Annotated in this window: 361 protein-coding genes, 7 tRNA genes, 1 rRNA gene, 4 pseudogenes and 2 riboswitches; of the genes and pseudogenes, 222 read left to right on the top strand and 151 right to left on the bottom strand. The window is 38.2% G+C overall.

Features of this window, described 5'->3' with window-relative positions:
- Nucleotides 1-75, top strand: a 5S ribosomal RNA gene (rrf, locus tag NBG71_RS18950); the annotation flags it as partial.
- Nucleotides 76-198: 123 nt separating this feature from the next.
- On the opposite strand, the gene idi is transcribed toward rrf, so the two are convergent.
- Nucleotides 199-735 (bottom strand): isopentenyl-diphosphate Delta-isomerase, encoded by a 537-nt coding sequence (idi, locus tag NBG71_RS14745; RefSeq protein ID WP_075673085.1) that lies wholly within the window; start codon nt 733-735, stop codon nt 199-201.
- Nucleotides 736-869: 134 nt separating this feature from the next.
- Nucleotides 870-1514 (bottom strand): epoxyqueuosine reductase QueH, encoded by a 645-nt coding sequence (locus NBG71_RS14740; RefSeq protein ID WP_109394768.1) that lies wholly within the window; start codon nt 1512-1514, stop codon nt 870-872.
- Nucleotides 1515-1766: 252 nt separating this feature from the next.
- Between NBG71_RS14740 and NBG71_RS14735 the strand changes: the two genes are divergently transcribed.
- Complete coding sequence (locus NBG71_RS14735) at nt 1767-2870, top strand: glycerol dehydrogenase (protein WP_099660514.1); 1104 nt, start codon at nt 1767-1769, stop codon at nt 2868-2870.
- Nucleotides 2871-2926: 56 nt separating this feature from the next.
- On the opposite strand, the gene metA is transcribed toward NBG71_RS14735, so the two are convergent.
- Complete coding sequence (gene metA / locus NBG71_RS14730; RefSeq protein ID WP_075673082.1) at nt 2927-3856, bottom strand: homoserine O-acetyltransferase MetA; 930 nt, start codon at nt 3854-3856, stop codon at nt 2927-2929.
- Between the two features lie 340 nt (nt 3857-4196).
- Between metA and aceB the strand changes: the two genes are divergently transcribed.
- The 3 genes from aceB (at nt 4197) to aceK (ending at nt 8946) form a co-directional block, all read left to right on the top strand.
- Entirely contained in the window at nt 4197-5789 is a 1593-nt protein-coding gene (gene aceB, locus NBG71_RS14725) for a malate synthase A (RefSeq protein ID WP_250916971.1), read from the top strand.
- Between the two features lie 69 nt (nt 5790-5858).
- Nucleotides 5859-7166 carry an isocitrate lyase gene (gene aceA, locus NBG71_RS14720; protein ID WP_075673080.1) on the top strand — a complete coding sequence of 436 codons (1308 nt, stop codon included), beginning with the start codon at nt 5859-5861 and terminating at the stop codon, nt 7164-7166.
- Between the two features lie 76 nt (nt 7167-7242).
- Nucleotides 7243-8946 (top strand): bifunctional isocitrate dehydrogenase kinase/phosphatase, encoded by a 1704-nt coding sequence (aceK, locus tag NBG71_RS14715; protein WP_159241852.1) that lies wholly within the window; start codon nt 7243-7245, stop codon nt 8944-8946.
- 89 nt (nt 8947-9035) lie between these two features.
- Here the strand turns inward: aceK and NBG71_RS14710 are convergent, their stop codons facing one another.
- The 3 genes from NBG71_RS14710 to iclR form a co-directional block, all read right to left on the bottom strand.
- Nucleotides 9036-9677 (bottom strand): bifunctional 4-hydroxy-2-oxoglutarate aldolase/2-dehydro-3-deoxy-phosphogluconate aldolase, encoded by a 642-nt coding sequence (locus NBG71_RS14710; protein WP_075673078.1) that lies wholly within the window; start codon nt 9675-9677, stop codon nt 9036-9038.
- Between the two features lie 77 nt (nt 9678-9754).
- On the bottom strand, nt 9755-11611 hold the full coding sequence (gene edd / locus NBG71_RS14705; RefSeq protein WP_156734265.1) for a phosphogluconate dehydratase: 1857 nt from the start codon (nt 11609-11611) through the stop codon (nt 9755-9757).
- Nucleotides 11612-11916: 305 nt separating this feature from the next.
- Nucleotides 11917-12753, bottom strand: a complete 837-nt coding sequence (gene iclR / locus NBG71_RS14700; protein WP_075673076.1) for a glyoxylate bypass operon transcriptional repressor IclR — start codon at nt 12751-12753, stop codon at nt 11917-11919.
- Nucleotides 12754-13007: 254 nt separating this feature from the next.
- Between iclR and metH the strand changes: the two genes are divergently transcribed.
- Both metH and NBG71_RS14690 read left to right on the top strand, forming a co-directional pair.
- Nucleotides 13008-16685: a methionine synthase gene (gene metH, locus NBG71_RS14695; RefSeq protein WP_219495225.1), complete on the top strand. Its 3678-nt coding sequence runs from the start codon at nt 13008-13010 to the stop codon at nt 16683-16685.
- 127 nt (nt 16686-16812) lie between these two features.
- Nucleotides 16813-17397 (top strand): hypothetical protein, encoded by a 585-nt coding sequence (locus NBG71_RS14690; protein ID WP_313903189.1) that lies wholly within the window; start codon nt 16813-16815, stop codon nt 17395-17397.
- Nucleotides 17398-17532: 135 nt separating this feature from the next.
- Here NBG71_RS14690 and NBG71_RS14685 read toward each other — a convergent pair whose 3' ends face one another.
- Nucleotides 17533-17850, bottom strand: a complete 318-nt coding sequence (locus NBG71_RS14685) for a hypothetical protein (RefSeq protein ID WP_250916969.1) — start codon at nt 17848-17850, stop codon at nt 17533-17535.
- Between the two features lie 150 nt (nt 17851-18000).
- Nucleotides 18001-19380: a lysine-sensitive aspartokinase 3 gene (gene lysC / locus NBG71_RS14680; protein ID WP_250916968.1), complete on the bottom strand. Its 1380-nt coding sequence runs from the start codon at nt 19378-19380 to the stop codon at nt 18001-18003.
- A 265-nt stretch (nt 19381-19645) separates the two neighbouring features.
- On the opposite strand from lysC, the gene pgi reads away from it, so the two are divergent.
- From pgi to ubiA, 3 genes are all read left to right on the top strand, one after another.
- Nucleotides 19646-21292 carry a glucose-6-phosphate isomerase gene (pgi, locus tag NBG71_RS14675; protein WP_250916967.1) on the top strand — a complete coding sequence of 549 codons (1647 nt, stop codon included), beginning with the start codon at nt 19646-19648 and terminating at the stop codon, nt 21290-21292.
- 221 nt (nt 21293-21513) lie between these two features.
- Complete coding sequence (ubiC, locus tag NBG71_RS14670) at nt 21514-22023, top strand: chorismate lyase (protein ID WP_075673070.1); 510 nt, start codon at nt 21514-21516, stop codon at nt 22021-22023.
- A gap of 28 nt (nt 22024-22051) precedes the next feature.
- Nucleotides 22052-22906 (top strand): 4-hydroxybenzoate octaprenyltransferase, encoded by an 855-nt coding sequence (gene ubiA / locus NBG71_RS14665; protein WP_075673069.1) that lies wholly within the window; start codon nt 22052-22054, stop codon nt 22904-22906.
- Nucleotides 22907-23007: 101 nt separating this feature from the next.
- Here ubiA and plsB read toward each other — a convergent pair whose 3' ends face one another.
- A complete protein-coding gene (gene plsB / locus NBG71_RS14660) occupies nt 23008-25491 on the bottom strand; it encodes a glycerol-3-phosphate 1-O-acyltransferase PlsB (protein ID WP_075673068.1) in 2484 nt (827 codons plus the stop codon).
- A 130-nt stretch (nt 25492-25621) separates the two neighbouring features.
- On the opposite strand from plsB, the gene NBG71_RS14655 reads away from it, so the two are divergent.
- The 4 genes and pseudogenes from NBG71_RS14655 to NBG71_RS14640 all read left to right on the top strand — a co-directional run bounded on the left by NBG71_RS14655 (nt 25622) and on the right by NBG71_RS14640 (nt 27442).
- Nucleotides 25622-25993 (top strand): diacylglycerol kinase, encoded by a 372-nt coding sequence (locus tag NBG71_RS14655; protein ID WP_006536373.1) that lies wholly within the window; start codon nt 25622-25624, stop codon nt 25991-25993.
- 127 nt (nt 25994-26120) lie between these two features.
- Entirely contained in the window at nt 26121-26732 is a 612-nt protein-coding gene (gene lexA / locus NBG71_RS14650) for a transcriptional repressor LexA (RefSeq protein WP_023583074.1), read from the top strand.
- A gap of 160 nt (nt 26733-26892) precedes the next feature.
- Nucleotides 26893-27147, top strand: a complete 255-nt coding sequence (locus NBG71_RS14645) for a type II toxin-antitoxin system RelB/DinJ family antitoxin (RefSeq protein WP_075673067.1) — start codon at nt 26893-26895, stop codon at nt 27145-27147.
- Nucleotides 27137-27442 (top strand): annotated as a pseudogene (locus tag NBG71_RS14640) (type II toxin-antitoxin system RelE family toxin). Before NBG71_RS14645 ends, NBG71_RS14640 begins: the two are co-directional and overlap by 11 nt.
- A 33-nt stretch (nt 27443-27475) precedes the next feature.
- Here the strand turns inward: NBG71_RS14640 and zur are convergent.
- Entirely contained in the window at nt 27476-28006 is a 531-nt protein-coding gene (zur, locus tag NBG71_RS14635) for a zinc uptake transcriptional repressor Zur (protein ID WP_006536370.1), read from the bottom strand.
- Nucleotides 28007-28284: 278 nt separating this feature from the next.
- Nucleotides 28285-28812, bottom strand: a complete 528-nt coding sequence (gene ssb1, locus NBG71_RS14630) for a single-stranded DNA-binding protein SSB1 (RefSeq protein ID WP_075673066.1) — start codon at nt 28810-28812, stop codon at nt 28285-28287.
- Between the two features lie 252 nt (nt 28813-29064).
- Between ssb1 and uvrA the strand changes: the two genes are divergently transcribed.
- From uvrA to NBG71_RS14615, 3 genes are all read left to right on the top strand, one after another.
- The gene (gene uvrA / locus NBG71_RS14625; RefSeq protein ID WP_075673065.1) at nt 29065-31899 is read left to right on the top strand and encodes an excinuclease ABC subunit UvrA; all 2835 of its coding nucleotides are present in this window, start codon (nt 29065-29067) and stop codon (nt 31897-31899) included.
- A gap of 669 nt (nt 31900-32568) precedes the next feature.
- Nucleotides 32569-33900, top strand: coding sequence for an SLC5/6 family protein (locus NBG71_RS14620; protein ID WP_075673064.1), 1332 nt, complete (start codon nt 32569-32571; stop codon nt 33898-33900).
- Between the two features lie 64 nt (nt 33901-33964).
- Nucleotides 33965-35314: an L-cysteine desulfidase family protein gene (locus NBG71_RS14615; RefSeq protein WP_075673063.1), complete on the top strand. Its 1350-nt coding sequence runs from the start codon at nt 33965-33967 to the stop codon at nt 35312-35314.
- A 104-nt stretch (nt 35315-35418) separates the two neighbouring features.
- Here NBG71_RS14615 and NBG71_RS14610 read toward each other — a convergent pair whose 3' ends face one another.
- From NBG71_RS14610 to dnaB, 3 genes are read right to left on the bottom strand one after another with little or no spacing between them, the layout of a single operon-like run.
- Nucleotides 35419-36615, bottom strand: coding sequence for an amino acid aminotransferase (locus NBG71_RS14610; RefSeq protein WP_075673062.1), 1197 nt, complete (start codon nt 36613-36615; stop codon nt 35419-35421).
- A 53-nt stretch (nt 36616-36668) separates the two neighbouring features.
- Nucleotides 36669-37760, bottom strand: a complete 1092-nt coding sequence (gene alr / locus NBG71_RS14605) for an alanine racemase (protein WP_250916966.1) — start codon at nt 37758-37760, stop codon at nt 36669-36671.
- 40 nt (nt 37761-37800) lie between these two features.
- Nucleotides 37801-39210 (bottom strand): replicative DNA helicase, encoded by a 1410-nt coding sequence (dnaB, locus tag NBG71_RS14600; RefSeq protein ID WP_036934568.1) that lies wholly within the window; start codon nt 39208-39210, stop codon nt 37801-37803.
- Between the two features lie 153 nt (nt 39211-39363).
- Here dnaB and NBG71_RS14595 point away from each other — a divergent pair, with 153 nt between their 5' ends.
- The gene (locus NBG71_RS14595; RefSeq protein WP_075673060.1) at nt 39364-40347 is read left to right on the top strand and encodes a quinone oxidoreductase; all 984 of its coding nucleotides are present in this window, start codon (nt 39364-39366) and stop codon (nt 40345-40347) included.
- Nucleotides 40348-40414: 67 nt separating this feature from the next.
- On the opposite strand, the gene dusA is transcribed toward NBG71_RS14595, so the two are convergent.
- Nucleotides 40415-41449, bottom strand: coding sequence for a tRNA dihydrouridine(20/20a) synthase DusA (gene dusA, locus NBG71_RS14590; RefSeq protein WP_284737311.1), 1035 nt, complete (start codon nt 41447-41449; stop codon nt 40415-40417).
- 169 nt (nt 41450-41618) lie between these two features.
- Between dusA and cbrC the strand changes: the two genes are divergently transcribed.
- The 6 genes from cbrC (at nt 41619) to potD (ending at nt 48091) form a co-directional block, all read left to right on the top strand.
- A complete protein-coding gene (gene cbrC / locus NBG71_RS14585) occupies nt 41619-42206 on the top strand; it encodes a PF03691 family colicin E2 tolerance protein CbrC (RefSeq protein WP_159363612.1) in 588 nt (195 codons plus the stop codon).
- A 160-nt stretch (nt 42207-42366) separates the two neighbouring features.
- A complete protein-coding gene (locus NBG71_RS14580; RefSeq protein WP_219410444.1) occupies nt 42367-43656 on the top strand; it encodes a S8 family peptidase in 1290 nt (429 codons plus the stop codon).
- 544 nt (nt 43657-44200) lie between these two features.
- Nucleotides 44201-45316 carry a spermidine/putrescine ABC transporter ATP-binding protein PotA gene (gene potA, locus NBG71_RS14575; RefSeq protein ID WP_075673056.1) on the top strand — a complete coding sequence of 372 codons (1116 nt, stop codon included), beginning with the start codon at nt 44201-44203 and terminating at the stop codon, nt 45314-45316.
- Nucleotides 45300-46160: a spermidine/putrescine ABC transporter permease PotB gene (gene potB, locus NBG71_RS14570; protein WP_250916965.1), complete on the top strand. Its 861-nt coding sequence runs from the start codon at nt 45300-45302 to the stop codon at nt 46158-46160. Before potA ends, potB begins: the two co-directional genes overlap by 17 nt.
- Nucleotides 46157-46936, top strand: coding sequence for a spermidine/putrescine ABC transporter permease PotC (gene potC / locus NBG71_RS14565; RefSeq protein WP_075673055.1), 780 nt, complete (start codon nt 46157-46159; stop codon nt 46934-46936). The genes potB and potC overlap by 4 nt, the downstream gene beginning before the upstream one ends.
- Before the next feature lie 111 nt (nt 46937-47047).
- Nucleotides 47048-48091, top strand: a complete 1044-nt coding sequence (gene potD, locus NBG71_RS14560) for a spermidine/putrescine ABC transporter substrate-binding protein PotD (protein WP_250916964.1) — start codon at nt 47048-47050, stop codon at nt 48089-48091.
- A 136-nt stretch (nt 48092-48227) separates the two neighbouring features.
- Here the strand turns inward: potD and NBG71_RS14555 are convergent, their stop codons facing one another.
- The 6 genes from NBG71_RS14555 to NBG71_RS14530 all read right to left on the bottom strand — a co-directional run bounded on the left by NBG71_RS14555 (nt 48228) and on the right by NBG71_RS14530 (nt 54049).
- Entirely contained in the window at nt 48228-48539 is a 312-nt protein-coding gene (locus NBG71_RS14555) for a helix-turn-helix domain-containing protein (RefSeq protein WP_075673053.1), read from the bottom strand.
- Between the two features lie 25 nt (nt 48540-48564).
- Nucleotides 48565-49638 carry a fimbrial protein gene (locus NBG71_RS14550; RefSeq protein ID WP_075673052.1) on the bottom strand — a complete coding sequence of 358 codons (1074 nt, stop codon included), beginning with the start codon at nt 49636-49638 and terminating at the stop codon, nt 48565-48567.
- Nucleotides 49638-50156, bottom strand: coding sequence for a fimbrial protein (locus tag NBG71_RS14545; protein ID WP_075673051.1), 519 nt, complete (start codon nt 50154-50156; stop codon nt 49638-49640). Before NBG71_RS14545 ends, NBG71_RS14550 begins: the two co-directional genes overlap by 1 nt.
- Nucleotides 50156-52675 (bottom strand): fimbria/pilus outer membrane usher protein, encoded by a 2520-nt coding sequence (locus tag NBG71_RS14540; protein WP_250916963.1) that lies wholly within the window; start codon nt 52673-52675, stop codon nt 50156-50158. Before NBG71_RS14540 ends, NBG71_RS14545 begins: the two co-directional genes overlap by 1 nt.
- 36 nt (nt 52676-52711) lie before the next feature.
- Entirely contained in the window at nt 52712-53392 is a 681-nt protein-coding gene (locus NBG71_RS14535; RefSeq protein ID WP_075673049.1) for a fimbrial biogenesis chaperone, read from the bottom strand.
- 96 nt (nt 53393-53488) lie between these two features.
- The gene (locus NBG71_RS14530) at nt 53489-54049 is read right to left on the bottom strand and encodes a fimbrial protein (protein ID WP_075673048.1); all 561 of its coding nucleotides are present in this window, start codon (nt 54047-54049) and stop codon (nt 53489-53491) included.
- An 877-nt stretch (nt 54050-54926) separates the two neighbouring features.
- Here NBG71_RS14530 and yddG point away from each other — a divergent pair.
- The 19 genes from yddG to NBG71_RS14435 all read left to right on the top strand — a co-directional run bounded on the left by yddG (nt 54927) and on the right by NBG71_RS14435 (nt 72584).
- Nucleotides 54927-55841 (top strand): aromatic amino acid DMT transporter YddG, encoded by a 915-nt coding sequence (gene yddG, locus NBG71_RS14525; RefSeq protein ID WP_250916962.1) that lies wholly within the window; start codon nt 54927-54929, stop codon nt 55839-55841.
- 263 nt (nt 55842-56104) lie between these two features.
- A complete protein-coding gene (locus NBG71_RS14520; RefSeq protein WP_075674388.1) occupies nt 56105-57379 on the top strand; it encodes a bifunctional O-acetylhomoserine aminocarboxypropyltransferase/cysteine synthase in 1275 nt (424 codons plus the stop codon).
- A gap of 126 nt (nt 57380-57505) precedes the next feature.
- Nucleotides 57506-58237 (top strand): hypothetical protein, encoded by a 732-nt coding sequence (locus NBG71_RS14515; protein WP_250916961.1) that lies wholly within the window; start codon nt 57506-57508, stop codon nt 58235-58237.
- Nucleotides 58238-58635: 398 nt separating this feature from the next.
- Nucleotides 58636-59223: a TetR/AcrR family transcriptional regulator gene (locus NBG71_RS14510; protein ID WP_075673542.1), complete on the top strand. Its 588-nt coding sequence runs from the start codon at nt 58636-58638 to the stop codon at nt 59221-59223.
- 26 nt (nt 59224-59249) lie between these two features.
- On the top strand, nt 59250-60104 hold the full coding sequence (locus NBG71_RS14505) for a transcriptional regulator (protein ID WP_191901596.1): 855 nt from the start codon (nt 59250-59252) through the stop codon (nt 60102-60104).
- Nucleotides 60104-60622 carry a FidL-like protein gene (locus NBG71_RS14500; RefSeq protein WP_006536331.1) on the top strand — a complete coding sequence of 173 codons (519 nt, stop codon included), beginning with the start codon at nt 60104-60106 and terminating at the stop codon, nt 60620-60622. Before NBG71_RS14505 ends, NBG71_RS14500 begins: the two co-directional genes overlap by 1 nt.
- A 676-nt stretch (nt 60623-61298) precedes the next feature.
- Nucleotides 61299-61577: a BMC domain-containing protein gene (locus tag NBG71_RS14495; protein ID WP_004249182.1), complete on the top strand. Its 279-nt coding sequence runs from the start codon at nt 61299-61301 to the stop codon at nt 61575-61577.
- A gap of 20 nt (nt 61578-61597) precedes the next feature.
- On the top strand, nt 61598-61882 hold the full coding sequence (locus NBG71_RS14490) for a BMC domain-containing protein (protein WP_006536329.1): 285 nt from the start codon (nt 61598-61600) through the stop codon (nt 61880-61882).
- 14 nt (nt 61883-61896) lie between these two features.
- Nucleotides 61897-62175, top strand: a complete 279-nt coding sequence (locus NBG71_RS14485) for a BMC domain-containing protein (protein ID WP_006536328.1) — start codon at nt 61897-61899, stop codon at nt 62173-62175.
- Between the two features lie 72 nt (nt 62176-62247).
- Nucleotides 62248-63915 carry an acetaldehyde dehydrogenase (acetylating) gene (locus NBG71_RS14480; RefSeq protein ID WP_250916960.1) on the top strand — a complete coding sequence of 556 codons (1668 nt, stop codon included), beginning with the start codon at nt 62248-62250 and terminating at the stop codon, nt 63913-63915.
- Nucleotides 63916-63941: 26 nt separating this feature from the next.
- Complete coding sequence (locus tag NBG71_RS14475) at nt 63942-64205, top strand: EutN/CcmL family microcompartment protein (RefSeq protein WP_036934514.1); 264 nt, start codon at nt 63942-63944, stop codon at nt 64203-64205.
- A gap of 7 nt (nt 64206-64212) precedes the next feature.
- Nucleotides 64213-65361, top strand: coding sequence for a 1-propanol dehydrogenase PduQ (locus tag NBG71_RS14470; protein WP_250916959.1), 1149 nt, complete (start codon nt 64213-64215; stop codon nt 65359-65361).
- Nucleotides 65362-65417: 56 nt separating this feature from the next.
- Entirely contained in the window at nt 65418-68846 is a 3429-nt protein-coding gene (gene cutC, locus NBG71_RS14465) for a choline trimethylamine-lyase (RefSeq protein WP_075673538.1), read from the top strand.
- Nucleotides 68847-68946: 100 nt separating this feature from the next.
- Nucleotides 68947-69897, top strand: coding sequence for a choline TMA-lyase-activating enzyme (gene cutD, locus NBG71_RS14460; protein ID WP_075673537.1), 951 nt, complete (start codon nt 68947-68949; stop codon nt 69895-69897).
- 13 nt (nt 69898-69910) lie between these two features.
- Nucleotides 69911-70357 carry a BMC domain-containing protein gene (locus tag NBG71_RS14455; RefSeq protein ID WP_250916958.1) on the top strand — a complete coding sequence of 149 codons (447 nt, stop codon included), beginning with the start codon at nt 69911-69913 and terminating at the stop codon, nt 70355-70357.
- Nucleotides 70357-71001 (top strand): phosphate propanoyltransferase, encoded by a 645-nt coding sequence (locus NBG71_RS14450; RefSeq protein WP_075673535.1) that lies wholly within the window; start codon nt 70357-70359, stop codon nt 70999-71001. Before NBG71_RS14455 ends, NBG71_RS14450 begins: the two co-directional genes overlap by 1 nt.
- Before the next feature lie 17 nt (nt 71002-71018).
- Entirely contained in the window at nt 71019-71723 is a 705-nt protein-coding gene (locus NBG71_RS14445) for a hypothetical protein (protein WP_099660491.1), read from the top strand.
- A 35-nt stretch (nt 71724-71758) separates the two neighbouring features.
- A complete protein-coding gene (locus NBG71_RS14440) occupies nt 71759-72175 on the top strand; it encodes a DMT family transporter (RefSeq protein ID WP_075673533.1) in 417 nt (138 codons plus the stop codon).
- Between the two features lie 82 nt (nt 72176-72257).
- Nucleotides 72258-72584 carry a DMT family transporter gene (locus NBG71_RS14435; protein ID WP_004245856.1) on the top strand — a complete coding sequence of 109 codons (327 nt, stop codon included), beginning with the start codon at nt 72258-72260 and terminating at the stop codon, nt 72582-72584.
- Nucleotides 72585-72817: 233 nt separating this feature from the next.
- Here the strand turns inward: NBG71_RS14435 and NBG71_RS14430 are convergent, their stop codons facing one another.
- The 3 genes from NBG71_RS14430 to NBG71_RS14420 are packed head-to-tail and all read right to left on the bottom strand — an operon-like array spanning nt 72818 to nt 77479.
- Nucleotides 72818-75895, bottom strand: coding sequence for a MexW/MexI family multidrug efflux RND transporter permease subunit (locus NBG71_RS14430; RefSeq protein ID WP_250916957.1), 3078 nt, complete (start codon nt 75893-75895; stop codon nt 72818-72820).
- Nucleotides 75896-75907: 12 nt separating this feature from the next.
- Nucleotides 75908-77011 carry an efflux RND transporter periplasmic adaptor subunit gene (locus NBG71_RS14425; protein ID WP_075673529.1) on the bottom strand — a complete coding sequence of 368 codons (1104 nt, stop codon included), beginning with the start codon at nt 77009-77011 and terminating at the stop codon, nt 75908-75910.
- A gap of 45 nt (nt 77012-77056) precedes the next feature.
- Nucleotides 77057-77479 carry a DoxX family protein gene (locus tag NBG71_RS14420; protein WP_156734199.1) on the bottom strand — a complete coding sequence of 141 codons (423 nt, stop codon included), beginning with the start codon at nt 77477-77479 and terminating at the stop codon, nt 77057-77059.
- 117 nt (nt 77480-77596) lie between these two features.
- Between NBG71_RS14420 and soxR the strand changes: the two genes are divergently transcribed.
- Nucleotides 77597-78046: a redox-sensitive transcriptional activator SoxR gene (gene soxR / locus NBG71_RS14415; RefSeq protein ID WP_075673527.1), complete on the top strand. Its 450-nt coding sequence runs from the start codon at nt 77597-77599 to the stop codon at nt 78044-78046.
- Nucleotides 78047-78052: 6 nt separating this feature from the next.
- Here the strand turns inward: soxR and NBG71_RS14410 are convergent, their stop codons facing one another.
- From NBG71_RS14410 to NBG71_RS14380, 7 genes are read right to left on the bottom strand one after another with little or no spacing between them, the layout of a single operon-like run.
- A complete protein-coding gene (locus NBG71_RS14410; RefSeq protein WP_231040266.1) occupies nt 78053-78490 on the bottom strand; it encodes a hypothetical protein in 438 nt (145 codons plus the stop codon).
- Nucleotides 78474-79169 carry a type III secretion protein gene (locus NBG71_RS14405; RefSeq protein ID WP_075673526.1) on the bottom strand — a complete coding sequence of 232 codons (696 nt, stop codon included), beginning with the start codon at nt 79167-79169 and terminating at the stop codon, nt 78474-78476. Before NBG71_RS14405 ends, NBG71_RS14410 begins: the two co-directional genes overlap by 17 nt.
- Nucleotides 79150-79713 (bottom strand): OrgA/MxiK family T3SS sorting platform protein, encoded by a 564-nt coding sequence (locus tag NBG71_RS14400; protein ID WP_075673525.1) that lies wholly within the window; start codon nt 79711-79713, stop codon nt 79150-79152. The genes NBG71_RS14405 and NBG71_RS14400 overlap by 20 nt, the downstream gene beginning before the upstream one ends.
- The gene (gene sctJ / locus NBG71_RS14395; RefSeq protein ID WP_075673524.1) at nt 79694-80455 is read right to left on the bottom strand and encodes a type III secretion system inner membrane ring lipoprotein SctJ; all 762 of its coding nucleotides are present in this window, start codon (nt 80453-80455) and stop codon (nt 79694-79696) included. The genes NBG71_RS14400 and sctJ overlap by 20 nt, the downstream gene beginning before the upstream one ends.
- A gap of 2 nt (nt 80456-80457) precedes the next feature.
- Complete coding sequence (sctI, locus tag NBG71_RS14390) at nt 80458-80742, bottom strand: type III secretion system inner rod subunit SctI (RefSeq protein ID WP_075673523.1); 285 nt, start codon at nt 80740-80742, stop codon at nt 80458-80460.
- Between the two features lie 23 nt (nt 80743-80765).
- Nucleotides 80766-81020 carry a type III secretion system needle filament subunit SctF gene (sctF, locus tag NBG71_RS14385; RefSeq protein WP_075673522.1) on the bottom strand — a complete coding sequence of 85 codons (255 nt, stop codon included), beginning with the start codon at nt 81018-81020 and terminating at the stop codon, nt 80766-80768.
- Between the two features lie 51 nt (nt 81021-81071).
- Nucleotides 81072-82148, bottom strand: coding sequence for a PrgH/EprH family type III secretion apparatus protein (locus NBG71_RS14380; protein ID WP_250916956.1), 1077 nt, complete (start codon nt 82146-82148; stop codon nt 81072-81074).
- Between the two features lie 294 nt (nt 82149-82442).
- On the opposite strand from NBG71_RS14380, the gene NBG71_RS14375 reads away from it, so the two are divergent.
- From NBG71_RS14375 to NBG71_RS14290, 18 genes are all read left to right on the top strand, one after another.
- Nucleotides 82443-83198, top strand: coding sequence for a helix-turn-helix domain-containing protein (locus NBG71_RS14375; protein ID WP_075673520.1), 756 nt, complete (start codon nt 82443-82445; stop codon nt 83196-83198).
- Nucleotides 83182-84894 carry a type III secretion system outer membrane ring subunit SctC gene (sctC, locus tag NBG71_RS14370; protein WP_099660488.1) on the top strand — a complete coding sequence of 571 codons (1713 nt, stop codon included), beginning with the start codon at nt 83182-83184 and terminating at the stop codon, nt 84892-84894. Before NBG71_RS14375 ends, sctC begins: the two co-directional genes overlap by 17 nt.
- Before the next feature lie 4 nt (nt 84895-84898).
- Nucleotides 84899-85975: a type III secretion system gatekeeper subunit SctW gene (sctW, locus tag NBG71_RS14365; RefSeq protein WP_075673518.1), complete on the top strand. Its 1077-nt coding sequence runs from the start codon at nt 84899-84901 to the stop codon at nt 85973-85975.
- A 25-nt stretch (nt 85976-86000) separates the two neighbouring features.
- Complete coding sequence (locus NBG71_RS14360; RefSeq protein WP_075673517.1) at nt 86001-88106, top strand: EscV/YscV/HrcV family type III secretion system export apparatus protein; 2106 nt, start codon at nt 86001-86003, stop codon at nt 88104-88106.
- 8 nt (nt 88107-88114) lie between these two features.
- Nucleotides 88115-88528: an InvB/SpaK family type III secretion system chaperone gene (locus NBG71_RS14355; RefSeq protein WP_075673516.1), complete on the top strand. Its 414-nt coding sequence runs from the start codon at nt 88115-88117 to the stop codon at nt 88526-88528.
- Nucleotides 88529-88531: 3 nt separating this feature from the next.
- The gene (sctN, locus tag NBG71_RS14350) at nt 88532-89833 is read left to right on the top strand and encodes a type III secretion system ATPase SctN (RefSeq protein WP_075673515.1); all 1302 of its coding nucleotides are present in this window, start codon (nt 88532-88534) and stop codon (nt 89831-89833) included.
- Entirely contained in the window at nt 89817-90281 is a 465-nt protein-coding gene (locus tag NBG71_RS14345) for a SpaM family type III secretion system protein (RefSeq protein ID WP_250916955.1), read from the top strand. The genes sctN and NBG71_RS14345 overlap by 17 nt, the downstream gene beginning before the upstream one ends.
- On the top strand, nt 90262-91500 hold the full coding sequence (locus NBG71_RS14340) for a hypothetical protein (protein ID WP_250916954.1): 1239 nt from the start codon (nt 90262-90264) through the stop codon (nt 91498-91500). The genes NBG71_RS14345 and NBG71_RS14340 overlap by 20 nt, the downstream gene beginning before the upstream one ends.
- On the top strand, nt 91497-92411 hold the full coding sequence (locus NBG71_RS14335) for a FliM/FliN family flagellar motor switch protein (protein WP_099660485.1): 915 nt from the start codon (nt 91497-91499) through the stop codon (nt 92409-92411). Before NBG71_RS14340 ends, NBG71_RS14335 begins: the two co-directional genes overlap by 4 nt.
- Before the next feature lie 5 nt (nt 92412-92416).
- Entirely contained in the window at nt 92417-93076 is a 660-nt protein-coding gene (locus NBG71_RS14330; RefSeq protein WP_075673511.1) for an EscR/YscR/HrcR family type III secretion system export apparatus protein, read from the top strand.
- Nucleotides 93076-93333, top strand: a complete 258-nt coding sequence (locus NBG71_RS14325; protein WP_075673510.1) for an EscS/YscS/HrcS family type III secretion system export apparatus protein — start codon at nt 93076-93078, stop codon at nt 93331-93333. Before NBG71_RS14330 ends, NBG71_RS14325 begins: the two co-directional genes overlap by 1 nt.
- A 5-nt stretch (nt 93334-93338) precedes the next feature.
- Entirely contained in the window at nt 93339-94112 is a 774-nt protein-coding gene (gene sctT, locus NBG71_RS14320; protein WP_250916953.1) for a type III secretion system export apparatus subunit SctT, read from the top strand.
- The gene (locus NBG71_RS14315) at nt 94105-95166 is read left to right on the top strand and encodes an EscU/YscU/HrcU family type III secretion system export apparatus switch protein (protein WP_250916952.1); all 1062 of its coding nucleotides are present in this window, start codon (nt 94105-94107) and stop codon (nt 95164-95166) included. Before sctT ends, NBG71_RS14315 begins: the two co-directional genes overlap by 8 nt.
- Before the next feature lie 149 nt (nt 95167-95315).
- The gene (sicA, locus tag NBG71_RS14310) at nt 95316-95822 is read left to right on the top strand and encodes a type III secretion system translocator chaperone SicA (protein ID WP_075673505.1); all 507 of its coding nucleotides are present in this window, start codon (nt 95316-95318) and stop codon (nt 95820-95822) included.
- Nucleotide 95823: 1 nt separating this feature from the next.
- Nucleotides 95824-98040, top strand: coding sequence for a type III secretion system translocon subunit SseC family protein (sctE, locus tag NBG71_RS14305; RefSeq protein WP_250916951.1), 2217 nt, complete (start codon nt 95824-95826; stop codon nt 98038-98040).
- 37 nt (nt 98041-98077) lie between these two features.
- Complete coding sequence (locus NBG71_RS14300) at nt 98078-98911, top strand: type III secretion protein (protein WP_250916950.1); 834 nt, start codon at nt 98078-98080, stop codon at nt 98909-98911.
- Between the two features lie 4 nt (nt 98912-98915).
- Nucleotides 98916-100139 (top strand): IpaD/SipD/SspD family type III secretion system needle tip protein, encoded by a 1224-nt coding sequence (locus tag NBG71_RS14295; protein ID WP_250916949.1) that lies wholly within the window; start codon nt 98916-98918, stop codon nt 100137-100139.
- Between the two features lie 106 nt (nt 100140-100245).
- Nucleotides 100246-101304: an IpaD/SipD/SspD family type III secretion system needle tip protein gene (locus NBG71_RS14290; RefSeq protein WP_159241829.1), complete on the top strand. Its 1059-nt coding sequence runs from the start codon at nt 100246-100248 to the stop codon at nt 101302-101304.
- A gap of 104 nt (nt 101305-101408) precedes the next feature.
- Here NBG71_RS14290 and NBG71_RS14285 read toward each other — a convergent pair whose 3' ends face one another.
- The 6 genes from NBG71_RS14285 to NBG71_RS14260 all read right to left on the bottom strand — a co-directional run bounded on the left by NBG71_RS14285 (nt 101409) and on the right by NBG71_RS14260 (nt 108108).
- A complete protein-coding gene (locus NBG71_RS14285; RefSeq protein WP_075673507.1) occupies nt 101409-103361 on the bottom strand; it encodes a TonB-dependent receptor plug domain-containing protein in 1953 nt (650 codons plus the stop codon).
- Between the two features lie 273 nt (nt 103362-103634).
- Complete coding sequence (gene modD / locus NBG71_RS14280; protein ID WP_159363597.1) at nt 103635-104483, bottom strand: ModD protein; 849 nt, start codon at nt 104481-104483, stop codon at nt 103635-103637.
- Nucleotides 104480-105304 carry a class I SAM-dependent methyltransferase gene (locus NBG71_RS14275; RefSeq protein WP_250916948.1) on the bottom strand — a complete coding sequence of 275 codons (825 nt, stop codon included), beginning with the start codon at nt 105302-105304 and terminating at the stop codon, nt 104480-104482. The genes modD and NBG71_RS14275 overlap by 4 nt, the downstream gene beginning before the upstream one ends.
- Complete coding sequence (locus NBG71_RS14270; protein ID WP_250916947.1) at nt 105291-106085, bottom strand: ABC transporter ATP-binding protein; 795 nt, start codon at nt 106083-106085, stop codon at nt 105291-105293. The genes NBG71_RS14275 and NBG71_RS14270 overlap by 14 nt, the downstream gene beginning before the upstream one ends.
- Nucleotides 106085-107080 carry a FecCD family ABC transporter permease gene (locus NBG71_RS14265; RefSeq protein WP_075673506.1) on the bottom strand — a complete coding sequence of 332 codons (996 nt, stop codon included), beginning with the start codon at nt 107078-107080 and terminating at the stop codon, nt 106085-106087. The genes NBG71_RS14270 and NBG71_RS14265 overlap by 1 nt, the downstream gene beginning before the upstream one ends.
- Nucleotides 107077-108108, bottom strand: a complete 1032-nt coding sequence (locus NBG71_RS14260) for an iron ABC transporter substrate-binding protein (RefSeq protein WP_075673497.1) — start codon at nt 108106-108108, stop codon at nt 107077-107079. The genes NBG71_RS14265 and NBG71_RS14260 overlap by 4 nt, the downstream gene beginning before the upstream one ends.
- A gap of 232 nt (nt 108109-108340) precedes the next feature.
- Between NBG71_RS14260 and gntR the strand changes: the two genes are divergently transcribed.
- The 4 genes from gntR (at nt 108341) to NBG71_RS14240 (ending at nt 112630) form a co-directional block, all read left to right on the top strand.
- The gene (gene gntR, locus NBG71_RS14255; protein WP_109419979.1) at nt 108341-109336 is read left to right on the top strand and encodes a gluconate operon transcriptional repressor GntR; all 996 of its coding nucleotides are present in this window, start codon (nt 108341-108343) and stop codon (nt 109334-109336) included.
- A gap of 316 nt (nt 109337-109652) precedes the next feature.
- Entirely contained in the window at nt 109653-110207 is a 555-nt protein-coding gene (gene gntK, locus NBG71_RS14250) for a gluconokinase (protein ID WP_075673495.1), read from the top strand.
- Complete coding sequence (gntU, locus tag NBG71_RS14245; RefSeq protein ID WP_075673494.1) at nt 110204-111541, top strand: gluconate transporter; 1338 nt, start codon at nt 110204-110206, stop codon at nt 111539-111541. The genes gntK and gntU overlap by 4 nt, the downstream gene beginning before the upstream one ends.
- A gap of 150 nt (nt 111542-111691) precedes the next feature.
- Nucleotides 111692-112630: a methyl-accepting chemotaxis protein gene (locus tag NBG71_RS14240; protein WP_075673493.1), complete on the top strand. Its 939-nt coding sequence runs from the start codon at nt 111692-111694 to the stop codon at nt 112628-112630.
- Between the two features lie 68 nt (nt 112631-112698).
- Here the strand turns inward: NBG71_RS14240 and NBG71_RS14235 are convergent, their stop codons facing one another.
- From NBG71_RS14235 to NBG71_RS14205, 7 genes are all read right to left on the bottom strand, one after another.
- Nucleotides 112699-113931 carry an SGNH/GDSL hydrolase family protein gene (locus NBG71_RS14235; protein WP_250916946.1) on the bottom strand — a complete coding sequence of 411 codons (1233 nt, stop codon included), beginning with the start codon at nt 113929-113931 and terminating at the stop codon, nt 112699-112701.
- The gene (locus tag NBG71_RS14230) at nt 113906-115108 is read right to left on the bottom strand and encodes an SGNH/GDSL hydrolase family protein (RefSeq protein WP_196729075.1); all 1203 of its coding nucleotides are present in this window, start codon (nt 115106-115108) and stop codon (nt 113906-113908) included. The genes NBG71_RS14235 and NBG71_RS14230 overlap by 26 nt, the downstream gene beginning before the upstream one ends.
- The gene (locus NBG71_RS14225; protein ID WP_099660474.1) at nt 115095-116513 is read right to left on the bottom strand and encodes an MBOAT family O-acyltransferase; all 1419 of its coding nucleotides are present in this window, start codon (nt 116511-116513) and stop codon (nt 115095-115097) included. The genes NBG71_RS14230 and NBG71_RS14225 overlap by 14 nt, the downstream gene beginning before the upstream one ends.
- A gap of 163 nt (nt 116514-116676) precedes the next feature.
- Complete coding sequence (locus NBG71_RS14220) at nt 116677-117471, bottom strand: protein bax (RefSeq protein WP_075673489.1); 795 nt, start codon at nt 117469-117471, stop codon at nt 116677-116679.
- Nucleotides 117472-117746: 275 nt separating this feature from the next.
- Nucleotides 117747-118901 (bottom strand): DUF4056 domain-containing protein, encoded by a 1155-nt coding sequence (locus NBG71_RS14215; RefSeq protein ID WP_250916945.1) that lies wholly within the window; start codon nt 118899-118901, stop codon nt 117747-117749.
- Nucleotides 118901-120043 (bottom strand): BamA/TamA family outer membrane protein, encoded by a 1143-nt coding sequence (locus tag NBG71_RS14210; protein ID WP_235409954.1) that lies wholly within the window; start codon nt 120041-120043, stop codon nt 118901-118903. Before NBG71_RS14210 ends, NBG71_RS14215 begins: the two co-directional genes overlap by 1 nt.
- On the bottom strand, nt 120043-121032 hold the full coding sequence (locus NBG71_RS14205) for a hypothetical protein (protein WP_164530735.1): 990 nt from the start codon (nt 121030-121032) through the stop codon (nt 120043-120045). Before NBG71_RS14205 ends, NBG71_RS14210 begins: the two co-directional genes overlap by 1 nt.
- A 356-nt stretch (nt 121033-121388) precedes the next feature.
- On the opposite strand from NBG71_RS14205, the gene NBG71_RS14200 reads away from it, so the two are divergent.
- The 4 genes from NBG71_RS14200 to caiF all read left to right on the top strand — a co-directional run bounded on the left by NBG71_RS14200 (nt 121389) and on the right by caiF (nt 124945).
- Nucleotides 121389-121844, top strand: coding sequence for a regulatory protein RecX (locus tag NBG71_RS14200; protein WP_075673485.1), 456 nt, complete (start codon nt 121389-121391; stop codon nt 121842-121844).
- A 325-nt stretch (nt 121845-122169) separates the two neighbouring features.
- Entirely contained in the window at nt 122170-122781 is a 612-nt protein-coding gene (locus NBG71_RS14195; protein ID WP_164530734.1) for a lytic polysaccharide monooxygenase, read from the top strand.
- A 292-nt stretch (nt 122782-123073) separates the two neighbouring features.
- Nucleotides 123074-123736: a fructose-6-phosphate aldolase gene (gene fsa, locus NBG71_RS14190; RefSeq protein WP_164530733.1), complete on the top strand. Its 663-nt coding sequence runs from the start codon at nt 123074-123076 to the stop codon at nt 123734-123736.
- An 816-nt stretch (nt 123737-124552) separates the two neighbouring features.
- Entirely contained in the window at nt 124553-124945 is a 393-nt protein-coding gene (gene caiF / locus NBG71_RS14185) for a carnitine metabolism transcriptional regulator CaiF (protein ID WP_075674368.1), read from the top strand.
- Nucleotides 124946-125017: 72 nt separating this feature from the next.
- Here caiF and caiE read toward each other — a convergent pair whose 3' ends face one another.
- From caiE to caiT, 6 genes are all read right to left on the bottom strand, one after another.
- Entirely contained in the window at nt 125018-125611 is a 594-nt protein-coding gene (gene caiE, locus NBG71_RS14180) for a carnitine operon protein CaiE (protein WP_075674369.1), read from the bottom strand.
- A 39-nt stretch (nt 125612-125650) separates the two neighbouring features.
- Nucleotides 125651-126436, bottom strand: a complete 786-nt coding sequence (gene caiD, locus NBG71_RS14175; RefSeq protein WP_099659737.1) for a crotonobetainyl-CoA hydratase — start codon at nt 126434-126436, stop codon at nt 125651-125653.
- Nucleotides 126437-126512: 76 nt separating this feature from the next.
- Nucleotides 126513-128069 carry a crotonobetaine/carnitine-CoA ligase gene (gene caiC / locus NBG71_RS14170; RefSeq protein ID WP_075673856.1) on the bottom strand — a complete coding sequence of 519 codons (1557 nt, stop codon included), beginning with the start codon at nt 128067-128069 and terminating at the stop codon, nt 126513-126515.
- A 72-nt stretch (nt 128070-128141) separates the two neighbouring features.
- On the bottom strand, nt 128142-129362 hold the full coding sequence (gene caiB / locus NBG71_RS14165) for an L-carnitine CoA-transferase (RefSeq protein WP_075673857.1): 1221 nt from the start codon (nt 129360-129362) through the stop codon (nt 128142-128144).
- Nucleotides 129363-129431: 69 nt separating this feature from the next.
- The gene (gene caiA / locus NBG71_RS14160; protein WP_023582983.1) at nt 129432-130574 is read right to left on the bottom strand and encodes a crotonobetainyl-CoA dehydrogenase; all 1143 of its coding nucleotides are present in this window, start codon (nt 130572-130574) and stop codon (nt 129432-129434) included.
- A gap of 41 nt (nt 130575-130615) precedes the next feature.
- Nucleotides 130616-132130, bottom strand: a complete 1515-nt coding sequence (gene caiT, locus NBG71_RS14155; protein ID WP_075673858.1) for an L-carnitine/gamma-butyrobetaine antiporter — start codon at nt 132128-132130, stop codon at nt 130616-130618.
- Nucleotides 132131-132671: 541 nt separating this feature from the next.
- Here caiT and NBG71_RS14150 point away from each other — a divergent pair.
- The 16 genes from NBG71_RS14150 to NBG71_RS14075 all read left to right on the top strand — a co-directional run bounded on the left by NBG71_RS14150 (nt 132672) and on the right by NBG71_RS14075 (nt 150131).
- Nucleotides 132672-133445 (top strand): electron transfer flavoprotein FixA, encoded by a 774-nt coding sequence (locus tag NBG71_RS14150; protein WP_099659736.1) that lies wholly within the window; start codon nt 132672-132674, stop codon nt 133443-133445.
- Between the two features lie 11 nt (nt 133446-133456).
- A complete protein-coding gene (locus NBG71_RS14145; protein ID WP_164530730.1) occupies nt 133457-134395 on the top strand; it encodes an FAD-binding protein in 939 nt (312 codons plus the stop codon).
- Between the two features lie 57 nt (nt 134396-134452).
- Complete coding sequence (fixC, locus tag NBG71_RS14140) at nt 134453-135745, top strand: FAD-dependent oxidoreductase FixC (RefSeq protein WP_075673861.1); 1293 nt, start codon at nt 134453-134455, stop codon at nt 135743-135745.
- Nucleotides 135742-136029 (top strand): ferredoxin-like protein FixX, encoded by a 288-nt coding sequence (gene fixX / locus NBG71_RS14135; RefSeq protein ID WP_023582978.1) that lies wholly within the window; start codon nt 135742-135744, stop codon nt 136027-136029. The genes fixC and fixX overlap by 4 nt, the downstream gene beginning before the upstream one ends.
- An 85-nt stretch (nt 136030-136114) precedes the next feature.
- A complete protein-coding gene (locus NBG71_RS14130; RefSeq protein ID WP_075673863.1) occupies nt 136115-137437 on the top strand; it encodes an MFS transporter in 1323 nt (440 codons plus the stop codon).
- Between the two features lie 470 nt (nt 137438-137907).
- Nucleotides 137908-139545, top strand: coding sequence for an AMP-binding protein (locus NBG71_RS14125; protein ID WP_156734159.1), 1638 nt, complete (start codon nt 137908-137910; stop codon nt 139543-139545).
- A gap of 66 nt (nt 139546-139611) precedes the next feature.
- Nucleotides 139612-140847 (top strand): CaiB/BaiF CoA transferase family protein, encoded by a 1236-nt coding sequence (locus NBG71_RS14120; RefSeq protein WP_075673865.1) that lies wholly within the window; start codon nt 139612-139614, stop codon nt 140845-140847.
- Nucleotides 140848-140883: 36 nt separating this feature from the next.
- Nucleotides 140884-141711, top strand: coding sequence for an acyl-CoA dehydratase activase (locus NBG71_RS14115; protein ID WP_075673866.1), 828 nt, complete (start codon nt 140884-140886; stop codon nt 141709-141711).
- The gene (locus NBG71_RS14110; RefSeq protein WP_036934372.1) at nt 141708-142949 is read left to right on the top strand and encodes a 2-hydroxyacyl-CoA dehydratase subunit D; all 1242 of its coding nucleotides are present in this window, start codon (nt 141708-141710) and stop codon (nt 142947-142949) included. The genes NBG71_RS14115 and NBG71_RS14110 overlap by 4 nt, the downstream gene beginning before the upstream one ends.
- Nucleotides 142949-144082, top strand: coding sequence for a 2-hydroxyacyl-CoA dehydratase subunit D (locus NBG71_RS14105; RefSeq protein WP_250916944.1), 1134 nt, complete (start codon nt 142949-142951; stop codon nt 144080-144082). The genes NBG71_RS14110 and NBG71_RS14105 overlap by 1 nt, the downstream gene beginning before the upstream one ends.
- Before the next feature lie 80 nt (nt 144083-144162).
- Nucleotides 144163-145482, top strand: a complete 1320-nt coding sequence (locus NBG71_RS14100; protein WP_072069069.1) for a GntP family permease — start codon at nt 144163-144165, stop codon at nt 145480-145482.
- Nucleotides 145483-145577: 95 nt separating this feature from the next.
- Nucleotides 145578-146717: an acyl-CoA dehydrogenase family protein gene (locus tag NBG71_RS14095; protein ID WP_075673868.1), complete on the top strand. Its 1140-nt coding sequence runs from the start codon at nt 145578-145580 to the stop codon at nt 146715-146717.
- Nucleotides 146718-146770: 53 nt separating this feature from the next.
- Nucleotides 146771-147547, top strand: coding sequence for a putative electron transfer flavoprotein FixA (gene fixA, locus NBG71_RS14090; RefSeq protein ID WP_075673869.1), 777 nt, complete (start codon nt 146771-146773; stop codon nt 147545-147547).
- 11 nt (nt 147548-147558) lie between these two features.
- Nucleotides 147559-148500 (top strand): FAD-binding protein, encoded by a 942-nt coding sequence (locus tag NBG71_RS14085; RefSeq protein WP_156734153.1) that lies wholly within the window; start codon nt 147559-147561, stop codon nt 148498-148500.
- Between the two features lie 63 nt (nt 148501-148563).
- Complete coding sequence (locus NBG71_RS14080; protein WP_099659729.1) at nt 148564-149850, top strand: FAD-dependent oxidoreductase; 1287 nt, start codon at nt 148564-148566, stop codon at nt 149848-149850.
- Nucleotides 149847-150131: a ferredoxin family protein gene (locus NBG71_RS14075; protein ID WP_075673872.1), complete on the top strand. Its 285-nt coding sequence runs from the start codon at nt 149847-149849 to the stop codon at nt 150129-150131. The genes NBG71_RS14080 and NBG71_RS14075 overlap by 4 nt, the downstream gene beginning before the upstream one ends.
- Nucleotides 150132-150204: 73 nt before the next feature.
- On the opposite strand, the gene NBG71_RS14070 is transcribed toward NBG71_RS14075, so the two are convergent.
- From NBG71_RS14070 to aspA, 11 genes are all read right to left on the bottom strand, one after another.
- Nucleotides 150205-151170: a helix-turn-helix domain-containing protein gene (locus NBG71_RS14070; protein ID WP_075673873.1), complete on the bottom strand. Its 966-nt coding sequence runs from the start codon at nt 151168-151170 to the stop codon at nt 150205-150207.
- A 667-nt stretch (nt 151171-151837) separates the two neighbouring features.
- Nucleotides 151838-156772, bottom strand: a complete 4935-nt coding sequence (locus NBG71_RS14065; RefSeq protein WP_250916943.1) for a DNA repair ATPase — start codon at nt 156770-156772, stop codon at nt 151838-151840.
- Between the two features lie 90 nt (nt 156773-156862).
- Complete coding sequence (locus tag NBG71_RS14060) at nt 156863-159058, bottom strand: flotillin family protein (protein WP_099659727.1); 2196 nt, start codon at nt 159056-159058, stop codon at nt 156863-156865.
- 86 nt (nt 159059-159144) lie between these two features.
- Nucleotides 159145-159780 (bottom strand): OB-fold-containig protein, encoded by a 636-nt coding sequence (locus NBG71_RS14055; protein WP_075673427.1) that lies wholly within the window; start codon nt 159778-159780, stop codon nt 159145-159147.
- A gap of 302 nt (nt 159781-160082) precedes the next feature.
- Nucleotides 160083-160730, bottom strand: coding sequence for a CPBP family intramembrane glutamic endopeptidase (locus NBG71_RS14050; protein WP_164530724.1), 648 nt, complete (start codon nt 160728-160730; stop codon nt 160083-160085).
- A gap of 310 nt (nt 160731-161040) precedes the next feature.
- Nucleotides 161041-161514, bottom strand: a complete 474-nt coding sequence (locus NBG71_RS14045; RefSeq protein WP_075673429.1) for a type II toxin-antitoxin system YhaV family toxin — start codon at nt 161512-161514, stop codon at nt 161041-161043.
- Between the two features lie 6 nt (nt 161515-161520).
- Nucleotides 161521-161856 carry a type II toxin-antitoxin system PrlF family antitoxin gene (locus NBG71_RS14040; protein WP_075673430.1) on the bottom strand — a complete coding sequence of 112 codons (336 nt, stop codon included), beginning with the start codon at nt 161854-161856 and terminating at the stop codon, nt 161521-161523.
- Between the two features lie 275 nt (nt 161857-162131).
- A tRNA-Phe gene (locus tag NBG71_RS14035) sits at nt 162132-162207 on the bottom strand.
- Nucleotides 162208-162503: 296 nt separating this feature from the next.
- Nucleotides 162504-163076: a division control transcriptional repressor DicD gene (gene dicD / locus NBG71_RS14030; protein ID WP_075673431.1), complete on the bottom strand. Its 573-nt coding sequence runs from the start codon at nt 163074-163076 to the stop codon at nt 162504-162506.
- 183 nt (nt 163077-163259) lie between these two features.
- A complete protein-coding gene (locus NBG71_RS14025; RefSeq protein ID WP_036934359.1) occupies nt 163260-164585 on the bottom strand; it encodes an anaerobic C4-dicarboxylate transporter in 1326 nt (441 codons plus the stop codon).
- Between the two features lie 158 nt (nt 164586-164743).
- Entirely contained in the window at nt 164744-166168 is a 1425-nt protein-coding gene (gene aspA / locus NBG71_RS14020) for an aspartate ammonia-lyase (protein ID WP_072069056.1), read from the bottom strand.
- Nucleotides 166169-166542: 374 nt separating this feature from the next.
- On the opposite strand from aspA, the gene NBG71_RS14015 reads away from it, so the two are divergent.
- The 5 genes from NBG71_RS14015 (at nt 166543) to NBG71_RS13995 (ending at nt 171701) form a co-directional block, all read left to right on the top strand.
- Entirely contained in the window at nt 166543-167049 is a 507-nt protein-coding gene (locus tag NBG71_RS14015) for an FxsA family protein (protein WP_075673432.1), read from the top strand.
- Between the two features lie 169 nt (nt 167050-167218).
- Entirely contained in the window at nt 167219-167512 is a 294-nt protein-coding gene (locus NBG71_RS14010; RefSeq protein WP_036914050.1) for a co-chaperone GroES, read from the top strand.
- Between the two features lie 52 nt (nt 167513-167564).
- A complete protein-coding gene (groL, locus tag NBG71_RS14005; RefSeq protein WP_250916942.1) occupies nt 167565-169211 on the top strand; it encodes a chaperonin GroEL in 1647 nt (548 codons plus the stop codon).
- A gap of 189 nt (nt 169212-169400) precedes the next feature.
- Nucleotides 169401-171032: a Na+/H+ antiporter gene (locus tag NBG71_RS14000; RefSeq protein ID WP_075673433.1), complete on the top strand. Its 1632-nt coding sequence runs from the start codon at nt 169401-169403 to the stop codon at nt 171030-171032.
- Between the two features lie 324 nt (nt 171033-171356).
- Nucleotides 171357-171701 carry a DUF4156 domain-containing protein gene (locus NBG71_RS13995; RefSeq protein WP_023582946.1) on the top strand — a complete coding sequence of 115 codons (345 nt, stop codon included), beginning with the start codon at nt 171357-171359 and terminating at the stop codon, nt 171699-171701.
- A gap of 106 nt (nt 171702-171807) precedes the next feature.
- Here the strand turns inward: NBG71_RS13995 and epmB are convergent, their stop codons facing one another.
- Nucleotides 171808-172836, bottom strand: coding sequence for an EF-P beta-lysylation protein EpmB (gene epmB / locus NBG71_RS13990; RefSeq protein WP_075673434.1), 1029 nt, complete (start codon nt 172834-172836; stop codon nt 171808-171810).
- Between the two features lie 44 nt (nt 172837-172880).
- Between epmB and efp the strand changes: the two genes are divergently transcribed.
- From efp to NBG71_RS13890, 20 genes are all read left to right on the top strand, one after another.
- Nucleotides 172881-173447: an elongation factor P gene (gene efp / locus NBG71_RS13985; RefSeq protein ID WP_036934346.1), complete on the top strand. Its 567-nt coding sequence runs from the start codon at nt 172881-172883 to the stop codon at nt 173445-173447.
- A gap of 730 nt (nt 173448-174177) precedes the next feature.
- Complete coding sequence (locus NBG71_RS13980; RefSeq protein WP_075673435.1) at nt 174178-174654, top strand: RpiB/LacA/LacB family sugar-phosphate isomerase; 477 nt, start codon at nt 174178-174180, stop codon at nt 174652-174654.
- 156 nt (nt 174655-174810) lie between these two features.
- A complete protein-coding gene (locus NBG71_RS13975; RefSeq protein WP_250916941.1) occupies nt 174811-175707 on the top strand; it encodes a pirin family protein in 897 nt (298 codons plus the stop codon).
- Nucleotides 175708-176025: 318 nt separating this feature from the next.
- Nucleotides 176026-176646 (top strand): 4Fe-4S dicluster domain-containing protein, encoded by a 621-nt coding sequence (locus tag NBG71_RS13970; RefSeq protein ID WP_075673437.1) that lies wholly within the window; start codon nt 176026-176028, stop codon nt 176644-176646.
- A gap of 1 nt (nt 176647) precedes the next feature.
- Nucleotides 176648-178663 carry a hydrogenase 4 subunit B gene (hyfB, locus tag NBG71_RS13965; RefSeq protein WP_099659720.1) on the top strand — a complete coding sequence of 672 codons (2016 nt, stop codon included), beginning with the start codon at nt 176648-176650 and terminating at the stop codon, nt 178661-178663.
- A 12-nt stretch (nt 178664-178675) separates the two neighbouring features.
- Complete coding sequence (locus tag NBG71_RS13960) at nt 178676-179626, top strand: respiratory chain complex I subunit 1 family protein (RefSeq protein WP_069369756.1); 951 nt, start codon at nt 178676-178678, stop codon at nt 179624-179626.
- 6 nt (nt 179627-179632) lie between these two features.
- The gene (locus NBG71_RS13955; protein ID WP_075673439.1) at nt 179633-181084 is read left to right on the top strand and encodes a hydrogenase 4 subunit D; all 1452 of its coding nucleotides are present in this window, start codon (nt 179633-179635) and stop codon (nt 181082-181084) included.
- Between the two features lie 12 nt (nt 181085-181096).
- Nucleotides 181097-181747, top strand: coding sequence for a hydrogenase 4 membrane subunit (hyfE, locus tag NBG71_RS13950; RefSeq protein ID WP_036934333.1), 651 nt, complete (start codon nt 181097-181099; stop codon nt 181745-181747).
- Between the two features lie 4 nt (nt 181748-181751).
- A complete protein-coding gene (locus NBG71_RS13945; RefSeq protein ID WP_075673440.1) occupies nt 181752-183320 on the top strand; it encodes a hydrogenase 4 subunit F in 1569 nt (522 codons plus the stop codon).
- Between the two features lies 1 nt (nt 183321).
- Complete coding sequence (locus NBG71_RS13940) at nt 183322-185055, top strand: hydrogenase large subunit (protein ID WP_075673441.1); 1734 nt, start codon at nt 183322-183324, stop codon at nt 185053-185055.
- An 11-nt stretch (nt 185056-185066) separates the two neighbouring features.
- Nucleotides 185067-185621, top strand: a complete 555-nt coding sequence (hyfH, locus tag NBG71_RS13935) for a hydrogenase 4 subunit H (RefSeq protein ID WP_075673442.1) — start codon at nt 185067-185069, stop codon at nt 185619-185621.
- Complete coding sequence (locus NBG71_RS13930; protein ID WP_072069032.1) at nt 185618-186400, top strand: NADH-quinone oxidoreductase subunit B family protein; 783 nt, start codon at nt 185618-185620, stop codon at nt 186398-186400. The genes hyfH and NBG71_RS13930 overlap by 4 nt, the downstream gene beginning before the upstream one ends.
- Complete coding sequence (locus NBG71_RS13925; RefSeq protein WP_088494545.1) at nt 186393-186803, top strand: formate hydrogenlyase maturation HycH family protein; 411 nt, start codon at nt 186393-186395, stop codon at nt 186801-186803. The genes NBG71_RS13930 and NBG71_RS13925 overlap by 8 nt, the downstream gene beginning before the upstream one ends.
- On the top strand, nt 186800-187300 hold the full coding sequence (gene hycI, locus NBG71_RS13920; protein ID WP_164530722.1) for a hydrogenase maturation peptidase HycI: 501 nt from the start codon (nt 186800-186802) through the stop codon (nt 187298-187300). Before NBG71_RS13925 ends, hycI begins: the two co-directional genes overlap by 4 nt.
- 427 nt (nt 187301-187727) lie before the next feature.
- Nucleotides 187728-188717 carry a glycosyltransferase gene (locus NBG71_RS13915; protein ID WP_159363578.1) on the top strand — a complete coding sequence of 330 codons (990 nt, stop codon included), beginning with the start codon at nt 187728-187730 and terminating at the stop codon, nt 188715-188717.
- 404 nt (nt 188718-189121) lie between these two features.
- Complete coding sequence (locus NBG71_RS13910; protein WP_099659717.1) at nt 189122-190705, top strand: ABC transporter substrate-binding protein; 1584 nt, start codon at nt 189122-189124, stop codon at nt 190703-190705.
- Nucleotides 190690-191673 carry a nickel ABC transporter permease YntB gene (yntB, locus tag NBG71_RS13905; RefSeq protein WP_075673449.1) on the top strand — a complete coding sequence of 328 codons (984 nt, stop codon included), beginning with the start codon at nt 190690-190692 and terminating at the stop codon, nt 191671-191673. The genes NBG71_RS13910 and yntB overlap by 16 nt, the downstream gene beginning before the upstream one ends.
- Complete coding sequence (gene yntC / locus NBG71_RS13900; protein WP_250916940.1) at nt 191670-192482, top strand: nickel ABC transporter permease YntC; 813 nt, start codon at nt 191670-191672, stop codon at nt 192480-192482. Before yntB ends, yntC begins: the two co-directional genes overlap by 4 nt.
- The gene (gene yntD / locus NBG71_RS13895; protein WP_075673451.1) at nt 192476-193273 is read left to right on the top strand and encodes a nickel ABC transporter ATP-binding protein YntD; all 798 of its coding nucleotides are present in this window, start codon (nt 192476-192478) and stop codon (nt 193271-193273) included. Before yntC ends, yntD begins: the two co-directional genes overlap by 7 nt.
- A 59-nt stretch (nt 193274-193332) precedes the next feature.
- Complete coding sequence (locus NBG71_RS13890; protein WP_075673452.1) at nt 193333-193977, top strand: ATP-binding cassette domain-containing protein; 645 nt, start codon at nt 193333-193335, stop codon at nt 193975-193977.
- 77 nt (nt 193978-194054) lie between these two features.
- Here the strand turns inward: NBG71_RS13890 and NBG71_RS13885 are convergent, their stop codons facing one another.
- From NBG71_RS13885 to NBG71_RS13870, 4 genes are all read right to left on the bottom strand, one after another.
- Nucleotides 194055-197273: an autotransporter domain-containing protein gene (locus tag NBG71_RS13885; protein WP_250916939.1), complete on the bottom strand. Its 3219-nt coding sequence runs from the start codon at nt 197271-197273 to the stop codon at nt 194055-194057.
- A gap of 337 nt (nt 197274-197610) precedes the next feature.
- On the bottom strand, nt 197611-198477 hold the full coding sequence (locus NBG71_RS13880; RefSeq protein WP_099660240.1) for a YjjW family glycine radical enzyme activase: 867 nt from the start codon (nt 198475-198477) through the stop codon (nt 197611-197613).
- A complete protein-coding gene (locus NBG71_RS13875) occupies nt 198449-199990 on the bottom strand; it encodes a YjjI family glycine radical enzyme (protein ID WP_250916938.1) in 1542 nt (513 codons plus the stop codon). Before NBG71_RS13875 ends, NBG71_RS13880 begins: the two co-directional genes overlap by 29 nt.
- A gap of 237 nt (nt 199991-200227) precedes the next feature.
- Nucleotides 200228-200944: a YtjB family periplasmic protein gene (locus tag NBG71_RS13870; protein ID WP_159241808.1), complete on the bottom strand. Its 717-nt coding sequence runs from the start codon at nt 200942-200944 to the stop codon at nt 200228-200230.
- 109 nt (nt 200945-201053) lie between these two features.
- On the opposite strand from NBG71_RS13870, the gene serB reads away from it, so the two are divergent.
- From serB to NBG71_RS13825, 9 genes are all read left to right on the top strand, one after another.
- The gene (gene serB / locus NBG71_RS13865) at nt 201054-202031 is read left to right on the top strand and encodes a phosphoserine phosphatase (RefSeq protein ID WP_075672712.1); all 978 of its coding nucleotides are present in this window, start codon (nt 201054-201056) and stop codon (nt 202029-202031) included.
- Between the two features lie 37 nt (nt 202032-202068).
- Nucleotides 202069-203460, top strand: coding sequence for a DNA repair protein RadA (gene radA / locus NBG71_RS13860; RefSeq protein ID WP_075672711.1), 1392 nt, complete (start codon nt 202069-202071; stop codon nt 203458-203460).
- An 11-nt stretch (nt 203461-203471) separates the two neighbouring features.
- Complete coding sequence (gene nadR / locus NBG71_RS13855; protein ID WP_075672710.1) at nt 203472-204716, top strand: multifunctional transcriptional regulator/nicotinamide-nucleotide adenylyltransferase/ribosylnicotinamide kinase NadR; 1245 nt, start codon at nt 203472-203474, stop codon at nt 204714-204716.
- 381 nt (nt 204717-205097) lie between these two features.
- A complete protein-coding gene (locus NBG71_RS13850; protein ID WP_083629087.1) occupies nt 205098-206237 on the top strand; it encodes an ElyC/SanA/YdcF family protein in 1140 nt (379 codons plus the stop codon).
- A gap of 182 nt (nt 206238-206419) precedes the next feature.
- Nucleotides 206420-207952 (top strand): alpha/beta hydrolase-fold protein, encoded by a 1533-nt coding sequence (locus tag NBG71_RS13845; RefSeq protein ID WP_250916937.1) that lies wholly within the window; start codon nt 206420-206422, stop codon nt 207950-207952.
- A gap of 211 nt (nt 207953-208163) precedes the next feature.
- On the top strand, nt 208164-209603 hold the full coding sequence (phoA, locus tag NBG71_RS13840) for an alkaline phosphatase (protein WP_075672709.1): 1440 nt from the start codon (nt 208164-208166) through the stop codon (nt 209601-209603).
- Between the two features lie 421 nt (nt 209604-210024).
- Entirely contained in the window at nt 210025-211656 is a 1632-nt protein-coding gene (locus tag NBG71_RS13835; protein ID WP_075672708.1) for a Na/Pi cotransporter family protein, read from the top strand.
- Nucleotides 211657-211658: 2 nt separating this feature from the next.
- On the top strand, nt 211659-212207 hold the full coding sequence (locus NBG71_RS13830) for a GNAT family N-acetyltransferase (RefSeq protein ID WP_191901564.1): 549 nt from the start codon (nt 211659-211661) through the stop codon (nt 212205-212207).
- Between the two features lie 207 nt (nt 212208-212414).
- A complete protein-coding gene (locus NBG71_RS13825) occupies nt 212415-212678 on the top strand; it encodes a DUF1435 family protein (protein ID WP_075672706.1) in 264 nt (87 codons plus the stop codon).
- 56 nt (nt 212679-212734) lie between these two features.
- Here the strand turns inward: NBG71_RS13825 and NBG71_RS13820 are convergent.
- From NBG71_RS13820 to rsmC, 3 genes are all read right to left on the bottom strand, one after another.
- Nucleotides 212735-212821, bottom strand: a tRNA-Leu gene (locus tag NBG71_RS13820).
- A gap of 38 nt (nt 212822-212859) precedes the next feature.
- Nucleotides 212860-212946 (bottom strand) — tRNA-Leu (locus NBG71_RS13815).
- Nucleotides 212947-213100: 154 nt separating this feature from the next.
- Nucleotides 213101-214117 (bottom strand): 16S rRNA (guanine(1207)-N(2))-methyltransferase RsmC, encoded by a 1017-nt coding sequence (gene rsmC / locus NBG71_RS13810; protein WP_075672705.1) that lies wholly within the window; start codon nt 214115-214117, stop codon nt 213101-213103.
- Between the two features lie 129 nt (nt 214118-214246).
- Between rsmC and NBG71_RS13805 the strand changes: the two genes are divergently transcribed.
- The 11 genes from NBG71_RS13805 to deoD all read left to right on the top strand — a co-directional run bounded on the left by NBG71_RS13805 (nt 214247) and on the right by deoD (nt 226764).
- Entirely contained in the window at nt 214247-214657 is a 411-nt protein-coding gene (locus tag NBG71_RS13805; RefSeq protein ID WP_075672704.1) for a DNA polymerase III subunit psi, read from the top strand.
- Complete coding sequence (gene rimI, locus NBG71_RS13800; protein WP_075672703.1) at nt 214626-215072, top strand: ribosomal protein S18-alanine N-acetyltransferase; 447 nt, start codon at nt 214626-214628, stop codon at nt 215070-215072. The genes NBG71_RS13805 and rimI overlap by 32 nt, the downstream gene beginning before the upstream one ends.
- A 670-nt stretch (nt 215073-215742) precedes the next feature.
- Nucleotides 215743-217332 (top strand): peptide chain release factor 3, encoded by a 1590-nt coding sequence (prfC, locus tag NBG71_RS13795; RefSeq protein WP_075672702.1) that lies wholly within the window; start codon nt 215743-215745, stop codon nt 217330-217332.
- 785 nt (nt 217333-218117) lie between these two features.
- Nucleotides 218118-218462 carry a BON domain-containing protein gene (locus NBG71_RS13790; protein WP_075672701.1) on the top strand — a complete coding sequence of 115 codons (345 nt, stop codon included), beginning with the start codon at nt 218118-218120 and terminating at the stop codon, nt 218460-218462.
- A gap of 129 nt (nt 218463-218591) precedes the next feature.
- Nucleotides 218592-219656 (top strand): patatin-like phospholipase family protein, encoded by a 1065-nt coding sequence (locus NBG71_RS13785; protein WP_075672700.1) that lies wholly within the window; start codon nt 218592-218594, stop codon nt 219654-219656.
- Nucleotides 219649-220431, top strand: a complete 783-nt coding sequence (locus NBG71_RS13780) for a TatD family hydrolase (RefSeq protein ID WP_164530692.1) — start codon at nt 219649-219651, stop codon at nt 220429-220431. The genes NBG71_RS13785 and NBG71_RS13780 overlap by 8 nt, the downstream gene beginning before the upstream one ends.
- Before the next feature lie 251 nt (nt 220432-220682).
- Complete coding sequence (locus NBG71_RS13775; protein WP_075672698.1) at nt 220683-221984, top strand: NupC/NupG family nucleoside CNT transporter; 1302 nt, start codon at nt 220683-220685, stop codon at nt 221982-221984.
- A gap of 520 nt (nt 221985-222504) precedes the next feature.
- Nucleotides 222505-223284, top strand: a complete 780-nt coding sequence (deoC, locus tag NBG71_RS13770) for a deoxyribose-phosphate aldolase (protein ID WP_064721106.1) — start codon at nt 222505-222507, stop codon at nt 223282-223284.
- 70 nt (nt 223285-223354) lie between these two features.
- Nucleotides 223355-224677: a thymidine phosphorylase gene (gene deoA / locus NBG71_RS13765; RefSeq protein WP_075672697.1), complete on the top strand. Its 1323-nt coding sequence runs from the start codon at nt 223355-223357 to the stop codon at nt 224675-224677.
- A gap of 66 nt (nt 224678-224743) precedes the next feature.
- Nucleotides 224744-225970: a phosphopentomutase gene (gene deoB, locus NBG71_RS13760; protein ID WP_075672696.1), complete on the top strand. Its 1227-nt coding sequence runs from the start codon at nt 224744-224746 to the stop codon at nt 225968-225970.
- A 77-nt stretch (nt 225971-226047) separates the two neighbouring features.
- Nucleotides 226048-226764, top strand: a complete 717-nt coding sequence (deoD, locus tag NBG71_RS13755; protein WP_036934279.1) for a purine-nucleoside phosphorylase — start codon at nt 226048-226050, stop codon at nt 226762-226764.
- Nucleotides 226765-226847: 83 nt separating this feature from the next.
- On the opposite strand, the gene NBG71_RS13750 is transcribed toward deoD, so the two are convergent.
- Nucleotides 226848-227297 carry a hypothetical protein gene (locus NBG71_RS13750; RefSeq protein WP_075672695.1) on the bottom strand — a complete coding sequence of 150 codons (450 nt, stop codon included), beginning with the start codon at nt 227295-227297 and terminating at the stop codon, nt 226848-226850.
- A gap of 693 nt (nt 227298-227990) precedes the next feature.
- Here NBG71_RS13750 and NBG71_RS13745 point away from each other — a divergent pair.
- Nucleotides 227991-229727 (top strand): pyridoxal phosphate-dependent decarboxylase family protein, encoded by a 1737-nt coding sequence (locus NBG71_RS13745; protein WP_075672694.1) that lies wholly within the window; start codon nt 227991-227993, stop codon nt 229725-229727.
- A 96-nt stretch (nt 229728-229823) separates the two neighbouring features.
- On the opposite strand, the gene NBG71_RS13740 is transcribed toward NBG71_RS13745, so the two are convergent.
- The 4 genes from NBG71_RS13740 to NBG71_RS13725 form a co-directional block, all read right to left on the bottom strand.
- Nucleotides 229824-230090: a DksA/TraR family C4-type zinc finger protein gene (locus NBG71_RS13740; protein WP_075672693.1), complete on the bottom strand. Its 267-nt coding sequence runs from the start codon at nt 230088-230090 to the stop codon at nt 229824-229826.
- 159 nt (nt 230091-230249) lie between these two features.
- Complete coding sequence (locus NBG71_RS13735; RefSeq protein WP_099660231.1) at nt 230250-231410, bottom strand: MFS transporter; 1161 nt, start codon at nt 231408-231410, stop codon at nt 230250-230252.
- 27 nt (nt 231411-231437) lie between these two features.
- Nucleotides 231438-232739 (bottom strand): hypothetical protein, encoded by a 1302-nt coding sequence (locus NBG71_RS13730; protein ID WP_075672691.1) that lies wholly within the window; start codon nt 232737-232739, stop codon nt 231438-231440.
- Between the two features lie 39 nt (nt 232740-232778).
- Nucleotides 232779-233966, bottom strand: a complete 1188-nt coding sequence (locus tag NBG71_RS13725; protein WP_223672676.1) for an ROK family transcriptional regulator — start codon at nt 233964-233966, stop codon at nt 232779-232781.
- Nucleotides 233967-234251: 285 nt separating this feature from the next.
- Here NBG71_RS13725 and NBG71_RS13720 point away from each other — a divergent pair, with 285 nt between their 5' ends.
- Complete coding sequence (locus NBG71_RS13720) at nt 234252-234668, top strand: Rap1a family protein (protein ID WP_250916936.1); 417 nt, start codon at nt 234252-234254, stop codon at nt 234666-234668.
- 105 nt (nt 234669-234773) lie between these two features.
- Here NBG71_RS13720 and pyk read toward each other — a convergent pair whose 3' ends face one another.
- Together pyk and NBG71_RS13710 are read right to left on the bottom strand one after the other, a co-directional pair.
- Nucleotides 234774-236225 carry a pyruvate kinase gene (gene pyk / locus NBG71_RS13715; RefSeq protein ID WP_250916935.1) on the bottom strand — a complete coding sequence of 484 codons (1452 nt, stop codon included), beginning with the start codon at nt 236223-236225 and terminating at the stop codon, nt 234774-234776.
- A 65-nt stretch (nt 236226-236290) separates the two neighbouring features.
- A complete protein-coding gene (locus NBG71_RS13710) occupies nt 236291-237628 on the bottom strand; it encodes an MFS transporter (protein ID WP_219410210.1) in 1338 nt (445 codons plus the stop codon).
- Nucleotides 237629-237926: 298 nt separating this feature from the next.
- Between NBG71_RS13710 and NBG71_RS13705 the strand changes: the two genes are divergently transcribed.
- The 10 genes from NBG71_RS13705 to NBG71_RS13660 all read left to right on the top strand — a co-directional run bounded on the left by NBG71_RS13705 (nt 237927) and on the right by NBG71_RS13660 (nt 250283).
- A complete protein-coding gene (locus NBG71_RS13705; protein WP_219410209.1) occupies nt 237927-239204 on the top strand; it encodes an ABC transporter substrate-binding protein in 1278 nt (425 codons plus the stop codon).
- A gap of 57 nt (nt 239205-239261) precedes the next feature.
- Nucleotides 239262-241637: an ATP-binding protein gene (locus NBG71_RS13700; protein ID WP_219410208.1), complete on the top strand. Its 2376-nt coding sequence runs from the start codon at nt 239262-239264 to the stop codon at nt 241635-241637.
- Nucleotides 241615-242892, top strand: a complete 1278-nt coding sequence (locus NBG71_RS13695; protein WP_075672685.1) for a sigma-54-dependent transcriptional regulator — start codon at nt 241615-241617, stop codon at nt 242890-242892. Before NBG71_RS13700 ends, NBG71_RS13695 begins: the two co-directional genes overlap by 23 nt.
- A 1070-nt stretch (nt 242893-243962) precedes the next feature.
- Nucleotides 243963-244529, top strand: a complete 567-nt coding sequence (locus NBG71_RS13690; protein ID WP_075672684.1) for a fimbrial protein — start codon at nt 243963-243965, stop codon at nt 244527-244529.
- Between the two features lie 93 nt (nt 244530-244622).
- A complete protein-coding gene (locus NBG71_RS13685; protein WP_250916934.1) occupies nt 244623-247118 on the top strand; it encodes a fimbria/pilus outer membrane usher protein in 2496 nt (831 codons plus the stop codon).
- A 26-nt stretch (nt 247119-247144) separates the two neighbouring features.
- Nucleotides 247145-247891, top strand: a complete 747-nt coding sequence (locus NBG71_RS13680; RefSeq protein ID WP_075672682.1) for a fimbrial biogenesis chaperone — start codon at nt 247145-247147, stop codon at nt 247889-247891.
- A 4-nt stretch (nt 247892-247895) separates the two neighbouring features.
- On the top strand, nt 247896-248381 hold the full coding sequence (locus tag NBG71_RS13675; protein ID WP_075672681.1) for a fimbrial protein: 486 nt from the start codon (nt 247896-247898) through the stop codon (nt 248379-248381).
- A gap of 16 nt (nt 248382-248397) precedes the next feature.
- Complete coding sequence (locus tag NBG71_RS13670) at nt 248398-248889, top strand: fimbrial protein (protein ID WP_075672680.1); 492 nt, start codon at nt 248398-248400, stop codon at nt 248887-248889.
- Nucleotides 248889-249425 (top strand): fimbrial protein, encoded by a 537-nt coding sequence (locus NBG71_RS13665; protein WP_075672679.1) that lies wholly within the window; start codon nt 248889-248891, stop codon nt 249423-249425. The genes NBG71_RS13670 and NBG71_RS13665 overlap by 1 nt, the downstream gene beginning before the upstream one ends.
- Before the next feature lie 6 nt (nt 249426-249431).
- The gene (locus NBG71_RS13660; RefSeq protein ID WP_083629086.1) at nt 249432-250283 is read left to right on the top strand and encodes an MrpH family fimbial adhesin; all 852 of its coding nucleotides are present in this window, start codon (nt 249432-249434) and stop codon (nt 250281-250283) included.
- A 103-nt stretch (nt 250284-250386) separates the two neighbouring features.
- Here the strand turns inward: NBG71_RS13660 and dhaM are convergent, their stop codons facing one another.
- The 4 genes from dhaM to NBG71_RS13640 form a co-directional block, all read right to left on the bottom strand.
- Nucleotides 250387-251835, bottom strand: coding sequence for a dihydroxyacetone kinase phosphoryl donor subunit DhaM (gene dhaM / locus NBG71_RS13655; RefSeq protein ID WP_250916933.1), 1449 nt, complete (start codon nt 251833-251835; stop codon nt 250387-250389).
- Nucleotides 251836-251876: 41 nt separating this feature from the next.
- The gene (gene dhaL / locus NBG71_RS13650; protein ID WP_250916932.1) at nt 251877-252509 is read right to left on the bottom strand and encodes a dihydroxyacetone kinase subunit DhaL; all 633 of its coding nucleotides are present in this window, start codon (nt 252507-252509) and stop codon (nt 251877-251879) included.
- Between the two features lie 30 nt (nt 252510-252539).
- Nucleotides 252540-253604 carry a dihydroxyacetone kinase subunit DhaK gene (dhaK, locus tag NBG71_RS13645; RefSeq protein ID WP_075672675.1) on the bottom strand — a complete coding sequence of 355 codons (1065 nt, stop codon included), beginning with the start codon at nt 253602-253604 and terminating at the stop codon, nt 252540-252542.
- 270 nt (nt 253605-253874) lie between these two features.
- Nucleotides 253875-254135 (bottom strand): Ogr/Delta-like zinc finger protein, encoded by a 261-nt coding sequence (locus NBG71_RS13640; RefSeq protein WP_250916931.1) that lies wholly within the window; start codon nt 254133-254135, stop codon nt 253875-253877.
- A gap of 575 nt (nt 254136-254710) precedes the next feature.
- On the opposite strand from NBG71_RS13640, the gene NBG71_RS13635 reads away from it, so the two are divergent.
- Together NBG71_RS13635 and NBG71_RS13630 are read left to right on the top strand one after the other, a co-directional pair.
- Nucleotides 254711-255013 carry a phage holin family protein gene (locus NBG71_RS13635; protein WP_075672673.1) on the top strand — a complete coding sequence of 101 codons (303 nt, stop codon included), beginning with the start codon at nt 254711-254713 and terminating at the stop codon, nt 255011-255013.
- Between the two features lie 74 nt (nt 255014-255087).
- Nucleotides 255088-255285 (top strand): hypothetical protein, encoded by a 198-nt coding sequence (locus NBG71_RS13630; RefSeq protein WP_098941920.1) that lies wholly within the window; start codon nt 255088-255090, stop codon nt 255283-255285.
- Nucleotides 255286-255310: 25 nt separating this feature from the next.
- Here NBG71_RS13630 and NBG71_RS18945 read toward each other — a convergent pair whose 3' ends face one another.
- Complete coding sequence (locus tag NBG71_RS18945) at nt 255311-255514, bottom strand: fimbrial adhesin EcpD family protein (protein ID WP_498049651.1); 204 nt, start codon at nt 255512-255514, stop codon at nt 255311-255313.
- A 254-nt stretch (nt 255515-255768) separates the two neighbouring features.
- Nucleotides 255769-256971: a tetracycline efflux MFS transporter Tet(H) gene (gene tet(H), locus NBG71_RS13625; protein ID WP_156734035.1), complete on the bottom strand. Its 1203-nt coding sequence runs from the start codon at nt 256969-256971 to the stop codon at nt 255769-255771.
- A gap of 92 nt (nt 256972-257063) precedes the next feature.
- On the opposite strand from tet(H), the gene tetR(H) reads away from it, so the two are divergent.
- The gene (gene tetR(H), locus NBG71_RS13620) at nt 257064-257687 is read left to right on the top strand and encodes a tetracycline resistance transcriptional repressor TetR(H) (RefSeq protein WP_109419706.1); all 624 of its coding nucleotides are present in this window, start codon (nt 257064-257066) and stop codon (nt 257685-257687) included.
- A 2-nt stretch (nt 257688-257689) separates the two neighbouring features.
- On the opposite strand, the gene NBG71_RS13615 is transcribed toward tetR(H), so the two are convergent.
- Complete coding sequence (locus NBG71_RS13615; RefSeq protein ID WP_075672669.1) at nt 257690-258634, bottom strand: diacylglycerol kinase catalytic domain-containing protein; 945 nt, start codon at nt 258632-258634, stop codon at nt 257690-257692.
- Nucleotides 258634-259653: an SPFH domain-containing protein gene (locus NBG71_RS13610; RefSeq protein WP_211838167.1), complete on the bottom strand. Its 1020-nt coding sequence runs from the start codon at nt 259651-259653 to the stop codon at nt 258634-258636. The genes NBG71_RS13615 and NBG71_RS13610 overlap by 1 nt, the downstream gene beginning before the upstream one ends.
- 153 nt (nt 259654-259806) lie before the next feature.
- Here NBG71_RS13610 and NBG71_RS13605 point away from each other — a divergent pair, with 153 nt between their 5' ends.
- The gene (locus NBG71_RS13605; RefSeq protein ID WP_075672716.1) at nt 259807-260520 is read left to right on the top strand and encodes an NUDIX hydrolase; all 714 of its coding nucleotides are present in this window, start codon (nt 259807-259809) and stop codon (nt 260518-260520) included.
- Nucleotides 260521-260532: 12 nt separating this feature from the next.
- On the opposite strand, the gene aes is transcribed toward NBG71_RS13605, so the two are convergent.
- On the bottom strand, nt 260533-261501 hold the full coding sequence (aes, locus tag NBG71_RS13600) for an acetyl esterase (RefSeq protein ID WP_075672667.1): 969 nt from the start codon (nt 261499-261501) through the stop codon (nt 260533-260535).
- A 257-nt stretch (nt 261502-261758) separates the two neighbouring features.
- Here aes and NBG71_RS13595 point away from each other — a divergent pair, with 257 nt between their 5' ends.
- Nucleotides 261759-262196, top strand: a complete 438-nt coding sequence (locus NBG71_RS13595) for a TonB family protein (protein WP_250916930.1) — start codon at nt 261759-261761, stop codon at nt 262194-262196.
- Nucleotides 262197-262260: 64 nt separating this feature from the next.
- On the opposite strand, the gene NBG71_RS13590 is transcribed toward NBG71_RS13595, so the two are convergent.
- The 12 genes from NBG71_RS13590 to NBG71_RS13535 all read right to left on the bottom strand — a co-directional run bounded on the left by NBG71_RS13590 (nt 262261) and on the right by NBG71_RS13535 (nt 274671).
- Nucleotides 262261-263760 carry a helix-hairpin-helix domain-containing protein gene (locus NBG71_RS13590; RefSeq protein WP_250916929.1) on the bottom strand — a complete coding sequence of 500 codons (1500 nt, stop codon included), beginning with the start codon at nt 263758-263760 and terminating at the stop codon, nt 262261-262263.
- A 27-nt stretch (nt 263761-263787) separates the two neighbouring features.
- Nucleotides 263788-265284: a PP2C family serine/threonine-protein phosphatase gene (locus NBG71_RS13585; protein WP_075672664.1), complete on the bottom strand. Its 1497-nt coding sequence runs from the start codon at nt 265282-265284 to the stop codon at nt 263788-263790.
- Nucleotides 265284-266324 carry a TerY-C metal binding domain-containing protein gene (locus NBG71_RS13580; protein WP_075672663.1) on the bottom strand — a complete coding sequence of 347 codons (1041 nt, stop codon included), beginning with the start codon at nt 266322-266324 and terminating at the stop codon, nt 265284-265286. The genes NBG71_RS13585 and NBG71_RS13580 overlap by 1 nt, the downstream gene beginning before the upstream one ends.
- Before the next feature lie 105 nt (nt 266325-266429).
- On the bottom strand, nt 266430-267068 hold the full coding sequence (locus tag NBG71_RS13575; protein ID WP_075672662.1) for a vWA domain-containing protein: 639 nt from the start codon (nt 267066-267068) through the stop codon (nt 266430-266432).
- On the bottom strand, nt 267068-267709 hold the full coding sequence (locus NBG71_RS13570; RefSeq protein WP_075672661.1) for a TerD family protein: 642 nt from the start codon (nt 267707-267709) through the stop codon (nt 267068-267070). Before NBG71_RS13570 ends, NBG71_RS13575 begins: the two co-directional genes overlap by 1 nt.
- Before the next feature lie 17 nt (nt 267710-267726).
- Nucleotides 267727-268365, bottom strand: coding sequence for a vWA domain-containing protein (locus NBG71_RS13565; protein ID WP_075672660.1), 639 nt, complete (start codon nt 268363-268365; stop codon nt 267727-267729).
- Between the two features lie 524 nt (nt 268366-268889).
- Nucleotides 268890-269381 carry a tellurium resistance protein TerW gene (locus tag NBG71_RS13560; protein WP_075672873.1) on the bottom strand — a complete coding sequence of 164 codons (492 nt, stop codon included), beginning with the start codon at nt 269379-269381 and terminating at the stop codon, nt 268890-268892.
- Nucleotides 269382-269666: 285 nt separating this feature from the next.
- Nucleotides 269667-270611 carry an HpcH/HpaI aldolase/citrate lyase family protein gene (locus NBG71_RS13555; protein ID WP_250916928.1) on the bottom strand — a complete coding sequence of 315 codons (945 nt, stop codon included), beginning with the start codon at nt 270609-270611 and terminating at the stop codon, nt 269667-269669.
- Nucleotides 270611-271687, bottom strand: a complete 1077-nt coding sequence (locus NBG71_RS13550; protein ID WP_099660225.1) for a cysteine protease StiP family protein — start codon at nt 271685-271687, stop codon at nt 270611-270613. Before NBG71_RS13550 ends, NBG71_RS13555 begins: the two co-directional genes overlap by 1 nt.
- Nucleotides 271688-271689: 2 nt before the next feature.
- The gene (locus NBG71_RS13545) at nt 271690-272460 is read right to left on the bottom strand and encodes an HAD family hydrolase (protein ID WP_250916927.1); all 771 of its coding nucleotides are present in this window, start codon (nt 272458-272460) and stop codon (nt 271690-271692) included.
- Entirely contained in the window at nt 272453-273601 is a 1149-nt protein-coding gene (locus tag NBG71_RS13540; RefSeq protein WP_425355733.1) for a phosphoribosyltransferase domain-containing protein, read from the bottom strand. The genes NBG71_RS13545 and NBG71_RS13540 overlap by 8 nt, the downstream gene beginning before the upstream one ends.
- 2 nt (nt 273602-273603) lie before the next feature.
- Entirely contained in the window at nt 273604-274671 is a 1068-nt protein-coding gene (locus NBG71_RS13535) for an ATP-grasp domain-containing protein (protein ID WP_109419697.1), read from the bottom strand.
- A 323-nt stretch (nt 274672-274994) separates the two neighbouring features.
- Here NBG71_RS13535 and NBG71_RS13530 point away from each other — a divergent pair, with 323 nt between their 5' ends.
- The 6 genes from NBG71_RS13530 to NBG71_RS13505 all read left to right on the top strand — a co-directional run bounded on the left by NBG71_RS13530 (nt 274995) and on the right by NBG71_RS13505 (nt 279598).
- A complete protein-coding gene (locus tag NBG71_RS13530) occupies nt 274995-275579 on the top strand; it encodes a TerD family protein (protein WP_072064329.1) in 585 nt (194 codons plus the stop codon).
- A complete protein-coding gene (locus NBG71_RS13525) occupies nt 275580-276758 on the top strand; it encodes a TerD family protein (RefSeq protein WP_250916926.1) in 1179 nt (392 codons plus the stop codon). It begins immediately after the preceding gene.
- 25 nt (nt 276759-276783) lie between these two features.
- Nucleotides 276784-277239 carry a tellurite resistance TerB family protein gene (locus NBG71_RS13520; RefSeq protein ID WP_075672880.1) on the top strand — a complete coding sequence of 152 codons (456 nt, stop codon included), beginning with the start codon at nt 276784-276786 and terminating at the stop codon, nt 277237-277239.
- Nucleotides 277240-277270: 31 nt separating this feature from the next.
- Nucleotides 277271-278311 carry a TerC/Alx family metal homeostasis membrane protein gene (locus tag NBG71_RS13515; protein WP_075672881.1) on the top strand — a complete coding sequence of 347 codons (1041 nt, stop codon included), beginning with the start codon at nt 277271-277273 and terminating at the stop codon, nt 278309-278311.
- Nucleotides 278312-278364: 53 nt separating this feature from the next.
- On the top strand, nt 278365-278943 hold the full coding sequence (locus tag NBG71_RS13510; protein ID WP_072070083.1) for a TerD family protein: 579 nt from the start codon (nt 278365-278367) through the stop codon (nt 278941-278943).
- 79 nt (nt 278944-279022) lie between these two features.
- The gene (locus tag NBG71_RS13505) at nt 279023-279598 is read left to right on the top strand and encodes a TerD family protein (RefSeq protein ID WP_075672883.1); all 576 of its coding nucleotides are present in this window, start codon (nt 279023-279025) and stop codon (nt 279596-279598) included.
- A 65-nt stretch (nt 279599-279663) separates the two neighbouring features.
- Here NBG71_RS13505 and NBG71_RS13500 read toward each other — a convergent pair whose 3' ends face one another.
- The 6 genes from NBG71_RS13500 to NBG71_RS13475 all read right to left on the bottom strand — a co-directional run bounded on the left by NBG71_RS13500 (nt 279664) and on the right by NBG71_RS13475 (nt 286391).
- On the bottom strand, nt 279664-280344 hold the full coding sequence (locus NBG71_RS13500) for an HAD family hydrolase (protein ID WP_250916925.1): 681 nt from the start codon (nt 280342-280344) through the stop codon (nt 279664-279666).
- 215 nt (nt 280345-280559) lie between these two features.
- Entirely contained in the window at nt 280560-281735 is a 1176-nt protein-coding gene (locus NBG71_RS13495) for a fimbrial protein (protein ID WP_219495429.1), read from the bottom strand.
- A 3-nt stretch (nt 281736-281738) separates the two neighbouring features.
- Nucleotides 281739-284384: a fimbria/pilus outer membrane usher protein gene (locus tag NBG71_RS13490; protein ID WP_250916924.1), complete on the bottom strand. Its 2646-nt coding sequence runs from the start codon at nt 284382-284384 to the stop codon at nt 281739-281741.
- Nucleotides 284385-284422: 38 nt separating this feature from the next.
- Nucleotides 284423-285142: a fimbrial biogenesis chaperone gene (locus tag NBG71_RS13485; protein ID WP_250916923.1), complete on the bottom strand. Its 720-nt coding sequence runs from the start codon at nt 285140-285142 to the stop codon at nt 284423-284425.
- 64 nt (nt 285143-285206) lie between these two features.
- The gene (locus tag NBG71_RS13480) at nt 285207-285770 is read right to left on the bottom strand and encodes a fimbrial protein (RefSeq protein WP_075672887.1); all 564 of its coding nucleotides are present in this window, start codon (nt 285768-285770) and stop codon (nt 285207-285209) included.
- A gap of 321 nt (nt 285771-286091) precedes the next feature.
- Nucleotides 286092-286391, bottom strand: a complete 300-nt coding sequence (locus NBG71_RS13475) for a helix-turn-helix domain-containing protein (RefSeq protein ID WP_075672888.1) — start codon at nt 286389-286391, stop codon at nt 286092-286094.
- 1134 nt (nt 286392-287525) lie between these two features.
- Between NBG71_RS13475 and NBG71_RS13470 the strand changes: the two genes are divergently transcribed.
- Entirely contained in the window at nt 287526-289055 is a 1530-nt protein-coding gene (locus NBG71_RS13470; RefSeq protein WP_075672889.1) for a methyl-accepting chemotaxis protein, read from the top strand.
- 237 nt (nt 289056-289292) lie between these two features.
- Here the strand turns inward: NBG71_RS13470 and NBG71_RS13465 are convergent.
- The 7 genes and pseudogenes from NBG71_RS13465 to rpsU all read right to left on the bottom strand — a co-directional run.
- Nucleotides 289293-289520, bottom strand: a pseudogene (locus tag NBG71_RS13465) (bestrophin family protein); the annotation flags it as partial.
- Between the two features lie 205 nt (nt 289521-289725).
- Entirely contained in the window at nt 289726-290445 is a 720-nt protein-coding gene (locus NBG71_RS13460; RefSeq protein WP_075672890.1) for a scabin-related ADP-ribosyltransferase, read from the bottom strand.
- Nucleotides 290446-290530: 85 nt separating this feature from the next.
- Entirely contained in the window at nt 290531-290890 is a 360-nt protein-coding gene (locus NBG71_RS13455) for a hypothetical protein (protein WP_075672891.1), read from the bottom strand.
- A gap of 438 nt (nt 290891-291328) precedes the next feature.
- A tRNA-Ile gene (locus NBG71_RS13450) sits at nt 291329-291405 on the bottom strand.
- Nucleotides 291406-291722: 317 nt separating this feature from the next.
- Complete coding sequence (gene rpoD, locus NBG71_RS13445) at nt 291723-293579, bottom strand: RNA polymerase sigma factor RpoD (RefSeq protein ID WP_075672892.1); 1857 nt, start codon at nt 293577-293579, stop codon at nt 291723-291725.
- Between the two features lie 186 nt (nt 293580-293765).
- On the bottom strand, nt 293766-295514 hold the full coding sequence (gene dnaG / locus NBG71_RS13440; RefSeq protein WP_075672893.1) for a DNA primase: 1749 nt from the start codon (nt 295512-295514) through the stop codon (nt 293766-293768).
- A 112-nt stretch (nt 295515-295626) separates the two neighbouring features.
- Nucleotides 295627-295842, bottom strand: a complete 216-nt coding sequence (rpsU, locus tag NBG71_RS13435; protein WP_001144069.1) for a 30S ribosomal protein S21 — start codon at nt 295840-295842, stop codon at nt 295627-295629.
- 342 nt (nt 295843-296184) lie between these two features.
- On the opposite strand from rpsU, the gene tsaD reads away from it, so the two are divergent.
- A complete protein-coding gene (gene tsaD / locus NBG71_RS13430; RefSeq protein ID WP_098941951.1) occupies nt 296185-297207 on the top strand; it encodes a tRNA (adenosine(37)-N6)-threonylcarbamoyltransferase complex transferase subunit TsaD in 1023 nt (340 codons plus the stop codon).
- Nucleotides 297208-297314: 107 nt separating this feature from the next.
- On the opposite strand, the gene plsY is transcribed toward tsaD, so the two are convergent.
- Nucleotides 297315-297971: a glycerol-3-phosphate 1-O-acyltransferase PlsY gene (gene plsY, locus NBG71_RS13425; RefSeq protein ID WP_075672895.1), complete on the bottom strand. Its 657-nt coding sequence runs from the start codon at nt 297969-297971 to the stop codon at nt 297315-297317.
- A gap of 105 nt (nt 297972-298076) precedes the next feature.
- Between plsY and folB the strand changes: the two genes are divergently transcribed.
- The gene (folB, locus tag NBG71_RS13420; RefSeq protein WP_075672896.1) at nt 298077-298427 is read left to right on the top strand and encodes a bifunctional dihydroneopterin aldolase/7,8-dihydroneopterin epimerase; all 351 of its coding nucleotides are present in this window, start codon (nt 298077-298079) and stop codon (nt 298425-298427) included.
- On the opposite strand, the gene NBG71_RS13415 is transcribed toward folB, so the two are convergent.
- On the bottom strand, nt 298428-299666 hold the full coding sequence (locus NBG71_RS13415; RefSeq protein WP_099660219.1) for a multifunctional CCA addition/repair protein: 1239 nt from the start codon (nt 299664-299666) through the stop codon (nt 298428-298430).
- 26 nt (nt 299667-299692) lie between these two features.
- Complete coding sequence (locus NBG71_RS13410; protein WP_075672898.1) at nt 299693-300313, bottom strand: TIGR04211 family SH3 domain-containing protein; 621 nt, start codon at nt 300311-300313, stop codon at nt 299693-299695.
- Between the two features lie 219 nt (nt 300314-300532).
- Between NBG71_RS13410 and NBG71_RS13405 the strand changes: the two genes are divergently transcribed.
- The 3 genes from NBG71_RS13405 to hldE all read left to right on the top strand — a co-directional run bounded on the left by NBG71_RS13405 (nt 300533) and on the right by hldE (nt 305843).
- A complete protein-coding gene (locus NBG71_RS13405) occupies nt 300533-301456 on the top strand; it encodes a CYTH domain-containing protein (RefSeq protein WP_109419687.1) in 924 nt (307 codons plus the stop codon).
- 26 nt (nt 301457-301482) lie between these two features.
- Nucleotides 301483-304323 carry a bifunctional [glutamate--ammonia ligase]-adenylyl-L-tyrosine phosphorylase/[glutamate--ammonia-ligase] adenylyltransferase gene (gene glnE, locus NBG71_RS13400; protein ID WP_211838631.1) on the top strand — a complete coding sequence of 947 codons (2841 nt, stop codon included), beginning with the start codon at nt 301483-301485 and terminating at the stop codon, nt 304321-304323.
- A gap of 95 nt (nt 304324-304418) precedes the next feature.
- Complete coding sequence (gene hldE, locus NBG71_RS13395; protein ID WP_075672901.1) at nt 304419-305843, top strand: bifunctional D-glycero-beta-D-manno-heptose-7-phosphate kinase/D-glycero-beta-D-manno-heptose 1-phosphate adenylyltransferase HldE; 1425 nt, start codon at nt 304419-304421, stop codon at nt 305841-305843.
- Between the two features lie 95 nt (nt 305844-305938).
- Here hldE and NBG71_RS13390 read toward each other — a convergent pair whose 3' ends face one another.
- Nucleotides 305939-306643 carry a GntR family transcriptional regulator gene (locus NBG71_RS13390; protein WP_075672902.1) on the bottom strand — a complete coding sequence of 235 codons (705 nt, stop codon included), beginning with the start codon at nt 306641-306643 and terminating at the stop codon, nt 305939-305941.
- A gap of 301 nt (nt 306644-306944) precedes the next feature.
- Between NBG71_RS13390 and NBG71_RS13385 the strand changes: the two genes are divergently transcribed.
- Together NBG71_RS13385 and NBG71_RS13380 are read left to right on the top strand one after the other, a co-directional pair.
- A complete protein-coding gene (locus NBG71_RS13385) occupies nt 306945-308573 on the top strand; it encodes an alpha-glucoside-specific PTS transporter subunit IIBC (protein WP_075672903.1) in 1629 nt (542 codons plus the stop codon).
- Nucleotides 308573-309895, top strand: coding sequence for a 6-phospho-alpha-glucosidase (locus NBG71_RS13380; RefSeq protein ID WP_075672904.1), 1323 nt, complete (start codon nt 308573-308575; stop codon nt 309893-309895). The genes NBG71_RS13385 and NBG71_RS13380 overlap by 1 nt, the downstream gene beginning before the upstream one ends.
- Before the next feature lie 99 nt (nt 309896-309994).
- Here the strand turns inward: NBG71_RS13380 and ubiK are convergent, their stop codons facing one another.
- Nucleotides 309995-310315, bottom strand: coding sequence for a ubiquinone biosynthesis accessory factor UbiK (gene ubiK / locus NBG71_RS13375; RefSeq protein ID WP_159241793.1), 321 nt, complete (start codon nt 310313-310315; stop codon nt 309995-309997).
- Nucleotides 310316-310516: 201 nt separating this feature from the next.
- A riboswitch (FMN riboswitch) is annotated at nt 310517-310676 on the top strand.
- Between the two features lie 124 nt (nt 310677-310800).
- Here ubiK and ribB point away from each other — a divergent pair.
- Together ribB and ygiD are read left to right on the top strand one after the other, a co-directional pair.
- Entirely contained in the window at nt 310801-311454 is a 654-nt protein-coding gene (gene ribB, locus NBG71_RS13370) for a 3,4-dihydroxy-2-butanone-4-phosphate synthase (RefSeq protein ID WP_072070063.1), read from the top strand.
- A gap of 174 nt (nt 311455-311628) precedes the next feature.
- The gene (ygiD, locus tag NBG71_RS13365; RefSeq protein WP_075672906.1) at nt 311629-312414 is read left to right on the top strand and encodes a 4,5-DOPA-extradiol-dioxygenase; all 786 of its coding nucleotides are present in this window, start codon (nt 311629-311631) and stop codon (nt 312412-312414) included.
- Nucleotides 312415-312569: 155 nt separating this feature from the next.
- Here the strand turns inward: ygiD and NBG71_RS13360 are convergent, their stop codons facing one another.
- From NBG71_RS13360 to tolC, 3 genes are all read right to left on the bottom strand, one after another.
- On the bottom strand, nt 312570-313733 hold the full coding sequence (locus NBG71_RS13360; RefSeq protein ID WP_075672907.1) for a glutathionylspermidine synthase family protein: 1164 nt from the start codon (nt 313731-313733) through the stop codon (nt 312570-312572).
- 8 nt (nt 313734-313741) lie between these two features.
- Nucleotides 313742-314470, bottom strand: a complete 729-nt coding sequence (locus NBG71_RS13355) for a DUF1190 family protein (protein WP_250916922.1) — start codon at nt 314468-314470, stop codon at nt 313742-313744.
- 329 nt (nt 314471-314799) lie between these two features.
- A complete protein-coding gene (tolC, locus tag NBG71_RS13350) occupies nt 314800-316197 on the bottom strand; it encodes an outer membrane channel protein TolC (RefSeq protein ID WP_250916921.1) in 1398 nt (465 codons plus the stop codon).
- Nucleotides 316198-316411: 214 nt separating this feature from the next.
- Here tolC and nudF point away from each other — a divergent pair, with 214 nt between their 5' ends.
- From nudF to NBG71_RS13300, 10 genes and pseudogenes are all read left to right on the top strand, one after another.
- Nucleotides 316412-317047 (top strand): ADP-ribose diphosphatase, encoded by a 636-nt coding sequence (gene nudF, locus NBG71_RS13345; protein ID WP_075672910.1) that lies wholly within the window; start codon nt 316412-316414, stop codon nt 317045-317047.
- 226 nt (nt 317048-317273) lie between these two features.
- Nucleotides 317274-318113, top strand: a complete 840-nt coding sequence (gene cpdA, locus NBG71_RS13340) for a 3',5'-cyclic-AMP phosphodiesterase (protein ID WP_075672911.1) — start codon at nt 317274-317276, stop codon at nt 318111-318113.
- 3 nt (nt 318114-318116) lie between these two features.
- The gene (gene yqiA, locus NBG71_RS13335) at nt 318117-318692 is read left to right on the top strand and encodes an esterase YqiA (RefSeq protein WP_099660212.1); all 576 of its coding nucleotides are present in this window, start codon (nt 318117-318119) and stop codon (nt 318690-318692) included.
- 124 nt (nt 318693-318816) lie between these two features.
- On the top strand, nt 318817-320712 hold the full coding sequence (gene parE, locus NBG71_RS13330) for a DNA topoisomerase IV subunit B (protein WP_159241791.1): 1896 nt from the start codon (nt 318817-318819) through the stop codon (nt 320710-320712).
- A gap of 32 nt (nt 320713-320744) precedes the next feature.
- Nucleotides 320745-322925, top strand: a pseudogene (parC, locus tag NBG71_RS13325) (DNA topoisomerase IV subunit A); the annotation flags it as partial.
- A 51-nt stretch (nt 322926-322976) separates the two neighbouring features.
- Entirely contained in the window at nt 322977-323702 is a 726-nt protein-coding gene (locus tag NBG71_RS18940) for a DNA gyrase C-terminal beta-propeller domain-containing protein (RefSeq protein ID WP_373274652.1), read from the top strand.
- A gap of 64 nt (nt 323703-323766) precedes the next feature.
- Nucleotides 323767-324516 carry a 1-acylglycerol-3-phosphate O-acyltransferase gene (locus NBG71_RS13315; RefSeq protein ID WP_075672915.1) on the top strand — a complete coding sequence of 250 codons (750 nt, stop codon included), beginning with the start codon at nt 323767-323769 and terminating at the stop codon, nt 324514-324516.
- 238 nt (nt 324517-324754) lie between these two features.
- Nucleotides 324755-326176, top strand: a complete 1422-nt coding sequence (ftsP, locus tag NBG71_RS13310) for a cell division protein FtsP (protein WP_191901548.1) — start codon at nt 324755-324757, stop codon at nt 326174-326176.
- Between the two features lie 458 nt (nt 326177-326634).
- Nucleotides 326635-329859 (top strand): autotransporter Pta, encoded by a 3225-nt coding sequence (pta, locus tag NBG71_RS13305; protein WP_250916920.1) that lies wholly within the window; start codon nt 326635-326637, stop codon nt 329857-329859.
- Nucleotides 329860-329972: 113 nt separating this feature from the next.
- Nucleotides 329973-331037, top strand: coding sequence for a hypothetical protein (locus tag NBG71_RS13300; RefSeq protein WP_191901547.1), 1065 nt, complete (start codon nt 329973-329975; stop codon nt 331035-331037).
- A gap of 35 nt (nt 331038-331072) precedes the next feature.
- Here NBG71_RS13300 and NBG71_RS13295 read toward each other — a convergent pair whose 3' ends face one another.
- Nucleotides 331073-331687, bottom strand: coding sequence for a LysE family translocator (locus NBG71_RS13295; RefSeq protein WP_098941970.1), 615 nt, complete (start codon nt 331685-331687; stop codon nt 331073-331075).
- Between the two features lie 174 nt (nt 331688-331861).
- Here NBG71_RS13295 and folA point away from each other — a divergent pair, with 174 nt between their 5' ends.
- On the top strand, nt 331862-332347 hold the full coding sequence (folA, locus tag NBG71_RS13290; protein ID WP_088494660.1) for a type 3 dihydrofolate reductase: 486 nt from the start codon (nt 331862-331864) through the stop codon (nt 332345-332347).
- Between the two features lie 440 nt (nt 332348-332787).
- Here folA and apaH read toward each other — a convergent pair whose 3' ends face one another.
- Genes apaH through lptD form a run of 6 tightly spaced genes read right to left on the bottom strand, consistent with a single transcriptional unit; the run spans nt 332788 to nt 339568 of the window.
- Nucleotides 332788-333609 carry a bis(5'-nucleosyl)-tetraphosphatase (symmetrical) ApaH gene (gene apaH / locus NBG71_RS13285; RefSeq protein ID WP_075671782.1) on the bottom strand — a complete coding sequence of 274 codons (822 nt, stop codon included), beginning with the start codon at nt 333607-333609 and terminating at the stop codon, nt 332788-332790.
- 2 nt (nt 333610-333611) lie between these two features.
- Nucleotides 333612-333989 (bottom strand): Co2+/Mg2+ efflux facilitator ApaG/CorD, encoded by a 378-nt coding sequence (gene apaG, locus NBG71_RS13280; RefSeq protein WP_250916919.1) that lies wholly within the window; start codon nt 333987-333989, stop codon nt 333612-333614.
- 25 nt (nt 333990-334014) lie between these two features.
- Nucleotides 334015-334833 (bottom strand): 16S rRNA (adenine(1518)-N(6)/adenine(1519)-N(6))-dimethyltransferase RsmA, encoded by an 819-nt coding sequence (rsmA, locus tag NBG71_RS13275; protein ID WP_156734007.1) that lies wholly within the window; start codon nt 334831-334833, stop codon nt 334015-334017.
- Complete coding sequence (pdxA, locus tag NBG71_RS13270; RefSeq protein ID WP_075671778.1) at nt 334826-335824, bottom strand: 4-hydroxythreonine-4-phosphate dehydrogenase PdxA; 999 nt, start codon at nt 335822-335824, stop codon at nt 334826-334828. Before pdxA ends, rsmA begins: the two co-directional genes overlap by 8 nt.
- Nucleotides 335814-337151 carry a peptidylprolyl isomerase SurA gene (gene surA, locus NBG71_RS13265; RefSeq protein WP_075671776.1) on the bottom strand — a complete coding sequence of 446 codons (1338 nt, stop codon included), beginning with the start codon at nt 337149-337151 and terminating at the stop codon, nt 335814-335816. The genes pdxA and surA overlap by 11 nt, the downstream gene beginning before the upstream one ends.
- A gap of 50 nt (nt 337152-337201) precedes the next feature.
- Nucleotides 337202-339568, bottom strand: coding sequence for an LPS assembly protein LptD (gene lptD, locus NBG71_RS13260; protein WP_109419675.1), 2367 nt, complete (start codon nt 339566-339568; stop codon nt 337202-337204).
- Nucleotides 339569-339998: 430 nt separating this feature from the next.
- Here lptD and djlA point away from each other — a divergent pair, with 430 nt between their 5' ends.
- On the top strand, nt 339999-340799 hold the full coding sequence (gene djlA, locus NBG71_RS13255) for a co-chaperone DjlA (RefSeq protein ID WP_075671772.1): 801 nt from the start codon (nt 339999-340001) through the stop codon (nt 340797-340799).
- A 243-nt stretch (nt 340800-341042) separates the two neighbouring features.
- Here djlA and rluA read toward each other — a convergent pair whose 3' ends face one another.
- The 6 genes from rluA to thiB form a co-directional block, all read right to left on the bottom strand.
- A complete protein-coding gene (rluA, locus tag NBG71_RS13250; RefSeq protein WP_072064290.1) occupies nt 341043-341696 on the bottom strand; it encodes a bifunctional tRNA pseudouridine(32) synthase/23S rRNA pseudouridine(746) synthase RluA in 654 nt (217 codons plus the stop codon).
- A gap of 55 nt (nt 341697-341751) precedes the next feature.
- A complete protein-coding gene (rapA, locus tag NBG71_RS13245) occupies nt 341752-344655 on the bottom strand; it encodes an RNA polymerase-associated protein RapA (protein WP_075671770.1) in 2904 nt (967 codons plus the stop codon).
- Nucleotides 344656-344840: 185 nt separating this feature from the next.
- A complete protein-coding gene (locus NBG71_RS13240) occupies nt 344841-347195 on the bottom strand; it encodes a DNA polymerase II (protein ID WP_250916918.1) in 2355 nt (784 codons plus the stop codon).
- Nucleotides 347196-347283: 88 nt separating this feature from the next.
- The gene (gene thiQ, locus NBG71_RS13235; RefSeq protein WP_075671766.1) at nt 347284-347985 is read right to left on the bottom strand and encodes a thiamine ABC transporter ATP-binding protein ThiQ; all 702 of its coding nucleotides are present in this window, start codon (nt 347983-347985) and stop codon (nt 347284-347286) included.
- Entirely contained in the window at nt 347978-349558 is a 1581-nt protein-coding gene (gene thiP, locus NBG71_RS13230) for a thiamine/thiamine pyrophosphate ABC transporter permease ThiP (RefSeq protein ID WP_250916917.1), read from the bottom strand. The genes thiQ and thiP overlap by 8 nt, the downstream gene beginning before the upstream one ends.
- Nucleotides 349558-350520, bottom strand: coding sequence for a thiamine ABC transporter substrate binding subunit (gene thiB, locus NBG71_RS13225; protein ID WP_075671792.1), 963 nt, complete (start codon nt 350518-350520; stop codon nt 349558-349560). The genes thiP and thiB overlap by 1 nt, the downstream gene beginning before the upstream one ends.
- 115 nt (nt 350521-350635) lie before the next feature.
- A riboswitch (TPP riboswitch) is annotated at nt 350636-350733 on the bottom strand.
- A 112-nt stretch (nt 350734-350845) separates the two neighbouring features.
- On the opposite strand from thiB, the gene rppH reads away from it, so the two are divergent.
- The 12 genes and pseudogenes from rppH to recD all read left to right on the top strand — a co-directional run bounded on the left by rppH (nt 350846) and on the right by recD (nt 369490).
- Entirely contained in the window at nt 350846-351376 is a 531-nt protein-coding gene (gene rppH / locus NBG71_RS13220) for an RNA pyrophosphohydrolase (RefSeq protein ID WP_036934096.1), read from the top strand.
- A gap of 8 nt (nt 351377-351384) precedes the next feature.
- Nucleotides 351385-353631 carry a phosphoenolpyruvate--protein phosphotransferase gene (gene ptsP / locus NBG71_RS13215; protein ID WP_075671762.1) on the top strand — a complete coding sequence of 749 codons (2247 nt, stop codon included), beginning with the start codon at nt 351385-351387 and terminating at the stop codon, nt 353629-353631.
- 79 nt (nt 353632-353710) lie between these two features.
- On the top strand, nt 353711-354601 hold the full coding sequence (gene lgt, locus NBG71_RS13210) for a prolipoprotein diacylglyceryl transferase (RefSeq protein ID WP_075671760.1): 891 nt from the start codon (nt 353711-353713) through the stop codon (nt 354599-354601).
- 45 nt (nt 354602-354646) lie between these two features.
- The gene (locus NBG71_RS13205; RefSeq protein ID WP_109419669.1) at nt 354647-355498 is read left to right on the top strand and encodes a thymidylate synthase; all 852 of its coding nucleotides are present in this window, start codon (nt 354647-354649) and stop codon (nt 355496-355498) included.
- 233 nt (nt 355499-355731) lie between these two features.
- Entirely contained in the window at nt 355732-356241 is a 510-nt protein-coding gene (locus tag NBG71_RS13200; RefSeq protein ID WP_238795405.1) for a potassium:proton antiporter, read from the top strand.
- A complete protein-coding gene (locus tag NBG71_RS13195) occupies nt 356235-356879 on the top strand; it encodes a prepilin peptidase-dependent protein (RefSeq protein WP_075671756.1) in 645 nt (214 codons plus the stop codon). The genes NBG71_RS13200 and NBG71_RS13195 overlap by 7 nt, the downstream gene beginning before the upstream one ends.
- Nucleotides 356876-357337, top strand: a pseudogene (locus NBG71_RS13190) (DUF2509 family protein). The gene NBG71_RS13195 and the pseudogene NBG71_RS13190 overlap by 4 nt, the downstream one beginning before the upstream one ends.
- Complete coding sequence (locus NBG71_RS13185) at nt 357325-357666, top strand: hypothetical protein (protein ID WP_226891814.1); 342 nt, start codon at nt 357325-357327, stop codon at nt 357664-357666. Before NBG71_RS13190 ends, NBG71_RS13185 begins: the two are co-directional and overlap by 13 nt.
- A 15-nt stretch (nt 357667-357681) precedes the next feature.
- Nucleotides 357682-361065 (top strand): exodeoxyribonuclease V subunit gamma, encoded by a 3384-nt coding sequence (gene recC / locus NBG71_RS13180; protein ID WP_250916916.1) that lies wholly within the window; start codon nt 357682-357684, stop codon nt 361063-361065.
- Nucleotides 361066-361080: 15 nt separating this feature from the next.
- Nucleotides 361081-363969 (top strand): pitrilysin, encoded by a 2889-nt coding sequence (ptrA, locus tag NBG71_RS13175; protein ID WP_219410197.1) that lies wholly within the window; start codon nt 361081-361083, stop codon nt 363967-363969.
- Complete coding sequence (gene recB, locus NBG71_RS13170) at nt 363966-367577, top strand: exodeoxyribonuclease V subunit beta (protein WP_250916915.1); 3612 nt, start codon at nt 363966-363968, stop codon at nt 367575-367577. Before ptrA ends, recB begins: the two co-directional genes overlap by 4 nt.
- Before the next feature lie 2 nt (nt 367578-367579).
- On the top strand, nt 367580-369490 hold the full coding sequence (recD, locus tag NBG71_RS13165; RefSeq protein ID WP_099660196.1) for an exodeoxyribonuclease V subunit alpha: 1911 nt from the start codon (nt 367580-367582) through the stop codon (nt 369488-369490).
- A gap of 72 nt (nt 369491-369562) precedes the next feature.
- On the opposite strand, the gene argA is transcribed toward recD, so the two are convergent.
- The gene (gene argA / locus NBG71_RS13160; RefSeq protein WP_075671744.1) at nt 369563-370897 is read right to left on the bottom strand and encodes an amino-acid N-acetyltransferase; all 1335 of its coding nucleotides are present in this window, start codon (nt 370895-370897) and stop codon (nt 369563-369565) included.
- Nucleotides 370898-371137: 240 nt separating this feature from the next.
- On the opposite strand from argA, the gene amiC reads away from it, so the two are divergent.
- The gene (gene amiC / locus NBG71_RS13155; protein WP_075671742.1) at nt 371138-372400 is read left to right on the top strand and encodes an N-acetylmuramoyl-L-alanine amidase AmiC; all 1263 of its coding nucleotides are present in this window, start codon (nt 371138-371140) and stop codon (nt 372398-372400) included.
- A gap of 214 nt (nt 372401-372614) precedes the next feature.
- Here the strand turns inward: amiC and NBG71_RS13150 are convergent.
- The 3 genes from NBG71_RS13150 to NBG71_RS13140 form a co-directional block, all read right to left on the bottom strand.
- Nucleotides 372615-372691, bottom strand: a tRNA-Met gene (locus NBG71_RS13150).
- 22 nt (nt 372692-372713) lie between these two features.
- Nucleotides 372714-372790, bottom strand: a tRNA-Met gene (locus NBG71_RS13145).
- Between the two features lie 30 nt (nt 372791-372820).
- Nucleotides 372821-372897 (bottom strand) — tRNA-Met (locus NBG71_RS13140).
- Nucleotides 372898-373191: 294 nt separating this feature from the next.
- On the opposite strand from NBG71_RS13140, the gene mltA reads away from it, so the two are divergent.
- Together mltA and tcdA are read left to right on the top strand one after the other, a co-directional pair.
- Nucleotides 373192-374286, top strand: a complete 1095-nt coding sequence (mltA, locus tag NBG71_RS13135) for a murein transglycosylase A (protein WP_075671740.1) — start codon at nt 373192-373194, stop codon at nt 374284-374286.
- Nucleotides 374287-374396: 110 nt separating this feature from the next.
- Entirely contained in the window at nt 374397-375233 is an 837-nt protein-coding gene (gene tcdA / locus NBG71_RS13130) for a tRNA cyclic N6-threonylcarbamoyladenosine(37) synthase TcdA (RefSeq protein WP_250916972.1), read from the top strand.
- 113 nt (nt 375234-375346) lie between these two features.
- On the opposite strand, the gene csdE is transcribed toward tcdA, so the two are convergent.
- Nucleotides 375347-375799 carry a cysteine desulfurase sulfur acceptor subunit CsdE gene (gene csdE / locus NBG71_RS13125; RefSeq protein WP_109420103.1) on the bottom strand — a complete coding sequence of 151 codons (453 nt, stop codon included), beginning with the start codon at nt 375797-375799 and terminating at the stop codon, nt 375347-375349.
- A gap of 5 nt (nt 375800-375804) precedes the next feature.
- The gene (gene csdA, locus NBG71_RS13120) at nt 375805-377016 is read right to left on the bottom strand and encodes a cysteine desulfurase CsdA (RefSeq protein WP_250916914.1); all 1212 of its coding nucleotides are present in this window, start codon (nt 377014-377016) and stop codon (nt 375805-375807) included.
- A 662-nt stretch (nt 377017-377678) separates the two neighbouring features.
- Between csdA and NBG71_RS13115 the strand changes: the two genes are divergently transcribed.
- From NBG71_RS13115 to rlmM, 3 genes are read left to right on the top strand one after another with little or no spacing between them, the layout of a single operon-like run.
- Complete coding sequence (locus NBG71_RS13115) at nt 377679-378599, top strand: transcriptional regulator GcvA (RefSeq protein ID WP_075671734.1); 921 nt, start codon at nt 377679-377681, stop codon at nt 378597-378599.
- Nucleotides 378600-378642: 43 nt separating this feature from the next.
- A complete protein-coding gene (locus NBG71_RS13110) occupies nt 378643-379038 on the top strand; it encodes a DUF423 domain-containing protein (RefSeq protein WP_075671732.1) in 396 nt (131 codons plus the stop codon).
- Nucleotides 379031-380128, top strand: a complete 1098-nt coding sequence (gene rlmM, locus NBG71_RS13105; RefSeq protein WP_075671730.1) for a 23S rRNA (cytidine(2498)-2'-O)-methyltransferase RlmM — start codon at nt 379031-379033, stop codon at nt 380126-380128. Before NBG71_RS13110 ends, rlmM begins: the two co-directional genes overlap by 8 nt.
- Before the next feature lie 134 nt (nt 380129-380262).
- Here the strand turns inward: rlmM and xni are convergent, their stop codons facing one another.
- The 3 genes from xni to queF all read right to left on the bottom strand — a co-directional run bounded on the left by xni (nt 380263) and on the right by queF (nt 383323).
- On the bottom strand, nt 380263-381012 hold the full coding sequence (xni, locus tag NBG71_RS13100; protein WP_075671728.1) for a flap endonuclease Xni: 750 nt from the start codon (nt 381010-381012) through the stop codon (nt 380263-380265).
- A 6-nt stretch (nt 381013-381018) separates the two neighbouring features.
- Complete coding sequence (gene ppnN / locus NBG71_RS13095; protein ID WP_036913815.1) at nt 381019-382386, bottom strand: nucleotide 5'-monophosphate nucleosidase PpnN; 1368 nt, start codon at nt 382384-382386, stop codon at nt 381019-381021.
- A gap of 91 nt (nt 382387-382477) precedes the next feature.
- Nucleotides 382478-383323 carry an NADPH-dependent 7-cyano-7-deazaguanine reductase QueF gene (gene queF, locus NBG71_RS13090; RefSeq protein WP_075671726.1) on the bottom strand — a complete coding sequence of 282 codons (846 nt, stop codon included), beginning with the start codon at nt 383321-383323 and terminating at the stop codon, nt 382478-382480.
- A gap of 156 nt (nt 383324-383479) precedes the next feature.
- On the opposite strand from queF, the gene syd reads away from it, so the two are divergent.
- The 6 genes from syd to NBG71_RS13060 all read left to right on the top strand — a co-directional run bounded on the left by syd (nt 383480) and on the right by NBG71_RS13060 (nt 389603).
- Nucleotides 383480-384031 (top strand): SecY-interacting protein, encoded by a 552-nt coding sequence (gene syd / locus NBG71_RS13085; protein ID WP_109420102.1) that lies wholly within the window; start codon nt 383480-383482, stop codon nt 384029-384031.
- A 466-nt stretch (nt 384032-384497) separates the two neighbouring features.
- Nucleotides 384498-384821, top strand: coding sequence for a YqcC family protein (locus tag NBG71_RS13080; protein WP_075671722.1), 324 nt, complete (start codon nt 384498-384500; stop codon nt 384819-384821).
- An 8-nt stretch (nt 384822-384829) separates the two neighbouring features.
- Entirely contained in the window at nt 384830-385594 is a 765-nt protein-coding gene (gene truC / locus NBG71_RS13075) for a tRNA pseudouridine(65) synthase TruC (protein ID WP_075671720.1), read from the top strand.
- Nucleotides 385595-385896: 302 nt separating this feature from the next.
- Nucleotides 385897-387342 carry a PTS glucose transporter subunit IIBC gene (gene ptsG / locus NBG71_RS13070; protein WP_075671718.1) on the top strand — a complete coding sequence of 482 codons (1446 nt, stop codon included), beginning with the start codon at nt 385897-385899 and terminating at the stop codon, nt 387340-387342.
- 129 nt (nt 387343-387471) lie between these two features.
- Nucleotides 387472-388977 (top strand): hypothetical protein, encoded by a 1506-nt coding sequence (locus NBG71_RS13065; RefSeq protein ID WP_250916913.1) that lies wholly within the window; start codon nt 387472-387474, stop codon nt 388975-388977.
- A 182-nt stretch (nt 388978-389159) separates the two neighbouring features.
- Nucleotides 389160-389603 carry a flavodoxin gene (locus tag NBG71_RS13060; protein ID WP_156733991.1) on the top strand — a complete coding sequence of 148 codons (444 nt, stop codon included), beginning with the start codon at nt 389160-389162 and terminating at the stop codon, nt 389601-389603.
- A 146-nt stretch (nt 389604-389749) separates the two neighbouring features.
- Here the strand turns inward: NBG71_RS13060 and NBG71_RS13055 are convergent, their stop codons facing one another.
- The 4 genes from NBG71_RS13055 to map form a co-directional block, all read right to left on the bottom strand.
- Entirely contained in the window at nt 389750-390136 is a 387-nt protein-coding gene (locus NBG71_RS13055) for a DUF3461 family protein (RefSeq protein ID WP_006535910.1), read from the bottom strand.
- Between the two features lie 70 nt (nt 390137-390206).
- Complete coding sequence (gene dapD, locus NBG71_RS13050) at nt 390207-391031, bottom strand: 2,3,4,5-tetrahydropyridine-2,6-dicarboxylate N-succinyltransferase (RefSeq protein WP_075671712.1); 825 nt, start codon at nt 391029-391031, stop codon at nt 390207-390209.
- A gap of 34 nt (nt 391032-391065) precedes the next feature.
- On the bottom strand, nt 391066-393711 hold the full coding sequence (gene glnD / locus NBG71_RS13045) for a bifunctional uridylyltransferase/uridylyl-removing protein GlnD (protein ID WP_250916912.1): 2646 nt from the start codon (nt 393709-393711) through the stop codon (nt 391066-391068).
- Between the two features lie 153 nt (nt 393712-393864).
- Complete coding sequence (map, locus tag NBG71_RS13040) at nt 393865-394662, bottom strand: type I methionyl aminopeptidase (RefSeq protein ID WP_075671708.1); 798 nt, start codon at nt 394660-394662, stop codon at nt 393865-393867.
- Nucleotides 394663-395259: 597 nt separating this feature from the next.
- On the opposite strand from map, the gene rpsB reads away from it, so the two are divergent.
- The 20 genes from rpsB (at nt 395260) to tilS (ending at nt 418180) form a co-directional block, all read left to right on the top strand.
- Nucleotides 395260-395985 carry a 30S ribosomal protein S2 gene (gene rpsB, locus NBG71_RS13035; protein ID WP_023582712.1) on the top strand — a complete coding sequence of 242 codons (726 nt, stop codon included), beginning with the start codon at nt 395260-395262 and terminating at the stop codon, nt 395983-395985.
- A 135-nt stretch (nt 395986-396120) separates the two neighbouring features.
- Entirely contained in the window at nt 396121-396972 is an 852-nt protein-coding gene (tsf, locus tag NBG71_RS13030; protein WP_075671706.1) for a translation elongation factor Ts, read from the top strand.
- 136 nt (nt 396973-397108) lie between these two features.
- Nucleotides 397109-397837 (top strand): UMP kinase, encoded by a 729-nt coding sequence (gene pyrH, locus NBG71_RS13025; protein WP_023582710.1) that lies wholly within the window; start codon nt 397109-397111, stop codon nt 397835-397837.
- 113 nt (nt 397838-397950) lie between these two features.
- On the top strand, nt 397951-398508 hold the full coding sequence (gene frr, locus NBG71_RS13020) for a ribosome recycling factor (protein WP_075671704.1): 558 nt from the start codon (nt 397951-397953) through the stop codon (nt 398506-398508).
- A 191-nt stretch (nt 398509-398699) separates the two neighbouring features.
- The gene (gene ispC / locus NBG71_RS13015; RefSeq protein ID WP_250916911.1) at nt 398700-399893 is read left to right on the top strand and encodes a 1-deoxy-D-xylulose-5-phosphate reductoisomerase; all 1194 of its coding nucleotides are present in this window, start codon (nt 398700-398702) and stop codon (nt 399891-399893) included.
- Nucleotides 399894-400176: 283 nt separating this feature from the next.
- Nucleotides 400177-400878, top strand: coding sequence for a polyprenyl diphosphate synthase (gene uppS / locus NBG71_RS13010; protein WP_228766789.1), 702 nt, complete (start codon nt 400177-400179; stop codon nt 400876-400878).
- 1 nt (nt 400879) lies between these two features.
- Nucleotides 400880-401743: a phosphatidate cytidylyltransferase gene (gene cdsA / locus NBG71_RS13005; protein ID WP_075671698.1), complete on the top strand. Its 864-nt coding sequence runs from the start codon at nt 400880-400882 to the stop codon at nt 401741-401743.
- A gap of 9 nt (nt 401744-401752) precedes the next feature.
- Nucleotides 401753-403105: a sigma E protease regulator RseP gene (rseP, locus tag NBG71_RS13000; protein ID WP_075671696.1), complete on the top strand. Its 1353-nt coding sequence runs from the start codon at nt 401753-401755 to the stop codon at nt 403103-403105.
- Between the two features lie 39 nt (nt 403106-403144).
- A complete protein-coding gene (gene bamA, locus NBG71_RS12995; RefSeq protein WP_250916910.1) occupies nt 403145-405538 on the top strand; it encodes an outer membrane protein assembly factor BamA in 2394 nt (797 codons plus the stop codon).
- A 92-nt stretch (nt 405539-405630) separates the two neighbouring features.
- Nucleotides 405631-406128 (top strand): OmpH family outer membrane protein, encoded by a 498-nt coding sequence (locus NBG71_RS12990; RefSeq protein ID WP_036934019.1) that lies wholly within the window; start codon nt 405631-405633, stop codon nt 406126-406128.
- Nucleotides 406129-406131: 3 nt separating this feature from the next.
- The gene (gene lpxD, locus NBG71_RS12985; RefSeq protein ID WP_075671692.1) at nt 406132-407160 is read left to right on the top strand and encodes a UDP-3-O-(3-hydroxymyristoyl)glucosamine N-acyltransferase; all 1029 of its coding nucleotides are present in this window, start codon (nt 406132-406134) and stop codon (nt 407158-407160) included.
- A 123-nt stretch (nt 407161-407283) separates the two neighbouring features.
- Nucleotides 407284-407736 carry a 3-hydroxyacyl-ACP dehydratase FabZ gene (fabZ, locus tag NBG71_RS12980; protein ID WP_006535887.1) on the top strand — a complete coding sequence of 151 codons (453 nt, stop codon included), beginning with the start codon at nt 407284-407286 and terminating at the stop codon, nt 407734-407736.
- A 3-nt stretch (nt 407737-407739) separates the two neighbouring features.
- Entirely contained in the window at nt 407740-408543 is an 804-nt protein-coding gene (gene lpxA / locus NBG71_RS12975; protein ID WP_075671690.1) for an acyl-ACP--UDP-N-acetylglucosamine O-acyltransferase, read from the top strand.
- Between the two features lie 7 nt (nt 408544-408550).
- On the top strand, nt 408551-409723 hold the full coding sequence (gene lpxB / locus NBG71_RS12970) for a lipid-A-disaccharide synthase (protein ID WP_075671688.1): 1173 nt from the start codon (nt 408551-408553) through the stop codon (nt 409721-409723).
- Complete coding sequence (gene rnhB / locus NBG71_RS12965) at nt 409723-410313, top strand: ribonuclease HII (RefSeq protein ID WP_075671686.1); 591 nt, start codon at nt 409723-409725, stop codon at nt 410311-410313. Before lpxB ends, rnhB begins: the two co-directional genes overlap by 1 nt.
- Nucleotides 410314-410334: 21 nt before the next feature.
- On the top strand, nt 410335-413817 hold the full coding sequence (gene dnaE, locus NBG71_RS12960) for a DNA polymerase III subunit alpha (protein WP_075671684.1): 3483 nt from the start codon (nt 410335-410337) through the stop codon (nt 413815-413817).
- A 12-nt stretch (nt 413818-413829) separates the two neighbouring features.
- Nucleotides 413830-414789, top strand: coding sequence for an acetyl-CoA carboxylase carboxyl transferase subunit alpha (accA, locus tag NBG71_RS12955; RefSeq protein ID WP_250916909.1), 960 nt, complete (start codon nt 413830-413832; stop codon nt 414787-414789).
- A gap of 239 nt (nt 414790-415028) precedes the next feature.
- Nucleotides 415029-415772, top strand: coding sequence for an SDR family NAD(P)-dependent oxidoreductase (locus tag NBG71_RS12950; RefSeq protein WP_075671680.1), 744 nt, complete (start codon nt 415029-415031; stop codon nt 415770-415772).
- A gap of 146 nt (nt 415773-415918) precedes the next feature.
- Entirely contained in the window at nt 415919-416812 is an 894-nt protein-coding gene (locus NBG71_RS12945; RefSeq protein ID WP_099660185.1) for a DMT family transporter, read from the top strand.
- Between the two features lie 36 nt (nt 416813-416848).
- A complete protein-coding gene (tilS, locus tag NBG71_RS12940; protein WP_250916908.1) occupies nt 416849-418180 on the top strand; it encodes a tRNA lysidine(34) synthetase TilS in 1332 nt (443 codons plus the stop codon).
- A gap of 33 nt (nt 418181-418213) precedes the next feature.
- Here the strand turns inward: tilS and rof are convergent, their stop codons facing one another.
- A complete protein-coding gene (gene rof / locus NBG71_RS12935; protein WP_075671674.1) occupies nt 418214-418474 on the bottom strand; it encodes a Rho-binding antiterminator in 261 nt (86 codons plus the stop codon).
- 262 nt (nt 418475-418736) lie between these two features.
- Here rof and nlpE point away from each other — a divergent pair, with 262 nt between their 5' ends.
- The gene (gene nlpE / locus NBG71_RS12930; protein ID WP_083629074.1) at nt 418737-419417 is read left to right on the top strand and encodes an envelope stress response activation lipoprotein NlpE; all 681 of its coding nucleotides are present in this window, start codon (nt 418737-418739) and stop codon (nt 419415-419417) included.
- A 92-nt stretch (nt 419418-419509) separates the two neighbouring features.
- Here the strand turns inward: nlpE and proS are convergent, their stop codons facing one another.
- The 6 genes from proS to metN all read right to left on the bottom strand — a co-directional run bounded on the left by proS (nt 419510) and on the right by metN (nt 425237).
- Complete coding sequence (gene proS, locus NBG71_RS12925; RefSeq protein WP_075671670.1) at nt 419510-421225, bottom strand: proline--tRNA ligase; 1716 nt, start codon at nt 421223-421225, stop codon at nt 419510-419512.
- A gap of 207 nt (nt 421226-421432) precedes the next feature.
- The gene (gene tsaA, locus NBG71_RS12920) at nt 421433-422140 is read right to left on the bottom strand and encodes a tRNA (N6-threonylcarbamoyladenosine(37)-N6)-methyltransferase TrmO (protein WP_075671668.1); all 708 of its coding nucleotides are present in this window, start codon (nt 422138-422140) and stop codon (nt 421433-421435) included.
- A complete protein-coding gene (gene rcsF / locus NBG71_RS12915) occupies nt 422137-422547 on the bottom strand; it encodes an envelope stress sensor lipoprotein RcsF (protein WP_083629073.1) in 411 nt (136 codons plus the stop codon). Before rcsF ends, tsaA begins: the two co-directional genes overlap by 4 nt.
- 130 nt (nt 422548-422677) lie before the next feature.
- Nucleotides 422678-423493 (bottom strand): MetQ/NlpA family lipoprotein, encoded by an 816-nt coding sequence (locus tag NBG71_RS12910; protein WP_075671666.1) that lies wholly within the window; start codon nt 423491-423493, stop codon nt 422678-422680.
- 66 nt (nt 423494-423559) lie between these two features.
- On the bottom strand, nt 423560-424213 hold the full coding sequence (locus NBG71_RS12905) for a methionine ABC transporter permease MetI (protein ID WP_023582692.1): 654 nt from the start codon (nt 424211-424213) through the stop codon (nt 423560-423562).
- Entirely contained in the window at nt 424206-425237 is a 1032-nt protein-coding gene (gene metN, locus NBG71_RS12900) for a methionine ABC transporter ATP-binding protein MetN (RefSeq protein WP_075671664.1), read from the bottom strand. Before metN ends, NBG71_RS12905 begins: the two co-directional genes overlap by 8 nt.
- 192 nt (nt 425238-425429) lie before the next feature.
- Between metN and gmhB the strand changes: the two genes are divergently transcribed.
- On the top strand, nt 425430-425996 hold the full coding sequence (gmhB, locus tag NBG71_RS12895) for a D-glycero-beta-D-manno-heptose 1,7-bisphosphate 7-phosphatase (protein WP_250916907.1): 567 nt from the start codon (nt 425430-425432) through the stop codon (nt 425994-425996).
- Nucleotides 425997-426355: the final 359 nt, after the last annotated feature.

Here is a 426355-nt window from a genome sequence, read left to right as displayed (position 1 = left end):
GAACTCAGAAGTGAAACGTTGTAGCGCCGATGGTAGTGTGGGGCCTCCCCATGTGAGAGTAGGGAACTGCCAGGCATTAAATAAGACGAGAAAGCCAACCCAATGGGTTGGCTTTTTTGCGTTTGGGTTTTTATATAGCTTAAAAGCCTAAAAACACGAGTTGTTTGTTTTATATTGAGGCTGTTAATAGGATAATTGCTAAATAATACCTTGGCTCCAACGAGAAAATTGCTCAATCCCCATCCTGTTCAATATATAACGAAACCAAACACTGTAATTTTGTGCATTCTCTTGAATATCGTGATAAAGAGAATCAAGAGAGATCCAGCGATAATTCATTACTTCATCTGGATTGCTATGTGGTAATTCGTTACTAAACCCAAGAAATAGGTGATCAAATTCATGCTCTATCAGATCATCTGTCACTTTTTCGTTATACAGAATAGTTCCAATAGATTGCATATCACATTTCATACCTAATTCTTCATCTAGACGACGATGAATAGCATCTGAAAGTAATTCGTTTGGAAGCGGGTGACTACAACATGTATTTGCCCATAAACCACCAGAGTGATATTTAGATATTGCACGTTGCTGAATAAGTAACTGCTGTTTTGAATTAAAAATAAATATTGAAAAGGCTCGATGTAAGGCGCCTACAATATGAGCTTCAAGCTTTGGCATTGTTCCCAGCTCATTATCATTTTTATCTACGAGAATGACAGCGTCTTCCACAAGAAATCACCTTAATAAAATAATATATTGTTATAGCGTGAATATAACATGACTGTATATCAAATAATGATTTATTGTGTTGTTCTTTTTATGGCATCACAGGAATGATGCCTAGAATAAAAGGAAAGGAAGATCTAAGGGGTATAATATTGAACACCAATCTTAATAAGTTCTCTACCTTGTGATTTTCGATGCTTATTTGTATCTCTTAATGAATAAATACAGCCGCAATATTCTTGTTGGTAGAATTGTTCACGTTTACTTATTTCGATCATTCTGGCTGAGCCCCCTTTTTTACGCCAATTATAATCCCAATAAACCATATTAGGATAAGGCGCTACTGCTCTTTCACCACAGCCATTTATCTGTTTCATATCTTTCCAACGTGAGATCCCAAGTGAACTGGAAATAACGGAAAAGCCATTTTCAGAGGCATAAAGGGCTGTTCTTTCAAAGCGCATATCAAAACACATTGTGCATCGAATACCACGCTCAGGCTCTTTTTCCATTCCTTTAGCTCTTTCAAACCAATTATCTGTATCATAATCAGCATCAACAAAAGGAATATTATGTTTTTTAGCAAAACGAATATTCTCTTCCTTACGAATTAAATACTCTTTTTGGGGATGAATATTGGGATTATAGAAAAAGATAGTGTAATCAATACCTGAAGCTTGTAATGCTTCCATGACTTCACCAGAACAAGGAGCACAGCAAGAGTGTAGTAAAAGCTTATTTGCATTTGCAGGTAATGTGAGCTTTTCTCGTATAAGAGTCATAGATGATCCTAAATAACATTATTTTAGTTGTAAAATGATGCCTTTATTATAGTAATAAATACGTAGGTAATCTGCTTTTTTAAAATTATTTAAAAATAACCACTTGTTTTATATAAATTAAAAATGATGAACGAAAATGATTTAGGTAATGACTATCAGAGAGTTTACTAGATTCATATTATGATGAGAGGTAAGATGAAATACTAATTCTGCTACTGTTTGTAGCAAAATCTAAAATAAAGGAATTTAGTTATGTCATCTATATTACCTCGCTCTGTAACCTCGCCAAAAAAATTCTTTATTGGTAGCCAATTACTGTCTTCTGTCGGCAAATATGTAAAAGATTTTGGTGATAATGCATTTATTATTAGTGATGAGTTTTTTTTAGAAAAAGTAACTAAAGAAGCAGTTCCTTCTCTAAAAGAAAATGGCATTGTTTCAATGGTTGAAAAATTTAATTATGAATGTACTGAGGCAGAAGTTAATCGCTTAGGTAAAATTGCCGTTGAAAATAAAGCGAACGTTATTATTGGTATTGGGGGCGGTAAGACATTAGATGTGTCTAAAGCAGTTGCTTATTATCAGCACATCCCTGTTATTTTATTCCCAACAATCGCTTCAACGGATGCACCTTGTACTGCATTGTCTGTGCTATATAAAGAAAATGGTGAGTTTGATAAATATTTATTCTTACCACAAAACCCTGATGTTGTTATCGCAGACACCGCTATTATCGCATCAGCCCCACAACGCTTTTTCTCGGCGGGTGTTGGTGATGCACTAGCAACTTACTTTGAAGCTCGTGCTTGTTATCAAGCTGACGGCTTAAATTTAGTTAATCAACGTCCATCACGTACAGGCCTTGGTTTAGCGCAACTTTGCTTTGAAATGCTAAGTGAAAATATTGATAAAGCAATGGATGCGATTCGCCATAAAATTACCACTCCTGCATTAGAGCAAACTATTGAAGCAACAATCTACCTTAGTGGTGTTGGTGCTGAAGCAGGTGGCTTAGCAGCTGCTCACGCAGTAAATAATGGTATGTCTGCAGTTGAGTCTTTACACCGTGTTCAACATGGTGAAAAAGTAGTATTTGGTTTATTAACTCAGCTAGTGTTAGAAAATGCAGCACAAGAAGAAATTGATGAAGTGATCCGTATTATCAAAGCGGCAGAATTACCACTGACACTTGAAGATATGGGTATGAAAGAATTTATTGAAAGCGAATGGCGTACTGTTGCTAAAATTGCCTGTGCTGAAGGCGACACAATGGGCAATATGCCAATGAGAGTGACTGAAGAAGATGTTTATAATGCAATGATTGCAGCTAACGCATTGGCTCATCGCTATAAATAATTCTTAGCTTGGTAAATGATTATCTTAAAACCCCAAATTAAGTTTGGGGTTTTTCTTTAGTCTAATGTTGGATTCATTTGAGCAAGATCGAACGGTGTTATCTGATAAACATAGTAGTTCAACCAATTTGCAAACAATAAATGTCCATGACTACGCCAAGAAGCGATAGGTTTTTTGTTCGGATCATTATTAGGAAAATAGTTTTCTGGTAATTGAGGATCTAATCCTGCTTTAACATCACGGTGATATTCATCTGCGAGTGTATTAGGATCGTATTCAGGATGCCCTGTTGCAAAAACAACTCGTTTATCTTTTGATGCAAATAAATAAGCACCTGCTTCTTCCGAAGTTGCAAGGATCTCCAAATCAGTATTATTTTGAATAAAGTCGATAGGAAAACCGGCATAACGAGAATGGGGAGCAAAGAAAGTCTCATCAAATCCTCGCGTTAACAGTGAATATGGTGAGCAAGTATTATGGCTATATACGCCTGAAATTTTTTGTTCTAGCGTATATTTAGGAAGGTCATATAAGATATTCAATCCAGCTTGAGCCGCCCAACAAATAAAGAGTGTAGAAGTAACATGCTCTTTAGCCCATGTAATCACCTCTTTTATTTCATCCCAATAAGCTACATCTTCAAATTCAACTAACCCTAATGGCGCGCCCGTGACAATAAGGCCATCAAAATTTTGCTCTTTAATTTGGTCAAAATCGCAATAGAAAGTATCGAGATGCTCTACAGGTGTATTTTTAGGAATACGAGAGTCAATACGCAATAATTGAATATCAATTTGAAGAGGACTATTAGAAAGCAATCGCAGAAATTGATTTTCTGTTTCTATTTTCTTTGGCATTAAATTAAGGATAAGTACTTTTAAAGGGCGAATGTCTTGAATACTCGCTCTGCTGGATGTCATAACAAAGACATTCTCTTTTTGTAAACAACTGACTGCGGGTAGCTCATCGGGTACTCTAATTGGCATTTCAATAACCTCTAAAAACTTCTAGACATCTAGAAGCCTAAATTTAGCTAATAACCTTTTGAATGTCGAGGTCTTCATGTTGTGCATGAAGAATATTCATATAAGAAAAAGCTATATAGCTAAAATCATCAAGCATTAACCATTCCTTTTCTCTGTTTATTATCGATCTCTTCCAGATCCCTCGAGTTATTTTTGAAATTCTGATTTTTGTACAATAAAAAAACACCGATGTAATCACATTGTTAAAAATTATTTAAATAAAAATGGAATTCATTTTTGATTTTTGTAAAAACTGCATTAGTCTTAATCAGGTGTGCAAAAGCTTTTAGGGGAATGCAGAATGTCACAATCATTAACTACAGAAGAATTAAATTTTACGCAATCTTTTGGTGATCAGGAAAAAGAGATATTAAATCAAGATGTTAAGTTATTCTTGGCTGATTTGGTAAATCAATTTTCAGATAGACGCCATGCTTTATTAGCTGAAAGGGATAGCTGGAAATACAGAGTTGATAATGGCGATCTTCCTGATTTTATTTCGGAATCTGATTCCATTATAAAATCGGAATGGAAAGTTAATCCTATACCAAAAGATCTTCAAGACCGTCGTGTTGAAATAACGGGACCTGTTGATCGCAAAATGGTCATTAATGCATTAAATGCTAACGTAAAAGTCTTTATGGCTGATTTTGAAGATTCCTTAGCACCTACATGGGACAAAGTGATTGATGGTCAAATCAATTTGCGTGACGCCGTCAAAGGCACCATTTCTTATACCAATGAACAAGGCAAGTGTTATCAGCTTAAAGCGTCACCTGCGGTATTGATTGCCAGAGTAAGAGGTCTTCACCTTCCTGAGAAGCATGTGTTATGGCAAGGCAAGCCTATTGCAGGGGGATTATTTGATTTTGCTCTGTATTTTTACCATAACCACAAAGCCTTATTAGAAAAAGGGAGTGGCCCTTATTTTTACATTCCTAAATTGCAAACATGGCAAGAGGCTAAATGGTGGAGTGATGTTTTTCATTTCACAGAGAAACGCTTTGGTTTAGCAACAGGAACCATTAAAGCCACAGTATTAATTGAAACCTTACCCGCTGTTTTCCAAATGGAAGAAATTCTATTCCATATGAAAGAGCATATCGTTGGACTTAACTGTGGTCGTTGGGATTATATTTTTAGCTATATCAAGACATTAAAAAATTATCCTGATCGTGTCTTGCCTGATAGACAAGGGATCACGATGACTCAACCTTTCTTAAGTGCTTATTCACGTTTACTGATCCAGACTTGCCATAAACGTGGTGCTTTTGCGATGGGGGGAATGTCTGCGTTTATCCCAAGTCGAGATCCAGAGCAAAATGGCATTATTTTGAAAAAAGTATTTGATGATAAAGAGCTTGAAGCAACAAATGGCCATGATGGTACTTGGATTGCTCATCCAGGCCTTGCTGAAACAGTATTGTCTGCTTTTGATGCTGTATTGGGGGCCCGTTCAAATCAACTTGATGTGCAACGTAATGAAAAAATAACAGCAGAAATGTTATTGGCACCTTGCACTGGAGAGCGCACAGAAAAGGGCATGAGAGCTAATATTCGTGTTGCTGTGCAATATATCGAAGCTTGGATTTCGGGTAATGGTTGCGTACCTATCTATGGATTAATGGAAGATGCGGCAACAGCAGAAATATCGCGTACCTCTATTTGGCAATGGATCCGCCATCAAAAAACACTGTCTGATGGGCAAGTCGTGACTAAAGATCTCTTTCGTAAAATGCTGAAAGAAGAGCTTGAAGTCATACACCAAGAAGTCGGTGAAACTCGTTTTGAAGAAGGGCGTTTTAAAGAAGCGGCTTCTTTGATGGATAAGATTACAACCCAAGATGAATTAGTCGATTTTCTGACTTTACCGGGTTACCAACTTTTAAATTAAAAAAGATACGTCAAAACGTATTTATAAACTGCAAACATCATCACTATCGTATTTATAGGAGCTGTTTTTATGACTATTAGTAGATCAGAGCAAATCGCCCAATTAGAGAAAGAGTGGGAACAACCTCGCTGGAAAGGTATTACCCGTCCTTATAGCGCTGAAGATGTCATTAAATTAAGAGGTTCGGTTAACCCAGAACATACCTTAGCAAGACGCGGCGCTCAAAGGCTTTGGTCATCATTAAATGGAAAATCAAAGAAAGGTTATGTTAATGCATTAGGTGCTTTAACGGGTGGACAAGCATTGCAACAAGCAAAAGCAGGGTTAGAAGCTGTTTATCTTTCAGGGTGGCAAGTAGCAGCAGATGCTAACACGGCAGCAAGTATGTACCCTGATCAATCTTTATATCCGGTTGATTCTGTTCCTAATGTTGTTCAGCGTATCAATAATACATTTAGACGAGCTGATCAAATTCAGTGGTCAAATGGTATTGGTCCTCAACATAAAGATTATATTGATTTTTTCCTTCCCATTGTGGCTGATGCTGAAGCAGGTTTTGGAGGAGTATTAAATGCCTTTGAATTAATGAAAGCGATGATTGAAGCTGGAGCTGCGGGAGTTCACTTTGAAGATCAGCTAGCTGCGGTAAAAAAATGCGGACATATGGGAGGAAAAGTATTAGTTCCAACCCAAGAAGCGGTACAAAAGCTGGTCGCTGCGCGTTTAGCTGCGGATGTGTCTGATGTGCCTACCTTACTTGTTGCGAGAACAGATGCCGATGCCGCCGATCTTTTAACTTCAGATTGCGATCCTTATGATAGCTCGTTCTTAACTGGAGAACGTACGCCTGAAGGTTTCTTCTGTACTCACGCGGGAATTGATCAGGCTATTAGCCGTGGTCTTGCCTATGCTCCTTATGCAGATCTGGTCTGGTGTGAAACATCACTTCCTGATCTGAAAATGGCAGCTAAGTTTGCAGAAGCTATTCATGATAAATATCCCGGGAAAATGCTGGCTTATAACTGTTCGCCTTCCTTTAATTGGAAAAAGAATCTTGATGACCGCACGATTGCGCATTTCCAGGATGAACTTTCTGCGATGGGCTATAAATTCCAGTTTATTACTTTAGCTGGCATTCACAGCATGTGGTTCAACATGTTCGATCTAGCACATGATTATGGCAAGGGCGAAGGTATGAAACATTATGTTGAGAAGGTACAAGAAAAAGAGTTTGCGGCGCTTAATCAAGGCTATACCTTCTCATCGCATCAACAAGAGGTGGGAACAGGGTATTTCGATAAAGTAACGACAATTATTCAAGGTGGTATGTCTTCTGTAACGGCACTAACAGGCTCAACAGAAGAGCAACAATTCTAAGATCCCAAAATATCATTATCTGTTTTTGTGGTGATAATTCAGGAGCAGGATGCTCCTCTTTTTCGTGAGGTTGTGAATGACGCCAGAAAATTTGATTGCTCAAACAATTTTACAAGGCTTTGATGCTCAATATGGTCGCTTTCTTGAGATAACATCAGGAGCACAATATCGTTTTGAGCAAGCAGATTGGCATGGTGTCCAAATCGCGATGAAAGAGCGCATCCGTTTATACGATAATCATGTGGGATTGGTGGTTGAACAACTTAAATGTATTCGACATGATATTGACAAAGAAAGTCTTTTTCTACAAAAGGTGAAAGAGAATTATACGCAATTATTGCCCAATTACCCTCGATTTGAGATTGCCGAAAGCTTTTTTAATTCTGTTTATTGTCGTCTGTTTTACCATCGTGAATTGAATAAAAAGAATCTTTTTGTTTTCTCATCACAACCGGCTTACCGCTTTACACAAGCACCTCGACCATTATCAAAGCAGTTTGTTATTCAGAGTGATTTACCGACATTAGTGCAAGATATTTTATCGCGCCTACCTTTGCGGTTACCGTGGCAAAATAAACAACGCGATATTCACTCTATCTGTGATGTACTTACTGCTCAGTTCACTTCTGAACAATTGCACAATGCGATATTTCATATTGCAAACGAACTCTTTTATCGTAATAAAGCTGCGTGGCTAATAGGTAAAATTGTTATTGATAATCAATATATTCCATTCCTATTACCCATTCATAATATTGAGCAACAGCTACTGATTGATACTTGCCTTATCTCTGCGGATGAAGCGAGTATTGTCTTTGGTTTTGCTCGTTCTTATTTTATGGTTTATGCCCCATTTCCTGCGGCATTAGTTGCTTGGCTAAGAGATATATTACCAGGTAAATCTATTGCTGAGCTTTATATGTCTATTGGATGCCAAAAGCATGGTAAAACAGAATATTACCGCGAATATCTTGCCTTTATGAATTTTTCATCAGAGCAATTTATTGAAGCTCCTGGGGTAAAAGGTATGGTGATGTTGGTATTTACATTACCAACATATGATCGTGTTTTTAAAGTGATTAAAGATAAGTTTGCACCACAAAAAACGATCACTGCAGAGCGAGTAAAAGAGTGCTATCAATTGGTTAAAGAGCATGATCGTGTTGGACGAATGGCGGATACTCAAGAATTTGAAAATTTTGTGATCGATAAGAAAAGAATTAGCCCTGAATTAATGGCGATCCTTGAACAAGAGATCCCCAATAAGTTGGAAGATCTGGGTGATAAAATACTGATCCGCCATCTTTATATGGAACGTAGAATGATACCGCTCAATATCTATATGGAGCAGTGCGATGAAAATCAACTTAAAGCTGTTGTTGAAGATTATGGGCAAGCGTTGAAAGAGCTTATCGCGGCGAATATTTTTCCCGGCGACATGCTGTTTAAAAACTTTGGTGTGACTCGGCACCATCGTGTGATTTTCTATGACTACGATGAAATTAGTTATATGACAGATATGAATTTTCGTGCTATCCCGCCGGCTCGTTATCCTGAAGATGAATTAGCGAGCGAGCCTTGGTATAGCGTTGCAATCAATGATGTATTTCCTGAAGAATTTCGCTATTTTTTATGTAGTGATAAGCAAGTTTGCCACTATTTTGAAGCTCAACATCGTGAGCTTTTATCCCCAGAATATTGGCAGCAACAACAGCAAAAGATTAAAGAAGGGTATATCGAAGATGTTTATGCCTATTCTCAATCTAAGCGATTTATTTAATAAATAATCCGGAGAAAAGATAAAAATAAAGGTAGGTACAAGGGGATACCTACCTTTATTGGATAAAACTTATTCTTATACAGAAATAATTAACGCTGAGTGCCAGCGACGGCTTCTTTAGCTAATTCAGTAATACGCTGGAAATCACCTGCTTTCACTGCATCATTAGGCACTAACCAAGAGCCACCAATGCAAAGCACACTCTCAAGTGCAAGGTAATTACGGTAGTTTTCTGGCGAAATACCGCCTGTTGGGCAGAAGCGGACTTTTGAGAATGGTCCTGCAATTGCTTTTAATGCCTTCACTCCACCATTAGCTTCAGCTGGGAAAAATTTAAATTCATTTAACCCGTAGCTCATTCCCAGCATTAATTCAGACACTGTCGAAATGCCCGGAATTAAAGGGATAGTTCCCGCAACAGCTGATTTGAGTAACGCTTCTGTTAATCCTGGGCTGATAGCGAATTGAGCACCTGCTTCAGTGACTTGCGCTAATTGTTGAGGATTAATTACTGTACCTGCGCCTACAATAGCTTCAGGAACTTCTTTGGCAATACGGCGGATCGCCTCAATTGCGCATTCTGTACGTAATGTTACTTCTAAAACTTTTACACCACCGGCGACTAAAGCTTTTGCAACAGGGACGGCATCATCAATATGGTTGATAACAATAACAGGAACAACAGGCCCTGATTTTAGTACAGACTCTGCACTTGTATTCCAATGATCCATGATTGTATTTCCTAATCAGAAAGTGGTGAGCAAATGAATTTAATCTGCTCCTCGTTAAGCTTCAAAACTTGCCTACATTAAAAATCAATGCAACAAGCACCTTGTTCAGCACCTGATAAATGACGGCGTAAATTAACGAATAACTCACGACCACAGCCTGTATTATTGGCACTTAAATCAGGAATTTCATCTTGGCGAGCATTTAATGTTTGCTCATCAACAAGCAACGTTAACTCACCTGTTTGACCATTAACGCGAATGATATCACCATCACGTACTTTGGATAGTAAACCACTATTTACCGCTTCTGGAGTAACATGAATTGCGGCGGGTACTTTACCTGAAGCCCCTGAAAGTCGGCCATCTGTAACTAATGCGACTTTATAGCCTTTATCCATTAATACACCTAAAGGTGGCATAAGTTTATGTAATTCAGGCATACCATTCGCTTGTGGTCCTTGATAACGTACAACAACCACACAATCTTTATTTAGCTCACCAGCTTCAAACTTAGCAGCAATATCATGTTGGCTATTAAACACAACAGCAGGCGCTTCGATGATTTTATTTTCATCAGGTACCGCAGAGGTTTTCATTACGGCTCTACCTAAATTACCTTGCATCACTTGTGTGCCACCATGTGATGAGAATGGGGTATTAATATCCGCAATCACATCTTTATCTAAAGAGCTTATAGCGCCTTCACGCCAATCAAGTTTGCCGTCATTTAACCAAGGCTCTAAGGTATAACGTTCAATACCAAATCCTGCAACAGTGTTTACATCCCGATGGATTAAACCTTTTTTCAGTAGCTCACGAATGATCAGTGCAATACCACCGGCTGCTTGAAATTGGTTAATATCAGCAGGGCCATTAGGATAAATGCGTGCAATAAGAGGAACAACTCGTGATAGTTCAGAAAAATCATCCCAATTAATAATAATACCTGCCGCGCGTGCCATTGCGACTAAGTGCATGGTTAGATTAGTTGAACCTCCTGTTGTTAGTAGCGCAATAATGCCGTTAACAATGACTTTTTCATCAACTAATTGACCGATAGGAAGATAATTACCTGAATTTTCGGTTAATCGTACAATCTGATTTGCCGCCGCATCAGTTAATGCATCACGTAGTGGTGTATCTGGATGAACAAAGGAAGCGCCGGGTAAATGTAATCCCATCATTTCCATGACCATTTGATTAGAGTTTGCGGTACCGTAAAAAGTACAGGTTCCAATGCTATGATAAGACGCTGCTTCGGCTTCTAATAAAGCATTACGATCAACCTTACCTTCAGCATAAAGTTGACGAATACGAACTTTCTCTTTGTTTGGCAAACCGCTAGTCATAGGGCCTGCTGGAACAAAAATAGCAGGAAGATGACCAAAAGAGAGAGCAGCCATAGTCAGCCCAGGAACAATTTTATCGCAGATCCCTAAATAGAGTGCGCCATCAAACATATTATGAGACAAACCGACCGCCGCAGACATTGCGATAATATCACGACTAAGGAGCGACAACTCCATGCCATCTTGACCCTGAGTAACACCATCGCACATTGCAGGAACACCGCCTGCGACTTGTCCTACTGCACCAACAGCATGTAATGCTGTTTTAATTTTTTGAGGATAATTTTCATACGGCTTATGAGCCGATAACATATCATTGTAAGCAGTGATAATGGCAATATCATTATGAACCATATTTTTCAGGCGATTTTTATCTTCTACCTGACAAGCTGCGAAACCATGAGCCAAATTACCGCAAGCCAATTGAGCACGATGCACGGTTTGGCTTTTTGCTGTTTCAATTTTGTTCAGATAAGCACGACGAGTCGCTTGTGAACGAGCAATAATACGCTCAGTCACTTGTTTTACTGTCTCGTTAAGGGGGACAAAGTCGTTCTGAATTGGGTCATGATTTTTAGGGTTCATAATGATGCTTCCTTTATTCACACAAGGGTGATGAGCGTTACTATTAGCTTTAGAAAAAGAATATTTAAATTCGCTATAGTATTTGTTACCGGTAACATTGTTACGGGTAACAAGAAGAGTTGCAATACTCTTAATAGGTCTTAAACAACATCTGTGATCGACGTCAATTTTTTAAGGTGATAAGTAACAGTTTTTTAATATTTGATGGGAATAAAGAGGAAAAAGTAGGTTTTTTACCAAGCTGAATCGTTTTATTTTGGAAAATACCTTCCTTGTTGTTGATGACAAGGAAGGCAAAAATTGGATTAACTTTTTACGCCACCGTATTCACGGCTAATTTGTTTTGCTGCTTTGATAACCATCGCACCTAATTCAGTAATGCGTGAATCTGTCATTCTAGAAACTGGACCTGAAAGTGAAATAGCCGCAAAAGGCTGGTGGTGTTCATCATAAATACAAGCACCAATACAGCGAAGACCTAAAGCATGTTCTTCATCATCGAAAGAAAAACCTTGTTTACGAGCTTGCTCTAAGTTTTCTTTTAGAGATGAAGGGAGTGTTCGGGTGTGAGGTGTATAAGCCATTAAGCCTTTTTTCTGGAGCAAAGGCAGTAATTTATTTTCTGGTAAAGTAGAAAGGAACGCTTTACCTGCACCAGATGCATGCATTGGTAATTTACCGCCAATAGGGGCAGACATTCTCATTAGTGCATTACATTGCACTTGATCGACAATCACCGCATCAAATTCAATTTGGTCAAGAATAGCCAGATTAACGGTTTCGCCAGAATCTTCCATTAATTGACGCAAAATAGGATGCACCATTACCAAAAGATTACGAGTTTGTAGAAAACTACTACCAACAATAAAGGCGTGTGTTCCCACAACCCATAAGCCTAAATCTCCGACTTGGCGGACAAAACCATGCTGTTGAAGTGTAGTGAGTAGGCGGTGTGTTGTGGAATTAGGTAATCCAGCTTGAAAGGCAAGATCTGTTAAGGCGATACCACCCGGAGATTCGGAAATATATTCCAATAATGTCAGTCCACGACTTAACGACTGAACAGGACCTCCTTGTGCGGTGCTTTGAGTGGCGGTTGTTTTCGTCTTACGCACTTTTTTATTTGTTGGGGAAACTGTCATGTATACACTCCAGAAATGCTATCCATATTAATATCTATTATGAACTATCTCGCATAATAAAACTCCTCCGATCACTGCATTTATCAAAACAAGAAGTGCGATAAGAAATATTTATTAAAAACGTTAATCGCTACGTGAAAATCTCTCATCTTCGTCTTAGAAATCTTTGCAAAAAGATATGGTAGGATAAAAAAACAACGAAATAACAATAAAGAAAAACAGTACAAAAGCATTCTCGATTAAGAGGAAACAACGTGGCAAACATAAAACAACAACTGGTGGAAGCATTAGAAAAACGTATCTTAGTACTTGATGGCGCAATGGGTACGATGATCCAGCAATATCAACTTACAGAAGCCGATTATCGAGGTGAGCGTTTTGCTGATTGGGACTGTGATGTTAAAGGGAATAATGATCTTTTAGTCTTAACACAACCTCAGATTATTGCAGATATACATGATGCTTATTTTCAAGCTGGTGCTGATATTGTTGAAACTAACACCTTTAACTCAACATCCATTGCGATGGCTGACTATCACATGGAGTCGCTCTGTTTTGAGTTGAACGAAGAGGCGGCAAAATTAGCGAAAGCCTGTGCAGATAAATGGAGTGCCTTAACACCGGATAAACCTCGCTATGTAGCGGGCGTTTTGGGGCCAACAAACAGAACAGCATCCATATCTCCTGACGTTAATGACCCCGCTTTTCGTAATATTTCATTTGATAAGCTGGTGGACGCTTATCGAGAAGCAACGCGTGGATTAATTAAAGGCGGTGTCGATTTAATTATGGTCGAAACTATTTTCGACACATTAAATGCGAAAGCAGCTATTTTTGCGATTAAATGTGAATTTGAAGCGCTGAATATTGAATTACCTGTGATGATCTCTGGCACCATTACAGATGCTTCAGGAAGAACTTTAACGGGTCAAACAACAGAAGCGTTCTACCACTCTTTACGTCATGCTGATGCGCTCTCATTTGGTTTAAACTGCGCGTTAGGCCCTAAAGAATTACGCCAATATATTCAAACACTCTCACAAATTTCTGAAACTTATGTCAGTGCTCACCCTAATGCGGGTTTACCTAACGCATTTGGAGGCTATGATTTAGATGCCCAAGAAATGGCTGAGCAAATTAAAGAGTGGGCACAAGCGGGTTTTCTCAATATTGTCGGTGGATGCTGTGGAACAACCCCTGCGCATATTCTCGCGATTTCACAAGCAGTAGAAGGTATTGCGCCAAGAGTATTACCTTCCTTGAAAAAAGCATGTCGTCTTTCAGGTCTTGAACCATTAATCATTGATGAGAATTCACTGTTTGTGAATGTGGGAGAACGAACTAATGTTACAGGCTCTGCTAAGTTTAAGCGATTGATAAAAGAAGGTAATTATCAAGAAGCGTTAGATGTTGCACGTCAGCAAGTTGAAAATGGCGCTCAAATCATCGATATCAACATGGATGAAGGCATGTTAGATGCTGTTGAAGCCATGACGCGTTTTCTTAACCTTATTGCTGGTGAGCCTGATATTGCTAAAGTACCCGTGATGATTGACTCTTCTAAATGGGAAGTGATTGAAGAAGGCTTAAAATGCATTCAAGGCAAAGGAATTGTTAACTCCATTTCGATGAAAGAAGGAGAAATACCGTTTCTTGAACATGCTAAGTTGGTGCGTAAATACGGTGCCGCTGTTGTCGTTATGGCATTTGATGAAGTAGGACAAGCAGATACTAGAGAACGCAAAATTGAAATTTGCCGTCGAGCTTATCAATTATTAACAGAACAAGCGGGTTTTCCACCTGAAGATATTATTTTTGATCCTAATATATTTGCTGTCGCAACAGGAATTGCGGAGCATAATAATTATGCTGTTGATTTTATTGAAGTCTGTGCAGATATTAAATCTCAACTACCTTATGCTTTAATTTCTGGTGGGGTATCTAACGTTTCCTTCTCATTTAGGGGAAACGATCCTGTTCGTGAAGCAATTCACTCTGTTTTTCTTTATTACGCCGTAAAAAATGGCATGGATATGGGGATTGTAAATGCAGGGCAACTTGCTATTTACGATTCATTGCCAGATGAACTGCGTAATGCGGTTGAAGACGTTATTTTAAACCGTCATGAAGAAAGCACAGACAACTTACTCGCGTTGGCAGAGCGTTATCGCGGAACAAAAAGTGATGAACAAAACCATCAACTGGCTGAGTGGCGACAATGGGATGTAGAGAAACGTCTAGAGTATGCTTTAGTTAAAGGGATCACCGAATTTATTGTTGAAGACACTGAAGCTTGTCGCCAACAAGCATCAAGCCCCATTGAAGTGATTGAGGGGCCGTTGATGAATGGTATGAATACTGTGGGTGATTTGTTTGGCGAAGGCAAAATGTTTTTACCTCAAGTTGTGAAATCAGCAAGGGTGATGAAACAAGCTGTTGCTTATCTTGAACCTTATATCCAAGCGACAAAACAAGCAGGCACTTCTGCAGGTAAAATTTTACTGGCTACTGTAAAAGGGGATGTTCACGATATTGGTAAAAATATAGTGGGTGTTGTTTTGCAGTGTAATAACTATGAGATCATCGATCTTGGCGTAATGGTGCCTTGCGATAAGATCCTACAAACAGCGATTGATGAAAAAGTTGATATTATTGGTCTTTCAGGGCTGATAACCCCTTCACTTGATGAGATGGTGAATGTTGCCAAAGAGATGGAAAGGCGCGGTTTTTCTTTACCCTTAATGATTGGTGGAGCAACAACTTCTAAAGCGCATACCGCAGTAAAAATAGAACCTAATTACAGCCATCCTACCGTTTATGTACAAAATGCATCGAGAACTGTAGGTGTTGTTGCTGCACTATTATCTGAAACACAAAAAGCCGATTTTGTTGCTAAAACGCGCCGTGAATATGAAGTCGTACGCCAGCAATATGCCAGAAAAAAACCTCGTACACCGCCTGTTTCTTTAGATATTGCGCGAAAAAATGCGCTATACATTGATTGGCAAAATTACACACCACCAAAACCCAATCAATTAGGTGTGCAGGAGATCACTACAAGTATCGAAATCTTGCGTGAATATATCGACTGGACACCTTTCTTTATGACGTGGTCTTTAGCAGGTAAATATCCACGTATTTTAGAAGATGACGTGGTCGGTGAAGAAGCGAAACGGGTATTTGCTGATGCGAACACGATGCTGGATAAGCTAAGTCGTGAAAAATTATTAACACCTAAAGGAATAATGGGGATCTTCCCTGCTAATCGTTTGGGTGATGATATTATTATTTATCAAGATGAAAGCCGACAGCATGAGTTATTGCACAGTTGCCATTTGCGCCAGCAAACAGAGAAAAAAGAGTTTCCTAACTACTGTTTAGCCGATTTTATTGCGCCAGTGGAAAGTGGTATCCCTGACTATTTCGGTGCTTTTGCTGTAACTGGAGGGCTAGAAGAAGATGCCCTCGCAAATGCTTATGATAATGCTCATGATGATTACAATAAAATCATGGTAAAGGCGTTATCAGATAGATTAGCAGAGGCTTTTGCGGAATATCTTCATCAATTGGTTAGAACAAAAATTTGGGGTTATAGCCCTGATGAGAACCTCTCCAATGACGAACTTATTCGAGAAAAATATCAAGGAACGCGACCTGCGCCGGGATATCCTGCCTGTCCTGAACACACAGAAAAAGCCAAAATTTGGCAATTACTTGATGTTGAAAATCGCATTGGGATGCAACTGACAGATGCTTACGCCATGTGGCCCGGTGCTTCGGTATCAGGTTGGTATTTTAGTCATCCTGAAAGTAAATATTTTGCTGTTGCGCAAATTCAAAAAGATCAGGTTGAAGATTATGCGAAACGTCGAGGAATGAGCATAAGTGAAGTTGAACGTTGGTTGGCGCCTAATTTAGGGTATGAGTCTTAGTTTATTTTTATTCTCAGATCTCAATAATGTAATAAATAGTGAGGGGATAGTAATATCCTCTTGTTATTTCCTCTAGCCGTTCCCATTAAAGATGTTTAAGCTATAAGCCTGTATCAGAAAAAAGGACATTACAATGAGCTATACTTTGTACCTTCAGAAAACACCACCTGCTGGCGCTGAGGTGCCGTTTCCTTCTTTAGCAAAAGGAAATTATCCACTAAGTGAAGTTTTAATTAATGCTTTTTTAAATCTGATGCAACTAACAGGAAATTTAGACACTGATGCTGTTTTAGATGAAAAAGCATTTGATAAAATTTGGCTAAAAGCAGAAATGACGCCTGCACGAATTGAAGAAGTCGGGGACTATATTTATCATAAAACTCCGACTTCCCCAGAGCCTGTTGAAGAAGAAATAGCATTATTTAAGCAGGCAATGAAAGAAGAAGAAGCGTTGCTGGCTCAAGAGAGTAAAAAAGAAGGGAATATCCCTATTCATAAATTCGCTACTAATGATGGTTGGATTGTCACGCCGAAAGAGTGTGAGATTATTGCTTCTACACTTACCGCTAACTTGTTGGAAGATAACCGACTTTTTGTTGAAAAAATTGCAAAGATGTCTCATTTATCGCATAAGACTTTAGAGATTGCCTTAATTGATTTCGGTAAATTTAATCAATTTGCAAAAAAATATGGTGGTTATCGGGTTTATTAAATTATTAAATAAATAGGCTTCTAAAAAGAAGCCTATTTATTTAAATTATAATACTATTAGTTTCATTTAATGATTCTTAATTTAATTTTCATTTATATTTTCTCTTGTTGTACTTATGTTTTTTAAACTATTTGTCTAAATGCGATTTAATATCATAATGTATTCTTTGATTTTTGATGATTTATTATCTACTTTGTTATGAATATTAATTATTGAATTAATGCATTCTTTATCTATCATAGATGGAATAAAGCCTTTTACTATTCCACCCGTTTCTATTTGATATATTACATTAGTTGTTTGTTCTTCCGATAAGGTTCCACTACTTATTGCTAAATTATAGATGTTGGTGATGTTAGCTCTTAAATTTGCTAAATCAGATTTTGAAATTGATTTTTCACTTGCTGCATTTTTTATAACATTAAGGAGACTAAAGTCATTATATATTTTCATTTTTAATACCTTATTAATTTAATAAGGTGTTTATTTTAATGAATACTAAGTTAATGACTTTAAAACTTTTATCTTTTATAACCCCAAGGTTAAAAAATAAAAGAGAGATAAAATTTTATCTCTCTTTTATATATTGGAATTTGTTATTAATTAAAACAGAGTATCATGTAATTTACGCACAATATTATCCGCATCTTTGCCATCAACTAATAAACATAAATTATGAGTACTTGCACCATGGCTAATCATACGAATATTGTAATCTTCTAATGTGCCGAAAATCTTAATACCTAATCCATTTACCTGTGAAAGTGAGTTTCCAATCACAGCAACTAATGCCAGATCTTCTTCTACTTCAACACGGCATAATGCAGAAAGCTCGGTTAATAGGGCATTGGTTAATAAACTGCCCGATGAATTTGTTGTGCCCGTAGTATCAAGGGTTAGAGCAATACTGACTTCAGATGTTGTTATCACATCAACCGAAATATGGTGGCGCGATAAAATAGTAAAAATTTCAGCCAAGAAGCCACGCGCATGAAGCATTTTCAAGCTATGTAATGTGAGCAATGTTTGCTTTCTACGCAGTGCAATTGCGCGAAATACCGGTGGGTTTTCTGTTTGCGCACAAACTAAAGTACCACCTTCTTCGGGAGCTTTGCTTGATCCAACAAACACTGGAATACCGCTACGAACAGCAGGTAATAATGTCGCAGGATGTAATATTTTAGCGCCAAAAGTTGCCATCTCTGCCGCTTCATCAAAGGCGATTTGATCGATACGATGTGCCTCTGGCACTATTCTTGGATCGGTACTGTAAATACCAGGTACATCTGTCCAAATATCGACACGAGACATTCCTAGAGCTTCGCCAATCAAGGCAGCTGTATAGTCACTTCCACCACGACCTAGTGTTGTGGTTCTGCCTTTTGGCTCTTGACCAATAAAACCTTGCGTTACGATAACTGTTTCTTCTAGGCGAGGTTGAATAAGGCTTTTTGTGAGTTCAGTAAGCTGTGCCATATCGGGTTCAGCGTGACAAAATAGATCATTCGTTTTCATCACTTTTCTGATATCAAACCAATCTGCCTGTATGCCTTTTTCACGCAATAATTCAACAAAAAGCAAGGTTGACATTAATTCACCGTGACTGACTAATTCGTCTGTCAATGCATCCGATGTGGCAAGTGAAGCAGCTTCAGAAAGCATCTCAATATTTTCAAGCAGACGGTTTATTTCTTGAGAAATAATCTCTGGCTGAGAAAGCTGGTTGATAATCGCGTATTCAATATCACGAACTTGTGAGAGTAAAGCTTCTCGTTGTGAAGGTTCAGTACCAGCTGCAAGCTCAATCAATAGATTAGTAATTCCCGCAGATGCCGAAAGAACGACGACACGAACTGACTTTTGTTTAAGAATAATATCTGCACATTTTTCCATTGCTGAAAAGTTAGCAACACTGGTGCCACCAAATTTAGCGATAGTGTATGGTGATGATGCAGTTGAAGGCGTAGCAGTATTATCAGTCATTGTCGTATTCCTTTAGGCAAAAATGAGATGTTGGACACACTTAGGAATATCGGTTATTAAGTAGAGAGTCAATGCAGAGTGAAGAATAATCAATTTAATTAATAATCAGCTCCGCATTATCGGTTTTACCTATGTAAGTAATTAGTACTAGATTTGTTGAATGGTTTTGACCAATATCATCAAATGAGAAAGAATTGACTGTAACTATTAAATGTCAGGCTACAATCTGAGAATATTGGATTGTAATCTTAAGAGAGTATTGTGAATGAAAAATGTAAACCCAACCCAAACCTTAGCCTGGAAGGCATTAGAAAACCATTTTTCGGTTATCAAAGATACGGAGATGAAAACACTGTTTTCTCAGGAGCCATCACGCTTTGAGCAATTTTCAAAGACGTTTTCAGACCAAATTCTAGTGGATTTTTCAAAAAACCGTATTACGAAAGAAACATTAGAGAAATTGCAGGCTTTGGCTAAGGAATGTGATGTTGAAGGTGCGATAAATAGCATGTTTACGGGTGAAAAAATCAACCGTACTGAAGATCGTGCTGTATTACATACCGCATTACGTAATCGTAGCAATGCTCCCGTTATTGTTGATGGCAAGGATGTCATGCCAGAAGTTAACGCTGTGCTGAATAAAATGAAGAAATTCAGTGAGCGTATTATTAGTGGTGAGTGGAAAGGTTATACAGGTAAGGCGATTACTGATGTTGTAAATATTGGTATTGGTGGTTCTGATCTTGGCCCTTATATGGTGACAGAAGCATTACGCCCGTATAAAAATCATCTTACTATGCATTTTGTTTCTAATGTCGATGGTACGCATATCGCAGAAACGCTGAAAAAATGTGATCCTGAAACAACGTTATTCCTCATCGCATCAAAAACATTTACCACACAAGAAACCATGACAAATGCGCATTCAGCAAGAGATTGGTTCTTAGCTTCTGCGAAAGAGAGTGCTTTTGTTGCTAAACACTTTGTGGCGTTATCGACTAACAGCACCGAAGTGGCAAAATTTGGTATTGATACCGCCAATATGTTTGAGTTCTGGGATTGGGTTGGTGGCCGTTATTCATTATGGTCAGCAATTGGCTTATCTATCGCATTATCTGTTGGTTATGACAACTTTGAGCAATTGCTGGAAGGTGCTCATGCTATGGATAACCACTTTAGAACAACAGATGCTGAAAATAACATCCCAATGATCCTCGCTCTGATTGGCATTTGGTATAACAATTTTTTTGGCACAGAAACTGAAGCGATTCTGCCATACGATCAATACATGCATCGTTTCGCTGCTTACTTCCAACAAGGCAATATGGAATCTAATGGTAAGTATATTGATCGTGATGGAAATAAAGTGAGTTATCAAACGGGTCCTATCATTTGGGGAGAGCCGGGTACAAACGGTCAACATGCGTTTTACCAACTGATCCACCAAGGAACCAAAATCATCCCTTGTGATTTTATTGCTCCAGCAATTAGCCATAATCCATTATCAGATCATCATGCAAAACTGATGTCTAACTTCTTTGCTCAAACAGAAGCACTTGCTTTTGGTAAAACACGTGAGCAAGTTGATGCTGAATTTGCCGCAGCAGGAAAAGATCCTAAAACCATGGGTTATGTTGCACCTTTTAAAGTGTTCGAAGGTAATCGTCCAACTAACTCTATTCTGCTAAAAGAAATTACGCCTTATTCATTAGGTGCATTAATTGCAATGTATGAACATAAGATCTTTGTACAAGGTGTTATTTTCAATATATTCACGTTTGACCAATGGGGTGTTGAATTAGGTAAACAGCTGGCTAACCGCATTCTTCCTGAATTGAAAGGTAAGGAAAGTGTTAACAGCCATGATAGCTCAACAAATAATCTGATCAATCGTTATAAAGCATGGCGTTAATCGAATAATCTGAATATAAGTAGTTGGTTAGATAAAAAGGAGGTTTTTATAACCTCCTTTGCTTTTTGATTGTTTAGTGCTCAACCTGATTTTCTTTTAACGCTTTTTTAGATTATTTATGCGAAATGTTATCAGCTTTTAACTTCCATTAGTCACATCATGATATCCTTATGCATCATGACTCACACAAGCTAGGATCATCAAAGCGTGATGATGAATAAATGTTCAAAAAATCAATAATTACCCCTGCACCTATTCATTGGCTACCCAGTGAGGAACATGCAACTATTCAAGAAAGTACATTAAGTTGGTTAATGGAATTAGGCTCAATGACACGGCGATTTGAACAATATTGCCAGAAAGTTACTGTAATGCCTTATCAAGAAGGATTTATTGACGTTATTGAATCAACTGATGAATGCGCGTGTTTACCCAAAAGTCAGCGTTATTGGTTAAGAGAAGTGGTATTGTGTGGTGACGATACTCCTTGGTTATTAGGGCGGACGTTAGTACCAGAAGAGACATTGACAGGCGAAGATAGAAAACTGGTCAATCTAAGAACCGTTCCACTTGGGCGTTATCTGTTTCAGGAAACAACCTTAAGTCGCGATTTTATTCATATCGGGCAACAAAATGGGTATTGGCTACGCCGTTCTCGTTTCCAGCTTTCAGATAAACCTTTATTATTAACCGAGATGTTTCTACCGGCATCACCAGTGTATAAGAAGTAATTAGGGGGAGCTAAAATTGGAGGGAAGTATGACGCAAAGTAAATGGCAAGCATATAGCCGTTTAATGCGTATAGATAAACCTATCGGAGCGCTATTATTACTTTGGCCAACTTATTGGGCTTTATGGATTGCTGCTAAAGGCTTTCCTGATTGGCATATTCTGATTGTCTTTACTATTGGCGTGTTCTCTATGCGTGCCGCTGGGTGTGTAATAAACGACTTTGCTGACCGAAAAATTGATGGCAGTGTTGAACGAACTAAAAATCGACCATTACCTAGTGGGGCTGTGACAGAAAAAGAGAGCAAAATTTTATTTATCGTATTGGTGCTCTTGTCCTTTGCATTAGTCCTAACACTTAATACTATGACTATTTGGCTCTCTGTTGCAGGGCTTGCGCTGGCATGGTTTTATCCTTTCGTTAAACGGTTTAGTAATCTACCTCAGCTTATTTTAGGTATGGCTTTTGGCTGGTCAATCCCAATGGGATTTGCTGCCGTTTCTGAAAGCTTGCCGTTAGTGTGTTGGCTATTATTCCTTGTCAATATTGTCTGGTCAGTGATTTACGATACCCAATATGCGATGGTTGATCGTAATGATGATATAAAAATAGGGGTTAAATCTACCGCTATTTTATTTGGTCGTTATGACAAAATTATTATCGGTATTTTACAACTGGTGATGTTAGCACTATTAGTGGGTATTGGTATTTTGTTAAATTTGAAAGGTATCTATTACTGGTCGCTATTGTTAGCAACGGCGCTGTTTATTTATCAACAGAAGTTGATTGCAGAGCGTGAAAGAGCGCCGTGTTTCCAAGCTTTTATGAATAATAACTATGTTGGCTTTGTTTTATTTGCGGGTATTTTATTTAGTTACTTTTAAGGTAAGTAAGCGCTGAAGTATTCTCTACTATTGAGTAGAAACAAAAAGGGATAAGCATATGCTTATCCCTTTTCTATTCCAATCATACTGCTATTTACTGATTAATCATCAGCTTTAGACTCACTTTTTTCTTCAATAGCTTGTACTGAATTATTATCTTCAGTGACACCGACGCTTTCAATGGTTAAGCGAATTTCTGGTGACATTAATTTTGCAATCACTTGGTAGAGGGTTGATGCATCTGCTTTTAGGATATCTTCATTATCATTGAGATAGCCTTCTTCACGTAGCGTTGAAACTAAGGTAGAGAATACCGCTTTATCAAAGAATTCAGGTGCGTTGATACCATGTAAGACAGAAAGACGTTGTGCCAAGATACGGCTCTCTTTTTCCAATAATGCACGGCTAATTTCAGGAGCAAAATTGAGTAAGGAAAGCGTAATCCCATAGCGTTGCAGTGTTTCTCTGACGCTGGCGGCTAAAAGTTGTAATGGACGAATACGCGCCGGATTAATGCGCAGTAAGCCATCAGTATCACAACAAATCAGGCGCTGACGGCACAGTTCTGTAATCAAAGTATTAATGACTTCAGGGAGCTCTTCTTTCTCATAACGAATAAATAGTTCCGCTTTAATAAGAGGGAAAATTAGCTCAACTTGTTTCATTAAATCATCACGATGAATTTTTTCATGATGTAAGACGATGCTGGCAATTAATGATGGAGTGATCATTAAGTGGATTGTGTTGTTGCGGTAGTAAGTCATTAATACCGCACTTTCACGGGGGAGCACCACAATATCGCCTAGACTATCTTTTTCGACTTGGAATTTATCTGATTGCAACGCGTGTTCTAATAAGGCTTCAGCATTTTTATCAGATACAATCATGTCTGTCGAATAAGGCACATTGCGTAATAATTGCAGATAACAATCTACTTGCTCTAACAGCTGTTCTCTAGTGAGAGCACGTTGACGTGATGCCAACAAGGCTGTTGAAACAAGGTTGATTGCATTAATAGACGCCGCATTATTGATATGAACCATGATGTTGTCTGCCAGTGTGCTTACTGTTGGATTTAACCAACTTGGGCGTTGTGGCTCAATTGGGTCAATATCATCACGCCATTGTGGAACAGCCTGGTTTAAGTATTGGACAACAGAAATCGGCTCACCAAAGTTCACATAGCCTTGACCAAGGTTACGTAATTTACGTAATCCCCGGACCATCTGCATAAAGCCTTCTTTCTCTTTTGTTGCGCCACGTAACTCTTTGGCATAGGTTGCCACTTCCATAACGTGTTCATATCCAATGTAAATTGGAACAACTGAGATAGGGCGTGTTTCACCGCGTAACATGGCTTGTACTGTCATTGAGAGTGTCCCTGTTTTAGGATCTAACAATCGACCTGTACGAGAACGTCCACCTTCAACGAAATATTCAATCGAGTAACCGCGTGTAAATAGCTCACCTAAATATTCGCGGAAAATGGTGGAGTAAAGCTTGTTACCTTTAAAGGTTCTTCGGATAAAGAAAGCCCCTAAACGACGGAAAATAGGCCCTGCTGGCCAGAAATTGAGGTTAATACCTGCCGCAATATGAGGTGGTACTAAGCCTTGGTGATAAAGCACATAAGAAAGTAGTAAGTAGTCCATGTGGCTACGGTGACAAGGAACATAAACGATTTCATGCCCATCTTGTGCGAGTTTACGTACTCGCTCGGCATTATAAACGTTAATACCTTGGTAGAGCTTATTCCATGTCCAACTTAATACACGATCACTAATACGCACCGCTTCATATGAGAAATTAGCTGCAATTTCTTCCATGATATCTGTGGCATTTTTACGCGCTTTATCGAGCGAAATTTTCTTCGCTTTTGATTCATCTTCAATCGCTTTTTCAATGGCTTTCGAGGAAAGTAATTTATTGAAGAGATCTTGGCGTGCTGGCAATTTCGGACCAACAGCCGCTAAACGCTGACGTGAAAAGTGGATACGTGCAACACGCGCGAGTTTTCGGGCTATACTGGTGTCAGTACCGTGTTCGTTCGCCATTTCACGCATTGAAACCGTGGGTGAAAAACGAACAAAGCTATCACGACCTAGCCAGAGGATAGCGATAAATTTTTGGATACCGTTAAGCACACGTAAATGTGGAACGCCATTATGGCCTTCACGACCAGGAGAGCGCCCAAACATCACGGAAACCGGCAACATCTCGATATCAAGATGTGGGTTATTACGATGTGCATCCAGATAAGCGTGGAATGTCTTCACGGAATCTTTACGAGGATCGGGCGAGTAGTAACGGAATACTCTTGGGCCGTCATCAATAAAGACATACGCAGGAAGCTTAGTTCCACCGATCTCAATAGGTTGTAGCGGATCAGGCAATCCTAAAGAGAGACACTGCTGTCGTAATGTCAGTAAGTCCGCCTTTGAATGATAGGGCAGAACATAAAGGAAAGATCGCGACGTATCTAACCCTAATTCAGCGATAGGATCAGTCGGAACTCGTTTGCTTTTTACCAATAATTTTAGTGGTAAATTCAATGTGTTATAATATAGTTTACGCCAAGCTGACATAAATAGTTGTAGCCTCTTATTAGCAATACTTCGAAAGCATAACAGAAAGTCTTTCGTAGATCTGTGGTGCTGTGACAATATTAATAGAGAAAAGTGGCAAAATAATCGTTTGTTTTCGATAGAGTTTATTATGGCTAATCAAAATAAAGGTCTTACCCGAATCATCAAAGCTGGTGGCTATTCATACAAAGGCATTCGTGCTGCTTGGATTAATGAAGCCGCTTTTAGACAAGAAGCAATTGTGACCTTGGTTGCAATTATCCTTTCATTTTTCATCGATGTCAGTGGTCTAGAGCGCATTTTACTCATTGGTTCCGTTGTACTAGTTGTGATCTTGGAACTGGTAAATAGTGCAATAGAAGCCGTTGTCGATCGAATTGGATCTGAATATCACGAATTATCCGGACGTGCAAAAGATATGGGTTCTGCCGCCGTTCTGATAGCTATTATATTGGGATTATTTACTTGGGTAACCATTCTTTGGGGGCATTTCTTCGCATAAAGTTAAAAAATTCGATTTTTGTCGAAAAATAATCCAAAGATGCGTGTTTTATATTCATTTAAGGTTTCAAATCGTCATATACCTGTATATACTCACAGTCTGACTGTATAAACAAACAGGGGGCGGAATGAAAGCATTAACTGCAAGGCAGCAGCAGGTTTACGATTTGGTTCGTGATCACATTTCGCAAACGGGTATGCCACCAACACGGGCTGAAATAGCTTCCCAACTTGGGTTTCGCTCACCAAATGCGGCAGAAGAGCACTTAAAAGCTCTTGCTCGTAAAGGCGTGATAGAAATTGTCTCTGGTGCATCCAGAGGTATCCGTTTGCTAATGGAAGAAGAGCCAGAAGGACTGCCATTAATTGGGCGAGTCGCTGCTGGTGAACCACTTTTAGCGCAAGAGCATATTGAAAGCCACTATCAAGTTGACCCAATGCTATTTAAACCAAGTGCAGATTTTTTATTGCGCGTTAATGGCATGTCAATGAAAGATATTGGTATTATGGATGGCGATTTACTTGCTGTGCATAAAACGCAAGATGTTCACAACGGGCAAGTTATTGTGGCTCGTATCGAAGATGAAGTGACAGTAAAGCGCTTTAAGAAAAGCGGTAATAAAATTGAACTTCATGCAGAAAACCCAGAATTTTCACCTATTATCGTCGATTTACGCGAACAAAGCTTTACTGTAGAAGGTTTAGCTGTAGGGGTTATTCGTAACGGCGAATGGCTGTAATTTGTACCAAAGTAAGTCAATACAACTTATTTTAAAAAGATGCAGATGATGTGTAAAACCACAAAATCATCTGCATTTTTTATTTCTAATTTGTATAAAAAAACACCATCGCACTACAAATGTAATTACAATATGATGTGTTTTAATTACGGAGGTGCCTATGACAACGATACAAGTTAGAGTAGACGATGAGCTCAAAAAAGAAGCTTATCAAGTATTTGAAAAAATGAACCTGTCTCCTTCAGATGCCATAAGATTATTTCTACGTTATGTTTCTGAAAATGAAAAATTACCTTTCTCAGAAGTTTCTGTCGTTGTTGGGGAACTGGATGAAGATGAGGATATTTTAGCTGTTGTACGTGAACGTTTGAAAAAACCAAGTAAACGTATAAGAGTAAATATTGATGATCTTTAATATTGAGTTTGATAAGCGTGCCTTGAAAGAATGGCAGAAACTCGATCAAAGCATTAAAGAGCAGTTTAAAAAGAAATTAAAAAAATTGTAGGAAAACCCTTATATAGAGTCAGCTCGCTTAAAAGGTGATCTCGCGGGTTGCTATAAGATTAAATTACGAGCATCTGGTTTTCGATTGGTTTACCAAGTTATTGATTCTGAAGTTGTGATTTTAGTTATTGCTATTGGTAAGCGTGAAGAGAGTAAAGCTTATTCATTAGCTGAAGTGAGAATTCAAAAGAACAACATGTATTAGCCAGCATTTAGCTGGCTTTTTGTTTTTATAAGCTCAACGCGGCTTATAGTCGCCAGTTTTTTTCTGTTTAAGATTATCATCCATACTGTGATCATGATGACAACCTTCAGGATGTGTACACTCTTGTGCTTCATGGCACTGTGAACATAATCCATGAATTTCTATGACGCTATGTCGTAAATGAAATCCACTCTCTTTTGCTAGTAATGAAATTGCATCTTCAATTTTATGGCTATTCTTTTCAGTGACAGATAAACAACGATCACAAATTAGCATTACTGACGTATGTTCAACATCATCAAAGTGATGACAAAGCACATAGCTGTTGGTGGATTCTATTTTGTGGATAAATCCTTGCTCAAGTAAAAATTCTAACCCGCGATAGACCGTAGGTGGTTTTGCTTGTGGTTCAACTTGGCGTAATAAATCCAATAAGTCGTATGCGCTGATAGCAGAAGGTTGCTGTATTATCAGACGCAATACTGCCAGACGTTGTGAAGTCAGGCGAACACCTCGTTTCTGGCAGATCTTTTCTGCCTGAGCGAGCAATTTCTCTTCATTCATGGGGATCAGATGCTCTCAGACGTTGTTAATGGCACCAATCCTATCATATTTTTCAAGAGTAAACCTTTGTGTAAAGTGGGGGTTTGTGAAAATAACCTCAGCCTCAATTTTCGTTTAAATGAAGATATTGAGAGAAATAAAGATATTTTGCCTCTGAATTGAGAAATTTTTATCGTGTAAAACTATTTACATGGAGTATGTACTAACTATTAACAACAAAAAACCCAGCTTGAGCTGGGTTAGTTTTTTAGGTGATTTTAGATAAATTGTTCTGAAATTTAGAACGGAATATCGTCATCAAAATCCATTGGTGGTTCATTGTTTGGCGCTGGTGCGGCAGCTGGTTGTTGTGCTGGGCGAGATTGTGCACCACCGCTAAATTGTTGTGATGCTTGTGGCTGTTGTGGTTGACCCCAACCGCCTTGACCACCTTGAGAAGGTGCGCCATCTTGGTTACCACGGCCGCCTAACATTTGCATTGAGCCGCCAATGTTAACAACAACTTCAGTGCTATATCTGTCTTGACCGCTTTGGTCTTGCCATTTACGTGTTTGTAACTGACCTTCGATATACACTTGTGAACCTTTACGCAGATATTCGCCTGCAATTTCCGCTAATTTGCCGAAAATTACCACACGGTGCCACTCGGTTTTTTCTTTCATTTCACCGGTTTGTTTATCGCGCCAGCTTTCTGATGTTGCCAGTGTTAGATTGGCAACTGCACCGCCACTTGGCATATAACGGATTTCTGGATCCTGCCCTAAATTACCGATAAGAATAACTTTGTTTACGCCTCTGCTCGCCATGTGAGGTACTCCTGCGAAAGTAAATTTTTTGAAATCATAAGCGAATAAGTTTATCACGTACGCTAAAATTTGAATATGACGTGTGATGAATTTCTCAATTGTGAACATTGTCGAAATTTTTCTGTCTCAAAATGACAGAGTTACATCACCATTCAATTTCACTATATATACTGTATATCCATTCAGTTAACTTTGTGTCATAATTATCCGATTCTTTCTTTTTCGGCGACTCTTTCAATCCGGGATATATTCATGGATAAAATCGAAGTACGGGGCGCTCGCACCCATAATCTAAAAAATATCAACTTGATCATTCCTCGCGATAAACTAATTGTTATTACGGGGCTTTCTGGTTCAGGTAAATCTTCTTTAGCCTTTGATACGCTTTATGCAGAAGGGCAGCGACGCTATGTAGAATCGCTTTCTGCTTATGCTCGTCAGTTTCTTTCGTTGATGGAAAAACCTGATGTTGACCATATTGAAGGTTTATCTCCCGCTATTTCGATTGAGCAGAAATCTACGTCGCACAACCCACGTTCTACAGTGGGAACAATTACAGAAATTCACGACTACTTGCGTCTTTTATTTGCACGTGTTGGTGAGCCTCGTTGTCCTGATCACGACATTCCACTTGCGGCTCAAACAGTCAGCCAAATGGTCGATAATGTACTTGAGCAACCTGAAGGCAAGCGCTTAATGCTTTTAGCGCCTGTGGTGAAAGAGCGTAAAGGCGAGCATATTAAGTTACTTAATAATCTTGCTGCTCAAGGCTATATTCGTGCTCGTATTGATGGTGAAGTGTGTGATCTTTCAGATCCGCCAACATTAGAGTTACAGAAGAAACATACCATTGAAGTGGTTATTGACCGCTTTAAGGTTCGTGACGATCTAGCTCAACGTTTAGCTGAATCTTTTGAAACCGCATTAGAGCTTTCTGGTGGTACCGCTGTTATCTCTGATATGGACGATAGCAATGCAGACGATATTGTTTTTTCTGCAAACTTTGCTTGTCCTGTTTGTGGTTACAGCATGAGCGAACTAGAACCTCGTTTATTCTCCTTTAATAACCCTGCTGGTGCGTGTCCAACGTGTGATGGCTTAGGTGTTCAGCAATTCTTTGATCCTGAATTAGTGATCCAAAATAGAGAGATCTCTCTTGCTGGTGGCGCAATTAAAGGGTGGGATCGCCGTAATTTCTACTATTTCCAGATGCTTCGCTCATTGGGTGAACACTATCATTTTGATGTTGAAGCACCATTTGATTCGTTACCAGATAATATCCAGAAAGTCATTTTAACTGGGTCAGGCAAAGAGAATATTGAATTTAAATACACAAACGATCGTGGCGATGTTGTTGTTCGTCATCATCCTTTTGAAGGTGTATTAAATAATATGGAACGCCGTTACCGTGAGACAGAATCTAGTGCGGTACGTGAAGAACTTTCTAAATATATTAGTAATCGCTCATGTGCTTCTTGTGGTGGTACGCGTTTACGCCGAGAAGCACGTCATGTGTATGTTGAAAATACAACATTGCCAGAAATAGCCGATTACAGCATTGGTCATGCAATGACCTTTTTCCAAAATCTGAAATTGAGTGGTCAACGCGCGAAGATTGCAGAAAAAGTCTTAAAAGAGATTGGTGACCGACTAAAATTCTTGGTAAATGTGGGATTAAATTACCTCACACTTTCTCGTTCCGCTGAAACATTATCAGGTGGTGAAGCACAACGTATTCGTTTAGCGAGCCAAATTGGTGCGGGATTAGTTGGCGTTATGTATGTGTTGGATGAGCCTTCAATTGGTTTACATCAACGAGATAACGATCGCTTACTTGAAACGCTGATCCACTTACGTAATTTGGGTAACACCGTGATCGTCGTTGAGCATGATGAAGATGCTATCCGTGCAGCTGATCATGTTATTGATATTGGACCTGGTGCGGGTGTTCATGGTGGTGAAATTGTCGCTCAAGGAACTCTTGAAGATATCATTAATAACCCGAATTCATTAACGGGGAAATTCTTAAGTGGTGAGCGTCGTATCGCAATTCCAGAGCAACGTGTACCGGTTGATCGCGAAAAAATGCTGACCATTCTTGGCGCAAAAGGTAATAACTTAAAAAATGTTAATCTGAAATTACCTGTAGGTTTATTTACCTGCATTACAGGCGTTTCAGGATCAGGTAAATCAACGCTTATCAACGATACGTTATTCCCTATTGCCCAACGCCAATTAAATGGGGCTACAAATAGCGTACCTGCGCCTTATTTAGATGTTGAAGGGCTAGAGTATTTCGATAAAGTTATTGATATTAACCAAAGCCCAATAGGTCGTACTCCTCGTTCAAACCCTGCAACTTATACGGGTGTCTTTACACCTATTCGTGAGTTATTTGCGGGTGTACCTGAATCTCGTACTCGTGGTTATACGCCGGGTCGTTTTAGTTTCAACGTCAAAGGTGGTCGTTGTGAAGCTTGCCAAGGCGACGGCGTCTTAAAAGTTGAAATGCATTTCTTACCTGATGTGTATGTACCTTGTGATCAATGTAAAGGTCAGCGTTATAACCGTGAAACCCTTGAAGTTAAATACAAAGGAAAAAATATTCACGAAGCGTTGGATATGACCATTGAAGAGGCGAGAGAATTCTTTGATGCAGTGCCGGCATTAGCTCGTAAACTACAAACATTGATTGATGTTGGTCTTTCTTATATTCGTTTAGGGCAATCAGCTACGACTTTATCGGGCGGTGAAGCGCAGCGGGTTAAGTTAGCAAAAGAGTTGTCAAAACGTGGAACAGGACAGACACTCTATATTCTCGATGAGCCGACAACCGGGCTTCACTTTGCTGATATTGAGTTGTTGCTTGAAGTTCTTCATCAGTTACGTAACCAAGGTAATACTATTGTTGTCATTGAGCACAATCTTGATGTGATCAAAACAGCAGACTGGATTGTAGATCTTGGCCCTGAAGGCGGAAGTGGTGGTGGTCAAATTTTAGTGTCAGGCACACCAGAGCAAGTTGCAGAATTTGAAGGTTCACATACTGCAAAATTCTTAAAACCAATCTTAGAGCGTGGTTATTAAGATTACGTCACTTATTCCCTTATGATCTAAGCGCTACAGACAATAAATACTTTACTGTTTGTAGCGCGCTTTCTTCAAGAAAAGTAAATCCGCGGAGTATGATAGAATTTAATTCTATTGAAAAAAGTATTCTCTTTTGGCTATTCACTTCCTTATCGATTTTTTATCTTATTAACTGCCTATTTTTATAAAAAGCAGATTAAATGGTTAATTATGCTGTTTTGTAACGATATGTTAACCAAATACGATATAACAAAGCTAAATAGAAAGGATTATCATAGTATATCGTGATGGACAGCACAGTTTATTTGGTGATTTGTTTCAATTGTTATACTTGACTATTATTGTATAACAATGGGTGTTTTTTATTATTAATCAATCAGTTATTTATTTTTGAGAGGTGCAGTAGAGGGAAGGTTATTATTTACTATGCTCTTTGAACAGATAATCCTACTTTTCTCCTTACGATAGAATTTTTTTCCAAATCATTTCAGGCTATCACGATTTATAACAACTTTTTTCTCCGTAATATTCCCTATCATTTACCCATAATAAATAATACCTGCAAAGAGTAAGGCTATTTCGACATCGCAATGTTAGATAGACTTTTTTTACCCCCAAAAATTCGTTTTGCTATTAACAATTACAATATAAAAAGTGAGTACTAAAATGGAAACGGCTTCCTCAAAAACAGAGACAACAAGCTATCCCGCAACTAGTGCTGGCGCTCGCCGCGCAGGTATGACTGAACAAGAATGGCGTGCAGCAATTAAATTCGACGGCAATGATGTGGGCTGGGTTATCATGAGTATCGGTATGGCTATCGGTGCAGGCATTGTGTTTTTACCTGTACAGGTAGGCCTGATGGGATTATGGGTTTTCCTACTATCCTCAATCATTGGTTATCCAGCGATGTATCTTTTCCAGCGTCTATTTATTAATACGTTGGCTGAATCTCCGGAGTGTAAAGACTACCCAAGCGTTATCACTGGTTATCTCGGTAAAAACTGGGGTATTTTATTAGGTGCACTCTACTTTGTGATGTTAGTCATTTGGATGTTTGTTTACTCAACAGCTATCACCAATGACAGTGCTTCTTACTTACAAACATTTGGTGTTACTGAAGGTTTACTGTCAGAAAACCCATTCTATGGTTTGATCCTGATTTGTGCGTTAGTGGCTATCTCTTCTCGTGGTGAACAATTACTGTTTAAAGTATCAAGCTTTATGGTACTGACTAAACTGTTTGTTGTTGCAGCGTTAGGGCTCTCCATGATTGGTATGTGGCATCTTTATAACGTAGGTGCATTACCACCAGCTGGACGCTTAATCAAAGAAGCAATCATTACATTACCTTTTACACTGACTTCAATTCTGTTTATCCAAACATTAAGCCCAATGGTTATCTCTTACCGTGGTCGTAATAAAAACCGTGAAGTTGCTCGTCACAAAGCATTACGTGCAATGAATATCGCGTTCGGTGTGTTGTTCTGTACTGTTTTCTTCTATGCAATCTCATTCACATTGGCAATGGGTCACGATGAAGCAGTTAAAGCGTATGAGCAAAATATCTCTGCATTAGCGATTGCTGCGAAATTCTTCCCTGGTGGTTGGGTAACCGTTGTAAGCGTAATGCTGAACATCTTTGCCGTAATGACTGCATTCTTTGGTGTTTACTTAGGTTTCCGTGAAGCGACACAAGGGATCGTGATGAACATCCTGCAACGTTATCTTCCAACAGAGAAAATTAACCAAAAATGGGTACAAAACGGCATCATGATTTTCGCTGTGTTACTGGCATGGGGCGCAATCATCCTTAATGCACCAGTATTGAGCTTCACTTCAATTTGTAGCCCAATCTTCGGTATGGTGGGTTGTCTTATCCCTGCATACTTAGTGTACAAAGTGCCAATGTTACATAAATACAAAGGTGCGTCACTTTACCTGATTATCTTTACCGGTTTACTGCTCGTTATCTCTCCGTTCTTGGCATTCTCATAGTCGCCAACTTCGGTTCTAGTTAGGAGTTGTTTTTAAAAACTAAATTAATCCAAGGTGTTAGATTATGAGCCAGAACAAAAATTCTCATTTATGGTCACAGTTTGTTCGCCAGTTACGTGAAGGTGTTAAGCCCGCAGTCGGTTGTACTGAGCCAATTTCATTAGCATTGGCAGCAGCGAAAGCAACCGCACTTTTAGGCGAGCCTGTTGTTCGTATCGAAGCTTGGGTTTCACCAAACTTGATGAAAAACGGAATGGGCGTAACAGTGCCGGGAACGGGAATGGCTGGGCTACCTATTGCAGTAGCATTAGGTGCAACAGGAGGAGAGCCTGATGCAGGGCTGGAGGTCTTGTTAAAAGCATCCGCTGATGCAGTTGCTCAAGCTAAGACACTGGTCGCTGAAGGTAAAGTCACCGTGGGTGTAAAAGCACCTTGTGAGGATGTTCTTTACTCTGAAGCGAAAGTGTATAGCCAATCTGGTTATGCCATCGTCAGTATCGCAAGAGAGCATACACATGTTGTTCGCTGTGAATGTAACGGTAACGTTGTTTTTGAGGAAGATAAATCAGCGCTTACCAATAATTGTGAATGTACTGATGAAAAACCTTTTACTGATGTTTGTGCTGAAGATATCTATAACTTTGCACTTAATGTGCCAGTGAGTGAAATTGAGTTTATGCTCAATGCCGCTCGTTTAAATGGCGCTTTATCGGAAGAGGGGCTACAAAACACCTATGGATTAGCCATTGGTCGTACCTTAATTCTGCAACAAGAGAAAGGTTTGTTAGGTAAAGACTTACTTAATGAAATCATGATCAGAGCATCCGCTGCATCCGATGCTCGCATGGGTGGAGCGGTATTACCGGCAATGAGTAATTCAGGCTCAGGCAATCAGGGAATTGCTGCAACATTGCCTGTGATGGTTGTTGCTGAATTTATCAAAGCAGATGATGAAACTTTACTGCGTGCGTTGGTTTTATCTCACTTAATGGCAATTTATGTTCATAGCCATTTTCCACCTCTTTCCGCCCTTTGTGCTGCAACAACCGCTTCAATGGGAGCAGCTGCAGGAATGGCATGGTTACTCACAAAAGATTTCACCACTGTCAGTATGTCTATCAACAGTATGATTGGTGATATCAGTGGCATTATCTGTGATGGCGCATCGAATAGCTGTGCAATGAAAGTATCAAGTAGTGCAGCGAGTGCTTATAAAGCCGTATTAATGGCGATGCAAAATCAAAGTGTTGCGGGTACTGATGGTATTGTCAGTGACGATGTCGATAGCTCAATAGCGAATCTCTGTGCATTAGCCAGTCGTGCAATGCAACATACGGATATTCAAATCATTGAGATTATGGAAGAAAAAGCGCGTCGTAATGCTGGGGAAAAGAAGCAAGTTGTCAATATATAAAAGGCGAAAATCTAAAGCGACAGTGATGTTGTGATGCAGTAAAAGGAAATACCTGCTTATGAGAATAGGCAGGTATTTTTTATCATGAAATCACATTGATTGGCTTAGATACTCACAGCAGCAAAGGCTTGGGCAATGCGCTGAACATTACCTGTATTAACACCTGCCATACAAACACGACCCGTACCGACAAGATAAATGCCAAATTCGTCACGTAATCTATCAACTTGTGCTTGTGTAAAGCCGGTATAGCTAAACATACCGCGTTGAGTTAATAGATGATCAAAATTCTTTTCAGGCAGAGCAACTTTTAAAGCTTCGACTAAAGTCACGCGCATTTCTTTAATACGGTCACGCATATGCGCGACTTCTTTTTGCCATTGTGCAGTTAAAACTTGGTCTGATAGCACTTTATTAACAATTTGCGCGCCATAGTTTGCAGGGCTTGAATAGATACGGCGTACACCCGCTTTTAGCTGACCTAATACGTGTTCGCATTCAGTGGCATTATCACAAACAATGGATAATCCGCCCGCGCGTTCACCGTAGATCCCAAATATTTTTGAAAAAGAGTTACTGATAAGTATCGGTAATCCTGCTTTTGCCATAGTGCGAATAGCATAAGCGTCGTCATCTAAGTTTTCGGCAAAGCCTTGATAAGCAATATCTAAGAATGGGATGGCTTGGCGAGCTTTCAATACTTCAGTGACTTGATCCCATTGATCTTTAGTTAGATCGGAACCTGTTGGGTTATGGCAACAAGGGTGCATCAATACAATGCTTTTTTCAGGCAGTTTTTTAAAGCAATCTAACAGAGCTTCAAATTTTACGCCTTTGGTTTCAGGATCAAAGTAAGGGTAGTGATTCACTTTGAAGCCTGAGCCTGCAAAAATAGAACCATGATTATCCCAAGTTGGATCACTTATCCACACTTCTGAACCAGGGAAATAACGATGCAGAAAATCAGCACCCACTTTTAATGCGCCTGATCCACCTAATGTTTGGATCGTGGCAATTTTCTTTTCTGCAATTAGAGGATTATCTGCACCGAAAAGGAGATCTTGAATTTCGCTACGATAAGGCGCCAGCCCTTCCATTGGTAAATAAAGTGTTGCGGTGGGTGTCATGGCATTGAGTTGCTGACGTGCAACTGAAACTGTTCCTAAAATAGGGGTCTTGCCTTCTTCGTCATAATAAAGACCAATGCTTAAATTAATTTTATCCTGACGTGGGTCTTTGTTATAAACATCCATCAATGAGAGAATCGGATCTCCCGGAAACGCTTCAACCTGTTGAAACACGGCTTCTTCTCCAATCACTTTTAGTGTGTCATAGGGATACAATATCGTGTGTATTATTGTTCGTCTAGGTATTCCATGATGACGCGCGAGGTTAATTTGGTAATCAACTCATAGGCGCTAATACCACTATATTTGGCAATTTCTTCTACCGGCAACACATCTCCCCATAAAATAGCTTCATCACCAACACTATCAATCAGTTCAGTCCCCAAATCGACGCTGATCATATCCATCGAAACGCGACCAACAATAGGCACTTTTCGACCATTTATCCACACAGGAGTACCTGAAGGTGCGCTGCGGGGATAGCCATCGCCGTAGCCAATTGCGATCACACCAAGATAAGTGTCTTTTTCACTTACCCATGTGCCACCATAACCAACAGGCTCACCAGCTTTATGTTTACGAACAGCAATCAGGCTTGTTTTTAGCGTCATTGCAGGGATTAAGCCAAAGTCTTTGCCCGTTCTTTCATCACCAGTAGGAGAGATACCATAAGTGATAATACCGGGGCGAACCCACTGATAATGGACTTGAGGCCAAAATAAAATACCAGCAGAAGCTGCGATAGATTTATCACCGGCTTTATCTTGAATAAAATCTTGAAATAGCGAGATTTGTTTTTGTGTCGCCTCAGGAACATCGGGTTCATCAGCACGACTAAAATGGCTCACAATATTGACAGGTTGTTGTACATTTTTGCAGGCGGAAAGCCGTAAATAGAAGGCTTGTGCGTCCTCAGGACGTACCCCTAAACGGTGCATACCCGTATCGATTTTCATCCATACTTTGACGGGTTCATCTAAGTCAGCTTGTTCTAATGCTTCTAATTGTTCTTGGCTATGAACAACGGTTTCAATGTGGTTAACAACTAAAATAGGTAGGTCAACGACATCAAAAAAACCTTCTAACAGGAGAATGGGTTTTACAACACCCCCACTTCGTAAGGTTAATGCTTCACCAATACGTGCAACACCAAAACAATCAGCATTATCCATTAAGGTATATGCTGTTTCTAATAACCCATGACCATAAGCGTTTGCTTTCACGACAGCTATCAGGTGGCTATGTGGGGCATAGTCTCTCACATGCTGAAAATTGTGACGCAGAGCGCGGCGATCTATCACTGCGGTTGCCGCTTTCATATTATTCCAATACTTCCTTTAATTAAGTCAAGGTTAGTGATTATTCATCGTCGTAAGCAGGGCCAGCATAGTTATCAAAGCGTGACCATTGGCCGTTAAAGGTAAGCCTTACTGTACCAATTGGGCCGTTACGTTGTTTACCGATGATGATTTCTGCAACACCTTTTAAATCGCTACTTTCGTGGTAAACCTCGTCACGATAAATAAACATGATAAGGTCAGCATCTTGCTCAATAGAGCCTGATTCACGTAAGTCGGAGTTAACAGGGCGTTTATCAGCACGTTGTTCCAAACTACGGTTTAACTGTGATAGTGCAACCACGGGAACTTGTAGTTCTTTAGCTAATGCTTTTAACGAACGAGAAATTTCAGCAATTTCTAGTGTTCTGTTTTCAGATAATGAAGGTACTCTCATTAGCTGCAAGTAGTCAATCATGATAAGGCTTAAACCGCCATGTTCACGATAAATTCGACGAGCACGAGAGCGTACTTCTGTTGGGGTTAAACCTGATGAGTCATCGATATACATATTGCGTTTTTCAAGCAAAATACCCATGGTGCTTGAAATACGAGCCCAATCCTCATCATCAAGCTGGCCTGTACGAATTCTTGTCTGATCGACACGAGATAATGATGCCAACATACGCATCATGATTTGGTTACCGGGCATCTCTAAGCTGAAGATAAGTACAGGTTTTTCTTCGGTCATTGCCGCATTTTCACATAAGTTCATGGCAAATGTGGTTTTACCCATAGAAGGACGTGCTGCGACAATAATTAAATCTGACTTTTGTAATCCTGCAGTTTTTTTATCAAGATCTTGATAACCACTCGAAACCCCAGTGACACCATCATGAGGTTTTTGATAGAGCTGTTCTATTTTTTCAACAGTTTCTTCTAAAATAGCCTCTATTGCTTTAGGGCCTTCGTCTTTATTGGCTCGAGTTTCAGCGATTTGGAATACTCTAGATTCGGCAAAGTCGAGTAGATCTTCACTGGTGCGTCCCTGAGGATCAAAACCTGCATCTGCAATTTCATTGGCAACTTTTATCATATCGCGAACAACCGCACGTTCTCGGACGATATCCGCATAAGCGTTAATGTTCGCCGCACTTGGCGTATTTTTTGAAAGCTCTGCTAAGTAAGCAAAACCCCCCACGCTGTCTAGTTCAGCATTTTGTTCTAATGCTTCTGATAGCGTAATAAGATCGATAGGTTTACCTAGTTCCAGCAAGCGTTGCATTTGCGAGAAAATAGTACGATGAGGGCGGCTATAAAAGTCTTCTGCGGTGACTCGCTCAGAAACATTATCCCAACGTTCATTATCTATCATCAGACCGCCTAACACGGACTGCTCTGCTTCCAGCGAATGGGGAGGTAGTTTTAATCCCTCCATTTGTCGGTCTTTGATATCAGACATCAGCTTGTCAGTGGTCTTATTTCTGGCCATAAATCCTGCATAAAAATCGAAAAAGTGTCAGTACGCTCTAGTATACGCTAACCCAATTATCTGTGCCTTGTAGAAATAGCTATCCTTTGTCATTATCTCTAAAGGTTTTTTGTGCTCGCTTATTTAACCTCTTATCCTATAAAGGAGATAGTAATGGCTAAACGTATTCAATTTGCGACTCATGGCACTGCTGATGTTCTTGAGCTAGCAACATTTACACCTGCTCCTCTTGGTGAACACGAAGTTCAGGTTGCCAATAAGGCAATTGGTATTAACTATATTGATACTTATGTACGTAGTGGGTTATATCCTGTAAGCCACTTTCCTAGTGGATTAGGCACTGAAGCTGCGGGCATTATTATCAAAACAGGCGCTAAAGTAACTTCACTAAAAGAAGGGGATAGAGTTGTATATGCGCAGTCTTCGTTAGGGGCTTATAGTGATACGCATAATGTACCAGAAAATAAAGTAGCACGCCTGCCTGATAACATCTCTTTTGAACAAGCCGCAGCCTCTTTTTTAAAAGGATTAACGGTTTATTATCTTTTCAATGAAACCTATAAACTACAAGCCGGTGAAACCTTCTTATTCCACGCAGCGGCTGGTGGTGTTGGTTTAATTGCAAGCCAGTGGGCGAAAGCTATTGGTGCAAAAATGATTGGTACAGCAGGCAGTGATCAAAAGGTCGCCAAAGCAAAAGCGGCAGGTGCATGGGAAGTCATTAATTACCAGACTGAGTCTATTGTAGAACGTGTCTTGGCGTTGACTAATAACCAAAAAGTACCCGTTGTTTATGACTCTGTTGGTAAAGCAACTTGGTTAGATTCATTAGACTGTTTACAACGTCGTGGCTTAATGGTGAGTTTTGGTAACGCATCAGGTGCAGTAACTGGCGTTGATTTAGGTATCCTCAATAAAAAAGGTTCTTTGTATGTCACGCGCCCATCTATTTCAGGTTATATCACAACGCGTGAAGAGCTAGATGCTGCAAGTGAAGCGTTATTTGCATTAATTGGTAGCGGTAAAATTAATGTAAGTGTACCTGATAATCAGAAATTTGCTTTAGCAGATGCGAAAGATGCACACCGTTATCTTGAAAGTAGACAATCCCAAGGATCAAGCTTACTTATTCCTTAATTATTATTTGTAAGATTTAAAACCTGTTTGAAATAAAGTAGACAGGTTTTAAATACTTATTCTTCAATTATTTTTCAGTGACAAATTTAAGAGCATTTTCTAAAACAGATAAATCAGCACCTTGTTTATGGGCATTTTCACTTAAATGACGACGCCATTGTCTAGCACCTGGAATACCTTGGAAAATTCCCAACATATGACGAGTTACATGACCTAAATAAGTGCCTTGTGAAAGCTCTTTTTCAATATAAGGATACATTGCTCTTACTGCCGCGACGGCATCAGCAATAGGCAACTGATTATCAAAAAGCTCATGATCAACATGCGCTAGAATAGATGGGTTTTGATAAGCTTCACGACCAACCATAACACCATCCATATATTTTAAATGTTCCTTCGCTTCTTCTAGTGACTTAATACCACCATTAATCGCCATAGTGAGATGCGAGAAATCACGCTTTAACTGATAAACACGAGGATAATCTAAAGGTGGAACCTCACGATTCTCTTTTGGACTTAAACCTGATAGCCATGCTTTACGTGCATGAATAATAAAGGTATCACAGTTATTATCACAGCTAACCGTATCAATAAAATCACATAGAAATTCATAGCTATCTTGATCATCAATACCAATACGTGTTTTTACTGTGACAGGAATATCAACGACATCGCGCATCGCTTTCACACAATCAGCGACGAGTTGCGCATCTCCCATTAAACAAGCACCAAAGCGCCCATTTTGTACGCGATCTGAAGGACAACCCACATTTAAATTAATTTCATCATAGCCACGCTCTTGTGCCAATTTTGCACATTGCGCCAAAGCTTGGGGATCGCTTCCACCTAACTGTAAAGAGACCGGGTGTTCTTCTTCACTGTATTTTAGATAGTCACCTTTACCGTGAATAATGGCGCCTGTTGTAACCATTTCAGTATAAAGCAATGTATTTTTACTTAATTGACGAAAGAAATAGCGACAATGACGATCTGTCCAGTCGAGCATCGGTGCAACAGAGAAGCGGTTCAAACTATACTCTTTTGAATTGCTACTAACATTATGATTTTCTGTTGATTTATTGAGTTCTATATTCTCTAACATGTTGTAATTCTTTCGTCTATTTAGGCGGTGATTATCTCTAAATTGTTAAGGAGATAAAATGAGCGCGCATTATAGCATAGAGGATAGCTTACACATGGTGGATCTGATGCTAGGATGATTTTATAAAGCTGAAGATAAGTGATAATAAACTATAAAATAGGAAAACATAATGCCAACAGAAAAAAGAGCATTACCTTATTTCAAATATCATCCTGAACCGATAAAAACAGGTGCTTTTATCACAGATGATACCGTTATATGTGATTGTTGTGGAAAGGAAACCAATATTTATTACGAAGGGCCTTTTTTTAGTGTTGATGATATTGAAGCGCTTTGTCCTTGGTGTATTGCAGATGGCTCTGCCAGTGAGAAATTTGAAGGTGATTTTCAAGATCTCTCTTCTGTTGAAGGAATATTATCAACCTATGATAGTAACGGTGAATATTCAGGTTATCAGTCAGGTGTACCTAAAGAAAATCTTGAAGAGTTGATCCGTAGAACGCCGGGATATCAAGGATGGCAACAAGAACATTGGCTTACACATTGTGGCGATCTTTGTGCATTTGTTGGTTATGTTGGATGGGAAGATATTGCTGATAAATTAGATGAATTTGTTTCTTTGGCAGAAGATATTGGTGAGATAGGTATGAATATGGATGATTTACCTAATAACTTAACTAATGAAGGCCATTGCCAAGGTTATTTGTTTAAGTGTTGCTGTTGTGGAAAACTACGTCTACATATCGATTTTAGTTAAAAATATTACTCAATAAATATTAAGTCTATTTTTATAATATAGACTTAATATTTATTTTGTTAAAAACAACCTATTTATATTATCTCTATTAAAAATGGAAATAGTCACTGCTCAATATTTTACGCTATAAAGCAAAAAAATAAAAAGAGGAGCATTGATTATGAACATTAAAAGAAAGATCCTTATAAAATTAAACAATCTTGATTGTGATAATAAAAAATTGTCACTTCCTACTTCCCATGAAATACATCATTCCCTTTTCAATAATATACCCTTAGTTCCGGTAACATCATCTGTTCATCAATTACCACCAAAAAGTTATATTGATTCTATTTCAATAAACTTTAATGATCTAAATAAATATTATTATCTAAATTTACCGGAGAATAATCATTATCCTTTAGATGAAGTTATTAAAGCATTAAGACAACACCCTGACATTGAATATGTACAAACAGTGCCTATACAGCCTATTGAACCTCCTAATATTACGCCTGATTTTACTCAATATCAGCAATATTTAAATTCGCCAGAAAAAACAACGGCGAATATTAATAAAATTAAAGGGCTTGGGATTTGTGAAGCATGGAAACAAGAAGCATACGGGCAAGGAGTACAAATCGCTGATATTGAATGGGATTTCAATCTTTCTCATCATGATTTATCAACGGATAACATTACATCATTATTACCTTTCAATGAAAAAACTAGTCAGGCAGATCATGGAACAGCAGTCGCTGGCTTAATTATGGGGAAAAATGATGGCAAAGGGATCACTGGACTCGCTTATAAATTAGATATGTTTTATGCCATCTCTGAATTAACTTGTGGACGTATCGATGCGATTATCGCGAGTAAACGCATACTACATGCTGGTGATATTGTTTTATACGAAATGCAAACAATCTGTGAGCATCAGGCTTATGTACCTGCGGATTATGAAATGCATATTTGGGAAGCAACTCGTGCTTTAACCGATGCTGGGATCATAGTGATTATGGCTGCAGGTAATGGAGGGGTAGATCTAGATTTACCTGTTTATGAAAGTTATCGACAACGTCATGATAATAATTCAATACGTGTTGGTGCCGGCTCACCTTATACATTAAATCGATTACCTTTCTCAACACACGGTTCACCTATTCATGTACAAGCATGGGGAGAGGATGTTGCAACTGCGGGTTATGGTGATCTATTTCGAAGTGATGATAACCATACTTATACGGCTAATTTTAGTGGTACATCGTCAGCCAGTGCTTTAGTTGCGGGAGCTGCCGCTGTGATCCAATCTTGGTATAAAGACCATACAAACAGTGTGTTAACACCGATACAAATGCGTGACTTATTAATTAGAACAGGCACTTTTCCACTGTTAAATGGCAAAATTGGACCTTTACCCAATGTGAATAACGCCATTCTGTATTTAAAAAAACTAATAAAACGTCATTAAGTACAATAGTGTTAATTCCTTTAGCACCTCCTAAATATTAGGGGGTGTTATTTAAATTTCATCTATATGATATATAAAGTTTTTATCATCCTAATAAGATTGGGATCTAAAAATAAGCACAATTTAATCCACTTTTTGTGTAAATAATAATCATAAAATTGTGTTACAAATAAACGTGATAATAAGTTTGTATAGGAAAATAAGGCGATTAGATAACTTCTGAGAGAAAATTTATTTAATCATAAACTTAAGTGATTTTTGTGATTTATATAAATTAATAGCATTTTGATTTTACTGTATTTTTAGCATAAACCCTAAAGAGCATAGTTTATGATGAAAAACTTAAATATGAATAGTTTTTCATTGTTTATGCGCCTTTTTGCTTTCAATTTCACGCCACTGCGTTTATCATTTTCCGCTTGTACTATACATACGGCGTCGCTGGTTTTGGGCTTCTGTGGAGCATAATGCTCCGGCAGCTCACACAGTCTTTTCCAGTGGCGGTTCTATCTGCATTATTCTTCGGGATAGAGTATTACCTTAAATGACTGAGAAAACATCTCTGATACCAGTTGTCGAATTAAAATCCTTAAGTAAAGGTTTCGACGGAAAACAAATTATTTCCCGCCTCGATCTCACTATCAACCATGGCGAGTTTTTAACCATCCTCGGTCCCTCGGGCTGTGGTAAGACGACGGTTTTGCGTTTAATTGCGGGTTTAGAAGACGTTGACGATGGGCAAATTATCCTTGATGGGCAAGATATTACGGATATTCCAGCGGAACAACGTTTTGTAAATACGGTTTTTCAAAGTTACGCGCTTTTCCCACATATGACTGTTTTTGAAAACGTCGCATTTGGTCTTCGTATGCAGAAAACACCTGCTGATGAGATTAACATCCGCGTTGAAGAAGCTTTGCGTATGGTGCAACTTGAAGATTTCGCACAACGTCGCCCTGCACATCTTTCTGGTGGGCAACAACAACGTGTCGCGATTGCGCGTGCTGTGGTGAATAAACCAAAGGTCTTATTGCTTGATGAATCATTATCTGCACTGGATTACAAATTACGTAAACAGATGCAAAATGAATTAAAAGCCTTACAACGTAAATTAGGGATCACCTTTATTTTCGTGACTCATGACCAAGAAGAGGCGCTGACGATGTCAGACCGGATCGTGGTGATGCGTGAAGGACGTATTGAGCAAGATGGTACTCCGCGTGAAATTTATGAAGAGCCAACAAATCTGTTTGTTGCGCAATTTATAGGTGAAATTAATATTTTTGATGCTCGCGTTCTTCATCGTATTGATGAAACGCGTATCCGTGCTGATGTTGAAGGCCATGAATGTGATATTTATACCACATTACCTGTGACACAAAACCAGCAACTCAAAGTATTGCTTCGACCTGAAGATCTCCGTGTTGAAGAAATTCACGATCTCGAAAACCTTCCAGGGCTAATTGGTTATGTTCGTGAACGTAACTATAAAGGCATGACGCTAGATTCCGTTGTTGAAATGGAAAATGGCAAGGTGGTGATGGTCAGTGAGTTCTTTAATGAAGATGATCCAGATGTTGATCACTCGTTAGACCAAAAAATCGCAGTAACTTGGGTTGAAAGCTGGGAGGTCGTGCTGGCAGATGAAGAAAACACGTAAACTATTTCAAAACATCGTAATTACCGGTGTTGTGGGTTGGTTGATGGTGTTCGTCTTCTTGCCGAATATCATGATCATTGCGACCAGTTTTTTAACGCGTGATGATGCCAATCTTGTCGAGATGGTCTTTACACTCGATAACTATTATCGCTTATTTGATCCTATGTATGCAGAAGTATTACTGCATTCTATTAATATGGCGGTGGTCGCAACGTTAGCTTGTTTATTATTAGGTTATCCCTTTGCATATTTCCTTGCAAAAATGCCTAAAAAAATACAGCCACTGATGTTGTTTTTATTGATTGTACCCTTTTGGACAAACTCGCTTATTCGTATTTATGGATTAAAGATATTCCTAAGTACCAAAGGTTATTTTAACGAATTCCTGTTGTGGATTGGACTTATTGATAAACCACTCAGAATTATTTATACCCCAGAAGCGGTTGTACTGGGGCTGGTTTATATTTTATTACCTTTTATGGTATTACCGTTATATTCCAGCATTGAAAAGTTAGACAAACCTTGTTTAGAAGCGGCGCGTGATCTAGGTGCTAATAAATTTCAGACCTTTATTCGTATCATTATTCCATTAACAATGCCGGGGATTATTGCGGGTTGTTTACTCGTAATGCTACCTGCTATGGGCTTATTCTTTGTTGCTGATCTAATGGGTGGCGCGAAAAATTTATTAATTGGTAACATAATTAAGAGCCAATTCTTAAATATTCGTGACTGGCCTTTCGGTGCAGCCACCAGTATTTGCTTAACATTAGTGATGGGATTAATGCTGTTTGTGTATTACCGAGCTGTGAAGTTACTGCATAAGAAGGTAGAAATAGAATGATAGGACGGTTATTGCGTGGTGGATTTATGTCCATTATTTACGCGTATCTTTATATCCCGATCATCATTCTGATAGTTAACTCTTTTAACTCATCACGTTTCGGGATTAATTGGAAAGGATTTACCACAGATTGGTACACCATTTTATTTAATAATGACAGTCTGCTTCAAGCAGCTGGACATTCATTAACAATGGCGGTCACTTCTGCAACGTTTGCGACATTAATTGGCTCATTAGCGGCAGTTGCTCTTTATCGCTACCGTTTTCGTGGTAAAAAATTTGTCGGTGGTATGCTGTTTGTTGTGATGATGTCGCCAGATATTGTTATGGCGATTTCGTTGCTTGTACTGTTTATGATCCTAGGTGTTTCATTAGGATTTTGGTCGCTTCTATTTTCACATATTACATTTTGCCTACCTTTTGTTGTGGTCACAGTGTATTCACGATTAAGTGGATTTGATGTGAAAATGTTGGAAGCGGCGAAAGACTTAGGGGCAGGTGAATTTACTATTTTACGTAAAATCATTATGCCTCTGGCGATGCCAGCAGTAGCTTCAGGTTGGTTATTAAGCTTTACGTTATCTATGGACGACGTTGTAGTTTCCTCTTTTGTGACGGGCCCAAGCTATGAAATTTTACCACTGAAAATTTACTCAATGGTAAAAGTCGGGGTTTCACCGGAAGTGAATGCGCTTGCAACCATCCTTTTAGGTCTATCATTAATATTAGTATTAATTAGTCAGTTGATTTTGAAAGACAGAACTGGCAAAGCGTAATCATGTATTAGTGCGAGTTTCTCGCACTTTTGGGGTCTTAAAGACCAATCTGTTGGAGGTAGGCTCGCTGCCTATTTGATATTAACGCATCAACCACTGAAGGAAACATAAATGAAAAAGTGGTCCTCAGTACTTGCTGCCAGCGTAATGGCATTAAGTATCGGCACAGCATCGGCTGATGATGGTAAGACATTATATTTCTACAACTGGACGGAGTATGTGCCGCCTGGTTTGCTTGAACAGTTTACGAAAGAAACTGGGATTAAGGTGATTTACTCCACCTATGAATCCAACGAAAGCATGTATACCAAGTTAAAGACCTACAAAGAGGGTGCTTATGACTTGGTGGTTCCTTCCACTTATTTTATTTCTAAAATGAGCCATGAAGGAATGCTACAAAAAATCGATAAATCAAAATTAACGCATTTTGATAATCTCGATCCTAGTTTATTACATAAGTCATTCGACCCAAAAAATGATTATTCCATCCCTTATATTTGGGGTGCGACCGCTATTGGTATTAATAGTGATGAAGTTGATGTCAGTAGCATTACTTCATGGGCAGATTTATGGAAACCTGAATATAAAGATAGCCTGCTATTAACCGATGATGCCCGTGAAGTTTTCCAGATGGCATTATTAAAATTAGGCTATTCAGGTAATACAACCGATCCTAAAGAGATTGAAGAAGCTTATAAAGAGCTACAAAAGCTGATGCCAAACGTATTAGCCTTCAATTCAGATAACCCCGCTAACCCTTATATGCAAGGGGAAGTTAATTTAGGGATGATTTGGAATGGCTCGGCATTTATTGCTCGCGATGCGGGTGCTCCTATTGAAATGGTGTGGCCAAAAGAAGGGGGCATATTCTGGATGGATAGCTTAGCTATTCCTGCCAATGCCAAGAATGTTGAAGGTGCTCATAAACTTATCGACTTCTTATTACGCCCAGAAATAGCAGCCAAAGTTGCGGAGAATATTGGTTATCCGACACCAAACCTAGCTGCACAAAAATTACTGCCAAATGTGATCACTAAAGATAATTCTCTTTATCCAACAGAAGAAATTATCAACAAAGGTGAATGGCAAAATGATGTTGGTGATGCGACCGTGTTATATGAAAGTTATTACCAGAAACTAAAAGCGGGTCGTTAATAAATTTCATGTTTTATGCTAAAGCCACCTTTAAGGTGGCTTTTTTATAACAGAAGAGAATACATTTTTTATTTAATTAAAAATAAAGAGAAGTAAAAGAGAGTCGGTGATAAGGAAAAGTGTAAATAGACTACGCTTAATTAAAATCATTCTTAATACAACTTTCGGCAATTAACCGATTATTTTTTTCTTGAGTTTTTCTTCGTTGTTCAATACTTGTAGTATGATTACTTTGTAAGAAATAGCTAATATGAACATCAAATTTCTCAGAGATACGATAAATTAACTCGATACTGATTCTATTTGTTCCGCGTTCATAACGAGAAAGCTGTTGCTGGCTTATCTCTAATCTTTTAGCAAATACAGTTCCCGAACATTTTAATTTTTTTCGTAAATGGCGTATTCGCTGGCCTATACGAAAATTAATGGTTTTGCTGTTATCTATCATTTATCAGCCTTAAAAATTCAAATCATTATTGATAAGAAAAAGTCAGACTGGCTAACCCGTTTGCTTTTCCAGGTTTTAGTGTTCCAGTCGTGATATACCGAGTTGACAGGTTTAATGTGTAGTTTTCGTTATTAGATGTTGTTATATGAAGTAAGCGTTGGTTAGGTTGTCCTGTAGCACTAATGTCAGGCCCATAAGTTACTGGAGTCGGGTTATCATTAAAGAAAAATTGAATACCAATACCTGATGCATCTGAATCTGATGTTAATGTAAGAACATCCGTATTATTAGAATAAGTAGATTGATCGGTCATGCTGGCATACAAGTGAACATTAGTATCACAAGTTACTGAAATGGGTTTTGTTTGTGTTTTTGAGGTTGAGCCGATAGCACTCATATCTCTCATTGAGATATCACCTAATTCATAAGTAAGATTTTTGGTATTTACGGTGCAACCACGAGCTTTAATGGTGATTGTTACAGGATTTATTGCGACAAGTGATGTGTTATTTCCTTTATGCCCTCCGCCATATTCAGACCAAGTATTGGCAATTACGGTGTAAGGAATATTATAAACACCCGTTTCTAAGTGTTCGTCAGTAACAACAAAGACAACTTTTGCTTTTAATGAAACACGGTCTACACCTTTATTTACGGTAGAGCCTACAGCTGGATAAATAATAGTTGCACTAGAGCCAGTGCCGACATCAATAGGGACATAAGAAACATTGTCATTGTTATCTTTTAAACCAAAGGCGTAACCAATACCTTTTACACCAGCTAGCGAATAAACCGGATATCGATTACTCCCTTCGTAATAATAGATCCCACTTATTTTTGAACCCAGTGCATTAGCATAGAGCGTTTCAACCCAGCATTTTTGTAGAAATTTATTCTCACATTTAAAGCCGTTATGAACAGATGTCTCTCCAATCCATGTTGACGTGATGGGGGTACCAGCGGGTGTTCCGTCTGCTGCACCATCAAAATTCATCGGTACAGGTGATACAATAAGAGGATCTGCCACTGCCCATGCCATCTTTTCAGGAGTAAACACTAAAAAAACCAGTAATGATAAGAAAGAAAGGGAATATTTCATTATTGGTACTCCAGTAAAAAGGTTGTAGTCGCATTAGCTTGCCCTGAACTGACAGGCAAATGTGTTGCGATGTATCGGGCGTAGAATTGCAAGGTATTATCTTGATTAGGCAATAACAGGTAAGGTTGGCTTTTTTCATTGATGGCAATAGGTGTGCCTGACTTATCCATAAGTGCAATAGCAACGCCTTGAGCACCATCCTTATTAACTGCAAGTAATGTATTATCAGATGCAGAAGGTGTTCCTTTAAAGCTGACTTTTACGCCGCTGGCTTCGGGTTGGCAATCTACCAACTTAATACTAAAAGGGATAATAGGTGTACGTTGTTGAGCAATTGTCGTTGAAGTGAAATCTTTAGTCGCGATATCACCTAGTTTTACTGTAATTGTTTTTGAGTTGGTTTCTACCGTGCAAGTGTTGCCAGTTACTCGAGCATTAATTTGAACTAAAGTGTCATAAGTATTGCCTTTACTTATAGAAAGCATCAATAAAGCCAAAATAAGCATTAATCTGCGCATTATTGGCACTCCTGTGTCATTTTTACAAAGGGCTCATTAAGTTGCTCAAGAGGTAGTTGATAGCGCACTTGGCAATGTTTGGACGATCCATTGCCCCAACGAACATCTAATAGGCCTGAGAGTGGTACACCAGAGAGGTAGAGCAAACCATCATCGCCCACAATACCGGAGAGATTATTTAGCTTATCGGTGGCAATTGCACCGAAAGGTAAAGGTCGTCCTTGTTGCCTTAATGTCAGTAATAAGCGATATCCTGTTTTGGCGTCAAAGTTAACTTTAATAACAGCACCTTGAGTAGGGATAACCTGCTGAATGTTTTGCTCAATTTCAACATTATCAGGGAGGGCGGTGGTATCAAGAGCAACTTTGTTTTGGCGATAAGCTGTGGCATAGGGAATGACCGCGAATCCACGCCAATCGGTATAAATCCCCGTTGCATTATCAATAGGTACATCTGCTGTTTTGCCAGCATCGACTAAAATAGTATTTGAACTTAATGGCTGACTTAATGTGATCCCTTCACTATGTAACAACATACCACCTGCAAGGCTATAATTGAGTTGTTGAGCATCTTGATGGTAGTTATAACCAGCATTGAGATTGCCATATCGGCTTTGATATCCAAGGGATGCACTTCCTGTATAACTGCCACCTTGATTGCTATATCCCTGTTGGACACTGTAATTTAATGTATTGTCGTCGAGTAAAGTGCCTGCAACACCTGCATTATGAGCAGAATAGCCGTTATTATTATGGCTGTAGTTATAAGTGAGATAGGCACTATTGACGGGTTGATAACCGGAAGGCATAAGAAGTTGTAACGGAATAGAAATTCCAAGAGAGAGAGTTTGAGCTCGTTCTCCACTATTCATCATGCGGTTATAACTATAAATAATGTTGTAAGAAAGTCCTTTGATATTGCCGTTATAACCCGTTTGTATTAATACATTTTTCTCATTTGTTCCCCAATAGTTTTGCCAGTGTGTTGTCATAAAAACAGAGCCATAATCGGCAAGTTGTTGTGACAAATTGATCTGGAGACTGCCTTTTTTATGATTACGCAGATCAAAATAACGTGAAGGTGTTTGTTGATTATCCTCATAGAGATAACCAGACATACGCGTGTTGAGCGTCTCTTCTAATGTGTAAAATCCAGCAGTAGAGTAGCGATAGCCTAATAATTGAAAATTAGTGCCAAATTGGTTAAGTGATTTTGCGTAGAGAAAACGTAAAGAGTAGCCCTCAGATATCGAATCATCAGGTAGTCTGCTATGAGCAAAAGTGATATCCGTTGATAATGCGCCCAAGGTGCCCATATTTTTACCGGCCCCAAGTGCATAAGATTGATAATCTGCTGTAACTAAAGCTCCACTATATACTGTTGTGTCATAAGGCAATCCATAAATTAGGTGACCTTGTAAAAAGCGTGGCTTTTTATTTTGGTTATTTTGGCGAATTTCACCTGCTTGAATAACAAATTGTTTTTGACCTTCCCGCTGTAAAATGGGTACCGCAGAATACGGTACGACATAATCATGTTTTCCGCCGTCATTTTCTTCAACAGAAACATAGAGATCTCCGCTATTTGATGTTGGATAGAGATCCTTAATTTCAAATGCTCCAGGAGCGACAAAGGTTTGGTAAATAATATAGCCATTTTGTCTTATAACGACTTTGGCATTACTATTTGCTATTCCTCTAACAATAGGAGCAAAACCTCTTTGACTATCAGGTAACATGGTGTCATCGCTTTCTAAGGAAATTCCTCGGAAATTAATGCTGTCAAAAAGTGTTGATGACGTATAACTGTCGCCAATTTGTAATTGGCTTTTTAGCGATACAATATTGCGTTGAAGATAAGTATTGATGTGGTTCCACTGGTTTTTTCCATTTGATGAATTCCAAGTGGAATAATCTCTTAATCGCCAAGCACCAATATTGATCCCACTACGTAGATTTAGATAGTAACTATTATTATGGGAGTTTCCCCAACTATTGGCTCCACTAAAGGTATAATTTAATATTCCCGCAGTAATACCGTTATCCCATTTCTCTGGTGGAATATAACCACGAGCTTTAAGATCTAAAGCGGCTTGAGGAATTTGAATTTTTAATGCTTGCTTCTCAATATCATAATTAACAATAGAGTCAGGAATAATGTCTTCAATATTAATACATTGATTATCTAAGGCATTTTCAATTTTAGAAAATATTTTAGTATTAATGGCTAATGATTGATAAAAAGATTTATTTAAACAAGGGATTACATTTTTATCTTGGCTAATAAAACGGATGTTTTCTGTTCTCAGATATTCATGATTAAAAATAATATCAAGAGGATAATCCCCTGGTTTGATACTATTTCCGGCTTCAAAATAGCTTAAATCAGCGACAGAATCGGGAGAGTCAGCCAAAAATGCAGGATTAAATCGGTTTGCACCGTGTGCTAAAAATGGCAAAGCCATTGATATAGTAATAGCACCAGAAAAGAAAAAATAAACTGTATTTTTATTAATCATGTTTTTTGACCAAAAAGCTTGGAGCCGATGTAATCATTAATGAGAAATTTCTTTTTTTAATACAGCTGTCTGTGCGCCATAATCATTGATTGTTTGGAATGAAATTAGCTTCGCATTACTCTTTATTTTTCCTAACATTAATTGAGATAACGGATTGATCATGATGCTTGCTGGAAGTTGATTATCCACTACTGCTAAATTCACCATAGTTATATGATAAGGTGTTGGATTATTCGCAATAAGCTCACCATTTTGGTAAGAAAAAGAAATCTCATTTGCAAATTTTTCATTATATGCAGGTAAATTTCCTGGACGATAGAAAAGCTTTATTCGGCTCTGTATTGCGATTTGTAGTGTATTTTCCTTAGCAAGTTCATCTTGTAATGAAGGGATCACTTTTACATTCATCCAAAATAAACTTTCTCTATCTTCAGGTAATGGTGCTCCGGTATACATAATTCTTAATGCATTTTCTTTATTGGCATCAAGAATATATAAAGGAGGTGTTACTATAAAATCATTATTTTTAATTCCTTGATTATCAGAAACCCATGATTGAATTAAAAAGCTATTTTCTTTATCTGAGTTAGTAATAACAAGATTGGTTTGTTTAATATTCGAGTTATAAATAATACGTGTGGCACCTAATGAAACACCATTAGAGTAAGATAATAATGGAAAGAGAAAAATAATAAGGAATGTAAGTATTTTTTTCATAATAGAAATACATTAGATAATGAATATAGGACAATTATTTTTTGATAAAAATATGCCGTCCTTGGCAATAAGATATCAATCAAAAATGATTAGCAATTAAGAGTAAGTAACCATAAAGTTTGTGGTAACGTTTGCGCTACCTGCCTTAACAGTATCATCAGTTGAAACTAGAGATGCGTTATAATTTAATTGGTTTTCGCCCTCAATTAACTTTTGAGTCGTTGATGGTTGCCCTGGAATAACATTTTTACTGCTTGAGTCAGTAATTTTTAATGCTACATTTGTAGCCGCACCACTACCTTGTAATGCAAATGCATTTGCATCGCCATCAGAAGCAGTGCCATTAAAAGTAATTGCCGCTAATGTTGAAACTGTAATATCGCAGTTATTTAATTTAATACTAAAAGGAATACGACCTGTTTCGTCACCTTTTTTGGTAAATTCGGCAACGCGGAATTGACCTAAACGAACAGTTTGATTTGCTGAGCTACTATCAACACCACAGGCTGCATTTACAACAGAACCTTCAAAGTTAACAGTACCGCCATTGACTGTTACTTCTGTTGGTGCAGGAGTACCAGTATCTTCTGCAAATGCAGGTGCTGCAATAACTGCCATTGCAGAAGTAATAATTGCAGATAATAATAACTTTTTCATTAATTGTTCCTATTTTTTAAATATATATCTAACCGTTAACTTAATAAATTAAGCTAACAGTTAACTCTATTTATTTCCTATTCTTAGATAGAGAATAAAAGGGGATAAATTATTTTTAGACGTGTAACGTAAGACTATTTATATATATTTAACAGAGCGCTGATTACCGCAATTATCGTAAAAACGATAAAACAGTCATATTCACACCTAAGTCAAATTTTCAAAAATTATAGATGTGCTAAAAAAAATAGAGAAATCGTTTTAAACGATCGTTTTTAGCTTGTTTTATAGGTGGTATCTATTGATGTCGTGATAACTATCGGTAATAGTTAGTGTTAAAAAGTGGATAAATATATTACTTTATCTAATGATTTTTATGTTTTATTGTATCGTGTTGATATTTATCATTTTTTTACTTTTTGTTTTTACTCTGTTATTTGACTCTAATAGAGAACATCTTAAAAAGATGATGTAAATATACTTATAAGATGATGTTTCATAAAATATATTTCATAGTGAAACTATTTATAGAATGATACAAAAAATAACACTTTTTGTGTTCAAAAAAGACAATATTGTCTGTTTCTTTATTCAAATATAAATTTTAAATTTATATTTTATAAAAAAAGTAGAAATATTATTTATTCATTTTAAGTTGAAATTAAAAGACATATTTTAAAAATATAAAATTGATGATACTTTTTTCACTACCTATGGGAGTAGATCAATGTGTTTTCTGCTTGATATTAATTGTAACAAAATGTTTCACCATTCAATTTTTTCTTTATTATTTTTGCATAAAAGTGATTAAAGCAATTATGCTGGTTTTATTTTAATATCGGTTCTAATGATAAAATCTTAAATCTGAAGGCACAAAATGATATCTAGCTCATCAAAAGGGACGTTATATGGCATTGTTGCTATTCTTCTTTGGAGCACCATTGTTGGCTTAATTCGTAATATTAGTGAGTATTTTGGTGCTGTAGGAGGTGCTGCACTGATTTATAGCACAGGCACACTCTTTCTTATTTTGATCTTAGGAGTACCTAAGTTATCACGCTTTCCTAAACGCTATCTCTTCTGGGGTGGGCTATTATTTGTTACTTATGAAGTATGCTTATCTCTGGCTTTAGGATTTGCAACAGACAGAACACAAGCCATAGAGCTAGGAATGGTTAACTATTTATGGCCTAGTTTTACGTTAGCCCTTGCTGTAATACTTAATAAGCAACGATTCTCTATTTTACTGATTGTCGGATTATTATGTGCATTTAGTGGATTAGTCTGGGTTGTTAGTGGTGATAATCCGCTAACAATTGACGGTTTATGGAAGAATATTCAAAGTAATCCATTAAGCTATATATTGGCATTTTCAGGTGCCATTTTATGGGCGTTTTATAGTAATTTAACGCGCCTTATGTCTGGCGGGAATAACGGTATTGTGCCTTTCTTCTTATTAACGTCACTTGCCTTGTGGGGGCAATACCTATTCTCCGCGCCAGTAGAGTGGATCGTTAATACAAAAAGTATCACGCTATTGTTAATAACTGGTGCCGCTATTGGGCTTGCAAATGCTGCTTGGACAATCGGTATGATCAGGGGCAATGTGACCTTATTAGCCACACTTTCTTATTTCACTCCCGTTATTTCTACTGCATTCTCATCAATATTGTTGTCTACCGCACTCTCTTTCTCATTTTGGCAAGGGGTAATGATGGTGACAGGGGGCTCTTTAATTTGCTGGTTAGCAACTCGTCAAAAAACGATAAAACCACTTAAAATGGCAAAATAATGCAAAATAGAGGGTTATTAAGTTAAATATTGATGTAAATAGAGATCATTGGCTTAATAAGCTCTATTTAAAAAAGAAGCATTTGTGCAAGTTGAAATTTTTTCACTATGCGGTGAGAGGAATATCGGCTTATCTATACTCATCATATTTCAATTTGTAGCTTTACTGATTAGTGACTTATTCACTTGCTGTCTAGCCACATCTCGAATTATTTAGAGTATAAGTAATACTATAAGAACAAATGCAACAAAAAAGGAATTGCTATGAAACTTGAGACACTCTCTGTTCACGCGGGTTATTCACCTGATCCAACTACAAAAGCCGTTGCTGTACCTATTTATCAAACAACATCTTATGCATTTGATGATACGCAGCATGGTGCGGATCTCTTTGACTTAAAAGTGCCCGGTAATATTTATACCCGCATAATGAATCCAACCAATGACGTATTAGAAAAACGTGTTGCAGCATTAGAGGGCGGAATTGCGGCAGTTGCCGTAGCATCGGGCATGGCTGCTATCACTTATGCAATTCAAACTATTGCACAAGTGGGGGATAATATTGTTTCTGTCGCTAAGCTTTATGGCGGTACTTATAACTTAATGGCGCACACATTTCCTCGTATTGGTATTGAGGCACGCTTTGCTCCTCATGATGATATTGCCGCTCTTGAAGCGTTAATTGACGATAAAACAAAAGCGGTATTTTGTGAAACCATCACAAATCCAAGTGGAAATATTGTCGATATCCAAGCATTGGCCGATGTCGCTCATCGTCATGGCGTACCTTTAATTGTTGATAATACGGTTGCCACACCTTATTTATGTCGCCCTTTTGAACATGGTGCGGATATTATTATTCACTCTTTAACCAAATATATTGGTGGTCACGGTAATTCTATCGGAGGCATTGTTGTTGATTCCGGTAAATTCCCTTGGGCTGAGCATAAAGATCGTTTTGAGATTTTAAATACACCAGATGTTTCTTATCACGGGGTAAATTATGTCGAGCACTTTGGCGCAGCGGCTTATATAGCAAGATGTCGTGTTGCGCCTTTGCGTGGAACTGGTGCGGCTCTATCACCTTTTAATGCATTCTTGATCCTACAAGGGTTAGAAACGCTGGCACTACGTATGGATCGCCACACTGAAAATGCACAGAAAGTAGCAGAATATTTGCAAAACCATCCTCAAGTTGCATGGGTTAAATATGCAGGTTTAAGCAATCACCCTGAGCATGATTTAGCGGTACGTTATATGTCAGGTAAACCAGCCGGTATTCTCTCTTTTGGTATTAAAGGGGGCGCAGAAGCTGGAGCAAAATTTATTGATGCACTGCAACTCATTGTTCGCCTTGTGAATATTGGTGATGCAAAATCATTAGCATGTCATCCAGCTTCAACCACTCATCGTCAATTAAATGATGAAGAATTAGAACGCGCAGGTGTTTCACGAGATTTAATTCGTTTATCTATTGGTATTGAACATATCGACGATATTCTTGCAGATTTAGAACAAGCATTAAAAGCCAGCATTTAATTACAGTTATCAATTATCAATTTAAAACCTTCTTTATTTAAAGGAGGTTTTTTTATATTTTAAGATCTTAATTTCAATATTATCGGCAATCAATTTAAATTTATTTTAATTAATATAAGGATATAAATGAATATTAATTCTATATTTAGAGATACAGTGAATCAACTGACAACAGGAGCAGGAAAAGTAATAAACAATATTGTTGATTTTTTTTCTAATCTTAGTTCAGGAATAACGGGTATATTTAATAGTAATATTTATTTTAGACAGGTTAAAACAGAGCCGAGTTTTATTAGTCATACACCTATAAACTTTGTAAATAATAAGGATGAATCAATAAAAAGTTCACTTGGAATTATAAATGAATTTTTAAATAAATGTGAAAATAATTCAAACATGATTGAAAATAAATATAGTGAGGTTGTTTATTGTATGACTACATCTAATGATAAATCTTATTATACTACTCTTTTTGAAGGGCAGACTCATAATAAACCTTCTGAAAAACATATTTATACTACTCTTTTTGAAGGGCAGACTCATAATAAACCTTCTGAAAAACATATTTATACTACTCTTTTTGAAGGCCATACTTATAGTATTCCATTTGAAGAGCATACTTATAGTATTCCATTTGAAGAGCATACTTATAGTATTCCATTTGAAGAGCATACTTATAGTATTCCATTTGAAGAGCATACTTATAGTATTCTATTTGAAGACCATATTTATAGTATTCCATTTGAAGAGCATACTTATAGTATTCTATTTGAAGACCATACTTATAATGTTCCTTCTAAAGAAGATATTTATGATAAACTTCTAACGGAAAGTAAAACTATGGGGTTTTTTACTTAAAGATAAAACCAAATTTAATACCATTTAACTGGTGGTGATTCTATTTTTAATAAAAAACAGCAGTATAAAGATATAATGATTCAGATAAAAAAATAAGCGTAATTAAAAATAAAGAAATTAATTAGATATTGATTTCTTTATTTTTGCTAAATTGGTTTTTTAATTAAGATTATAAACATATTTTTTTTTGATAAAAATCAAATTTTATATCCCTTTAATTTTTAAATTAATTATTTAGATCAATCTTGTAAAATAAGTTTAATTTTTTAAATTAAATTTGATTGGGAAATAAAGGAATGTGAAGTCAACTGCATTATTTACATATAATAAGCCTCAGTCGAAATCAGATTGATTTCGATCAATAAGGAACATACCGACTGGTCGGTATCATCCTGTGCATGAATACAACTGCGCATCACCGAAAAAAAGACCCTATCCGAGTTCAAGAGCAATTATTGGAAGCGGCAAGTATTATTGTGGCTAATGAAGGAATAGCTTCTCTCTCTTTAAATGCTGTAGCAAAAGAAGCGGGTGTAAGTAAAGGTGGTCTACTTCATCATTTCCCCGGAAAATTAGAATTAGTGCAGGCAGTATTTAAACGGCTATTAGGTATTATGGATAGTCGCATTGCAGTTATTATGGAAAATGATCCTATTGAAGCGGGGCGTTTTTCTCGCGCATATTTAACTTATATTTCTGATTTAAAACAGTCAGACGAAAGTCGCCAATTAGCTATACTGTCTTTAGCAATGCCAAACGAGCCTATTATGCGTAAATGCTGGCGAGATTGGATGTTAGATCATTTAGCCAAAGGCGATAAATTAGATAATAGCTATTTAGGTACATTAATTCGTTATGCCGCAGATGGTCTTTGGTTATCTGAATTAACAGAAGGCCCTACGATTTCACAAGAAGAGCGTAATGCATTAGTTGAAAGATTATCTGAGATGACATTTGACTATATGGCAAACACAGTAAATCAGTAATTTTAATCAGGATGAATGAGGGCACAATGAAATACAAAATAAATGCCTTAATTTATTACGACGCAACGGATGGCGCGATATCGTTAGAAAAAGAGAGTGTTGATACACATCTTTCTATTACCGCAAATGCGTTACTGTTTTATTTTATTCAGCATCCAGGTGTTGTTAATCGTGATGAAGTATTAAAACGTGTTTGGGATGATAATGGGCTGGTTTCATCAAACAGTAATTTAAACCAATATTTGAGTTTATTACGAAAAACATTTCGTCATTATGGTATTGAAAATATCATTGTCACTATTGCGAAAGGGCGATTAGAGTTCAATCCGGATATTTCAGTTGAACTTATTGATGATTCAACGTTATTACCTTCAACTCAAACAAATGAAGAAGAACCTATTTTAGTTAAGGATGAAAACAAAATAGCCGTTGAAACAACGACACCTTTATCTTTAACTCAAACACCTTTAGAGTCTACACAAGAAGAAACACCGCAACAAAAACAGAAACCAGAAATTTGTTGGTATTTAGCCAGCATTGGTTTTTTATTAGGTGCGGTATTTCTTACGGTGATCATCTTTTTTAATCAACATCAATCAAAGCCAATTTCACTGACACCATTAACACATAATGATTGTGAATTACTTTCTAATGAAGCGATGATTAATTCTGCGGTAAGTGATAATTATGTTCGCAATTTTGACGCAGTAAGAAAGAAGCTTAATTTACAGTGTGTGAAAGGTGAGCGATTTGTTTTCTTCTATGGTGATAAATTACAAACAAATGGATTAGGGCGCGTATTTTTAGCGCACTGTGCAAAGAACGAAGATAATCCATTTAGTTATTGCGACAATTACTTTTACTATTCTTGGAAATACTAATGAAAATCTCAGGGAAACTTTTATGTTTTTTATCGGCCCTGATTTTTATCTTGGTCGCCACTTATGCAGCAACAAGATTATTAACCATTAAAAATGAAGGTGTCATGGTTTGTTCAACTAAAGGCATTATGCGTTTTGAAAATATGGAAGATGAAAATGTAAATGGCAATATTCATTTTTCATTTGGTGCCAATGGTAAAGGATCAATTGTTGTTGAAGGCTATACCACCTCAAAAGCAGGATGGTTGTATTTACAACGTTATGTGAAATTTGATTATACGACCAAACGTGTTTCACCAACCGAACGTCACTATTTTGTTAGCCAATGGGATGCGAGTGCATCATCAATTGATGAATCTCCAGACGTTATTTTTGACTATTTTATGCGTGAAATGTCAGATAGCCATGATGGGCTATTTATTAATGCACAGAAGCTAAATGAAAAAACATTACTATTAAGCTCGCTCAATTCACCACTCTATATTTGTACCTTAAAACCGGGTAGTAAATTCGATTAATCGTCCTGATTATCTGATTCTATTTTTGCAAGGTGGCTTCTATATAGTCGCCTTTTTGTTTATCTAACACGCAATACATCCCATCCTTCTAATTAACTTTCTATTCTCACATAGCCTTAGGTTTAGCTCTTAGATTTAGTGCTTTGCTTATTGCGTAATTTGAACAGATTGTCTGCATGATTTTTATCACATAAGAGTGCTCACCTTTATTTTTATACATCGCAGTGAAGGTTTAGATTTAATAAATATGTTATCAACAAAAAAATAGCACGATTTGTATATAGACTTGATTTAGCCTTTTTCAATTATTGATCTCACATTGAAATATCAGTGATATCTCGCACATCTTTCTCGTCAATATGTACTGCCTTTTTGCACCTTTTCAACATCCTCCTAACAAAGTTAATTTGCCTATTTTTTCATCTATTTTTTGCGTAAATCAATAAATTTATAACGATGAAAAAAACAAATTAACAGCATAGATATATAAATACAGGCATAAAAAACACTAAATAACAGAGTTAAATTCTATATGCGTTCATATCATGGATTTATATTTTGTTTTCGTTTTTACGCGCTATAGTGATTTTGAAACCAACGTCTGCGTTTAAAAAATCACCACGCAGACACAATGGGCAAACGTAAACCGTTAAACGGCTTCTCGGAGGAAATGAAAATGGGTGATGCATTAGGTCTGATCGAAACCAAAGGTCTGGTGGCATGTATTGAAGCCGCTGACGCTATGTGTAAAGCCGCGAACGTTGAACTTATTGGCTATGAAAATGTGGGTTCAGGTCTCGTGACTGCGATGGTGAAAGGCGACGTAGGCGCAGTGAAAGCTGCAGTAGATTCAGGTGTGGAGTCAGCACAGCGCGTGGGTGAAGTTGTTACATCGCTCGTGATTGCTCGTCCTCACAATGACATCAACAAGATTGTTATCAAACACAAGGCATAGTTTTTGCCTTAGGAGAACGTATGGGTGATGCATTAGGACTTATTGAAACTCAAGGGCTGGTTGCTTGTATTGAAGCCGCCGACGCGATGTGTAAAGCGGCAAATGTTGAGTTAATCGGCTACGAAAATGTGGGTTCTGGTTTAGTGACTGCAATGGTGAAAGGTGATGTAGGTGCCGTTAAAGCCGCTGTGGAATCAGGCTTAGAAGCTGCTCAACGTGTTGGTACTGTTGTGACTTCATTAGTCATCGCTCGTCCACATAACGATATTCAAAAAATCGTTGCCCAGTACAAAGTGACTGAATAACGAAGGAAATAAATATGAAAGAAGCACTAGGTCTAGTTGAAACCAAAGGTCTTGTCGCTTGCATTGAAGCTGCTGATGCAATGTGCAAAGCAGCCAATGTTGAACTGATTGGTTATGAAAACGTCGGTTCAGGTTTAGTGACAGCCATGGTGAAAGGCGATGTCGGTGCAGTCAATGCAGCGGTTGAGTCAGGTGTTGAAGCGGCAAAACGTATCGGCACCGTGGTGACTTCTCGTGTTATTGCAAGACCGCATAACGATATCGAGAAAATTGCACAACAGCACAAAGCCTGATTTTCAGGCGTGCTGTAAAGCAAAGAAATAAGTTATTCAGCTAAATTTTTTAACTCCTGTATGGGGGAAGACATGGTTGCATTAGATAAAGATTTGCAATCCAGACAACTGGCTCGTGAGCTAGTTCGTAACGCGAAAAATGCACAACTTGTTTATGCTAAGTTTGCGCAGGAAAAAATCGACAGTATTGTAAAACACATTGCATTTGAAGCTGCTCGTCATGCAGAAGAGCTGGCAAAAATGGCGAACGAAGAAACAGGCTTTGGTAAGTGGGAAGACAAAGTTCTGAAAAATACCTTCGCGTCATTGCGTGTGTATGAACATATGAAAGACATGAAGACCGTTGGCATTATCAATGACGATAAAGTGAAAAAAGTCATGGATGTTGGCGTGCCTTTAGGTGTTATCACGGCGTTAGTTCCTTCAACTAACCCAACATCAACCATTATCTATAAAACCCTAATTGCACTGAAAGCGGGTAATGCGATTATTTTCTCTCCGCATCCAAATGCAAAACAGTGTAGTTTCCGTGCGTTAGAAATTGTTAAAAAAGCTGCGCTAGAAGCTGGGGCGCCAGCTGGGATCGTTGATGGTGTGACATTACTAACACTGGAAGCGACGAAAGAATTAATGCACAGCAAAGATGTGTCATTAATTTTAGCGACTGGTGGTGAAGGTATGGTGCGTGCAGCTTATGCATCAGGCACACCGACAATCAGTGGTGGCCCAGGTAATGGCCCTGCCTTTATCGAACGCAGTGCCGATATCAAAAAAGCAGTTAGCGATATCATCACCAGTAAAACATTCGACAATGGGGTTATCTGTGCATCAGAGCAATCCATTATCGTTGAACGTTGCATTTATAACGAAGTTCACCGCGAGCTATTGGCGCAAGGTGCTTACTTTATGAATGACGAAGAAGCTACAAAAGTGGCTTCAATATTACTGCGTGCTAACGGCACAATTAACCCAGCAGTTGTGGGTAAAGATGCGATTTATTTGAGTCAGCGTGCAGGTTTTAGCGTACCCGCAAATACGCGTGTATTAATCGCATTACAAGATACTGTTTCACCAAAAAATCCGTATTCACGTGAAAAATTATGCCCAATCTTAGGGATGTATATCGAAGAAGATTGGAAATCAGCGTGCGATCGCGTGGTGCAATTACTGACTAACGAAGGTTTAGGTCATACCTTAGTTATTCACACCAAAAATGAAGATGTTATTCGTCAGTTCTCTTTAGAAAAACCGGTTAACCGTATTCTGATTAATACCCCTGCGGCATTAGGCGGTATCGGTGCAACAACCAATATTACTCCTGCACTTACTTTAGGTTGCGGTGCTGTTGGTGGCGGTTCTAGCTCTGACAACGTTGGCCCAATGAATCTACTGAATATTCGTAAAGTAGGTTATGGCGTGCGTACCGTTGAAGAGTTGAAACAACCTTGTCCTTTGGCACAAGAAGCTGCTCAATCTGCTGTTTCTGCTTGTGCTGTTTCTAGCACAAATCACCAGACCAGCATTCTTGATGATGATCGTTTTCGTTCACCTTCTTTAACTCCTGTTCATGCGGAATGTGCAACTGCACAACGTCAAACTCAAGGTGATGATCGCTTTGGTGCATCTCCTTATGCAACGACGGTCAGTGCTTGTGCGCAACAAGTGATTGAACAAGGTGATATTACCGAAGAAAACGTGGAACGCATTATCAAGGAAGTTCTCGGACGTCTGAGTAAATAACTCATTGATATAAGGCGATATAAACCATGATCCTCGCAAAGGTAATCGGACACGTAGTAGCGACACAAAAAAGCCCAGAACTTAAAGGGAGCAATTTATTAATGATAGCGACCTTAGATGATGAGCTTAAGCCACTGAAGAACAAAACGTATGTTGCAGTGGATAGTGTAGGTGCAGGTATCAACGATGTTGTGTTGGCTGAAGAATACTTCGCACTGAACAAAGAACGTTACAAAGCGATGTCAGTGGTTGCCATTGTTGAGAAGGTTTATCGGGACAGTAAGGAGTAATAACGACATGAGTGAGTTTCTGATAAAACCCAAAATTCAGTTTGGCACCAATGCGCTGGATTTTCTTTCTGGGTTAACTGCCCGCCGCGCATTTGTGGTGACAGATAAAGCAATGGTGAAGTTTGGCTTTGCAAATAAAGTCACTGACAAGTTAATGCAACGGGGTATCGAGTTCCAAGTTTACGATGATGTAGCTTCAGATCCGGATATTTCAGCCATCGTAAGTGGTATGAAGATGATGGATGCGCATTATCCAGATTTGGTTATCGCACTCGGTGGTGGGTCAGTGATTGATGCCGCGAAAGCCGTTATGTACTCCCTCTGGCATACCCGTAAAGAGAGCAACAGAACAAAACCACAATTTATTGCTATCCCAACCACGAGTGGTACGGGCTCTGAAGTGACCTCTTTTTCAGTGATCAAATCACGCAGTGAAAAATTGGTCTTGGTTGATGAGTTTATGTTGCCTGATGTCGCCATTCTCGATCCTGAGTTGGTGAAATCTGTACCTCCTGCAATTACGGCAGATACAGGTATGGATGTCCTTTGTCATGCACTAGAAGCTTATGTTTCTAAAGCGGCATCTGATTTTTCTGATGCGATGGCAGAAAAAGCCGTCAAGTTAGTATTTGGTCATCTTATTGATTGCCACCATCAAGGTGACAACTTATCTGCTCGCGAAAAAATGCATAACGCATCTTGTATTGCAGGCATGGCATTTACTAACGCCTCGTTGGGTATTACTCACAGTCTTGCCCACGCATTAGGCGGTGTATTCCACGTTCCTCACGGTCGTGCAAATGCGTTATTGATGACACATGTTGTTGCCTTTAACGCCAATCTTCATGGTGATTGTAATAGTGAAGCTGCAAAACGTTACGCCTATCTTGCTCAAAGCTTAGGGCTTCCGGCTAACACAGTAAAAGAAGGGGTAACCAGTTTAATCGTCGCCATTAATGTATTGAAAGATGAAATGGGTATGCCGAAGAGTATTCGCGATACCGGTGTCAGTGAAACGGACTTTTATGCCCGTTTCACGGAAATGGTCGGACAGGCTTTACGAGATAGCTGTACGCCGACAAATCCACGTGACGTGAACACACACCAATTAGAAACATTGTATCGTCAGGCATTTGCCGGTGTATCACACAGTTAATGCTCAACCGAATTAATACCGATTAGGTCAAGTAAAGAACATCAGGAGAGCCTCACATGGCCAAATATTCTTTGACGCCACGCGTAAAAATGCTGGCAGAACGTTTAGTTTCACGTAATAGCTCAATCAGTACAGAGCGTGCAACCATTTTTGATTCATTAGACAACAGCATTGCAGGTGTTCCACAAGCGATTAAACCTGCACAACGTTTTTATGAGTTTATCCGCCATTTTCCAAGCTATATCGCACAAGATGAACTGATTATCGGCAGCCAGTCATCTACACCACGCGGTGCGATTTTTCATACTGAAGAAGAAGTGCGTAGTGACTCTATCTACCGTTTCTTAAGTATTAACAATAGCGTTGCATCACCTGATTATATGCTGGTAGTAAACCAAGGTTTCTTAGCCATCAAAGCACAGCTTGAAGACAGAATTAGAAGCATTGGTAGTGCCGTAAATCGTAGCAGTATGGATGAAGCTAATTATTGTAAATCAGCTATTTATGCATGTGATGCAGCACTGTATTTTGCACAAATTCTATCTGCAAAAGCAGAGAATTTAGCCGCAATGGAAGGTAACCCATATCGTAAAGCAGAATTATTAGATAGCGCAGCGGTATTACGTAAAGTTCCTGCAAAACCAGCAGAAACCTTTAAAGAAGCGGTTCAAGTATTCTATTTATTGCAATTAGTTTTACATCTGGAAAATGGTAGCTATGCCATTAATCCAATGGGATTTGATAAAGCACTTTATCCATTCTATCAACGTGATATCGACCAAGGTCGTTTAACACAAGCACAAGCGTATGAAATTGTTGAAAGTGTATGGCTGAAATTAGCTGAGCTTTCAGAAGTGCGTGCGACCAAAGAAGTTGATGGTTATCCAATGTTTGATGCCATGACGCAAGGTGTTGATATCAACGATCCACGTGTCAGCATTAACGAATTATCAGAAATGTTGCTATCAGCTCGTGCTAACTTGTCAACTTTGCACAGTTCACTGCAAGTGCGTTTATACAATGGTCGTATGAATTCACAGCCTCAATATGCTGCACCTTCTGCAAACGTTGTTGCACCAACGGCAGACGTGAGCGAATTCAAAGTGATGGAAGGTTTAACACCTCGCTTACAGCGTTTACGTAATCGCTATTTAGAAGCACGCCCAAGTGTTTCTATCTATAGAGCTTTAGCATTTACTGAAATTACACGCGAGAATCCAGGTTTACCACCAATCTTACTACGTGCTAAAGCGTTCCGTCGTGCATGTGAAACAGCACCTATCTTAATTCAAGATGAAGAGCTGATTGTTGGACATCCTTGTGGAAAACCGCGTGCGGGTGCTTTCTCTCCTGATATCGCATGGCGTTGGGTTCGTGATGAACTTGATACCATGAGCACGCGTCCACAAGATCCATTCCAAATTTCAGAAGAAGACAAAAAAGTTATTCGTGAAGAGATTGTTCCATTCTGGGAAGGGCGTTCTCTGGATGAGATCTGTGAAGCACAATATCGCGAAGCAGGTGTGTGGGAGTTTAGTGGTGAAACCTTTGTCAGTGACCTTTCTTATCACCAAATAAACGGTGGTGGTGATACTTGCCCAGGTTATGACGTACTACTTTTCACCAAAGGTATGAACGGTATTAAAGCCGATGCGCAAGCAAAACTGGCTGAATTAAGCATGGAAAATCCTGCTGATATCGACCGTATCTACTTCTACAAAGCGTCTATTGAAAGCTGTGAAGGTGTGATTGCTTACGCCCATCGCATTGCAGAACATGCACGTGAATTAGCATCAAAAGAGAGCAATCCACAACGTCGTGAAGAGTTACTGACGATTGCTCAAGTTAACGAAAACGTACCTGCTAATCCACCAAAAACACTGCAAGAAGCACTGCAAAGTATCTGGACGGTTGAGTCACTGTTTGAAGTAGAAGAAAACCAAACCGGTCTTTCTTTAGGTCGTTTAGACCAATACTGCTTCCCAATGTATGAAAACGATATCAAATCAGGTCGTTTAACGCGTGAACAAGCACTGGAAATGATGCAAGCCTTTATCATCAAATGTGCTGAGTTAATGTGGATGTCGAGTGAGCTAGGAGCGAAATATTTTGCAGGTTATCAGCCATTTATTAACTTAACCATTGGTGGACAAAAACGCTCTGGTGGCGATGCGTGTAACGACTTAACTTACTTGATTATGGATGCAGTGCGCTTTGTGAAAGTGTATCAACCCTCACTAGCATGTCGTATTCATAACCAATCTCCACAACAATATATGGAAAAAATTGTTGATGTAGTTAAAGCCGGTATGGGTTTCCCTGCATGTCACTTCGATGACTCTCATATCAAGATGATGCTACGTAAAGGCTTCGACTTTGAAGATGCGCGTGACTACTGCTTGATGGGTTGTGTTGAACCACAAAAATCAGGTCGTATTTATCAATGGACATCAACAGGTTACACCCAATGGCCTATCGCGATTGAGTTTGTCTTAAATCGTGGTCGTATGGTGCTGTTTGATAGCTATCAAGGTTTAGACACCGGTGATTTACGTGACCTGCGTACTTATGAAGATTTCGACCGCGCTGTAAAAGAGCAAGTAGCACATATCGTTCGTTTATCTGCAATTGGTACTGTGATAAGTCAACGTGTTCACCGCGATGTAGCACCAAAACCATTAATGTCTCTGTTAGTAGAAGGCTGTATGGAACAAGGTAAAGACGTCACTGCGGGTGGCGCAATGATAAACCATGGTCCGGGTCTTATTTTCTCAGGTTTAGCGACTTATGTGGACTCAATGGCCGCTATTCGCAAACTTGTTTATGAAGATAAAAAATACACCTTAGAGCAAATTCGTGATGCGTTATTAGCTAATTTTGAAGGCCAAGAAGAGTTGCTACGCGACTGCTTAAATGCACCGAAATTTGGTAACGATGATGATGTTGTTGACCAATATGCGCTAGATATTACGGAATGGACTGAGCGTGAATGTCGTAAATACAAAATGCTCTATTCCACTTTGAGCCACGGTACGCTGTCTATCTCTAACAATACGCCAATTGGTGAGTTAACAGCAGCCACACCAAATGGCCGCTTAGCATGGAAACCATTATCAGATGGTATTAGCCCAACGCAAGGTGCTGATAAACATGGTCCAACTGCGATTATCAAATCAATCAGTAAGATGAATGTTGAAACTATGAACATCGGTATGGTTCATAACTTCAAATTCCTGAAAGGGTTGTTAGATACCAATGAAGGACGCCAAGGTTTAATTACCTTATTAAGAACGGCTTCAATACTGGGTAACGGCCAGATGCAATTTAGCTATGTTGATAATGAAGTGCTGAAAAAAGCACAACTTGAGCCTGAAAAATACCGCGATTTAATTGTTCGTGTTGCAGGTTACAGTGCTTACTTCGTTGAATTATGTAAAGAAGTTCAGGATGAAATTATCAGTCGTACTGTGATTGAGAAATTCTAATCATAGCCATAGGGATGGCACAGACTATCCCTTTTAATCGACAAGACAAGATTTAAATTTATCGAACAAGGATGTTTGATGCAGATTTGGAGGCGTAAAGATGGAGACGGCGGCAGAAATAAGAGGGCGGATATTTAATATCCAGAAATACTCTATTTATGACGGTGATGGTATTCGTACTCTCGTTTTCTTAAAAGGTTGTAATATCCGCTGCCCTTGGTGTTCAAATCCAGAAGGTCTCAGCAGTGAATTTCAGGTGATGTACTCTCACGACAAATGTGTGGATTGTGGTAAATGCGTTGATGTTTGCCCTGCAGGTGTGCATTACATGACAACCAATGAAAGTGGTAAACAAGTTCATCGTGTTGATCGCGCTGTTGATTGTATTGGTTGTCGTAAATGTGAAGAAGTCTGTATCTCTGATGCTCTTGATATTATAGGGAAAGATGTTTCAGTCTCTGAGCTAATGAAAATCATTATGCAAGATTATGATTTTTATATCTCTTCAGGAGGTGGTGTCACAATCGGTGGCGGTGAAATGAGTTTACAAACTGATTTTGCGGTTGCGCTTTTACGAGAATGTAAAAAGATGATGATCAATACCGCTGTGGAAACACAAGCGACCACTAACGTGGCGAATTATGAAAAATTAGCGGAAGTCGTTGATCAATTTCTGATTGATATCAAACATATTGATACTGCTCAGCATAAAGCGTTATTTGGCATTGGTAATGAGAATGTCCGTCGTAACCTAGAGCGTTTAATGGATCTCGGTGCCAATGTAGTTATTCGTATGCCTTTAGTGCGAGGTTATAACGATTCTTATGACGCGATCACCGGCGCGATTAATTACGCGAAGGAGCTCTCAAAACGCGGCAATATTCAGCGTATCGATATTCTTCCCTATCACCAGTTTGGACGTAATAAATACGAAAAATTGGAAATGATCTATCCGATAAAAAACGATCCAAGTTATACGCCAGAAGAGTTAGACAGTTTAGAAGCCTTCTTTAAGAAATTTGATTTCGATATCCGTCTTGTCCGTCACTAAGTAGGAGAGAAAGATGAACAGTTTAGGTGTGATAGAAACACGAGGATTAACCGCAGCCATTCAAGCCGCTGATGCGGCTTGTAAAGCAGCAAACGTGGAAATTATTGGATACCGAAAAGTAGGATCTGGCTTGGTATCGGTCTGTTTTCAAGGTGAGATCAGTGCAGTAAGAACTGCGGTTGATCATGGTGTTGATGTCGTGAGCCAAAAAGAGTTGGTGATTGGTTCATTGGTTATCGCAAGACCAGAGTCTAGTGTTATTACTAAATTACTGACGATAAAAGGTAAGAAAAAAGCACCTATTGTTGCTGAAAAAGTGCAAGAGACGGCCATTGAAGCCACAAAAGAAATTGCGGATTTGCAGGCTCAAAATATTGCTTCTGAAACTAAAGCAGTAACAGATAAAGCACAAAGCAGTAAAAAAGAGCTCAAACCAGAAAGCCGTAAAGGTAAAAAATAATGATTAATCAACAACTCATGGGGAAAATTCTCTCTCGTTTACCCACACATGGTGTGATGTTGGGAGAGACGCAAGGAATGGCTATCCCTGTTGGTATTTCTAATCGTCATGTACATCTTTCACAGAAAGATGTTGAAGCGTTATTTGGTAAAGGTTATCAACTCACTCCGTTTAAAGATCTTAAACAACCGGGTCAATTTGCAGCAAAAGAGTGTGTGATTATTGTGGGTTCTAAAGGTTCGATCAGCAAAGTTCGTGTTTTAGGGCCTGTTCGTCCACAAAGCCAATTAGAAATTTCAAAAGCTGACTGTTTTGCATTAGGCATCAAAGCGCCAGTACGTGAATCGGGTGATTTAGTGGGTTCTGGCAATGCTGTTTTAATGGGGCCGGCGGGTCATGTTGAATTAAAAGAGCAAGTGATTTGCGCTCAACGCCATATTCATATGAGTGAAATTGACGCCAGAATGTTAAATGTCACCAATGGACAAAAAGTACACGTTAAAACAGAAGGTGAGCGCAGTTTAATTTTTGATGAAGTTGTTGTTCGTGTTAGTGAAAAATTCGCTTTGGAATTTCATATAGATACTGATGAAGCTAATGCAGCAGGGCTTCGTAACAACGATAGCGTATTTATTGTCAGCTAAGACAATGAGGTGGCGTAATGGACAATCAATTAATCGAAAGGATTGTTGCTGAAATAGAAAAAAGAATGAAAAAGCCGGTGCTGTTAGCGCTTACTCCTGCACCGGGATACCAGGATGAAATTTGCCAACGTATCAATACTTTTTCTCATATTCGATTTTCTTTATTTGTCACAACACCGGCACAAGCGTGCCATGATTTGTCGAAATGGCGTCATCTAGGTGATATGCATAAAGCGGACGAGTTTGATATTAATACTTTATCTTCTTATCACGCTTTATTCGTTCCCTATTTCGATAAAAAGCTGGTGGGTGAAATTATTAACGGATTATTTATAAGTGAAGAAGGAAAGCTAATTCATTCTGCACTTGCTCAAAATATTCCTGTTATTGCATTACCTTATTTTTGCCAACCAGAAAGTGAATTAAATGAGATTTTAGGTTTAAATAAAAATAAAGAGTACAACCTGCTTATTCAGGAAAATATTAGTCGATTAAAATCAATGGGTATTATGTTTCACCCTATAAATGATGTTGAAGCTAATTTAATAAACTATGATGTTAAGCATCAAGCTAAACCTGAATATAAACCTGAAATTAAACAAGAGAATAATAATCGCTATATTACTTTGAAAGAGGTAATGAATAAGCCTGGAGAATACTGTTTATCGCAAGATAAATTGACAGATTCTGCTATTGAATATTTAAAAAGTTTAAAAAATTAACCTTAAACTATATCTGATAACTCAGGAGTCTTATTATGTCACCAAAAGCTAAATCATGGCTTTGGATGCTGGCGGTTATTATTTCAGAAACCTCAGCAACCTCTACTTTAAAAATGTTTGATAATAGTGAAGGAACAACCAAGACATTATTATTAGGCTTAATTGTTGTTTTATACGTTATTTGTTATTACTCATTATCACGGGCAGTTAAAAATATTCCTGTTGGTCTGGCTTATGCAACGTGGTCAGGTACAGGTATTTTAGTGGTTTCTTCTTTAGGTATGTTGTTTTATGGTCAACATCCTGATACTGCTGCAATTATCGGTATGGCTGTTATTGCCAGTGGTATTGTCATTATGAACCTCTTCTCCAAAATGGGATCAGAAGAAGAGGAAGAAGAGACAACTGAAACTCCGAATATTAAACAGGCAGTATCGCCAGTTAATAAATAAATCTATTTCTTGATAAATCTATTTTTAATAAAACTATTCTTTGATAAATAAGTATTTATTAAAATAAATAAGGATAACAATTATGTTTACCGGATTCTTATGGCTGGCGCTGTCTATTGGTTCTGAAATCACTGGTACTTCAATGATTAAAAAGACCAACGGCTTTAGTAAATTAGCCCCTTCTGTTTTAGTTATTGCTGCTTACTGTATTTGTTATTTTGCTTTAACACGTGCAATGGGATATATCCCTGTTGGTGTCGCTTATTCACTTTGGTGTGGGTTTGGTATTGTGGGTGTAACGTTAGTTGCGATGATTTTATATAAACAAAAACCAGATTTACCAGCTATATTCTCGATGGCATTGATTATCTCTGGTGGGATAATTATGAATACATTCTCTACCATGTAGTTGTATATTAATTATTTTTAATGGAAACACTGAGTTTTAGGTAAAATAGATTCAGTGTTTCTATTTTTTTTGAAATATAAAAATCACGATATAATATTTTTATACAATGATTTCAGTTAACGATTTTATTTCAAAATAGATCTGGGTTTATCTTGATAACTTTAAAGATAAAATCCCCATTGCATTTACAATGGGGATTGGTTTACGACATTACTGCTTTTTATTTTTTAGTTTTACGGCTCACTAACTTGCTGTAACTGTTTTTGACGCTCAGTTTGAGCGCTGATTTGATGGTTTCTAGCTAAGAAACTGTACATTGTTGGTAACACAAATAGGGTAAACAGTGTGCCGACTAACATGCCCGACACAATAATCAGCCCTAATCCATAGCGACTATTAGCACCTGCGCCACTGGCAAATAACAATGGAATAAGTCCAATAACCATTGCTGCCGTGGTCATTAAGACAGGACGCAAACGGATTTTTGCAGCTTCAATAATGGCATCACGACGGTTTAGATTTTTATGAACTTGCAATTCATTAGCAAATTCCACCATTAAAATACCGTGCTTACTAATAAGTCCTATTAGTGTGACTAAACCAATTTGAGTGTAGATATTTAGCGTCACCATCCCTAAAGCGAGAGGGACTAATGCGCCACAAATTGATAGCGGTACAGTAATTAAGATAATCAAAGGATCAACCAAACTTTCATACTGTGCAGCTAACACTAAATAAATAATGATAAGTGCTGCAATAAAGGCAAAGACTAATGTATTTCCTTCTTGGGTAAATTGGCGAGAGTCAGATTGCCAATCATGACTAAAGCCCGCTGGTAATGAATCTGCTACAGTTTCAAGAAACGCGACCGCTTGTCCCATCGTGACGCCGGGGGCGGGGATCGCTTGGAAAATAGCTGCGTTTTGTTGATTAAACTGTGTCAGTTTATTAGGTTCAACTTGAGTTGTAATATTTACTACGGTTGATAATGGAATTAACACATTATCTTGAGTACGAATATAGTGTCCGGCAAGAGCCGCAGGTGTTAAGCGTTGATGGCGTACACTTTGTGGAATAACATCATAAGAGCGACCATCCATACCAAAACGATTAATATAATGTTCACCCACTAATAGTGAGAGTGATTCACCAATATCTTGCATACGAATGCCTAAACTATTGGCTTTAGCTCTGTCTATGGCAACTTGAACAACAGGATTGTTGTAATCTAAATCGCTATCTACCACGACAAATAAACCGCTTTCTCTCGCTTGTTGTTTTATTTGTTCCATTGTTTCAAATAAAACGGGATAACCTAACGGGCTACGTAAAACCATTTGTACAGGTAATCCACCTACCGAGCCGGGTAAAGAGGCTAATTGGAAAGCAAAAATACTAGTACCTTCCACATTGTCGACGCGATTTTGCAAATCAGCTTGGATTTGATCTGCATTGCGATCTCGGAGATCCCAACCATCAAAGTTTATACCACCAAAGCTAGCTGAAGGCCCGTCTGTACCGTTAATTATCCACGTGCTGTCTGTTTCAGGCAGACTCATATAAATTTCATCAAGCTTTTGATTAAAGCGTTCAGCATAAGCAAGATTTGCATGTTGCGGTGCTTTTACGGCGGTTAAGACACTCGCTTGATCTTCTGAAGGAGCCAGCTCTTGTTTTGTCTGACTATATAAAAACGGTAAGCTGACAAACACAGCTAAGGCAAAAACAATAGTTAACCAGCGATTAGCTAAAGAAAAATTGAGTACGTAACCATAATAATGAGCCAGTTTATCAAAGACATATTCGGCTATTTTAGCCATTCTGCCTTCATTTTCTTTTGGTTTTAGCATTAACGAACTCATCACTGGCGACAAGGTTAATGCCACAATACCGGATACAATCACACTACCTGCCAATGTTATGGCAAATTCTTTAAATAATGCCCCCGTTAATCCCGCCATTAAACCAATAGGAGCATAAACGGCCGCTAACGTGATCGTCATTGCAATAACTGGGCCGGCAACTTCTCTCGCACCGACTAAAGCGGCTTGAACAGGCGATAATCCTTCTTCAATATGGCGATGGACGTTTTCAACAACCACTATCGCATCATCCACAACTAATCCGATTGCTAAAACCATTGCCAGTAGAGTGAGCAAATTAATACTAAAACCAAAGGCAAGCATTAAACCGGCAGCACCTAACATCGATAATGGAATGGCAAGTACAGGAATAAGAACAGAACGGAACGATCCCAAGCAGAGGTAAATAACCGCAATAACAATTAAAATCGCTTCAATTAAGGTTTGTATTACTTGGTTAATAGAGGCTTTGATAAACCGTGAAGTTTCAAATGCCAGTTCTACATCGACACTAGGGGGTAAGGTCTTTTGAATATCAACAAGATGTTCACGAATACCATCAACAATGACTAATGGATTACCCGTTGGTGTCGGAAACAGACCTAAGAATACGGCTTTTTTACCATTCATAATACCGCTGGTTTCAGTAGCCGCAGCACCTAATTCGACAGTACCGACATCACGTAAACGAACAAGATTATTGCCATCATTAATGATAACCATGTCTTTAAATTCTTCGACATTAGTGAGATCAGTATTGACATAAACGTTGGCAATCACAAACTCGCCTTCGACTTTCCCGGGGGCGGCCTGATAGTTATTACGGCGTACTGCATTTGCAACATCGCTTGCCGTTAAGTTACGACCAGCCAGTTTGTCTGCATCTAACCACAAACGCATCGCTAATTGTTGTCCACCAAAAACCTGTACTTTGGCAACACCATTGATGGATGAGAACATTGGTTCAACAACACGAGAAAGGTAGTCAGTGAGTTCAGGGATAGAAAGCTGTTCACTTGAAAAACCCACATAAGCTACCGCAGTAGATTCACCAGATGAAAGCTCGATAACGGGATCATAAGCTTGCTCAGGTAACTTATAACGTACTTGATTTACCTTCGCCATTACCTGCGTTAGGGCTTGAGTTGGATCGCGGTTTAATTCCATTCTGACGGTGACTAAGCTTTTCCCTTGAACAGAAGATGAAGAAATATAGTCAACGCCCTCAACAGAAGAAACGGCTTGAGTGATAGGTTGTGTCACAAATCCTTGCATCAGTTCAGATGATGCTCCGGGGTAGTCTGTTGCAATCGTAATAGTTGAATTTTGCAACATAGGATACTGGCGTATTGGCAGTTTACTGAACGCAAATGCGCCCAGTAAAAAAATCAGTGTGCTAACAACTAATGCCAAAACAGGGCGCCGAACAAAAATATCGGTAAACTTCATTATTAACTCCCGTTATGGTTTAGTTGTCGCTGATTGAGCTAACGTTAATGTATCTTGCTCAATAGGTTCAATTGAGATCCCATCACTTAACTTAATTTGCCCTGATGCAACAATTTGATCCCCAAGGGCTAAACCTTCTTTTATTTCGATCATGCCGTTGTAGCGCAATCCAACTTTCACAGAGACACGCTTAGCGATAAGGTTTTTTTGATTGTCAGATTGCGCTACAAACACGGTATCTCCATAGGCAGTATAAGTGACTGCCGTTTCCGGTACGGTTAATACCATAGGACTATCAGGAGAAGTAACTTGAACGCGAGCAAACATGCCCGCTTTTAATTTATTGTCAGCATTTGGTAAAACAGCCTGTATTTGCACTGTACGAGAAGAGCCAATAAGAGGATCAATCGCATTTATAGAGCCTGTAAATACCATTTCTGGATAAGCATCGACCTCGATATTGATAGGCTGTTTTGTGGAAATTTTGGGTGCTGTTTGTTCATCAAGTGAGAAATTGAGTTTTAAATGGCTCGCATCGACAAGTGAAGCAACACGTTCACCCGCATTTAGATATTGTCCTTCATGAACCAGCTTTATCCCAACGATACCGTCAAAAGGGGCTTTAATTGCTTTTTGTGCAATTCGCGCTTTCACTTCTCGAATAGAAGCCACAATCATGTCGCGCTCTGATAAGGTGCTATCTAATTGCGCGGCAGCTGCGACATTTTTACTATAAAGTTGTCTTGTTCGAGAATAGAGTTTTTCTGCATTGGTTAATTGCGCTTGTAAGCGTAATAACTCGGCTTGTTCAGGTTCATCATTTAATTTAGCTAAAACTTGGCCAGCTTTAACGGTTTGCCCTGACTCAAAATTAATCACAGCAATTCGACCATTAGTTTCTGCTGCTAAATAGACTTGGCGTGCGGCTTCTAATTCCCCAACACCTTGCATATTGTTGGGTAATTTTGATGATTGTACAGTTGCTAATGCGACTTTTGTCGGTGGATAAGCAAATTGCTGTGTTTCATCATCTGATGATGTGGTTGCGTAAACCATTGCACCTGCACTGAGTAAAAAGAGTGAGGCACATACTGTAATAGTCAGTTTTTTATTCATTTTATTGCCGATCCCATAGTGAAAGTTTTTATATTTCTTATCGTTTTATGCATTAGTTTTTATCCATAACGCTCTGAAATGACTTGCTATTGCCGTAGTGATTAATCCACCAATAACAGCGAGATGTTCTATTGCGAAATACATAGACAACATGGCCTGATCTCCCGTCATATTCCAAAAAGTATGAACAATCACGATAGTTAAAAATAAAAAGAGAGCTAAAGCGCCTGCACCTAGCCATAAATAGCGATCGAAAAGCACTAAAAGTGAGCCACAAAATAAAATGATCGCGGTGGCAATATTAAAAAACCAATCCGGATTTAATCCTGCTGCACGCATTTCAGCCAAACTATTTTGGTAATCAAACACTTTGGCAAAGCCAGAGGAGAGAAACAAAACAAGAATAAGTAATCTGGCGATAAGCCACATAGAGCGACTTTCGAGAATACGTGCAATTGAATTAGGCATTCATCTGACCTCAGCATTCTTAAAAAATAAAAGTCAGTATCCCTCTGACTTGACTTAATTTGAGGAGAGGACTATAAAACCTCAAGTTAAGTTGAGGTCAAGAGGAAAAAGTGAAAAATGAAAAAAGAAAAAATAGATTTCAATAGAGCACTTACCGTCGGAGAGGTAGCAAAACGAAGTGGCGTTGCAATTTCAACGTTACATTTTTATGAAGAAAAAGGGTTGATAGAAAGTTATCGAAGTGCAGGTAATCAGCGTCGTTACCCACCGGTTGTGTTGCGTTACGTGGCGATTATAAAAGCTGCGCAAAGTACAGGTATTCCGTTAAAAGAAATTCAGGAAATACTAGGAAAATATCCACCAAATAGTAAATTAACGGCAGAACAATGGCACGAAATATCAACGGATTGGAAAGTGCGATTAGATGAACGTATTCGCCGTCTTAAGCGGTTACGTAATGGACTTGATCACTGTATTGGTTGTGGATGTTTATCGTTAAGTGACTGCCCATTACGTAATCCTGATGATATTTTAGGTGAGAAGGGTGCGGGAGCTCAGATCCTATAGTTTCTGTTAAAACGAAAACGAAGCGCTATCAGGTTTAAAAAATTCCTCATAGTCTTCTTGGTTATCGTTCATGCCTAATAAATCGAGAGTAAATTGATGATAAAAACCTTGATAAGAAAGGATTGAAACTAATGCCTGATTAATAGCCTCTTTATTATCGCTATTTTCCAATTCACTTGCTTGGCGCGCATAGATTAATAGTGCAACTTGACGCTTCTCTTTTAAGGTTTGGTTATTTTCATTTTTGACATCAAATTGGTTTAATAATGCTAATACATCTTTGGCACTATTAATGTTGTCCCCTTTTAAAGATTGATAAAAAGAAGAATTTAATATGGGTATTAAAGGGTCGGATCCTTTATTGCCGAGCTGTTTGGGTTCGAGCAAAGAAAGTTGTGATCCATATAACGTTTGTGGTTTTAAAGCATCAATCTTCATTTTCATTATGCTCACTAGAGATGTTACTTTGAGAGGAAATATTATCGAATACATCGAATGTATTAATATATTTCAGTAGAATTTCTTTAATTTCTTTAGTAAAAACAGGTTGATAAGATTCAGTATAAGGACGATGGAATTGTGCTTTTAGATCATCAATGAATATTGCAGGATCAAAAAAAGTAATTTGATCACCGGCATGAACAGCAATTGTTTTACTTTCATGAGTGTAAAGTTCGATATCAAGCTGATTGAGCTTATTCTCAAGATAACGGCGTAATGTTGTAGGAATATCGAGAGTGATTTTTTTATCTGAAGGTATTGTTGAAATCAAACGGTGTGTGAGTTCAGTTTGAATTTCGGGTGAATCAAAAAATTGGGCAATAGTTGTTATTAATTGTTTTCTTTGCTGACATTCATAATGTGTTAGTTTTTCTTGATATTGAACGACAAAACTTAAAATATCCCCTAATAACGCCTGTAATCCTTTACTATAGGCTTGGCTTATTATCTCCTTATTATGTTTTTCTAGTTTGTTATTAAAATCTCGAATTATTTTTTTTGCAGCGTGTTTGGCTGCTGATTTTATTTTATAAATATCATCAAGCTGTCGAACATAGCGAGATCGTATTAATACGCCCTCACAAGTGTATGTTAAAAGATTCTTAGACAGGGAGCGCAGCATAATCTAATACCAAAAGAAAAAGTGAGCGAGATAAAAAAAGTGATTGAGGTAGTTCAATTGATGACGATTGTGGTGCAAAAAGTAATGCAAAGCGTTGAGAAAGTGCCATCGAAATGCGATCAATAAAATTGAATAGCAATTGATATCCGATATTCATTGGGACGATATTTTTCTGTAGAGTCGTTATTTTTTTATCGATATTTAAAACAGGGTAAAGTGATAAAAATGCTTTTAATTGTGGCTCTAGCTGATAGTAATTACCCGATAATAAAATAGTCTCTCTAGAATAAAAATAACCTAAAAATAGAGCGCAACGCGGAAGTAATGCCCAATGGGTGAAAATTTTTTCTACAATGATATCGATATCACAATCAAGCTGATTAATAAGTTGATATTGCTGAATTAATTGGCGATTAGCTAATTTCTGCCAGATTACACTTTCTTCTTTTGAAGCCAATACATTGTAATCTGTATGAAGATAACTAAGAGGTTCATACATCACATTAGATATCATTTCGAATTGCTCAGAAGTCAGATTTGTCATTATTTTCTTCTTTCAGTGTTTTTTTGCGTCGAAATATTATCAATGAAACTGTAATGATAGCGACGATCACAACCAATACTAAGCTTAGAAATAACCAAGAATTAAAGAATGAATCAGAATGATTTTGATAAGGTTGATTATTTGTCATATTGAATTTATTGATATTTCTTGGATATAACAAAACAGTAATATTATCCTCATTCATATCGCTAAAGGCATTATGAATAAAAGCACGGACATCGTCAGTTAGCTGGTTATTATCAAGCATACCCTCTTCATAAAAAACCAATGCTGAGGCATGAGGAGGTGGAATAATACGTTCAGTAGGAGAGATTGGATAACTCACATGAACTCTCGCATCAATAATATGATCAATAGTGAGTAATGATTGTTCTAATCGTTGCTCAATAGCTGAAATTAAACGTGCTTTTTCGGCTTGTGGTGATGATACTAATGCATCTGACGGAAATAACTGCGTTACTTCAATTCGAGATAATGTGGGCAATTGATATTCTTCTAGAATTTGAATCGCAATGCCCATATCTTCTTGCTTAACAGAAATATCAAATAATCCTTTTCCTAATGCTTTACGCGTACTGGTTATTTGGTGTTTTTGCAAAACAGCTTGAATTTCTGTTGCCTGTCTTTGATCCAAATTAGTGAGTAATGATTGATCCTTGCATCCACTTAATAATGGGAACAGGCAACATAATAATGCCAATAACAGATATCGCATTTTCATTACTATTGAGCCTTGAGCAATGTTTCAACAATATTCAGTGATTTTCTGGCTAAAGTACTCGCTAAATTCATTGTAATTGTATAGTCATTAAGTGTGGTTTGTAGCTTGGTATAACTTTGAGTATCACTTAGTTGACTTAATGTTGTTAGTTTTTCTTGGATCTGTTTTTCATATTGAAAGCTATTTGTAACCGTATTTATCATCATCGAAGATAAGTTATTATCACTATTATTGTTATCATTTAGTGGCATTGTTAAATGCGCAGGAACTACAGGGGTAATTGCCATATATTATCTCCATTATAAAAAAATTAACGCATATTCCCGATAATGCTCATTGCTAAATCTTTCACAACTTTAATCGATGTTGATTGTGCATTACGCGTAATATTATATTCAGCGAGCTTGGCTTGATAATCAGCCAATGCTGCGGCATTTGATGTATCTGCTTTTAATGCATCTAGTGCGGTTTTTAATGCATCACTTTGGTTTTTAACTGGCTCTTGAAAATAGTCATCAATTTTTTCAATGGAGCTTACATCGTCGGCAACTGGATAGGCTGGCATAATATTATTCCTCTAATTTTAATTCTAAGTTATTGCTTATAAATACCACTATTAGCCTTGGGGAAAATAGCGATGTTGATTGTCAAGAAAGATATACCCACGTTCTTCTTGTAAGGTTGCTTTGTTTTTTAGTATTGGATTACTTATATTTTCACGGTAAAAGATGAATTTTCTTCCAAAAATAGTCGTTTGTTTTTTGATATAAGTATCAAGTTTTTCTTTATTTTCCTTACCTAATAAGTCATCAAAAATAAAAGTTAAACCGTTATTTTTTTCTTCAATGGTATAACCAATTGTTTTTGTTAACTCTAGTTCATTTATATCGTTAATAATGCTTGAAATAGAAATTTCTTTAATGATGGGATAACAATCTTTCGAAAAATAACTACTTATTGCATCAATAATCTTTAGTTTTTCCTTATCATTATGATAAATAAAATTAATAATTGGTTTGTGTTTATCTTTAAAAATTGAATGTGTTTTTTTATAACTATTTTCAATAATTAAATTTTCTATTTTTCTTTTATCTATATAAAAAACGTTATTTTCTAAACTGTTTTTTTCTGTTGAAGGAGAGTATGAATCATCAAAAATACAATAATATCCATTTTTTCCTTGAAAACCTTTAAAATTTAAACTTTTTGATATAATTGATGTGGTTGATTTTTCTTTTGGGTTATTTATATAAAATAAAAATGTAATAAGAACTAATATAAATAACATTAATAATGTGAATATTTTTTTAAGAGTAATTAACGGCATCTTATTTTTTTTAAAATGAGATGAGTTAAGTGAGAAATCACTTTTTTTACTGACTAGAAATATAGGAATATCATTGAAGTACACGGGTTTTTCTAATGATAATGAGTATTCCTTATCGACTTCTTTTGATAGAAAGCTACTTTCTATTTTATATTTATTATTTTCACTATTATTTTCATCAAGTATAATAGCGAGCTTTTTTTCACATTCCTTATTGTCACAAGGAATATAAAGCACCCTATTTTCATTTTCTTCTTTATTATCATAAGGCTCTTTATTTTGTAAAAAAAAAGAATAGTGATTAGGCGGTAAAGGAACTGTCGCTCCTTTTAATGGACCAGAAAGAATATAAATGTAATAAAACATAGATTTAGCCTAATGATAAAATGTTATCAATTCATGATTTAAATATAGTTTAGTGAAGTGGTTACTCAATTTCTTTTAAAAAAAAGCACATGTTTTTTATTTGATAGTAGGTGTTGATATATTACTAATGCTTTTTTTAAATAATAAACAGAAAAAATTTGGTATTCATCTTTATAGTTAATAATAGGTGATATTATTGTAGCTTTATATAAAGCAAAAACATAAGAATGAGTTGATTGATAGCTTACTTTCTTTAAGTTTTATTATTTAACAAGATAAAACAAGGTATTCTTTATGTTAATAAATGATATAAAAATAAGTGGCGATAAAAATATTTTATTGGGAAATTCATTGTTCTTTTGCATTCCTAAGGATAATGATTCTCTAGTAAGAATATATGATGAAAAAACGACTAAAATTATAAAAGGAAAGGCTTTTATTTATAATTCCAAAAATGAAAATGTTATCTTTAAATCTGAAAATCAATCATGGAAAATTGAAAAACGATCATTTTTTATTTGTGCAAGATTATTAGCATTTATTGATTATGCTCGTAATTTTTCAAAGATGACGGCAATAGGATCTGAATTTGATATTAATCAGCAGATTTTTTATATAGAAGATACAAATAAATCTCTAGAATATGTATTAATAAATGAAGCAATAAAAGCGGAAAGCCAATTAGAGCCGTTATTTGTCACGATAAGACATAGTGAAAGTTATTGGCTTATTTTACATCTCATCAGTTATCTAGATGAGAAGAAAAGTAATATTGCACAAATTGGAGAGCGATATGGAGTATCTGGTACACATTTTAGACGACTATGTAAACGTTATTTAGGTAATTGTGGAAAAAGTCAATTGCGCTCATGGCGTGCAGCATCTTCTATTTTAACGACGTTATCAACTGATGAGTCATTAACACAAATTGCTGTCGATAATGGGTTTAGTTCTGCGTCTCATTTTTCGAATGAAATTAAGACGCTATTTGGCATTACACCAACAGAATTTCGTCGAATTGGTCAACATCTTTATGAAAACAAAAAATAAAATTTATAGTGTCATTGGGCTAATACTTTGTTGTAGTTTTTCTTTTCAAATTCAAGCTACGCAAGGAAAGGTTATCTATACACATCAGGTAAAAAAACCTGATGTGTTTATCGCTGTTGATACACGGGTAGAGCAGTTTTTTCTTGTGCTATCAGATAAATTAAATAAACCTTTTATTTTGAGTAGTGCTGTAAAAAAGGAGAGAGTAACTGGAAACTTTGATATTTCTTCACCTGAAGAAGCATTTGAATTGATGGTGAAACGTCTGTCATTACTCTATTTTAATGATGGGAAATCAGTCTATGTTTATGAAAGTAGTGAGATCTTACAAGAACTCTTTCAGGTAAAAAATATAAGCCTAGTCGAACTAAAAGGGTATTTACAGGATGTTGGATTATATGATCCACGTTATCCACTACGTGCAGGTCGAGATCAACGCACTTTTTATATTTCTGGCCCGCCTGTTTATATTAAATTAGTCAAAGCTGCTGCTGAGTTTTTAGATAATGATGTGCAAGAGCAAATTAATGAAAATACAAATAACCAAGTACCAGTGGGAAGTTCTCGTTATGGTGATGAATTTGTACAGATATTTCCATTAAAAAATACTTTTGTACAAGATAGAACTTATAGTCTGCGTGATGAAAAAGTAGTACTACCTGGTATTACTACTGTTTTACAGCAACTCTTTATGTCCACTAAAGAAATCAAAACAACAAATGTGGAGCCTAGAGAAACTCTAGAAAATAGCAATATCCCAAAAGACGATGGAGAGGTAAATGGTATTGAAGAAACTAATACGCCTATTATCACTCAAGTCGGGCAATATAATGTCGAATTAGTCCCTTTACCCGGTTCAAATAGTCTTTTAGTGAAAACAAGTCGAGAAGGTTTAGCATTAATAGGCTCACTTATTGCTCAATTAGATAAACCTAAACGACAAGTTGAATTGTCATTATGGATCATCGATATCTCTAAAAATAAGGCAGATAGTCTAGGTGTTAATTGGCAAGCAAATTATAGTGCTGATAAAGGTAGTTTCTTTTTTAATACAGCAAGTTTAAGTGCCGCATCTGGTTTTAACTTTTTAGGTAAAATAAAAGCATTAAGTGAAGATGGCGAAGCTCAAATGGTATCTCGCCCAATATTATTAACACAAGAAAATACTCCCGCGATTTTTGATAATAACACAACTTTTTATACGCAAATAAAAGGTGAGCGTGTTGCTTCATTAGAATCAACAACATTTGGCACAATGATCAGTGTATTACCACGTATTGGTAACTCAAATAAAGATATTGAGATGATTATTAATCTTGAAGATGGCGCAGAGAAAAAAGATGATAACGGGAATGATGAAAGTGTTGAAAAATTACCTGTGATTAACCGTACCAATATTAGTACTGTGGCTCGTGTTTCTGAAGGAGGAAGTTTATTAATTGGTGGATATACGCGAGAAGATAACGTGAAAGCAGAAACTAAAGTTCCTTTTCTAAGTGCTATCCCTTTAATTGGCGGAGCATTCAAATATGAATCTGATAATAATAAAAAAATGATCCGAATTTTTATGTTACAGCCACGTTTATTAGAAAAAACTCAAATAGAGTCGTTAGGTGGTGTCACTAAAAGTCCCTTTCAACCGATGGATAAAACAACATCTCAGGCATTAAAACAACTTCAGGCTTTTATGAGGTAATGTCATGATTGGGCCAATTAATACCTTTACTTCAACACATTCTGCGTCTACCAGTATTGGTAAAAAAAGCCAACAAGAAACCGAATATAAACAACCTAAAGTTACTGAAAGCCAAAATTATCAAAATCAATTAATAGAGATATCTGATGATATGTCTATGGTTGCCACTCTTTTTTCGCAACGCTTTGGTCAAAGATTAGAGAAAAAAGCCAATAGAGGAAAAAATACATTATATATTGCAGAAGAGGGGGCTGATAAAAAATTAGATAAAGTGATGATGTTGTTTAGAAAATCAGGGCGAAGTTTGCAAGAATTACTTCAATATTTGCGTAAAATGTTTCCTGATGAAAGTGATCTCGTTATGGTCTTACGAGAATTATTAAGGAAAAAAAAATTAGGTGCGCAGTTAGATGCAGGAATTGAGAATGAGATAAACAATCTACTTGAAGGTGAAAATGGAAAGCAAATTCGAGCTGGAATTAATATTGCTTTGCAAGCAAAAGCATTTGCTAAATTACTTTCTCTCGATGCTTCAACATTAAGAAATCTTTATCGTAGTTATATCAATCTTGATCTTGAACCTATTTATTTTTTTCAAATGTGGATTGAAGAATATGATCTAAAGCAGTGTACTATTATTTTGAATTTTTTAACTCAAAGCTTAATTTGTGATATGCAATCATTAATGCCAAGTTGTTCGAAAAGTTCAGAGTTTGGTTATTTACTAGAGAGGGTTAATAAGTTACGTACTTTATATAGTTTTATAGAAATGAATGTTAAAACATTAGAAAAAAAAGATTTAAAAAATACAATAACTGAAAAGGATCTTTATCAATTAATTTTTTATGGTATGACATTTCCTGATGAAATGGAAAAATACTTAATTTCTCTCTTGGAAAATGAGTGGCTTAATTATTTAACGAATATAAAGATGAAGCTATTACAAGGGTTGAAAACAATGTTTAATGAATATCCTGAGTCATTGTATTTATCTTATGATTTTAGAGATGAATGCCAAATAATCATGCAAAAATTTATAGATAATTATCTTCGATTAGAACAATATCAACAAAGAAAATAAGTAAAATAATTCACAGGTAATTTCTATGATTTATAGATTTCTTTTGGCAATAAAAAACAGACCTGAGTTAATCGTATTATCGGTTATGGTTTTGGTTATTATGATGTTAATTATACCATTACCAACCTATATTGTAGACTTTCTTATTGGACTCAACATTACGATTTCTTTACTTATTTTTATGAGTTCATTTTATATTACTCGTATATTAAATTTTATGACTTTCCCTGCATTATTGTTGATTACGACTCTTTTTCGGCTTGCGCTTTCTATTAGTACAAGCCGATTAATATTATTAGATGCGGATGCGGGTGAAATAATTACTTCATTTGGTGAGTTTGTCATCGGTGAAAACTTAGTCGTTGGTTTTGTGGTTTTCTCTATTGTTACTATCGTACAATTTTTAGTTATCACTAAAGGTTCAGAGCGGGTTGCAGAAGTGGCAGCTCGCTTTTCTTTGGATGGAATGCCAGGAAAACAAATGAGCATCGATGCTGATTTAAAATCTGGCATTATTAATAATGAAGAAGTGAAAATAAGAAGAAAAGAATTAGGGCAAGAAAGCCAATTATATGGTTCATTTGATGGTGCAATGAAGTTTATTAAAGGTGATGCAATAGCTGGTATTGTGATTATCTTTGTTAATCTAATAGGAGGGATCTCGGTTGGTATGGCGCAAATGGATCTCTCAATTTCACAGGCACTGCATACTTATACGCTTTTAACCATTGGTGATGGGCTAGTTGCACAAATTCCAGCATTACTTATTTCTATTAGTGCAGGATTTATTGTTACACGTGTAGGTGGGGAAAATAATAATCTTGGTTTTAGCATTATGAACGAGTTACTTGCTCAAGATTTTGCACTATTAGTGACTGCGATCCTTGCTTTTATCATTGGTTTTTTGCCCGGATTTCCAACACCCGTATTTCTTATTTTATCTGTCATATTAGGTGGATATTTCTTTAAAAAACAATGGAAAAATAAGAAAAAAGAAACGCTAACAGATAATAAAGAAGATAAGGATGAAGATAGTGATTTAGATACAGATGGTAAAAAAGGACTAATTTCGAATCTATTTTCAAATAAAAATGATTCAGAAGATGAAAATAGTTTATCAAAAGAAAATATTACATTATCTCAAGCGGAAACATTGCCTTTAATTCTTACTGTATCGTCTAAGAAAAAAGCATACCTTTCGAGACTCGTTTTTGAAAAATGGTTAAAAAAAGAATTTATTTTACAATATGGTGTATTGCTCCCCGATATTATTATTCATTATTCAGATAAAATTGATGATAATAAAATTATTGTTTTAATAAATGAAGTTAAGGCTGATGAATTTGATTGCCCTTTCCCTCTTATTCGTATAGAAAATCCTAATGATGAAATTTTATCTTTGAATTTTAAAGTAATGGAAATACAAGATAAGGATATAAAAAATTATTGGATTAATAAAAGTGATAAAGAACAAGTTGAATTGTTAGGTTACCAATTAGAATTACCAGAGGTTTATTTTTATAGAAAATTCTCTCATTTAATTACATTTAATATTGTTGAATTTCTTGGGATACAAGAAACAAAAAATATTCTTGATAAAGTAGAAGAAAACTCGCCAGAACTTTTAAAAGAGTGTTATAGGCAAGTTTCAATTCAACGAATTAATGATGTTTTACAACGTTTATTACAAGAAAAAATTCCTATCAGAAATATAAAAACAATTATAGGGGGGTTAGTGCAGTGGGGAAGTAAAGAGAAAGATCCGGTACTTTTAACTGAACATATTCGTTCATTACTTTCACGCTATATTAGCCATTTTTTTTCAAATGATGGAAAACTTAATGTAATTATTTTATCTCATCATGTAGAAGAAATAATTCGCAATGGAATAAGGCAAAGTTCTTCAGGTACATTCTTAAACTTAGAACCTGCTGAGCTTGACATGATAATAGAAAAAATATCTGCGACTATTGATGAAATTAAATATATACAAAATTATATATTTTTAACAGCAATAGATATAAGGCGTTTTGTTAAAAAACTAATAGAAACACAGTATCCACAATTATCTGTGTTGTCTTATGATGAAATTACATCAGATATCGAAATCAACGTTCTACAATCTATTTAGGAGAAATTATGTCTTTTGATCTAGCAAGTTTGATTATGGATGCTATGAATGTCATTGGAAGAAGTGATTTATTCTCAGAAGGAAAATCTGTGGATAATCATTCAACAATAACCATCAGTTTAGGAGATATGCCGGATATCAATTTATTAGTGGTTGATGAAGTTCCAATGATCTGGTCTGTGCTCGGTGAATATAATGAAAATTTATTATCACAAACAAGTACTTCATTATTATTAAATAATATTAACAATCAAACAGAAAGTTTTTATCCTGGTCAACCCGCTTTAGTGAAAGTCGAATCTGAATTAGAACTTCGGGCTTCATTTATGCCTATTGCTTTGCAAAATGGTGAATCAATGGCAAAAGCAATAGATGAATATTTTCAGATGATGAATAATATTCATCAACAACTTATTAATTAAAAAATGAATAACAAATTTTCAATATTTCATCATGCAGCACACCCTATACGAATACAAGGCAATATTCTTGAAGTGATGTTGCGAGGTGTATTTATTGGAGAAATTTGTCTATTAAAAGATTCTATTACTAATGGGCAAATAATTGGTGAAGCAATTGTGATTGGCTTTCGCAACGGTACTACGATTTTAAGTATGATGGGGAGCTCTCAAGGCTATTCTTTGCAAATAATCGTAGTACCTACGGGTAATGCTTTTTCTGTTGCTTTAAGTCCTAATATTTTAGGGAGTATGATCGATATTAAAGGTAATTGCCTATTACGATTCAGTGATAATAAAGAGGTAGAAGAAAATTTCTATTCCTATTTACCTATTGATGGTCATCCTCCCTCATTTAATGAACGGCGCCCTATTACAGAAATATTTGAGTCAGGTGTTCGTGCAGTTGATGGATTACTCAGTTGTGGATTAGGGCAGAGAATGGGGATTTTTGCCAGCGCAGGAACGGGTAAAACTATGTTGATGAATATGTTTATCCGTTTCTCTCAGGCTGATATTTTTATTATTGGGCTTATAGGTGAAAGAGGGCGAGAAGTTACTGAATTTGTTGAGGAATTAAAAAGTGACAAACGATGCGAAAAAACGGTATTAATTTGTTCTACCTCTGATCAGCCAGCAATAGAACGTTGTAATGCTGCATTAGTTGCTACTACAGTTGCTGAATATTTTAGAGAGCAAGGTAAGAATGTCGTGTTATTTATTGATTCTATGACGCGTTACTGTCGAGCTTTAAGAGATGTTGCACTTACAGCAGGTGAGCTTCCGGTTCGTAAAGGCTATCCAGCTTCTGTTTTTGATAAATTACCTGCAATCTTAGAAAGGCCAGGGGTGACTCATCAAGGTTCCATTACTGCGTTTTATACTGTTTTACTGGAAAGTGATGATGAGCCAGATGCTATAGGTGAAGAAATCCGTTCTATTCTAGATGGGCATATTTATCTTTCACGAAAAATAGCGGCTTCTGGTCATTATCCAGCTATCGATATTTTAGGGAGTGTGAGTCGTATATTTCAGCAAATAACAAATAGAGAACAACAAGAGGCTGCGTTAAAAATAAGGCAAATATTGATGCGTTTACAGGATATCAAATTATTACAAGAGCTAGGAGAATATCGTACAGGAGAAAATGAGTTAAATGATATGGCTGTCAGTAAGCAATCAGCAATAGAGGCTTTTCTTATTCAGTCATTTAAAGAAAAAGCAGAATTTCAACAAACACTAAATCAACTTTATGCGCTTACCTCTTAATCAGCAATATTTGATAAATGCGATTGAAAAACGTCAACAAAGAATAGAGAAAGAGCAACAAAAATATCAACGGTTAATAAAAGAAGCAGAAAGTAAAAAAGAAGAGCAAACTTTATTAGCATCTGCATTAGAAAAAGAGATCCCTTTTTATGAAAAAGTGGGAAGTTATTCGACACTCTCTTTAAATCAACAAAAACGTAAACAAGCCATTTTATTAGCTTCGTTAAATATTGCTATTAGCCAAATTAAAGAAATAGAGTATCAATTAGAAAAACTAAAAAAAGGAAGCTTATTTTTAAAAAAAGAAAGAGAAAAAACAATCAAAAAACAAAATAAAATGAAGCTTTATCTTGAAAGAAAAGCGCGAGAAAAAGAGTTATATATTGAAAGACTAGAACAAAACGAAATACAGGAGATGGTGTTGTATGATGTCCATAAAGACAGATAATATAAGATTAAATAAAGGTTTAATCACTGAAAAACACAGTGAAAGTAAAACTGTTTTTTCTAAAAAATTATCATCGCTTTCTACAACAATAGCATTGTTACATCTTGAAAAAGAACAACTTTCTCCTGAAAAACTCAGCAAAATAAAACAAAAGCTAGCTGATTTTTATCATCTTGATTGTAAAGAGTTTATTGAGTTAAAAGATGATTTAAAAGAAAGTTTAAAAATAAAAACTGATAAATCAATTAATACATTAGAAGATGAAAAAGAAGAAGAAATTGACTATTCAAATATAGAAGGATTGCTATTAACCCAAAGAAAAATATATTCACAAATTTGTGATTTTGAAAAAGAAAATAAAATAGAGAAAAAGGTTTTTTTTCGTTATGAAAAAAATAAGACGAATAAGGCTAATGAAAGTGTCATTGAAAATGATTTAAATAAAAAAATTAATTTTGAATCTAATAAATTAAAAGCTATTGATATATTTAAAGACGAAAAAGAAGTAAGTACTCATTTTAATGACTTAACGACCAATATGCATAAGGATAAAATTATCCAAAAACTAGAAAAGAGAAAAAATACTGATAAAATTCAAGAGAATATTTATAGTAAGCCTTATCTTGATAAGCTGAAAACAAATAACATTAAAAATAAAATTGAATTAAAACACGAAAAAGATTTAATTAATATTAAAAATAGTGTTGTTTTTGAAAAGAGTAAATCATCTAAAGAAATCGATCATTTAGATAGTAAAAATATAAATAAAAATACTTTACTAATAAATGTTGAAAATAAAAATTCAAACATAGAAAGTCTATATAAAGAAAAAGCGAAAGAGAATGTTAGTGATGTAATCCCATTTAATAGTATAAAACCAGAATATCAGCAAATGTTACCAGAGCCATTATCTGATAGAAAAATACTTGATATTCCTGCTTTTAGCCTCCTTTATAAAAGAGTATCTGCCTTATCTCAACCTCCTAGTATTACTTATATTTTTAAAAAATGGGGAAACGAACTTCATCAAATGAAAGTGAATTTTGATACTGATAAAAAGATCCAATTAATAGCTTCTACTGGACGAGTTTATCAATCATCTCTAGAAAATTTTAGCCAATATCAAGGGCGATTATCCCTTTCATTAGAGAATGACAATAACCATTGGCATATTAATGCGATAGATCCTTCATCTGATAATAAAGAAGATGAAAAATGATAATTTTAGATCCTAAAAATAGTGCTAATAAAAAAAATAGTCATTTCATGGATATTTTATCATCTTTATATACATCCAAATCACCTATTTCTTCGGCCCATTATTTTAAGATAAAAGGTAATAATACATTAGGTTCATTCACGGGGATTATCGAAGTAAGTCAAGTGATGGATAAAATTTATTCTAATAAAACAATAGATTGGGATATTGTTCCGGACGTTTATCTTCATACTCTTTTCTCTCAAAAATGTTCACAAATATTGTTGCCTTTTTCGAAAGAGCCCATGTCATTAATGGTTGATAATATCTGTTTAGGAGAACAAGAAAACTTTAGTTACCCGATTATTAATACTGAAGTCGGTGATATATTTATTTGTTCTTTTGAAAAGAATTATGAATGGGCATTACCATTAAAAAATAAAATTAGTGCTATTGCTCAATTTCAATTTGGCAAAAGTACAATGTCATTTTCATTATTAAAAACGCTCTCTTTGGGCGATATTGTACTGATTGATAGCATGGATTTTTCACTTATTATGGGTGAAAAAAAATGGATGCGTTATCAGTGGCAAGAAGGAGAAAATACGGTGGTTTTAGATGAAAAGTTATTTACTCATGAAACAGAGCGTGAAGCGTTAGCCGAAGATACTGAAATGTCATTACAAAAAAATATAGAGTTGAAAGGGGTGCAATCTATTCCTGTTACTCTCTCTTTTTTACTTGCAAGTCAGGTGATGTTACTTGATCAAATTGAAGAGTTATCACCAGGGCAACAAATTACTTTACCAGATAATGCATTACGCCATATCACATTAATTGCTAATGGTGTTGCTATCGCTCAAGGGGAGTTAATAAAAGTTGGTGAGCGATTTGCTGTTGAAATTCAACATGCTTATGTACAGCAAGATTAAATAATATGGAAAGCTCAACAACACTCATTTTAACATTGTCATTAGCCACATTGGCACCTTTTATTATTGCTGCCGGGACTTGCTATTTAAAATTTTCTATCGTGTTGGTGATGACTCGTAATGCGTTAGGTGTTCAACAAGTACCTTCAAATATGGTACTCAATGCGATTGCATTAATGATGGCACTTTTTGTGATGACACCAATAGCAAAAAATACCTATGAATACCTTATTGAAAATCCGGTTGATATTACTTCCCCTGATTCGTTTGAACGCTTTTCTGATGATGCATTAGCGGAATATAAACGTTATTTGTACAAATATTCTGAGCCAGAACTATTAGATTTTTTTGAACAAGCACAAGGTAATCGGCCCAATGGTTATGGGGATCAAGAAAGTATAGAAAATTCTTTATTATCGTTGCTTCCTGCATATGCTTTAAGTGAAATCAAATCTGCTTTTATTATTGGTTTTTATCTCTACTTGCCTTTTATTGTTATTGATTTAGTTGTCTCTTGTATTCTACTGGCTCTAGGTATGATGATGATGAGTCCAATTACATTATCAGTACCTTTGAAATTAATTTTATTTATCGCTATGGATGGCTGGACCCTTTTGGCTAAGGGATTAATTAATCAATATCTTGATCTCATGGCGGTAAGATAATGGATATGGTTTATGCGGCGAATAAGGCGGTGTATTTAGTCATATTGCTTTCGGCTGCGCCTATAGCCATCGCAACATTTATTGGGCTGGCAATTGGCCTTTTACAAACTATCACTCAAGTACAGGAACAAACATTACCTTTCGGTGTAAAACTTGTCGGTGTTTTTGTTTGCTTATTAATTATGATGGGGTGGATGGGCGATAAAATATTAGTGTATGCCAAAGAGATGATGATGTTAGGATTAGCCGCAGGATAAATAACATGTTAATACTGCTAGGGTATATACAGGTTTATTTAATTGACCTTTTCTTATTGGTGACAAGATTATTTCCTATTTTTCTTTTTATTCCTTTTTTAAATAGCCGAGTGCTAAATAGTCAATTGTTAAAATATATTATTATTTTTTATATTGCGATGGGAATAAGACCAAGTATTACAATCACTGACGAAATAAGAAATACTTGGGAAATAGTATTATTGAGCGAATTAGTGCTTGGGATTTTAATCGGATTGTTATTTGCAACACCCTTTTGGATAGCCTCTGCATTTGGTGAATTTGTTGATAATCAGCGAGGAGCAAGTATCGGTGATACAATTAATCCAACAACAGGAATCGAATCTTCTGAATTTGCCTCATTGACAGGGTTATTTTGTGCTGCTTATTTTTTATCTAGTGGAGGCTTAACGTTGTTAATGAGCTCAATAAAAGATAGCTATGATGTATTTCCTATTGGTTATTTTAATAAAGAAATTGGCTATTCATTTATTGATCATTGGCTTAATGACATGATCCGCACTGCTATCGTTTTAGTTTCACCCGTTCTTATTATTATGTTTTTGAGCGAAGTGGCATTAGGGGTTTACTCATTATTTTGCCCTCAATTAAATGCATTTTCCTTATCATTGTGTATCAAAGGTATTATTGCATTTATATCACTACTTCTTTTTTTTGCTCCAGCAATGACTTCAGAGCTTTATGAGTTTTTTAATGATAGATACTTTTATACAATTTTTATGAGTATTTATCATGGCTGAAAAAACAGAAAAACCAACTCAGAAAAAACTCGATGATTCTTCAAAGAAAGGGCAAAGTTTCAAGAGTAAAGAGTTAACATCAGGACTGGTTTATCTGATTGGTGTTATGTATTTATTCCAACAGGTTAACTTAGATGAGTTTAGCCGTTTTTATCAATCTCTTTTGTTGCATCCAACAAATATCACACTAAAAAGTTACGTCAATGTTATATCGAAATTATTCTTTGATATTATATTGCCAATACTTACAGTGACTTTTTTATCTGGCGCAATTCCTTCACTATTCGAATCTCGTTTTAAACTTGCTACGGAAGCGATTAAATTTGATCTTAACCATATAAATCCGATTTCTGGATTTAAAAATATATTTAGTATAAGAACAATAAAAGATCTTTTAAAAACATTATTATTTATAGTTATATTTTTAGTTACTTGTTATGTTTTTGTTATTTTACATGGACACGAAATATTTATATTATATCGCTCTAGCCTGAATGTTATTATTGATAAATGGTGTTCGCTTGTTATTGAATTTATATTTGTTTTTTTTATCCTCTCAATACCCATTCTTATTTTAAATATTATTGCCGACTTCTTTATTTTTATGAAAGATATGATGATGGAGAAACATGAAGTTAAGCAAGAAAATAAGAATATGGAAGGTGATCCTGAAATAAAATCAACACGCAGACAATTACATCAAGAATTACTTGATGAACCCATGAAAAAAGTTATTCGAGATTCATCAGCTGTGATTGTTAATCCAACTCATGTAGCGATAGGTATTTATTTTGATCCCGATAATGGCATTATGCCACTCGTTTCCCTCAAGTGTATTAATGATAAAGCATTGGCTGTGAAAGCTTACGCTAAAAAAGTGGGTACACCTGTTGTTCGTTATCCTGAACTTGCGAGAAAACTTTATCATAAATATCATTTGTTTGATGTAATGATAGATCAGGATTTATTGAATGTTATGGATATTCTTATTTGGCTTAAGAAAATAGAAATTGAAGGTTTGTTGAGAGATGAAATGGATTATACGTGCCACTAATAGATCCATTATCCGCATTCACATATTAATTATAAAAATAATATATTTATATTTATAAATATAGGCGTGTGTTTTATTAAAGTAATTAATTAATAATTAATTTAGAATTTTACTATTAATTATTCATCATAGATGAAAGGATTAACATTATGTCAGTATATGAAAAAATGTCAGAAAAAGAACTTGATCAATTAGCAAACTATATTGTTTCTATTGTTCAAAACGGGACATCACTAAAGGATGAAGGCGCTATCCCCGAAGGATTTATGGAAGGAATTTATTCATTTGCATATGACTTTTACCAGAAAGGAAAACTGGATGAAGCAGAAGCTATTTTTAAATTTTTATGCCTCTATGATTTTTATAATGTTGACTATATTATGGGGCTCGCTGCAGTTAAACAACTAAAAAAACAGTATCAAGCAGCAATTGATCTTTATGCATTAGCTTATTTAAACGCAAAGAATGATTACCGGCCTGTTTTTTATGCAGGACAATGTAATCTATCATTAGGTGAAAAAGAAAAAGCAAAATATTGTTTTGATCAGGTTTCAAAGAATATCAATGATACCGCTATAAAAGAGAGGGCTAATGTTTATTTAGAATCATTAAAAGATATTCCTCTTATTATTTTGAATACCGAGAAGGAAGAATAGTATGATTATTCATAATGAAAATTCAATTCTATCTACACCTTTAGTATCAAAAGAAGTAGATAAAGTTACTAAAGATACAGTACAGCAAGCCCAAAAAATTAATGCTGCAAGTGAACATCTTGTAGCATCTCAGCTTAAAGATAAAGAAAATAATTTTTTGGCACCTTTTCTTCGTGCACCTATTGAACAAAAAAGAAATAATCAACGAATTAATGTTCAAGATGATGCTCAATATAAAATAAATGTTTTTTTAACACAAAAAGAAAATGAAAGGTTAAACTCTAATGGAAATGATAGGTTAAATGAGGCGGAGTTAAATAAAACTGAAAGTGAAAACAAAAAGCTTGATATTCTTACTAATAAGAAGCACCTATATGATCAAAAATTAGAAAATAATATTAATATATCTGAAAATAAATCATTGTCATCTATACCTTTAGAAATAACTCAATCAGAAAATAAGAAAAAAAACAAAGACTATGATTTCTTATTTTTACAATTATCCTACCAAAATATTATTAATAAAAATGTTTTAGATAGAATTAAAGATCCTAATAAGTTTGATTATTACCTCAATAAGCTGAATATTTTATCTAAAGGTGTTGATGGTTTAAGAAACCAAATGAAATCAATACTGGATGAAATTAAAAATAATAAAGGTGCTATCATTGACTATTGGATGGAAGTATATAATCAAATAAAAGAAAATAAACTAAAAACAGAATCAGAAGTTGAAAGTTTCTTAAATAATAAGGAGGTTCCTGCTTCCTTAATAAAAAAATTGCTTTCTGGAAAAATAAAATCTAAAGAGGAAATGGGAAAGTTACTTGAAAAGACTTTTCCATTTTTAAGTTTTCCTAATGATATTTCAAAAATATCATTAGATAATATAGATCTTTTATATGAAAAATTATCCAGTTTCTTTAATAATGCTTTCCAGTATATGCCTAATGTTCCAATGGATGACGATAAGATAAATAAAATTACGTCACATAAAGAGGAATTAAAGGCATTAATAAATAAGAAAGAAAATGAGTCAATAAAAGGTAAACTGGAAAAAGCGAAAGAAACCTATAGAACACTGTTTTCTTCACAAAGTGCATTAGAGATTGAAATAATGTCTGATTCATTATCAGGAATAGCATTATTAACGTTTCTGTTAGCGAAAACAAGAGAATTAACATTACAAGTAATGTTGCAGCGAACTCAGAGTGAGCAAAAACTTTTTGAAGAAATGCAGGAAGTAACAGAAAAATCATTAAAAAATAAAATTGAAGAGCAAAAGGCTCAAATTAAAAAACAAGAGGAAATTCAATATTGGGCAGGCATCGGCTTAAAAATTTTAGGAGGATTGCTTGCGCTTGTCGCAGGTATTGCTTCTATTTTTACGGCGGGTGCATCAATGGCATTAATGGCCGTAGCGGTAACATTATTTGTTGCTGATGTAGCATTAACGGTGGCTGATGAAGTGTATCAAGCTATACATGGCAAATCATTTATGGATGAAATCATGCAACCTATTTCTAATGCTATTATGGATGCAATAGATAAAATTGTTGATTTTCTGGTTGACGTGATAAATAGCACATTAGAAGGATTAAAAGTATTTGGTATAGATAAGAAAGTTATTGAGGATATGAAAAACTCAATTCAAGAAAAATTAAAAATGGCACTAAAAATAGCCATTACTATTATTCTATTTGTTGCCGCAGTGGCATTAAGTTTTGTTATTGGACCTGCAGTAAAAGGTCTTACAAATGTTGCAAAGAAAATATTTAATCAACAGGTAAGAGAGACATTAAAAAGAGTATTACATGATGCACTAGAAGTTATGCTTGGTAAAATGATCAAAGAGATAATTGTTCAGGCATTTGAAGAAGCAATAGAAAAAATTAATAAACAATTAGCTAAAGATATTTCACAAAAAGCAATTACCATGCTAAATCGTACAGTAGTTATTTCTCAATTGGCAAACTCAACAGCAACTAATGCAGTTAATATTTATAGTAGTGTCATTTCAGCTAAAATATTGCAGTCTATGGCAGACAGTAAAAAATTAGAAACTATATTAAATCTTATTCAAAAATTAATGGATAAGATAATGGAAAGTTATCATGAAAATATTGATACTTTAACTGAAATATTAAAAAATATGAGTGAAAAAACGTCCGTTAGTAATAAGTTAAGATTTGATGTAATAAAAAATATATCTATTTAATTCTATTTAATAAAGTCTATTTTATTGAGGTTTTTATATGAGCGTAAAAGTAAATGTTGATAATTCTAATTTTTTTAATAATTATAAGTTAGATAGTGATGAGGTTGGTGGTAATAAAGGTTCTATTGATAAAAATAAATTAAGAGAGTTAATTGAACCGAAAGTTAAAGCGTTTATAGAAAAAACGAAAAATAACATAAATCCTATTTTATCAGAACCTGAAATAAAAACGCCTAATATAAAAGAAATATTGAAATCACTTGAGGTGGATAATGATAATGATGTTTATGATAACATTAAAACGGAGAATTTAGGAACATTTAATTTTATTTCTGATGATATGATGAAGTTAATTAATTTAATGGTTAAATACCTCGTGTCGATGATTAAGAAGTTTGAGGTATCCAGAGATATGGGTATTATGCTAATGAATGTGGAGTTAAATATAGCAGAACAAATAAAAGATAATTTAAATAAAAAAGCGAATATTATGATAGGTGCTGCTATTACTAGCGCAGGTATTTCAATGGCAATTCATGGCATGGGGGCCTTTATTTCTATTAAAGGAATGGGTGAAAATCTAATAGGGCACTCTAATCCTACTATGGTCATAGGGAACCTAGTGACTTCAACAGCTGATCCTTTGGCAAGAGTTGCAGATCAAACTATGCAATCTCAAGGAATTATACTTGATGGTAAACAAAAAGTATTAGAAGCAAGAGGTAGTATTAATAATCATGTTATTAATAATAACAATGAAATGTTAAGAGAAATCACAGAAGTAATAAAGGCCTTATTGCAAGCTATTGAAGCTGTTATTCATGCTCAACAAGACGCGGCTTCTGTTATTGGTTCAAATGTAAAAGGATAATCTTATGAATCAGACTATTAATTCAAGAATGGCTGGCATAGCTCATTCTTTAACAAACTATCCTCCAACGGTGGAACCGACTCTTGTTGAAGAAAATAAAAAAGAGTTTCTTAATGATATTGAGAATTTAATCATTAATATAAGACGGGAGCATAAGAATTTCGATCTTGATAGTTGGAAAAGTTGTAATAATTTAAATAGAAAAACAGAGAAGGAAATATTTATTTTACTCTCTGAACAATATAATAAAAATCTCATTGGACATAATAAATTCCTGAGTTTATTGGATAAATCTTCTCCATTAATAAAAAATAATTATTCTAATAAGAATTACCCCACTGATTCATTGAGTGATTTCTTTTCTGAGGTAAAACAATCCATTATTGTTGGTAAAAATGATTATTTAGATGTATTAAAAACAATCTTTTCAAATTATATGGAATATATAAGGGGGCTAAGAGAGAAATTAACATCTATAGGAAAATATACTAAAGCAGGTGATAAGGATGGGACTCTATCAGTTAATTTTTGTGACTTTAGACTAGAATTAGAAAATTTTAAAAAAGAGTACAATGAAAAATTAAAAGATGAGAAGTTTTTTTATATTGAGATGTTATTTGTAAGTGAAAACAAAGGTAGTTATAGCAGGAAGATAGATAAACAGAAAATATTTTATAAAAATAAAGAACAGATTAATAGTGCAATCAGTGTGATGGAGAAATTTTTAAAGGAGATAAAGGGTATTAAAGTAGAGAAATCAGGTAAAGATATGAATTTTAATTTTATCGGCTCTATAGAATTTGCAGACTTTGATAAATTTATAAATATGATAAAAGAAAAAGAGTCGAAAGAAAAAAAACTGACAGAAGAAGAGTTACAACAAAAAAGAAAAGATTATATAAAAGATCTTAAGGATGATTTTTTTTACAAAATGAGTTATGGAATGACAAAAAAAATTCTGGAACAATCATTTGAAGCTCAGGCAGATGAAAAAATGAAAGAATGGAGAAAAGAGAATGATGAAAAAGTAATGAGTCATATTTTACAAACAGAGTTTGATCTCTTTAAAAAATCACTTGATGCATTAGAAAAGAAGATGAATACAAATCTTGATGAATTATCTAAAAAATACAGCTCAGCAAATAGTAATTATGATAATTTTGTAAAGATAGTCAGTAGTAGCATGAATACATTATTAGAAATGGCAAAAGGTTTCTTACGTTTCTAAACTAGATTAAAAACAAATAAACGGTATTTTATAGAGAATAAACTAATATTTCTAATAGTATATAGCTTTATTTGTTACAGTTTTACTATGACAAAAGGTTAATATTATGGCTACTGTTAGTAATTTAATTAATATAAATGATAATTTAAATGTAGGGGAGCATTTTTATACTAAGGTTGATGTTAATAATCCCTCTAATAGAATAGAGAGCGAAAAGTTTTATAATGAAGTTGATTATTTATTAGCAAAAGTAAAAAGAGAATACCAAAATATTTGTATTGACAAATATCAAATTAATAAAAATCTAGAAAATATATCAAATAGTAATATGGCTCTTTTTCTAAATGAACAATATGCAAAGAATTCTATTAATCAAAAGAACAGTCTGAATACAATCAGTAGTGTTGCTCGTTCTATTGCAAATGCACAACCGAGTAATAGCTATCCCACTGATTCACTGAATGATTTATTTAATGATGTAAAACAATCGATTACAGCTGGTAAGAATGATTATCTAGATGTTTTAAAGAATGTTTTTTCTCAGTATATGGACTTTGTAAAAATGGCGAGAGAAGCATTATCTAACCTAAGTGAGTCAGTAAAGGCGGGGAGTAAGGATGGATATATAAATATAGATACTAGAAAGTTAATTTATGCTTTGAGTGGGCTACAGACATCTTTTAAAGATAAAGACATTCTCAATCTTCAAACGTATTTTAAAAAACAGAGTGATGGTCGATTTTATAGGGAAATTAATGGGGAGAAAATATATTATAAAAATAATCTTGAAGTAGATAAGGCTGCTGTTGCAATAGAAAAATTACTGAGTCAAATAAAAGGAGTAACTTCAGAAAAAATAGATAAATCATCATCTGTTCGGCCTGATATTTCTTTTTTGTTTAATGTAAATATAAATTTATTGGAATTAGATAATTTAATTATTTATTTAGAAGGGATGCCTGAAGGTCCTCATGATATTTTACAAACGGAATTTGAACTAATTAAAAAAACATTAGATACCTTTGAGAAAAATATTAATACTAATTTGGATGAACTTTCTAAAAAATACAGTTCAGTAAATAGTAACTATGATAATTTCGTAAAAATAGTCAGCAGCACTATGAATACATTATTAGAAATGGCAAAGGGGTTCTTGCGTTTTTGATTTTTTTGTAGAGTGATATTATGGAAAATAAATCTATTTTAGGGATAACAAAGAGCTGATATATTAATAATATCAGCTCTGGAATCTATAAATAATGGCTTAAATTAGAATTTATACTCGATACCTAACCAGTAATTACGACCATCTTCCATATAACCTTGAGTGTATTCATAAGACTTATCAAAAAGATTATTAACAGAAGTATTAGCAGAAACACCATAACCAAAATCATAATCTAAACGTAGATCTGTTTTAGCATAGCCTGCTAATTTGGCATTTTCATCGATACGGTTATAAGTCCAACTTTGCGCTTCTTCCATAATCGTAAAGCGAACTTGTTCAACAGGAATAAATGTTATCCACATATAGGCTTTATGTTTTGGTAAACCTTCAACATGTGCTACTTGTTTAGGATCACTATGGATATAGCTATAGTTTAAGCCAAGCTCTAACCAATCAGTCACGTTTCCTTTCGTACCTAAGTCAAGGCCAACATAGTCAATACGTCCGCTATTTTGGTTTTGGAAGAATGCGTTGCCACCACGATAAACGGTGTGTGCCATAATTGCATCACTGACGCGGTTATAGTAAATGCTGGTTTGGTAACCCCATTTATCCGTAATATGTCCTTCATAGGTTAAGTCGAAAGATAATGCGCGTTCAGGATCTAAATCGGGATTGATGATCCCTTTAGAGCCATCTTTAGGTTTTTCAGTTGTGTAACGCTCTTTTTGTGTAGGGAAGCGGCTACGATCAGATATAGAAAAGCGAATATTATCATTATTCGCTAATGAATATTTCGCCATCATTTCCCAGTTAAAGGCAGTTTGTTTGTTATCATCAGCGCCTTTATCAGTCTCAATGCTATCGCGCCAGTCATAGCTAATTGCACCCACTAAATCGAGATCATTAGTAGCAGCCCATTGGTATTCTGTTGCTAAAGACCATGTTCTGTCTTTATAACGCATCCAATCACCATTTTTCTCTTTTTGAGAACGGTGAACGTCATCTTTCCAGTGCGCGGCAAAGGAGAGCAGATCATTTTCACGTGTATCGATACCTAATTGTAATGCGGCACCTGTGCTGTAGTCGTCATAGTGACTGTAATCGGGTGTATTACCTTTTTTAGGGTACATATAAAGGGTATTTTCGAACTTATCGTGGTATGCACGGCTTTGTAATTTCATACCATCAGTGATTTGTGTGATACCGCTATAGTAATAGCTCTCTTTGTTGTAATCCGGCCATGCCCAATATTTATATCTACCTTTAGCATTAGCAGAAGTATTTGGTGGGCTGTTTTTTTCACCGTTTTGTTTTACATAAGTTAGGGTATATTCGTCAGAAGCACGTGGCGTCCAACCCACTTTGATCATGCCACGTTTATCATCAGTTGCTGAATTATCACGACGTCCATGAGTACCCGCAGCCACATTATTTTCATCAGTACCAGGAATTGGCGTAAAGCGTTGTTTTAATTGGCTACCACTGATTTGAATAAATCCTAAATCATTACGCGCACCTAAGCGTGCACTCATATTGTGTGCATAATCAGCACCACGAGCAAAACCTTGAGAATAAGCAATGCTTCCTTCTAGTGGTTTTTTCGGTGTCGCAGTAGTGATATTAATTGCGCCCCCCATTAAGTTAGGACCTTGCAGTAATGAGGTATAGCCTTTGTTAACTTCGATACTTGCCAGATCGTTTGTGGTAAAGCGTGCCAAGTCTAAATTGCCATCATAAGGAACATACGTTGGAATACCATCAAAGAATACAGGCACTTGACGGCTATCAAAACCACGCACTTTAATCGTGTATTCATTACGGTTGCCTGATTTTTGCATAACAATACCGGGTAATGTTGCAATGGCTTGTGCTGCATTCACTTTATTTTGTTCAAGCATCTGCTCTTGTGTTAAAACGTCTGGATTTGCAGCAATAGGGCTACTCCAAACGGTTAATAAATCAGGCGTTGATTGTCCATAAGTGGTTTCAGCAAGTGCAATATTTGGCAATAGAGCAAGTGATAAACAGTAGCATAGAGGTTTTAATTTCATCATTCCAATCTCAGTTTATAATCAATATATAATTGTTTATATAGCGATATACGTAAAAATAAATGAATAAAAAGAGCGCTAACAATCTGTTAGCACTTAGTTTTTATAAAATAAAGCAACAAACTTATATAAAAGAAGCTCAGCAAAGATGTTCCTCTATGCCACGACAACCATTTCCTTGTTATAACTTCTTTTACATTGAGTCGATGTTGTCTTTATTTATTATTGATTAAATATGTAAATACTCACTTACTTATAAGTTGTTATTTTTATTTAATCTTTTGGGTGAAGGCGAACTTTGATATCCGCCGGTGGTGCATAATAAGGTGCTGACGTCACCATTAAGGTGATGCCTGTTTGTGCATATTTTTCGATAGTATTGAGGTTTATACCACCCGCCACAGATAAGTGACAATAAGGTGCAATGTGGGGCGCTTCTTGTTGTAACTGTGCAATATCTTCAATCGAGAACTTATCAAGCTGTAAAATATCAGGCTGTGCTTTTAACGCCTCTCTTGCTTGTTCAATATCATCCGCTTCTACAACAATACATTTTTCAGGTGCTGCTTGGCGTAACTGCTTAACATGTTGCGCCCAATTATCAGGCTCTGATAAAAATCGACGATGGTTAGCAAAGAGCAAAATAGTTTCAGAGCAACCTTGACGATGAATAACACCACCGCCAGCAAGTACCGCTTGAGTTGCCAGTAATTTGGTATTAGGTATATTTTTACGCGTACACGCAATTTGCCCTTTAGGTTGATAGCGGTGATAGATTACTAGCATTCTTGCCATATAGTCACTAACGCCACAACTCCACTCAAGCACGTTTTGTACGACTTTCCAGCCTTGGTGTAGTGCATCAGCACGACCTTCAGCGGTGATTAAGCAATCGCCTTTATCGGCAAGTTCACCATCTTGTAGATGTGCTGTTACTACCAATCCTAATTTTTCTAGTAAACGACAACCTAGTGTGATCCCACTGACACAACCGGCTTTACGACGGGTAAATGTCATTGTACCTAGCTGATCACTGATATTGAGTGCTCGGCTGGTAAGATCGCCATATTGAATATCTTCCATCAATAAATTATCAAGAAAGGCATCAGGATAATAAATCATAGAGTTAGCTCACTTTCAGGAGCAACATCCCAAGAAACCATCGCCCAATCACGAGTGGGTGAAATCAGTGAAACGCCTTTTTCAATGCTTTCATGATAGTAATTTGTTAGGCGTGCAATTTCGTCTTCGCTTAAAGGCCCTACGGAGAAATTAATGCCCTCAATAAATTGCTCAAGGCTATTGAAATTACTCTGACAATTACGGCTACGGATATAATCCACTTTAGGGTGAATACCCATTTGGTTTAGCATATTTACAGCATAAATGTACGTTGGAAGCGTGGGTACATCACGACCCAATAAGCGAATAATACGTTGGTCAACAAAGGTTGGAGAAACCGTGTGAGTGGTATAAACACGTAATTTAGCTTGGCGATTCAGCTTTAAGAGAGCGGCTTGCAAATCCATCACTAAAGTTGAGCGTGAAGCAACGGCGATATCACAACGAGGAAGAGCATCCCAACTATCTTCCCATGAACAAGTGATAAACTCAGCGTGGTTGATACCAGCTTGTTCAGCTCTACGTTTAGCAACAGCTAACATGCCTGTACTGTAATCAATACCAATTGTTTTCTTGAATTTATCTGCCACATGAATGCTGATAGAGCCAGGGCCACAACCTACATCTAATAGGGTTTCAGCACCGGTAAAATCCATCATTTCACGAAATTTTATTAAATAAGGATCATTAGGATTAGCACAAGTTTCTGCCATTTTTTCGGCACGTTTATCCCAATGTTCAGGCTCTTTTTTGGTTCTTTCCGCCTGTACCATGTGGTTTTTATAAAGTTCAGCAAAATCCGTGGTTTCAATAGTGTTCATATTCTTGCCTATGGTCATTTTTATTGTCAGAGTAGGCGTGAAAATGCGCCTGAATATCTGTGGGTTGTACACCATAAAGGTGCGCTAAATTATCGGGTGTTAGTAAAACTTCAGGGCTGTTTTGCAAAACAGGGGTATTAGGTGTCAGTAAAATAACATCATCCGCCAAAGAGGCAGCATGTTGAGGGTGATGTGTAGACATAAAAACACTGATCCCCAATGCTTTTAATGCCTTAACTTGGGTAAGCAGTTTGATTTGATTACCAAAATCAAGGCTTGCTACAGGTTCATCCATGATCAGCAACTTAGGTTGTTGCACTAACGCGCGTGCAATCAAGACCATCTGTTTTTCACCACCACTTAAAGTATCAAAAGTTCGATGAGCAAGATGAGAAAGCGAGAGCATTTCTAAGGTTTTCATTGCCATCGCTCTATCTTGCGAGCTAGGCATAGAGAAAAAGGAGAGATGCGCACCTCGCCCCATCACAACCATATCGATGACATTGAAAGAAAAGGGGATATGTGTGGCTTGAGGAACATAGGCTACGACTTTAGCAAGCTCTGTTGGTGACCACTCACTTAATGTTTTGCCCGCAATATTAATCTCACCATCAATACACGGTATTAGCCCTAATAGTGTTCGCATTAGCGTCGTTTTACCGCAGCCATTGGCGCCTAATAAGCAGATGATTTGCCCTTGTTCGATATAAAATGAGAGATCTTTAATTAAAGTTTTGCCTTTATAACCAATGGCGAGCTGTTTCGCATTAGCAATGATCATCAGCCTTTCCTCGTTCTCAGTAACAACATTAAGAAGAATGGCGCACCAATGGCAGATGTTAAAATGCCTAGTGGAAGTTCAATATTGGCAATTGTGCGAGCTAATGTATCTGTAATTAACAACATTATGGCTCCCACCAGTAAGGAAACAGGGAGCTGTTGACTGAAGTTTGCACCCACTAACAATCTTGCAATGTGGGGAACAATTAAACCTAGCCACCCAATAATACCCGCGATAGAAACCGCACTTGCGGTGATTAATGTGGCTGACAAAATAAAGACAAGCCGGGTTACTTCGACGTTTAAACCTAACGCTCTGGCTTCTTCGTCAGATAAGCTGAGAATATTCATACGCCAGCGTAATAAAATGAGTGGAATAAATCCGACTAACATTAAAGGCGCAACAGAAATTAAATCAGAAGCCGTAATGGTCGAAAGCCCGCCTAAGAGCCAAAAGGTAATGGAAGGCAATTGAGTATAAGGATCAGCGAGAATTTTCATTAATGAGATTGCTGAGCCACATAACGCACTGATAGCAATACCAACCAACACAAGAGAAAGCACTGGATCGTGTTGTTTTGCAAGCCTTGCAATAAAATAGACTAGGGCAACGGTCGCTAAACCGCCAGCAAAGGCAAAAAGCTGGATCGACAACATGGAATGGCCAAGAAAAATACCTAATACAGCACCCACGCCTGCACCTGATGAAACCCCAAGAATATCGGGTGAGACTAAAGGATTACGGAACATACCTTGATAAGCAGCACCCGCAATTGCAAGTCCTCCACCAATTAAAATTGCCGCCAGAACGCGAGGAAATCTTATTTGCCAGAAGACAGTTTCAGTGCGGTTATACTCTACATTGCCCGTTAATTTATTACTTACCAGTGTCCACAGCTCACTAGTAGTAAGTGAATACTTACCACTAGTAATCGCAATTAACGCAACGATGGAGAATAATGCAAATAAAAGCGTGATGCGTACCGATTGACTCATGAATACCTCAGCAATTGCTGACATTGTTCAGCACTTAATTGCGTATGATAAAAATGAGCAAAGTAATTTTGCAGATCTTGAGCAGCTTGTTTTTCTATTCGAGCGTCAAAATGGCTTTGTAAGCGACGCATTCCCATTAAACGGTTGATCCCCGGAGGGCCATCTAACCAACCAAATGGTAAGCCTTTAAACAGGAGGACTTTGTTGTTTTTAACGGCTTGAATACTTTTCCATACAGAGTTTTGCATAATTTGCTGATAGGCATTTTCATCTTGTGTGATGATAATTTCAGGGTCCCACATCAGTAGTTGCTCTGGTGAAACATCCGTTAACCCAGTGAAATTCGGAATATCTACTACGTTTTTAAAGCCTAATGTTTCAATCGCTTCGGTATGAATAGATCTTTTTGCACCTGTTTGTAATCCTTTTGCTCCACGAGCAAGGTAAAAACGAGGGCTTATGTTTTGTGTAGAAGCAAATAAGGCTGCATCACTAAGATATTGCTCTGCAATCAGCGCTAATGTTTCTGCTCTTTCTGAAACGCCTAATAGAGCACCCGTTTGACGCAACTGAGCTGGACTATCTTTTAATGTGCCATCAATTAACAAATAAGGTACACCCGTTTGGTCAGAAACACGTTTAGCCAATGAGCGATAGGTTTCATCCACATTGCCACTGTCAATAATGATATCTGGCTCTAACGTCAGTAAAGCTTCTAAAGAGAGTGTACTTCCCCGTCCTGATAAACGTCCTAAACGAGGTAATTTACGTAGTTCATCTGAAAATAAAGGGTTTTTTTCTAAATTAAGTGAAGAAAATCCCAATAATTTTTCAGGCGCTAATGCAAGTAACAATTGATCAGTAGGAGGTCCTGCACTTATTACGCGATGGATCGCGGTTGATGCTGGAATATGACCGAATTGCGCTGCAATACGTGAGGTTATTGTGGCTCTTACAGAATGCGGAAGCGCTGATAATGCCGCAATTGTTGTGAGGTAAGTTAAAAATTGTCGTCTACGGATAGCCATAAGTTCACACTGTTTATTGTTTTATATTGGTATCGTTGTTTCATTTATTATATAGCGAGGAATACTATATTTCCTTTGGCTTAAGTCAAGGGATCATCAGTCAAAATCAAATCTAAGCACACATCTGAAAAACTTTATTCGAAATAGTGTATAACCTAGGGCTATAATCAGCGTTCTTGGAAAAATTAAAGCGCGTATTAATACGAATGTTTTTGGATAGTTGCGATATAAAATGAAGAAAAAACGCCCCTCATTACAGGATGTCGCTTCGCGAGTTGGTGTTACCAAAATGACGGTTAGCCGTTTTTTGCGTAATCCCGAACAAGTCTCGGAAGCTTTACGAGAAAAAATTGCGCGTGAATTAGATAGCCTCAATTATATTCCTAATCGCGCCCCTGATATTTTATCGAATTCGACCAGTCATGCGATTGGGGTATTGTTGCCTTCTTTAACTAACCAAGTTTTTGCTGAAGTTATTCGTGGCATTGAATCAGTAACCGATAAATACGGTTATCAAACTATGTTAGCGCACTACGGATATCGTGCTGAAAAAGAAGAAGAGCGCTTACTTTCATTACTCTCTTATAATATTGATGGGCTTATTCTCGCTGAAAGAACGCATACACCAAAGACAATGAAAATGTTAGAAACTGCAGGCATTCCTGTGGTGGAAATCATGGATAGTGTTTCACCTTGTTTTGATTCGGCTGTGGGATTAGATAACGTTGATGCTTCAGAACAGATGGTCAATGAGATGATCAAACGTGGATGTAAGCGTGTTATCTATCTTGGAGCAAGACAGGACGAACGAACCTTAATGCGTTTACAAGGTTATGAAAAAGCAATGCAAAATGCAGGCTTACCTATTGGAAATGTGATGACGCCAAAGAGCTCATCTTATTCGTTAGGGGCTGAGTTATTACATGCTGCACGTAAGCAATATCCTGATTTAGACGGGCTTTATTGCACTAATGACGATATCGCAATTGGTGCTATTTTTGAGTGTCAACGTTTAGGTCTTTCTGTGCCAGAGGATATTGCGATATCGGGTTTCCACGGGCACGATGTTGGACAAGTGATGACGCCTCGTTTGGCAAGTATCTTTACCCCTCGTGATGAAATGGGGCAACAAGCGGCTGATTTATTACTTAAACGAATGAAAGGTAAAATTGCTCGTGGCCAAGTGATTGATGTTGGTTTCCGTATTATTACTGGTGAGAGTATATAATAAATTAACTTATTGATAATTTAGAAAATAATGTTTTTAAAACCCTATTGTTATGTTTTTAACAGTAGGGTTTTTTATTGAGATGCCTTCTTTCAGCGCTATTACTCCCAATTTGGCTGTGAATAAAAAGAAGTTGGTCAGATATTTTGTTGTCATTTTGTAGATCATCTTACTTTCATTTGAGAGTCGCTTCACATTTTCACTTCTTAGTTAATCTTCGTTGTTGTATTTACCTTGCCACTTCGGATATGTTACCCGTAACAGTTACGGGTAACATTACAAAAAAGACTTAATATCTGCCTTAAAGGAGCATTCTATGAACGATACCCAATCCCTACACCATGTTTTCATCTTAATGGGGGTATCAGGCAGCGGTAAATCTGCGGTCGCAAGTGGTGTAGCACAACGCACAGGTGCTGCATTTTTGGACGGTGATTTCCTCCATCCTCGCTCAAATATTACTAAAATGGCATCAGGCCACGCTTTAAATGATGAAGATCGTAAGCCTTGGCTACAAGCATTAAATGATGCCGCATTTGCGATGCAACGAACCAATAACGTTTCGCTAATTGTTTGTTCTGCATTGAAAAAACAGTATCGCGATATGTTAAGAGACGGCAATCAATGCCTACACTTTTTATATTTAAAAGGTGACTATGAGCTGATTGAAAGTCGTTTAAAAGCACGTAAGGGGCACTTTTTTAAACCTCAAATGTTGGTAACACAATTTGAGACTCTAGAAGAGCCAACAACAGCTGAAAACGATGTGTATGAAATTGACATTTCAATGCCACTTGATGATGTGATTGAAAGTGCAATTAATAAGATAAATTCAGTCACGCAAGGGACTTTTGAAGGGGAAACAGTATGAGTACATTAACACTTGTGCTAACGGCAGTTGGCTCTGTTTTATTACTGCTCTTTTTTGTTATGTATGCGCGTTTACATGCTTTTATTGCATTAATGATTGTTGCCATTGGTGCGGGTATTTTCTCAGGCATGCCCTTGGAAAAAATCACACAAACCATGCAAAACGGAATGGGGGGAACATTGGGTTTCCTTTCTATCGTTGTCGCACTGGGTGCAATGTTTGGTAAGGTGTTGCATGAAACGGGAGCATTAGACCAAATCGCAGTACGATTATTAAAATATTTTGGTGAGAAAAGAGCTAATTATGCCTTAGGTATCGCTGGGCTAATTTGTGCTCTACCTCTGTTCTTTGATGTGGCCGTTGTCTTATTAATTGGTGTTGTATTTGCGGTTGCTCGCCGTACAGGTGGCAATGTAGTGAAAATGGCAATTCCTCTGTTTGCGGGTGTTGCAGGTGCTGCAGCCTTCTTATTACCGGGGCCAACACCGATGTTGTTAGCTGACCAAATGAATGCAGATTTTGGTTGGATGATCTTAATTGGTCTGTGCGCGGCTATTCCGGGAATGTTATTAGCAGGTCCTATCTTTGGTAACTTTATCAGCCGTTACGTGACGTTAGAATTACCAAAAGATTTAACTGAACCAAGTTTGGGCCAAAACAAAATGCCTTCTTTTGGTTTTAGCCTTGCACTGGTGTTATTACCTTTAGTGTTAGTGGGATGCAAAACCATTGGTGCACGTTTCGTTGAGAAAGGCACAGATCTGTACAATATTCTTGAATTTGTTGGCCATCCTTTTATCGCTATTCTTGTCGCTTGTTTAGTTGCTATTTACGGCTTAGCAATCCGCCGAGGAATGAGCAAAGAAAAAGTGATGGAAATTTGTTCCGCTGCAATCCAACCTGCGGGGATCATTTTACTGGTAACAGGTGCTGGCGGTGTCTTTAAGCAAGTATTAGTAGATTCAGGTGTTGGTCCTGCATTGGGGAATGCTTTAATTGGTGCTGGTATGCCAATCGCAGTCGCATGTTTTATTCTGGCTGGTGCAGTACGTGTTATTCAGGGGTCAGCAACGGTTGCTTGTTTAACCACAGTAGGTTTAGTTTTACCTGTTATCAATGAGCTGGGTTACAGCGGTGCTCAAATGGCGGCATTATCAGTTTGTATCGCGGGTGGCTCTATTATTCTTAGCCACGTTAATGACTCTGGTTTCTGGTTGTTTGGTAAATTTACGGGTGCAACAGAAGCTCAAACCTTAAAAACATGGTCATTAATGGAAACTATTCTTGGCACAACAGGTGCTGTAATCGGTATGATTTTCTTTGCATTTCTTTGATATCTAATCTTTATTTTTTAATTATTAGCGCGTCCTTTGACGCGCTTTTTTCATTGCTATAAATGACTATCAAATATGACAGAAAATACCTCGTGTCTCATTAACCTATAGGTTTCTCTATTCTGTGGGGCACATTGGGGTTGTCATATTATGGTTGACTATAATTCACTTTTTATTAAACACACGGATTGTAATATTCACACAATCACACTGATACGTGATTCGATTTTATCATCAAGCAATAAGCTACAAGATAAGCTTAATTTGCTCGATGAGATGGAACATCTATTTAGCAAGATGCTAGATAATTCCCGCTTATTAACTCAATTCTTAAATGAAGTTGATACACATTTTACGCATAGCCGAGAAGAGATAGAAAATTTCTCTAGCTGGCTAAAAAAAATTAAAGAGAGCGCCAGCAATATCGATAGGCTTTCCAGTCAGGCGAATATTTTATCGATAAATTCAGCAATTGAAGCAGGGCACATAGGACGAGAAGGTGCAGGTTTTTCAGTCTTAGCTCAAGAGATGAAAAAATTGTCATTAGAGATCCAGAAACAGGCATTTTCTATTGCTAGCATTAACAATAATTTAGGTGCTCGCTTTATTCCCGTTAAAGAAACCACAGAAAAAAACCAAGAACAGGTTCAACAAATCAAAATACAGGTAGAAGAAGGGCATCAAAATTTAACGTCATTATCAGAGCAAGTGAGCGAGCTTAAACATATTTTTACTTTTATTTCGATGCAACAGTTTTTTAATACCGTCAAACTCGATCATGTTTTATGGAAAGAAGCTATTTATATTCATTTATTAAATAATGATGATGAGCACTGTGTTAATCAACACACCGAATGCCGATTAGGGAAATGGTATTACCAAGGTGATGGTCGGAAATTTGCAGGCACAGAGGCTTTTCGTCGTTTAGAAGAGCCACATAAGTTAGTCCATGAATGTGGCCGTTTAGCGCTAAGTGCCAACATAAATGGTGATCAAGAAGCCGTAACACAATATATAGAACAAATGGAACAAGCCAGTGTTGGTGTTATCAAATATGTGGATGCGTTATTAAATTCAGAGTCTTACTAATTAAATAATAAAAATAAGAAAAGCAAAAAGGAGCGATAAGCTCCTTTTTGTATGTCGGAAAGAATGAATTATCCTTTATTCATTAATGTGCTCAGTTGGCTATAAAGTGTGTTGGCACTGCTTTCATAACCTTCTCGAGAAAGGTGAACACCATCAGGTCTTGCTAAATCATACAATGCCCACGCTTTTATTGAACATTCTCCCCCCATATAGTCACGCCAATCCCAGAACAGCGTTTTCTCTTGTTGGGCAACTTCTTTTTGAATTCTGACTATATCACTTAGCCATTGAGGCTGTTGTGAACGACAGTCAGAGGCTTCTTTATTCTTGATTGAGTCAGAAGGCCCAATTAATAAAATAGCGCTATTAGGTGCTTGCTGGCGAATTTGGCGAATTTTATCCGTAAGTTGCTGGCGATAAGCATTTAAATCAAAAGTATCATTAAAGGCTTCGTTCGTACCATAAGCCAAAATCACCATATCAGGATGTAATTGCCCTAATGTTTCGGTCCACTGTGTACCCCATCTATCCATCATATTAATAGTGGCACCGTTAATGCCTAATGAGGAAAGCATAACTCCGGGTTGTTGATTGGTGATCAACCAACCGCCTAATTTAACTGGCTGATTTTTGCTAACTGTAATGCTGACGGGGAATGTCATGGCTGTTGGATTCGAAAATTGCCATTTACCATGTGTTTGCGACAGTGAAAGAACTTTGCTTGTCGATGACTGTACATTCACTTGCGCTGTTGTTGGCGTTTTATAAAGTGCTTGTAATTGATAGCGTTGCTGAGTGACTGGGTTTTCAGATAACTGCAATTTTGCCCATTTAGCTTGAGGTTCACTAATAAAGCCCCCTAATGGGAAATCAGGATCGCTATCTTTCCTGCTTGAAAGCAGTGTCCAAGCTTTTTTGTCACTTTGGTATTGTACGTTCGCAATACGCTGACCTGCGATATTCGTCGGAGGAATAAAACCAATACCACCATTACCATAGTCGGCCTGAAAACGTTCACGCAACTTACCACTGAAAAAATCAGCTGCAGTATGAGAATCCCCTAATTGAACGATATGCACATTTTGGCGACCTTGCTGTAATTTCTTAACAAAGCCTGCAAAATGGGGATCATGGTAGTTATAAAGCTGTCTTGAACCATCAGCAGGTAATACTGTGGGAGTTGGGAGCTTTACTGTTTTTTCAGAGTCTTGGTTACAAGCAACTAAGAGCGAAACTAAAGCCAGTATGATCGAGCTACTGACTAAAGTTTTACGCTCAAGGATGTGCGTTATTTGTTTCATTTACAATAACCGTGTTTTTATCTTTTACATCATCGACTGCATTATCTTCTTTAATTTCTTCTTGAAGATGAATACGTGAGAATACGTGTTGAGCAATAATTTGCTGACCTTTTAAGCTAAAATGAATGCCATCACCGGCTCTTAACTTAACACGACTGCTACCATCACCCATATAATCAGAATAAATATCTTTCTCATATTTAAACATATCATTGACGGAAAGGTAAATTTCGCCCATTTTCTCAGCTTCTTCACGGTAAAGTTTATCAAGATATGCCATACCTTCAGATAATTTCTGTTTACGCATATTAGGAGGCCCAACCCAAATCACCGTGACATTATTCTGTCTCGCATTTTCTATAATGCCTGCAATACGTGATCGGTAGGTAGATTCCCATGCTTCACTGGCAAATTTTAAGTAGCGTCCTCCACCATCAGGTGGCATATCCCAAGGATCGTTAGGGCCTAAAAAGACCACTAATAATTTGATGGAGTCGTCACTGGCTAAACGTGTCGCAATGGTTTGTGGCCAATTGAAAAAGCGTGGATAGGCAAGTCCTGTACTTTGTTTACTTAAATCGATACTGCTGATGTTGTAATCCGTTTGCAGTTGACGTTTAAGTAAAGGGGCAACACCTTGCATCATTGAATCACCTGCAAATAACACTTTATCTTTTGGTGATAAGATAATTTCTGTTTTTGGGACAATAGGTTTTAAGGCTTCTAATGCCGCATCAGAGACGTCAGTAACAGAATGGTAAGGTAATCCACCCATTGCTTGCTTGCGCTCTAATAATTGAGGAAAGCGTTGCGTTAATTGAGTCGCTGGTCGTGTGTACCCATTAAAGAAGTGTAAGCCAACAGCAAAGCCTTCAGGAAGCTGCTCAGGGGCTGAGATTGGCACTATTGGTTTAGCTTGATTATCAGGATGATTAACTTGTAGGTAATTTTCATAGCTTTCTACTGCAACGAATACGCCATCCCGCAGTTGTCCACCCACTTGCCAAGCATAATAGTGAGAAAGCCCAGACCAAGGTGCAGGGCGATGATATTGTTGTTGCCAAAAACGCTCTAGTGATGTTTGGTTTAGCCAAATCAGAAAGAGGGTGCTAAATAGCACCATTAAGGCAACTTTTGCTGTCTTTTTTAAGTTTGAGCAGAAATCAAAAGCTGGCATAAATAAATCCTGGCACCCCATCTGGAGACAACATGAAAATAATTGTGAGGATCAACGCAAGTGGTAGTGGATAAACATACCACGGTACTCTTTTCTCAAGACGAGCCACAATATCCCTTAATGTGACAAAGCAAGGGTAAAGTAAGAAAAGTCCCCAGAACATAAAGAGGGTTAAGCCTTCAGCTTGTAATGACGCCCAAGCACCCACACTAAAGAGTTGCTGTATTAAAACTAAAGCATCTCCCACGGTTTGACTGCGGAAAAATATCCAAGCAAAGCAAACAAAGTGGAAAGTGATTATCCATGACAACAACATATTTAATGACGATAACGCGCTTGGTGGGGCATTTTTCTTCGCTGGGAGGAGGCGGTGTTTAATATTTAATAACACGACTCCAATCCCGTGAATAGCACCCCAAATAATAAAGGTCATAGCAGCACCGTGCCATAATCCGGAAATTACCATCGCGGCAAAGGCATTAAAATTTTGTCTAATCACCCCTTTACGATTACCCCCTAAAGGAATATAGACGTAATCACGAATAAAGGTAGATAAACTGATGTGCCAGCGACGCCAGAAATCAGCTAAATTTATCGCTAAATAAGGAGCATTAAAGTTGCGAGGGACAACAAAGCCCAGCAATAAGGCAATACCTGTAACAAGATTGGTGTAACCAGAGAAATTGAAATAGATATGCCATGCATAGGCATAAATTGCCGTCAGCACTTGTCCGCTTTGCGCTAAATCGGGCGCATTAAATACCGGATCAACATAGTTTGTTGAGAACCAACCACTTAACCAAAAGAGTTTTGCGATAGCTAAAACAATCAGCATTATCGCCCCTTTATAATCAATGATTTTTCGTGTTGGAGCCTGAATTTGTGGAAGAAACTCTTTAGCGCGATTAATTGGTCCCGCGACTATGCTAGGGAAAAAGCATAAATAAAGAACGACATCCAAAAACGGTGCTTTAGGGATCTCTTTTCGGCAAACAGAAACCACGTAACTAACCGAATGGAAAATATAGAAAGAGAGCCCTAATGGCGCAAGCAATTCAATAAGAGGCAACTCAATACTGAGCCCCCATTGTTGGAATGCTTGTGTCAGCGTTTCTTGGAAGAATGAGTAATATTTAAAGGCAGTAAAATAGATCGCAACTAATAATCCTAATAGCCAGTATATGACTTTAGAAGATGTGTACTTAGTTAATATATTCGCCAGTAAATAAATAAAGAGAGTGTAACTTAATAAGATAATCGCAGGACGATAATCCGCATAAAAAAGAAAAGCGTAACTTACTGTTATCAGTAAGATATTTTGGATCTTAATATGCTTTTGGAAGAGCCAGTATAGAACAAAAAAACTAACAAAGGCTCCGAGAAACTCGAATGAAAAAAAATTCATAAAGGGCTCTAAGGGTGTGATTTAAAAGTCATACCAAATGTGTTACCCCATATATTATGAATTCTAAGCAGGCTTTCAATCAAAAGATTATCTTATGATAAATAAAAGCCACTTTTCTCTAGAAAGAAAAGTGGCTTTTTGTCAGATGAAAGCCTGTAAAGGCTTAACTATCTTGTTTCGACTGCAACTGAACTTGAGTAATCAGCTTTTTATTTGAGTCGAACATTTCGGTCAGATAATCGTTATAACTTGAACCCAATTCTGAGTAACCTTTCAAGTCAGTGATTAACTGGCGAGAGTCGAGTTGTTGCTGCGTCATTCTTTGCTGTGCTCTTGAGGAGCGCAATGAATTATAGGCGCGGTGCGTATTAAGATTACGCATATAAGCAATCACTGAGCCTTCAATATCAGGGTAGGCTGCATAGCCTTTGGTTTTCCCTGGAACGTTATTGCAAGACTGACTCCCACATCGCATACCGAATAGATTATTATTTTGTTGTGCCAACTTCGATGTTCCCCAGCCAGATTCCGTTGCAGCTTGCGTTGCGACAAAGTGTGTCGGAATAATGTCAACGCGAGTTAATAACGAATCCCAATTTACTTTTTTGGGGCTGGTACATGTGACGCCATAGTATTGACAGATTTCACGCAGTTTTTTTAAATCTGCGCTGCCCCAGTGCTGGGCTTTACGTTGAGCAGTTAACCACTCACGATCTCTCATTATCTTATTATTAATATTATCAATAATAGGAACTATGACATTTAAAAACGCTTTCTTACGCTGTGTTCCCGAAGGGTATCTTTTCAAATCTGGCAACGGTGTTGACGTGTTTTTGAAAGAATACGCCTGCAGTATCTGGGAACTGCTGGTACTGGTTGAAGCAAAACTTACACCAGTAAATAGTAGTGAAATCAAGAAAGCGAAGACGGCACTTGTCCTCATCAATTGAGAGGGCATTGCTTCTCCTCGTTTAACTGGATAAAAATCGAACGAATACTAGCAAATTACTTTTTTCATAGCTACAAAATATCGTCTCACATTAGGATAACTACGAGTGATTTGTTAAATAAATGTATAAGGTTTACTGGAAAGCCACGTTTTATAATCGCTTTTCTCCTTTAACAAAAAATGCTTTTTTGGTGCAATCTTAAATTTATCTTATGTAAAAAGACATGACTTAACCTAAATTTAGTAGAATTAAGCGTTTTTAATGTGTCAAGTTTGTTGGTTATTTAGTCAATTTTTGTTGTTTTTGGTCTAGTTTTATTATCAATTTCACGCGCTTTTTCTGTTAAATCAGTAAAATCCGCTTCACTTAAATAGGTTTGGGTATGAGGCAAATTTCCCATCTCCTTTGTTGGCCAAAGCTGAAATTCTGCTAATTGTTCTAAAACGTAACCAGAATAAGCACTAGGTAAAGTGAGGTAGTGAGGGGCCGTTATTTCCTCGAAAGGTAACACTGGATACCGTTGGTCTGAGATATGATAATCACGCAATAAAACTAAGAATTTATCAGGTACACGTTGCTGGCTATCCCACCATTGCCCATCAATCACATCAAACCATTGTTGCGTTAATTGGCGAGGTTGAGCCTCTAATTGGTAGAGCGCAGAGGGAATAATACCTTGCATTGATTGATTATATTGTTCAAGGCTGGTGGCATGACCATTTAAGATAAGCGTAAGAGAAAGCCTTGCCCCAATTAAGTTGGAATAGAGATCTTCGGGTGAAAATGCAGAAATACCTTCTGAAAAGCCGGGTACAGAGCGAAAACCATACCATTGTGCAATTTCATGCCATACCGCAAGGCGATAACCGAGATGTGCGGCAAGATAGGCACTTAAGGTATAACGTTCTAATTCGTTTTTAGGTGGAGTGAATGTATTAAAGTGGATTTTACGTTGTGCCAACTCATCACTTAGCGTTAGCGTCCACTCTTGCCCTAATTTTGGGTAGATATGGCTAAAAAGATAATAAGTATAATCCGCCGTATCACGAATATGGGCGATATCAAGAAATCCCCCTTTATGAGAATAAATTAAGCCAGATTTTTCACTTCCTAAGCCCAATACTGCACCTGCACCTAACCAAAAACTGTCGTTATAACGATGATTACCCAATGCTGAGGCCTCAACAACGTTATCAATACGATAAAAAGGAATAGGGATTTCGAACGCTTTAACTTTTAAGTCGTAACCAAAGGCGCAACAAGGTCTTAAGCCGTTGGGTGCGGTTAATGGTGTGGGGGTTTGCCAAAGCTGTGTTGCTTCTTCATCGGTAACACTATCAAGATTGGCATGCAGAGATTTTACAGGAGTGACTTGAGTGCAACCTGCAATAAATAAGAAGAAGACAAAGGTGTTGATAAAAAGAAACCGCTTAAACATCAAAATGCTTCACCTACTTGAAAATAGAATCCTGTACTTTCTTTACCTATACCAAAATCGAGGCGCACATTCATACGTGGTTTAAATTCAAATCGATAACCCACACCGACACTCGGTAGCCAATGGCTTTTACCTAAATCACGCGCTTGGTCGCTTAACGTACCACCACCAACCCAAAGTGCAATGCCATGACGCCAATCGAGTTTTTGGCGGTATTCTAATTGGGTTGAAAACACATGATTATCTTGATATCGCCCTTCATAATAGCCTCGCATTTGGTGACCATTACTGAGTTTAGATAATTGGCTCCAAGGCACATCACCTGATGTAAAACGAGCATAACTATCAAATGCTAATACCGCATTATCACTTAAAGGATAATAGTAGTTATATTGTATCTGCGTCGCATTAAAACGATTATTACTGCCCGTATCCGGTGAATAATGGGTATAGCTGATATCAAAAGCCTGACCTTGATAAGCATTAGGCAAAAAGTCACGACTATCATAAGTAAAGCGAGCCGTTAATCCCGAACTGGTTGAACGCAAAGGTAAATTACGTGCATTCATATAGTTTTTGAAGGGAGCATCTGGAGCCGCGGCTTGTAGGTTGGAGTAATCCCACCCTAATCCTATATAGGTGTTTTTGGTAATTTGGCGCAATAAAGTGGGAGTTAGACGCAATTCTTGAGAGCGAAATTCGCCAAAATGATTTTTTACACGCCCTTCGTGATAACCCTCTCCCCAATAATTAGTGGGGACATTATTTAGTGTTCCAGTGAGATAAAAGCGCCATGTATCATCAGCGAGGTAAGTGTAGTTGCTAAAGGTCATACCGAAAGCACCAGTTGATGAACCAAAGCCACTTAACGAAAGAGACGAGATTTTGCTATCAGGGCGACTATCCGCTTGATAAAGACCAACAAGGGCGATACCTACACCCAATTCAAGTTCTGGTGTATAAAATGGGCCCGGTAATACGCCCCAGTCAATAGTTTTACTGCGGTCGAAGTTATTTTCTCCCCCTAATCCAACTAGCCATTGGTCTATTTGTTGTCTATCGGGAAAGAGTTGAGCTTGTGCTGTATGCGAAATAAATAGGCTGGCAAATGCCAGCCCAAAAATAAAGGGGTATTTAACCATTAAAAACGGAACTCACCTGAAACAAAGAAGCTATTACGGTTGTTGAAACCAAGCTCAGTGATCACATTAAAATTACGAGTCACTTCTAAACGCGCACCTACAGTTTGGTTCCATTTATGGGCAAGATGCTGTTCAACATCGAATTTCATATTAGGATCACCCATTTCTTCAATAAAACCAGCAAAATCTGGTGGGAGATTTAAACCATTAATATTCCCTTTAAAGCGTTGGGTAATATCTTGATACATTGCACCTGTCCAAATTTGCAATTTAGTATTACCTTGGCCTGATATTAAAGGCTCAAAAACAAACTCATAACCTACACGAGGTGAGATTATTAACGCTTTAATATCACCGTCTAAGATATCTAGATTTGTTTTGGTATAGTTTAAGTCAAAAGTAGTAAAGAATTGGTTATAGCCACCCGCTAAAGTAAAGCCTGCACCATAAGTTTTACCTTCAAAATCTAATTTAAAAGGCTTATCTTTAAGTAGAAAATCTAATGGGATAGGACCCAAACTACCGCCTGCTAGTATAGTATTGGAGGTTCCTTTAGTTTTTCCATATAGCCCATAAACATTCAAAAATGGAAAGACCCAACTATCCAGTTTTAGCATATGGGTTTCACTTTTTTCACGAGTATGACCTGCATCTATTTTTAGTGCTTTTGCTGTTTCTGGGTTTGCTGGCATGATAAAACCGATCTTATCTACAATAATATCTTGGCGTAGATTCATATAACTATAGCTAGCACCAAAAGGCTCTGGAATATCATAACCACGGGAACGAGCTTCATCGCCCCAAATGGGTAAAACACGAGATTGGCTTGCTGGGGTACGAGTATCTAATGAACCTTCATTATTTAAAGCAGTACCACCAGATTGGCTAACACTTAAAGACAACAGTGGACGATCGCTATCCGCATAAGAGAAGCCAGTCGCAAGAAGGGAGGCGGTCAACACCACCTTATTTAAATTGGAAAAGTTCATACATAACCCACAGAAAATTAAAAAAGTAAGTAGTAAAAGAGTAGCCGGAAATTTTAATCTTTTTCTAATAGATGGTCACCAGCTATAAGTGCGATATACAGTAATTGATGCTTGTATTTCGCATTATTGTAGTATTATTAAGGGATTATTAAGTTAATACCCCTATTTTCCCTAAGAAAATCTTAATAAAACTGGTCGATTAAAATTCTAAAAGAGAATAGTAACTCTTCTTTTAATTATTATTGTTTTATTTCTCTTGATATTACTGATGAAATTAACACTGAAATAAGCTATTTCGGTGATAAACCGTTAAGATAATAGTCGTTTTATATGGACTCTTTTAATAAAGGAACGTTATGACCTATCAAGAGCTTTATCAGTACGCTATTTTTATGCTGTCTCGTCGTGATTACAGTACAAGTGAACTACAACGTCGAATCGAACGCCGAATTCGCGAAACTGAGAAAGATTCACCGACGGCTCCCGAATGTTTGCCTCAAGTGATCGAACGTTTACTTGAAAGCCAGTATCTCGATGACAATCGAACTATTTATAGTTTCTTTCGCAGTTATTTAAATAAATCCTATGGGCCGTTACGTATTCGCCAAGAGTTGCGACTAAAAGGATTTCCTAGCGAAATTATTGAACGCGTATTAGAAGAAACAGATACTGATTGGTACGCACTTTGCCAAGATCTTAAAGAAAAAAAATTCGGTACAGCTAAACCCAAAGACTTTAAAGAGAGAGCCAAGCAAATTCGCTATCTACAATATCGTGGATTTACCTCTGATTATATCAATGCGCTGTTTTAACTTTTTATTGTAAGATTTTTTATAATAAAATTTATCTTAATAATTAAGCAGTTCGTAAATATTCTATTTAAGTGTTTATTTGCGACTTTATTTTTATTTTTAATAATATTAAGAAATTATTTTTATTTATTATTCCAGTAAAATATCATCATCTAATAAATATTAAATTACCGTGTTAGTTCCATTTTTATATTAAATTAAATAGCGATATCACTCACAAATATAAATAAATCAATATTTAATTATCTTTTTTTGACTAGTATATATTGTGATTGATGCAATCATTATATTTAAAAACACTTATTAATAATTATGAGGCTTTATTATGAAGAAAAATAAACTTATGGTATTCACTGCAACATTATTATTATCATCAGCGGGTTTTATTTCAACAGCGTCAGCTGATGTGACGTTAAAACATGGCTATATTGATGTCCCTCCCAGTAGAGCTTTTCTTTGTTCAGCAAAAGGGAAAAATTTAAATAAAGATTGTGGTCCAATACAGTATGAACCTCAATCAATTGAAGGGAAAAAAGGATTTCCTAATGGCGGGCCTGCTGATGGTCAAATTGCCAGTGGTGGAAAAGACGCTTTTTCTGCTTTAAATGAACAAAGTGCTGATCGCTGGCATAAAGTAGTAATGAAAAGTGGAGAAAATACCTTTAAATGGACATTAACCGCTAAACACAGTACAGCTTCATGGCAATTCTTTATTACCAAACCAGAGTGGGATGTAAATAAACCACTGACTCGTGCTGCTTTTGATTTAACACCATTTTGTCAACAAGATGATAATGGGAAAATACCAACAGAAACCGTAAAATTAAATTGTAATATACCAGAGCGTTCAGGTTATCAGGTTATTTTAGGTGTTTGGAATATTGCAGATACAGGCAATGCATTTTATCAAGTCATTGATGCTGACTTTAAAAAATAATCAATTTAACGTAATAGAAGAAATTATTTAATATTAATAATGGCATTGTACTCAATCTTATTTATTTTTAAATTATAAATAGATCATAAATCCGAATTCTAAATTTGGAACAGTGCTAATGTCTTTTATTAAATAAAAAACATGACTATTTATTATCGTTATTTAATTAATAGCGCCTTTACTCGGGCGCTATTTTTATTGGAACCACTAGAAATCCATCGCGCACAATGCTACTTTTTACGTTATACCTATAATTATTTAGCTTAAAAACCAACATTATTGAGGCGCGATTATGGAAATATATTTAGATACAGCGGATATCGAAGAAGTCAGAAAACTCTCTCAAGTTCTTCCTATTGCAGGTGTCACCACCAATCCGTCTATTATTGCTAAATCCGCACAAGATATTGAAATACTGTTACCCGAATTAAAAGCAGCAATGGGCGGTAAAGGCCGCGTATTTGCACAGGTCATTGCCAGTGATGTCGATACCATGATTGAAGAAGCATTGCGTATAGGAAATATTGCAGATAATACCGTGATTAAAATTCCTGTTACAGAAGCAGGGCTTGTCGCTATTAAACAATTAAAGCAAAAAAATATGCTGGTATTAGGCACTGCAATTTACAGTGTGTCTCAAGGGTTAATGGCGGCATTAGCAGGTGCAGACTATATTGCTCCTTATGTGCATCGAATGGATAGACAAGGCTCTGATGGTGTAAGAGTGGTAAAAGAGTTACAAACTCTAATTACTATGCATAATTTACCCACAAAAATCCTAGCAGCGAGTTTTAAAACACCACGACAAGTGGTCGATTGTTTATTAGCAGGCGCTTCTTCAGTGACATTACCGATTGAGCTTGCTTACTCTATTATTCGTTCCCCGGTTGTGGATGATGCGGTAAATAGATTCGCCGATGACTGGCAAACTGCATTTGATCGTCGCCTTCTTTAGTCGGATCTACTTAGACATTATATGATCAGCGCTATTCTATTTATATAGCGCTTAATTGATGTTTATTTGAGATAAGCGTAAATGAGTCTTATTTGAAATAATATTTCATTATTTTTAAATGAAGATAAATAGATAATTATTATTGAAATAATCTTCTTTTATTAGTGATTATAAATAGAGCGATCATCTGCTTATTTTTGCTAATTTTATAGGATTATATTATAGATACATGATTTTTAATTATTATTATCTGGGTACATTATTGATAATGTAATAGGGAAATGAGTATTAAAATTAAATTCTTTCCTATCACTCTATTTAATCTTTAATTTTTCTAATGAATTTTTTATAGACCTATCAGCAAGTGAAGATAAACGATTATTGATTTATATCTAATAATAAGCCACCTTTCTGGCAATCTAAATTAAAATCTATTACTATAATCTTAGTCTATAAATGGATTATTAATATAATCTATTTCTTTTTTTATTTTGTTTATTAAAACTCCTTTAAAATCAATTTGATAAGTAGTTCTTTAAAAGGTGTGTTTTATATTTTAATATTTAATTAATTTTTTGTTTTTACTCGGTTTAATTGTTATTACTTTGGCTTTAATAACAAAATAATAAATTGTGACGGGTGTGTTAATTAAAGAGTTTGGTTGTTAAAAGTAAACTAAATATTATTTTGATTAGTTTGTTAACTTCTCAAATTAACAGGGAAAACCGATACTCCGCGGTGCAATGATAATTAACATATATAGTTATTATCTTTATTTAGCAATAAATAAATTTCATTTGTGATATTGGAGTAATTATGTGTGAAGAATACATGAGTAAGCCACTTTATCTGTCAATTGCTGACTGGGTTCAAGAGCAAGAACGTTGGGTAAGTGCAAAGGAAATCGCAAAAAAATTCGATATTCCTCAATGCAATGCGATTAATATCGTTTCTTACATTCTTTCTGATGTAAAAGAAATTGAGTGTGAAACGAAAAGTGTACCTAACCAACTAGAAGGTAGAGGCTGTCAGTGTCAACGAATGATCAAAGTGAGTCATATCGATCCTCAACTTTATTCACGCTTAAAAGGCCATGTTCAAGGTAAAAGTAGTCAAAGTTCTCCTGAAAAATTAGCGGCAATGATCCCTCATGGGTTGAACCATGAGCAAAAATGGCAATGGATGTTGTCAAAATCTCAACGTCGCTAATTACGTGACTTCGTTTCATACTAAACAATTTGAACAATGACGACAGGCGCTTGCAACGCCTGTCGTAGTTTGTCACTGACCTTTCGGCTTTACATCTGTTGTACCGCGTAAACGCGGGCGATTAGGTTCAGGTGCAGTTAAAGGTGTGGTTTCAACTAAGCTTTGGCGACAACGAACCGCCAAGTCTTGATATTCGCGTGTGTTCATACGCTTCCATTCCATGTCATTGTCAGTAATATCCCGCACATGTTTTGCAGGGCTACCAATCAGCATTTGCCGAGGTTGCCCTTGAAAGCCTGCTTTTACAAAGCTCATGGCGGCAACAATACTTTCTTCGCCGATTATTGCACCATCCATAATCACGCTATTCATGCCGACTAAACTGTCACGCCCGATAATACAACTATGAAGAATGGCACCGTGTCCGATATGCCCATTTTCTCTAACAATGGTATCCATATCGGTATAGCCGTGCATGATACAACCGTCTTGAAGGTTAGCACCTGCTTCAACAATCAAGCGCCCATAATCCCCTCTTAGTGATGCCAAGGGGCCGATATAAACACCCGCACCGATAATCACATCACCAATTAATACAGCAGATGGATGAACATAAGCTGTTGGATGAACCACAGGAATAAGACCTTCAAACGCGTAGATACTCATCAGTTTTCCTCTTTGTTGTATTATCGAGATTAACGATAATTACCGGCCTTTCCACTCAGGCGCGCGTTTTTCAGCAAAGGCTAGTGGGCCTTCGGTGGCGTCTTCTGAATGTAAAACACTTGGGTAATGTTTTAACACACCACTGCGCATAAGTTTGTAACCCTCTTCAATAGAAAGCTCGCTAGTAGCGCGGTAAATCTCTTTTAATGCAGCAACAGCCAGTGGGGCACTGTTGGCAATTTGGTCTGCAAGTTCGCGTGCGCTGTCCATAAGTTCAGCGGAGCTGACAACACGGTTTGCAATACCCCAACGAAGCGCTTCGTCGGCATTCATGCGACGACCTGTCATCAGCATTTCATTGACGATAGCGGGTGGTAAACGTTTAGGTAAACGCAGAACACCGCCACTGTCAGGTACAATGCCTAACTGTGCTTCAGGTAAAGCAAAAGAAGCATTGTCTGAACACACCATCATGTCGGCAGCGAGTGCTAATTCAAAACCACCACCAAAAGCATAGCCGTTAACTGCAGCAATGACAGGTTTATCCAGATTGAAAAGCTCAGTTAAACCAGCAAAACCACCGGCACCAAAGTCAGCATCAGGTGCTTCACCTTCAGCTGCAGCTTTTAAATCCCATCCTGCAGAGAAAAAGCGTTCACCTGCACCTGTAATAATCGCAACACGTAAGTTGGGATCATTACGAAAACGCAGAAAAACTTCGCCCATTTCATGGCTTGTTTTCGCATCAATGGCATTCGCTTTTGGTCTATCTAATACAATTTCAAGTACTGAACCACGAGTTGTTAGGTGTAATGACTGGCTCATGTTGTATTCCTTTTCGTCATCAAAAATAAGCATTTATGATTGAGGTTATTAATTTGTGGTTAAATCTACCTATGTCTTATTTCAAATGCTTTTTAATCACTTTTCCTGAGCAGTTACGAGGCAAACCGTCTCTAAATTCAACTTCAGAGGGGACTTTGAATTTCGCCATATTTTGCTCACAGAAATAGAAGAACTCTTCTTCACTCAAGGTCTCATTTTCAACCAGTACAACAAATGCTTTGATCGCTTCATCGCGAATGTTGTCAGGAACACCAATTACAGCCACATCTTGAACTTTAGGATGTGAAGAAATGATGTTTTCAATCTCAACACAAGAGACATTCTCGCCACCGCGTTTGATCATATTGCAGCTACGATCAACGAAATAGAAAAAGCCTTCATCGTCACGATAACCATAATCGCCAGTATGTAACCAACCATCGGGCTCTAATGCTTTTGCTGTGGCATCAGGTCGGTTGTAATACTCTTTAAAAATGGTTTTTCCAGGCTCGCCTTTTACGCAAATTTCACCTACAACTCCATCAGGGACTTCATTATTTTGTTTGTCCCTGATTTGAGCTTGATAGCAAAAACCAGGTCTACCAATTGAGGGCCAACGGCGTTTATCACCGGGTCTGTCACCAATTAAACCAACAATAGTTTCTGTCATGCCATACGAGGTGAGTAATCGCACGTTGAATCGTTCAAGAAAGGCATCTTTTTCTTCGTCAGCAAGATTGAGGTAAAACATCACTTCACGTAATTTGTGCTGCTTTTCTTCTGATGAAACAGGTTGCGCCATTAAGGTTCTCATCATCATTGGAATACATTCCGCGACCGTTGCTTGGTATTTAAGGATCTGTTTCCAAAAGGCTCTGGCACTGTATTTTTCTAACAATACAAAGGTGGCACCCACAGAAAATGCGGCGAGCGATGCAGTGCATTGGCAGTCAATATGAAAGGCAGGCATAACCGTAAGATAAACGTCGTCTTCACGTAATGCGTTTTGCCATGATGAGTAATAACCCGCAAAACGTAGGTTATAGTGTGTGATAACTACGCCTTTAGGTTGAGATGTTGTTCCTGAGGTAAAAAGAATTTCAGCAGTGTCATCCACACTTAATGGTGTGTGATGATTAAGCGTAGCAGGGTGCTTGGCTTTCTCTTTTAAAAAGTCGATAACGCCTTTTTCAGCAGGCAGACTGTTTTCTGTTATTAAAAACAGTTGTGTTAAAGGGCATTGTTCATCCTGCAACATAGGTTGGTAAATAGGATAGAAATTATCGCGAGTAACCACGTAATGAGCTTGGCAGTGATTGATTATCCATGCGCTCTCTTCATACATAAAGCGCGCATTAATTGGCACCATAACAGCGCCAATTTTTGCCAAGCCAAACCAGCAAAAGAAAAATTCAGGACAGTTATCAAGATGTAAGGCAACGTGATCGCCTTTTTTTATGCCACCAGCATGAAAAAGATTTGCGGTTCTATTTATCTCTTCATTTAATTCACTGTAGCTAAATTGTCTCACTTGTCCTTGTGCGGATTCAAAAATTAGCGCTGTTTTTGTACCATAAACCTCTGCCAAATCATCCCACATCTGACGTAAGTTTTGTTTGCCAATCACATCCATTAAACTGTTACCCTATCTTTTGCTGTAAATTCAGACGTGCTTTATGTCTATAAACGTCTGAATTTTACAGTGTTATTTTACGATTTTAGCCAGTCCCTTATCGACCAGCCCCCTGATTTGTTCTTCGCTATAACCGATATTTTTTAAAATCGCGTTTGTATCCATGCCGTGAGAAGGCATTCCACGCCATATTTTTCCCGGATTATTTTTGAATTTAGGCATCACATTTGGCCCTTTGCAGGTTTCGCCATTCATGGTTTGCCATTCGGTAATCGATTCACGCGCGACATATTGCGGATTGTCTTCAAGCTCTGGAATAGTCAGCACTTTGGCGCTGGCAATATTGAGCTCTGAAAGACGTTTGAGTACTTCTGTGATGGGTTGCTTAGCTAACCATTCATCTAATTTGTCTTCAAATAATTGACCATGAGGGCAATTAATGCGGTGAATAAGTTGAGTGCCTTCAGGAACTTCAGGTGTACCAAGCAGATGAGCAAGTCCGATATCTTTGAAAATTTCTTCAATTTGAGTGATACCGACAACTTCCATCACGATATAACCATCTTGGCAACGGTAAAGCCCACAGCCTGCGTAGTACGGATCTTTCCCTTTTGTCATACGAGGGCAGATCTCACCACCATTGAAATAGTCCATCATGAAGTATTGCCCCATACGCAACATCACTTCATACATAGCAATATCAATACTTTCGCCTTTACCTGTTTGTTGAACTTTATACAGCGCAGCTAACGCAGAAGTGGTTGCGGTCATCCCTGAGAAGTAGTCTGCGGTATAAGGGAAGGCTGGCATTGGCTGATCTTTGTCACCGTTTTGAATAAGGTAACCACTGAAAGCCTGAGCAATGGTGTTATAAGCGGGTAAGTTGGTGTATTGCGGATCGCCATATTGACCAAAACCCGATAAATGAGCGATAACTAACTTAGGGTTATGTTCCCATAATACTTCATCTGTAATACCGCGACGTGCAAAGGCAGGGCCTTTACTCGCTTCGATAAAGATGTCGGTTGTTTCCATTAATTTTAGGAACGCATCACGACCTTCGTCTTTAAAGATATTTAACGATAGTGCATGAAGATTACGGCGAGAAAGTTGAGGGTAGTGAGGTTGAACGCGAATGGTGTCAGCCCATGCAACGTTTTCAATCCAAATCACTTCAGCTCCCCATTCTGCGAACATTTGTCCTGCGAATGGCCCTGCAATTTCAATTCCTGAAAACACAACACGAACCCCTGAAAGTGGGCCGAATTGTGGCATTGGTAAATGTTCTGTCATAGCGTCACCTCGTAAGTGGTCTGAGTGAAAACTCTCTCATCATTGGATGAGAGAGTTATTCGTGATTAATTAGCGATACTGTTTAAGTACTGAACGTCCTAATGTCAGGATCTGCATTTCATCTGAACCACCAGATACACGGTCAACACGAAGGTCACGCCAGAAACGAGAAATACGGTGCTCGCCAGCAATACCGACACCACCAAGCACTTGCATTGCACTATCAACCACTTCAAACGCTGCGTTTGCACAGAAGTATTTACACATAGCTGCATCACCAGAAGTGATTAAGTTGTTGTCACTCTTCCATGCAGTTTCATATAACATGTTGCGCATTGAATTGAGTTTGATCGCCATATGAGCGAATTTTTCTTGAATAAGTTGGAAGCGACCAATTGCTTCACCAAATTGCACACGTTGGTTGGCATAACGCGCCGCATCTTCAAATGCACACATCGCTGTACCGTAGTTAGTGAGTGCCACTAAGAAACGCTCGTGGTCGAACTCTTCTTTCACACGGTTAAAGCCGTTACCTTCACGACCAAACATGTCTTTCTCTTCAAGCTCAACGTTGTCGAAAGTGATTTCACAGCAGCTATCCATACGTAAACCTAGTTTTTCTAACTTGTTGACTTTGATACCTGGTTTGCTCATATCCACAAACCATTCAGTGAAGATAGGTTTATCTGGAGACGCTGAATCACGGCTCATCACAACAACGTAAGGGGTATAGGCACTACTAGTGATAAAGCACTTGCTACCATTGAGGTAAACTTTGCCATCTTTACGGGTATAAGTGGTTTGTAAGCTACCTACGTCAGAGCCTGCGCCGGGTTCTGTGATAGCGGAGTTCCACATCTGTTTACCAGTACCGCGAAACGCCATAATTTTATCAATTTGCTCTTGAGTCCCTTCACGCAAGACGGTGTTAAATCCACCCGGCAATTGATAAAGAACGTAAGTTGGCGCACCTAAGCGACCTAATTCCATCCAGATTGCAGCAACAGTAACAAAACCTGCATTTAAGCCACCGTGCTCTTCAGGAATAAGCAGATTGTCAATTTCCATATCCGCTAAGGCTTTGACAAAACGTTCTGGGTATTTACTTTCGCGATCACACTGTGCGAAATAAGCTTCCCAGTTTTCACTGGCCATTAATTCGCGGACACCGTCAACAAACAGTTCCTGCTCATCATTCAATCTAAAATCCATGTTAATAACCTCTTAATATGTCATTCTTTGCGTATAGCGGATCAGTCTTTCCAATGTACTTTGGCATCTTTAATAAAGGACAAGGTGACCATGATATTGACGAAAAATAGTGGACATCCTCCGGCGATAATGGCGGTTTGAATTGGTTTTAAACCCCCAAGTGCGAGCAGAATGATGCCGATAATACCGACCAGCACAGACCAGCCAATACGCACTAATAAAGGTGGCTCAGAGCCTTCTTTCATAGAGCGACAAGTGGACATTGCTAGTGTGTAAGAACAGGCGTTAATTAAGGTGACAGTGGCAATAAAGCAGAGGATAAAGAAGCCCCACATTGTCGCTGTGCTCAACGGTAATGCCGCCCATGTCTCGATGATTGCGCGAGGTACACCGTATTGTTCAATCAGTTGTGGAATGTTGAGGATATTTTGGTCAATCAATTGTATGGTGTTACCGCCAAGGATTGTCCAAATTAGCCAAGTTCCTGCGGTTAAACCTGAAACCATCCCTAAACATAATTCACGAACAGTACGGCCTTTAGAGATACGTGCTAAGAAGATACTCATTTGGATGGCGTAAATAACCCACCATGCCCAATAGAAGACAGTCCAACCTTGAGGGAATCCGCCTTTACCGATTGGGTCTGTATAGAACAGCATACGAGGCATATACATCATCAATGTCCCCACAGAGTCTGTGAAGTAATTGACGATAAAGCTCGCACCGCCGACGATAAACACCCAACCCAGCATTAAGAAGCTCAGGTAAGTACGAATATCACTGGCGATTTTCACCCCTTTTTGTAGACCAAATGCCACGCAGATTGCGTTTAATAAGATCCAGCAAGAGATAATGATGGCGTCTAATTGCAGGGTATGAGGAATACCAAATAAATATTGAATACATTCGGTGACTAACGGTGTTGCTAAACCGAGGCTAGTTCCCATCGCTAAAATCAGAGCAACTAAATAGAAGTTATCAACAATGGTACCGAATAAGCCATTAACGTGTTTTTCACCGATTAATGGGGTTAAGGTACTACTTGGACGGATAACTTCCATTTTGCGAACAAAGAAGAAGTAAGCAAACGCAACAGAAAGGAAACTATAAGTTGCCCAAGGCAAAGGACCCCAATGGAACAAGCTGTAAGCAAGACCAATTTCTTTAGCTTGAGTTGAGTAAGCTTCCATCCCAAAAGGAGGGCTTGAAATGTAATAGTATATTTCAATCGAACCCCAGAAGAGGACGGCAGCCGACGTACAAGACGCAAACATCATAAAGATCCAGCTTGCGGTACTAAATTCAGGTTTATCTTCCCCAAGGCGTTTATTGGCATAACGACCGAAGACTAACCAAAACCAACCTCCGAACATAATGACCATATACCATTCGAAGGCCCAACCCCAGACATTGGTAACATAGCTGAATACGGCATTAATCACTTCATTTGAAGCGTCAAGATCACGTACCGTTAGCCAGCATAAAATACCAACAATGATTAATGGCGGAAAAAAAACCTTCGGTTCTATTCCTGCCTTTTTATTATCTTTGCTCATAGGTAAATTTTCCAAATATATTTAACGCAGAAGTTTAAGTAGTGTTAATTCCTAATATCTAATAAAGCATTTGAGTTTATTTATGAGTGTTTCGTCTATTGGTGTTTCATCATAATAGATAAATAAACTTATTGGCTAATCCACAAATCGATTAATGATGATGAATAATGGATATTATAAGAAATCCATTCTGTTATTCACTTCACACTATTCTTTTTGTCGATTTTATGTTACGTTTTATAACGTTTCGTTTTCATTGTAACTGATTGATAATTATATCTATCTATTTGTATGTAATAGGGTTGTTATATTCTGTCTTTCAATATTGTTGATCGATGTAGCAATATTGAAAGTTGTTCACTTCAATTAAAACTAATTTCAATATTGGTGATATGTTTAGCAATATTGAAACCTATCTATTCTTTATTTAGTAATGTTCAATATTGGTGACCTAGGTTTAATTTTTTAATCTCTTAATTGTGTTAATTCTATATTACATTGCCAGAGCAAATGACATTATTTATTAATTTCAGGAGATGTAATGAATATTATTACATGTTACAAGAGTGTTCCCGATGAGCAGGATATTACGGTAAATAGCGCAGACAGTTCGCTGGATTTTTCTCGTGCTAACACCAAAATCAGCCAATATGATTTAAATGCAATTGAAGCCGCTAATCAGCTAAAGTCTCAGCTTGATGGCATTCAAATCACGGCAATGAGTGTTGGTGGTAAAGCACTGACAAATGCGAAAGCACGTAAAGACGTTCTTTCTCGTGGTGCTGACGAACTCGTAGTTGTGGTTGATGAGCAATTTGAAGCCTCTTTACCTTACCAAACAGCGGTAGCATTGGCGGCGGCAGCGACTAAAAAAGGTTATGACTTAATTCTTTGCGGTGACGGCTCTGCGGATCTTAGCTCACAACAAGTTAGTTTGCTGGTGGGTGAATTATTAAATGTTCCTGCGATAAATGGTATTAACAAAATTGTTTCTCTTTCTAATGACTCAATTACGGTTGAGCGCGAGTTAGAAAATGAAATCGAAACACTGACCATTCCATTACCTGCTGTTATCGCCGTTTCTACCGACATTAACACACCTCAAATTCCTTCGATGAAAGCCATTCTTGGCGCGGCCAAGAAACCTGTTCAGCAATGGAGTGTTGCCGATCTTGGTCTGGATGCGATTACTGCGCGTTCAGAGCAAAAAGTGGCGGCACCAAAACAGAAAGTACGTCAACGCATCATTATTGAAGGTGATGGCGATGATCAGATTGCTGAGTTGGCAGAACATTTACGTAAAATTCTTAAGTAATAGGGGGAGTTATGAGCCAGTTTTCAACTGTTTGGGTATTTAGTGATGCACTTTCCCGTTTACCAGAATTAATGGGTGGCGCTTTTTCATTAGGGCAATCTATCAATGTATTTACATTGAATGATGAACAAAGCGTTGCTGCTTTTAAATTAGGGGCAACAGAGGTTTTCCAATTAGAAGGTAAACCTGACGATCGCATTATTGAAGACTATGCACAAAGCATGGTTGAAACCATTAAACAAAAAGGTGATGCAGGATTAGTGCTACTGCCTAATACACGTCGCGGAAAATTATTAGCTGCACGTTTAGGCCACCGTTTAGAAGCAGTCGTTTCTAACGACGCCCAATCTTTAAAAGCAGAGGGTGATGCATTAGTGGCAAAACACATGGTTTACGGCGGTCTTGCTTTTGGTGATGAAACCCTGAAAACCCCTTACTGTGTGGTAACTGCAAGCGTGGGTGCTTTTGATGTTGCATCAGAAACTGGCGCTACAGGTAATGCACAAAAAGTCGCATGGATTGCTCCAGCTCAAACTATCGTTCGTAATTCAGTTCAACCACGCGCAATCAACACAGTTGATTTAGATAAAGCGCGTTTTGTTGTTAGCGTTGGTCGCGGTATCGGTAGCAAAGAAAACATCGTTATTGCAGAAGAGTTAGCGAAAGCCATTGGTGCTGAAATCGCCTGTTCTCGCCCTGTTGCTGAAAATGAAAAATGGATGGAACACGAACGCTATGTTGGTATTTCTAACCTAATGCTAAAGCCTGAACTCTATTTAGCAGCGGGTATTTCAGGACAAATTCAACATATGGTTGGCGCTAATGGCGCACAAACCATCGTTGCTATTAATAAAGACAAAAATGCACCTATCTTCCAATTTGCTGACTATGGCATTGTCGGTGATTTAATGAAGATTTTACCTGCATTAACTCGTCAATTATCTAACTGATTTATTTAAGCAGGGAAGGAAACTTCTCTGCTGTTTATCGCAAATTCTGGAGATGTTATGTCCGATTCCGAAGATATTTTCGATGCCATTATTGTTGGCGCAGGATTAGCCGGATCTGTGGCTGCACTTGTTTTGGCAAGGGAAGGCGCACAAGTATTGCTAATAGAAAGAGGTAACTACGCTGGCGGGAAAAATGTAACCGGTGGTCGTATGTATGCACATACCCTTGAGCGCATCATTCCTGAGTTTGCGCAAGAAGCGCCTGTTGAACGGGTTATTACTCATGAAAAATTGTCATTTATGACTGAAACAGGCGCAATGACCATTGATTACCAAAATACAGAAGGGAAGAGCCCAAAAACCGCCTCTTGGTCTGTATTACGTGGTGAGTTTGACCAATGGCTAATGGAGCAAGCTGAAAACGCAGGCGCACAATGTATTACGGGTATTCGTGTTGATAAGCTCGTTGAGCGTGATGGCAAGATTGTCGGCGTCGAGGCAGACGGTGATGTGTTAGAAGCCAAAGCGGTGATCCTCGCCGATGGTGTGAATTCTATCTTGGCTGAACAGTTAGGGATGACAAAACGTGTTGCGGCTGAAAATGTAGCCGTGGGTGTAAAAGAGATCATCGAACTGCCTGAAAGTGTCATTAAAGATCGTTTCAACCTAAAAGATAACGAAGGTGCGGCTTGGTTATTTGCAGGTTCGCCTACCGATGGACTAATGGGGGGCGGTTTCTTATATACCAATAAAACCACGCTTTCTTTAGGTCTTGTCTGTGGGCTTCACCATATTAAAGATGCGAAAAAATCAGTACCACAAATGCTGGAAGATTTTAAACAGCATCCCGTTGTTGCTCCGCTCATTGAAGGCGGAAAAATGGTGGAATACGGCGCACACGTTGTTCCTGAAGCTGGATTAAGAATGCAAAACGAATTAGTACGTGATGGCGTATTGATTGCCGGTGATGCAGCAGGGATGTGTATGAATCTAGGCTTTACTATCCGTGGCATGGATTTAGCGATGGCATCAGGCGAAGCCGCTGCAAAAACCGTGCTCTCTGCCATGGAGAAAAATGATTTTAGCAAGCAAACGCTAAATGAATATCTCAAACATTTAGAAGATGGTCCATTACGCGATATGAAAGCCTATCAGCGTATGCCTGATTTACTTGATAACCCTCGTATGTTCACCGCTTACCCTGAAATGGTAGTTGGTATTGCAAAAGATCTCTTCACTGTAACGGGTGAAGCGCCAGTACCGATGCGTAAAACCATGATGCGTCATACCAAAAAAGTGGGCTGGATGAATCTGATCAAAGATGGGATCAAAGGAGTAAAAGCAATATGAGTTCTCCCGTAAATGTCGATGTCAAATTAGGCATCAATAAATTTAATGTCGATGAGGAAAATCCACATATCGTCGTTAAAGAGCAGCCTGATATGCAGGTATTGGAAACCTTAGTCAAAGCATGTCCAGCAGGCCTTTATAAAAAGCAAGAAGATGGCACCATCAGCTTTGACTATGCTGGGTGTTTAGAGTGTGGAACTTGTCGAATTCTTGGTTTAGATAGTGCGCTTGAAAAATGGGAATATCCACGCGGAACGTTTGGCGTGGAATATCGTTACGGATGATGTATCGCTACTTTTCTCCCAGTGCTGCTCCGGCCTGGGAGCTTTTCTTTTTTGCTTTATTTAGAAAAAATACCAGGACGCAGTCATGCAACCCAGAAACTTTGATGATATTCGTTTTACCTCTGTACATCGTCGAGTGATGTTATGGGGGAGTGGCGGCCCTTTTCTTGATGGCTATGTATTAGTGATTATTGGTGTGGCGCTAGAGCAACTCACACCGTTATTACAGCTTGATACACAATGGATTGGTCTGCTTGGTGCGGCAACATTAGCAGGGCTTTTTATTGGTACGTCACTTTTTGGTTATATTTGTGACAAAGTCGGTCGCCGTAAAATGTTCCTTGTGGATATTGTGGCTATTGCCATTATTTCGATTGCGACAATGTTTGTTTCCACGCCTGTGGGTTTGTTGGTGATGCGATTCCTTATTGGGATTGTGATTGGTGCTGATTATCCTATTGCGACCTCGATGATCACTGAATTTTCCAATAAAAAACAACGCGCTTTTGCCGTCGGTTTTATTGCTGCAATGTGGTATATCGGAGCGACTTGCGCCAACTTAGTCGGTTATCTTTTATATGATGTTGCAGATGGTTGGCGTTGGATGTTGGGCAGTGCTTTTATCCCTTGCGTGATTATTTTAATTGGTCGTTTTGATTTACCTGAATCACCGCTGTGGCTAATACGCAAAGGGCGTCTTAAAGAGTGTAATGAGATGATGATAAAACTCTTTGGTGAACCCGTAGTATTTGAAGCGGAAGATGCCAAAACAACGCGTTTTATCGAGCTATTTAATAAACGTCACTTCTCTTTTGTTCTGTTTGTTGCGGTCATTTGGACTTGCCAAGTTATCCCGATGTTTGCCATTTATACCTTTGGGCCACAGATTGTCGGTTTATTGGGATGGGATGCAGGAAGAAGTGCGGCACTGGGGAATGTGGTGATTAGCCTGTTCTTTATGTTTGGGTGTATTCCTGCCATGTTTTGGTTAAATCAGACAGGGCGACGTCCACTATTGATTGGTAGTTTTGGCATGATGACATTGGCATTATTAGTGTTAGGTGTCTTTCCTGATTTACCTATCTTATTTGTTATCTTAGCCTTTGCGACTTACGCCTTCTTTTCTGGTGGCCCCGGAATTTTACAATGGCTCTATCCTAACGAATTGTTTCCGACTGATATTCGTGCATCGGCAGTGGGGATCATTATGTCAATAAGCCGTATTGGTACGGTTATTTCAACGTGTGCTCTTCCTGCCTTTATCGCCACTTATGGTATTAACACCACGATGCTGGTGGGGGCTGCGATCTCTTTATTCGGCATGCTAGTCTCTGTGTTGTTTGCACCAGAAACCAAAGGATTAACACTTAATCAAACTTCAACCATGCCAATGCGACGGGGTAAATAGCTCCTTTAATTAATAAGCAAGAAAATAAGTTAAATCATTTAAATCGTTTTTTATTTAGATGTTATAAATTTAAATCGTTATTGTATTTATTTTTATACTATTTTAATTTAAATTATCACATCAATGGTTATTGATAAGATTTATTTATATCTTTAAGTAAACTGAGTATATTTATATTAAAAAGAGAGTGGTTTTATTTTTTATTTAAATAAAGTGACTCTCCTTTTTCTTTATTAAAAATAACACCTTTATAACGCCTTAGTTTCAAATTTATCTCATTGTTATTAATTACTCCTCAATTACAAAATATATTTAACCCACCAAATCTAGACCTCAATCACAAATCTCTCTCAGACTATTCAAATGACGAAAAACAGTTCGTTATTTACCAAGAATGAATAATTTCCCCTACCCAGAATAAGGTCATTACAGACGTAAACACCAGCAAAGAAGCGGTTGAGTAGGTATTTATGACCTTATTAGAAATGACAGTTAAAGAATGTCTAAACAATGTAGTAAAGCAACATGCTTTACAAATAGCCTTGATTGAAAACCAAAGTAAAAAGACACTTTCTTGGCAACAATTACAACAAGAAGTAGAAAGTGTTGCGCGTGGTTTTTTAGCGATTGGTTTAAAAAAAGGTGATCGTTTAGGTATTTGGTCTGCCAATAGTAAAGAGTGGATAATTTGTTTTCTTGCTGCTGCTCAAATTGGTGTTCCTGTTGTTTGTATTAACTTTCATTTTAAGAAAAGAGAGTTATTAGATTTATGTCGATTAACCGGAATTAAAGCACTCTGTTTTTCTGATGGTTTTAAAAGTAATCATTTTATTGAGGTTATTAATTGTCTTTCTAAAAAGGCATCTGAAAATAAAGATGTATTACCTCAGTTATTTATTAGCATGGGAAATGAACATGCAGAAAAAAGTGTCTCTTTATCTCAATTAAAAGAAGTTAGCCAAAAAATATCAGATAAAGAATATCAACATGCGGTTGCACAAGTCAGTGTAAAAGATTTGCTGACCATCCAAATGACCTCTGGCAGTACAGCAATGCCTAAAGGTGTCATGCTAAGCCAATATAATGTCATTAATAATGCCATGTTGTCAGCACAGCGCTTAGGTGTTATGCATGACGATGTAATTTGTCTAGCCGTTCCTCTGTTCCACTGTTTTGGTCTCTCTTCTTGCCTCTTTTTTGCATTAACAACCGGATGCCAATTAGTTCTTCTTGATAACTATTGTGCTGAAGATGTTTTAAAAGTCGTCCAAGACTATCGTTGCACTGTTATGCATGGCGTGCCAACGATTTTTAGCCGTTTAATGAAGCATGAACAGTTTTCTCACTACGATTTATCGAGTCTTGATAAAGGTATTATCGCAGGGGCGAGTTTTCCTCCTGCGTTAATCGATGACATTGAAAATATCCTCGGCATGAAAGGGATCACCGTCTCTTATGGCCAAACAGAAGCTTCACCTTGTTGCACTCAAACTCTCCCTAATGATGCTTTAGAGATCAAACGCAGCTCTATTGGTAAGCCTTTACCTTTTGTTGAAATGAAAATTATCAATCCAAAAACAGGCAAACCTGTGCCAGTGGGCACTTTAGGTGAAATTTGCACGCGTGGCTTCCATGTAATGATGGGTTATGACAATGCGCCAGATAAAACTAAAGAAGCGTTAGACGAAGAGGGTTGGTTACACACGGGTGATATTGGTTATGTTGATAAACAAGGAAATTATCACTATGCCTATCGCATGAAAGAGATTGTGGTACGCGGCGGTGAAAATATCAGTCTTTGTGAAATAGAAGAAGCGATTGCTGAATATCCCGGTGTTGATGCGACAAAAGCATTTGGGATCTCGTCTGCTGATTTAGGCGAAGAAGTGATTGCCACCATTTGTGTGCAAAAAGGCCACAGCATTGGTGAAAGTGCATTACGTGAATTTCTACAAGAGCGACTGGCTCGCTACAAAATCCCCAAAGAACTCCATTTCTTTACAGAATTTCCTCATACCCCTTGCGGAAAAATTGATGTGCAAGCGCTGAAATTGCAACTGGGTTATAGCGTTTCAATCAAGGATGAAAAAACCAAAGTAGCGGGTTAAGTGACAACGGATTTATCCACATTCTGACAACAGCAGTATGAAGTCTAAAAATAATTAGGAGAAGAAATGACAAGTCATAAAGCACTGGAAGGCGTCACCGTAGTTGAGTTGGCGACCTTTATCGCAGTACCCGCAGCGGGTCGTATTTTAGCTGATATGGGTGCGAATGTAATCAAAATCGAATCTCCAAGTGGCGATAACTTACGCTATACCGCACCAACAGAAGGCCGCCCGTTAGATCAACATGAAAACACCAGTTTTGATTTAGAAAACGCCAATAAACGTGGGATCGTGTTAAATACGAAAACAGAAGCAGGGAAAAAAATCCTGTTTGAACTGTTAGAAAAAGCAGACATTTTCTTAACTAACTGGCGTCCCGGTGCAAGAGCGCGCGCAGGTTTAGACTATGAAACGTTAAAACAACGTTTTCCAAAATTAGTTTACGCTAGCGTGACAGGTTATGGTGATGAAGGCCCAGATAAAGACTTACCGGGATTTGACTACACCGCATTCTTTGCGCGTGGTGGTATTTTAGGCTCGCTGTACCAAAAAGGCACAGTACCTATGAACGTGATCCCAGGACTTGGCGATCACCAGTGCGCATTAGGCTTGGTTTCAGGTGTGTTAGCTGCTTATATTCGTGCTAAAAATATCGGTCAAGGAGAGTATGTTTCAACTAACTTGCTGCATACCTCAATTTATACCCAAGCAATCATGATCCAAGCGGCACAATACCCTGATTATGGTCAGCCGTATCCAATCGATCGCCGTAATACCACCAGCCCATTTATTCTGGCTTATAAAACAAAAGATGACCGTTTTATTCAAGTCTGTATGCCTGTTTACGACGCTTATTATCCAACCTTTATTTCTTGTATTGGTCGCCCAGATTTAGCGGAAGACGCACGTTATACCCGTCTACAAGAAGTGGCAAAAAATAATCGCTCTCCTGAATTATATGACCTGATTTGGCAACAAGTTGAGCAAAAAACAGCGTCAGAGTGGGCAGATATTTTCACCAAAAACGATATCCCATTCAGCATTGCACAAACTTGGGAAGAAGTGTTGGAAGACAAACAAGCTTGGGCAATCAACACTTTCTACAACATGAAATACAAAAATGGCAGTGAAAAAGCCTTAGTTCGTCCACCAATTGATTTCTTAGAGAGTGGTTTACCTGAATATCGCCGTGGTCCTTTGTTAGGTGAAGACACACCGTCTGTATTAGCTGAATTAGGGTATAGCGCTGAAGAGATAGCAAACCTTGAAGCCAATAAAGACGTGATGACGTGGAAAGAATAATCCACTTACTTTTTTAATTTTCAGGAGAGCAAAGGCATGCAACAAGACATTTTCACAATGGGCGTTGATATCGGATCGTCTGCATCAAAATGCATCATCATGAAAAATGGTGACGTTATTGTCGCGAAGTCGTTGGCATCAGTCGGTGCTGGGACATCTGGCCCTGAAAAAGCGATCTCTGAAGTATTGCGCCAATTTGGTGGCGATCTCAGTCAGATCAGCTGGATCTGCGCAACAGGATATGGCCGTAATTCTCTGAAAGAAGCCAATAAAGAAGTGAGCGAACTGAGCTGTCATGCGAAAGGCGCACACTTTCTTTTCCCGGGCGTGAAAACAGTGATTGATATCGGCGGTCAAGACGTTAAGGCACTTCATATGGATGGTGCTGGCCGTTTATTAAACTTTGTGATGAATGATAAGTGTGCTGCTGGTACCGGACGCTTTCTCGATGTGATGTCGCGAGTATTAGAAACCAAAATTTCCGATCTCGCTCAAGAGGGCGCTAAGTCCACTAAAAAAGTCACAATTAGCTCAACCTGTACCGTGTTCTCTGAATCGGAAGTTATCTCCCATCTCGCAAATAACGAAACAATACCCGACGTGATTAATGGTATTCACCGCTCTGTCGCTAGTCGTATTGCTGGTCTGGCAAAACGGGTTGGTGTTGAAGCTCCTGTTGTTATGACAGGCGGTGTTGCCAGTAATTTTGAAGTTGTTCGTTATGTTAGCGAAGAGTTGAACGCCTCTATCGCCACCTCTCCATTATCACAATACAACGGGGCGATAGGTGCCGCCATTTATGCCTTTGAAGCGTACCGCCATCAACTGGAAGACGATGCGTTAACAATAGGAACATCAAAATGAGCAATGTAGATATGAATGCGCCGGATTATATTCCTGCGAAAAAACGACTGCAAAAAATCGCTGCTGATGCTTATCAGCGTGCGTGGGATGCGAAAAATAGCGGTGAAAAAATAGGGTGGTGTGCCTCTAACTTCCCTCAAGAAATCGCTGAAACATTAGGTTTATGTGTGGTGTACCCTGAAAACCAAGCCGCTGCAATTGCAGCGAAAGGTGCGGGTTTAAAAATGTGTGAACACGCAGAAAGCATGGGATATTCCAACGACATCTGTGCTTATGCTCGCATCAGCCTCTCTTACATGGATATTAAACAGTGTGAAGAGATGGATATGCCACAGCCAGACTTCTTACTGTGCTGTAACAACATCTGTAACTGCATGATCAAATGGTATGAAAATATCGCTTATGAGCTGAATATCCCGATGATCCTTATCGATATTCCTTATAAAAATGACTATGACACCGATGATGTCACGGTGAAATACGTTCAAGCTCAATTTGATGATGCGATTAAACAACTCGAAAAGGTCACTGGCAAAGTTTTCTCCGAAGAGAAATTCAAAGAAGTTTGTGAGATCTCACAACGTACAGGGCGCGCATGGTTGAAAGCGGCAGAATATTGCCAATATGAACCCTCTCCAATGAATGGTTTTGATCTCTTTAATCACATGGCTGTTGCGGTTTGTGCTCGCGGTAAATTAGAAGCTGCACTGGCTTTTGAGCAACTGTGTGAAGAGATGGAACAAAACATCAAAGAGAAAAAATCGACTTATCGCGGAGAAGAAAAATACCGTGTTCTCTTTGAAGGTATTGCCTGCTGGCCTTATTTGCGTGCCACATCGACTCCGTTAAAAGAGCAAGGTATCAACGTTACCGCTACTGTTTATGCCACCGCGTTTGGTGTGATTTATCAAAACAGCGACGAGATGATGCGCGCTTACTCTTATGTTCCTAACTGTGTCTCTGTTGAGCGTGCTGCGGATATGCGTATTGACGTTAGTCGTCAAAATAAAGTGGACGGCGCGATTATTCACGTTAACCGCAGTTGTAAGCTCTGGAGTGGCATTATGCCTGAAATTGAGCGCCGTATTCGCCATGAACTTAAGATCCCAACAGTGACTTTTGATGGCGACCAAGCTGATCCTCGTGTTTTCTCTGAAGCGCAGTATGTCACCCGTGTTGAAGCATTGACTGAAATTATGGCTGCTAACAAAGCAGAAATGAAAAAGGGAGACATCTAATGAAAACATTAACGGAGTTGTTTGATGAGTTACAAGCCGTGGTGGATAACCCTATTGCTCAATTAGATGGTTTTATTCGCAGTGGCAAAAAGGTTATTGGTTGTTTTCCTGAATATACCCCAAATGAGATTGTCTATGCGGCGGGTATGGTGCCTTTTGGTATTTGGGGTGCAGAAGGACGTGAGATCTCAGAAGCGAAGAAATATTTTCCTCCTTTCTATTGTGCGTTAGCACTTTCTTCTCTTGAAATGGGGTTAGATGGTGCGCTGAATAAACTATCAGCAGCCATAATTCCTTCTTTGTGTGACACCTTAAAATGCTTAGGGCAAAACTGGAAAGCCGGTGTGTCACAAGTGCCTTTTATCCAACTGGTGCATCCACAAAATCGTAAAACCCCAGCAGGTATTGCTTTCTTAACCGAACAATACAAAAAAATCGCACTGCAATTAGGGGAAATTTCAGGTCAGCCGGTGACAGATGATGCACTGAAAAATGCGATTCATCTGTTTAATCAGCGTCGCGCTGTGTTACGCGAGTTTTCAGAGATGGCTGCGCTTCATCCAAACTTAATCACACCACAACGCCGTAATACCGTGATCAAAAGTGGTTACTTTATGGATGTCGTTGAACATACAAAAGCCGTTGAAGCCATTGTTGCACAATGTAAAACCTTATCCCCAGAACCTTGGAAAGGGCACAAGATTGTTGTAACAGGCATTATTGCGGATAGCCCTTCAATTCTACAAATTTTGGCTGATAACAAGATGGCGATTGTGGCAGATGAAGTCGCACATGAGTCTCGTCAGTTCCGCCAAGATATCCCTGAAAACAAAGCACCTTATGAAGCGATGGCAGAGCAAATCGCTCAGCTTGAAGGGTGTTCACTTTTGTATGATCCAGAGAAAAAACGTGGTCGTTTAATTGCCGATATGGTGAAAAACACAGGCGCTGATGGTGTCGTCTATTTACTGACGAAGTTCTGTGATCCCGAAGAGTTTGATGCCCCTATTGTGAAGAAATTCCTCGATAGAGAAGGCATTCCTTCCATCATTATCGAAATCGATCAGCAAACTAAAACATATGAACAGGCGAGAACGGCACTGCAAACTTTTGCAGATGTGCTTTCTGCTTAACAACATTAATCAATAGTCACAAAAGACCTGCGTCATGTACGCAGGTCAATTGAACCCTAACACATATAAGTGGGGCAATCATGGGTATTATTTGTTTAATCATCGGGCTAGCGATATTAATGATTATGTGTATGAAAGGCATACATATTTTCATTTCTGTCTTTACCACCAGCCTGTTTCTTGCTGTGACTGCATGGCTTGTATCACCAGATATGCTTAATCCTGTCGATGCACTATTACAAGTGTATACCGGCGGATTAGGTGGTTATTTTGGCAGCTTCTTCTTCATTTTCGTACTCGGTGCGATTTTTGGCAAACTAACCGCTATCAGTGGCGCTGCTGATAGTGTTGCCTCTTTTATTATTGGTAAATTTGGTGAAAGAGCCGTTATTCCTTCATTAGTTGCGGCTTGTGCCATTTTAGCCTACGGCGGTGTTTCAGTGTTTGTTGCGCTGTTTACCGTTTATTCAATGATGGTGAGTTTATTCCGCAAAGCGAATCTTCCTCGCAGACTTATTCCGGCTGTCTATTTTGCAGGTGCGGGTACGTTTGTGATGATAATGCCGGGATCTCCTCAAATTCAAAACCTTATCCCAATGAAATTCTTAGGTACTTCGGCTACTGCTGGTTTAGTACCAGGGATGTTGACTGCACTGTTCCAAGTCACCTTAGTCATTATTTATCTCACTTGGTTATTTAAGCGTGTAAAAGCAAAAGGTGAAGGCTGGGTTGAAGACGAAAAAACAGCAAAAGCAGAGGAAGGTAAGAAAGATCGCCAACTACCTAATGTGTTAGTCGCATTACTCCCTATGCTTATTCTGCTTGTCGTGCTGAATATCCTGAAGTGGGACCCTGCTATTGCGTTGTTCTGCGCGATTATTGCCGCCTTAATTGTGTACTTACGCTATCTCGATTGGAAAAAACTCGTCCCTAATTTAGCCGCAGGAACGATGGAAGGGGTGACCTCCCTCTTTAATACGGCGGTTATTGTTGGGTTTGGTGCGTTAGTCATGACCTTACCTGCGTTCAAAGAATCATTCCAAGCAATTGCTCAATCGGGTCTTAATCCACTTGTTGTGACTGCCATTTCAGTCGGTGCCTTGGTGTTTATCAGTGGTTCAGGTTCTGGTGCGTTAAGTATTGCTATGCCAATGATTGCTGCAATGTTCCCTGCAACTGTGGTTGATCAAGGCTCCTTACACCGTGTAGCCACAATGGCATCTATGAGTACAACACCTCCATTTAACGGATTGATTATTACTGTCTTTAGCGTCTGTGGTGTCAGCCATAAAGAGGGATACGGTCCTGTGGGTACATTAACCCTCGCTATCCCATTGTTAGCCATGATGTTTATGTTGTTGCTGTACACCTTTTTACCTGCATCTATAGCGACGATGTAGAAATAACGTTAACCCATTAATGCGTGCGATAAGACGACAAACGTGAAATCGCACGCCATAGAGATAACCATAAATATTCTCAGAGGAAAATAAACATGGATTTTCAGCTAACAGAAGAACAAGTCCTGATCCGCGATATGGTCAGAGAGTTTGTTGAAAACGATATTAAACCAATTGCGGGTGCAATTGATAAGGAGCACCGTTTTCCAAGTGAAAGTGTCGCCCCGATGGCTGAATTAGGACTCTTTGGTTTCAATATTGACGAAGCTTATGGTGGTACAGAGGCGGATGCAATTAGCTATGTATTAGCAACAGAAGAGATGGCAAAAGTCAGTGCCTCTCACGCGATGATCATGGGTTCACAATGCTCTTTAACGGGCCCAATTATTCAAAAATATGCTGATGAAGAGACTAAAGCACGCATTTTACCAGGCGTAGTGTCTGGCGAAAAATTAGGGTGCTTCTGTTTGTCTGAACCTAGCGCGGGTTGTGATGCTGCTGCTCAAGAAACAACCGCTGTTCGCCAAGGTGATAACTATGTGATTAATGGTTCTAAATTGTGGATCACCGCGGCACCTCAAGGTGCGTTCTTTATCGTGTTTGCTATGACAGATAAAAGCAAAGGCGTTAAGGGGATCACCGCATTCTTAGTTGAGCGTGATAACCCGGGTATCAGCATTGGTTTACCTGAAGATAAAATGGGTATGAACGGCTCTGAAACCTGCTCTGTGAGTTTTAGTGATTGCGTTGTTTCAGCCAACGCTATGTTAGGCGAAGAAGGTAAAGGCTTTAATATCGCAATGGAAACCTTAGATGGCGGGCGTTTAAGTTGTTCTGCGCTTGCATTGGGGATCGCGCAAAGTGCATTAGATGCCACGATTGCTTACACCAAAGAGCGTATTCAATTTGGTAAACCAATTGCTGCTAATCAAGGTATTCAATGGGTATTAGTGGATATGGCAACCCGTGTTGATTGCGCTCGTATGCTGGTTTATCGCGCGGCTGCTGCCAAAATGGCAGGTCTTCCTTATACCCGTGAATCTGCTCAAGCCAAACTTTATGCAGCAGAAACTGCCACTTATGTGACTCAAAAAGCCGTCCAATTACATGGCGGTATGGGTTACACCAAATCCTATCCTGTTGAACGTCTGATGCGTGAAGCAAAACTTACCGAAATTTTTGAAGGCACAAGTGAAGTGCAACGCATGGTTATCGCTAAACATATTTTAGCGTAATGAGATTTGAGCTTATTAATTTGTTGCATTGTGCAAAACGGAGAATGTGAATTATGAAACTTATTGCCTGCTGTAAGGTTGTTCATGACGAACAAGACATCACAACAAGGCCTGATCGTACACTCGCAACCGATAATGCGGGTTTAAAAATTAGTTTGTATGACTTGAATGCCATTGAAACCGCAGTAGAAATTGCCTCCACCCTTGGTGATAGCACCGTAACTGCATTAAGTGTGGGTACAAGTGCAATGGTTGAAAACGCGAAGATCAAAAAAGATATTTTATCGCGTGGCCCTGATGCATTAACACTGGTTTCTGATGATGCATGTAGCGCTCTTTATTCAACGGATACTGCCAATATTATTGCGCAAGCGGCACAAAAAGTTGGTTTTGACTTATTAGTTTTCGGTGAAGGTTCTGGTGACTTATACGCTCAACAAACAGGTTTAGCGGTAGGTGAATATTTAGGTTTACCTTGCGTCAATGCAGTAAACAAAATCACCGTTGAAGGTGAAAAAATCATTGTTGAACGTGACTTAGAAAATATCACGGAAGAACTAGAGCTGACATTACCTGCCGTTGTGTGTGTCACTTCAAGTATTAACACACCAAAACTCCCTTCAATGAAAGCCATTTTAGCTGCGAATAAAAAGCCTGTTGAAAAGTTGGGTTTGGGAGATGTCGGTGTTGATATTTCTGCTCTGACCGTTGTGCAAACACAAGTGTGTGCACCAGAACAGACTGACCGCCTCGGTATTATTTTAGAAGGTGATTCAGATGAAAATATTGCCACTTTTGCTGAACATTTACGCCAAGCGGTTAATCAATAAGGAGATTAAAAATGGCTAGTTTACTACCTACTACCTTTGTTTATGCCGAAAAAGCGGATGATTTAGCAAAGCTGATTGCGTTTGCTCGTGGTCTTGGTGAAAAGGTTAATGTGCTGTTTATTGGTGATGATGAAAGTACGCGTGAATGTGTCAATTTAGGCGCTGACTGTGTTTATTGCTTCGCACCACAAGAAGGTGTAATTGCTGAAGATTATGCTGCCTCTTTTGCCGCCATTATTAAAGAAGCGGGCGCGAATGCACTGGTTCTCCTTGCTTCATCAAAACGTGCAAAAGCGATAGCAGCTCGCCTTGGCGTGACGTTAAAAGCTGGTGTTATCAGTGATGCATTAAGTCTTGCTATTGAAAACAATACCGTGATCGCGACACACCAAGTCTATGGTGGTTTAGCACATGCGAAAGCAGAAATTCGCTCACCTTATGCGATTGCTACCGTTGGTAGTGCATTAGATGTGGAGGCCATTACAGATGCTCCCAATGCACCTGTGGTGCAAAGTGCCTTTATCGCCCCCGCACATACATTAAAAGTGTTAGCACGTAAGCCAAAACAAGGTAGTACCGTTGATTTAGGTAAAGCGCATTGTGTTGTTGGTGTCGGACGTGGTTTTGCTAAGGCAGATGATATTGCATTAGCGTCAGCATTAGCGAAAGCTCTTCAAGGTGAAGTGGGTTGTTCTCGTCCAATCGCTGAAGGTGAAGGCTGGATGGAACACGATCGCTACATTGGTGTTTCAGGCGTGACCTTAGGTGCAGATGTTTATGTCGCTGTCGGCATTTCAGGGCAAATCCAACATATGGTTGGTGTGGATAGAGCGAAAATCATTGTTGGTATCAACAAAGATAAAAATGCCCCAATTTTTAATATGGTGGATTACGGTATTGTTGGTGACCTCTACAAAGTGTTACCTGCATTAACCGCGAAGCTTGGCGGCTAATCACCGTAGGTCGCTTAGTGATGATTTGCTAAGCGACCACACATAATAAAAGGATAGAAAAGTATGTCAGACGATATTTTTGACGCCATTATTGTGGGTGGTGGACTTGCTGGTGGTACTGCTGCCTATGTATTAGCACAAGCAGGGTGTGATGTTTTAGTCGTAGAGCGAGGTAATTTCGCTGGCAGTAAAAATATGACTGGTGGGCGCTTATATGCACACAGTCTTGAAAAAATTATTCCTAATTTTGCCCAAGAAGCCCCTGTTGAACGGCTTGTGACACGCGAAAAAATTTCCATGCTAACGGAAACCGATGGAGTCACTTTAGATTATCAACACACTCAGCAAGAAGAGGAAGCCGCGCGCTCTTATACTGTATTGCGTTCTTCATTTGATCAATGGTTGATGGAAAAAGCAGAAGACGCTGGCGCACAAGTGATCACGGGGGTTCGTGTCGATGAAGTGTTGGTAAAAGATGGCAAGGTGTGTGGCGTAAAAGCGGGTGATGATGAAATTGAAGCCCACGTTGTTATTCTTGCTGATGGTGTTAACTCATTATTAGCAAAACAGTTAGGTATGACACAAAAAGTTAATCCCCATACCGTGGCTGTGGGTGTTAAAGAGTTATTGGAATTCACGCCACAACAAATGGAAGACCGATTTGGTTGTACTAATGATGAAGGTTTAGCTTGGCTTTTTGCTGGCGCGCCATCAGGTGGATATTTGGGTGGTGGATTCTTATATACCAATAAAAATACCGTTTCTTTAGGTCTTGTTTTAGGGCTGCATAACGTCGATAAATTCGAAAAAACGGTTCCTCAATTATTAGAAGATTTTAAACAACACCCTGTTGTTGCACCACTTATCAAAGACGGCAAATTATTAGAATATTCAGCGCATATGGTGCCCGAAGGTGGCATGAATATGGTATCTGAATTAGTTAAAGATGGCGTATTAGTTGCGGGAGATGCTGCTGGATTTTGCCTTAATGTTGGCTATACCGTAAGAGGGATGGATCTAGCAATTGCCTCTGGTGAAGCGGCTGCAAAAGCAGTCTTGATGGCGAAAGAGCAAAACAGCTATAACCAAAAAGAATTAAGTTGCTACCAATCTTTATTAAATGACAGTTTTGTTATGAAAGATATGAAGTTATACAAAGGCTTACCTTCTTTCCTTGATAATACAAGATTCTTTACGGATTACCCGCAAATGGCTGCCAATGTCATGCATGATTTATTCGTGATTAATGGCCCAGAAAAACCTGTGCGTAAGAAAATACTGTCTCAAGTTAAGAAAGTCGGTGTGATGAACTTAATTAAAGATGGATTTAAGGGGGTACGTTCTTTATGAGTCAAGTAAACGTAGACGTTAAATTAGGCGTCAATAAATTTAATGTGGATGAGGAAAATCCACATATCGTTTTAAAGGATGATATCGATCCTGCACAATTTGAAATCTTAATGAAAGCTTGCCCCGCAGGGTTATATAAAAAAGATGAAAAAGGACAATATCTTTTTGATTATGCAGGATGTTTAGAGTGTGGTACTTGCCGTGTTTTATGTGGCGATACCATTTTAAAAAAATGGGAGTATCCGTGTGGCACATTAGGCATTGAGTTTCGTTACGGCTGATGTGATAACTTTTATCTTCTCCCTCTAGAATAACCTCCAATATGTAAACTAGGGGAGGAGATAATTAGTCTATTTATCTTAATGAATGTATTTTCCGATATTCGGAAGGGGTCATAAAAAATTCAGATTTAAATTTTCGACTCAAATTAGAAATATCGCTAAATCCACATTCATAAGCTAACTGTGTAATATTTTTCTCTGCCAAGAGAGGATTAACCAAAGCCGTTTTATAATTCTCAAGACGTTTTTGGTAGATCCAACGAAGTACAGACGTATTTTGTTCTTTAAATAACATCTGTAAATAGCGTACGGAAATCCCACAAGCATTTGCACATTCATTGACGCTGAGATCAGGATCAGAAAGATGTTGCTCAAGATAATGCTGAGCAAAATAAAATAGCGTTGATCTTCCTAAGCTTTGTGGTGGTGTCGCAATACTGTATTCACTGAAAGCAGATGTAATTAGATTCAATAAAATATCGGCAAGTTGCTGTGCATGTTGTGGTGGCATTGAATCTAAGAACGGAATATAGCGCATCACAAAGCTATAAACGAGAGAGCCGGTAATGCTATTACCACGTATTGCTCTTGCGGTGAGGTTTTGGGTATTACCTAAGCGTGGTGCCAGTTTTTCTCTTGGGATCAAAATTTTAAATAATGAGTAATCGTTATCAAAAGACCATGATACAGGTCTTGCCATATCAAAAATACAAAAATCACCTTGCCGTAGAAAGGCGGTTCTCCCATCTTGAGTCAGATGGCTGGTGCCTGAACGCTGTATCTCAATTTGAAAATGCTCTTCTAAGCTAAGCTTATGCGTTAAAGGACGGCTACTTGCCCAGTGTCCATTAGACTCTAGCTGAATAAAGCGAATATTTTTTACCTTCTGTTCGACAATATTGGCATAAAACCGAGAATGAGGAGGCAATTCAACTTCATTGCATTCATAAGACGATAAAAAGCGGTCTTTTATTGTATCCCTGAATACGGAAAACCGATCTACGTCAGGGAGTTCCCGAGTCGTAAACATGCTTTTCATAGTACGCCCACTTTTATTGAAAGTATTTTGTTGTGTTGCTACCTGTCGAGTATAAAAATGGCTTAAACAAGACAAAAATAGAATAATTTTTTCAGTAACTTTAATCTAAAAATTAGAATAGTAGGTTTAAATAATAATTAAGGAAAATATCTACTCTCTTCATTGTTAATAAATTGAAGACAATATATTTAAATTTTTTTAATTTATTTAAACTTAAATTATATAATTAATTTATAGCACTTTTAATGCTATCATTTCTATAATATTAATCCTAAGTTAATTTTCTATCTTTAGAGAGAGATCTCATAAATAGATTAAGAGTGATTCTTATTAATATCTCGTTTATTTCATTCTTTTCAGAGTGTGAGTTAATATAGATTTTATGTACTGAATAAGTATAGTTGTTAAAATATTTTATAATTTATGGTTAAAATATAATACGTTATTAATTTTAATAATATAATTGGTTTGTTTATGAATTTTGATATTAATATAGTGATATATTATGTACAACTTTTTATTTTATATCTTTAACTATTAATAGTAATGAGTATTTTAAATTTCTATTTTTGTTAACTATATTGATTTATTAAATTGTTATAATTTATAAAACACTCGAAATAAACACAGCCCACTAAAATCAGTGGGCTACGACAATTCTCTATCTTTAACGTAGACCTTGCACACTTTCCACCAAATTGGCTAACTGTGATACTACACGGTCACCAATATCGGCGTTATCACCACCTAATGCTTTATTACGCATAAAGTCTTTCTTGATTTGTGCCCAACGAATGGTGTCTTTTGCGGTTAATTTTCCACGTAATTCTGCGAGTTTTAATAAATTCTCCTCAGCACCCGTTGTTAGCAGTTGTGCTTCACCAAGATAGTGATCGTCTAGCAAGCGTTCAATTTCTTCATCATTCATTACCGCAGATACTTTCTCACTTAATTTATTCATATTGCGGTAACTACCTTGCAAACGGAATGCTGGCTCTGTGCGATATTTATCTGATTGCGCTGCGCTGGCAATATATTGCTGATTCACTTTTAAGATAACGTTTCGTAAGGTAATTAAGTGCTTAAGTACCATCACTATTTCGTTAATTTCAGCATCTGAATATGGGTAACTTAATGTGTTGGTAGAAACGGATCTCCCCATTGCTTTATCCACTAAAATATAGAGATCGTTAAGATCACGCAGAGCCAGTGGTGCTAATACCGCATTAGATGTTAGGCTGTTTTCGATATAACTGAGCGCAAAGGCTTCATCCATACCACCTAATACTTCACCTAAGTTATAAATATCAGCACGGTTAGCTAGCATATCAGGAATACGGAAGACTTCGCCTGATTCGGTATAAGGGTTTCCTGCCATTACGACACAGAATTTTTTGCCACGCATATCATAGGTTTTGGTTTTTCCTTTCCATACCCCTTCAATACGTCTTGTTCCATCACACAGTGAGATAAATTTTTGTAAGAATTCAGGGTGAGTATGCTGAATATCATCCACATACAGCATAACGTTATTACCCATTTCTAGTGCTAAGTTGAGTTTCTCAAGCTCTTGTCTCGCTGTTGCGTTGGGCGCTTGCTCCGGATCGAGCGATAGCACGTTATGTCCTAACGCAGGACCATTGATCTTCATAAAAATAAGACCTAAACGTGCGGCCGCATACTCCATCAATGTGGTTTTGCCGTAACCCGGAGGGGAGATCATTAATAATAATCCCATTAAATCGGTGCGCTTACCTTCTCCTAAAGCACCAATTTGTTTTGCCATATTGTCGCCAATAATCGGTAAATAAACATCATTAATCAGCTTGTTTCGGACAAAAGAGCTTAACGGTTTGGCTTTAAATTCATGTAGTTTTAAGCGCTCACGTTCATCACTGACTATTTTCTGACGCAAGGTGAGGTACTGTCGAAATGCAGGAATAAAGTTCTTTCTCTGCCCACGCATTCGACTGAAATAATCATCTAAACTGAGTGATAACGCTTGATTTTCAATCGTTGGGTGAGAGCCTAATAGTCCCGTTACTGTAAAGTATAAATCGGCTTCACTATAACGGGCTGATGCGACTTTATCTAAAATAATGATAGCGATAGCACCCGGAATATAAGGCGTAAGATCGGCATAATCAGGTAAAGAGCATAACCCCTGTAGCCAATTTTGGATCAGTGCCCAACGTTGTGCGTATCGCGTACCTAAATTTTGTTGTGAACGATTAAAGTCTATCCACATATGAGCTTCTTCTAATCGACTTTGCAGTGCAATCACTAGCTCTTTAGCGTATTTGCTATAAACCAATTCAATGGGGGTTCTCGCCAAAGCAAAGCTTAAATATTCAGAGGCTTGTATCGGAATATAGTGTTCGCACTCAATCGGATTATCATGAAGGAATAGGCGTATATCCGCTTCAATTTCGGCTTGTAGGTCGGTTAATGCGTCATCTGTATGGAATAATTGTTGAATATTCAGTGCTGTTCTTGCACGTTCAGGCCACAGGGCAGGGTATTGCTCATTTTGTTTGGTTTCCCAAAATAGTGCGGCTACTGCGCGTGCTGTGGGGTTATAACGTAGAAGATCGGCACTTTCACCTATTGGGATCAGCTTTTTCAATATAGCGATCGCATCGTGATCGTGGATCCCTTTTTCATAACCTTCTTTATAACGTGGCGTTGCGAAATCACGCACGAGCTTTTCCAGCTTTTCTGGAATAGCGAGTGCTTCTTTTAGCGTTTCGTAATCAAGACCATCTTGACGTTTTGCTGCCGCATAAATAATGGAGTAAGCAAGGTATTCTGCGCGATAAACCGTGTCCGATTCTGACTCAAGTGAAGCATTCCAATAAGGCTGTAATTGGGCAAGTTCTGCATTTTCAATCGGCTCTTGGTAATCCGTTCCTGTTAGGTATAACCAGAGTTTATCTTCTTTAGGTAAGATAGTGAGATCAAGCTCTTGCGTATTAACACTAAAACGATGGCGAGGCCCTAATTTAATGACATTGCCGCCGTCTTCAAAAATATCAGTTTTATCTCGCAGAATACGAATGGCTTGATCACGAGAGGATTTTAGACGCGCATCAATATCATCAGCTTTGACGTTATCATTGATTTCTCTTAGTTTTTCAATGATTTCCCGTGTTTTTAATGATAGTGGATCGGATGCAAAGAATGCATTTAACTCATCTTGTGATTGCAAACGAGAGGTTCGGCGTTGCAGATTTTCCAGCAAGCGATTTGCCGCAGTAAGCAGGCTTTGTGATCGACGTTGACGATCATCAAGCAGTACTTGTTTGTGAGATTCAAAGGTTTCAACTAACTCTTCACGTTTAGCGAGAATATCATCAAGAAATTCATCCTGATGACTAAATTGGCTTTCCAGCTCTTCTAATTGAAGCAATAAGCGAGAAAGTTGATCATCACAACGCTCAGGATCGGTTGCAAGGGATAATGCATTGGTGATCCCTTGGCTAAACAAGCGAAATTGTGCACCAAATTGGGCCACGCTTTCGACACTACTTTGTGATTTGCGTTTTTGTTGTAGTCGAGCGCGGGATTGGTTTAGTTGAGCATAGATCTGTGAAATCGCATCAATAATATGCGTTTGTTGAGTGACATCTTGGAATGTTAAAGATGCCATTAAATTAGAAAGCATATCCAAATCAGCAGACATTTTTTCCATGTCATTCATCGGGATATCTAACTGTGCGCTGTTTTGTGCTTTTTCAATGAGATTTTCAAAGGCAACAAGCTGAGTTTTAAACGGTTGTAATGCTTTATCACTGGCAAGAAAAAGCGCTGTAGCTTGAGAAACGCGTTGCTGAGTTTCCGTAATTTCCGTTTCCATCGCGTTGAGCTTGGTTAAATCCATATAACGGAATTCACGTAATGAAATCAGATGCCCTCGATGAGCATTCAGTGAATTTAAACTATCAACAAATTGTTGTATATCAGTCCAACTATCAGGCAGTGTTAAGGCGAGTAGTGATTTTTGGCGATTAACCGCTTCAAGCATGGATTTCGCAGATTGCTGACGAATACTTTCTACTTTTTCATATTCATCAAGGACTAACTCGCTGGTTTGAGCGATATCTTTGAGGAGCTTTCCAATACCTAAACAGTGTTCATCATTAAACCAATAATAGAGATCTAATAAATTTTTAGGTTGTGAACTGAGTTGCTCATAACGAGCAATAGAAACTTGATTACCTTCAATTTCTTTTGCGACATGCAATATTTCAGAGATCCCTCGTACTAAATCGGCATTACCAATGCGTCCATAGAAACCATTACGAGGCGGTTGTTTATCGGCAAATTCTTCAGAATAGAAGGGAGTTTGCCAAACTTGCATTGGATGAACACGTGTTGCCTCTTCGCCTTCACCTTCAAAGAGTACCATTTTTCCGTCTTCTAACATCGCATAACCGTGGCCAACTAGAGGCACAGCAAGTTTGCGTTCAATCATATTGTAATTGAAAAGCGCAAGGCGACCTTGTGAAGGCGAGTAGAAAACATATAACACGTCTTCACCATTAGGTGAACGGCGTAGACGGCGGAAATACATACCTTCCATAGGTTGATCAAAGGTTTTGTATTCACCATTTTGCAGGTAATAACCGCCAGGGAAAATAATGCCATGATCTTCAGGTAGTTGAACACAAGCTTGCCCAATTGCATCAATGCGTTGGACAGTTTGCGTCAAAATGTTGTAGACCAAATAACGCCAATTTTCTTCTCGATACGGTAAGATTTTTAATAGAATTAAACTGCCTGTTTGAGCATATTCAATTTGTGCATCATCAAGAGATTGGTTTTTATCTAATACGGCTTCACGATAAATACCTAAACCGTCTTCTGTATTATTTTCACATTTGACTGTTAGATCGCCACCGGTTGTTTCGACAAAAACGGTATCAAGAATATTGATATGAGGAAAACGACCATTAACCGTATCTTCACGTTGGGTTTTCGTCCATTCAAAATCATAAGCAGGGGGAAGAGCGATATCTCGCTCACCACGATTATCAATATATTCAATACGCTGCTTATCACTTGAAATTGACCAACGAAAAACACGCACATCAGTAATACGGGCACCAATCTGGAAACTGGCGAGTAACTTTCCGTCACGCTCAACTAGCTGTAATAGTTGCGTATTTTTATAGTAAGTATAGAGCTCAGTAAAATCTTGAATAAAGCGATTATCGTTTAAGAACGTATTTTCATAAGGTACGGCTTCAACATCAAATTCGCCCTCATTTTCAATTAAACGATAAAGCGAAAAAACATCTTCAAGATGTATTTCACGTTTTAATCCAAGGAAAACGTTATAACCAAATAGTAACCACTCACCTACACGAACAATGTCTCGGGCTTGGCAGTTATTTTCAGTGCGAATACGAATACGGCCAATAATATCCATTTGGCTTTGACCAAATTCATCTAAGCGATGCTGATTGAGCTCAGTAGCTTTTTGATGAAGTTGTTGACCTTGCTCAGTGAGGCGTTTGCGTAAAATTTCATACGCACCACCTTGTGCAACGGCGCTATCGAGTATTTCCTGCTCACGATTCGTATCCAGAATTTCAGACATGGTATAACGGATTTCCTTGGCTTAAACGATAAAAACAAAAGAAAAGACACAGAGATAAACGCTATGTCTTTTCACCTCCTTTAAATAAAATTATTCTTCTTTAGAGGAGTCTGATTTAGTTGTCACATCTTTAATTAGCTGACTGGCGCCTTTTGTTGCCATAAATCCATTAAGTAAATCTTGAACTTCAGGATTTTTTAATAAAGAAGCGATATCGAGTTTTTTATCTTGTTGAGTACGGTTAATCAGCTTTTCAACGTTCTCTTTGGCAAAACTGCTTTTATCCATAAAACCATCAACAGCTTTACCTAAGCTTAATGCTTTAGAGAAGGTATTAAAGAAGTTGCCATCACCGCCCACAATTTCAATATTGGTTTTGCTTAGAGCGGCTGCCAATACATCAGCTTGTTCGCGTGCAATTTCTTTGTTGGCTTCAATAGATGCCATTGCCTGTTCAAATTGTTTTTCAAGACGCATACGGAACTCTTCGTGCGAACGAGCCGTATCGCTAAGGTGATCCATCGATTTAAATTTATCCGTTAAACCATCGGCTTCTGCTTTCAAGCGTTGGCGAATAACTTCGGCTTGTGCTGAACCTAATTGCCCTTCACCACGTGCTTGAGCTGCGAGTTTCTCTTCAAGAATTTTCGCATCAGCAAGACCTAATTTTTCTTTTGCGTTGGCTTGTTGTTCTTCACCACGCGCTTGGGCGGCTAATTTCTCTTCTAAAATTTTCGCTTCTGCAAAGCCTTGTTGTTGCTGGGCTTGTGCTTTAGCTTCCATCACTTGCGCTTCAGTTAAGCCTTTTTCTTTCATGCCTCGTGCTTCTGCTAATAGTTTTTCAGCAGTGACATTAGCAAGCACTAAGCCTTCTTTCTCTTCAGCTTCCGCGGTTGCTTGGCGTACACGAGCTTCAGCAAGACCTAATGCTGCATGCTCTGCTTCAATACCTTCAGCTAAGCGTTTTTTCGCTTCAGCTTGTTTTACTGAGGCTTCTAATTCCGCTTTCGCCATGGTGCTGATTTCTTCAGCTTTATGCTTAGCACTAGATTCATCGGCCTCTGCTCTTTTTACTTGGCGAACTAAAGATTCTTCTGCTTCCGCTTGTGCATTAATTACAGTGACTTGGCGCATACGTTCAGCTTCTGAAACTTCACGTACTTCTTTAATGCGTTCTTCTTCTTGAGCTACGGTTTTTTCTACGGCAACACGTTCACGGATAACATTTGAGATGTTTTTACGTTCTTCTTCTAACGCTTTTTCTTTCTCAATACGTTGCAACTCAACTTCACGTTCACGAGCAACAATTTCTAATTCACGCGCACGATTAACACGCTCTTGTTCAATAGTAACTGCGCGAGTGCGATTTTGTTGTGCAACTTCCACTTCGCGCATACGATTTTCTTCGCGGATCTCAATTTCTTGTTGAGTCTGAATACGAGCCTGTTCGGCTTTAAGACGTTCTTCTTCTTGAACACGTAAGGTTTCCGAATTTTCACGAGCACGAATATTATCAATTTCTCTTTTTTGACGGGCTTCTGCATCGGCTTGTTGGCGCTCTAAAGCCAGACTTGCTTCACGAGTTTCAACATTTTTCTTTTGAATCGCGAGTTCTTGATCGCGCTCTTTTTGGTTGGTTTCAATATTATGAATGGCGGTAATTTCCGTTATTTTACGGATACCTTCAGAGTCAAAAATATTATTAGGATCAAGCGCTGATTTTGGTGTTTGTTCTAAATAGTCAATCGCAACGTCTTCTAATGCATAGCCGTTGAGATCTTTACCGATGACATCAACAATACGATCACGGAAATTTTGTCTATCTTCAAAAAGTTTCGACAGTTCAAATTGTTTACCTACGGTTTTTAATGCTTCAGAAAATTTTGCACTAAAAAGAGTACTGACTGCTTGATGATCAGAAGCTCTATCAACACCAATGGCTTTCGCGACTTTTAGTACGTCTTCGGTGGTTTCATTAACACGTAGATAGAAAGCAACTGTGATATCTGCACGTAAATTATCCTGACAAATCAAGCCATCTTTACCACGACGGTCTACTTCTAACGTTAAAAGAGAAATGCGCATAAACTCTTTTTTGTAGATAACAGGATAAACCAAGGCACCCGTAAAATGGACTTTAGGTTGTGAGGTCATATCGTTGACAATTAAGGCTGTGCCTTGAGGCACCTTAATATAGAAAGCCTTAAATAATCCAAATAGCCCTAAAATAATTAGGATTGCGAAACCAACGACAGTTAAGAAAGGCATAACGAAAGCCAAATCCATACTTTTTTCTCCATAGGTTCAGACGATACCGTCATTTTTTAATAGTGTTTGTCTGTTAACTAAATTGTCTTTCATCAATGTGGATATTAACGATGAAATTCATCTTCCGTTACGACTTGATAACTGTGAGTGAGCGCGTCATAACTAATAATAACTACGCTATCCCCTCGTTTAATATTTTCTTTTTCAGGCGCTCTAATTTGTAAAATTAAACCCGCACCTCCATCTTCTAAAACAGCTTCACCTTTGTTTTCTGTTACATTCGCTGATCGTACTATGGCTAATTTACCTATCAGTTGGTGTACTGATTTAGGCTTATTACGTGACATCAGTTTTTTACGGATCGGTTTTAAACAAACCGCAGTAAGATTAAGTGCAATAAAAGAAGTAATGATAAAGGCAATAAAACCCGTTAAATAACGAATAAAACTTGTTTCAATAGCATTGATAATCCAATAATTAGTAAAGTAACTGATAAACCAGCCAAAAAGGGTGAATAAAGTTAAAATAATGGTGACAGGAATACCCGCTAATCCTAATTTAGTTAACCAACCAGCAAGCCCTGTTGCATCAACATTGATATCTAATTCACTATCAATATTAAATAAATCAATATCTAATAATCCAAAAGCAGCGCAGAGCCAATAGAAAGAGATAATAATAAGTAATGCACTAAAAATAATGCTGGGAAAAGCTAGGCTATTTTGGAAAAACAAATTCATAAAGGTTCTCTTAATTTAAGAAAATGGCAATGTTATTGTCATATTAATATCTCTTATCATACTTTAAAACGTTGAAAAAGCATGTAGTTATAATCACATTCTCTATTTGTTTTTCAATTTTATTTTTTATAGAATTTAATATAACTTATTGAGATGATTATAAATAATATTCGGTATTATTGTGTATAGAATCAGATCATTCTCTAAAAAATAATAAAAATATTTTCATCTATTAAGTATCATTTCTTTTTAAGTTAATAAGTTTTTTATTATAAAAAATAGAAATATACTAAATAAAAACTCTATAACATTAAAAAAACGATACTGATTGTGTTGTGTATTCCATGTAACACTATCGGCGCGATTAATGAACGAGTTCCTATTCTGATTTGGCAAAAAACAACACCCACAACAAAAATAAGGATAAACGTAGTGATTGACTCATATTGAGTGTGCATCGCTGCAAATAGAAGTGACGAGAGAATAATGGCAATCCATTTGCCTATATTGCCATACCACATACCTGCATTTAGTAGAAAACCTCTAAAAATGATTTCTTCAGTAATTGGAGCAATAAAAATAACAGAAAGAGCAAATAAGAAGAAGGCAAAGCCTGTAATAGATTCGATTTCTGTAATCCATGAATCATCTTCAGAGCCTAAAAATAAACTAATAAAATATAATCCCACTAAGGCTAAAAAAGGGGCTTTTAGTGTGTTCCATTGAAGGCGACCTAATGGCATTAATTTAATATGTTTTTGATAGGCAAGCCAAATAATCAAGCAGTAGGGGAGATAAATAAAAAAACTTACCAATGAGATGATATAAGGCGATTGAAATAGTGCAACAGGAGAGGGAGTCAGCAATAGACTAAACGATGAGAAAAAATAACCTACAAAGGCAAGTGCGCAGATAAAGGAATGAGAGATCCGGTCTTTGGGAAATTCCATTTTTGGTGATCCTTGGGTGATAAATCATACCGTTTAGAGCGATATTATAGAAAACAGAGTTTAGATATTAATTATATCTAATGAAAATGATATTACTCTACTTTAATAATTAAGATGAAAATCAATAATTATAAAATATTTTGTATATTCTATTTTTCATTTCCAAAAAATGATAATGTTCTTCACTAAGAGATTTATTGTATTTCTAAAAATTATAGGCAAATATTCAATCGATTATTGACTTAATAAGAATTATCTTTTTTTGTAAACAAAAACTTATCACATTAAAAAGGTGATAAGAGATAGAAATTTAAGGATCCTGACAGTCAGCTTCATTTATACAGTCACTAAATAAATCATTCCAATTTTTAGGTGGATGACCTTTCTTTAGTTTTTTCTCAAAGACTCGGTAAGCATCAGTTTTATTGCCATAAGTTCGCAAAGTATCATTATCATTTATCCATGCCAGAATGATGATCTTTTCCTTAAAACTGAATCTAAAAAATAAACGATATCTTCCATTTACTAATTTAATTCGTGACCAATTTTTATTTTCTTCTCCTAAAGTATTACCCAACCTAAACTCTGGTGCCCGTGGGTCATTTGTGATGTTTACTATAGATTTCAATACATGAGCAAAAATTTTTGTATCTGCTTTTTTCTGATAATCTTCGGGATATTTTTTTTTCAGAGCTTCGACTTTTTGTAGTAATTCATCATATTGTTGTTTAAAGCAAGGATGTGCGTAGATTGTCCATCCATTCAAATCTGTAGGGAAATCCATATTATTTTATTCGTTATCGGTGATGTCATCGTCAAGGTTGATATCCATACCTTCAACTAATTCAAAACCACGAGATATATCGAGAGGTTGAATGGTTTGAGGATGATTAGTTATATCTTGAGCGAGAAAATTAAGAAACGATGCCATAACAGGATCTTCAGATCCATCGCTGTGACGTGAGATAAGTACATCACCAGTGCTTAGTAATTTGTAGTGAATACGATCTCCACCACTAAGATGTAGAGCTTCTCTAATTGACGCGGGAATTGTGGTTTGATGACGTTCTGTTATTTTTGAATCAGCTTCAAGAGCGATGTTGTCAGTGCAAACGTGGGTTAGCATGATTTGCTCCTTTTACTTACGGTGTATGTTTTATGAACTGATTATAGATAATAGAAGAAAACAATGCAAATGCATTGCAATGTGATTGCATTGTTTTTTGCTCTAAAATTAATTGAAAATCTATGAATACGACTATGTTTTTAATGTATGAATTGATGTGAGATTACGTCAGTGTTGTTAAATATAGTAAGAAAAGAAAATAGCTAGGATCTTGAGAATGATTTTCAAACCGCTAGAAAGCAAAAAACCAGCCCTAAGGCTGGTTTTTCTAAATATGGTGCCCGAACTCGGAATCGAACCAAGGACACGGGGATTTTCAATCCCCTGCTCTACCGACTGAGCTATTCGGGCTAACGAGGCGCATTAAACCGTATTCAGCGTGATGCGTCAACGTCTTTTTAATAAAAAATGCAAAAATAAGTTTGTTTGCTTTCTTTTTATTCTATTCGAGTTTAAATTTTCATCATAAGCTGTTTTTTAGTAAAAAAATGCTTAAATAACAATCAGTAAAGATATTCACTTTTTTGCATATCAAAGAGAAATCTTTCTCTTTTTTTGATGATTTAATTTATTTTTGCTACTCAATAGATAGAAATTGAGCACAAGCGAAAAAATAACTCATTTCTTTCGTTTTTCAACACTCAAAACTAACTTAGCGCACCATTTTTACGGCATTGAGCAATCTTAAGAATATCTTCCGCCAATAATTTTGCTGTAATAATATCATCAGCGTGATGATTCACCATTAAACGGCTTAAACAGCCTTCTAAGATGAGTTCCATCTGTTTAGCAACTAACTCACTATCCTCGATATCAAGCTCGCGTAGTAGCGTTCTAGAGTAATCGAATGAGCTTTGTTTTTGACGTTGGCTTAATTGGTGAATTTGAGAGTGCTCATCAGGGTATGCGCTACATGCTGCAACGAATAAACAACCAGGAAAACGGTTTTTCTCTAAACGTATGGCCAACTGATCATAACGGGCAAGTAATTTTTGTTCGATAGTCAATTCTTCATCTAGCATGACTTGGCGTTGCCAAATATCAATTTGCTGTCCGTGGTGGCGAAGACAATCAAAAATCAATGCGTCTCTATCAGGCCAAAAAGGGTGAAGGTCAGATTCATTGATACCCGAATCTTGAAGAAGCTCGGGTAAAGTCGCCGCTAAGCCATATTGCTCTAGCTGGATAAGTACGTGGTCTAATAACGCTTCACGTTGCACGGAAATCTCCTTAAATCACGTTGTCGCGAAAACATCATAATTAGCAGACTTTAACTAAAAATGAAAGCAAGAGGCGAGAGGGTAAAATGAAAATACCCCATCTTGCGATGGGGTATTTTCTTGTTTTTTTATTTCTTGTCAGCGCAAGGCGCTTTTTGCAATGTTTTAATTTTTTACTTCAAACTACAGGATCATACCGCCGAAGAGGAAACCAAATCCGACAGCTAATACCACACCAATAGTACCTGGGATAAAGAATGGGTGGTTGAAGACTAATTTACCGATACGGGTTGTACCTGTGTCATCCATTTGAACTGCCGCAACCAGTGTTGGGTAAGTTGGCAGAATGAACAGACCAGAAACTGCAGAGAAAGAAGCTATTGCAGTTAATGGAGATACACCTAGTGCTAAAGCCATTGGCATTAACGCTTTCGCTGTTGCTGCTTGAGAATATAACAGCGCAGAACAGAAGAAGAAGATAACGGCTAATAACCAAGGATGGCCAGTGATTAAATCACCTGCAGTCAGTTTGATCCAATCGATGTTGCTTGAAACGAAAGTATCACCTAACCATGCAACACCCAGAATACAGATACATGCACTCATACCTGCTTTAAAAGTACTTGAATTGAGGATAGTATCCGTTTTCACTTTACAGAAGATAGTGATAAGGGTTGCAACACTCAGCATGATGATAAGAATAGCGTTAGTGGTATTCATTAACGGCTCTTTCACGATACCTAAACTTGGGCTGTTGATAACAGCATAAGTTACAACGCCGATAACACCCAGTAGGAACAGCATTACAGATGATTTAGCACCAGGTAATGTTTCTCTACGTTCTTGGCTACCACGTAACTCAACCAGACCTTGTTCTAAACGTTCACGATAAACCGCATCATCTGATAGTTTTGAGTTAAATACCCAGGAGATGATGAATGACATCAGAATGATTGCAAGGAAAGTCGCTGGTAATAAGATAGACAGCAGAGTGATGTAGCTTACTGTATTACCTTCACCGACCATTGCTGGATTTTCCATGACAGAGGCCATGTAAACAACAGCAGCAGAGATTGGAGATGCAGTAATACCGATTTGAGCTGCAACAACACCTGTTGATAAAGGACGGCAAGGTTTGATGCCTTGTTCTTTTGCAACTTCTGCGATAACTGGCAGTGTTGCTAAAGAGATGTTCCCTGTACCTGCAAATAGAGTTAAGAAATAAGTCACAATTGGCGCAAGAATTGTGATGTATTTTGGATTACGTCTTAACAGTTTTTCAGTTTGGCCAACAAGGTAATCCAAACCACCAGCAACCTGCATCGCAGAGATTGCGGCAATAACAGCCATAATGATGGAGATAACATCAAAAGGGATTGAACCAGGTTTAACACCGATAGCAGCTAAAACCAAAACCCCTAAACCACCGGCAAACCCGATACCAATTCCCCCAAGTCTCGCACCGAGGAAAATGGCCAGCAGAACGATAATCAATTCTACGGCTAACATAGCGTTTACTCCTTGAGATAATTAAAAAAATGAGAAAGATAAGTTAAATTTTTGTTTTTACAATCAAGTAAAAAGGCACGTCTCTTAAAGAGTCCGTGCCTTGTATTTTTAAGAGCTCATTCTTATGTTTAACAGTGTCATGTTATAAAACACAATTATTAATCATCGAAGCGTTTTGCTTTGTAAGCCGGGTTTTTTAAGTTCTCAACAGAGAAGATATCATCCAGTTGTTCTTCGGTTAATAAACCGCGTTCTAGAACAACTTCACGTACACTCTTACCTGTTTCAGCACAAATCTTACCAACGATGTCGCCGTTATGGTGACCGATGAATGGGTTCAGATAAGTAACGATACCGATTGAATTGAATACGAAGTGTTCACAGATTTCTTTATTCGCAGTGATACCATCAACACATTTTTCTACTAAGTTACGGCAAGCGTTGCTTAACAGAGAGATTGATTCGAACATTGCTTGACCGATTGCTGGTTCCATTACGTTTAATTGTAATTGACCTGCTTCAGCTGCCATTGTTACACATGTGTCATTACCGATAACTTTAAAGCAAGCTTGGTTAACAACTTCTGGAATTACTGGGTTTACTTTAGCTGGCATGATTGAAGAGCCTGCTTGTAGTTCTGGAAGATTGATTTCTTTCAGACCTGCACGAGGACCAGAGGACAGTAAACGTAAGTCATTACAGATTTTAGACATTTTCACAGCTAAGCGTTTTAATGCACCGTGAACCATTACATAAGCACCACAGTCAGAAGTTGCTTCAATTAAGTCTTCTGCTGGAACACAAGCTAAGCCAGTTACTTCTGCTAGTTTTTCAACAGACAGTTTTTGGTAACCCGGTGCTGTATTCAGACCAGTACCGATAGCTGTTGCACCTAAGTTCATTTCTAACAGTAACTCAGCAGTGCGTTTCAGGTTTTTGATTTCTTCTTTCATCAGTACAGAGAAAGCGTGGAATTCTTGACCTAAAGTCATTGGTACAGCATCTTGTAATTGAGTACGACCCATTTTCAGGATGTCTTTGAACTCAACCGCTTTTCTATCAAAACCTGCTTTCAGCAGTTCGATAGATTCAGTTAATTTGATAACAGAGTTATAAACCGCTACACGGAAACCACAAGGATAAGCGTCGTTTGTTGATTGGCTCTTATTGACGTGGTCATTTGGGTTTAAGTATTGGTATTCACCTTTTTGGTGGCCCATTAATTCCAGACCGATGTTTGCGATAACTTCATTGGTATTCATATTTAATGAAGTACCAGCACCGCCTTGGAATACATCAACTGGGAATTGATCCATGTGTTTACCTGTTTCTAATACTACGTCACAGGCTTTGATAATCGTATCAGCGATTTCACGAGGAATAGTGTGAAGTTCTTTGTTTGCTAATGCAGCAGCTTTTTTCACCATTACCATACCGCGGATGAATTCTGGAACATCATTGATGGTACGATCACTGATGTAGAAGTTTTCAATTGCACGTAAAGTGTGGACGCCGTAGTAAGCATCAGCAGGAACTTCTCTTTTACCTAACAGGTCTTCTTCGATACGAGTTTTATTTGACATGAGAACCTTCTTATTAAAATTTTAACTGTCTAGTTATGCGCTTGTTAATAAAATATATCGTTAACGGTTAATAATGTAATATAACTTACCGTTTTGCTTGGTACTGGCATGATCATATTCGGGTTGTGAACAAATACCTTTAAGCTGGATCACTTTATAAGTAAATAACGTCTAAATATTTTCTTTTTGTGATCTATCTCATGGATTTTACAGTTCTACTGCTCTTTTTAACGCCCCTTGAAAAGGAGTGTTAGGCTCCCCATTATTATGTAGATAAACTAAGAAAAAGCGAGTTCGTAAACCATCACCTTAGATGTAGTTCACACTCCTTTCTATTAATAATATGAATCTTTTTTTATAAAAAGGAGAACCAAGTGCGTTGGCTCCCATTAATTATTATCTGCCTTCTTATCTACGTAGAAGCTGTTATTTTCGTCAATGTGGCATCTTCTATTGGCGTTCTTACAACACTATTCCTTGTGGTGCTAACTTCTTGTGTTGGTGTCTCACTGGTAAAAAATCAGGGCGTAAAAAATATTGCTTCAATGCAACAAAAACTCGCAGTAGGTGAAGTCCCCGCAGCAGAAATGGTGAAAAGCGTTTCGTTGATACTGGCGGGTATTTTATTGTTGATCCCAGGCTTCTTTACGGATTTCTTGGGCTTGCTGTTGTTATTACCACCATTGCAAGCGCTATTAGTGACGAAACTGATCTCTCGAATTCGAGTTTATTCAGCAGGTCATGGTCAAAGTGGATTTTCTTCTAATCAGAATGGAACAACATTCGAAGGTGAATTTCAGCGTAAAGAGGATTCACCGAGTAACCAGCTGAATAATAAGGCTGAAGATCAGGATAACGACCATTTTTCTGATAAAAAATAATTAGCCCAAAGCATAATCAACTAAAATGGGGAAAATTTGAAAAAAAATCACACTTCTCCCCTTGAAGTTTTACCGGATGCCCCCACCTGTATCGTCATGGTACTGGTTCATCTTGGGCACTGGTATCAACCTTAATCCTGATATGGACTTTTTTATAGGAGCACTATTAATGAAGATTCGTCCATTACATGACCGTGTTATTGTTAAACGTAAAGAAGTCGAAGCTAAATCAGCAGGCGGTATCGTACTGACAGGCACAGCGGCGGGTAAATCTACTCGTGGCGAAATTTTAGCCGTAGGTCAAGGCCGTATTATGGAAAACGGCGACGTTAAACCGCTAGATGTTAAAGTTGGCGATATCGTAATTTTTAACGACGGTTATGGCGTTAAAACAGAAAAAATTGATAACGAAGACGTGCTTATCATGTCTGAAAGCGACATTTTAGCAATTGTAGAAGAATAATTTTTCTCTTTTAAGATCTTCTTAAACTGAACGAATTCAAAGGAAATATACGATGGCAGCTAAAGACGTCAAATTCGGTGTAGATGCTCGTAATAAAATGTTACGTGGTGTTAATGTTCTTGCAGATGCAGTTAAAGTAACTTTAGGCCCTAAAGGTCGTAACGTTGTTTTAGATAAATCTTTCGGCGCACCTGTTATTACTAAAGATGGTGTATCTGTTGCACGTGAAATTGAACTCGAAGATAAATTCGAGAACATGGGTGCACAGATGGTGAAAGAAGTTGCTTCTAAAGCCAATGATGCGGCAGGTGATGGTACTACAACTGCAACAGTATTAGCACAATCAATCATTGCTGAAGGCTTAAAAGCAGTTGCTGCTGGCATGAACCCAATGGATCTGAAACGCGGTATCGATAAAGCTGTTATTGCAGCAGTCGAAGAACTGAAAAAACTGTCTGTTCCATGTTCAGATACTAAGGCGATTGCTCAGGTTGGTACAATTTCTGCTAACTCTGATGAAACCGTCGGTACTCTGATCGCGCAAGCGATGGATAAAGTTGGTAAAGAAGGTGTTATCACCGTTGAAGAAGGTACTGGCTTAGAAGATGAGCTAGACGTTGTTGAAGGTATGCAGTTTGACCGCGGTTATCTGTCTCCTTACTTCATCAACAAACCAGAAACGGGTACAGCAGAATTAGAAAACCCATTCATTCTGTTAGTTGACAAAAAAGTTTCTAACATCCGTGAATTACTGCCTGTATTAGAAGCCGTTGCTAAAGCTAACAAACCTCTGCTTATTATTGCAGAAGATGTTGAAGGTGAAGCACTGGCAACATTAGTTGTGAACAACATGCGTGGTATCGTTAAAGTTGCTGCTGTTAAAGCACCTGGCTTTGGTGATCGTCGTAAAGCAATGTTGCAAGATATTGCAACATTAACTAACGGTGCTGTGATTTCTGAAGAAATCGGCATGGAGTTAGAAAAAGCGACATTAGAAGACTTAGGTCAAGCAAAACGCGTTGTTATCAACAAAGATACAACAACAATTATTGATGGTTTAGGTGATCAAGACGCAATCAGCGGTCGTGTATCTCAAATCCGTCAACAAATCGAAGATGCAACTTCAGATTATGACCGCGAAAAATTACAAGAACGCGTTGCTAAATTAGCTGGCGGTGTTGCAGTAATTAAAGTTGGTGCAGCAACTGAAGTTGAAATGAAAGAAAAACGTGCTCGTGTTGACGATGCTCTGCATGCAACTCGCGCAGCAGTTGAAGAAGGCGTTGTTGCTGGTGGTGGTACTGCTCTGGTTCGTGTTGCTAACGCTCTGCGTGAGATGGTTGGTGATAACGAAGAACAAACAGTAGGTATCCGCGTTGCATTACGTGCAATGGAATCTCCAATGCGTCAAATCGTTGCTAACGCAGGTGAAGAACCATCTGTTGTTGTAAACAACGTGAAAGCGGGTGAAGGTAACTACGGTTATAACGCTGCAACTGATGCTTACGGCGATATGATTGATATGGGTATCTTAGATCCAACTAAAGTTACTCGTTCTGCACTGCAATTTGCTGCGTCTATCGCAGGTCTGATGATCACAACAGAAGCGATGATCACAGATTTACCTAAAGACGACAAAATGAATTTAGGTGGCGCTGGTGGTATGGGCGGCATGGGTGGAATGGGCGGCATGATGTAATTCATCAGCTAACTGTTTTACACGAAAAACCCGAGCTTAGGCTCGGGTTTTTTTATATCGTTTTATTTCAGAATTATCAGATAATTTATTTTTTATATAATTAGAAACAACTTATTTCTTTACAACTAGACAACAGATCGTTTTTACTGCACCGCTTAAAAAATAATTAAATAAATTGGGGTGTTCACCATGTCTGTTGTCGCCATTGTGCTTATCTTTCTTTTTGCTGTGATTGTGAGTGTATTTATCTCTCGATTGCTGTCAGAAAAAATTCCTTTGCCATTAATTCAAATTGCTGTCGGAGCCTGTTTATCTATCTTTGGCTTTGAAGTTGATTTTGATCCGCATCTTTTCTTATTCCTATTTATTCCTCCATTGCTCTTTTTAGATGGTTGGCGTATTCCCAAAGAGGCGTTATTCCAAGAAATTAAACCGATTATGTCGCTGGCAATTGGTTTAGTTGTGGTGACAGTGATTGGTATGGGCTTTTTTATTCATTGGCTTATTCCTTCAATTTCGCTTGCTATCGCTTTTGCATTAGCAGCAATTTTGTCACCAACCGACCCTGTTTCAGTCTCAGCAATGACTGTCAACTCGCCACTTCCTTCGCGTATGACGCATATTTTAGAAGGCGAATCATTGCTTAATGACGCCACAGGTTTAGTCTGCTTTAGCTTTGCTGTTGTGGCTGCATTAACCGGCTCTTTCTCTATTGCATCAGCAACAGGGCAATTTTTATTAGTGGCTTTAGGTGGTGCAGCAATTGGTTTGATTGTGGCTGGCGTGATTGGTCGATTAAATCAGTTTTTGGTTAAACGTACTGGTGAAGATCCGGCTATCCAAATCTTGATAAGCTTATTGATGCCATTTATTGCTTATTTATTGGCTGAGCATTTCCATGTATCGGGGATCTTAGCCGCAGTTGTTGCTGGTATTGCAATGCACTACGAAAAAATTGTGGGTCGTATGCAAGCCGCTACACGTATGCAAAGTAAAGCGGTTTGGGATACTGTTCAAGTTGCACTTAATGGGATGATTTTTATTTTATTAGGTGAACAACTTCCTGCGATGTGGAAGGTGTTACCTGAAGTGACGCAATCAGCAGGTGCGACTAATCCTTGGGCGGTGGTAGGTTACATCATCGTTATTACAATAGGGCTTGCCGTATTGCGTTTTACATGGGTGTGGATCTCTATGTCACTGACAGTATTCCGCTCTCCTGATAAACGTTTATCTCGCCATGATCTGCGTTTAATGGCCATTATGGCAACTGCAGGAGTACGAGGTGCAATTACACTAGCAGGTATCTTAACCCTTCCTTTATTAATGACAGACGGTTCACCTTTCCCAACCCGTGATCTCGCTATCTTTATTGCTATGGGCGTTATTCTTTGTTCATTATTAATTGCAACTATTGCATTGCCGATTTTAACCAAAGGGCTATCAGAAGATTTACCTTATGAGAATGATGAAATTCGTACACGTCTGGCATTAAACGAAGCGGCGATTGCGCATATTAATGAGTTGATGAACCAGCCTTGTGAAGATCTTGATGAGATGTCACTACGCAATGAAGCGGGTTCGCATTTATTAGAAATCTACAGTCGTCGTCTTGATAGTGAAGACAGTGTGCAAGAAGGCGCACTTGATCTGAAACGCTTGTTTAGCATGGAACGCCAGTTGTCGCGTAGTGCGTTAAAAATAGAGCGTGATACATTACAGCAGTTACGTAAATCACGTCATATTAGCGAGCATATTTTTCATCGTTTACGCCATGAATTAGATTTAAAAGAAGAAGCGTTGAATCATCATTTGAGTTAATTTGGCCAATATTATCTTCAGATAGCGGTTTGCTGTCTGAAGATTTTTAAAAAATGAACTAATTGTGTGTTCATTCTCGCACTGTACAGACCGAAAATAAGGCAGATCGTTTTAAAAGCATAAAAGCAGTGTAGAATAAGGGCATTGTTGCTTTGTCTATCTCAAAGCCGAATTTGTACGTTAAAATAAGTTTGAAGCGAAAATAATATCTTAAGGCTATTGGCTAATGTGAGATAGTGATGATGATTTATTTTTGCGCATAATAGGGATGACAAGGTATATTGTTGTCGTGACTAAACGGACACTCAAATAAATGAGGGGATCATGCGAATTAAATTGTTATTGGGAGCTGCTGCAGCGTTGTTACTAGCAGGCTGTTCTGCAACAAACACATTAAGCACTGCTGGCTCACAGGTACAAATCACTGATACGCAACCAGGCAGTGAATGCCAATTATTAGGAACAGTGACAGGTGTTCAAAATAACTGGTTATCAGGTTCCCGTACTGAAAGCCAATCACTGCGAGGTGCTGCTAACGACTTACGTAATAAAGCAGCCGCAATGGGTGGTAACGTTATTTTTAACGTTGGTACTGGCGCAGGTAGCTTTGTTGATAGCTTTGCACCATTAGATAGCAAAATGAGTGGGCAAGTTTATAAATGCCAGTAAGGGCATTTAATTTATTCACTATTTATTAGTCTGCTAATAGATAAAAAGCTGTAGTCACTTCATCTGTTTGAACTGAGCTACAGCTTTTTTGTTTTTGTGATATTTATTATTGCTGGCGTAACCCAAGATCTAACAAAGTTTTACTCGGTTCACCGCCGATTTCACGTGTGAGTTTGGGCACCATATAACCTGATACTAAGCTCATCAGTCCTTTCATAATTTCTCTAGCTTCACTGTCTGGCACCATAAAGTGAGCCGCCCCTTGTACTTTATCTAGAACATGTAAGTAATAAGGCATAATACCTGCATCAAATAAGGCGCGACTTAAATCTGCAAGGACTTCAGCACTGTCGTTAACCCCTCGTAATAACACACCTTGATTCAATAAAGTGACATTGGCATTTTTTAGCTTTGCACAGGCTTCTCTCAATGCATCATCAATCTCATTGGCGTGATTGGTATGCAATACCATGATATTTTGCAAACGTGATTGTTGCAGGCGTTTACATAGCGCATCAGTGACGCGAGCAGGAATAACCACAGGTAAGCGAGAGTGGATACGTAAACGTTTAAGATGTGGGATCGCTTCTAGTTGTGTTATTAACCAATCAAGCTCATCATCTTTCGCCATAAGAGGATCGCCCCCAGAGAAGATGATTTCATCGAGTTTTGAGTTATTTTTGATATACTCTATTGCCTTTTGCCAATTCGCCTTGTTTCCTTTGTTATCTTCATAAGGAAAATGACGACGAAAACAGTAGCGACAATTGACAGCGCAACCACCTTTGACCAGAAGCAATGCACGATTCTGATATTTATGTAATAAACCTGGCACCGCATTTTGTTGCTCATCTAACGGATCCGTAGAAAATCCCGGTGTTATGGTAAATTCAGCATTTGCAGTTAATACTTGTAAAAGTAATGGATCGTTAGGATCGCCTTTTTTCATGCGTGCAACGAATTCACGGGGAACCCGTAGCGGAAAAAGCCGTCGCGCCTGAGCCCCTTTTTGGAGATCAGCGTGATGTTCCAATGCTAAAAGTTGGAGTAATTCAACAGGATCACTGATTGCCTGCGCGAGTTGTGTTAACCAGACTTCTCTGGTGGGGTGATTATGAGTTACAATGTGTGCCATTTTTTGGCTATGCCATTTTAAATTAAAAAAGTTAGAGGATATTCATGGCTTCTTATAATACCAACGATTTTCGTTCAGGTCTTAAAATCATGTTAGATGGCGAGCCAGCCGTCATTACTGAATGTGAATTTGTTAAACCAGGTAAAGGTCAGGCATTTGCTCGTGTGCGTCTGCGTAAACTGATTTCTAACAAATTACTGGAAAAAACATTTAAATCTACCGATTCTGCAGAAGGTGCAGATGTCATGGATATCAACTTAACTTACCTGTATAACGACGGTGAGTTCTGGCATTTCATGAACAATGAAACATTCGAACAACTCGCTGCAGACGAGAAAGCCGTTGGCGAAAATGCTAAATGGTTGATCGACCAAGCTGAGTGTATCGTAACACTGTGGGATAATCGTCCTATTGCTGTTATTCCACCAAACTTTGTTGAATTAGAAATCGTTGATACTGATCCAGGCCTGAAAGGTGACACCGCGGGTACAGGTGGTAAACCAGCAACATTAAGCACTGGTGCTGTTGTTAAAGTTCCACTGTTTGTACAAATCGGTGAAGTTATCAAAGTTGATACTCGTTCAGGTGAATATGTATCGCGTGTAAAATAATCGCATAGATTATTTTACTGAGTGTAGCGTTAAGCACAATAAATAATTACCGCAGATAATGTTAAATATCTGCGGTATTTTTTTATTTTAATTTATAAATATTGATTAATAGGCAGTGTTTTCTTTCTAAAAATTTGAGTGATTTGTATTACTGCATTATTTAATTTTTTGTGTTATTATTTTGTTTCTGATTTATTTATCCTTTTATTATTCTGATGCCAAAATAGAATGCCATATTCAATATTGGAATTGGTAAAAAATAACCGTTTTCTTAGAATGGGTGTGTAGGTTGTTTTGGTAAAGATAATCCACAGCAATATTTATTTAAGTTATTTTGATTTTCCTTTAAGAGATATTGAAGAGTATAGATAAAAACATTAATCCTGTAATATTATTGATCTTTATTTTATATTTTAGTTGTACTAGGGAAACCCTTTCAATATAGACATTTACTTTGATATATCTCTTTTGTTTTTTTATTAATTCAATTTATGAAATAATAATTTAGCGATATTCTATAGGTTAATTACCTTCTTTATGGAATGAGTTTCCATTTCTTTATTTCTTCTTTTTTTTTGTAAATCCCTCATGCTTAAACACAAATAATAGAATTTTAATCTATACTTTATTTAGGTTAAATATAAATAATAGTCTTTGATTTTATTTTTAATTTCAATTTTATCAACGGTTTATGTTTGCCTGTAGTGCTTGAATTAATTTAGGAGGCTATATGGAAAATAGAACGATTATTATGGGCGCTGATCCTTCAGGATTTGAACTTAAAAATACGATTAAATCGTATTTGTTAGAAAAAAATCACACAATAAAAGATCTCACTGAATCAGGGCCTATTGGCTATTGTGATGTAGGTGATAAAGTTGGTTCAATTATTTCTGAGCATCCTGAATATATTGGCTTTGTGTTCTGTGGTACAGGAATGGGCGTGAGTATTAGTGCGAATAAACATAAAAATGTTTATTGTGGTGTATGTGAAAGTATCACAACCGCCCGTTTTTGTAAGGTCATTAATAACTGTAATATGATGGCAATGGGTGGATTATTAATAACACCGTTTAAAGCTAAAATGATGGTTGATGCTTATTTATCAGCAAATTTTACAGAAGGTTTTTCTGAAGCAACACCAGAAGATTTGCAATCTGGCTTAAATTCAATGAGACAAATAGAAAAGAAAATTTATAAAATTTAAGTCATTATTATTCACTTTTATAAGCCTGAATTATCAGGCTTATTTTTTACTTAAGTAATATATTTTGCTTATTAAATAGATAAAGGTTTAGTCTCTATACTAGGTAATAAATAAAGCATTTTTATGGCTTAACAATAAATTAAAAGTAGGTGAACAATGGAACATCAACACGCTGATACAGTAAATGCCCCATTACGTATTACCTCTAAAACCCGTGATGTTGGAGGAATTGAAACTTATCGTGCTTTACCTGATAAAAAACAACGATTAGTTGGACCTTGGTGTTTTCTCGACCATTTAGGCCCCACTGTTTTTAATGACACTGTCGATAAATTAGCTATTTCTCCACATCCCCATATTGGCTTGCAAACTTTTACTTGGATGTTAGAAGGGGAGATTTTGCATCGCGATAGCCTCGGTTTTCAGCAAGTTATTCGACCTCAACAAGTGAATTTAATGACAGCAGGTCACGGTATTAGCCATTCAGAAGATAGTCACGGTGATAAAAAAGAAGTCCATCTAGCACAATTATGGATAGTGCTACCAAACGATAAAAGAAATATGCCACCGCGCTTTGATCACTATCCTGATCTCCCTAAATGGCAAGCCGATGGCGCTGACTTCACGTTACTAATTGGTGATTATCAAAACTACAATTCCCCAGTATTACGTTTATTACCCATGATTGGCATGGATATTATGGCAAAACATGCCACTCGCATTCCTTTATCATTAAATCCTAAATATGAATATGGGCTTTTTGTCTTAACTGGAGACATGACAATAGAAGGGGAAAGCTTTGCTGCGAATGAACTTGCTTATATTGGAATACAACACACTGAATCATTAACGATTGCTCTAAGTGATAATGCTCAAATTCTTTTCTTAGGTGGCGAACCTTTAAATGAAAAAATTTTGATGTGGTGGAATTTTATTGGTCGTAGCAAAGAAGAAATTCAACAAGCAATCACCGATTGGAATGCAGGCAGTGAGCGTTTTGGTAAAGTGGTTAATGATGAAAGAATACCTCTGGTATCGCCTTTAATGCCTTAATCTTATGTTATAAAAAATATCAATATTACGTATTTAAACTTAGCTGAGTTACCTAAAGATAATTCAGCTATTTTTTTCTTTGTGCTCCGCCATTTTTGATACCTAATTATAGTGACGACGAAATTACTGTTTAGAACTCACCACTTACTGTCAACGTCATTATTGTCGACACGTCATTCTTAATCCTTTCTTGTATTTCTATCTCAATGATTTTTATCACAAATAAATTAAATTCTCTCTTGGCACGAAATATGCTTCATCTAAAGAAAAATTGACGACAGTAATGCTGTTAAACGTTTTTCTCGGAGGATGTGGCGAATGAATCGCTTTGTAATTGCAGAGCCACAACGATGCATAGGGTGTAATACCTGTATGGCAGCTTGTTCAGAAGTTCACCAAGCTGTGGGTTTACAGGCGCATCCGCGTCTTACAGTGGTAAAAGTGGAGGATCAGACAGCACCGATGCTTTGTCGGCACTGTGAGGATGCTCCTTGTGCTCGCGTGTGCCCAGTCAATGCCATCACTCATGAAGATAATATGATCTTTCTTAATGAGAGCCTGTGTATTGGCTGTAAGTTGTGTGGTCTGGTTTGCCCTTTTGGTGCAATTACACCATCAGGCAGTAAACCCGTTAACTTACCGGCTGTTTTTGAACACTTTGTGCCTGAAGAAATGTTGGCTGATGTACCAGCAAGCCTTCCAACAACCAACCCATTCCTTGCATGGAATGTGGGTGTCCGCGCAATCGCAGTGAAATGCGATTTATGTGCTTTCTCAGATGAAGGCCCTGCTTGTGTCAACGTATGTCCAACCGATGCATTGCATTTAGTTGAAGAAGACAAACTTGAAGAGCAGATGAAAACGCGTCGCTTAGGCTCAGTGATGGAACCAATTACCAGTCTTGACGATTTATCTACTTTAACACAGGAGCGGAAGTAATATGGAACCTCTTCAGTTACTGCTGTGGTCAGTCATCCTGTATGTTGTTGGTGGCGTTATTGCACTGTTTTTAAAAAAACAGGAAGGGTTGGCAATCCTTATTTCAGGGATCAGCGCAATCATTGGTGGTGTCTTAGGTATTTTAAGTGCATTACCAGTTATTTTGGGTGGTGAAATCGCCACTTTTACCGCCGCAGGGCCTTTCGATTTTGCCGCCTTTGTAGTGCGTATGGATATGTTAGGCGCCTTTATGGTGTTCGTCATTTCATTACTGGTCAGCGTGTGTGCACTTTATTCTCTTGCTTATGTACAAGAATATAAAGGACGTGGCGCTTGGAGCATGGGATTCTTTATGAATCTGTTTATTGCTTCTATGGTTGGCTTAGTGGTGATGGATAATGCGTTCTACTTTATTATCCTATTCGAAATGATGTCACTGGCTTCTTGGTTCTTAGTGATTGCTGACCAAGATGACGAATCTATTCACGCAGGTTTACTTTACTTTTTTATCGCTCACGCAGGCTCCGTGTTAATCATGATTGCCTTCTTCTTGATGTGGCGTGAAAGTGGTAGCCTTGATTTTGATTCATTCCGTCAACTCTCTCTTTCTCCTGCAATGGCCTCTGTGGTGTTCTTACTGGGTTTCTTTGGTTTTGGTGCCAAAGCCGGTATGTTGCCATTACACAGTTGGTTACCAAAAGCTCACCCCGCAGCACCTTCACATGCATCGGCATTAATGTCTGGTGTGATGGTTAAAATTGGTATTTTCGGGATAATCAAAGTCGGTATCGATTTATTAGGTGCCACAGAAATGTGGTGGGGAATTGTTGTCCTCGCATTCGGTGCAGTTTCTTCCGTACTGGGTGTTATGTACGCATTAGCAGAGCACGATTTAAAACGTTTACTTGCATGGCATACCGTTGAAAATATCGGCATCATCTTAATGGGTGTGGGTGTTGGCATGGTAGGAATGGCAACCGACCATCCTGTTATTGCTGCACTTGGTCTGTTAGGTGCTTTATATCACTTATTAAACCATGCGGTGTTCAAAGGGTTATTATTCCTTGGTGCTGGCGCCATTATTAACCAAATTCACACTCGTGATATGGATAAGATGGGTGGATTAGCCAAACTGATGCCTTACACTGCAACAGCATTCTTAATTGGTTGTATGGCAATTTCTGCGTTACCGCCATTAAATGGTTTTGTGAGTGAATGGTATACCTATCAGTCTCTATTCACGATGAGTCACGAAGGTAACTTTGTGATGCGTTTGAGTGGTCCTATTGCCATTATTATGTTGGCAATTACAGGGGCATTAGCGGCAATGTGTTTCGTGAAAGTTTATGGGGTTAGCTTCTGTGGTGGCCCTCGTAGTGAGCAAGCAACAAAAGCAAAAGAAGTGCCACTACCAATGACGATTGCGATGGGTTTATTAGCGCTTTTCTGTGTTGTGTTAGGTGTGGGTGCTGCTTTTGTCGCACCGATTATTGCAAATATTGCAATGTCTCTTAGTGAAACCAGTGCATTAACTGTAGCTCAAGGCTCAATGCTTGTTCCTGATGCTGCATCGCAAGCAATGTTCTCTCCTGCATTAACATTTGTTTTATTAATTGCTCTACCGCTTATCCCATTCCTGATTTACCTCGGCCTGAAAGGCAATCAACCAGCGTTTCGTCGTAAAGGTAATCCTTGGGCGTGTGGTTATGTGTGGGAAAAAGATATGGCAGTGTCAGCAGGTGGCTTTACTCAAGCATTACGTAGCATGTTTGCACCACTTTATCGTATGCGTAAACAACTTGATCCATCTCCATTGCTGTCTCGTGGTTTTAATAAAACACAGCTCGGTGCTGAAAAGGTCGAACCATTCTGGGATGAACGCATTATTTATCCTCTGGTTCGTGGTATCCAACGTTTTGCAAAACGTATCCAATGCCTACAAGGCGGGGATTTCAGACTCTATTGTCTATACGTTGTCGCAGCGCTGGTCATCTTGCTTTTAGTCATCGCAGCGTAAGGAGAGGGACTTATGACTTTCCAAGAAGCACCTACGTTAATGATGGGAATATTCGCGCTAATACAAGCACTCTTTTTGTTGGCGATAACCCCATTATGTACAGGTATTTCGCGCACAATTCGCGCCAAGATGCATTCGCGTCAAGGCCCCGGAATTCTGCAAGATTATCGAGATATCTTTAAGTTATTTAAACGTCAATCAGTAGCACCTGAGCAATCTGGTGTGATCTTCCAAGTGATGCCGTATGTGTTACTTGGAAGCATGCTGGTGGTTGCTATGGCGTTGCCTGTCTTTACAGCAACATCACTGTTTGCAGGTGCGGCGGATCTTATCGCACTGATTTATCTATTTGCACTTTATCGTTTCTTCTTTTCTTTATCTGGTTTGGATTCAGGAAGCCCATTTGCTGGCATTGGTGCTAGCCGTGAATTAACACTGGGTGTGTTAGTTGAGCCTATCTTAGTGTTATCACTGATTGTGGTGGCTTTAATTGTAGGCTCAACCAACGTTGGCACTATCAGTGCAACACTGGCTCAAGGTTGGGTATCACCCACTGCAACACTGTTAGCTTTATTAGCTTGTGCTTTTGCCGCATTTATCGAAATGGGCAAAATGCCATTCGACGTTGCGGAAGCTGAACAAGAGTTACAAGAAGGGCCATTAACTGAGTATTCAGGCTCTGGTTTTGCGATGGTGAAACTGGGTCTTGGTTTAAAACAAGTGGTAGTGGCTGAACTGTTCTTAGCCATATTTATTCCTTTCGGTAAAGCAACAGAATTCACCTTTATTGCATTGCTCATTGCGCTAGTTTTAATGGCAGTGAAATTGTTAGTGGTGTTTGTATTAGCGTCATTGGTTGAAAACAGTTTAGCGCGTGGTCGCTTCTTACTGACTCACCATGTGACATGGTTAGGATTCGGTGTTGCGGCACTGGCTCTTGTTTTCTATTTAACCGGTCTATAAGGAGCGATGATTACAATGGAAAATATAGCTCTTGCGACCTTACTCATCCCATTTGCGGGGGCGTTGATTACGTCCTTAATGCCAAATCGGATGGCGAAGTGGTTATGTACACTGTTCGCTTTATTAGCCACATTAGGAACGGTTGTTTTAGGTTGGCAGTTCCTCGCTGAAGGTAAAGTCGATACCACAATTACGCTAGTACAATATGGTGATGTTGCGCTCTTTGGTTTTACCATTGACCGTGTCAGTACATTGATTGCTTTCGCTGTTGTGTTCTTAGGATTGTTAGTAAGTTTTTACTCTACTGGCTATCTGACCAATGGCAACCGTGAGCATCCACATGATGGTACTCGTCGCTATTATGCCTTCTTGCTGATTTTTATTGGTGCAATGGCGGGTTTAGTCCTTTCATCGACTATTTTAGGGCAACTCCTGTTTTTCGAAATCACCGGGGGATGTTCTTGGGGATTAATCGGCTACTACCAATCTGAAAAATCACTTCGCTCAGCAATGAAAGCGTTGTTGATCACTCACGTTGCTTCAATAGGTCTTTATCTTGCGGCAGCAACCCTGTTTGTGAGTACAGGTACCTTTGAGTTAACCGCAATTGCAACCTTAGATGAACCAACCAAATTGATTGTGTTTGGTGGAATTCTCTTTGCTGCTTGGGGTAAATCAGCTCAATTACCACTGCAAGCTTGGTTACCTGATGCGATGGAAGCACCAACTCCTGTGAGTGCTTACTTACACGCAGCATCAATGGTAAAAGTCGGTGTTTACATCTTTGCTCGTGCGATTATGTCAGCAGATGGTAATGTCCCTCATCTTATTGGTTGGGTGGGTATTACCATGGCGGTTATCACGTTGATTTATGGCTTTATGATGTATCTGCCACAAAAAGATATGAAACGCCTGTTAGCATGGTCAACCATCACTCAGCTCTCTTATATCTTCCTTGCATTATCTATTTCTATCTTTGGACCGCGTGAAGCGTTTGAAGGTGGTATCGCTTATATCTTTAACCATGCCTTCGCTAAAAGCTTGTTCTTCTTAGTTGCGGGTGCGTTGAGTTATAGCTGTGGTACTCGTATGTTGCCTCGCTTAAAAGGGTTAATTAACAAATATCCATTATTGGGTGTCGGTTTCTGTGTTGCTGCACTGGCAATCGCAGGTGTTCCACCAATGAATGGCTTCTTTAGTAAATTCCCAATTTTTGCCGCAGGTTTTGAACTGTCGAGTGTTTTCTGGGTGATGACACCAATTATGGTGCTAGTACTGATTGAATCTGTTGCTAGCTTCACTTGGTTTATCTATTGGTTTGGTCGTGTTGTTCCTGGCAAACCAAGTACAGAAGTTGCACAAGGGCAACCTGTTCCTATGGCAATGCAAATTGTGATTGGAATACTGATTGTGATGTCCTTTGCATCCAGTGTTATCGCAGTCACTTGGCTAGGATAAGGGAGATAAATCATGACTGGAGCACTTATCGTAAACAATCTAGCGGGGTTAATGATGATCACCTCGCTGCTGGTAATTGGCGCTAAAAAGCCGATTGCTTCATGTTGGTTCTATGCATTGCAATCTTTCGTTTTAGTGATGATCTTCGTCACTTTAGCCAATACATTAGATGCACACCAACTCACACTTTGGGCGATCACCGCCTTCTTTACTAAAGTTCTGCTTGTGCCACTTATTTTAGGATTTGCATTCCGTAAATTATCCGATCCTAGTGCGAATATCAGTGTTATTAGCCCTGCACTTTTAATGTTGTTGGCTGCTGTTATCGTTATTTTAAGTTGGTTTGTGGTTGAGCCAATTCAAATACCAATGGTTGTTGATTTGAAACCTGCACTCGCAGTTTCTTTAGGACATTTTATGTTGGGTCTGCTTTGTATCGTGACTCAACGAAATATCCTAAAACAAGCTTTTGGTTACTGCTTAATGGAAAACGGCTCTCACTTAACACTGGCACTATTAGCGTGGAGAGCACCAGAACTGGTCGAAATCGGTATCGCCACTGACGCCATCTTTGCTGTGATTGTTATGGCAGTGTTGGCTCGTAAGATTTACCGCACGCTCAACACACTGAACGTGGATCAACTGACCGCGCTGAAGGGGTGAGGAGATGAACCAAACAACCATGTTAACAATTTTAATGTTTGCACCGTTGGTATTTTCAATACTGGCGTTTCTAAGTCCGTTATTAAAAGCGGGTGCGCGTCCTGTTGTGACGGGGATTCATGCTATTGGTATCACCGTATTGTTAATCGCTGCATTAGGGACTGTGGCAGATGTCATGTCTCATGGCGAAATATTGGCTGCTGCTAATTGGGTTCATGTGGATAGCCTAGGCGCATTATTCCTTGCCATCTTAGGTATTATCGGCTTTTTAACGGGGCTTTATTCTATTGGCTATATGAATCACGAAGTGGATGAGGATGAAATCTCAGTACGCACTTTGTGTAACTACTATGGATTCTTCCACCTCTTTTTATTCACCATGTTATTAGCAATCACGAGTAATAACTTGATCTTAATGTGGGCGGCCATTGAAGCAACAACTCTAAGCTCTGCATTCTTAGTCGGAATTTATGGTCAACGTTCTTCTCTGGAAGCTGCGTGGAAGTACATCATCATTTGTAGTGTGGGGGTGGCGTTTGGTCTTTTTGGTACTATTTTGGTTTATGCCAATGCCGCAAGCTTTATGCCTGATCCAGATCAGGCCATCTTCTGGACTGAAGTGTTGAAATATACAGACCAGTTAGACCCAACACTGATGCATTTAGCTTTTGTCTTTATTTTAATCGGTTTCGGTACCAAAACGGGTTTATTCCCAATGCACGCATGGTTACCCGATGCGCACAGTGAAGCGCCAAGCCCAGTCAGTGCGCTGTTATCAGCTGTACTACTGAATTGCGCGCTATTAATCATCATTCGTTACTACATTATTATTGATGCGGCAATCGGTACTGAATTTACACGTAACTTACTGTTAATCTTTGGCTTCCTCTCTGTTGCTATCGCGGCGTTCTTTATTCTTATTCAGCGTGATATGAAACGTCTTTTAGCGTATTCCAGTGTGGAAAACATGGGATTAATTGCCGTTGCGTTAGGAATTGGCGGACCAATTGGTATTTTGGCCGCTTTATTCCACACCTTAAACCACAGCCTGGCGAAAGCACTGTTGTTCTGTGGCTCCGGTAACGTGTTATTGAAATACGGTACTCGTGATTTAAATGTCGTGAAAGGCATGTTTAAAGTGATGCCATTAAGTGCCGCTCTTTTTGCTGGTGGTGCTTTAGCGTTAGGCGGTATGCCTCCTTTCAACGTCTTTATCAGTGAATTTATGATTGTTGTAGCAGGTTTAGCTTCTCAGCACATTGGCTTAACTATCCTATTATTATTGTTATTGACAGTAGTATTAGGTGGGTTAGTTCGTATGGTGGCTAAAACTGTCTTTGGTCCAAAACCTGATGTTGTTGCTAAAGGTGAACTGGGAATTTTAACCACATTACCAATGGTCATTCTGATTGCACTTATGCTGTTAATGGGAACTCACATTCCTAAGCCTGTCAGCGAGTTGTTAGAAAATGCCGCTAATATCGTGATGAATATTGATAAAAGTGAGTCACCTACTTATGCATGGCCAACGGCTTTAATCAGCAATCCATCCACATCGGTTCAGGAGATGTAACGTGAGCTACCAAAATTATGTCAGTAGAAAAGAGGGAAAAGAACTAGGTGGAGATTATGTTGCCAAAGTTCGTGAAAAATTCCCATCAGCTGTTCTTGATGAAGAGCGACAAACCGCTGATCAATTGACGATAACAGTAAAAACGGAATCACTTCCTGAAGTGGTGGAATACCTGTATTACGGCTTAGGCGGTTGGTTACCTGTTTTATTTGGTAACGACGAACGTAGTTTAAACGGGGACTATGCTGTTTACTACGCATTATCAATGGAAGAGGGTGAAAAATGCTGGGTGGTTGTAAAAGCCCACGTTAGCCCAATCACTTTAGAATTCCCGTCAGTAACACCGCGTGTACCCGCTGCTGTATGGGGGGAACGTGAAATCCGTGATATGTATGGCCTTATCCCAGTTGGTTTACCTGATGAACGCCGTTTAGTGCTTCCAGATGACTGGCCTGAAGAGATGTATCCACTGCGTAAAGATGCGATGGATTATCGCCAACGTCCAGCACCAGCGACTGAAGTTGAAACTTATCCTTTCTTGAATGAAGGTAAGCAAGATGCGCGCGTTGTACCAATTGGTCCTATGCACATTACCTCAGATGAACCAGGACACTTCCGCTTATTCGTAGACGGTGAAAATATTGTCGATGCTGATTACCGCATGTTCTATGTTCATCGTGGTATGGAAAAACTCGCTGAAACCCGCATGGGTTATAACGAAGTCACATTCTTATCAGACCGTGTGTGTGGTATCTGTGGTTTTACTCACAGTGTGGCGTATGTGACTTCTGTTGAAAATGCGTTAGGCATTGAAGTGCCTCGTCGTGCGCATACTATTCGTTCAATCTTATTAGAAGTTGAACGTCTTCATAGCCATTTATTGAATATTGGTTTAGCTAGCCACTTTACAGGCTTTGATACTGGCTTTATGCAATTTTTCCGTATTCGTGAAAAATCAATGCAGATTGCAGAAATGCTGACCGGTGCGCGTAAAACGTATGGCTTAAACTTAATTGGTGGTATTCGTCGCGATATTTTAAAAGATCAGCGTCTGAAAACAATTCAATTAGTTAGAGAAATGCGTAAAGAAGTCACTGAATTAGTGGATATACTTCTGTCCGCGCCAAATATGGAACAACGTACTGTCGGCGTAGGTATCTTAGATAAGAAAGTCGCTCGTGATTTTAGCCCAGTAGGTCCAATGATCAGAGCGAGTGGCTTTAAACGTGACGTGCGTTTTGATCACCCATTTGCAGATTATGGCAATCTTCCATTAACTCTCTTTAGTTATGAAGGCGGCGATGTCTTCTCTCGTGTGATGGTGCGTATCAAAGAGGTTTTAGATTCAATGGCAATGATTGAATACGCCTTAGATAACTTACCAGAAGGCCCATTATTAACCGAAGGCTTTACTTATCAACCCTATAAATTTGCATTAGGCTTTACTGAAGCGCCACGAGGCGAAGACGTTCACTGGAGTATGTTGGGTGATAACCAAAAATTATTCCGCTGGCGTTGCCGTGCTGCAACTTATGCTAACTGGCCTGTATTACGCTATATGTTGCAAGGAAATACTGTCTCTGATGCACCGTTAATTATCGGTAGTCTTGACCCTTGTTATTCCTGTACTGACAGGGTAACGCTCGTCGATGTGAAAAAACGTAAATCTAAAACAGTTTCTTATAAAGAAATTGAACGTTACAGCATCGAACGTAAAAATTCGCCGCTCAAGTGAGGGAATGAACGATGTTAAAATTGTTTAAAACCATAATCAAAACAGGCGAAGCAACGACCAAATATCCATTTAAGCCTCTGGATTTACCTGATGGTTTCAGAGGAAAGCCTGAATATGATGCACAGCAATGTATTGTCTGTGGTGCTTGCACCGCAGCCTGCCCTGCTAATGCGTTAACGATGGAAACGAATTTGGAAACAGGCGAGCGTCATTGGCAATTATTCATTGGTCGCTGTATTTACTGCGGTCGTTGTGAAGAAGTTTGCCCAACAAGAGCGATTGTTTTATCCGATATGTTTGAAACGGCAGTGACTAAAAAGTCAGATCTTTATATTAAAGGGACTTTTAAATTATTAAATTGCCGTGAATGCCATCAACCATTTACGCCTAGAAAATCAGTTGAATATGCGATGGAGCTATTAGTGCAATCAGGTTGGGATGAGCAAACAGTAGAAGCAATGCGCCCACAATTTGAAACTTGCCCTGAATGTAAGCGTAAACATAACTTGTTATCTGATGGTCGTGAAAATATTAGTGTGGGCGAAATTGGGAGTACAATAAAATGAGTCTACCAGAAATTCCCATTAATCATCATGTTAGCCAACCGATCACCCTTGATGATCAGGTACAAAAGCTAAAACAGACATTGTTGAAAGATATTCAGCGTTCAGCTTATGTTTATCGTGTTGACTGTGGTGGTTGTAATGGTTGTGAGATTGAAATTTTCTCCGCAATTACACCGGTTTTTGATGCTGAACGCTTTGGTATCAAAGTGGTAGCCTCACCTCGTCACGCTGATATTTTATTATTCACTGGCGCAGTAACGCGCCAGATGCGTGTTCCTGCATTACGTGCTTATGAATCAGCGCCAGATCCAAAAATTTGTATCTCTTATGGTGCTTGTGGTTGTGGTGGAGGTATTTTCCACGATCTGTATTGCGTATGGGGTGGTAGCGAATCTATCGTACCTATTGATGTGTGGATCCCTGGTTGTCCTCCAACGCCAGCTGCAACGATTTATGGTTTTGCTGTTGCATTGGGTTTGTTAGACCAAAAATTAAAAGGCGAATCACATATTGAAGTAGAAAATGAGAAAGCATCTCTAATTCTGCCTTCTATTCCTCTAGATGCTCGAGTGATGATTGAGCGTGAAGCACGTCGTCTTGCTGGTTATTATCAAGGAAGACAAATCAGTGATCATTTCCTTACCTTATTAGAAGGTGCCACTATTCAAGAAGTGAGTGGACGTGTTGATGAATGGCTACGACAAGCTAACGATCCTCGTTTATCAGAGATTGTAAAACGTCTTGTCTATTCATTAAGCCAAGGGGGAATTTATGCCTGATGACGCTAAAGTTTACTTTTGGTCACTAAGACAAAAGTTTGTTGATAGCGACGATGATATTCCTGAGCAAGCGCAACAGGTGATGTACTATTCGCTCGCGATTGGTCACCACGTGGGTATGATTGATTGTCTAAAAACAGAGCTAGTCTGTCCTTTAGAAAAATATAAAGCATGGATTGATTTATTACCTGAAGGTGAAGCAAAACGCAAAATGCAGGGATTGCTGACATTTGGTGAAATCAATATTAACTCGGAGCATACTCACTTATTAGCGTTAGCATTTGATCCTATTATTAAAAATGACGATCCTATTTTTAGTGAATGGAGTCAAACGCTGATTAAATTACTGGGTGAGATCCACGCAGAACCTGCTATTTATTTGATTGTGAAGAGAAAACCATGAGTAAAACAATGACAGCACCTAAAGTGGTATTAACGGTCGGTAACAGCATGATGGGCGACGATGGTGCAGGCCCTCTGCTTGCTGAGTTAATGGAAGCAAACCCAATTGATGGATGGATTGTTATCAACGGGGGAAGTGCGCCTGAGAATGTTTCTTACCAAGTAAGAGAGTTACAACCGCAATGTGTTGTCGTTGTTGATGCTGCTGACATTGGTTTAAATCCAGGTGAGATCAGGGTGATAGATCCTGATTATATAGCGGAAATGTTTATTATGAGCACCCATAATATGCCGCTGAATTTTCTTATTGATCAATTAAAAGATGATATTCCTGATATTACTTTTCTAGGGATCCAACCTGATTTAGTCGGTTTTTATTACCCAATGACTGAAGCCGTAAAAAATGCCGTTGATAAAGTGTATCAAGGGATCAAGTCTTGGCGAGTTGATTACTTTCCAGAGCTTGAAGTTTGTGATGAAGAAGATATCGAAGAATAAAAATAAAACAAGTATCCAAAGTTTATAGATAAAAATTAAAACATCCGCTTTGCGGATGTTTTTCATTAATGACACCTATATTACTCATTAGCTACAAAAAAAAGCGTTAATGACACTTATATTACTCATTAAAATAAAGTTGTGGCTAATAACATGCTTTTTATGCGCTAACCTTAATTTTTCCTTTAGTAATTTCTTTTAAAAAACAATCCTGCTTAACCTGTTCTTCATAGGGTATTTTAAAAGTTAATTATACTTATTCTTTATTAATAATGATTTTTACTTCAAATTAGCAAAAAGTAACTTTTTACTTAAGCATAACGAGTGAATAGCAATAATAGCTCCATATTGAGGTTGGTATCTTTTCTGTCCTTAACCAATATGTTCAGAGCGAAAGTTACTTATTAGAAAGAATAAAAGGTTGGTTATGTCTTCTTTTGTACCTCAATTAAGTATTGTGGTCGCCGTTTATAATGGCGAGAAGTTTTTATCAGAATTTTTTAATTATTTACAAGCGCAGAAACTACCAAGTTGGGAGCTTATTCTTGTTGATGATGGTTCTAACGATAATTCATTAAAATTACTTTATGAATGGAAGGATAAATTTCCTGATATCACTATTTTGACACAAGAAAACCAAGGTGTTTCCGTTGCTCGAAATACAGGGTTTAAAATAGCTCGTGGCCAATATGTGGCGTTTCCTGATATTGACGATGTCATTGATGACAGAATGTATCCTCGTCTACTTGAAATCGCGCTTGCTGATGATTTAGATATTGCAACTTGTAATGGTAATTATGTCTATGCAGATGGGCGCCCTTCACGACCTATATTTCCATCTAACCGCTTACAGACAACAGATGTTTTAACGGGGCCTCAATGGCTTGAGCGTGCTCTTGAATCGAAAAAGTTTTTACATGTAACTTGGTTAAATATTTATCGTCGCAATTTTCTACTTGCTTATGGTTATTATTTTGAGCCAGGTTTACATCATCAAGATATTCCGTGGACAACAGAAGCATTATTAACCGCTAAACGTGTTAAATATATTGATGAGCGTTACTACGATTATTTTATTCACTCTGGATCTGTTTCTCATACAACACCGGATGATGCTATTCATGTTCGAACAATTCATAATTACGTGAAAATATTAGAGATGCTTGATGCTATTAATCAAAAGCATAAGGATGTCACTAAAAATATCAATGCATGCTATTGGCAAATTGCCAAAGAAGGTTTAGGTATTATTCACTCAATCGGTTCTATTCAATCTATTGAAGTTAAAAAACAAATAGTTAAAGAATTTTTTGATAGAGGAATTTGGACACTTATCTGGCAGAATGCGAAAGATTTTAGATTGCGTTGGCGTTTAGGACGACGCTATTTCAAATTAAAAAGAATATTAAATACATGATCACAAGAGGGCACAATAATGTGCCTTTTTTATTTTCAGTGTAAATTAAATAAAAAGAAATAATTTAATTTCGTTAAAAAGTCACTTTATTTCGTTTTATGCTCACTGATAAATTCAATGATAAATATATAACTTATTTATTAGAAAAATACTGTGCACTTGCTAGAAGTTTGCCATAATGAGTATTACTGCTTAATAAAAGTTTATGTGAAATCAATAAACTGTCGAATATTATTCGAGTAGTTGAATAAAAAAACTTATTATGATGCCACTGGTTTAGCCTTTATCTTTACCAAGTTGCAGAACATCATAATTATCATTGTTATTTATCTTGTTTCAGCCTCTTCATCTTATTTAGATAGAGACTGATGATAAGTTGTATCTAAAAAATCGGAGAATGTTTTATGTCTATTCGGTTTGGTTGGCGTCAATCATTAATTACGTTGACTTGCTTAGCTGCATTAAGTGCCCCTTTTGCAACATCTGCTCAAACGTTGAAATTAGCCATTGGTGAAGAGCCAACCGAAGGTTTTGATCCAATGCTGGGATGGAGCCATGGTAGTTATTTACTTCTTCATAGCCCATTATTGAAGCAAAAGGCGGATCTCTCTTGGTATAGCAATATGTTAAGTGACTATCAGCCAAGTGAAGATGGTAAAACATGGAAATTAACGTTAAAACCTGACTTAAAATTCTCTGATGGCTTGCCACTTACAGCAAAAGATATCGTCTTTACCTATAACAATGCGGCTGCTAGTGGCGGTAAAGTGGATATGGGTAACTTCCTTTCAGCCAAAGCCGATGATGATTTAAATGTCACTATTACGTTAAAAGCACCACAAAGTACGTTTGTAAACGTACTAGGCTCTTTAGGTATTGTTTCTGCTGATAAGTATGATGAAAAAACCTACGCACAAAAGCCGATTGGTGCAGGCCCTTATCGGATGGTAAGTTTCCAACCTGGTCAGCAATTAATTGTTGAAGCTAACCCTTATTATGCGGGGCAGAAAAATGATTTTGAAAAACTTATTTTTGTTTTCCTAGATGAAGATGCAGCTTTTGCTGCTGCTCAAAGTGGGCAACTGGGTATTGTGCGTATTCCACCAGCAACGGCTGCAATGGCTAAGAATTTGCCCAATACGAAATTGTGGGAAAGGCCGAGTGTTGAAAACCGTGGTATTGTTTTTCCAATGGTAAAATCAGGCGCAAAGAATGCACAAGGTTATGATATTGGTAACGATATCACCGCAGATATCGCTATTCGTAAAGCGATTAACTATGCTCTTGACCGCAAATTGTTATCAGAGCAAGTGCTTGATGGTTATGCCGTTCCTGCGTATACCGGTGTAAAAGGGCTTCCTTGGGATCAAACTGAGGCTGCATTTAAAGATGGTGATGTTGAAAAGGCAAAACAAATTCTTGAAGATGCTGGTTGGAAACTCAATAAAAATGGTATTCGTGAAAAAGACGGTTTAGAGGCGAAACTCACCTTATGGTATACCAGTGGTGATGCAACTCGTCGCGATTTAGCCGAGTCAATTCGTGCGCTAGTACAACCTCTCGGCATTCAAATGGATCTTAAATCAGGCAGTTGGGATACTGTAGAGCGCTATATGCACTCAAATCCGACTTTATTTGGCTGGGGTAGTCTTGATCCTATGGAGTTATATCATCACTACAGTGCGAATGCTGCTGGTGTTGGTTATTATAATCCGGGTTATTATAAAAATCCTGAAGTCGAAAAACATCTACAAGCCGCACTTGATGCCCATACATGGCAAGAAGCCGTTCCTCATTGGAAAGCAGTGGAATGGGATGGTAAAAATGGCGTTGGTGTAAAAGGTGATGCTGCTTGGGCTTGGTTGATGAATGTGCAACATACTTACCTAACTAATCCTTGTGTTGATCTGGGTACAGGAACACCTGAAATCCATGGTTCATGGTCATTATTAAATAGCGTAGATACTTGGAAGTGGACTTGTCAGTAATACGTCAAAGTGTAGGTTTTTTCCTGCGATTACTCTGCCTGCTGTTGGTGACAACAGCAGGTGTTTTTATTTTATTAAGTTTTTCACCGATAGATCCTATTAAGGCCTATATCGGTAGTGATCTACTGAATGTTCCTCCGGAACAATATCCTTTAATTGCGGCACGTTGGGGAATTGACCAGCCTTTATGGATGCGATTTTGGCTTTGGTTTAGCCAAATCATTCAAGGGGATTTTGGCTATTCCATGTTGTATAACATGCCCGTTATTGATGTTATTCGTGAACGTGCAGGACCTTCGTTTATCTTGCTTTTTTCAGCATGGGTATTTTCAGGTGTTATTGGCGTTGTGATGGGATTAGTCGCTGGTCGATATCTTAATCGTTGGCCAGATAGAATTATCTCTACTTTATCTTATCTATTAGCGGCATTACCGACGTTTTGGGTGGGATTACTGCTGCTATCTCTGTTTTCTGTCACTTTACATTGGGCACCAATTTGTTGTGCTTGGCCGATGGGAAGTAGTGCTGAAACGGCAACATTAAGCCAGCGTCTTTCTCATCTTATCTTACCTATGATTGCGCTTGGATTATTAGGTACCGGGAATATCGCTTTGCATACTCGTGCGAAAGTCGCTGAAGTGATGGGCAGTGAATTTATCCATTTCGCTAAGGCCCAAGGTGATAAAGGTTGGGCTATGATGCTATTTCATGTTCTACGTCATGCCATTACGCCTGCACTTTGCTTACAGTTTGCATCAATTGGTGAATTACTTGGTGGCTCTCTTTTAGCTGAAAAAGTATTTGCTTATCCAGGCTTAGGACAAGCAACGGTTGATGCAGGATTACGAGGCGATATTCCTCTGTTAATGGGAATTGTTGTTTTCAGCACTATTTTGATTTTCTTTGGTAATAGTATTTCTAATATCTTATTAAGACGTATTAATAAAGGAATTTTACGAGACTCATGATTTACGATCCGAACAAGCCTTTGCTACGACTTTTATTAGTTACCCTCGCGTTAATTGGGCTAGTTGCATATGGTTTTTCTGTTTCTCATACTGATATCGTAATGGACTTTTTGGCTAGAAATCAGGCTCCGTCAGATCAATATTGGTTCGGTACTGATAACTTAGGTCGCTCTTTGTGGCTACGTTGTTTCCAAGGCATGTTAAGTAGTTTAAATATCGGTGTAACAAGTGCGGTTGTGAGTGGTGCAATCGCTTTAATTTTTGCTGGTATCTCCTCAATTAATCGTTATTGTGATTTTTTTGTAAGAGGCGTTGTTGATGCGCTTTTAGCATTACCTCATTTATTACTGTTGATTTTAATTTGTTTTACCTTAGGTGGTGGGCAACAAGGGGTGATTTGGGCTGTGGCATTAACCCATTGGCCTAAATTAGCTTTAATTTTACGAGGTGAAATTCAGCGTATTAGAGAAGCTGATTATGTAATGTTATCGCGTCGTATTGGCAACACGCCTTTTGAGTGCGTAAAAAAACACTATATTCCTATGCTGTTACCTCAGTGGATCGTGGGAACCTTGTTAATGTTTCCTCACGCAGTATTACACAGTGCAGCGTTAAGTTTTCTCGGTTTTGGTCAGGCTGCTCATGAACCTTCTTTAGGTTTATTGTTATCTGATGCATTACGTTATTTAAGTACAGGCTCTTGGTGGATGGCGGTGTTTCCTGGATTGATTTTGATGTGCTTAGTATTGATTTTCGATCAATTTGCTAAAGCAATGCAACAATTATGGTTAAGAGGGGCAGGATGTTAAGTTTTGAACAGCTTTCCATTGATATCGCACAATTTCGTTGGTTAGGAAAACGAAATTGGCAACCGTTGCTAAAATCAATCTCACTGGATATTAAGCCCGGAAAAATGCTGGCATTAGTAGGCGGCAGTGGTGAAGGAAAAAGCCTGTTATTACAAAGTGCGTTAGGCCTTTTACCTGCCAACATGCGAGTTCGTGGTGCGATTAAATTAAATGGGCACACACTAAGTGAACGGGAACTGATTGCTTATCGTGGGAATACCTTTTGTTATATTCCTCAAGGTGTCAGCGCTCTCAATCCGTTGATCTGCATCGGTGATCAATTAAGTCGCTCTGCGCGTTTAAGTGGCGCAGATGTTTCGTCTGATGATATTGTGCAACAGTTAGGGCTTTATCACCTTTCGGGCTCATTAGTAAAAACGTATCCGGCAAAATTGTCTGGTGGAATGGCAAAGCGAGTATTAGCCTGTAATGCAACACTCTCTAATGCACAGTATATTTTGGCGGATGAGATCACCTCATGGCTTGATGATGAACATGCCTGCTTGTTATTAGGCCATTTAAGAGAGTTATGCAATCAAGGTAAATCAGTGCTTTGGGTTACACATGATTTAGCCTTAGCCGCAAGATTTGCGGATACGATAGCGGTGCTTAATCAGGGTGAAGTTAACGAAGTCATTCCTGCTAATGTGCTTAATCGTCATGAAGGTAGTGAGTGGTTAAAGACACTCTGGAATGCATTACCTGAACAACAATTTATAAATACAAAAGAAGCATCACTTAATCCATTATAATATTGAGCTCTTAAGTTTTATTTTTATACATTTCATTTGTTATTTCTGGAGTTATCTTTATGCCACTTTTAGAGTTAAAACAGTTATCTGTGGAGCAAGCAGGTAAGGTGTTATGGCAAGATCTCTCCTTTTCGTTAGATGCGGGAGAGCGACTCGGTATTTCAGCGCCAAGTGGCACAGGAAAAACGACATTAGGTCGCGTTTTAGCACAGTGGCAAAAACCCACTCAAGGTTCAATTCTTATTAATGGCAAGCCATTATCTAATAAGGGTTATTGCCCTATTCAATTAGTCCCTCAACATCCTGATAAATGTTTTAATCCATTTCGAACAACAGGGGATAGTGTTCGTGATGCTTGGTCACCTGATGAATATTGGCTCGAAAAACTCAAGATCAAGCAAGAGTGGTTAACGCGTAGACCTAATGAATTATCTGGTGGCGAGCTTGCACGTATTGCGTTATTGCGCGCGTTAGATCCTCGTACTCAAATATTGATTGCAGATGAAGTCACGGCACAGTTAGATGCACAAATTCAAGCCGATATTTGGCAAGTATTAATCGATGAAAGTCAGAAACGTCCTTTAAGTTTGATTATTTTTAGTCACAATAAAGCACTACTTGAGAAAGTTTCTACCAAAGTGTGGTGGGTTAATGAAGAAAAAAACAATTCTATTATTTCAAATTTGAATTATTCAATCAGTTAATAAAAAAGAGCTCCCTATATCTTTATAGGAAGCTAAATAATACAGCTAAAAGTAACCCCAAATATAACAATAAGGAATTAGAAGCGATAAGTGTAACTTACACCAATTTGCATATCGTGATTGCGATAGGTTGTCATTTCCCAATTTACAGATGTATTGACAGAAGATTGCTTATCAAACTGATAAGTGATCCCAACATTAGCAAATGGGCGTTGTTTTACCTGTTTTTTATTTTCTGAATAATCAATTTGTTGTTGACCTAAATAGTCAATATGGCTACGAAAATCCCCTTGATAATGCGATAAGTTCCACAGTAAGCCCGCTTTTGTATTAAGTATGAAAGAAGAACCTAATAAATGCTCCATACCCAATCCCATTTTGGCGAATAATGAATGCGTTTTAAGGGCATCATAGTGTGCTGCAAATTGGGCATTTTGAGTTTCACTATAAGCTGAACGTGATATTTGATTAAAAGTAATTCCTACAAATGGCGTTAGCAGTAAATTATCTGATAATGAATAAGGGTAATAAGTTTGAAAATCAATATGATAACCAGATATTCTGGCGTTTCCTTTACCCGATTCAGTACCTGCTAATGCAGGTCTTTCAATAGAAACTTTACGATTTAAATAAGCACCTTTTAAAGAAAAATGTGGTGCATTATTATTTAATTCAGCATTCAATGACGGTATTAAATCTAAACTAAAACCAATTAAAGGTAATGCATAGCCTTGATATTGATAACCTTTAGGTAATGAAGAGGAGACATCGGTATCAATGGCCAAACCGACAACGAGTGGAATATTTTTGATATCAAAACGATAAGCTCTACTCAATCCTGTTTGGGTTGCATTCGTTTTATTTAGATTTTGATAATGTGTAAAACCACTAATACACGCATTTTCAGCACCTACAGAGCAAGTTGCAGAAGCTAGATAACGCAATTGCCCTTGTTGCATATCCATAAACTTATAGCCGTTTTCAGCCATTAATTGCATTGATTTATAGGTGTTTTCAATGTCGATAGGTTTGCTGATAATGATCGATGGTTTTGTTATTTCTTTCTCTTTTTCTTTAGCTTTAATATCAGCTTGCTCTTTGGCTAAGCGCTCTTGCTCCGCTTTGGCTTTATCAGCTTGCTCTTTGGCTAAGCGCTCTTGCTCCACTTTGGCTTTATCGGCTTGCTCTTTAGCTAAGCGCTCTTGCTCCGCTTTGGCTTTATCGGCTTGCTCTTTGGCTAAGCGCTCTTGCTCCGCTTTGGCTTTATCAGCTTGCTCTTTGGCTAAGCGCTCTTGCTCCGCTTTGGCTTTATCGGCTTGCTCTTTGGCTAAGCGCTCTTGCTCTGCTTTGGTTTTATCGGCTTGCTCTTTAGCTAAGCGCTCTTGCTCCGCTTTGGCTTTATCAGCTTGCTCTTTAGCTAAGCGCTCTTGCTCCGCTTTGGCTTTATCAGCTTGCTCTTTGGCTAAACGTTCTTGCTCTGCTTTGGCTTTATCAGCTTGCTCTTTAGCTATGCGCTCTTGCTCCGCTTTGGCTTTATCGGCTTGCTCTTTGGCTAAACGTTCTTGCTCCGCTTTGGCTTTATCAGCTTGCTCTTTAGCTATGCGCTCTTGCTCCGCTTTGGTTTTATCGGCTTGCTCTTTAGCTAAACGCTCTTGCTCCGCTTTGGCTTCGTCATCCAAACGTTGTTTTTTATCTACTTCTATTGTCGCATTTTTTTGTGTTAGTGCATTAAGAGTGGTTTTACTCTTTTCATATTCATACTCTGTTAATTTTAACTCTGTACTTTGTTCTCCTTTGTCGAAATTAGCTATTTTAGTATTAAGGTCTTCGACATTTTTTTGATATTCTTCTTCTTTATATTTATTTCTATGATATTCATCTGAGTACCTGTTAAATATATCTTGATCGCCATTTTCTTCACCTTTATCAATGATATTTTCAATTCTTACTCTTTCCTTATTAGCCTTATGCATTTCATTTTTAGTTGTTTCTAATTTATTTAATAATTCCTCTCTTTGTGTGTTGATGTTTTCTTTAAGTAAAGCGATTTTCTCTAATAATAAATTAGAGTTATCTGTAACTTTTTTAATATCGTTATTTGCTAATAATGTGTCAAACTTAATATTTATTGCTTCTTTTCTTTGGTTTTTTTCTATTTCTTGCTCAGTCTTTCTTCCAAGGTTCCATGCAACCATTCTCCATGTGCTATCGATGTCTTTTGATATTCCAAATACAGTATTACCATCTTTAGAAATAGAATGTGCTTCTGATTCTTTAATATCGTTATTAAGATTTAGTAATAATTGGGATTTGTTTTCTTCAACGAAATAGATGAAGGCATTTCTAAGATATTTTGATAATGGAGACGTTTTATTTATAATGTTGTTACCGTACTCTACCCAGCCAACAAAAAATTCACCATTTTCTGAAATAGCCGTTGCTTCTGAATTATAATAACGATCATATCCAGTATTATTAATTATTGGTTTTCTAATTTTATTTTTAGTTGGATCATAGATAAAAGCCTCACGAATTAATCTATCATTGCTTTCATTTCTGCGTTTAATACGTGATTCAATCCAACCAACGGCTAGATCATTTTTAGAGAATTGATTGATTTTTGATGAGCCATAATCTGAATCCGAAATGATTTTTACATCATCGTTCGATTTATCATAAATAAATGCTAATCTAACACTTTTTGATTCTTGGTTTTCCCGTTGTAAAGTACCATAAAGATATTTTCCACTAAAGGATGGAGCAGTAATATTAGGTTTTAATTTGATTAATTTATTAATAAAAGCTAAATCTTCAAATAAAATAAATTTATTTTTTTCTATGTGATTATTGATTTTTGTTTTATTCCACTCACTGAGTGAAATGCTTTTTTTATTTTCATTATCAAAGATAAAAAATTTCTTTTCGCTAGGTGAAGTATACCTTGCATAAGGATCGTTATCCTCAGAGTAAAGGCTAAATAATCCATCATTAGTAGTAAAGTAATAATCATCTTCAATATAATATGAAATATCATCTTTATGATTAAATAATTTTATTTCTTTTAAAAAAACATCATAAACAAAAAACACACTGTTGTTATTATACTCACCATGAGCAGTCAAATAATGACCATCTTCTGAAAGTGAAAGAGCACTGATGTTATTAAAATCTTTTATTTTCAAAGAAGTAAAGGTTTTACCAATATCATGGCTGATATTAGTGTTATATTTATCTGATGTTATTATTATATTATTATATTTAGATGCTAAGATTGTTGGAAGATTTCGTGGGAACATTCTTCCATGAATTTGCCTATTGCTGTCATATCTTAGAAGGGAATCTTTATCAACAGATTCAAAATTAAATTCAATATTTTTTGTGGAGACTAGATCTGATGGATCGTTTAAAGCATAGCTACATGTAGAATTAATTATAATTGAAATAATAATCGATAGCTTTAGCTTCTTTTTATTCATAAACATAAAATATCATTCCGTTTATTTTGGCAGGTTTTTTTGAAGACTAATTTGAACTTCTTTTTCTGTCAATATAAATGAATTTTATTTTAAAATGCATTTCTAATTATATTCATAATAATTAGAAATTATTGTTTTTATTTTACATTGATTTTTATTATGAATATATCCCTGGGGTGTTAATATTTGTAATATTTCTTTTTCTCAATTCTTTACTAAATATATCAATATGTTGTTTTTGTGCCGACACCCATTTACTCGCTTCACCATAAACACCATGTTGATGAAATGCATTAATACGGACTAATACAGATTCACCAAGTGAATTAATAAACTGGGAAAGTAATTCAATATTCTCTAAATAATCTGTTTTTTCTGGAATATATAAAAGGCGTAATTCTGTAAGCAAATTATTATTAGCTAACCATTTGATTGAATCTTTAATTCGTTGGTTACTACGCCCTGTTAAATAAATATGAGTATCTTCATTCCAACTTTTTAAATCAATCATAGCACCGTCCATATAAGGGGCGATTTTTTGCCAGCCATTAAGTGAAAGTGTGCCATTACTGTCGATTAAACAAGTAAGGTGTTTAAGATCCGGTGCTTTCTTGATTGCCTTAAAGTAATCAATTAAAAAAGGAAGTTGTAATGTAGATTCACCCCCACTTACAGTTATGCCATTAATAAATGCTGCATATTTACGTGTAATAACCATTAATTCATCAACGGTATAGGTTAAGGTCATTGGGCTTGATTGCCGTGGGCATTGTTGAATACAAGTGTCGCATTGTTCACAACTGGTACTGTTCCAACTCATTACGCCATTTTGTAATGAAAGTGCTTGCTGTGGGCAGGTAGGAATACAGTCGCCACAATTATCACAGATCCCCATTGTGTAGGGATTGTGACAATTCTTGCAGCGTAGATTACACCCTTGCAGAAAGATGGCCAGGCGATTGCCTGGGCCATCCACGCAAGAGAAAGGGAGTATCTTATTTATCGAAGCGCATCTGCTGTTCATGACTGATAACTCGTGGTTTACGTTCAGCAATATGACAATTTGCCGTGGCTTCATCACCTAACCAAGTAGTGTTAAGGCGAGAGCCTTCATCTTTATACTTTTTCAAATCAGATATGCGAACCATATAACCAGTCACACGGACGAGATCATTTCCGCCCACATTGGCGGTAAATTCTCTTAATCCAGAAGAGAACGCGCCTAAGCAGAGTTGCATTAGGGCATCAGGGTTTTGTTTGATGGTTTCATCAACCGTTAAAATATCGCTGATCCCTGAGGTATAAAATTGATGGTGAGGAGCAACGGTCATTAAGTGCGTAACAGGATCTGGCTCTTTACCATAAGGAATACGAGTCGCAGGTGTTGTGCCAATATCAGAGCTAATACCTGATTGAGCATGTAACATTGCTCGGTGGTTCCAGCCGTATTTTACTGGTGTTTCGGTAACAAATTGAGCCAATTTTTCACTGATCATATAGCTAAGTTTATTCGCTGATTCATTAGCACCATAAGCAACATTTTTACCTTCTTTTTCAAGTAAAAGCGCTACGGCTTCGGCCATTCCATAAATACCAAACATAGGAGCAAAACGATCAGGTGAGATTAATCCTTCTTCAACTAAGAAGCTCTGTTTAAAGAAGTTAGATTTTTCATAGAGAAACTCACAACGAGCATCAATGATCTCAATCTGTTTTTGCATATAAAAAGGCAATACATTATCAAGAAAATCTGGGCTATTTTGGCTACGCTGTGCAACCTCTTTGAGGTTTATACGCACTAAGGTGCTACCACCACCACTTTGAGGCAGAGAGTTATAACAACTCACAATCCCGTATTCATCTTTGCCAAATACCACATCTTGCAAAGCACCATTAGCAATATGCGGTTTACTACTGTGGCAAATATTGGTGATAGCTTGGTGAAGTAAATCAGCAGGTGTTGATTTCGCATCATAAATAAATGTGAGATTAGGCGCGACTTGCTGAAGCTCAACATCTACTTTAAGAATTAGACGTGTAAGAACAGAGTCTTCTGGGCCAATATTGGCGTGCATAAAGGCATCTGGTAGCGTTCTATCAAGATAGCGCCAGAAGCGTTTTAATTTAGGGTAAAGCTGTTCTTCAGTCAATTCACCAACATAAGGCAGTAAGATTTTATCAATGCGGCCTAAATAAACAGGCATAGAGGTTACAGAAGGAACATGATGATAAAGAATAGTCAGCATGTTTAAGGCATCGTCAAAATCTTGTGCAGGTTCAAGTTCTAAATAGCGAGAGCCTTTTGCTAAAAATTTCGCGTAATCAGGTAACACATAACGCGGTTTATAAGGGGCGTGACCTTCATACATATCACAGATAACCCGTTCATTCAGTGCTTTAGCCGCATCCTCAGGAAGAGAGGGATAAGGCAACATATTTTCAGCTTCTAAAGCGAGAAAATGACGTTTTTGTTCAGGGGAAAGGGTTGGGTTTTCTACGATTTGTTGACAACGTTGGATAACAGATTGTTCAGTCATAACCACCTCAGTACTCAAAGAGCCAGAATAAGATTTAAAACCTATCTTTTTAGGTTAATGACTTAGTGAAAATTTACCGTGATTTTAAACAAAACCCCTTTAAAGATTAAGGAAATAGCACGAAAATACGTATAAATTAGATATATCTAATTCAAATTATGGTTAATTAGAAATAAAAAAGTGAGTTCAGCTAATGAATAACTCAACCCACTTAGTGACTCCTCAATAGAATAAAAATTATGGCTTCTCTATTTTATTCTCCGTGTCGTTATCTTCCTCAATAGATCCTTTTTCTTCATTACTTTCGTTTTCTTCAGTCTCTTCTTTTTCAGTACGTGGCGGTAAATTGGCAGTTAATAAATAAGGAGATTGTTGCCAATGAACGGGGGTTAGTTGAAGAAGGTTATGAGAAAGCAAAAAGCCAATCGCAAGCGCAACTAATAACATGACACGTAATAAATTTGTTGTGTTATCGACTTGGCTTGATTCAGTGACAAGCTGATGAGTATCCAGCGTAAGCCTTAAAAAGCCTTTAGGTTTATCTTTGCCCGGTACAGGCACAACAAGTTGATGATTAAAAGAACCGCCACTTTTTTGCCCTTCTAGTGCTAATCGCTCTTTAACAGTGACATTTTCACCGCTATGCGCTATTTGTGTACCATCTTCTAAATAAAGACTGGCATCAAGCACCCGACTATCGTGAGTCAGATGATTTAAATTAGCCATAATGAGGGGATTTACGTTATCTTTGCTACTGTCATCTATATAAGTGGATAAAGAGAACGCAACTTGTTCTGCCAGCGTTTTTGCAAGCTCTTCAAACTGAGTAATACGGGCGTGCTGGTTTGCACGGCTAAAATAAGACGCGCCTTGCATAAGAAATGCCAATAGTGCGATACAAATCAGTATAATCGCCGTTTTTTGTAGTTTGAATTTTAGTTTGTCTTTAAGCATGTTCATCCTTTTGCGTAAGCAAGTATGTGCATGTTGCCAGATGAGCCAGAGATAGAATAGGCTGAATAACGATTATTTTGTTCAGACAGGGGAAAACAGGAGAATAAGTATGTCAAATAGTCTGACCTATTGCTATTTACCGGATGAAATCCGTAAATGGCCAGGTCTGCCGTTATCACTCAGTGGTGAAGAGGTAATGCCACTAGATTACCGTGCTGGAGATAGTGGGTGGTTACTTTATGGACGTGAACTTGATAAGAAAAGAATAAGTGAGTTCCAACATAAATTAGGTGTGGCAATCGTCGTGGTTTCTTCATGGCGCATTGATGATTACCAAGTTGTGCGTATTGCAGGTAGCCTAACTCGCCGGATCCGCCGTTTATCCGATGAATGTGGCCTAGATGTCGTTCCTCTAGGTGAAATTCCTCGTTTACGTTCTCCTGGGCTTTTAGTGATGGATATGGATTCAACGGCAATTCAAATTGAATGTATTGATGAAATCGCTAAATTAGCAGGAGTGGGGGATAAAGTTGCTGCGATAACAGAGCGAGCAATGCAAGGTGAAATGGATTTTAGTGAAAGCTTAAAACTGCGTGTTGCTGAACTTAAAGGTGCTGACGCTTCTATTTTACAAAAAGTGATGGATGATTTGCCTCTTATGCCGGGGTTAACGAGCTTAGTTCGAAAACTTCAGGCGATGGATTGGCATATTGCTATCGCATCTGGCGGTTTTACGTATTTTGCTGATAACTTAAAACAAAAATTACGTTTAGTAGCTGCTGTTGCTAATCATCTTGAAATTAAAGATGGCAAACTAACGGGTAAAGTTAAAGGCCCTATTGTTGATGCGAAATATAAAGCACAAGTCCTTGCACGTTTAGCTAAAGATTTAGAGATCCCAATAGAGCAAACAATTGCCATTGGGGATGGTGCAAACGATCTTAAAATGTTGAGAAAAGCAGGGCTTGGTATTGCTTATCATGCAAAACCTAAAGTGTATGCTCAGGCAAAAGTTGCGATCCGCCACGCCGATCTAATGGGTGTATTGTGTATTTTAAGTGGTGGTTTAAAACACGAAGAGCGCTAAGGGTGTTTTTCTAAATAGTTATTGTTGGGAGAGAAGTGTGGCAAAAGCAGCAAAAAGAGCCTTTGTATGTAATGAATGTGGTGCAGATTACCCTCGTTGGCAAGGGCAATGTTCTGCTTGTCATGCGTGGAATACAATTACAGAAGTACGCCTTGCAGCAGCCCCTTCTTCCCGCAACGAGCGTTTTAGTGGATTTGCGGGTGATGCGAAAGGGGTTAGCCGAGTTCAAAAATTATCGGAAATTAGCCTTGAAGCATTACCTCGATTTTCCACAGGGTTTAAAGAGTTCGACCGCGTACTAGGTGGTGGCGTTGTTCCCGGAAGTGCCATTTTAATTGGGGGAAGCCCCGGTGCAGGTAAAAGTACTTTATTGCTACAAACTATGTGCCGTTTAGCGACTGAAATGAAAACACTGTATGTCACGGGTGAAGAGTCGCTACAACAAGTCGCTATGCGCGCTCACCGATTAGGTTTACCGACAGCCGAACTGAATATGTTGTCAGAAACCAGTATTGAACAGATTTGTTTAATTGCCTCACAAGAACAACCTAAATTAATGGTGATTGACTCTATTCAAGTGATGCATATGGCAGATATTCAATCTTCGCCAGGCAGTGTTGCTCAAGTCCGTGAAACAGCCGCTTATCTGACCCGTTTTGCTAAAACTAATGATGTTGCCATTATTATGGTAGGTCATGTAACAAAAGATGGCACATTGGCTGGGCCTAAAGTGCTGGAACACTGTATCGACTGCTCAGTTATGTTGGATGGTGAAACAGACTCTCGTTTTCGTACTTTACGTAGTCATAAAAACCGTTTTGGCGCCGTTAATGAATTAGGCGTTTTTGCCATGACAGAGCAAGGATTACGGGAGGTGAGCAATCCCTCAGCTATCTTTTTAAGCCGAGGTGATGAAATTACCTCAGGCAGTTCTGTGATGGTGGTGTGGGAAGGTACGAGACCTTTGCTGGTGGAAATCCAAGCGTTAGTTGACCACTCAATGTTGTCTAATCCACGGCGTGTTGCGGTGGGATTAGAGCAAAATCGCCTTGCCATTTTACTTGCCGTTTTACATCGCCATGGCGGATTACAAATGTCTGATCAAGACGTTTTTGTGAATGTAGTTGGTGGAGTAAAAGTCACAGAAACCAGTGCAGATTTAGCCTTGTTATTATCATTAGTATCAAGTTTTCGTAATCGTCCTTTACCGCGTGATTTAGTGATATTTGGTGAAGTGGGACTTGCGGGAGAAATTCGACCTGTACCTAGTGGGCAAGAGCGTATTGCAGAAGCAGCAAAACATGGATTTAAACGTGCAATTGTACCTAGTGCAAATATGCCGAAAAAGAATCCCCCTGATATGAAAGTGTATGGTGTGAAGAAGCTGTCAGATGCGTTATCTGTCCTTGATGATTTGGAAGATTTCTAAAGGAGAAAAGTATGGGCTCTTTTGATTATATCAAACAGGCTATCAGAAAAAATGGATATACTTTACAAAAAGTTGCTGATGAAAGTGATATGACGAAAGGCTATCTTAGCCAATTGATTAATAATAAAATCAAGAGTCCCAGTGCTCAAAAGATGTCGGCATTACACCAATTTTTAGGGTTAGAATACCCAGTGAAAAAGAAAACCATTGGTGTGATTTTTGGCAAATTTTATCCTCTTCACACCGGGCATATTTATTTAATTCAACGTGCTTGTAGTCAAGTAGATGAATTGCATGTCATTTTATGTCATGACGAGCCTCGTGATAAAAACCTTTTTATCAACAGTGCGATGTCACAACAACCTACGGTCAGTGATAGATTGCGCTGGTTATTACAAACCTTTAAATATCAAAAGAATATCCGTATTCATGAGTTTGATGAACACGGTATAGAGCCACAGCCTCATGGTTGGGAAATGTGGAGTGATGGGATCAAAACATTTTTGCGTGAAAAGCAGATAACCCCTGATTTTATCTATACTAGTGAACGGGAAGATGCGGATCAATATAATGCTTTCTTGGGTATTGAAACGGTTCTGATTGATCCTGAACGTTCATTTATGAATATCAGTGGCAGTCAAATCCGCCAAGCGCCTTTTAAATATTGGGAATATATTCCAACAGAAGTAAAACCTTTCTTTGTGCGTACAGTAGCGATTTTAGGTGGCGAATCCAGCGGTAAATCAACGTTAGTGAATAAGCTTGCCAATATTTTCAATACGACGAGTGCATGGGAATATGGTCGTGATTATGTATTTTCTCACCTTGGTGGTGATGAAATGGCATTACAATATTCCGACTACGATAAAATTGCATTAGGGCATGCTCAATATATTGATTTTGCTGTTAAATATGCAAATAAAGTCGCTTTTGTTGATACGGACTTTGTCACAACACAGGCATTTTGTTTACGTTATGAGGGTAAAGAGCACCCCTTTGTTCAAGCTCTGATTGATGAATACCGTTTTGATTTAGTTATTTTGCTAGAAAATAACACGCCATGGGTAGCCGATGGTTTGCGTAGTTTAGGGAGTGATAAAGATCGTCGTCGTTTCCAAACCTTATTAATGGAAATGCTCGATAAAAACAATATTGAGTATATCAAAGTTAACTCCCCTGATTATGACGAACGTTTCTTAAGTTGCGTTGAATTAGTCAGAGAATTATTGATGATGCAATCAAAACATATTGAGTAACATTATGATTAAAAAACGCCATTAGTGGCGTTTTTTTACATTGAAGAATGATAATAATCGCTTGTCTCAAAACTTAATGTTTTTCTTCCTGAGTAAATTTCTTTTATTCTTTACTACTAATGACCTATCAGAACAAAATCTCTTGCCAAAAGATAAAAATATATAAAAAAATCTGTCAAATAAGCTATCTACGTAATAATGCTATTTTTTTCAATAAGGTGAAAAAGGTTACTGAAAATTAATTCAGGGATCTCTATTATAGAAAATAGGTATAGATTTATCGGTGTGTATTTCTTTTGCCATTAGGTGTGAGGAGTCACACTCTCTATCTTCATTCGCTTAGGTGAAGAAGCAGACTATTTTTCGTAAAAGGACAAGATAATGGCACAACCTTCCCGTGTTTCACTTCATATCAAGAAAACAGTCATTTCGTTAGCGATTGCTGCTTTAGGTTTTACCGTCTCATCAAATGCATTGGCTTATCAAAAAGTCCATCAACCTGATAATAGTTATCAGCAGTATGTCTCTCAGCGCCAAACGGTTGATAGTTTGATCCAAGATGCATTAGATGCTTTTAAGTCACCAGCGCGTGTCTCTGATGCTGGTTTTACGGGAAAACTGCCATCAAATATGGAAATTGTGGCGCAAAAACTGCAACAAGCTTATAAATTAGAGCCTTACCGCCTTGATTTATTATTTAGTACTGCCAGCGCTTATATCTATAACAATGATGTTCCTCGCGCAATTACGATTTATAAACAGATTTTAGAAGCCGCTCCTGATGATATTGATGCGTTAATTTATGTGACTTCGTGGACACGTTTCGAAGGTAAAGATAAAGAAAGTGAAGCCTATTTCAATAAATTAAAATCATTAAATCCGGCGAAAGCGGATGAACTCAAACGTTTCTTTGCTGAGATAGATCGTGTCAGCAAAATGCCGTTAAGTGATAAATTAACGCAAACAGATTTGGCAAAACTAAATAAAACCAAAGATAACAATGCGATTGTGACATTGGGTTATGCATTAAATCCTGATGGTACAATGAATAAAATCTTAATTGAACGTCTAAATAAAACCTTAGAAGTTGCTAAACAATTACCTGAAGCCATGATTATCGTGACGGGTGGTGTGCCTAAAGCACATCAAACAGAAGGAAAGTTAATGGCGGATTGGTTGGTGAAAAATGGTATTGCACCAGAGCGTATTTTCCAAGAGAACTATGCACGTACAACAGTCGAGAATGCGTTATTTAGCCGCTATGCCTTAACCAAACATCGTATTAAAACAGCTGTTATTATTAGCTCTGGTAGTCATGTTCGTCGTGCCGATGCGATTTTCACACTTGCAAGCTGGCAAAGTGGCCCAAGTGATATCTCTTACCTAACAGTTGTTGCACCAGATAAGCCATTAGCTGAATTACAAAAGGCAAGTAAATCAGATATACAAGGCATTTATCGTGATGGCTTAAAAGCATTAGGATTATGGAGCTTCCGTAGTTATCCACTAGAAGAGCGTTGATAGGAAAGTCTCTCAGGTAATTAATTAGAAAGAAAGCCTCCTCAATAATAAAATAGGAGGCTTTTATTTATCTATACTCATTTAATTTTCATTGAATTGATAACAATTATCATTACTATTGCTTCTCACAATAGTTAATAATGAGAAATAAAGTGAGAATTCCTCTGATGATATGCGCATTGATGGCCTCTTTTCCCAGCTTTGCAAGTTGCTTAGCAGTAACTGAAAATAAAGAAATGACAGGTCATTTTGATAACAATAATACGTTGTGTTTTACCGCTTATTTAGAAAGCCAACGTTATGTTGAATTAAACGTAAAAGGGATACAAAACCTACGGTTAGAGACACAAGATGGCACTCATATTCGTAGTTTATTAAAGGATATTCCTGCTGATGGGCAACAGAAAGTACGCTTTTTATTACCCGAAACGACACATTATCAATTGGTTGCACAAGGCGAAGCCAAAAAACAGTGGCAATTCACGCTAATAACACAGCCTTATCAACCGTTAGATAAAGATGCAGGTATTGCACCAACTAGCCCTCGTTTACAAACACTCGCCAAACAACTTGATCAAAAAAATATTCAGGCATTTTGGCAACAAATACATCAGGAAGGAACTCCTCTGATTGAGCCTTATGATCATGATAAAAAGCGAGTCACTTTTCTATGGCAAGGTGCCAAAAAGAATGTTTATTTATTGGGATCACCCGATGGTAACCATGATCCGTTAACCCATTTAGCCAATAGCGATATTTGGTATCGCAGTTATATCGTGCCTAACGACACATTAATGCAATATAAATTAGCGCCTGATGTGCCTGTTATTGAAAATTCAGAGCCTTTTGAACAACGTCGTGCGATCTTAACCACGGCACAAGCCGATCCGTTTAATTCCCAAAATTCACCAAGTCAGTCTGAGGATATCTATAATCACTTTTCGTTATTGTCGTTAGACAGTAAACGTGAATGCCAATTGCCCGATATTCTTGATAGAACAATGAAAGGCAAGACCGAGATTGTTCGTTTTCACAGTGAAATCTTAAATAATGATCGTGAAATTGCACTTTATCTGCCAGCCCAAAAAATGGAAATACCGCGGATCTTGGTGTTATTTGATGGTCAAACTTATCGTCGCCAATATGGTATTGATCGGTTTTTTGATAAACAGATCGAGGAAGGTAAATTGGCACCGATGATGATCCTATTTGTTGATAGTATTGATAGTGATCGCCGTAGTGTTGAATTACCGCCAAACCCTGATTTTTATCGTTTCTTGGCTGATGAATTATTTGTTTGGCTAGAAAAAGAGAAAGGTATTCACGTATCTGGGGAAGAAACGATAATATCAGGCTCAAGTTATGGTGGATTAGCATCTTCATGGGCCGCATTTAATCGCCCTGATCGTTTTGGCAAAGTGCTGAGTATGTCTGGCTCTTATTGGTGGACACCTGAAAATGAAGAGCCAGAATGGCTTATTCGACAATTTGAGCAAGCAGATAAAAAGCCATTGCAGTTTTTCTTAGAAGCAGGGCTATTTGAAAGTCGTGGTGATAAAGGGGGGATTTTAAATAATAATCGCCATCTTAAGCAGGTTTTAGAGCAAAAAGGCTATCCTGTTAAATCACTCGAAATGGCCAGTGGGCATGATTATATTTCTTGGTGTGAAACCCTGTATTTGGGCGCAAAAGCATTAACCCAAGAGAATGACTAGTTTAAGATCTCGCCTTAACAATATGCTTTAATACAACAGAAGCTTATATACGCATTCGCGGTATAAGCTTTTTGTTTGTCATCAACTTGTCATAAAGCTGTCATCGAAATCACTTTTACTCTTCATTTCTCTGTCATTTAACTGCCGTAAGCTTTTCCTGACTTAAAACATTAATCCTGTTTTTTTTATTTTAGAGTGCAAGGAAAAAGCTATGTCTCATCGTTACCAACGTTCTATTTTATCCGTTATTGTAACAACGCTATTAGCTGGTGCGAGTTTCTCTTCTTTTGCAGCTCCCGTTGCTGCGGATACAATTTTGGCACAAGATCGCGCAGCAAAAGGTAATATCACGGAATTTGGCGGTGCTCGCCGTATGACTCAAGATCAAACTGAGGCATTAAAAGCCGCTTTAAATAACAACCAGGCAAAAAATGTGATCCTCTTTATTGGTGATGGTATGGGGGATTCTGAAATCACTGTTGCACGTAACTACGCTGAAGGTGCTGGTGGTTTCTTTAAAGGCATTGATGCGTTACCGATAACGGGTCAATACACACACTATTCATTAGATAGAAAAACACAAAAACCTAACTATGTAACCGATTCGGCAGCCTCAGCAACGGCATGGGCTTCGGGTGTGAAAACCTATAATGGCGCATTAGGGATTGATGTGTTTGGTAAGGATCACCAAACTATTTTGGAATTAGCAAAAGCCAATGGAAAGGCAACAGGGAACGTAACAACGTCGGAAATTCAAGATGCGACACCTGCGGCATTGTTCTCGCATGTGACAGGACGTAAATGCTATGGCCCCGTTGAGACTTTAGAAAAATGCTCAACAAACGCATTAGAAAATGGTGGTAGAGGCTCTATCTCTGAGCAGCTTTTAGTGACTCGAGCAGACGTTACATTAGGGGGCGGAGCGAAAAGTTTTGCTCAAACTGCAGCTGCCGGTGAGTACAAAGGCAAAACGTTAGAACAGCAAGCGATTGAGCGTGGTTATCAAATAGTGAAGGATGCAAAATCACTGGATGCGATTACGCTGGCAAACCAAGATAAACCAGTATTAGGTTTGTTCCATGAGGGCAATATGGCCGTGGCATGGGAAGGCCCTAAAGCGACATATCATGGTAATTTGAACAATCCACCATTAGAGTGCAAACCTAACTCTAAACTCGATCCAAATGCGCCAACACTGGCACAAATGACCAAAAAAGCGATCGACTTACTGAAGACCAATGAAAATGGTTTCTTCTTACAGGTCGAAAGTGCCTCTATTGATAAGCAAGATCATAACGCTAATCCTTGTGGACAAATCGGTGAAACGGTTGCGCTAGATGAAGCCGTACAAATCGGTTTAGATTTCGCTAAGCAAAACGGTGATACGCTGATTATCGTGACTGCAGACCATGCTCACTCAAGCCAAATTATTGAAGCGGATGTGAAATCAAGCGGGTTAACACAAGCACTTATCACTAAAGATGGTGCGGTTATGGTGGTGAATTACGGTAACTCTGAAGAGGAATCTCAAGAGCATACTGGTGCGCAATTGCGTGTGGCTGCTTATGGCCCGCATGCAGCTAATGTGGTTGGATTAACTGACCAAACAGACTTGTTCTTCACGATGCGTGATGCAATGGGTCTGAAATAAATTTAAGCTGAATTTATAGTCTGTCTGAACTTGTAGTCGAATTGTCTTACTAAATTGTTGTATTTTCGCGCGACTTAGAGAGATACCCTCTGGTCGCGTTTTTTTATTAATAATTTAGTCTATTTAAAATAAAATGATAATAAATCAATAGGTTATTTATAGGCTGATTTTGAAAGTTACACATTCTCTGTTATAATTAACAGAACTTACAAACTAATCTATGTAATATTCTCAACTTCTCCATTGATTATTGCACTTAAGTTGCAATATCTTTTTGTCAAATAACACTCTACGTTATTTAAGGCATTACCCGTAAAAATTTTTCTCAGATAGATTATCTGCTCGTGGTCTTTCTCTTTTTTATGAGATTGAAGGAGAACAGAGTCAAACAAACAACGATAAAAATAAGGTTATTATTTCTATGCTGACACTGCTTCATTTACTCTCATCAGTCGCACTTCTTGTCTGGGGAACACATATTGTTCGTACAGGCATTATGCGCGTCTTTGGTTCTGATTTACGCCGAATTTTAGGTAAAAGTATTAATAAGAAATCCAATGCTTTCCTTGCGGGTGTTGGGGTAACGGCATTAGTCCAAAGCAGTAATGCGACGGCACTTTTGGTTATCTCTTTTGTGACGCAAGGGCTGATTTCGATTACACCGGCACTGGTTATTATGTTAGGTGCAGATGTGGGTACTGCACTGATGGCGCGAGTGCTAACCTTTGATCTCTCTTGGTTATCTCCACTACTTATTCTTGTCGGGGTGATCACTTTTCTAAGCCGTAAAAAAGAGCGGGTCGGGCAATTAGGGCGTGTAGGAATTGGTCTTGGTTTAATTATTTTAGCCTTACAGCTGATAGTCACTTCCGCAGAACCAATTACCCATGCCAGTGCGGTACAAGCTATCTTCACATCATTAAGTGGAGACACTGTTTTAGCTCTCTTAGTGGGCGCTTTGTTTGCTATGGTGAGTTATTCAAGTCTGGCTGCTGTGTTATTAACAGCGACATTAAGTGCAACTGGGCTAATGCCTTTATACATCAGTTTATGCATTGTGATTGGTTCTAATATTGGTAGTGGTTTGTTGGCGTTAATGAGTAGCCGAGGGCAGAATGTTGTTTCACGCCAAGTAGTACTAGGAAGTCTATTTTTTAAATTGATTGGTGCACTATTGGTTTTACCTTGGATAACCATCATTGCAAATAAAATTCAGCAATATGGATTTTCACCGGCTGAAGTCGTTATCTATTTTCATGTTATTTATAATCTTGCACGCTGTGTAATGATGATCCCTTTTGTCGGCATAATGGCAAAATTATGTCAGCGACTGATCCCAGAATTGCCTGCTACAGGATCTGAAGTGGCACCTCGTTATTTGGATCAATCAGCTATTGATACACCTTCTTTAGCTATCGCTAATGCGGTTAGAGAATCACTACGATTAGGTGATGTTGTCGAACAAATGTTGCAACGTTTTACTGCATTAATGGAAGGTGATCGTCAGCAAAAAAGGGAAATTAGCCAGTTAGAAGAAGAGGTCGAATTACTCCATAGCAGCATAAAATTGTATATGGCACAAATTCAACAGCATGATCTAGGAACTGAAGACTCTCGACGTTGGGCTGAAATTATTGATACAGCGATGAATTTACAGCAATCATCCGCTATCATAGCGCGTATGTCATCTGAAATGGTGAGTAAAGGTCTAAATCATCACTTATTTTTATCGGAGGAAGGGCGTCGTGAATTACAGACACTCCTTGAGCGTCTGCAAAGTAATCTGAATCTGGCGATGTCGGTATTTGTTTCCGGCAACATGGAACATGCTCGTAAATTACGTCGAGCAAAACATCGTTTCCGTTTACTCAACCAGCGTTACTCGTTTGCTCATGTAGAACGTCTTCATTTGCATAATATGCAAAGTATTGAAACTAGTTCTCTGCATACCAGTTTGCTCGGTGATATGAAACGGTTGAATTCCTTATTCTGTGCCGTGGCTTACCACGCATTAGAACGAAGTGAAGCATCATCAGAACAGGTTAATCTTTAATAATGAAAAACAATATTCGTCAATTAACAAGAAATGAAATTCCACAAGTATGGGAAATTGATAGAACTGAGCTTATTGAAAAGCTGTATGTATTAAAAGAAGGAAAGTTACTTTTATCAGAGCAACGTTTTGATATGAAAGGTTGGCCAGAAGGTGAAGCAGAGCATTACACTCCTGTTTTACTCGAAAGTTTTGACCGAGGAGCACCTTTCTGGGGTGTTTTTAAACAAGGTCAATTGATTGCAGCTGCGAGTGTTGATCCGCAAAAACGTGGTCAAAATGGTACCTTACTGCAACTCTCTTTTTTACATGTTAGCCACCAGCAACGTGGGCAAGGTTTAGCACGAATATTATTTGATTATTGTGTGGAATATGCGAAGAAAAGAGGGGCTGATGGATTATATATATCATCAACACCTTCTGAAAATAGTGTGAATTTTTATCAGTATTTAGGGTGTCGTTTAGTTGATACTCCTGATCCTGAGCTTTATGAAAGAGAGCCTGAAGATATTCATTTAGTCTTTCATTTTATCAATCTAAATAACGCTTAGTTTCGTTTATTGACCACTATAACAACATAATAAAATTGAACGTCTTATCGTGAAAATGGTAAGACGTTTTTTATTTATTATTCTAAAAGATACACATAACCCTTTAAAAAATAAGGATATCAAATAAGTTTTTTTCTTTATATAAGTTGATTTGGTATAAGTGTTATATATAATAATGAAAATCATTATCATTAATGGTGTGTTATTATGGCTAAACCAACACGTATACCTCCAGTGACATCTTGGACATCTCGTATAAATTTATGGGAAATGTTGGCGGTTTCTTCTTTGCTAACAGTGATCACGCATTATATTGCAGGAACATCAGCCTTTACGCTGATTTTAGTGGTTTCAATGCTGTTATCCACCTTGATGCTGTTCCATAAAAAATTACAGATGTGGGTGATGATACCCGCAGGTGTTGTATTAACCTACAGTTTGATGACACTTTTAGTCGCATATTATGGATAGAGAATATTCGCTGAGTGATTGGAGGGGAGTTATCACAAGAAAAAAAGGTTATTGAGTGGTGCGAAGAGGGGGACTTGAACCCCCACGTCCGTAAGAACACTAACACCTGAAGCTAGCGCGTCTACCAATTCCGCCATCCTCGCAGTCTTACTCAATAATTTTACTCTGGATATTGTCTGTTTGGTGCGAAAAGGGGGACTTGAACCCCCACGTCCGTAAGGACACTAACACCTGAAGCTAGCGCGTCTACCAATTCCGCCACTCTCGCATTCAGACAGGAAGCGAATTTTATGCCTTTTATTTTTGGCGTCAATTATTTTTTATCAATAAATTATCTTGGTGATGAAAAATAAAACACCTTGAGTTATCACTTAAAATCAGCCCCAAAAATAAAGCCCTGTTTGAGATAACAGGGCTTGTGATTAGTCTTTCTTGGTTGCTTGGTAAACTTTAAATTTACCTGTTGATGCAAGTACTTCGTGAGAGCCAAATACATGATCCAAAATATCTGGATAAGGGATAAATGAATTCGCTACAATGCGCAATTTACCGCCTCTTTTCAGATAATTTGGAGCAAGGCGAATAATATCTTCAGCAGCGGTATAGCTTGTGCCTAAACCATCATGGAAAGGCGGGTTTGAGATTATCCAATCATAAGTTTCTTCGACCGCTGAATAGACATTACTTGCAATTACTCGACCTTCTAATTCATTCACGTTTAAGGTGGCGATACTAGAAGAAATTGCCGCCGCATTCACATCACATAGTGTCAGTTTCAACATTGGGTTTTTCTTACCAAGTACAGTGGCGAGTACACCACAGCCACATGCCATATCCAGTAAATCGCCAACCATTGCATCATCAAAAGTTGAAAGTAATAAACGGCTACCCTCATCTAATGCGTTTTGGCTAAAGACACCCGGCAATGCCATTACAGTGAGATCATCATGGCGATAAGTTTGCCACCAGTTATTACGGTCAAACAGTGTTTGATATGTTTGAGTACCAAAAAATAAGCTACAACGGCGTGCTGAATCTATTTTTTTAAGTTTAGCGATACCGTTCATTAATTCAGTGGCACTTTTAACACCGCTACGGTTTTCACCGACGATAAAGATTTCAGTACCCACTTGTAAGTTAGAGCAAAGGCTACGCAGTTGGAAAGTGGCTTCGTTTTTATTTTTAGGCCAAAAGTAGATCAAGGTATTGCAATATTTCACAAAGGACTGATCTGCAACTAAACCAAAGAGTGCGTTATCACCCATTGATTTTAGTAATGGTAGCCACTGGTGATATTGGTTGGTATATGCTCTGACACTTTTTGCCTGGATCTGTGCTGCGAAAGTATCTTGGAGATCACCTGCAATAAGTACATGCCTGTCTGCGAAATGATCTAGGTGACGAAGAATAACTTCGCTAGCAGGGGACAGTGAGGACATTATGATTATTACTCCTTAAAAAACATGAGACGCATGATATCAGATATAAAGAAACCGACGCTATTTATTGGCGTAGTTTATGCCCTCTGATACTATGTACCGTTGTTCTACACTTGATAGGTAAGCATAATGAGCCGTAAAGACAGAATGTTATCCCAACTTGGAATTCGTCAGTGGGTACTTCATAAGCCTGCTGTGTTAAAAGGCGAGCATTCTGTTCAATTTCCGGATACAACACGTTTACTTATCATTACTGATGATACCGTTGATCTAAATAACGGGCTTTTCTCTGATATTTTTAGCGCCATGGGGATAGATAAAAACGAAATCTATTGTATTACAACAGATGATGTGAGCATGCTCACAGAATCATTTGATCTTCCCTGCTGGTTATTAGGCACTGATCTCATACTTCCCTCTGAATATACTTCTCTGAGAAGCCCTTCATTACATCAGTTATATTTTGATGCTGATGCAAAACGCGATCTTTGGAAACAAATCTATCAATATGAAGACCATTTCACTCTTAAACCCTGCTGATTTACCTTTAGCATGGCAAATTGAAAAATTAAGTCATTCATTCCCTTGGAGTGAAGAAACATTTTATAGTAACCAAGGAAGTCATTATTTTAATCTGAAAATTTGCATTGATAATATTATTGTAGGTTTCGCAATTACGCAATTAATATTAGATGAGGCAACACTTTTTAATATCGCAATCCATCCTGATTATCAGGGGAAAGGTTACGGTAAAGAACTTTTATTAGAACTGATTGAAACGCTTGAGAAAAAAAATATTACTACCCTGTGGTTAGAGGTGCGGGAATCTAATGAAAAAGCGTTCAATCTCTATGAATCTATAGGATTTAATTTCGTTTCAAAACGCAAAAACTATTACCCAACAAAGACAGGGAATGAAGATGCGATTATCATGGCTTATCCTATTTCTTTCTAATTAAATCTTTATTTAAGTTAAATTTAAAACGCCTTCTATTAGGCGTTTTTTTATTTTATTTGAAGTGTGAAAATTTTATTTTTTATTAATTGTATTTAAAATTTATCTTTATTTTCACTTAATATAAATTTATCAAGTTAATTTCACTTTTGTCATTGTTTAATTTTAAAACGTTAGGTGATTATAACAGTGTTAAAAAGGTGAATGGCATTTAAAATAAGTAAATTGAGTATTTATTTTTGTTTTAAATAAAGTGATTAGTCTCTAAATATAGACAAAATTAAATCTAAATGAAGGTGTATTTATTTAGGAACTTATATTCAATCCCGATTTTAACCGAAAATAAATAGGCTAATTCAGGGCTTTATTAGTAACTCATAAAGTCAGTTTGTAGAAATTTTAGTAAAATAAGTATTTTGAGAGTATCAATGAAAACAGCGTTACCCTATAAAGCAATAGGCACGATTAATTTTTTCAAACACTAGGCATCACTCCCTCAAGCAGATAAAATAGTAACCATTGATTGTTTATACAGACAAGATAGGCGAAAATAAGCGCCAATTAAGATTAACTTACGGGTTGAATGTCTTTATAGTCACTTTAATTATTACTTATAGCGATATATCAGTGCCTTACATTCTCTCGTCTATCAACTAGAAGATCACCATTGATGTCTAATCCTATTTTTCAGCAAGAAGTTGCTCGTCGTAGAACTTTTGCCATAATTTCCCACCCCGATGCGGGTAAAACAACCATCACTGAAAAAGTGTTGTTATTCGGACAAGCAATTCAACGTGCAGGAACCGTAAAAGGTCGTGGTTCAAATCAGCATGCAAAATCTGACTGGATGGAAATGGAAAAACAACGTGGTATTTCTATTACAACCTCAGTCATGCAGTTCCCTTATGCAGATTGCTTAGTTAACTTATTAGATACTCCAGGACACGAAGACTTCTCTGAAGATACTTATCGTACTTTAACTGCTGTTGACTGCTGTTTAATGGTAATTGACTCCTCTAAAGGGGTTGAAGATCGTACTCGTAAGTTAATGGAAGTAACGCGTCTACGTGATACACCAATTCTGACTTTTATGAATAAACTCGACCGTGATATTCGTGATCCAATGGAGCTCATGGACGAAGTTGAAACAGAGTTGAAAATTGCGTGTAGCCCTGTGACTTGGCCTATTGGTTGCGGGAAACTCTTTAAAGGGGTTTATCACATCCTTAAAGATGAAACTTATCTTTATCAAACAGGCCAAGGTCATACTATTCAGGATTCTCGCGTCATTAAGGGATTAGATAACCCAGAGCTTGATGAAGCTATTGGTGATGATTTAGCAAGCCAATTACGTGATGAATTAGAGTTAGTATTAGGTGCATCTCATGAATTTGATCATGAAGCATTCTTAGCTGGCGAATTAACTCCAGTGTTCTTTGGTACGGCATTAGGTAACTTTGGTGTTAACCATATGCTTGATGGCCTTGTAAAATGGGCACCAGCACCAATGCCTCGTCAAACCGATATGCGTGAAGTTACCGCTTCTGAAGAAACGTTCACGGGGTTCGTCTTTAAGATCCAAGCCAATATGGATCCTAAACATCGTGACCGTGTTGCATTCCTGCGCGTTGTATCTGGTATGTATGATAAAGGCATGAAATTACACCAAGTTCGAATCAAAAAAGATGTGGTGATTTCTGATGCATTAACCTTTATGGCTGGCGACCGTTCTCACGTTGAACATGCTTATCCAGGGGATATTATCGGTCTTCATAACCACGGTACAATCCAAATTGGTGATACTTTCACTCAAGGTGAAATTCTGAAATTTACCGGTATTCCAAACTTTGCACCGGAGCTATTCCGTCGTATTCGTTTACGTGATCCGTTGAAACAGAAACAGTTACTTAAAGGATTGGTGCAGTTATCAGAAGAAGGTGCTGTACAGGTCTTTAGACCTCTGGCAAATAACGATTTAATCGTAGGGGCAGTGGGTGTACTTCAGTTTGATGTGGTTGTTGCAAGACTTAAGAGTGAATATAACGTTGAAGCGATTTATGAATCCGTTAACGTTTCAACAGCTCGCTGGGTTGAGTGTGATAACGAGAAAAAACTCGAAGAGTTTAAACGTAAAAATGAACAAAACTTGGCACTTGATGGCGGCGATAACTTAACTTATATCGCACCAACAATGGTCAACTTGAATTTAACGCGTGAGCGTTATCCTGATGTTGAGTTTCATCAGACACGTGAACACTGATACTCGTCATACTTCAAGGTGTAGCGTTGTTGACTGCGTTCATTCGTACTAGTTACATACTTATGTATGCTCCTAGTGACTCATTTACTTGTCGCCTAGCTACATCTTGAATTATTTAGAGTATCTACTCTTCTGCTTCAAGGTGTAGCGTTGTTGACTGTGTTCATTCGTACTAGCCACATACCACATACTTATGATACTCGTCATACTTCAAGGTGTAGCGTTGTTGACTGTGTTCATTCGCACTAGTCACATACTTATGTATGCTCCTAGCGACTCATTTACTTGTCGCCTAGCTACATCTTGAATTATTTAGAGTATCTACTCTTCTGCTTCAAGGTGTAGTTTTTAGAGTAACTGTATTGGCATACTTACAGTTGTAGCTCGAATTATTTAGAGTATTTAACTTAATGAAAAGGCTATGTTTTTTTAATATAGCCTTTTTTGTTTCTTAGCTTTTCTTTATTAAATCTACTCAACATATCTCTAATATCCAGCCCAAAAGCCCTTCTTCATTTGGAATTAATCTCTTTTTTTTCTGTTAACATTATGCTCGTTTTTATACTTATTTATAAATATATGTAAAATTTATTATAGTTTTATTCGTTATTATTAGAATAAAATTACTAGGATTAGTCTTTATTTGTTATTTTTTACTTTATTTAACTCAAATAGCTTATTAGTGTAATAGCTTAGATTGTTAAAGTTTTGTAGTAATTCATAAAAATACAGATATTAAAACACACATATTTCCTGTCGCAGTTATTGTGATTAGGGGGAGAGCAATGGAACAATATAAAACGCTGAAATTAGCGCTAGTAATGTCAATAGGCTTGGCTTTTGTCAGTATGGGCGCATCAGCTGAAACATCGTGGTATAGCGAAATCAATAACAGTGGGAATAACACGGGGCATTATTTAAGTGATACTTCCATCTCGAATAAGATTAAAGATACGCTATTACCAATGCAAGATATTGATAGTGAAAATATTTCTATTCGTACTGAGTTTGGACATGTTTTTCTTTCAGGTTTTGTTGATAGTAAAGCGCAAGAAGAAAAAATCTTACAAATTATTGAAAAAATTGAAGGTGTTAAAAGCGTAGATTCAGATGTAAATATCAAATCATAAAAATGATTTTCTTTTATATTCGTCATATTCTAAGAAGATATTGTCTGATTTATTTGTATGAATACGTAAAAAGAATGACGACAAAAAAATGTGCGGGTATCCTTTGATAAGTTGTATAAAGGAGACATTATGGGGAAGTATATACCTGTCACATTAAATAATATTACTGCACTCGAATTTCAATCCTCACTACCACAAGGCAAAGTCGCTTTAGTTTGTGAAGGCGGAGGTCAACGCGGGATCTTTACTGCGGGTGTCCTTGATGAATTTATGCGATCACAATTTGATCCCTTTGATATTTTACTTGGGGTGTCTGCGGGAGCGCAAAATTTATCTGCTTTTGCCTGTGGTCAGCGTGGATATGCACGTAAAATTATTAATCGCTATACAACTAATAATCAATTTTTTAATCCCCTTCGCTTTGTCCGTGGTGGTAATTTACTGGATCTTGATTGGTATATAGAAACGACTGCCAAAGAAATGCCTCTTGATATGCCAACAGCGCTACGTCGTTTTGATACAGGGCGCGAATTTTATATGGTGGCAAGTCGTTCCGATAATTTTCAGGCAAATTATTTTCAACCCGATGAACCGACTTGGCTTGAGATAATCAAAGCATCTAGTGCTATTCCTGCTTTTTATCGTAATGGTGTTTTATTTCATGATGTTGTTTATCATGATGGTGGCATTAGTGATGCTATCCCTGTGAGAGAAGCTTATAGGCGTGGTTGTCGTACTATTGTTGTTGTTCGCACTGTTCCTTCTGAATATCAATACACAACTGAATGGGTTGAGCGTATGGGAAAATGGTTTGAAAATAGCCGTTTACAGCGCTTTATGGAGATGGCACAAGTGCATATCGAAACCTATACCGAGACAATTAAATTTATCCAATCGCCCCCAGAAGATGTTGTGGTTATTGAAATATATCCACCAACCACATTGCAATCTAGCGCGCTAGGAAGTCGTTTAAGTGCACTAAATCATGATTATCATGTGGGCAGACGTTGTGGGCGCTATTTTCTGGCAACAATTGGTCAGCACTTTTCTAAGAAAAAATTCAAACAACACGATAAAAAAGTCTTTAGTTTGTTTGAACAAGAAGCGAAGGCTGATAAAGCAGAGAATGCCTCTATAATTCAACAAGGAACTCGCAGCGTACACCCTGATGTGAGGCAGATTCAGAATGAATAAATTTATTGATACCCACTGCCATTTTGATTTTCCGGTTTTTTATGATGATATTGCTAACAGTTTGTCACTAGCGCGTCAGGCTCATGTTGAAAAAATCATTATTCCCGCCGTTGCACGTTGGAATTTAGATGTTGTTGCAGAGCTCGCTAACCATCACCATCAATTATATTGTGCATTGGGATTACACCCTTTATATATCAATGAGCATACTGAACAGCATCTTTTGGAATTGGAACAAAAATTAAAAACGACTTCTCGTTGTGTTGCTATCGGCGAAATTGGGCTTGATGATTATATGGAAAATCCCCAGTCAGAGAAGCAAGAGGCATTTTTAATTGCACAGCTTAAATTAGCGATTAAATTCGATTTACCTGTGATCCTACATTCACGTAAAACCCACGATAAGCTAAGTGCACTTTTACGCCGTTATGATGTGCCTCGCAAAGGGGTTATTCATGGTTTTGCAGGAAGTCTGCAACAGGCAGAAAAGTTTATTCAGCAAGGCTATTTTATTGGTGTTGGTGGAACCATTACTTATGAGCGAGCACAAAAAACTCGCCGTGCAATTGCCTCGTTACCACTAGAATATCTGTTATTAGAAACAGATGCTCCTGATATGCCTGTAAGTGGTTTTCAAGGTAAACCTAATCGCCCAGAACGTATTCAGAACGTTTTTTCCCAACTCTGTGAGCTGCGTCAAGGATCACCAGAGGCGATCGCAGAGCAACTCTATCTCAATAGCCTACAATTATTTGGGCTCAACAATATTACCTAGCGCTTGAATGAAAATGCGGTTTATCTAAAGGTTAAAAACTCCCTAGCCTGTTCAACAATGCAATTTTCTTTTTTGTGTGATCTACTTCTCATTTATGACTTTTGTGTTACTTTTTTCAGACTCTATTTGTGATGGGTATTGAGGGTTCTTTTCTTAGACTAGGTATAATTATCCGGCAAAAAGAGTCAATAAGCTCTGGTTAGAGCGTTATTGATAATCCATTAAATTTTTATGTGAACAGGGATCCTTCAATGCAACTCATTATGAGCTTGGTCGGAATGGCAACATTAATATTGATAGCCATTCTGTTTTCCAGCAATCGACGTGCAATTAGATTACGTACAGTTGGTGGCGCATTCCTTATTCAGATTGGCTTAGGCGCATTTGTACTTTATTCAGATGGTGGTCGTAAAGTATTAATGGCTATTTCTGATGGTGTTAAAAATGTCATTGATTACGGTGAAAATGGAATGAGTTTTCTGTTTGCCGGCCTAGTATCAGACAAAATGTTTGAGTTGTTTGGTGGTGGTGGTTTCGTTTTTGCCCTACGCGTGCTGCCTGTTATCGTATTCTTCTCTTCACTAATTGCTGTGCTGTATTACCTCGGTATCATGCAAATTGTGATTAAAATTCTTGGTGGTGGCTTACAGAAAGTATTAGGCACATCACGAACAGAATCGATGTCTGCAACAGCTAATATCTTTGTTGGGCAAACAGAAGCCCCGCTGGTTGTTCGCCCTTATATTGCAAGAATGACAACCTCAGAGCTCTTTGCTGTTATGTGTGGTGGTTTAGCCTCTGTTGCAGGTTCTGTGCTTGCTGGATACGCCAGCATGGGCGTACCGTTAGAGTATTTGATCACTGCATCCTTTATGGCCGCTCCTGGTGGTTTACTCTTTGCTAAATTATTGATCCCTGAAACAGAAACACCTGATGATCAAAAAGATGCACTTGATAAAATGGCAGATGATGAGAAACCTGCCAATATTATTGATGCTGCCGCAGCGGGTGCCTCTTCAGGCTTACAGCTTGCTCTGAACGTCGGTGCCATGTTACTTGCTTTCGTTGCATTGATTGCATTAGTTAATGGTATTCTTGGCGGTATTGGTGGCTGGTTTGGTTATGAGAATTTCTCATTAGAATTAGTGTTAGGTTGGATCTTCGCACCAATTGCTTTCCTTATCGGGGTACCTTGGAGTGAAGCAACTATTGCAGGCTCATTTATTGGACAAAAAATTGTTATTAATGAGTTCTATGCTTACTCTGAGTTTAGTAAATATCTACAAGAAGATGCATTAGTTGCAGGTTCTGGACTTATGGTGCTATCAGAGCAAACGAAGATAATCATCTCCTTTGCATTGTGTGGTTTTGCTAACCTCTCTTCTGTTGCCGTACTGTTAGGTGGTTTAGGTGGAATGGCGCCTAACCGTCGCAAAGATGTGGCGCGTTTAGGAATGAAGGCCGTACTTGCTGGTACACTCTCTAACTTAATGAGTGCAACAATTGCAGGTTTCTTCTTTGCATTAACAGCAATGGCAGTGGTTGCTGCTTAATTGATTTTTATTGTGAAGAGCAGATGGGTTTTACCTATCTGCTCTTTTATGTTTGTTTTCTGTTGTAATGTTAACTATTTTTATTGTGTGAGATATTTCGCAATTTGTATTGAGTAGGGCCAATAGCAATATCATTTCATATTGATCACGCTTTTTTTTGCGTTATAAAGACGACTTAAAGGCGCTATTCGAGTAACATTAAACCAGAAAATGACCTAAACGTGATATTTGTCACATTTTTATGTCATTGTTTGCAAGTTGCATTTGATTAGTGTGACGTAAAGCACATCTAATTGTTCCTTAGCGTGTTCAAATAAGATGTGCTGAAACTTCATGGAATGGCGAAGGCTCAATGACGGGTCGCCGAAGTGAGCATAGCGCGGTGAGAGGGAGCTCAGCTGTCGTTGTAGCGCAAGTTACAGCAACATCTTCAAGGAACCAAGTCCGCTCGCCAACAAATTTAATCGCTAACCTTAAGCGTACGCCCAAAAGGGCTTGAGAAACATCGTTGGAGAGTTTTATGACAGATTTAACCGCTGCAGCGCGCCTTGCGCTGTCTTTGATGGATTTAACTACATTAAATGATGACGACACTGATGCAAAAGTGACTGCATTATGTCATCAGGCTAAAAGCCCAGAAGGCAATACAGCCGCTATTTGTATCTACCCACGTTTTATTCCATTAGCACGTAAAGTGTTACGCGAACAGGGTACTCCAGACGTTCGAATTGCAACCGTAACTAACTTCCCTCATGGTAATGATGATTTAGATATCGCATTAGCAGAAACCAACGCGGCATTAGCTTATGGCGCAGATGAGGTTGACGTAGTTTTCCCTTACCGTGCATTTATGGCAGGTAACGAGCAAATCGGTTTTGATATCGTTAAAGCATGTAAAGAAGCTTGTGCAGAGGCAGGTTCTTTACTGAAAGTAATTATTGAAACGGGTGAGCTGAAAGATCCTGCACTTATCCGTAAAGCATCTGAAATTTCAATCAAAGCAGGTGCTGACTTTATTAAAACTTCCACAGGTAAAGTACCTGTAAATGCAACACTGGAAAGCGCTGAGTTAATGATCCAAGTGATCCACGATATGGGTGTTGGCAAAGAAGTTGGTTTCAAACCAGCGGGTGGTGTACGTACCGCTGAAGAAGCTGCTCAATACCTTGCATTAGCTAACCGCATTATGGGTGACAACTGGGTTGATGCCCGTCACTTCCGTTTTGGCGCGTCAAGCCTGTTAGGTAATTTATTAGCCACTTTAGGTCATGGCGAACAAAAATCGTCTAGTGGTTACTAATCCATTCGTGAAATACGCCCACTCTTCATTATTGTGGGCGTTACCAATGCTATAAAACCAGGAGGTTGCAGTGTTTCTTGCCCAAGAGATTATTCGTAAAAAGCGTGATGGTCATCCTTTAACTGAGGAAGAAATTCGTTTTTTCATTAATGGCGTCAGAGATAATACTGTTTCTGAAGGTCAAATTGCTGCATTAGCAATGACTATTTATTTCCACGATATGACAATGCCAGAGCGTGTTGCTTTGACATTAGCTATGCGTGATTCCGGTACAGTTCTGAACTGGAAAAGCCTAAATTTAAACGGCCCAATCGTTGATAAACACTCAACTGGTGGTGTGGGTGATGTAACTTCACTGATGTTAGGGCCAATGGTTGCGGCTTGTGGTGGTTATGTTCCTATGATCTCTGGTCGTGGATTAGGCCACACAGGTGGAACATTAGATAAGCTTGAAGCAATTCCGGGCTTTGATATTTTCCCTGATGATGAGAAATTCCGCGACATTATTCGCAATGTCGGTGTTGCCATTATCGGACAGACTAATTCATTAGCACCTGCTGACAAACGCTTTTATGCTACCCGTGATATTACTGCTACAGTTGATTCAATCCCGCTTATCACTGCATCTATTTTAGGTAAAAAATTAGCTGAAGGCTTAGATGCATTAGTGATGGACGTTAAAGTGGGCTCAGGTGCCTTTATGCCGACTTATCAGAAATCTGAAGAGCTGGCTGAGTCAATTGTTCAAGTAGCAAATGGCGCAGGCTGTCAAACTACGGCACTGTTAACGGATATGAATGAAGTATTAGCTTCTAGCGCAGGTAATGCGGTTGAAGTACGTGAAGCTGTTCAATTCTTAACAGGTGAATATCGTAATCCACGTCTATTTGAAGTCACTATGGCGCTGTGTGTTGAAATGTTAGTATCAGGCCGTTTAGCGGATGATCGTCAACAAGCTCGTCAAAAACTGCAAGATGTGTTGGACAACGGTAAAGCGGCAGAAGTCTTTGGCCGTATGGTTGCAGCACAGAAAGGCCCATCTGATTTTGTTGAAAACTACAATAAATACCTGCCAACTGCGGTATTAAGTAAACCTGTATTCGCTGAGAAAGCAGGATTTATCACTGAAATGGATACGCGTGCATTAGGTATGTCAGTTGTGACATTAGGCGGTGGTCGTCGTAAAGCAACTGATACTATTGATTATAGTGTTGGCTTAAGCGATATCGTAGCGCTTGGTGCTGAAATCAATACAGATACACCTTTAGCGATGATCCATGCTAACAGTGAAAAATCATGGCAAGAAGCTGCGGCTGAAGTCCGTAAAGCGATGGTAATTGGTGACAGCAAACGCGAAGCTTCACCAATGGTGTACCGCCAAATCAGCGAATAAGAACTCAATTACGATTTATAAGTGACATATCCGTGGTCTACGGAGAATGACACAGGAGAGAGAATTATGAAACGTGTACATATCATGGTATTAGATTCCTTCGGTATCGGTGCTGCCGGTGATGCGGAGAAATTCGGTGACCAAGGTTCAGACACTTTAGGGCATATCGCACAAGCGTTTGCTGATGGTAAAGCAGATAGAGAAGGTCGTAAAGGTCCTCTTCATTTACCTAATCTTTGCCGTTTAGGTTTAGGTAAAGCTGCGGAAGAATCAACAGGTAAATTCCCTATTGGTTTAGATAAAGACGCAGATATTATCGGAGCTTATGGCTACGCGAGTGAAATCTCTTCTGGTAAAGATACTCCGTCAGGCCACTGGGAAATCGCAGGTGTTCCTGTTCTGTTTGATTGGGGATACTTCAAAGATCTGAAAAATTCATTCCCGCAAGAACTGTTAGAAAATATCGTTAAACGTGCAAAATTACCGGGTTATTTAGGTAACTGCCACGCATCTGGTACAGTGATTTTGGATGAACTGGGTGAAGAGCATATGAAAACTGGTAAGCCGATTTTCTATACCTCTGCTGACTCCGTATTCCAAATTGCATGTCATGAAGAAACTTACGGTTTAGATGAATTATATGAGCTGTGTGAAATTGCTCGTGATGAACTAAACAAAGGCGATTACAACATTGGTCGTGTTATTGCGCGTCCATTTATCGGTGATAAACCGGGTAACTTCGCTCGTACAGGTAACCGTCATGATTTAGCGGTTGAGCCACCAGCACCAACTATGTTGAAAAAACTGGTTGATGAAAAACAAGGCCACGTTGTTTCTATCGGTAAAATTGCTGACATCTACGCAAATGTAGGTATCACTAAAAAAGTGAAAGCAACGGGTATTAATGCTCTGTTTGATGCGACACTCGAAGAAATGAAACTTGCGGGCGACAACACAATTGTATTCACCAACTTTGTTGACTTTGACTCTTCTTACGGCCACCGTCGTGATGCTGTGGGTTACGGTGAAGCTCTTGAGTTATTCGACCGTCGTTTACCAGAATTAATGGAACTGGTAAAAGAAGATGACATTCTTATCTTAACAGCAGACCACGGTTGTGACCCAACTTGGCCTGGTTCTGATCATACTCGCGAGCACATCCCTGTTCTTGTTTATGGTCCAAAAGTTAAACCAGGTTCATTAGGTCACCGTGAAACCTTTGCTGATATCGGCCAAACTGTTGTTAAATACTTCGGTTTGTCTCCAGTCGATTACGGTAAAGCAATGTTTTAATTTTACTTCGGTAGGTATAGCAATATGCCTACCGAATTATATTTAAATAGTAAAAAGATCAATTAAAAGGAAGAATTATGGCTACCCCTCATATTAACGCAGAAATGGGCGATTTTGCTGATGTCGTTTTAATGCCGGGCGACCCGCTTCGTGCTAAATACATCGCTGAAACTTTTTTACAAGACGTGCGTCAGGTAAATAATGTTCGTGGTATGTTAGGTTTTACAGGTACGTATAAAGGCCGTAAAGTTTCTGTAATGGGCCACGGTATGGGTATTCCTTCCTGCTCAATTTACGCAAAAGAATTAATTACAGATTTCGGCGTGAAAGTTATCATCCGTGTTGGTTCATGTGGTGCAGTATTACCAGATGTTGAACTGCGTGATGTTGTTATCGGTATGGGCGCATGTACTGACTCTAAAGTTAACCGTCTGCGTTTCAAAGACCAAGACTTTGCTGCCATCGCTGATTACCAATTAGTTCAAAATGCTGTTGATGCTGCAAAAGCGAAAGATATTAAAGTTCGCGTTGGTAATATCTTCTCTGCTGATCTGTTCTACTCACCAGATCCAGAAATGTTTGATGTAATGGAAAAATACGGCATCCTAGGTGTTGAAATGGAAGCAGCAGGTATCTACGGTGTTGCAGCTGAATACGGCGCAAAAGCACTGACTATCTGTACTGTATCTGACCACATCAAAAAAGGTACACAGACCACAGCAGAAGAGCGTCAAACTACCTTTAATGAAATGATTGAAATTGCATTAGAATCTGTTCTGCTACTAGAAGACTAATCAATACATTTTGTTGCTTAAAAATAGTAAAAAACCCAATTTTTAAATTGGGTTTTTTTATGTCTAATTAATAAAGTTAGAAACTAAGGAGCATAAATATACGTTTCTAAGTAAGGATCCATTTTGATGGCATAATTTTTGATATTATCCAAACTTGGTGATAACGGCTCTTTACACTCTTTCTTACTGATAATGTTATTGTCTTTATAAACAATAATACCATTAAAATTCCAACCTCTCCCTTCGCCGTCATAAACGACGTAGCTATAGTTTCCATTCTTAAAACGAACATAGGTCGATGCCCCTGCAACAAACATCTGATGCCCATAAAAGACATTATTATTAGGTTGTTGAGGTACTGGTAGTGTTATCTCTGTTTTAGCAAGTGTGCCATAACGATAAACAGGAGGTTTTCCATGTTCAACGAACACGCTGACATACTTACCATTTTCAAGTTGGCAGGTAAATTCTTCAGCATGGACACTTGCGGATAATAATACGAATACAGCAGCAACAGCGATATGTGCTTTCATATTGTGTTCTCCGTTAATTACCTACTCTATTACTTTAAGTATCGGCAAAGAACACAAAATATGTAGAGTAAATATTCTGATTATTTAGTTAGGTTACTAATTTTCATTTTAACCAATATTTGTGTTATTACCAGAACAATCAACTGTGATAATTTCTTTGTTTATATTTTCATTGAACGCTATCTATGAACTTAGTTTTAACCCATATTTTGTACCTAATTTTTGTTAAAATTAGAATTAATTTGCTAGCTATGAAAAATATAGTAGTGTTTTCGTTTGATTTTGTTCGTTGTAATTAAATTAAATGTAATTTTTGCTGTACCAATTGTGGAAATAACAGATTAATTCAATTAATTAAATTGAGAATTCAGCAATATCAGTTGGTTAGCATGTGATTGTTATGTTTTGATTATATTTCAAATAGTTAATAGTATTGCAGGTGATTATTTTTGTTTATAGCTTTATTTTCACTGTGATGTCAGTCACATAAGCATATAAATGAAATAATAACATCTGTAAATTTAACTTTCCAAAGATTTCTATTGTATTGATATTAAATAAAATATTTTGTTTTATGTGGTTGCAAGCAGAGCTAATGTGATCACATGAAGCACTAACTAATTTAATTAGAAAATGTATAGTATTGCTATGCAATCAATTTAAATTTTTGTCGGTTTCTATTTGGAGAATATAGTGAAAAATCAAGATTTATTAGGTCTATCTTCTGCTAACATTCTGAATGTGGAATTTGAGAAGAAATACCACGACGTTATTGCTCACTTTTTCAGCCGAGATCCGAAGTATTGGCCGATATTTCAGGATAAAACAATCCAATCGATTACACAGTTTAGAAAAACAACAACTAACGATAATGACCAATTACAGCGTTACTCAAATGGGCAACAGCTATTCGATCGTTTAATGGCGGATACGCAAATCCAACAAAATATTAATTACCCAGAAAACGATCCTAATGAACTACTGATGCTAGTTTCGACACTGTGTAAAAACTGGGAAAATCCATTAGCGGTTGAAAACGTTATTGCAATGCCGAGTGATCCGGGTGTTTATGGTTCAATCTTAGGGTTAATGGGCAACCCTAACATGGTGTATTGTGAATATTCAGGTGTCGCTGATGCGTTAGAAAAAGTGACGATTAAAAAAGTCGCTAAATTGGTTGGTTACGATCCTGAAGTTGCATCTGGTGTGTTCACTCAAGGTGGCACCATGTGTAACTTATATGGTTATCTATTTGGTTTACGCAAATCTATGCCTAATTCTAAACATTTAGGTATGGCAGCAGATCAAGATTATCGCATCATTAACTCTCAAGGTGGTCACTACTCAAATATGACTAACCTTGCACTGTTAGGTGTTGATGTTGATAACAAAACCATCCGTATTAAGGTCTCTGAAGATAACACCATTAATTTAGAACACTTAGAACGTGAACTAAGAGCGTGCTTTACTGTTAAGTGCAAAGTGCCAACGATCATGTTAACCACCGGAACAACAGATACTTTTGGTGTAGATGATGTGAAAGGTGTTTGTGAGTTACGTGACCGTTTATGTGAAGAATTCGAGATCCCTGTTAAGCCACATGTACACGTAGATGCCGCAGTGGGTTGGCCGATTATCTTCTTCTTAGAATATGACTTTAGCAGTAATCCACTGGCAATTAACGATGTCACTTTAGAAGGTTTACGCCAGAATGTTGAGAAATTTAAACATCTAAAATATGCCGACTCTATCACTATCGACTTCCACAAATGGGGTTATGTGCCTTACACCTCAAGTTTAGTGCTGGTGAAAAACGGTAATGACTTCGTGGCATTGGAAAACGATCCTGAAAACTTCACCTATTTTGAGCATGAGTTAGAAGGGCAGACTCACTTACAATCTACTATTGAATGTACACGTAGTGGTGTGGGTATTTTTGGCGCTTATTCGGCAATGCACTATATGGGGATTGAAGGTTACCAAACCATTATTGCTCACTGCCTGCAAAACGCGAACTACATGCGCCACCAACTATTAGAGATGGGTAACGCAAAAGTCATCGTTCCGCAAAACCAAGGGCCAAGTGTTGGTTTTAAATTGTATGATCCTAATTTAGTCAAAGATCCTAATGTTGCTTTTGATTTAGAACTGACATGTTCTACTGATAAAGAAGCGTATGACTTTATGGTTCATAACACACAATGGCATAGAAAACTTTTCTTACAGCGTGGTAGAGAAGGATTGTTTACTAACTGGGTGGATTCTATTGCTTGCTCGAAATATGCGAAAAATAACCGTTATGTTTATCTTCCGGGTGAAAAAGCAGTATTTATGAATCCAAATACTGAACGTACACATATTGATAATTTTATGAAGATTTTAACTGAAATGAGTCAAAATCTGAGCTCAAAAAAGGCTGCGAAAATCTAATTAAATTATTGTCTGATTAAATAAAACAAACTGTACTTTAATAGAGGAAACTCATATTAAGGTACAGTTTTTGTTTTATAGGATAATAATTGCAGATTATCTGAGTTGGCTATCTTTACTACCGCGACGATTATACCCACTAAACGCATTATTCTTTTTATCAAACGCCTCTTGGCAACGTAAACAATAACGTACACCAGGAACGGCTTTTTGCCGAGCTGGAGAGATTGGCTCACCACATTCATCACAAAACTCTGCACTTTCTCCTTGTGCCATTTGATTACGAGCTCTTGCAATTGCATCATCAATGGTGGCATCTATTTGTTCTTGAACAGCGCTATCATTAGCCCATCCACTTGCCATCATATTCTCCTATTTTAACAGTGAATATAAATACTATTATTAGGGCAGTGGTGAAAAAATCAACAGATTAAAAGAGAAAATAGGTTGCTAAGATATCGTGATAAAAATAAAAACCCCCTCATAAAGAGGGGGAAATTTCAGAGGCATAATACGTCGTTGTTATTGTTTTTGTTCTCTAATAAACAGAGAAATGATAAAGAAGAGGGCGACGAATACGATAATTAGGTTAAAGCCAACAGAAACATTATAGCTTTCTGAAACCTGACCGATTAATGAACCTGCTAACGCACCGCCCAATCCTGAAGCTACATAAATAAGTCCCATTACAGAGCCACTTTTACTGGTTAATTTTGTGGCAACTGCTGCTGCTGTTGGAAATAGCACAGATAATGCGAAACCAAATACCATAAATAGATAAACAACATCTTGCACAAAGATACGGCTAACAATAATGGCGATAAGCGAGAACAGTGAAAATAAAATCAATGTTTTGCGATCACCCAGTGCAAGGTTAATAAAGCCACCAATAAAACGGCCGATAGTAAATAAGAATGCAAAACTAGAAATAACGTAAGCGGCAGTTTCTGCTTTTTGTGCATTACTCATATTCCCAATATCCATAGAGGTATAGAAAATAGGGAAGAAGTTTAAGAATGCGGCTTCGGCTGCCACATATAAAGTGATAAATAAAATAACCAGCAACAGTGATTTTTGTGTCAGCAACTCTAAAAAGTCACTGAATTTCATATCGACTTGTGCGCTACTTTCTATTTTTAACGTACTTAATACTAAAATAATCACAGCAACAATAACGGCAACACCAACATAAAAGGTACGCCATGAAATAGAGTGTGAGAATAAATATTGTAAAATAAGAGGTGTAACAATCATCCCTACACCAAACATGGCGTTAGAGACGTTAAACATCATTCCTGCTTTCTCTTTATAGAAAGTTGGAATAACAGTCACGATAGAGACAAGCATTGAGCCAATCCCTAAACCAATGACCAGATAAAAGCCAAAAAATAGCATCACGTTGAAAGCAAGGCTGGTTCCTGTTAAACCAACCGCCATCATTAATGAGCCAATAAACATCATGACTTTTAACCCTTTCTTATCGGTAAAATAGCCCGTTAATAAACTGGCGACTAAAAAACCGATTTGGAAAAAGGTAATTAGTGAGCCGACTTGGCTCATATTTAATGAAATATCATGTTGAACTTGTTCGAGAATAAGCCCTTTTGTATTTTGAATGCCACCGAGTAAAAACATCGTGACAAACAGAAGGAAAAAGACTTTCCATTTTTGTTGTTTAGCCATAATTTGATCCTGATTTTCCGCGGTGTATTATTCTTTAATTGTGTTGTTGTTATAAGCGTTATTATTAGGTGTATTGTGTTCACCAATCGCATCAAATAATTCTTGAGTCGCCCATCCATAGCAATAATAAAGTAAGTCATCACAAGCACTCTCTTCTGCGGCAATAACGGCTTCAATTAATTGAGAGGCAGGCAAATTCCACATTTGAATACCGCTATAAATAAAGGTATTTGGCTGTGAAAGCTGGCGAACTTTATTATTTTGTTCTGCAACAAAGTGAATAGGGAAACCCTGCTGTTTAAAGGTTTCATATGAAATATCATAAGGTAATTCAAATAAACGTTTAAACGCAGTGAATGCCCTCTCTTGGCTTTCACTATCATGAGCAAAATGATTAATTAGTCCTTGAACATCCGCACCACCCCCTAATTTGTGATAAGGGAAATGTTTAAGTGTGGATGAGTAACGCGTTAATTCATGATAGTTCTGACCTAAGATCCAGCTGTAAGCAGGTGGCCACAAGTCGAGCCATAACGTAATTCCACCCGCCGTTTGTTTGGCATCAGATAGTAATTTCTCAACCAATTGAGTCACACTTTGTTGGCGAAATAGTTGCCATGCTTTTAACAGAGGTTCTTCTTTTAATGCTGTAACAGGTGTTTCAAAATCCCCTTGTTTTAATGAATCTGCTAAAGCGGCGAGGCGATGTTTGATTTCATTAACAGGTAAGCCTTGTTGCACCATTTTCTTTTCACAGTGGGGGCAAAAACAGGTAAATAATCCCGCTGGATTGACTTCTTTACCTGCCCAATCAGGGAAACGAATGCGGTCAATTAAAAAGGTGTCATAACCGTAGTTTTGTTTTAATGCTGTGAATGTCTTTTGCCATAATTGAGCAACATCAGGAGCATTAGGGCAGAGCCAATGTGCTTGTGGACGGCCTTTAAAATCGACAACCTGATTGTTTTCTACATCACCAATAAAATCACCATTCAGAATATTTGCCCATGGAATGACTTTATATTTTCCACCGTTGGTGGCTTTTTTTATCGTCATTAGTGGATCTGCACCCGCTAAAATAGTGGGATCGACTCGTTGGCTCAGACGAGGAAAATCAGTATGAGTATTGATATGTAGTGTACCTGTTCCCATAACCATATTATGAATAGGGTTATGAGGCAGATCACCAATAGGGTAAGGGTTACGTTCAAAAATCGTATTAATTTCGACAAATAAATGCTCAACATGCTTCATACCGTCAAGGCGTTGAAGAATAGCGGGCATGCCTTCGTCTAAAATATCGTGTGGGTGAAGATGTATTCCTGCCATGAGTTGCTCCCATCTCGTTTAAAGACTTTTTTATTAGGGTTATCTCAATTGGATCTCGGGCATAAATTGAATTGATGGATAAACCGTGGCTAAGGCGAGAATAGCAATGCCATAAAGCGGGCCTTTTTCCCATAATTCAGAAAGCTCGATATTCACTTTGGTGTTAGCAAATAAATGTCTATCTAAATTTGCCTGAACACGCGGTAAAAAGGTGTCAGCAGAGCGGGTGAGCCCACCTGTTAATACCACTTTTTCCAAATTTGCAATGGCGACTAAATTCATAATGCCGATAGCAAGATAATCAGCCATTTCTTCAACTAAGGATTGAGCAAGCGGATCGCCTTGTTGTGAGGCTTGAATAATCTCAATTGCACTAAGATTTTCTCCTCGTAAGTTTGCCATTCGCTCACTTAAACCTGAGCCAGAGCAGAAACTCTCAAAGCATCCTTTATTACGCCAATTGCGAAAGAGATGATCACGAGCAAACATCATATAGCCGATTTCACCAGCTGCATTGTTTGCGCCACGGATAACTTTTCCATCCATCAGCAAAGCGGAGCCTAACCCTGTGCCGATGCCAATCAGCGCACAACTGTGTGTATGGCGACAACGGCCTTTCCACATTTCACCGACAAGTGCTGCACGAATATCATTTTCGAGTACAACGGGTACATTGAGTTTTTCTGTAAGTTGTTGTGCTAGAGGCAAATTATCCCATTGAGGTAAGTTAGGGGAGCCTTCTAGCACAACACCATTTTTGATATCGATGATCCCTGGTGTGGCGACACCGATAACATTGATCTTTTGACGGTCTACGCCGCTTTTTTCGATCACATTTTCAATACTTTGTGCAAATTGCGTAATAAAGTAATCACGATCGTCAGTGTCAAAGGTAGGTTCTTGATATTCATACAATAATTCGGCATCTAAGTTAAAAACCGCATAAGCGATTTTGGTTCCACCTAAGTCAATGCTGACGCCTAAACTGTGTTGAGGATCGAAGTTAACTAAAATACCTTTTCTGCCTTGTCCAGCAGGCGAACTGACACCGCTTTCATAAACGATTTTTTCTTCAAGTAGATCGTTAATAATTTCAGACACCGTCGCTTTTGTAATTCCGCTAATTTTGGCTATCTGAGCCCGTGACAAAGGACCTTGATGACGAATGACATTTAATACAAGCGAGGCATTCATTTGCCGTAATGTATTGGGTACGTTCGGTGTCACGTTACTACTCCATTTGTTTATAAACAAAACTAAAAGATGTTTTTTTTATATAAAATCGTCTGTGATTGATAGTTATGCACCGTTTTACTTATTTTGTAAAGTATAAAACAACTAATTAGTTTAGAAACCATCCTAAATGCGTTTGTGATCACAATTTGATGAGCCTGATTTGCACAATGAGATCATCCAAAAGATCTTCAATGTATATATTTGTTGCACATATTCTTAGGGCAATAAAACGACTAGAATGAAATCAATATCTATTGAACTAAAGAGAAAATTAGCATGAAAAAAGGAATGTTATTAAAAGGGTTAATAGGAATGTTATTGCTATTCCCACTGTATTCACAGGCAGTAACATTAAGCGGTTATCTTGAGGTAAAACGATTATTAGCTTTAGATCATCCTTCTAATAAACAACTAGAATCAGTGACACAAGCGTATTTAAACGGTATTGCGAATGGATTTAATTTTTATGCTGTTGCCGTAAAAATTGAGAATCAAAATAACGATGATTTTCGACCTCTTTATTGTACGCCTTCGAAAGTAGAACAAAATGGCGATTTTATGGTTAAGCATATCGATGCTTATTTAGATAAAAATCCTGAAGTGAAGAAAAAACAAAAAGAAACGCCGTTGGAGTTAATTTATATTTTGGCATTACAAGATGCCTATCCTTGCCATGCTGATGGAAGTCTCTAAACGAAAAATAGCCACAGTCCCTGTGGCTAAAATGATTTTGGTGTGCTCTTTTTCTTGTTATTTACTTCAGGTTGCCTCTCTCATAAGCTCCTTGATGAAAGACACTCAAGCCGTTGCTGCTTCAACTTGTTTTACAGGAACAAGATGACAACAATCGCTTTCACCAGTTTTTTCAAAGGTTGATAGACGGGTGATTAAGAGTGAATTCATGTCTGTTAATAATCCCTCTGCTTGCAGTTTTTGCATGATGCTTTCATCACAGTCATTGTTGTTTTGACGTTGATAAGCAATAGGCGTTACACCACGTAATACAGTCAATTGACCAGCAAGCGCGGGATTATCCGTTAATGCGTATACGTTGTTGTTTGGCATAAAGCGTGACAATAAGGTCACTGATTTGCCGTTTTCTGTTAATGCGGCAACGCTTAAATACTTGTCGTCATGAAAAGCCGTTGTGGCAGCAGCTAGTGCAATCCAACGACCAGTTTGTGAATAGTAAGACGGTGATTGCCAAGGATTTTCAGCATTAGCCGCAAAAGAGCGCTCTGCGCCTTCAGCTACGCGTGCCATTGCACTAACAGCTTCCACTGGATATTTCCCTGCCGCCGTTTCAGCTGACAACATGACGGCATCTGTTCCATCACCAACCGCATTCGCAATATCCATAACTTCTGCACGGGTTGGCATTGGGCTTTCAATCATTGATTCCATCATTTGGGTTGCCGTGATCACAGGGCAGCCTAATGCGCGACAGCGTGCAATCAATTGTTTTTGTGCGCCCGGTAAGCTGGCATCACCAATTTCTACAGCTAAATCGCCTCGTGCCACCATAATGACATCAGATGCTTTAATGATGTCATCCATATTTTCTTCACAAGAAACCACTTCTGCACGTTCAACTTTAGCAACGATTTTGGCGTGACTTCCTGCTGCAATCACTAAACCACGGGCATATTCAATATCTGCACCATTACGCGGGAATGAAACAGCGATATAGTCTGCTTGAATAGCGGCTGCTGTGTGTATGTCTTGCTTATCTTTGTCTGTTAATGCAGGTGCAGATAAACCACCACCGAGTAAGTTAATACCTTTACGGTTAGATAATTTTCCACCAACAGTAACGACAGTCTCTATTTTATTATTATTGACGGCGCTGACTTGTAATTGAATATTGCCATCATCAAGTAACAGAATATTCCCTGGTGTGACTTCTTGAACAAGTTGTGGGTAGTCCAAACCAACTTGTTGCTCGTCGCCTAATGTGCTGTCTAAATCTGCATTTAGAATAAAGCTATCGCCTTGTTTTAAATTAACTGAATCGTTTCGGAAATTAGAAATGCGAATTTTAGGGCCTTGGAGATCAGCCAATATTCCGATAAATACACGATGTTTTTCTGCGACCTGACGAATAGTTGCTGCTATTGCTTGATGCTGTTCGCGAGTACCATGTGAAAAGTTTAAACGAAATACGTTAGCACCTGCCATAATCAGCTTTTCAATCATCTGTTCTGAACAGCTAGCTGGGCCAAGAGTCGCAACAATTTTTGTCTTACGCATAATGACATTCTCTTTTTAAAGAGGGATACCCAACGGTATCCCTTGATGACAACTTAATTAATTCATTAATCCATGGTAACTTTTTTCGCATTCCAGACTAGCATCGCTAAAATCATGGAAACGATGGCAGAACCAATCCAGAAATACTGTACTGTGGTGAAGTCATAATGAGTTACACCATCAATTTCTGAGACTTTAATTAATGATGCCGAAATCAGTTCTTGAGCTGATGCAGCAATATAAGCAAATAGTCCGATAAAGCCTTTTACTGCCCCTACTGCGTTTTTCGGCATCAGGTCACAAGCGGTTAAACCAGCTAAAAACACAACTAAGCCACCAATAGCGAAACCAATCATACTTAATGCAATAGCATCCATAACACGGCTTTGTGGGCCCCAGAACATCAATGCAAAACCGGCGATGTTGGCAATACCATAAATAAGTGTTGGAATATGACGGTTAGCATTAAACAGTTTGTCTGAAACAATACCCGCTAGAATTGCGCCAATAAATCCTGCAATTGGATAAGTAGACATTGCAAAACCAGCATCAATCAGTGAGTAACCTTTTGAACCTTGTAGGTAAAGGACAGCCCATGAACTGATTGCATAGCGAGAGATATACATAGCCGCACATGCTGCAGCAATGATCCATACGGTAGGTTGTTTTAGGATAAATAATTGAGCACGACGAGTTTCTTTTGGATCGTTACTTTTAGAAAATTCAGCTTCTTCACCAAATGCCGTTGCTGGATCTGGCAGACCATAAGTGCGAGGGCGGTCTTTTAATAACATTAATAAGACTATACCAGCAGCTAAACTAGCAATACCTGCACCGATAAAGCCTGCACGCCAACCAAAAAAGCTTACAACAGTTGCAGTTAAGATCCATGTGATTGCTTCACCAATATTACGCGAGCCACCCCAGATAGAATAAACACTACCTCGTTGTTTTGGAGAGAACCATTGGAAGATAGAGACGCAAGAAGGTGCTGAACCTACAGATTGGAACCAACCGTTAATACCCCATAATAGAACGAAGAATAGACCTGCCGTTGACATCCCCATAAAAATACAAGTAATTGAGGAGGCAATTAACGAGATGGACATAAAGCGTCCAATATTGGCATAATCTGACAAGAAGCCGTTAGAGAACTTACCAAATGCATAGGTAAAGAAGAACGCAGAACCCATTAAACCGAGTTCAGTTGTTGTCACAATACCTGCATCCAGCATAGGTTTTTTAACCACACCGAGTGCCATACGAACCACATAGAACATGGCATAACCAAAAACAAGTCCTATAAAAACCTGCCATTGGTATTTTTTATAAATTGATCTGATCTTTTCATTAGATTCTTCTAATAGAGGGAGATCTTTTCTTGTTTTAAAGAATTTAAACATATAGATAGCTCCGAAAAAATAGATAAAGCTGAAAGTTTTTAGTCGGAGTGAATACTAGCGAGTCGGAAGGAATAACAGCAAAATGCTAACAATGAGTCATGATTGACACATTACCTTAATTTGATGGGTTAAAACTGTAATCTAGGTAATTTATATTAATACCAAAAGAAGAGAATATAAGCGTATCGCAAAAAAGATTGAGTCATAGTTGACTCACAATCGAAATAAAATAATTGTCATGAAATATTAAATTTATGATCCTGAGCACAATTTTAAGAAAACTTCTATGGTGAGGAAAATGAAAGGGAAACTTATCCTGTCATTCTTTTGTTTGTTTTTTATTTTCGGCGCAAATGCAAAAGATGATCGACTTGTTATCTTGACTACACATTCAGATACAGTAATGCGGCCATTAATGTTAGCTTTTGCTGAAAAATATCCAGATATTAAAACACAAGTTGTTTATCGACGTGTTGAAATCGCAGAAAGATTAATAAAAAATTATCCTTATCAATCTATTGATATTGTCATGTCTTCTTCCGCAAATTTTTATCATCATCTTGATAGAGAAGGCTTACTTTCTCGTTTGCCTATTAAAAATGAAACCCCTGACTGGTTATTAAAGCACAGTAGTATTATAAACGATAAGGTAACGGCGTTTGGTTATTCAGGGATTGGGATTATTAGTAATACTCAATATTTACAAAAGCATCAGTTACCTTCGCCTAAAAGTTGGAAAGACCTCACAGCTCCTATTTATCAAGGTCATTTGACGATGACAACACCAGCTAATTCTGGCACGACACAGCTAATGGTTGAAAATATTTTACAGGAAAACGGTTGGGAAGAAGGTTGGAAAATCTTATTGGAATTGAATGGTAATTTAGCATCAATATCAGCGCGAAGTGCTAGGGTCAGCGATGCCGTTGCTAGGGGAATTGTCGGTGCAGGGCCTGTCATTGATAATTATGCTTTCAATCATCAAAAACGGTTTGATTTTATTGATTTCGACTATTTTGATAAATCAATAATTTTACCCGCTTATGTTGCTATCTTAGCTGAAAGTGATAAACACGCAGAAGCAGGTGTTTTTATTTCTTTTCTTCTTTCTGAAGAGGGGCAAGAAATTGTTTATAACAGTGATATGGCAAAGATCCCGCTAAGTGAAAAAGTATTAAGTACAAATTCTCAATTAGCCGATTCAACAGATTTTATTTTAGATAGTAATAAAGCTTATCACCGCCGCGAAGTCGTTAATGCGTTATTCGATCAGATGATCACCCATAACTTTCCGTTAATGCGTCAAGTTTGGAGTGATATTCATGAAGCCGAAAGGCAAAATGATCAAACGTCAGAACGTCTTGATGCGATTAGTAAGGCACGCAATATAGCAAGTTCAGTGCTTATTAGTGAAAATGAGGCTAATTCGCCAACTTTACAGGCACTTTTTACAAAAGCTGCGGATCAACGAGAGTATTCCGATCAAGCGTTAGCTGTGCTGTATCAATGGCGTACATTAGAAGCAGAAAAACTAGAACAAGCACGTGCTTTATTGAGAGAAAATAAATCACCCTAACCGCCTTGTGGTTCAAATATACAGCAGGAAGCACTGTTTTTATGAAAGGTATTACGGATGAAGTTATTAGTGCCTAAACAATTTGGCAAACTAGGTAGACGCCTGTATATGGCGTTTATCTTTAGTTCTTTACTCACCTTATTGATTGGTGTGGTTATCTTTTTTATGTGGGGAAAACTGGCGACACAAATTAATGCATCTGTGGGTGAATCTCTACCGATGTTAACCACCAGCTACAACATGGAGCGTTATAGCACCAATTTACAAATGCTATTAAAAGAGCGAGAGCAGACACAGAGAAAATCAGTTTCAGAGCAACAACAACAGGAAATTCATCAGTTATTAGATAATCTGCGTGAGTTTCCTATAGAGCAAAAACCACAACGTGATTTTTATACTCAGCTTGTCGATGAGCTTTCAGAACTTATTAATCAGCAAGATGTGTTATTAGATAAACGACGCGAATTAGAAAATCGTCTTGCACAATTATTAGGTCAACTGGCATGGATGCATGACGCTGTTGGCGAAGATATTAAGCCACTGCTTAATGAAATTGAGTGGCATGTCAGCCAAATGATTAATGAGAAAAATGTACAGGAAAATAGCTTACAGTTGTTATTAGAATCGACACTGTTACAAGAATTATTTACCACAGAAAATGAGTTAATCAGTTTAGTTGAGGAAATTGCGCATCAACGTTATAGCCGTGATATTGATGTCGCTTTCCACTATATTAGCGTTAAAATTGATGAAATTATCGCTTTAAATCAGAAGCTAAAAAGCTACCCGTCAACTATTGCTCATCGTCAGGTATTACAAGAAATTATTGCCATTACTCGCTATGACGGTGATATTTATCAGACACTGATTGATGATGTAGAAAACGAGAAAAAGCTCAAAGCGTTAACCCCTAAATTAAATGAAAAATTATCTCAGTTTGATAGCGCAGTCAGTGGGAATGTTTTAGCAACCAGTGAAGCGCTAAACAAGCTTAATGATAATACCCGCAAGCTAATGGCGACGGGAAAAATTGTGATTGTGGTGATTATTATTGCATCACTATTGCTGAGTATTATTGTGATGAAAATATTGATTGATAGAAGACTTATCGCAAGATTGAATAAACTCAGTGATGACTTAGCGCATGTTGCCAAAGGTAATTTAACGGAGCCTGTACTGATTGAAGGGCAAGATGAAATTGGTTTATTAAGTCGACGGCTTCGCCGATTTTGGCGTCAAATGAAAGAAGTTGAAACCAGTAATGCGTTAAATCTTATCAATAATACTGATGCGAGTTTAATTACCTGTCACCACGATGGCAGAATGGAAACTGTCAATCCAAGTGCAGCAACGTTATTAGGAACAGGAAAAGAGCAAAGTAATAAACCACTTTGGTTATTGTTTAGTGGTGAGGCGAGCACAATGCTTAAAGCACAATTTAGCTCAAGCAGTCAGCTTTATCGCTTAGGGCAAAGTGAATGTACTATTCGTATGGTAAAAGCAGGTGAGCCTCATTTCTTGCAATTTAATATTCGTGAATATCCTCATAAAGATGAGCATAAATATATTGTAACTATCACAGATATTACGCGCCAAGAGTTAAGTCGCTTAGAACTTCAACGGCTTGTAGCATTAAAAACACAAGATTTGCAGGACAAAAATCAGCAATTAAATGAAGAGATGTTGCGCCGTGAACAGGCACAAAAACACTTAATTCAAACACAAGAAGAGTTAGTACAAGCGGCTAAAATGGCGGTTGTTGGGCAGGCGATGACCAGTCTTGCGCATGAACTTAATCAGCCACTTTCTGCGATTAACACCTATTTGTATAGTGCAAAGCTGACTATACAGATGCAAAAGTATGATCAATTACCTGATTCTATCGAACGTATTGAAAAACTGTGCGCACGAATGAATCGAATTATTACGGCATTACGTAATTTCTCACGTAAATCTTCGTCTGAAATTAGCTTTGTTTCGGCGCCATTAAAAGAGTTAGTAGATAGTGCGATGGTGCTGGTGGAGTCTCGTTCTAAACGAGAGCAATGTATCATTACGAATAATATTCCTGATGAGTTAACCATTTGTGCAGACCCGACACAAATTGAGCAAGTCTTGGTTAATTTGTTTGTTAATGCGATGGATGCGATTGCAGGTGTTGGTGAAAGTCAGATCACGATTGATCTTTTATCTGTTGATCCTAAACGAAAATTAGTGGGGATCGCCGACAGTGGAAAAGGGTTTAATTCAGCCGTTTTACCAAAACTATTTACCCCATTTACAACCACAAAAGATGTGGGGCTTGGGTTAGGGTTATCCATTTGCCGTTCAATTATGCAACGGTTTGGTTATGAAATTTACTTGGCCTCTACATTAAATGGTGGCGCCATGGTTGTTTTGGAGTTTACAGATGACACAATCACACATGCCTGATATCGACGTTTTATTAATTGATGACGATGAAGATATTCTTGAATCTTATCGTCATTTACTCAATCTTGCGGGGATGGTTGCCAGAGTAACCAACTCGCCAGAAAAAGCATTAAGTCTTTTAACACCAGCATGGCAGGGTGCCGTTGTTCTTGATATCTATATGCCAGCAATGAATGGCATGGAGGTTTTAGAGCGCATTAAACAAATTGACGCTCGCATTCCAGTTATCATGATCACAGGACATGGAGATATACCGTTAGCAGTAGAAGCAGTAAAAAAAGGCGCTTATGATTTTATTGAAAAACCGATTAATCCGCCTGTTTTCTTAGAGTTAGTGGCAAAAGCGCATAAAGAGCGTCAATCTATTCTTTCTCTTAGAAATGCTGTGATAAGCACGACACAAGAGCGATTAGTCGGAGACAGCGCACAAATCACCGCGATCAGAGAGCAAGTGCAACAAATTGCCGATATCGATAAAGATTTAATGATAGAAGGCGAGATGGGAACAGGGCGTCATCTTCTTGCTCAACTATTACATGAATTAAGCCCGCATAGCGATAAATCGATCCAAACTGTGGATTGTCAGAATTTATCTGATATTAAACAGGTTATTGCTCAAATTGAAGCCGATGAAGTAGGAACGCTGATTTTGCGTTCTCCTTATGATTTATCCTCAGAAGCACAACGCTGGTTGAGTTCTTACTTGTTAGATATGGAACGCCAAGGAAAGCGTCATTTTAGAACGATTGCAATTTTAGAAAATAATACACAGCAATTGGTAACAGAAGGGCGACTAATTCCTGAATTCTATTACTATTTTTCACAAATCACTTTTTCATTGCCTCCGTTAAGTGCAAGACGCCCTGATATTATTCCGTTATTTAGAGCTTTTTTACGGCAAAGCGCACAGCGACTTGGTATTGCAGTACCAAAAATTGATCGTAATTATCTTGATATTTTAAAGCGTTACGATTGGCCGGGTAATATTCGTGAGCTACGAAATGTTGCTGAATTATATGCGGTAGGCATTGTGAAAATGGTTGATAGTGAACAACATAGAGCCATTATTCCACCAGAAGGTCCTTTGGATAACTTAGTTGATGAATATGAGCGTCGGTTAATTGAAGACGCATTATATTTATTTGCAGGCAGGGTTAGTGATGTGGCGGATTACTTGGGTATTCCACGTAAGAAGCTGTATTTACGAATGAAAAAACATGATCTCGATAAAGATAGCTATAAACCGAAGGTTTGATTTACACGCTACTAAATAACAAAGAAGCGCCATACTGGCGCTTTTTTGTTACCCATTTTTCCTTTATTAGAGGGGTTGTTAACCATCTCTTTAGAGATAATGCCATAATTATAATTAAGGCATTAGAAGGAGTAAAACGAATAAGCATTTTATTAACTATAGAATTTGGTTATACAAAATGCGATTAAAGACAATCTAAGTATGATTATATTCAAAAGATTAATCATAAAAAGAATTTTATTTTAAAGTTTGTTTTATAAATATGTTTATATTTATTTTAAATTTATATTTAAAATATCATCAAAATCAGATTGTCTAAATATAAGTTATATTAGATAAAATGATGCCGTTTAATATAATTCCTCAATTGAGATGAATCTTAAGTGTTTTTGTATATATATTAGGTTTATCGTTTCAGTCAGAATCAACATTCTGTATATTGGAAGTTATTCAAAATAAAAAACTAAATAATGTTATTTTTATGGTTTTTATGTTTGGTTTGCTCAAAGAAAGCGTTAATTGTGGTATTCATCTCCTTTATTAAGTAATAATATCTAATCAATATTATATTTTAGATTTAAATACTAAAATTATTCTTTTAAAGATTTATTTCTCTTGGTAATTATCTTTAGGTTTTACTAATAGCATCATTTTTCGACTTTTGACTTAATTTACGCCTTTTGCGAGTATTTAATTGCAAAACAAGTAAAAGAACATAATTTAAATTTGTTTTTTTGCTTTAAATTTTTACTCTTACTTTATTATTAAAGTTTATTACTTATTTATATGTCTAATTAAGATGTTTTTATTAATTAAGGAATTTAATTTCTAAAGTATTTAAAACTGACGTTTAAAAAAGTGAATAAGATTAATTTATTCCATAAATTAATTTGAATATGAATGCAAAAAGGATGCATTTGTAGGATATCCCCTATCTTGGTTTTATAAATAGATATCAATGGAGCTGTAAAATTTAAATTATAGAAAGGCGGTTAGGTTTTATTACCTATCGCTTGTTTAGTTCGAAGCCAAGAAATATCAATATCTTTATTTTGTATAAAGGAAATTTTATGAAATTTACTAAATTAGCTTTAGGTGTTGCGTTGTCTTTAGTTGTTGCTGCTCCTACTTTAGCTGCAGATCCAGCGGAAAGCCGTGAAGGTAAAGTGCGTTTTACTGGCTTTATCAATGATGTTCCATGTTCAATCGATGATAAAAGTTTAGATCAAACTGTTAAGTTTGGTGAAATCGCATTGCATGAACTGACCAGCAATAAATTCCGTTCAGATAGCGAAAACTTCGATATTATCCTGAAAAATTGCTCAACTGAAACTTACAAAACTGCAAAAGTATCATTTACTGGTGCAACTGTAAGTGGTTTTGATGGTTATACCGGCGAATTACTGGGCTTAGGTGGCAAAGTACAAAACGCAGGTATCGTTATCACTGACCGCGGTAATAACCCAATTACTTTTGGTCAAGGCTTTCCAGTGGCAGGCCACGCTTTAAATAATGGCGACGGCTCTACCACGACATTGCAATTCTCGGCTTACGTGAAAGGTAATGAAGCAGACGATAAGAAAGCAACAACAGGTTCTTTTGACACAGTAGCTAACTTCAAGGTTATCTACGAATAATTGTTGTTTTTTTAATAGGATGTGTGGCGCTTAAGCGCCATGCATCTCATCAATATTGTCTTCTGTTAATAATGCTGAGGATGGCATAGCAAAATGAAAAGCATGAAAATAAATAAGATCACAAAAGTAATGCTTTTATTCTTTGTTCCTTTTTCGTTGCCTATTTTTGCAGAAGAAGCAGTCGATTTTAATACCGACTTTTTAACAGATAAAGGTATTGAAAATACCGATTTTACTAAATTTTCTTACGCAAACTATATTCAGCCGGGTACTCATTTACTGGCGACCGACGTTAATAAACAAAGAGTAAGAAACGAAGAGCCTACTTTATTTTTTGCCCCAGATTACAACGCAGAATTATCCATTCCTTGTATCACTCCAGAGGTTTATCCCATTTTAGGTTTAAAGTCTGAATGGGAAAAAAAAGTCACTTGGCTAACCACTAATAATATCCAGTGCCTTGATTTTCGTTCTGTTCCTAATATGAATGCAGTGGGTGATCTCTATACCAGTATTTTAAATATCAGTATTCCTCAAGCCTTTATGGAATATCAAGATCCTAGTTGGGATCCGCCTTCACGTTGGGATGATGGTATTGCAGGATTCTTTCTTGATTACAATATGAGTAATCGCCTTATTCGATATGAAAATAATGGAAAAGGCACTGAAACAGGTACCAATATTAGTGGTGTGATGGGTATTAATATGGGGGCTTGGCGTTTGCGCTCCGATTGGCAAGCTTCTGGCGGTAATTTAAATAATGACGATAAATCATGGCGTTGGAATCAGCTTTATATCTTCCGTGCTATTCGTTCTTTGGGTGCTAAATTAACTTTAGGTGAGCAATATCTCTCGTCAGAGCTTTTTGATAGCTTCCGTTATTTAGGGGCTTCATTAGAGAGCGATAATGCGATGATCCCGCCTCGCTTACAAGGTTATGCGCCTGAAATTGCGGGGGTTGCAAGAACTAACGCCATAGTTATTGTGCGTCAAGATGGTCGTATTGTTTATCAAAATGAAGTAAGTCCAGGGCCATTTAGAATTCAAGACGTCAATACATTCGGTGGCGGTACCTTAGATGTTTCTATTGAAGAACAAGATGGTTCTGTTCAAACATTTAAAGTGGAAACATCGCGTTTAGGCACACTAACAAGACCTGGGCAGTTTTTATATAAGTTGGTAATGGGCAAACCCACTAAAAATGAACATGATACTGAAGGTCCTGCATTTTCTTTAGGCTCTTTCTCGTGGGGGGCTGCGAATAACACCACAATTTATGGTGGGTTATTAGCCTCAACAGAATATCAAAATATTGCTTTAGGTTTAGGGCAAGATTTAGCGCCATTCGGGGTTCTCTCCTTTAATATTTCAGCTTCACGGGCTGAGATGGGAAGTAACTTTGATGATAAAACCCTATCAGGAACTTCTTATAACGTTACTTATTCAAAGCAATTCGATGAAATAAATAGTCAGATTACGTTTGCGGGTTATCGCTTCTCTCAACGTGACTATTTAAGTATGACCCAGTTTTTAGATGGTCGTTATCGTGGACTTCATATTGACAGTGGTAAAGAGCTTTATACCGCAATATTTGGTACGGCTTTTCCTGAATATAATATCAATACTTACTTAAACTATTCTCGCCAAACATATTGGAATCGACCTTCAACGGATAATTATAGCTTTACTATTTCTAGTTATTTTGATTGGGCCAACTTTAAAAATTTATCTGTTAATTTATCAGCTTATAAAGTGGAATCGAGCCATAATAATGACGAAGGAGTTTATGTGTCATTAGGTGTACCACTTGAGCGTAATGACGCTAATATTAGTTATTCTGGATCGTTTAATCGCCATAATACCAGTAACAGTGTTAGCTATTATGAACGACTTAATGATCGTAGCACGTATAATTTATCGGCAGGAACGTGGGATAGCGATAAAGTTAATCTTTCAGGTTTCTATAATTATGACGGTAATTTAGCAAAACTGACTACAAGTGGTACTTATACCCAAAATAATCAAAGTGCATTATCAATGCAATTAATGGGTGGAATAACCGTCACTCCAGAAGGGGGAGCATTCCACCGAGTCACTTCAATGGGAAATTCACGTATATTGGTTGATACCAATAATGTTCAAGATATTCCGATTAAAACAGGTTTAACGCCAATTGAAACTAACCGACATGGTAAAGCGGTTTTAATGGGTGTGCAAAACTACTCTCGTAGCAATATCACCATCGATATTAATAACCTTCCTGAAAAAGCCGATGCCGTTCAATCGTCACAATATGCGACCTTAACCGAAGGGGCGATTGGTTATCGTAAATTTAATGTGATCGAAGGTGAGAAAGTCTTAGCCGTGATCACCATGGCTGATAAGAAACATCCTCCTTTTGGAGCTAGTGTTTATAACAAAGATAAATTAGAAGTAGGCATTATTTCAGACGAAGGTTTTGTTTATTTATCAGGTGTAAAAGCAGGTGAAACTTTAGATCTTGCTTGGAGTGGTGAAACTTGCCAATTCCAATTGCCTCAAGTACTAGAAAATAATTTAAGCAACATGTTGTTGCTTCCTTGTAAGTAATTAAATTTAAGTCAACGGTGAATGAAATGAAATATATCAACACACAAACATTAAGCGCTATCGTTACACTTTGCCTTTTTTCTCAATCCGCTTATTCCGCTATCGCATTAGATAGAACACGTGTTTTATATAATGAAGGTGAGCGCTCAGTCAGTATGGTTTTAGAAAATGAAAATGAATCTAAACCTTATTTAGCACAGTCTTGGCTTGAGAATAGTAAAGATGAAAAAATTAATTCTCCTTTTGTGGTAACACCACCAGTTCAACGTATTGAAGCCGGTAACAAAAGCCAAATTAAGATACAGGCATTACCAGCAACCAATATGTTACCCACAGACAGAGAAAGTATTTATTACCTTAATGTTCGTGAAATTCCTCCTCGTAGTGATTCTCCCAATGTTTTGCAAATTGCATTACAGACAAAAATTAAAGTGTTTTATCGACCAAAAAGCATTGTTGCACCTAGTCGCTTAGAAGCTAACCCAATGGAAAAAGACATTTTGATTGAAAAACAAGGTGCTAATTACAATGTAAAAAACCCTTCACCTTATTATTTAACTATTACCAAAGTGAGAAAGAACAATGTCGAAGTAAAAGACTTTGAAGCGGTGATGATTGAGCCTTTTGGCCAACGTCCATTAGGGGCAAAAGTGGTTGATTTAGGTGTAACGCCAGCCATTGAATATCTTAATGATTTCGGTGGATTAGTTGAATTAACATTCCAATGTCGTGGAGATATTTGTTCAGCAAATATCAAAGATAAGAAGGCGTAATATTATGCTTATATTCCGAGGTGTAATACTTTTTCTTTGTATGAGTTTTCTCACTCCTTCTGTATGGGCTGCTTCTGGCTTTTTAAGAGTCACAGTGAGCGGGAGTGTGGAATCGCGTCCTTGCAAAATTAACGATGGTAAACCTATCGAAGTGAATTTTAATGATGTGATGACCACAAGAATAGAAAACGAAAATTATAAACAAAAAATGGATTACACCTTGGATTGTAAAACAACAGGTGATCCGAGTATGTCTCTGAAATTTACCGGTGATGGTGCAGGGTTTGATACACGTTATTTAAAAACAAGTGTGACAGATTTAGGGGTATTATTTAAAACCGCTGATACCAATATTTATATGACAACACCGTTTAAGTTTAGCTATGAAACGAAACCTGAGCTTTATGCTGTACTCGTGAAAAAAAGTGGTGCCACATTACCAACGGGCGCTTTTACTGCAACTGCAACTATGCAGGTTTATTACAACTAACAGAGGAATAAACAATATGCATTATTATCCATTCCTCATTATGTTATTTTTATTTTCTGCATTTTCTTTACCCAGTTTGGCAAAAGATAATGAAACACAGGTACTGATTAAAGGTAATTTATTAACTCCACCTCCTTGTAAAGTGAATGATGGCAATATGATTGAGGTGAATTTTGGCCCCGTGGCAATAAAAACGATTAAAGGCTATGACCAAAAACGCGAGATTAATTACCAAATTACTTGTGAAGAAAATTTAAATAACTGGAATATGTATTTATCGATAGATGGGAAAAAAAGCAGTTTCGATACCAATGGATTGAGAACCAATATTAATGAATTAGCCGTAAAATTTATGATGGGTGATTCTATTATTGATTTAAATAAAAAGTATTCAGTTAATTTAAATAACCCCGAAAAGATTTGGGCTGTCTTGGTTAAAAAAGAAAATAGTGAACTGACGCCCGGTAATTTTACCTCAGGTGGCACTTTATTTGTGGAGTACCAATAATGAATAGATTAAGTGTGTTTCGCTCTATTATTGGTAGTTGTTTATTATTTTCCTCTTCTGTTTTTGCAGCTGAAAATCTTAATATTTTTGGTTCATTAATTATCGCACCTTGCAAAGTCTTGCCTGAACACTCTCAGGTTGATGTGACATTTGATGAAATTCGCTTGGATGATATTTATAAAAGTTATTTTGAATTTGAGAAAAAGGATTTCAAAATTACTTTATCAGAGTGTGATATCTCTATTGCCAAGCAAGTGAAGATTAAGTTTGAAGGGGCTACACATAATGAACTTGCTGGATTATTGGCATTAGACGACAGCGCAAACAACCCTGATTTAGGAATAAAAATTACCACTAAAGAAGGTGTACCCGTGATATTAGGGGATTATACCAGTTTATATAATATTCCTAATAATGGTGTTTTTGAGCTTAATTTTGTTGCTTATCTGCAAGCAACAGCGGTTGCCATTGCAAATAAATCAATTAAACCGGGGCATTTTTCTGCTACCGCCGTGTTTTCTTTGAAATATGAGTAACAAATAATGAAAAGAATACAGCAAATTTTAAAGTTACTGATTGTCGTATGTGGTTTTTCGCTATTTAGCGCACAGGCAGGTTATTTTACTTATATTACTAAATCTGGCGTTTCTCCTGATAAGTCAAGTGATATTCGTTATGATTTTGTTATGGAATATTGGACTGAGATAGGATTTACGCCAAATCCTTGCAAAAGCTTGGGTTTTAATGGTCGATGTTATATTCAAATAAATCACTTCCATAGCCTACCTGATAAAGGTGGAACGGGGACAGAACGTCGAGTTCCATGGCGTTGTAATGTTGATTTACAAAAATTGGCTAGTATGTCCGAGATACGTGATGTCGCAATGAATCAATGTGGTTTATCACTTCCTTTTGTTGGTTTTAGTGATCACCTTGGTAAACCTAAGGTTGATGAATGTATTGCTTTTTTTATGACGAGTAGTCCAACGGGAGGAAGTGGAAGAATGGTGCCTGGCGGTGTATGTGGTATTGCCCCACCGCCTGAAGGTAAATGTGCATTTATTTCTAGTAATTTAAATATTTCACATGGCGTACTTGATGTGACACAAGTTAATGGTGATGAAGCCGAAGAGCAATTTGCACTTACTTGTAATGAAACTATGCCTGTAAAAATTACCAGCTCAATGGAAGATCATTTTTTAAACTTAAAACCAGATGGTAGCATTCGTTCTTTTTTAACCTTAAATGGTTCACCTGCATCGATTGGAACACAGGTTAACGCAATAAAGAATGAATATACTTATGTGAGAGTGATGTCAAAGCTTCAAACCTATGGAACGCCTTCATTAGGTAACTTTAGTGGTACTACGACATTGGTATTATCAATACCTTAATAAAATTAGAAGAGTCAATAATGACCTAGATTGATAGCGTTTTTCGTTGACTTACCCGCACATACTTGTGCGGGTTTTTTTATGTGCTTAATGTGAAAAAGGTTTATAGCGTTATAGGTTCAATAACTAATTCACCTTTATTTGTATCTAATTTTAGCTTTTGAGATTCTGTGACTTTTAATAACGTAGGCCCTAAATTGACTAACATCGGTAAGCGCATTTCCGCCGCGATAATGGCGCTGTGAGAGTGACTATCACCTTTTGCTAAAGCAATACCGACTAATTGACTATCAGCTAACTGAATTAATGTAGAAGGGAAAAGCTCTTTTGCGACCAACATAGCAGGTTGTGAAGGGGTGAAACTTGGGCGTGTTTTATCTTGTAAATGATAAAGCACCTGATTACGTAGATCACGAAGATCGAGTTCACGCGCGCGTAAATAAGGATCGTTGAGGGCGCAATACAGTTGTGTTCTTTCTTGCATTTCATCTGACCAACTTTGTTGGGCGCTGATCTTCTCTTCTTTAATGCGATCAATCACACTCGTTATTAACTCATCATCATCTAACATCATGATATGGCCGTTAAAAATAGCACCAATATGCTCACCTAATGTCTGGCTTGCTTTATTGGCTGTCTGTTTTAGAGCTTTTAGCGTCTCTTTTATTGCAAAATTAAGTTTGCCAATTTGGGCATGGATATCAATCGGTTCAGATAAGTTTTCTATCGGTGATAGCTCTATTTCATGCCAAATAAAAGCAGGGGCTTTAATTTGAGACACCGGGGCTAAAATACCTTTTAATGTTATGGTATTAGAGTCAGAAGGTAGCTCTTCACCAAAGCCATTTTTGGCAAGTTCAAGAAAAGCGGCTATCGCTTCATCTTCTTGCTCACCAGAGGCGATTAACGTTATCTCATCACCTTGGCGAATTTGTATTAATGACAGCTGATTTAAGCTGAGAGGATTAATACGTCTATCCCCTTTAACTAGTTGATAATCTGCCTGAAAAGCAGAAAGCACCTCAACTAAAGTCGCAGCCGGTCTTACGTGTAATCCATGAGGATTGCGAACAACCCAACTTGCCTCTTTGCCATGAATTTTGACAGGGGCATTAATATCATTTCTAGGCTGAACGAAATTTTCACCCAGCTGAATTTTCTTTGGATATAAAGAATTTGAAGCTTCTTCAATTACTTTCTCTAATGACGCTCCTGATGATGCCGCGACAACCGCAGCAAGTGTACCTTCAACTAAGGGAGCAGAGCAGAGAGTAACTTTTTCAGCGAGATCAGGATCAAGTAACTCAATCGCAGTTTCTGCACTTAATATTGCACTGCCTAAATCCATCATCACAACAATAGATTGTGCTTGAGAAAGTGATTCTATCGCCGTCATAATTTTAACGGCATCAGTACCAATTGCATGTTCTTCATCGTTGATACCTGCGGCAACGGCAAGTTGGCAATGAGCCGGATTAAGCATCTGACTGGCAAGCTCTGCCACACCATCAGCGAGATGTTTACTATGAGAAACAATAACAATATTTATCATGGTAGACCTTTATTGGTTGCTTGTGTTGGTTGTTTGGTCAGTTATGCATTAATACTATTTGCAAGGGCTTGTATCATCAGTACCACAGAAGCACTGCCGGGATCTTTATGTCCAATACTGCGCTCACCTAAGTAGCTTGCTCGTCCTTTTCGAGCTTGCATCGGGATAGTATTTTCAGCGGCTCTTTCAGCGACAATTTGTGCTTGGTTGAGGGCTTCTTTAATAGAAAGATTTTGTTCATTAGATTGTTTTAATGACTCAACCACTGGCCACCAAACATCACACATGGTTTTATCATTTGGCTCTGCTTTTCCTCGGCTTACAATGCCTGCCACACCTTCTGTTACCATTTCAACGAGTTGGTTAAGTTCTAGATTTTGCAATGAAGCCGTGGGTTTGGCGGCACGAATAAAGAAGGTACCAAATAGAGGGCCACTTGCACCGCCAATATTTGAGAGCAATGTCATGCCTGTGGTTTTGAGGATGGTGCCAATATCTTGCCCGTCAAATTCAGGTAATTTTTCCTGCACTTTTCTAAAGCCACGGTTCATATTTAAACCGTGGTCAGCATCACCAATTTCACGATCTAGATCCGTTAAATAATCGCTGTTTTGTTCAAACAGCTGTGCACATTGTTGTAACCAAAGAATAATTTGCGCTTGAGTTAATGCCATAATTTGTTCCTTTTTATTTTTATTAATAACTTATTTCACCATTGCGGGTGTATTCACTGGGGCATCCCATAAAGAGAGCAATTCATCATCCACTTTGAGTAGTGTAATGGAGATCCCTGACATATCGAGTGAAGTACAATAAGCGCCAATTAAAGAACGTTCGATGGTTAAGCCAAATTTTTCACAGCATTGAGTTAAACGGTTATAAACACCATAAAGCTCAGATTGTGGTGTGGCACCTAAGTTATTAACTAAAACAATGACGCGATCGCCAGATTTTAAAGGCTGTTTTTCCTGATTTTCATCGATCCAAGTGCCGTTTTCACGATCCCAATTGCGGATCACTCGTTGATAGTGGCCATTTTCAATTAAAGTATTAAACATGGCATCGACAGTATCGTTCAGGGAAGTAAATTTACGACGATCAATACCTGGTTCACCGTGAATACCGACACCAAACTCCATTTCATTTTCAGGTAAAGTAAAAGAGGGTTTTCCTGCTGCTGGAACTGTACAGGCTTCCAAGGCAACACCGATAGAGAAACCATTGTTATTAATGTGATGACCTAATTTAACCAGTTCATCAAGAGAGTCGCCTCTTTCAGCTGCCGCACCCAGTAGTTTTTCAATTAATACGGTATTGGCAACACCACGACGTCCTGCGGTATATAAGCTATCTTTTACTGCCACATCATCATCGACTAATATTGTGGCAATTTTTACACCATCGTCATGAAGCAGTTCTGTTGCCGTTTCAAAATTCAGCACATCTCCGGTGTAGTTTTTTACGATCATTAAAACACCTTCACCGCTATCGATCTCTTTGGCACAGTCATACATTTTATCCGGTGTTGGTGACGTAAATATTTCACCCGGGCATGCACCATCAAGCATCCCTTTACCTACAAAACCTGCATGCATCGGTTCATGTCCGCTGCCACCGCCGGACAATAGAGCAACTTTACCTTTTATTGGAGCATCTTTTCGCGTGACATAAAAAGAGGAGGGATGAAATTTGATTTCAGGATGGGCTTTTGCAAAGCCTTGTAGTTGTTCAGATAACACATCATCAACTCGATTAATCAGCTTTTTCATCTTAAATGCTCCATTTGAAATTTGTGTTTAGTTTTCAAACCAAAAATTGATCTCTGGTTTGGGGGCTGACAAATTATTTTTTAAAGGATTGGCAAACACGGCATCAATAAGCGGTATTTGTTTTATTTAAAACATAAGAATTATTTTCATTTAGCTTAAAAATGAATCTACATCATTTATCTTTCTATAAGTATAGGTTAGTCAAATAACCTGTCAGAATGGGAGCAAGATCATAAAAATAAATGAAAAAAGAGTGTCTGTTAGTGATGGTTACATATCTTGCAAAAGAGTGAGTGCTTTCTCTCTTTGTTCTGGAGAGAGGTTTTTAATCACATTTAATAACAACATATCTTTGTTTTTTGCACTTGGCATAAGGGTATGACTAAATGTGAGGTTTAAAACAAAGGTATGCCCGCATTCAGGATCACGACAAGCACAATAGAGATCGGATAACTCTTTGTGTTTACGATTACTTTTCTTTATAAGCGCTTTTTCACCGCATTCAGGACAAAAAATAGTTAAGACACGCATATCGTTTTTCTCTTTTTTATGGACTATCAGATAGCTTCTATATTAGCTGAAAATTGTATTATAACCAGTCTATTTATTGTTTTTCTATATAAAACTTTGTTTTAAGGTTGTTTAAGAAGCTGACAACAAGTTTGTTTGTTTTATTTTGTGTGAATAGTTCGGTTATTGTCGGATAAACAGTGATAACCGACGTTAACCGAACAAACTTACTAGCCTGAAATACAAACTTTGTAGATAATAGCTTCACATTAAATGATATGGAGATAAGCAAGGTATTGAATTTATTGTTTATTCTTTTTATTGATTTTCAGTGTAAGTAGAAGCAATAGACAAGGATGTCTATTACAAGTTAACAAGGAAGTTAGCAGTAATATAACTGAATCGCCTGTTGTTTATCGCAAATGGATGTTGCGCGTAGTTGAAATAAAAGGAACTTACGTTATCTCAATCGGGAATTTATTCAGTTACACAGGGTCGTGGCTTACTGCTAATTCTTTACAGATTATCTGATGAATGTTGGGAGGGGAGGGTTCTTTTTACGGTTAAAAAAGTGTAATCAGAGATGAGGTGTATTCATGGATGAATATGACAATACATTGATATCATTAGTCATAGTGGGCGCTTTTATTGCATTAGGGAAGATGCTCGTTGCGAATGAAACTATTACATTAAGATTGTTTATCGGCAAAATTATTTTAGGTTCTGCGGTTTCTGTTGTTGCTGGCGCACTGCTTATTTTATGGCCTGGAATTGATTCTGTCGCAGTAATGGGAATAGGTTCAGCGCTCGGTATTGTGGGTTATCAGTTAGTCGAAATCTGGTTACGTAAACGAGGTAATCAATTTTTTTCAGGGAAAGAAAAAGATGATACCAAGTAAAAAATGCAACACGTTTTCATCATAATAAAAGTCGATAAATTCAGTTTTGTCTCGAATGACTAAGGAGTTAGGTCATGTTCAATACACAAGCGTTATATGCATGGATTGCACTACTGGCGTTTAGTTTGGGTTGGATTGCTCAAGGATGGCATCGAGATAATATAGCGTTAGAACAACGGATGTTAATAACGGCAATCGAAGATCAAGCAAACATGGATGCTTGTCTTGATCTTCAACTTTTTGTTTATGTATTAGAGGAAAATTATCCCTAATATAAAGAGGATGCTCTTATTTTACTTAGTGAATGTCAGTTCCTGACCATTCTGCAAATACATTAACATAACCCCGAGCTTCTACTACACCAATCCAGTCTTCACCTTCCATTGAGAAAAGAGAAGCACTTTCATTCATAGGGAAGGTTAATTGTAAATCGGTACGATAGAAATTACCTTCTAACTGATAAGGGCAATCTCTATATGTTCGCCAGCAACGGTTACCAATAAATGGCGTAATAATAGAAGTATTTCTCTAATAAATTGATTCTATTTAAAGTGATATTAAAGGTTAAAATAAATAATCTATTTTAAAACTAGTTTATATTTTATTTTTTCCTATGAGCTGTTCGTATAACTTCAATAGAAATATTCAGTAATTAGAATAAGATAATCCTAGAGAAAAGTGACTTATTAATTGCGATAAAAATAAAGCCCTATCAATGATATAAACACGAGATAAGGCTTTTATGATTTTTAGTATTAAGGTACTGAGGTAATCGTTTGGGGAGTTGTTTTTCTTTGGTGAAAATAAGCAGTAATAAGCAACATGGCATAAAATATGGCCCCCATCAGCCATAACAGGCCATCCCAATAAGCGATGCTATAACGATAAATAAAGGCAAATAAGAGAGGACCAATGATCCCGGTAATATTGGTGAGACTCACCAGCGTACCTTGTAATTTTCCTTGCACATTATCATCTACAGATTTTGATAAATAGCCTTGTAATGCGGGTTGCCCCATACCTCCAGCGGCTAAGCAAATTAATGCTGGCAAGATAACCCAAACTTGGCCTATCCACGCTAATAATAAACAGCCCATCATATCAATAGACATACTGATCATAATGGTGGTTTTTTCGCCCCATTTCTGTGCCAATTTCCCGGCGACAACCGCCTGAAAGAAAATATGTAATACACCCAAAACCGCCAAAGACATACCGACAGAGGTTGTGTTCCAATCAAAACGGTATTGTGTAAACAACACCCAGATGGTAGCTGGAATTTGCCCGATAAGTTGGATAATAAAATAGGCTGCTAACCAAAAGTAGAGGCTTTTCTTAATAAAACCAGTGACTGTATTTGATGCTGTTTGGTTTTCAGGTGTGCTATCGGCAACAGGTGCTTCTCTTTTTTGTGTTTCACGGAAAAAGAGCAAAGAGAGTATTAATAATATTGAGTGTGAAATAGCGGCAAAGATAAATGGCGTATGAGCACTGATGTCACCTAATAATCCCCCTAGCATTGGACCAATAATAAGACCAACACCAAAAGCACCACCTAAGAAACCAAAATAGCGAGTTCGATTTTTAGCGGGAGTCACATCGCTCATCGCCGATGCACATACGGCACCTGTTGCGCCAGTGATCCCCGCAATGATGCGCCCAATATAGAGCATCCAAAGTGTGGTTGATAATGCCATTAAAAGATAGTCGAGTGCCGCGCCTAAAAGGGAAAACAGCAAGATGGGTTTTCTGCCGTATTTATCAGACAGTCGTCCTAGAATAGGAGCAAAAATAACCTGCATGGTAGCATAGAGCGCTAATAGCACTCCGTAATGGGTTGCCAGTGAATTTTCACTGACAAATTCATTTAATAGCGTAGGGAGTACTGGCATGATAAGCCCAATGCCAATGGCATCTAATACGGTGATCAGCAGTATAATAATAATTGATTTATTCATTGAGATCCTAAAAAATCTATCAGTGATAGAGTGGGTGTAAAATATCTCTATCACTGATAGATTGTCAAGACTATTTTATTCTGAGGTAGGTAATGGCAAAGCTAGATAAAGAACAAGTTATTGATAATGCGTTAATTTTACTTAATGAAGTTGGTATTGAAGGGTTAACAACACGTAAATTGGCGCAAAAAATAGGTGTTGAGCAACCTACATTGTATTGGCATGTAAAAAATAAACGCGCTTTGTTAGATGCATTAGCAGAAACTATTTTGCAAAAGCATCATCATCATGTTTTGCCATTACCGAATGAAACATGGCAGGATTTTTTGAGAAATAACGCGAAAAGCTTTCGCCAAGCCTTATTAATGTATCGTGATGGTGGCAAAATTCATGCAGGAACACGTCCCTCTGAAAGCCAATTTGAGACATCAGAACAGCAACTACAGTTTTTGTGTGATGCCGGGTTTAGTCTATCCCAAGCTGTGTATGCATTGAGCTCTATTGCGCATTTTACATTAGGCTCGGTACTGGAAACCCAAGAGCATCAAGAAAGCCAAAAAGAGCGTGAAAAAATAGAGACGGATATTGTTGCCTATCCGCCATTATTAACCCAAGCCGTTGCAATTATGGATAGTGATAATGGTGATGCTGCATTTTTGTTTGTCCTTGATGTGATGATCTCTGGACTTGAAACAGTATTAAAGAGCGCTAAATAAATCTAAATTCGCTGACGTCCTTTTTGGCTAATTAATTGCCCTTGTATGTCAGCGATACCAATGTGGGCAATGCAACCTGCATTAAATTGTAAATAGTCATCTTCGATGCCATCAGAGAAAATTACGCCATTTTCTGGCATCAAAGATCCTAATTGCAGTGGTGAATCAGGTTCAATAGTGCCAAAAGTTAGTGCAACACCTGTCGTTCTACTTGGAAACGGCTCTCTTACACTAAATTGTAGCTTTCGTTCACTCCAACTAAAACCTTGTAACAGAGGGTGTGAAGCTTCCCCTGTAATTGCCATCGCACCAGCAAGAATAGATTGAAACCAGCCCGTCGATCCCAATCCTGTTGACACAATAATGCCTGATGAAGATTGCACTTCTTCAGTGCCATTCCATTGCAAAATATACCGTGCGGAAGTGTGGCTTTTAGGGCCAATAAATAAGTCATTAACCGCTAATAAGGATTGACCATCATTGGTTGTCGCTTGTGCAAAAGTGACCGTTTTAAAGGGCATTTTTTTATTTATGGTATTAATAACTGTCTCTTTTAATTGCCCTATTTCAAAGGGTAATAATTTACCATCCCATCTTGAAGGATCAGGATTTATGGCAATGATAGGCTGTCCATTGAGGTATTTCAGCGTATTGGCAACAAGCCCATCTTGACCAATCACCACCACAATATCGCGAGGTGAGAATTGATAGCTAGGTAATAAGCCTCTTTCTAAAAGTTGAAATCGTCCTAATGATTTTAAAATCAGCTCAGCTTCTGTGAGTTGCTTTTGATATAAATTGTGTTCATTGAGGTAATCCTTTACCTCAACATTGTTGTGTTCTAAATAGAATTTGGCTTGTGACCAAGTATTAAAGCGCTCAATTAATTCCTGTAAGCGACTTTTTCTCATCACCAGCACAAAGCGAAAATCTTCGTTACGTTGCATTATTTACTGCCTTTTTTCATAAATTGGCTAAATAAATCAGGTGTGATATTTAACTCGCCGATTTTTCCTGAATTCAGTGCTAAGGTTTCAAATGCCATTGCCATTAATTGTTGTGAGTCCATTTTTGCTAATGCCATTGCTTTTAGGTTCTCAACGGGCAATTCACGATAAGCACGCATGGTAGCTTCAATAGCATAAGCATCCGCTTCTGATTGTGTTCGCTGATTTTCAGCACTTAACGCGACCAGTTCTTTGCGTTTTGCTTCCGCATTAACTTTGGCTTCAAGGCGTTCTTTTTCAATCTCAGCTTGTTCGCGTAGTAATGTACGTTCGTTTTCTAAACGTGCTTCTTCAATCTCTTGGCGTTTACGTTGAACAGATAAATCGGTTTCTAATTCAGCCTCTTTAATGGTGCGCTCTTGTTCTACTGAGAATTTACGACGAGCATAAATGGCATCATCGGCTTCTTTCAGTAAGGATTCTCTCGCTTCAGCTTCGAGTGCTTTTAAGGTTTCTGGCGATGGTGTGATTGCCGCAATAGAAACATCTAAAATCGCAATACCTAATGCCTCTAATGAGGGATGTTCAATTAATTGTTCCATCACTAAAGTCACTAATGATTGGCTAAGTAATAACGCTTCTCTAAGCGGTGTACTTTGGATCTTTGCTTGAATTAAGGTTTGTGCAATACGTACAACACGATCACTGAGTTTGAGTGGATCTTCAGAGGCATACGATTTGCCATTTTTGCTTAAGTTAAAGTTGAGTACTTCTGCGGCTTTTTCAGGTACTTTAACCTGAAATGAGATTTGTCCTTGAATGCGTAACCCCTGAAAATCCGAGGTTTGGAAGTTAAAAATAAAAGGTGCTTCTTGAGCGTTTAAAGGTAATGCCACAATGGAGGTTGTGGCGGAGTTATACCAAAAACTCAAGCCTTTACCTTGTTGGCGAACGTTACCATTGACGGATTTGATAATGAATGTTGATGAATCAGCTTTAAAGTAATTTAAGTTAAACATAGTGTCTCTCCAGTTAGTGTCCTTATGACAATAACTGGATTGTGTCCTATCGACACTATGCTTGTCAACTGATTTAGTGTCTTTATGACAAAATTTGATTTTTTGCTGTTTAGGCTTAAAATAGTTTCATCGTCTTCTAATAAAACTTACGCCATGAATGAACAAGATTTTTTAGCCAGTTATAACCGTCGTGATTTCCTATCACCCCTGATCACTGTTGATTCCGTACTATTTACTTACCATGAAGAGCAGTTAAAAGTGTTGTTGGTGAAAAGAGGAGAGCATCCTGAAAAAGGAAAATGGGGTTTACCCGGTGGATTTGTCGACGAAGTGCAAGATAAATGCCTTGAAGATACGGTGCTAAGAAAATTAAAAGAGAAAACGGGCGTGATCCCCCCTTATATTGAGCAACTCTGTTCAGTGGGAAATAGCCAGCGTGATGTAAGAGGTTGGTCGGTGACGGTTTGTTATACCGCGTTGATTGCACATCAAGCCTGTGAAGCGCATATAGATACCGTGGATTCGGTGATGTGGTGTCCTATTGATGAGATTGCACAACAGAGCTTAGCGTTTGATCACCATGAATTAATTGTTCAAGCAAGAGAGCGATTAAAGCAAAAATCACTCTATTCGATTGTTCCCGGATTTGCATTACCTGAAGAGTTTACCTTGCCAGAGTTACAGCATGTTCATGAAATTTTGATTGGGAAAGAGATCCAGAAAAAATCATTTAGACGACGCATCGAACAAGCCGATTTATTAATTGATACTGGAGAAAAACGCGCAGAAAGAGGACGCCCTGCAAGTCTGTATCGACTCAAAGAAGCGTCTGCGGATTATCGTTTTATTCGAAACCTTGAGTTTTAATAGGCTGACGTTTTACAAAGCGAGTTGTTTGACAAAGTAGTGAGCGCCATCTCGAATGGCGTCATCAGCCACTTTCATCATACGTGAGTAGTGTAAAAAGGCATGTAATGTGCCTGGATACATTTTATATTCACAGGCTAATTGATGGGTTTCTAAGGTTTTAAATAGTGTCACACTATCATCAATAAGTGGGTCATATTGTGCACTGGCGATAAAGCAAGGCGGAATATCTTGTGTTAAATCGTTATTAAATAAGCAATAATAAGGTGCATCGCGACTGCCAAGTGCGGTTAGATATGCATTATCATATTCTTCTAGATCTTGCTGGCGCAATCCATCCCATTCTCCCCCATAAAGGCGACGGCTGGTGGAATCGCGTAATCCATATAATCCATACCAAAGCAAAACAGCACTGATATTTCCACAGTGAATTTGTTTATCGCGTAGCCACAATACAGTAGCAAGAGATAACATTGCACCCGCAGAATCACCCGCAAAACCAATATATTGTGTATTGATATCATAGTGTTTTGCATTTTGATGATAATACTGACAAACCTGTGCCGATTCATCGATAGCTTGGGGATAGCGAGCTTCGGGTGACAATGAATAGTCAATACCAATAACGGCACAACCGGTATAGCAGGCAAGCAGTCGCATAATGCGATCGTGAGTATCTAAATTTCCTAAAATAAACCCACCGCCATGCAGATAATAGAGTGTCGCGGGTGTTTTTTGTTTGGGTTTATAAAGACGCGTTAATACACTTCCATAAGAAGTACTCACCGAAATATCTTGTATGCTAAACATCTCTGGTGCATCCGCATTCCAATAACGCCTATCTTGATTATAAGCAAGACGCATTGATGGATAATCATCATTTTCTGGCGCAGGTTGCGGATTATCTGCATAAAATTGCATAACTTGCTTCATCTCTGGCGAAATAAGTTCTAGCACATTGATTTTATTTTTAGTTTTCATTTATGCCTCCAATTATCACTGTGGGGTATTGTAAATAATGAGGCTTAATAAACTGGGATCTTGATATCCAATATTGAACGTTAGCGCGAAATGGAAGGAGTGAGAGGTAAATATGTGATCTGACTTGGATTTAAATAAAATGGCAAAAATAGGATTAATTGCACAGTTTTTCTTAACTAAACATAGATCTGAGAATAGAAATGATTATGATATGTGTTATTGTGTTTTAATACTTAATCTTATTTTAGAAACGAAAAATGAAAATAAAATTAGCTATTTTAAGTTTATTTTGTAGCACCATTTTACTAAATGGATGTGCTACTCAATCAATACAGCCGGATGCTCAATCTAATTTGTTATTGAAAACAAAATTAGCCGATGAACCAGAGAAAATGACTGAAAGTGAAATAAAAGAGTCAAATCTTACGGTTAAAAATTATCCTAAGAATTTATCACATCCATTACCTACTTATCCTGTAAAAGCGGCTACTCAAGGCATTGAAGGTGGATTAAAGGCGAAATTTGATGTTGATGAAAATGGGCATGTACAAAATATTAGGCTGTTAGATTCCCCTTTAGTGGATGTTTTTGGTTTGTCACTTATTCATGCTATGGAACAATGGCGCTATGAAACAGGAAAACCAGCAAAAGATTTAAATTTAGTTATAGAATTTAAGCTTGGAGCTCAAGATTAAATTTAATACCATAAAAAAAGAGAATAACCCGCCAATAAATTAAACGGATTATTCTCTTACTTTATTAATTTGACACTAGTTGCACCACAACCAGTCGCCCACCTTCTTCTGTCGATAACACAAATTGCAATCCATCGGTTAACGCAATTTTATCGCCAATTGCTATCTGCTTTTTCTCTGGCAATACCATTAATCCATCAATACGCTCATTAACAAGCCACCATGTTGAATTGTGATAAACAAAATAACCTACACGCTTTTTCTGTTCATCAGTGGTGCGTTCATTAGGTGCAATAAGACGATTAACATGCCAAGGAAACAGTGATTGATTACTCCAAACCATTAAGCGGTGATCGTCGGGTCTAAAACTACCAGCTTTACGTGAAGAGTAGAGATTTAAAATCGGCAATTGCCCTTTATATGGTGTATGACAATAAGGACAAACAGGCTGAGTCTTTCCTGAAAAAACATACCATTGCTGTTCACAATCTTTGTTCTGACAAGGTTGAACTAAGTCTACCGTTTTGACTAAAGCGGTTTCCCATTCATCTGCGGTAGGGCGTTGTGAAGGATCGTGTAACCCTGTAATAAAGGCTCTTTCAAAAAGAGGCGTTAGGTACGGCCCCATAATCGTGTATGGGATTTTTTCAGGATCTGCCCAAGGGAGAGATGACGGTTTTACCTGATTCAATTTGACCGCATTACTACGATCGGTTGGATGCTCAATAAACAGCGCTTTTTCACCCATAGACAGTGTTTCATCACGCATTTCATCATCAAGATCGTGAATTTTGCCGCCACGTAATGGATGACGATAAAACAGATACATATAGATTAATACGGCGAGCGCGTGTCTATCGGTCGTAATGCTTGGCAAGATACGGTTAGGATCTTCTTTCGGTAAATGACTGGTTTTTACCACTTCTGGTGCAATAAAATCAGGTGTTCCCACAACATCAGGTGGGTATTTACCGGGAACCACTAAACCATCAATATCAATGACACAAGCATGACCTTGCTCAGGATCAATAAGGACGTTTTTATAGCTTAAATCACTATGGCATAAGCCTGCTGCATGCATTCGGCGAACGGCTCGAGAGAGCAATAAACAAACTTTCAGATAATTTAATAGATTGCCTCTTTCGCGAGGATCGAGAAATTTATTTTGGTTGTTGGCACTTGCAAACCATTTACCTTCTTTTTCTCGACCTTTTATCGCCAAAAAGTCATTATTTTTAGAACCATATTTAAAGAAAAAATGGGATTGATAAGTCGGAACAACAATACCAATTTTGCCTTGATGTTCGACAACATCTGTTGGCCAACAAAATAGGTTTTTCCAATATTCTCCGCCACTTTGCTCAAAGATATTATGTCGATAAGAGCCTGTGATCATATCGATTCTCTCTTTGGCTTGTGCATTCTGTTTTGTTTTATAGAAGGCAACAACATAGCTTCGGTCAGGGGAAAAATAGACATCTTTCATTGAGCCAGAGCCAATAATTTCATTGACGTACTGAACTGTTTTTCCACTTTGCGTTGTACAGGTAATGATCTTTGACATGAAATTCACCCATTCTCTCTTTTATGATTACCAGGCCACAACCAGAGTGCGGTCATCGTGATTGCCTGCTGAAAAGAAATTCAGCCATTCAGCCAATGCTTTATCTGCATTTTCAGGAGAAGCTAAACAAGGCGATATTTCATCAATGAGTGCAGCCCATTTATTGGGATCTTGTAAGCCATTATCTGTTTCAAATACAGGATCAGACACCCCGTCCGTCATTAAAATAAGATGTGAAATTTCTTTCCACTTACCAATAATAATGCGTCGATTAAACTCAGCATCGTTGAGTGCACTATCATCAAGAAAACGGGTTTGTCCTGCATATTCACCACTATCAGGAATACCTAAAATGCGCACTTTTCCGGCGGGTCCATAAGCCGCAATTGCACCATCTCCCATCCAAAATGAGGCAGCAAATAACTCATCATTGATACGCAAAGAAACCGTGGCTAATAACGTAGTCGAAAAAGATTTTACCGGTTCATTAATATGAATGGCTTCGTTTTTGAGGTTATTAACTGCCAATTGTGCTGCATTACGAAAGAGTTGAGCAAAGAAGTTTCCTACTTTATTAATGGCATTATTGTCATTCCATTGATGGATGGCTTCAAGATGAGGTTTAAACGCTTCATTCCCCTCACTTAGCTGTGATTTTAAATAGTGGCTTACGGTATTGATAGCAATGCGTGAACCTTCACGAGAATAGCGTGCACTACCCGCACCATCTGCGACAATTAAAATATTCCACTGGCTTTGCTCATCGTGGTGAATATAAAAATCATCATCACGGAATGTGCCTGCATGTTCATGAGAGCGACCGCGACGGCTAGCACCTGCAATACGAATATCTTCTTCAAGAATAAGTTTGCTATCTATATGTGCTTTGGGATAAGGGCTGTCTGCGGGAGGCTCGTTGATTTGCCATAAGCTACGGGGATCAGGATTGATGATTAATAAGACGTCATTGTGATAGCGAGTGCTATTAACAGACCAATGGACAACCAATGTGAAATTGCCACTTTTTGTTGGCATACCTACTAAGCAACGACTTTCAGGATCAAAACTTATTCCAAGTGCTTCAGGGAAATTAACCGCTTCAATTTCGGCAATTTCGAGGGTATCTAGCTCGATATTGAGCGTGGAGTTAAATGCGGTACCTACTTTGGCATTAGAGAGGGTAATTTTTGCCGTAGGACGTTGAATAATCGGTTTTTCTGTTGGCATTGGCGATGAGTGTGTTGGAATTTGTCCCGGTTTTAATAGGCTCTCTTCTGGCAACGATGTTTCTTCAGAGGCTAAATCGCGGGCTGGTGGTAATAACAGAAGAATAGGTTGTGCTTTGTCTTGCGTTGTTATTTTTTCTGCTGTTTTTGTTTTGATTCTATCAATAATAAAATCAATATGTTGAGCGATTTCCATATCTTCATACAGCGCAATAACCAACTCTTCATGTACAGGAATACGCTGTTGTGTCAGTGTGTCATCAATAATCAGTTTTGTGAGTAGGGCTTTTTTATCCATTAGCCTTTACCTCGTGTGACATCAAAGTCAGATTGATTGCTGTTATCCCCAAAGGTGATGTTGTTATCACACCAAGGGCAAATAACGGTTTCAGGGCCATTTACACAGAGCAATTTGCCACATTGGCAAACGGCAAAAGCAGTGGCATTGCCACAATAAGGACAACCTGGAGTGCCATGAAGTTCACTGGTATTAACTTGATATGCGGTGGCGCTGAGATCACTCCATGCAAAGTAATCTTCATTTAAGGTGTAGCAACCCGTTAAGTTAAAGCCATTAAGATTAAGATTAAAATCCAGCCCTGAAGCTTTCATGGGAGGCCGTTCATATTTCATTAAATAAGGTGAGCGTGTGTGGCTACAACGACCGACAAAAGTGACACAAGATTCATCATAAGCACGCGCGACATCATCTTTTGCAAGACGAACAATATGCTCTGTTTGACTTAAAAGTGGTGGTGGCTCTTCGCCAACACTTCGGCTATGAGAAACCACTGACATCGTTATCCATTTAATAAAACGAGTAAAATCGCCTTCTTGTGCTTCGGTAAATAACAGTACATTTTCAGTTAATTGCGACAGTACATGTAAGTCTGCACTTAAGCCTAATCCAATCGCAATTAAGTTAACTTTGTTGGCGTAGTGATCTTTCCAGCGCTTGATCTCTTGTGCGTAATCATCGGTAGGCCTGCCATCTGTTAAAAGGTAAACGACAGGCTTCCAATCGCCTTTTTGCTCAAGCGTGGTTTTTCTTACTTGAGTGTCGATTTGGTGAGAAAGTTCTCGTAATGCACTGCCTAATGAAGTGCCTCCTCCTAATGGTAGTTGTGGTGGGTAAAAAGAGACGACTTCAGTGAGTGGAACAATCGTTTTTGCAACACCAGCAAAGGCGATAATAGAAACATAAGCAGTTTCAAGGGCGTGTGGATCACGCCGTAGATCGCTAATAATAGTGGTTAGACCGTCATTCATCTTTTTTAGGTTTTCACCAATCATCGATTCTGAACAATCTAAAACAAAGAAAATGGGTAGCCTTCTCATTGTTGCACCTTATCACTTTATTGTGGCTGTTATGTATTGTGATGAATAAACCAAAGCCTGAATAAAATAAAAGCAAAGCCTTTTGAAGCGCTTTGCTTTTGCGGATCACAGTACCAGTTGGATTTCAGGAGGTGGTGGCGGTAGGGTATCTTTATCCGTATTCACGCCTGCACTTGAACTGCCGGATGCAACACTGGCAGAAACCCATTTAAAGAAGCCAGAGAAGGCATTGGAGTCTAGCGTTTCTAAAGCCACTACTTGAGATGTGAGTTCTTTAAGGTGATCGTGTTTGGCTTTCGGGCCAACAGCACAAGCGATGATCGAACCAAATGAACGTTTTTTCACTTCTTTAATCGCTTCACCATAGGCGTAAGCATCTGAAGGTGTGCCATCAGTCATTAAAAAGACGAGGGGACGCCAGTCACCTTTTTGGTCACCATCAGAGCGTTTAATATCACGATCGACACACTTGATTAAACACTCCAGCGCTGCACCCGTAAAAGTACCGCCAGAACTCGGCACAGTGATATCAGAGAATTGGAAATCTTCTAATGCGGTTAATGGGATAAATTCGCGTGCCTCATTATCATAGGTAATGATGGAGATATGCACACTTTCTAATGCGTAAGGATCTTGTCTCAATGCATTAAGCATTGTTTGTATCCCTACGTTAACTGCATGAATAGATTCACCTCTCATTGATCCTGAAGTATCAATTAATAGGTAAACGGGAAGTCTTCTCATTAGGTGAAGTCCTTTAAGTAAGAAATGAAGCTATCTGAACTTGAAGGCTCGCCAATGGCGTTAAGTTTCCAGCCATTTTCTTCTCTGACTAATTCAGCAAACAGCATTGAACGTTGGTTGTTGAAGGCTTCACCTCCAGATAAATCAAAACGAGCCATTTCGATATTTTGGGCATCAACAGCGCGGATAAAGGCGTTTTGTACTTTACCGAAGTGTTGTTGTAGCTCTCGACCATTGTAAATCTGAACAATAAAGACAATTTTGGTAAATTTAGGATCAAGAGTGTTTAATTTCACGATGATCTGCTCATCGTCTCCATCGCCTGCGCCGGTTCGGTTATCACCCGTTAACCAAATCTGTCCAGATTTGTGTTGTAAGCTATTAAAGAAAATAATATCGCCATTGACGAGGGAAGGTTGCCCGCCTTCAATTTGTCCCAAATCGTTAACTTTACCGTTTTCGCCACATAAAAAGGCGATAACATCTAAATCGTATTCTTCACTTTTTTTACCAAAAAGCCCACCAAGAAATCCGCGTTTTTCTTCATTGATATCCCAGCCTAAACCGATAGTGACAGAGGAAAGGTCATATTCATTTTTCTTTAAACTAACACCTTGTCCTTTTTTTAAACTAACAGACATATTCATTCCTTTTTTATTTAAAGTACAACGTTAACCTCAGGAGGTGGCGGTGGTAAGTCATCAAGATCACTAATATCTTTCTTTGTTAAATCGACCTTTTGACTACCGACAGAAATACTGGCTGAAACCCACTTAAAGAATGACTTAATGGTGTTAGAGTCCGCAGTATCTAGCTGTAATACAATTTCGGTGATATTTTTGAGCACATCAGTTTGTGCTGCTCGTCCTGCCGCACACGCAATAACAACACCCGTGCGTGCCGCTTTAAATTTCTCAACGCCTTTTTTCCAATCGTCTGTGGGGGCGCCATCTGTCATCACAAAAACTAATGGGCGCCAATCGCCTTTTGTTTCAGCTGTGGTTTTTTGTACTTCTTTTTCAATACGACTAGAAACTAAAGTTAGCGCTGAACCTAATGCAGTTGTTCCACTTGCGACTAAATCAGGTACTTTAAAATTAATTAAATCAGTGAGTGGCACAATCTGTTGTGCGGTTGAATCAAAGGTGATGATAGAAATATAAGCAGTTTCTAATGCGTAAGGATCTTGGCGTAGTGTTGATAAGAGCATTTCAACGCCATTTTTTACTGCTGCAATAGGTTCTCCATACATAGAACCTGATGTATCAAGTAAAAGGTAAACTGGCAATCTTCTCATGCATTTATCCTGTGAGTGAGATAGAAATAAGCGATTAATATACTAACCGACTCATGAAGGTGTTTAATTGAGATAATGCTTAGTTTAATTAAATTAGGGAAAAAACGCAGTGATGATTGTCCAATATTATTAATCTGAATAAAGATAATTTGAAAAGTAAAATAAAAGAGTAATTAAGCTGTCTTTCACTCTTAAATTGAGTGGCTAAGTGATTTAATTTTATTAAAGAAAATATTTTTTATTATGCCATCACAATAAGAATGATGCTAAATGATTGACTTATAATGACTAGGTATAAATACTATTTAATTAAAAACAATAAAAATTATGAAAAAATAATTAATTCAAAATGTTAGCGTATTGGTGAATTCTATTTTTAACGTAATTTAAAATAGAATAAGATTAATATTTAATATATAAATTAAATTTATTAAATAGGTTTTTATATATATATTTTTCATTTTTATTGCCTTATGAAAAATAACTTGATACCGAAGTATCAAGTCACTTTTTATTATCTATTTTTAATTCTTTTTTTCTTTTTCTTTCTCGGCTATTTCAGCAAGTGTTGATTGAATTAAATTTTCAATATAGTGATCAACTAATAATTCAACAGCTTCACTGCGTGTGGAATTCTTTAAATAAGATAATCTATCAATCTTACGTAATGCCGACATTTTTAATGAAAGTGAAACTGATTTTTTCTTATCTTTATCGAGATAAACTCGGCTTGTCATTCCATTGTGGCGAAGATCTTCACTGGCAGATAATGCCTCACGCATACGGCGTAATGCTTTACTATCGAGTTGACCTCGTTCAGTCATTTGATATGCGCGAGAAGCTTTGCTGTACTTTATTTCAGCGCCATAAGAATCTCTTATCTCTTTTAAAACGCGCGTTAACGTAGGCTCTGAGCATTCAAGAGCGGAAATAATCTTAATGGTTGGAACCTTTTTTCCTGAGCTTAAAAGGGTTGCCAGTGTAAAGACTCTGACCTGTCGAGTGCTTAATTGCATGCTTAGTTACCACTTATTATGTCATTCGTGTGTTAAAATATTCAGCAATCATTTCTATTATTCTTGTTCTTTGTTGACAAGGATAAATAAAATAAGCTTCCTATTAAATGTAGTATAAATTAATAATTGAAATAAAAAATATATACTTTTTTTTAAATAAAAAGTTTGCGTTACTCTTATAAGTTCTAGTTAAAGATAACATGCTTTAACTAGACACTTATAAATCGATATCAATATAAGATAATTATTTTATCTCATAGAGATTACTGCCCGTTATAAAGTATTTTATGTTGCGTTAAAACGTTGAGCATTATTTTGTTGGTTAGGAATAATGCCATAAATTTTAGCTCTAGTTAAAATACTTAATGCCCAACGACGATGTGTTGCCGGTTCACACATTGCACCTTGTGATTTAAAGACGGCTTGTGTTGAATTTAAAATACGCAACGCATCTGAATGATCAGATTGAGGCACCATGAGTGCTTGTTCAATTTTATGAATTTGCTTTGGATGAATTGCCGTTTTACCAACAAGGCCATTGGCAATATCAAGTGCCAGCTCTTTATCCATAATATGATGATCATCAATATGCTCACAAACAGGCGCAGTAAGGGCGAACTGGCGAGCACCAAAGACAGCAACCAACATTTTTATCACGTAACCCATTGGGCCATCATAAAGTGTTAATTGGCGATTACGTCTAAGAGAAATAACATTCATTAAATCATTGCCACCAATACGTAATGCGATAATTCTATTATGGCAAGGGTGAGTTAATAGATGGTTTGCAAGCTCTGTCATTTGAATAACATCAAACACTTCTTCTGTTTCAAGTGTTGGCATCATACATAAATGCGTATTTTCAATAATATTCCACCAAATTGGCAGAGAAGCTTGCGTGAATTTAGGCAAAACAAGACCATCGATAGCACTGACATCAAGGTTTTCAGTGATCCATTGACCCATTTCAGTGTGACGAGGGCGAATAAACAGTAGTGGCCAATGGCTACAATCACTGTTTTTTTTGTGTTCTGCTAAGGTATTTAATAACGTGGCCAAATTTTCTAACGCAACAGGAATATCGGCATCACTCACGGCATCTTCTAAACAGATAATTAAAGAGCGTAACCTTTCAATTTTCTGGTTGATGATTGTTGTTGCGATATCTGTTCGTGTTGCAGGCATATAAAGCGTTGCCCCTAAATTCCACGGGGATAATCGTTCAATCATTATTTCACCTTTTTAATGATAGTCACTGCACGATATTGACCAAGCGCTTGCCCTGCCTCAATAACAGCAATATTTTTTTCCTGCGCAAGATAAACCAGTAACGCAACATCAGGATCGGTTATTTCTCTTACAAGAACATGGTCAGGTACACGGCGTAAAACAGCGCGTGTGGCTTCAGCAATACCGGGTTTTATACGATTGATATTTGAAATATCATATTTGTTTGCAAGTGAACTAACGACGTTTTCGCTCAGCTTTTTTAAGTCTGATTGTTGTTCTTTAAATGTGGCGAGTGGAATATCGTTATCAATTAATGCATCAACGACTTTTCCAACAGTATCAACAAGGTAACGACTGCATTCATACTGTTTTAAATGTTGGCAATCCACAAAACCGTGAAAGCCTTTTTCAGTCCAAATTGAACGTGAAATTAATCCTGAAACAGGTGCACCCATGATCCCAAAAGGGATAAGCCAATCTTCATCGCTGGCACTTAACCATGCACAGCCACAAGGATCAGCAAGGACGACAAGACGAGGTTGAGGTGGATAACCTTTTCGTCCTGATAATGAACGAATAAGTTCACCTGTAATAGCGCCTTTTCCTGTCCATCCATCAACAAAAACAATACCTTCTGTACCATGGCGTTGTTCTATCCATGAAAGAGCTTCACTATCAATACCTCTATCTCGAATAATACTAATACCGTAGTGATAAGAGTTTTTTCCCATTTTACGCAATGTTTGTTGCAACATGACGCCTAAAGGAACACCTGCACGAACCAGGCTTGTTAGGATTATTGGGGTATCACCAAAGCGTTCAATCAGTGATTTAGCCAACATGATGACTTCAGTTGCTAAACGTGTTGCTCCTGTTTCCAGTGCTTTTTCAAAGAGATCTAAATGCCACGTTGTTGGCTCTGGCTCTTGGCTTAGCATGTCAGAATAGTGGAGTTTACCCGACTGTATCAGCTCTTCTTTTAACTCAACGGGTGTCATTTCTATATTCACCGGTTGAAGTAGGAAATCGACATCACCTGATACATAAGAGCCAGAAAATGGCTTATGATCCATCATGTTTATTCTCCAAAAATTTTTGTGTTAATCGCATCTGCAAATTGGCTTTGGCGAGGAAGCCCATACCAACTGCATAATTTCATAAAGCGATGATCACTAAGGCTGTCACCAAGTCCAATCACAGGGAAAACACCTCGCTCAGCTTTTAATTTATTGAGCAAATAGGTGACAGCTTTGCCTTTTTCGATAGGCTCGGGTAACCAAGCAATATTGTTGCTGTTGCGATGAATATAAAAACCGTCGGTTGAAAATGTTTTTTCTATTTCATCACCTATGGCGTATAGCTCGTCTAAGCGAGTGCTATCGTTATGCTTCATGACTAAATAAATAGGCAAATCACCATATTCATAATTAATACGTGCCCAACCATCAATATTTCTCTGTGCCATCAATTGTGTAACTGATTGTTGTAGCGTCAGCAAACGCTGTGTATAAGGCGATAAACTTTGAATGATATGGTTTTGCCATTGTGTATCTGCATTACCTTCAGGCGTTAAGATCACTGCACCATGTGTGGTGATCGCCCAAGAATGAAACGCAATGGTGACTCTGCTTATTTCTTCCGTTCCGCGCGCAGTAACTGGAATTAAATCTGCGTGCTCTAACATCCAATCGACAAGCATGGCTTGCTCTTGAGTCATAAAGCTACGGGGTTCTAAGCTTCTGTCGAGCGCACCGGTTTTATAGGGTTCTAGCGCTAACTCATCGACCATTTTACGGCGCGTTTGAAATAAGGTGTCGTCGAGATCAGTTAAAATAACAGGCTTAGTCATAACTGATTACCTCAACAATAGGGGCAACTTTATTGAGGGCTTCAATCAGTTGTTGGTCAATACTTTCGGCTGGTGTTTCACAACAAAGCAAAATGCGATCAAATTGTTGATGAGCCACGTTATAGACGAAGTTAGGAATACCTAAACCATAATTATCAGTAAATGTAATCGCTGATTGAATAGCAAAATTAGTTGAAATAGGTGAACGGGTTGTCGAGCTATATTTTACGATAGCACCTTGTTTTTCAAGACGTTCAGCGAGTAAGAACGGTTCCCAGACAAATTCTCCTGATCCTAAAACAAGGATCTTTTCACCCAAAGAAGCATTGATGGATAAGCCTAGATCGCTTGCCGGTGTTGTCATCCCTAATCGACCCCAGCTCTGTTTACCGGTGATCGCAACTTGCCCGGATGCAGTAATATTAACATTAGGCATAACAGGTAAAGGCGCATTCGGATCGGCATCCCATTGCCATTTCCCTTGAACTAAAGAGAGAGTCTTAATCGGTAATGGGGAGCGCTCAGCAATAGAATCACCACTCCAATCAGTCAAGGTTACAGCGATAACCTGCTCAATATGGGTTAATCCGCCTTCTTCACGTAGTGCTGAAAGCAGGTTAATAAAGGTATTACCCGTAGTGGCTTCATCATCAATTAATACAACCGTTTTTGCTTGTTGTACCCACTGGCGTTGCTCTGTTGTTTTAGGCAAATAGAGTAAGTGATCGGTCGCGTGGCTGTGATTTTCTTTAAATTCACACAGCAATTCACCCTGATCAACAGGATGACGTGTTGATGTTAAATAAATGGCTTTTTGATAGCGATTTCTCACTTCATCAAAAACGCCAGCACCTAAACCGACTGCGGTTTCTGCCATACCAATAAACAGAATAGGGCCTTCAAGTGAGTCAGGAAATTGACCGGCAAGCTTTTGATAGGTTTCACGCATTTTTTTCGGTGAAACAGGAATATGACGCCCCAATACTTTACTGACAAATAAAAATGCACGCTTAGGATTGCGTCTTTCTGCAATATCAAATAATTCATCAAGTAACTCAATAGGGCAATTTGGCGTCACACTTAATGTGCCACAAGAAAGAGGGCGACGATAAACGGATGAGTCACTCATACTATTTTTCATTATTAATTATTATCCGTACTGATTAAGTTTGTTAACGTTGAATTGAAAACAATAGAATCGGTGATTGAGCGTATTTTTGTTGGTGTAAAATGGTTATTTTGGGCTTGAGCCTCTTCAATACTCATTAATCCTAATTGGCGTAAAGCAAAAATACCTGCAAGGTTAATTCCACAATGTTGGGTATAACCAATACCACCAGAAGGGCGCATATTAATTTCAAGTAAGAGCGGGCGACCTTGATGATTATTTCGAGTCTGCACATTCACAAGCCCATCGGCTTTCATCGCTGTTGCGCACGCTTTACCTAATTCATAAGCCTCACCTGAAATTTCCAAATGCTGTATTGCACCCTCTTTGCGTCGAGCAACAGCGGCAATAACATTACCTTGCTCAACCACCATATCCACAGAGTATTCTGGACCCGGTAAATAAGGCATTAAGACTAAAGGTTCAAAACGTTCAACCGCTTTTAATGCATCAAGATATTGTTGAGGATTGACTTGGCGATTTTCTGGGTGATTAAACAGTGCCATCGGCGAAACTTGATTATCAAAACGCCAAAAACCCATGCCATAAATCCCTTTTACAGGTTTGATACATAAAGGAGTTTCACCAAAAGGAGGCTCTTTTATATGCTCTTTTAAGTCATCGATCGATTCAATGTAAATAGAAGGTACCGTGGGAAGTCCACATTGTTCCATTGCTTGTGCAAAGGCGACTTTATTATCAGCTAACTGAAGCTGTTCAAGTTGTGTGGCTCCGGTTGTTAATTTGACCCCCAACGACTCAATTTCTTGGCGATGTAATTCAAACCATGCGCTATTACGGCCCGTGTGAATGACACTCACTTGATGCTGTTTTATAACATCAGCGATAAATTTTAAGCGTAATGTCTCTTCAAGAGGTTCATAAAAAGCCCCATCAGCAAGCGATAAAATCTCATTTCGAGTATGACGATGAGATGCAAGCACAAAGATCTCTTGGTGCTGCTGTTTTGCAAAGTCTTTAACACTTTGAATTATATCGCGTTGTGATGATAAACCTTCCATAAACCAAATTGTGTTATTCATTACGCTGTATACCGTGAAATAAAAGTGTAGGGTTTGATGCCTATAATCATGAAGATTTCGAAGAACAGTGTCAATCATAATATGATTTATTTAAGTTAATTTTAAAATCGAGTGATTAATTACATTATTATTATTGTTTTCTTGTGCTTTTAACATTTATTACAATAAAAACATCATTAATATCAATTAATTGACAAAACTTTAAGTTTAAGTGAGAAAAATAGTCTTGCTCATGTACTTCATCATGATATGATGATTTTCATGATATGGATTTAATCACAAATGGCGTTATTGTTTCACTCTACCTCTGAAGGAATTTAATTATGGTTTCATTAAGCAAGAATCAAACAGTTTCTCTCAGTAAACAAGCACCTACACTGAGCCATTTAATGTTTGGTTTGGGCTGGGATCCGATTAAGAAAAAAGGATTATTAGGCGGTCTTTTTGGTGGTGGTGGTTCTATTGATTTAGATGCAAGTTGCGTATTGCTTGACGCAAGTGGCAATCAAATCGATACCATTTGGTTTAGAAAATTAAAATCAAGTTGTCAGTCAGTTATTCACTCTGGTGATAACTTAACAGGTGACGGTGATGGCGATGATGAAACAATTTTCGTTGATTTAGATCGTTTACCGACAAATGTTGAATATTTGGTATTCACAGTAAATAGTTTCCGTGGACAAACATTTAATGAAGTTGAAAACGCATTCTGCCGTGTTGTTGATAAAACAACTAACAAAGAGTTAGTCCGTTATACCTTAACAGAGCAAGGCTCTCATACAGGTATCGTGATTGCTTCTTTGCAACGTAATCATGGTCAATGGGATTTCACTGCGTTTGGTGCGCCTTGTAAAGGTCGTGTTATTAACGACATGATGCCTGATATTGTGGCTACGGTGGTGCGATAAATGAATATGACTCCAGGTGGGAACTTACCTGTTCCTAATCAAACATTAATCGTTAGAATTCAATCAGGTGCACCTGTTGATGTTTCTGCTTTTAGACTTTATGCGTCAGGTAAAGTGAATGGCGACTCCGATATGGTGTTTTATGGGCAAACTGCAAGTGATGATCGTACTGTTATTTATGCCACGACAGGTAACAGCACATCATTTACCATAGATTTAACCCGTTTACGTCCAGATGTTGAAAAAATTGCGTTTACGGCAACCTGTGATGGCCAGCAAACAATTGCAAATTTACAACGATTATCGATTCAAGTTGATGCTAATAACGAAGTTGTAGCGAACGGTAATGTTGATATTAACGGTCGTCCAGAAGCAGCATTAATTTTAGGTGAATTGTATCGTCGTAATGGTAGTTGGAAGTTCCGTTTTATTGCTCAAGGATTTAACGGCGGTTTAAAACCACTTGCTGAACATTTTGGTGTTGATATTGCAGATCCTGCTCCAACGCCAGCACCAGCACCAACACCGAAACCGGCGCCAGCTCCAACGCCAGCGCCAAGTTCGGTGAACTTGAGTAAGGTCTCTTTAACCAAAGAGAAACCAGCGATCAGCCTCACGAAGAAAGATGACTTCGGTAAAATTCGAATCAACCTTGATTGGCATCGTGAAAGCAAAAGCGGGGGCTCTGGGTTATTAGGTGGATTGTTCGGTGGCAATAAAGGTATCGACTTAGATATTGGTGCATTCGTCGAACTTCAACAAGGGCATAAATCTGTTATTCAGGCATTAGGAAACGGGTTTGGCGATTTTAATCGTATTCCTTATGTTGAATTACAAGGCGATGATCGCACCGGTGATGTTGCTGGTGGTGAATGGATCTTTGTGAATGGGCGTGAATGGAAAAATATCAAGCAAGTACTGATTTTCGCGTTTATTTATGAAGGTGTGCCGAATTGGAGCAAGACTGATGGTGTGGTCACTATTCATGTGCCAGATCAACCACCTATCGAAACACGCTTAACTGATGGTAATAATGGTCGTGGCATGTGTGCGATTGCCCGACTCGTTAATGAGAACGGATCAATAAAAGTTGAACGTCTCAATGAGTTTTTTAAAGGCCACCGTGATATGGATAATGCGTACGGGTGGGGGTTTCGCTGGACAGCGGGCTCTAAGTGATCAAATTGATATAAGGAAAAATAACATGAGTTTTTTTAACAAATTAAAAGAAGGTTTTAATACAGGCCGTTCTGAGTTAGCCAAGCAAGTTGGTCGCTTTAAAAATAAAAAATTTATGCAAGGTACTGTTGCGATTTGTGCACGTATCGCCATTGCTAGTGACGGTGTAAGTTCTGAAGAAAAACAGAAGATGCTTGGTTTTTTAAAAGCATCGGATGAACTTAAAGTATTTGATACTTCTGAAGTTATCGAATTCTTTAATAAGCTAATCCTGAGTTTCGAGTTTGATACCGAAGTCGGTAAAGGCGAAACCATGAAGTATATTCTGGCAATGAAAGATCAGCCAGAAGCTGCGCAATTAGCTATTCGTGTCGGTATTGCTGTTGCGAAAAGTGATGGTGATTTTGACAATGATGAAAAAGAAGCGGTGCGTGCTATTGCCATTGCATTAGGCTTTGAGCCCGCAGAATTTGGTTTGTAATTAATTTATAGGGAACCGTTCAGGAATTATTATGGTATCCACACATATTGGTTTTCCGACAGAAACTGTCATTGTCTTTGTAGTACTTGCGATTGGCGCTATTTTTATCGACTTATTTATGCATCGTGCAGATAAGCCGATAACGTTAAAGAATGCCATATTTTGGTCTATATTCTGGGTTGCCATTGCAATGGCATTTGCAGGATTCCTTTATATTCATCATGGTGCAGAAGTTGCGAGCTTATTCGTAACAGGTTATGCCTTAGAGAAAGTGCTTTCCGTTGATAACTTGTTTGTCATGATGGCGATTTTCTCTTGGTTTGCTGTACCTGACCGCTTCCGCCACCGCGTTCTTTATTGGGGTATCATCGGGGCCATCGTTTTCCGTGGGATCTTTGTTGCCATCGGTACAGGACTGTTAAGTTTAGGACCATATGTTGAGATTGTATTTGCCTTAATCGTTGCTTGGACGGCAGTTATGATGCTGAAAAGCGGTGATGATAGTGAAGAGATTGAAGACTATTCACAACATCTTGCTTATCGCTTAGTTAAACGATTTTTCCCTATATGGCCAAAAATCACAGGGCACGCTTTCGTATTAACACAAAAAGAAGTCGATGCTGAACTAGCAAAACCAGAAAACAAAGAAATTACTATCGGTCGTGGTACAAAAGCGGCGTTATATGCAACACCACTTATGCTGTGTGTGGCGGTTGTAGAGCTTTCCGATGTGATGTTTGCTTTCGACTCGGTTCCCGCTATTATCGCAGTAAGCCGTGAACCCCTTATTGTTTATAGTGCAATGATGTTCGCAATCTTAGGCTTACGTACGCTTTACTTCGTGTTAGAAGCGTTAAAACAGTATCTGATTTACCTTGAAAAAGCGGTTATTGTGTTGTTGTTCTTTATTGCTGCAAAACTGGGTTTAAATGCAACAGATCATATCTGGCAACATGGATACAGCATCTCCGCGACAACTAGCCTATTTGTTGTGCTAGGTGTTCTTGCTCTGGGTATTATCGCAAGTTTTGTATTCCCAGAGAAAAAAGATGATGAAGGTAAGACAAATTAATAAATATTCTTGAGAAATCAGAATATTAAAAACAAAACTAAAGAGGTTATAAAATGAGCGTTTCTCTTTCTAAAGGTGGTAATGTCTCTCTGAGCAAAGCAGCCCCAACGATGAAAAACGTCCTTGTCGGACTTGGTTGGGATGCCCGTTCTACAGATGGTCAAGATTTTGACTTAGATGCGTCTGTATTTCTGTTAGCTGCAAATGGAAAAGTGCGTAGCGATGCCGATTTCATTTTTTATAATAACTTAAGATCTGCTGATGGTTCTGTTGTTCACACTGGTGACAACCGTACCGGTGAAGGCGATGGTGATGATGAAGCGCTGAAAATCAAATTAGACATGATCCCGAATGATGTCGATAAGGTTATCTTCGTTGTGACTATCCATGATGCGCAAGCTCGTCGCCAAAGCTTTGGCCAGGTATCAGGTGCATTTATTCGTTTAGTTAATGATGACAACCAAATTGAAGTTGCTCGTTATGACTTAACTGAAGATGCATCAACAGAAACAGCAATGTTATTTGGTGAACTATATCGCCATAACGCGGAGTGGAAATTCCGTGCTGTTGGTCAGGGTTATGCAGGTGGTTTGGGTTCTGTTTGTGCTCAATACGGTATTAATGCCTCTTGATAGTCGATTTGTAAGACACTAAACGCTGGCAGTTATAAGATGTGATTGCCAGTTTATTCAATAAAGTAGGAGCTTTGATATGGCAGTTTCCCTCGTTAAAGGTGGTAATGTTTCTCTGACTAAAGAAGCACCAACAATGTCGGTTGCTATGGTTGGTCTAGGATGGGATGCCCGCGTGACTGATGGCGCAGAGTTTGATTTAGATGCGTCAGTGTTCATGGTAGGTGAAGATGGAAAAGTACTTTCAGACGCAAGTTTTATCTTCTTTAATAATAAAGTGAGTCAATGCGCAAGCGTTGAACACCAAGGAGATAACCGTACTGGGGAAGGCGATGGTGATGATGAGCAAGTAAAAATCACCTTATCAAAAGTCCCTGCTGAAGTGAAAAAACTGGTATTCGCAGTCACTATTTATGATGCAGAAAACCGTAAACAAAACTTTGGTATGGTCAGCAACAGTTTTATGCGCGTTTATAATAACGACAATAATACTGAAATTGCACGCTTTGATCTTTCTGAAGATGCATCAACAGAAACCGCAATGATCTTTGGTGAGTTATATCGCCATGGCGCAGAGTGGAAATTCAAAGCAGTTGGTCAAGGTTTTGCGGGTGGTTTAGGTGCGTTAGCAGCACAACACGGCGTAAATATCTAAGACTCTATTTAGCCCTCGCTTTTGCGGGGGCTATTTGTTTGTATCGATAAGAAAACAGTAAGCGATTAAGACTCTTTTTTTACGGTCACTTTAATTGGTGAATTTTTAGATTTACGACGACCGGTATGAAAGTGACGCCAATGAGGATCTTGCGCTGCAAACAGCAATTCATGATCACCACGAGAATCTCCCCAAGCCCTTAAATGGTATTGTGCTAAGTCCCCATATACTGCTTCTAATCGTTTTATTTTTTCACCACAACGACAGTTATTACCAATAATTTTACCAGTCAACTTTCCATCAACAACTTCAAGTGTTGTTCCTATCAGTTTAATGCCTAAGCGCTTGGCAAAAGGTTGTAATACCATAGCAGGTGATGCCGAGCAAATCGTCACTTCAGCATTGCTATTCACTTCTTCTGCAACAGCGAATAAGCCAGTAGGGCGCATCAATTTGGTCCAATAAAGTTCGCAAAATTCTTCTGCTTTTTCTTTTAACCATTGTTCATCAATATTGGTTAGAAAGGTTTTGATAAGCACTTCTTTTAGTTCATCACGAGTGAGCTTGCGTCTAAAGCAAAGTAATGTCGGTAATACCATTTTAATTAAACGGCGTGAGAATTTACGTTTACCAAAGGCGAATTTTAGAAAAGGAATAAAACTGTCGTGATAGGTTAGCGTGCCATCAAAATCAAACACTGATAACGTTTTTACGGTGTTTTTCGCGTTTTCAAATTGGGGTTGCATACAGGGTAAGGCTCCGTAAATCATCAGAGTTTGAAAAATATATTTTACTTATTATATCATTGTTCTAAAAATGAGATAGAGGTAGCCTTATTTATTGATAAATAATGATTTTTCTCATTTATAACGAGAAGTAGAGTAATGAGCCGTAAAAAACACCTCTTAGTGATTTAGGCTAAGAGGTGTGATTTTAGGCTGTTGGCAAACAGAATAAGGGATTAATAATATTCAATCATAAAGGTCGCTGCACCATTGGCGGAACCTGCGGATAATCGGTCATCAACACGAATATAGCGCGCTCGTAATGGAACACTCACGACCCCCGCTTTTTCAGTGATCGGCTGTGCAAAGGCGGTTGGCGTATTAAATTTAACAAAATCTTCACCGACATCACCAAATGCAAGTTGGATCCCTACACCTTTTGCTGCACCCGGTACATCATTTACTTTAAAAGTTCCCGGATATTCAGGAATAGTTGGATTAACAGGCTTTATTGTTACTCTTAGCTCATTAGGATCGCGTTCAGGAAAGGTTTGTTTAACTTCAGTTGAAATAATATTTCCTTTTCTTCCTGAATAATAACCTCTAAAAGCAGGACAATTGGTTAATATAATATCGGAATTTATCCATTTAGTTGTACTCCCTTTGGCTGGAAGTGTAGTTGTTTCATGAGAGCCAAGATTAACTGTATAATCTTGTGTTCGGCAGGTTGATGACATTACATTTACGTTACCCGTAATAAAGACATCAAAAAAAGTAAATGGAAAATCAGGTGCAATAACGTGATCAAGCCTTGTGTTTGGCATATGTATAGTAGTTTGATTACGCGCTGTAAATTGCGCATTGCCTGGTGTTATTGGACCTGTTTTAATCAAAACAAAAGATAGATAAGGTTTAGACCAGTAGTTAACAGAATTAACATTATCGCCAATAGTGGCTTTACTAAATTCACGCACTACTTCGCCTGACATATCTACACTTTCACCAATTTTCAAGGACCGATTTTTGTCCTTCATAGTATAAAATTGGATCCCAACTCCTGGTAAATTGGTCTGAAATACGTTACTTGGGAGCCCTGCTCCTACAACAGGAGTGCCGGATATAGAGAGCATTTTAGTTGATTCAGTCATAACAAATCGATAAACATCATCAAGATTTGAACGATCAGCACTACAGTTATAGCTATAATAGTATTGAGCTGTATCAACATAAGATTGGTAAATGACACTACCAACAGGAGCGTCAGGACCTAAAAAAACCGAACCACTTACAGTAATATGTAATTGTTGCGTTGGTTTATCTACTGTACATGTCACATCTGATTTAGCCATTACTTCCGCAACAGGGAAAAGTAGAAGTATTAAGGCTAATAAGTTTTTAATAATAGGCTTCATACTTTATTCTCCACATACGCTGGTAAGTTGGACAAAACTACTTTGATTATCTTTATCTGGTGCTGGGGCACTATAGTTAATGGTACATTGCTGTATTTCACCTGGCCCCCATTTCACGGTTAAGCGACCTGACGTTTTCTCAACTCGGGCGTAGAGAAGTCCTCCCTGACCTATACTACCCACTTCATTGTTCTGTTCATCGTAAGCGACACTACCAAATGGAATAGCGCCGTTATTACGTTGGATTGTAATTAACAGAGGGATACCTGCATTAGTTTTAAACTCCACTTTAGTGATCGCACCTTCAAACGGTGCAACGCGCGCTTGCGTATTTTGTAGCTCGATATTATTTGACATTCCTTTCGGGTTAATCGTGATGTCATTCATTTGATATGGGGTTAAATAAGGCACAGCAGCATGACCAAATCCATCGATTTCAATGCCTGGATAGCCACTGACTTTGGCACCTTTAGCACCATCAGCTTCAACTACCGCAAAGGTATTGCCTTGATAAGGGGTTGCTACCACGCCACCAGACCAGCCAATAAATGAACCACTAGCACCGATCGAACCATTTTGATAATGCTCACCTAAACCATAGTTAGCTGTTAAGTTGGTATAATTAGTTTTTGCACTACCATTCAAGGTCATGCTAGATCCAACACCATGGTTTGTATTCATTGCTGTTATACCGTAGTTATAACGATTATTTTCACCCGCAGATCCAGAGATCCCGATACGCTCACCTACATCTCCTCGACCATTACGTGTTAAGGCTGCGGTTAAGGTCGGCATATGATCAACACTTAAATCATAGAGTGGTAAAATAAAGTTCAATTCAAACGATGTCTCCTTTTTACCATCGGCATTACGTGCTTGACCGACATTTAAGCCATAAGAGAGACGTTTCCAGCGGTTGTTGTAACCCATTTGGTATTGCAAGTCGGTCGTGTCATTATTCCAGTAGTTTTGTGTAAATCCACTGACATAGAATGTCCCCCAACCTTCGGGTAAACCTTGATCAATCGTGACATTAAAGCGGCTTTTTGGACGCCAAATATTGTTGATACTGCGCCCATAGCGTTCTTCATTAATAGCTTGAACGGCAGAGCTATAATCATAGAATTTTTCGGTATTAAATTTATAAGCAGCAATCGTCAGGTTACTATTAGTATCTTGAATAAATTTGCTATAACTGATTTGATAACTTTGTCCGCTATTCACTTTTGACGATGTTGTATTTAAATGCAAACGTGCTTGAGTGATGTCAGCAGAAAATGCTCCTAATGGCGTGCTTAATGCAAAACCAGCTTGAAGTGCGTAATAATCTGCACCGGTACTCTGTATACCCGCATAACCCGTTATCAGATTAGTTAATCCGCGACGATAAGTGGCTTGATATAACGTTGGATCATAGTCAACAGATGATGAGTTTAAATGGCCAGCGGATACCGTATAGTTATGTTGCCCAGGACGCAATAACTGCACAACAGAAGCGTAATAGACTTTAAAGTTTTGTTGTGACCCATCCGATTCTTGAATGGTGACATCTAAGTTACCACCATATCCTGATGGATAAAGGTCATCAATTTCAAATGGACCTGGCGGTACGGTAATTTCATGGATCACTCGCCCATCTTGGCGAATAATGACTCGGGCATTGGATTTTGCGACACCACGAATGGTCGGCGCAAAGCCACGCTGTGAGTCAGGTAACATTTTCTCATCACTAAAGAGTTGGATACCTCTTAATGGTTGTGAATCAAAAAGTTGTCCTGTCGTAAGAACATCACCAACTTGAACGACACCTTTTATTGTAGTGATAATACGTTGTAGATAATTATAAGTTGATGTGTAGTCATGGCCATTTTGTTCATTCCATGAATAATTACCAGTGTGATGGAAACTCCATGTGCCTAAATTTAGGTTACTATTAACACCAACGAATGCTGATTTGTAATTTGTTCCGTTGTTACGAGACATAAAATAATTTGCGTTATAGCTTACTAACAACGCATTTATACCTCGTTCCCAAAGTGAAGGACTTACATAACCACGGGGCTTATAACCAACAAGAGCTTGTGGTGTGTTGATCGTTAAACGTTGAACTGAGTGGTCATAGTTTACGTCAGTTGAGGGCACAAAATCGGTTAGTGCAATGCATTCATGTAGCTCTAACGCACTTTTTAATAGCGGTGTTATTTTGTCACTTTTAAACCCTATTAAGCCAATGATATCTTTAGTTAAACAAGGCGATACTTGGCCATTTGCCATATCTTTAAAGGTGACTGTTGTTCTTGTCATAAATTGGCTGTTGACATAGATTTCAACATTCCATGTACCCGGCAAGAAAGTATTTTCTTTATCAAAACGACTGATATCAATCTCACCTTGAGATGTATTCATAAAAATAGGATTAAATGAGAGTGAGTTAATTCCATTTGTATGGGAAGGCGCATTATTCTCTGTTGATGAGGCAGTATTATTTTGTAATAAAGGTGACGTATTGGTCGATAATACAGGAGTGCCATTAGGTAACCATTTATTATTTTCGATCTCTGTTATATTTTCTGCATAGGTATAGGGTGCGATTAGAAAAAAAGTCGCACTAGCAGATATTATAATAGTTTTTAAAATATAACTGCTCATTTGAGTATTCCCGTATATTTTATAAAGTCACTGGAGAATTAAATTTTTGATTCAACTATCTTCATGGCACCCCAATCGTTTACATATCGATAAACGACTTTATTTCCCGTATTTGCAGATATCTCATTGGGTATAGCAAAGTCATGGCTACCTAATGGCGGAACTAATTCACCATCAATAGGTTGTTTATCATTTCCATTAAGAGAAATAGAAACTAAAGAAACATAATAAGGGGCATTATTGATAACTTTTAAAGTGTTACCTGAAACTGAAAATTGAAGGCCTTCCGCAGCATTAATTGCCCCTATTTTATCTTTTAGTACATCAGGACGATAAAATAGTTTTATTCTTGAACGATAAGCAATTTGTAATTTATTATCTATTTCCGTATTTGCGTTAGGTGGTATTTCTAATACATTTAACCAATAAATAGATTCTTTATCTTTAGGTAATGTTGTAGCGCCCGTAAAACTAATTCTTAATGATTGTGATTTTTCTGGCTCAATGCGAAATATAGGGGGAGTTAATACAAAAGGAACTTGAATATTTTCAGGTTTTGCATCAACGTCACCAGTATCAATCCAATTTTGAATTAAAACAGGAACTTTCCCTTCATTACTAATTTTTACTGTGACTTCTTTTTCATTTTCATTATAAATAACACGAGTTCCGCTAATAATAACACCAGCGTTTACCCATGTAGAAATGATTAATAATAAACTAAAAAAAAAGCTTTTAATTAATTTAGGGGCTATCATATTTATCTTTATTCCATTAATAAAAAGCAAACAGAGAGGAGAAACTCCCCTCTGTTTATTTCGATTATTTATATTGCAGAGTATAAACAACGCTACTTGTTACTTTACCAGCCTCTGTTTTACCAATTGCGTAGTATTCTACAGCGTATGGTAAGGTGGCTTTATCATTAGTAATTGTATAATAAGTAGTATCATTTACTTGAGATGTGTTACCTACTTTAATTGCGTTAAAGTTAGCTCCATCTAACAGTTGTAACTGGACTAATTTTGCGCCAGTTGCAGCAACATCCATATTTTTCAAACGACCAGTCGCTTGGTCTACTGTTGCACCAGTTTCAAAGAATGCAGAAACAGTGCTATGACCTGCCACACCTACTTTACAATCAGAAAGGTTCATATTAAATGCAGTACGGCCAGTCACTTCACCTGCATTTTGTAAAACGTTAGTACTAACTGTTGGTAGAGTAATGGTTGCATCAGGGCCTTGACCTTCAATGTCAACTTTACAAGTAGTATCAGTTAATTCACCATTAAAAGTAATCGTACCAGTATTATCAGCAGCAATTGCATTACCAGCCATTAGACCAAATGCCATTGCTAAAGATGCACCAATGATAGATTTTTTCATTCTAAATTCCTTCGTTTTATATTAGATGACTACGTTTTAATAAATAGCTAAACATTTAAATAATATTTAGTAATTTATTTTTTTTGACTAGCTATTAGTGTAAAAATAAATAAAAGCCATCCATGGCGAATAAAAACACTTAATAAGCGTTTTTTATTTTCCTAATAATTATCTATTAATACGAAATAATAGTTTGGTCGATTGCTAACATCCCTAACTTCATAAAGCTAATAGCTCATGAAAATAAAACATAATTAAATATTTTATTTTCATGGTTAATTACTTATAGTGATGTTACGTAATTTTGTTAAATGTTTGTTTTTAATTTAGCTGGCTAATAGTAGTACCACTAAATTCATAGTCTCTTTTTTTTGATTGCGTATTTGGCACCTTTTCGTTGTAGGTGCTTATTACTTCACGATTCAAATCATCCCATGATTTATCAAAAATAATAAGTAGCTTGTTTATTAAACTAAGTGACATACTATTTTTGCCATTTTCATAACGGGATATTTGTTGTTGGCTAACAGAAATTATTTTTGCCAGTTCACGACCTGATAATTTCTTCTCTTTTCTAGCCTTCTTAAAAAAAAAGCCTACTTTTGTGTCTAGATCGTTCATAAATTAATTCCAATAACATGAGGTCTAATATTTAGAAGTTATCACATATTAAAATTAGCCATTTCATTTTGAATAACTATATTACACATAAATTAATGGGTAAAAATGGTTTGCTCTATGCGATATCATTTTGTAATAGGCCGTTCCTATCAAGAGAGTAATTATTGTAAGGCTATACTTAAGTTTTAGTAAGTGATAGATATATCAATATGTTAAGTAATTTAATGAAATTACAAACTAATTGCGATATTCGTTATGTGAGTTTTATTTGGGTGTAAAATCTCGTTTAGTAAGTTATATGTTATTTTATATTTCATTTTTCATCCTTATAAGATGAATTGTATGAAAGAGTTAGATATTGTAAGGGAATGTATTTTACGCGGATTATGGGTATTTATGAAAATTATAGAGCGTAAGAATTCTCTGAATAAAATCAAAAATGGGGGGATATGATGAAAATGAGTTATGTGTTTTTATAAAAAAATTGTAAAAACAACTTTTTTATTTAAAAGAGTGAAAAGTAATAATTGGTCTAATAGGGTAATTATAGTGGGATATATTCATATAAAGAAGAATTTGTTGTTTGATGCTAAGTAGATGGCCTTTTTTTGAAAATATTAATTGCAATGATGTTTTATTTGTTTTCTTAAATGTTTTATTTATTCCTCTATATGAGGTTAAAAACAATTTGTGTGTTTATCTATTCCTCTCTTTTACTAAAAGTGACAATAATTTTTCATTAGCGATATCCTAAGTGTATATACTCTGTTTTTAGAGATATTCAGAAACTGTTTATCTAAAATATATGAGCTAAATCGTAAAAATACTTAATATTTATTAATCTATAAGAGATGATCCCTATTTTTGTGAAATTAAAAATTTTTATCGATTTTGAGTTTTCATTAAAATTCATCCCTAATTGCTAATCAATTAATAACACTGAAATATTATTTCATAACGGTATATGATCTAGATTAATACTTAAATTTAAGAATAAAAATCTGATTACCATCATTGATGGAGAACTGTATTAATCGTTTGTATTGATAATTCTGATTAATGAGTAAATAAAATCTATTTCGTGCCGATAAATGAATGCATTTGTATCATTTTATTATCGGGGAAGATTATTTCATGAGTATTGAAAGATCAGCGAAAGTAGGTTCCATTATACTATTAACTATTTTCTTATTATCATCAGTTTTGTCGTCATTTTTTATTTATAGAATGCAAGAAAACTTTGCGTCATTGGATTCTTTGAATACCAGATTGAATAGTGTTCAAGAGGCAAGATATGAGTTAGCGACTATTCGTTCTCACGTCAATTATTTAATGTTGTTGAAAACCATGACGGATGAAAATAAGCAAGAAACTATTAAATCACTTGTTGCTGAAGCGAAAGAGTTGGCGACAAAATCAAAAGCGACTATTACTCATTGGGTAGGTGTGAAGAAAATAAGCCCTGATGCTCAACGTAATTCAGAGCAGCTCTCAGTGTTATTCTATTATCTTCTAGATGAACTTATTGCACCTATTGATACGCTAGATTACACAGAATCAAATCTCTCTAACGACTTTACTCGTCTATCTGAACTTTTTGATGAATATCTTATGATCACGAAAGGTGTGAATGATGATATTAAAGCACAGCAAGCTTGGATGGTGCAGTTGTCAATTTATACAACCATTATTGCCCTGGGGATCATTCTTGTTCTTCTGTATATCGTTATTCGTTGGGTAAATAAAACGTTTATCTTTAACTTGAATACGCTATCAGCTATTTTGCAGAAAGTGGGAGAGGGGGATTTAAGTTTCACTTTACCTAAGAAACGAAATGATGAGTTTGGAACCTTGTTCTCTAATGTGGGAGAGATGCAAACCTCGCTAACATCGACTATTCAACTAGTTAAAGAAGAAGCATTAGAGATCAAAAAAGGCTCAGCAGAAATTGCTTCTGGTAACCAAGATCTCTCTTCTCGTACCGAAGAGCAAGCGAGTGCTCTGCAACAGACAGCGGCAAGTATGGAAGAGATTAAAATTGCGGTAGTGAATAATACTGATAATGCGATTTTAGCCAACTCCATCACCGCAGAAACACGTGATTTGGCGATTGATGGTTCTAATATCATGAATGATGCCATTAACTCGATGAAAAAAATCGAGGTGGGTACATTAAAAGTTGCTGAAATCAATGATGTAGTTAATAACATTGCAAGCCAAACTAATATTCTGGCATTAAACGCAGCGGTTGAAGCGGCGCGTGCGGGTGAACAAGGTCGCGGATTTACTGTTGTTGCAACAGAAGTGAGAAATTTAGCAGCAAGAAGTGCGGATGCTGCGCGTGAAATTAATCAAATCATCAGAGAATCCGTTGCTGACGTAGCTCATGGTCGAGAATTAGTGAATAGAACGGGCGAGCATATGCAGGACATCGTTTCTTCTATTACTAAAGTTAGCGATATCATGCAGGGCATTAGTATCGCATCAGAAGAGCAAAAAGTGGGCATTGAACAGATTGCAGTTGCCATTAACCAAATGGATTCTGTTGTTCAGCAGAATGCAGCTTTAGTTGAACAGGGCGCAACGTCAACAATGATTTTAGATGAGAAAGCACAAAACTTAACAGATAAAGTTTCAGTCTTTCAAATTAAAGAACAATATTAATAATTGAAATAGCTGGTTAACGTTTATATTTAAAACAAGCTCACTTTAATAGCGATATAAGAGTGAGCTTTATTTTTGAAACGTCATTTGATGCTGGCTTTTATTTCCCGTGCCTTTATTCTCATTAGCGTGTACTTGGGTATATTGCGTAGCGCTTATAACTATAGGTATTATTTATCTGTTAATCAGAGTAAATTATAATGTTTATCTGGTCTTACAGTTATCGGTAATGGGCTAATAGCTTGCATTATTTCTGAAACCAAGAGACATCGCAATGGCAATACCTAACAAACTAAAAGGAGCAATTGTTAAGTGTATTCCTAATTGTTCATACCATTGATAAATCAAAATAGCGATAATTGACATGATAACATTAAGGCATAAACGAAAGATTATTTTTGAAAGCACAGAACCATGCCAATCAAATAACCGCAAGAACCCGTGTTGATTAGGACGAATGACCATAATAGTAATGATATAAAACGAGGTTTAAATTTTTTGGAATATTATCTCAATAAAAGAAGTAATAAGCTAATTAATTCTCTTGAAAAATAAAGAGGATAAAAAGCTGGTTCATATCTGTATGTATGAACCAGAACGATAAATTTATATTATTAAATATAATTATTGTTAATATAATAATTTATGCATAGTTGATCTGATTTATTAATCATAATGTTTCAGCCACCTCCATAACTGTACTTAGCACAGAGCCCCATGTGAATGAAGAAGAAGGTAGCACTGCGGATGCTTCTGCTAATTCATTGTTTATATTAGTCATAGATAATCCCATTACAAGGTGGGGTAAATTATCTATCTTTAATGGGTTATAACCTTTATATGGTTCATCAGATGAATGCGTTTCTTCTGGTGAATAATGAGGGTTTGGAATTGTTTCTTCAATAATATCACTATCTATTTTTGTGTAGATAGTGACAAGCTCTATTAATTGATTTGGAATGTTTATATATGCGGAATATTCTTGTTCTTCAGTTAATACGGTTCTGAGTATATCACTGACACGTTCTTTAATTTGATCATGATAATAATAGACGGTATCAAGTGCAGAATAAAAATTATTTGTTGGTCTTATCTTATAAATATAAGATTTATTTTCGCTTGAGACATTGAGCAAATCTTTTGCGAATTTTTCACTTGATTTAAAACTTGATGTCGTAGGAATAAATGCAGAGTCTTTACTTCCTCTTCTCCCTGAAACACCATTTACATGAGCATGAAAATTGATATTATTTCCCCAAGCAACAAATCCTTTTTTAAATACCTCCTCTGGTGGTCTTGAATCTGCTCTGTACACTTTACTTACGGGTCTTGCATATGATAGCTGTATATTAAATAAAATAAATAATATAATTAAAATTATTTTTCTCATTATAACCTCTTATTATTCTATAAATGCTTTAGAGTGCTATGTTATTTCTCTTTTTATTTAGTCATAATTTTTTATTTTGGAGTAATTAATGTTTTGATAATCCAATCATATATAAGGCATCGTTACCAGGAAAAGCATTTTCTACCCCGACGCATACGGCTATATCTGCCTGTGTCAGAAATGAAACTTTAGCGATATCGTAAAGTGTAGTGGCATTGTACATAATACCATAATGATAGGAGCCACCCGTTTTAGGGACAAATTTTATATTGGCTGCTAATACTGGTTTTTCCCCATTGTTATAACTATTAGTTACAACGGTTAAGCTGGAAATTTTGCCATTTTTTACACTTCCATTTAATTTTTTGCAATAACCGTCAAAATTAGTTCCGGCATGCGAAAATGATGAAAAGGAAAGAAGACTAATAATAAGTAATTTTTTCATTTATAACCTCTATATTTATGGTGTTTATATGTAATTGTCGTTAATTCCATTGAATAAATAATTGATGTTCATTGTTGGATTTAATATGTACATCTAAGTAATGGAAGTGATTTAAATATACAGAGGTAAGTTGTTTTTAAAATATTTTTTTTAACATATTGTAATGTAAAAATAATATTTACAATGCGAATTTGTTTTTGAAAGTTTTATCTGATGAAAATAAATAGAAATATAATATGTTATTTTTCTGAGGGGAATATTTTTGAGGAGCAACGAGTTTTAATATTCTATTAATGAAAGGATAAAACTTGAAGTGTAGAAAAAGGGGGCCGATAAAAATTAACGTAGTTAAAGATATTTGATGGGGCAACGGTTTATAAAAACAAAAAAGCCACTTGCTAAGAAGTGGCTTAATGCGCTGATTTAACAGCTAAAATTTGGTGGCCCCTACTGGACTTGAACCAGTGACCAATCGATTATGAGTCGACTGCTCTAACCAACTGAGCTAAGGGGCCTTAATGGAGTGTGATTATACGTGCCATTTGGCACTAGGTCTAGCCTTTGAATGACTGTATGCGCAAATTCTGTTCAATCTAAACAATAAAAAAATAAAACAGAGAATAACAGTGATATCAATAACATAGTGTAATGACTAATGGGTAAGCTTACATATAGGTACAATAATATAAATAATAAGGCTATTTTTTATAAATATATGTAGATGAAGTCTATTGTAGCTTACATCGTGTGTGGATACTGTTTCAAAATTCCATAAAAAAACGCCTGTGATATCACAGGCGTCTATTATAACTTTTATTGAAAAGTAAGTTGATTACTCGTCAAGGAAGCTACGTAGTACCTCAGAACGGCTTGGATGGCGTAATTTACGCAGTGCCTTCGCTTCAATCTGACGAATACGTTCACGGGTAACATCAAACTGTTTACCCACTTCTTCCAAGGTATGGTCGGTATTCATATCGATACCGAAACGCATACGCAGGACTTTCGCTTCACGTAATGTTAAGCCAGCTAACACTTCGTGAGTTGCTGAACGTAAGCTTTCTGATGTTGCAGAATCCAGTGGTAATTCGAGAGTCGTATCCTCGATAAAATCGCCTAAATGTGAATCTTCATCGTCACCGATTGGGGTTTCCATGGAGATTGGTTCTTTAGCGATTTTCAGTACCTTACGGATCTTGTCTTCAGGCATCAGCATGCGCTCTGCAAGCTCTTCTGGTGAAGGTTCACGTCCCATCTCTTGCAACATTTGGCGAGAGATACGGTTCAGTTTATTAATCGTTTCGATCATGTGAACAGGGATACGGATTGTACGCGCCTGATCAGCGATTGAACGAGTAATTGCCTGACGGATCCACCATGTTGCATAAGTTGAGAACTTATAACCACGACGGTATTCAAATTTATCAACCGCTTTCATCAGACCAATATTCCCTTCCTGAATTAGGTCAAGGAACTGCAAGCCACGGTTGGTATATTTTTTCGCGATAGAGATAACGAGACGTAAGTTCGCTTCGACCATCTCTTTTTTCGCACGACGTGCTTTGGCTTCACCGATAGACATACGACGGTTAATATCTTTAACCTGTTCGATTGTCAGTCCAGTTTCAACTTCAATTTGTTGCAGCTTTTGTAAACTGCGTTGTACTTCTTCTTCAATACCTGCCAGTTTTTCAGACCAAGGCTTATTCATTGCACGAGCAGCAGTGAACCATGTGTCATTGGTTTCGTTACCTGTAAACAAAGTAATGAAGTTTTTCTTTGGCATCTTAACTTGATCAACACAAAGACGCATGATGTGACGTTCTTGAGCACGAACTCTGTCCATCATTTCACGCATATTGTTAACCAGATAATCAAACTGTTTTGGTACTAAGCGGAACTGTTTGAAAATTTCAGATAACAATAAGATTTCAAGCTCTGTATCTTTGTGGTTACGACCTTTCGCCTTGATAGTTTGGCGAGTTTTTTCGTATTGCTCACGAAGCTCAGTAAATTTCTGACGCGCTAATTCAGGATCGATGCTGTTATCATCATCGCTATCGCTGTCATTGTCGCTATCTTCATCTTCGTCTTCATCTTCGTCTTCATCACTATTGTCAACGTCATCATCATCTTTGTCTAAATTGACATCTTCACTTTCTGCCATTTCTTCGGCATTAGGGTCAATAAACGCAGTAATTAAGTCTGAAAGACGTGCTTCGCCAGCTTCAACGCGATCATACTGTTCAAGAAGATAAGTAATTGCTTCAGGATATTCTGCAACGGAACATTGAACTTGGTTAATACCATCTTCAATGCGTTTTGCGATATCAATTTCACCTTCCCGGGTGAGCAGTTCAACTGTTCCCATTTCTCGCATATACATACGGACAGGGTCGGTTGTACGGCCAATCTCAGATTCTACACTAGAAAGTACCTGAGCTGCGGCTTCTGCAGCATCATCATCAGTATCATTTGAATTTTCTGCCAGCATCAGATCATCGGCGTCAGGTGCTTCTTCCATAACCTGAATGCCCATGTCGTTAATCATCTGGATGATGTCTTCGATTTGATCTGAATCGACGATATCTTCCGGCAGATGGTCATTGACCTCAGCATAGGTCAGGTAGCCTTGCTCCTTACCTTTAGTAACAAGTAGCTTCAGCTGTGACTGCGGGTTTTGCTCCATAAGACGGTATCCACACTTCAAAGTAATTTGGGTTGGTGTCGGTCGGCGATAACTGTTCAGCCAACAATAACTACGGAGGGGCATTTTCATTGTCGATTGCTACGGTCCCCTCAGCGTAGCAAATGTAGGTTTTTAGTACCTACCGATAGCGGCAATTAAGCCGTGTTTTTAATCTTAATTTTGTGTTTACTTTTTAACGCGTGCCTGTATTATCAATTGGACTTCTTCGCGTTCATCTTGCGTTAGGCCTTCTGTTCTCTCTTTCGCAATAAGCGCGTTTAAACGTTCATCCATTGCGGTTAAAAAAAGATGATCTAACGTGTCTGTAAAGGTTTTCTCTGCAATCTCATCTATATCTATATCGTTCCACATTGCCAATTTTTCAAGCTGTTTACCGAATTTATTCTCTCTATAGAGTTCGATAATCTGTCCTGTATTTAGGCCCGGTTGTGCTTGGCAAACGGAAACTAACTCAATAAAAAGCGATAGACCTGCAATTTTTTCTGTACTTAATCCCTCGAGAGGGGGCACTAATTTAGAGAACTCTGGGTTTTGTATCAATAAGGCAATCAATATACGCATTGGTGTAGTGCGTAATTTTGTCGGTTGATACGACAACTCGTGATTAACCGGTGTTTTACCAAATAAACGATCCATTTGCTCAATATCGGGATTTCCCGTTAAGCTTCCAAGCTCTCTTAATAAATATAGACGTAAAGTTTCACTTGGGATCTTATCTATTAATGGTCTGGCTAAACTATATAGCTTACCATTGCCTTCTTGAGTACTCAGATCCACTTGCGGAACGAGTGAATCAAACAAAAATTCTGATAATGAATGTGCTTGTTCCATACGTTTTTCAAAAGCGTCTTTACCTTCACGACGAACCAATGAATCAGGATCATCACCTTCGGGTAAAAACATAAAACGTAAAGAGCGACCATCATTTAAAAAAGGAAGGGCGGTTTCTAATGCTCGCCATGCGGCATCACGACCAGCTCTATCTCCATCATAGCAGCAAATAATGTTATCCGTTGTCCGAAAGAGCAACTGGATATGTTCTGCTGTAGTGGAGGTTCCTAATGAGGCAACGGCATAATCAATACCAAACTGCGCTAATGCCACAACATCCATATAACCTTCAACAACTAATAGCTTTGTGACGTTATTATTAGATTGTTGCGCTTCATAAAGTCCGTAAAGTTGGCGACCTTTATGGAATATCTCTGTTTCTGGTGAGTTTAAGTATTTAGGTAAATCATCACCTAACACTCGCCCTCCGAAGGCAATAACACGGCCACGTCTATCTCGGATAGGAAACATGACTCGTTGGCGAAAACGATCATAAGTGCGGCCATTATCGTTAGTTATTACCATACCCGCTTCAAGAAGTAAGGCTTTATTATCGGCACTTTGACCAAAACGTTTTAGGGCATTATCCCAACCAGTTGGCACAAATCCAATAGAGAAACGGGTAATAATCTCTTCACTAAGACCTCGATGCGCGAGATAGTTTCTTGCTTCTTGTGCATCAGGTTTATTGAGAGCGCTACTATAATACTGATTCAACTTCTCCATCACTTGATAGAGATTTTGTCTTATATGTCGTTCAATAGGGCTACTGCCTGTTCCTGATTCATAAGGAACTTCTAACCCATGCATTGCTGCTAACTCTTCAATGGTTTCGACAAAATCAAGCCTGTCGTAATTCATCAAAAAATCAATAGCATTGCCATGCGCGCCGCAACCAAAACAGTGATAAAACTGTTTGTCGCTATTTACTGTGAAAGAGGGCGTTTTTTCATTATGAAACGGACAACACGCTGAATGATTTTTGCCTTGTTTTTTTAACGGCACGCGAGCGTCGATAAGATCGATGATATCGGTTCGAGCAAGCAAATCATTGATAAATGAACGTGGAATTCGTCCAGCCATAAGCCCTTTTACGCCTGTTGTTGAACGAGAATAAGCCGCGCTCTCAGAAGAAAGCACGGCCTTTAACTGCGACTACAGTGTCTGCATATGTTGCGGTATAAGCCGCAAAATATTAGTACAGACGAGTACGACGTGCGTTTTCGCGAGCTAATTTTTTAGCGTGACGTTTTACTGCTGATGCTTTAGCGCGTTTACGTTCAGTCGTTGGTTTTTCATAAAACTCACGACGACGAACTTCTGCTAATACGCCTGCTTTTTCACAAGAGCGTTTGAAACGACGAAGAGCAACGTCAAATGGCTCGTTTTCACGTACTTTGATTACCGGCATGTGCCTCTCACCTCAATAGAAATCGGTTTGCGCTGGCATTATTTAAGCCAGCCGACATTTAAAATGGTGCGGAATTTTACTTCAAAGCAGGGCACTTTGTAAAGAGATGCACAAAATTGAAACGCAAACTCTCACTTTTGTGTCTTTTTTGGGAGACCACAAAAAGCGAAAGTCGCTAACCACACATTTAAATCACTTAAAATAGGTGGATAATTATAGAACAGAAAAAGGAATTTGTCACATGCTGGTATGTAAAAGATGTGCTGAAGGCGTATAAAATCACCGAAATAATGGTACAATCGATTTATTACGCGAGTCCGCGAAGAAGAATTTGGAAGCGTCATGCGAGTTTTAGGTATTGAAACATCTTGCGATGAAACCGGTATCGCAATTTACGATGATAAAGCCGGTCTATTAGCGAATCAACTTTATAGCCAAATTAAACTACACGCCGATTATGGTGGTGTAGTTCCTGAACTTGCTTCACGGGATCATATCCGTAAAACAGTACCTCTTATTCAAGCGGCACTGAAAGAAGCAAATCTTACGGCACAAGATATTGATGCGGTTGCTTATACAGCGGGACCCGGTCTTGTTGGCGCTTTGCTTGTAGGCGCAACAATTGGACGCTCGTTAGCTTTTGCATGGGATGTTCCAGCTATTCCTGTTCATCATATGGAAGGCCATTTATTGGCTCCAATGCTTGAAGAGAAAACACCTGAGTTTCCGTTTGTGGCACTTTTGGTTTCTGGCGGTCATACACAATTAATCAGTGTGACAGGAATTGGCGAATACACTTTATTAGGTGAATCTATCGATGATGCTGCCGGTGAAGCTTTTGATAAAACAGCAAAATTGTTAGGATTAGATTATCCCGGCGGTCCTGTTTTATCGAAAATGGCGCAACAAGGCACAGAAGGTCGATTTGTTTTTCCTCGTCCAATGACTGACAGACCGGGGCTTGACTTTAGTTTCTCTGGTTTAAAAACCTTTGCTGCTAATACTATTCGTCAAAATGACGATTCAGACCAAACTCGCGCTGATATCGCACGGGCATTTGAAGATGCTGTTGTTGATACGCTAGCGATAAAATGTCGTAGAGCTTTAGAACAAACGGGCTTTAAACGTTTAGTGATGGCGGGTGGTGTAAGTGCTAACCGGACATTACGTGCGAAAATGGAAACCGTGATGAAGCAATTAGGTGGCGAAGTTTTTTATGCGCGCCCTGAACTGTGTACTGATAATGGTGCAATGATTGCATTAGCGGGGATGATCCGCTTTAAAGGCGGTACAGAAGGCCCATTAAGTGTGACTGTAAGACCTCGCTGGCCTTTAGCTGAATTGCCTGCCCTTGAAAATAAATAATGCATTGTAAAGTGTCTATTTCTAATTTGACACTCGATATTTGCAAAAGAAAAGCCACTTTATAAGTGGCTTTTCTTTTTTCAATTCAAATTTTAAACAGACGTTAATTAATCTTCTTTTTCTTGCTCTTTCGCTTCTTGAATGATCTCTTTTTCCGTTTTTTCGGTTTTCTTTTTCAATTTGTGCCAGATCCGGCTTTCTTGACCACGCCATAAACGTTGAATATTGTCATGATGACGGTAAAGTACAAGACATGATAATAACGCGACGGGATAAGTGAATTCTGGTTTAAACCACCAAACGTAAAAAGGGGCAAGTAGTGCGCTGATGATCGCGCCAAGTGATGAATAGCCACTCAGTAAGACGGTGAGTAACCATGTTCCTGCAATAAGACCACTTAAATCCCAACCAATGGCAGCAATAGCACCAAATGCAGTGGCAACGCCTTTTCCGCCTTTAAAGTGGAAGAAAACAGGGTAGATATGCCCAAGGCAAGCTGCGATTGCCACAATGCCGAGGTAAAAAGGAGGCACATTTAAGTAGTAGGCGAGCCAAACAGGGAGCATCCCTTTTAGGACGTCACAGATAAGCACTGCCGCTGCGGCCGCTTTTCCACCAATACGTAGGACGTTGGTCGCTCCGGGATTGCCAGAGCCAAATTTTCTTGGATCAGGTAGTCTTGCCAGTCGGCAAATCAATATCGCGCTGGAGATTGAGCCGCACAAGTAGGCGAAGATGATCATTCCAAGTGCGTTAGCACTCATTTGTATTCTCCAATGTTTATGTAAGTTCGTTAGGCATGTATGGATAATACGCATATTTCATCGGAAGTGGTATCCGATGAGCAGAAAAAAATAAGAGATGACGTGATGGATATCGTATTTATTGAGCAATTATCAGTAATAACCACAATCGGTGTTTATGATTGGGAAAAAACCATAAAACAAAAATTAGTGTTCGATATCGAAATGGAATGGGATAACAAACGCGCATCCCAAACCGATGATGTGGTTCATTGTTTAGATTATGCCAGTGTGAGTAATGCAATCATTGACTATGTTGAGACCCGACGTTTTGAGTTAGTTGAACGTGTAGCAGAAGAAGTGGCACAGCTATTGATAACTCAATTTGCTGTACCTAGAGTAAAAATTAAATTAGCGAAACCTGGGGCTGTTGCACAAGCCAAAAATGTGGGTGTAATTATTGAGCGTAAAGCTTAATTAGAGCTGATCCTGATTAAGTCGTGATTTCCATTTTATAATCGCGACTTCTCGTTGCTTGGTTAGCGCATCTCGTATTGCACTACCTTTTAATCCACTTTCAATAATTGGCTTAATATCCACATTATTTGCAATTGCGAAAGCTTGGCAAAGAAACGCGCGTTGTGGATAAACGAGATTTTCTAATCCTTTTCGTCCTCTGGCGTCCGCTTCACTCACCATCGCTAATTGCTCAACACGTTCAGGTTTTCGCCATGCGTCAATAGCATCAAGTAAGCGGATTATTTTTGAAGGGCGCATTCTATCAATACGATGGATATGATCATGAAACCTTGCCGTTAGGCGTGCCAAATCACGAATATGATTAGGAATACGATAACGTTGGCATAAGGCTTCAACTAAAGGAACACCGGCAGGGCCATGTCCATGGTGATGAGGCCAATTTTCAGGAGGTGTTAATCCTTTTCCCAAATCATGGCATAAGGCGCTAAAGCGTACCGCAATATCGTCGGTTAATTGGCTAGCGATATTGAGTACCATCATGGCATGAATGCCTGTATCGATTTCTGGGTGCCATTTTTCAGGCGCAGGAACACCAAACAAAGCATCAATTTCAGGAAAAAGAACACTTAAAGCACCACATTGACGTAGAACTTCAAAATAGACTTGAGGCGCGGGGCTCTCAAGGGCTTTTTCTGTTTCTTTCCAAACACGTTCAGCCGTCAGCGCATTTAGCTCGCCACTTTGTGCCATTGTTTTCATTAATTGCAGTGTTTCAGGTGCAACTCTAAATCCTAAAGGTGCAAATCGTGCAGCAAAACGTGCAACCCGCAAAACTCTTAAAGGATCTTCTGAAAATGCTTCAGAGACATGACGAAGTTGTCTCGCATGAATATCATCTATGCCATGGTAAGGATCGACATATTCACCATTAGCAGAATAAGCAATAGCATTAATGGTGAGATCACGACGTGCGAGATCGTCTTCTAACGTGACATCTGGCGCTGCATAACAAGTGAAACCCGTGTAACCTGAGCCTGATTTTCGTTCTGTACGCGCAAGGGCATACTCTTCATGAGTATCTGGATGAAGAAAGACAGGAAAATCTTTGCCTACTTGTTGATAGCCTTGTTGTAACAGCATTTGAGGTGTTGCACCAACAACAACCCAATCTCTGTCTTTTACTGGCATCTGCAATAGTTGGTCGCGCACAGCACCACCAACAAGGTATATATTCACGGGATCACTGTTCCTTTGGCTGAATATTAGTTCATCCAACGATCGTTGCGTTTACGACGACGAGGAATGATATGTGGAAGGATTAGGCCAAAAATAAGACCCGCACCAGCAACACCACCACCATACATAAACCACTGTAAGATGATGTCACGTTGTCGGTCATCTAACTGTTGATTAGCGAAATCAAGTTTTTTCTCAGCAACAGCAAGTTTTGTTCTCATCTGTTCATTTTCTTTTTTCAAACCGTTGATTATGTCATCGCTGTTTGAGACTTTGTTTTGCATATCTATAGTACGTTGATTCCAACTTTGGTCGATATTCGCTAGTTTATCGCGTAGTGTTTGGATCTCTTTTTCCATAGCAGGAATACGAGTACGCATACTTGGTTGGGCACTTAGTTGGTTTTCTGGTAACCAGACAGTACGATCTTTATCATCTTTAATTTGTACATAACCTGTTGCCGCATTGCGAGAAATGACAGTAACGGTTGAACCTGAATTTAAAGAGCCAACAATTCGATACTGATTTCCTGGTCCACTATGCACATAAGTGGATAATTCATCGGAAACATAGCGAGTTTCTGCGTGTGAGCTCAGAGAAACACCTAAGCCAAGTAAGGAAATAAAAAGTAAGGGTAATTTTCGCATTATGTTTTCAACTTTTTTATCTATACAAGAGAATATTTTTACTGATACTAAAGAGTAAAGTTTGCGTAAGCAAATAGTAAACCAGAATGAGAACACTCTTAACTGGTAGAATATAGGGATAATCTGCCTTTTATTCATTATTGTTATTAGGCTATCACTTGCAAAATGAAAATGCGTCAAATATTTTACTAATCAATTGATTTACTTAAGGGAAATAGAATGAGCCAATTAGAAACTGAACTCAAAATGAGTGCTATACCTGCCGCTATTCCTCACATTATTCAGCGCATTCTGACTCTACCTCATCAACACTCTGCACCCAAAAAGCTGACTAATCTTTACTTTGAGACGACAGATAATCAAATTCGTCGTTGGGATATGGGATTGCGTATTCGTGGTGTTGATGAAAGTTATGAAATGACAATTAAAACCGCAGGTAAAGTGGTTGCAGGTTTGCATCAACGTCCAGAGTATAACGTGAAATTAGAGCAACCTAAATTAGATTTAGCGCGCTTTCCAGCAGAAATCTGGCCTGAAAATACAGATTTAACCCTATTAGAAACACAACTCAATGTGCTGTTTAATACCGATTTTTATCGCGAAATCTGGCTGGTGGATTTTCAAAATAGCCAAATTGAAGTGGTATTAGATAAAGGTGCTATTCGTACTCATCAATACGAGTTGCCGATTGAAGAGTTCGAGTTAGAGCTTAAAAAAGGCGATGTGTCAGATGTTATCGCATTAGCAACTTATTTAGGTGAAAAGGGGGGATTGCGCCTAGCTTCTCGCAGTAAAGCAGCTCGAGGTTATTATTTAGCGAAAGATAAACCTGCTTTATCGTTGAGTGTGGTGAACCTTTCTCCTAGTGATACAACTGCTCAGCAACTCACGAAATGGTTAAGTGCAATACAAGCATTAGAAGAAGCCATTTTTGCTAACCCAACACCACCGACAATTACTATGCCAGCAATGTTGGCGTTATTTTCAGATTGGTGTAAAAAACAGTCTGATCTGCCTGAATCTATGCAACAGTCACTCAATGGTATTTCACCGTTAACATTTACAACTGCAACCGACTATTATCATGTTTTATGGTTGAATTTTAAGTTATCTTCTATGGCGTGGTTACTATCTATTGCTTAATTTCCTGACAACTTGAGAGTCTATTTATGTCTGTTATCGGTGTATTTCAACAATTGTGGAATAAAGCACAGTGTGGGTTCTCTTCTCAATTAAACGCGTTAGCACCTTTTAGTGAGCTTGAACAACAGTTTTTTGCTTTTAGCCCTTTTGCAACAGAGCATTTACGCGTTAATCCTCAATGGTTAACTGATATCAGGCAAAATCCACCAACTAGTGTGGAATGGCAGAGTTATGAGTCTCAATTAACAGAAAAATTAGCCAATGTTGATAATGAAGATGATGTGATGCGGATCTTACGCCAATTTCGTCATCAACAATTAGTGCGCATTGCATGGCTACAATTTTTTCAATTAGGCGATATTCCTTGTGCACTAAAACATTTGAGCGTATTGGCTGAAACATTAATTTGTGTTGCGAGAGATACGCTTTATCAGCAATGTTGCCAACAATGGGGAACACCTTGTGATCATGAAGGAAAACCTCAACCATTATTGATTTTAGGAATGGGAAAACTAGGTGGGTTTGAACTTAACTTTTCTTCTGATATCGACTTAATTTTTGCCTATCCTGAAAATGGATTTACGCAAGGTGGACGCCGAGAATTAGATAATGCACAGTTTTTTACTCGCTTAGGTCAAAAGCTTATTAAGGCTTTGGATCAGCAGACCATTGATGGCTTTGTCTATCGTGTTGATATGCGATTACGTCCTTTTGGTGAAAGTGGTCCTTTGGTAATGAGTTTTGCAGCACTGGAAGATTATTATCAAGAGCAAGGGCGAGATTGGGAACGCTATGCGATGATCAAAGCGCGTGTTCTAGGTGCTGAAAAGAAAGAATATTGCCAAATTTTACGGCAAATGTTACGTCCTTTTGTTTATCGTCGTTATATTGATTTTAGTGTGATCCAATCACTTAGAAATATGAAATCCATGATCAGTCGCGAAGTCCGTCGTCGTGGCATGATTGATAACATAAAATTGGGCTCTGGGGGGATACGTGAAATTGAATTTATTACTCAGGTTTTCCAGCTAATTCGTGGGGGAAGAGAGCCCGAGTTACAAAGTAATTCATTATTAACAGTGCTTAATGTCATCACTAAACTTGAGCTGTTAACATCACAAGAAACCGCGCAACTAACTGAAAGTTATCTTTTCCTTCGCCGATTAGAAAATTTACTGCAATCTATTGGTGATCAACAAACCCAAACCTTACCAGAAAGTGAAGAAGATCAAGCACGGTTAGCTTTTGCAATGGGATTTGATGATTGGGAAACGCTTTATCAAGAAATTAGCCACAAGATGCAGGCTGTTTCCGTGATTTTCACGCAATTAATTGGTGAAGAAGACGAGAACGATGATGAAGACGATATCGCTGAATTTAAGCGTCTTTGGTTATTAGGGCGTTTGCCTGAAACGTCGTCATTATTTCATGAGACATTAACCATCGAAGCTCTTGAGGCGATAAATCAGACGTTGCAGAATTTTCGACAAGATATTGGCAAGCGAACGATTGGGCCGAGAGGACGAGATGTTCTTGATGCCTTAATGCCAAAACTATTAGCTAAAATTTGCCAACAACCTCAAACTCTAGTGACACTACAACGCGTGACGCCTCTGTTATTAAGCATTGTGAGTCGAACAACGTATTTAGAGTTGATGCAAGAGTCGGATGAAGTTTTAACGCATGTCATACGGCTCTGCGCGGCATCTCCGATGATCGCTGAACAATTAGCGCTTCACCCTTTATTGTTAGATGAATTACTTGATCCCAATTCTCTTTATCAACCCCTGCCTTTAGATGCGTATCGTGATGAATTACGACAATATTTATTACGTGTGCCGGAAGAAGACGAAGAGCAACGATTAGAAGCATTACGTCAGTTTAAGCAAGCTCAATTACTACGTATCGCTGCTGAAGATATTACAGGTGTATTACCTGTCATGAAGGTTAGCGACCACCTAACCTACTTGGCTGAAGCTATGATTCATACTGTTGTTCATCAAGCTTGGTCATATATGGTGAAACGTTATGGTGAGCCCGAACATTTAGCTCATCGTGATGGACTGGGTTTTGCAGTGATTGGATACGGCAAATTGGGGGGATGGGAGCTAGGATATAGCTCTGATTTGGATTTAGTCTTTTTATTAGATTGTCCAATAAATACAGTGACAACGGGAGCAAAACAGATTGATGCTCGCCAATTTTATCTGCGTTTAGCACAGCGTATTATCCATTTGTTTAGTACACGAACTTCCTCTGGCGTATTGTATGAGGTTGATGCGCGTTTACGCCCTTCAGGTGAATCCGGTATGTTGGTTAGTACTATTCAAGCTTTTGATGAATATCAGAAAAATGAGGCTTGGACTTGGGAACATCAAGCGCTAATTCGTGCCAGAATGATTTATGGTGATGATGAATTACAACAGATGTTTTCACGTATTCGTCACGAAACGCTATGTCTTTCTCGTGATGCTGATGTGTTACAAAATGAAGTACGCGATATGCGTAAAAAAATGGTGCAACATCTTGCACCAACACAAGCAGATAAATTTGATTTAAAAACTTCATCTGGCGGTATTACCGATATTGAATTTATCGCGCAATATTTAGTATTGCGTTTTTCTCACCAATATCCGGCTTTAACTCGTTGGTCGGATAATGTGCGTATTTTTGAGTTAATGGCAAAACATCAAGTGATGGATGAAGATGAAGCCCTCGCTTTAACACATGCTTATGTCACATTGCGCAATGAATTACATCACCTGGCGCTACAAGCATTACCTGCTATTGTGGATAATCATTGTTTTATCACAGAGCGCGAGTGCGTATTAAAAAGCAAACTGAAGTGGCTCGGTGAACAAGAGTAATGGTTTGTTGGCATGAAGTCTTATGTGTATCTCTTTTTGCTTAACAAGTTATGGTATTATTTCGGCTTATTTTGAAAATAAATGTGGAGTATGGGATGAAAGTAACGCTGCCGGATTTTAATAAGGCCAATGTGTTGGTTGTCGGTGACGTCATGTTAGACCGCTATTGGTATGGCCCAACAAGTCGAATTTCACCAGAAGCCCCAGTGCCAGTGGTCAAGGTAGATACCACAGAAGAGCGACCAGGAGGGGCTGCAAACGTTGCAATGAATATTGCGTCTCTTGGTGCTAATTCGCGTTTAGTGGGTTTAACCGGTATTGATGAAGCCGCAAAAGCATTGAGCAATACATTAAATCAGGTCAATGTGCGTTGTGATTTTGTCTCTGTTGCGACACATCCAACGATCACAAAATTACGTGTTCTTTCTCGTAATCAGCAATTAATCCGTCTTGATTTTGAAGAGGGATTTAGCAATGTTGATCCTCAACCTATTTATGAACGTATTCAGCAAGCATTACCTTCTATCGGTGCATTGGTTTTATCAGACTATGCCAAAGGCGCGCTTTCTCATGTTCAAGAGATGATCCAACTGGCGAAAAAAGCAGGTGTCCCTGTATTAATCGATCCTAAGGGAGCTGATTTTGAACGTTATCGCGGTGCGACATTATTAACACCAAATATGTCTGAATTTGAACAAGTCGTTGGTGTCTGTAAAACCGATGATGAGCTGGTGGAGAAAGGCACAAAATTAGTTAGAGATTTAGATCTTGAAGCGTTGCTTATCACTCGCTCAGAGCGCGGAATGAGTTTACTCCGTGCTAATGAAGCCCCACTGCATTTACCAACTCAAGCACAAGAAGTTTATGATGTTACAGGCGCGGGAGATACGGTAATTGGTGTATTAGCAACCTCTTTAGCTGCAGGCAAACTTTTAGGCGAAGCCTGTTTCCTTGCAAACGCTGCTGCAGGTGTTGTTGTGGGTAAACTAGGAACATCCACTGTATCACCTATTGAGCTTGAAAATGCTATTCGTGGTCGTGCTGACAACGGCTTCGGCATGATGGAAGAAGAGCAATTAAAACAAGCTGTCGAATTAGCGCGTCAACGCGGTGAGCGTATTGTTATGACGAATGGTTGTTTTGATATTCTTCATGCAGGTCATGTTAGCTATTTAGCAAATGCACGCAAACTCGGAGATCGCCTTATTGTTGCTGTAAATAGTGATGCGTCTACTAAGCGCTTAAAAGGTGAAAGTCGTCCTGTTAACCCATTAGAACAGCGTATGACGGTTTTGGGTGCTTTAGGCGCAGTCGATTGGGTTGTTGCGTTTGAAGAAGATACACCACAGCGCTTAATTGCCTCTGTATTACCAGATATCTTAGTTAAAGGTGGTGATTATAAGCCTGAAGATATCGCAGGTAGCAAAGAAGTTTGGGCTGCTGGCGGTGAAGTAAAAGTGCTGAATTTTGAAGATGGCATTTCTACAACAAATATTATTAATGCGATTAAAAAGAAATAATGACATAAATTAACGATGAAAGGCACTCTTTGGAGTGCTTTTTTTATAATAAAGGATCTAACTATTATCATTTTTAATGACATTTTTATTAATGGTTATTGTTCTCTTTTTAAATGATACTCAACAATATAATCTTGAGTGTTTCTATACATAATTGAATAATTAATATAATCACCCTGAGTACTATATGATAATGTACTAAGTCTTAATATTGGAATGTTAGTTTCTATTTTTAATAATTGACAAATATTGTTATCAGGCATAATAGGGTGAAAAGTTTCATAACTTCCTGATATTTTTATTTGGCAAATATTTTCAATAAAATCAAATTTAGATCCTTCTAAATGCATTAAGGTTAAATTACGAAAATATTTAACAGGCATGTAACTGTCTTCAACAATAAGTGGTTTATTATCGACGTAACGTATTCGCCTTGAATAAAAAATACGTTCATTTGAGTTGATACGTAATTTACTGGAGATAGATAAAGGGCAGGGAATAACACGAAATTCTATAACTTCACTTCTTACATTGTGGCCTGTATTTGCCATTAATTCGACAAAGCCTTTTAAGCTTGCATTTTCATGATGAACATCTTTTTCTTTAATATAAGTTCCTGAACCATGTTTTCGTTCTAATAATCCTGCGGTCACTAATAAATCCACCGCTTTACGTATTGTCATTCTCGATACGTTGTATTGCTGTGCTAATGATTTTTCTGCTGGTAAAGGGTCACCAATTTGGTATCCAGCCGAATTTATTTGAATTCTTAGGCTTTTTGCAATGTCTTTGTAGATCACTTTTATACCTCTTTTTATTCTTAAAACCGGCTTTCTTTATTTAACTTATATGAATCTAATCTTTTGATATATAGGATAATCATTTATACCTCTAAAATGTGAACGTTATCAAAAAATAAAAAGTGATCTGATTTTTGACTAAAAATGAGATCACTTTGCCTGAAAGATTAGTATGAATCAGATCACGAATAATTCATTTTAGATGAGAGAATAAAGAGAAAAGAATCTAATCTGAATTTACAGAAAAAATATGAATTAAATAGCATGTCGTTTCAGTAGCAGTAAATAAGAGGATATTTTTATGCTCAGTCAAATACAACGATTTGGTGGAGCCATGTTTACCCCTGTCCTGCTATTTCCTTTTGCAGGTATTGTTGTAGGCATTGCCATTTTATTACAGAATCCATTATTTATTAGTGAAGATTTATTAAGACCCGATAGTTTATTTTTCCAAATTGTTCATATTATTGAAGAGGGTGGATGGACTGTTTTTCGTAATATGCCTCTTATTTTTGCAATTGGTTTACCAATAGGCTTAGCCAAAACAGCACAAGCAAGAGCTTGCCTTGCCGTTATGGTAAGTTTTCTCACTTGGAATTATTTTATTAATGCAATGGGAATGGTTTGGGGCAGTTATTTTGGTGTGGACTTTACAAATGAGGTTGGTGGAAATAGTGGCTTAACAATGATAGCTGGAATTAAAACATTAGATACCAGTATTATTGGGGCGATTATTATTGCGGGTATTGTAACAGGTATACATAATCGTTATTTTGATAAACAGCTTCCTGTTTTTTTAGGTATATTTCAAGGAACTTCGTATGTTGTATTAATTAGTTTCTTTGTTATGTTACCGCTAGCGTGGATAACGTTATTTTTCTGGCCAAAAGTGCAAATTGGCATTCAATCTTTGCAAGTATTTATGGTTGGATCGGGTTCTTTAGGTGTTTGGATATATACCTTCCTTGAACGTATTTTAATTCCCACTGGCCTACATCACTTTATTTATGGTCCTTTTATTTTTGGCCCCGCAGTCACTGAACATGGAATTCAAGTTGATTGGGCTCAAAATATGCAATATTTCAGTCAAAGTACTGAATCTTTAAAAGCGTTATTTCCAGAAGGTGGCTTTGCATTGCATGGTAATAGCAAAGTCTTTGGTTCTATTGGTATCGCACTTGCTCTTTATTTTACTGCTGCACCTAAAAATAGAGCCAAAATTGCAGGTTTGCTTATACCCTCTGCATTGACCGCTGTATTCGTGGGAATAACAGAACCTTTAGAGTTCACATTCTTATTTATCTCTCCGTTATTGTTTGCCATTCATGCCGTGTTAGCTGCCACATTAGCGACAACACTTTATCACTTTGGGGTTGTCGGAAATATGGGCGGAGGGATCATCGATAATTTCCTACCTATGAATTGGATCCCAATGTTTCATAACCATTACGGGATGATTATTACGCAAATAGTCATAGGCCTTATTTTTACAATGATTTGGTTTGTGGTGTTTAGAACATTAATTATCAAACTTAATTTAAAAACACCCGGTCGTGAAGAGGATGATGAAGAGATCAAGCTCTATAGCAAACAAGATTATAAAAATAAAAAGTCACAAGATTCGGATAGTTCAAAAACAGCAAAAGAAGATCGCAAGCTCGCACTTCCTAAAGGCATCCTTGAAGGCTTAGGGGGAAGTGGAAATATCAAATCCTTAAATAACTGTGCAACACGTTTACGTATCGAAGTGATAGATAACGAGATAATTGAAACAGATGCCTATTTTAAAGGGCTCGGTGTACATGGTGTAGTGCGTAAAGGTCATGCATTGCAAATTATTATCGGGCTACACGTTTCTCAAGTGAGAGACAAAATTGAACAACTTATGAAAGAAGATAGACAAAATAACACCTTGTCGGAGGCTATATAATGAAGAAGTTCTCAGTCGTAATTGCAGGTGGCGGTAGTACATTTACACCCGGTATTATTTTGATGCTACTGGAAAACTTAAAACGTTTTCCATTAAGAGCTATCAAGTTTTATGACAATGATGCTGAGCGGCAAGAAATCATTGCTAAAGCTTGTGAAATCATTCTTACTGAAAAAGCACCTGAAATTGATTTTTGCTATACCACTGATCCCAAAACGGCCTTTACAGATGTTGATTTTGTGATGGCGCATATCCGTGTTGGTAAATATCCAATGCGCGAAAAAGATGAAAAAATTCCTTTGCGCCATGGTGTATTAGGACAAGAAACTTGTGGTCCTGGTGGTATCGCTTATGGTATGCGTTCTATCGGTGGCGTATTAGAGTTGGTTGAATATATGGAAAAATATTCGCCAAATGCCTGGATGCTAAATTATTCTAACCCAGCTGCCATTGTCGCTGAAGCTACTCGTCGTTTAAAACCGAATGCGAAGATCTTAAATATCTGCGATATGCCAATTGGCATTGAATCACGTATGGCACAAATTGCAGGATTAAAATCACGCAAAGAGATGCGTGTCCGTTATTACGGTTTAAATCACTTTGGCTGGTGGACTCAGGTTGAAGATTTACAAGGTAATGATTTACTGCCAGTTATTCGTAAACATGTTGCGGAACATGGGTATATTCCCAAAGTGGCAGGTGAGCCAGTTGAAGCGAGTTGGAATGATACATTCGGGAAAGCAAAAGATGTGTGGGCACTAGATCCGACAACTATGCCGAATACTTACTTGAAATATTATTTATTCCCAGATTATGTTGTTGCGCATTCTGATCCTCATCATACTCGTGCAAATGAAGTGATGGAGCACAGAGAGAAGAATGTATTTAGCGCCTGTCGTGCCATTACGAGTGCAGGTAAATCATCAGCAGGGCATCTTGAGATTGATGAACATGCTTCTTACATCGTCGATCTAGCAACAGCTATTGCGTTTAATACTCAAGAAAGAATGCTACTGATTGTTCCTAATAACGGATCAATTATTAATTTTGATCCAGAGGCAATGGTTGAGATCCCTTGCATTGTTGGAAGTCATGGCCCAGAGCCTTTAGTTATGGGTAAAATTCCATTATTCCAAAAAGGGATGATGAGCCAACAAGTTGCAGTTGAAAAATTAGTGGTAGAAGCCTGGATTGAAAAATCATATTTGAAACTTTGGCAGGCGATTACAATGTCTAAAACAGTGCCAAGTGCGACTGTTGCAAAAGCGATTTTAGACGATTTAATTGAAGCGAATAAAGACTATTGGCCAGCGTTAAAATAGCTATTGATGGATATTTTGAGTATATAAAAAATAACCCTGTATCTTTGTAAGATACAGGGTTATTTCTTTATTACTAAAACAAGTAATAAAGTGAATAGATTAAGCTTTATTTTCTGCTGGAGTTTCTACCACAATTTCCACTTCTTCAACTTGGGCAATTTCAGCTTGAGGTTTTGCCTGCAGACCAGCTTCTAGCTCATTTAAACGTTGCTCTAAACGATTAAGTTTTTCACGAGTACGTAATAAAACTTGAGTTTGTACATCAAACTCTTCGCGATTAACTAAATCCAATTTGTTTAATTGAGATTGTAGAACAGTGCGGATTTTTTTATCAATATCATCACCAATATCTTTAATGCCCTGTGGCAGGACGTTTTGGATTTGGCGCGCGACTTGTTCAAGTTTTTTCGGGTCCAACATGGGAAGTCCTCACAAATAAAATAGAAAGCTGAGGCTAAGTGTAATATGAGGACAGAGGGAATAAAACCAGATATCAAGATTATTGTTACTTTTTATTATAAATAGTTAAATAACCGTATGTCATAAAATGATTATGTGATGAAACAAAGATTGTCGCCGATTGATGATTGCCTCTTATAATTTTAAAGCGTATAGTTTCACCGTTAATCTCAGGGCGGGGTGAAAGTCCCCACCGGCGGTAGATACCTGAATATTTAGGTAAAGCCCGCGAGCGCTTTGTGTTGCCATTGTGATGCAAAGGTCAGCAGATCCAGTGTAATTCTGGAGCCGACAGTTAAAGTCTGGATGGGAGAGAATAAAATAGCATCAGTAGGATCATTGTATCCATTCCTGTTGTTTCTGTTTATGTACTTACTAAGCAGAGATCCACTCCTAAGACTGCCCTGGTTCTGGTAACTTTCATTAATTATTGAGGTTTTTTTACCATGAATCAGACGCTACTTTCCGAATTCGGTAATCCATTTGAGCGTGTTGAACTTGCTCTAGAAGCCCTTCGTGCTGGTAAAGGCGTGATGGTGCTCGACGACGAGAACCGCGAAAATGAAGGCGATATGGTTTTCGCAGCAGAAACAATGACCACAGAACAAATGGCGATGTCTATTCGTCATGGTAGTGGCATTGTTTGTTTATGTATTACAGAAGAACGCCGTCAACAACTTGATTTGCCTATGATGGTGGAAAATAACACCAGTCATTTCCATACTGCATTTACAGTAACGATTGAAGCAGCACAAGGTGTAACAACCGGTGTTTCAGCCTCTGATCGTTTAACCACAGTACGTGCAGCGGCAGCTGATAATGCAAAACCAAGTGATTTAAATCGCCCAGGTCATGTATTCCCATTACGTGGTCAACCTGGGGGAGTGTTAACACGTGGCGGGCACACAGAAGCGTCGATTGATTTAGCAACTTTAGCCGGTTTTAAACCAGTTGCAGTGTTATGCGAATTAACAAATGACGATGGCACAATGGCAAGAGCACCAGAAGTGATCACTTTTGCTAAAAAGCACAATATGCCTGTGCTAACTATTGAAGATTTAGTGGCTTATCGTCTTCGTGAGGAGAAAAAAGCTGGCTGAAATTAACATGTTATAACCGACACTGAAAACACACACACTTATTTAAGCTACTTAAGGAAACTTAGGTGGCTTTTTTCATATTTTTTGAATAACTATTTCATACTTCTTTGACTATATTTCAAGTAAGAAGGCGCTATGCTAACGCCATAAGATCACAAGCCATAAGAGGTGATTATGGACACAAAAATGATGCCAGCGCTGTTTATTGGACACGGTAGCCCAATGAATGTATTAGAAGATAATACATATACTCGCCTCTGGTCAAAATTAGGGGAAACGCTTCCTCAGCCTAAAGCGATTTTAGTGATTTCAGCCCATTGGTATACCGATGGAACTTATGTAACAGCAATGTCGCAACCAAAGACAATTCATGATTTTTATGGATTTCCACCAGAGTTATACGCAATAGAATACCCAGCGCGAGGCTCGATAGGCTTGGCCGCACTAATTGAAGATCTTATCGATCCGATTAAATTAAAACTCGATATGGATCAATGGGGATTAGATCATGGAAGTTGGGGAATACTTGAAAAAATGTATCCCAACGCAAATATTCCAGTTGTTCAATTAAGCATTGATGCTCGCCAATCAGCGCAGTGGCATTATGAATTGGGACAAAAGTTGGTTGAATTACGTAAAGAAGGTGTCTTAATCATTGGTAGCGGTAATATCGTTCACAATTTAAGAATGATGGATTGGCAAAATAGCAATGCGACGCCTTATTCTTGGGCATTAGCCTTTAATGAGACAGTCGAAAACAGCTTACGAAGTGATAATGTACCAGAAACGTTATTTACGATTTTATCAACAGAAGAAGGGCGGTTGGCACATCCTACACCCGACCATTTTTTACCTGCGTTGTATTTATTAGGCTTAAAACAAGAGGGTGAAAAGGTAACAGTGCTGAATAATGATATTGTGAATAAATCGCTAAGCATGATGACGTTTCAAATTGGATAAAACTATCCAATAAAAACTAATTGATTTATAGAAGTGAAAGGCTAAATTTCTTTTATGGAATTTGGCCTTTTTTACTGATAACGAAACCTATTTTGAATAAAAACACCTTACCGCTTATAAGCAATAAGGTGCTCAACATGATTTTAAGATTTCTATTAATCTAAAATAATATGTGGATAGAAGCGGGAAAGATCTTGAGTAATAAGCTCTCTATCTTCTCTAATACAAATACCTGCAGATTGGTCGTTAACCAGCCAGCTACCAATTAATGTATAGCTATCGCCAAATTTTGGCAGTGGATGGAAATCTTGAACAATAAAGCCTTCTTCACCGTAAGGGCCATCTGCGACAGCAATATCCTTTCCGTTTTCAACAATGCGAATATTTGCACCTTCGCGTGAAAACAGTGGCTTGATAACATAGCGCGATAATGAATCAGGCGCTTTACCATCATAAAAATAAGCTGGTAGTAGATTTGGGTGATTAGGGAACATCTCCCAAAGCATTGGTAGCAATGCTTTATTCGAAATAATGCTTTTCCAAGAAGGCTCTAACCAACGAATACCTGCATCAGCCAGCTTAGTTGAGAAGTCTTCGCGGAACATAAATTCCCAAGGGTAAAGCTTAAACATATTACTGATTATCTGATCTTGCAGATCAGTTAATTCACCACGTTCACCTAAACCCAGATCTTCAATAAAAACAAAGTCAGTCGTTACTTGGGCTTCTTCAGCACAATCTTGTAAATATTGAACTGTACCGCGATCTTCTTCAGTATCTTGGCAACAAGACATATGCAGATAACGCATTCCGTATTGATCACGAAGCTCTGCGAATCGATCAATTAACTTCTCTTGAATGCTATTAAATTGATCGGCATTTTGCGGTAAACGACCTGCATTGACTTGATCTTCAAGCCAGATCCATTGGAAAAAAGCAGACTCATACAGTGATGTCGGAGTATCTGCGTTATTTTCTAACAGTTTTGCTGGGCTTTTACCGTCATACGCTAAATCAAGACGTGAATAGAGTGAAGGTTGAGAAGATTTCCATGAATCACGCACAAAATCCCAGCAGTGACGCGGGATCTGAAAGCGAGTCAGTAACTCTTCACTATTAGCCACTTTATCAGCGACTTGTAAGCACATCTGATGCAACTCTTCCGTCGTTTCTTCTAACGTTTCAACCTCTTCCATTGAGAATTGATAATAAGCATCTTCAGACCAATAAGGCTCGCCATACATGGTATGAAAGTTGAAGCCAAATTCCGTTGCTTTTTCACGCCAATCCGGGCGTTCAATGATATTTTCGCGTTTCATGGTTTTAATTAACCACCTGAACGATAAGAAGACGAACCAGTTGAGCTACGGTTATTATTGGTTGCATTGGTACGTTGAGCAGCTGCTTGTCTTGATACAGTGTTACCAAAGCCACCACGAGTTACCGTTGAGGTTGTTGATGGTTTTGGTGTCATGGCTGTTTTTGGTACGTTCATTTGACGATCGCCAACTGCAGGACCGTAGTTACGGCCTGTTGCATCCACAAATTTACCATTTGCAGGGCTTGTTGGGTTACGCGAACTAAATAAAGGTTGTGCTGGTGCACCACCACCCATTAGGCGACCCATCATATAACCCGCCATTAATGGCATAAAAAAGCTACCACCGGAGTTAGCTTGAGCCATTTGCGAACTATCTGGATTAAGGTTATTGGCATTTTCAGTGCTTACAGGCTGTCCATCAATAGATGCTGTTTGAGTACATTGTGCATCACCGAATTCAGCTACACAGTCTTCTAATGTTGCGTATTTAGGTGCGGTACGCTGTGCTTCTTGCAATGCAGTGCGATAAGAGTCTTCACATTGTGCTGCTTGTGAAGGATTCGCTTGAGCACATTCTTGTGCGTTCATATACAGTGAAACTGTCTCATCGCTCTCTTCACATCCTGAAAGCGCGAATACAGCAGTGATGGCGATTGCAACAGGCGCCAGACGATAAGGGCGAAATGCTTTACGGAAAGCATCACGATTAATCGATTTGGTACGTTTCATTGGCATATTGATAAGATCCATAAAAGGTAAAACGTTCAAAATAAAAGCTAGGATAGGTTAAATAGTCTAGAAAATAAATAAGAAACGCCTAATCATCAGGGATAACCAGAAATTTGTGATCTTTATAAGGTTAAGGGTAATGAAATTAGGTAAATCCTCTCTTTTTAACCTAATTGTAATTAAGGTATTTGTTAATACAACAATATAGATATTGTTGAGATATTAATTTAATCCATAACACAATATCTTATGTGAAGAGAAAGCATAAAAAAAACCGCTTATCAGTTTATCGCTGAAAGCGGTTTTTTATAAGTGACTAACTTCTTAATTCACGATTAAGGCGCAACGTTAAGAGCTGGGTTTGTTAACGGGCGAATAATGCTGTCTGGTGAGGTTGAAACTTCTTCTCCCAGAGCATTATTAAGCTGAATTAAGTCATTTTCGTTTAATGTGCCACGTGCATATTCGATATTTAATTGATTAATTAAATAGTCATAACGCGCGTTGGATAGCTTCTGTTTTGCATCATAAAGCGTTGTTGTGGCATTCAACACATCAACAATAGTACGAGTACCTACTTGATAACCCGCTTCAGTTGCATCTAATGAACTTTGCGCAGAAACAACGACTTGTTGATAGGCTTTAATGCTACTGATTGATGCAGAAATATTGTTATAAGAAGAACGAGCTATTTGAACGATAGAACGATAAACCGATTCTAATTGTTCGCTTGCACTAGTAAAACCATATTGTGCTTGTTCAACTTGTGAGCTTGTTCTGCCACCTGTATATAGAGGGATACTAACAGACAGACCAATACTATTTTGACCATTGTAACTATTACGGCTATTACCTGCTGTTGCTGGAGGTAATGCGCTGCCGTGACTATGGCTATTTGATACGCCAGTTGATGCATTTAAATCTACAGTTGGTAAGTGACCTGATTGCGCTAAACGAATATTTTCACGCGCTAAGTCTTGGCCTAAACGAGCACTTAATAAACTTAAGTTACGCTCTTCAGCATCTTTTAGCAGTTTCTCAATAGAGTCTGGTGATGTTGTTGAAAAACGGTTGATGTTTAGAGATGCTAGATTAATGTAATAGATACCACTTACTTGGCGTAGTTTTTCTAATGCATTATCTAATTGGTTACGACCTGCCACTTCTTGTGCCAGTACGCTATCGTAATTTGCACGCGCATTTTGTACGTCAGTAATTGCCACTAAACCCACGTTAAAACGTTGAGTTGTTTGATCTAACTGGCGGTAAACTTGTTCTTTTTGCGCTTCAATAAATGATAGTGAATCGATAGCACGCAAGACATCAAAGTAAGCGGTCGCGGTGTCTAATATCAGCTTTTGCTGACTTGTTTGGTAAGTCACATCGCTCATACCCGCTGTCTTTTCTTGCATGTTTAATTGGCGCCATAAGGCCATATTAAACACACTTTGAGTCAGCGTTAAATTTGCACCAATAGAATTAGATTCGGTATCTCTTGCATCACGGTAGCCACTTTTATAGTCTGCAGATGCACCTAATCCTAATTGTGGTAATAATGAGCCACGAGCTTCATTAATTTTCTCAAAAGCTTGATTTCGTTCAGCTAATGATTTGCGTAACTCAGGGTTACTGTCCTTTGCTTTTTGATAAACTTGAAGCAGATCCTCAGCCTGACTTGCAGTGCTGAATCCTGCCAAACTCATCGTGACCAAAAGAGAGAGCAGTTTTTTCATTTTAATTCCTTGTTGCAACAGTTTCGCTGAGTTGCCTCTGTTAATCTTGATTGGGGATAATTCTAGCAGATTGTTTCCCTAAGTAGGGGTAGCCATTTGTGCCATATCCTTTTATTTTAGATTAACTTTACATGAATTGTTGGCAAATTTCTTTAAATCTGTATTAAACGTAAGCAATAAAAAAGACTCTTAAATGTAACTTAAGGAACATTGTATGAAGAAAAGGGAAAATACACCATTTTTATACGGTCGTGAAGATGTGAAATTGCTCAATCAGAGAGATTTGTATAAAGGCTTTTTTCGCATGACCGAATATCGCTTTAAACATCGCCTTTTTGAAGGCGGATGGAGTGAAGAAGTTAAACGTGAGGTTTTTGAACGAGGCAATGCAGGTGTTTTACTCGCTTATGATCCCAAACGTGATGAAGTGGTGTTAATTGAGCAAATCCGTATTCCTGCGTATGAAACCAGCGAGACACCTTGGTTGCTTGAAGTCGTTGCGGGTATGGTCGAAGAAGGGGAAAGCCCTGAAGATGTTGTTAGACGTGAAGCTCAAGAAGAAGCGGGTGTTGTTGTTGGACGATGCGAACCTATTGTGAGTTATCTTTCAAGCCCTGGTGGTACGAGTGAAAGAATGCATGTCTATGTTGGCGAAGTTGATGCAACAACAGCAAAAGGTATTCATGGATTAGCGTGTGAGAACGAAGATATTCGTGTTCATGTAGTGAGCCGAGAACAAGCCTATCGTTGGGTTGAAGAAGGCGTTATTGATAATGCGGCATCTGTTATTGCTCTGCAATGGTTACAACTTCATCATATTGCACTAAGAGAGCGCTGGTCAGTAATTTAATACGTTAATAAATCTGTAAAGGATGTTTTTAATAATATTATCAAGTAGAGTAACTATCTCTAAGTGTACGATATCAAATGAATTAAATTGTAAAATGAAGTGAAAAAAACGTGATTGAAAGCGAGAATATTTCTCACTAATCTTTTGAAATGTGTATTGGTTGGCAGATCTTTACTACGAAAATACGTTAACATAACGGCTAATGAGAGTGAAACAAGGAAACCTTTTGGAAAGCCAGCTTGAGTTATCGGTGAAACAGAAAAACACCGTAAGAATATTACAAATCACAGACACCCACCTCTTTGCTAATGTGGAAGACACTCTGCTGGGTATTAATACCTATCGTAGCTACCATGCGGTATTAAATGCGATTAGAGAGCAGGGTCTTGATGTTGACTTGATTGTTGCGACAGGTGATTTAGTTCAAGATCAAACCTTTGAAGCTTATCAGCATTTTGCTGATGGCATAGCGACGCTGGTACCTCCTTGTGTTTGGTTGCCAGGCAATCATGACTATCAGCCTGCGATGATTGATGCTTTAAATCAGGCAGGAATTTTGTCAGCTAAACAAGTGTTGATTGGTGATAATTGGCAAATGCTATTATTAGATAGCCAAATTCAAGGCGTTCCTCATGGTGAGTTATCAGATTGTCAGTTAGATTGGCTAACACGCTGTCTTGAAAGCCAAAAGCACAGAGATACGATTATCTTGTTGCATCATCATCCTATGCCTTCAGGGTGTACATGGTTAGATCAACATAGTTTAAGAAATTCTCAAGAGTTAGCCGAGCGTTTAAAAGATCACTCTCAAGTAAAAATGATGCTTTGTGGTCATATTCACCAAGAAATGGATGAAATGTGGAATGGTATTCGCTTGTTGGCGACGCCTTCTACGTGTATTCAGTTTCGCCCTCATTGTACAAATTTTACATTAGATACTGTTTCTCCAGGCTGGCGCTATTTGGAAATGTCACTTTCATCTGATGAGAAGGGCAAAATTGACACACAGGTTTACCGTTTAGAAGGTACTGAATTTTGTCCTGATCTTGATGCGGATGGCTATTAAGTTATGCCTCGTATTCTTTACTTACATGGCTTTAATAGCTCACCGAAATCAGCAAAAGCACAGGCTTTTCGCCAATGGCTTGAAGTAACTCATCCTGAAATTGAATTATTAATTCCTCAATTACCACCTTATCCTCAAGAAGCCGCTCAGCTAATTGAAACGTTAGTTAAAAAGAGTGCAGATGACAAACTTGGATTAATTGGCTCATCATTAGGTGGCTATTTATCTATTTGGTTATCTCAACGTTTTAATTTACCCGCTGTTGTTGTTAATCCTGCAATACGACCGTTCGATCTTTTGCAAGACTTCTTGGGGGAGAACGAAAATCCTTATACACATCAAAAATATAAGCTAGAACCTCATCACATGGATGAGCTACTTGCTTTGCGTATTCCCACAATCACATCACCGGAACTTATTTGGTTGCTTCAACAAACTGGAGATGAAATACTTGATTATCGTCAAGCTGTCTCATATCTTGGCGCGTGTAGGCAAACCATAGAATCGGATGGAAACCATGCTTTTGTGGGTTTTGAGCGTTTTTTTCCGAAAATTATTCAATTTTTAAAGATAATTTAGCCTTTCGGTCGATTAACCTGTAAAACGTAGGTTGATGTATCTAGCCGAAAATTAATATCATATTGCCGTCAACACCTGTTATTATAGACAGTATTTTTCTAACAGCGAACCGCAGATTAAAACAATGACTCAATCAAGTTATAACGCAAAGGATATTGAGGTTCTTAATGGTCTAGAGCCTGTACGTCGCCGTCCCGGGATGTATACAGATACAACAAGACCGAACCATTTGGCACAGGAAGTGATAGATAATAGCGTGGACGAGGCGCTTGCGGGACACGCATCGAAGGTCGATGTCATTTTATATGAAGACCAATCTATCGAAGTTATCGATAATGGGCGAGGAATGCCTGTCGATATTCACCCTGAACTTAATGTTTCTGCTATCGAGTTAATCCTTGCTCACCTCCACGCCGGAGGAAAATTCTCTAATAAAAACTATCAATTTTCTGGCGGGTTGCATGGTGTTGGGATCTCGGTTGTTAACGCCCTCTCAAAGCGTATTGAAGTAACTGTTCGTCGTGATGGTAAAATTTACCAAATTTCCTTTGAAAATGGCGATAAAGTTGAAGAGTTACATGAAATTGGCACCTGTGCGAAACGAGATACAGGAACGAGTGTACATTTTTGGCCTGATGGCTCCTATTTTGATGTTCCTCGTTTTTCTTCTAAAAGCTTATCTCATGTATTAAAAGCCAAAGCGGTACTGTGCCCAGGCGTTAATGTTTCTTTTATAGATAAAGTAAATAACACCCAAGAAAACTGGTGCTACGCTGATGGTTTAACCGATTATTTAAGTGAAGCTGTTGCAGAATTTGTTCGCCTTCCAGAAGGGCCTTTTACTGGTAAATTTGAAGGTGATAATGAAGCCGTTGAATGGTCTATGTTATGGCTACCTGAAGGTGGCGATCTACTCACTGAAAGCTATGTTAACTTAATTCCGACGGTTCAAGGTGGTACTCACGTAAATGGTTTACGCCAAGGCGTGTTAGATGCAATGCGTGAATTTTGTGAATTCCGTAATTTACTACCAAGAGGGCTTAAGTTAACGGCTGATGATACATGGGAGCGTTGTGCTTATGTATTATCAGTGAAAATGCAAGATCCTCAATTTGCAGGGCAAACCAAAGAGCGACTCTCCTCAAGACAAACCAGTGCGTTTGTTGCAAATGCTGTAAAAAATGCTTTTAGCTTATGGCTAAATCAGAATGTTCAAATCGGTGAATTACTTGCTGAAATGGCCATTAGCAGCGCTCAGCGCCGTATGCGTGCCGCCAAAAAAGTGGTACGAAAGAAACTTACTTCAGGGCCAGCATTACCGGGTAAATTAGCTGATTGTACTTCTCAAGATTTACGTTACACCGAACTATTTTTAGTTGAAGGGGACTCTGCGGGAGGCTCCGCTAAACAAGCACGGGATCGTGAATATCAAGCGATTATGCCTCTGCGCGGTAAGATCTTAAATACATGGGAAGTCTCTTCTGATGAAGTGTTAGCGTCACAAGAAGTCCATGATATTTCGGTGGCAATCGGTATGGATCCTGATAGTGATGATTTAAGCCAATTACGATACGGTAAAATTTGTATCCTTGCAGATGCGGACTCGGATGGTTTACATATCGCCACTTTATTGTGTGCTTTATTTGTGCGGCATTTCCCTGCTCTTGTTAAGGATGGACACGTTTATATGGCGATGCCACCGCTTTACCGTATCGATTTGGGTAAAGAAGTTCATTATGCCCTTGATGAATCAGAAAAAAATGCCATTTTACAACGTCTAAGCCGTAAAAAAGGAAAGCCTAATGTACAGCGCTTTAAAGGATTGGGTGAAATGAACCCTCTTCAATTGCGTGAAACAACGCTTGATCCTAATACGCGTCGTTTAGTGCAATTGGTGATTGATGATGAAAATTATCAAGAAACCCTAGGCATGATGGATATGTTGTTAGCGAAGAAACGCTCTGAAGATCGCCGAAATTGGTTACAAGAGAAAGGCGATGAAGTTGACATCGAAGTGTAATGGATACCACAAGAGTCTGAGGAAAAAATTGAATGAGTGAATTGACTCATGATGGTGTAGAGCGCCAACCGCTCCACTTATTTACAGAGAATGCTTATCTCAACTACTCCATGTACGTCATTATGGATCGTGCATTACCTTTTATTGGAGATGGGCTAAAACCCGTGCAACGTCGCATCGTTTATGCGATGTCAGAGCTTGGTTTAAGTAATAACGCAAAATTTAAAAAGTCAGCTCGTACAGTTGGTGACGTGCTAGGTAAATATCATCCACATGGTGATATTGCATGTTATGAAGCAATGGTATTAATGGCTCAGCCTTTCTCTTATCGTTATCCGTTAATTGATGGACAAGGTAACTGGGGGGCGCCGGATGATCCGAAATCTTTTGCTGCGATGCGTTACACCGAATCACGCCTTTCTAAATATTCACAAACATTATTGAGTGAATTAGGACATGGTACGGTAGATTGGATCCCTAACTTTGACGGCACGATGCAAGAGCCGAAAATGTTACCTGCACGCTTACCTAATATCGTGCTTAATGGAACAACAGGTATTGCTGTTGGGATGGCAACGGATATTCCACCGCACAATGCGCGTGAAATAGGGCAAGCTTTAGTGATGCTTTTAGATAACCCTGATGCGGGATTATCTGATGTGATGCAATATGTTCAAGGCCCTGATTATCCGACTGAAGCTGAAATTATTACCGCTCAAGACGATATCAAAAAGATTTATAAAACAGGGCGTGGCTCTGTCAGAATGAGGGCTGTGTGGCAGAAAGAAGAAGGGTGTGCGGTGATCACTGCATTACCTCATCAAGTTTCTGGCGCCAAAGTACTCGAGCAAATTGCTGCATTAATGCGTGCCAAAAAACTACCTTTAGTTGAAGATTTACGTGATGAATCTGATCATGAAAATCCAACTAGACTTGTTATTGTTCCTCGTAGTAATCGCGTCGATTTAGAACAAGTTATGTACTACTTGTTTGTGAATACTGACTTAGAGAAAAGTTATCGTGTTAACCTAAATATGATTGGGTTAGATAACCGCCCAGCAGTAAAAGGATTGCTGACTATTTTAAACGAATGGTTAGTTTATCGCCGTCAAACAGTCACAAACCGCTTAAATCACCGTTTAGAAAAAGTTTTACGTCGCTTAGAAATTCTCAAAGGTTTATTAATTGCTTATCTCAATATTGATGAAGTGATTGAAATTATTCGTCATGAAGATGAGCCAAAAGCAGAATTAATGCGCCGCTTTGAGTTATCCGATATTCAAGCTGAAGCTATTTTAGAGTTACGTTTACGTCATTTAGCTAAACTTGAAGAGATGAAACTAAAAGGCGAAAGTGATGAGCTTGAAAAAGAACGCGATAGCATTGAGAAGTTGTTAAGTTCACCACGTCGTTTAAATACTTTACTGAAAAAAGAGATTGAAGCTGACGCAAAAGAATTTGGTGATGATCGTCGTTCGCCGATCCGTCCTCAAGAAGAGGCGAAAGTAGTTAATGAACAAGATATGTTGCCATCAGAGCCTGTTACCATTGTGCTGTCTGAAATGGGTTGGGTACGCAATGCGAAAGGACATGATATTGATCCGAGTGGCATGAGTTATCGTGCAGGGGATAGTTATCACAGCGCAGTACGTGGTATGAGTAATCAGCCAGTTCTGTTCCTCGATTCTACGGGACGTAGTTACACCTTAAGTCCAAATGATATGCCTTCAGGGCGTAGCCAAGGCGAACCATTAACTGGCAAGTTAACTTTCCCACCTGATGCCAGCGTGAAATACATGTTAGCGGGAAGTGCTGGGCAAGAGTACTTACTGGCGACAAAAGAAGGCTATGGCTCTGTTCTCTCTTACGATGAGATGGAAACAAAGAATAAGACAGGTAAAGGGTTGCTGACTGTTTCTGAAGAGACTGAGTTATTAGAACCATTCTTAGTTGATCCTCAGAAGAAAAATGAGCAACACTGGTTTATTATCATCACTGATAAAACACGTATTTTAGCCATTTCAGCAGAACAGCTAAATGAAATGAATAAAAAAGGACGTGGTACACGTCTTGTTGCTTTAGGAAAAGAGCAAGGTGATGTGATTGAACAAATTCTGTTCGCACCTAAAGATGAAGCATTAATCTTTACTGTTGATGGTCAGCAAGAAGTGCTTAAAGCAGAAGAACTCAATTATTTTAGCGGTAATGTGGGCGATGAACCTATTCCGTTAAAACATCTACATCCAGAAGCTGTTACTGTCATTATGTCTGAAAAAGGGCTTATTCGTTGCCAGAAAGGACATAATATTGATGCTAAATCGGCTGGTTTTAAATCCGGTGATGATTATTTTAATGCCGTTGAAGGCATGAGTAACCAACCGGTACACTTGATTGATACAACTGGTCAAAGCTATACCGTTGATGTTGATGCATTACCTTCTGGTCGTAGCAAGGGCGATGCGCTAACTGAACGATTAAAAGTTCAGAAGGGTGCACAATTACGCCATGTTGTTATGGGCGAAGGTACCGATAAAATCTTAATGGCATCTGATGCAGGTTACGGTTTTATTTGTCAGGTTGATGATTTAACTTCTAAAAATAAAGCAGGGAAATCACTACTGACTTTACCTGAAAATGCATTACCATTACCGCCACAACGCTTGAATAATGAGCTCACTGATCTCATTATGATCATTACGAAAGGTGGCAGAATGCTGATTTTTGAAGCGACAGAATTACCAACGATGGTAAAAGGAAAGGGAAATCAGATGGTTTCTATTCCTGCTTCACAAGCAGCAAGTGGTGAGGATAACGTCGCTTGGTTACGAGTATTACCTGAAAATGCCTCTGTAACGCTACATTTCGGTAAACGTAAAATGACAATGTCGATGAATGAGCTAGTTAGCTTTAAAGCAAAACGTGGACGCCGAGGAACCTCTTTACCTCGTGGTGCTCAAGTTATCGATCATATTGATATTGAAACCAATTAAATCTAATACTTAATTGATATTTAGTGGGTCTGTTGACCCACTTCTATTTAGGACGCTAAAACTTATGTTAGCCATTATTCGAGGCATCATTGTCATCCTGTACACCATTATTGTGGTGACGTTTGGAATGATTTATTGCATGTTTTCACCAAGAAATCCTAAACATGTAATGACTTATGGACGTTTATTCGGCAAGTTATCTACTGTTTTTGGTATCAAGCTCGTTGAGCGTTTTCCAAAAGAAGCGGAAAGCTATGGCCCAAGTATTTATATTGGAAACCATCAAAATAATTTTGATATGGTGACGATGTCAAATGCAGTACAACCTAATACTGTAACCGTGGGTAAAAAAAGCTTAATTTTCATTCCTTTTTTTGGTCAGTTGTATTGGATAACCGGTAATATTTTGATCGATAGAGCAAATCGCTCTAAAGCACATGGCACTATTTCACAAGTTGCTGATCAAATTAAATCAAAGAAGATTTCTGTGTGGATGTTCCCTGAAGGAACTCGTAGTCGTGGTCGTGGCCTTTTACCGTTTAAAACAGGTGCATTCCATGCCGCCATCCAAGCAGGTGTGCCTATTATTCCGGTTTGTGTTTCTACAACGCAGGATAAAATTAAGCTAAATCGCTGGAATAATGGCTACGTTATTGTTGAAATGTTGCCTCCAATTGATGTATCAAAATACACCAAAGATCAAGTTCGAGAATTAGCAGAAGATTGTCGTCAAATTATGAAAGCGAAAATCGAAGAGTTAGATAAAGAAGTTGAAGAAATGAATAAGCGTGATTTTCCTGGTAAATTAAATTAATACTTATTTGGTTTTTTTGATCATAACAATATAAGCCTGATTTTCAGGCTTATATCATTTTTAATTAATGAAAACATACTAGATTATCAACTATTTTTAGGATTTATGTCACATCCGCGCTATTATGCTCCCGTAATTTCATTTAAGTCCTTTTGTCTTTAAATCACAGCAGCTTTTTTCCTGTCTCTACATTTTTGATTATGCGATAGGAATATTTGTATTTTGTTGCGGAGAAAGTATGTCATTTAGTCGTCGCCAGTTTATTCAGGCTTCAGGCTTAGCGGTATGTCTGGGCTCAATATCTTCTTCTGTTCGTGCTGAATCAGTTAATGATAAACAATTACCTATACCGCCATTGTTGGAATCTCGCCGTGGTCAGCCTCTTTTTCTGACTTTGCAAAATGTGCATTGGGCATTTAATGGTACTCAAAAAGCGGAAGTTTGGGGGATCAATGGCTCAACACCGGGACCGACAATCAAAGTCAAAAGTGGCGATGATATAAAACTTATTTATAGCAACCGTCTTAATGAAGCAGTATCAATGACGGTGAGCGGTTTATTAGTTCCGGGGACTCAAGTCGGTGGTGCAGCAAGATTAATGTCACCCGGTGCTTATTGGTCGCCGGTATTGCCTATTCGCCAGAAAGCAGCAACATGTTGGTATCACGCCAATACTCCCTTTAAAATGGCACCTCATGTTTATAATGGATTGGTGGGAATGTGGATTGTGGAAGATGAAGAGAGTAAATCCCTTCCTCTACCAAAACATTATGGTGTGAATGATTTTCCTATCATTATTCAAGATAAACGTATCGATAATTTTGGTACGCCACAATACGACAAAGAAGCTGCTAGTGATGGTTTTTATGGCGATACATTGTTAGTCAATGGACGTGAAGATCCTTATATTGAAGTCTCAAGAGGATGGATCCGCTTACGTTTAGTTAATGCATCTAATGCTCGTCGTTATGAACTAACCGCAAATGATGGTCGCTCACTTTACCTTATCGCTTCTGATCAAGGGCTATTAACATCTCCCGTAGAGCTGAAATCAATTCCGATGGCTCCGGGTGAGCGACGTGAAATATTGGTTGATATGTCAGAAGGTGGAGAAGTGACAATTACCGCAGGGCAAAGTGCTGGCTTTATGGATAGGCTCCGTGGTATTTTTGAACCTTCTGATTTACTACGTAATACCAATGTATTAACCATTAAACCAACCGGATTGATGTCGTTAGTGACAGATAAAGCACCTGCACAATTGGCAGTAGATGACACTCAAATCACTACTTCTATTCAGCCTAGAACCATCCAACTGCATAACAGTCCTCCAGGAATAAATAATGCTCGTTGGGAGCTTTCAAGAATTGATTTAGTAGGCAAGCAAAATGGGTGGGAACGTTGGCTTGTAACAGTACCGACACCACAGCCATTCCATATTGAAGGTGCCCGTTTTAAAGTGATTAACCATAATGGTCAGAAACCTGCACCTGCAGATTTTGGTTGGAAAGATACAGTTTGGATCGAAAACCAAAGTGAATTGCTGGTGGAATTAAAACAGCCTTCTTATTCACATTTCCCCTTCCTGTATTATAGCCAGTTATTAGAAAATGCAGATAAAGGTATGGTAGGACAAATGGAAGTCACGCCTTTTGAATAAAAAATAAGTAGTAACACTAAATCAAATTAAAAGAAAAACAGTATTTTTAAAATAAAGATACTGTTTTTTTATATTTAAAATAATGTGGATTATATTTTTTAGACTAAAGTTAAATAGAGAGAAATATTCTCAAAGATAAATTGTTAATCAATTTGATGTTTTTGTTTTTTTATTTAGGTTATCTTTATTAAGTTTATTTAAATATTATTACCAATGAGGCTAATATTGAAATAGGTTAATTTTGTTTATTTGTAATATAATAACAAGCGATCTATTTTTGTTTAATCTATCTATTAAATTGTGATTTCGTAGTCAATCTATCTATTTTTATGGTGTGGGATCATATTTTTGAGATGTCCTTCAAGTAATTATTTCTCTAGAAACTAGAGAATCTTTGCGTCTTTTGTTTTTGATCCTTAATTAATGTTATTAAATTTTAATATAACTGAAGGTACAGAATGAACAAAGAAATAGCTTTAAGTCACCATCACAAAATAAATAAAAAAAATAAAATAAATAATAATATATTTCAACTTTCCCTTGTTGCATCAGCACTTCTTTTTTCTGGATATTCTGTAGCATATTCAGAAGCTGGGCAATTAGGCGATACCAAAAGTTGGGAAAGCCAAGAGTATCAAAAAGACTGGGGGCTAGCTGCTATGAATGCCTCTAGTGCTTATGCACTTGGTTTTCATGGGCAAGGTGCCAAAATCGGTGTCATGGACTCTGGTGCATTATTATCACATCCAGAATTGAATGATGCTCGTTTTCATGCAGTAAAAGCCAAAGGTCAATATGGCACAACGGGTATGCGCTATCCTCAAGAATTGGGTGGGCATTATGAAAAAGGTCAAGCTTTTGATGTTGATGGAGGCTGGATCAAAGGTGTGAATGATACACACGGAACACACGTTACAGGCACTGTAGGTGCAAACCGTGACGGCAATGGTATGCATGGGGTGGCATGGGGTGCGGATGTCTATTTAGGAAATACAGGCGCAACAGACAGCAATAACTACGGTCCTTACCAAGATTACACCTATTTCTACACTGGCTGGAAAGCCATGGTCGATGCAGGGGCTCAAGTCATTAATAATAGCTGGGGTACAAACACTCGTATTATTAACGCAGATAAAACTGTAGGCCCTGATGGCGGTAATACAACAGTACATATGCCAGTAGATACCACTGCGCAAACGGAATACGAATATTTCTACTTTAAAAAAGTCTATGGCGATAAACCTTCCTTTGTTGATGCCGCTTATGACGCAGTAAAAGGCACTAACGTTGTTCAAGTCTTTACAACGGGTAACCGAGACTTTGCTCAGCCTTATTATCGTCCTCTTTATCCTTACTTTAATCCTGAAGCAGAAAAACATTGGATTGCAGTTGCGGGTCTGAAACAGAATGCAGACAAATCGGGTTATGAATTAGAAAAAATCTTCAATGAAGCGGGTAATGCGAAATGGTGGACGGTTGTTGCACCAGGTCGTTACATTTATTCGTCAGTTGTTGATGAAGAGGGAAATGCAGGTTGGGATACCTTTAGTGGTACATCAATGGCGGCACCTCACGTTACGGGTGCAATGGGTGTATTGATGTCGCGTTACGAGTCAATGAATGCGATGCAAGTTCGTGACGTGATGTTTACAACTGCTAATCATCGTAATCCAGATGGCTCTTTATATGATAGCTGGACTGCGGCTGAAGGTACGCCGGATGTGCGTTATGGTTGGGGTACCCCAGATTTAGATAAAGGGATGTATGGTCCGGGTCAATTCTTAGGTAAATTTGAATATAACTTAAGTATGACACCGCTTGATGTCTGGACAAATGATATTTCACAAACTGCGTTAGATCTTCGTGAACAAGAAGATTTAGCATGGCTGAAAGACTATCAAGAGAAGGGTATTGCGGCTGGTGGTGATTATAATTTAGGAACGGATTTTGTTATTAACGATGGTAACCCAGATCCAACTTCCCATATTGTTAGCAAAGAAGATGCTGAGAAATGGCGTAAAGAGTATTACCAAAAACGTGCTGATGCTATTCAAGCTAAAATTGACGCTGGTTTATATGATGGTGCTTTAGTTAAGAGAGGTGAAGGCACACTGGTTATGACTGGCGATAATACTTATCGTGGCGGTACAACAGTCGAGCAAGGAACATTATATGGCTTTACCGAATCGTTTGGCACTGAAGCTGTTAATGTCAACGGTGGTAAATTAAGTGTCATTGATCGTTATAACGATACCTTTACACAACAAGGCCAATTAGCCTCAAATGAGAGTCATAAAGCTAATATCAATATCAACGATAAAGGAACGTATTTAGTTACCGTTGGACATGATGTTAATGTTGGTGATATGGCCTTAAATAAAGGAGCTAGTTTAGATATTGGTGCCGATAATGAAGGTCAATTAAAAGATATCTATCTTAATAATACAGTCGCGACAGGCACCGTTAATGCGGACAATTTAGTTGATAATCGTACTAAAACTAAAATGTTAGCCAATAACAATCCAAATAGTGATTATGCATTATTTGATAAAAATGTTTCTGTAAAAGACAACACAATTACAGGTACATTAAGTAAGAAAGAAAATACTTCTTTAGCCACATTTGCTAACAATGAAAATGGTCGCTCTATTGCTAATACATTGGATAGCACAGGTCGTGGCGATTTATTCAATGCAGTATTACCAATGAATGAAAGAGATCTGAGCAAGACTTATAATTCATTGGGCAGCGATATGTACCTTAATGCTAACAGTGCAAGTGTAGTGAATGTGTTAGGTTTAACACGTACTGTGAAAGATCAAGCAATGGGTATTGGTCAAGGCCGTTATGCTAAATTGGATAATAGCAATGCACGTATTTGGATGACTGGTATTGGCCAATGGGGCAGTGCTGATTATGGTCATAGCAATATGGATGTTGATTTCTATGTTGGCTTATTAGGTGCAGAAATTGATGTGACCGAAAATACCAAAGCAGGTTTATTCTTTGGTGCGGGTTCAACCAAATATAAAGGTAATGAACACGGTAAAATAGACAGTAACGATATCCATATTGGTGCTTATGGTGTGTCTAATCTGTATGACGTGGCTTCATTAAACTATGGTTTCACACATACTAACCAAGATAGAGATGCAAAAAGAACACTTTGGGTAGGACAAAATGCAGGTTATAACTCTACAAGTTATGATGCAAAAATTACTCAAATTTTCTTAGAAGGTGCTTATACTCAATTTAATACTAATCAGTACTCTATTGAGCCATATGCAGGATTTAGCTGGTTGCGTGTATCAACTGATGATATCAACGAAAATGTCGGTAATATGAAATTTACCACTAAGACTGACTCACAAGATATTCAAGTTGGTACTATTGGTTTACGTGGTGGATATCCATTTATGGCTGGCAACGTTAATATGGCTTTAAAAGGCGATATTTCTGCAAGTCATTTATTTGGTGATAACCGTCCTGAATCACGCCTCTTCTTATCAAATTCAGGTGATGCAACATTACGTGGTGGCAAACTGGATAACCTATTTGGTGTTGGCTTAGGTGTTGATGCACAATTAAGCAAATCAACAACTTTCGGTATTTCTTACCAAGGCCAATATAATAGTGATGTAAGCTCAAGTGGTATCAATGCAACACTAAAAGTTAATTTCTAAATCTTATTTGTTATTTTTTTTGATATTGAAAGCCCTTAGTAATAAGGGCTTTTTTTTGTATTTAAAAAAATTTTTTAATATAAGAATATAAAAAAGTTATGAAAAGCGAGGTAATGATGGGAAATGAAATAAAAGTAACACTCTATAAAAATGTAAATAATGCTGATGTTGATATTAAAGATCAAACTTCTCTTTTTAAAAAAATAAAAAACAGCATAAAACATATAGAAAATACCAATTACTCAATGATTATAAGTAAAAAAACGGAAGGTTTTTTTACTCTCATTTTTAATAAGATGAAGTCAATTTTTAATATAAAGAAAAGTATTGAAAGTTATAGGGGGAAAATAAGTGATTGTTTTTATAATCAACTAAATGCTAATGCTTATTTATGCAAGGTTAAAAATATTAATGATATTACTTTGGATGAAATTAGTACGATGAATTTATTGTTTGAGCTAGATAAAGATAACAACAAGAGTGAGCTAATAAGTTCATTTGTAAAAAAAAACGTGAAAACTAAAGCTGATTTGATTTTAATTGATAAATTGCTTAACGGTTATAAAAATTTAGACAAGATTAATTTTCGGGATTTCGTAGGCGAAAAATTCCATGTCGAGGAAATTATCAATTTATTTAATATTATTACTTTAGATGTTAATAATAATATAAATAACAATATTTTTTTGTTTATTCTTAATTCTTGTTTAAGAGAAAAAGGGAATGGATGCATTGTTAGATTAGTAGATGATATTCTTAAATCAATAAAATATAATAAATATTCTTCTGAAACAAGTAAATCTCTATTTAATAAAGAAGTGATGAATAAAGTAGTTAAGATAATAAATATTGAAAAGTTTGTTTCCGAATTGAAAGGAAACTTAGGAATAGAAAACGAATTAATTGAACAAATAATTGATGATGCATTTCAAAAATATAGTAATGCTGATAATTATGTTAAAACACAAGAAGCATGGATTAATACTTTATATAATAAAAAAGAAAATAGTAAAATTGTATATAATATAAATAGAAACAGAATTTTGATTACACAAAAAATTGAAGAAATAGTAAATTCATTAGATGATGATGAAATGATTATAGGTATGCCGAAAGAACAATATATTATTAGAATGGAACAAATATTAGATATATTTTCTGCTATGCAAGCAAGATAAAGCACCTTGATAGGTGCTTTGTCTCAAGAGTGTAGTTAACTCAACGCGACTTTAATACCTAAACCAATCAGTACGACACCTAATACTTTATCAATCCCTTTTTGGACTTTATTAAGCACTTTTCTAACAGGCGCACTTTGAATTAATAAAACCAATAAAGGCCAGTAAACTACGGCCAAGCCCCAAATAATAAAGGCATACCATAATTTTTCACCAATACTGGAATCAACACTTAACACCTGTGTGAAAACGGCAAGAAAGAACAAGGTGGCTTTAGGGTTAAGTAAATTACAGAGGAAACCTTGCATAAAGGCTTTCTTAAAGCTGATTTGCGAATGCTTATCTGAGTTTTCATCAATCGAATGATTAGATTTTGAAAGCAAACTCTGAAAACCGATCCATAGTAAATACGCGGCTCCGGCATATTTCAAAATGGAAAAGAGCCAAGGCGTTGTTGTGATAAGAACGGCAATACCTGCAACACAATATGACATATGCACAAGTAATGCTGCCACAATTCCCATCGCAGTCATCATTGCCGCAGATCGTTGATAACGTGCCGCATTTTTTACAACGAGAAAAAAGTCAGGGCCTGGTGAGATCATACCGAGTAAAGCAATTGTAAAAACAACTAAAGAAGTTTCAAGCATAATAGCGCCTTGTATATAACAATATTATAATGATTGAATCTTATATGATTAAGTTAACACTTCGAGTATAAAGCAATTATTTATTATCAAGGAAGCATAATTTGTATCGACTCAGGTTTTAGCTTTACGTATAGTGTGAACAGTTTTTTCCCATCTTTACCCGTAGGTGTGTAAATGAATATTAGTTTAATCGCAGCATTAGCGATGGATCGCATTATTGGTATGGAAAAGGCAATGCCTTGGACATTACCGGGTGACCTCGCATGGTTTAAAAAGAATACGCTAAATAAACCCGTTATTATGGGCCGGGTGACTTATGAGTCTATTGGACGTCCTTTACCGAATCGTCTTAATATTGTTTTAAGTAGCCAGCCAGGAACAGATAGCGATGTTGTTTGGGTTAAATCTGTAGAAGAGGCTTTGCAAGCTGCTGAAAATCATGAGGAAATCATGGTGATAGGTGGTGGTAAAGTGTATGAACAATTTCTGCCTATGGCAAATACACTCTACCTAACTCACATCGATGCTGAAGTTATCGGTGATACAACATTCCCAGATTATGAGCCTGATGAGTGGGATTCTACCTTTATGGAATACCATGAAGCAGATGAAAATAACTCACATAACTACTGCTTCGAAATATTAAAAAGAAGAAAATAACAAGAATTAAATAAAAAGGGAGATTAAATATCTCCCTTTTTATTATTCCTATTTTATTAATATAAAAATAATAAAAAGTAAGATTTATTATCCTATTTAAATATTCCTTTTTATAAAAAGAGCATTATTTTAAACCAATCATTATTTATATTTTAATAAACTCATTTTATAAGAATAATATATGAGATATTAATCAATATAGAGATTTTTTATTCTCAATATCGTGTTTTTTTATACTTATTTCACCATAAAAAAAAATAACACATTGATAATTAATGATTAAATTCATGATTGTTTTTAGGTGTTCGTTTTTGTGTATAAAACGTTCTCTTTAGAAGAAAAAAGAATAATTTAGGTAATATATGAGGATAAAATCAACATAGCGCAAAAGGCAATGTAGCCATTTTTGCGCTTGAAGTAGGAAGGGGATAATAAGTGAGTTATTTGGGAGCAGAAAGACTAGATTGAGTGAAGTACTGTTTGTCTTCCCAACGTAAGCAAGTGAGATTTCCTCCCCAACAACATCCCGTATCTAACGCATAAACATTATCAGGAGTGCCTTTCCCTTCAAGAGAAGCCCAATGCCCAAAAATAATGCTATAGCCTTCAGGTAATTGACTAGGTAAATCGAACCAAGGTTTTAATGGTGCGGGAGCATCTTGTGGTTTATCTTTGCAAATCATATCCAGTTGGCCATTAGGAAAGCAGTAACGCATACGTGTGAGTGCATTAGTACTAAAGCGTAATCGCGCTAGACCTGAAAGCTCTGGTGACCAGTTGTTCGGTAGATCGCCATACATTGAGTTAATAAATAAAGGGTAGCTATCACTACTTAGAATAGCTTCGACTTCACGAGCACACATTTTGGCTGTTTCTAAATCCCATTGTGGCGTGATCCCTGCGTGAGCCATGATGATTTTCTTGTCTTCATCAACTTGCAGTACGGGTTGGCGTCTTAGCCAATTAATTAATTCATCTGCATCTGGCGCATTGAGCAAGTTATTCAGCTTATCTCTTGGTTTATTGCGGCTAATTTTTGCAAATACACCTAAAAGATGAAGATCATGATTACCCAAGACGAGTTTAAGTGAAGTACCTAAGTTTTTTACAAAGCGTAGTACTTCAAGCGAGTCTGGGCCTCGTGCAACAAGATCACCCGTTAACCATAATGTGTCTTGTGTAGGATCGAAACTGACTTTATCAAGAAGGTGGCGCAGTTCATGGTAACAGCCATGAATATCACCAATTAAATAAGTTGCCATAGTTAGTTTATCAATGTTGGAAGTGCAAGGCGGAAAACGGGGATCTCTATTTGAAATAATCGACCATCAGTGTCAATCATTTCATAATGGCCTTCCATTGTTCCCATCGGTGTTTCAATAACGGCACCACTGGTATAGCGGTACTGTGTGCCAGGCTCAATAAGTGGCTGTTCGCCGACAACACCTTCACCACGAACTTCAGTGGTATTACCTTGTGCATTGGTGATCAACCAATAGCGGCGCAGGAGGCGAATTGCACATTTATTCAAATTATGAATTGATATGGTATAAGCAAAAACATATCGCTCATCTTCAGGGGAAGATTGGCTTTCAATGTAAACACTTTGTACTTGTATCGCCACTTTTGATGAGGTGAACATAGTGCCTCCTGTCTCTGGCTTTATCTTATGCTTGTGAGTCTTGCTTTTGCGATAACCAGTTTGCCACTTTGCAGTATTGCTCAACAGAAATATTTTCTGCTCTTGCAGTTGGATCGATATCAAGTGCTATCATATCTTCTGCTGTGAGTAATCCGCCTAAGCTGTTACGTAGTGTTTTACGGCGTTGATTGAATGCTTGAGCGGTAATACGGCTAAGCATTGTAATATCCGTTACTGGGTATGGTTTTTCTTTGTAAGGGATCAAGCGAACAACCGCAGAATCAACTTTAGGAGCTGGTTTAAATGAAGTAGGTGGAACTTCAAGTACAGGGATGATTTGGCAATAATATTGCGCCATCACACTTAAGCGACCATAAGTTTTGCTACCGTGACCAGCAACAAGGCGGTTAACCACTTCTTTTTGCAACATAAATGTCATATCAGAAATTGCGTCAGCAAAACTGAATAAGTGGAACATTAGTGGTGTAGAAATGTTATAAGGCAAGTTACCAAAAACACGCAGAGGCTGCTGACGCTCTTTTGCTAATTGTGCAAAATCGATCGTCATTGCATCTTGCTGAATAATGGTCAGCTTGTCTTTTAATGTAGGATGAACTTCTAAACGAGCGGCTAAATCACGGTCAATTTCTACAACCGTCATTTTATCCATTCTTGCGCCTACTGGCTCTGTAATTGCACCTAAACCAGGCCCAATTTCAACAATGGCTTCACCGGGTTGAGGATAAATGGATTCAACAATACTTTCAATAATATAGCTGTCTGTTAAAAAGTTCTGCCCGAAGCGTTTGCGGGCAAAGTGCCCCTGATGGACTCTATTATTCATTACAATTTTGTATCATATTAATGGCTAAATTTAATGCGGTGCAAAAACTGCCAGCATCTGCGCTTTTCGTACCTGCAAGCTCAAGGGCGGTGCCATGATCAACAGAAGTACGGATAAAAGGAAGGCCAAGAGTTATATTCACGGCGCGACCGAAACCCTCATATTTTAGCACAGGTAATCCCTGATCGTGATACATCGCAAGCACCGCATCAGCATGTGTTAAATATTTAGGTTGGAATAAGGTATCAGCAGGATAAGGTCCATGAAGATGCACCCCTTGCTGACGTAATTGTGTTAATGCAGGCTCAATAATATCAATTTCTTCACGTCCCATATGACCACTTTCCCCTGCATGAGGATTAAGGCCACAAACGTAAATTTGAGGTTCTGCTATACCAAATTTGGTTTTTAAATCGTGGTTTAAAATGGTGATAATTTCATGTAGAAGCTCACCTGTAATTGCATCCGCCACATCTCGTAGTGGTAAATGTGTGGTTGCCAATGCGACTCTTAATGTATCTGTCGCCAGCATCATAACAACACGTTCACAATGGCTACGATCAGCAAAAAACTCGGTGTGCCCTGTAAAATGCACACCTGCATCATTGATAATACCTTTATGAACCGGCCCAGTCACAAGTGCTGAAAATTCACCATTTAGGCAGCCATCACAAGCACGAGCTAATGTTTCTACAACGTATAACCCATTGCGCGTATCTAATGTACTTGGAATGACATCAGTATGAAGTGAAATAGGGAGTACACAAATTTGACTTGGTGTGTGTGCTTGAGGTGGCGTGGCAGGATCGTATTCAACTAATGAAAGAGGCAGGTTTAACAATTCTGCTCTTGTTTTAAGTAATTGAGGATCAGCACAAACAACCCAAGGTAAATCCCAACTCATTTGTGCTAATGAGATAATAAGGTCAGGACCAACCCCGGCTGGTTCGCCGGGGGTGATAACAAGTGGTTTTATTTGCTTAGTTTGCATTATTCTCGTTCATTATTTTCACATAAGCCCCAACTCGTAGCTCTTGCATCCAGTTTTGTACTTCTTCGTTAAATTTACGATTGAAGAGTAAACGGTATGCTTGTTCTTTATTCGCGGCATCTGTTTTATCAACACTACGAGTGTCTTCTAATTCAATTAAATGCCAGCCAAAGTTTGAGCGAACAGGTTGGCTTAATTCGTTTTTATTTAAGCGCATTAACGCATCACGGAATGCCGGATCGTAAACATCAGGCATTGACCATCCTAACTCACCGCCACGTAATGCTGAACCTGGATCTTCAGAGTATTCTTTTGCTGCATCAGCAAAGGTTATTTTACCACTGCGAATATCGGCAGAGATCTGCTGTAACTTGGCATAGGCTTGCTCATCATTCATGATTGGTGAGCTTTTTAGCAGAATATGACGGCTTTTAACTTCTGTAACAGAAAGGGTATTAGTTCCACCACGAACATCGTTTACTTTGATAATGTGTAAGCCAACGCCAGAGTGAAGAGGCCCTACGATTTGGCCTTTTTGCGCATTTGCTAACTCTTTAGCAAACAGAGTGGGTAATTCATCAATAGATGCCCAACCCATGTTACCGCCATTTAAAGCTTGTGGATCAGCAGAATAAGTTGCAGCCAATTTACCGAAATCTGCACCATTTTTAAGTTGGTTCATAATACGAGTAATGACTTGTTTTGCTTTTTCCATTTCTGCTGGTGCAGGATTTTCTGATAATGGAATTAAGATATGGCTCAGATTTAGATCAATACTTTGGCTTGCTTGGCCTTCAATTTGCTTAGCAAGAGAATCAACTTCTTGAGGTAAAATAGTAATACGGCGACGCACTTCATTGTTACGAACTTCTGCCAACATCATCTCTTTACGAATATCTTGGCGATAATCATTGTAAGAAATACCATCAGCTGCAAGGCGTTTTTTCAGTTGTTCAAGTGAAATTTTATTTTCAGCAGCAATGCCCTGAATTGTAGATTCTACTGCGGCATCAGGAATATCAATTTGCATTTGCTGTGCCATTTGCAAAATGATGTTATCCATGACCAAACGCTCTAGAATTTGTTGGCGAAGAACTTGCTCATCTGGCATCTCTTGACCCGCATTTTTTGCGTTCATTTTGACCGTCTGTAGCATTCTATTGACGTCACTTTCTAGAACGACACCGTTATTGACGATAGCCGATACACGGTTTAATTCTTGTGCAGCAAATGTTGTTGAGCTGGTAGCTGCACCGACCGTGATCATTAAGCCGATAAACAGCGTTTTCCAATTTTTCATAAGTTTCCCATTATGTATTTTCCGCATCTAATTGCGGGGTGACATATTTATTCAGCCAATTCCGTAGTCTGATTAAATCAGAATGCTCTTTGATAAGGTAAGATACCGCGTTCAAGCATTTTCTGGCTACCCAAACTATGATTGTTACTTAGGCCTCTGAGTTCCACATTGACAGACCATTTATTATCAATATCGCTGTGGTCAACTTTCCAGCCAACAATTTTTCGTTCATAACCCACATTCACAGCCCAGCAACAGGTGTTGTATTGCAGACCAACCATTTGGCTAACAGGCTCTGATTCTTTGGTATCAAAGTAATAAGCACCTACAAGTCCCCAACGCTCTGCTAATGGCCAACTTCCTACGACACCAACTTGTGAAATACCTTTTTGGTATTCAGGAAGTTTATTAATACTGCCATCGTAAGGGCGAACACGTGTTGCTTGGATATAGTCACGATCAACATAACGATAGCTTAACTGTAGAAGATGATCGCTATCTGCGCGATATTCCATAACAGCATCGCCCATTGAGACGCTACCTAAACGACGGTCATATTGTAAACCACCACGCATACCTACGGTATCAGTGATCCTCCAATAAGCGTCACCTGCCCATACCATTGAACCTGTTTCATCTTTGCTATTGATGATTTCGTTTGATGAACCTGTTTTCGGACGTTCAAAGAAGTAGATTTGACCCACAGAAACGTTAAAACGTTCAACTAATTCGCTATCATAAAAACGCGAAGTGATACCAGTTGTTAATTGGTTTGCAGATGCAATGCGGTCTAAACCACCATACATTCTATCGCGGAAAAGTCCGCCATAGTTTGATTGTAATAAAGCGGAGTCAAAATTATTGATATTAGACTGATCTTTATAAGGGACATAAAGATATTGCACTCGAGGCTCAAGGGTTTGCGTAATATCGTTTGTTTGGTATTGACGCTCAAAAACCACTTTCATATCAGATTTAAACTGCGGTAATACACGATTAACGCTGTCATCTAATTTTTGATTATTAGGTTTGGTTTTATAACCGTCAGGAATGTCTTGATCATAATGAGTTGCCATGATTTTCAGCTCATTATTGAAGCTTGCCCATCCCGTAGATGCGGGGAGTGAAATGGTTGGCTCGATATGGAAACGATTCGCTTCGGGTGTATTCTCACCCACACTAGTAAAACGCACGAATTGAGCGTAAGTACGGAAATCAAATGGACCTACATCATTCTTGTAATAATTGAGATCAAGCTGTGGCTCTGCACGGTAAGCTCTTGCATCTTTATTATCAGAGAAGACTTGGAACTGTTTAGTGGTTAATGTGGCATTCCAGTTCTGTTGTGCATAACCCGTACTAAATTTTTGAGTTGCATAACCATCTGTGGTGTTACCATACTGAGAGGTAAAATCAGTGAAGTATTTGTTATCACTTACTTTTGTGTAGTCGATATTAAATCGCCACACATTATTCATTACACCACTATGGCCCCAGTAGAATAACCAGCGAGTTGCTGTATCACGAGGAAGATAGCCCGCTTTATTTTCATCTTTATCTTTGTTGTATTGGCTATCGTGATTAATCCAGTCAACCGCGATAGTACCGCGCCCAGGCGTGGTTAAATAACGGAATTCATTATCTAATTTTAAACCACGACGACTGATATAGTTGGTAGTGATGGTCGCATCATAATTAGGAGCGATATTCCAATAGTAAGGGAGTTGGAAATCAAATCCTGAACTACGAGAGTAGCTTCCGTTAGGAATCAAGAAACCAGAACGGCGTTTATCACCAATCGGTAATTGAAGATAAGGGCTATAAAAAATAGGCACATTAGCTACACGAAAACGTGCATTCCAGATTTCAGCGACTTGTTCTTCGCGATCTAAAATAACCTCTGAGCCGACAACGCTCCAGCTATCATCTCCTGGTAGACAAGACGTGAACATGCCTTTGTCCATAATGGTATAGCGGTTTTCGCCACGCATTTGCATTTTATTAGCGTAGCCACGGCCTTGACGGCCAACCATTTGGTAATCACCTTGCTCGATGTCCGTATCTTTATTATTAAGGTTAGACCAAGCACGAGGGCCTTTTAAGATGATTTGAGGATCATCATAAGATACATTTCCCGTTGCTGTGACCATTCTTAATGGTGTTTCTCCCTCAGTCTGTGTCAGTTCAACACTGTCGGCACTTAAGGTTTGGTTTCCCTGTTTAATATCAACATCACCTTTATATTTGACCATGCGAGGATACTCACCTTGCATATCATTTGCAGTGATAGTGACAGGCAAGCTGTTAGGATCGCCTTGTACTAATGGTTTGTTATAAACAGGAACTCCCAGTAAACATTGGGAGGCAAGATCAGCATAAGCAGGCTGAGCGTATATTGTGGCCCAAACTAGGGTGGCCAGCAGTGTGGGATAACTTTTTTTCATAAGTATTTATGTGCTTCCGTCATCAGTGGCTTCGTGCTGATAAACAGCGAGAAACTAACGCAGGGAGTTATGCGACACCAGCCCAACGTTCTGAACATTGTTCTAACGGTAACCGAAAAATAGGCGTAAGCCTCATTTTTTCGATGTTTCTGTGTTGAAATAGGGTTATAGCCTTATTAGAAACAAAAAAACACCGCGCTGATGCGGTATTTCGTGCTGTATAACAACGCTAAAGTTATTCGTTTGGTCACTCATTTTACTTTAACACAATTTAAACGAAAACAGCATTACCTCTGTCCAAAGAGAAACAGTAAATCTCTTCATTTTAAGAAAAAGTCTATTTAGAGGTTGCTTGGTGTTAGGTGTGCAAGCAAATGAATAGTATGATAATGCAAAATTGCAGTCAGAGCATTGAAGATTTGAGGAGTCTATGCGCTATTGGGGAAAATTATTAGGCCTTACCATTGGTAGTTTTGCTGGAATAGGCTTTTGGGGCATTGTTATTGGTGTTTTTCTTGGGCACCTCTATGACATGCAACGAAGTAAATTAGGAAATGGTGGGCGTTATACGCGTGATAGACAAGCTTTTTTCTTTGCTGCAACCTTTCAAGTTTTAGGTCACCTGACAAAATCAAAAGGGCGAGTGACTCAAACCGATATCTCACTTGCCAGCGAATTAATGGATCGCATGAATCTGCATGGTGTTGGTCGTCAAGCTGCGCAGCAAGCTTTTAGAGAAGGTAAATCACCTGATTTTCCCTTAAGAGCCACATTGCAACGTGTTCGGCAAATTTGTGTAGGGCGTCGCGATTTACTTCAGATGTTTCTGGAAATTCAATTGCAAGCTGCTTTTGCGGATGGTCAACTGCATCCAAATGAAAGAAAAATGTTGTTTATCATTATTGATGAGTTGGGTTTTTCGCGTGCGCATTTTGAACATATATTAGCAATGATGCAGGCTGGTCAGAATTTTCATTATCAAAGTGGGCAGGGTTATCAGCCTCAACCCCAAGGCCCAACGCTATCTGATGCGTGTAAGGTCCTTGGTGTAGATGAGAATGATGATGTTAAAACTATAAAGAGAGCTTATCGAAAATTAATGGGAGAACACCATCCAGATAAACTTGTCGCGAAAGGTTTACCGCCAGAAATGATGGAAATTGCAAAGCAAAAAGCACAGTCTATACAAGTTGCTTACGATTTGATTAAAAAAGAAAAAGGATTTCGTTAATATCTTGTAAAAGAAGATGAGAAAAGAGAGAATTATTCCGTGATAGAGATAACTTAGGTTGAGTTGAGTTTATTATTTATCACGGTAAAATATAAGTGAAATTTGATTATTTCATTCTCTCTTCTCTTAAAAAAGGAACTATATCCATGTCAAACGTCCGTGTTCTTGTTGGGGTTATGGGATTAGCGCTTTGCCTGCTCCTTGCTTCATTGAGTTCAGTGACTGTTTTAGTGTCATAAGACACTAAAAATCGGCAAGGCATTCAAAGTGTATCGGGGATCGGAAAGCAGGATGCGTAATAAATAATTCCTGAGCATGTAACTGCAGGCGAGGTGCCATCGCTCTTGCCTGCGGATGTGCATAAAAGCGATCCCCTAAAATAGGATGCCCCAACGCTAACATATGTACCCGCAATTGATGTGAACGCCCTGTAATTGGCGATAATTTCACTCTTGTCGCATTCTCTTCATATTCCAACACTTCATAAAAAGTTTGCGCCGCTTTCCCTGTTTCATGACAGACTTTCTGTTTTGGTCGATTAGGCCAATCACAAATCAAAGGTAAATCAACTAACCCTTCTTCTTTTTCGATATGTCCCCAAACGCGAGCAATATAGGTTTTTTTTGGCTCACGTTCACGAAATTGGCGCTTTAGTTCGCGCTCTGCTTCTTTATTAAGTGCAACAACGATAACGCCACTAGTTGCCATATCAAGGCGATGCACACACTCAGCATTCGGAAACTCTGCTTTAATGCGCGACATAATACTGTCGTTATGCTCTGGCGCTTTGCCCGGTACTGATAGTAGTCCGCTGGGTTTATTGACGGCAATAATATGCTCATCTTGATATAAAACATGTAACCAAGGATCAGTCGGCGGGTTATACACTTCCATCATGGTGGATATCTCATCAAAACAACGGGGAGTAAAATACTCCCCGCTTTAACGGTGATTATTGGTGGGTAACGACAATTAAGCGAATTGAGTCTAAACGCCACGTTGCTTCATCTAAATGATTAAGAATATGAGCACGTTCATTTTCAATTGCTTCGACTTCATCATCACGAATATTTGGGTTTACTGCACGTAAAGCTTCTAAGCGTGATAATTCATGAGTTAGCACGCGATCTGCTTCTTCTTTCGCTTTTTGGATAAGTCCTTTCGCTTCGACTTCCATTAAAGGTTCAGACGTTTTCAGTACATGGTGGACTTCACTTTGTACTGCATTGACTAATTTGCTAGAAGTATGACGATTAACAGCATTTAATTGACGGTTAAAGCTTTCAAACTCAACTTGAGATGCAAGATTATTACCTTTTAGATCAAGTAATAAGCGCACCGGTGTTGCAGGTAAGAAACGACTTAAATGAAGATGCTTAGGCGCTTGCGCTTCTACGACATAAATCAGTTCAACTAACAATGTTCCCACTGGCAATGCTTTATTTTTTAATAAAGAAACGGCACAACTTCCTGTATCGCCAGATAAAATCAAATCTAAGCCATTACGGATAATAGGGTGTTCCCAACTGATAAATTGGGTATCTTCACGAGATAGCGCTTGCTCTCTATCAAATGTGATAGTGCAACCATCTTGTGGTAATCCAGGGAAATCGGGCACTAACATATGATCAGATGGCGTTAAAATAATCAAGCTATCACTACGATCTTCTTGATTAATACCAACGATATCAAATAAGTTCAGTGCAAAGTTCACTAATTCAGGATCGTTATCTTGTGCTGCAATTTCACCCGCTAACTCAACACCGACTTCACCACCGTTAGAGTGCATTTCTAATAGGCGGTCACGGCCTTGCTCAAGTTTGAGCTTCATTTCATCATGCTGTTTACGACAAGCGACAATAAAGTCATCAAAATCAGCTAACTCATTAGGCTGTGCAAGGTAATTAACGAGAGCATCATATTTGCTGTCGTAAATAGTACGGCCAGTCGGACAAGTATGCTCAAAGGCATCTAAGCCTTCATGATACCAGCGTAATAATACAGATTGAGCCGTACCTTCAAGATAAGGAATGCTAATATCAATATCGCGGTTTTGACCAATACGATCGAGACGACCAATACGTTGTTCGAGTAAATCAGGGTTAAATGGCAGATCAAACATAACCAGTTGATTAGCAAACTGGAAGTTACGTCCTTCAGAGCCGATTTCTGAACATAGCAGAACTTGTGCGCCTTCTTCTTCAGAAGCAAAATAAGCTGCAGCGCGATCGCGTTCAAGTAATGACATACCTTCGTGGAAGACTGCTGCACGAATACCTTCACGCTCACGTAAAACTTGCTCTAATTGCAGCGCTGTTGCAGCTTGAGCACAAATTACTAGTACTTTTTCATTACGATTTGCAGTTAAGAAACCTAGTAACCATTCAACACGCGGGTCGAAGTTCCACCATGTTGCGTTTTCACCTTCAAATTCTTGGTAAATACGTTCAGGATAGAGCATCTCTTTTGCACGAACTTCGAGACTCTTTTTGGCTGCCATAATCTCAGCTACTTTAATTGCAGTTTGATATTGTGTCGGCAGTGGCATTTTGATCGCATGAAGTAAGCGATTAGGGAAACCTTTAACACCAGAACGTGTGTTACGGAATAACAAACGACCCGTTCCATGTCTGTCCATTAACATATGGATAAGTTCTTGGCGAGATTTAGTACGTTCTTCACCTTGCGTATTTGCCGCTTTCAGTAATGGCTCAACATCTTGCTCGCTGATCATTTCGCTGATGATATTTTGTTGTTCGGTATTTAAATCATCTTCTGATAGCAAAATAGTGACAGCATCGGCAACAGGGCGATATTTTTGTTGCTCATTAATAAATTCGTTGTAGTCATGGAAACGACTTGGGTCAAGCAGACGTAAACGTGCGAAGTGGCTTTCTTGACCTAACTGCTCTGGGGTTGCAGTTAATAGCAATACAGAGGGAATAGATTCCGCTAACTCTTCAATTACTTGATATTCACGGCTTGGCGCATCTTCACTCCAAACAAGGTGATGAGCTTCATCGACAACTAACATATCCCATGTTGCTTCGACTAAGTGTTCAAAACGTTGCTTGTTTTTACGCACAAAATCTAAAGAACAGATGATCATCTGTTCTGTTTCAAATGGATTATCGCTATCTAATAAAGATTCGCTATAACGGCTATCATCAAACAGTGAGAAACGTAGATTGAAACGGCGTAACATTTCAACTAACCACTGATGTTGTAAGCTTTCAGGCACAATAATCAACACACGCTCAGCACGACCATCCATTAATTGCTGGTGGATAATCATACCGGCTTCAATTGTTTTACCTAAACCAACTTCATCAGCTAATAATACGCGAGGGTTATGACGTTTACCCACTTCATTGGCGATATAAAGCTGATGAGGGATAAGGCTTGCGCGGATCCCACGTAAACCACTTTGTGCTTGCTTAAACTGCTCGCTCATAAACTTACGCGCGCGGTAGCGTAATGCAAAGCGATCCATACGGTCGATTTGACCTGCAAAGAGGCGATCTTGCGGTTTATTAAAAGTGAGTTTGTTATCTAAGAATACTTCACGTAATTGTGCTGGCTCTTCAGTGTCTAAACGTACACCATGGTAGATAAGTAGGCCGTTATCTTCTACAACGTTATCGATAGCGAGCTTCCAGCCTTCATGACTGGTGACAGTATCTCCTGCATTGAACATCACCCGCGTTATTGGTGCATCATGACGGGAATAAAGGCGGTTTTCGCCACAGGCAGGAAAAAGTAAGGTGACCATGCGGGCATCAACTGCCACAACAGTACCCAGTCCAAGCTCGCTTTCAGTATCGCTAATCCAACGTTGACCAAGAGTAAAAGGCATATATATAAACTCAGCTCTCAAATATATAATTTAGGAATTATTAATGAATGCAGTATTGCGGTGTTGTCATTAAAATCTGCGGGATAAAAAGGGCTTATTCTTTAAACAAAGAAAAGCTAATTATCACCAAAGGGGCGTTATGTTAATAGATGCAAAGCAAACCGTCACCTGCAAAATAACACAACTTAAAATGAGAGTGTCATTTGCCCATTTAACAAGGTTGAAAAATCATCTTGTATAAAAGGGAGGATTGCATCTGCAATAGGCATTAACTGCTTATTTATATAGTGCTCATAATCAGGTGCAGCGGTAATATGCTCTAATGGCTCAGGCCCCAAGAGGGTAATTATATAACTAATCCAACCGCCTTGCTGATATTGTTGAGGTCTATTTTTGGATAAATTATATTCATCCGCTTTACGTGCTGCTTTGACATGAGGGGGGACGTGGTGCTGATATTCTGATAATTTTCGACGTAACCGTTTACGATACACCAATCTATCATCATATTTCCCTGAAAGCGTATCTGCGACATAATCACGAATAAACTGCTGATAAGGTTGCTGGTGAAAAATACGAGTATAAAGCTCTTGTTGAAATTTCTGAGCGAGTGGCGTCCAATCTGTTCTGACGGTTTCTAATCCTTTAAACACCATTTTATCATTGCTGAGCCCGGCGTAGCGTTTCTTGCTACCTGTCTCCATACCTCGGATCGTGGGCATTAAAAAGCGACGATAATGGGTTTCGTATTCTAGTTCTAATTTGCAATCGAGTTGGTAGTTTTCAAAAAGATGTGTTTTCCACCACTGATTGACATCTTGTACTAGCTGATACCCAATCTGTTGTGCTTGTTGCTCTGTGTGAGGTGATTTTAGCCAAACAAAGGTTGAATCAGTATCGCCATAAATAACTTGATAACCTTTGGCTTCAATTAATTCTCGCGTTTTTTTCATGATTTCATGGCCTCGTAGCGTGATGGAAGACGCTAAGCGAGGATCAAAAAAGCGACAACCGACAGAGCCTAAAACACCATAAAAAGCGTTCATAATAATTTTGAGTGCTTGAGAGAGTGGAGCATTTTTATGTAATTTCGCGTTGTCTCTTTCATGCCAAATTTGCGACACAATAGCGGGTAAGCAGTGTAGTTCTCGCGAAAATCGTGCTTGACGAAATCCAGAAATAGAAAACTTTTCATCAGGTTGGTGCATTCCTTCAATCATCCCTACGGGATCGATTAAAAAAGTACGAATAATAGAGGGATAAAGGCTTTTGTAATCAAGCACAACAACAGAATCATATAAGCCGGGAGCTGAGTCCATGACAAAACCACCGGGGCTATGTTCTTCGGGTTTTTCGCCTTGGTTAGGTGCAACATATCCAATGCGGTGCATCGAAGGGAGATAGAGATGTGTAAACGCAGCCACAGATCCTCCGCTTCTATCAACGGAAAGCCCCGTAACACAAGCTCTCTCCAATAAGAATGCCATAAGAGATGTCGCATCAAAGATACGGTTTACTAAGACACAGTCTTGCCAATTATAATAAGCCAGTGCGGGTTTATCTTCTTTAAAGCGTCGATTAATTTCATCCATTCTGGCGTAAGGTGTATCGATGGCTTTACCTTCACCTAATAGTGTTTGAGCAACAGATTCGAGGCTAAAAGAGGGAAAATTCCATGTCGCCATTTTTAATGCATCGATACCATCGATAATTAAACGACCTTGAGCCGAAGCAAAAAAATGACCTTTTTTAAATCCATGCTCTCGCCATTCTAATGGACTGTTTTGGCGACCTAATAATAAACTGGCGCCGTAACGTTGGGCATGTGTGTACAAAATACGCAGATCGAATTGGATCAGATTCCAACCGATAATTGCATCAGGATCGTAATGTTGCATCCACTCATTTAACTTTTCAATTAAACGCAATCGGCTACTGACATAACATAAGCGATAACCTTCTGGTTGCTGACTTTCGCTCTCTATGGGTAACTCATCAGTAAGCATAAACACTACATTATCATCACAGCCTGCAAGCCCAATAGAGTAAAGCTCACCAAATTCACTAGTTTCGATATCTAAAGAGACAGCTCGAAGTGCTGGGCGATAATCTGGTGCTGGTTTTAATGTAGTAATATTATTTTGTTGATAACGAAACCAAACTGGCGCGGTGATAAATCGCTCCATCATATAACGTTCATGAGGGCGGATATCCGCTTCATAAAGGCGAATATGGTGCTCTTTAAGTTGTTGCTCAAGTTGGACAAGTTGGCGGTATTGTTTGCAATAAACACCAAAGACGGGTTGCCTTTCGAAATCTTTTAAATCGAGAGGGCGAATTTCAATATCAGGATTTTTATTAATGAGAGAACGCAAAACAGTTTCATGTTGGCGGGCAACAAAGCCAATTGCGCGTTGCATAGGAACCGTAATTTTACGTGGGCCATTATTCGTAGCCAGCCAATAAGAGACGACAATACCTTTCGGTGTGTCGCTCCAGTGACGAGTAAGAATAAAGCCTTGTTCCGTATGACCAATCATGAGCACCTAATAAACACTAATAATTCATTAAAGATGTGTTTATTATAGTCAATGTAGTGGTTATTTATACAGTTAATTTTAGCTAAGATTAATTAAACGGAATACCTAAAATAAGTGATTGATCCACTTCACCATTTATTAGTGATTGTGTATTTCCATCATACACAATCATACCGTTATCTATCACAATCGCTCTTGAGGCGATTTTTGCTGCATCTTCTAAGCTATGAGAAACCATCAATAAGGTTAACGCTTTTTCACGGCAAAGTTGCTCGAGTAATGCCAACATCTCAATACGTAAAGCAGGATCGAGTGCAGAAAAAGGCTCATCAAGCAACAAAATAGGTTGTTCGCGAACAAGGCAACGTGCAATAGCAACACGTTGACGCTGGCCACCTGATAATTGAGAAGGTAAACGTTCAAGATATTCACTAAGCGCTACTTGTTCTGCTCGACTCTCTAATAACGCTTTTTGATCTTCAGTCAGCTTTAATCCCGGATTTAATCCCAAGCCAATATTTTGCCTTACAGTCAAATGAGGGAATAAATTATTATCTTGAAATAACATAGAAATAGGGCGTTTTGCCGGTACTGTTTTTGTATGATCTTGCCCATTAAGAAACAGACTTCCCTTTTCTGATGGTAAAAAACCAGCAATTAAACTGAGTAATGTGCTTTTACCTGCACCACTTGGGCCTAATACAGCAATGCGTTCTCCTGCATTAACCGTTAGATTAAACAAGAGATGTTGGTGTTCATAGGTGTAAGCAAGGTGCTCTAATTTAATCATGAGATTTTCCAGCTAATCGTTCTATTAGGCTAAAAAGAGAGAAGCAAAGTAGCAATAAGATCATGGCTGTTACTGCACCATCTTGTGTGTGGTAAGCGCCAATTTGCTGATAAAGATAGAAAGGCAATGTTCTAAATGTTTCATTACCAAATAGGGCAACAATACCAAAGTCACCAATAGAAATAACACAAGCAAAGGCAAGTGCTTGTGAGATTGGTTTTTTTAATGCACGTAGTTCTATCCAATGAAGTCGGTTTATTCCTTGCAAATTCAGCGACTGACATAAAAGGCCATAACGCGAAGCGATATCAGTCATCGGGTTTTCCAACACTTTTAAAGCATAAGGAATGGCAATCAATGCGTTGGTCAAAATCACTAAAATATAAGGTGATTCAGGTAATCCGATCGTATTGTTTAATAACAGAAAAAAGCCTGTTGCCAATACAATGCCCGGCATCGCCAGAATAATCAAACCACTCATTTCCATGGCTTGTCCGGCTTTTTTAAAATGGCGTAAGCGCAGTTCTCGGCTACTCCATAGCAACATCATCGTTAATACAACACAGACAATACCCGCACCAATAGCAATAATCAGTGAAGTTGTAAAAGCTTGCCAAAGTATAGGCTGTTGTATAACACGTATAAATTGGCTATTAAGGCCATCGGTGATCACGGCCAAAATGGGCGGCACTAAAAAGAGGATCGCAAGAGTGATAATCAAACCATCAGTTATTTTGCTAAAGAGTGGATCATAGGGATCACGCCAAGGTAGTTTTTGATTGTTTCCCACAAAAAGAGAGCCTTTTAGCTTTTGGCTGATAAGCACTAAGCCTAAACAACAAAAAAGCTGGATCAGGGCTAAAAGCGCAGCACGATGTAAATCGTAGTCATAACTTAATGCTTGATAAATAGCGAGTTCAACCGTTGTTGCTGCGGGGCCTCCGCCTAAAGCCAACACAGTAGCAAAGCTTGCAAAGCAGAGCATAAAGATCAGTGATGCTGTGGGGAGCATTTGTCGCCATAAATAAGGGAATTCCAGAAAGCGAAAACGTTGCCAGCCATTCATGCCTAACTGTGAGGCTAATTGGCGTTGCTCTGATGAGATGCTTTCAAGTGCTTGTAATAGCATTCTGGTTGCTAATGGCATATTGAAAAAGATGTGAGCTAATAAAATGCCTTGCAAACCATAAGGCGTAAATTGGTAGTCGATCCCTAGCCATTCACAAATTTGAGCAATCCATCCTACTCTGCCATAAACCGTTAAAATGCCAAAAAGGGCGACTAAAACCGGTAATACAAGGCTCATGGCACATAGGCGTAAAAACAGTGTTCGCCCTTTAAATTGGCGTCGATAGAGTGCTTTGGCGAGCCAAATAGCAGGTAATATTGAAAATAGGGCGGATAAAAAGGCTTGCCAGAAAGTAAAACGAATGACATGCCATAAATATTCATCAGCAAAAATCGAGGACAGTTCACCACTTGGTGCATTAAACCACAATGCGCCAAATGACAATAACGCCACGATAAGCAGTAAACCCGAGGCACATAGCCCCGGGATAAGCCATCTTCCCATTAGCGACTAACCGCTGATTGCCAATTACGTGTCCATGTCTGGCGCTCTTTTGCGACAACTTCTGCATCAAATTGCAATGATTTCCCAGGTTTAGGCATTAAAGAATAGACCTCAGGCAATGGCATATCTATAACAGGATACATCCAATTGGTAGTCGGTATAGTTTCTTGGAATGCAGGTGTTAACATAAACTGCATAAATTGCTGTGCTAGCTCAGGTTGTTTGCTCGATTTAAGTTTTGCAGCAACTTCGACTTGCAAGTAGTGTCCTTCATCAAAAATCGCTGCTGCATAGTTATCTTTTTTGTCTGCTAGGATGTGATAACCCGGAGATGATGTGTAACTCAGCACAAAATCACCTTCACCTTTTAAGAATAAGCCATAAGACTCACTCCAACCTTTAGTGACGGTCAGCGTTTTTTCTGACAATTTTTTCCATTCAGTCGCGGTGTTTTCAGGATAAAGTGACTGCATCCATAGCATTAAACCTAAACCTGGAGTACTGGTGCGAGGATCTTGATAGAGGATCTTCCATTTTTCTTTGCTGTTTAGCAGTTCGGCCATGCTTTTAGGCGGATTTTGGATACGGTTTTTATCATAAATAAAAGCAAAGTAGCCGTAGTCATAAGGTACAAAAGTGTCGTCAGTCCATTTTTCAGGTAAGGTGAGTTTAGATGTATCGATATTACTTGGTGCGAAAAGCCCAGTTTCTTTTGCTGCATGGATCAAATTGTTATCTAATCCTAAAATAATATCCGCCTTACTTTTATCACCTTCCATACGTAAGCGATTAAGTAAAGACACACCATCAGACAGAGCAACCAGTTTTAGTTCACAATCACATTGCTGTTCAAACGCTTTTTTTATTGCAGGCCCTGGACCCCAATCTGCGGTAAATGAATCATAAGTGTAAACAGTGAGTGTGGGTTTTTGTGCTAAAGCTTGAGTCGAAAAAGTGCTCATAATACCCAGTGCGCTGAGCAGGAAAGTAAAGCGAAGTGATTTAGTTAACACGTTTAGTTCCTCAGTAAAAGTCAGGTAGGATCTGAGGAGTGAGGATGGCAAACCAATAAATATTGCAACATCCTGACTCAAATCCCTACGCCAGTATTAGCTGGATCAGGTTCCACGAGTTTTTCTCAGCCTAGAAATAGAAAGGCACCCCGTTGAGATTTTCCCATTGTAGATAAATACGCGCGTTGTGCAAAGTCTGTTGATAGAGGTTTACCGTTTGTGGGTAGTATGAAACAATGAGTTATCTTTCAAATTTGGTTATTGAGGTAGTCTAGTGATCGATGATGATGGCTACCGCCCGAATGTAGGGATTGTAATTTGTAATCGGCAAGGGCAAGTGCTTTGGGCTCGTCGCTATGGGCAACATTCATGGCAGTTTCCTCAAGGAGGAATTAACCCTGGAGAATCGCCAGAGCAGGCAATGTACCGAGAGTTGTTCGAAGAAGTTGGGTTAAGTCGCAAGGATGTCAAAATTCTTGCCTCCACACGTAACTGGTTACGTTACAAGTTACCTAAGCGTTTGGTGCGTTGGGACACGAAACCTGTTTGTATTGGACAAAAACAGCGTTGGTTCCTTTTGCAGTTAACAAGTAATGATAAAGACATTAATGTTCAACAAAGCAAAACGCCAGAATTTGATGGCTGGCGTTGGGTGAGTTATTGGTATCCTGTTCGACAAGTCGTCTCTTTTAAACGCGATGTTTATCGACGTGTCATGAAAGAGTTCGCACCAGTAGTCATGCCATTGCAAGAACAAGTGTCTTTACCGCGTCCATCGTATGGATATCGGCGTAAAAGGTATTAGATAACACTATGCTGACACGTTTGCGAGAAATTGTAGAAAAAGTGGCTATGGCAGCAGGGCTTCCAGAAGCGCTTGAACTCTTAGTCAAGGAAACGTGTCAGGCAATGCACACGGATGTGTGTTCTATTTATCTTGCCGATAAACAACGTAGTTGTTTTTATCTTATGGCGACCAAAGGGTTAAAAAAACCTAGAGGGCGAGCTGTTAGCCTTTCATTTGATGAAGGCGTTGTTGGTGAAGTGGGGCGTCTTTCAGAGCTTATCAACCTCGCTGATATTCGTGAACATCCTAGCTTTAAATACCTTCCTCAAGTTAAAGAAGATGATCTTCGCGCTTTTCTTGGCGTTCCTATCGTTTATCGTCGCCAACTCCTTGGTGTATTAGTCGTTCAGCAAAAAGAGCGTCGCTTATTTAATGAGAGCGAAGAATCTTTTATGGTGACGCTGGCGACACAGCTTGGTGCCACATTATCGCAAGTACAAACTAAAGGGCTTTTTGGACAATATCGTCAAAGTCGTATTAAAGCACTTTCAGTTTCTACTGGCGTGGTCATGGCTTATGGCTGGCAAGAAGTCTCTCAACCTGTCCTTGAAAATGTTTTTAAAGCCAGTGCTCTTGATATAAAAGCAGAATTAAATCGACTTATGGTGGCTTTAGAAGATGCTACCGCAGAATGTCGCCGCTTTAGTAAGCGCTTTATGGCGAATGCACAAAAAGAGAGTGCCGCCATTTTTGATCTCTACTCGCATTTACTTAACGATCCTCAGCTCAAACATAAAATGACCGCAATCATTACACAAGGATATGTTGCGGAATGGGCTGTCAAAGTGGTGGTTGAGAAAGTTGCAGCCCAGTTCTCTAGCCTGAAAGATGGTTATATGCGAGAGCGAGCTTCTGATCTTAAAGCATTAGGGCGCCGGTTATTATTCCATTTAGATGATGATCTAAGCTCAACCAATATTTGGCCAGAACGTTTTATTTTGGTGGCTGATGAATTAAGTGCAAGCTTATTAGCAGAGCTGCCAGAGCAACAGCTAGCTGGTGTAATTGTTCGAGATGGCGCAACTCACTCGCATTCTGCCATTCTTGTTAGAGCAATGGGTATACCCGCAATTATGGGTGCGGATATTCAGCCTGAGCTTTTACATAATCGAATGCTTATTCTTGATGGTTATCGTGGTGAGATTTTTATCGAGCCCGAGCCTTTTATTACTCAGGAATATAAACAAATTATTGATGAAGAGAGCGTATTAAGCCAAATTGCAGAAGAGCAACTTGAACAGCAAGCGGTTTTAAAAAATGGTGAGGCAGTTAGCGTCCAACTGAATGCGGGATTAAATATAAAGTATGAACAACGCATTAGTGTGGGAATTGATGGCGTTGGTTTATATCGAACAGAAATCCCTTTTATGCTACAAAGTGGTTTTCCTTCAGAAGATGAACAGAAAAATCGCTACCGTGAAATCCTCTCTTTTTTTCCTGATAAACCCGTTGTCTTGCGTGCTTTAGATATTGGGGCTGATAAGCAACTTCCTTATATGCCAATTAATGAGGAAAATCCCTGCTTAGGTTGGAGAGGAATAAGAATATTGCTCGATCAACCTGAAATTTTCCTTATTCAGCTACGTGCAATGCTAAAAGCAAACCTCGAATTTAAAAATTTGAAAATATTGTTGCCGATGGTGACAAGTATTGATGAAATTGACGAAGCAAGAACATTGCTACTACGAGCATGTGATGAAGTGAGTCGAGAACTAAAATGTGAATGTGTTCCACCTCCGTTAGGTATTATGCTTGAAGTACCTTCATTGGTGTTTATGTTGTCACAATTAGCTAATAGGGTTGATTTTATCTCTGTTGGAACAAACGATTTGACTCAATACTTACTTGCAGTCGATCGTAATAATACCCATGTAGCATTACTCTATGATAATTTGCATCCTGCGTTATTGCGTTCACTGAATTTGATTGCAACACAATGCCAATATTATCAGTTGCCAGTGAGTGTTTGTGGTGAAATGGCGGGTACGCCTATCGGGGCATTGCTGTTAATAGGGCTCGGTTTTAGGCAGTTAAGCATGAGTGGTCGTAGTTTACCTAGGGTAAAATACTTATTGCGCCATCTTGATCCTGTGATGTTACAGCCTTTTATGCAACAGGTGTTGCAAGCTGAAACGGCAAGAGAAATCAAAAAATTGTCTTCTGAATTTATGGAACGGCAAGGATTAGGTGGATTAATTCGCGGAGGTATCTAGTAAGCCTTCGTATAAGCCTTTTCTATGTTGGTAATAAATGACCAGCACAGAAATTATTGATTAAGTGAAGTAGGGAATAATGAGTATAAGCTACCTTAAATTTCCAGAGATTGATCCCGTTATGTTCTCTATCGGGCCAGTGTCATTACATTGGTACGGTATGATGTATTTAGTTGGGTTTGTTTTTGCCTTATGGCTTGCAAACCGTCGAGCTGCAAAACCGAATAGTGGTTGGACTAAAAGTGAAGTTGAAACATTGCTTTATGTCGGTTTTGTGGGTGTGTTTATCGGTGGTCGTTTAGGTTATGTTTTATTCTATAACCTACCTGTCTTTTTAAATGATCCTCTTTACCTCTTTAAAGTGTGGGATGGCGGTATGTCGTTCCATGGTGGTTTAATTGGGGTAATTTGTGCCATGATTTGGTTTGCTAAACGCACTAAACGTAAATTCTTCCAAGTGGCAGACTTTGTTGCACCATTAATTCCATTTGGCTTAGGGTTAGGCCGCATTGGTAACTTCATTAATGGTGAATTATGGGGACGCGTTACATTTGATACGCCTTGGGCTTTCTTATTCCCAACCTCACGTTCAGCAGATCTCCAACTTGTTGCCCAAGATCCAACAACACTACTCCCGATTATTCAAGAATATGGAGTTTTACCTCGCCACCCATCACAGCTTTATGAAATGTTATTAGAAGGTGTGGTGTTATTTATTATTCTGAATATCTTTGTACGCAAAAGCCGCCCAGTTGGTAGTGTGTCAGGCTTATTCCTTATTGGTTATGGTGCATTCCGTATTATTGTTGAATTCTTCCGCCAACCAGATGCACAACTAGGATTATTTGGTGGTGTGAGTATGGGACAAATACTTTCAATTCCAATGATTTTATTGGGTATTATTTTTATGGTTTGGGCTTATCGTCAAGATAAAAAGACACCACAAAATCCAACACCTGCTCACAAATAGTGTGAGATAAATTTTTTACTATTAGCTAATTACAAGAGAGACAACATGAAGCAGTATCTGGCATTGTGTCAACGCATTATCGATGAAGGGCAATGGATTGATAATAAACGGACAGGAACCCGTTGTTTAACGGTGATTAATGCCGATCTGGAATATGATGTTGCAAATAACCAATTTCCACTGATAACGACACGTAAAAGCTTCTATAAAGCCGCAATTGCAGAGTTGTTAGGGTATTTACGCGGTTATGACAACGCAGCGCAATTTCGTGAAATTGGTTGCAATACATGGAATGCAAACGCTAATGAAAATGGGGCATGGTTAAATAACCCTCATCGTAAAGGTGAAGACGATATGGGGCGTGTTTATGGTGTTCAAGGGCGCCAATGGCAACGTCCAGATGGTTCCCATTTTGACCAATTGCGTAAAGTGGTAGACGACCTCTCTAAGGGGATAGATGATCGTGGCGAAATCGTAACGTTCTATAATCCAGGTGAAACTGAGCTAGGTTGTTTACGTCCTTGTATGCATACACACACATTTTCATTAGTGGGTGATATGCTTTATTTAACCTCTTATCAACGTAGTTGTGATGTGCCGTTAGGTTTAAATTTCAACCAAATACAGTGCTTTGTATTATTAGCGCTGGTGGCTCAAATTACAGGTCATAAGCCGGGTAAAGCATTTCATAAGATAATCAATGCACATATCTATGAAAATCAATTACCACTGATGCGAGATGTACAACTAAAAAGAGAGCCATTGCCGTTACCAACATTACATATCAATCCAAAAATCAAAACGTTGGAAGATATCGAAACATGGGTAACAACAGATGATTTTATCGTTGAAGGTTATCAATGCCATGAAGCGATAAAATATCCATTTACGGTTTAATTTTTCTTTTGTATTTAAAGCCTCTGTTTAGTGATAAACAGGGGCTTTTTTATTTCTATCATTAACTTTAAATTCAATAAATTAATGCTAGCCATCAATTATCATTGATGACTATTTTTTGTGCTTGTTCTGAAAATATTGTTACTGCGTCATTGTTCGAAAAAAAGGCTCTCTTTTATTTACCTTACAAAGGTTTAGCTGCATCCTCATCGCAGGCTCTAAAGGAGAACAAAATGAACAGTGACATGGAAATAAGCCTAAATAGAAAACTTGAACAAGAGAGTGAATTTGGGATAAGCCTGCTTGAAATGCTTATTGTCATGGTGATCGCTTCGATTTTAAGTTATTTATCAATTACGACCTATCAGCAATTTACCCACCAACGTCAATTGATACATAGTGTGCGAGAAACCATAGCCTTTCTTTCTTATCAGCGACAACAAGCGCTATTGTTTAATATAAAGATTAAAATATCACTTCATTTATCGCCCAGTAACCAAGTTGTTGCTATTCCTTTTCCTTTGCGACATTTGTCTGAAAAACAAACGATTTTTCAATTAGCGTCAGGTATTCAACTTAAACAATCAACAGTCTCAAATTTTACGTTTGGGGGTATCCGTCAAACTTTAAAACCAATGAGTTTTGTACTTCAAGGTTCAGAAGGTGAAGTGAAAGTTGTTATTTCATCTTTAGGTAGAATAAGAGCATGTAGCCAGACAATTAAGGTATTTTCGCCATGTTAAAGCGATCAATATTTTTATTTTCATCTGGCATGATGCTGATGGAATGTCTTTTTGCCATTGCAATTAGTGGGGTTCTATTTCTTTGTATTAGTCGAGCTTACCCCCAAATAATGAACACTCTGATCCATTGTTACCAACAATACCAGTTAGATATTTTTTTAAGAGAACGGTTATTGGTACTAGAAACACAACTAAGGCGCACTGGGTATTGCTACGGTGATTGTACCCATGCATTGCAGTCAAGGAAGTTTCACACTTCACCATTAAAAATAAGTCAGTATTCTTATCAAGAAAAAAACTCCTGCATTATTTTCGCTTATGACGTAAACGGTAATGGTCGATGGGATGCACCTTCTTCAAAAGAGAGTGACTATTTTGGTTATCGGCTTAAAAATGGGCAATTGGAGCAATTAAGAGGAGTACAAGATTGCACTTCATCAGGGTGGCAACGATTTTTTGAAAGTCATGAGATTGAAGTGACGGAGTTTATTTTACGCCCTTATTCAAGGAAACATCTTATTAAAGATAAACGACTTTTTTATCTTTCAGTCTCTTTAAAATTTCATTTAAAACAATCTCCTGCTGTGAAGTCACATTATAAGAATGAGATTCGGTTAAGGAATGTGGCGGCGTTATGAGTCTTTATTTAATCCACAATAAAAGTGAGCAAGGATTTGCAAGTTTACTTGTCGTAATGGGGTTTATTGTTATGAGCTTATCGGCACTTGGAAGTTTTGCTTATTATTACAGGCAGTCTCAACAAATAGTGATGCAAGAATTACAAGCACGACAAGCTTTTTTATTTGCTGAATCCGCATTGGCGTGGGGAATAAAGCTGAATTGGGAAATTTCGTCGTCACAGTTAAATAAATGGTAATGCCGCCATTTTCATGCAAATCCTAAAATAAAAAGCTGTTTATTTTTGCTCTCTTTGGAAAAAGGCTTATTGCAAGGACAAGCAGAAAGCTTAAAAGGTTATAAAATATATCATTATCAATGGGTTGATTTTTCGAAGGACAAAAATAAATCTATTATTGCACATCCAAAAGGATGGCTAGATTATTGCCCATTAGTGCATAAGGAGTGTGTGTTATAGATAACATCCAAAATAAATCAGAAAGAGGCTCTATTTTACTTAATACAATGTTTATACTACTGTTTTTTAATATTAGTTTTGTCGCTATTATAGGGTATAGTCAATCATTAAAAGCTGACTTTCAGCGGTTAATTCAAATTCAGCAGGCAGGGCAGGAGCTTTTTGTTTTATTTGAACAAATGTCTGAAATATCACCTGACTATTTTGCTTCTAATCGAAAAATAATGACACGCTCTCTTTTGCAGTCTGAAGGTTGTCAGCAAATAGAAGGTTATGTTGCCAATCATGCATTACCCACACTAAAGCTGTATTACTGGTCATGCTATTAATAAAATGAGGATCTGATGTTTCATATATATCACTCAAATCAATTGTCATTACTAAAGTCACTTATGGTGCACTTTATGCAGACCAGACCACTATCCTCTCCTTTTGAACAAGAAGTGATCCTTGTACAAAGCCCCGGAATGTCTCAGTGGTTACAAATCCAGCTTGCCGAAAGCTTGGGTATTGCTGCTAATATCCGTTACCCATTACCAGCAACCTTTATTTGGGAAATGTTTACTCGGGTATTATCAGGTATACCTAAAGAAAGTGCTTTTTCTAAAGATGCCATGACATGGAAATTAATGGCCTTACTTCCTGAATTTTTATCTTATGAAGAATTTAAACCCTTACTGCATTACCTTGATGATGATGAAGATAAACGTAAACTTCATCAGTTAGCTGGGCGTGTGGCTGACTTATTTGACCAATATTTGGTTTATCGTTCGGATTGGCTAATGTCATGGGAAAATGATGAATTAATAGAAGGATTGAGCGAAAACCAACGTTGGCAAAAAATATTGTGGGTAGCATTACAGCAATACACAAAAGATCTTAATCAGCCTCAATGGCATCGTTCTAATCTTTATCAACAATTTATCTCTACATTAAATAATGCAGATGAAGGAGAGCTTCAGCACTGTTTTCCGCCTCGTATTTTTATTTGTGGAATTTCAGCATTGCCTCAAGTTTATTTACAGGCATTACAAGCGATAGGACGTCATACCGAGATCTATTTACTTTTTACCAACCCTTGTCGCTACTATTGGGGAGATATCCAAGATCCTAAATTTCTTGCTCGCCTTAATAGTAGAAAACCACGTCATTATCAGCAATTACATGAATTGCCTTGGTTTAAAGATGAAAAAAATGCCTCTTCGTTATTTAATGATGAAGGCGAGCAAAATATCGGTAATCCTCTATTAGCATCATGGGGAAAATTAGGTAAAGATAATCTTTATTTTCTTTCTGAACTTGAATATACCGATGTATTGGATGCGTTTGTTGAGATCCCAAGGGATAATTTACTTCATCACTTGCAAGCGGATATCCTTGATTTAGAAAATTTTTCGCAATTGGGTACAACACTTGCAACTTATGAATGTAGTGACGATAAACGTGTGATTTCGCCAGATGATTATTCACTGACTTTTCATGCTAGCCATAGTCCACAGCGCGAAGTGGAAGTGTTACAAGATCAATTACTGCATTTGTTAGAGCAAGATCCTGAATTACGACCGCGTGATATTATTGTAATGGTCGCGGATATTGATAGTTATACACCTTATATTCAAGCTGTATTTGGTAATGCGCCTTCAGAACGTTATCTTCCTTTTGCTATTTCAGATAGAAAAGCACGTCAAGCACACCCTGTATTACAAGCCTTTATTACGCTATTAGAACTTCCTCAAAGTCGTTTTACAGCAGAGCAAGTGTTAGCCTTACTTGAAGTACCTGCGTTAGCTGGGCATTTTTCTATTTTTGAAAGTGAATTAAAACTGCTACGCCGATGGGTGGATGAGTCAGGTATACGCTGGGGATTAGATGATGAGAATGTGGCTTCATTTTTATTACCCATTACGGGTAAAAATACGTGGGAGTTTGGCTTACTGCGCATGTTGCTTGGCTACGCGATGGAAAGTGAAAATGGTCCTTGGAAAGGCGTTCTTCCTTATGATGAATCCAGTGGGTTAGTCGCCGAACTTGCAGGGCATCTCGCTGATTTTCTTTATACATTAAGTGATTGGCGTACACGTTTGAATGAAACTCGTTCATTAGAAGCATGGCTAGAAGTTGGGCAACAATTAGTTGATGCCTTTTTTGAGTCTGATGAAGAAACGGAATTAGTGTTAGCGCTTATTATCCAACAATGGCAAAAAGTGATTGAAAACGGATTGAAAGCGCAATATCAAAATGAAATTCCGCTAGTGCTTATTCGTGATGAATTAACAGTACGGTTTGATGATGAAAAAATCAGTCAACGCTTTTTAGCAGGTAGTATTAACTTCTGTACATTAATGCCTATGCGCTCCATTCCCTTTAAAGCGGTGTGTTTATTAGGCATGAACGATGGTATTTATCCTCGTAATATTCAGCCGTTAGGGTTTGATTTAATGGCGGAAAAACGCCGTCGCGGTGATAGAAAACGTCGTGATGATGACCGTTATTTATTCCTTGAAGCGCTTAGCTCAGCTGAAAAATACCTTTATATCAGTTATATCGGAAAATCGATTCGTGACGATCGAGAATGTAATCCATCAGTCTTAATCAAAGAATTACAAGATTATATTGGGCAAAATTTCCGTTTACCAGAGGATGGTGAACTCAATGTTGATGACAGTGCGATTCGTGTGAACCAGCATTTATTAACACAACATAGCCGCGTTCCTTTTGCTCAAGAAAATTTCAGTATAGGCGCTTCCTTTCGTTCTTATGCCTCTGAATGGCTACCTGCTGCGAGTGGACAAGGGGAGGTTCATCAAAGTTTTATCGAACCACTTAATGATGATGACACAATAGATAAAGTCTCTGTTGATGCACTGGCACGTTTTTATCGTCATCCTATTCGTGCTTTTTTCCAACAAAGATTAAAAACAAATTTCGTTATTGAAGAAACAGAATTACCTGAAGAAGAGCCATTTGTGATCAATGCGCTTCAACGTTATCTATTGAATCAATGGTTATTAAAAGCATTGATTGAGCAAACCTCAACAGAAGCACTGTTTGAGCGTATTAAAGCAGCAGGACAACTTCCTGCGAGCGCATTTGGTCAAATCTATTGGGAGCAACAAATAGAAGAATTACTTCCTTTAGCTGAAAAGATAAGAAGTGAACGATTAGCCACACATTCTGTCACATTAGAGCAAAGCTTTAGTGCAATACCATTGATTGGTCGTTTAAATGAGGTACAAGCTGATGGTTTATTACGTTGGCGGCCTGCCAGCTTAACAGCTAATGACTTATTGCAACTTTGGATTGAGCACCTAGTTTATTGCTTGAAAGAGGGTACTGGCGAAAGTCGGTTTTACGGTAGAAAAGATACTCAATGGTGTTTATTACCGGTTGATCCTGAGTTTGCCTATGCAACATTAGACAAGTTAATCAGTGACTATAAACAAGGGTTAAACAGCCCATTAGCGTTATTTGCGAAAAGTGGCTGGGCTTGGTTACAAGCTTGCTATGATAAAAACTCACAAGAGTTTTTACTTGATGATGAAGAGACACTTGAAAAAGCAGAATTAGTGCTGATGCAACATTTAACGGATAGCTATAATCGAGATGGTGAAATGAGTGACATGTATGTTCAGCGTGCTTTTTCTCAATTAGACGAACTTTTTTTACAAACGGTCAAACAGACGGCATTAACAATATTTAAACCAATAATTCCATTTCTGAAAAAATAAGGGAGTTCATATCAGATGAGAAAATACTTCTCGCAACTATGGATCATGTTGCTATTGATGCTAGTGAGTATCAACAGCTTTGCTGCTGATCCTCTCTGGCAAGTATTGCCTGATAGCATTGAAAAAAGTGAGAGCGATCCACGGCAATATCAAGCGATTAAACTACCTAATGAAATGACTGTATTACTGGTTTCTGATGAAAAAGCAGTTAAATCATTAACGGCTGTTGCATTACCTGTCGGAGCATTAGAAGATCCAGATAGTCAGCAAGGTCTTGCGCACTATTTAGAGCATATGGTGCTAATGGGATCGGTGAAATATCCTCAATCAGGCGGTATGTCTGAATTCTTACAAAAGAATGGAGGTTCTCATAATGCGAGCACAACAACTTACCGTACTGCATTCTATTTAGAAGTAGAAAATAGTGCCATTAATGAGGCGGTTGATCGCCTTGCTGATGCTTTAGCTGAACCTTTACTTGATCCTAAAAATGCAGATCGTGAACGTAATGCAGTTAATGCTGAATTAACAATGGCGCGGGCACGCGATGGCATGCGTTTTTGGCAAGTCAGAGCAGAAACTTTAAACCCAGCGCATCCAAGTTCTCGTTTTATGGGGGGGAATCTAGAGACATTAAGTGATAAACCAAATAGTAAGCTTCAAGATGAATTGATTAAATTCTATCAAACACACTATTCTGGCAATTTAATGAATGGTGTTATTTATAGTAATAAATCGCTTGATGAATTATCTAAATTAGCCGCAGAGACTTTTGCTCGGATCCCGAATAAAAAGGCTGACGTACCTGTCACGACAGTACCTGCAATGACGGATAAAGAAAAAGGGTTAATGATCCATCTTGTACCTGCTTTACCGCAAAAAACCTTACAGATTGAATTTGGTATTGATAATAATGTCGCCGATTTTCGTAGTAAATCTGATGAATATATTGGCTATTTAATCGGTAATCGTAGCGCGGGAACATTGGCAACGTGGTTACAAGATCAAGGTTTAGCTGAAAGTATAAGTGCCTTTTCAGAGCCTTATATCGATCGTAACCAAGGCTCATTTACGATTTATGTCGCATTGACAGATAAAGGATTAGCGCAAAAAGACAAAGTGATTTCCGCTATCTTTTCGTATATTCGTTTAATTCAAACAGAAGGTATCAGTCGACGTTACTTTGATGAAATTGCAAATGTATTAAATCTCTCATTCCGTTATGGCTCTATTGTAAGAGATATGAATTACATAGAAGGTATTTCGGATATGATGCTGCGCTATCCAATCAAAAATATCTTAGATGCAGACTATATTGCTGATAATTATAAACCTTCAGCGATCCTTTCTCGTCTTGACTCTCTTACACCAGAGAAGGCTCGTATTTGGGTGATAAGTCCTAATGAACCTTCTAACAAACAAGCCTATTTTGTTAATGCACCTTATCAGGTGGATAAAATCACGGATAAGCAATTAAAAACATGGCAAACATTATCGGATGACATTTCATTATCACTGCCAGCACTTAACCCTTACATCCCTGATAACCTTTCACTGATTGATGCAGACAGCAAAATCATCAAACCACAATTGTTGTGGCAAGATAAAAGCGCTCGTTTATTTTATATGCCATCACACTATTTTTCTGATGAGCCTAAAGCCAGTGTGACATTGAGTTTAGTGAATAAGAAATCAGACATTACCGTTAAGCAGCAAGTGACACAAACCTTAACTGACTATCTTGCTGGTTTAGCATTAAGTGAATTATCTTATCAAGCTTCTGTTGCCGGAATGAATATCTCATCCTCATCAGGACAAGGTATTGATTTTTCAATAAATGGATATACACAACATTTACCAGAATTAGTTAATGCAACACTAAAAAGCTATATGAGCTTTGAATCAACTCAAGAAGAGCTAGATCAGGCTAAATCTTGGTATCGTGAACAACTTGAAGTGACTCATAACTTAAAAGCATTTGAAGCAGCTATGCTGCCGGCTCGCCGATTAAATACGATCCCGTACTATGAAGAAGCTGATAAAATCAAAGCATTAGAGTCAATTACACTACAAGATATTATTGATAATCGCCATGAAGTCATTAAAAATGCAGCACTTCAAGCACTGATTATTGGTAACTTAACGCCAGAGCAAAGCCGTGATATTGCTAAATCTGCACACGAATTATTAGGTAATCAGGGCACAGAATATTGGATTGGTGAAACATTAGTATTCAATAAATTAAATGCGGTTGAATTCCAAAATAAATCGAAGAGCACCGATAACGCGTTAGGTGAGCTTTATATTCCAACAGGTTATAGTCGCCTTGAAGGTCAGGCCATTTCTTCAGTACTAGCCTCAGTTATCAAACCTTGGTTCTATGATCAATTAAGAACAGAAGAGCAACTAGGTTACGCTGTATTTGCTTACCAAGGCACTATGGGCGAGCAATCAGGTATCGGCTTTTTACTACAAAGTAATGCAAAACCACCTGTCTACTTGAATGAGCGCTATAACGCATTTTATCAGCAAGCTTACGAACGTTTGAAAAAAATGAACGAAGCTGATTTTAATCAGTATAAACAAGCTATTATTACCGAAGTTAAACAGCCACCTCAAACATTCTATGAAGAAGTTTCTCTTTATCGAAATGACTTCCATCGTAATAACTTAAAATATGATGGTCGTGAAAAATTCTTAGCTGAACTTAATAAGGTTACATTAAAACAAGCTATTGAGTTTTATGAGAAAGCAATTATAAAACCTAATGGATTTATTTTTGTTTCTCAAGTTATTGGTAAAGATGGCACAGATGCTGATTATGCAGAAAATAAGCAATGGAAACGTTACACCACAGTAAGTGAATTACAAAAAACTTTACCTGTTGAGGAAATTAAAGAGTGAGTGAAGTGATACAGGCACAGCCATTAAACCCGTATACGCTTCCTCTGTACCAAAGACGCCTCATTGAGGCGTCTGCAGGAACAGGAAAAACTTATACAATAGGGTTGTTGTATTTACGGTTGCTTCTTGGATTAGGCGGAGAGTCAGCATTCTACCGTCCTCTCAGTGTTGAAGAGATTTTAGTTGTGACATTTACGGATGCGGCGACAGATGAATTACGAGCACGTATTCGTAAAAATATCCATGAACTAAGACTTGCCTGTATCCGTCATGATGTTGAAAGTAGTGAAAATACGTACCTAGAGTTACTCAAACAAATCCCTAATAAAGAGCTTGCTGCACAGTGGTTGCTAGAAGCCGAACGCCAAATGGATGAAGCGGCTATTTACACTATTCATGGCTTTTGTCAGCGTATGTTGGCGAACAATGCATTTGAATCAGGAGTCTTGTTTGAACAAGTCTTGATCCAAGATGAATATGAGCTCAAAAAACGGGTATGTGCTGACTTCTGGCGTCGTCATTGTTATCCACTTTCTTATGATGTTGCTAATGCAGTAAGCCAGATTTGGTCTGGCCCGGAACAACTGCTTTATGAAATACAGCCTTATTTACAAGGTGAAATGCCTGAAATCGAAGGTGTGGCATTAGATAGCGAAAATGAATCAGTAAAAGAGCGTCATCAAGCGGTTATCGAAGCAATTAATAACGTTAAAACTCGTTGGAATGAACATCATCATGAAGTTGAAGCATGGATAACCGCTTCAGGTGTTGATAAACGTAGTTACAGTAGTCGTTTCTTACCTAAATGGATTGAAGAAATCACTTTGTGGGCGTCAACACTAGAAACGAAAAGCTATCAATTACCTGATTGTTTAGTTCGTTTTTCTCAAGAAACATTGAATGAGAAGGCCACTAAAGGCCCAGCACCAGAGCATATTCTTTTTGTTGAAATTGAACGATTAACAAAGCAGAGCCTAACTTTGCGTGATGTTATTTTGGTCAACGCGATCCCTGAAATACGCCAAGGTATTGAAAATGAAAAAATGCGTCGTGGCGAAATGGGGTTCGATGATTTATTAACACGTTTAGATAGAGCATTGAAGCGTGAAGATGGTGAAGCTTTAGCGCAAGCCATTCGTGAACGCTATCCAGTTGCAATGATTGATGAATTCCAAGATACAGATCCACAACAATATCGTATTTTTGATGCTATTTATGGTGAGCATGAAAACAGCGGTTTGTTGTTTATCGGTGATCCCAAACAGGCAATTTATGCTTTTCGTGGTGCGGATATTTTTACTTATATTCAAGCTAGAAAGCAGACATCTCATCACTACACATTAAACACTAACTGGCGCTCTGCACCGGGTATGGTGAATGCTGTTAACAAGCTTTTTATACGTTCCAATGCCCCATTTTTATTTGAGCATATTCCCTTTATAGAAGTAAATTCAGCTGAAAAAAATCAAGATATGGCGTTTATTTACCATGATAAACCGATCCCTCCTTTTAATTTTTGGCTTGCTGAAGGTGAAAGTGTTTCTACGGGAAATTACGAGCAAATCATGGCGGCACAATGTGCTGCACAAATTCGTGATTGGTTATCAGCAGGGGATCAGCAACAAGCTTGGCTGATTGAACAAGGTACAAAAAAATCGGTTACATCTGCTGATATTATGGTGTTAGTGCGTAGTCGTCGAGAAGCAGTACTTATTCGTGACGCACTGAATTTGCTTTCAATACAATCGGTGTTTTTATCCAATCGTGAAAGTGTATTTGAAACCAATGAAGCTAAAGATCTACTTTGGTTATTACAAGCAGTTGTAACACCAGAGAAAGAACGTGTATTAAGGGCATCTTTAGCCAGCCGATTGTTTGGTTTTAGCGCAAAGCAAATTGATGATCTGAATTGCAGTGAGGCGCGCTGGAATAGCTACGTAGAGAAATTTGCTGATTATTATGTACTATGGCAAAAGCGTGGCGTTTTACCCATGTTGCGTAAGATCATGATGGATAATCAAATTGCAGAAAATTTACTTGTAAGTATTGATGGTGAGCGTCGGCTTACAGATATCATGCATATTGGTGAATTATTACAAGAAACATCATTACAACTTGATAGTGAACACGCCCTTATTCGTTGGTTAGCACAACAAATTTCTCATCCCGATGCGCAGTCTGAAAGCCAACAAATGCGTTTGGAAAGTGACCGAAATCTTGTGCGAATTTGTACTATCCATAAATCTAAAGGCCTTGAATATCCTATCGTTTGCTTACCTTTTGCATGTAATTATCAAGAGCAGAAAGGGGCGCTTTATCATGATAGAGAGAAATTTTACGCAAAATTAGATATTTTTAGCCGACCTGAAAGTTTGCGCTTAGCGGATGAAGAGCGCTTAGCTGAAGATTTACGCTTACTTTATGTAGCATTAACACGATCAAAATTCTGCTGTTATGTTGGTGTTGCTCCTCTTGTTAAGGGGACAAAACGTAAATCAGGGCTTACCGATCTGCATAAAAATGCTTTAGGGTATTTATTACAGCAAGGCGAAGAAGGTAATAGTGAATTATTGCATCAATCAATCCATGCTTTATTAGATGATAATATCAGTGTAACAACGCTTGATAATATGTCTGCACATCGTTATCAGCCTCAATTAATGGCTGAAACAAAACTTGAGGCCGCAATATTTAAACGCCAGATCCATGATAACTGGCGTATAACGAGTTATTCAGGATTAACCTATCAACATTCAAATCGTAGTTATCATTTTGACTTAGGTGATATTGAGGCCTTGGTACAATCTATCGCACCGGGGCTTGATACGGATGCTAAAGGTGAGAAGCAACAAGGAGAGGTTGATGAAAATTCGATTCATCATTTCCCTCGTGGTGCAGTAGCAGGAACGTTCTTACACAGTTTGCTGGAAGTATTAGATTTTTCACAGCCTATTGATGAACTGTGGATGCAAGGACAATTGACTGCCCAAGGTTTTGATGAAAAGTGGGCTCCTCTTTTAGTTTCATGGATGGAAACTCTGTTTCATACACCTCTTAATACCCAAGGATTGTGTCTCGCTGATATCCCAAAATCACAACAACTTGATGAATTACAATTCTATTTACCTATTGAGAAAGAGGTATCATCAGCCCAATTGACTCAATTAATTAGCCAGTTTGATCCTCTATCAAAACGTTGCCCGGCTTTGCAATTTCAACAAGTAGAAGGAATGCTTAAAGGCTTTATTGACTTAGTCTTTTCTTGGGAGGGTAAATATTATGTTGTGGATTATAAATCGAACTGGCTAGGTGAATCGAGTGAGGATTACACACAAGAAGCGATGATGAATGCAATGATGGATCATCGCTACGACTTGCAATATCAACTCTATACCTTAGCGTTACATCGTTTTTTACAACAGCGCATCCCTGATTATGATTACCAAAGCCACTTTGGTGGGATTTATTACCTCTTCTTACGTGGTATAGACAAAGCACATCCCGGAAATGGAGTTTATGCCTATTTACCCGATGAAGCTTTTGTTTTGGCACTAGATTCACTATTTGCAGGTAAAAGTAGCAAACTCGATGTAGTCAGTGAGAAATAAAAATGATCAAACTATTAGAACAAGCGATTACACAAAACTTATTACGGCCTTTAGATCTTCGATTTGCACAAATGCTGGTGGAAGATGAAAACCCTATTTTACTGTTTGTATTTGCTTATTTGAGTGCTCAAACTGGAGCGGGTCATGTTTGTTTACCATTGAGTATTATTCAAAAAGATCAACTGTTTGATGGTAGGCAAAAGGAGTTTGCACAAGAAATTTGGCAAAAAATGGGTAAGCCTTCTGCTAAAAAAATAGTAGAAGAATTGACTCATTGTCATTGTGTTAATCAAAGTAGCGATGATTCTCCTTCCCCCATTATTTTAGATAATGAACTTCTTTATTTACAAAGAATGTGGAGCTATGAAGAGAAAGTTGCTCAGTTTTTTAGGCAAGAGCATGCCATTGTTGATATTGATGAGAATGAATTAATTAAAGTACTCACCCAACTTTTTCCAACAACGAAAAAAAGCCAAGAAACAAATTGGCAAAAAGTGGCCGCGAGTGTTGCTATCACAAGCCCTATCTCTATTATTTCTGGAGGTCCAGGAACGGGGAAAACCACAACAGTAGCTAAAATTTTAGCAGCTTTTGTGATGCTCACATCGAATGAAAAGCCGATTATTCAATTAGCGGCTCCTACAGGTAAAGCCGCCGCGAGATTAACTGAATCTTTAGGTAACGCGCTGGCACAACTTAATTTAAGCGAAGAAGAAAATAAATGGATGCCAAAGCAGGCACAAACTATTCATCGTTTATTAGGCGCTCAACCTGAAAGCCAGCAAGTGCGTTATCATAAAGATAATCCATTGCAGCTTGATATTTTAGTGGTTGATGAAGCATCAATGGTTGATTTACCTATGATGGCGCGATTGATTGATGCACTTCCACCAAAATGTCACGTTATTTTCTTAGGTGATAAAGACCAACTTGCTTCTGTTGAAGCGGGCGCTGTATTAGGTGATATTTGCCGTTTTTCTGAAGATGGTTTTAGTCAAAAGAGATTTGATCAGATTAACCACTTAACCCAAGGTGAGTTGGCTAAATCTACCGATATCATTCCTGTCTCTCAAACACCAGTTTCTGTCGTTAGTGATTCTCTGTGTCTGCTACGAAAAAGCTATCGCTTTGGTGAGGATTCAGGGATAGGACAACTTGCTTTTGCGGTTAATAAAGGACAGACCAAAACAGCCATTGCGTTGTTGAAAAAAGCAGAGGTTAGCCCACAACAGCTTGAAATGGCATTAGAGCCTCAAGATGTGAGCTTTATTGCTTTAGAATCCAAAGAAAGCTATTTACTAATGATACAAGATGCCGTTAACGCTTATCGAGAGTATCTCACTTTAGTTTCTAAAAAAGCATCACCTGATATTATTCTTAATGCATTTAACCAATACCGTTTATTGTGCGCGCGAAGGGATGGCCCTTTTGGTGTGAGTGGTTTAAATGACAGAATTGAAATGCTATTGCACCGCCAGCGATTGATCCGCCGTCCTACAAATAGTTATCAAAGTGATTATATTGGACGCCCGATTATGATCCAACGAAATGACAGTACGCTAGGTCTGTTTAATGGTGATATTGGCATTATGCTCAATAATGATGAAGGTGAAATGAAAGCTTTTTTCCAACTACCTGATGGAAAATTGAAAGCAATCCAACCTAGTCGGTTACCACAACATGAAACTGCGTATGTAATGACAGTGCATAAATCACAAGGTTCTGAATTTACTCATACAGCGCTAGTATTGCCCGATAAATTTTCACCTGTTGTTAGTCGTGAATTGTTATATACCGCATTAACACGGGCTAAACAGAAGCTTTCTCTTTATGCCTCGGAGTTGATGGTGAGAATGGCAATACAAACGCGTATTCAGCGTCGAAGTGGATTAATTGATAAATTACGTTATTAGCCATTAGTTAATAATGAAAAATAATAAAAGACAGGCATTGAGAGGGATACCTGTCTTTTTTATATTTGGTAATTACTCTTTATGTAAATCTAAAATCAAAATTTTAGAACGGCGTTGGTAATTATAAAGTGCTTGTTTTTCAATCGGTAGCTTATCTATTTCAGCTGGTTCAAATCCTTTTTCTTGAAACCAGTGTATGCTGCGAGTTGTTAAAACAAACAGCTTTTCTAACCCTAATTGCTTAGCATGAGCTGAAATACGTTGTAGTAAAACTTCACCACGACAAGAGCTGCGATAATCGGGGTGTACTGCGACACAAGCCATTTCACCAATTTTTTCTGATGGATAAGGATAGAGTGCTGCGCATGCAATAGTCATATTATCGCGTTCAATAATGGTGAATTGGTCAATTTCAACTTCCAATTGCTCTCTTGAACGTCTGACTAAAATACCTTGTTGTTCTAATGGGCGAATAAGTTCGAGTATGCCACCAATATCATTAATATTCGCTCTACGAACTTTCTCTGCACTCTCCATGACGATTTGAGTACCAATACCATCACGAGAGAATAATTCTTGAATAAGAGCACCATCAGATTGATAACTTAGTAAGTGGCTGCGCTCTACACCACGACGGCAGGCTTTAACTGCTCCCCGTAAGAATCTTACTGTACCTGAGTGGTAATCACCTTCCGTTTGTAGCTCTCGAATTTTATCTTCGGCTTGGTTAGGTAATAGTTCAGAAACAATGTGCCCTTCTTCATCGACAACACCTTGGAATGAACAAAAACCAATTATTTTTTGTGCTTTAAGCTTTATCGCAAGCTGTGTTGCTACTTCTTCTGAAGTGAGATTAAAGCTTTCACCTGTCACAGATACCGCAACTGGGCCAATTAATACAATGGCATTACTGTCTAATTGGCGATGGATAGCTTCTTCATCGATACGACGGATTTTTCCGCTATGACAATAATCAATACCATCATCAACCCCTAATGGTTGTGCGATAACAAAGTTACCACTAACAACATTAATATGTGCACCTTGTAATGGCGTGTTGCTTAAACTCATTGATAGGCGAGCCGTAATATCGAGTTGCAATGTACCCGCAGCTTGTTTAACAATTTCCAGGGTTTTGCTATCTGTGATGCGCGTATATTTATGATAAATCGGAGATACCTTTTGCACTTCAAGAGCCGTATCTATTTGTGGACGAGCACCATAAACAACTACTAAACGAATACCTAGGCTGTGTAACAACCCAATATCATTAATGATAGATGGGAAGTTTTCGTGAGCAATGGCTTCGCCACCCAACATAATGACAAACGTCTTGCCTCTATGCGCATTAATATACGGAACCGAGTGGCGGAATCCATCGACCAATTCGGTGCTACGCTCTTTCATAAAACCCTCTCAAGTGAATTTTTATTCGCATTTAATGTATTTTTATTCTTTTTGGAGAGGAATGGCAAGTAAAATCCTATCTTATTGTTTTCCCTGAAGGCAGAATATTCGTGTAAAAGTGAGTAATTGTGCTGTTTTTAAGTGACAGTGAAGAGTGGATTGGGTAAAGTTTTTTGTTCTTAACTTTTTTTATCTCTTTTTAGAGTTTATTGACGTTAATCGTTTTTTTGGAATATTTTCATGAGTCATTCTGAGCACAATCAAACTCGTCGTCGTCTTGTTAAAGGAATTGGCGCGTTATTATTGTTAAGTGTTAGTCCTGTTGGCCTTGCTGCCACAGCATCTGTTGTTGCTGTGAGGGTTTGGCCTGCCTCGACTTATACTCGCGTGACTATAGAATCCAGTACGCCGTTGAAATATCGTCAGTTTGCACTATCAAACCCAGAACGTATTGTAGTGGATTTAGAAGGTATCCAACTTAATAGCGTGCTGAAAGGTATCGCTAATCAGGTTCAGACTAGCGATCCGTATTTAAAGCTTATTCGCGTTGGTCAAAATACACCTAAAACAGTACGACTGGTATTTGAAATAAAAACACCTGTACAACCACAAATGTTTACACTTAAACCTGTGGCTGAATTTAAAAACCGTTTGGTGTTAGATTTCTACCCAAGCCACGGCGCTGACACGGAAGAAGATCCTCTTTTAGCGCTATTGCGTGAATATAATGACGGTGATTTACAACAAGCTGTACCGGCACAAACCGACACACGCAAACCAGGCAGAGCAGGGCGAGATAGACCCATTATTATCATGATCGATCCGGGACATGGTGGTGAGGATCCGGGCGCAATTGGTAAATATAAAACACGTGAAAAAGATGTGGTTTTACAAATTGCTCGTCGCTTAAGAACGCTCATTGATAAAGACGCCAAAATGAAGGCGTATATGACACGTAATGAAGATGTGTTTATTCCATTGACAGTACGTGTTGCTAAAGCGAGAAAAATGCAGGCAGATTTATTTGTCTCTATTCATGCTGATGCATTTACAAACCGCTCTGCAAGAGGTTCTTCTGTTTTTGCATTATCAAAAACGGGCGCAACCAGTAACACGGCACGCTATCTCGCTCAAACACAAAATGAGGCTGACTTAATTGGTGGGGTGAGTAAAAGTGGCGATCGCTATGTAGACCATGCAATGCTCGATCTCGTACAAACTGCGACTATTAATGATAGCCTAAAATTTGGTAGTGAAGTGCTGAAGCTATTGGGTGGGATTAATAAACTGCATAAAAATAAAGTCGATCAGGCAGGTTTTGCGGTATTAAAAGCTCCTGAGATCCCTTCTATCTTAGTAGAAACGGCTTTTATCAGTAATATTGAAGAAGAGAAAAAGCTAAAAACTGCTAAATTCCAGCAACAGATCGCAGAGTCTATTTTCAAAGGGATCAAAGCTTATTTTGCTAATGGCGGTGAATTAACGCTAGCTGATCGTAGCTAATTTCTTCCTATACCTTTTTCTTATATTCCAATAGAAAGCCAAGATCATTCGCTTTCTATTGGAGTCTCTTATTGCATTTTCAGCACAATAAATCTATCTAATACAATGCGTTATTGAGATAACAGAAATTTAATGTAATAAATCTATGATTGATACGATTAGGTTTGTGAATTAAGAGAGAAAGTAAAAATAAGAGGAAATCTTGAAGAGAAATTGGTTGCGGGAGCTGGATTTGAACCAACGACCTTCGGGTTATGAGCCCGACGAGCTACCATGCTGCTCCATCCCGCGACTGAATTGTTGTTTATAGAATTGGTTGCGGGAGCTGGATTTGAACCAACGACCTTCGGGTTATGAGCCCGACGAGCTACCATGCTGCTCCATCCCGCGACTGATACTATAACTTACTGCTTTGTGAATTGGTTGCGGGGGCCAGATTTGAACTGACGACCTTCGGGTTATGAGCCCGACGAGCTACCAAGCTGCTCCACCCCGCGTCTCCACAGAGGGGCACTATACTCAGGATCTGCCGAGTTGCAAGTTTTTTATGAAATTTTTACAGTTTTCTTTTAAAAACGGTCAGAAATAACACATCAAGGTGTAAATTTAGGCAGTTATACACGTCCTACTTCAAGGTATTTAGAATATATACTTGATGTTTAAAAGTCATATTGATTGGGTGATAATAGAAAACCTTTAGCAATCGGTATATTCATATCTTTATTGATTTTGCTTTGGTATCTTTCTAAGTCAAAATCAATACTCAAATTTAGTCATTAAGCGGGTCAAAAATGGTTACTTGGCGAAAATCGTTAATTTTAGGTATGTTAGCGCTTGCCTTGACTGGATGTCATCGTCCAACAGAGCAAGGGCAACAGTATAAAGATGGAAAGCTTAAGCAAGATCTTATTGAGGTAAGTTCGCCAAATACACAAGGTACACCTATTAATGGCCCTGATTACTTACAACAAGTAAGTCAGATAAACCAAACATCATCTCGTTTGTATAATAGCAATAAAGAGACTTATCAGGCGGTCGAAAATTGGATACGCTCTGGTGCAGATACACGCCAATTACGTCGATTCAATATTTCTGCATTTCAAATGGAAGGGGTTGATAAGTACGGAAATGTTCAATTTACGGGATATTACACTCCTGTTCTTGAAGCTCGTTTAACGCCACAAGGTGAGTTTCAATATCCTCTTTATAAAATGCCAGCAAACAGTCGTTCAAAATTGCCTTCCCGTGCTGCTATTTATAATGGTGCATTAAGCCAATCTTTAATTGCAGCTTACAGTAACTCGATTATGGATAATTTTATGATGGAAGTTCAGGGAAGCGGCTATGTTGATTTTGGTGATGGTAAACCTTTAACTTTCTTTGGTTATGCAGGGAAAAACGGGCATCCTTACCGTAGTATTGGAAAAGTGCTTATTGATAATGGTGAAGTAGAAAGAAAAGATATGTCTATGCTCGCTATTAGAGATTGGGCTGATAAGCACAATGATGCTGAAGTAAGGAAATTATTAGAAGAAAACCCGTCATTTGTTTTTTTCAAACCAGAGCCTTTTACACCCGTTAGAGGTGCTAGTGCTATCCCACTTGTTGCACTTGCCTCTGTGGCTTCAGATAGAAGTATTATTCCAGCAGGAACGGTGTTACTGGCTGAAATTCCTGTACTTGATAATGCAGGTAATTTTACAGGTGAATATCAAATGCGTTTAATGGTGGCATTAGATGTAGGTGGTGCAATTAAAGGGCACCATTTCGATATTTATCATGGAATTGGTAAAGATGCCGGTCATATGGCAGGTTTTTATAATCATTATGGACGTGTTTGGGTATTAAAAAAATCACAGCTTAACTCATTAAACCCTTCGTTATAAAAACGATTTACTCTTTATCTGTTCGTTATTAACGGTAAAATTATGCAAACGACATGGCTATTGATATTAATAGCCATGATTATTTCTGTTATTTAGGTTGTTATCGCATTATGCAAAATTCATTATCAGATTCATATTTACAACGCTTTTCTGGAATAGGGCGACTCTATGGGCAAAAAGCGTTGTCTTGTTTTGCTCAGGCTCATATCTGTGTCGTGGGTATAGGTGGTGTCGGCAGTTGGGCTGCTGAAGCACTAGCTCGCAGTGGTATTGGTGCTATCACCTTAATTGATATGGATGATGTGTGTGTGACTAACACTAATCGGCAAATACATGCGCTGAAAGAGAGTGTAGGTCAACCAAAATGTGAAGTGATGAAACAGCGTATTTTAGAAATTAACCCAGAATGCAAAGTGACTAGTGTTGATGATTTTGTCACGGTGGATAATGTCGCTGAAATGATGAATAACAACTTTGACTATGTCATCGATGCAATTGATAGTGTAAGACCAAAAGCTGCGTTATTAGCTTATTGTCGTCGTTATAAAATTCCAGTGATCACAACAGGTGGTGCTGGAGGGCAAATCGATCCAACACAAATTCAAGTGGTTGATTTAGCTAAAACAATTCAAGATCCTTTAGCTGCTAAACTAAGAGAGCGTTTGAAATCTGATTTTAATGTCGTAAAAAATAGTAAAGGAAAATTAGGAATAGATTGTGTTTTTTCAACAGAACAACTGGTTTACCCACAAGGTGATGGTACGGTTTGCGCGGCAAAAAGTACGGCAGATGGTGTAAAACGCATGGATTGCTCTGCGGGATTTGGTGCAGTAACGATGGTAACGGCGTCGTTTGGTTTTATTGCGGTATCTCATGCGTTGAAGAAGATGCTAGCGAAAGCTCAACGTACTCATGATACTTCAAGCCACAGCGTTCATTCGAACTAGTCACATACTTATGTATGCTCCTAGCGATTCATTCACTTGTCACCTAGCTGTGACTTGAATTATTTAGAGTATATATTTTTAGTATATATTGAGATTTTGAGTCTCAGCTAAGGTTATGATTGAGAGGTGAGTGATTTTAGCCGTGCGATAATCGCATTCACTCCGTCAGTGCGAGATTGGCTAATGTGATTAGCCAATCCTAATTGACCAAAAATCGCTAACATATCGATATCTGCTATTTCTTGCGCCGTTTTATTTTCAACAGTAGCTAAAATAATAGTCAGTAAGCCTTTTACAATGCGACCATCACTATCACCATAAACATGGTATTTGCCGTTATTATTTAATTCGACACCAAGCCACACTCTATTTTCACAACCTTTGATCTCTTTTTCTGTTGTTTTTAATTCATCAGGTAATGCAGGTAATTTACGCGAGAGTTGAATTAATTGACGGTATTTATCTTCCCATGCTTTTGATTTTTGAAAATCTTCAAGCAAGATTGCCAAGGTAATTTCATGACCAAATGGGTGCTGAGTTGCAAGCAGAGGTGTGTTGTTATTCATTTCAATTATTCATCTTTTAAGAGTGATAGAGCAAATTTAACGGCATTAATAAAAGCATCGATATCAGCGTGTTGATTATAAGGCATAAAAGAAATGCGTAAACAACCTGAAATATTTAATGAATCAATAAGAGGTTGAGCGCAGTGTTGCCCTGTGCGTAATGCAATATCTTTCTCTGCGATTAGTGTGGCTAAATCACTATGATGAACACCTTCGAAATTGAAAGAAACAACCGATGAGTTAGCTGCTCGGTAACTGATAAACCCATTTAGCTCACTGAGGCGCTTCTCTGCTTCATCTGCAAGCTCAAGGGTATATTGGTTAGCATGATGCATATCTTGTTTTTCTAACCATGCTAATGTCGCTGAAAATGCAATAACACCTGCGATATTAGGAGTCCCAGCTTCAAAACGCTGAGGGATAGGAGCTGGAGTAAAGCCATCAAATGTTGCGTTAGTTAGCATTTTTCCACCACCATGCCAAGGTGCCATCGTTTCTAAAAGTTCACGTTTACCATAACAAATACCTAATCCATTAGGGCCATAAAGTTTATGAGCAGAAAAAACATAGAAGTCGATATTGAGTGCCGTGACATCTGTCGGGTGATGAACAATACCTTGTGCACCATCGACAACCAGTAAGCAATTATCATATTGATGAACACAATGAGACACTTTATCTAATGCGATTTGAGCGCCTGTTACATTCGACATTTGGTTAACAGCGACAATTCGTGTCCGTTTATTGATTAAAGCATTTAAGCTATCAATTGAAGGTAAAAAATTATCCTCTATTGCCCAGCGGATCACCCGTGCGCCTGTCTGTTCTGCCAGTATCAACCAAGGTATAAGGTTTGCATGATGCTCTTGCTCACTAACAATTATTTCATCGCCTGCTTGCAAGCGTGGACGAAAATAGCCTTGAGCAATAAAGTTGAGTGATTCTGTGGTGCTTTTTGTCCAAATAATCGTATCACTATCAGTACTATTGATTAATTCAGCAACTTGTTGACGCGTCGCCTCATATTGTTGTGTTGTTTTTTTAGCATGTTGATATTGGCTACGGTGAACTGTCGCAAAATTATAGCGATAAAATGCATCTGAGGCTTCTATCATGGCGAGAGGCTTTAATGCAGTCGCTGCACTATCAAGATAAATAGTCTTTTCTTTAAGAGCAGGAAATTGTTGTCGAAATAAATCAGGTGAAAATACGTTCATAGTTAGGCTGTATTGGTAGACGAATAAATTTTCGCGATTTGTCGTTAAAATAGGGTGTATAGATTATACGGTTAATTATATTTATTTATAACGGAAACCTAGGAGCATCCGTTTGTTCTGGCTCATTGTGTCTATAATAACACGATTAAGATGGTGAAAGTTCACTCAATAAAAAATCACTGGGATCAGATTAATATTCTATTTTTTCTTGTTTAAATTTATTTAGGATAATTTATGGTGAGTTTTTTTAGAATAATGATGATAACTTTATTATAAAAAATGGATGAAAACATTAAAACAGTATGTGTGAGTAATTAAAAAGTAGAGAAAAATAGGGAATAAAAAAAGCACCGCCTTGGCGGTGCACTATAAAATCACTATGGACAGACAGGGTAAATGTACAGGAAGTGAAAAAAAACAGTAGCATCAGCTACTAAGTCTGGAATTTCCAGACAACTTGCAAACACAACATCACAACCACAAAGCCAAAAGTTTTGCAGTATTACTACTACACAACTTTTCGTTCCGGCTTAGGAAGTGCGCTTACTATAGGTATTTACTGGCTAATCATCAAGGGACAATTTATAATGCTTCGCATAAAAAAAACTAATGATGAAAGCTAGGGTCTACTAATAGCCAAAATAGGGGTTTAAGAACCGAATATGTCTAAACGTTTACCGCCATTAAATGCGCTTAGGGTTTTTGATTCAGCGGCACGTCATTTAAGTTTTACTAAAGCCGCTGAAGAATTATTTGTGACACAAGCAGCAGTGAGCCACCAAATTAAAACATTAGAAGAATTTCTTGGGCTAAAATTATTTAGAAGGCGCAATCGCTCTCTCTTATTAACAGAAGAAGGGCAAAGTTATTATCTCGACATTAAAGAAATCTTTTCATCAATTAACGAGGCAACTCGTAAATTATTAGCTCGAAGCGCGAAAGGCGCTCTTACCGTTAGCCTTTCTCCAAGTTTTGCTATTCAATGGTTAGTACCGCGGTTATCCGGATTTAACCAAGCTTATCCGGGGATTGATGTGCGAATTCAGGCTGTTGATAGAGAAGAAGATAAGCTGGCTGATGATGTTGATGTGGCTATTTTTTATGGTCGAGGAAATTGGACTGGGTTACGTACAGACCGTCTTTATGCAGAATATTTAATCCCTGTTTGTGCGCCATCTTTACTTACAGGTGAAAAACCACTAAAAACCCCATCCGATCTGATTTATCATACACTGCTACATGATACATCTCGTCGAGATTGGCAAGCTTATGTACGTCAATTAGAGATACAAAATCAGATAAATGTGCAACAAGGACCTATTTTTAGCCATAGTTCAATGGTGATACAGGCTGCTGTACATGGACAAGGTGTTGCATTAGTTAATAATGTAATGGCTCGTAGTGAAATAGAATCAGGCCGATTAGTAAGACCTTTTTCAGATGTCCTTGTTAGTAAAAATGCATTTTATTTAGTTTGCCAAGATAGTCAGGCTGAATTGGGTAAAATTGCGGCTTTTCGTCAATGGATTTTATCTCAAGCAGCGAATGAGCAAGAAAAGCTGGGTTTATTGACATCATCTTAATATTGCAATTAGCAAATATCTCCTAGATAGGAAGGAATAAACAGTGAATAGTCGTACATTGCTTATGTTTTCCGCGATTAGTGGCTTCTTTTATGTTGCTTTTGGTGCATTTGCAACCCATAAGCTAGCACCTCATTTATCGCCACAACATTGGGATTACATTCAGTTAGCGATGCGCTACCAAATTGTCCATACCTTATTACTTGTCGGGATCGCGGCAATGTTAATGCGTAAAACCATTTTATGGTTTTATTGGGCAGGTATTTTCTTTGGTGTTGGTATTCTACTTTTTAGTGGTAGCCTTTATTGTATGGCGCTAACACAAGTTAGATTATTATCTTATTTTACGCCAATTGGTGGATTTAGTTTTCTTATTGGTTGGGCTTTAATTTTTATTGGCGCTTTGCGTCTAAGGGCACCGGCGTCTCGCCATGAATAAAGTTGCATTATATTGTCGCCAAGGTTTTGAAAAAGAGTGCGCGGCTGAGATTACGGATAAAGCAGGTCAAATTGGCGTTTACGGCTTCCCTCGTGTTAAAGAGGGAAGTGGTTATGTGATTTTTGAATGCTACCAAGAAGGTGACGCGGACAAGATCGCGCGTGAAGTGAATTTCCGTGAATTAATTTTTGCTCGTCAGATGTTTGTGACTGGTGAATTACTTAAAGATTTACCGCCAGAAGATAGAATTACACCGATCGTTGGAATGCTAAAAGGTGTTGTTGAAAAAGCGGGTGAATTGCGAGTTGAAGTTGCAGACACTAACGAAAGTAAGGAATTATTAAAATTCTGCCGTAAATTTACGGTGCCATTACGTAATCATTTACGTAATGAGAAAATTTTGCTGAAAGTTGAGAATTTTAGCCGTCCTATTATCCATGTGTTTTTTATTGCACCGGGATGTTGTTATGTTGGCTATTCTTATAGTTTCAATAATTCTGCATTTTACATGGGTATTCCTCGATTAAAATTCCCATCTGATGCACCAAGTCGTTCGACACTAAAACTTGAAGAAGCATTTCATATTTTCATTCCTTATGAGGAGTGGGATGAGCGTTTAGCAAGCGGAATGAAAGCGGTCGATTTAGGTGCATGCCCCGGCGGTTGGACATATCAACTAGTGAAACGCAGCATGATGGTACATGCTGTTGATAATGGTCCAATGGCACAATCTTTAATGGATACAGGGCAAGTTCGTCATCACCAAGTTGATGGCTTTAAATTTGAACCTACATCTAAAAATATCACATGGCTTGTTTGTGATATGGTTGAAAAACCAGCTAAAGTTGCTGCATTAATGACGACTTGGATTGCTAATGAATGGTGTCGTGAAGCTATCTTTAACCTAAAACTGCCAATGAAAAAACGTTATGAGGAAGTTTCTCATATCCTTGAAAAAATAAAGTCAGAGTTAGCGGAAAAAGGGATCAACGCTAAGATCCAAGCTAAGCACCTTTATCATGATAGAGAAGAGATCACGGTTCATATTCAAAATATTTGGGCTGCTTATCGACCAGATCGTGAATTCTAAAACGACCCAAGTACATTGATTTATTGATGACAATAAAAGGCGAAGCTTCTATTTATAAGCTTCGCCTTTTTTAATGGGCTAGTTATTTAAAAATATCAGTGAGTTGAGTCTTGATTTGATGATTGGGAACTTAGCTATTTTAAACGTAACTGTTGTAGATTACCGTTTAATTGAATATCAGTACGTAATGTGGTGATTTTTCGGCTGATAAAAGCAGACTCTTTATGGGTGATAAGTTTGTTTTGCCATTTAGTAGGGACATCATCAATATGCTGATAAAGCGATTCTAGATCTGGGTGAATATGTAAAAGCTCAGTGGCACTTTTGGGGCCAATACCGGGAACACCAGCCACTTTACTGCTGCTTACACCCGTTAATCCCCAATAGTCGGTAAGTTGAGATGGTTCAACACCAAATTCAGCTCTAATAAACTCTAAATCTAACCAGCGTCGCTGAAAATAATCGCGTATACGGATAGAGGGCGAAAGTAGTTGGCAATAACCTTTGTCCGTTGAAATAATCGTAACTCGAAAACCCGCTTCTGCAACTTTGGTTGCCAATGTTGCAGCAACGTCATCTGCTTCATCTCCACCTGAGTGCCAGCTCTGTATTCCTAAATTAAGCAACATGGCTTTAATTTCAGGTAATTGTTGTCGCAAGTCATCAGGCATTGGCGTGCGACCAGCTTTATAATCAGGTAAGAGCTGATGTCGCCAACTACCGTCTCTGTCATCCTCATCGAAGACTGCTACGGCATGGGTAGGTTGTGTGTGACCAAGCAGTTGGTTGACGCTCTGTTCACACACTGTCTGGCAGGAAGAACCTGATGCCGCATGAATGCGGCGGATCAGGTTTAAAGCATCAATAATCAGCAAATGTATCATAATAAATTAGCTGATAATCTCGTAACATGGTTGGTAAGCTGTACCGCCCGGAAGTTTCATACGATGTTGCTCAACAAAGCCCGCCAATAAAATATCCATGCGACGCATAATTTCACGATCACCATGAATTTTATAAGGGCCGTAAGCTTCAATCGCCTTCATACCCACTTCTTTTACATTACCTGCAACAATACCCGAGAACGCACGACGTAAGTCAGCCGCTAATTTTTCAGGTGATTGATCGGTACTTAAGTTAAGTGATGCCATATTTTCATGAGTTGGTTCAAAAGGAAGCTGTAAATCAGCATTGATCTTCATTGACCAGTTAAAGCTATAAGCATCACCAGTACTACGACGATTATCTTTTACCAAAGGCATATATTTTTTCATGATACGAGCAACTTCAGGTGCATCATCAATAATAATTTGGTAATGGCGTCGAGCTTCGTCACCCAATGTATTTGCGATAAAATCATCTAATACATTAAAGTAGTCCGCACTCTCTTTAGGGCCAGTTAAAATCAGTGGTAATACTTGATCTTGGTTTTCTGGTGACATAAGAATACCAAGCAGATACAGCAATTCTTCTGCTGTCCCTACACCACCAGGGAAAATAATAATCCCGTGTCCAATTCGAACAAACGATTCCAGACGTTTTTCTATATCTGGCATAATAATCAGTTCGTTAACTAATGGATTTGGTGGCTCAGCTGCAATGATTGAAGGCTCAGTCATACCAATAAAACGGCTATTTTTATAACGTTGTTGAGCATGACCAACGGCCGCCCCTTTCATTGGTGCTTCCATCGCACCGGGTCCACAACCTGTGCAGATATTGAGTTCACGTAACCCTAATTCGTTACCAACTTTTCTGCCGTAAAGGTACTCAGTTTCATTAATTGAGTGGCCACCCCAGCAAACGATCATGTTAGGATCTTCATCAATATGAAGGGCTCGTGCATTGCGCAAAATCGAGAAAATAGTATTAGTGATATGAGTGCTATTTTCTAAGTTCAGGTGAAGATCACGCTTTGCCGTTGTGATCTGTCCATGAACAAACAATATGTCACGAAGCACTGCAAATAAGTTAGCTTGTAGTGAGCGAATAATTTTTCCGTCAACAAAGGCGTCTTCAGGAGGATTGACTAACTCTAGTTTTACGCCACGTTCACGGCGCAGTACGTTAATATCAAAATCTTGGTATTTAGATAACAGTTCTTTACTACTATCAGTAAGGCTACCAGAGTTGAGAACAGCGAGAGAACAATTGCGAAACAGCTGGTAAAGATCACTGCTTGCGGTTCTCTTTAGCATATCAACTTCTAGCTGTGAAAGCAGATCCATGGAACCTAATGGGCTGACATGAGTTATCACGTAGGACTCCTTTTTCTCCTGAAATAACAAACTGAAGTGCAACTGATCTTGGTATAACACAGATCATATTAACATACAGGCATTATTCCCGTTATTGTCTGGCTAATCGACTAATTTCTGGAACAAACTCACAATTACTACGCCAAGGATTGATGTCTAATCCACCGCGTCGCGTATATCTTGCATAAACAGTTAATGTTTCTGGTGCACATAATTGCATGATATCGTGGAAAATTCGCTCAACACACTGTTCATGAAATTCATTGTGTTGTCTAAATGAAACTAAATAGCGCAGTAGTTTTTCACGATCAATCTTTTTACCCTTATATTGAATAGCGACTGATCCCCAATCTGGCTGATTGGTAATCAGACAATTTGATTTTAACAGATGGCTGACAAGGGTTTCTTCAACTAATGTATCGGTTGTCGATTCGTTTAACCATTGCACATCAAACTGATAATTATTAATTTCAATATCTTGTTCATCAATACACTCTCCAGCAAAATCAACAATAGGTTGTGATGTAAAATGCGAAAGTGGATAAATGGTCAGATTAACTTCGCCTTTAGCACAAGTCGTTAAATCTTTAAGCAAGGTTTTTTCGACGACATCCCAACTTTCAAATCGAGTTTGATTAAAACTGTTGAGATATAATTTAAAACTTTTAGATTCAATAAGATTTTCAGTGGTTGCATCTAATTCAACATGACCAATAGCGACTTGTGGTAGGCCTTTGCTATTAAGCCATGAGAGCTCATACATAGTCCAAATATCACCACCATGAAAGGGTAAATTTTCAGGAGTTAAAGAGAGTGAATCTCGATTTAGGCTACGTGGTACACCTTGCAATAATCCGGCATCATATTGATCATGATATTGAGTCTCTTTGCCCAGAGATAATGCTTCAAGAGATTTATCACCTTGATATAAAGACATAACTTACATCCTAACTTTAACTGAAAATAAAAGAAGGTTAATTATACTATTGAAACATCAATAGTATATGAATGCTTTATTTTTGATGCTCTGAATTAATGGGATAATCAGGTAACATAAAGGAAATTCTTATTTAAATAGATAAAACAGATAATCATGACTGAAAACATCTCCTTTGAATTAAAAGCCTTTACGCAAAAATATGTTGATTTATGGCAAGAAAAATCAGGTTTACCTCCTGCAAGTGAAGATCTTTATGGTGTTCCTTCTATTTGTATATCAAGAACAGGAGATGAAGTTGTTTACTGGTTACCACAGCCTTTTGTAGGAACAGATAAACTAGAAAAAGTTGAAAAAGCGATGGGGATTATTATTCGCCCTGAATTGCACGATTACTTTACCACTCAGTATGCTGGTGATATGCAAGTTCGTTTTAGAGAGGTAGATTTCAGCTTGATCCAAGTGTGGAGTGAAGAAGATTTTATTCGCTTACAAGAAAATATTATTGGTCATTTAGTGACACAAAAACGTTTAAAACTTACACCTACATTGTTTATTGGCACTACAGATTCAGAGAATGAAATAATTTCCGTGTGTAATGTTTCCGGTGAAGTCATTCTTGAAACTTTCGGCCAAAAGAAAAGAAAAGTTTTAGCTGAAAATTTATCTCTTTTTCTATCAGAATTAGTCGCTGTATATAATGACTGATGTACTCCATAAACCTTTTTTCTTGTGAGATATATCTTACAAAAAAGTGTGTGTTTTTTTATCAAAAAGATGTCACTGATAAAAATAAAATTGATTTATTTAAACAGAGCAATAAGTTATTAACTTATTGTTTTTATTTATAGTTATAACTCTTTAATTGTTTCTGTTTTGTGGGTTGTTTAACTAATCAATTATTGGCATTCTACGTCCACCAACTAAGGGACTGCTTGGTGACCGATAAAATGTAGAGTAATCAAGGACACAGGAAATAGGATATTTCCATTAATGTGGATACGGACTTAATCACAGGGATAGATAAAAACGGTCTTGCTTGGATGCACGTGTTGTACAGACAACTATTTTTCTTGTCTAAAAGGAGTTTCGGCTCCTTTTATTTTTTTATTTGTTTTCTGCTATTCCATCCCAATGTTATCCTTATTCGTAAGTTTTATATAAGGGATAAATGATGACACCAGAACAACGCATTTTAGCGAAATTGCTCTTGATTGAAGAAGAGATGAAGAACATTGAGCTATGGCAATTAGAATCTCCTACTGAACAAGCATTTGAAAGTGTTGAGCCTTTCTGTATTGATACAATGAGTGCTCATGAATGGCTGCAGTGGGTATTAATTCCGCGATTGTCATCGATGATTAAAAGCGAAATGCCATTACCTAATACATTTGCAATCGCACCTTATTACGAAGAAGCATTTAAAGAAGATAAAAGCCGAGATGTTACTGATTTACTCAATCATTTGCGTGAACTTGACGCAATGTTTAAATCATAAGGCCGATAATGCTAGATATTATTTATCAAGATGAACATCTTGTTGCGGTGAATAAACCTGCGGGTTGGCTTGTTCACCGCAGTTGGTTAGATAGACATGAAACCGTGTTTGTCATGCAGACATTAAGAGATCAAATCGGGCAACATGTTTTCCCTGTGCATCGTCTAGATAGGCCTACTTCAGGTGTTCTATTAATGGCACTTTCTTCTGATGTTGCTAGAGTACTTTCTCAATCTTTTGAACAACATAAAACAGAAAAAATTTATCATGCTGTTGTTCGAGGATACGTTGAAGAGGCATCTGTTATAGATAGCCCTTTAGTGGAAGAACTCGATAAAATTGCAGATAAATTTGCAACTAAACCACCACAAATTCAAGATTGTGTAACTCACTGCCAACCATTAGGAACGGTTGAAAAAGAGGTTGCAATTGGACGCTACCCAACATCTCGATTTAGTCTATTAGAACTACGTCCTGAAACGGGTCGCAAGCATCAATTACGTCGCCATATGTCTCATATTCGACACCCAATTATTGGTGATACCGCTCATGGTGATTTGCGTCAAAATCGTGGTGTTGTAAATCATTTTCAATCTCATCGCTTGATGTTACATGCAAGCCATCTAAACTTAATTCATCCAATTACATTGCAACCACTTAACTTAACAGCTAAATGGGATCTGCCTTGGCAACATCTTATTAATCAATTTGGTTGGCGTGGATTAAGACCTGAATTAGAGCAGTATGGTGAAGATTTAGCTCATCATTTTTAGTTCCTTTCTTATTTTAATTATTGATTTCATTTTGTGACTATCAAGGCTTTTTTACTTAAGTCTTGATAGTTTGCGCAAATTTGTAGTTTATTTTAACTATTTGTAAAATATATAATTCTATTAATTGATCTGATCACATGTTTTGAAACGTGACAGCTATCATGTATTCATCAAGCGATTTATTTTATGATGTAAAATAAATAAGGCCTATCATTAGATAAGTTTATGAAATAAAACCCACACTACTTTAAACAAATAAAAACTTACAACATATAAAAACCCACATTCCGGGAGTCTGCTCGATGTTTAAAAACCTATTTGTTGTTTTACAAAAAATCGGAAAGTCCTTGATGTTACCGGTATCCGTACTGCCTATTGCCGGTATTTTATTAGGGGTTGGTTCTGCTGATCTTTCATGGATCCCATCTTCTGTTTCCCAAGTTATGGCAGAGGCTGGTGGTTCGGTTTTCTCTAATATGCCACTTATTTTTGCTATTGGTGTTGCGTTAGGTTTTACCAATAATGACGGGGTATCAGCGCTGGCCTCTGTAGTTGCTTACGGTATCATGTCTAAAACCATGATTGTAGTTGCTCCTTGGGTTTTAGGTTTAACTCCAGCAGAAATTGAGGCTCAACATCTTACTGATACAGGGGTATTAGGGGGGATCATTGCGGGTATTATTGCCGCTTCGATGTTTAACCGTTTTTATCGAATTAAATTGCCTGAGTATTTGGGCTTTTTTGCAGGAAAACGTTTTGTTCCTATTATTTCTGGCTTAATCGCTATTTTTGTTGGGATTATTTTAGCCTTTATTTGGCCTCCTATTGGTACAGCAATTCAACGTTTTTCTGAGTGGGCTGCATATCAAAATCCTGCTGTTGCTTTTGGTATTTATGGTGTTGTAGAGCGAGCGTTAGTGCCATTTGGTTTACACCATATTTGGAACGTGCCGTTCCAAATGCAAGTGGGTGAATATGTAAATAGTGCAGGACAAGTCTTCCACGGCGATATTCCTCGCTATATGGCTGGTGACCCAACTGCAGGTATGTTATCAGGTGGTTTTCTATTTAAGATGTTTGGTTTACCTGCTGCAGCTATTGCGATTTGGCATTCAGCACGCCCTGAGAATCGTGTAAAAGTGGGTGGTATTATGATTTCTGCGGCATTAACTGCCTTTTTAACAGGGATCACTGAACCTATCGAATTCTCATTTATGTTCGTTGCTCCTATTCTTTATGTTATTCACGCTATTTTAGCCGGCTTAGCATTTGTTATTTGTATTTTGTTAGGTATGCGTGATGGTACAAGTTTCTCTCATGGCTTAATTGACTTTATCGTATTAAGTGGCAACAGCAGTAAACTGTATCTGTTCCCAATTATTGGCATACTTTATGCGATAACATATTACTCTATTTTCCGTTTCTTAATCGTGAAACTAAACCTGAAAACACCAGGTAGAGAAGTGGAAGATAAAAACGCGAAACAAGCAGATAAAAGTGCTATGGGGCAATCTTTAGTCGTTGCATTTGGTGGTAAAGACAATATCAGTAGTTTGGATGCTTGTATTACTCGTTTACGTATTGGTGTTAAAGAAATTGAAAAAGTCGATCGTGATGAGTTGAAAAGATTAGGTGCTGCTGGTGTAGTGGTCGTTGGATCGGGTATTCAAGCCATTTTTGGCCCTAAGTCAGATAATCTAAAAACTGAAATGGATGAATATATAAGGTCTTTGGATAGTGCTGAATAAATAACTTATTGATTGTAATATTAAATCATAAAGCACTCCCATATTAAAATAGGGAGTGCTTTTTTATTGCAATAATATTGATGCTGGCTATGACATTCTGTTAAGTATTAAACAGAGTGGAGAGATATCATGCCTACCTTCATAAATAGTCACAGAGGTTTTTTATTATCCATAACAGATATAAATGATAAAACAAATAAAGAGAGTATTGAGTTCGATAAAAATAGTGTTTCACTTTTTTTTAACAAAGGAAATGATAATATTTTTATTGCTAATAAAGATAAAAAGTTCTTATTAAGTAATATAAAAAAAGAATTAGACAATTCAATTGATAAATATACTAATCATGGTGAAAATAAAGAACATCTAAAAAAACTAAATGATAGGATTATTTCTGGGAGGGTTGAGGCTTTTTTTGATAATAAAGATAAAATAATTAGTGTGAAAAAAATTAATGATGTTTGTGATATAAAAAAGATATTTAATGGATTACTTTCTTATAAAAAAAAGGAAAGTTTTTTTACTAAAATGAAAAAAGGTATTTATAATACGAGTTCTTTTAATGATGTGGTTTTTAATGATAAAAATCCAATTATAAATAGTTTTATAAATAATAATGGTGAGTTTTACAAATTAGATGATATTAATGATAATTTAGACAATAAGAGTAATAAAGGGAATAAGTTTTTTAATTTATTTTCATTTGAAAATAATAATATTGGTTTTTATGGATTTAATATATCTATTATGAAAATAGAAGAGGAAATAAAAGGCAATCAGGAGGATAATAGTGAGGTTGATATTCCACTTTCGACCCCACTTTCGAATTTTAATATATTTGAAAACAAAATTAAAAAAACTGAAAAAATTCAATGTGAAATTGAAAATATTCAAGGTGAAATTAAATTAATTGAAAGTGAATTATCTTCTAAAATAATAATTAATAAGAAAAAAACAATTGATACAACCTTAGCAGCAAATAAACTTGTTGATCTATTAGAATATAATGATCTATCTAAAATAAATCTTGATATATTAAGTGAAAAGGAAACGGAATTTAATAATGAGATAATTATTATTAGTAGATTAAATTCGACTAAAGAAATAAATGGGATTGATAAATTAAAAGAATTAAAATCTAGTTTGGAAAAAATAAAGTGTATAAAAAATGAATATTTTATTTTTTTTGAATCGGTTAATGGTAGACAAATTTCACTGTTAAAAAATTTAGATAATAAATTGAAAAAATACCCTGCTGGGATTAATAGTGAAATACCAAAAGAAAATATTTTATTGGATATTAATAAAATAGCTTTAGTACTTTGTGCTAATAATAATGTTCGAGAGAGTTATAATGGTTTTTTTTCTAAAGCATATAAATTTCTTTTTCCTAAATCATATCAAAAACGACTAGATATCAATAATAAAGCGCATGATAATATAATGCTAATGCACGAGAATTTAAATGTCATATTGAATAGCGATGATTTTAAAAATAGAAAACTACCCGAGTGGGCTAATAAACTAATAACAAAAACTTTAAAAGAATCAAAACCTAAAGATGATATTCTTTGGTTTTTTTCAAAAGAAAGAAAAGAATGGAATAAAATTTTTAATATGCTGATTGTTAAATAAGGGCATAAAGGAGTTATTGATAACTAAGATGTTATTAATAATAAATATTTTATTAATTCTAATGGGTTTGATGATGAGATTAAGTAATTAAAGATACTGAAGCTTGAGATAAAGATTAAATTTCTATATGTTAGGAAAACTAAGTTTATTGAATTTTAAACCGCATAAAATAGGTAATCATTATGGCTAAAATCGGTATTTTTGTAGGTACAGTTTACGGAAATTCATTAGCGGTTGCTGAAGAGGCTCAACGTATTTTACTTGAGCATAATCATCAAGCTAATGTTTATGAAGAAGGTACTCTTACGGATTGGGAAAAATATTCGATAGTACTTGTAATAACCTCAAGTACTGGGCAAGGTGATCTACCTGATACTATTGCTCCTCTATTTCATAAACTGCGTGATAATCTGGGGCATCAGCCACACTTAAGTTACGGCTTAATTGCTTTAGGTGACAGTAGTTATGACCATTTTTGTGGTGCGGGGATGAAATTTGATGAATTGTTACAAGAGCACCAAGCAAAACGTATCGGTGAAATATTGAAAATAGATGGTATGGATGTTGCAGAGCCTGAAGTATTTGCGATAGATTGGCTTGAAAATTGGGTTAACCTATTAGATTAAATAGAAAATAATCCAATAATTAGTTGGTTAACAGAATAATGAATAATATTTTTGATTTTAAAAACACCGCTTGTTTCTGCTTTATACAGTAAGTAAGCGGTGTGTTTTATAGCACTAACATGCATATTAGCTAAAATTACATGTTATTAACGGCGAGTCAGCTTTTCTAAGTCAGCTTCAATTTCAGCAATTTTATTTGCTACAACATGCTCAAGGTGGCGTAAGTCATCTAGGATTTTATGCTTTAAATCGACTTCTACTTGGTCTTGTTGGCAAATTTGATCTAATTCTTCAATAACATAACGTAAGTTAGTATTGATTTCATTTACTTCTTTAAAACCTTGTCCTGATTGACCATCAGAAATCGTTTTACGTTGGCGTGGGTATTTAAATTTTACGCTTTTTGCAAAGAATTCACCTTTATCTTTGCGAAAATAGATTTTTAAAATATCGTTGTTAGCTTCTTGGCGCAGGGTATAGCGGTCAATATCTTCAGGATGCGGGATCCCTAAATTTTTTAAATTATCGTACATATATTGGCACCTGATAGAAAGATGAGTGAAAGAATAGCGAACAGAATGAATTCTATCCGCTGTTCTTATATTAGTCGATAGTTCTTAACAATTCATTAATACCTACTTTTCCACGTGTTTTAGCATCAACTTTTTTCACGATAACGGCACAGTAAAGGCTATAGCTTCCATCTTTCGAGGGTAAATTACCTGATACAACAACAGAGCCGGCAGGAACTCGGCCATAATGCACTTCGCCTGTTTCTCTGTCATAAATTTTGGTACTTTGACCAATATAAACACCCATTGAAATAACAGCGCCTTCTTCGACAATCACACCCTCAACAATTTCAGAGCGAGCACCAATAAAGCAGTTATCTTCAATAATGGTTGGATTTGCTTGTAGCGGTTCTAAAACGCCACCAATACCAACACCGCCAGAGAGATGGACATTTTTACCGATTTGAGCACATGAACCTACCGTTGCCCATGTATCAACCATACTACCTTCATCGACGTAAGCACCAATGTTGACATAAGATGGCATTAATACAGTATTGCGGGCGATGTAAGCCCCTTGTCTAACCGCTGCAGGGGGAACAACACGAAAACCTTCTTTTTCAAAACGAGCTTGGTCATAATCAGCGAACTTCATAGGCACTTTGTCAAAATAGCGACTTTCACTGCCATCTATCACTTGATTGTGATTAATACGAAAAGAGAGTAGAGCCGCTTTTTTTAACCATTGATGAGTCACCCACTGACCGTCAATTTTTTCTGCGACACGCAGTTTTCCGCTGTCTAGCAGTGCAATAACGTTATTAATGGCATCTCGAATATGAGGCTCAACGTTGTTTGGAGTGATATCTGCACGATGTTCGAAGGCGTTATCAATAATAGATTGTAATGCTTGCATCAATAGTATTTCCTATATGTATTGTCGTGGGTTCCTATATTTTATCCTTTGAAACTAGGGCTTTTGTCAACCTTTCTACGACTTCATCCTTCATTTTTTGGTTTAATGCCTTATTTTCGCTATCGGTTAATACAAAGAAATCCTCAACACGTTCACCTATTGTGGTTATTCGAGCACCATGCAATGAAAGTGAAAGATCAGCAAAAACTTTACCAATAATTGCTAATAATCCTGGGCGATCTCGTGCAAATAGTTCCATATAGGTGCGTTTATTATGATTAGAGGCTATAAAATTAATTTTTGTTGGAACGTCAAAATGGCGCAATTTGGCAGGTAATGAGCGAGTTTTGGCATTGGCGTTATAAGGGGCGGATACTACTTGGATCAATGCGTTACGAATAGCATTATATCTATCAATCGCCAGCGGTTTACCATTAGGCTCTAACACAATAAAAGTATCCATAGCCATATTATCGCGGTTAGTAAAAATTTGAGCGTTATGGATACTTAAATTGCGTCTATCTAATTCTCCTGCAACAGATGCAAAAAGGGAAGGTCTATCTGCACACCAAATAAAGATTTCAGTACCACCATGTTCAGTTTGTTGACTGATTAGCACCATTGGTTCGGCGCTATTATGCTCAATTAATGCAAGTGCATGCCATGCAATTTGTTCTGGGGTATGCCGTAAAAAATAGTCGGCATGGCAACGCCCCCAAATTGTTTGCAATTTCTCTTCATCGACTTGTTCCATTCGTAAAATAGTTAGTGCTTGCAAACGATGATGTCGAATACGTTCACGTAGGTCGGGAATAGAATGCATACCTTGGCGTAACTGGTTTTCTGTTGATAGAAAAAGTTCACGTAATAAGCTCTGTTTCCAGCTATTCCATAGGCTACTGTTGGTCGCACAGATATCAGCAACAGTTAAGCACAAAAGATAGCGTAATCGGCTTTCATTTTTTACTTCTGATGCAAACTGAAAAATAATGTCAGGATCTTGAATATCGCGTCGTTGCGCGGTGACAGACATAAGTAAGTGATGACTAACAAGCCACTCAACTAAGGTTGATTCTCTCTGATTTAAACCATGCTGCTGAGCAAAGTGAGCAACGTCTTGAGCGCCTAATATGGAATGGTCACCATGGCGACCTTTGGCAATATCATGAAAAAGTGCAGCTAGACGTAGTAATTCAAGTTGAGGAAGTTTGGGATAAATATCAACACAAAGCGGATGTTTTTCATAGTTTTCATAAGAAGCAAAGCTTTCAAGTTTTTGTAAAACACGAATAGTATGTTCATCAACGGTGTAGGCATGAAATAAATCAAACTGCATTTGGCCTACGATATTATTCCATTGCGGGAAATAAGCCGCAAGTACACTGTGTTTATGCATTGGGACAAATGCACCAGAAACCGCACGAGGGTGGCGTAATATCTGCATAAAAACTTGACGTGCGAGTGGGTACTCACATAAAGGCTGTACTAAATGTCGGCGAGCATAACGTAAATGGCGGAGTGTTGTTGAATAAATTCCAGTAATTTCTTTATGCTCAGCCATACGCAAAAAGAGACGCATAATAGCGATAGGATCATCAAGGAAGCAACTGTCATCAACAACATCAATTAATGAACCTCGTAGCTGAAATTCACTGTCTAATGGACGCGGTTTTACATTAGGTTGCAGAGCAAGTATAGCTTCGTCAAATAGCTGAAGTAACATATCATTTAACTCACTAACACGACGAGTTACGCGATAATAATCCTTCATCATTTTTTCAACCGGCTGATTGCCTTCACCTTTATAATTTAAAAGTTGGGCAACGTTGAGTTGTCTATCAAACAAAAGTCGATTGTCATAGCGAGAAAGTACAAGATGGAGAGCAAAACGAATTTTCCATAGTGTGTATTGACACTCTAATAACTCTTGCCCTTCTGCTGGTGTCAAAAAGCCAAAATTAACCATTTCAGAAACTGATGTTGCACCAAAATGGCGATGTGCTACCCAAATTAAAGTGTGGATATCACGCAGTCCACCGGGGCTACTTTTGATATCAGGTTCTAAATTGTAACTAGTACTATGATATCGTTGATGTCTTTGCTTTTGTTCTTCAACTTTTGCAGCGAAAAAATCTGGTGATGGCCAAAAACCTTGGCTAAAAATATGATTAATTAATTGCTGGTAAAGCGGGTTATTCCCACAAATAAGGCGAGCTTCTAGTAAGTTTGTTGCAACCGTTAAATCTGAAAGGCCTTCTAAAAGACATTCTTCCATTGTTCTAACACTGGCACCAATTTCAAGACGTACATCCCACAGTAGTGCAATGAGTTTGCTGACTTTTTCTTCAGCCTCTGGTGATAAAGGTGTTTCACTTAAAAAGAGAAGGTCAATATCAGAAAGCGGATGTAATTCTTGTCTACCGTAACCACCAACAGCAATAATACTAAGATCAGAATAATCAGATAGCTGTGTATAGTGCCATAATTGCGTTAAGAGTTGATCAATGAAATGGCTACGAGCCTGAAGTAATAAAGCCACATCAACATCATGATGAAAAGCATCTGTTAACCAAGCTTGAAATTGTTCAATTGATTGCTTAAGTTCAGCACAATTTTGTGTATTTTCTGTCAGCAAAAAAGGGGAAGGGGGCGGTGTTTGAAATGCGTTTTTATTAGTCATTATGCGTCTTCTTTCTCAATGTTTGCTTATGACATTAAGACTAATGTTAAAACGATAAGCTGACTAGTTATTCTGCCATTTCGCAGCAAATAAAATAAAAAAAGCGACACATCTCGAAAAAATATGTCGCTTTTACATTTTAGCTAAAGAAGCTTATTCGTTGACTAATACTGCAGAAATAAATGGCTCTTCTTCTTTGCGTAATGTCATGATTTCGCAGCCATTATCGGTAACAACTAATGTATGCTCGTACTGTGCTGACCAACCTCTGTCTTTAGTTTTAACAGTCCAGCCATCTTTCATTGTACGAATACGGTAATCACCTGTGTTTACCATTGGCTCGATGGTAAATGCCATGCCTTTTTGTAACACAACACCGCTATCATCTGCATCATAGTGTAGAACTTGAGGTTCTTCATGGAATCCTTCACCAATGCCATGGCCGCAATATTCGCGAACAACAGAATAATCATGACCTTCAACAAATTTTTGAATTGCTTTGCCAAGTTCACGTAAGCGAATGCCCGGTTTAACCATTTTAATAGCAAGGTAGAGGCTTTCTTGAGTGATACGACATAAGCGTTCACCTTGGATTGTTGGTTTACCTACAATAAACATTTTTGAGGTATCGCCATGAAAACCATCTTTAATGACAGTGACGTCAATATTAACGATATCACCATCTTTAAGGATTTTTTCTTCACTAGGAATACCGTGGCAAATAACATCGTTAACCGAAATACAGACTGATTTAGGGAAACCATGATAGTTAAGACAAGCAGGAATAGCCTGTTGTGCGTTAACAATATGCTCGTGACAAATACGGTCTAATTCAGCGGTGTTTACGCCTGGTTTTACGAACGGTGCGATAATTTCAAGAACTTCTGCCGCAAGACGACCTGCGACGCGCATTTTTTGAATATCTTCTTCTGTCTTGATTACAATAGCCATTTGAGTTCTTCGTCTAGATTAAAAGCCACAATACGAATTAGATAACACGCTTTGTTGTATTCATATTTTGTATTGCAGGTTGAATGAATGATGATGAGAAATAATTCTGATTACCATTTATGATATCAGCAGAATGTAGGTGTGCCAATAAAGAGGATGTATGCAATCTGTCTGATATCGAGAATAATGACGAACATTACGCCTTCTTAATCTGATTGTCTTTACATATTGCGCTTTTCTATTTGGTGTTTTCCTAGCAAATTGATATTAGAGCAATATTTATTATCACTGCACTAATCTCGTTTTTTTCTTTGCCTAAATGATGTGTTTTTATGTCAGATAAGGTCGTAGCAATCGTAAGTAATAGTGGTTTCTTAAGGTTATTTATGGTATAAAGCGCGCCGGAGTTCTGTTATTGCATCACGCCGTGAGTAATGGCAGTAAATCTGAAACATTCAATTGTGTTAATTACACACACAAATCGACACATAACGCCGGGGTGCTCTTATGTAAAGGCTAAACCTTTACAGCTGATGAGTCGGTCGTATGGGATTTGTGGACGAAATAACCCCAAATTTAAATTTATAGAGGTCTAAAATGGCAACTGTTTCAATGCGCGATATGCTGCAAGCCGGTGTTCACTTCGGTCACCAAACTCGTTACTGGAATCCAAAAATGAAACCATTCATCTTTGGTGCGCGTAACAAAGTTCATATCATTAACTTGGAAAAAACTGTTCCAATGTTCAATGAAGCTCTGGTTGAACTGAACAAAATTGCTTCTCGTAAAGGCAAAATCCTGTTTGTTGGTACTAAGCGCTCTGCCGTTGAAGCTGTTAAAGAAGCAGCAGAAAGCTGTGACCAGTTTTATGTAAACCACCGCTGGTTAGGCGGTATGCTGACTAACTGGAAAACTGTTCGTCAGTCAATCAAACGCCTGAAAGATTTAGAATCACAATCTCAGGACGGTACATTTGACAAACTGACCAAGAAAGAAGCGTTAATGCGTTCTCGTGAACTTGGTAAGTTAGAAAACAGCCTGGGTGGTATCAAAGACATGGGCGGTTTACCTGACGCTCTGTTTGTTATCGATGCTGAACACGAACACATTGCTATCAAAGAAGCAAACAACCTGGGTATCCCAGTATTTGCTATCGTTGATACTAACTCTGATCCAGATGGTATCGACTTCATTATCCCTGGTAATGACGATGCAATCCGTGCGGTTAAATTATATCTGACCGCTGCAGCTACAGCTGTTCGTGAAGGTCGTTCTCAAGATCTGGCTGTTCAGGCTGAAGAAGGCTTAGTCGAAGCTGAATAATAAGGCATGCTCGTAAGAGCCCTTATTTAACCAGGTATTGCTATATATTGGTTAGGGGGCCTCAATCGGCCCCCTTTACACATCTGCTATGAGAACATCTATGGCTAGCCCATAGAAAAGTCGAGGAAGAAACAAATGTCTGGAATTACCGCTGCATTGGTAAAAGAACTGCGTGAACGTACTGGCGCAGGCATGATGGAATGTAAAAAAGCGCTGGTTGAAGCTAATGGTGATATCGAATTAGCAATCGACAACATGCGTAAATCAGGTCAAGCTAAAGCTGCTAAAAAAGCAGGCCGTGTTGCTGCTGAAGGTATCATCCTTGCAGAAGTTGCTGCTGATGGTAAATTCGGTGCGCTGGTTGAGCTGAACTGTGAAACAGACTTCGTTGCTAAAGATGCAGGTTTCATCGCTTTCGGTAAAGAAGTTATGGCTGCTGTATTAGCAGACAAAACTGATGATATCGATGCTCTGAAAGCTAAATTCGAAGAAGCTCGTACTGCATTAGTTGCTAAAATCGGTGAAAACATCAACATTCGTCGTGTTGCTGTATTAGAAGCTGAAGAATTAGGTACTTACCTACACGGTGCTCGCATCGGTGTTTTAGTTTCAGCTAAAGGCGCTAACGAAGAACTGATCAAACACATTGCTATGCACGTTGCTGCAAGCAAACCAGAATATGTTCGTCCTGAAGATGTTCCTGCTGATGTTGTTGAACATGAGCACCAAATTCAGATGGATATCGCAATGCAATCAGGTAAACCACGCGAAATCGCAGAAAAAATGGTTATCGGTCGCATGAACAAATTCACCGGTGAGATTTCTCTGACTGGCCAGCATTTCGTAATGGATCCAAGCAAAACTGTTGGCGAATTGCTGAAAGAAAACAATGCTGATGTTATCAACTTCGTTCGTTTCGAAGTTGGTGAAGGTATTGAGAAAGTTGAAGCTGATTTCGCAGCTGAAGTTGCTGCAATGAGCAAATAATAACGCTTAGCGTTAACAGAACCGCCTAATGGCGGTTCTGTTTTGTTGTAATCTCCACTGGCTGTTTGCTTTTTTTTGTTAAAAAGAGAAGCTATCTAAAACCTCCAATTAACTAATCTGCTTAGGACAGAACACCATGGCTACCAATGCAAAACCTGTATATCAGCGAATTTTATTAAAGCTGAGTGGCGAAGCCCTGCAAGGTGCAGAAGGTTTCGGTATCGATGCGAGCGTACTTGATCGCATGGCTCAGGAAATCAAAGAACTCGTTGAATTAGGTATACAAGTCGGTGTCGTAATTGGCGGTGGTAACTTGTTCCGTGGCGCGGGTCTTGCTGCGGCAGGTATGAACCGTGTTGTGGGTGACCACATGGGAATGCTCGCGACAGTAATGAATGGTTTAGCAATGCGTGATTCATTGCACCGTGCTTATGTAAACGCGCGCCTTATGTCTGCGTTTCCATTGAATGGTGTCTGCGATAACTACAGTTGGGCAGAGGCAATTAGCTTATTACGCCACGGTCGAGTCGTTATTTTCTCGGCTGGTACAGGTAACCCATTCTTTACTACCGATTCTGCTGCGTGTTTACGCGGTATTGAAATTGAAGCTGACGTTGTACTAAAAGCAACGAAAGTGGACGGCGTTTATTCTGCCGATCCAACCAAAGATCCTGATGCAGTACTTTATGAAACACTGACTTATCAGGATGTATTAGAACGTGAATTGAAAGTCATGGATCTTGCTGCATTCACATTAGCCCGAGATCATAATTTACCTATCCGCGTATTCAATATGAATAAACCGGGTGCATTACGTCGGGTTGTAATGGGTGAAAGTGAAGGAACTTTGATTTCTCACGCTTAATACACAGAGACAACGGTATAATTTGGCGTTAACATCTAGAGTACGCCAATTCATTTATGTCGGTATGTTTTTCATATCGACTGGAAGATAACCAGTTCCCAAGGGTTTATAACGTGATTAATGAAATCAAAAAAGATGCTCAAGAACGCATGGATAAAAGCGTTGAAGCACTAAAAAGCCAGATTAATAAAGTTCGTACTGGTCGTGCGTCTCCTGCCCTTTTAGATGGCATTGTAGTTGAATACTACGGAGCGCCAACTCCATTAAACCAAGTTGCTAACGTTGTCGCAGAAGATGGCCGTACACTGGCAATCACTGTATTCGACCGTACTTTAGCTCCTGCCGTTGAAAAAGCAATTATGGCATCAGATTTAGGTTTAAATCCTTCATCTGCTGGTACCATTATCCGTGTTCCACTGCCTCCATTAACTGAAGAACGCCGTAAAGATCTAATCAAAGTTGTTCGTGGTGATGCAGAACAAGGTCGCGTTTCTATTCGTAATATCCGTCGTGATGCTAACGATAAAGTAAAAGCATTACTGAAAGATAAAGAAATCAGCGAAGATGATGAGCGCCGCTCACAAGATGACATTCAGAAATTAACTGATATGTTCATTAAAAAAATTGATGATGCATTAGCGCTGAAAGAAGCAGAGTTAATGGAATTCTAATTTTTATATCTTTTTTCGATAATGCCGCTTTTAGCGGCATTATTTTTAACTATTTATTTGAAAATTCGTGCTTAATGCCTTCTTTTGTCACATTATTTATTAAAGTTTTCATCTTTAATCCTCATTTACCTCGTCATACTGATATAATTCTCTTTAATTAAAACGTTGTAGACATACTGATTGATTAATAAATGAAACAAATAACTATATTAGGCTCAACAGGATCTATCGGAACTAGCACTCTTTCCGTAATTGAAAATAATCCTGATGAGTATCAGGTTCTTGCTTTAGCAGCAGGAAAAAATGCCGACAAAATGGCGCAACAGTGCCTTGCTTTCCAGCCTAAATACGCTGTGATGTCTGATGAAAAAAGTGTAAATCAGCTTAAACAGCTACTCGCTAATACATCTTGTAAAACAGAAATTCTATCTGGGTCTCATGCGATCAATGAAATTGCAGCTCTTGATGAAGCTGATCAAGTTATGTCTGCTATAACAGGTGTTGCAGGATTAAAACCGACACTTGCGGCCATTGAAAAAGGCAAAAGAATTCTATTAGCGAATAAAGAATCACTGATAACTAGTGGGCGTCTTTTCTTTGATGCTGTTGCTAAATATGGCGCAACAATTTTACCCATTGATAGCGAACATAATGCAATTTATCAAAGCTTACCTAAAGCAATTCAAGAAAACTTAGGTCATGCGTCTTTAGCTGATGAAGGTGTGACCAGTATTCTGCTAACAGGTTCTGGCGGGCCATTTCGCTATACACCATTAGAAGAGCTGGAAGCAATGACTCCAGATCAAGCGTGTGCGCATCCAAATTGGTCTATGGGACGTAAGATTTCAGTTGATTCTGCAACAATGATGAATAAAGGGCTTGAGTATATTGAAGCTCGTTATTTCTTCAATGCTTCTGAAGAAGAAATGGAAGTAATCATTCATCCACAATCTGTTATTCATTCAATGGTTCGTTATCGTGATGGCAGTATTATTGCTCAAATTGGTGAACCTGATATGAGAACACCGATTGCGTACTCAATGGCTTATCCTCATCGTACTCAATCCGGTGCAAAAGCATTAGATTTCTTTGAGATTCAATCTCTAGAGTTTATTCGCCCTGACTATCAACGTTACCCTTGTTTGGCACTTGCTATTGAAGCGTCAAAACGTGGGCAAGCGGCAACAACAGTGTTAAATGCGGCTAATGAAGTTGTTGTTGATGCATTTTTACACGAAAAAGTGAAGTTTACTGATATTGCTAAAATTAATCGGAAAGTTGTTGAACATTTTGACCTATCAGAGCCTCAAAGTATTAATGATGTTCTAGAAATTGATAAATTAGCGAGATTAGAAACTCATCAGATAATCACTCAATTTGTATAATGGTGATTATATTTAATATAGGGTGTTTGTTCGTCTTTCTGGCTAATGGTATAGTTGCCGAATCACTAAAGACAATAATGAAAATTAACAGTTCATTACTAAAGCTATTGCTTTAGCAACTTTGAGGCTTTGCCAAAGGCCGTGGGTGACACGGTTTTTTTTTGTGCATAGGTTATCCGAAGAGGACTGTCTGTATCAGTATCAGATTAGCAAAGGGTTAAATTGAGTGAACTTATCCAGTGACGATTCATCCGCATCAAAACCAAAGCATGTTGCTATCATTATGGATGGCAATGGGCGTTGGGCTAAAAAACAAGGGAAACTCCGAGTAACGGGGCATCGCGCGGGAATTAAAGCAGTTCGGGATGCGGTTAGCTTTTCCGTAAAACACAAAATTGAATCATTAACGTTATATGCATTTAGTAGCGAAAACTGGAATAGGCCAGAGCAGGAAGTGAGTTCCCTCATGGAATTATTTGTTTTTGCTTTAGATAACGAAGTGAAGAGCTTACATAAACATAATGTTAAATTGACTGTCATTGGTGATATCAGCCGTTTTAGTCGTCGCTTACAAGATCGAATTAAAAGTTCTGTGGCACTTACTGCGAATAATACTGGGCTTAATTTAAATATTGCAGCTAATTATGGCGGTCGATGGGATATTACTCAAAGCGTAAAACAATTAGCGACATCCCTCGCAAAAGGGGAAATTAATCTCGAAGATATCAATGAAAATGCAATATCTTCACACCTTTGCTTGCATAATCAGCCTGGCGTTGATCTTGTTATTCGTACAGGTGGTGAGCATCGTATAAGTAATTTTCTTATTTGGCAGATTGCTTATGCTGAGCTTTATTTTACACAGGTTTTATGGCCTGATTTTGATGAACAAGTTTTTCAGAATGCATTAGATGCTTTTGCTAAACGGGAAAGACGTTTCGGTGGTACTACATCAGAAACAGATACTATAAATCTGGGAGGATAACTTGCTTAAGTATCGTGTCATCACTGCATTAATTTTAATCCCTATTGTTATTGCTGCACTATTTCTACTTCCTCCTGCAGGTTTCGGATTAGTCATTATCGCAATATCAGGCTTAGCGGGTTGGGAATGGGCACAATTTATTGGCTGGCATTCTCAAGGTAAACGTATTGCGACAGGGATCGGCTTTGCTGCATTGTTACTCGTTATGCAGTTTTCTTTGCCTAATTTTGACCACCTACTCGATACTCCAATGATAAAAAATGGTTTGTGGGCGGGTTTAATTTGGTGGGTAGCAGCAATTTTATTAGTTGTAAGTTATCCGAATTCAGCCAATATGTGGAAAAATTCAGTTTTTATTAAGTTATTGTTCGGTATATTGACGATTGTTCCCTTTTATTGTGGCATGATGGCGTTGCGTATGTTGGGTTATAACACTGACACTTATACAGGCGCATGGTGGTTATTGTATGTCATGTTATTAGTTTGGGCTGCTGACTCTGGTGCTTACGCCTTCGGACGCTTAATGGGTAAACATAAAATGGCGCCTAAAGTATCACCGGGTAAAACCCTTGAAGGGTTAGTTGGTGGGTTGATTACGGCAGGTGTTGCATCATGGTTATTTACTTATTTTGCACCTGTGACTGAAGTGCCTAGTAACTTGTTATTAATATCTGGCGTTGTTGTCATTGTATCGGTATTTGGTGATCTAGCAGAAAGCATGTTTAAACGTGTTTCAGGCATTAAAGACAGTAGTCAATTGATACCGGGGCATGGTGGTGTGCTTGATAGAATTGATAGTTTGACTGCGGCTATCCCAGTCTTTGCAGGATTGGTCTTTCTGATTTCTTCTGGCTTTAAACTATAAAGGTAAGTAATGGGTATCCTGTGGAATCTTGCCGCGTTTATTATCGTTTTAGGTATTTTAATTACGGTACATGAGTTCGGGCATTTTTGGGTAGCTAGGCGCTGTGGTATCTATGTTGAGCGTTTTTCTATTGGTTTTGGAAAAGCAATTTGGCGCAAAACAGATAAACATGGCACTGAATTTGTTATCGCATGGATACCTTTGGGTGGCTATGTAAAAATGTTAGATGAGAGGGTCGCTGAGGTTGCACCTGAGCGCCGTCATCTAGCATTTAATAATAAAACAGTTGGTCAACGTGCTGCTGTTGTTGCTGCCGGGCCTATTGCCAACTTTTTGTTAGCTATAGTCGCCTATTGGATAGTTTTTATGATAGGTGTTCCTGCATTAAAACCTATAATTGCAGACATTCGTCCGAATTCTATCGCAGAACAAGCAAAATTAACGCCTGGAATGGAACTAAAATCCGTTGCAGGTATCGAAACGCCTGATCAGAATGCAGTTCGTTTAGCATTAGTCAGTAAAATTGGTGCTAAAGAGGTTTCATTCGTTGTTTTAGATCCAAATTCTCTCTCTGAGAGTGAGAATATACTGAATTTACAACAGTGGGGTTTTGATCCTGAAAAACAAGATCCTATCTTGTCCCTAGGGATAATGCCTGTTGGCGCCCGATTAGACTCAAAAATTATTGAGGTTACCGAAGGCTCTGCTGCTGAAAAAGCGGGTTTACAGGCAGGGGATCGTATCGTTAAAGTTGATGGTCAGCCAATTGATACATGGCATCCATTTACTTATTTTGTTCGACAAAGCCCAAATAAGGCCTTGGAGCTTCTTGTTGAACGTAACGGCTCGTCGTTGATATTGAATGTTACTCCGACAGCTGTTGCACTGAAAGATGGCACTGAAGTAGGGCAAGTTGGTGCGCAATTACAAATATTACCTCCTGATGAGCAATATTTGATAATGCAGCAATACAACCCATTTTCGGCGCTCTATGAAGCATCTGATAAAACATGGCAGTTGATGGGTTTAACTGTCAAAATGATTGGCAAGTTAGTCGTAGGTGACGTCAAATTAACTAACCTTAGTGGGCCTGTTTCTATCGCGAAAGGCGCTGGAATGTCCGCTGATTCTGGTTTTATTTATTATTTGATGTTTATGGCGCTTATCAGTGTCAATTTGGGGATCATTAACTTGTTTCCCCTGCCTGTCTTAGATGGCGGGCACCTGCTTTTCCTGGTTATCGAGAAGATAAAGGGAGGGCCGGTATCTGAGCGTGTACAAGATTTCTGTTATCGTATTGGTATTATGGCACTGATGCTTTTAATGGGACTTGCACTTTTCAATGATTTCTCTCGCTTATAATTGGTAAGCAGAGACCGGTTAGGAAAACACAAAACAACGATGGCGATGAAAAAGTTGCTTATAGCGTCGCTGCTGCTGGGCAGCGCCACTGCATACGGTTCAGACGGATTCGTAGTTCAGGACATTCAATTTGAAGGTCTTCAACGCGTCGCCGTTGGTGCAGCATTACTGAACATGCCTGTCCGGGTTGGAGACTCGGTCGGTAATGATGATATCAGTCGAACTATCCGTTCATTATTTGCGACAGGAAACTTTGATGATGTTCGTGTCCTGCGTGACGGAAATACTCTGATTGTTCAAGTAAAAGAGCGTCCAACTATTGCCAGCATTACTTTCTCTGGTAACAAAGCAATCAAGGAAGAGATGCTAAAACAGAACCTTGATGCTTCTAACATTCGTATCGGTGAAACACTTGACCGTACAATGCTAGCGAATATCGAGAAAGGGCTTGAAGATTTCTATTATAGTGTTGGTAAATATAATGCAACTGTAAAAGTAGTTGTTACACCTCTTCCTCGTAACCGTGTCGACTTAAAACTCGTGTTTGCAGAGGGTGTTTCAGCAACTATTCAGCAAATCAACATTGTTGGTAATAAAGCGTTTTCTACTGCTGAGCTCGTTAACCGCTTCCAGTTACGTGACGATGTTCCTTGGTGGAACTTAGCGGCTGATGAAAAATATCAGAAGCAAAAACTGGCTGGTGACTTAGAAACATTAAGAAGCTTCTATCTTGATCGTGGTTATGCGCGTTTTGATATTGAATCGACGAATGTCAGTTTAACGCCAGACAAAAAAGGAATTTACATTACCATTAACCTGAAAGAAGGTGACAAATACACAGTAGAAAATACTGAAATCAATGGTAATACGGCTGGCTACACTAAACAAATTGAAGAGCTTATCGAAATTGCACCGGGCTCTCTTTATAATGGTGCACAAGTAACAAAAACAGAAAATGACATTAAAAATCTGTTAGGTCGTTATGGATATGCTTATCCTCGCGTTATGACAAACCCTGAAATTAATGATGAAAATAAAACCGTAAAACTGCATGTAAACGTAGATGCAGGAAACCGTTTCTATGTTCGTCAAGTACGTTTTGCGGGAAATGACATCACTAAAGACTCTGTTTTACGTCGTGAAATGCGTCAAATGGAAGGTGCGTGGTTAGGTAGCGATTTAGTTGAACAAGGTAAAGAGCGTTTAAATCGTTTAGGTTATTTCGAAACGGTTGAAACAGAAACTCAGCGTATTCCAGGTTCTCCTGATCAAGTTGATATTGTTTATCGTGTAAAAGAGCGTAACACAGGTTCTCTTAACTTTGGTGTCGGTTTCGGTACTGAAAGTGGTGTGAGCTTCCAAGTGGGTGTTACTCAAGATAACTGGTTAGGTACAGGTAACGCAGTCGCTATTAATGCGAGTAAAAATGATTACTCAACTTACGCAGAATTATCTGTTACTGACCCATACTTTACCGTTAATGGTGTGAGTTTAGGTGGTCGTATTTTCTATAATGACTTCCGCGCTAATGATGCTGATTTATCAGGTTATACCAATAAATCTTACGGTGTAGATGGTACGTTAGGCTTCCCAATTAATGAATATAACTCAGCACGTCTTGGCTTAGGCTATACTCACAATGGTCTGTCACGTATGGAACCTCAGGTTGCAATGTGGCGTTACCTAGAAAGTATGGGTGAAAACCCAGGCTTTGATAAACGTGAATCATTTAATGCTGATGATTATACTGTCAGCCTTGGTTGGACATTCAATAACTTAAACAAAGGTTTCTTCCCAACATCTGGTGTGAGAAGTAACTTAAGTGGACGTGTGACTGTACCTGGCTCTGATAACAAGTACTATAAAGTGACTTGGGACGGTATGGCGTACTATCCAATTGATGAAAAAGAGTCTTGGGTAACCCTGTTTAAAGGTCGTTTAGGCTACGGTGATGGTTTAGGTGGTAAAGAATTACCATTCTATGAAAACTTCTATGCAGGTGGTTCCGGTACCGTTCGTGGTTTCCGTTCAAATAATATCGGTCCTAAAGCTGTTTATCTTGGTGAAAATGGTAAGCCAAAACCAGGTGAACCATCGAGTGACGCAATTGGTGGTAATGCTATGGCTGTGGCAAGTTTCGAGCTGATCACACCAACCCCATTTGTGGATGATAAATATTCCTCTTCAGTCAGAACGTCGGTGTTTGTTGATGCGGGTACAGTATGGGATACCAATTGGAGTAGTACAAACTCTGCTTGGACTGCAGGTATGCCAGATTATAGTCGTGCAAGTGATATACGTGTTTCAACGGGTGTTGCGTTACAATGGTTATCCCCTTTAGGTCCGTTAGTATTCTCTTATGCTAAGCCAATAAAAGATTACGAAGGCGATAAATCAGAGCAATTCCAGTTTAATATTGGTAGAACGTGGTAGCGATGTAAGTAAAGTTGATGCCTGATTCATAATGCTGAAAAAGGCATCCGATTTCTGACAAAAAATTATTTTTGGTTTTAAGGAGTTTAATCGTGAAAAAATTGTTATGTGCCGCTGCCCTTGGAATGGCATTGACCATGTCAGCAGGTGTTCAAGCCGCAGATAAAGTAGGTGTTGTGAACATCGGTCAAGTTCTCCAACAAATTCCTAACCGTGATGCGGTAGAGAAACAATTGGAAAATGAATTCAAATCACGTGATACTGAATTGCAGAACTTAGGTAAAGCACTACAGACCGCTGTTGAGAAATATCAAAAAGATGCACCAACTATGAATGCAACACAACGTGCGAATACAGAGAAAGATCTGGTTGCTAAACGTGAAGCATATGCACAAAAAGCACAAGCTTTTGAGCAAGACTTTAGCCGTCGTCAAGCTGAAGAACGTAACAAAATCATGAAACGTGTATTAGACGCTGTTGATGCAGTAGCGAAGAAAGAAGGCTATGATGTGATCCTTGATGCTAACACTGTACCTTATTTCGCAGATGGTAAAGATATTACTGCTCAGGTTCAAAAACAGGTTAAATAATAGATGTTTTCAATTCGATTAGCTGATCTTGCTCAGCAGTTGAATGCACAGTTACACGGCGATGGTGATATCACTATCGCCGGTCTTGCTTCAATGAGCCTAGCAAATAGCGAACAAATTACATTTCTTTCCGATAGCCGCTATCGTGAAAAATTAAGCGAATGTCAGGCTGCTGCCGTTGTATTAACAGAGGCTGATCTTCCATTTTGTCCCGTTGCTGCACTGGTGGTGAAAAACCCGTATCTTGCCTATGCTCAAATGGCGCAGATTATGGATACAACACCATCGCCAGCACAGGATATTCACTCAAGTGCTGTCATTTCTCCTGATGCTAAGTTAGGAAAAAATGTATCAGTGGGTGCAAATGCCGTTATCGAGTCAGATGTTATCCTTGGTGATAATGTTGTGATTGGTGCTGGTTGTTTTGTGGGTAAAAAAGCACATATTGGCGATAATAGCCGTTTATGGGCAAATGTATCTGTTTATCATGAGGTTATCATTGGTAAAGATTGTCTGGTTCAATCAGGTACTGTGATTGGTTCAGATGGTTTTGGTTATGCTAATGAACGTGGTAATTGGATTAAAATTCCACAGTTAGGTTCAGTGGTAATTGGTGATCGCGTTGAAATCGGTGCATGTACTACAATTGACCGAGGCGCATTAGATAACACAGTTATCGGTAATGGTGTTATCATTGATAACCAGTGCCAAATCGCACATAACGTCATTATTGGTGATAATACCGCTGTTGCTGGTGGTGTCATCATGGCGGGCAGCCTGAAAATAGGTCGCTATTGTATGATTGGTGGAGCAAGTGTTATCAATGGTCATATGGAAATCTGTGATAAAGTCACGGTAACAGGTATGGGAATGGTAATGCGTCCTATCACTGAGCCGGGTGTTTATTCTTCAGGAATTCCTCTGCAATCGAATAAAGCATGGCGTAAAACTGCAGCACTTGTGTTGCGAATTGATGAAATGCAAAAAAGGCTCAAGTCGCTTGAACGTCAAGTAGAAAGTAGCGACAAGTAACAATATACGTCATTGACGAATGTTACCCATTTTGCGACCTGCGGGTTAACTCACTTTTTGAGTCACAGCAGGTCGTGTCATTATTAATTAGACTCAGTTTTATTAGACAGGAAGAGTATTGCAATGAGTGAGAATCATACTCTGCAAATCGAAGAAATTTTAGATTTACTTCCACACCGTTACCCATTCTTATTGGTTGATCGTGTCCTTGATTTTGAAGAAAAGAAATTTCTAAGAGCAGTAAAAAATGTATCTTTTAATGAGCCTTTCTTTCAAGGTCACTTTCCAGGAAAACCAATTTTCCCTGGCGTACTGATCCTCGAAGCCATGGCGCAGGCAACGGGTATTTTAGCATTCAAAAGCGTAGGAAAGCTGGAACCTGGTGAACTCTACTATTTTGCTGCTATTGACGGTGCTCGCTTTAAACGTCCTGTCTTACCTGGGGATCAAATGATCCTAGAAGTAGAATTCATTAAAGAACGTCGTGGTGTTGCTCGCTTTAAAGGCGTCGCTAAAGTTGATGGGGAAATTGCTTGCGAAGCTGAAATGATGTGTGCTCGCCGCCGTGAGGTCTAGCCTATGATAGATAAATCCGCAGTAATTCACCCTTCCTCAATTATTGAAGAGGGTGCGGTAATTGGTGCTAATGTTCACATTGGCCCTTTTTGTGTTATTGGTGCAAATGTTGAGATTGGTGAAGGTACTGACATCAAATCTCATGTTGTTATCAATGGGCACACACGCATTGGCCGAGATAATCAGATTTATCAATTCGCTTCTATCGGAGAAGTGAATCAAGATCTGAAATATCGTGGTGAACCAACGCAAGTCATTATTGGTGATCGAAACCTTATTCGTGAAAGTGTGACTATCCACCGTGGAACAACCCAAGGTGGCAACATCACGAAAATTGGTAATGATAACTTACTGATGATTAATACCCACGTCGCACATGATTGTATCATTGGTGATCGTTGTATTATTGCAAATAACGGCACACTGGGCGGTCATGTCACTTTAGGTGATTTTGTGATTATCGGTGGTATGAGTGCAGTTCATCAGTTTTGTCAAATTGGCTCGCATGTGATGGTCGGTGGATGTTCAGGTGTGGCGCAAGATGTTCCTCCTTTTGTTATTGCACAAGGAAACCACGCAACCCCTTATGGGCTGAATATTGAAGGGTTAAAGCGCAGAGGCTTTGCTAAAGAAGATCTTCATGCAATCCGTAATGCTTATAAAGTGCTCTATCGTAATGGTAAAACACTGGAAGAAGCGCGTGAAGAAATTGGACAATTGGTTGCTGATAATAATAATCCGCATGTCAAATTGTTCAGTGATTTTCTGGAAAACTCAGCAAAATCTAACCGCGGTATCATTCGCTAATTAGGATATGACCTTGTCAGGCCAATTATCTACTACTCAGCGTCCGTTAGTTATCGGCTTAGTTGCTGGTGAAACGTCCGGTGATATCTTGGGCGCGGGATTAATCCGCGCTCTAAAACAAATGCATCCCAATGTTCGCTTTGTCGGTGTTGCTGGGCCTCTTATGCAAGCTGAAGGTTGTGAAGCTTGGTATGAGATGGAAGAGCTTGCCGTCATGGGGATCGTTGAAGTTCTTGAACGATTACCTCGCTTATTAAAGATCAGAAAAGACCTCACTCAACGATTCTCAGAATTAAAGCCTGATGTTTTCGTGGGGATCGACGCACCTGATTTTAATATCACCCTTGAAGGTCGTTTAAAGCAAAAAGGGATCAAGACTATTCATTATGTCAGTCCATCTGTATGGGCTTGGCGTCAAAAACGTGTTTTCAAAATTGGTAAAGCGACAAATCTCGTCTTAGCTTTTTTGCCTTTTGAAAAAGCGTTTTATGATAAGTATCAGGTTCCTTGTCGTTTTATTGGTCACACAATGGCTGATGCCATTGCCTTAAATCCAGACAAAAAGGCTGCTCGTGAACACCTAGGGATATCTGAAGAAATCCCTTGTTTAGCACTTCTTCCCGGTAGCCGTCATGCTGAAGTTGAGATGCTAAGTGCTGATTTTATAAAAACAGCACAGTTACTAAAACAGCAAATTCCCTCTCTTCATATTGTTGTGCCATTAGTTAATGCTAAGCGACGAGCCCAATTTGAACAGATACATCAAAATGTGGCGCCAGAACTTGAGATACAACTTCTTGATGGACAAGCAAGGGAAGCAATGACTGCGAGTGATGCAACTTTGTTAGCATCAGGTACAGCCGCATTAGAATGTATGCTAACAAAATGCCCAATGGTTGTTGGTTATCGTATGAAACCATTTACTTTCTGGTTAGCAAAACGATTAGTTAAAACGCCTTATGTTTCGTTACCTAACTTGTTAGCTGGTCGAGAAGTTATCAAAGAATTATTGCAAGAAGAGTGCGAACCTTCGGCATTAGCACAACAGCTTTTACCCCTTTTAACCGATGAAGAAAAAGTACGTCAATTAAAAGAGATATTTTTACAGCTACATAGCGCCATTCGTTGCAATGCGGATGAGCAAGCAGCAAATGCAGTATTAGAATTGGTAGAGAAATAATGGAATTTGTATATCCAAAAGCAAATCTTATTGCTGGAGTTGATGAAGTTGGTCGAGGCCCATTAGTGGGTGCAGTGGTTACCGCTGCCGTTATTCTTGATCCAGCAAATCCAATTAAAGGGTTAACAGACTCCAAAAAGCTAACAGAAAAAAAGCGTAATGCTCTTTATGACGAAATAAAAGAAAAAGCATTATGCTGGGCGATAGGCCGTGCAGAGCCTGAAGAAATTGATGAATTAAATATTCTTTGGGCAACCATGAAAGCAATGGAACGAGCTGTTGCAGGATTATCAATAACACCTGATATGGTCTTAATTGATGGTAACCGTTGCCCTAAATTACCGATGGCCTCTCAAGCGGTTATAAAAGGTGATAGTTTAGTTCAAGAAATTAGTGCAGCTTCTATACTTGCTAAAGTGACTCGTGATAGAGAAATGGAAGAGTTAGATAAGCTTTATCCTGATTATGGTTTTGCTAAACATAAAGGGTATCCAACTGTTTTCCATATGGAAAAACTAGCCTTATTAGGGGCAACACCCTATCATCGAAAAAGTTTTGCGCCTGTAAAACGTGCTTTAAATTTAAAGTAATCCACAGAGTAATTAAACACTATGGCAGATCCTCGTTTTATCCATCTTAGGGTACACAGCGATTATTCAATGATCGATGGATTGGCAAAAACAGGGCCTCTTGTGAAGAAAGTGGCTTCGCTAGGAATGCCTGCTTTTGCGATTACTGATTTCACTAACTTGTGTGGGCTAGTGAAATTCTATGGTGCTGCACATGGTGCAGGCATTAAGCCTATCATTGGTGCTGATGTTTACCTTGAAACAGAATTATTAGGTGATGAATATGCTCATCTCACTATTCTTGCACGCAATAATATAGGGTATCAAAACCTAACTTTATTGATTTCTGAAGCTTACAAACACGGTTACGGCGCTGTTGGACCGACGATTAAACAAGAGTGGTTAACAACCTATAAAGAAGGGCTCTTGTTACTTTCAGGCGGTAGAATGGGGGATGTGGGTAAGTTCCTACTTCGTGGTAATCGAGCTTTAGTCGATCAATGCCTTGAGTATTATCAAACTCATTTTCCTGATAGTTATTATCTAGAACTGATCCGTACAGGTCGTACTGATGAGGAAACTTATCTTCATGAAGCCGTTGCACTGGCTTCTGAAAAAGGTTTGCCTGTTGTTGCAACCAATGATGTCTGTTTTCTTGATAGTGATGACTTTGATGCACACGAAATTCGTGTCGCTATTCATGATGGATTTACGTTATCTGATCCTAAGCGCCCTAAGAATTATAGTCCTCAGCAATATATGCGCACAGAAGAAGAAATGTGTGAATTATTTGCTGATATACCTGAAGCATTAGAAAACAGTGTTGAAATCGCTAAACGCTGTAATGTCACGATCCGCTTAGGGGAATACTTCCTTCCACAATTCCCAACAGGGGATATGAGTACAGAAGATTTCCTCGTCAAAAAATCACAAGAAGGTTTGGAAGAGCGTTTAGCTTTTTTATTTCCAGATCCCGAAGAGCGACAAAAAAGACGTCCTGAATATGATGAACGCCTTGATATCGAGCTGAAAGTGATTAACCAGATGGGATTCCCAGGTTACTTCCTTATCGTGATGGAGTTTATTCAGTGGTCTAAAGATAATGGTGTTCCTGTTGGTCCTGGACGAGGTTCAGGTGCCGGTTCACTAGTGGCGTACTCACTGAAAATCACGGATCTCGATCCTCTTGAGTTTGACTTGCTTTTCGAACGATTCCTTAACCCTGAACGTGTTTCAATGCCTGACTTTGACGTCGATTTCTGTATGGAAAAACGCGATAGAGTTATCGATCACGTTGCTGAAATGTACGGTCGAGATGCAGTATCTCAGATCATTACATTTGGTACGATGGCGGCGAAAGCTGTTATTCGTGATGTTGGTCGCGTTTTAGGGCACCCTTACGGTTTTGTTGATAGAATTTCAAAACTTGTTCCTCCTGATCCGGGTATGACGCTGGAGAAAGCATTTGCTGCCGAGCCTCAATTACCTGAAATTTATGAAGCCGATGAAGAGGTTAAATCTCTTATTGATATGGCTCGTAAATTAGAAGGGGTAACACGTAATGCAGGTAAACATGCGGGTGGTGTTGTTATTTCACCAACAAAAATTACTGATTTTGCACCACTTTATTGTGATGCAGAGGGAAATAACCCCGTTACACAATTTGATAAGAACGACGTTGAATATGCCGGTCTTGTTAAATTTGACTTCTTAGGTTTAAGAACACTAACCATTATTAACTGGGCATTAGAGATGATTAATGCCCGACGTGCTAAAAAGTCACTCGAACCTGTTGATATTTCAGCGATCCCATTAACGGATCAGCGTAGCTTTGATATGTTGCAGCGTTCAGAAACAACTGCGGTATTCCAGCTGGAATCTCGTGGTATGAAAGATCTTATCAAACGTCTACGTCCTGACTGCTTTGAAGATATGATTGCACTTGTTGCTCTATTTCGTCCAGGGCCATTGCAGTCAGGCATGGTAGATAACTTTATCGACCGTAAACATGGTGTTGAAGAGATTTCATACCCTGATGTTAAGTGGCAACATGAAAGCTTACAGCCCGTTCTAGAACCAACCTATGGTGTTATCCTATACCAAGAACAAGTTATGCAAATTGCACAGGTTCTTGCGGGATATACGCTAGGTGGCGCGGATATGTTACGACGCGCAATGGGTAAGAAAAAACCTGAAGAGATGGCAAAGCAACGCTCTGTTTTTGAAGAAGGTGCTATCAAAAACGGCGTCGATGGTGAGCTTGCTATGAAGATCTTTGACTTGGTGGAGAAATTCGCCGGTTATGGATTTAATAAATCACACTCAGCAGCATATGCATTAGTTTCTTATCAAACATTATGGCTAAAAGCCCACTATCCAGCTGAATTTATGGCTGCTGTAATGACGGCAGATATGGATAATACTGAAAAAGTGGTGGGATTGGTTGATGAATGTTGGAGAATGGGCTTAAAGGTTCTTCCTCCTGATATTAATAGTGGCCTTTATCATTTCCACGTAAATGATGAAGGCGAAATCGTTTATGGTATTGGTGCCATTAAAGGTGTGGGTGAAGGCCCAATTGAAGCAATTGTAGAAGCGCGCCAGCAAGGTGGTCACTTTAAAGATATTTTTGATCTCTGTGCTAGAACAGAAACGAAAAAATTGAATCGCCGAGTGATGGAAAAACTGATAATGTCAGGCGCATTCGATAAGCTGGGGCCCCATCGTGCTGCTTTGATGTCTTCATTAGAAGATGCATTAAAAGCCGCAGACCAACACGCCAAAGCTGAAGCAATAGGGCAATCGGACATGTTCGGTGTGTTAGCTGAAGCTCCTGAACAAGTTGAACGTTCTTATGCCAATATACCTAAATGGCCAGACCAAGTCGTTTTAGAAGGTGAGCGTGAGACTTTAGGTTTATATTTAACGGGTCATCCGATCACACGTTATTTAAAAGAAATTGAACGATATGCAGCAGGAACGCGTCTAAAGGATTTAGTACCAACACCACGCGGTCAAATGGTGAAGGTAGCAGGCTTAGTGCTCGCTTCTAAAGTGTTTACAACGAAACGTGGAAATCGGATCGGTGTCTGTACCTTAGATGATCGTTCAGGTCGCTTAGAAATTATGTTATTTTCTGATGCTTTGGATAAATACCAACATTTATTAGAACAAGACAAGATTTTAATTGCCACTGGGCAGGTCAGCTTTGATGATTTCAATGGTGGGCTTAAAATGACGGTCCGCGAACTTATGGATATCAACGAAGCCCGTGAAAAATACGCACGAGGACTTGCTATCTCATTATCGGACAGGCAAATTAATGAGCAATTATTAAATCGTCTTCGCGGCGTTTTAGAACCTCATCGTTCAGGCACGATACCGGTTCACCTTTATTTTGAAAAGCATGATGCCTGCGCACGTTTACGATTTGGTGCGACTTGGCGTGTAACGCCAACAGATATGCTTTTAACGGATCTGCGAACTCTGCTGGGTAATGAGCAGGTAGAATTAGAATTTGACTAAAATAGGAATGTTATGAGTCTTAATTTTCTGGATTTTGAACAGCCAATTGCCGAGTTAGAAGCGAAAATTGATTCGCTAACCGCAGTTAGCCAACATGATGAAAAAATTGATATTAATATCGATGAAGAAGTTTCACGCTTAAGAGAAAAAAGCCTAGAGCTAACGCGTAAGATTTTTTCTGATCTTGGTGCATGGCAAGTTGCACAACTTGCACGTCATCCATTAAGACCTTACACACTGGATTATATTCATCGTATCTTTACTGACTTCCAAGAATTAGCAGGCGATCGTGCTTATGCTGATGATAAAGCTATTGTTGGTGGTATCGCGCGTTTAGACGGTCGCCCTGTTATGGTTATTGGGCACCAGAAAGGACGTGAAACAAAAGAGAAAATCCGCCGTAACTTTGGTATGCCAGCGCCGGAAGGTTATCGTAAAGCACTTCGTTTAATGGAAATGGCGCAACGTTTTAATCTTCCTATTATCACCTTTATTGATACTCCGGGTGCTTATCCGGGAGTGGGTGCAGAAGAGCGTGGCCAATCAGAAGCAATCGCACGTAACTTACGTGAAATGTCACGCTTTGGTGTGCCAATCATCTGTACTGTTATTGGTGAAGGTGGTTCTGGTGGTGCGTTAGCTATTGGTGTTGGCGACAAAGTGAATATGCTGCAATACAGCACTTATTCTGTTATTTCACCAGAAGGTTGTGCATCTATCCTTTGGAAAAGTGCAGATAAAGCTCCTCTAGCTGCAGAAGCAATGGGTATTACTGCAAGCCGTTTAAAAGAGCTTAAGCTAATTGATACGGTTATTCCTGAGCCTTTAGGTGGCGCACATCGTCATCATGATGAAATTGCAGCGTCTTTAAAAGCACAAATTAAATCTGATTTAGAAGAGTTAGATACATTTGACTCAGAAGAGCTAACAAACCGTCGTTACCAACGTTTAATGGAATACGGTTACTGCTGATAGCATGGTGCTATTCAAAAATAAAAGAGAGCCTCATGTTGACGACATGAGGTTTTTTTTATCCATATAACTATCTCTTTCCAAGACAATAAATCCAAGTGATATTAACCATAATATATTATATATCAATATGTTAATTTGATCTCAAAAACAATATTAATTCACTTTTTTACTAAAAGAATAATTAGTCATATCTATTATTTTATAGAGTCATTTACTTCTTTTATGAGGAAAAAGCGATGATATCGTTTAATGGTCAAGTTGGAATTATTACAGGCGGTAATAGTGGTATTGGTTTGGCTTCTGCGGAAAAGTTTTTATCCTTAGGGGCATCAGTTGTTATCACTGGCAGTAATTTAGAACGAGGCAAAAAAGCAGAAAAATATCTAAAAAAGAAAGGATTTTTAGGTGAATTTATACAAATGGATGTGAAAAGTGAAAAAGAAAACGAACAACTTATTGATTATGTCGTAAACAAATATGGGCGATTGGATTTTATCTTTGCTAATGCCGGAGTTTTAACCGATAACATCGCAGATAAATTAGAGTATGAAAAATGGAAAGGGGTATTAGATGTTAATCTTAATGGACTCTTTCTGATTAATCGTGCAGCAATTCAATATTGGCTGAAAAACCAACTATCAGGTGCGATTGTTAATTGCAGTTCGATTTGTTCCTTTGTTGGTCAACATGAATTTCCTGCCTATTGCGCATCAAAAGGCGGTGTTAAATTACTGACACAAACACTTGCTATTGATTATGCAAGCAAAGGTATTCGTGTTAATGCAGTTTGTCCGGGATATATTGATACACCTTTATTAGATGGTCGTGAACTTGATAAGCAAAAGTTAGCGAGACTGCATCCTATTGGTCGCCTCGGTACACCAGAAGAGGTAGCTAATGTTGTGGTATTTTTAGCTAGTGATGCAGCCTCCTTTGTTACTGGCGCCTCTTATTTAGTAGATGGCGGTTTTACTGCTTAATGGTGTTTTTTAATATAAAGCAGAATAATCATTATTCTGCTGATTTTTATTTATCTCTTACTTCTATTCTTTACTGTCTTTTTTGTTTAAACGCTTTATTATCAAAAATACGATTTTAACAATAAATTAACTATTTTGGTTTTTATATGGCATTCTCAATTACCACAAGATCCTTTATCTATGCATTATTATGTGTATTGATTTGGAGTTTTATTCCCGTTATTTCTCGTATAGGGCAAGCTTCTTTAGATAGTTTTCAATTTTTATTTTGGTCCAATATTTTCTCAATGATTGCAGTTATTCTCACTGCACTTTTTATGAAGAAAACGCCAACACAATTATTTAATTTATCTAAATCGATCTATTGGAAAGTGTTTATTCTTGGTGGGTTAGATTGTCTATTCTATTTATTGCTCTATTACGGTTACATATTAGAGAATGGCATTGCGGTATTAGTAATACAGTATAGTTGGCCATTATTAATTATTGGATTATCGGTTGTTTTACTGAAAGATAGGCTGACTTTAGGACAAATCATTGGGGTTATTTTAGGTTTTATTGCCGTTATTATCACCTTCACTAAAGGAAACATCACAGCAATTGCTGTCGATAATCCTCAAGCTTTATTACTCGTCTTTGCTGGAGCCTTTTGTTTTGCATTAATGTCTGTGCTTTCCAAACAATTCTCACTTGATGCTTATATGAGCACGGTATGGTTATTTATTTTTTCAACATTGGTTTCATTGATTCTAATGTTGATGCTTAGTGAGTTTAAATTACCAGATAGTTCATCTTGGCTTCCTGTTGTTTTAAATGGTGTATTAATCAACGGTGTCTCTTATATTTTATGGTTTAAAGCCATGAACAGTGGTGAGTCGACCAAAATAGCTTCCGTTGTTTTTCTTTCGCCTGTGCTTTCAATGATTTGGTTAGTCGTTATATTTCACGATCCTTTTGTTATTGCTTATGCAGTAGGACTAGGTTTGGTATTAATTGCAGGGATACTTTGTATTCGTGCAAAATCAGGTAGAAAAGCTTAACATAATCATCTGAATTAACTGATAAATGACGATACGATGAAACAGGAATACGGCTTACTCCTTAGAGAAATCAAACAACAAATTGATCCTTACACTAAAATATTGGTGGGTTTTAGTGGTGGAGTAGATTCCACAGTTTTATTACAAGGGCTTGTACGTTTACGTGATGAATTCCAATTACCTTTAGAATTAACGGCTATCTATATTCATCATGGATTAAACATCAAAGCGGATAACTGGCTTGCTCATTGTGAACAATGTTGTCAGCAATGGCATGTCGATTTTATCAGTGAAAAAGTAAATGTAGATCCTAAAGAAGGTGGTCTTGAAAATGGTGCAAGAGAGGCGCGTTACCAAGCTTTTCGTCGATATTTGCTGCCACAACAAGTGTTAGTGACAGCTCAACATCAAGATGATCAAGCAGAGACCTTTTTACTGGCTTTAAAGCGAGGTAGCGGTCCTGCTGGGCTTTCTTCAATGCCAGTAAAAATGGTATTTGAAAATAGCTATTTACTTCGACCATTACTCAATATTACACGTGAGCAAATTGAATCTTATGCTACTGAACAAGGGTTAGATTGGATAGAAGACGATAGTAATCAAGATGACCGTTATGATCGCAATTTTTTACGGTTGCGTGTTATGCCTTTATTGACTCAACGATGGCCTCACTTTTCACAAGCGGTTACTCGAAGTGCGGCATTGTGTGGAGAACAAGAAGCACTACTAGATGAACTATTAGATTCTGAGCTTAATGCTTTAATGGACAGTGAGCACAGTTTAGATATCAATCAACTGACTCATTGTAGTGTTATCAAGCGAAATGCTTTATTGAGGCGCTGGTTTGCTAAACACAATAAGACCATGCCATCAAGACAACAAATCTTACGATTATGGCAAGAGGTTGCTTTAGCAAAAGAAGATGCCGAGCCTAGATTACAATTTTATCAAGATGAAATTAGACGCTATAAACAGCGCCTTTATCTCGTTCCAATTATCCAAGACCCGATTCATCATGTTATTGAGTGGTCGCTCACTGAGCCTTTGTGTTTACCTAATGGATTAGGAGCATTATCACTCATAGCTGAAACAGGAAAAAACACCGTTAGAGCGCCTTTTAGTGATGAAAAAGTCACAGTGCGTTTTGGTTTAACACAAACATCTTTGCGTATTGTAGGGCGAGAGCACGCTCGACATAGTAAAAAGATTTGGCAAGAGCTTGAAGTTGCGCCTTGGCGTAGAACTAGAATTCCTTTGATTTATTATAATGATACGTTAATTGCAGCTATTAATACTTTTGTTACTTCTGAGGGAAAAGCAACATCAGAACACGCTATTACTATTGAGTGGCAAGAGGCTCATGAATGAACAACCGCCAGTTGGCGGTTGTTCTTTATTTGGTTATTCCGATTTTATAACAATAGTCCCAAGTTCGGGATTTGAAAAGCTGGCAATGATATCCAGCCTTAAGTCTTTAGAACCTTCAGATGTTTTGACTTTTAAGTATTCAACCTTCTTGCTTAAGAAAAGGTCATCCGCAATGCCTTCAATAAGCTCACCATCATGCAGTTCAATATGGAGCGCTAAACCACGCTGGCATGCTAACTCCAGATACTCATAATCATCACAGTTAATTGGTTGATATTCTGTATTTGTTGACATATTCCCTCACCACTCGTTCGTGGCGGTGTTGCCGCCAGTGAATAATTCAGAATAAAATCATTATGCTGTTATTCGATGTGAGCACAATAGTTATTATAATAATTTTCTGAAATAGTTCTTTATTCGAAGTGATTTGAGAAATAATTAACAATTATGGGTGCATTTATCTTAAAGCTTGTTTTATTACCCCCTTTTATTTTAAAAAATGTTAGAATCATATTGAGAATGATTTATTAAAAAGTACCCAGAATGTAGGGAGTCGATGATGGGGAAAAAACTTTTATTTGCAGCTGTTGCTGCTGGGTTATTTGTACTGTCAGGTTGCCAAAATAATATTGGCTTATCACTTGATGGAAAAATTGTAGACCAAACTTATAACAGTATTCTGCCGTGTGCCGATTGCTCTGGTATCGACACAACAATTCTTGTTAATCAAGATGGCTCTTATGTTATGGAGCAAAGCTATCAAGGTTCACCTGATGATAAACGTAGTTTCTTTGAATCAGGAACATGGGTATTAGGTAAAGATAAGCTGACGTTGACTAATAGCTATGGTGAGAAAAGCTATTACTTACCTCGTGAAGATAAATTAGTCATGCTTGATATTGATGGCAACGTGATTAATTCAGAGCTGAATTATACCTTGGCTAAGGTTCAGCCTAAACAGCTTGCCGGTGAGTTTACTTATTTCGCCGATGCGGGAACATTTAAAGACTGCCAATCAGGGCGTGTTTACGCAGCCAGTGGCATTGAATTGGAAAAAGGCTATTTCTCAACGGGGGTTGATGGTGGAACACCGGTTTACCTCGAAGTTAATGGTTATTACAGTATTCGTCCCTCAATGGAAGATGGTAAATATGACAGAGCGTTAGTGGTTACTGATGAAAAACCTCGTTTTAATCGCCATGGCTCTTGCGGAAACCATCGTGGTGGCAGAAGCTAAGTTTTAGTCTCTATTTCTTCCTAATAAAAAACCCGCTGATGCGGGTTTTTTGTTTTATCAATCAAGCCCCTTAAAGATTAGGGGACTAATAATTAAGCGAGTTGCTCTTTAATAAAGGCAACAACATCGTCAACATTGACTAGTGATTTATCATCACTACGACGCGCTTTATATTCGATTTGATTGTTGTCTAGATTACGATCACCAATCACGATAGTGTGTGGAATACCGATAAGTTCCATATCAGCAAACATTACACCCGGACGCTCTTTACGGTCATCAAACAGAACATCAATACCTTGAGCACGCAATTCGTCATAAAGTCTGTCAGCAACTTCTTTAACACGATAAGAACGATGCATATTCATTGGCAAAATAGCTACTTGGAATGGTGCAATCGCATCTGGCCAAATAATACCGCGAGCATCATGATTTTGTTCAATAGCAGCAGCAACAATACGAGTTACACCGATACCATAACAACCCATAGTAACAATTTGGTTATGACCTTCTTCGTTTTGTACCGTTGCTTTTAATGCTTCTGAGTATTTTGTGCCAAGTTGGAAAATATGACCAACTTCAATACCACGTTTGATCAGTAATGTTCCTTTACCGTCTGGGCTTGGATCGCCTTCAACAACATTACGGATATCAGCAATTTCAGCAACAGGCAGGTCACGCTCCCAGTTGATACCAAAATAGTGTTTACCATCAACGTTTGCACCAGCACCAAAATCACTCATTACAGAGACAGAACGATCCATAATAACAGGTAGTGGCAGATTAACTGGGCCTAATGAACCTGGACCTGCATTTACAGCTTGGCGAATTTCAGCTTCAGTAGCGAAAGTTAAAGGAGCCGCAACGATAGTGCATTTTTCTGCTTTAACTTCATTAAGCTCGTGGTCGCCACGAACTAATAATGCAACTAATGGGTGACCACTTTCTTTCGTACCATGAACAATCAGTGTCTTAACTGTTTTTTCAATTGGTAGATTGAACTGTTCAACTAATTCAGCAATTGTTTTAGCGTTTGGTGTATCTACTAAACGTAATTCTTCAGTTGCAGCTGCACGTGGCGTTGCAGGCATTACTGCTTCGGCTAATTCGATATTGGCAGCATAGTCAGAGCCGGTAGAGAAGACGATATCATCTTCACCGCTGTCAGCTAAAACTTGGAATTCATGAGAGGCGTTACCACCAATAGAGCCTGTATCTGCAAGTACTGGACGGAAATCTAAACCAATACGTGAGAAAATTTTGCTGTAGGCTTCATACATTCTGTCATAAGTCTCTTGTAAAGACTCTTGAGAGATATGGAAAGAGTAAGCATCTTTCATGATAAATTCGCGAGAGCGCATAACACCAAAACGAGGGCGTACTTCGTCGCGGAATTTAGTTTGAATTTGATATAAATTCAGTGGAAGTTGTTTGTAAGAGGTAATTTCATTACGAACAATATCAGTAACAACTTCTTCGTGGGTTGGGCCTAAAACAAATGGGCGCTCGCCTCTGTCTGAAAAACGCAGTAATTCAGGGCCATACTGTTCCCAACGACCACTTTCTAGCCATAAGTCAGCGGGTTGAACAACGGGCATTGAAATCTCAAGAGATCCTGCGTTGTCCATCTCTTCACGAACAATTTTTTCAATTTTTCTTAGAACACGAACCCCTGTCGGCATCCAATCATAAAGACCAGAAGCGAGTTTGCGGATCATGCCTGCGCGAAGCATAAGTTGATGGCTGACAATTTCTGCATCAGCAGGTGTCTCTTTTAAAGTAGAGAGCAAATAGTGGCTAGTACGCATTATTAGGTTCCATTAGAACAAAAATACTTAGGCTGACTGTCACGCCAGTCTACATCAATATAATTAGAGAAAGACTTTAGTCTACCAGTGACTTAGGTCTGCCAAAAGGGGCAAAGCATTTTTTTCAATCTGATTTGTCTAAAGACATGAGAATGACTCTCAGATTAGACTATTCATAATAGCAATATCAATGAAGATAGTAGCAAGTTACCGCGGTTCTATACTAAGAACAAGTGTCTGTTGTCCATCGACTTGCCAGCGAACATTAAATTCGAGTAAGTGTACCGCATAAATTCTATCACTTTGTTCGCCCTTTTTATAAGCAGGACGAGGATCTTGCTGTAATACTTGGGTAATAAAACGTGAAAGGTGAGGGTACTCATTGGCATAGTGTTGCAGTTGTTCTGATGCAACTTGTGAAAAGAAAACGGGCATTTCGTTACTAGGTGCTTCTTGTGCAAACCCTGCAATCGCATTTGGGCGCGATTCTGCAAACGGTAAATAAGGTTTGATATCAAGAATAGGAGTGCCATCCACTAAATCAAGGCTACCCAATTCTAAAATAACAGACTGGTTGTCCGTGTTTACTTTTTTCAATTCAACTAATGACATGCCAATTGGGTTGGGGCGAAAGGTTGAGCGAGTTGCAAATACACCAATTTTGGCGTTTCCACCTAATCTAGGGGGACGAACGAGAGGATGCCAACCTTGTTGTGCTGTTTGATGAAAAACAAAGATCAACCAAAGATGACTAAATTGCTCTAAGCCTCGAACTACATCAGGGTGATTATAAGGTGTATGTAGAATAAGTTGACCGCCGCCATCCTGGATCAATCCAGGTTGGCGTGGAACGGCAAATTTTTCTTTATAAGGGCTTGAGATATGCCCTATAGGATTCATTTGGTAGGTGTTCATTTGGTAATGAGTAATGCTGTGCCTTCACAAATAGCGGATTGATAGCAACCTAAGCCTGTGACAATTTGGCATTCATGCAATAAAACGGCATTCGCATTTTTGTAAGCCGCTTTTGCTGCCATACTTTTTTTAGCAATAGGTAAACTTGCTGGTGGATCTTGCAATGTTTGACGACAAGATTCACCAGCGACGATACCGAGATCTTTAAAAGGAGCACCTAAAAGGTCTTCTGTTTTTTCAACAATACGCACCGAAGGTAAAGTCTGTGATCTTGGTTTTGGTGGCTGTCCGGGTTTATTTAAACGCATATCCGTAAATTTAGACTGATCAACATCAGATGATTTTTGCATTGAACAGCCTGTCATAAACAGCGCCATGATGCCAATAAGTAGCAAGCGCATGTGCATGGGTAATATCCTCTTTATTATTGTCTATACAAAAATTAAACGGCACTAATTTAATGCAAATTAGCCAAGTAAAAAAGAGAAAGGCGAACAAATGTCCGCCTTTTTTATAATTAAGCTAAATTTTAACGTATTACCAGCCTTTTACAGCACCGCCGTTAAAGATTTTATTTGCAGCACTATCTACTTCATCAGTTTGGTAGGCTTGGATAAACTTCTTCACATTTTCACTGTCTTTATTATCTTCGCGAGCAACAATGATATTTACATATGGAGAGTCTTTATCTTCAACAAAAATACCGTCTTTTGCTGGTGTTAAGTTTACTTGGCTAGCATAAGTTGTATTGATTACAGCTAAATAGATTTTTTGATCATCTAATGAACGTGGTAATTGAGGCGCTTCTAATTCTACTAATTTTAGATTTTTAGGATTTTCAATAATATCTAAAGAAGTTGGTAATAAACCCACACCATCTTTTAATTTAATTAATCCTACTTTTTCTAATAACAGCAGTGAACGGCCTAAATTAGTTGGATCGTTAGGGATAGCGACTTGAGCACCATCAGGTAAATCGGCTAAATCAGTAATTTTTTTAGAATAACCTGCAATAGGATAAATAAATGTATTTCCTACAGCTGTAATTTTGAAATTACGATCTTTAATTTGCTGATCTAAATAAGGTTTGTGCTGGAATGCATTAAGATCGATATCACCGCGACTCAATGATTCATTCGGCATTACGAAGTCATTGAAAGTAACGAGTTCTACATCAAGACCGTATTTATCTTTAGCAACTTGTTTTGCTACTTCGGCAACTTGTTGCTCAGAACCAGAAATAACACCAACACGAATATGGTTTGGATCTTTTTCTTTTTCACCACAACCAGCTAATGCTAATGCGCCAACTAAAGCACTTACGACTGCGAGCGATTTAAATTTTAATGACATACATTTACCCTTATTTGATCCGTTAACTAAAAGGTTTCGATTTAATAATTGAAACCTTTAATTTAATTATTTATGTGTTGTCAGCTTCACTAAGCGATCGCCGAAAAACTGAATGATAAAAACAAGAATAACGAGTAGAACAATCACAATATTCATTACAGTTGCATTATAGCCAACGTAACCATATTGATAGCCTATTTGACCTAAACCACCTGCACCAACGGCACCACCCATTGCTGAGTAACCTACTAATGTAATCAGTGTAATAGTTGCAGCGTTAATCAAGCCTGGTAAAGATTCTGGTAATAAAATTTTCTTAATAATTTGCATTGGTGTTGCACCCATAGAACGAGATGCTTCAATTAATCCTTGTGGGATTTCCAATAGCGTATTTTCGACCATACGAGCAATAAAAGGTGCTGCTGCAACAGTTAATGGCACGATAGCTGCTTGTAAGCCAATAGATGTTCCTACAACCAAACGAGTAAAAGGGATCATCCATACAAGTAAGATAATAAAAGGGATAGCCCTAAAAATATTCACAAGTGCTGAGATAACACGATAGGCAGGTGGGTTTGCCATAATTTGTTCAGGACGTGTGACATAAAGTAAAACACCAAGTGGTAGCCCGATAACAAAACCAAAGAAGCCTGAAACGAAGGTCATGACTAAGGTTTCCCAGATCCCACTAATTAATAAATAAACCATTCCTTCAGACATAACCGAGAACCTCTACTTTCACATGATGCTCTTCTAAAAATGCAATCGACTTTTCAGTATTACCATTCTTACCGTGTAATTCAGCTAACATCACGCCAAACTTCACTCCACCGGCATAGTCCATTTGTGAACTTAAGATATTAATATCTGCGTCAAAACGACGTGCAACGATGGACATTAATGGTGCATCAACTGATTGACCATTAAATTCAAGTTTCAATAATGGGAATAAACCTTCTTCCCACTCTGGTTTCATTCGTTCTTTGTAATCTTCAGGAATATCTAATTGTAGTGTTGATTGGATAAACGCCTGAGAAACTGGTGTTTTTGGATGAGAGAAAACTTCACTCACGGCATCACTTTCAACTAATTCACCACCACTTATTACTGCAACTTGATCACAAATGCGTTTTACAACATCCATTTCATGAGTAATTAATAAAATGGTGAGGCCTAAACGACGGTTAATGTCTTTTAATAATGCTAAAATAGAGCGTGTTGTAGCTGGATCAAGCGCGCTAGTTGCTTCATCACACAATAAAACATTTGGTGAATTTGCTAGTGCGCGTGCAATTGCAACACGTTGCTTTTGTCCGCCAGATAAATTTGCTGGGTAATACTCTTTTTTATCTGACAAACCGACTAATTCAAGTAATTCATTAACACGCTTATTAATTTCAGCACGAGGCGTATTATCAAGTTCTAAGGGTAGCGCTACATTATCAAACACTGTACGAGAAGACAGTAAGTTGAAATGTTGGAAAATCATGCCAATACCACGACGTGCTTTTGTTAACTCTTTATCAGATAACTTTGTTAGATCACGACCATCAACAAGCACTTCACCTGAAGTTGGTTTTTCTAACATATTCACACAACGTATAAGTGTACTTTTACCCGCTCCTGACGATCCGATAACACCAAAAATCTGCCCTTGAGGCACATGCAGGTTAATGTTTGATAGCGCTTGTATAGAACGCTCTCCCTGCTTAAACACTTTGTTTATATTCGTCAGTTTAATCATGTTTTTCTTTATATAAGTAGATATGGGACATAAAGACTATTCTGCCCGAGTTAAAATAGATGTTAAGGCGTCTAGACGGCTAAGTCAATAAAAAAGAGTTGAAGAGTAATAAAGAAAGAAAGCCGTGGATATCATTCTCTATATAAGAAAAAACATGCGATACTAATAAAAATTTCTAAATGGAGTAATGTTGTGAGCAAGGGGATTTCTGCGATTTTCTTAGATCGCGATGGAACTATTAATATAGACCATGGTTATGTGTCTGAAAGTGATAACTTTGAGTTTATCGATGGCGTCATTGAGGCAATGGCTGAATTAAAAGCTATGGGATATGCCTTGGTACTAGTGACTAATCAATCGGGTATTGGTCGTGGCTACTATAGTGAAGATCAATTTTTACACCTAACAGAGTGGATGGATTGGTCTTTGGCTGATAGAGGTGTTGATTTAGATGGTATCTATTATTGTCCTCATCATCCTGATGCCATTATAGAAGAATATAAGAAAGCGTGTGATTGTCGCAAACCAGCCTCAGGTATGTTTATGGATGCAAAAGCACAATTAAACATCGATATGGCTTCTTCTTATATGGTAGGTGATAAAAAAGAAGATATGTTGGCAGCAAAAGCTGCGGGAGTGGGTCATAAAATTCTTGTTCGCACAGGAAAAGAGATAACTGAAGAGGCACAACAGTGCGCAGATTTTGTTCTCGATAGCCTTGCAGACTTGCCAAAATGGCTAAAAAGCTACAAAAAATAGGCACTTCGTTTAATTTACCAACAAACGAATATTTTTTTTAAAAAAACTATTGCCAGCCTCAGAAAACTCCCTATAATGCGTCCTCGTTGTCACGGCACAGGGCGCTAAGCGAACTGACTGAGAGAACGAAGAAAAAAGTGGAAAGCCTTGAAGATAAACGCTTGACACTGAATGAGGAAGATGTAGAATGCACCTCCTCGCAACAACGCAGAAGACCGGAAACGGCAGCGAATGTTGCACTGCTCTTTAACAAATTATCAGACAATCTGTGTGGGCACTCGCAGAGACGATATCTTCTAAAATATTAGATGTATCAAGTCTTGAAGAGTGAACAACAAAAGTAAATTCATTTATGAATA

This window comes from Proteus sp. FZP2095, assembly GCF_023701425.1.
Lineage (GTDB): Bacteria > Pseudomonadota > Gammaproteobacteria > Enterobacterales > Enterobacteriaceae > Proteus > Proteus cibarius.
This window is presented reverse-complemented; position numbering and strand designations above follow the sequence as displayed.

Excerpts from the sequence above, each read along its gene's own strand:
- gntR (WP_109419979.1), top strand. The coding sequence starts at position 108,341 with ATGAAGAAAAAACGCCCCTCATTACAGGATGTCGCTTCGCGAGTTGGT.
- NBG71_RS14410 (WP_231040266.1), bottom strand. The coding sequence starts at position 78,490 with ATGAAAATGAAGATTGATGCTTTAAAACCACAAACGTTATATGGATCA.
- fsa (WP_164530733.1), top strand. The coding sequence starts at position 123,074 with ATGGAAATATATTTAGATACAGCGGATATCGAAGAAGTCAGAAAACTC.
- NBG71_RS13730 (WP_075672691.1), bottom strand. The coding sequence starts at position 232,739 with ATGGCAGGAATACATCTTCACCCACACGATATTTTAGACGAAGGCATG.
- NBG71_RS13195 (WP_075671756.1), top strand. The coding sequence starts at position 356,235 with ATGTTAAAGCGATCAATATTTTTATTTTCATCTGGCATGATGCTGATG.
- dhaK (WP_075672675.1), bottom strand. The coding sequence starts at position 253,604 with ATGAAAAAGCTGATTAATCGAGTTGATGATGTGTTATCTGAACAACTA.
- NBG71_RS13545 (WP_250916927.1), bottom strand. The coding sequence starts at position 272,460 with ATGACTAAGCCTGTTATTTTAACTGATCTCGACGACACCTTATTTCAA.
- NBG71_RS13880 (WP_099660240.1), bottom strand. The coding sequence starts at position 198,477 with ATGAACAGCAGATGCGCTTCGATAAATAAGATACTCCCTTTCTCTTGC.
- syd (WP_109420102.1), top strand. The coding sequence starts at position 383,480 with ATGACTGAAAACATCTCCTTTGAATTAAAAGCCTTTACGCAAAAATAT.
- NBG71_RS13490 (WP_250916924.1), bottom strand. The coding sequence starts at position 284,384 with ATGAGCAGTTATATTTTAAAAACTATTATAATATCTGCTAGTGCGACT.
- NBG71_RS14455 (WP_250916958.1), top strand. The coding sequence starts at position 69,911 with ATGAACAGTTTAGGTGTGATAGAAACACGAGGATTAACCGCAGCCATT.
- alr (WP_250916966.1), bottom strand. The coding sequence starts at position 37,760 with ATGAAAGCGGCAACCGCAGTGATAGATCGCCGCGCTCTGCGTCACAAT.
- lpxB (WP_075671688.1), top strand. The coding sequence starts at position 408,551 with ATGACCTTGTCAGGCCAATTATCTACTACTCAGCGTCCGTTAGTTATC.
- caiE (WP_075674369.1), bottom strand. The coding sequence starts at position 125,611 with ATGAGTATCTACGCGTTTGAAGGTCTTATTCCTGTGGTTCATCCAACA.
- rcsF (WP_083629073.1), bottom strand. The coding sequence starts at position 422,547 with ATGCACATGCGCTTGCTACTTATTGGCATCATGGCGCTGTTTATGACA.
- NBG71_RS13565 (WP_075672660.1), bottom strand. The coding sequence starts at position 268,365 with ATGAGAAGATTGCCAGTTTACCTTTTACTTGATACATCAGGTTCTATG.
- NBG71_RS14055 (WP_075673427.1), bottom strand. The coding sequence starts at position 159,780 with ATGAATTTGTTTTTCCAAAATAGCCTAGCTTTTCCCAGCATTATTTTT.
- rseP (WP_075671696.1), top strand. The coding sequence starts at position 401,753 with ATGGGTATCCTGTGGAATCTTGCCGCGTTTATTATCGTTTTAGGTATT.
- NBG71_RS13530 (WP_072064329.1), top strand. The coding sequence starts at position 274,995 with ATGGTTTCATTAAGCAAGAATCAAACAGTTTCTCTCAGTAAACAAGCA.
- prfC (WP_075672702.1), top strand. The coding sequence starts at position 215,743 with ATGTCTAATCCTATTTTTCAGCAAGAAGTTGCTCGTCGTAGAACTTTT.
- hyfH (WP_075673442.1), top strand. The coding sequence starts at position 185,067 with ATGTTAAAATTGTTTAAAACCATAATCAAAACAGGCGAAGCAACGACC.
- NBG71_RS14265 (WP_075673506.1), bottom strand. The coding sequence starts at position 107,080 with ATGAGTCAATCGGTACGCATCACGCTTTTATTTGCATTATTCTCCATC.
- NBG71_RS14550 (WP_075673052.1), bottom strand. The coding sequence starts at position 49,638 with ATGAAATATTCCCTTTCTTTCTTATCATTACTGGTTTTTTTAGTGTTT.
- NBG71_RS13065 (WP_250916913.1), top strand. The coding sequence starts at position 387,472 with ATGCCTACCTTCATAAATAGTCACAGAGGTTTTTTATTATCCATAACA.
- ptsG (WP_075671718.1), top strand. The coding sequence starts at position 385,897 with ATGTTTAAAAACCTATTTGTTGTTTTACAAAAAATCGGAAAGTCCTTG.
- NBG71_RS14240 (WP_075673493.1), top strand. The coding sequence starts at position 111,692 with ATGGTTGACTATAATTCACTTTTTATTAAACACACGGATTGTAATATT.
- NBG71_RS14620 (WP_075673064.1), top strand. The coding sequence starts at position 32,569 with ATGGAAACGGCTTCCTCAAAAACAGAGACAACAAGCTATCCCGCAACT.
- recC (WP_250916916.1), top strand. The coding sequence starts at position 357,682 with ATGTTTCATATATATCACTCAAATCAATTGTCATTACTAAAGTCACTT.
- NBG71_RS14085 (WP_156734153.1), top strand. The coding sequence starts at position 147,559 with ATGGCTAGTTTACTACCTACTACCTTTGTTTATGCCGAAAAAGCGGAT.
- phoA (WP_075672709.1), top strand. The coding sequence starts at position 208,164 with ATGTCTCATCGTTACCAACGTTCTATTTTATCCGTTATTGTAACAACG.
- sctC (WP_099660488.1), top strand. The coding sequence starts at position 83,182 with ATGAAAACAAAAAATAAAATTTATAGTGTCATTGGGCTAATACTTTGT.
- NBG71_RS14230 (WP_196729075.1), bottom strand. The coding sequence starts at position 115,108 with ATGCCAGCTTTTGATTTCTGCTCAAACTTAAAAAAGACAGCAAAAGTT.
- sctT (WP_250916953.1), top strand. The coding sequence starts at position 93,339 with ATGTTAATACTGCTAGGGTATATACAGGTTTATTTAATTGACCTTTTC.
- NBG71_RS13890 (WP_075673452.1), top strand. The coding sequence starts at position 193,333 with ATGCCACTTTTAGAGTTAAAACAGTTATCTGTGGAGCAAGCAGGTAAG.
- NBG71_RS13515 (WP_075672881.1), top strand. The coding sequence starts at position 277,271 with ATGGTATCCACACATATTGGTTTTCCGACAGAAACTGTCATTGTCTTT.
- NBG71_RS13850 (WP_083629087.1), top strand. The coding sequence starts at position 205,098 with ATGGCACAACCTTCCCGTGTTTCACTTCATATCAAGAAAACAGTCATT.
- ygiD (WP_075672906.1), top strand. The coding sequence starts at position 311,629 with ATGGACACAAAAATGATGCCAGCGCTGTTTATTGGACACGGTAGCCCA.
- yntD (WP_075673451.1), top strand. The coding sequence starts at position 192,476 with ATGTTAAGTTTTGAACAGCTTTCCATTGATATCGCACAATTTCGTTGG.
- NBG71_RS18940 (WP_373274652.1), top strand. The coding sequence starts at position 322,977 with ATGTCTGAAAAAGGGCTTATTCGTTGCCAGAAAGGACATAATATTGAT.
- metA (WP_075673082.1), bottom strand. The coding sequence starts at position 3,856 with ATGCCAATTAGAGTACCCGATGAGCTACCCGCAGTCAGTTGTTTACAA.
- hldE (WP_075672901.1), top strand. The coding sequence starts at position 304,419 with ATGAAAGTAACGCTGCCGGATTTTAATAAGGCCAATGTGTTGGTTGTC.
- NBG71_RS13495 (WP_219495429.1), bottom strand. The coding sequence starts at position 281,735 with ATGAAGCCTATTATTAAAAACTTATTAGCCTTAATACTTCTACTTTTC.
- NBG71_RS14045 (WP_075673429.1), bottom strand. The coding sequence starts at position 161,514 with ATGGATTTCCCTACAGATTTGAATGGATGGACAATCTACGCACATCCT.
- NBG71_RS13975 (WP_250916941.1), top strand. The coding sequence starts at position 174,811 with ATGGAACATCAACACGCTGATACAGTAAATGCCCCATTACGTATTACC.
- thiP (WP_250916917.1), bottom strand. The coding sequence starts at position 349,558 with ATGGGAAGATGGCTTATCCCGGGGCTATGTGCCTCGGGTTTACTGCTT.
- NBG71_RS13685 (WP_250916934.1), top strand. The coding sequence starts at position 244,623 with ATGAAAAGCATGAAAATAAATAAGATCACAAAAGTAATGCTTTTATTC.
- dnaG (WP_075672893.1), bottom strand. The coding sequence starts at position 295,514 with ATGGCTGGACGAATTCCACGTTCATTTATCAATGATTTGCTTGCTCGA.
- NBG71_RS14710 (WP_075673078.1), bottom strand. The coding sequence starts at position 9,677 with ATGGATCATTGGAATACAAGTGCAGAGTCTGTACTAAAATCAGGGCCT.
- nlpE (WP_083629074.1), top strand. The coding sequence starts at position 418,737 with ATGATGGGGAAAAAACTTTTATTTGCAGCTGTTGCTGCTGGGTTATTT.
- NBG71_RS14420 (WP_156734199.1), bottom strand. The coding sequence starts at position 77,479 with ATGCCTAATTCAATTGCACGTATTCTCGAAAGTCGCTCTATGTGGCTT.
- NBG71_RS14740 (WP_109394768.1), bottom strand. The coding sequence starts at position 1,514 with ATGACTCTTATACGAGAAAAGCTCACATTACCTGCAAATGCAAATAAG.
- NBG71_RS13480 (WP_075672887.1), bottom strand. The coding sequence starts at position 285,770 with ATGAAAAAATCTATCATTGGTGCATCTTTAGCAATGGCATTTGGTCTA.
- NBG71_RS14450 (WP_075673535.1), top strand. The coding sequence starts at position 70,357 with ATGATTAATCAACAACTCATGGGGAAAATTCTCTCTCGTTTACCCACA.
- NBG71_RS14645 (WP_075673067.1), top strand. The coding sequence starts at position 26,893 with ATGACAACGATACAAGTTAGAGTAGACGATGAGCTCAAAAAAGAAGCT.
- gntU (WP_075673494.1), top strand. The coding sequence starts at position 110,204 with ATGAGTACATTAACACTTGTGCTAACGGCAGTTGGCTCTGTTTTATTA.
- nadR (WP_075672710.1), top strand. The coding sequence starts at position 203,472 with ATGGGCTCTTTTGATTATATCAAACAGGCTATCAGAAAAAATGGATAT.
- NBG71_RS14075 (WP_075673872.1), top strand. The coding sequence starts at position 149,847 with ATGAGTCAAGTAAACGTAGACGTTAAATTAGGCGTCAATAAATTTAAT.
- NBG71_RS14360 (WP_075673517.1), top strand. The coding sequence starts at position 86,001 with ATGATTTATAGATTTCTTTTGGCAATAAAAAACAGACCTGAGTTAATC.
- lexA (WP_023583074.1), top strand. The coding sequence starts at position 26,121 with ATGAAAGCATTAACTGCAAGGCAGCAGCAGGTTTACGATTTGGTTCGT.
- dhaL (WP_250916932.1), bottom strand. The coding sequence starts at position 252,509 with ATGGCATTAACTCAAGCGCAAATTATTCTTTGGTTACAACAATGTGCA.
- NBG71_RS13460 (WP_075672890.1), bottom strand. The coding sequence starts at position 290,445 with ATGAGAAAAATAATTTTAATTATATTATTTATTTTATTTAATATACAG.
- NBG71_RS14470 (WP_250916959.1), top strand. The coding sequence starts at position 64,213 with ATGAGTGAGTTTCTGATAAAACCCAAAATTCAGTTTGGCACCAATGCG.
- NBG71_RS13380 (WP_075672904.1), top strand. The coding sequence starts at position 308,573 with ATGAAGAAGTTCTCAGTCGTAATTGCAGGTGGCGGTAGTACATTTACA.
- ptsP (WP_075671762.1), top strand. The coding sequence starts at position 351,385 with ATGCTGACACGTTTGCGAGAAATTGTAGAAAAAGTGGCTATGGCAGCA.
- NBG71_RS14110 (WP_036934372.1), top strand. The coding sequence starts at position 141,708 with ATGAGCAATGTAGATATGAATGCGCCGGATTATATTCCTGCGAAAAAA.
- NBG71_RS13360 (WP_075672907.1), bottom strand. The coding sequence starts at position 313,733 with ATGAAACGCGAAAATATCATTGAACGCCCGGATTGGCGTGAAAAAGCA.
- NBG71_RS14210 (WP_235409954.1), bottom strand. The coding sequence starts at position 120,043 with ATGGTTAAATACCCCTTTATTTTTGGGCTGGCATTTGCCAGCCTATTT.
- aceA (WP_075673080.1), top strand. The coding sequence starts at position 5,859 with ATGACTATTAGTAGATCAGAGCAAATCGCCCAATTAGAGAAAGAGTGG.
- rapA (WP_075671770.1), bottom strand. The coding sequence starts at position 344,655 with ATGCCTTTTACTCTTGGTCAACGTTGGATTAGCGATACTGAAAGCGAG.
- NBG71_RS14050 (WP_164530724.1), bottom strand. The coding sequence starts at position 160,730 with ATGGAATTTCCCAAAGACCGGATCTCTCATTCCTTTATCTGCGCACTT.
- potC (WP_075673055.1), top strand. The coding sequence starts at position 46,157 with ATGATAGGACGGTTATTGCGTGGTGGATTTATGTCCATTATTTACGCG.
- caiB (WP_075673857.1), bottom strand. The coding sequence starts at position 129,362 with ATGACAGAACATTTACCAATGCCACAATTCGGCCCACTTTCAGGGGTT.
- NBG71_RS14315 (WP_250916952.1), top strand. The coding sequence starts at position 94,105 with ATGGCTGAAAAAACAGAAAAACCAACTCAGAAAAAACTCGATGATTCT.
- NBG71_RS14105 (WP_250916944.1), top strand. The coding sequence starts at position 142,949 with ATGAAAACATTAACGGAGTTGTTTGATGAGTTACAAGCCGTGGTGGAT.
- NBG71_RS13830 (WP_191901564.1), top strand. The coding sequence starts at position 211,659 with ATGAAAAACAATATTCGTCAATTAACAAGAAATGAAATTCCACAAGTA.
- NBG71_RS13885 (WP_250916939.1), bottom strand. The coding sequence starts at position 197,273 with ATGTTCCCACGAAATCTTCCAACAATCTTAGCATCTAAATATAATAAT.
- ispC (WP_250916911.1), top strand. The coding sequence starts at position 398,700 with ATGAAACAAATAACTATATTAGGCTCAACAGGATCTATCGGAACTAGC.
- NBG71_RS14485 (WP_006536328.1), top strand. The coding sequence starts at position 61,897 with ATGAAAGAAGCACTAGGTCTAGTTGAAACCAAAGGTCTTGTCGCTTGC.
- NBG71_RS13575 (WP_075672662.1), bottom strand. The coding sequence starts at position 267,068 with ATGAGAAGACTTCCCGTTTACCTATTAATTGATACTTCAGGATCAATG.
- NBG71_RS13835 (WP_075672708.1), top strand. The coding sequence starts at position 210,025 with ATGCTGACACTGCTTCATTTACTCTCATCAGTCGCACTTCTTGTCTGG.
- NBG71_RS14205 (WP_164530735.1), bottom strand. The coding sequence starts at position 121,032 with ATGAACTTTTCCAATTTAAATAAGGTGGTGTTGACCGCCTCCCTTCTT.
- bamA (WP_250916910.1), top strand. The coding sequence starts at position 403,145 with ATGGCGATGAAAAAGTTGCTTATAGCGTCGCTGCTGCTGGGCAGCGCC.
- NBG71_RS13080 (WP_075671722.1), top strand. The coding sequence starts at position 384,498 with ATGACACCAGAACAACGCATTTTAGCGAAATTGCTCTTGATTGAAGAA.
- NBG71_RS13915 (WP_159363578.1), top strand. The coding sequence starts at position 187,728 with ATGTCTTCTTTTGTACCTCAATTAAGTATTGTGGTCGCCGTTTATAAT.
- NBG71_RS14505 (WP_191901596.1), top strand. The coding sequence starts at position 59,250 with ATGAAATACAAAATAAATGCCTTAATTTATTACGACGCAACGGATGGC.
- caiC (WP_075673856.1), bottom strand. The coding sequence starts at position 128,069 with ATGGATGTGATTGGCAAACAAAACTTACGTCAGATGTGGGATGATTTG.
- caiT (WP_075673858.1), bottom strand. The coding sequence starts at position 132,130 with ATGAGCAAAGATAATAAAAAGGCAGGAATAGAACCGAAGGTTTTTTTT.
- NBG71_RS13675 (WP_075672681.1), top strand. The coding sequence starts at position 247,896 with ATGCTTATATTCCGAGGTGTAATACTTTTTCTTTGTATGAGTTTTCTC.
- NBG71_RS13955 (WP_075673439.1), top strand. The coding sequence starts at position 179,633 with ATGATTACAATGGAAAATATAGCTCTTGCGACCTTACTCATCCCATTT.
- NBG71_RS14125 (WP_156734159.1), top strand. The coding sequence starts at position 137,908 with ATGACCTTATTAGAAATGACAGTTAAAGAATGTCTAAACAATGTAGTA.
- tsf (WP_075671706.1), top strand. The coding sequence starts at position 396,121 with ATGTCTGGAATTACCGCTGCATTGGTAAAAGAACTGCGTGAACGTACT.
- hycI (WP_164530722.1), top strand. The coding sequence starts at position 186,800 with ATGAGTAAAACAATGACAGCACCTAAAGTGGTATTAACGGTCGGTAAC.
- NBG71_RS13560 (WP_075672873.1), bottom strand. The coding sequence starts at position 269,381 with ATGCAATTAAGCACTCGACAGGTCAGAGTCTTTACACTGGCAACCCTT.
- tolC (WP_250916921.1), bottom strand. The coding sequence starts at position 316,197 with ATGAAAAAACTGCTCTCTCTTTTGGTCACGATGAGTTTGGCAGGATTC.
- NBG71_RS13790 (WP_075672701.1), top strand. The coding sequence starts at position 218,118 with ATGGAACAATATAAAACGCTGAAATTAGCGCTAGTAATGTCAATAGGC.
- rsmC (WP_075672705.1), bottom strand. The coding sequence starts at position 214,117 with ATGTCCTCACTGTCCCCTGCTAGCGAAGTTATTCTTCGTCACCTAGAT.
- NBG71_RS12945 (WP_099660185.1), top strand. The coding sequence starts at position 415,919 with ATGGCATTCTCAATTACCACAAGATCCTTTATCTATGCATTATTATGT.
- NBG71_RS13680 (WP_075672682.1), top strand. The coding sequence starts at position 247,145 with ATGAAATATATCAACACACAAACATTAAGCGCTATCGTTACACTTTGC.
- NBG71_RS13910 (WP_099659717.1), top strand. The coding sequence starts at position 189,122 with ATGTCTATTCGGTTTGGTTGGCGTCAATCATTAATTACGTTGACTTGC.
- NBG71_RS14010 (WP_036914050.1), top strand. The coding sequence starts at position 167,219 with ATGAAGATTCGTCCATTACATGACCGTGTTATTGTTAAACGTAAAGAA.
- aes (WP_075672667.1), bottom strand. The coding sequence starts at position 261,501 with ATGAAAACTAAAAATAAAATCAATGTGCTAGAACTTATTTCGCCAGAG.
- modD (WP_159363597.1), bottom strand. The coding sequence starts at position 104,483 with ATGATTTATTATCCTGATGCCTTTCTTGATAATTTATTGATGGAAGAT.
- potB (WP_250916965.1), top strand. The coding sequence starts at position 45,300 with ATGAAGAAAACACGTAAACTATTTCAAAACATCGTAATTACCGGTGTT.
- NBG71_RS13710 (WP_219410210.1), bottom strand. The coding sequence starts at position 237,628 with ATGTTTAAATTCTTTAAAACAAGAAAAGATCTCCCTCTATTAGAAGAA.
- NBG71_RS13980 (WP_075673435.1), top strand. The coding sequence starts at position 174,178 with ATGGAAAATAGAACGATTATTATGGGCGCTGATCCTTCAGGATTTGAA.
- NBG71_RS13705 (WP_219410209.1), top strand. The coding sequence starts at position 237,927 with ATGAAAGGGAAACTTATCCTGTCATTCTTTTGTTTGTTTTTTATTTTC.
- NBG71_RS13970 (WP_075673437.1), top strand. The coding sequence starts at position 176,026 with ATGAATCGCTTTGTAATTGCAGAGCCACAACGATGCATAGGGTGTAAT.
- NBG71_RS14325 (WP_075673510.1), top strand. The coding sequence starts at position 93,076 with ATGGATATGGTTTATGCGGCGAATAAGGCGGTGTATTTAGTCATATTG.
- NBG71_RS13240 (WP_250916918.1), bottom strand. The coding sequence starts at position 347,195 with ATGATTGGTCATACGGAACAAGGCTTTATTCTTACTCGTCACTGGAGC.
- dnaE (WP_075671684.1), top strand. The coding sequence starts at position 410,335 with ATGGCAGATCCTCGTTTTATCCATCTTAGGGTACACAGCGATTATTCA.
- NBG71_RS14425 (WP_075673529.1), bottom strand. The coding sequence starts at position 77,011 with ATGAATAAAAAACTGACTATTACAGTATGTGCCTCACTCTTTTTACTC.
- NBG71_RS13570 (WP_075672661.1), bottom strand. The coding sequence starts at position 267,709 with ATGTCTGTTAGTTTAAAAAAAGGACAAGGTGTTAGTTTAAAGAAAAAT.
- NBG71_RS13670 (WP_075672680.1), top strand. The coding sequence starts at position 248,398 with ATGCATTATTATCCATTCCTCATTATGTTATTTTTATTTTCTGCATTT.
- NBG71_RS13780 (WP_164530692.1), top strand. The coding sequence starts at position 219,649 with ATGAATAAATTTATTGATACCCACTGCCATTTTGATTTTCCGGTTTTT.
- recD (WP_099660196.1), top strand. The coding sequence starts at position 367,580 with ATGATCAAACTATTAGAACAAGCGATTACACAAAACTTATTACGGCCT.
- rnhB (WP_075671686.1), top strand. The coding sequence starts at position 409,723 with ATGGAATTTGTATATCCAAAAGCAAATCTTATTGCTGGAGTTGATGAA.
- NBG71_RS14355 (WP_075673516.1), top strand. The coding sequence starts at position 88,115 with ATGTCTTTTGATCTAGCAAGTTTGATTATGGATGCTATGAATGTCATT.
- NBG71_RS13610 (WP_211838167.1), bottom strand. The coding sequence starts at position 259,653 with ATGTTTAACTTAAATTACTTTAAAGCTGATTCATCAACATTCATTATC.
- NBG71_RS14295 (WP_250916949.1), top strand. The coding sequence starts at position 98,916 with ATGAATCAGACTATTAATTCAAGAATGGCTGGCATAGCTCATTCTTTA.
- rluA (WP_072064290.1), bottom strand. The coding sequence starts at position 341,696 with ATGATGGAAGTGTATAACCCGCCGACTGATCCTTGGTTACATGTTTTA.
- NBG71_RS13055 (WP_006535910.1), bottom strand. The coding sequence starts at position 390,136 with ATGTACGATAATTTAAAAAATTTAGGGATCCCGCATCCTGAAGATATT.
- NBG71_RS14225 (WP_099660474.1), bottom strand. The coding sequence starts at position 116,513 with ATGAATTTTTTTTCATTCGAGTTTCTCGGAGCCTTTGTTAGTTTTTTT.
- map (WP_075671708.1), bottom strand. The coding sequence starts at position 394,662 with ATGGCTATTGTAATCAAGACAGAAGAAGATATTCAAAAAATGCGCGTC.
- groL (WP_250916942.1), top strand. The coding sequence starts at position 167,565 with ATGGCAGCTAAAGACGTCAAATTCGGTGTAGATGCTCGTAATAAAATG.
- ptrA (WP_219410197.1), top strand. The coding sequence starts at position 361,081 with ATGAGAAAATACTTCTCGCAACTATGGATCATGTTGCTATTGATGCTA.
- NBG71_RS14195 (WP_164530734.1), top strand. The coding sequence starts at position 122,170 with ATGAAGAAAAATAAACTTATGGTATTCACTGCAACATTATTATTATCA.
- NBG71_RS14070 (WP_075673873.1), bottom strand. The coding sequence starts at position 151,170 with ATGAAAAGCATGTTTACGACTCGGGAACTCCCTGACGTAGATCGGTTT.
- NBG71_RS13475 (WP_075672888.1), bottom strand. The coding sequence starts at position 286,391 with ATGAACGATCTAGACACAAAAGTAGGCTTTTTTTTTAAGAAGGCTAGA.
- fixX (WP_023582978.1), top strand. The coding sequence starts at position 135,742 with ATGAGTTCTCCCGTAAATGTCGATGTCAAATTAGGCATCAATAAATTT.
- NBG71_RS14445 (WP_099660491.1), top strand. The coding sequence starts at position 71,019 with ATGGACAATCAATTAATCGAAAGGATTGTTGCTGAAATAGAAAAAAGA.
- thiQ (WP_075671766.1), bottom strand. The coding sequence starts at position 347,985 with ATGATTAAATTAGAGCACCTTGCTTACACCTATGAACACCAACATCTC.
- parE (WP_159241791.1), top strand. The coding sequence starts at position 318,817 with ATGACTCAATCAAGTTATAACGCAAAGGATATTGAGGTTCTTAATGGT.
- aceB (WP_250916971.1), top strand. The coding sequence starts at position 4,197 with ATGTCACAATCATTAACTACAGAAGAATTAAATTTTACGCAATCTTTT.
- NBG71_RS13500 (WP_250916925.1), bottom strand. The coding sequence starts at position 280,344 with ATGCAACCCCAATTTGAAAACGCGAAAAACACCGTAAAAACGTTATCA.
- sctJ (WP_075673524.1), bottom strand. The coding sequence starts at position 80,455 with ATGAAAATGCGATATCTGTTATTGGCATTATTATGTTGCCTGTTCCCA.
- NBG71_RS14150 (WP_099659736.1), top strand. The coding sequence starts at position 132,672 with ATGAATATTATTACATGTTACAAGAGTGTTCCCGATGAGCAGGATATT.
- NBG71_RS13735 (WP_099660231.1), bottom strand. The coding sequence starts at position 231,410 with ATGGCTAAACAACAAAAATGGAAAGTCTTTTTCCTTCTGTTTGTCACG.
- deoB (WP_075672696.1), top strand. The coding sequence starts at position 224,744 with ATGAAACGTGTACATATCATGGTATTAGATTCCTTCGGTATCGGTGCT.
- NBG71_RS13640 (WP_250916931.1), bottom strand. The coding sequence starts at position 254,135 with ATGCGTGTCTTAACTATTTTTTGTCCTGAATGCGGTGAAAAAGCGCTT.
- rimI (WP_075672703.1), top strand. The coding sequence starts at position 214,626 with ATGAAGACCATTTCACTCTTAAACCCTGCTGATTTACCTTTAGCATGG.
- djlA (WP_075671772.1), top strand. The coding sequence starts at position 339,999 with ATGCGCTATTGGGGAAAATTATTAGGCCTTACCATTGGTAGTTTTGCT.
- NBG71_RS14380 (WP_250916956.1), bottom strand. The coding sequence starts at position 82,148 with ATGTTTTATTACATTTATATTCTTTCTGGTCCATTAAAAGGAGCGACA.
- NBG71_RS13485 (WP_250916923.1), bottom strand. The coding sequence starts at position 285,142 with ATGATAGCCCCTAAATTAATTAAAAGCTTTTTTTTTAGTTTATTATTA.
- NBG71_RS14615 (WP_075673063.1), top strand. The coding sequence starts at position 33,965 with ATGAGCCAGAACAAAAATTCTCATTTATGGTCACAGTTTGTTCGCCAG.
- NBG71_RS14405 (WP_075673526.1), bottom strand. The coding sequence starts at position 79,169 with ATGCTGCGCTCCCTGTCTAAGAATCTTTTAACATACACTTGTGAGGGC.
- NBG71_RS13410 (WP_075672898.1), bottom strand. The coding sequence starts at position 300,313 with ATGCGAAAATTACCCTTACTTTTTATTTCCTTACTTGGCTTAGGTGTT.
- caiD (WP_099659737.1), bottom strand. The coding sequence starts at position 126,436 with ATGAGCCAGTCATTACACCTAACAACTCGTGGTTCAGTACTTGAAATT.
- NBG71_RS13635 (WP_075672673.1), top strand. The coding sequence starts at position 254,711 with ATGGATGAATATGACAATACATTGATATCATTAGTCATAGTGGGCGCT.
- NBG71_RS14095 (WP_075673868.1), top strand. The coding sequence starts at position 145,578 with ATGGATTTTCAGCTAACAGAAGAACAAGTCCTGATCCGCGATATGGTC.
- NBG71_RS14580 (WP_219410444.1), top strand. The coding sequence starts at position 42,367 with ATGAACATTAAAAGAAAGATCCTTATAAAATTAAACAATCTTGATTGT.
- NBG71_RS14400 (WP_075673525.1), bottom strand. The coding sequence starts at position 79,713 with ATGACAAATCTGACTTCTGAGCAATTCGAAATGATATCTAATGTGATG.
- sctI (WP_075673523.1), bottom strand. The coding sequence starts at position 80,742 with ATGGCAATTACCCCTGTAGTTCCTGCGCATTTAACAATGCCACTAAAT.
- iclR (WP_075673076.1), bottom strand. The coding sequence starts at position 12,753 with ATGACAGTTTCCCCAACAAATAAAAAAGTGCGTAAGACGAAAACAACC.
- NBG71_RS14000 (WP_075673433.1), top strand. The coding sequence starts at position 169,401 with ATGTCTGTTGTCGCCATTGTGCTTATCTTTCTTTTTGCTGTGATTGTG.
- pyrH (WP_023582710.1), top strand. The coding sequence starts at position 397,109 with ATGGCTACCAATGCAAAACCTGTATATCAGCGAATTTTATTAAAGCTG.
- tsaD (WP_098941951.1), top strand. The coding sequence starts at position 296,185 with ATGCGAGTTTTAGGTATTGAAACATCTTGCGATGAAACCGGTATCGCA.
- pyk (WP_250916935.1), bottom strand. The coding sequence starts at position 236,225 with ATGCGTAAGACAAAAATTGTTGCGACTCTTGGCCCAGCTAGCTGTTCA.
- NBG71_RS14655 (WP_006536373.1), top strand. The coding sequence starts at position 25,622 with ATGGCTAATCAAAATAAAGGTCTTACCCGAATCATCAAAGCTGGTGGC.
- NBG71_RS14430 (WP_250916957.1), bottom strand. The coding sequence starts at position 75,895 with ATGAAGTTTACCGATATTTTTGTTCGGCGCCCTGTTTTGGCATTAGTT.
- NBG71_RS14490 (WP_006536329.1), top strand. The coding sequence starts at position 61,598 with ATGGGTGATGCATTAGGACTTATTGAAACTCAAGGGCTGGTTGCTTGT.
- NBG71_RS13535 (WP_109419697.1), bottom strand. The coding sequence starts at position 274,671 with ATGAATAACACAATTTGGTTTATGGAAGGTTTATCATCACAACGCGAT.
- proS (WP_075671670.1), bottom strand. The coding sequence starts at position 421,225 with ATGCGTACTAGCCACTATTTGCTCTCTACTTTAAAAGAGACACCTGCT.
- fixC (WP_075673861.1), top strand. The coding sequence starts at position 134,453 with ATGTCCGATTCCGAAGATATTTTCGATGCCATTATTGTTGGCGCAGGA.
- NBG71_RS14120 (WP_075673865.1), top strand. The coding sequence starts at position 139,612 with ATGACAAGTCATAAAGCACTGGAAGGCGTCACCGTAGTTGAGTTGGCG.
- NBG71_RS14220 (WP_075673489.1), bottom strand. The coding sequence starts at position 117,471 with ATGCCCTCTCAATTGATGAGGACAAGTGCCGTCTTCGCTTTCTTGATT.
- rof (WP_075671674.1), bottom strand. The coding sequence starts at position 418,474 with ATGTCAACAAATACAGAATATCAACCAATTAACTGTGATGATTATGAG.
- NBG71_RS14510 (WP_075673542.1), top strand. The coding sequence starts at position 58,636 with ATGAATACAACTGCGCATCACCGAAAAAAAGACCCTATCCGAGTTCAA.
- tilS (WP_250916908.1), top strand. The coding sequence starts at position 416,849 with ATGAAACAGGAATACGGCTTACTCCTTAGAGAAATCAAACAACAAATT.
- gntK (WP_075673495.1), top strand. The coding sequence starts at position 109,653 with ATGAACGATACCCAATCCCTACACCATGTTTTCATCTTAATGGGGGTA.
- apaH (WP_075671782.1), bottom strand. The coding sequence starts at position 333,609 with ATGGCAACTTATTTAATTGGTGATATTCATGGCTGTTACCATGAACTG.
- yddG (WP_250916962.1), top strand. The coding sequence starts at position 54,927 with ATGATATCTAGCTCATCAAAAGGGACGTTATATGGCATTGTTGCTATT.
- NBG71_RS13590 (WP_250916929.1), bottom strand. The coding sequence starts at position 263,760 with ATGTCAAAGATCATTACCTGTACAACGCAAAGTGGAAAAACAGTTCAG.
- lysC (WP_250916968.1), bottom strand. The coding sequence starts at position 19,380 with ATGACTGATAATACTGCTACGCCTTCAACTGCATCATCACCATACACT.
- rpoD (WP_075672892.1), bottom strand. The coding sequence starts at position 293,579 with ATGGAGCAAAACCCGCAGTCACAGCTGAAGCTACTTGTTACTAAAGGT.
- NBG71_RS13470 (WP_075672889.1), top strand. The coding sequence starts at position 287,526 with ATGAGTATTGAAAGATCAGCGAAAGTAGGTTCCATTATACTATTAACT.
- NBG71_RS13660 (WP_083629086.1), top strand. The coding sequence starts at position 249,432 with ATGAAAAGAATACAGCAAATTTTAAAGTTACTGATTGTCGTATGTGGT.
- NBG71_RS14115 (WP_075673866.1), top strand. The coding sequence starts at position 140,884 with ATGCAACAAGACATTTTCACAATGGGCGTTGATATCGGATCGTCTGCA.
- ubiA (WP_075673069.1), top strand. The coding sequence starts at position 22,052 with ATGACGCAAAGTAAATGGCAAGCATATAGCCGTTTAATGCGTATAGAT.
- sicA (WP_075673505.1), top strand. The coding sequence starts at position 95,316 with ATGTCAGTATATGAAAAAATGTCAGAAAAAGAACTTGATCAATTAGCA.
- argA (WP_075671744.1), bottom strand. The coding sequence starts at position 370,897 with ATGAAAGAGCGTAGCACCGAATTGGTCGATGGATTCCGCCACTCGGTT.
- NBG71_RS14435 (WP_004245856.1), top strand. The coding sequence starts at position 72,258 with ATGTTTACCGGATTCTTATGGCTGGCGCTGTCTATTGGTTCTGAAATC.
- NBG71_RS13550 (WP_099660225.1), bottom strand. The coding sequence starts at position 271,687 with ATGATGGATCATAAGCCATTTTCTGGCTCTTATGTATCAGGTGATGTC.
- sctF (WP_075673522.1), bottom strand. The coding sequence starts at position 81,020 with ATGCCAGCCTATCCAGTTGCCGACGATGTAAGCTCCATTGAAAAAATT.
- NBG71_RS14330 (WP_075673511.1), top strand. The coding sequence starts at position 92,417 with ATGGAAAGCTCAACAACACTCATTTTAACATTGTCATTAGCCACATTG.
- apaG (WP_250916919.1), bottom strand. The coding sequence starts at position 333,989 with ATGTTCACCTCATCAAAAGTGGCGATACAAGTACAAAGTGTTTACATT.
- NBG71_RS13455 (WP_075672891.1), bottom strand. The coding sequence starts at position 290,890 with ATGAAAAAATTACTTATTATTAGTCTTCTTTCCTTTTCATCATTTTCG.
- tsaA (WP_075671668.1), bottom strand. The coding sequence starts at position 422,140 with ATGAACACCTACCAAATGAATCCTATAGGGCATATCTCAAGCCCTTAT.
- potD (WP_250916964.1), top strand. The coding sequence starts at position 47,048 with ATGAAAAAGTGGTCCTCAGTACTTGCTGCCAGCGTAATGGCATTAAGT.
- NBG71_RS14520 (WP_075674388.1), top strand. The coding sequence starts at position 56,105 with ATGAAACTTGAGACACTCTCTGTTCACGCGGGTTATTCACCTGATCCA.
- NBG71_RS14735 (WP_099660514.1), top strand. The coding sequence starts at position 1,767 with ATGTCATCTATATTACCTCGCTCTGTAACCTCGCCAAAAAAATTCTTT.
- NBG71_RS14375 (WP_075673520.1), top strand. The coding sequence starts at position 82,443 with ATGTTAATAAATGATATAAAAATAAGTGGCGATAAAAATATTTTATTG.
- xni (WP_075671728.1), bottom strand. The coding sequence starts at position 381,012 with ATGATACATTTGCTGATTATTGATGCTTTAAACCTGATCCGCCGCATT.
- folA (WP_088494660.1), top strand. The coding sequence starts at position 331,862 with ATGAATATTAGTTTAATCGCAGCATTAGCGATGGATCGCATTATTGGT.
- NBG71_RS14145 (WP_164530730.1), top strand. The coding sequence starts at position 133,457 with ATGAGCCAGTTTTCAACTGTTTGGGTATTTAGTGATGCACTTTCCCGT.
- NBG71_RS14335 (WP_099660485.1), top strand. The coding sequence starts at position 91,497 with ATGATAATTTTAGATCCTAAAAATAGTGCTAATAAAAAAAATAGTCAT.
- deoC (WP_064721106.1), top strand. The coding sequence starts at position 222,505 with ATGACAGATTTAACCGCTGCAGCGCGCCTTGCGCTGTCTTTGATGGAT.
- NBG71_RS13300 (WP_191901547.1), top strand. The coding sequence starts at position 329,973 with ATGATGGGAAATGAAATAAAAGTAACACTCTATAAAAATGTAAATAAT.
- fabZ (WP_006535887.1), top strand. The coding sequence starts at position 407,284 with ATGAGTGAGAATCATACTCTGCAAATCGAAGAAATTTTAGATTTACTT.
- NBG71_RS13540 (WP_425355733.1), bottom strand. The coding sequence starts at position 273,601 with ATGAAAAATAGTATGAGTGACTCATCCGTTTATCGTCGCCCTCTTTCT.
- lgt (WP_075671760.1), top strand. The coding sequence starts at position 353,711 with ATGAGTATAAGCTACCTTAAATTTCCAGAGATTGATCCCGTTATGTTC.
- fixA (WP_075673869.1), top strand. The coding sequence starts at position 146,771 with ATGAAACTTATTGCCTGCTGTAAGGTTGTTCATGACGAACAAGACATC.
- NBG71_RS14285 (WP_075673507.1), bottom strand. The coding sequence starts at position 103,361 with ATGAAATTAAAACCTCTATGCTACTGTTTATCACTTGCTCTATTGCCA.
- NBG71_RS13505 (WP_075672883.1), top strand. The coding sequence starts at position 279,023 with ATGGCAGTTTCCCTCGTTAAAGGTGGTAATGTTTCTCTGACTAAAGAA.
- queF (WP_075671726.1), bottom strand. The coding sequence starts at position 383,323 with ATGTCTTTATATCAAGGTGATAAATCTCTTGAAGCATTATCTCTGGGC.
- pdxA (WP_075671778.1), bottom strand. The coding sequence starts at position 335,824 with ATGCAAACTAAGCAAATAAAACCACTTGTTATCACCCCCGGCGAACCA.
- caiA (WP_023582983.1), bottom strand. The coding sequence starts at position 130,574 with ATGGATTTTAGATTGAATGATGAGCAGGAACTGTTTGTTGACGGTGTC.
- edd (WP_156734265.1), bottom strand. The coding sequence starts at position 11,611 with ATGAACCCTAAAAATCATGACCCAATTCAGAACGACTTTGTCCCCCTT.
- NBG71_RS14535 (WP_075673049.1), bottom strand. The coding sequence starts at position 53,392 with ATGAAAAAAATACTTACATTCCTTATTATTTTTCTCTTTCCATTATTA.
- sctN (WP_075673515.1), top strand. The coding sequence starts at position 88,532 with ATGAATAACAAATTTTCAATATTTCATCATGCAGCACACCCTATACGA.
- aspA (WP_072069056.1), bottom strand. The coding sequence starts at position 166,168 with ATGTCAAATAAAACTCGTATCGAAGAAGACCTGTTAGGTAAAAGAGAA.
- accA (WP_250916909.1), top strand. The coding sequence starts at position 413,830 with ATGAGTCTTAATTTTCTGGATTTTGAACAGCCAATTGCCGAGTTAGAA.
- NBG71_RS13405 (WP_109419687.1), top strand. The coding sequence starts at position 300,533 with ATGAGCCAATTAGAAACTGAACTCAAAATGAGTGCTATACCTGCCGCT.
- NBG71_RS13785 (WP_075672700.1), top strand. The coding sequence starts at position 218,592 with ATGGGGAAGTATATACCTGTCACATTAAATAATATTACTGCACTCGAA.
- NBG71_RS14290 (WP_159241829.1), top strand. The coding sequence starts at position 100,246 with ATGGCTACTGTTAGTAATTTAATTAATATAAATGATAATTTAAATGTA.
- NBG71_RS14340 (WP_250916954.1), top strand. The coding sequence starts at position 90,262 with ATGTCCATAAAGACAGATAATATAAGATTAAATAAAGGTTTAATCACT.
- NBG71_RS14545 (WP_075673051.1), bottom strand. The coding sequence starts at position 50,156 with ATGCGCAGATTAATGCTTATTTTGGCTTTATTGATGCTTTCTATAAGT.
- NBG71_RS13845 (WP_250916937.1), top strand. The coding sequence starts at position 206,420 with ATGGCCTCTTTTCCCAGCTTTGCAAGTTGCTTAGCAGTAACTGAAAAT.
- amiC (WP_075671742.1), top strand. The coding sequence starts at position 371,138 with ATGAGTCATTCTGAGCACAATCAAACTCGTCGTCGTCTTGTTAAAGGA.
- epmB (WP_075673434.1), bottom strand. The coding sequence starts at position 172,836 with ATGGCACACATTGTAACTCATAATCACCCCACCAGAGAAGTCTGGTTA.
- NBG71_RS13060 (WP_156733991.1), top strand. The coding sequence starts at position 389,160 with ATGGCTAAAATCGGTATTTTTGTAGGTACAGTTTACGGAAATTCATTA.
- NBG71_RS13595 (WP_250916930.1), top strand. The coding sequence starts at position 261,759 with ATGAAAATAAAATTAGCTATTTTAAGTTTATTTTGTAGCACCATTTTA.
- NBG71_RS13960 (WP_069369756.1), top strand. The coding sequence starts at position 178,676 with ATGACTTTCCAAGAAGCACCTACGTTAATGATGGGAATATTCGCGCTA.
- NBG71_RS14275 (WP_250916948.1), bottom strand. The coding sequence starts at position 105,304 with ATGAACACTATTGAAACCACGGATTTTGCTGAACTTTATAAAAACCAC.
- NBG71_RS13825 (WP_075672706.1), top strand. The coding sequence starts at position 212,415 with ATGGCTAAACCAACACGTATACCTCCAGTGACATCTTGGACATCTCGT.
- NBG71_RS13695 (WP_075672685.1), top strand. The coding sequence starts at position 241,615 with ATGACACAATCACACATGCCTGATATCGACGTTTTATTAATTGATGAC.
- NBG71_RS13740 (WP_075672693.1), bottom strand. The coding sequence starts at position 230,090 with ATGGCAAGTGGATGGGCTAATGATAGCGCTGTTCAAGAACAAATAGAT.
- uvrA (WP_075673065.1), top strand. The coding sequence starts at position 29,065 with ATGGATAAAATCGAAGTACGGGGCGCTCGCACCCATAATCTAAAAAAT.
- NBG71_RS13510 (WP_072070083.1), top strand. The coding sequence starts at position 278,365 with ATGAGCGTTTCTCTTTCTAAAGGTGGTAATGTCTCTCTGAGCAAAGCA.
- NBG71_RS13930 (WP_072069032.1), top strand. The coding sequence starts at position 185,618 with ATGAGTCTACCAGAAATTCCCATTAATCATCATGTTAGCCAACCGATC.
- NBG71_RS14440 (WP_075673533.1), top strand. The coding sequence starts at position 71,759 with ATGTCACCAAAAGCTAAATCATGGCTTTGGATGCTGGCGGTTATTATT.
- mltA (WP_075671740.1), top strand. The coding sequence starts at position 373,192 with ATGGTTACTTGGCGAAAATCGTTAATTTTAGGTATGTTAGCGCTTGCC.
- rpsB (WP_023582712.1), top strand. The coding sequence starts at position 395,260 with ATGGCAACTGTTTCAATGCGCGATATGCTGCAAGCCGGTGTTCACTTC.
- hyfE (WP_036934333.1), top strand. The coding sequence starts at position 181,097 with ATGACTGGAGCACTTATCGTAAACAATCTAGCGGGGTTAATGATGATC.
- NBG71_RS14215 (WP_250916945.1), bottom strand. The coding sequence starts at position 118,901 with ATGTTTAAGCGGTTTCTTTTTATCAACACCTTTGTCTTCTTCTTATTT.
- hyfB (WP_099659720.1), top strand. The coding sequence starts at position 176,648 with ATGGAACCTCTTCAGTTACTGCTGTGGTCAGTCATCCTGTATGTTGTT.
- NBG71_RS14595 (WP_075673060.1), top strand. The coding sequence starts at position 39,364 with ATGGCTAAACGTATTCAATTTGCGACTCATGGCACTGCTGATGTTCTT.
- NBG71_RS13385 (WP_075672903.1), top strand. The coding sequence starts at position 306,945 with ATGCTCAGTCAAATACAACGATTTGGTGGAGCCATGTTTACCCCTGTC.
- NBG71_RS13555 (WP_250916928.1), bottom strand. The coding sequence starts at position 270,611 with ATGATTGAACGATTATCCCCGTGGAATTTAGGGGCAACGCTTTATATG.
- ubiC (WP_075673070.1), top strand. The coding sequence starts at position 21,514 with ATGTTCAAAAAATCAATAATTACCCCTGCACCTATTCATTGGCTACCC.
- NBG71_RS14555 (WP_075673053.1), bottom strand. The coding sequence starts at position 48,539 with ATGATAGATAACAGCAAAACCATTAATTTTCGTATAGGCCAGCGAATA.
- ribB (WP_072070063.1), top strand. The coding sequence starts at position 310,801 with ATGAATCAGACGCTACTTTCCGAATTCGGTAATCCATTTGAGCGTGTT.
- NBG71_RS13870 (WP_159241808.1), bottom strand. The coding sequence starts at position 200,944 with ATGCTTAAAGACAAACTAAAATTCAAACTACAAAAAACGGCGATTATA.
- tcdA (WP_250916972.1), top strand. The coding sequence starts at position 374,397 with ATGCAAAATTCATTATCAGATTCATATTTACAACGCTTTTCTGGAATA.
- potA (WP_075673056.1), top strand. The coding sequence starts at position 44,201 with ATGACTGAGAAAACATCTCTGATACCAGTTGTCGAATTAAAATCCTTA.
- NBG71_RS13605 (WP_075672716.1), top strand. The coding sequence starts at position 259,807 with ATGAATGAACAAGATTTTTTAGCCAGTTATAACCGTCGTGATTTCCTA.
- NBG71_RS14080 (WP_099659729.1), top strand. The coding sequence starts at position 148,564 with ATGTCAGACGATATTTTTGACGCCATTATTGTGGGTGGTGGACTTGCT.
- NBG71_RS13875 (WP_250916938.1), bottom strand. The coding sequence starts at position 199,990 with ATGACTGAACAATCTGTTATCCAACGTTGTCAACAAATCGTAGAAAAC.
- csdE (WP_109420103.1), bottom strand. The coding sequence starts at position 375,799 with ATGAATAACAACACACCTCTGCTTGCAACTCAGCACCCATTTGGTCAT.
- NBG71_RS13775 (WP_075672698.1), top strand. The coding sequence starts at position 220,683 with ATGCAACTCATTATGAGCTTGGTCGGAATGGCAACATTAATATTGATA.
- yqiA (WP_099660212.1), top strand. The coding sequence starts at position 318,117 with ATGCCTCGTATTCTTTACTTACATGGCTTTAATAGCTCACCGAAATCA.
- serB (WP_075672712.1), top strand. The coding sequence starts at position 201,054 with ATGTCAAATAGTCTGACCTATTGCTATTTACCGGATGAAATCCGTAAA.
- plsB (WP_075673068.1), bottom strand. The coding sequence starts at position 25,491 with ATGTCAGCTTGGCGTAAACTATATTATAACACATTGAATTTACCACTA.
- lptD (WP_109419675.1), bottom strand. The coding sequence starts at position 339,568 with ATGAAAAAAAGTTATCCCACACTGCTGGCCACCCTAGTTTGGGCCACA.
- lpxD (WP_075671692.1), top strand. The coding sequence starts at position 406,132 with ATGTTTTCAATTCGATTAGCTGATCTTGCTCAGCAGTTGAATGCACAG.
- cutC (WP_075673538.1), top strand. The coding sequence starts at position 65,418 with ATGGCCAAATATTCTTTGACGCCACGCGTAAAAATGCTGGCAGAACGT.
- efp (WP_036934346.1), top strand. The coding sequence starts at position 172,881 with ATGGCTTCTTATAATACCAACGATTTTCGTTCAGGTCTTAAAATCATG.
- NBG71_RS14530 (WP_075673048.1), bottom strand. The coding sequence starts at position 54,049 with ATGAAAAAGTTATTATTATCTGCAATTATTACTTCTGCAATGGCAGTT.
- truC (WP_075671720.1), top strand. The coding sequence starts at position 384,830 with ATGCTAGATATTATTTATCAAGATGAACATCTTGTTGCGGTGAATAAA.
- surA (WP_075671776.1), bottom strand. The coding sequence starts at position 337,151 with ATGCGGAAAATACATAATGGGAAACTTATGAAAAATTGGAAAACGCTG.
- NBG71_RS13665 (WP_075672679.1), top strand. The coding sequence starts at position 248,889 with ATGAATAGATTAAGTGTGTTTCGCTCTATTATTGGTAGTTGTTTATTA.
- NBG71_RS14130 (WP_075673863.1), top strand. The coding sequence starts at position 136,115 with ATGCAACCCAGAAACTTTGATGATATTCGTTTTACCTCTGTACATCGT.
- folB (WP_075672896.1), top strand. The coding sequence starts at position 298,077 with ATGGATATCGTATTTATTGAGCAATTATCAGTAATAACCACAATCGGT.
- ssb1 (WP_075673066.1), bottom strand. The coding sequence starts at position 28,812 with ATGGCGAGCAGAGGCGTAAACAAAGTTATTCTTATCGGTAATTTAGGG.
- NBG71_RS14260 (WP_075673497.1), bottom strand. The coding sequence starts at position 108,108 with ATGGCTATCCGTAGACGACAATTTTTAACTTACCTCACAACAATTGCG.
- lpxA (WP_075671690.1), top strand. The coding sequence starts at position 407,740 with ATGATAGATAAATCCGCAGTAATTCACCCTTCCTCAATTATTGAAGAG.
- NBG71_RS13520 (WP_075672880.1), top strand. The coding sequence starts at position 276,784 with ATGAGTTTTTTTAACAAATTAAAAGAAGGTTTTAATACAGGCCGTTCT.
- sctE (WP_250916951.1), top strand. The coding sequence starts at position 95,824 with ATGATTATTCATAATGAAAATTCAATTCTATCTACACCTTTAGTATCA.
- pgi (WP_250916967.1), top strand. The coding sequence starts at position 19,646 with ATGAAAAATGTAAACCCAACCCAAACCTTAGCCTGGAAGGCATTAGAA.
- sctW (WP_075673518.1), top strand. The coding sequence starts at position 84,899 with ATGATTGGGCCAATTAATACCTTTACTTCAACACATTCTGCGTCTACC.
- NBG71_RS14685 (WP_250916969.1), bottom strand. The coding sequence starts at position 17,850 with ATGAAAATATATAATGACTTTAGTCTCCTTAATGTTATAAAAAATGCA.
- NBG71_RS13615 (WP_075672669.1), bottom strand. The coding sequence starts at position 258,634 with ATGCAACGTAACGAAGATTTTCGCTTTGTGCTGGTGATGAGAAAAAGT.
- aceK (WP_159241852.1), top strand. The coding sequence starts at position 7,243 with ATGACGCCAGAAAATTTGATTGCTCAAACAATTTTACAAGGCTTTGAT.
- NBG71_RS14060 (WP_099659727.1), bottom strand. The coding sequence starts at position 159,058 with ATGGATTTGGCTTTCGTTATGCCTTTCTTAACTGTCGTTGGTTTCGCA.
- rlmM (WP_075671730.1), top strand. The coding sequence starts at position 379,031 with ATGAATAAAGTTGCATTATATTGTCGCCAAGGTTTTGAAAAAGAGTGC.
- NBG71_RS14300 (WP_250916950.1), top strand. The coding sequence starts at position 98,078 with ATGAGCGTAAAAGTAAATGTTGATAATTCTAATTTTTTTAATAATTAT.
- uppS (WP_228766789.1), top strand. The coding sequence starts at position 400,177 with ATGGATGGCAATGGGCGTTGGGCTAAAAAACAAGGGAAACTCCGAGTA.
- NBG71_RS13750 (WP_075672695.1), bottom strand. The coding sequence starts at position 227,297 with ATGAAAGCACATATCGCTGTTGCTGCTGTATTCGTATTATTATCCGCA.
- NBG71_RS13630 (WP_098941920.1), top strand. The coding sequence starts at position 255,088 with ATGTTCAATACACAAGCGTTATATGCATGGATTGCACTACTGGCGTTT.
- cutD (WP_075673537.1), top strand. The coding sequence starts at position 68,947 with ATGGAGACGGCGGCAGAAATAAGAGGGCGGATATTTAATATCCAGAAA.
- metN (WP_075671664.1), bottom strand. The coding sequence starts at position 425,237 with ATGATTAAACTGACGAATATAAACAAAGTGTTTAAGCAGGGAGAGCGT.
- rsmA (WP_156734007.1), bottom strand. The coding sequence starts at position 334,833 with ATGAATAATAGAGTCCATCAGGGGCACTTTGCCCGCAAACGCTTCGGG.
- NBG71_RS13115 (WP_075671734.1), top strand. The coding sequence starts at position 377,679 with ATGTCTAAACGTTTACCGCCATTAAATGCGCTTAGGGTTTTTGATTCA.
- glnE (WP_211838631.1), top strand. The coding sequence starts at position 301,483 with ATGTCTGTTATCGGTGTATTTCAACAATTGTGGAATAAAGCACAGTGT.
- dhaM (WP_250916933.1), bottom strand. The coding sequence starts at position 251,835 with ATGATAAATATTGTTATTGTTTCTCATAGTAAACATCTCGCTGATGGT.
- cbrC (WP_159363612.1), top strand. The coding sequence starts at position 41,619 with ATGCCAACAGAAAAAAGAGCATTACCTTATTTCAAATATCATCCTGAA.
- NBG71_RS14270 (WP_250916947.1), bottom strand. The coding sequence starts at position 106,085 with ATGATCATTGCTAATGCGAAACAGCTCGCCATTGGTTATAAAGGCAAA.
- plsY (WP_075672895.1), bottom strand. The coding sequence starts at position 297,971 with ATGAGTGCTAACGCACTTGGAATGATCATCTTCGCCTACTTGTGCGGC.
- NBG71_RS13700 (WP_219410208.1), top strand. The coding sequence starts at position 239,262 with ATGAAGTTATTAGTGCCTAAACAATTTGGCAAACTAGGTAGACGCCTG.
- thiB (WP_075671792.1), bottom strand. The coding sequence starts at position 350,520 with ATGAGCACTTTTTCGACTCAAGCTTTAGCACAAAAACCCACACTCACT.
- deoD (WP_036934279.1), top strand. The coding sequence starts at position 226,048 with ATGGCTACCCCTCATATTAACGCAGAAATGGGCGATTTTGCTGATGTC.
- NBG71_RS12950 (WP_075671680.1), top strand. The coding sequence starts at position 415,029 with ATGATATCGTTTAATGGTCAAGTTGGAATTATTACAGGCGGTAATAGT.
- NBG71_RS14475 (WP_036934514.1), top strand. The coding sequence starts at position 63,942 with ATGATCCTCGCAAAGGTAATCGGACACGTAGTAGCGACACAAAAAAGC.
- NBG71_RS13525 (WP_250916926.1), top strand. The coding sequence starts at position 275,580 with ATGAATATGACTCCAGGTGGGAACTTACCTGTTCCTAATCAAACATTA.
- NBG71_RS14065 (WP_250916943.1), bottom strand. The coding sequence starts at position 156,772 with ATGTCTGAAATTCTGGATACGAATCGTGAGCAGGAAATACTCGATAGC.
- dapD (WP_075671712.1), bottom strand. The coding sequence starts at position 391,031 with ATGCAAGCATTACAATCTATTATTGATAACGCCTTCGAACATCGTGCA.
- NBG71_RS13995 (WP_023582946.1), top strand. The coding sequence starts at position 171,357 with ATGCGAATTAAATTGTTATTGGGAGCTGCTGCAGCGTTGTTACTAGCA.
- NBG71_RS13205 (WP_109419669.1), top strand. The coding sequence starts at position 354,647 with ATGAAGCAGTATCTGGCATTGTGTCAACGCATTATCGATGAAGGGCAA.
- zur (WP_006536370.1), bottom strand. The coding sequence starts at position 28,006 with ATGAATGAAGAGAAATTGCTCGCTCAGGCAGAAAAGATCTGCCAGAAA.
- NBG71_RS14200 (WP_075673485.1), top strand. The coding sequence starts at position 121,389 with ATGACCTATCAAGAGCTTTATCAGTACGCTATTTTTATGCTGTCTCGT.
- NBG71_RS12905 (WP_023582692.1), bottom strand. The coding sequence starts at position 424,213 with ATGTCTGAAGGAATGGTTTATTTATTAATTAGTGGGATCTGGGAAACC.
- dusA (WP_284737311.1), bottom strand. The coding sequence starts at position 41,449 with ATGTTAGAGAATATAGAACTCAATAAATCAACAGAAAATCATAATGTT.
- NBG71_RS14495 (WP_004249182.1), top strand. The coding sequence starts at position 61,299 with ATGGGTGATGCATTAGGTCTGATCGAAACCAAAGGTCTGGTGGCATGT.
- csdA (WP_250916914.1), bottom strand. The coding sequence starts at position 377,016 with ATGAACGTATTTTCACCTGATTTATTTCGACAACAATTTCCTGCTCTT.
- NBG71_RS14500 (WP_006536331.1), top strand. The coding sequence starts at position 60,104 with ATGAAAATCTCAGGGAAACTTTTATGTTTTTTATCGGCCCTGATTTTT.
- glnD (WP_250916912.1), bottom strand. The coding sequence starts at position 393,711 with ATGACTAATAAAAACGCATTTCAAACACCGCCCCCTTCCCCTTTTTTG.
- NBG71_RS14345 (WP_250916955.1), top strand. The coding sequence starts at position 89,817 with ATGCGCTTACCTCTTAATCAGCAATATTTGATAAATGCGATTGAAAAA.
- nudF (WP_075672910.1), top strand. The coding sequence starts at position 316,412 with ATGAAGAAAAGGGAAAATACACCATTTTTATACGGTCGTGAAGATGTG.
- pta (WP_250916920.1), top strand. The coding sequence starts at position 326,635 with ATGAACAAAGAAATAGCTTTAAGTCACCATCACAAAATAAATAAAAAA.
- yntC (WP_250916940.1), top strand. The coding sequence starts at position 191,670 with ATGATTTACGATCCGAACAAGCCTTTGCTACGACTTTTATTAGTTACC.
- NBG71_RS13200 (WP_238795405.1), top strand. The coding sequence starts at position 355,732 with ATGAACAGTGACATGGAAATAAGCCTAAATAGAAAACTTGAACAAGAG.
- caiF (WP_075674368.1), top strand. The coding sequence starts at position 124,553 with ATGTGTGAAGAATACATGAGTAAGCCACTTTATCTGTCAATTGCTGAC.
- NBG71_RS13315 (WP_075672915.1), top strand. The coding sequence starts at position 323,767 with ATGTTAGCCATTATTCGAGGCATCATTGTCATCCTGTACACCATTATT.
- ubiK (WP_159241793.1), bottom strand. The coding sequence starts at position 310,315 with ATGTTGGACCCGAAAAAACTTGAACAAGTCGCGCGCCAAATCCAAAAC.
- NBG71_RS14480 (WP_250916960.1), top strand. The coding sequence starts at position 62,248 with ATGGTTGCATTAGATAAAGATTTGCAATCCAGACAACTGGCTCGTGAG.
- NBG71_RS12910 (WP_075671666.1), bottom strand. The coding sequence starts at position 423,493 with ATGTCATTAAAATTTAAATCGCTCGCAGTCGTAAGTGCTTTAGTTGGC.
- NBG71_RS13355 (WP_250916922.1), bottom strand. The coding sequence starts at position 314,470 with ATGCCAATGAAACGTACCAAATCGATTAATCGTGATGCTTTCCGTAAA.
- NBG71_RS13690 (WP_075672684.1), top strand. The coding sequence starts at position 243,963 with ATGAAATTTACTAAATTAGCTTTAGGTGTTGCGTTGTCTTTAGTTGTT.
- NBG71_RS14235 (WP_250916946.1), bottom strand. The coding sequence starts at position 113,931 with ATGAAACAAATAACGCACATCCTTGAGCGTAAAACTTTAGTCAGTAGC.
- NBG71_RS13580 (WP_075672663.1), bottom strand. The coding sequence starts at position 266,324 with ATGAGAAGGCTACCCATTTTCTTTGTTTTAGATTGTTCAGAATCGATG.
- NBG71_RS14025 (WP_036934359.1), bottom strand. The coding sequence starts at position 164,585 with ATGTTAGCCGTAGAATTGATTATCGTTCTGCTGGCCATTTTCCTCGGT.
- NBG71_RS13295 (WP_098941970.1), bottom strand. The coding sequence starts at position 331,687 with ATGCTTGAAACTTCTTTAGTTGTTTTTACAATTGCTTTACTCGGTATG.
- soxR (WP_075673527.1), top strand. The coding sequence starts at position 77,597 with ATGAAAAAAGAAAAAATAGATTTCAATAGAGCACTTACCGTCGGAGAG.
- NBG71_RS14040 (WP_075673430.1), bottom strand. The coding sequence starts at position 161,856 with ATGCTAACCCACGTTTGCACTGACAACATCGCTCTTGAAGCTGATTCA.
- dnaB (WP_036934568.1), bottom strand. The coding sequence starts at position 39,210 with ATGGCCAGAAATAAGACCACTGACAAGCTGATGTCTGATATCAAAGAC.
- NBG71_RS13925 (WP_088494545.1), top strand. The coding sequence starts at position 186,393 with ATGCCTGATGACGCTAAAGTTTACTTTTGGTCACTAAGACAAAAGTTT.
- rpsU (WP_001144069.1), bottom strand. The coding sequence starts at position 295,842 with ATGCCGGTAATCAAAGTACGTGAAAACGAGCCATTTGACGTTGCTCTT.
- NBG71_RS14515 (WP_250916961.1), top strand. The coding sequence starts at position 57,506 with ATGAATATTAATTCTATATTTAGAGATACAGTGAATCAACTGACAACA.
- NBG71_RS13945 (WP_075673440.1), top strand. The coding sequence starts at position 181,752 with ATGAACCAAACAACCATGTTAACAATTTTAATGTTTGCACCGTTGGTA.
- NBG71_RS13585 (WP_075672664.1), bottom strand. The coding sequence starts at position 265,284 with ATGGATAAAAAAGCCCTACTCACAAAACTGATTATTGATGACACACTG.
- NBG71_RS13720 (WP_250916936.1), top strand. The coding sequence starts at position 234,252 with ATGAAAAAAGGAATGTTATTAAAAGGGTTAATAGGAATGTTATTGCTA.
- ftsP (WP_191901548.1), top strand. The coding sequence starts at position 324,755 with ATGTCATTTAGTCGTCGCCAGTTTATTCAGGCTTCAGGCTTAGCGGTA.
- NBG71_RS13805 (WP_075672704.1), top strand. The coding sequence starts at position 214,247 with ATGAGCCGTAAAGACAGAATGTTATCCCAACTTGGAATTCGTCAGTGG.
- NBG71_RS14540 (WP_250916963.1), bottom strand. The coding sequence starts at position 52,675 with ATGATTAATAAAAATACAGTTTATTTTTTCTTTTCTGGTGCTATTACT.
- NBG71_RS14100 (WP_072069069.1), top strand. The coding sequence starts at position 144,163 with ATGGGTATTATTTGTTTAATCATCGGGCTAGCGATATTAATGATTATG.